The organism is Kribbella sp. NPDC050459 (genome assembly GCF_040655315.1).
Taxonomy (GTDB): domain Bacteria; phylum Actinomycetota; class Actinomycetes; order Propionibacteriales; family Kribbellaceae; genus Kribbella.
This window is the reverse complement of record NZ_JBFAJQ010000010.1, coordinates 1-323740: the sequence shown is the minus strand read 5'-3', so window position 1 is coordinate 323740 and position 323740 is coordinate 1. Positions and strand designations below refer to the sequence as shown.

316 protein-coding genes and 1 pseudogene are annotated in these 323740 nt (G+C 69.9%); 120 read left to right on the top strand and 197 right to left on the bottom strand.

Annotation, left to right across the window (positions count from 1 at the left end; all coding sequences use genetic code 11):
- Nucleotides 1–103 precede the first annotated feature (103 nt).
- Nucleotides 104–778 (bottom strand): PhzF family phenazine biosynthesis protein, encoded by a 675-nt coding sequence (locus tag AB0I12_RS29660; protein ID WP_359935646.1) that lies wholly within the window; start codon nucleotides 776–778, stop codon nucleotides 104–106.
- Nucleotides 779–780: 2 nt separating this feature from the next.
- Nucleotides 781–975 (bottom strand): hypothetical protein, encoded by a 195-nt coding sequence (locus AB0I12_RS29655; protein WP_359935635.1) that lies wholly within the window; start codon nucleotides 973–975, stop codon nucleotides 781–783.
- A 141-nt stretch (nucleotides 976–1116) separates the two neighbouring features.
- Here AB0I12_RS29655 and AB0I12_RS29650 point away from each other — a divergent pair, with 141 nt between their 5' ends.
- Both AB0I12_RS29650 and AB0I12_RS29645 read left to right on the top strand, forming a co-directional pair.
- Nucleotides 1117–1548, top strand: a complete 432-nt coding sequence (locus AB0I12_RS29650) for an SRPBCC family protein (RefSeq protein WP_359935633.1) — start codon at nucleotides 1117–1119, stop codon at nucleotides 1546–1548.
- Complete coding sequence (locus AB0I12_RS29645) at nucleotides 1523–2065, top strand: TetR family transcriptional regulator (RefSeq protein ID WP_359935631.1); 543 nt, start codon at nucleotides 1523–1525, stop codon at nucleotides 2063–2065. Before AB0I12_RS29650 ends, AB0I12_RS29645 begins: the two co-directional genes overlap by 26 nt.
- Here the strand turns inward: AB0I12_RS29645 and AB0I12_RS29640 are convergent.
- Entirely contained in the window at nucleotides 2046–3185 is a 1140-nt protein-coding gene (locus AB0I12_RS29640; protein WP_359935629.1) for a serpin family protein, read from the bottom strand. The two genes, AB0I12_RS29645 and AB0I12_RS29640, sit on opposite strands and share 20 nt — an antisense overlap.
- A gap of 74 nt (nucleotides 3186–3259) precedes the next feature.
- Between AB0I12_RS29640 and AB0I12_RS29635 the strand changes: the two genes are divergently transcribed.
- Nucleotides 3260–4276 (top strand): permease, encoded by a 1017-nt coding sequence (locus tag AB0I12_RS29635; RefSeq protein WP_359935627.1) that lies wholly within the window; start codon nucleotides 3260–3262, stop codon nucleotides 4274–4276.
- The gene (locus AB0I12_RS29630; protein WP_359935625.1) at nucleotides 4273–4947 is read left to right on the top strand and encodes a TIGR03943 family protein; all 675 of its coding nucleotides are present in this window, start codon (nucleotides 4273–4275) and stop codon (nucleotides 4945–4947) included. The genes AB0I12_RS29635 and AB0I12_RS29630 overlap by 4 nt, the downstream gene beginning before the upstream one ends.
- Here AB0I12_RS29630 and AB0I12_RS29625 read toward each other — a convergent pair.
- Nucleotides 4938–5984, bottom strand: coding sequence for a serpin family protein (locus AB0I12_RS29625; protein WP_359935623.1), 1047 nt, complete (start codon nucleotides 5982–5984; stop codon nucleotides 4938–4940). The genes AB0I12_RS29630 and AB0I12_RS29625 overlap by 10 nt on opposite strands.
- A 33-nt stretch (nucleotides 5985–6017) precedes the next feature.
- Between AB0I12_RS29625 and AB0I12_RS29620 the strand changes: the two genes are divergently transcribed.
- A complete protein-coding gene (locus AB0I12_RS29620; protein ID WP_359935621.1) occupies nucleotides 6018–6656 on the top strand; it encodes a flavin reductase family protein in 639 nt (212 codons plus the stop codon).
- On the opposite strand, the gene AB0I12_RS29615 is transcribed toward AB0I12_RS29620, so the two are convergent.
- Entirely contained in the window at nucleotides 6603–7517 is a 915-nt protein-coding gene (locus tag AB0I12_RS29615; RefSeq protein WP_359935619.1) for an EamA family transporter, read from the bottom strand. The two genes, AB0I12_RS29620 and AB0I12_RS29615, sit on opposite strands and share 54 nt — an antisense overlap.
- Nucleotides 7518–7590: 73 nt before the next feature.
- Here AB0I12_RS29615 and AB0I12_RS29610 point away from each other — a divergent pair, with 73 nt between their 5' ends.
- Both AB0I12_RS29610 and AB0I12_RS29605 read left to right on the top strand, forming a co-directional pair.
- Nucleotides 7591–8499 carry a LysR family transcriptional regulator gene (locus AB0I12_RS29610; RefSeq protein WP_359935617.1) on the top strand — a complete coding sequence of 303 codons (909 nt, stop codon included), beginning with the start codon at nucleotides 7591–7593 and terminating at the stop codon, nucleotides 8497–8499.
- A 118-nt stretch (nucleotides 8500–8617) separates the two neighbouring features.
- On the top strand, nucleotides 8618–10495 hold the full coding sequence (locus tag AB0I12_RS29605) for a cellulase family glycosylhydrolase (RefSeq protein ID WP_359935615.1): 1878 nt from the start codon (nucleotides 8618–8620) through the stop codon (nucleotides 10493–10495).
- Between the two features lie 59 nt (nucleotides 10496–10554).
- On the opposite strand, the gene AB0I12_RS29600 is transcribed toward AB0I12_RS29605, so the two are convergent.
- Entirely contained in the window at nucleotides 10555–11406 is an 852-nt protein-coding gene (locus AB0I12_RS29600) for a helix-turn-helix transcriptional regulator (RefSeq protein ID WP_359935613.1), read from the bottom strand.
- A gap of 101 nt (nucleotides 11407–11507) precedes the next feature.
- Here AB0I12_RS29600 and AB0I12_RS29595 point away from each other — a divergent pair, with 101 nt between their 5' ends.
- Nucleotides 11508–12953: an MFS transporter gene (locus AB0I12_RS29595; RefSeq protein ID WP_359935611.1), complete on the top strand. Its 1446-nt coding sequence runs from the start codon at nucleotides 11508–11510 to the stop codon at nucleotides 12951–12953.
- Here the strand turns inward: AB0I12_RS29595 and AB0I12_RS29590 are convergent.
- From AB0I12_RS29590 to AB0I12_RS29580, 3 genes are read right to left on the bottom strand one after another with little or no spacing between them, the layout of a single operon-like run.
- A complete protein-coding gene (locus tag AB0I12_RS29590; protein WP_359935609.1) occupies nucleotides 12916–13680 on the bottom strand; it encodes a pentapeptide repeat-containing protein in 765 nt (254 codons plus the stop codon). The genes AB0I12_RS29595 and AB0I12_RS29590 overlap by 38 nt on opposite strands.
- Nucleotides 13664–14785, bottom strand: coding sequence for a peptide chain release factor 2 (gene prfB / locus AB0I12_RS29585; RefSeq protein WP_359935607.1), 1122 nt, complete (start codon nucleotides 14783–14785; stop codon nucleotides 13664–13666). The genes AB0I12_RS29590 and prfB overlap by 17 nt, the downstream gene beginning before the upstream one ends.
- A 16-nt stretch (nucleotides 14786–14801) precedes the next feature.
- Entirely contained in the window at nucleotides 14802–15413 is a 612-nt protein-coding gene (locus AB0I12_RS29580) for a helix-turn-helix domain-containing protein (protein ID WP_359935605.1), read from the bottom strand.
- A 70-nt stretch (nucleotides 15414–15483) separates the two neighbouring features.
- Here AB0I12_RS29580 and AB0I12_RS29575 point away from each other — a divergent pair, with 70 nt between their 5' ends.
- The gene (locus AB0I12_RS29575; RefSeq protein WP_359935603.1) at nucleotides 15484–16284 is read left to right on the top strand and encodes a hypothetical protein; all 801 of its coding nucleotides are present in this window, start codon (nucleotides 15484–15486) and stop codon (nucleotides 16282–16284) included.
- A gap of 18 nt (nucleotides 16285–16302) precedes the next feature.
- Here the strand turns inward: AB0I12_RS29575 and AB0I12_RS29570 are convergent, their stop codons facing one another.
- The 7 genes from AB0I12_RS29570 to AB0I12_RS29540 are packed head-to-tail and all read right to left on the bottom strand — an operon-like array spanning nucleotide 16303 to nucleotide 20851.
- Nucleotides 16303–16701 carry a pilus assembly protein TadG-related protein gene (locus tag AB0I12_RS29570; RefSeq protein ID WP_359935601.1) on the bottom strand — a complete coding sequence of 133 codons (399 nt, stop codon included), beginning with the start codon at nucleotides 16699–16701 and terminating at the stop codon, nucleotides 16303–16305.
- A gap of 29 nt (nucleotides 16702–16730) precedes the next feature.
- A complete protein-coding gene (locus AB0I12_RS29565; RefSeq protein ID WP_359935599.1) occupies nucleotides 16731–17180 on the bottom strand; it encodes a hypothetical protein in 450 nt (149 codons plus the stop codon).
- On the bottom strand, nucleotides 17177–17563 hold the full coding sequence (locus AB0I12_RS29560; protein ID WP_359935597.1) for a TadE/TadG family type IV pilus assembly protein: 387 nt from the start codon (nucleotides 17561–17563) through the stop codon (nucleotides 17177–17179). The genes AB0I12_RS29565 and AB0I12_RS29560 overlap by 4 nt, the downstream gene beginning before the upstream one ends.
- Nucleotides 17564–17761 carry a hypothetical protein gene (locus tag AB0I12_RS29555; RefSeq protein WP_355696944.1) on the bottom strand — a complete coding sequence of 66 codons (198 nt, stop codon included), beginning with the start codon at nucleotides 17759–17761 and terminating at the stop codon, nucleotides 17564–17566.
- A 14-nt stretch (nucleotides 17762–17775) separates the two neighbouring features.
- A complete protein-coding gene (locus AB0I12_RS29550) occupies nucleotides 17776–18714 on the bottom strand; it encodes a type II secretion system F family protein (RefSeq protein WP_359935594.1) in 939 nt (312 codons plus the stop codon).
- Nucleotides 18711–19571 carry a type II secretion system F family protein gene (locus AB0I12_RS29545; protein ID WP_359935592.1) on the bottom strand — a complete coding sequence of 287 codons (861 nt, stop codon included), beginning with the start codon at nucleotides 19569–19571 and terminating at the stop codon, nucleotides 18711–18713. Before AB0I12_RS29545 ends, AB0I12_RS29550 begins: the two co-directional genes overlap by 4 nt.
- Nucleotides 19571–20851 (bottom strand): ATPase, T2SS/T4P/T4SS family, encoded by a 1281-nt coding sequence (locus AB0I12_RS29540; RefSeq protein ID WP_359935590.1) that lies wholly within the window; start codon nucleotides 20849–20851, stop codon nucleotides 19571–19573. Before AB0I12_RS29540 ends, AB0I12_RS29545 begins: the two co-directional genes overlap by 1 nt.
- Nucleotides 20852–21104: 253 nt before the next feature.
- Between AB0I12_RS29540 and AB0I12_RS29535 the strand changes: the two genes are divergently transcribed.
- Nucleotides 21105–21623 (top strand): SigE family RNA polymerase sigma factor, encoded by a 519-nt coding sequence (locus AB0I12_RS29535; RefSeq protein WP_359935588.1) that lies wholly within the window; start codon nucleotides 21105–21107, stop codon nucleotides 21621–21623.
- Nucleotides 21620–22297 (top strand): hypothetical protein, encoded by a 678-nt coding sequence (locus AB0I12_RS29530; protein ID WP_359935586.1) that lies wholly within the window; start codon nucleotides 21620–21622, stop codon nucleotides 22295–22297. The genes AB0I12_RS29535 and AB0I12_RS29530 overlap by 4 nt, the downstream gene beginning before the upstream one ends.
- Here AB0I12_RS29530 and AB0I12_RS29525 read toward each other — a convergent pair.
- A complete protein-coding gene (locus AB0I12_RS29525) occupies nucleotides 22288–23031 on the bottom strand; it encodes a GntR family transcriptional regulator (protein ID WP_355696932.1) in 744 nt (247 codons plus the stop codon). The two genes, AB0I12_RS29530 and AB0I12_RS29525, sit on opposite strands and share 10 nt — an antisense overlap.
- A gap of 247 nt (nucleotides 23032–23278) precedes the next feature.
- Between AB0I12_RS29525 and AB0I12_RS29520 the strand changes: the two genes are divergently transcribed.
- Complete coding sequence (locus AB0I12_RS29520; protein ID WP_359935584.1) at nucleotides 23279–24280, top strand: Gfo/Idh/MocA family oxidoreductase; 1002 nt, start codon at nucleotides 23279–23281, stop codon at nucleotides 24278–24280.
- Here AB0I12_RS29520 and AB0I12_RS29515 read toward each other — a convergent pair.
- Nucleotides 24235–24978, bottom strand: coding sequence for a hypothetical protein (locus AB0I12_RS29515; RefSeq protein WP_359935582.1), 744 nt, complete (start codon nucleotides 24976–24978; stop codon nucleotides 24235–24237). The genes AB0I12_RS29520 and AB0I12_RS29515 overlap by 46 nt on opposite strands.
- A gap of 76 nt (nucleotides 24979–25054) precedes the next feature.
- Between AB0I12_RS29515 and AB0I12_RS29510 the strand changes: the two genes are divergently transcribed.
- On the top strand, nucleotides 25055–26107 hold the full coding sequence (locus AB0I12_RS29510) for a LysR family transcriptional regulator (protein ID WP_359935580.1): 1053 nt from the start codon (nucleotides 25055–25057) through the stop codon (nucleotides 26105–26107).
- Here AB0I12_RS29510 and AB0I12_RS29505 read toward each other — a convergent pair.
- The 12 genes from AB0I12_RS29505 to AB0I12_RS29450 all read right to left on the bottom strand — a co-directional run bounded on the left by AB0I12_RS29505 (nucleotide 26079) and on the right by AB0I12_RS29450 (nucleotide 42127).
- Nucleotides 26079–27581, bottom strand: coding sequence for a CoA-acylating methylmalonate-semialdehyde dehydrogenase (locus tag AB0I12_RS29505; RefSeq protein WP_359935578.1), 1503 nt, complete (start codon nucleotides 27579–27581; stop codon nucleotides 26079–26081). The genes AB0I12_RS29510 and AB0I12_RS29505 overlap by 29 nt on opposite strands.
- A 54-nt stretch (nucleotides 27582–27635) precedes the next feature.
- Nucleotides 27636–28715 carry a Gfo/Idh/MocA family oxidoreductase gene (locus tag AB0I12_RS29500; protein ID WP_359935576.1) on the bottom strand — a complete coding sequence of 360 codons (1080 nt, stop codon included), beginning with the start codon at nucleotides 28713–28715 and terminating at the stop codon, nucleotides 27636–27638.
- Nucleotides 28712–29620: an ATP-binding cassette domain-containing protein gene (locus tag AB0I12_RS29495; RefSeq protein WP_359935574.1), complete on the bottom strand. Its 909-nt coding sequence runs from the start codon at nucleotides 29618–29620 to the stop codon at nucleotides 28712–28714. Before AB0I12_RS29495 ends, AB0I12_RS29500 begins: the two co-directional genes overlap by 4 nt.
- Nucleotides 29617–30663, bottom strand: coding sequence for an ABC transporter permease (locus AB0I12_RS29490; RefSeq protein WP_359935572.1), 1047 nt, complete (start codon nucleotides 30661–30663; stop codon nucleotides 29617–29619). The genes AB0I12_RS29495 and AB0I12_RS29490 overlap by 4 nt, the downstream gene beginning before the upstream one ends.
- Nucleotides 30664–30672: 9 nt before the next feature.
- Complete coding sequence (locus AB0I12_RS29485; RefSeq protein ID WP_359935571.1) at nucleotides 30673–31668, bottom strand: sugar ABC transporter substrate-binding protein; 996 nt, start codon at nucleotides 31666–31668, stop codon at nucleotides 30673–30675.
- 82 nt (nucleotides 31669–31750) lie between these two features.
- Nucleotides 31751–32638 carry a TIM barrel protein gene (locus AB0I12_RS29480; protein WP_359935570.1) on the bottom strand — a complete coding sequence of 296 codons (888 nt, stop codon included), beginning with the start codon at nucleotides 32636–32638 and terminating at the stop codon, nucleotides 31751–31753.
- Nucleotides 32638–34551 carry a 3D-(3,5/4)-trihydroxycyclohexane-1,2-dione acylhydrolase (decyclizing) gene (iolD, locus tag AB0I12_RS29475; protein ID WP_359935569.1) on the bottom strand — a complete coding sequence of 638 codons (1914 nt, stop codon included), beginning with the start codon at nucleotides 34549–34551 and terminating at the stop codon, nucleotides 32638–32640. Before iolD ends, AB0I12_RS29480 begins: the two co-directional genes overlap by 1 nt.
- Nucleotides 34548–35447 carry a 5-deoxy-glucuronate isomerase gene (gene iolB / locus AB0I12_RS29470; RefSeq protein WP_359935568.1) on the bottom strand — a complete coding sequence of 300 codons (900 nt, stop codon included), beginning with the start codon at nucleotides 35445–35447 and terminating at the stop codon, nucleotides 34548–34550. The genes iolD and iolB overlap by 4 nt, the downstream gene beginning before the upstream one ends.
- Before the next feature lie 36 nt (nucleotides 35448–35483).
- Nucleotides 35484–36470 carry a deoxyribose-phosphate aldolase gene (locus AB0I12_RS29465; RefSeq protein ID WP_359935644.1) on the bottom strand — a complete coding sequence of 329 codons (987 nt, stop codon included), beginning with the start codon at nucleotides 36468–36470 and terminating at the stop codon, nucleotides 35484–35486.
- A 2783-nt stretch (nucleotides 36471–39253) separates the two neighbouring features.
- Nucleotides 39254–40195 carry a 5-dehydro-2-deoxygluconokinase gene (gene iolC, locus AB0I12_RS29460; protein WP_359935567.1) on the bottom strand — a complete coding sequence of 314 codons (942 nt, stop codon included), beginning with the start codon at nucleotides 40193–40195 and terminating at the stop codon, nucleotides 39254–39256.
- 46 nt (nucleotides 40196–40241) lie between these two features.
- Nucleotides 40242–41126: a sugar phosphate isomerase/epimerase gene (locus AB0I12_RS29455; RefSeq protein WP_359935566.1), complete on the bottom strand. Its 885-nt coding sequence runs from the start codon at nucleotides 41124–41126 to the stop codon at nucleotides 40242–40244.
- A 14-nt stretch (nucleotides 41127–41140) separates the two neighbouring features.
- Nucleotides 41141–42127: a Gfo/Idh/MocA family oxidoreductase gene (locus tag AB0I12_RS29450; protein ID WP_359935565.1), complete on the bottom strand. Its 987-nt coding sequence runs from the start codon at nucleotides 42125–42127 to the stop codon at nucleotides 41141–41143.
- Nucleotides 42128–42268: 141 nt separating this feature from the next.
- On the opposite strand from AB0I12_RS29450, the gene AB0I12_RS29445 reads away from it, so the two are divergent.
- Complete coding sequence (locus AB0I12_RS29445; protein WP_355696905.1) at nucleotides 42269–43009, top strand: GntR family transcriptional regulator; 741 nt, start codon at nucleotides 42269–42271, stop codon at nucleotides 43007–43009.
- Here the strand turns inward: AB0I12_RS29445 and AB0I12_RS29440 are convergent.
- From AB0I12_RS29440 to AB0I12_RS29420, 5 genes are all read right to left on the bottom strand, one after another.
- Nucleotides 43006–47868, bottom strand: coding sequence for an NAD-glutamate dehydrogenase (locus tag AB0I12_RS29440; protein ID WP_359935563.1), 4863 nt, complete (start codon nucleotides 47866–47868; stop codon nucleotides 43006–43008). The genes AB0I12_RS29445 and AB0I12_RS29440 overlap by 4 nt on opposite strands.
- A gap of 115 nt (nucleotides 47869–47983) precedes the next feature.
- The gene (locus AB0I12_RS29435; protein WP_359935561.1) at nucleotides 47984–48181 is read right to left on the bottom strand and encodes a ferredoxin; all 198 of its coding nucleotides are present in this window, start codon (nucleotides 48179–48181) and stop codon (nucleotides 47984–47986) included.
- Nucleotides 48178–49287 (bottom strand): NADH-ubiquinone oxidoreductase-F iron-sulfur binding region domain-containing protein, encoded by a 1110-nt coding sequence (locus tag AB0I12_RS29430; protein WP_359935559.1) that lies wholly within the window; start codon nucleotides 49285–49287, stop codon nucleotides 48178–48180. Before AB0I12_RS29430 ends, AB0I12_RS29435 begins: the two co-directional genes overlap by 4 nt.
- An 86-nt stretch (nucleotides 49288–49373) precedes the next feature.
- Nucleotides 49374–49946 (bottom strand): hypothetical protein, encoded by a 573-nt coding sequence (locus AB0I12_RS29425; RefSeq protein WP_359935557.1) that lies wholly within the window; start codon nucleotides 49944–49946, stop codon nucleotides 49374–49376.
- The gene (locus AB0I12_RS29420) at nucleotides 49919–50827 is read right to left on the bottom strand and encodes an FAD:protein FMN transferase (RefSeq protein ID WP_359935555.1); all 909 of its coding nucleotides are present in this window, start codon (nucleotides 50825–50827) and stop codon (nucleotides 49919–49921) included. The genes AB0I12_RS29425 and AB0I12_RS29420 overlap by 28 nt, the downstream gene beginning before the upstream one ends.
- A gap of 6 nt (nucleotides 50828–50833) precedes the next feature.
- Between AB0I12_RS29420 and AB0I12_RS29415 the strand changes: the two genes are divergently transcribed.
- Nucleotides 50834–51091 carry a hypothetical protein gene (locus tag AB0I12_RS29415; RefSeq protein ID WP_359935553.1) on the top strand — a complete coding sequence of 86 codons (258 nt, stop codon included), beginning with the start codon at nucleotides 50834–50836 and terminating at the stop codon, nucleotides 51089–51091.
- A 111-nt stretch (nucleotides 51092–51202) separates the two neighbouring features.
- Here AB0I12_RS29415 and AB0I12_RS29410 read toward each other — a convergent pair whose 3' ends face one another.
- Nucleotides 51203–51700, bottom strand: coding sequence for a MarR family winged helix-turn-helix transcriptional regulator (locus AB0I12_RS29410; protein ID WP_359935551.1), 498 nt, complete (start codon nucleotides 51698–51700; stop codon nucleotides 51203–51205).
- Nucleotides 51701–51783: 83 nt separating this feature from the next.
- On the opposite strand from AB0I12_RS29410, the gene AB0I12_RS29405 reads away from it, so the two are divergent.
- Nucleotides 51784–52755: an NmrA/HSCARG family protein gene (locus tag AB0I12_RS29405; protein WP_359935549.1), complete on the top strand. Its 972-nt coding sequence runs from the start codon at nucleotides 51784–51786 to the stop codon at nucleotides 52753–52755.
- 36 nt (nucleotides 52756–52791) lie between these two features.
- Here the strand turns inward: AB0I12_RS29405 and AB0I12_RS29400 are convergent, their stop codons facing one another.
- Nucleotides 52792–53241 carry a hypothetical protein gene (locus AB0I12_RS29400; protein WP_359935547.1) on the bottom strand — a complete coding sequence of 150 codons (450 nt, stop codon included), beginning with the start codon at nucleotides 53239–53241 and terminating at the stop codon, nucleotides 52792–52794.
- The gene (locus AB0I12_RS29395; RefSeq protein ID WP_359935545.1) at nucleotides 53238–53549 is read right to left on the bottom strand and encodes an STAS domain-containing protein; all 312 of its coding nucleotides are present in this window, start codon (nucleotides 53547–53549) and stop codon (nucleotides 53238–53240) included. Before AB0I12_RS29395 ends, AB0I12_RS29400 begins: the two co-directional genes overlap by 4 nt.
- Nucleotides 53550–53691: 142 nt before the next feature.
- Between AB0I12_RS29395 and AB0I12_RS29390 the strand changes: the two genes are divergently transcribed.
- From AB0I12_RS29390 to AB0I12_RS29375, 4 genes are all read left to right on the top strand, one after another.
- Nucleotides 53692–54393, top strand: a complete 702-nt coding sequence (locus AB0I12_RS29390) for a response regulator transcription factor (RefSeq protein WP_359935543.1) — start codon at nucleotides 53692–53694, stop codon at nucleotides 54391–54393.
- Nucleotides 54390–55760, top strand: a complete 1371-nt coding sequence (locus tag AB0I12_RS29385; RefSeq protein WP_359935541.1) for a HAMP domain-containing sensor histidine kinase — start codon at nucleotides 54390–54392, stop codon at nucleotides 55758–55760. Before AB0I12_RS29390 ends, AB0I12_RS29385 begins: the two co-directional genes overlap by 4 nt.
- Nucleotides 55757–56338: a GerMN domain-containing protein gene (locus AB0I12_RS29380; protein ID WP_359935539.1), complete on the top strand. Its 582-nt coding sequence runs from the start codon at nucleotides 55757–55759 to the stop codon at nucleotides 56336–56338. The genes AB0I12_RS29385 and AB0I12_RS29380 overlap by 4 nt, the downstream gene beginning before the upstream one ends.
- A 224-nt stretch (nucleotides 56339–56562) precedes the next feature.
- Entirely contained in the window at nucleotides 56563–56796 is a 234-nt protein-coding gene (locus AB0I12_RS29375) for a hypothetical protein (protein WP_359935537.1), read from the top strand.
- A 262-nt stretch (nucleotides 56797–57058) separates the two neighbouring features.
- On the opposite strand, the gene AB0I12_RS29370 is transcribed toward AB0I12_RS29375, so the two are convergent.
- Complete coding sequence (locus AB0I12_RS29370) at nucleotides 57059–57196, bottom strand: hypothetical protein (protein ID WP_359935535.1); 138 nt, start codon at nucleotides 57194–57196, stop codon at nucleotides 57059–57061.
- 129 nt (nucleotides 57197–57325) lie between these two features.
- Between AB0I12_RS29370 and AB0I12_RS29365 the strand changes: the two genes are divergently transcribed.
- On the top strand, nucleotides 57326–58267 hold the full coding sequence (locus tag AB0I12_RS29365; RefSeq protein ID WP_359935533.1) for a TIGR03560 family F420-dependent LLM class oxidoreductase: 942 nt from the start codon (nucleotides 57326–57328) through the stop codon (nucleotides 58265–58267).
- A gap of 127 nt (nucleotides 58268–58394) precedes the next feature.
- Entirely contained in the window at nucleotides 58395–58760 is a 366-nt protein-coding gene (locus tag AB0I12_RS29360; protein ID WP_359935531.1) for a TraR/DksA C4-type zinc finger protein, read from the top strand.
- A gap of 231 nt (nucleotides 58761–58991) precedes the next feature.
- Here AB0I12_RS29360 and AB0I12_RS29355 read toward each other — a convergent pair whose 3' ends face one another.
- Together AB0I12_RS29355 and AB0I12_RS29350 are read right to left on the bottom strand one after the other, a co-directional pair.
- Nucleotides 58992–59195, bottom strand: a complete 204-nt coding sequence (locus tag AB0I12_RS29355) for a hypothetical protein (protein WP_359935529.1) — start codon at nucleotides 59193–59195, stop codon at nucleotides 58992–58994.
- Between the two features lie 189 nt (nucleotides 59196–59384).
- Nucleotides 59385–59804, bottom strand: a complete 420-nt coding sequence (locus tag AB0I12_RS29350) for a hypothetical protein (RefSeq protein ID WP_359935527.1) — start codon at nucleotides 59802–59804, stop codon at nucleotides 59385–59387.
- Between the two features lie 103 nt (nucleotides 59805–59907).
- On the opposite strand from AB0I12_RS29350, the gene AB0I12_RS29345 reads away from it, so the two are divergent.
- Nucleotides 59908–60669, top strand: coding sequence for a GAF and ANTAR domain-containing protein (locus AB0I12_RS29345; protein ID WP_359935525.1), 762 nt, complete (start codon nucleotides 59908–59910; stop codon nucleotides 60667–60669).
- A 65-nt stretch (nucleotides 60670–60734) separates the two neighbouring features.
- Here the strand turns inward: AB0I12_RS29345 and AB0I12_RS29340 are convergent, their stop codons facing one another.
- A complete protein-coding gene (locus AB0I12_RS29340; protein ID WP_359935523.1) occupies nucleotides 60735–61157 on the bottom strand; it encodes a hypothetical protein in 423 nt (140 codons plus the stop codon).
- Nucleotides 61154–61543: a nuclear transport factor 2 family protein gene (locus AB0I12_RS29335; RefSeq protein WP_359935521.1), complete on the bottom strand. Its 390-nt coding sequence runs from the start codon at nucleotides 61541–61543 to the stop codon at nucleotides 61154–61156. Before AB0I12_RS29335 ends, AB0I12_RS29340 begins: the two co-directional genes overlap by 4 nt.
- An 85-nt stretch (nucleotides 61544–61628) precedes the next feature.
- On the opposite strand from AB0I12_RS29335, the gene AB0I12_RS29330 reads away from it, so the two are divergent.
- Nucleotides 61629–62222: a TetR/AcrR family transcriptional regulator gene (locus tag AB0I12_RS29330; RefSeq protein ID WP_359935519.1), complete on the top strand. Its 594-nt coding sequence runs from the start codon at nucleotides 61629–61631 to the stop codon at nucleotides 62220–62222.
- Between the two features lie 2 nt (nucleotides 62223–62224).
- Here the strand turns inward: AB0I12_RS29330 and AB0I12_RS29325 are convergent, their stop codons facing one another.
- Nucleotides 62225–62812, bottom strand: coding sequence for a hypothetical protein (locus tag AB0I12_RS29325; protein WP_359935517.1), 588 nt, complete (start codon nucleotides 62810–62812; stop codon nucleotides 62225–62227).
- Between the two features lie 75 nt (nucleotides 62813–62887).
- Nucleotides 62888–63751, bottom strand: coding sequence for a PHB depolymerase family esterase (locus AB0I12_RS29320; protein ID WP_359935515.1), 864 nt, complete (start codon nucleotides 63749–63751; stop codon nucleotides 62888–62890).
- A 447-nt stretch (nucleotides 63752–64198) separates the two neighbouring features.
- On the opposite strand from AB0I12_RS29320, the gene AB0I12_RS29315 reads away from it, so the two are divergent.
- A complete protein-coding gene (locus AB0I12_RS29315; RefSeq protein ID WP_359935642.1) occupies nucleotides 64199–66904 on the top strand; it encodes an AAA family ATPase in 2706 nt (901 codons plus the stop codon).
- On the opposite strand, the gene AB0I12_RS29310 is transcribed toward AB0I12_RS29315, so the two are convergent.
- Genes AB0I12_RS29310 through AB0I12_RS29300 form a run of 3 tightly spaced genes read right to left on the bottom strand, consistent with a single transcriptional unit; the run spans nucleotide 66901 to nucleotide 69737 of the window.
- The gene (locus AB0I12_RS29310; RefSeq protein ID WP_359935513.1) at nucleotides 66901–67629 is read right to left on the bottom strand and encodes an SDR family oxidoreductase; all 729 of its coding nucleotides are present in this window, start codon (nucleotides 67627–67629) and stop codon (nucleotides 66901–66903) included. The two genes, AB0I12_RS29315 and AB0I12_RS29310, sit on opposite strands and share 4 nt — an antisense overlap.
- Before the next feature lie 21 nt (nucleotides 67630–67650).
- Nucleotides 67651–69135, bottom strand: a complete 1485-nt coding sequence (locus AB0I12_RS29305) for a DHA2 family efflux MFS transporter permease subunit (protein WP_359935511.1) — start codon at nucleotides 69133–69135, stop codon at nucleotides 67651–67653.
- Nucleotides 69132–69737, bottom strand: coding sequence for a muconolactone Delta-isomerase family protein (locus AB0I12_RS29300; protein ID WP_359935509.1), 606 nt, complete (start codon nucleotides 69735–69737; stop codon nucleotides 69132–69134). The genes AB0I12_RS29305 and AB0I12_RS29300 overlap by 4 nt, the downstream gene beginning before the upstream one ends.
- Before the next feature lie 162 nt (nucleotides 69738–69899).
- Between AB0I12_RS29300 and AB0I12_RS29295 the strand changes: the two genes are divergently transcribed.
- Nucleotides 69900–71255 (top strand): NAD(P)/FAD-dependent oxidoreductase, encoded by a 1356-nt coding sequence (locus tag AB0I12_RS29295; protein WP_359935507.1) that lies wholly within the window; start codon nucleotides 69900–69902, stop codon nucleotides 71253–71255.
- 6 nt (nucleotides 71256–71261) lie between these two features.
- Here AB0I12_RS29295 and AB0I12_RS29290 read toward each other — a convergent pair whose 3' ends face one another.
- Entirely contained in the window at nucleotides 71262–71744 is a 483-nt protein-coding gene (locus AB0I12_RS29290; RefSeq protein ID WP_359935505.1) for a MarR family winged helix-turn-helix transcriptional regulator, read from the bottom strand.
- 95 nt (nucleotides 71745–71839) lie between these two features.
- Between AB0I12_RS29290 and AB0I12_RS29285 the strand changes: the two genes are divergently transcribed.
- A complete protein-coding gene (locus tag AB0I12_RS29285; protein ID WP_359935503.1) occupies nucleotides 71840–73852 on the top strand; it encodes an MMPL family transporter in 2013 nt (670 codons plus the stop codon).
- 7 nt (nucleotides 73853–73859) lie between these two features.
- Here the strand turns inward: AB0I12_RS29285 and AB0I12_RS29280 are convergent, their stop codons facing one another.
- The 4 genes from AB0I12_RS29280 to AB0I12_RS29265 all read right to left on the bottom strand — a co-directional run bounded on the left by AB0I12_RS29280 (nucleotide 73860) and on the right by AB0I12_RS29265 (nucleotide 77392).
- Nucleotides 73860–74849 carry a cobalamin-dependent protein gene (locus tag AB0I12_RS29280; protein ID WP_359935501.1) on the bottom strand — a complete coding sequence of 330 codons (990 nt, stop codon included), beginning with the start codon at nucleotides 74847–74849 and terminating at the stop codon, nucleotides 73860–73862.
- Nucleotides 74846–76147, bottom strand: coding sequence for a SpoIIE family protein phosphatase (locus AB0I12_RS29275; RefSeq protein ID WP_359935499.1), 1302 nt, complete (start codon nucleotides 76145–76147; stop codon nucleotides 74846–74848). The genes AB0I12_RS29280 and AB0I12_RS29275 overlap by 4 nt, the downstream gene beginning before the upstream one ends.
- The gene (locus AB0I12_RS29270; RefSeq protein WP_359935497.1) at nucleotides 76134–76526 is read right to left on the bottom strand and encodes an STAS domain-containing protein; all 393 of its coding nucleotides are present in this window, start codon (nucleotides 76524–76526) and stop codon (nucleotides 76134–76136) included. Before AB0I12_RS29270 ends, AB0I12_RS29275 begins: the two co-directional genes overlap by 14 nt.
- 227 nt (nucleotides 76527–76753) lie before the next feature.
- Entirely contained in the window at nucleotides 76754–77392 is a 639-nt protein-coding gene (locus AB0I12_RS29265; RefSeq protein WP_359935495.1) for an ANTAR domain-containing protein, read from the bottom strand.
- 199 nt (nucleotides 77393–77591) lie between these two features.
- Here AB0I12_RS29265 and AB0I12_RS29260 point away from each other — a divergent pair, with 199 nt between their 5' ends.
- The gene (locus tag AB0I12_RS29260) at nucleotides 77592–78281 is read left to right on the top strand and encodes a GAF and ANTAR domain-containing protein (protein WP_359935493.1); all 690 of its coding nucleotides are present in this window, start codon (nucleotides 77592–77594) and stop codon (nucleotides 78279–78281) included.
- A gap of 3 nt (nucleotides 78282–78284) precedes the next feature.
- On the opposite strand, the gene AB0I12_RS29255 is transcribed toward AB0I12_RS29260, so the two are convergent.
- The 3 genes from AB0I12_RS29255 to AB0I12_RS29245 are packed head-to-tail and all read right to left on the bottom strand — an operon-like array spanning nucleotide 78285 to nucleotide 81777.
- On the bottom strand, nucleotides 78285–79247 hold the full coding sequence (locus AB0I12_RS29255) for a family 43 glycosylhydrolase (protein WP_359935491.1): 963 nt from the start codon (nucleotides 79245–79247) through the stop codon (nucleotides 78285–78287).
- 26 nt (nucleotides 79248–79273) lie between these two features.
- The gene (locus AB0I12_RS29250; RefSeq protein WP_359935489.1) at nucleotides 79274–80722 is read right to left on the bottom strand and encodes a glycoside hydrolase; all 1449 of its coding nucleotides are present in this window, start codon (nucleotides 80720–80722) and stop codon (nucleotides 79274–79276) included.
- Complete coding sequence (locus AB0I12_RS29245) at nucleotides 80719–81777, bottom strand: LacI family DNA-binding transcriptional regulator (protein ID WP_359935487.1); 1059 nt, start codon at nucleotides 81775–81777, stop codon at nucleotides 80719–80721. Before AB0I12_RS29245 ends, AB0I12_RS29250 begins: the two co-directional genes overlap by 4 nt.
- Before the next feature lie 161 nt (nucleotides 81778–81938).
- Between AB0I12_RS29245 and AB0I12_RS29240 the strand changes: the two genes are divergently transcribed.
- The 4 genes from AB0I12_RS29240 to AB0I12_RS29225 are packed head-to-tail and all read left to right on the top strand — an operon-like array spanning nucleotide 81939 to nucleotide 86438.
- Nucleotides 81939–83342: a sugar ABC transporter substrate-binding protein gene (locus AB0I12_RS29240; RefSeq protein ID WP_359935485.1), complete on the top strand. Its 1404-nt coding sequence runs from the start codon at nucleotides 81939–81941 to the stop codon at nucleotides 83340–83342.
- Nucleotides 83342–84274, top strand: a complete 933-nt coding sequence (locus AB0I12_RS29235) for a sugar ABC transporter permease (RefSeq protein WP_359935483.1) — start codon at nucleotides 83342–83344, stop codon at nucleotides 84272–84274. The genes AB0I12_RS29240 and AB0I12_RS29235 overlap by 1 nt, the downstream gene beginning before the upstream one ends.
- Nucleotides 84271–85110 carry a carbohydrate ABC transporter permease gene (locus AB0I12_RS29230; protein ID WP_359935481.1) on the top strand — a complete coding sequence of 280 codons (840 nt, stop codon included), beginning with the start codon at nucleotides 84271–84273 and terminating at the stop codon, nucleotides 85108–85110. The genes AB0I12_RS29235 and AB0I12_RS29230 overlap by 4 nt, the downstream gene beginning before the upstream one ends.
- A complete protein-coding gene (locus AB0I12_RS29225) occupies nucleotides 85107–86438 on the top strand; it encodes a glycoside hydrolase family 32 protein (RefSeq protein WP_359935479.1) in 1332 nt (443 codons plus the stop codon). Before AB0I12_RS29230 ends, AB0I12_RS29225 begins: the two co-directional genes overlap by 4 nt.
- Nucleotides 86439–86489: 51 nt before the next feature.
- On the opposite strand, the gene AB0I12_RS29220 is transcribed toward AB0I12_RS29225, so the two are convergent.
- The 7 genes from AB0I12_RS29220 to AB0I12_RS29190 all read right to left on the bottom strand — a co-directional run bounded on the left by AB0I12_RS29220 (nucleotide 86490) and on the right by AB0I12_RS29190 (nucleotide 92343).
- Nucleotides 86490–87461 (bottom strand): hypothetical protein, encoded by a 972-nt coding sequence (locus tag AB0I12_RS29220; protein WP_359935477.1) that lies wholly within the window; start codon nucleotides 87459–87461, stop codon nucleotides 86490–86492.
- Nucleotides 87462–87860: 399 nt separating this feature from the next.
- Complete coding sequence (locus tag AB0I12_RS29215) at nucleotides 87861–88229, bottom strand: DUF2255 family protein (protein WP_359935475.1); 369 nt, start codon at nucleotides 88227–88229, stop codon at nucleotides 87861–87863.
- 22 nt (nucleotides 88230–88251) lie between these two features.
- The gene (locus tag AB0I12_RS29210) at nucleotides 88252–89130 is read right to left on the bottom strand and encodes an aldo/keto reductase (protein ID WP_359935473.1); all 879 of its coding nucleotides are present in this window, start codon (nucleotides 89128–89130) and stop codon (nucleotides 88252–88254) included.
- The gene (locus AB0I12_RS29205; protein WP_359935471.1) at nucleotides 89130–90002 is read right to left on the bottom strand and encodes a helix-turn-helix transcriptional regulator; all 873 of its coding nucleotides are present in this window, start codon (nucleotides 90000–90002) and stop codon (nucleotides 89130–89132) included. The genes AB0I12_RS29210 and AB0I12_RS29205 overlap by 1 nt, the downstream gene beginning before the upstream one ends.
- 56 nt (nucleotides 90003–90058) lie before the next feature.
- The gene (locus AB0I12_RS29200) at nucleotides 90059–90256 is read right to left on the bottom strand and encodes a hypothetical protein (protein ID WP_359935469.1); all 198 of its coding nucleotides are present in this window, start codon (nucleotides 90254–90256) and stop codon (nucleotides 90059–90061) included.
- A 4-nt stretch (nucleotides 90257–90260) separates the two neighbouring features.
- A complete protein-coding gene (locus tag AB0I12_RS29195; RefSeq protein WP_359935467.1) occupies nucleotides 90261–91049 on the bottom strand; it encodes a CoA transferase subunit A in 789 nt (262 codons plus the stop codon).
- 85 nt (nucleotides 91050–91134) lie between these two features.
- Nucleotides 91135–92343: an acetyl-CoA C-acetyltransferase gene (locus tag AB0I12_RS29190; protein ID WP_359935465.1), complete on the bottom strand. Its 1209-nt coding sequence runs from the start codon at nucleotides 92341–92343 to the stop codon at nucleotides 91135–91137.
- A gap of 80 nt (nucleotides 92344–92423) precedes the next feature.
- Here AB0I12_RS29190 and AB0I12_RS29185 point away from each other — a divergent pair, with 80 nt between their 5' ends.
- Nucleotides 92424–93305, top strand: coding sequence for a LysR family transcriptional regulator (locus tag AB0I12_RS29185; RefSeq protein ID WP_359935463.1), 882 nt, complete (start codon nucleotides 92424–92426; stop codon nucleotides 93303–93305).
- A gap of 93 nt (nucleotides 93306–93398) precedes the next feature.
- Nucleotides 93399–94082, top strand: coding sequence for a hypothetical protein (locus tag AB0I12_RS29180; protein ID WP_359935461.1), 684 nt, complete (start codon nucleotides 93399–93401; stop codon nucleotides 94080–94082).
- A 1-nt stretch (nucleotide 94083) separates the two neighbouring features.
- Here the strand turns inward: AB0I12_RS29180 and AB0I12_RS29175 are convergent, their stop codons facing one another.
- From AB0I12_RS29175 to AB0I12_RS29160, 4 genes are all read right to left on the bottom strand, one after another.
- The gene (locus AB0I12_RS29175) at nucleotides 94084–95391 is read right to left on the bottom strand and encodes a HAMP domain-containing sensor histidine kinase (RefSeq protein WP_359935640.1); all 1308 of its coding nucleotides are present in this window, start codon (nucleotides 95389–95391) and stop codon (nucleotides 94084–94086) included.
- A 2-nt stretch (nucleotides 95392–95393) separates the two neighbouring features.
- Complete coding sequence (locus AB0I12_RS29170) at nucleotides 95394–96077, bottom strand: response regulator transcription factor (protein ID WP_359935459.1); 684 nt, start codon at nucleotides 96075–96077, stop codon at nucleotides 95394–95396.
- Nucleotides 96078–96210: 133 nt separating this feature from the next.
- The gene (locus AB0I12_RS29165) at nucleotides 96211–96831 is read right to left on the bottom strand and encodes a hypothetical protein (RefSeq protein WP_359935457.1); all 621 of its coding nucleotides are present in this window, start codon (nucleotides 96829–96831) and stop codon (nucleotides 96211–96213) included.
- A 17-nt stretch (nucleotides 96832–96848) separates the two neighbouring features.
- Complete coding sequence (locus tag AB0I12_RS29160) at nucleotides 96849–97670, bottom strand: tryptophan 2,3-dioxygenase family protein (RefSeq protein WP_359935455.1); 822 nt, start codon at nucleotides 97668–97670, stop codon at nucleotides 96849–96851.
- A gap of 81 nt (nucleotides 97671–97751) precedes the next feature.
- Between AB0I12_RS29160 and AB0I12_RS29155 the strand changes: the two genes are divergently transcribed.
- The 4 genes from AB0I12_RS29155 (at nucleotide 97752) to AB0I12_RS29140 (ending at nucleotide 100638) form a co-directional block, all read left to right on the top strand.
- On the top strand, nucleotides 97752–98267 hold the full coding sequence (locus tag AB0I12_RS29155; protein WP_359935453.1) for a hypothetical protein: 516 nt from the start codon (nucleotides 97752–97754) through the stop codon (nucleotides 98265–98267).
- A gap of 100 nt (nucleotides 98268–98367) precedes the next feature.
- Complete coding sequence (locus AB0I12_RS29150; RefSeq protein ID WP_359935451.1) at nucleotides 98368–99825, top strand: glycoside hydrolase family 76 protein; 1458 nt, start codon at nucleotides 98368–98370, stop codon at nucleotides 99823–99825.
- 34 nt (nucleotides 99826–99859) lie between these two features.
- A complete protein-coding gene (locus AB0I12_RS29145) occupies nucleotides 99860–100351 on the top strand; it encodes a DUF2505 domain-containing protein (RefSeq protein ID WP_359935449.1) in 492 nt (163 codons plus the stop codon).
- Between the two features lie 77 nt (nucleotides 100352–100428).
- The gene (locus AB0I12_RS29140; protein WP_359935447.1) at nucleotides 100429–100638 is read left to right on the top strand and encodes a hypothetical protein; all 210 of its coding nucleotides are present in this window, start codon (nucleotides 100429–100431) and stop codon (nucleotides 100636–100638) included.
- Between the two features lie 13 nt (nucleotides 100639–100651).
- Here AB0I12_RS29140 and AB0I12_RS29135 read toward each other — a convergent pair whose 3' ends face one another.
- On the bottom strand, nucleotides 100652–101329 hold the full coding sequence (locus AB0I12_RS29135) for a hypothetical protein (protein ID WP_359935445.1): 678 nt from the start codon (nucleotides 101327–101329) through the stop codon (nucleotides 100652–100654).
- Nucleotides 101330–101371: 42 nt separating this feature from the next.
- Nucleotides 101372–102232, bottom strand: a complete 861-nt coding sequence (locus tag AB0I12_RS29130) for an alpha/beta fold hydrolase (protein ID WP_359935443.1) — start codon at nucleotides 102230–102232, stop codon at nucleotides 101372–101374.
- Nucleotides 102233–102370: 138 nt separating this feature from the next.
- Between AB0I12_RS29130 and AB0I12_RS29125 the strand changes: the two genes are divergently transcribed.
- Nucleotides 102371–103003 (top strand): TetR/AcrR family transcriptional regulator, encoded by a 633-nt coding sequence (locus AB0I12_RS29125; RefSeq protein WP_359935441.1) that lies wholly within the window; start codon nucleotides 102371–102373, stop codon nucleotides 103001–103003.
- Between the two features lie 27 nt (nucleotides 103004–103030).
- Here the strand turns inward: AB0I12_RS29125 and AB0I12_RS29120 are convergent, their stop codons facing one another.
- The 6 genes from AB0I12_RS29120 to AB0I12_RS29095 form a co-directional block, all read right to left on the bottom strand.
- A complete protein-coding gene (locus AB0I12_RS29120) occupies nucleotides 103031–104080 on the bottom strand; it encodes a hypothetical protein (RefSeq protein WP_359935439.1) in 1050 nt (349 codons plus the stop codon).
- Nucleotides 104081–104152: 72 nt separating this feature from the next.
- Nucleotides 104153–105856, bottom strand: a complete 1704-nt coding sequence (gene pruA, locus AB0I12_RS29115; RefSeq protein ID WP_359935437.1) for an L-glutamate gamma-semialdehyde dehydrogenase — start codon at nucleotides 105854–105856, stop codon at nucleotides 104153–104155.
- Nucleotides 105857–105906: 50 nt separating this feature from the next.
- On the bottom strand, nucleotides 105907–106377 hold the full coding sequence (locus AB0I12_RS29110) for a VOC family protein (protein WP_359935435.1): 471 nt from the start codon (nucleotides 106375–106377) through the stop codon (nucleotides 105907–105909).
- A complete protein-coding gene (locus AB0I12_RS29105) occupies nucleotides 106374–107315 on the bottom strand; it encodes a Ku protein (protein WP_359935433.1) in 942 nt (313 codons plus the stop codon). The genes AB0I12_RS29110 and AB0I12_RS29105 overlap by 4 nt, the downstream gene beginning before the upstream one ends.
- A 16-nt stretch (nucleotides 107316–107331) precedes the next feature.
- Nucleotides 107332–107853 (bottom strand): hypothetical protein, encoded by a 522-nt coding sequence (locus AB0I12_RS29100; protein ID WP_359935431.1) that lies wholly within the window; start codon nucleotides 107851–107853, stop codon nucleotides 107332–107334.
- Nucleotides 107850–109316, bottom strand: a complete 1467-nt coding sequence (locus tag AB0I12_RS29095) for a wax ester/triacylglycerol synthase family O-acyltransferase (RefSeq protein ID WP_359935429.1) — start codon at nucleotides 109314–109316, stop codon at nucleotides 107850–107852. Before AB0I12_RS29095 ends, AB0I12_RS29100 begins: the two co-directional genes overlap by 4 nt.
- A 168-nt stretch (nucleotides 109317–109484) precedes the next feature.
- Between AB0I12_RS29095 and AB0I12_RS29090 the strand changes: the two genes are divergently transcribed.
- Nucleotides 109485–109970 (top strand): cupredoxin domain-containing protein, encoded by a 486-nt coding sequence (locus AB0I12_RS29090; RefSeq protein ID WP_359935427.1) that lies wholly within the window; start codon nucleotides 109485–109487, stop codon nucleotides 109968–109970.
- On the top strand, nucleotides 109967–111310 hold the full coding sequence (locus AB0I12_RS29085; protein WP_359935425.1) for a hypothetical protein: 1344 nt from the start codon (nucleotides 109967–109969) through the stop codon (nucleotides 111308–111310). The genes AB0I12_RS29090 and AB0I12_RS29085 overlap by 4 nt, the downstream gene beginning before the upstream one ends.
- Here AB0I12_RS29085 and AB0I12_RS29080 read toward each other — a convergent pair.
- The 5 genes from AB0I12_RS29080 to AB0I12_RS29060 form a co-directional block, all read right to left on the bottom strand.
- Complete coding sequence (locus AB0I12_RS29080) at nucleotides 111271–112515, bottom strand: glycosyltransferase 87 family protein (RefSeq protein WP_359935424.1); 1245 nt, start codon at nucleotides 112513–112515, stop codon at nucleotides 111271–111273. The genes AB0I12_RS29085 and AB0I12_RS29080 overlap by 40 nt on opposite strands.
- Nucleotides 112512–113168 (bottom strand): HAD family phosphatase, encoded by a 657-nt coding sequence (locus tag AB0I12_RS29075; protein ID WP_359935422.1) that lies wholly within the window; start codon nucleotides 113166–113168, stop codon nucleotides 112512–112514. The genes AB0I12_RS29080 and AB0I12_RS29075 overlap by 4 nt, the downstream gene beginning before the upstream one ends.
- 79 nt (nucleotides 113169–113247) lie before the next feature.
- Nucleotides 113248–114042, bottom strand: a complete 795-nt coding sequence (locus AB0I12_RS29070; protein ID WP_359935420.1) for a DUF4097 family beta strand repeat-containing protein — start codon at nucleotides 114040–114042, stop codon at nucleotides 113248–113250.
- A 70-nt stretch (nucleotides 114043–114112) separates the two neighbouring features.
- A complete protein-coding gene (locus AB0I12_RS29065) occupies nucleotides 114113–115390 on the bottom strand; it encodes a hypothetical protein (RefSeq protein WP_359935418.1) in 1278 nt (425 codons plus the stop codon).
- Nucleotides 115390–116049 (bottom strand): SAF domain-containing protein, encoded by a 660-nt coding sequence (locus AB0I12_RS29060; protein WP_359935417.1) that lies wholly within the window; start codon nucleotides 116047–116049, stop codon nucleotides 115390–115392. Before AB0I12_RS29060 ends, AB0I12_RS29065 begins: the two co-directional genes overlap by 1 nt.
- Nucleotides 116050–116215: 166 nt before the next feature.
- On the opposite strand from AB0I12_RS29060, the gene AB0I12_RS29055 reads away from it, so the two are divergent.
- Nucleotides 116216–116464, top strand: coding sequence for a helix-turn-helix domain-containing protein (locus AB0I12_RS29055; protein WP_359935415.1), 249 nt, complete (start codon nucleotides 116216–116218; stop codon nucleotides 116462–116464).
- 43 nt (nucleotides 116465–116507) lie between these two features.
- Here the strand turns inward: AB0I12_RS29055 and AB0I12_RS29050 are convergent, their stop codons facing one another.
- The gene (locus AB0I12_RS29050) at nucleotides 116508–117056 is read right to left on the bottom strand and encodes a hypothetical protein (RefSeq protein ID WP_355696749.1); all 549 of its coding nucleotides are present in this window, start codon (nucleotides 117054–117056) and stop codon (nucleotides 116508–116510) included.
- A gap of 161 nt (nucleotides 117057–117217) precedes the next feature.
- On the opposite strand from AB0I12_RS29050, the gene AB0I12_RS29045 reads away from it, so the two are divergent.
- The 3 genes from AB0I12_RS29045 to AB0I12_RS29035 all read left to right on the top strand — a co-directional run bounded on the left by AB0I12_RS29045 (nucleotide 117218) and on the right by AB0I12_RS29035 (nucleotide 120783).
- Nucleotides 117218–118450, top strand: a complete 1233-nt coding sequence (locus tag AB0I12_RS29045) for a LysM peptidoglycan-binding domain-containing protein (RefSeq protein WP_359935413.1) — start codon at nucleotides 117218–117220, stop codon at nucleotides 118448–118450.
- Nucleotide 118451: 1 nt separating this feature from the next.
- Complete coding sequence (locus AB0I12_RS29040; RefSeq protein ID WP_359935411.1) at nucleotides 118452–119639, top strand: Rv3235 family protein; 1188 nt, start codon at nucleotides 118452–118454, stop codon at nucleotides 119637–119639.
- Nucleotides 119640–119871: 232 nt separating this feature from the next.
- On the top strand, nucleotides 119872–120783 hold the full coding sequence (locus AB0I12_RS29035; RefSeq protein WP_359935409.1) for a VanW family protein: 912 nt from the start codon (nucleotides 119872–119874) through the stop codon (nucleotides 120781–120783).
- Nucleotide 120784: 1 nt separating this feature from the next.
- On the opposite strand, the gene AB0I12_RS29030 is transcribed toward AB0I12_RS29035, so the two are convergent.
- Nucleotides 120785–121192, bottom strand: a complete 408-nt coding sequence (locus tag AB0I12_RS29030; protein ID WP_359935407.1) for a cupin domain-containing protein — start codon at nucleotides 121190–121192, stop codon at nucleotides 120785–120787.
- Nucleotides 121193–121255: 63 nt separating this feature from the next.
- On the opposite strand from AB0I12_RS29030, the gene AB0I12_RS29025 reads away from it, so the two are divergent.
- Complete coding sequence (locus AB0I12_RS29025; protein WP_359935405.1) at nucleotides 121256–121963, top strand: helix-turn-helix domain-containing protein; 708 nt, start codon at nucleotides 121256–121258, stop codon at nucleotides 121961–121963.
- 13 nt (nucleotides 121964–121976) lie between these two features.
- On the top strand, nucleotides 121977–123002 hold the full coding sequence (locus tag AB0I12_RS29020) for an aminoglycoside phosphotransferase (protein WP_359935403.1): 1026 nt from the start codon (nucleotides 121977–121979) through the stop codon (nucleotides 123000–123002).
- On the opposite strand, the gene AB0I12_RS29015 is transcribed toward AB0I12_RS29020, so the two are convergent.
- From AB0I12_RS29015 to AB0I12_RS29000, 4 genes are read right to left on the bottom strand one after another with little or no spacing between them, the layout of a single operon-like run.
- On the bottom strand, nucleotides 122983–124878 hold the full coding sequence (locus AB0I12_RS29015; RefSeq protein WP_359935401.1) for a hypothetical protein: 1896 nt from the start codon (nucleotides 124876–124878) through the stop codon (nucleotides 122983–122985). The two genes, AB0I12_RS29020 and AB0I12_RS29015, sit on opposite strands and share 20 nt — an antisense overlap.
- Nucleotides 124875–125933, bottom strand: a complete 1059-nt coding sequence (locus tag AB0I12_RS29010; protein WP_359935399.1) for a glycosidase — start codon at nucleotides 125931–125933, stop codon at nucleotides 124875–124877. The genes AB0I12_RS29015 and AB0I12_RS29010 overlap by 4 nt, the downstream gene beginning before the upstream one ends.
- 34 nt (nucleotides 125934–125967) lie before the next feature.
- Entirely contained in the window at nucleotides 125968–126786 is an 819-nt protein-coding gene (locus AB0I12_RS29005) for a carbohydrate ABC transporter permease (RefSeq protein ID WP_359935397.1), read from the bottom strand.
- A complete protein-coding gene (locus AB0I12_RS29000; protein ID WP_359935395.1) occupies nucleotides 126786–127730 on the bottom strand; it encodes a sugar ABC transporter permease in 945 nt (314 codons plus the stop codon). Before AB0I12_RS29000 ends, AB0I12_RS29005 begins: the two co-directional genes overlap by 1 nt.
- Nucleotides 127731–127786: 56 nt before the next feature.
- Between AB0I12_RS29000 and AB0I12_RS28995 the strand changes: the two genes are divergently transcribed.
- Entirely contained in the window at nucleotides 127787–128983 is a 1197-nt protein-coding gene (locus tag AB0I12_RS28995; RefSeq protein ID WP_359935393.1) for a transposase, read from the top strand.
- A 38-nt stretch (nucleotides 128984–129021) separates the two neighbouring features.
- Here the strand turns inward: AB0I12_RS28995 and AB0I12_RS28990 are convergent, their stop codons facing one another.
- Complete coding sequence (locus AB0I12_RS28990) at nucleotides 129022–130290, bottom strand: extracellular solute-binding protein (protein WP_359935391.1); 1269 nt, start codon at nucleotides 130288–130290, stop codon at nucleotides 129022–129024.
- Between the two features lie 12 nt (nucleotides 130291–130302).
- Nucleotides 130303–131322, bottom strand: coding sequence for a LacI family DNA-binding transcriptional regulator (locus tag AB0I12_RS28985; RefSeq protein WP_359935389.1), 1020 nt, complete (start codon nucleotides 131320–131322; stop codon nucleotides 130303–130305).
- Between the two features lie 274 nt (nucleotides 131323–131596).
- On the opposite strand from AB0I12_RS28985, the gene AB0I12_RS28980 reads away from it, so the two are divergent.
- From AB0I12_RS28980 to AB0I12_RS28955, 6 genes are read left to right on the top strand one after another with little or no spacing between them, the layout of a single operon-like run.
- On the top strand, nucleotides 131597–132412 hold the full coding sequence (locus AB0I12_RS28980; RefSeq protein WP_359935387.1) for an endo alpha-1,4 polygalactosaminidase: 816 nt from the start codon (nucleotides 131597–131599) through the stop codon (nucleotides 132410–132412).
- 33 nt (nucleotides 132413–132445) lie between these two features.
- Nucleotides 132446–133744: an ABC transporter substrate-binding protein gene (locus tag AB0I12_RS28975; RefSeq protein ID WP_359935385.1), complete on the top strand. Its 1299-nt coding sequence runs from the start codon at nucleotides 132446–132448 to the stop codon at nucleotides 133742–133744.
- Complete coding sequence (locus AB0I12_RS28970; protein ID WP_359935383.1) at nucleotides 133744–134667, top strand: sugar ABC transporter permease; 924 nt, start codon at nucleotides 133744–133746, stop codon at nucleotides 134665–134667. Before AB0I12_RS28975 ends, AB0I12_RS28970 begins: the two co-directional genes overlap by 1 nt.
- Nucleotides 134664–135476: a carbohydrate ABC transporter permease gene (locus tag AB0I12_RS28965; protein ID WP_355696722.1), complete on the top strand. Its 813-nt coding sequence runs from the start codon at nucleotides 134664–134666 to the stop codon at nucleotides 135474–135476. The genes AB0I12_RS28970 and AB0I12_RS28965 overlap by 4 nt, the downstream gene beginning before the upstream one ends.
- 7 nt (nucleotides 135477–135483) lie before the next feature.
- On the top strand, nucleotides 135484–136419 hold the full coding sequence (locus tag AB0I12_RS28960; RefSeq protein ID WP_359935380.1) for a carbohydrate kinase family protein: 936 nt from the start codon (nucleotides 135484–135486) through the stop codon (nucleotides 136417–136419).
- A complete protein-coding gene (locus AB0I12_RS28955; protein ID WP_359935378.1) occupies nucleotides 136416–137714 on the top strand; it encodes an alpha-glucosidase/alpha-galactosidase in 1299 nt (432 codons plus the stop codon). Before AB0I12_RS28960 ends, AB0I12_RS28955 begins: the two co-directional genes overlap by 4 nt.
- Here AB0I12_RS28955 and AB0I12_RS28950 read toward each other — a convergent pair.
- From AB0I12_RS28950 to AB0I12_RS28940, 3 genes are all read right to left on the bottom strand, one after another.
- Nucleotides 137678–138634: a nitronate monooxygenase gene (locus AB0I12_RS28950; protein WP_359935376.1), complete on the bottom strand. Its 957-nt coding sequence runs from the start codon at nucleotides 138632–138634 to the stop codon at nucleotides 137678–137680. The two genes, AB0I12_RS28955 and AB0I12_RS28950, sit on opposite strands and share 37 nt — an antisense overlap.
- A gap of 109 nt (nucleotides 138635–138743) precedes the next feature.
- Nucleotides 138744–141719 (bottom strand): preprotein translocase subunit SecA, encoded by a 2976-nt coding sequence (gene secA, locus AB0I12_RS28945; protein WP_359935374.1) that lies wholly within the window; start codon nucleotides 141717–141719, stop codon nucleotides 138744–138746.
- Between the two features lie 188 nt (nucleotides 141720–141907).
- A complete protein-coding gene (locus AB0I12_RS28940) occupies nucleotides 141908–143119 on the bottom strand; it encodes a crosslink repair DNA glycosylase YcaQ family protein (protein WP_359935372.1) in 1212 nt (403 codons plus the stop codon).
- A gap of 134 nt (nucleotides 143120–143253) precedes the next feature.
- Here AB0I12_RS28940 and AB0I12_RS28935 point away from each other — a divergent pair, with 134 nt between their 5' ends.
- Complete coding sequence (locus AB0I12_RS28935; RefSeq protein WP_359935370.1) at nucleotides 143254–144069, top strand: serine protease; 816 nt, start codon at nucleotides 143254–143256, stop codon at nucleotides 144067–144069.
- 3 nt (nucleotides 144070–144072) lie between these two features.
- Here the strand turns inward: AB0I12_RS28935 and AB0I12_RS28930 are convergent, their stop codons facing one another.
- From AB0I12_RS28930 to mtrA, 6 genes are all read right to left on the bottom strand, one after another.
- Nucleotides 144073–145458 carry a ferredoxin reductase family protein gene (locus AB0I12_RS28930; protein WP_359935368.1) on the bottom strand — a complete coding sequence of 462 codons (1386 nt, stop codon included), beginning with the start codon at nucleotides 145456–145458 and terminating at the stop codon, nucleotides 144073–144075.
- A gap of 187 nt (nucleotides 145459–145645) precedes the next feature.
- Nucleotides 145646–146272, bottom strand: coding sequence for a ribosome-associated translation inhibitor RaiA (gene raiA, locus AB0I12_RS28925; RefSeq protein ID WP_359935366.1), 627 nt, complete (start codon nucleotides 146270–146272; stop codon nucleotides 145646–145648).
- 216 nt (nucleotides 146273–146488) lie between these two features.
- Complete coding sequence (locus AB0I12_RS28920; protein WP_359935364.1) at nucleotides 146489–147070, bottom strand: phosphoribosyltransferase family protein; 582 nt, start codon at nucleotides 147068–147070, stop codon at nucleotides 146489–146491.
- A gap of 201 nt (nucleotides 147071–147271) precedes the next feature.
- Nucleotides 147272–149035: an LpqB family beta-propeller domain-containing protein gene (locus AB0I12_RS28915; RefSeq protein ID WP_359935362.1), complete on the bottom strand. Its 1764-nt coding sequence runs from the start codon at nucleotides 149033–149035 to the stop codon at nucleotides 147272–147274.
- A complete protein-coding gene (mtrB, locus tag AB0I12_RS28910; protein WP_359935360.1) occupies nucleotides 149032–150708 on the bottom strand; it encodes an MtrAB system histidine kinase MtrB in 1677 nt (558 codons plus the stop codon). The genes AB0I12_RS28915 and mtrB overlap by 4 nt, the downstream gene beginning before the upstream one ends.
- A gap of 131 nt (nucleotides 150709–150839) precedes the next feature.
- Complete coding sequence (gene mtrA / locus AB0I12_RS28905; protein ID WP_141859693.1) at nucleotides 150840–151517, bottom strand: MtrAB system response regulator MtrA; 678 nt, start codon at nucleotides 151515–151517, stop codon at nucleotides 150840–150842.
- A gap of 257 nt (nucleotides 151518–151774) precedes the next feature.
- On the opposite strand from mtrA, the gene AB0I12_RS28900 reads away from it, so the two are divergent.
- The 7 genes from AB0I12_RS28900 (at nucleotide 151775) to AB0I12_RS28870 (ending at nucleotide 158782) form a co-directional block, all read left to right on the top strand.
- Nucleotides 151775–152806, top strand: a complete 1032-nt coding sequence (locus AB0I12_RS28900) for a hypothetical protein (protein ID WP_359935358.1) — start codon at nucleotides 151775–151777, stop codon at nucleotides 152804–152806.
- Nucleotides 152803–153432: a DUF4129 domain-containing protein gene (locus tag AB0I12_RS28895; protein WP_359935356.1), complete on the top strand. Its 630-nt coding sequence runs from the start codon at nucleotides 152803–152805 to the stop codon at nucleotides 153430–153432. The genes AB0I12_RS28900 and AB0I12_RS28895 overlap by 4 nt, the downstream gene beginning before the upstream one ends.
- Nucleotides 153429–154568, top strand: a complete 1140-nt coding sequence (locus AB0I12_RS28890) for a DUF4350 domain-containing protein (protein ID WP_359935354.1) — start codon at nucleotides 153429–153431, stop codon at nucleotides 154566–154568. Before AB0I12_RS28895 ends, AB0I12_RS28890 begins: the two co-directional genes overlap by 4 nt.
- Nucleotides 154565–155536, top strand: a complete 972-nt coding sequence (locus AB0I12_RS28885; RefSeq protein WP_359935352.1) for a MoxR family ATPase — start codon at nucleotides 154565–154567, stop codon at nucleotides 155534–155536. The genes AB0I12_RS28890 and AB0I12_RS28885 overlap by 4 nt, the downstream gene beginning before the upstream one ends.
- Entirely contained in the window at nucleotides 155536–156828 is a 1293-nt protein-coding gene (locus AB0I12_RS28880) for a DUF58 domain-containing protein (protein WP_359935350.1), read from the top strand. Before AB0I12_RS28885 ends, AB0I12_RS28880 begins: the two co-directional genes overlap by 1 nt.
- Before the next feature lie 95 nt (nucleotides 156829–156923).
- Complete coding sequence (locus AB0I12_RS28875; protein ID WP_359935348.1) at nucleotides 156924–158162, top strand: AAA family ATPase; 1239 nt, start codon at nucleotides 156924–156926, stop codon at nucleotides 158160–158162.
- 74 nt (nucleotides 158163–158236) lie between these two features.
- A complete protein-coding gene (locus tag AB0I12_RS28870) occupies nucleotides 158237–158782 on the top strand; it encodes an RloB family protein (RefSeq protein WP_359935346.1) in 546 nt (181 codons plus the stop codon).
- Here the strand turns inward: AB0I12_RS28870 and AB0I12_RS28865 are convergent.
- The 3 genes from AB0I12_RS28865 to AB0I12_RS28855 are packed head-to-tail and all read right to left on the bottom strand — an operon-like array spanning nucleotide 158775 to nucleotide 160655.
- Entirely contained in the window at nucleotides 158775–159521 is a 747-nt protein-coding gene (locus tag AB0I12_RS28865) for a phosphotransferase (protein ID WP_359935344.1), read from the bottom strand. The two genes, AB0I12_RS28870 and AB0I12_RS28865, sit on opposite strands and share 8 nt — an antisense overlap.
- Nucleotides 159518–160321: a VOC family protein gene (locus AB0I12_RS28860; RefSeq protein WP_359935342.1), complete on the bottom strand. Its 804-nt coding sequence runs from the start codon at nucleotides 160319–160321 to the stop codon at nucleotides 159518–159520. The genes AB0I12_RS28865 and AB0I12_RS28860 overlap by 4 nt, the downstream gene beginning before the upstream one ends.
- Nucleotides 160314–160655 (bottom strand): metalloregulator ArsR/SmtB family transcription factor, encoded by a 342-nt coding sequence (locus AB0I12_RS28855; RefSeq protein ID WP_359935340.1) that lies wholly within the window; start codon nucleotides 160653–160655, stop codon nucleotides 160314–160316. The genes AB0I12_RS28860 and AB0I12_RS28855 overlap by 8 nt, the downstream gene beginning before the upstream one ends.
- 73 nt (nucleotides 160656–160728) lie before the next feature.
- On the opposite strand from AB0I12_RS28855, the gene AB0I12_RS28850 reads away from it, so the two are divergent.
- The gene (locus AB0I12_RS28850; RefSeq protein ID WP_359935338.1) at nucleotides 160729–160980 is read left to right on the top strand and encodes an amphi-Trp domain-containing protein; all 252 of its coding nucleotides are present in this window, start codon (nucleotides 160729–160731) and stop codon (nucleotides 160978–160980) included.
- Here the strand turns inward: AB0I12_RS28850 and AB0I12_RS28845 are convergent, their stop codons facing one another.
- Genes AB0I12_RS28845 through AB0I12_RS28825 form a run of 5 tightly spaced genes read right to left on the bottom strand, consistent with a single transcriptional unit; the run spans nucleotide 160981 to nucleotide 166568 of the window.
- Entirely contained in the window at nucleotides 160981–161916 is a 936-nt protein-coding gene (locus AB0I12_RS28845) for an ABC transporter ATP-binding protein (protein WP_359935336.1), read from the bottom strand.
- 3 nt (nucleotides 161917–161919) lie between these two features.
- On the bottom strand, nucleotides 161920–162840 hold the full coding sequence (locus tag AB0I12_RS28840) for an ABC transporter ATP-binding protein (protein ID WP_359935334.1): 921 nt from the start codon (nucleotides 162838–162840) through the stop codon (nucleotides 161920–161922).
- A 16-nt stretch (nucleotides 162841–162856) separates the two neighbouring features.
- Nucleotides 162857–163744 carry an ABC transporter permease gene (locus tag AB0I12_RS28835; RefSeq protein ID WP_359935332.1) on the bottom strand — a complete coding sequence of 296 codons (888 nt, stop codon included), beginning with the start codon at nucleotides 163742–163744 and terminating at the stop codon, nucleotides 162857–162859.
- Entirely contained in the window at nucleotides 163741–164775 is a 1035-nt protein-coding gene (locus tag AB0I12_RS28830) for an ABC transporter permease (protein ID WP_355696681.1), read from the bottom strand. The genes AB0I12_RS28835 and AB0I12_RS28830 overlap by 4 nt, the downstream gene beginning before the upstream one ends.
- Nucleotides 164772–166568 (bottom strand): ABC transporter substrate-binding protein, encoded by a 1797-nt coding sequence (locus AB0I12_RS28825; protein ID WP_359935329.1) that lies wholly within the window; start codon nucleotides 166566–166568, stop codon nucleotides 164772–164774. The genes AB0I12_RS28830 and AB0I12_RS28825 overlap by 4 nt, the downstream gene beginning before the upstream one ends.
- Nucleotides 166569–167268: 700 nt before the next feature.
- Between AB0I12_RS28825 and AB0I12_RS28820 the strand changes: the two genes are divergently transcribed.
- The 4 genes from AB0I12_RS28820 (at nucleotide 167269) to AB0I12_RS28805 (ending at nucleotide 171442) form a co-directional block, all read left to right on the top strand.
- A complete protein-coding gene (locus AB0I12_RS28820; protein ID WP_359935327.1) occupies nucleotides 167269–167418 on the top strand; it encodes a hypothetical protein in 150 nt (49 codons plus the stop codon).
- A 960-nt stretch (nucleotides 167419–168378) separates the two neighbouring features.
- Entirely contained in the window at nucleotides 168379–168975 is a 597-nt protein-coding gene (locus tag AB0I12_RS28815) for a helix-turn-helix domain-containing protein (RefSeq protein ID WP_359935325.1), read from the top strand.
- Nucleotides 168972–169859, top strand: a complete 888-nt coding sequence (locus AB0I12_RS28810; protein WP_359935323.1) for an ABC transporter ATP-binding protein — start codon at nucleotides 168972–168974, stop codon at nucleotides 169857–169859. The genes AB0I12_RS28815 and AB0I12_RS28810 overlap by 4 nt, the downstream gene beginning before the upstream one ends.
- Entirely contained in the window at nucleotides 169856–171442 is a 1587-nt protein-coding gene (locus AB0I12_RS28805) for an ABC transporter permease (RefSeq protein ID WP_359935321.1), read from the top strand. The genes AB0I12_RS28810 and AB0I12_RS28805 overlap by 4 nt, the downstream gene beginning before the upstream one ends.
- A gap of 9 nt (nucleotides 171443–171451) precedes the next feature.
- Here the strand turns inward: AB0I12_RS28805 and AB0I12_RS28800 are convergent, their stop codons facing one another.
- Both AB0I12_RS28800 and AB0I12_RS28795 read right to left on the bottom strand, forming a co-directional pair.
- Nucleotides 171452–172222, bottom strand: a complete 771-nt coding sequence (locus AB0I12_RS28800; RefSeq protein ID WP_359935319.1) for a DUF1206 domain-containing protein — start codon at nucleotides 172220–172222, stop codon at nucleotides 171452–171454.
- A gap of 28 nt (nucleotides 172223–172250) precedes the next feature.
- Nucleotides 172251–173246 (bottom strand): stage II sporulation protein M, encoded by a 996-nt coding sequence (locus AB0I12_RS28795; protein WP_359935317.1) that lies wholly within the window; start codon nucleotides 173244–173246, stop codon nucleotides 172251–172253.
- Nucleotides 173247–173318: 72 nt separating this feature from the next.
- Here AB0I12_RS28795 and AB0I12_RS28790 point away from each other — a divergent pair, with 72 nt between their 5' ends.
- Entirely contained in the window at nucleotides 173319–174383 is a 1065-nt protein-coding gene (locus AB0I12_RS28790) for an RDD family protein (RefSeq protein WP_359935315.1), read from the top strand.
- Nucleotides 174384–174429: 46 nt separating this feature from the next.
- Here AB0I12_RS28790 and ahcY read toward each other — a convergent pair whose 3' ends face one another.
- Nucleotides 174430–175863: an adenosylhomocysteinase gene (gene ahcY, locus AB0I12_RS28785; protein WP_359935313.1), complete on the bottom strand. Its 1434-nt coding sequence runs from the start codon at nucleotides 175861–175863 to the stop codon at nucleotides 174430–174432.
- Nucleotides 175864–176141: 278 nt separating this feature from the next.
- Here ahcY and AB0I12_RS28780 point away from each other — a divergent pair, with 278 nt between their 5' ends.
- The gene (locus tag AB0I12_RS28780; protein WP_359935311.1) at nucleotides 176142–176501 is read left to right on the top strand and encodes a MerR family transcriptional regulator; all 360 of its coding nucleotides are present in this window, start codon (nucleotides 176142–176144) and stop codon (nucleotides 176499–176501) included.
- Nucleotides 176502–176613: 112 nt separating this feature from the next.
- On the opposite strand, the gene AB0I12_RS28775 is transcribed toward AB0I12_RS28780, so the two are convergent.
- From AB0I12_RS28775 to AB0I12_RS28755, 5 genes are read right to left on the bottom strand one after another with little or no spacing between them, the layout of a single operon-like run.
- The gene (locus AB0I12_RS28775; protein ID WP_359935309.1) at nucleotides 176614–177573 is read right to left on the bottom strand and encodes a cation diffusion facilitator family transporter; all 960 of its coding nucleotides are present in this window, start codon (nucleotides 177571–177573) and stop codon (nucleotides 176614–176616) included.
- Between the two features lie 19 nt (nucleotides 177574–177592).
- A complete protein-coding gene (gene manA, locus AB0I12_RS28770) occupies nucleotides 177593–178747 on the bottom strand; it encodes a mannose-6-phosphate isomerase, class I (RefSeq protein WP_359935307.1) in 1155 nt (384 codons plus the stop codon).
- Nucleotides 178741–179817, bottom strand: a complete 1077-nt coding sequence (locus AB0I12_RS28765; protein ID WP_359935305.1) for an SIS domain-containing protein — start codon at nucleotides 179815–179817, stop codon at nucleotides 178741–178743. The genes manA and AB0I12_RS28765 overlap by 7 nt, the downstream gene beginning before the upstream one ends.
- Nucleotides 179817–180023 (bottom strand): Trm112 family protein, encoded by a 207-nt coding sequence (locus tag AB0I12_RS28760; protein ID WP_355696652.1) that lies wholly within the window; start codon nucleotides 180021–180023, stop codon nucleotides 179817–179819. Before AB0I12_RS28760 ends, AB0I12_RS28765 begins: the two co-directional genes overlap by 1 nt.
- Complete coding sequence (locus tag AB0I12_RS28755) at nucleotides 180024–181409, bottom strand: phosphomannomutase/phosphoglucomutase (protein ID WP_359935303.1); 1386 nt, start codon at nucleotides 181407–181409, stop codon at nucleotides 180024–180026. It abuts the gene before it with no gap.
- A gap of 173 nt (nucleotides 181410–181582) precedes the next feature.
- Here AB0I12_RS28755 and AB0I12_RS28750 point away from each other — a divergent pair, with 173 nt between their 5' ends.
- From AB0I12_RS28750 to AB0I12_RS28740, 3 genes are read left to right on the top strand one after another with little or no spacing between them, the layout of a single operon-like run.
- Nucleotides 181583–184690, top strand: coding sequence for an FtsX-like permease family protein (locus AB0I12_RS28750; protein WP_359935301.1), 3108 nt, complete (start codon nucleotides 181583–181585; stop codon nucleotides 184688–184690).
- On the top strand, nucleotides 184687–185526 hold the full coding sequence (locus tag AB0I12_RS28745) for an ATP-binding cassette domain-containing protein (RefSeq protein WP_359935299.1): 840 nt from the start codon (nucleotides 184687–184689) through the stop codon (nucleotides 185524–185526). The genes AB0I12_RS28750 and AB0I12_RS28745 overlap by 4 nt, the downstream gene beginning before the upstream one ends.
- A complete protein-coding gene (locus tag AB0I12_RS28740) occupies nucleotides 185523–186170 on the top strand; it encodes an ATP-binding cassette domain-containing protein (RefSeq protein WP_355696644.1) in 648 nt (215 codons plus the stop codon). The genes AB0I12_RS28745 and AB0I12_RS28740 overlap by 4 nt, the downstream gene beginning before the upstream one ends.
- 5 nt (nucleotides 186171–186175) lie before the next feature.
- Here AB0I12_RS28740 and AB0I12_RS28735 read toward each other — a convergent pair whose 3' ends face one another.
- The 3 genes from AB0I12_RS28735 to AB0I12_RS28725 all read right to left on the bottom strand — a co-directional run bounded on the left by AB0I12_RS28735 (nucleotide 186176) and on the right by AB0I12_RS28725 (nucleotide 188557).
- Nucleotides 186176–186931 carry a ThuA domain-containing protein gene (locus AB0I12_RS28735; RefSeq protein WP_359935297.1) on the bottom strand — a complete coding sequence of 252 codons (756 nt, stop codon included), beginning with the start codon at nucleotides 186929–186931 and terminating at the stop codon, nucleotides 186176–186178.
- Nucleotides 186915–188000 carry a Gfo/Idh/MocA family oxidoreductase gene (locus tag AB0I12_RS28730; protein WP_355696640.1) on the bottom strand — a complete coding sequence of 362 codons (1086 nt, stop codon included), beginning with the start codon at nucleotides 187998–188000 and terminating at the stop codon, nucleotides 186915–186917. Before AB0I12_RS28730 ends, AB0I12_RS28735 begins: the two co-directional genes overlap by 17 nt.
- A gap of 110 nt (nucleotides 188001–188110) precedes the next feature.
- Nucleotides 188111–188557, bottom strand: a complete 447-nt coding sequence (locus AB0I12_RS28725; RefSeq protein WP_355473422.1) for a metallopeptidase family protein — start codon at nucleotides 188555–188557, stop codon at nucleotides 188111–188113.
- A gap of 31 nt (nucleotides 188558–188588) precedes the next feature.
- On the opposite strand from AB0I12_RS28725, the gene AB0I12_RS28720 reads away from it, so the two are divergent.
- Nucleotides 188589–188972, top strand: a complete 384-nt coding sequence (locus AB0I12_RS28720) for a DUF3499 domain-containing protein (RefSeq protein ID WP_355696637.1) — start codon at nucleotides 188589–188591, stop codon at nucleotides 188970–188972.
- 6 nt (nucleotides 188973–188978) lie between these two features.
- On the opposite strand, the gene AB0I12_RS28715 is transcribed toward AB0I12_RS28720, so the two are convergent.
- The 4 genes from AB0I12_RS28715 to AB0I12_RS28700 form a co-directional block, all read right to left on the bottom strand.
- Nucleotides 188979–190460 carry a DUF5719 family protein gene (locus tag AB0I12_RS28715; protein ID WP_359935294.1) on the bottom strand — a complete coding sequence of 494 codons (1482 nt, stop codon included), beginning with the start codon at nucleotides 190458–190460 and terminating at the stop codon, nucleotides 188979–188981.
- Nucleotides 190457–193369, bottom strand: a complete 2913-nt coding sequence (locus tag AB0I12_RS28710; RefSeq protein WP_359935292.1) for a glycosyltransferase family 2 protein — start codon at nucleotides 193367–193369, stop codon at nucleotides 190457–190459. The genes AB0I12_RS28715 and AB0I12_RS28710 overlap by 4 nt, the downstream gene beginning before the upstream one ends.
- 205 nt (nucleotides 193370–193574) lie before the next feature.
- Nucleotides 193575–193841, bottom strand: a complete 267-nt coding sequence (locus AB0I12_RS28705) for a WhiB family transcriptional regulator (protein WP_132150138.1) — start codon at nucleotides 193839–193841, stop codon at nucleotides 193575–193577.
- Between the two features lie 327 nt (nucleotides 193842–194168).
- Entirely contained in the window at nucleotides 194169–195431 is a 1263-nt protein-coding gene (locus AB0I12_RS28700; protein ID WP_359935290.1) for a hypothetical protein, read from the bottom strand.
- 114 nt (nucleotides 195432–195545) lie between these two features.
- Between AB0I12_RS28700 and cofD the strand changes: the two genes are divergently transcribed.
- From cofD to AB0I12_RS28685, 3 genes are all read left to right on the top strand, one after another.
- Complete coding sequence (cofD, locus tag AB0I12_RS28695; protein WP_359935288.1) at nucleotides 195546–196523, top strand: 2-phospho-L-lactate transferase; 978 nt, start codon at nucleotides 195546–195548, stop codon at nucleotides 196521–196523.
- Entirely contained in the window at nucleotides 196520–197494 is a 975-nt protein-coding gene (locus AB0I12_RS28690; protein WP_359935286.1) for a coenzyme F420-0:L-glutamate ligase, read from the top strand. Before cofD ends, AB0I12_RS28690 begins: the two co-directional genes overlap by 4 nt.
- A gap of 85 nt (nucleotides 197495–197579) precedes the next feature.
- On the top strand, nucleotides 197580–198296 hold the full coding sequence (locus tag AB0I12_RS28685) for a DUF3105 domain-containing protein (RefSeq protein WP_359935284.1): 717 nt from the start codon (nucleotides 197580–197582) through the stop codon (nucleotides 198294–198296).
- Between the two features lie 55 nt (nucleotides 198297–198351).
- On the opposite strand, the gene AB0I12_RS28680 is transcribed toward AB0I12_RS28685, so the two are convergent.
- From AB0I12_RS28680 to AB0I12_RS28650, 7 genes are all read right to left on the bottom strand, one after another.
- Nucleotides 198352–199569: a DUF6596 domain-containing protein gene (locus tag AB0I12_RS28680; protein ID WP_359935282.1), complete on the bottom strand. Its 1218-nt coding sequence runs from the start codon at nucleotides 199567–199569 to the stop codon at nucleotides 198352–198354.
- Nucleotides 199569–199934: a YciI family protein gene (locus AB0I12_RS28675; protein WP_359935280.1), complete on the bottom strand. Its 366-nt coding sequence runs from the start codon at nucleotides 199932–199934 to the stop codon at nucleotides 199569–199571. The genes AB0I12_RS28680 and AB0I12_RS28675 overlap by 1 nt, the downstream gene beginning before the upstream one ends.
- A 102-nt stretch (nucleotides 199935–200036) precedes the next feature.
- Nucleotides 200037–201131: a sugar phosphate nucleotidyltransferase gene (locus AB0I12_RS28670; RefSeq protein ID WP_359935278.1), complete on the bottom strand. Its 1095-nt coding sequence runs from the start codon at nucleotides 201129–201131 to the stop codon at nucleotides 200037–200039.
- A gap of 11 nt (nucleotides 201132–201142) precedes the next feature.
- Nucleotides 201143–202213, bottom strand: coding sequence for an NAD(+)/NADH kinase (locus tag AB0I12_RS28665; protein WP_359935276.1), 1071 nt, complete (start codon nucleotides 202211–202213; stop codon nucleotides 201143–201145).
- A gap of 104 nt (nucleotides 202214–202317) precedes the next feature.
- Nucleotides 202318–203400 (bottom strand): hemolysin family protein, encoded by a 1083-nt coding sequence (locus tag AB0I12_RS28660; RefSeq protein WP_359935274.1) that lies wholly within the window; start codon nucleotides 203398–203400, stop codon nucleotides 202318–202320.
- Nucleotides 203397–204734 carry a hemolysin family protein gene (locus tag AB0I12_RS28655; protein WP_359935272.1) on the bottom strand — a complete coding sequence of 446 codons (1338 nt, stop codon included), beginning with the start codon at nucleotides 204732–204734 and terminating at the stop codon, nucleotides 203397–203399. Before AB0I12_RS28655 ends, AB0I12_RS28660 begins: the two co-directional genes overlap by 4 nt.
- Before the next feature lie 119 nt (nucleotides 204735–204853).
- Complete coding sequence (locus tag AB0I12_RS28650; protein ID WP_359935270.1) at nucleotides 204854–205666, bottom strand: SDR family NAD(P)-dependent oxidoreductase; 813 nt, start codon at nucleotides 205664–205666, stop codon at nucleotides 204854–204856.
- Between the two features lie 70 nt (nucleotides 205667–205736).
- Between AB0I12_RS28650 and AB0I12_RS28645 the strand changes: the two genes are divergently transcribed.
- Entirely contained in the window at nucleotides 205737–206651 is a 915-nt protein-coding gene (locus AB0I12_RS28645; RefSeq protein WP_359935268.1) for a LysR family transcriptional regulator, read from the top strand.
- Here the strand turns inward: AB0I12_RS28645 and tatA are convergent.
- The gene (tatA, locus tag AB0I12_RS28640) at nucleotides 206607–206906 is read right to left on the bottom strand and encodes a twin-arginine translocase TatA/TatE family subunit (RefSeq protein ID WP_359935266.1); all 300 of its coding nucleotides are present in this window, start codon (nucleotides 206904–206906) and stop codon (nucleotides 206607–206609) included. The genes AB0I12_RS28645 and tatA overlap by 45 nt on opposite strands.
- Before the next feature lie 66 nt (nucleotides 206907–206972).
- On the opposite strand from tatA, the gene AB0I12_RS28635 reads away from it, so the two are divergent.
- Together AB0I12_RS28635 and AB0I12_RS28630 are read left to right on the top strand one after the other, a co-directional pair.
- Nucleotides 206973–207653, top strand: coding sequence for a TIGR03089 family protein (locus tag AB0I12_RS28635; protein ID WP_359935264.1), 681 nt, complete (start codon nucleotides 206973–206975; stop codon nucleotides 207651–207653).
- 1 nt (nucleotide 207654) lies between these two features.
- Nucleotides 207655–208443, top strand: a complete 789-nt coding sequence (locus AB0I12_RS28630; RefSeq protein WP_359935262.1) for an SDR family NAD(P)-dependent oxidoreductase — start codon at nucleotides 207655–207657, stop codon at nucleotides 208441–208443.
- Here the strand turns inward: AB0I12_RS28630 and AB0I12_RS28625 are convergent.
- From AB0I12_RS28625 to AB0I12_RS28600, 6 genes are all read right to left on the bottom strand, one after another.
- Nucleotides 208418–211630: an adenylate/guanylate cyclase domain-containing protein gene (locus tag AB0I12_RS28625; RefSeq protein WP_359935260.1), complete on the bottom strand. Its 3213-nt coding sequence runs from the start codon at nucleotides 211628–211630 to the stop codon at nucleotides 208418–208420. The genes AB0I12_RS28630 and AB0I12_RS28625 overlap by 26 nt on opposite strands.
- A gap of 26 nt (nucleotides 211631–211656) precedes the next feature.
- The gene (locus AB0I12_RS28620) at nucleotides 211657–212076 is read right to left on the bottom strand and encodes a cyclic nucleotide-binding domain-containing protein (RefSeq protein WP_355696600.1); all 420 of its coding nucleotides are present in this window, start codon (nucleotides 212074–212076) and stop codon (nucleotides 211657–211659) included.
- Between the two features lie 85 nt (nucleotides 212077–212161).
- Entirely contained in the window at nucleotides 212162–213115 is a 954-nt protein-coding gene (gene galE, locus AB0I12_RS28615) for a UDP-glucose 4-epimerase GalE (protein ID WP_359935258.1), read from the bottom strand.
- A 62-nt stretch (nucleotides 213116–213177) separates the two neighbouring features.
- A complete protein-coding gene (locus AB0I12_RS28610) occupies nucleotides 213178–213810 on the bottom strand; it encodes a class I SAM-dependent methyltransferase (RefSeq protein WP_359935256.1) in 633 nt (210 codons plus the stop codon).
- Nucleotides 213803–215818: a spermidine synthase gene (locus AB0I12_RS28605; protein ID WP_359935254.1), complete on the bottom strand. Its 2016-nt coding sequence runs from the start codon at nucleotides 215816–215818 to the stop codon at nucleotides 213803–213805. Before AB0I12_RS28605 ends, AB0I12_RS28610 begins: the two co-directional genes overlap by 8 nt.
- 156 nt (nucleotides 215819–215974) lie before the next feature.
- Nucleotides 215975–216808, bottom strand: a complete 834-nt coding sequence (locus AB0I12_RS28600) for a serine protease (protein ID WP_359935252.1) — start codon at nucleotides 216806–216808, stop codon at nucleotides 215975–215977.
- A gap of 258 nt (nucleotides 216809–217066) precedes the next feature.
- On the opposite strand from AB0I12_RS28600, the gene AB0I12_RS28595 reads away from it, so the two are divergent.
- Both AB0I12_RS28595 and AB0I12_RS28590 read left to right on the top strand, forming a co-directional pair.
- The gene (locus tag AB0I12_RS28595; RefSeq protein ID WP_359935250.1) at nucleotides 217067–218554 is read left to right on the top strand and encodes an LCP family protein; all 1488 of its coding nucleotides are present in this window, start codon (nucleotides 217067–217069) and stop codon (nucleotides 218552–218554) included.
- A gap of 12 nt (nucleotides 218555–218566) precedes the next feature.
- Entirely contained in the window at nucleotides 218567–219565 is a 999-nt protein-coding gene (locus tag AB0I12_RS28590) for a glycosyltransferase family 2 protein (protein ID WP_359935637.1), read from the top strand.
- A 96-nt stretch (nucleotides 219566–219661) separates the two neighbouring features.
- Here the strand turns inward: AB0I12_RS28590 and AB0I12_RS28585 are convergent, their stop codons facing one another.
- The 8 genes from AB0I12_RS28585 to AB0I12_RS28550 all read right to left on the bottom strand — a co-directional run bounded on the left by AB0I12_RS28585 (nucleotide 219662) and on the right by AB0I12_RS28550 (nucleotide 225169).
- Entirely contained in the window at nucleotides 219662–220609 is a 948-nt protein-coding gene (locus AB0I12_RS28585) for a type IV toxin-antitoxin system AbiEi family antitoxin domain-containing protein (RefSeq protein ID WP_359935248.1), read from the bottom strand.
- A 147-nt stretch (nucleotides 220610–220756) separates the two neighbouring features.
- Nucleotides 220757–221515, bottom strand: a complete 759-nt coding sequence (locus AB0I12_RS28580; protein ID WP_359935246.1) for an ABC transporter ATP-binding protein — start codon at nucleotides 221513–221515, stop codon at nucleotides 220757–220759.
- The gene (locus tag AB0I12_RS28575; protein ID WP_359935244.1) at nucleotides 221502–222383 is read right to left on the bottom strand and encodes an ABC transporter permease; all 882 of its coding nucleotides are present in this window, start codon (nucleotides 222381–222383) and stop codon (nucleotides 221502–221504) included. Before AB0I12_RS28575 ends, AB0I12_RS28580 begins: the two co-directional genes overlap by 14 nt.
- 170 nt (nucleotides 222384–222553) lie before the next feature.
- Nucleotides 222554–223255, bottom strand: coding sequence for a tyrosine-protein phosphatase (locus tag AB0I12_RS28570; protein WP_359935242.1), 702 nt, complete (start codon nucleotides 223253–223255; stop codon nucleotides 222554–222556).
- Nucleotides 223256–223260: 5 nt separating this feature from the next.
- Nucleotides 223261–223947, bottom strand: coding sequence for a hypothetical protein (locus tag AB0I12_RS28565; RefSeq protein WP_359935240.1), 687 nt, complete (start codon nucleotides 223945–223947; stop codon nucleotides 223261–223263).
- A gap of 16 nt (nucleotides 223948–223963) precedes the next feature.
- Complete coding sequence (locus AB0I12_RS28560; protein ID WP_359935238.1) at nucleotides 223964–224131, bottom strand: hypothetical protein; 168 nt, start codon at nucleotides 224129–224131, stop codon at nucleotides 223964–223966.
- A gap of 31 nt (nucleotides 224132–224162) precedes the next feature.
- Nucleotides 224163–224486, bottom strand: a complete 324-nt coding sequence (locus AB0I12_RS28555; RefSeq protein WP_359935236.1) for an AzlD domain-containing protein — start codon at nucleotides 224484–224486, stop codon at nucleotides 224163–224165.
- Complete coding sequence (locus AB0I12_RS28550) at nucleotides 224483–225169, bottom strand: AzlC family ABC transporter permease (protein ID WP_359935234.1); 687 nt, start codon at nucleotides 225167–225169, stop codon at nucleotides 224483–224485. Before AB0I12_RS28550 ends, AB0I12_RS28555 begins: the two co-directional genes overlap by 4 nt.
- A gap of 54 nt (nucleotides 225170–225223) precedes the next feature.
- On the opposite strand from AB0I12_RS28550, the gene AB0I12_RS28545 reads away from it, so the two are divergent.
- Nucleotides 225224–225790, top strand: a complete 567-nt coding sequence (locus AB0I12_RS28545; RefSeq protein ID WP_359935232.1) for an XRE family transcriptional regulator — start codon at nucleotides 225224–225226, stop codon at nucleotides 225788–225790.
- A 105-nt stretch (nucleotides 225791–225895) separates the two neighbouring features.
- Nucleotides 225896–226975 carry a ricin-type beta-trefoil lectin domain protein gene (locus AB0I12_RS28540; protein WP_359935230.1) on the top strand — a complete coding sequence of 360 codons (1080 nt, stop codon included), beginning with the start codon at nucleotides 225896–225898 and terminating at the stop codon, nucleotides 226973–226975.
- 51 nt (nucleotides 226976–227026) lie between these two features.
- Here the strand turns inward: AB0I12_RS28540 and AB0I12_RS28535 are convergent, their stop codons facing one another.
- Nucleotides 227027–227857: an SAM-dependent methyltransferase gene (locus AB0I12_RS28535; protein ID WP_359935228.1), complete on the bottom strand. Its 831-nt coding sequence runs from the start codon at nucleotides 227855–227857 to the stop codon at nucleotides 227027–227029.
- Nucleotides 227858–228013: 156 nt separating this feature from the next.
- On the opposite strand from AB0I12_RS28535, the gene AB0I12_RS28530 reads away from it, so the two are divergent.
- Nucleotides 228014–228889 (top strand): helix-turn-helix transcriptional regulator, encoded by an 876-nt coding sequence (locus tag AB0I12_RS28530; protein WP_359935226.1) that lies wholly within the window; start codon nucleotides 228014–228016, stop codon nucleotides 228887–228889.
- Here AB0I12_RS28530 and AB0I12_RS28525 read toward each other — a convergent pair.
- Nucleotides 228886–229377, bottom strand: coding sequence for a helix-turn-helix domain-containing protein (locus tag AB0I12_RS28525; protein WP_359935224.1), 492 nt, complete (start codon nucleotides 229375–229377; stop codon nucleotides 228886–228888). The two genes, AB0I12_RS28530 and AB0I12_RS28525, sit on opposite strands and share 4 nt — an antisense overlap.
- Before the next feature lie 127 nt (nucleotides 229378–229504).
- Between AB0I12_RS28525 and AB0I12_RS28520 the strand changes: the two are divergent.
- Nucleotides 229505–229828 (top strand): annotated as a pseudogene (locus AB0I12_RS28520) (GNAT family N-acetyltransferase); the annotation flags it as partial.
- Nucleotides 229829–229906: 78 nt separating this feature from the next.
- On the opposite strand, the gene AB0I12_RS28515 reads toward AB0I12_RS28520, so the two are convergent.
- Both AB0I12_RS28515 and AB0I12_RS28510 read right to left on the bottom strand, forming a co-directional pair.
- On the bottom strand, nucleotides 229907–231031 hold the full coding sequence (locus tag AB0I12_RS28515) for an epoxide hydrolase family protein (RefSeq protein ID WP_359935222.1): 1125 nt from the start codon (nucleotides 231029–231031) through the stop codon (nucleotides 229907–229909).
- Nucleotides 231021–231368: a VOC family protein gene (locus AB0I12_RS28510; protein WP_359935220.1), complete on the bottom strand. Its 348-nt coding sequence runs from the start codon at nucleotides 231366–231368 to the stop codon at nucleotides 231021–231023. Before AB0I12_RS28510 ends, AB0I12_RS28515 begins: the two co-directional genes overlap by 11 nt.
- A gap of 53 nt (nucleotides 231369–231421) precedes the next feature.
- Here AB0I12_RS28510 and AB0I12_RS28505 point away from each other — a divergent pair, with 53 nt between their 5' ends.
- Nucleotides 231422–232198 carry a nucleoside-diphosphate sugar epimerase gene (locus AB0I12_RS28505; RefSeq protein WP_359935218.1) on the top strand — a complete coding sequence of 259 codons (777 nt, stop codon included), beginning with the start codon at nucleotides 231422–231424 and terminating at the stop codon, nucleotides 232196–232198.
- An 87-nt stretch (nucleotides 232199–232285) separates the two neighbouring features.
- Here the strand turns inward: AB0I12_RS28505 and AB0I12_RS28500 are convergent, their stop codons facing one another.
- Complete coding sequence (locus AB0I12_RS28500) at nucleotides 232286–232927, bottom strand: helix-turn-helix domain-containing protein (RefSeq protein ID WP_359935216.1); 642 nt, start codon at nucleotides 232925–232927, stop codon at nucleotides 232286–232288.
- Nucleotides 232928–233145: 218 nt separating this feature from the next.
- Here AB0I12_RS28500 and AB0I12_RS28495 point away from each other — a divergent pair, with 218 nt between their 5' ends.
- The gene (locus AB0I12_RS28495) at nucleotides 233146–234600 is read left to right on the top strand and encodes an MFS transporter (protein WP_359935214.1); all 1455 of its coding nucleotides are present in this window, start codon (nucleotides 233146–233148) and stop codon (nucleotides 234598–234600) included.
- Between the two features lie 28 nt (nucleotides 234601–234628).
- Here AB0I12_RS28495 and AB0I12_RS28490 read toward each other — a convergent pair whose 3' ends face one another.
- The gene (locus AB0I12_RS28490) at nucleotides 234629–235228 is read right to left on the bottom strand and encodes a dienelactone hydrolase family protein (RefSeq protein WP_359935212.1); all 600 of its coding nucleotides are present in this window, start codon (nucleotides 235226–235228) and stop codon (nucleotides 234629–234631) included.
- 25 nt (nucleotides 235229–235253) lie between these two features.
- On the opposite strand from AB0I12_RS28490, the gene AB0I12_RS28485 reads away from it, so the two are divergent.
- Nucleotides 235254–235835 (top strand): winged helix-turn-helix domain-containing protein, encoded by a 582-nt coding sequence (locus tag AB0I12_RS28485; RefSeq protein WP_359935210.1) that lies wholly within the window; start codon nucleotides 235254–235256, stop codon nucleotides 235833–235835.
- On the opposite strand, the gene AB0I12_RS28480 is transcribed toward AB0I12_RS28485, so the two are convergent.
- Nucleotides 235799–236299 carry a MarR family winged helix-turn-helix transcriptional regulator gene (locus AB0I12_RS28480; RefSeq protein WP_359935208.1) on the bottom strand — a complete coding sequence of 167 codons (501 nt, stop codon included), beginning with the start codon at nucleotides 236297–236299 and terminating at the stop codon, nucleotides 235799–235801. The two genes, AB0I12_RS28485 and AB0I12_RS28480, sit on opposite strands and share 37 nt — an antisense overlap.
- A gap of 58 nt (nucleotides 236300–236357) precedes the next feature.
- Between AB0I12_RS28480 and AB0I12_RS28475 the strand changes: the two genes are divergently transcribed.
- From AB0I12_RS28475 to AB0I12_RS28465, 3 genes are read left to right on the top strand one after another with little or no spacing between them, the layout of a single operon-like run.
- Complete coding sequence (locus AB0I12_RS28475) at nucleotides 236358–237230, top strand: glutamate-cysteine ligase family protein (protein ID WP_359935206.1); 873 nt, start codon at nucleotides 236358–236360, stop codon at nucleotides 237228–237230.
- On the top strand, nucleotides 237227–238186 hold the full coding sequence (locus AB0I12_RS28470; protein ID WP_359935204.1) for a hypothetical protein: 960 nt from the start codon (nucleotides 237227–237229) through the stop codon (nucleotides 238184–238186). The genes AB0I12_RS28475 and AB0I12_RS28470 overlap by 4 nt, the downstream gene beginning before the upstream one ends.
- Nucleotides 238183–238575 carry an MAPEG family protein gene (locus AB0I12_RS28465; RefSeq protein WP_359935202.1) on the top strand — a complete coding sequence of 131 codons (393 nt, stop codon included), beginning with the start codon at nucleotides 238183–238185 and terminating at the stop codon, nucleotides 238573–238575. Before AB0I12_RS28470 ends, AB0I12_RS28465 begins: the two co-directional genes overlap by 4 nt.
- Here the strand turns inward: AB0I12_RS28465 and AB0I12_RS28460 are convergent.
- On the bottom strand, nucleotides 238553–239383 hold the full coding sequence (locus tag AB0I12_RS28460) for an AraC family transcriptional regulator (RefSeq protein WP_359935200.1): 831 nt from the start codon (nucleotides 239381–239383) through the stop codon (nucleotides 238553–238555). The two genes, AB0I12_RS28465 and AB0I12_RS28460, sit on opposite strands and share 23 nt — an antisense overlap.
- Nucleotides 239384–239453: 70 nt before the next feature.
- Here AB0I12_RS28460 and AB0I12_RS28455 point away from each other — a divergent pair, with 70 nt between their 5' ends.
- The 3 genes from AB0I12_RS28455 to AB0I12_RS28445 are packed head-to-tail and all read left to right on the top strand — an operon-like array spanning nucleotide 239454 to nucleotide 241425.
- Complete coding sequence (locus AB0I12_RS28455) at nucleotides 239454–240248, top strand: phytanoyl-CoA dioxygenase family protein (RefSeq protein WP_359935198.1); 795 nt, start codon at nucleotides 239454–239456, stop codon at nucleotides 240246–240248.
- 32 nt (nucleotides 240249–240280) lie between these two features.
- Nucleotides 240281–240760 (top strand): pyridoxamine 5'-phosphate oxidase, encoded by a 480-nt coding sequence (locus tag AB0I12_RS28450; protein WP_359935196.1) that lies wholly within the window; start codon nucleotides 240281–240283, stop codon nucleotides 240758–240760.
- Complete coding sequence (locus AB0I12_RS28445) at nucleotides 240757–241425, top strand: DsbA family protein (protein ID WP_359935194.1); 669 nt, start codon at nucleotides 240757–240759, stop codon at nucleotides 241423–241425. The genes AB0I12_RS28450 and AB0I12_RS28445 overlap by 4 nt, the downstream gene beginning before the upstream one ends.
- Here the strand turns inward: AB0I12_RS28445 and AB0I12_RS28440 are convergent, their stop codons facing one another.
- A complete protein-coding gene (locus AB0I12_RS28440; RefSeq protein ID WP_359935192.1) occupies nucleotides 241426–242448 on the bottom strand; it encodes a prolyl oligopeptidase family serine peptidase in 1023 nt (340 codons plus the stop codon).
- A 26-nt stretch (nucleotides 242449–242474) separates the two neighbouring features.
- On the opposite strand from AB0I12_RS28440, the gene AB0I12_RS28435 reads away from it, so the two are divergent.
- Complete coding sequence (locus tag AB0I12_RS28435) at nucleotides 242475–243167, top strand: hypothetical protein (protein ID WP_359935190.1); 693 nt, start codon at nucleotides 242475–242477, stop codon at nucleotides 243165–243167.
- 7 nt (nucleotides 243168–243174) lie between these two features.
- On the opposite strand, the gene AB0I12_RS28430 is transcribed toward AB0I12_RS28435, so the two are convergent.
- Nucleotides 243175–243708 (bottom strand): helix-turn-helix domain-containing protein, encoded by a 534-nt coding sequence (locus AB0I12_RS28430; protein ID WP_359935188.1) that lies wholly within the window; start codon nucleotides 243706–243708, stop codon nucleotides 243175–243177.
- 86 nt (nucleotides 243709–243794) lie between these two features.
- On the opposite strand from AB0I12_RS28430, the gene AB0I12_RS28425 reads away from it, so the two are divergent.
- Entirely contained in the window at nucleotides 243795–245684 is a 1890-nt protein-coding gene (locus tag AB0I12_RS28425) for a VWA domain-containing protein (protein ID WP_359935186.1), read from the top strand.
- Here the strand turns inward: AB0I12_RS28425 and AB0I12_RS28420 are convergent.
- Nucleotides 245677–247059 (bottom strand): serine/threonine-protein kinase, encoded by a 1383-nt coding sequence (locus AB0I12_RS28420; RefSeq protein ID WP_359935184.1) that lies wholly within the window; start codon nucleotides 247057–247059, stop codon nucleotides 245677–245679. The two genes, AB0I12_RS28425 and AB0I12_RS28420, sit on opposite strands and share 8 nt — an antisense overlap.
- A 66-nt stretch (nucleotides 247060–247125) precedes the next feature.
- The gene (locus AB0I12_RS28415; protein WP_359935182.1) at nucleotides 247126–247575 is read right to left on the bottom strand and encodes a pyridoxamine 5'-phosphate oxidase family protein; all 450 of its coding nucleotides are present in this window, start codon (nucleotides 247573–247575) and stop codon (nucleotides 247126–247128) included.
- Nucleotides 247576–247647: 72 nt separating this feature from the next.
- Between AB0I12_RS28415 and AB0I12_RS28410 the strand changes: the two genes are divergently transcribed.
- Nucleotides 247648–248220: a TetR family transcriptional regulator gene (locus AB0I12_RS28410; RefSeq protein WP_359935180.1), complete on the top strand. Its 573-nt coding sequence runs from the start codon at nucleotides 247648–247650 to the stop codon at nucleotides 248218–248220.
- 53 nt (nucleotides 248221–248273) lie between these two features.
- On the opposite strand, the gene AB0I12_RS28405 is transcribed toward AB0I12_RS28410, so the two are convergent.
- Nucleotides 248274–249437: an acyl-CoA dehydrogenase family protein gene (locus tag AB0I12_RS28405; protein ID WP_359935178.1), complete on the bottom strand. Its 1164-nt coding sequence runs from the start codon at nucleotides 249435–249437 to the stop codon at nucleotides 248274–248276.
- A 124-nt stretch (nucleotides 249438–249561) separates the two neighbouring features.
- Here AB0I12_RS28405 and AB0I12_RS28400 point away from each other — a divergent pair, with 124 nt between their 5' ends.
- A complete protein-coding gene (locus AB0I12_RS28400) occupies nucleotides 249562–250899 on the top strand; it encodes a UDP-glucose/GDP-mannose dehydrogenase family protein (protein ID WP_359935176.1) in 1338 nt (445 codons plus the stop codon).
- Here AB0I12_RS28400 and AB0I12_RS28395 read toward each other — a convergent pair.
- The 3 genes from AB0I12_RS28395 to AB0I12_RS28385 form a co-directional block, all read right to left on the bottom strand.
- Nucleotides 250896–252116, bottom strand: coding sequence for an MFS transporter (locus tag AB0I12_RS28395; protein ID WP_359935174.1), 1221 nt, complete (start codon nucleotides 252114–252116; stop codon nucleotides 250896–250898). The genes AB0I12_RS28400 and AB0I12_RS28395 overlap by 4 nt on opposite strands.
- 76 nt (nucleotides 252117–252192) lie before the next feature.
- Complete coding sequence (purE, locus tag AB0I12_RS28390) at nucleotides 252193–252696, bottom strand: 5-(carboxyamino)imidazole ribonucleotide mutase (RefSeq protein WP_359935172.1); 504 nt, start codon at nucleotides 252694–252696, stop codon at nucleotides 252193–252195.
- Nucleotides 252697–252704: 8 nt separating this feature from the next.
- Complete coding sequence (locus AB0I12_RS28385) at nucleotides 252705–253877, bottom strand: 5-(carboxyamino)imidazole ribonucleotide synthase (protein ID WP_359935170.1); 1173 nt, start codon at nucleotides 253875–253877, stop codon at nucleotides 252705–252707.
- Between the two features lie 153 nt (nucleotides 253878–254030).
- Here AB0I12_RS28385 and AB0I12_RS28380 point away from each other — a divergent pair, with 153 nt between their 5' ends.
- On the top strand, nucleotides 254031–254591 hold the full coding sequence (locus tag AB0I12_RS28380) for a GtrA family protein (RefSeq protein WP_355696517.1): 561 nt from the start codon (nucleotides 254031–254033) through the stop codon (nucleotides 254589–254591).
- Nucleotide 254592: 1 nt separating this feature from the next.
- On the opposite strand, the gene AB0I12_RS28375 is transcribed toward AB0I12_RS28380, so the two are convergent.
- On the bottom strand, nucleotides 254593–255510 hold the full coding sequence (locus tag AB0I12_RS28375; RefSeq protein WP_359935168.1) for a hypothetical protein: 918 nt from the start codon (nucleotides 255508–255510) through the stop codon (nucleotides 254593–254595).
- 74 nt (nucleotides 255511–255584) lie between these two features.
- On the opposite strand from AB0I12_RS28375, the gene AB0I12_RS28370 reads away from it, so the two are divergent.
- Nucleotides 255585–256796 (top strand): GNAT family N-acetyltransferase, encoded by a 1212-nt coding sequence (locus AB0I12_RS28370; protein ID WP_359935166.1) that lies wholly within the window; start codon nucleotides 255585–255587, stop codon nucleotides 256794–256796.
- On the opposite strand, the gene AB0I12_RS28365 is transcribed toward AB0I12_RS28370, so the two are convergent.
- Entirely contained in the window at nucleotides 256793–257410 is a 618-nt protein-coding gene (locus tag AB0I12_RS28365) for a PH domain-containing protein (protein ID WP_359935164.1), read from the bottom strand. The genes AB0I12_RS28370 and AB0I12_RS28365 overlap by 4 nt on opposite strands.
- 165 nt (nucleotides 257411–257575) lie before the next feature.
- Between AB0I12_RS28365 and AB0I12_RS28360 the strand changes: the two genes are divergently transcribed.
- On the top strand, nucleotides 257576–258979 hold the full coding sequence (locus tag AB0I12_RS28360) for an OFA family MFS transporter (protein ID WP_359935162.1): 1404 nt from the start codon (nucleotides 257576–257578) through the stop codon (nucleotides 258977–258979).
- Between the two features lie 147 nt (nucleotides 258980–259126).
- Here the strand turns inward: AB0I12_RS28360 and AB0I12_RS28355 are convergent, their stop codons facing one another.
- The 3 genes from AB0I12_RS28355 to AB0I12_RS28345 all read right to left on the bottom strand — a co-directional run bounded on the left by AB0I12_RS28355 (nucleotide 259127) and on the right by AB0I12_RS28345 (nucleotide 263298).
- Nucleotides 259127–259933, bottom strand: a complete 807-nt coding sequence (locus tag AB0I12_RS28355; protein WP_359935160.1) for a biotin--[acetyl-CoA-carboxylase] ligase — start codon at nucleotides 259931–259933, stop codon at nucleotides 259127–259129.
- The gene (locus tag AB0I12_RS28350; RefSeq protein WP_359935159.1) at nucleotides 259933–262560 is read right to left on the bottom strand and encodes a phosphoenolpyruvate carboxylase; all 2628 of its coding nucleotides are present in this window, start codon (nucleotides 262558–262560) and stop codon (nucleotides 259933–259935) included. The genes AB0I12_RS28355 and AB0I12_RS28350 overlap by 1 nt, the downstream gene beginning before the upstream one ends.
- Nucleotides 262561–262671: 111 nt before the next feature.
- Entirely contained in the window at nucleotides 262672–263298 is a 627-nt protein-coding gene (locus AB0I12_RS28345) for a TetR/AcrR family transcriptional regulator (protein ID WP_359935158.1), read from the bottom strand.
- An 88-nt stretch (nucleotides 263299–263386) separates the two neighbouring features.
- Between AB0I12_RS28345 and AB0I12_RS28340 the strand changes: the two genes are divergently transcribed.
- Nucleotides 263387–263869 carry an SCP2 sterol-binding domain-containing protein gene (locus AB0I12_RS28340; RefSeq protein ID WP_359935157.1) on the top strand — a complete coding sequence of 161 codons (483 nt, stop codon included), beginning with the start codon at nucleotides 263387–263389 and terminating at the stop codon, nucleotides 263867–263869.
- A gap of 165 nt (nucleotides 263870–264034) precedes the next feature.
- Here AB0I12_RS28340 and AB0I12_RS28335 read toward each other — a convergent pair whose 3' ends face one another.
- Nucleotides 264035–265387, bottom strand: a complete 1353-nt coding sequence (locus AB0I12_RS28335) for a hypothetical protein (protein WP_359935155.1) — start codon at nucleotides 265385–265387, stop codon at nucleotides 264035–264037.
- A gap of 90 nt (nucleotides 265388–265477) precedes the next feature.
- Between AB0I12_RS28335 and AB0I12_RS28330 the strand changes: the two genes are divergently transcribed.
- Nucleotides 265478–267064, top strand: a complete 1587-nt coding sequence (locus tag AB0I12_RS28330; protein WP_359935153.1) for an acyl-CoA carboxylase subunit beta — start codon at nucleotides 265478–265480, stop codon at nucleotides 267062–267064.
- Entirely contained in the window at nucleotides 267061–267255 is a 195-nt protein-coding gene (locus AB0I12_RS28325) for an acyl-CoA carboxylase subunit epsilon (RefSeq protein ID WP_355696492.1), read from the top strand. Before AB0I12_RS28330 ends, AB0I12_RS28325 begins: the two co-directional genes overlap by 4 nt.
- A 143-nt stretch (nucleotides 267256–267398) precedes the next feature.
- Here the strand turns inward: AB0I12_RS28325 and AB0I12_RS28320 are convergent, their stop codons facing one another.
- Together AB0I12_RS28320 and AB0I12_RS28315 are read right to left on the bottom strand one after the other, a co-directional pair.
- On the bottom strand, nucleotides 267399–268589 hold the full coding sequence (locus AB0I12_RS28320) for a Maf family nucleotide pyrophosphatase (RefSeq protein WP_359935151.1): 1191 nt from the start codon (nucleotides 268587–268589) through the stop codon (nucleotides 267399–267401).
- Entirely contained in the window at nucleotides 268586–270277 is a 1692-nt protein-coding gene (locus AB0I12_RS28315) for a DUF885 domain-containing protein (protein ID WP_359935149.1), read from the bottom strand. The genes AB0I12_RS28320 and AB0I12_RS28315 overlap by 4 nt, the downstream gene beginning before the upstream one ends.
- Before the next feature lie 99 nt (nucleotides 270278–270376).
- On the opposite strand from AB0I12_RS28315, the gene AB0I12_RS28310 reads away from it, so the two are divergent.
- The gene (locus AB0I12_RS28310; protein WP_359935147.1) at nucleotides 270377–271681 is read left to right on the top strand and encodes a neutral zinc metallopeptidase; all 1305 of its coding nucleotides are present in this window, start codon (nucleotides 270377–270379) and stop codon (nucleotides 271679–271681) included.
- On the opposite strand, the gene AB0I12_RS28305 is transcribed toward AB0I12_RS28310, so the two are convergent.
- Together AB0I12_RS28305 and AB0I12_RS28300 are read right to left on the bottom strand one after the other, a co-directional pair.
- On the bottom strand, nucleotides 271674–272000 hold the full coding sequence (locus AB0I12_RS28305; RefSeq protein WP_359935145.1) for an MmcQ/YjbR family DNA-binding protein: 327 nt from the start codon (nucleotides 271998–272000) through the stop codon (nucleotides 271674–271676). The genes AB0I12_RS28310 and AB0I12_RS28305 overlap by 8 nt on opposite strands.
- A 2-nt stretch (nucleotides 272001–272002) precedes the next feature.
- Nucleotides 272003–273415, bottom strand: a complete 1413-nt coding sequence (locus AB0I12_RS28300) for a DHA2 family efflux MFS transporter permease subunit (RefSeq protein WP_359935143.1) — start codon at nucleotides 273413–273415, stop codon at nucleotides 272003–272005.
- A 91-nt stretch (nucleotides 273416–273506) separates the two neighbouring features.
- On the opposite strand from AB0I12_RS28300, the gene AB0I12_RS28295 reads away from it, so the two are divergent.
- The 3 genes from AB0I12_RS28295 (at nucleotide 273507) to AB0I12_RS28285 (ending at nucleotide 274563) form a co-directional block, all read left to right on the top strand.
- Nucleotides 273507–274058, top strand: coding sequence for a TetR/AcrR family transcriptional regulator (locus AB0I12_RS28295; protein WP_359935141.1), 552 nt, complete (start codon nucleotides 273507–273509; stop codon nucleotides 274056–274058).
- Between the two features lie 77 nt (nucleotides 274059–274135).
- A complete protein-coding gene (locus AB0I12_RS28290; protein WP_359935139.1) occupies nucleotides 274136–274324 on the top strand; it encodes a hypothetical protein in 189 nt (62 codons plus the stop codon).
- A gap of 14 nt (nucleotides 274325–274338) precedes the next feature.
- Nucleotides 274339–274563 carry a hypothetical protein gene (locus tag AB0I12_RS28285; RefSeq protein WP_359935137.1) on the top strand — a complete coding sequence of 75 codons (225 nt, stop codon included), beginning with the start codon at nucleotides 274339–274341 and terminating at the stop codon, nucleotides 274561–274563.
- A 116-nt stretch (nucleotides 274564–274679) separates the two neighbouring features.
- Here AB0I12_RS28285 and AB0I12_RS28280 read toward each other — a convergent pair whose 3' ends face one another.
- From AB0I12_RS28280 to AB0I12_RS28255, 6 genes are all read right to left on the bottom strand, one after another.
- On the bottom strand, nucleotides 274680–275228 hold the full coding sequence (locus AB0I12_RS28280; protein ID WP_359935135.1) for a hypothetical protein: 549 nt from the start codon (nucleotides 275226–275228) through the stop codon (nucleotides 274680–274682).
- Nucleotides 275229–275343: 115 nt separating this feature from the next.
- The gene (locus AB0I12_RS28275; protein WP_359935134.1) at nucleotides 275344–276657 is read right to left on the bottom strand and encodes a DUF58 domain-containing protein; all 1314 of its coding nucleotides are present in this window, start codon (nucleotides 276655–276657) and stop codon (nucleotides 275344–275346) included.
- Entirely contained in the window at nucleotides 276654–277643 is a 990-nt protein-coding gene (locus AB0I12_RS28270; RefSeq protein WP_359935132.1) for a MoxR family ATPase, read from the bottom strand. Before AB0I12_RS28270 ends, AB0I12_RS28275 begins: the two co-directional genes overlap by 4 nt.
- 9 nt (nucleotides 277644–277652) lie before the next feature.
- Entirely contained in the window at nucleotides 277653–278240 is a 588-nt protein-coding gene (locus AB0I12_RS28265; RefSeq protein ID WP_359935130.1) for a hypothetical protein, read from the bottom strand.
- Complete coding sequence (locus AB0I12_RS28260) at nucleotides 278237–278938, bottom strand: DUF4129 domain-containing protein (RefSeq protein ID WP_359935128.1); 702 nt, start codon at nucleotides 278936–278938, stop codon at nucleotides 278237–278239. Before AB0I12_RS28260 ends, AB0I12_RS28265 begins: the two co-directional genes overlap by 4 nt.
- 17 nt (nucleotides 278939–278955) lie before the next feature.
- Nucleotides 278956–280164 (bottom strand): GNAT family N-acetyltransferase, encoded by a 1209-nt coding sequence (locus AB0I12_RS28255; RefSeq protein WP_359935126.1) that lies wholly within the window; start codon nucleotides 280162–280164, stop codon nucleotides 278956–278958.
- A gap of 97 nt (nucleotides 280165–280261) precedes the next feature.
- Between AB0I12_RS28255 and AB0I12_RS28250 the strand changes: the two genes are divergently transcribed.
- On the top strand, nucleotides 280262–281335 hold the full coding sequence (locus AB0I12_RS28250; protein WP_359935124.1) for a GTP-binding protein: 1074 nt from the start codon (nucleotides 280262–280264) through the stop codon (nucleotides 281333–281335).
- Here the strand turns inward: AB0I12_RS28250 and AB0I12_RS28245 are convergent.
- The 4 genes from AB0I12_RS28245 to AB0I12_RS28230 form a co-directional block, all read right to left on the bottom strand.
- Entirely contained in the window at nucleotides 281332–282027 is a 696-nt protein-coding gene (locus AB0I12_RS28245; RefSeq protein WP_359935122.1) for a maleylpyruvate isomerase N-terminal domain-containing protein, read from the bottom strand. The two genes, AB0I12_RS28250 and AB0I12_RS28245, sit on opposite strands and share 4 nt — an antisense overlap.
- Nucleotides 282028–282187: 160 nt before the next feature.
- Entirely contained in the window at nucleotides 282188–282964 is a 777-nt protein-coding gene (locus AB0I12_RS28240) for an aldolase/citrate lyase family protein (protein WP_359935120.1), read from the bottom strand.
- Nucleotides 282965–283141: 177 nt separating this feature from the next.
- Complete coding sequence (locus AB0I12_RS28235) at nucleotides 283142–284671, bottom strand: acyl-CoA carboxylase subunit beta (RefSeq protein WP_359935118.1); 1530 nt, start codon at nucleotides 284669–284671, stop codon at nucleotides 283142–283144.
- A gap of 7 nt (nucleotides 284672–284678) precedes the next feature.
- A complete protein-coding gene (locus tag AB0I12_RS28230) occupies nucleotides 284679–285842 on the bottom strand; it encodes an acyl-CoA dehydrogenase family protein (protein ID WP_359935116.1) in 1164 nt (387 codons plus the stop codon).
- 68 nt (nucleotides 285843–285910) lie between these two features.
- Here AB0I12_RS28230 and AB0I12_RS28225 point away from each other — a divergent pair, with 68 nt between their 5' ends.
- Complete coding sequence (locus AB0I12_RS28225; protein WP_359935114.1) at nucleotides 285911–286312, top strand: MerR family DNA-binding transcriptional regulator; 402 nt, start codon at nucleotides 285911–285913, stop codon at nucleotides 286310–286312.
- 186 nt (nucleotides 286313–286498) lie between these two features.
- On the opposite strand, the gene AB0I12_RS28220 is transcribed toward AB0I12_RS28225, so the two are convergent.
- The 8 genes from AB0I12_RS28220 to AB0I12_RS28185 are packed head-to-tail and all read right to left on the bottom strand — an operon-like array spanning nucleotide 286499 to nucleotide 297604.
- Complete coding sequence (locus tag AB0I12_RS28220; protein ID WP_359935112.1) at nucleotides 286499–286723, bottom strand: hypothetical protein; 225 nt, start codon at nucleotides 286721–286723, stop codon at nucleotides 286499–286501.
- Between the two features lie 36 nt (nucleotides 286724–286759).
- Complete coding sequence (locus AB0I12_RS28215) at nucleotides 286760–288058, bottom strand: hypothetical protein (protein WP_359935110.1); 1299 nt, start codon at nucleotides 288056–288058, stop codon at nucleotides 286760–286762.
- 29 nt (nucleotides 288059–288087) lie between these two features.
- The gene (locus AB0I12_RS28210) at nucleotides 288088–288771 is read right to left on the bottom strand and encodes a CbiX/SirB N-terminal domain-containing protein (protein ID WP_359935108.1); all 684 of its coding nucleotides are present in this window, start codon (nucleotides 288769–288771) and stop codon (nucleotides 288088–288090) included.
- Entirely contained in the window at nucleotides 288768–289895 is a 1128-nt protein-coding gene (locus AB0I12_RS28205) for a uroporphyrinogen-III synthase (protein ID WP_355696452.1), read from the bottom strand. The genes AB0I12_RS28210 and AB0I12_RS28205 overlap by 4 nt, the downstream gene beginning before the upstream one ends.
- Nucleotides 289892–290230 carry a nitrite reductase small subunit NirD gene (gene nirD / locus AB0I12_RS28200; RefSeq protein WP_359935106.1) on the bottom strand — a complete coding sequence of 113 codons (339 nt, stop codon included), beginning with the start codon at nucleotides 290228–290230 and terminating at the stop codon, nucleotides 289892–289894. Before nirD ends, AB0I12_RS28205 begins: the two co-directional genes overlap by 4 nt.
- Complete coding sequence (gene nirB, locus AB0I12_RS28195) at nucleotides 290227–294120, bottom strand: nitrite reductase large subunit NirB (protein WP_359935104.1); 3894 nt, start codon at nucleotides 294118–294120, stop codon at nucleotides 290227–290229. Before nirB ends, nirD begins: the two co-directional genes overlap by 4 nt.
- A complete protein-coding gene (locus tag AB0I12_RS28190; RefSeq protein WP_359935102.1) occupies nucleotides 294117–296231 on the bottom strand; it encodes a molybdopterin oxidoreductase family protein in 2115 nt (704 codons plus the stop codon). The genes nirB and AB0I12_RS28190 overlap by 4 nt, the downstream gene beginning before the upstream one ends.
- Nucleotides 296228–297604: an MFS transporter gene (locus tag AB0I12_RS28185; protein ID WP_359935100.1), complete on the bottom strand. Its 1377-nt coding sequence runs from the start codon at nucleotides 297602–297604 to the stop codon at nucleotides 296228–296230. The genes AB0I12_RS28190 and AB0I12_RS28185 overlap by 4 nt, the downstream gene beginning before the upstream one ends.
- A gap of 192 nt (nucleotides 297605–297796) precedes the next feature.
- On the opposite strand from AB0I12_RS28185, the gene AB0I12_RS28180 reads away from it, so the two are divergent.
- On the top strand, nucleotides 297797–299971 hold the full coding sequence (locus AB0I12_RS28180) for an MMPL family transporter (protein ID WP_359935098.1): 2175 nt from the start codon (nucleotides 297797–297799) through the stop codon (nucleotides 299969–299971).
- Nucleotides 299972–299998: 27 nt separating this feature from the next.
- Here AB0I12_RS28180 and AB0I12_RS28175 read toward each other — a convergent pair whose 3' ends face one another.
- A complete protein-coding gene (locus tag AB0I12_RS28175) occupies nucleotides 299999–303052 on the bottom strand; it encodes a LuxR C-terminal-related transcriptional regulator (protein WP_359935096.1) in 3054 nt (1017 codons plus the stop codon).
- Between the two features lie 94 nt (nucleotides 303053–303146).
- Here AB0I12_RS28175 and AB0I12_RS28170 point away from each other — a divergent pair, with 94 nt between their 5' ends.
- Nucleotides 303147–304583, top strand: coding sequence for an Nramp family divalent metal transporter (locus AB0I12_RS28170; RefSeq protein WP_359935094.1), 1437 nt, complete (start codon nucleotides 303147–303149; stop codon nucleotides 304581–304583).
- Here the strand turns inward: AB0I12_RS28170 and AB0I12_RS28165 are convergent.
- Nucleotides 304558–305469 (bottom strand): LysR family transcriptional regulator, encoded by a 912-nt coding sequence (locus tag AB0I12_RS28165; protein WP_359935092.1) that lies wholly within the window; start codon nucleotides 305467–305469, stop codon nucleotides 304558–304560. The genes AB0I12_RS28170 and AB0I12_RS28165 overlap by 26 nt on opposite strands.
- A 72-nt stretch (nucleotides 305470–305541) precedes the next feature.
- Here AB0I12_RS28165 and AB0I12_RS28160 point away from each other — a divergent pair, with 72 nt between their 5' ends.
- Nucleotides 305542–305796: a hypothetical protein gene (locus AB0I12_RS28160; protein WP_359935090.1), complete on the top strand. Its 255-nt coding sequence runs from the start codon at nucleotides 305542–305544 to the stop codon at nucleotides 305794–305796.
- A gap of 21 nt (nucleotides 305797–305817) precedes the next feature.
- Here AB0I12_RS28160 and AB0I12_RS28155 read toward each other — a convergent pair whose 3' ends face one another.
- Nucleotides 305818–306591, bottom strand: a complete 774-nt coding sequence (locus AB0I12_RS28155; RefSeq protein ID WP_359935088.1) for a hypothetical protein — start codon at nucleotides 306589–306591, stop codon at nucleotides 305818–305820.
- A gap of 64 nt (nucleotides 306592–306655) precedes the next feature.
- Nucleotides 306656–307585 (bottom strand): SMP-30/gluconolactonase/LRE family protein, encoded by a 930-nt coding sequence (locus tag AB0I12_RS28150; protein ID WP_359935086.1) that lies wholly within the window; start codon nucleotides 307583–307585, stop codon nucleotides 306656–306658.
- A 101-nt stretch (nucleotides 307586–307686) separates the two neighbouring features.
- Here AB0I12_RS28150 and AB0I12_RS28145 point away from each other — a divergent pair, with 101 nt between their 5' ends.
- The gene (locus AB0I12_RS28145) at nucleotides 307687–309096 is read left to right on the top strand and encodes a three-helix bundle dimerization domain-containing protein (RefSeq protein WP_359935084.1); all 1410 of its coding nucleotides are present in this window, start codon (nucleotides 307687–307689) and stop codon (nucleotides 309094–309096) included.
- On the opposite strand, the gene AB0I12_RS28140 is transcribed toward AB0I12_RS28145, so the two are convergent.
- Entirely contained in the window at nucleotides 309087–309989 is a 903-nt protein-coding gene (locus AB0I12_RS28140) for an SMP-30/gluconolactonase/LRE family protein (protein ID WP_359935082.1), read from the bottom strand. The genes AB0I12_RS28145 and AB0I12_RS28140 overlap by 10 nt on opposite strands.
- Before the next feature lie 76 nt (nucleotides 309990–310065).
- Here AB0I12_RS28140 and AB0I12_RS28135 point away from each other — a divergent pair, with 76 nt between their 5' ends.
- From AB0I12_RS28135 to AB0I12_RS28120, 4 genes are all read left to right on the top strand, one after another.
- Nucleotides 310066–310500 carry an Lrp/AsnC family transcriptional regulator gene (locus tag AB0I12_RS28135; RefSeq protein ID WP_359935080.1) on the top strand — a complete coding sequence of 145 codons (435 nt, stop codon included), beginning with the start codon at nucleotides 310066–310068 and terminating at the stop codon, nucleotides 310498–310500.
- 74 nt (nucleotides 310501–310574) lie between these two features.
- On the top strand, nucleotides 310575–312350 hold the full coding sequence (locus AB0I12_RS28130; RefSeq protein ID WP_359935078.1) for a biotin carboxylase N-terminal domain-containing protein: 1776 nt from the start codon (nucleotides 310575–310577) through the stop codon (nucleotides 312348–312350).
- Between the two features lie 3 nt (nucleotides 312351–312353).
- Entirely contained in the window at nucleotides 312354–312746 is a 393-nt protein-coding gene (locus AB0I12_RS28125) for a VOC family protein (RefSeq protein WP_359935076.1), read from the top strand.
- Nucleotides 312747–312815: 69 nt separating this feature from the next.
- Complete coding sequence (locus AB0I12_RS28120; RefSeq protein ID WP_359935074.1) at nucleotides 312816–313664, top strand: peptidylprolyl isomerase; 849 nt, start codon at nucleotides 312816–312818, stop codon at nucleotides 313662–313664.
- A 71-nt stretch (nucleotides 313665–313735) separates the two neighbouring features.
- Here AB0I12_RS28120 and AB0I12_RS28115 read toward each other — a convergent pair whose 3' ends face one another.
- The 3 genes from AB0I12_RS28115 to AB0I12_RS28105 all read right to left on the bottom strand — a co-directional run bounded on the left by AB0I12_RS28115 (nucleotide 313736) and on the right by AB0I12_RS28105 (nucleotide 317599).
- A complete protein-coding gene (locus AB0I12_RS28115; RefSeq protein ID WP_359935072.1) occupies nucleotides 313736–314830 on the bottom strand; it encodes a glycoside hydrolase family 76 protein in 1095 nt (364 codons plus the stop codon).
- Nucleotides 314831–315014: 184 nt separating this feature from the next.
- Nucleotides 315015–316199 carry a SpoIID/LytB domain-containing protein gene (locus AB0I12_RS28110; RefSeq protein ID WP_359935070.1) on the bottom strand — a complete coding sequence of 395 codons (1185 nt, stop codon included), beginning with the start codon at nucleotides 316197–316199 and terminating at the stop codon, nucleotides 315015–315017.
- Entirely contained in the window at nucleotides 316196–317599 is a 1404-nt protein-coding gene (locus tag AB0I12_RS28105; protein WP_359935068.1) for a peptidoglycan recognition protein, read from the bottom strand. The genes AB0I12_RS28110 and AB0I12_RS28105 overlap by 4 nt, the downstream gene beginning before the upstream one ends.
- Nucleotides 317600–317752: 153 nt before the next feature.
- Here AB0I12_RS28105 and AB0I12_RS28100 point away from each other — a divergent pair, with 153 nt between their 5' ends.
- Nucleotides 317753–318592, top strand: coding sequence for a hypothetical protein (locus AB0I12_RS28100; RefSeq protein WP_359935066.1), 840 nt, complete (start codon nucleotides 317753–317755; stop codon nucleotides 318590–318592).
- A 54-nt stretch (nucleotides 318593–318646) separates the two neighbouring features.
- Here AB0I12_RS28100 and AB0I12_RS28095 read toward each other — a convergent pair whose 3' ends face one another.
- Complete coding sequence (locus AB0I12_RS28095; RefSeq protein ID WP_359935064.1) at nucleotides 318647–319543, bottom strand: hypothetical protein; 897 nt, start codon at nucleotides 319541–319543, stop codon at nucleotides 318647–318649.
- 20 nt (nucleotides 319544–319563) lie between these two features.
- The gene (locus AB0I12_RS28090; protein ID WP_359935062.1) at nucleotides 319564–320463 is read right to left on the bottom strand and encodes a hypothetical protein; all 900 of its coding nucleotides are present in this window, start codon (nucleotides 320461–320463) and stop codon (nucleotides 319564–319566) included.
- Nucleotides 320464–321160: 697 nt separating this feature from the next.
- Here AB0I12_RS28090 and AB0I12_RS28085 point away from each other — a divergent pair.
- Nucleotides 321161–321652 carry a hypothetical protein gene (locus AB0I12_RS28085; RefSeq protein ID WP_359935060.1) on the top strand — a complete coding sequence of 164 codons (492 nt, stop codon included), beginning with the start codon at nucleotides 321161–321163 and terminating at the stop codon, nucleotides 321650–321652.
- A gap of 152 nt (nucleotides 321653–321804) precedes the next feature.
- Here the strand turns inward: AB0I12_RS28085 and AB0I12_RS28080 are convergent, their stop codons facing one another.
- Nucleotides 321805–323421, bottom strand: a complete 1617-nt coding sequence (locus AB0I12_RS28080; RefSeq protein ID WP_359935058.1) for a DUF222 domain-containing protein — start codon at nucleotides 323419–323421, stop codon at nucleotides 321805–321807.
- Between the last annotated feature and the right edge of the window lie 319 nt (nucleotides 323422–323740).

The window sequence follows — 323740 nt, the reverse complement described above, 5'->3', positions numbered from 1 at the left end:
CCACATCCGGCAGTGTCGCGGTCATCGCCGCACCTTCCCCGCCAACCCTCACAGTCGGCGCGTCGGGCCGGAAACACCGTTATGCGGACAGTCCCTCACCGGTCTACAGAGTCAGTGTGCGCGGTGGTTCCTCGACTACGCGGCCGCCGACTGTGGCGTGGGTTGGTGGTTGCCAGGTGGTGTGGAGGTGGGAGCCGGCGCCTTGGATGACGAGGAGGTCGCGGCGGAGTTGCGCGGTGAGTTGGGTTACGGCTGAGCCGGTGGCTTCGTCTTCCTCGACGTTCATGGCGGGGGCGAAGGCTCGGGCTCGGATGATGCCGGCGGGCTCGTCCTGCCAGGACCAGAGGAAGGTGTGGCCGGCGGTGTAGGTCGCGGGGTCGGATGCCAGGACGTCGGCGGGGGTTGCTAGCTCGTGCCAGTCCCAGGTGCTGCCCCAGGTGGTGTCGGCTCGGACGGCGTAGAGGTCGCCGGAGCGGGTAATTGGGATGGGGCCGGCGGGGACGTGGAGGGTGTCGACGGGGTGGCCGTGGGTGTGCAGCCAGGCGGCGGCGCCGACGGTGGGGTGGCCGGCGAAGGACATCTCGCCGGTGGCGGAGTAGATACGAAGCGTGCCGGTGGCGGCGTCGTCGACGTACACGGTCTCGCTGTAGCCGAGCTCGGCGGCCACGCGCTGCCGGTCGCGCTCACCGACGAGGCGGCCGTCGACGATGCCCAGGGGGTTGCCGAACCGGCCGTCGGGGTCGGTGAAGACCCTGACGACCTCGACCTGGAGGTTCAGGTTCAGAGAACCGCGATCGCGGCGATGATCGCGATCAGCAGCACCGCACCGCCCACGATCGCCAGCATCCGGCCGTTCACCTTGGGTTCGGTGGCGGCCTCGGTCTGGCCCTCGTTGACGAAGGCGCGGAACATCTGCGTGTTCGCGCCCGGGTCCTGCTCGTTCTCCACGTTCTGCGGGACGTTCTGGTCAGCCATGGCCCCAGACCCTACCGGCACCCCGGACCCCAGCCACTCACCAAGGGCCCGGTTTTACCTACCGCTCACGCTGCGTCCCGCTCCCGTCGACACCCTGCGAACCCGTTGGTGAGTGTCTCAGGTCCATGTACCATTTGGTACATGCGCTTCGATCACTCCAGCACGATCCAGGCCGCGCCCGAGCGGGTCTGGGAGGTTTTCAGCAACGTCGAGCGGTGGCCCGACTGGACCCCGACCGTCGATTCCGTCGAGCGGCTCGACGCGGGCCGGATCCACGTCGGCGCCCGCACCCGGATCCGCCAGCCCAAGCTCCCGGTCGCGGTCTGGGAGGTGACGGAACTGAAGGAAGGTGAGTACTTCGAGTGGGTCTCGAAGGCCCCCGGGATCAGGACCACGGGCGGCCACCGCGTCGTCAGTACGCCGGACGGCACCGTCGCGACCGCGACGATCATCCAGGAAGGTCCGCTCGGCTGGCTCTTCGGCCGGCTGTACGCGAAGCTGACCCGCGACTACATCGCCACCGAGACCGCCAAGCTGAAGGAAGTCAGTGAGTCGAGCAACCCTGCTGGCTGACGCGATCGAGCATTTCGCGAAGAACGGGATCGGGGACGCGAGCCTGCGGAGCATCGCGACCTCGATCGGCACCAGCCATCGGATGCTGATCTACCACTTCGGCTCCCGCGAGGGTCTGCTCGCCGAAGTGGTGCGGACGGTCGAGCAGCAGCAGCGGGACCTGCTGGCCGCGCTGTCCGATCTCCCGATCGAGGAGCAGGCCGAGGAGTTCTGGCGCCGTGTCACCGAGGCCGCGCTCGTGTACGGCCCGCTGTTCTTCGAGCTCAGCGCGCACGCGATGCAGGACCTGCCGCACACCGAGCCTCTCAAGGCCGACCTGATCAATGTCTGGCTGCCGCCGCTGATCGAGCTCTGCGTCCGCGCCCGTATCCCGCCGGAGCAGGCGCCGGCGTACGCGCGGCTCGGTCTGGCCGCGTCGCGCGGCCTGCTGTTCGACCTGCTGCTGACCGGTGATCGCGCGGGCGTCGACGAGGCGTCCGCGCTGCTCAACCGGCTGTTCACTCTCCCGGTTCGGTAGGCCGCTCGACCCGGCCGGCAACGATCGGCAACCGCGAGTCCCGCAGTACGGCGACGAACGCGAACGGCCGGTCCAACGTGACCTGCAGCCGGCGCTCCTGCGACGTGATCATCGCGGCCCGCGTCATCGCCATCGCGGTCACCGCCGCGGCCTCGAACCCGGTCGCGAAGAACCGCGCGAGCACCTTCTGCTTCGCCTGCCCGAGCTGCAGCGGGGTCGGGCTGAGCGCACTGAAATGCCCGCGCGCGCCCGGATCCGACGCGATCGCCGTCAAACCGAACAACTCCTGGGACGCCAGCAGATCATGCTCGACCTCGATGCTGAACGACGGCAACGACACCTTCACGTCGGGCCGCGCGGCCGTCGTCTTCCCGATCGTCAACCCGGGACCGGGCCGGTCCTGGTCGATCAGCTGACTGCCCGGTACACCGTCGCCCGGCCGGGCCGCCGCCTCGAGCAGCGCGGGCAGCGCGTCCTCCCCGATCCCCAGCAGTACGTCGACATCCGCCTCGCCGCGCACCGTGACCACGGTCAGCTCGCCGTACCGCCGTACCGAATCGAGGTCGGTGTCCGTGCGCTCCAGCCAATGCCACGAACCGGCCCACGGACCGCCGGCGATGCGGCGGACCTGCTCGGTGAACGGGCGCACCCAGGTGGTCCGCAGCAGCAGCGCCGACGCCAGCACCAGCATCAGGTCGCCGTCGATGTCGAGCGGCATCTCCCGGATCAGGTCGTCAGTGTGGTCGGCGGCCCAGGCGTCGAGTTTCGCCTTGTCGACCGTCGGATTGCCGGTCAGGAGGCCGACGAGCGGCGCCGGCAGCACGCTGTCGAACGTCTCCGCCAGCTTCAGGTCCTCACTGACCCACACGCCGAGCGCGGCGTTCAGATCGGCGGAGCTCTCGATGGTCTCGACCAACCGGATCGCGTCGGTTGCCGCGGTCGCCGGATCCACTCCGGCCGCGGCGGCGAGCTCGGAGCGCCCGGGCTCGTCCGCTCCGGTCGCGAGCAGGGCCAGCAACGGCCACAGGCCGAGCCCGGCCACCACCGTGTTCTCGGCCGGCAAGGTCCGGGCCCAGCGGGTGGTGAGGTCGTTGACTGCGCGCACCACATCGGCATCCATACCTCAACACTGCCACACACTTGATACATGACGGTGATTTTCATTTCCAAGGGATTTCTGCCAGCATTCCGCCCATGACAACGGCCGAGCAGGAGACGCCGGAGGCCCAGGAGGCTCAACAGGCGAAAGAGCTGTCCGGGTCGTCGATCGTGTTCACCGGCACGCTGGTGCTGCTGGTCGGGCTCGCGCTGTTCGGGCGGAGGCTGTTCAACGCGTGGTTCACCGGCGACGGGATCCGCACCTGGGCGACGATGTTCGTCGGCGTGACGGTGCAGGCCCTGCCGTTCCTGGTGCTCGGTGTGCTGCTGTCGGCTGCGCTCACCGCGTTCGTCCCCGCGTCGTTCTTCGCCAAGGCGCTCCCGAGACATCCCGCCCTCGCCGTACCGGTGGCCAGCGCGTCAGGCGTTGTGCTCCCCGGCTGCGAGTGCGCGTCGGTGCCGGTGTCGGCGGCGTTGATGACCCGCGGTGTCACCCCGGCCGCGGCGATCGCGTTCCTGTTGTCGGCGCCGGCGATCAACCCGGTCGTGCTGGCGTCGACGGCGGTGGCGTTCCCGGGCCAGCCGAAGGTCGTGGTCGCTCGCGCGGTCACGTCGCTCGCGGTCTCGATGATCCTCGGCTGGTTGTGGTTGCTGACCGGCAAGGGCGGGTCGTGGCTGAAGCTGCCGAAGAACCGGCACGCGCACGACGACAGCAAGTTCGAGGTGTTCCGGTCCGCGATGCTGCACGACTTCCTGCACGCCGGCGGGTTCCTGGTGATCGGCGCGGCCGCCGCGGCCACGCTGAACGTCGTCGTACCGCGCGCCTGGCTCGACCACGTCGCGGGGAACCTGCTGCTCTCGGTGCTGATCCTCGGGCTGCTCGCGGTCCTGCTGGCGATCTGTTCCGAGGCGGACGCGTTCGTCGCGGCGAGCCTGACCCAGTTCTCGCTGACCGCGCGGCTCGCGTTCATGGTCGTCGGCCCGATCGTCGACGTGAAACTGATCGCGCTCCAGACCGGAACCTTCGGCCCGAGGTTCGCCGTCCGGTTCGCCCCGGCCACCTTCGTGGTCGCAATCCTTGCCAGCCTGCTCGCCGGATGGTGGTTGCTGTGAAGCGCAACGTTGCCGGGTTGGTGATCGTGTTCGTGGGGGCCGCGATGGTGCAGCTCGCGACCTCCGGGACGTATCTGCGGTATGTGAAGCCCGGGATGCGGTGGATGCTGTTCGCGGCCGGGCTGATCCTGATCGCGCTGGCGGTGACAGACGTTCTCGTGCGGACCCGCGCGGCGCACGACCACGCTCTGCCGCGGGCCGCGTGGTTGTTGCTGGTCCCGGTGTTCGCGTTGCTCGTCGTCGATCCGCGCGCGCTCGGCGCGGACGCGGCGCAACGGCAGTCACCGGTCGCCGCGAAACCGGTCGCCCCGCAGGGAAACACGTACTGGGACGGGTCGGCGGGCCCCAAGCCGATCGCGGTGCGCGACTACGCCGTCTGGGCGGTGTGGGAGAAGGAGACGATGAAAGGCAAGTCGTTCCAGCTGACCGGCTTCGTCACCCCGGCGAAGAACGGCGTCTGGTACGTGACGCGCATCGGCCTGACCTGCTGCGTCGCGGACGGTACGGCGTTCATGGTCGAAGCCCGCGGCCAGGCCGCGCCCGCCAAGAACCAGTGGGTGACCGTGACCGGCGAGTGGGCGGAGCCGACGCGGCGGGTCGACGGCGACGTCGCCGCGCTCACCATCACGACGGTCAAGCCGGTGACCGCCCCAGCCAACCCCTACGAGTAGTTCACCCAGCCCGCGACCGCCGGCACGCCGGTCGGCCGGTGTACGGCGAGGAAGGCGAACGGCCGCTCGAGGTTCACGTACAGCGCCTTCGCGCCGAACGCCGCGGAGCCCGCGGCCATCGGCATCGCGGTGACCGCGGCCGCCTCGAACCCGGTGGCCGAGAACCGTGCGAGCACGGCCTGTTTCGCCTGGCCGATCGCCAACGGTTGCGGACTCAGCCCCGGGAAGTGTCCTGTCCGCGTGTCGGATGCCGCGCTCAACCCGAACACCGAGGCATGCTCCAGCAGATCGTGCTCCGCCTCGATCTCGAAGTACGGCATCGACAGCGCGACGACCGGCTGCATCGACTCGATCACCTCGACACCAGGCGCCGACCGCTCGGCCGCCAGCACCTCGGTCCCGCTCAGCCCGTCGCCGTCGAGCTCCAGCGCCGCGCCGAGCACCGCCGCCCGCCCGCCGTCACCGATGACCAGCCGTACGTCGAACTCCCCGATCCCGCGCACCGTCACCATGGTCAACGGACCCGTCACGGTGTCGTACACCTGAAGGCTGTCGAGGTCCGGATCCGCCCGGCTCAGCCAGCGCCGATCGTTGCGCGGGTACTCCTCGAACGGCAGCGCCCACTCCGTCTTCAGCACCAGCGCCGACGCGAGCACCAGCAACACGTCAGGAGTGACCTGGACCGGCATCCGGCGCAGCAACCCGTCCGTCCGCTCGACCACCCAGGCGTCCAGGGCGGCGCGGTCGGTCAGCGTCCCGCGGACCTCCGGCGGCAGGAACCGGTCCACGCCCGGCTGCAGTTCGATCTCCGGACGCGTCCACAGTCCCAACGCCATCCGCAGATCGGGCGCCTCCAGCAGACCGCCGTACCGGCCGCCGGCGGCGTCGGCCAGCTCGGTGTGGGCCGGTTCGTCCGCAACCTCGGCCAGCATCGCGAGCAGCGGCTGGACGCCGAGCCCGGAGATCACGGTGCTGTCCTCGCCGGGCAGTTCGGCGATCCATCGTGCGGTCAGGCGACCGACTTGAGATGCGTCCACTCACACATCCTGGCGCACCAGCGTTTCATCTCCATGAAGCGCACAGTCGAGCCCAAGGTCCTGTACTTCGGTACGCCGGTCGTCCTGATCAGCTCCGCCAACCCCGACGGCACTACGAATCTCGCCCCGATGTCGTCGGCCTGGTGGCTCGGCTACACCGCGATGCTCGGAATGGGGACGAGCGCACAGACCGTGAAGAACCTGACCGAGCGGCCGGAGCTGGTGCTGAACCTGGTCGACCCCGCGATGGTCGCGGCGCTCGACCGGATCGCGCTGCTGACCGGGTCCGCGGAGATGTCCGACGCGAAGCGGGCCCGCGGGTACCGGCACGAGCCCGACAAGTTCGCGGCCGGCGGGCTGACCCGTGAGCCGAGCGAGCTGCCCGGCCTCGACTCGGTCCTGGAGAGCCCGATCAACCTGGAGGGCCGGATCGAGTCGATCAGCGGGATCGGCGGGCCGGACTCGCACCTGTGCGCGCTGGAGATGACGGTCGAGCGGGTCCGGGTGCGTGAGGACCTGCTGATGAGCAACGAGCGCTACATCGACCCGCTGCGCTGGGACCCGCTGATCATGAAGTTCACCGAGTACTTCGCGGGCGGCGCACCGGCGTACCCGTCGTCACTTGCTCGGGGCTGGCAGATGCCGCCGATGGTCGTCGGTACGAACAGCTGACCGCGGCGCGGGCCGTCGGACGATCGTGCACGCCATGCCCCCGATGACGAGCACCGCGGCGATCGCCTGCTGCGGACCGACGGCCTCGCCGCGCAGTACCCACGCCGCGGACATGCCGACGACGGGCACCAGCAGCGAGAACGGCGCGACCGTGCTGGCGGCGTACTGCCGGAGCAGGTAACCCCAGACACCGAAGCCGAACAGGGTGGCCCCGAAGGCGAGGTAGGCGATCGCGCCGATGCCGCTCAGGTCGATGGTGCGGAGTGCCTCGGCGTCGGCGCGCGGGCCTTCGGTGAGCAGCGAGAGGATCAGCAGCGGTACGACGGCGACCGCGCTGATCCACACCATGAAGCGCAGCATGTCCGGCGGCTTGGCGTACCGGGTGATCGTGTTGGAGATGCTCCAGGACGCGCCGGCGACGATCACCAGGACGAGTGCGCCGAGCGGGGCGGACAGCTTGCGGTCGAGGACGATCAGGACGATCCCGGCGCAGGCGATCGCGATGCCGACGAGGTGTGCGGGGCGCGGGCGTTCCCGCAGGACGGTGATCGCGATCAGGACCGTGAAGATCACCTGACTCTGCAACACGAGCGACGCCAGACCCGCCGGTACGCCGTGGTCCATCGCGATGAACAGCAGCCCGAACTTCGCCACGCCCAGCGCGAGTCCGACGCCCACGACGTACCGCCAGGGGACGCGTGGTCCGCCGAGCACGAAGATCGCCGGGACGGCGACGAAGAAGAACCGCAGCGCGGACAGCAGCAGCGGCGGAACGCCTTCCAGACCGACCTCGATCACCACGAAATTGATGCCCCAGACAACGACGGCGGCGAGGGCGAGGAGCAGGTCACGAGGCTTCATGCTGTCCAGTCTCGGCCGGAGTACACTTAAGGACCAGCACCGATTACTACCGCTATCAATGTAGGAGAGCTACATGATCGATCTCGGGCGGCTCCGCGCACTGCACGCCGTGGCGCAGTACGGATCGGTCAACCGGGCGGCCGAGGTGCTCGGCTACACACCGTCGGCGGTGTCGCAGCAGCTGACGAAATTGGAGCGGGAGACCAGGACGACGCTGATCGAGCGTCAAGGCCGCGGGATCGTGCTGACCGACGCGGCCCGGCAGTTGGCGTCGACGGCCGCGCGGATCCTCGAGCTGGTCGAGGACGCCGAGCTGACACTGGAAGAGCAACGCGGTCAGGCGATCGGGACACTCGGCATCGCCGCGTTCCCGACCGCGGCCCGCGGATTGCTGCCGCCCGCTCTCGCCCGGCTGGTCGACGATCACCCGCAGCTGGACGTCCGGGTGCTCGAGACCGATCCGTTCGAGGCCGTGGCGGCGGTGAACCGCGGCGAGATCGACATCGCGATCGTCCACGACTGGCACAACACCCCGCTCGCACTGCCGGATGGGCTGTCCCGGGTGAAGCTCGGCACGGACCCCGCCGACGTCCTGGTGCCGGCGACGCATCGCCTGGCAGGCAAGGAGTTCGTCCGCGCGGAGGATCTCGTCGGCGAGCGCTGGATCTGCCAGCCCGTCGGGTCGATCTGCTACGAGTGGCTGATCCGGACGATGCGCCGCGCGGGCGTGGAGCCGGAGGTCGCGTACTCGGTCGCGGAGTACCAGACCCAGTTGGCGATGCTCGACCGCGGCCTCGGTATCGGCCTGCTCCCCCGCCTCGGCCGCGGACCGGTCCCCGACGGCGTGGTCGTCGTACCGCTGCAGCCTGCCCCGAGCCGCCGCTTGTACGCCGTGTGGCGCACCACGACCTCGCGCCGCCCGGCGATCACCGTCACGCTCGCGACGCTGAAGGCCGCCTGGCCCGACCGGGACACCGCCTGATCGGTTGTGATCACTTTGCGCGACCGGTTGACAGCGTTCCGCGTCGGCCGCTACGTTCTCGTGAACTATTAGGAAACCTTCCTAATCATCCTCCCCGACGCCCCCTCGGAGGACGTTCATGATCCACTCTCTCCTGGCCGGCGCCCTGCTGGCCGCTTCGGCCCTGCTACCTGTTTCCGCGCAGGCCGCCGACACCCCGGTCGGCCGCAACGGCCAGCTGCACGTCTGCGGCACCAAGCTCTGCAACGAGCGCAACGAACCCGTCCAGCTGCGCGGAATGAGTACGCACGGCCTGCAGTGGTACGCCAACTGCCTGAAGACCGCCTCGCTGGACGCCCTGGCGAACGACTGGAACGCCGACATCCTGCGCATCTCGATGTACGTGCAGGAAGGCGGCTACGAGACCGACCCGGCGAAGTACACCGATCTGGTGACCACGCTCATCGAGGAGGCGACCAAACGCGGTCTGTACGCGCTGGTCGACTGGCACCAGCTCGACCCCGGCGACCCGAACGAGAACCTCGACCTGGCGAAGCGGTTCTTCACCGAGATCGCCGAGCGGCACAAGGACAAGTTCAACATCATCTACGACATCGCCAACGAGCCGAACGGCGTCAGCTGGGCCGGCATCAAGTCGTACGCCGAGCAGATGGTGCCGGTGATCCGGGCCAAGGACCCCGACGGCGTGATCTTCGTCGGCACCCACGGCTGGGCGTCGCTCGGGGTCTCCGACGGCGGCAGCGAGGCCGACGTCATCAACAACCCGGTGAACGCGTCGAACCTGATGTACACGTTCCACTTCTACGCCGCCTCGCACCAGCAGGAGTACTTCGACGCCCTGGCGCGCGCCGCGGACCGGATCCCGTTGTTCGTCACGGAGTTCGGCACCCAGACCTACACCGGTGACGGCGGCAACGACTTCACCTGGTCGCAGAAGTACCTGGACTTCCTGGAGAGCAAGCAGATCGGCTGGACGAACTGGAACTTCTCCGACGACTTCCGCTCCGGCGCGGTCTTCAAGGAAGGCACCTGCGACGGCGACGACTTCACCGGGACGGCGATGCTCAAGCCGGCCGGCGTCTGGATCCGCGACCACATCCGCAACCGCCCGTCGGCCACGGCGACGATCGATGTCAGCACCTCCGCACAGCTCACCGCCGCGCTGACCAACGCCAAGCCCGGCGACACCATCAAGCTCGCCGACGGCACCTACACCGGCAACTTCAAGACCACGGTCGACGGCACGTCCGCGGCGCCGATCACGCTGACCGGCTCCACGAACGCCGTACTGAAGGCCGGCGGCGGCTATGGCCTGCACCTGAACGGCGCGTCGTACTGGACCGTGCGCGGCCTCACCGTGACCGGCGGCCAGAAAGGCATCATGATCGACAGCGCCACCCGCGTGACGATCGACGGCGTCACCGTACACGGGCTGGACATGGAGGGCGTGCACTTCCGCAACAGCAGCACGTACGGCGTGATCAAGAACTCGCGCATCTACGACACCGGCAACGACGGTCGCGGGATGGGCGAGGGCGTGTACGTCGGCAGCGCGGGCGGCACCTCCGACAAGTCCGACCACGTGCAGATCCTCGGCAACACGATCGGCCCGGACGTCGGCGGCGAGGCGGTCGACCTGAAGGAGGGGACGACCGGCGGGCTGGTGTCCGGCAACAGCTTCGACGGCCGCGGCCTCACCGGTGCGAACTACGACGACAGCTGGATCGATGTCAAGGGCAACAACTACGTCATCGAGAACAACACCGGCAAGAACACCACGAACAACGGCTACGAGACGCACACCCAGCAGTCCGGGTGGGGCTGCGGGACGGTGTTCCGCGGCAACACCTCCGACCTGACCGGCGCGACCGGCGGCGGCCGGTACGCGTTCAACATCACCAATTACAACGCGAGCAGCTGCAAGGTCACCGTCGACCGCAGCAACACGATGACCGGCGGAAAGGCCCTGACCAACCCAGGCATCCCGGTCACCTGACAAAGCTCCCCGGCCGCCCTGCCCGGCGGCCGGGGCCCCGGCCCGGCTGGCCCGCCCCGTCAGCCGGGCCGCACGCCGGCGATCCGGCGGAGTTTGGTCTCGGTCTCGTCGTCGAGGGCGGTGTAGACGGTGGCCCGGAGAGGGCCGAGCTGGGACAGCCAGAGGTTGATCGGCTCGATGCGCAGGATGCCGTGGCCGTCGACCTCGAGCATCTTCGTGCGGGTGCTGGGCGCGGCCACGTCGTACCGCTCCCAGAGCTCCGCGAAATACGGCGAGCTGTTCAGCAGGCCGTGGATCAGCTCCTGCCAGAGCGCGTCGCCGAGGTGGTCGGCGGACGCGGCGCGGAAAGCCGCGACCATGTGGTGCTTGGTCGTTTCCCCGTCGACGAAACTGCACTTCCACTCGTCGGACACGAAGTTCAGCCACAGCATGTTCCGCTCGTCGACCGGCACCTGGTCCAGGTCGAGGACCACCCGGCAGTACGCCGTGTTGAAGGCGAGGATGTCGTACCGCTCGTTCAGCACCACCGCCGGGTACGGCGACACCGCGTCGAGGGTCTTCTGCACCGACGGAGGCAGCGCCGAGCACACGCCCTGCGTCGGCCCGAACCGTAGCCCGGCCAGCCGGAACAGGTGACTGCGCTCCTGCCGGTCGAACCGCAGCGCCGTCGCGATCGCGTCCAGGACCTGCGCGGACACGTTGATGTCCCGGCCCTGCTCGAGCCACGTGTACCAGGTGACGCCGACCCCGGCGAGCAGCGCGACCTCCTCGCGCCGCAGCCCCGGCGTCCGGCGCCGGCCGCCCGGCGCGAACCCGACCTCGTCCGGCCGGATGCGTTCCCGCCGGCTGCGCAGGAACACGCCGAGCTCGCGGCGCTGGGCCGTTGCCGTTGTGTCGGAGGCGACTGTCATGCTTCCATCATGGACACCGGCCCAACCGGGTGCCAGGTGCTGTGAGTAATAGGATAAGCAGACTCTCACTACCAGGCTCGGAGCTCCGTCAGGCTGGACGCATGACAGACCAGCTCCAAGCCACCACTGTCCCGGTCGCCGCCCGATCACGGGCCGCGACAGGGCTCGGACCGGTGGCCCTCACCAGCCTGCTCTTCGGTTCGCTCCTGCCGATGCTCTCGTTCTTCATGGTCAACGTCTCGCTGCCGGCGATCGCGACGGACCTGCACGCGAACGCCGGCCAGCTCCAGCTCGTGGTCGGCTGCTACGGCATCGCGGTGGCCACGCTGCTCGTCGTCGGCGGGCGGCTCGGCGACAGCTTCGGGCGCCGGCGCCTGTTCCTGATCGGTCTCACCGGCTTCACCGTGTCCGCGCTGATCTGTGCGGTCGCGCCGACCATCGGCGTACTGCTGGCGGCTCGCATCGTGCAGGGCGTGTCCGGTGCCGCGATCACGCCGCAGGTGCTCGCGTCGATCACCAGCCTGCTCGCCGGCGAGCGCCGGTCCCGCGGAATGGCCATGTTCGGCGTGGCCAACGGGATCGGTGCGGCCCTCGGCCAGATCCTCGGCGGCGTCCTGATCGAGGCCGACCTGTTCGGCCTCGGCTGGCGCGCGGTGTTCCTCGTCTTCGTCCCGGTGGGCGTCGTTGCGATCGCCACCGCGCTCCGCGTGCTCCCGGAAAGCAAGGCGGAGCAGGCGCATCGCGTCGACCTCGTCGGAGCCGCACTGCTCGCGCTCACCCTGGTACTGCTGCTCCTGCCGCTCACCGAAGGCAGGCCGCTCGGCTGGCCGCTGTGGACCTGGCTGAGCCTGGCTGCGGTGATTCCGGCGACCGCGCTCCTCGGCATCCACCAGCACCGCGCTGAGCGGTCCGGTCACGCCCCGCTGATCCCGCCGACGGTACTGCGCCTGCGAGCGATGCGGATCGGCCTGCTGCTGGCCGTCGGCTTCTTCAGCACGTTCGGCGGTTTCATGTTCTGTTTCGCCCTCGCGACGCAGGGCGAAGCACACATGACTCCGCTGGAGGGCGGGCTCAGTCTGCTGCCGCTGGCGATCGGCTTCCTGATCACCTCGATCTACGCACCGCGCCTGCAGCAGCGGTACGGCGCTGGGCTCATCCTGCGCGGCTGGATCATTCAGGCGGTCGGGTACGCCCTGCTCGGCGTCGTTGCGCTGACCCTGTGGCCGCACGTCACCCCGATCACCATCGGCGCTCCGCTGCTGGTCGGCGGCATCGGCGCAGGCCTCGTCATGGTGCCCCTGATCGGCGTTGTTGTCGGCCAGGTTCCCCCGGCCCAAGCGGGCCTCGGCTCCGGCATCCTCCTGACTAGCCAGCAGACCTGCCTCGCACTCGGCGCAGCCACCGTCGGTACGGCGTACTTGTCCCTCGCCAGCACCTCCTGGGGCCAGGGCGGCGCACTGGCGGCGGTAGCCATCGGAATCGCAGCAATCTCCCTGCTGATGACCCCGATCACGCACCAGCTGCGGACCAGTGGGAAGGGCGCGTAAGAGCTCGCGGGAGCTTCGTGAACTGGTCGCCTCGAGCGGCGTTGACCTGGGACTGGGTGAGAAACAGGGTACCTGTCAGGTCGGCGCCGCTCAGGTCGGTGTCCCGGAGGTCGGCGCCGATCAGGTCCGCCTGGCGTAAGTCGGCGTCGCGGAGGTCGGCGCCGATCAGGTAGGCGCCGCGCAGATTGGCCTTCGCGAGGTCGGCTCGACTCAACCGGGCTCCGATCAGGTCCGCGCCGCGGCGGTCCTTCCGCTTGGGTTGCTTGCCGCGGACGTGCTGGCTCGTCGCCAGGAGCAGCTCGTTGACCACGGCTCGCTCGGCCGCCACGTCGACGGCCGTGAGGTCCGCCGTACGGCACACGGCCTCGACTCTGTCGATCGCCGGCTGGGCGTCCGCGGTGTATTCGAGCGCTTCGGTGAGATACCAGAGCAGCTCGTGCAGCTGGCGCAGGATCGGGAGCGCGGCGAACATCTCCGGCCCCGGCTTCCCCATCCGCTGCGAGATCACCTGCCCCGCACCGAAGCAGTCGTAGACCGTGCAGCCCGCGAACCCCTCGGCCCGCAGCCGGCTGTGGATCGTGCAGCGGTGGTCGTCGCTCAGGTTCGGGCAGGCCTCACCGGCGGACTTGTCGATCGCGAAGTCCGCCGACTTGGTGAAGGTCAGCGCGATGCAGCACAGGCCGAAGCAGCTACCGCAGTCCGCCTGGAGCTCAGTTCTGCTCGGCAACCGTCTGGCCGGTACGGCGCCAGCGGACGCCGGCCTCGATGAACTCGTCGATCTCACCGTCGAACACCCCGGAGGTGTTGCCCGACTCGTACTGCGTCCGCAGGTCCTTCACCATCTGGTACGGGTGCAGGACGTACGAGCGCATCTGGTCGCCCCACGAGCCGGCCACGTCGCCGCGCAGCGCGTCCAGCTGGGCCCGCTCCTCGGCCTTCTTCAGCGCGAGCAGCTTGGCCTTCAGGATGACCATCGCGCTGGCCTTGTTCTGCAGCTGGGACTTCTCGTTCTGGCAGGAGACCACGGTGCCGGTCGGCAGGTGCGTGATCCGGACCGCGGAGTCGGTGGTGTTGACGCTCTGACCACCCGGACCGGACGACCGGTACACGTCGATCCGCAGCTCTTCTTCCGGGACGTCGATCTCGTCGGTCTGCTCCAGCACCGGGACCACCTCGACGGCCGCGAACGACGTCTGCCGGCGGCCCTGGTTGTCGAACGGCGAGATCCGCACCAGGCGGTGCGTCCCGGACTCGACACTCAGCGTGCCGTACGCGTACGGCGCCTTGACCGCGAACGTGGTCGACTTGATACCGGCCTCTTCGGCGTACGACGTGTCGTAGACGTCGGTCGGGTAGCCGTGCCGCTCCGCCCAGCGCAGGTACATCCGCTGCAGCATCTCGGCGAAGTCCGCCGCGTCGACACCGCCCGCGCCGGAACGGATCGTGACGAGGGCCTCGCGCTCGTCGTACTCACCGGACAGCAGGGTGCGGACCTCGAGGGACTGGATCGACTTGGCGACCGACCCCAGCTCCTTCTCGGCCTCGGCCAGGCTGTCCGCGTCGTTCTCCTCGCGGCCCAGCTCGATCAGCACCCCGAGGTCGTCGAGCCGGCCGCGCAGCGCGGTCACCCGCTCGACGTCGGCCTGCAGGCTGGACAGTCGCGACGTCACCTTCTGCGCGTTCGCCTGGTCGTCCCAGAGGTCGGGCGCAGCGACCTGCTCGCCGAGCTCGTCGATCTCCTTGCGCAGCGCAGGGAGATCCATCACTTTCTCGATCGAGGTCATCGTCGCGTCGAGCTGCTTCAGCTCCGCGTCAAAATCCAGTCCAGCCACAACTAAGCAGCTTAGCTCAGGCAAGCCCACGACGAAGAACGGCGAAGACTTGGGCGATCGCCTGCTCCAGGGCCGCCTGGGCCTGGTCGAGCTCCACCGAGGACGCGTCGTCGGGCAGCACCGCCATCAATCGCTCCTCGAGAACCTTCTGCGCGGCGGCGTACAGGGCCGCGATCAGACGGTTGCGCAGGTGGTCCGGCGACCGCTCGTCCAGCGCCTCGGTCAGGGTCACTTCCAGCTGGTCGGCGTTGAGTCTGCGCCGGGCCTTCAGCGCCGGACTGTCGTCGATCGTGCGCACGAACTGCTTCCAGGTGGCCAGGTGCCCGACCGCGAGCCGGTCCCGCGTCTCCGCTATGTACTGCGCCTCGAGCACGTCGACCGGATCCGCTCGTGGCGGCGCCTCGCGGATCGCGCGCGCCGGCCCCGCCCACCAGCCCGGCTCGTCGAAGAACAGGTCCTCCTTCGCCGGGAAGTGGTTGAACACCGTCTGTACGGCGACATCCGCGGCCCGCGCCACCTCGGCCACCGTAACCGCGTCGAAGCCGCGCTCGAGGAACAGCGTCGTGGCCACATCCGAGATGGCCTGCCGCGTCTGCTGCTTCTTGCGTTCCCGCCGCCCGAGCTCCATTGCCGGAACTGTAGTCGGTCTGCTTTACTGATTCCATTGTTGTAGTCACTACATTTTTGGAGCACATCCAATGACTGTTCTCGTCACCGGCGGCCGCGGCGCGATCGCCCGTGCCGTCACCGCCGGCCTGATCGCGGCCGGGCAGGACGTCCGCGTCGCCAGCCGCGAGCCCTCCGCCCTCCCATCCGCCGTCGCGTACGACCCTTCGGACCCCGCCCCGGCGCTGCGCGACATCAGCCAGGTCTTCCTGTACTCCGACCCGTCGACGGCGCCCGCCTTCGTGGCCGCCGCCGAGGCCGCCGGTGTGAAACAGGTCGTCCTGCTGTCGTCGTTGTCGTCTCTGGGCGGGCCCGACGACCCGCACGCGAAGACCGAGCAGGTCGTGGCGAACGCGTCGTACGCGACCACCCGGCTGCAGCCCGGCGCTTTCATGAGCAACGCGAAGTACTGGGCGTACCAGGTGCGCGCGACCGGTCAGATCCGGCTGCCCTACCTGGACGCCGAGGAGGCGCCGATCCACGAGCAGGACATCGCCGACGCCGCGCTCCGCGTGCTGCTCGACGGCCCGGGCAACGGCCACGACGGCCGCGGGTATCCGATGACCGGACCGGAGTCGATGACGCGCCGGCACCAGATCGGGCTCGTCTCCAAGGTCACCGGCGTCCCGATCGAGGCCGTCGACCTGACCCCCGACGAGGCCCGCGCCGAGATGCAGATGCGCGACGAAGGACAGCGCGAAACCCTGCTGGCCTACTGGGCCTCCCGCGTCGGCTCGCCCGCCGCGATCGAGCCCGGCGTCGAACTCCTCACCGGCCACACCGCCCGGCCCTTCACCACCTGGCTCGAGGACAACCCGGGCCTCTTCACCTGACCAGCGGCTGGGCCGGGCTCAGCGGATGGGGACGATGGCGGCGGCTTCGGAGGCGACGTCCGCCGTGCCCGGGAAGCCGGGTGGGCGGAACGGGAGCTCGGCGGTCGAGGTGAGCCGCACCGTCACCGTCGCCCCTTCGACGTCCACGGACCAGTCGAGATCGTCGAACCTGTTGCTCGCAGCAACATCGTCGAGGTAGTCCGCGGTCAGCTGCCGTGCCTGGTCCGGATCGATCGCGGCATTGCCGCCCGCGCCCGGCTGGGCATACACCGCGGCGAGACCGTTCGCGGCCGCGAGCACCGCACCGTCGGCTGTGGCGTCGAGGTCGCGACGGACCAGGAACGCCTTCGAGATGTCCGTCACCACGACGATCATCATCAGCACGACCACGGTGAACCCGACGATCAGGACGGTCATCTGCCCTTCCTCGCCCCGCCGGCCGCGCCTCATCCGTCCCCCTTGGCCTGGCGGTAGTCACCGAACGACTCGGTGTGCGAGGCGCTGATCCGGATCGCCGGCGGTTCGCCGCCGAGCGCGTCCGGGATCAGCGGCAGCCGAACCTTGGTCTCCAGAGTCACTGTCACGGTCGACCCCGGCTGCAGGCAGACCGGGTCGCAGGAGATCGTGAGCTCGTCCGAGCCGAGCTCCATACCCTGGTCCCTCATCGCCAGCTGCGCGGCGTCGAAGGCGCGAGCCCGGGCCTCCTCCTCGGACACACCGTCCGGCACGATCACGAAGGCCCGCCCGGCGGCGCGGGTCGCCGCGGTCGCGCCGTACGACGCCCGCTGGACGTCGAACACGCCGAGCATCATGTACACCAGCGGAACCATCAGCAGGATCGCCAGCCAGGAGAACTCCACGACGGCGCTCCCACGCTCGTCCCGGCGGCGCCTCATTCGCCGGTCTCCTTCACGGCATGTCCCTCGACGGTGAACGAGATCCCCGGTCCCCACAGCCCGAGCGGCGGCATGTGCGCGTGGACGGTCACCTCGACCCCGGGCTGTCCGTCGATCTCGGTCTCCTCCGCGGACACCGAGTCGACGAGGCCGTCGGTCACCACACCGTCGATCAAGTCGCGGGTGCGAGCCTCGCCGTCCGCCGGTGCGCGGTTGAGCACGGCCGCATAGTGCGCGCCTTCGGACGCGGCGGCGGTCACGGTGTTGCGCACGTACAGGAACAGGCCGACCTGCAGGATGCCGAGGAACAGCGGGACCAGGATCGTCGAGACCAGAACGAAGTCGACGACCGCCGATCCCCGCTCACCACGAGCCCTCGGCATCTACTTGTTGGAGACCGATGACAACGCATCCTTGAGCATCGCGACGAGCTGGTCCTTGGCGAGCGTCCAGATCGCGACGACCAGGCCGGCCGTCATCACGGTGATCAGCACCCAGCCGGGCACGTCGCCGCGCTCCTTGTCAGCCGGACGCGGCTTCAGCAGCAACGTCAGGTACAGCCTCGTCAGGTACAGGGACATGACCTCTCCTCAGTTCATCCGGCGATCAGCCGGATTCCGACAGCGCCCGGGTAGAAGGCGAAAGCGATGGTCACCGGCAGGACCAGGAAGATCACCGGGATCATCATGGCGACCTCACGGCGGGCGCCGGACTCGATCAGTTCGCGGCGCCCGGCCTCCCGGATGTCACCGGCCTGCGCGCGCAGGACGTCGGCCAGCGGGGTGCCGCGCTCGAGCGCCACCGCCAGCCCGTCCGCGAAGCGCGAGAGCGCCAGCAACCCCGTCCGGTCCGCGAGCGCGTCGAGCGCGCGGACCAGTGTCTCTCCGGCCCTGGTCTCCGCCAGGACGCGTTTCAGCTCCTCGGCCAGCTCGCCACGGCATGCCCGGGCGACCCGGTCGAGCGCGGCCGCGGGGCCTTCGCCGGCGGCGACCGACAACGCCAGCAGCTCCGCCACGGTCGGCAGCTCGGCGAGCAGCCGGCGCTCGCGACGGCGCACCTGCGAGGTCAGATAGGTGTCGCGGGCAAGCACTCCGACCACCCCGAGGATCAGGCAGAACACCAGCAGACCGACCGGATTGCCGAGGCCGAACGCGACCGAGACGATCGCGATCACCAGACCGCCGCCGAAGGCCAGCGTCCCCCAGAGCAGCTGCTCGATCCGGAACTCCTCGACCGTCCGCTCCAGCCCGGCCCGCTGCAGCCGCCGCCGGATCGTGCCCGCACCGCCGAGGATCCGCTCGAGCCGTTGCGCGGCAGACCGCAGCGACGGCCCGAACAGCCGCAGGATCGCGTAGAACGGCGACCGCGAGTCCACCACGCCGACGAACACGTCCGGCGCGCCGAGATCCCGCAGGTACGGCGAGATCCGCTCGTCCACCGACGGCTTGCGCAGGAACGGCAACCGCAGCACGACGACCAGCAGGCCCACGCCGAGCAGCGCGCCGAGGAAACCACCGACCAGCACCGGGTTCATCGCAGCACCCGCTCCGGCTCGGGCAGCCGGCCGATCCGCAGCATCAACCGGTACGCGATCACGCAGACGATCGCGCCGGCGCCGATGACCACCGCACCCAGGGGCGTGTTGTACCGCTGGATCACATCGCCCTGGAACGACAGCAACGCCAGCACCAGCCAGGGCGCCGCGACCGCGACCCGCGCGCCGTTGACGGACCACGACTGCCGGGACTCCAGCTCGGACCGGGTCCGCGCGTCGTCGCGCAGGAACGTCGACAACGACCGCAGCAGCCGGCCGAGGTCACCGCCACCGACCTCGCGCGCGATCCGCAGCGCCTCGACGACACGGTCACCGACGGGGTCGGCCAGCCGCGCCTTCAACCGGTCCAGCGATTCCGCGAACCGCCCGGTCGACGCGTAGTCCGCACCGAACCGGCGGAACGGCTCCCGCAGCGGCAGCGGTCCCCGCTCGCCGACCTGAGCCAAGGCCTCGGACAACGACAGGCCGGCGCGGACCGCGGAGGCGATGTTGTCCACCACGTCCGGCCACAGCTCGCGGAACTCGGCGATCCGCCGCCGGGCACGAGAACGCACCAGCGCGATCGGCAACCAGCCCGCCATCACCCCGAACACCACCCCGACCGGCAGTGCCTTGGACACCAGGAACATCAGCAGGAAGGCCGCCACCCCGGTGATCGCACACGCGCCGATGAACGCGCCCGGCGTCAGGCCCTCGATCCCGGCACTCGCGAGCAGCTCCCGGCTCCTGCCGCGCAGCCGGCCGTCCGCGCCGGGCACCGCCTCGGCCGGCGCCACGAACGCCGCGATGATCAGCAGCAGACCGACGCCGAAGAACATCCCGATCAGCAGCCCCATCAGCCGGCCGCCCCACGTGGCAGCTCGGTGAGCAGCCCGGCCACGTTGTACCCCGCCTGCTGGAAACGCTCCGGGTGCGGCAGATGCCCCTCGGCGCGGCGCAGGTAACCGTCGTACGTCCCGAAGATGGTCTCGGTCTCGATCGCCTGCTCCTCGACCCGTCCGGTGACGGCCACGATCTCCCGCACCCGCCGGTGCCCGTCGGCCGCGATGCCGAGGTGCACGACGAGGTCGACGCAGCCGGCCACCGTCGGCAGCACGAACCGAGAGCCGATGTTCTCACCGGCCAGCAGCGGCAGCGTGCACATCTTGGTCAGCGCCTCGCGCGCCGAGTTCGCATGGATGGTGCACATGCCGGGGAGGCCGCTGTTCAACGCGAGCAGCAGGTCGAGGCACTCCTCGCCGCGCACCTCGCCGACGATCACCCGGGACGGCCGCATCCGCAGCGACTCCTTCACCAGGTCACGCAGCCGCACCTCACCGGTGCCTTCGAGACCGGCCTGCCGGGTCTGCATCGACACCCAGTCGGGGATCGGCAGCTTGATCTCGAAGACCTCCTCGCAGCTGATCACCCGCTCGCTGCCGGGGATCGACCCGGCCAGGGCGTTCAGCATCGTGGTCTTGCCGGCCTGCGTGCCGCCGGAGACCAGCACATTGAGGCCGACGGCAACGGATGCCTCGAGCACCGCGGCCGCGTGCGGTGTCAGCGAGCCGAGCTGGACCAGGTCGCTGATCCGGGTCGCGCGGACGGTGAACTTGCGGATGTTGATCGCCGCATACCGCTGGGTGATGCCGCCGAGGACGATGTGGACGCGGCTCCCGTCCGGCAGCCGGGCGTCGGTGAACGGCTGCGAGACGTCGATCCGGCGGCCGGTGGTCTTCAGCATCCGCTCGACCAGGTCGCCGACCTCCTCCTCGGTCAGCACGGTCGTGGTCAGCTCGTGCCGGCCCTCACGGGCGATGAAGACCCGGCTGGGCTCGTTGATCCAGATCTCCTCGACCGACGGGTCGTCCAGATAACGCTGCAGCGGCCCGAAACCGGCGACGCGGTCGTGCACCTCCCGGCTGACCGCCTCCACGTCGCCGATCGGCGGCACCACGCCGGTCAGGCTGCGCTCGTCGTACTGCCGGACGACGGTGGCGACGATCGCGTTCACGGCGGCCGGGTCGCGGAGCGGGTCGATGCCTTCGCGGCGCACCACGTCGCGCACCTGGGCGTCGATCAGCTCGACGGCACCGCTCCAGGTCGCGCGGTGCGCGTCGAGCCTGTCCGCAGTCATCGATCTCCCCGTGTGTGTCCCGTCTGGCGACCATGCTCGGTCACCCTGCGCGACCATCCTTGCAACCGTGGGGCACCGGGCGCCACTCGCGTCCGGCTGTCCTGTGGATAACCGTGACACGCCGATGGCTCACCGACCGTATCGATCGGGTCACGGGCAGGTCCAGGAAATTGCACCTTGTTGCAGTTCCGCCGGTAACAGAACCGCGACTCACGGCGTCGAACCGGGTGAGAGGACCTCGGGAGGGTGGGCTTTGACACGGTCGACGGAGGATTTCGAGGAGTTCGCCAGAGCGCGTACGGCGCAGTTGTACCGGTCGGCGTGGCTGCTGGCCGGTGAGCATCACCTGGCCGAGGACCTGGTCCAGGAGACGCCGGCCAAGCTGTACCGCGCCTGGCGGCGGGTGGAGCAGACCGACAACCCCGCGGCGTACGCCCAGACCGTCCTGGCCCGGACGTACATCTCCCAACGCCGCCGGCGCAGCTCGACAGAGCGTCCTGTGGAGCGTACGCCTGATCGCGCGGGCCAGTCCGGCGACCATGAGCTCCGCCTTGCTCTTGTGCAGGCGCTGGCCGAGCTGTCGCCGCTGGACCGGGCAGTGCTCGTCCTGCGGTACTTCGAGGATCGCAGCGCGGAGGAGGTTGCGTACGACCTCGGCAAGAACACCGGTGCGATCAGAACGCGCACTTCACGCGCGCTCGACCGGCTCAGGGCAGTCCTGGGCGACGAAGCCATCCATGTGGCCGCACTACGACCCGGGAGCCCCCGATGACCGACCTGCACGACAGCCTCCCGGACCTGATGCGCCGGGCAACCGTTGACCTTCAGCCGGCCACTTCTGACCTGGTTGCCCGCGGCATCCGTCGGGGCAAGGTGCTGCGACGCCGCCGGACCGCGTTGGCGGGCCTCGCCGGCGCGGCCGCCGTACTGGCCACGGTCGGAGTCATCCTCAGCAGCAGCCAGGCGCTGCGGGTGCAACCGGCTACTCCGGCCGTCAGCCCACCTCCGACGCACAAGCCGGTGAAGCCGTCCTCGTCGGGACCCGTGACACCCGTAGAGACCCTGGCGACGCTGACCAGCCTGCTTCCGAACGGCCTCGCCCCGACCAGCTCTACGACGTCCGGCGGCTACGGCCTGGGCACCAACGAAGCCAGTGTGCTGCTGGACGACGGCGCCGGCGCCTCGCTGCTGACGCTGAGCATCACGACCGCGGACGCGATCACCGACTGCAACCCGTTCCCGCCCGGCACCTGCACGATCCAGGCAGACCGCAGCGTGCACGTCGTGTACGACGACCAGCCGGTGTACCCGGACGGCCCGAACCCTGGCGGCGTCCGGGAGACCGTCGTCGAGCTGTTCCGTCCCGACGGCACCCAGATGCTGGACCGAGGAGGAGCAGGAGCTCGCCCGACGCGGCGGAGCAACCTGCAAGGGACTCAGCGGTGAACCAGTGTGTGCTCGAACGAGTAGCGGCTCGCCCGGTACAGGTGCGAGCCGTACTCGACCGGCTGGCCGTGGTCGTCGTACGTGATCCGCGTCGTCGCCAGCAGCGGTGAGCCGGGCTCTTCGGACAGCAGCCGCGCCTGCTCGGGCGTTGCCGGTATCGCGGAGATGGTCTGGTGCGCCACCTTCAGCCGGACGCCCTCGGCACGCAGCAACTGGTACAGGCCGCGCTCGGCGAGCGTGGCCGGATCGGTGTCCAGCATCTCCGGCGGCAGCCAGTTGCGCATCAGTGCGAGCGGCTCGCCATCTGCGCGCCGCAGTCGCTCCAGCCGCAGTACTCGGTCGCCCTGCTCGCACTGGAGTGCGGTGGCGACCTCTGCGGTCGCGGGCGAGATACCGAAGCGCAGGACCTCCGTTTCGGGCTTGCGGTGCGCTGCGGTGAGGTCGTCGTACAGGCTGGTCAGTTCGAGCGAACGCCGTACCTGGCCGGAGTTGCCGACCACCTGGGTGCCTACGCCGCGCTTGCGGACCAGGAGGCCCTGGTCGACCAGACGGGCGATCGCCTGGCGGACGGTGGGCCGGCTCAGCCCGTACGCCTCGGCCAGGTCCACCTCGTTGCTGAGCCGGGACCCGACGGGCAGGTCACCACCCTGGATGGCCGCCTCCAGCTGCTGCGCCAGCTGCACGTGCAACGGCGTACGGCTGTTCCGATCGACCTGGACCTGGACGGTGCTCATGGGGTCATCCTGAAGGCTGGACCGGAATCCGTCGACCCACCACCGGGATTTGATCAGACCTGCCGGATCGATGAACGTTGGGTGAACCGAGTCCGGATCACGGGCACGCGCTGTCCGGCGCCTGCGATCGTCAGGCAATATGGCACGTTCGCCGTCGGGACCTGGGACTACCCTTACCGGCGGAACACGCCCCTCGGACGCTCCCGCCGGACCGGATCCGGAACGGCCGACCATCGAAGGAGAAGGCATGGAACCGCTGCGGATCGGCATCCTCGGTGCCGCCCGGATCTCGGGCCGGGCCATCGTCGAGCCGGCCAAGCTGACCGGCGCCCGGCTGGTCGCGGTCGCCGCCCGCGACGCCGGCCGGGCCGAGGCCTTCGCCGCCGAGCACGGGGTCGAACGGGTTCATGCGTCGTACCAGCAACTGCTCGACGATCCGGAGATCGAAGCGATCTACAACCCGCTGGCCAACGGACTGCACGGCCCGTGGAACCTGCGGGCCCTTGCTGCAGGCAAGCATGTGCTGACCGAGAAGCCGTCGGCCGCCAACGCCACCGAGGCCCGGCAGGTCCGCGACGCGGTGCACTCGTCCGGGCTGGTGTTCATGGAGGCGTTCCACTACGCGTACCACCCGGTGATGCGGCGGCTGCAGGAGCTGATCGCCAAGGGCGAGCTGGGCGACCTGCAGCACGTCGAGGCGACGATGGTGATGCCTCCGCCGCCGGAGGACGACCCGCGCTGGTCGCTGCCGCTGGCCGGCGGCGCCGTGATGGACGTCGGCTGCTACGCGCTGCACGCGCAGCGCATGTTCGGGCAGTACGCCGGGGGCGCGCCGCGGCTGATCGGCGCCCGGGCCGGCGAGCGCAAGCGGATGCCCGGTGTCGACGAATGGCTGAACGCCGACCTGGAGTTCCCGAGCGGCGCGACCGGCGCGGTGCGGACCAGCATGGCGGCCGAGGACGTCGAGTTCAGCCTCAAGGTCGTCGGCAGCCGCGGCGAGGCGTTCGCCCCGTTCTTCGTGCTCCCGCAGAACGACGACCGCGTGATCGTGACGACCAAGGAGGACACCTGGGTCGAGCACCTCGGCACGCGGACGTCGTACACGTATCAGCTGGAGGCGTTCGCGAGCGCCGTCCGCAACGGCGCTCCGCTGCTCACCGACGCCGACGACGCGCTGGCCACGATGGAGCTCATCGACGCCTGCTACGTCGCAGCCGGCATGGAGCCGCGACCGGTCTCCACGATCTGATCGCCGCGGCCGGCGACCGCATGCGCGAACGCCTGGATGAACGGGTGCGGACGCCTGCCATCGCCGGCCAGCTCCGGCTGGAACAGCGTCGCCAGGTAGAACGGGTGACCTGGCAGCTCGGCGATGCGCGGTGCACCCTCGTCGTCGTACCCGCTGAAGACCATGCCGTGCTCACGGAGCAGGTCGAGCTTGCTGCTGTCCAGGCCGTAGGAGCAGTGGTACCGCTCCATCGAGCGCTCCACCCCCAGTAGCTCAGCCGCGCGAGTTCCTGGCTGCACCCGCACCGCGCCCTCGTGCCCGTCGAGCGAACACTGCAGCGGCACGATGAGGAGGTCGTCAGCATCCGGCGTGCTCTCCCCGTGCTGTACGCCGGTGGCGCCGCAGACGTCGCGCGCGAACTCGAGCATCGCGTGCTGGAACCCGCCACAGGTGCCGAGGAACGGGATGCCGCGCTCGCGGGCGATCCGGACCGCGGTGAGCGCGCCGGCCTCGCTCCGGTACGGACTGCCGGGCAGCAGCCACACGCCGTCGAAGCCTTCCAACGCGTCGTCCACCTCGTCGGTCGGGACCCAGTACACGTCGAGGTCCAGGTGGTCGCGCTGCTCGAGCGCTGCGAGCAGACCGGGAATGCGGGCGTGCGAGCGGACGTGCGGCGAGCGGTCACCGACCAGGGCGAGACGACCGGAGTATGCGTTCATGCCTCCATCCTCAGGTCGGCGCGTACATCAGCGCCAACGATGATCTCTGCATGCTCGATCAGCGATACTGATGGGCGTGGATCCTCATCTGCTGCGGACGTTCGTCACCGTCACCGAGTGCGGATCGTTCTCGGCTGCCGCCACGCGACTCGGCTACACGCAGAGCGCTGTGTCGCAGCACATCGCCACGCTGGAAAGCGACCTCGGTACGCCGCTGCTCCGCCGACGGCCCGTGGAGCCGACACCGGCGGGTGAGCGCCTGCTCGAACATGCCGGCCCGATCCTGCTCCGGCTCGACGCCGCCCGCGCGGACGTCCGCCGTACGGTCGCGAATCCTCCCAGCACCCTCACACTCGCCGCCTCACCTCTGGCTGCTGGGTCTCTCGGGACCGTGTTGGCCGAAGTACGACGCGCATACCCCGGCACCGAGACCTCGCTGACCGTCTGCGGCCGCGATGAGGTCGCCACCGGCGTCGCCGCCGGCACCTTCACCCTCGGCCTGACCGACGGCATAGCCACCCCCACCGACCCCCTCCGCCTGACCAACGCGGTCCAACTCCGCACCACCCCCATAGCCCACGAGCCCTTGGCCGTAGCCCTCCCCCACCACCACCCCCTAGCCATCCGCACCACACAACCTGACCCGCACCCCAACCGAGCCCCAGTCGGGCACCGGGACCACGCCTCGAACGACCAGCGGGACGACGCCTCGGCCCACCCGCCCAACCGGTCCTCAGCCGGCCGGCCCGACCTCGCCTCGTCCCGAGTGCGGCGCGGGGTGTCGCTTGGGGATTTGGCGGATGCCCGGTGGATCGACGCGCCGGACCTGGCCGCGCCGCTGCCGGCCTTGCGCGCCGCCGCCGGGTCCGACGCGCTCCGCCCGGCCTTCACCTACAACGGCACCGACCTCCACACACTGCTGAAGCTCATCGCCGCCGGGCACGGCCTCGCGGTCCTCCCCCAGTCAGCGGTGACACCAGACCTCGCGGCCGTCCCACTCACGACTCCGCGCCTGGTGCACCGCACCGAACTCCTCCACGGCCACCTCACCGAACCAGCAGCCGAAGCCCTGGCCCGTGCCCTCTCAGCGCCCGACCAGCTCAGTCGTGGGTCGGGAAGCCGAGGTTGATGCCGCCGTGGGACGGGTCCAGCCAGCGTGACGTGACGACCTTGCCGCGGGTGAAGAAGTGCACGCCCTCGGTGCCGTGCGCGTGGGTGTCACCGAACAGCGAGTTCTTCCAGCCGCCGAACGAGTAGTACGCCATCGGCACCGGGATCGGGACGTTGATCCCGACCATGCCGACCTCGACCTCGTTCTGGAACCGTCGCGCCGCGCCACCGTCGTTGGTGAAGATCGCGGTCCCGTTCCCGTACGGGTTCGAGTTCACCAGGTCGAGCGCATCGTCGTACGACGACGTCCGCAGCACCGACAGCACCGGCCCGAAGATCTCGTCGGTGTAGATCGGCATGTCCGGCGTCACCTTGTCGAACAGCGTCGGCCCCAGCCAGAACCCATCGGCCGCACCGTCGAAGTCACCCGCGCGCCCGTCGACGACCAGGTCCGCACCGGCCTCGACCCCGGCCGCGACGTACCCCGCGACCTTGTCGCGGTGCTCGCCCGTCACCAGCGGACCCATGTCGCAGCCGCGCGTCCCGTCGCCGGTCTTCAGCTTGCCCATCCGCTCCTTGATCTTGCCGATCAGCTCGTCCGCGATCGGCTCGACCGCGACCAGCGCGGAGATCGCCATGCAGCGCTCACCGGCCGACCCGAAGCCGGCGTTCACGGCGGCATCCGCGGCGAGGTCGAGATCCGCGTCCGGCAGCACGATCATGTGGTTCTTCGCGCCGCCGAGCGCCTGCACCCGCTTGCCGTTGCGGGTGGCGTTCTCGTAGACGTACTTCGCGATCGGCGTCGACCCGACGAACGACACCGACTTGATGTCGGGGTGCTCGAGCAGCCGGTCGACGGCTTCCTTGTCGCCGTGCACGACGTTCACCACGCCGTCCGGCAGGCCGGCCTCCTTCCACAGCTCAGCCATCGCGTTCGCCGCCGACGGGTCCTTCTCGGACGGCTTGATCACCACGCTGTTGCCGCAGGCGACCGCGATCGGGACGAACCACATCGGCACCATCGCCGGGAAGTTGAACGGGGAGATCACCGCGCAGACACCGAGCGGCTGCCGGATCGAGTACACGTCGACCTTGGTCGAGACGCCCTCGCTGTAGCCGCCCTTGAGCAGGTGCGGGATCCCGCAGGCGAACTCGATCACCTCGAGCCCGCGGGTCACCTCGCCGAGCGCGTCGGACAGCACCTTGCCGTGCTCGGCGGTGATCAGCTGCGCGATCCGGTCCTTGTGCCGGTTGACCAGCTCGCGGTAAGCGAACAGGGTCTGTGCGCGCTTCGTCAACGAGGTCTGCGCCCAGGCCTTCGACGCCTCGTGAGCGACCTTGACGACCTCGTCGACCGTGCCGGCCGAGGCCAGGTCCAGCTCGCCGGTGACCTGACCGGTCGCCGGGTTGTAGACCTTGCTGGTCCGCTCGGCCACACCGGTCCACGAGCTGCCGCCGACGAGGTGGGTGATGCGCTTGCTGTCAGTACTCACGATGTTTCCTCACTGCCGGGGGTGTTTCAGAATGCTGTCTCTGCTGCGGGCGACTCAGCCCAGAACCTTGGCGCGGTCGGCGAGCACGACGTCGACGGGTTTACCGGTGCTCAACGACTCCAGACCGGCCTCGCACACGGCGGCCGCCGCGTAGCCGTCCCAAGCACTCGGCCCGTCGGTCTCGCCGCGCGCGGTGGCGTCGACCCAGCGCTGCACCTCGATGTCGTACGCCTGCTCGAACCGGATCCGGAAGTCGGCCGGCATCGCGCCGCCCCACCGCGCGCCGGCCCGGGTGAAGACGCCGGACCCGAGGCCGATCGTCGCGCTTCCACGCTCGGCGACTGCCTCGCACCGGACCTCGTACCCGACCTGGAAGTTCACGAACACTTCCACGTCGGCCATCGCACCGTTCGCCATCTCGAACACGGCCAGCTGCGGATCGAGCACGCCCTCGGCGACCAGACTCGTCGGCGCCGGGGTGTGCACGGTGATCCGGGTGATCTCCTCGCCGAACAGCCACCGGGCAATGTCCACCTCGTGCACCATCGAGTCCCGGACGATCATCTCGCTGCGGAACGTCGGCGCGGCCGACTTGTTCCGGTGCACGTTGTGCAGCAGCAGGGTCCGGCCCAGGTCGCCCGAGTCGAGCAGCTCCTTCAGAGCGGCGTACTCCGGGTCGAAGCGGCGCATGAACCCGACCTGGATCAGCTGCCGGCCGAGCTTGTGCTCGGCCTCGACGACGCGCAACGCGGATGCCGCGTCCATCGTCAGCGGCTTCTCGCACAACACCGGTTTCGCGTGCTCCAAGCAGGCGAACAACTGCTCCGCGTGCGCAAACCCCGGCGATGCCAGGATCACCGCGTCGATGTCGTCGGCCGCGATCAGGTCCATCGGATCCTCGACGACGCGCACGGTCTCCGCGTACGCCGTACCGCCCGCGTGCCTGGCACTGCTCTCGCGGGACTTCCCGCCGGCTGAGCCGTCCGACAACCGGGCGGCCAGCGCCTCCGCACGCGCCTGATCCGCGTCGGACACCGCGACCAGGCGTGCTCCGGCTGTCTTCCGCGCGATCCGCTCGGCATGGTCGGCGCCCATCACCCCCACGCCCACGATGCCGACCCGCAGCTCGTTCATGTCCCCGCCTGCCCCTTCTCCTCGTCGTCGGCCGCCGCCGCGTCCGTCGGCCGCCCCGCCTCCCCGTCAGCCGGTGCGACGACTACTCCAGGATCGATCTCCCGGAGCTCGTGACTCAATGCCTCGAGCTCGGAACCACCGGCCATCTCGGTCGTCAGCTGCTCCAGCGTGATGTCGGCCCGATGCGTGTCGAGCGCTACCCGGCCGAGCTTCAGCACGACGAAGTGGTTGCCGACCAGGTACGCGTGGTGCGGGTTGTGAGTGATGAAGATGACGCCGATCCCCGCGTCGCGCGCCCGCACGATGTACTTCAGCACCACGCCCGACTGGTTCACGCCGAGCGCCGCGGTGGGCTCGTCGAGGATCAGCACCTTGGCCCCGAAGTGGATCGCGCGGGCGATCGCCACGCACTGCCGCTGACCGCCGGACAGCTTGCCGACCGGCTGCTCGAGATCGGGGATCGAGATCCCCATCTTGGTCAGCTCCTCCTGCGCGATCCGCTTCATCCTCGCCGCGTCCAGCTGCCGGAACGGTCCCTTGGTGATCTCGTTACCGAGGAAGAAGTTCCGCCAGACCGACATCAGCGGCGCCAGCGCGAGGTCCTGGTAGACGGTCGCGATACCGCTGTCCAGCGACTCCCGCGGCGAACCGAAGTGCCGCTCCTCGCCGTTCACCGACATCCGGCCGGAGGTGTAGTCGTGCAGCCCGGCGATGATCTTGATCAGCGTCGACTTGCCCGCGCCGTTGTCACCCAGCACGCAGGTGATCTCACCCTGCCGGACCGAGAGCGACACACCGCGCAGCGCCTGGATGTTGCCGTAACTCTTGCCGACGTCCTCGAGCAGCACGATCGGCGTGTTCGGGCTGGTCGCGGCATCGTCGGCGAAGGACTCCGTGGTGGTCATCGTGCCTCCGCCCGGTTCTTGACGACGAGATTGACGATGGTTGCCAACAGCAACATGGCGCCCAGGAACGCCTTGAACCAGTCCGGGTTCCAGCCGGCGTACACCACGCCGAGCTGCACCATGCCGAAGATCAGCGCGCCGACGGCCCCGCCCACGACGGACCCGTACCCGCCGGTGAGCAGACAGCCGCCGACGACCGCCGCGATGATGTACAGGAACTCCTTGCCGACGCCCTCGCCGGACTGCACCACGCCGTTCTGCACGAACAGCAGTTGCATCCCGGCGAACCAGGCGAAGAACCCGACCGTCATGAACAGGCCGATCTTGACCTTCTTCACCGGTACGCCGACGGCGCGGGCAGCCGCCGCGTCACCGCCGGCAGCGAAGATCCAGTTGCCGATCTGGGTCTTCTGCAGCATCCAGGCGGCGATCGCGACGAAGACGATCCACCAGACGACGATGATCTTGATCGTCACGCCGCCGATCTTGAACTCCGACGCGAACACCGCCTTCGCCGCGTCGAACCCGTCCATGTCACTGATCGAGTTCGACGCTACGGCGCCGGAGGTCGCCCGGGTGACCGCGATGTTCAGGCCCTGCAGGATGAAGAACGTGCCCAGCGTCACCAGGAAGCTGGGCAGGCCCGTCCGCATCAGCAGCCAGCCGTTGAACAGCCCGATCGCCAGCGAGAACGCCAGGGCGACGACGATGCCGACCCACACGTTCACACTGAACTGGTAGGCGAACAGGCCCGCGGTCAGGCCCGATGTCGTCACCGCGACACCGGCCGAGAGGTCGAACTCGCCGCCGATCATCAGCAGCGAGACCGGCACCGCCATCACACCGATCAGCGCGGCCTGGTACAGGATCGTGCCCGTGTTGTTGATGTCGCGGAACGGCGGCGCTGTGATCAGGAAGAACACCAGGATCACGGCCGCGCCGACGAGCGATCCGATCTCCGGCCGGCTGAGCAGCCGGGCGGCGAGGGACCGGGCGGAGACGCGGTCGTCCGCCGAGACGGGTGAGGTGATGGTCGATGCCATGGCGCTACCTCAGCGCGTCCCGGCTTCGGCGAACTTCTGCACGGCCGCGATGTTCGACTTGTCGATGAAGGCCGGACCGGTCAGCGTCGCCTCGCCGCCGCCGATGGTGTTGCCGTTGGTCCGGTAGAGCCAGATCGCGTCGATCGCCAGGTAGCCCTGCAGGTACGGCTGCTGGTCGACGGCGAACTGCACGGTCCCGTCGGCGACGGCCTTGGCCATCTCCTTGCTCATGTCGAAGCTGCCGACCTTCGCCGACGAGCCTGCGTCCTTGGCCGCCTGAACCGCGGTCAGTGCGATGCCCGCGTTCAGCGCGACGACGTAGTCGGCTGTCTTGTCCGCCTGCAGTTTCGAGGTCAGGGTGGCCTGCGTACCGGGCTGGTCGGTGCCGTTGACGTTGACGTTCTCGACGTTGCCGAACTTGTCCTTGATGCCCTGGCAGCGGGCCTCCAGGCTGACGTTGCCCTGCTCGTGGATGACGCAGATGACCTTCTTCGCGCCGAGCTGCTTGAGCTTCTCACCCGTCGCCTGGCCGGCGATCCGCTCGTCCTGGCCGAAGTACCCGAGCGCGCCGGTGGTCTTCCACTGGTCCAGCCCGCCGTTCAGGATCGTCACCGGGATGCCGGCCGCGATCGCCTTCTTCACGTTCGGGATCACGGCGTCGGGCTTGTTCAGCGTCACGGCGATCCCGTCGACCTTGGAGTCGATCGCGGTCTGCACCAGGTTCGCCTGGGCCGCACCGTCCGGGTCGGCGGAGTACTGCAGCTCGATGTTGTCCTTCTTCGCGGCCGCCTCGGCCCCGCGCCGGACGATGTCCCAGAAGGTGTCGCCAGGACCCGAGTGGGTGATCAGAGCAACCTTCATCCGCGGCGTGTCCGCGACGTTGCCGCCGCTGCCGCCGGAGCTCTCCTCCTTCTGCTTACCCCCGGAGGAGCTGCACGCGGCCAGAGCCGCGGCGAGCGCGACGGCCGCGACGGCCGCCATCGCCTTCTTCTGCCACCGAACCATGACTTGGTACCAGCCTTTCAGGTGTTCCGCGGCCACTCCGCGGACTTGCGTGGGACCCGAGAGTGTCACACTCCCGCGGCCGTCATCTCGATCCGCCACCCCCACATCCAGTGAGATACGCCAACGTCCGCGTCGCGATCGGCAGCGGTACGTCGGGCGCGCACGGGTACATGTCCTGCTCGACGATCGCGAACACGTCGGCGTCGAGCCCGGCCAGCGCGTCCAGCACCGGCGGCAGCTCGGGGACGCCGTTCGGCGGCTCGCACATCACGCCCCGCCGTACCGCTTCGTCGAAGCTCAGCCCGTCGACCTCGGCCAGGACCTTCGGATCCACCTGCTTGAGGTGGACGTAACCGATCCGGTCCGGGTACTTCCGGATCAACTCGAGGTTGTCGCCGCCGCAGTAGCTGATGTGGCCGGTGTCGAGGCACAGGTTCACGTAGGTGCTGTCGGTCTCCTCGAGGAGGTGTTCGACGGTGTCCTGCGTGTCGACATGTCCGTCCGCGTGCGGGTGGTACTGCGTCCGCAGCCCGAACTCCTCCGCCAGCCGGCGGCCCAGCTCCGTCACGGCCTGCCCGTGTCGCGCCTGCTCGTCGCGGTCCAGCCGCTCCTCGACGATCTCGCCGTCGTCGCCGCGCCACATCGACGGCATCACGACGAGATGCTGCGCGCCCATCGCGGCCGTCAGCTCGGCGGTCTTCACGACGTCGCGCCAGGTCGCGTCCCAGCCGTCGGCGCGGTGCAGCTGCTCGAACGTCGTACCCGCGGTCATCGTGAGGCCGCGCTTGTCGAGCTCGTCCTTCAGCCGGACCGGATCGGTCGGCAGGTAACCGTACGGACCGAGCTCGATCCGCGTGTAGCCGGCCGCGGCGACCTCGTCGAGGAATCGGCTCCACGGGGTCTGCTGCGGATCGTCGGCGAACCACACTCCCCATGAGTCCGGCGCCGTACCGATGTCGACTCTGCCCATCAGCGGTCTCCCTCGATAGGAGCCAGGTAGGCCCGCTGGGCCTTCTTGCTCTCCTCGTAGGACGCGCTCGCGGCCTGGGTCGACTGCAGCTCCGACACCTCGCTGACCGGGACGTCCCACCAGGAGTCGCTGTCCGGACCGCCGATCAGCGGGTCCGTGGTGACGTGGATCGCGATCGGTCCCGTGCCCGCCTTCGCGGTCTGGATGGCCTTCTCCAGGTCGGGCCGGCTGTGGACCTCGATCACCTCGACACCGAAGCTGCGCACGTTGGCCGCGAGGTCGACCGGCAGGTAGTCGCCGTCGAGCCTGCCGTCACCGGTGCGCTTGCGGTACGCCGTCCCGAACCGCTGCGACCCGAGGGACTCCGACAGCGCGCCGATCGACGCGAAGCCGTGGTTCTGCACGAGAACCACGATGATCTTCAGGTTCTCCTGGACGGCCGTGGCCAGTTCGCTCGACATCATCAGGTACGACCCGTCGCCGACCAGGACGAACACGTCGCGATCCGGCGCGCCGAGCCGCACACCGAGCCCGCCGGCGATCTCGTATCCCATGCAGGAGAAGCCATATTCGACGTGGTATCCCTTCGGGTCGCGCGGCCGCCACAGCTTGTGGAGGTCGCCCGGCATCGAGCCGGCCGCGCAGACAACCACATCAGACGCCGCCGACAATTCGTTGACGGCGCCGATCACCTCGCCCTGGGTCAGCAGTCCTTCGGCCAGTTTCCCGGTCACCTCGGCGGAGGGCCGGAAGACTGCGTCCACAGTTCCGTTCCAGTTCCTTGTGAGTTCCTGGGACTCGGCGGTGTACTTGGCATCCACGGACCACTCGCCGAGCGCGGATCCCAACGAAACAAGGGCTTCCCGCGCATCGGCCACCACCGGGAGGCCGGCATGTTTGTCGCCGTCGAATCGCGCCACATTGATGTTCAGGAAGCGGACCCGCGGATTCTGGAAGGCAGTCCGCGACGCCGTCGTGAAGTCGCTGTAGCGGGTGCCGATCCCGATCACGACGTCGGCGTCCCGGGCGAGCGCGTTGGCCGCGGTGGTCCCGGTCGACCCCACCGCCCCCACAGCCTGCGGGTGGTCGTAGGGCAGAGATCCCTTCCCTGCTTGGGTTTCCGACACCGGGATACCGGTGCGCTCGGCGAACTCGCGCAGCGCCTCCTCGGCGCCGGAGTAGTGCACACCGCCACCGGCGACGATCAGCGGTCGTTGCGCGGACCGTAGGAGATCTGCCGCCTTGTCGACAATTGATGCCTCGGGCAAGGGGCGCGCGACGTACCAGGTGCGCTCGGCGAAGAGCTCCTCCGGCCAGTCGTACGCCTCGGCCTGGACGTCCTGCGGCAGCGCCAGCGTCACCGCGCCGGTCTCGACCGGGTCGGTCAGCACGCGCATCGCATTCATCAGCGCCGACGGCAACTGTTCGGGGCGCCAGATCCGGTCGAAGTACTTCGACACCGGACGGAAGGCGTCGTTCACCGACACGTCACCGGCACCGAAGCTCTCCAGCTCCTGCAGCACGGGTGTTGCCACCCGGGTCGCGAACACGTCGGAAGGGAGGATCAGCACCGGCAGCCGGTTGATCGTTGCCAGGGCCGCGCCGGTCACCATGTTGGTCGAGCCCGGACCCACGCTTGCCGTGCAGGCGTAGGTCTGGAGCCGGTCACGGGTGCGGGCGAAGGCAGCTGCGGTATGCACCATGGCCTGCTCGTTGCGGGCCAGGATGTACGGCAACGCCTTCGGGTCCTCGAGTTCGGACTGCAGCAACGCCTGGCCGAGCCCTGCCACGTTGCCGTGGCCGAAGATGCCCAGCGAGCCGGCGATCAGCCGCTGCCGGACACCGTCCCTCTCCGAGTACTGGACGCTCAGGAATCGCACCAGCGCCTGCGCGACCGTGAGACGCACCGTCATGAGTTTTCTCCTGTTTGTCCGAAAGGCAGGCGCGGATCGATATGTTGGGAGTTCCACAACTCGCGGACCCATGCGTGCTGCGGGTCGTCGGTGATCAGCCACTGGCGTTCGGTGCCAGGGCCGGCCATCACGTTCAGGTAGTACATGTCGTAGCCGGGCGGCGCCATCGCCGGACCATGCCAGCCGTGCGGGACGAGGACGACGTCACCGCTGCGGACCTCGGCCAGCACGTCGATCGGTCGCTCCTCGGTGCCGTAGACCCGCTGGTAGCCGATCGGGTCGTTGCCCTTGACACCTTCCGGCACGTCGTCGGACAGCTGCAGCTCGAAGTAGTAGATCTCCTCGAGCTCACTCTCCTTTCCCGGCTTGTGCTCGTCGTGCTTGTGCGGCGGGTAGGACGACCAGTTCCCGGCCGGAGTGATCACCTCGCAGGCGATGATCGAGTCCGCGTCGAGCACCCCCGGCGTACCGAAGTTGCGGACCTGCCGGGACGAGACCCCGGCGCCCCGCAGTTCGGTCTCGACCTCCTCGACACCGATCCGCCGGAACGGGCGGTCCGCCGAGGCCTTCGCATGCGGGAACGCGATCCGCGCACCGCCGGCACTGACCACGGCGAAGGTCGAATTGCGTGGCACGTAGGCCAGATCCGTCGCGCTCGCGAACACGTCGGCCCGACCGCCCAGCGGGACGGCCTCGCCGTCGACAATCACCTCCGCCGAGCCACTCAACGGAAGGACGATGTATTCACAGTCCCCGGTCTCGATCTCGACCGACTGCCCCGGCAGCAGATTCCGCACCAGCAGCCCGCTGTGATGCCACTCTGCCTCGCCCGGCCGCACCGCGAGCTCGAAGCCGTCGCTCGCCGCGGTCCCGGCCGGCCGAACCCATTCAGTCATCCCAACTGTCCTTCCTCGGAACCTCAGCTGTCCGGGTCATACGGTGTCGCCGTGCACCAGCGCGGCGGCCTGGTCGACGGCCGCGGCCACGTCACCATCCGGCGGGAACAGCAGCGCACGCCCGACCACGAGTCCACGGACCGACGGCAGTTCGAGCGCCTTGCCCCACGAGGCGTAGGTCGCTTCCGGCGCGGCGGTCGGATCACCGCCGAGCAGCAGCGTCGGCATCGTCGTCGCCTCCATCACGCGATCGAGTTCGTCCACGACCGGCACCTTCAGCCAGGTGTAAGCACTCGTCGCGCCGAGACCGGACGCGATCTGGATCGACTTGATGACCGAGTCAGGATCGAGCAGGTTCGTGACCCGCCCGTCCTCGCCGCGCGTCGACCAGAACGGCTCGACCATCGCCATCAACTTGTGCTCGGCCAGCCCGGTCACCGCTGCCGCGCTGCTCTCCAACGTCGCCACGGTCCCGGGATCGTCGAGATCGATCCGGGTCAGCATCTTCCCGCCGTCGAGCCGCCGCGCGGCGATCTCGTCAGCAGTCCGGTAGGCCGTGAACCGGTCGTCCAACTCGAACGCCGCACCCTGCAGCCCGCCCCGGTTCATCGACCCGATGACGACCTTGCCTTCCAGTGCACCGAGCAGGAGCAGGTCCTCCAACACATCCGGGGTAGCCAGAACACCATCCACGCCCGGCCGCTGCAACGCGATCATCAACCGAGCAATCAGATCCGCCCGGCTCCCCATCGCCATCCGATCCCCACGCACCCCCAGCGCCCCCCGCGCCGGATGATCCGCAGCCACGATGAACAGCCGCCCGTCATCCCCCACCAACGCCCGAGTCCGCCGCTGCAACCACCCCTCAGCCACCCGCTCCGGATGCCGAACCCGAACCTCAGTCAACTCCCCCAACCGCTCCCCAAACTCTTTCCACTCATCCCCCCACCGACCAGAACCATCTGCACCACCACCGGCGCTCGCGGCACTGGCAGTAGCGACGACACCGGCCGACCCACTCATGACGCCGCCCAACGCTCCGGCACCATCGCCCCCCGCATCTGCACCATCGCCCTGTCCGCCAACCCGCCCCGCAAACTCGTCACCGCTCTGCCCCGCGACGCGCTCACTCACGCCACGACCTGACAGCTCACCGACCGCGTCCCCCACGTCCTCCGCCGCCTGCTCCCCTGCACGCTCGCCGACACCACGGACATCCCCAGCCGCCGAGGCACCCCCAACCCCAGCCTCCGCAGCTCCGCCCGACACCTCAGCGCCCACTCCACCCACGCCAACCACGCGGCCGGCACCAACCCCACCCGCTACTGCTCCGACACCCGCAGCACCGACCGCCCCGGCCACACCGCCCGCGGAATCAGGCAGACCGGCCGCACCGGCACCACCCGAGGTACCCACCGCATCAACTGCACCGCCCGCACCGGCTGTGCCTACGGCTCCCTGTTCCCCCGCATCCGATCCGCCAACCGACCCGACCAACACATCAGGGACACCGCCCATACCGGATGTACCTGCGGCTCCCTGCTCCCCCGCATCCGATCCGCCAACCGACCCGACCAACACATCAGGGACACCGCCCATACCGGCTGTGCCAGCGGCTCCCTGCTCCCCGGCGTCCGATCCGCCGACCGACCCGACCAACACATCGGGGACACCGCCCATACCGGCCGCGCCTGCGGCTCCCGGTTCCCCGGCATCCGATGCCCCGACCGAGTCGACTGGAGCGTCGGGACCATCCGCCGAGTAGCCCGCGGCTGGGCCGACACCTCCCTCGGTCGCCGGAGCTCCTGCTCCTGCTCCTACTCCTACTCCTACTCCTGCGACAGGTTCCGGTGTGCCAGCGTGCGCGGAGACGGCCTGCTGGTCGGCAGTCTCGTCGTCGGTTGCAGGGGTGCCAGACGACGACGCTTGCTGCTGGCCGCCTGACGTGACCGCTTGCTCAACCAGCGGGTGGCTTGCCGTGTCGGCTTCCTCGACGGACACGCCTTCCGCACGCCCGTTTACCAGTTCCGGATCACGTCCGGCTTCCGTATGCCCGTTGGCCAGTTCCGGATCACGCGTCGGGTCGTTCGACGGCGCCTGTTCGTTGGCGTTCTCACCCTGCGCGGCTCGCGGCGCGCTGGACGGCTGGCCTGCCTGTGGAGCAGGCACGGTTGCCCGTTGCTCACCGCGTACTGTCACGCCGCTCAACTGGTGACCAAGCGACGCTCCCGCCGCACCCCGCGCCAGGCCATCTCCGACAGCAACACCCGCAGCCTGCGCACTCTCTTTACGAATGTCCTGCGCTCGCGCACCCTGCTCGCGCACATCCTGCTCGTGCATGCTTGGGTCGTGCGGGCTTGGGTTGTGGAGGTTCGGCTGGGCCCGTTCGCGTGGGGTTCGGTTGTCCGCGGCCTGTGCGCTTTTGGCCTGTCCAGGGTGGGTTTGTTCGTTTGTGGACCCGTCGTGGGCGGGTGGAGTTGTGGTGGGAAGGTTCAGGTTTCCGATGACGGTGGTTTGCCCGTCGGGGGTTGCCTGTCCTCGGGACGTGTCGAGCATTATCGTCAGGTCGTTGGAGCCCGGTGTGTCTGGGCGGCGTACGGGGATCGTCGGGTCGTTTGGGCCTGCGGTCGACGCATCCGGGTCGGCGTACTGCCGCGCTGACGGCTCTGGAGACGCACTTCCGGTCGCGCGAGCGCTGTGCGTCGCGGGAGCGTTCGGGGCTCCGGGAGAGTTCGAGGTCGCGCTCTGGGTCGTACGGCTGCCGTGGCCCGCGGGTCCGCCGGGGGTCGCATGAGGGCCGCGGGGCGAGGAGCCTGAGATGACCGTCGGGTCGTCGGGGCCGGCTGTCTCTGGGCGGCGCGCAATCACGGTCGGGTCACCGGGGTTGGCAGCCTCAGGACGGCGCGCGACCACCGTTGCGTCGTCCGGCCCGGCGGCCTCGGGGCGGCGTGCGATCACCGTTGGGTCACCGGGGTTGGCAGCCTCAGGACGGCGCGCGACCACCGTTGCGTCGTCCGGCCCGGCGGCCTCGGGGCGGCGTGCGATCACCGTTGGGTCACCGGGGTTGGCAGCCTCAGGACGGCGTGCGATCACCGTTGCGTCGTCCGGCCCGGCGGCCTCGGGGCGGTGTGCGATCACCGTTGGGTCGTTTGAACCTACGTGTGGGCGAATCGTCGGATCGTTCGACCTGACATGCTCACCGGCTGTTGGAGCGTTCGAGCCTGTGTAACCAAGGACCGTCGGATCGTCCGTCCCGCTGTACTCAGCACGCGGCCTGCTGCTCCCAGCAGCCCTCGGGTCCTCCGACCCACTGCGCCCAGCAGTCCTCCGGTCATCCGACTCGGCGTACCCAGGAGCGTTCGGATCGTCCGATCCCACGTGGCCAGCAGACCTCGGGTCCTCCGACCCACTGCGCCCAGCAGTCCTCCGGTCATCCGACTCGGCGTACCCAGGAGCGTTCGGATCGTCCGATCCCACGTGGCCAGGAACCGTCGGGTCGTCCGAGCCGCTGTACCCAGCACTCCTCCGGTTGTCCGGCCCGGCGTACCCAGCAGCCCTCCGGTCGTCCGAGCCGCTGAACCCAGCACTCCTCCGCTCGTCCGGCCCGGGGTGGCCGGCACCTCTCCGGTTGTCCGGCCCGGGGTGGCCGGCGTCTCGCCGGGCTTCTGACGTGCTGTGGCCGGTTGGGGTGAGGGTGGTGGGGTCGTTGGGGGCGGGGGTGAGGGTGGTGGCGTCCGGGTCTTCTTGGGGGCGGTGGATGGGGAGGGGGCGGGCGTGTTCGGTGTAGTGGTCTTCGTCGTGGGGGGTCATGATTCGGCTCCCAGGTGGGAGAGGACTTCTTCGGTGGTGGGCATGGCGGTGGAGCACTCGAGGCGGGAGGCGACGATCGCGCCGGCGGTGTTCGCGAAGCGGATGATCTTTTCGAGGGGCCAGCCGGAGAGGAGGCCGTGGCAGAGTGCGCCGCCGAAGCCGTCGCCGGCGCCGAGGCCGTTGACGACCTCGACCGGGTACGGCGGGACCTCGACGCGCTCGTCGCGGGTCCGGGCGAGGGTGCCGCGGGGGCCCTGCTTGACCACGGCCAGCTCGAGGCCGCGGTCGAGGAGGGCCTGGGCGGCCTTGTCGGGGTCGGTCTCGCCGACGGCGACCTCGCACTCTTCACGGTTGCCAACGGCAACGGTGCAGTACTCCAGAGCGCGCGACACCTGTTCGTGGGCTTCGGTCGGGTCCGCCCAGAACATCGGCCGGTAGTCGAGGTCCAGCACCGTGATCGGACGCCGGCCGCGGGCTTCCCAGGCGGCGAAGTGCGCGGAGCGGGACGGTTCGGCGGACAGGCCGGTGACCGTGGACCAGTAGATGCGTGCGTCGCGGATCGCGTCCAGGTCGAGTTCCGACGGGTTGATGACCAGGTCGGGCGCCTTCGGGAACCGGTAGAAGTACAGCGGGAAGTTGTCCGGCGGGAAGATCTCGCAGAACGTGATCGGCGTCGGCAGCCCGTCCACCGGGGTGACGAAGCGGTCGTCGACCCCGAGTTCGCCGAGCGTGCGGTGGATGAACGTGCCGAACGGGTCGTTCCCTGTCCGGCTGATCACCGCCGTCTTCCGCCCGTGCCGTGCCGCCGCCACCGCCACGTTCGTCGCGCTCCCGCCGAGGAACTTGCCGAACGAGGTGACGTCTTCCAGATGCGTCTCGATCTGCAGCGGGTACAGGTCGACCCCGATGCGCCCGATCGTCAGTACGTCGTCCACCATCAGACCTTCCCATCCCCACGGGTCCCGCAGACAGTCGTGCGGGCAGTCATGCGAGCCCCGCCGCGATCGACCGCAGGTGCGCGATACTCGCTCGTACGTCGACCACGGGGCCCTCGTCCGCCGGGCGGTCTTCGAGGATCGTGTCCTGCTCCAGCACGTACCAGCCGTCGTACCCGGACTTCTCCAGTGTGCCGACGATCGTGGTGATGTCGATGTCGCCGGCGCCCAGCGGCCGGTACATCCCGCCGCGTACGGCGTCGGTGTACGTGACCTCGCCGGACTGCACCCGCTTGGCCCAGGCGGCGTCGACGTCCTTCAGGTGCGTGTGCCGGATCCGGGCGGTGTGGTCGACCGCCAGCGCCACCGGATCGACCCCGCCGATCAGCAGGTGCCCGGTGTCCAGCGTCAGGCCGATCGACGACCCCTGCAGCACCTGGGCGACGTCGGCGGCGTTCTCGACCATCGTCCCGACGTGCGGATGAACGGTCGCGAGCACACCACGGGAGGCTGCCAGCGCGGACAGCTTGTCCAGGTTGGCGAGCAGCGTGTTCCACCCGGCGGTGTCCAGCACCGGGCGGTCGTCGTACCCGTCCTGGCCGGTCGCCGCGGCGAGAACCAGCGTCCCGGCGCCGGCCGCGACGAAGCCCTCGAGTGCGGCGGCCACCTCCGGAGCCGGATCGTGGGACGGGTCGTGCAGGACGACCGGCACGAATCCTCCGACGGCCCGAAGACCGGCGTCCGCCAGCGTCTTCGCCTTGTCGGACGGGTCGTCGGGCAGGAAACCGTCCGGGCCGAACTCGGTCGCGGCCAGCCCGACCGCGCGCATCTCGGCGAGCACCGTCCCGGCGTCGTACTGCCAACCCCAGCCCGGCACCTCGCACACGCCCCACGAGATCGGGGCCCCGGCGATCCGCGCAGCAAGTTCGGTCATGTCGAAGAAACCCTTCACAGCGTGACGATGCGGTTCTCGTGGCGGGACAGTTCACAGGCGTCGGCGATCCGGAAGGCCGCGAGCGCGTCCCGGACCGTACACGGCACCGCGCGGGTGCCGGCGACGACCTCGGTGAAGGCGGTCAGCTCGGCGACGTACGCGGGCTGGAACCGGTCCATGAAGGTCATGTGCGGCGGCCCCTCCGGGAAGCCGACGCCCGGCTCGGCCGAGCGGAGCGCGGTGTGCGAGTCCAGGCCGACCGCGATCGAGCCGAGGCTGCCGTGCAGTTCCATCCGTACGTCGTGCCCGGCGCCGTTGTACCGCGTGCCGCTGACCGCGACGAACGTGCTGTCGTCGAGGGTCAGCAGCGCCGCCGCCGAGTCCACGTCGCCGTACTCGCCGAAGAACGTCTCGCCGCGGTTCGCGCCGGTGGCGTAGACGCTGACGACCTCGCGGCCGGTGACGTACCGGATGATGTCGAAGTCGTGCACGGTGCAGTCGCGGAAGAAGCCGCCGCTCTGCGGGATGTACTCCCGGTGCGGCGGGAAGGCGTCGTTCGTGTTCGCCCGGATGTGGTGCACGAACCCGAGCTCGCCCGACGCCACGGCCGCCCGCGCCGCCTGGTACCCGGCGTCGAACCGGCGCTGGAAACCGATATGCACCGGCACCGAGGACGCCTCGACCAGCTCCACCACCCGCGACGTCTCCGCGAGGTCCAGCGCGACCGGCTTCTCGCAGAACGTCGGTACGCCGGCCGCGAGCCCCGCCTCGATCAGCGACGCGTGCGCGGACGTCGCCGCCGCGATCACGAACCCGTCGACACCGGAGGCGAGCAGCGCCGGTACGTCGGCGGCGGCTTCGACGCCGAGCTCCTTCGCGACCACCTGGGCCCGGCCGGGATCCGCGTCGGCGACGACCACCTGATCCACCGCCGGCAAGCCCTTCAGCGTCGCGGCGTGGAACGCCCCGATCCGCCCGACCCCGACCAACCCGATCCGCATCCGCGCTGCCCCTCTCCAGAACGGCGCGCCACAGTCCCCGCGGCGCGCTGGTTGCTCGTCAGCTTTCCGGCCGCGTGGCCCGGGTGTCAATACTTTGTTAACACATTCTCACGTCGGCACATTTGCAGGTAACATCCGCTCATGACCGCCGTGCTCCCGATCCAGCTCGATCGGAGCAGCCCTGTGCCGCTGTACCACCAGCTGGCCGAGCAGCTGACGGCCGCGATCACCGAGGGGCGGCTGCGGCCGGGCGATCCGTTCGAGAACGAGATCGGCATGTCCGACCGGCTGAGCCTGTCCCGCCCGACGGTACGGCGGGCGATCTCGGAGCTGGTCAACCAGGGGCTGCTGGTCCGGCGCCGCGGAATCGGCACCACGGTTGCGAACCAGATGGTGCACCGCAAGGCCGAGCTGACCAGCCTGTACGACGACCTCGCCCGCGAGGGCCGCACACCGCGGACCGAGGTGCTGGCACTGGACTGCGCGGCGCAGGACGACCGCGCCGCCGCCGTCCTCGAGGTCCCGCTCGGTACGCCGCTGGTCGCGATCGTCCGGCTCCGGTACGCCGACGACCTGCCGCTCGCGATCATGCGCAACTGGTTGCCTCCGGCCCTCAACGACCTGAGCCTGGACGAGTTGACGAGCGACGGCCTGTACGCCGTACTGCGCGCCCGCGGCATCCGCCCCACCGTCGCGCGCCAGCGCATCGGCGCCCGCAACGCGACCGCCGAGGAACGCCGTACCCTGCACATGTCCAAGGCTGAGCCGCTCATCACGATGACCCGCTCCGCCTACGCCGCCGACGGAACCCCGGTCGAATACGGCAGCCACTGCTACCGCGCGGACCAGTATTCCGTCGACGTCGTGGTGTCCGAACGCTAAGCCTGGCTGGCGATCAAGGTTCGGACCAAGCGGAGGCCGACCGAGAGGTGGGCCAGTTCGGGACCTTCGGTTTCGACGATTTCCTCGAGCATCGTGGCGGCGCGGGCGAGGGCGGTGGCGTTCTGGTCCTGCCAGGTGACGACACGTTCCTCGGGGTCGGCCGACGGGTCGGTGTTGGCCAGGACCTGGCGGGTGAGGCGGGCGTGGACCGCGTGCAGGTCGTCGCGGAGTGCGGCGCGGGCCATGGTCTGCCAGCGGTCGGTCCGGGGCAGGCCGATGATGCGCTCCAGGAAACGGCCCAGCTGCAGCCGCTCGCCGAGGGCGAAGTGCACCTTGGCGACCTCGAAGATGTCGATGTCGTCCCGCGACGCCGTCTCGACGATCCCGAGACCGGCGTACGCCGGCGGCAGCACCGCGATCCGGGTCGCGAACTCGTCCGAGACGCCCTTCTGCACCAGGGCCTCGCGCCGCTGCTCGAACAGCGCCAGCTCACGCCCGCGCAGGACGTCGGGCAGCGCCGACGTCAGCTTCGCGATCCCCGGACCGAAGAACTCGATGAGCTCCTCGATGTCGACCGGAGGCCGCCGGTTGCTGACCAGCCAGCGGGTCGCGCGCTCGACCAGCGTCCGGGTCTCCAGCCGCATGTGCGTCTGTGTCCCGGCGTCGACCACGTTGTCCAGCTCGGAGTTCCGCGACAGCAGCTCGGGCTGGGCGAAGATCCGCGAGGCGGCCAGGTTCGCCCGGACCACGTCCTCGACGGTTCCGCCGGTCTCCAGCGAGAGCCGGTGGTACGCCGTGATGCCGGACGTGTTCACGAACTCGTTGACCACCTGCGTCGTGATGATCTCGCGGCGCAGCTGGTGGGCCTGGATCTGGTCGGTGAACCGCTCCTGGATCGCCTTCGGGAAGTAGCTGGCGAGCTTGTGCTTCAGGTACGCGTCATCGGGCAGCGAGGTCTTGAGCAGCTCGGCCTCCAGCACGATCTTGGTGTACGCGATCAGCACCGACAGCTCCGGCGACGTCAGCCCGCGGCCCTCGGCCTTGCGCCGCTTGAACTCCGTCACGCTCGGCAGGAACTCCAGCTCGCGGTCGAGCAGGCCCTGCTTCTCCAGCCGCCGCACCCAGTCCTGGTGGACATGCATGAGCGCGGTCGCCTGCGCACCGGCGTTGGCCAGCGCGATGTTCTGCCGGTAGTTGCTCTTCAGCACCAGCGCGCCGACCTCGTCGGTCATCGACGCGATGATGTCGTTGCGCTGCTTCTCGGTCAGGTCCCCGTCGGCGACCACGGTGTCGAGCAGGATCTTGATGTTCACCTCGTGGTCGGAGGTGTCCACGCCGGCCACGTTGTCGATGAAGTCGGTGTTGATCCGGCCGCCGGCCGCGGCGTACTCGATCCGGCCGAGCTGGGTGCAGCCGAGGTTGCCGCCCTCGCCGACCGCGCGGGCGCGCAGCTGGGACCCGTTGACCCGGATCGCGTCGTTCGCCTTGTCGCCGACGTCGGCGTTCGACTCGGCGGTGGACTTCACGTACGTGCCGATGCCGCCGTTCCAGAACAGGTCGACCGGCGCCTTCAGGATCGCGTTCATCAACTCGGCCGGCGTCGCCGTCGGTGCGCTGCTCTCGATCCCGAGGACCGCACGGACCTCGGCCGAGATCGGGATCGCCTTGTCGGTGCGCGGGAACACGCCGCCGCCGGCGGAGATCAGCGTCGCGTCGTAGTCCGCCCACGACGACCGCGGCAGGTCGAACAGCCGCCGCCGTTCCGCGAACGAGGCCGCCGCGTCCGGCGCCGGGTCGAGGAAGATGTGCCGGTGGTCGAACGCCGCCACCAGCCGGATGTGCTCCGACAGCAGCATCCCGTTGCCGAACACGTCACCGGACATGTCGCCGACGCCGACGACCGTGAAGTCCTCGCTCTGGCAGTCGTGGCCCATCTCGCGGAAGTGCCGCTTGACCGACTCCCACGCGCCGCGGGCGGTGATGCCCATCGCCTTGTGGTCGTAGCCGACCGAGCCGCCGGACGCGAACGCGTCGCCGAGCCAGAACCCGTACTGCTTCGCGACGCCGTTCGCGATGTCCGAGAACGTCGCCGTCCCCTTGTCCGCGGCGACGACCAGGTACGCGTCGTCACCGTCGTACCGGACCACGTCGCGCGGCGGAACGATGTCCCCGGCAACGATGTTGTCGGTGATGTCGAGCAGCCCGGAGATGAAGGTCTTGTACGACGCGATGCCCTCGGCCAGCCAGGCGTCCCGGTCCGCGGCCGGGTCGGGCAGCTGCTTGGCGTAGAACCCGCCCTTCGCGCCGACCGGCACGATCACCGAGTTCTTCACCATCTGCGCCTTCACCAGGCCGAGCACCTCGGTGCGGAAGTCCTCGCGCCGGTCCGACCAGCGCAGACCGCCGCGCGCGACCGCGCCGAACCGCAGGTGCACACCTTCGACGCGCGGCGAGTACACGAAGATCTCGTACGCCGGCCGCGGCTGCGGCAGGTCGGGGATCGCCTTCGGTTCCAGCTTCAGCGACATGTACGACCGCGGCTGCCCGTCGGCGCCCGGCTGGAAGTAGTTGGTCCGCAGGGTCGCCTTCATGACGGTCAGGTACGACCGCAGGATGCGGTCCTCGTCCAGGCTCTGCACCGTGTCCAGCGCGGCCAGGATCTCCTTCTCCAGCTGGTCGGTGCGCATCGCCCGGTCCGGGTCGTCGGCCGGTCCGCGCGCCGGGTCGAAGCTGGTCTCGAACAGCTGCACCAGCAGGCGCGCCACGTCCACGTGGTTCAGGAAGGTGTTCTCGATGTAGTCCTGGCTGAACGGTGTACCGCCCTGGCGGATGTAGCGCTGGTACGCGCGCAGGATCGACACCTGCCGCCAGCTGAGGTTGCCGCGCAGCACCAGCGCGTTCAGCTTGTCGGACTCGGCCCGGCCGTCCCACACCGCCCGGAACGTGTCGGAGAACAGCGTCCGCAGCTCTTCGCGCTCGTCGGTGTCCTCCGGGGCCCGCAGACCGAAGTCGTAGATGTAGGCCATCGTGCCGTCGGCGCGACGGATCTCGTACGGGCGCTCGTCGACGACCTCGACGCCCATCGCGCTCAGGTGCGGCAGCACCTGCGACAGCGACAGCGACGACCCGGTGCGGAACACCTTGAAGCGCCGCTCACCCTCCCACTCCTCGTCGAGCGGGGTGTACAGCGACATGGCCAGCCCGTTCTCGGCCGGCAGCCCTTCCAGGACGTGGACGTCGTTGACCGCGACGCGCGCGTCGAAGTCCTCCTTGTACGCCTCCGGGAACGCGCCGGCGTAGCGGCGGGACAGCTTGGTGACCGCGCCGTCGCCGCCCTGTGCGTGCAGCGCCGCGGTGAAGTCGTCCTCCCATGCCCGGGTCGCCTCGACGACCTGCTGCTCCAGCAGCTCCGCGTCGTACTCGCCGACGGTCTCGCCCTGCTTCATCCGCACCACGAAGTGCACGCGGGCCAGCACCGACTCGGTGACGTAGGCGGCGTACGTGACGGTCTCGGCGCCGATCGCGTCCTGCAGGATCTGCTGCATCCTCAGCCGGACCGCCGTGGTGTAGCGGTCGCGCGGCAGGTACACCAGGCAGGACAGGTAGCGGTTGTAGACGTCACGCCGTACGAACAGCTTGACCGCGCGGCGCTCCTGCAGGTGCAGCACCGACTGCACGATCGGCAGCAGGTCCTCGACCGGCGCCTGCAGCAGCTCGTCGCGCGGGTAGGTCTCCAGCACGTCGAGCAGACCCTTGCCGCTGTGGCTGTTCGGGTCGAAGCCGGTCTGGCGGAACAGCTCCAGCGCCTTGCGCCGCAGCACCGGGACCTGCATGACGCTCTCGGTGTACGCCGTCGACGACAGCAGGCCGATGAAGCGGCACTCGCGGACCGGGTCGCCGTTCGCATCGAACTGCTTGATGCCGACGTAGTCCAGGTAGGCCGACCGGTGCACCGTGGAACGGGAGTTCGCCTTGGTCAGGATCAGCAGCTTCCGCTCCTGGGCCTTGGCGCTGACCTCCGGCGGCAGCTTGCCGGAGCCCGGCTTCGGGTCCGGCCGGAGGATGCCCAGCCCGGTCCCGGGGCTGCCACGCAGGATCCCCTGCCGCCCCTCCATGGTGAAGTCGTACTCGCGATAGCCGAGGAAGGTGAAGTGCTCGTCGGCCAGCCAGTCGAGCAGCTCCCGCGCCTCCTCCACCTCGCTCTCGGAGACCGGCAGTTCGGCGGCCTCCAGCCCGGCGGCGATGCTGACCGCCTTCTCGTGCATCTTCGGCCAGTCCTCGACCGCCTCACGGACGTCGTTGAGGACCCTCTGCAGCGCCTGCTCGAGGGCGCGGTGCTCGGCGACGTCGGCGATCCGCTCGATCTCCAGGTGCATCCAGCTCTCGCGGACCAGGTCGTGCCCGTCCGCGGTCGCGCTGTCGTCGAGGACCTCCTGCAGGGTGCCGGCCACATCGCGGCGCACCACGAAGGTCGGGTGAACCAGCAACTGGAGCTCGAGGTTGCGCTCGGTGATCGCTATCGAGGCACTGTCCACCAGGAACGGCATGTCGTCGCTGACGATCTCGACCACGGTCCGGCCGCTCGCGGACCAGCCGTGCTCCTCCAGCGTCGGCGTGAAGACGTGCACCTTCGCCGTGCCCTGCGGGCGCGACATCGCGGACTTGTAGTGGTGCCGCGCGGCGCCCAGGCAGTCGTTCGGCTGGCGCTCGGCGACGTCCTCGGCGGCGACGTGCCGGTAGTACTGCTCGAGGAACGTCTTCAGCTTGCCCGGGTCCGCCGATTTGTCGTGCCCATGGGTGCCCGCGGCCACCGCCTTGGCGAGCACATCGGCCTTCTGGACGTCCAGCTTGCTCTGCATTCCCCACCGTCTCCACACGTGACGTCGGCGTCGCTCTCGCCGGACCGCACGACGTTGTGCGGTCACTCAGAGATTAGTCCACTCCTGTCACTGGTGTGGTGTCGGGACGGGCCTGTCATCGATTCGCGAGGCGCAGCGCGAGAGCCGGGCAGGCGAGGACTGCGCGGCGCGCGTCCGGGAGCTCACCGGCGGTGATTTCACGGTCGCGCAGGACCGGGAATCCCCACTCGTCGAGGACGATGTCGTCCGGCAGCAGGCCGGCGCACAGGCCGTGCCCGTCGCACCTGGTCCAGTCGATCTCCACCTTGTTCACCGGGTACCCCCGAGGACTCCGAGCACCGGCCGGCCACACCCCTGACCCGACAGATGACTCCGTACGTCGTCGGCGAAAACCTCCAGCGCCGATGTGAGGAACCTCGCAGTGCCGTCCGGGTGCGCACAGGCTCCCCGGCCCGGGACCAGACCCAGATGCCGCTGGGCGTCGTGCCAGCCTTGCGGGTCGCCCACGGTCAGTCTGGCGAAGTCGTCGACCAGCGAGGCCAAACCGAAAACACACGGACCACACTGACCGGCTGACTGACCTCTCAACCATTCAGCGACCCGCGTGACCTCACCGAGCGGGCAGGTGCTGGAGCCGAGCGCCAAGATGATGCCGGCCGACACCTCCGGCCGCTGCAGGATCACGCCTTCGGTCCGCGCGAGCCAGCGCCCGTGGTACCCACCCAGCAGGACCGGTCCGGGCTCTGCTCCCGCGTACTGCAGGACTGTGTCGAGTGGGACGCCGGTCGGTGTCTCGATCACGCCAGGCCGTTGGACCGCTCCGTCGATCGTCAGCAGCTGAGTACCGGGCTCGCTCGTCAGACCCGTGCTGCTGAACCCGCGGGAACCGAGCCGCGTGAGTACGGCGAGCTGCGCGAACGTCTCGACGTTCGACAGGAACGTCGGGCGCCGGTGGTATCCCTTCCGCGTCGGCAGCACCCGGCGACCCGGCGGTACTGCCTTGCCGCCCTCCAGTGCGCTCAGCACCGCACGGGCCTCACCTGCGACGAAGCGCCCCGGGGTCTCGCGCACCTCGATCGCCAGCCGATCGTCGCGCTCCATCAGCGCCTCACGCAGGGACATGGCCGCGGCGCTGTCGTGTACGGCGATCAGCACGTGGGGAGCCCGCAGCGCGTGCGCCAGGCCGACGGCGCCATCCAGAACGAGATGTGGCGACCGTGTGAGGAGCAGCCGATCCTTCCGGCTCACCGGCTCGCTCTCGGAGCCGTTGACCACGACGGCCTCCACACCGCGAGCAGGAAGGTCCTGCACCTTCAGTGCGACCGGAAACGCCGCTCCGCCGCGGCCCCTGAGTCCTACCGCTTCGCAGAGCCGCACATAGTCGTCGCGGGTGAGCTCGGGCTGCGGGCCATGCGTCATAAGGTGACGCTGAAGGTCCAAGCGACCCCGCTCGAGTCCGGCGAGAACCCTTGCCTCACCGATCACCCTCGTGTCTTCAACCGTGATCACTGGGTCCTCCAAGCTCGTGTGGGCGTCGCGTTGAGGCGGTACGCGCCTGCGGTGGCAACAGCGACCAGGCAGCCGAGCGTGATGCCGAGCATCCACGGCGTACTGCGGTCGGTACCTGCCAGCAGGGCGTGGCCGATGGCGAGCAGCCACCCGACCGACGCGGCGATGTGGAGCTTGCGCCAGTGCTTCGCGAACGAGGCGGAGACAGCCAACCGGCCACGGGCCGCTCCGACGAGTGACGCCAGTACCAGGCTGTAAAGAGCAAGCGCACCGACGACCATGGCGAACGGCCGGTAGCCGGCGCCGAACGGCCAGACCAGAACGGTCGGACTGAGGTTCACGTAGCTGTCGGCGATCACCGCGACGACATGGGTCGCCAGCAGGACCAGTCCGGTCACAGCCGCCGACCTGTGGACGTACTGCAGCCAGAAGCGGGGCTCGGCTCGCCGTACGACCGGCATGATCATCCCGAGCACGGCGGACAGCGTGAACATCACCATCGTGACCACGCCGGCCGCGCGGGCCAGGTACCACAGCGTCATCAGGCGGCCCTGCTTGCAGTCGGCCATCCCGACAGCTCGGTGACCTGGCCGTCGTCAGCGATCAACCGTGCCGGGTGCCCGGCCAGCTTGAGCCGTCCGACAGCTGCCTCGCCGGTGGCGATGAGAGCAGTGCTGAAGGTGTTCGCGCGTACGGCGGTCGGTGCCCAAACAGACGCGGTCCGATACAGACCGTCCGCGGGTCGACCGGTGCGCGGGTCGATGACATGGTGGCCGTAGCCGGTCGGGGTCTGCCAACGCCGTACCGTCCTGGTCGACGTGGTCAGCCCGCCGTGGGCGAGCGTGACGAGTACGCCCTGGTCGCCGGCCCGTTCCGCCACGGTCACGACCCACGGCTTCGCCGGTGCGCCCGCCGCACGGAGGTCGCCGCCGATCTCGACGAGGACGGCGCAGCCGTAGCGCTTGCTGATCACGTTCGCCGCCCGGTCCGCGGTCCAGGCCTTGGCGGTGGCACCGAGGTCGAGGGCGCAGTCCTTCGGTACGCCGAGCAGCGCGAGCTTCCGGTTCAGGCGGACCTCCTGCCATCCGGCGACCGGCCGCGGGTCCCCGGCCGGCTGCGGAAACCGCCGTCGTACGGCCTCGATGTCGGCGTCGTACCCGGCTGCGATCACTGCCGGGCCGACGGTCGGGTCGACCGCGCCGCCGCTCATCTGGGCCGCGACCAGGCTGACGTCGACCAGGTCGACGAGCAGCCGCGACACCGGTACGAGTGCGCCGGCGCGGGTGTTGACGACCGACAGCTCGGAGTCCGGGCGGAACCGGCTCGCGGCCTTGTCGACGCGGTCCATCAGCGCCTTGAGCTCACCGCAGGCCGCACCGAGTACGGCGGGGTCGTCGACGGTCAGCCGGACCGTGCAGCTCCACGCGGTCCAGGTACGGGAGGCGGTCATGACCCGTTGCTCCCGCCCTGCGAGGTCGCGCCGGAGCCGGCCGAGCCGAGCCCGCTCGAGCTGCTGCTGTCGTCCGAGCCCGAACTGGAGCTCGAGCTCGAGGAGTCCGAGTTGCTCGACGACGCCGTCGTCCCGGTGCTGCCGCTGCCGGAGTGCTTCGACGACACGAGCGCGACCGAGATGCCGGTCGCGCCGACGCCGAGGACGGCGGTGGCTATCGCAGCCGCGGACGCACGGTGCAGCCAGCGCCGGCGGTTGGGTTGAGATCCGTGTGTGGTGACCATGCAGCAAGCCTCGGTCGAGGCTGTTCAGCCGCACTCCAAGAGAAGATCAAGCCACCGTCAAGTTCTCCTGAAAGGTCTCTGAGAGCACCTCTCAGGAGCGTGCCTCCAGCGGGCAGTCGTCCTCGCAGTGCTTGCCGATCGTGCCGACGACCTCGTCCGACACCTCGCCGAGGGTCGCGAACCGCTCCGGCCCGAACACGTCGACGAAGAACTCCCGGACCCGCGCGGCGTGCGCCGGCGCACACTCCTTGATCGCCGCCAGCCCTTCCTCGGTGATGACGATCTCCGGGTACCGCGAGTCGCAGGCCTCCTTGCGGATCAGGCCGCGCTTCTCCATCCGGGTCAGGTGGTGGGACAGCCGGCTCTTCTCCCACTGGGTCGAACGGCTCAGCTCGAACGCGCGCATCCGGCCGGCCTCCGACTCGGACAGGTTCACCAGGATCTCGAAATCCGATCCGGACAGGCCGAACTCGCGCTGGAGATGCCGCTCCAGATGCGTCTCCAGAGTCCGCTTCATCAGCAGGTAGCTGCGCCACGACTTCTGCTCGGCGTCGTCCAGCCAGGGTCCTTTGCTGCTCACATCCACCATCCTACCCGGCTGAGTTGACACATCAACCCAAGGCGCTACATTAGTCGAGTTGACGCATCAACCTAACTCTCTGAGGAGTGGATATGAGCAAGCTGATCGCGGTCGTCGGAGCCACCGGGGCCCAGGGCGGCGCGCTGGCGCGCGCGATCCTGGCCGATCCGTCCGGCGAGTTCGCCGTCCGCGCACTGACCCGCAACCCGGACTCCGGCGCCGCGAAAGACCTCGCCGCCGCGGGCGCCGAGGTGGTCGCCGCCGACCTCGACGACGAGGCGAGCATCCGGGCCGCGTTCGACGGTGCGTACGGCGCCTTCGTGGTGACGAACTACTGGGCTCCGCTGACCCCCGAGGAGGAGGCGGTCCGGACCCGCGCCGAGATGGAGCTCGCCCAGGCCGAAACAGCCGCGCGGGCCGCCCGCGACGCCGGCGTAGAGCACCTGGTCTGGTCGACGCTCGAGGACACCCGGCTGTTCTTCGCCGGGCGCGACGACGTCCCGAGCCTCGATGACGGGCGCTACAAGGTCCCGCACTTCGACGCGAAGGGCGAGGCCGACGAGCTGTTCACCAAGTACGGCGTACCCACGACGTTCCTGCGGACCACGTTCTACTTCGACGCGTTCACCACGACAATGCCGCCGACCCGGAACGCCGACGGCGTACTGACCATCACCTTCCCGATGGGCGACCAGCGACTGTCCGGCGTCGCCTCCGACGACATCGGCCGCAGCGCCCTCGCCGTCTTCAAGCACCCCGACCTGATCGGCGACACCGTCAGCATCGCCGGCGACCACCTGACCGGCGACGAGTACGCCGCCGCCCTCACCGACGCCATCGGCGAGCAGGTCGTCTACCACGCACCCACCCTGGAGGAGTACCGCACGTACCCGTTCCCGATGGCCGTGGAGATGGGGAACATGTTCCAGTTCTACGCCGAGAACCACGACGAGTTCACCGGCGACCGCAACCTCGACAAGGTCCGCGAACTGAACCCGGAGCTGCAGTCCTTCGCAACGTGGGTCAGCAACCACCGGGACGAGCTCAAGGCCTCGCAAAACTAGGAGAACCGCAGCCGTGGTGATGTCTGCTGCGCGGGTTCAGTCCCAGCGGACGCTGGGAGCTTCGGCGCAGGTGGTGTGCGGGTCCAGGTCCGCAGCCATGTCGAGCGCGATGATGGCGGAGTCCAGCGCCTCGTACGACGGCTGTTCTGTCGTCGCCGGTCCGTAGATGCACACGGCCCGGCGCCCGGCGCGTGTCCGTCCTGCTGACTCCACCGCGCCGTCCTCGTCGTGCAGCAGACTCCATCCGGTCTCTGCGAGACAGGTCAGTGCCCGTTGCCGGTCGGCCGCGTGCAGGGAGAGCGGCCGTGGGCGCTCGAAGTCGGTGAGCCGTTCGGACCAGGCCGCTTCGACCAGAGGATCCGACAACGCCTCGATGTCGGAGCCGGCCGGCGGCAGCACCAGGTAACCGATGCCGGTGACCGGGTCGAGAAAAGCTGTGTGGGCGGCGAATTCGACCACCGTGACGTCGACGTACGGGCGCGTCATGCTGCCTCGACCTCGAACACGCGGTCGAGCCCGGTCCTGCGGAGTACGTCGGACATCCTGCGGCTGGCGTGCCGGATGACCACGCCACCGCCGCGCCGCCGGCAGACGCGATGCGTGTCGAGCAACGCGGCCAGCACGGTCGAGGAGATCTGGTCGAGCTCGGACACGTCGACGACGACCAGGCTGACACCGTCCATGACCAGACCGCGCAGTTGCCAGCGCAAGGCGGTCGGTGCGCTGCCCGGATCCGGCTCGGACAGGGTCACGATCGCCTTCTGGTGAGGCGGGCTGTGGGTGGGGTCGGTCATCGACGGCCCTTCCGCGGCGGTTTCGGGTGATGTCACCACTGTGGCCCGCGGAGTTTGAGAGCGCCGGTGCGCCTTCTTTACGATCGGATGACATGCCCCGCCCCGCTGTCACGGCAACCTGTTCGGTTGCGAGGATGTGACGATGCCTATGCATGTCCTGGTCGTGGAGGACGACGATCGCATCCGGGCCGTCCTGCGCCTGGCGCTCGAGGACGAGGGCTACCAGGTCGCCGAGGCCGCCGACACGCCCTCGGCGCTGGAGGCCGTCAGATCGGCGCTGCCCGACCTGATGATGGTCGATCTGATGCTCGGCGAGGTCGACGGCTACACCTGCATCCGTGAGGTACGGCGGGTCAGCGACATCCCGATCGTCATCGTCAGCGCGCGCTCCGACACCCACGACATCGTCGCCGGACTCGAGGCGGGCGCCGACGACTACGTCACCAAACCCTTTCAGGTGAAGGAGATCACGGCCCGGATCCGCGCGCTCCGCCGCCGGCTGCGCGGCAGCGCCGAGGCGACCGAACCCGACATCGTCCTCGACTCCGACCCCGCCCGCGCCCTGGTGCTGTCCACCTCGCGCGGGGCCGTCATGCTCGACGGCAGAGACGTCCCGCTGACCGTCACCGAGTATCGCCTGCTGGCCGAGCTCGCGCATCCACCCGGCCGGGTGCTCAGCCGCCCGAGCCTGCTCGAGAAGGTGTGGGAGCACGGGTACTACGGCGATGAGCGGATCGTCGACGTGCACATCCGGCGGCTGCGCACCAAGATCGAACGCGATCCCGGACGGCCGCAGGTCGTCGTCACGGTCCGAGGGATGGGCTACCGACTGGACCCGCAATGAGGCGCGGACGTCGTACGTTCGGCCTGCGGCACCGGCTCGTCGCGGCCTTCTCCCTGGTGGCTCTCCTGGTGTCCGCGGTCTTCGCGATCAGCACGTACCTGCTGGCCCGCGGGTACCTGCTGGCCCAACGCGAGCGCGTCGTCCAGCACCAGAGCTTCGCCGACGCGGTGTTCGTGCAGCGACGACTCGAGAGCGCCGGCGCGGACGTGTCGGCCGTGCTGACCGCAGCCGGGACACCCGCCGGGCACACGATCATCCTCAGATGGCACGACCAGTGGTACGCCTCGGCCCTCGACCAGGGCCGGGACGCGGTACCGGCCTCGGTCCAGCAGGAGATTGCCGCCGGGCGCTCGGTCAGCCAGCGGTTCCGGTCGGCCGACGGTCCGGCCCTCGTCATCGGCGTCCCGGTGCGCACGGCCGAGGCCGAGTTCTACGAGATCGCCCCGCTGACCGAACTCGACGGCACGGTGCGTCTGCTCAGCGGCATCCTCCTCGGCGGCGCGCTGCTGGCCACCGCGGCCGGGGCGGCGCTGGGGGTCTGGGCCAGCCGGTCGGTGGTCACGCCGCTCAACCGGGTCGCGATCACGGCCGCCTCGATCGCCGGGGGCGATCTCGACCGCCGCCTGGCGGCCACCGACGATCCCGAGCTCGCCACCATCGTCGGCTCGTTCAACAGCATGGTCGACACCCTCCACCAGCGGATCACGCGGGACGCACGGATGGCAGCCGACGTGAGTCACGAACTCCGGTCCCCGCTGACCACTCTCGTCGGCAGCGTCGACCTGCTGAACGCCCGGCGCGACGAGCTTCCCGAACGCTCCCGGAAGGCCCTCGATCTCGTCACCGCCGATCTGCAGCGCTTCCGGCGGCTGCTCGACGACCTCCTCGAACTCGCACGCTCCGACGCCGGACTCGACCAGCGGCCGAACACCGTCATCGACCTCGGCGGGCTCTTGCGACAGGTACTGGGCGAAGCCGGCGCCGGACCACCGGCGTTCCCCGACGGCGACGACGTCTTCGTGGCAGCGGACAAGTCGCGTCTCGGCCGGCTCTTCCGCAACCTGTTCGACAACGCGAACACCCACGGCAGCGGACTCACCGGCGTCACAGTGACCCGATCCGGCGACGACGTGCTCGTCCTGGTCGACGACAGCGGTCCGGGCATTCGGCCCGAGGACCGGGAAAGCGTCTTCGAGCGGTTCGCCACCGGCGCGGCGAAACGCGGGTCGTCGTCGGGTACGGGTCTGGGGCTCGCGCTGGTGGCCGAGATGGCGGCGGCCCATGACGGAGCCGTGTGGTGCACGGCATCGCCCGGCGGCGGCGCGCGGTTCGTCGTACGGCTCCCGGAAGCGGAGCGAGAGTCGTGAGGAACGCCGCCGTCTGCCTGGCAGCCGCGGTGCTCGTTCTCGCCGGCTGCGGCGTTCCGATGCAGGACGAACCGGCGCCGATCGCCTCCGGCGAGATCCCGTCCCGTCTGCAGCGCACCGCTCGCCCGTCCTCGGCGGCGCCCATACCGAGCACCGGCAGGCCCGCCGTCCAGGTGAGCTTCGTCCGCGACGACAAGCTGGTCACGCTTGTGCGCGAGGTGCCCACGGCGCCCGCGGACGGGCTCACCGCGGTTGTCGACGTCTTGCTTGCGGGACCGACCGACCGGGAACAGGCCGGCGGCATCACCACGGCGCTGCCGCCCGGCCTGATCCTGACGATCGTCGAGGTCCGAGGCAGTCGCGTCGTCCTCGAACTGTCCGGCCAGACCGGCGGCAGGTCCGCGACCGAGAACATCCTCGCCGTCGGGCAGATCGTCCTGTCCCTCACGGCGGTGCAGTCCATCGACCAGGTGACGTTCGCGCGCGACGGTGTACCGGTCGAGGCCCTGCTGGCCGACGGCGCCCTGACGACCGCGCCACTCACCGCCGCCGACTACGACTCCCTACGGAGCCGGTAGCAGTTGACGGTGGCACTGAGAGAACTTTGAGATCACGTGACGTTCCGCGACCTGAGCCGCACCGTGACCGGCTCGCGCGCTAGACAGGTGACGACCGCTCGAAGGGAACCCATGATGACCGAACCACGCCCGACCTGACGATGGCGCTTCACCGATCCATCCGGACGGTCCTGGCGGCTGTCTCACGACTCCGCCGGAGGCCGGAGCCCGCTCCCGGATTGCAGGTGCCGGCGCGGCTCGCCGACTGGTCCGATGCTGAGCTCTATTCGGTCTGGCGTGCCACCGGAGCGGAGCTTGTCCGTGCTCTGCACGCCGAGCACACCGCGACGGCCGCCGAGGCACGGCAGTATCTCCTCACCGAGATAGAACGCCGGCACCCCCTCGAGACGGCCGCGTGGCTCGAGGCGGACGCGCTCCGGACCGGCGGAGCACCGGACTTCCTGAAATCTGACCGCTGACACCACTGCAGTCACGGCCGTGCCGAGTCGGCGCGTGCCTGCGAAATCAACTTCTCTGGCTCTGCGGAGGCAGCGATGGTATGACCTTCCAAGCGCTTGATCGATTCCTCCCGAAGTCTGGTCGAGACACTCCCGAGACTGGCTTTCGCCTGCCGCGCCGGACCTGGCGCAAGGTGCGGCAGGCGAAAGCCGCCCACCCGACGACAACAAACGCCAACCGATGTGCCCGATCACTGTCAGGACCAGGTCGCGCGTCCATGGGTCAGTTCTTGGCGGCGGCCTTTCCGCCCTTGCGGCCGGCCTTCTTCTTCTGGGCCGTGGTGCCGCCCTGACTGCCGGAGCCACCCTTACCGCTCTGCTTGCCGCCGTGCTCACTGGCCCAATCCGGTGCCCACCACACCGACTCCCATGCGGCGCCCTGAAATGCACAGGCGGGAGAGCGATTCCTTTTGCGGGTTCGTCCGGTCAGTACGTCTCGACAGCCTGGCCGCGTCGTGCCAGGTCGGCCAGACGAAGCAGGAGCCTGACGATGAAGTTCAATCTGTTCCTCCCCACCGGCTTCGGCAGTGATCTGTCGTCGTTCAGCGATCCGGTGGATGCGGTCGAGCGGATCATCCAGCTGGCGCAGACCGCCGAATCCGTCGGGTTCTCGGAGGTCTGGCTGCCGGATCACCTGCAGACCATCCCGCCGTCGAACCGCTACCTGTTCGAGGCCTGGACGCTGCTGACCGCGGTGGCCCGGGCGACCACCAGGATCCGCGTGGGCCAGCTCGTGACCGGCAACGGCTATCGGAACCCTGCCCTGCAGGCGAAGATGGCCTCGACACTCGACGTGGTCTCCGGCGGGCGTCTGACCTTCGGGATCGGCGCGGGCTGGTACGAGGCCGACTACGCCGCGTTCGGGTACGAGTTCCCCGGTGCAGGCCGGCGACTTCGGGAGCTGCGCGAGGCTGTGCAGGTGATCCAGTCGCTGTGGACGGACGAGGTCAGCGACTTCGCCGGCGAGTTCTACTCGCTGAACAACGCCATGGTGCAGCCGAAAGGCGTCCAGACGCCGCGCATCCCGCTGATGATCGCCGGCGGCGGTGAGAAGGTGACGCTGCGGATCGTCGCCGAGTTCGCGGACGTCTGCAATCTGATGACGTCGCCGGCCGACATCGAGCGCAAGCTGCAGATCCTGCGCAAGCACGCCGCGGACGTCGGCCGGGACGCCGGCTCGATCAGGGTCACTGCGACGACCGGCGCGCTGGTGACCGACACGGACGCGGCCGCCCAGGCGCAACTCCACCCGAGCATGGGCGCGTTCTATCCCGGTGACTTCGCGTCGTATCTGCTCTACGGCACGCCGGAGACGGTCCGCGCACGGGTCGCGGCGTACGAGAAGGCAGGCGTCGACGAGTTGGTGGTCGGCTTCCACGAGTCGACCGATCCCGGCGCGATCCGGGACTTCGCCGAGATCGTCGGGCTCTGATCCGACTGGCAGGGGTTCCGGCGGGGTACTTGAGGCGTGGTTACAACACGGAAGCGCTGAGGAGCGATCTCCTTCCGGACGGTCAAAAAGCGGCCTGAGTTTGTCACCTCGTACGAGGAGGCTGTCGATGAGCCAGGAGCGATCGACCGAGGTACGGCGGAGCGAACCCGCGATGGACGTGGAGTGGTTCCGCTGGGAGTTGTGTCAGGAACGTCAGTTCCGGCTGGATCAACTGATGGATCTGGCCCGCGAGGAGACCACGCCTTTCTCGCCGGCGGTGGCGGAGGTGCGGGCCGTGCTGAAGGCTGGGGCTGTGCGGGCGTTGGAGGAGATCGACGCCGCGCTGTCCCGCCTTGCCACGGGTGTCTTCGGCGCCTGCGAGATGTGCGGGGAGATGCTTCCACTGCATCGTCTCCGAGCGATACCGACCGTAAGGCTCTGTCTGCGATGCGAGCACCGTCAGGCGAGAAACGCGAGGCCCGTGGGCCGGTAGGCATGCCGAGGGGTACCGCGGGGTCACCATGTCTGACAGCACCGTCCCTGACGCGGAAACCGCGGAGATCGCGGAGCGGATAGGCCGTGCGGTACTCGCGGTTCGCCGGCGGAGTCGTGGCGTACGCGGCGGACGTCAAGCTCAAGGTCTTGGACGTCGATCCAGGACCGGTGGTGACGCCGCGCTGCGCGGCCCAGTTGGCGTCACGACCTGGTTGCGGCTTGAATCCCTTTAACCTTTGCCGGTCTCGGCGCGGAGATGTGCGGCCCGCTTTGCCTGGGCGTCGGCCGGCGCGATCGGCTCCTGGGTGGTCACGGCAGCCCGCTGGGTTGCGGGGCGGCGGACCGCCTCGCGTACCGGCCCGCCACCGAGCCGGCGGAACTTCCACTGCCGCTCGTCGTAGTCGTAATAGGTGTCCACGCCGCCGACAGTCACGATCGAACCCTCCCACCCGTTGACGCGCTCAAGTGAGCACGGTGCTCCCGCGGTGCCCGGCGAACCCATCCCGCAAACCTTTTCCACCCGACCTGAGGGGTGTGGCCATGCGAACACGTGCAGCGGCACCGGGACGGCATCCAACCGGCGGGGCCGGCACGTCACACCTCACTTGCCGCGGCCGGGTCCTCAGCCGTTGGCGTTCGAGCCCTGTGCCGCTCGTGAACGAGCCGAACTGTTGCCCTCAGCGTCGGCCGAAGCGTCCTGCTGGTCGAGCTTGCGGCGGTAGAAGTCGTAGGCCGCTTGCTTGCTCATTCCCAGCGCGCTGCCGACCTGGCTCCAGCTGGAGCCCTCTTCCCGGGCCTGCCGGATCATGTGCCATCGCGCGCCGGTGAGGAGATCGACCAACCGCCGGCTGGCGCTGAGGGCTTCCAGTCCGGTCACGCCGGGCAGGTTTCCCAACGCCCGCACGAGCGCCGTGACGGGCTGGCCGGCGCCCTCGGCTTTCTCGATGCGGCGCTCGTACAACTCGCGCTGGTCGCTGACCCGCAGTACGCCGAGCAGCTCCTCCATACCCCTGTCGTCCGCGGCCAACGGAGGCTGTGCCATGTCACCACCCATCTCGTCAAGATAGCTTGACGACCGCCGCCACGCCAACCCCATGGCGTCAAGCCATCTTGACGCCAGTTCGCCGTCAAGCTATCTTGACGCTATGAGTGCAGCCGCGCTACATCAAGGGCATCTGGCCGGGCACACCCGTCGCCAGAGCGACTGCGCGCCTCAGATCAGGTTGCGCGAACTCACCTCGGCCGACCGGTTCGCTCAGCTCGCCCTCGACCTGCACGACTCCGGCGGGATCGAGGAGACCGTCGAGGCCGTGGTCGAGTTCGCCTTACAGGCGCTGAGCTGTTCCCACGCCGGCGTCGCGCTGATCTCGGGCCGGCCCCGGCGGCTGGAGATTCCGGCGGTGACCGACCCGCTGGTGGCCGAGATCTACAAGCTGCAGGTGGACGGCGGGCAGGGCCCACTCACCGAGTCGATGCGCGACCACTCCGTCGTGCGCGTCGAAGACACCGAAACCGACGATCGCTGGCCGGAATGGTCCGCCAAGGTCCTCGAGCTCGGCGTGCGAAGCGTCCTCGACGTCCCGTTGCACACCGGAGGTTCCGTCGTCGGCGTGCTCGGTCTGTACTCGTCCCGGCCGGGCGGATTCGGGCCCGACGAGGAAGCGATCGCCGAGATCCTCGCCCGGCACGCCTCGGTCGCCGTCGCGAGCGCCCGCAACGAAGTCAACCTCGCCGCCGCGGTCGACGCCCGGAAGCTGGTCGGTCAGGCGATGGGCATCCTGATGGAACGCTTCGACCTCGACGACGAGCGAGCGTTCGAGGTCTTGCGGCGGTACTCCCAGGACAACAACCGCAAGCTCCGCGACGTCGCCCAGGAACTGGTCGACACCCGCAAACTCCCCCGCTGACGAGAGTCCGCCGGGCCCTGTGCCGGAGCGTCGGATGGCAGCGCCGCACAACCGAGCGCGCGCGGTCAGTGTGTAGCCGTCGCGCGAGTCGGTGACTTGGTGAACAGGGCGGCGCAGAAGGCGATGGTGGCGACAGAGAAGGTTACGAGCGGCGGCCCCGGGACCCACAGTGCGGCAATCGCCAAAGCCAGGAGCGTTGCGATCAACGCGACGATCCCGTACGGGCGTAAGCGATCCGGGGCGGTTCGGAGTGTGTCGGCGATCATCCACAGGAGGGCGCCCACGACGATCACCGCCAGGCCCATGACGAGGCTCACGCCGCGGTGCAGGGACTCGGCGTTGAGCTGCAGTGGGCCGATCTCGAACTGGCTCGCCCGCATCACGGCGTCCAACTCCGGGTCGCTGGGGAGGAAGAAGCTCAGGACGGTGTGGCCGACGCCGGTGACGGTCCAGGTGACGGCTCCGACCCGGAACGCGGTCGCGTTCATGAGGCCGCCATCAGCTCGGGCCAGCAGCGGGTGTCGGTGATCTGCCGCAAGGACAGGAGCCGGCCGTCCTTCGTGGTCAGGATGTGGGCGAACGGCGCCTGCCAGCCGTCGCCGCGATAGTGGCCCAGGACAACGAACTCGTTCGGCCTCACCGGAAGCAGACGGTCCGGTTCGCAGTGCAACTCGACGCCGTCCGCCAGCCGGCCCCAGACGTTGCGTACCGCGGACTCGCGGCCGCGGAACTCGCGGTCGACCGGGAGCGGCAAGCCGGGACTCAAGGTGAGGACGAAGTCCTCGTGAACGGCATCGCGCAGGGCAGCCGGGTCGTGTGCGGCCAGGCTGTCGTAGAACTTCCGTACGGCGGGTTGTCCGGAATCATCGTTCATGGTCTGGAAGCTACGCCCGCCGCGACATCCTCGGCAACGCGAGCTGTCTCACACATACATACATGCGTGAATGTATGATGCTGGGGTGAAACGGCGGACGCAGGCGGAGCGGATCGAGCTCACCCGGAACAAGCTGCTCGAGGCCGCGGCGAGAGGCTTCTCGACGTACGGCTACGGGAACGTGCGGCTCGACGACATCGCCCGCGAGGCGGGCTATACCCGCGGCGCGCTGTACCACCAGTTCGCGAACAAGGAGGAGCTCGCACTCGCCGTCATCGACTGGGTGTCTCGCACCTGGCGTGCCGAGGTCGGCGACCCCGCGGAGGCGATCGCCGACCCGGCCGAGCGGCTGCTGTGGACGGCGCAGGCGCACGCGCTCTACTGCCGGCGCGACGTCGCCGCGGTGCTGATGAGCCTGCGGGTGGAGTTCGCCGGCCGCGACCACGCCGTCACGAAGGCACTCACCGAACTGATGACGCCTTTGAAGGACACGATCGCCAAGCTCATCACCCGCGGCCGGCGGACCGGCTCGATCCCCGCCGGCCCGCCGCCGCGCGCACTCGCCTCGGCGTACCTCGGTGCCCTCGAGGGCGTCACCGCCGCAGTCGGCGGACCGCCGCACGACAAAGAGCTGACCATGCGGGCGGTCCGCGGCGTGCTGGGCCTGCCGCCGAGCTGACGTCACCCTTCCGGCAGCGGCGGCAGCTCGACGTGCCGGACCTTGTAGTCGCCCTTCGTCACCGGCGCGAACGGGGCCGGTGCCATACAGGTGCCGACGGGCGCCTCTTCGGTTTGACCGGACGCGTTCTGGGTGAGGTTGACGACCGTCCAGGACAGTCCGACGCGATCGTGCTTGCCGTTGTCCAGGACGCTGAAGCCGAGCCGCTTGCCGACCCAGTCCTTGACCGGCTCGTCCGCCCTCGTGATCTTGGCGGTGAGCGAAGCGACGCCCGGCCCGGTGACCAGGCAGTCCACCGTTCCCTCGGCGCGGATGGTCTGCTTCCAGGCGGCGACATAGTGCGAGATCTGCACGGTGCCGCGCGCGTCGGTCGGCAGCCCGATCGGGGCGCCGGGGATCGGGCGGGTGTACGGCGCGGCCGTGGCGTCGAAGGCGAAGTGGCGTACGTCGTCGTCCGGGGCGAACGGCAACATGAAGTCGGCCGCACCGGTGACGCGAGCCACCTTGGGAGCGGCCTGCGCGGTGGAGATCCCGGCCACAGCGGTGGTAGCCACAACGGTCAGGGCGACGAGCTTCTTGGTGAGGTTCATACCAGGATCCTCGCGGAGCCGACCGCGCCGGGACCTCCCTCGCGGGAGGGGATCAGGTCCCCCGCAGGTAGCAGATCAGGTGATGCCCCAGAAGCGGGTGATGTGGGCGGCTGCGCAGAGGTTGACGTCGAGGATGTACGGCGCGGTGGCGCCGCACTGGTCCGCGCCGGCTCCTGGGTCGACGGGCTGGCCGTGGCCCATGCCGGGGATCGACCAGGTCTCGACGACCGGCGTACCGGTGCCGTCGGTGTACGACTTGTGCGTGGCGCCGTTGATCGTTTCGGTGGCGTCGGCGGTCTGGTCCGCGGCGTTCACGTCGGTCCACTGCTCCATCGACTCGTTGAGGTTGCGGTAGGCAACGGTGTAGTCGGCGGTGCCGTGCCAGATCGACACCTTCGGCCGGTGCGTGGCCGCGGCCGCGGCGCGGACCTTGTCACCCCATTGCCGCGGCGTGAGGTCGACGCCGGGGTTCTGGCAGCTGAAGGCCTGGATGAGTGACGTCGCACACCGGTACGGCAGGCCGGCCACGATCGCGCCGCCGGCGAACACATCCGGGTACGTCGCCAGCATCACAGCCGTCATCGCACCGCCCGCGGACAGGCCGGTCACGAACACACGTCCGGTATCCGAGCCGAGATCACTCACAGTGCGGTCCACCATCTGCTTGACCGACAGCGCTTCTCCCGAACCGCGCGCCGTGTCACCGGCCTCGAACCAGTTGAAACACGAGCTTGCGTTGTTGGCGGACTGCTGCTGCGGCAGGACCAGCGTGAAGTTCGCCCGCTGCGCCATCGCGACCCAGCCGGGCTCGTCGTCGTACGCCGCTGCCGACTGTGTACACCCGTGCAACGCGACCACCACCGGCCGCCCGGCGCCGAGCCCGGGCGGCACGTAGCGGAACATCTTCAGATTCCCCGGATTCGATCCGAATCCGGTCACTTCCTCGAGCGTCGCGGCATCGGCTCGCGATGCCGGACTGATGGCCAGAGCTGCCAGTAGAGCAATGGCCGAAACGACAGGACGGAGAGTCATTCCACACCTCCAGGACGGGTCCTTCACTCGAACGTCGCACGACCCGCACCGCCGCAGCCATGTCCTGCGGCACCACATTCGGTCAGTGCAGCGTGTAGCCGCCGTCGATGACAAGCACGGATTCAGCGCACCGTTCACCCGGCCCGCGCGCCGGTCGCGGGCTGCTTCCGGCAACGGCCTCGCGGTCTTAGGCTGGAGCGGTTCGGCAGACCGCGGCGGGACGGACTCGGCGCGTCGTAGGCGTACCGCGAAAGGGCGGCGGACGGTTTGGGACGTGGAGACGGGTTCCGCGACCTGGGGGCGGAGCGAACGCAACCTGCGCAGCTTCTCGGTCGGCGGGCGGAACGGGCAGTCCTGGACCAGTTACTGACCGATGTCCGCAACGGCAGGAGCCGGGTGCTGGTCGTACGCGGCGAGGCCGGCGTCGGCAAGACCGCCCTGCTGACCTACGCGGCCGAATCCGCGACGGACGTCAGCACCCTGCGGGCGGTCGGCGTCCAGTCGGAGATGGAGCTGGCGTTCGCGGCGCTCCACCAGCTGTGCGCGCCGCTCCTCGATCGGCTGGACCGGATCCCCGAGCCGCAGCGCCGGGCGCTCGGGACCGTGTTCGGGCTGGCGCCGGGCCCAGCTCCGGACCGTTTCACGGTCGGGCTCGCGGTGCTCAGCCTGATCTCCGACCTGGCCGGCGAACGGCCGGTCCTGGTGGTCGTCGACGACGTGCAATGGCTCGACACGGCCACCGCGCAGGTGCTCGGGTTCGTCGCCCGCCGGATCGGCGCCGAGGCGGTCGGGTTGTTGTTCGGCGCCCGCGAGATCGGTGTCGAGCTGCACGGTCTCGCCGAGCTCCAGGTCGAGGGGCTGCCGGCCGACGAGGCCCACGCCTTGCTCGGTTCGGCCGTCGAGTTCCTGCTCGACGAGCCGGTGCGCCGGCGGCTCGTCGCCGAGACCGGCGGCAACCCGCTCGCCCTGCTCGAGCTGCCGCGCGGCCTGACCGCGACGCAGCTCGCGGCCGGGTTCGGCCTGCTCGGCGGCCAGGAGTTGCCCGGCCGCATCGAGCAGAGCTTCCTGCGGCAGGCCGACACCCTGCCCGCGCCGACCCGCCGGCTCCTGCTGGTCGCGGCGGCCGAGCCGATCGGCGATCCAGTGCTCGTCCGCCGGGCAGCCGACCAGCTCGGGATCGAGGTGGCCTTCGCCGAGATCGACGGGCTGATGAGCCTGGGTGAGCGGGTGACGTTCCGCCATCCGCTGGTCCGGTCGGCGCTGTACGGATCGGCGTCCGAGACGGAGCGGCGCGCGGTGCATCTGGCACTGGCCGGAGCGACGGACTCGGCGACCGATCCCGACCGGCGCGCCTGGCATCTGGCCGCCGCCGCAACCGGACCTGACGAGGACGTCGCCCTAGAGCTGGAGCGGTCGGCGGGTCGCGCGCAGGCTCGGGGCGGTTTCGCCGCCGCCGCTGCCTTCCTGCAGCGGGCGGTCGCGCTGACCCGCGACCCCGCGCGCCGGACCGAGCGCGCGCTGGCAGGCGCGCAGGCCAGTCTGCAGGCCGGTGCGTTCGGGACCGCCTGGGCGCTGCTGGCGACGGCCGAAGCCGGGGAGCTCGACGGTCTCGGCCGGGCGCGGATCGATCTGCTCCGCGCCGAGGCGGCGTACGCACAGCAACGCGGCGGGGACGCGCCCGGCCTGCTCCTGCGCGCAGCCAAGACGCTCGAGCCGCTCGACGTACGGCTCGCTCGCGACACGTATCTCGACGCCTGGAGCGCCGCTCTGTTCGCTGGTCAGCTGGCCACGGACGCGAGTCTGCGCGAAGTCTCGGCGGCGGCCGAGGCCGCGCCCCGGCCCGAGACCCCCGGCCGCAGCTCCGACGTCCTGCTGGACGGGTTCGCGTTGCTGTTCGCCGAGGGCCGTCCTCGCGCTGTGCCGCTGCTCAAGCAGGCTGCCCGCGCGTTCGGTGATCAGGGTGCCTCGGTCGAGGAGGTGCTGCGCTGGGGATGGCTGGCCACCGCTGCCGCGGCGACCGCGTGGGACTTCGAGGCGTGCCTGTCGACCGCGTCCCGGCAGGTGGAGGTGGCGCGCGGCGCCGGTGCGCTCGCGGTCCTGGCGGTCGGCGTCAACGTGCTCGGCCAGGTCGCCGCGATGGCCGGCGACTTCGCCGAGGCGACCTCGCTGCGGGCCGAGGCCGACGCGGTCCGCGAGGCGACCGGCGCGCACATCCTGCCGTACGGCGCGCTGGTGCTGGCCGGCCTGCGCGGGCTCCCGGACGAGGCGTTCCCGCTGATCGACGAGACCATCGAGAGCGCGATCGCCGGCGGGCAGGGTACGGCGGCGCAGTACGCGCGCTGGGCGCGGTCCGTCGTACTGAACGGCCTCGGCCGCCACGGCGAAGCGTTGCCGTGGGCCGTCGCCGCGAGCGAGGACACACCGGAGCTGTTCGTGTCGTCGTGGGCGCTGAGCGAGCAGATCGAGGCGGCCGTCCGCAGCGGACGCCCGCGCGAGGCTGCCGCCGCACTCGGCCTGTTGCAGGACAAGACCGTGGACACCGAGGAGCGTTGGGGCCGCGGTATCGAGGCACGCGCGCGGGGTCTGCTGGACGACGGCCCGACCGCGGAGGGTGCGTACCTCGAGGCGATCGAACATCTCACCGGGACCAGGCTGCGCCCCGACCTGGCACGGGCACATCTGCTGTACGGCGAGTGGCTGCGTCGCCGCACGCGCCGCGGGGAGGCGCGGGCCGAGCTGCGTGCGGCGTACGACCTGTTCGCGTCGATCGGCATGGCCGCGTTCGCCGAGCGGACGCGCCGCGAGTTGCAGGCGACCGGCGAGACGGTGCGCCGCCGGACGAACGGACCGGGCACGACTGACGAACTCACGCCGCAGGAGCTCCAGATCGCGCTGCTGGTCCGCGACGGCCTGTCGAACCCCGAGGTGGGCAGCAGACTCTTCCTGAGCCCTCGCACTGTCGAATGGCACCTCCGCAAGATCTTCGACAAGCTCGCCATCAGCTCGCGCCGGCAGCTGCGCGACGCCCTGCCGGACGCGGTCAGCGAGGCCGCTGGTTAGTGCCGCAGCAGCTGCTGACCGCCGTCGACGTCGTACGTCGCTCCGGTGAGTGCCGTGTTCGTCATCAGGTGCAGGATCAGCGCGGCGACATCGTCCGGGCCGACCACCCGCCGGATCGGCAGGGTCGCCCGCAGGTCGGCGCGGCGGGCCTCGAGCTGGTCGCCGAGCAGCCGCGCCGACAGCGGCGTGTCGACGAATCCGGCGGCGACCGCGTTCACCCGGATCGGGGCGAGCTCCAGCGCGGCGTTGGCGGCGATCGCCTGCAGTGCGACGGTCCCGATCGCGGCGACACTCAGGCCGATGCCGGGCCGGCGCGCGCCGGTCCCGCTGATGAAGGTGAGCGAGCCGCCGGCCCGGACCCGTCCGATGCACAACCGCGCGATGCGGAGGGCGCCGACCAGATCCTCGTCGAACACCCGCAACGCCCAGTCGAAGTCCAGCTCGGCGATCGGTGCGTAGAACGGCCCGCCGCCGCTGACCAGGACATGATCGAGGTCCGCGGGCAGGTCGGCGAAGACCTGCGCGAGACGGTCCGGATCGCCCAGGTCCAGGATCGGCGCGCTCTCCGCGTCGACCTCGGCGGCGGCCGCGGCGAGCCGCTCGGGATTCCGGCCGGTGACGACGACCCGGGCGCCGGCACTGCGGGCCTGGTGGGCCGTCGCCAGCCCGATCCCCGAGCTGCCGCCGATCACGACCACACGCTGCCCGTCGAGACTGCCGTTCATCGTGTTCTCCCTCTCCTCAGGTCAGGTGGACACCGGGACGGCGCAGCCGTGAACCCGCGGCGTCGCCGGCAATTGGGTGGCGGGTGGGCGGCCGCGGGCGACGTACCCGAGGGTGATCACCGCGGCGACCACGCTGAGAGCCGCCATCACGAGCATCGCCGTCTGGTACCGGTGCCCGAGCGGCTGGACGAGGTCGTCCGAGCCGCCGACGCCCAGCAGCGCGGGGACGAGCGCGATCAGCACCACGCCCCCGACCCGGGACGCCGCGTCGTTGATCGCCGACGCCTCGCCGAGGTCGGCGTCGTCGACGGCAGCCAGGACGCCGGCCGTCAGCGGCGCGACCGTCAGCCCGATGCCAAGCCCCCACAACAGCGCGCCCGGCAGGATCGCGCTCAGGTAGCTCTCGCCCGGGCTCGCCGCCGACAACCACGCGAATCCGCCGGCCACGATCAGGATGCCGGCAGCCATCGGCCAGCGGACACCGACCCGGGCCACCAGAGCGCCGGCGAACGGCGAGACGAGCAAGAACACCACCGACTCCGGGATCAGCGCCGCACCCGCCTCGGTTGCGCTGTACCCCAGCTGCAACTGGCATTGCAGGACGACGAGGTAGCTCGCGGCGGACAGTGCGCCGTAGAACAGGACCGTCGCGGCGTTGATGGCGACGAACTGGCGGATCCGGAAGAGCGCCGTACGCAGCATGGGCGCTGCCTGTCGTTGCTCCACCGGGACCAGGGCGGCCAGACAGACCACACCGACACCGCCCGGGACCAGCACCGTCGCGCTCCCCCATCCGTCCGACGGTCCTGCGGTCAGCGCATAGATCACGCCGCCCAGTCCGACGACGGTGAGCAGAGCGCCGAGGAGGTCGACAGAGAGCTCCCGACGCGGGCGGCTGACTTCCGGTACGCCGCGCAGTACCCACAGGGCAGCTGCTATCAGCGGAACGTTCAGCAGGAACACGTACCGCCAGGAGGCGTGGTCGATCAGCCAGCCTCCGCCGTACGGCCCGAGCGTCGTACCCAGGGTTGACAACCCTGCCCAGATGCCGATCCCCTTGGCACGGTCCGCCGGCCGCAAGGTGCCGTTGAGCAAGGCCAGGCTGCTGGGCACGACCATCGCTCCACCGACTCCCTGCACGACCCGCGCCGCGATCAGCGCCTCGGTGTTCGGGGCAGCCGCGCAGCACAGCGACGCGATCAGCATGACGCCGAGGCCGATCATCAGGAGCCGGCGCCAGCCGAAGTGATCGGCCAGCGCGCCGGCGAGGAGAAGCATCGAGGCGACCGTCACCAGGTAGCCGGTCAGGACCCATTGCAGCCCGGTCACACCGGTCCCGAGGTCGCGGCCGATCGCGGGGATCGCGACGTTGATCATGTAGGCGTCGATGAAGCCGACCATCGAGGCCAGCACCGTCGCCGCCACCAGCAGGGCCCCGGCCCGGCCACGGATCGCGATCCCGGCGTACGACGCCCCGCCGGCCGCGGGCTCGTTCCGCGTCGTCATCGCGCGACCGTTCCGGGATCGCTCGGGTGCCGGGTCAGGGGCAGCGTGTCGACCGAGAGCCAGGGCGCCATCGGCAGTCCGTCGACGATCTTCCTGAGCAGCTCGGCCTCTGCGGTCTGCCAGTGGCCGAGGTTGCGGCCGTCACCCGGAAGCCGCCACAACCGGACCAGCTGCCCCGCGGCCGCGAGCTCCCGCGTCCGCCGCGCCTCCCGCGCAGTCATGGCGTCGACGTCGGCGGCAGTCGCTCCGGACGGGACGGTCAGGACGAAGGTCGTGAAGAACTCGCCGGCGCCCGGATCGAGCGCGATCCGATCGGGCCCCGGATCGTTCGGGTGGGCGGACAGCTCGGTCACCTCGTCGGTTCGCCAGATCCGCAACGGCATCGAGGCCAGGACGACCTCCAGCGCCGCGGGGTCGTCCGCCACGAACAGACCGAGCGTTCGCCACTGACCGGGGGCCGGCGGCGGACGCCACAAACGCTTCAGCCGGCCCTGCTCAGCCAATCCCGCGGAGTGGGCGGCCTCCTGGGCGCGCACTTCGGCGACCTCGGCCTCGGTGACGCCGTCCGGCACCCGGGTCGTCATCGTGACGAGAAATTCCATGTCCAGCCTCCGGCTCGTGGATGCTCCCGGGGTCCCACGATCCGCCGCGCCCGACCGCCACGACACCAGTGACGGTCCCTGGTCGGCGGAAACCAGGGACAGTCACTGGCCCGGCGGCCACCTGGTCCGCGCCACCCTGGACGCAACCGAAGGGAGTGCGCGATGGACAGCAAGCACGAGTACGACGTGATCGTGCTCGGCGCCGGGGCACCGGGCGAACACTGTGCCGCGACGTTGGCCAAGGGCGGCGCGCGCGTCGCCGTCGTGGAGCGTGAACTGCTCGGCGGCGAGTGCTCGTACTGGGCCTGTATCCCGTCGAAGACCTTGCTGCGCCCCGGCGAGGCGCTGGCCGAGGCGCTCGACGCGCCCGGCGCCCGGGAGGCCGTCACCGGCACGCTCGACGTCTCCGCTGCCCTCGGCTGGCGGGACTTCATGGTCTCCGGGTACGACGACTCCGGCCAGGTCTCGTGGGCCAAGGGCGCCGGGATCGAGATCCAGCGCGGTCACGGCCGGCTCGCGGGCCCGCACACCGTCGCGGTGGACGACCGGACCTGCACCGCGGAGGCGATCGTGGTCGCGACCGGCGCCGACCCGGTGATCCCACCGGTCCCCGGACTCCAGGAGCTGCCCGGCGTGTGGACGAACCGCGACGTCACCGGGCTCGTCGAGGTCCCGGACCGGCTGATCGTCCTGGGCGGCGGAGCCACCGGCGTCGAGATGAGTCAGGCACTGGCCCGGATGGGCGCGACCGTGACGCTGCTCGAGCGCGGCGAACACCTGCTCCCCCGCGAACCGCGGGCCATCGGCGAAGCGGTCGCGACCACACTCACCGCGGACGGCGTGGACGTCCGGGTCGGCACCGGCGCGGAGCGCGTCGCGCTCGCGGGATCGACGTACGTGGTCGACCTGAGCGACGCGACGCAGGTGACGGGTGACCGGATCCTGGTCGCGACCGGCCGCCGGCCGCGGGTCGACGGCATCGGGCTGGAGACCGTCGGCATCGATCCCGATCCGCGCGGCGTCCCGGTCGACGACACGCTGCAGGCAACTCCCGGCATCTGGGCGATCGGCGACGTCACCGGCCGGTGGCAACTGACGCACGTCGGCGAGTACCAGGGACGTGTTGCCGCAAGCAACATTCTCGGCAGGCCCCGGACGGCGAACTACGACGCGGTGCCGCGGGTCGTGTACTGCTACCCGCAGGCCGCGTCGGTCGGCGCCGCGGACGGCGCGTTCGTGGCCACCGTGCAACTGTCCGGTGTGCCACGAACCGCGACGTACCTCCGCTCGTACGACACCCAGCCCGGCTTCCTGACGCTGGTCTCGGACGGAACCCTGATCACGGGCGCGTACGCCGTCGGCCCGGAAGCCGGCGAGTGGCTGCAACAAGCCACGCTGGCGGTCCGCGCAAAGGTCCCGCTGCCCGTCATGCTCGACGTCATCCAGCCGTTCCCGACGTTCTCCGAAGCCTTCCTCCAGGCGCTGCGCGATCTGGAGGCCCAAGTCACCGCACGCTGACATGCCTCAGCGCTTGGGCTGCTCGCTCAGCTCCGAGCGGTACGCGCGGAACGCGTCGATGGACGCCGTCAGATAGCGCTTGACGACCTCGAGCTCGGCGGGCGTGAACTCGCTGGTGGCCGCGCGGTGATGGGCTCCCAGCGGCGTGAAGAACCGGCCGGCGAGTTCGCGGCCGGGCTCGCCGTACCGCAGGATCACCCGGCGCCGGTCGGCCGGATCGCGTTCCCGCTGGACGTGGCCGGCACGTTCGAGCCGGTCGAGCAGGGTCGTCACGGACCCGGTCGTCAGTCCCAGTTCGGCGGCCAGCTGGCCGGCCGTCAGCGGCCGGCCGCGCTCGCCGGCGACGAGGATCCGCACCAACGCCTCGACGTCGGTGCCGTGGACGCCGTGCCGCTGTGCGAACACGTGCGCGATCCGCTGCCCCTCCGCGACGAGCATCTGCACCAGGCCGACGAGGTCGTCCTGTGGGGGCCGGGACTTGCGCTCCACCACCTCCACCTCCTAATGTCTTGGAAATCAAGATACTTGATCATCGAGTTTTCTAGGCCTCGTTGGGAGTCACTGTGCCAGGTCCGGCCCGGTTGGTGCGCAGTCGGCGCACGGCCGCCTTCGTCGTCCTCGTGGCCGTCCTATTGGCGGCCGCGGCGTTGCTGCTGCCCAGCCCGGGCGAGGCCGCGCCCAGATCCGCGACGGGTCTGTCGACCGCGGCCGAGTCCGCGCAGGTCGAGCAGCTTCGCGCGCAGCTCCCCCAGGCCGACGGTTCCGCCGCGCTGATCGTGTTCAGCCGGTCCGACGGCGGCCCGCTGACCGCCGCCGACCGGTCCGCGGCGCAGGCCAAGGCCGCCTCGGTCGGCGTGCGGGCCCCGTTGCAGGTCCCGGAGAACGGGCGCGTCGCACTCGCCGTACTCCCCCTGTCGGAGCGCGACGACGTCGCGATCGCCACAGCCGTCGACCAGTTGCGCGAGAAGCTGCGCGGTCTGCCGTCCGGCCTGGAGACTGCCGTCACCGGTCCCGCTGCCTTCACCACCGACCTCACCAAGGTCTTCGACGGCGCCGACAGCAAGCTGATCATCGTCACCGCCGCAGTGGTCGCGCTGCTGCTCCTACTGACGTATCGCAGTCCCGGCCTGGTGCTTCTTCCACTGATCGTCGTCGGGCTCACCGAGCAGGTCACGACGAGCCTGTCCGACCAGGTCCTGTCACGCCTCGGAATTCCTGGCGGCGGACAGGTCACCGGGATCGTCAGCGTGCTGGTCTTCGGCGCCGCCACGGACTACGCACTGCTCCTGATCGCTCGGTACCGCGAGATCCTCCGGCACGAGGAGCGGCCGGGCTACGCCATGTCCCTCGCCGTACGCCGGGTCGCCGAACCGATCCTGGCCAGCGGCGGCACCGTCATCGCCGCACTTGCCCTGCTGTTGCTCGCGAGCACCGAGACGCTGGTCGGGATCGCGATCGGATGCATCATCGGTATCGCCCTCGCGATGGTCGCCGGGCTCGCAGTCCTGCCCGCGGTCCTGGTGCTGTTCGGACGGAAGGTGTTCTGGCCGTTCGTGCCGCGGGTGGGTGACCCCGCGACCGAGGGCAAGCTGTGGGGCCGCCTCGGGGCGGTTGTCGCGCGCCGGCCGGCCGTGGTGCTCGTGCTGTCCACCCTGGTTCTCGCCGGGCTCGCGCTCGGCACGTTCGGCGTCCGCACCGGTCTCGCGCAGAACGAGCAGTTCCGGGTCGAGCCGGAGGCGGTGCGCGGCGCGAAGATCCTGGCGGAGGCGTTCCCGGCCGGCTCCACGGAGCCGCTGACGGTGATCGGTCCCGCGCAGCAGGCATCCGCGGTGGCGGCGTCGATCAAGGACGCACCCGGCGTCGCCGAGGTCCGGCCGGGTGCCCGCAACGACCAACTCGCCTCCTACGACGTGGTGCTGACCGCCGAGCCGGGAAGCGCCGAGTCCTTCGCCGCGGTCCGGGACCTCCGCGAGCGGCTCGACCAGGTCGGGACGGACGTCCTGGTCGGGGGCGGCGCGGCCGAGACCCTCGACTCGAATGAGGCCGATCAGCGCGACCGGCTGCTGATCATGCCGCTGATCCTGCTGCTGGTGGGGGCAGTCCTGGTCGCCGTACTGCGGTCCGTGCTGGCACCCGTGCTGTTGCTGCTGACCGTCATCGCGTCGTTCTTCGCGAGCTTCGGGGCCAGCTGGCTGCTGTTCGACCATCTCCTGGGCTTCCCTGCCCTCGACGGACAGGTCATCTTGCTGTCCTTCCTGTTCCTCGTGGCACTCGGCGTCGACTACAACATCTTCCTGACCACGCGGGCTCGCGAGGAGGCGCGGACCACGAGCACCCGGGAAGGCATGCTGACCGGGCTCCGGGTGACGGGCGGCGTCATCACCAGCGCCGGGCTGCTGCTGGCGTCCGTCTTCGCGGTGCTCGGCGTGCTCCCGCTGATCACGCTGACCCAGGTCGGGGTGATCGTCTGTGTCGGCGTCCTGCTCGACACCCTGCTCGTCCGCACGGTCGTCGTCCCGGCGCTGGCCTTCCTGCTCGGCGACCGGTTCTGGTGGCCGAACAGGTCCGGGCAAAAGGTGCCTACGGCAACATCCTGAGCGGGGCTCAGGTCCAGGACGTGGCGAACAGGAAGCTCGCCAGCGGATAGTCGCGCAGCGCGCGGGTCAGTTCGTCCCGGAGGCTGGTCGCCAGGGCCGGTGGCAGCCGACGGAAATCGAGCAGCGCCGTGACCCAGCCCTCGGTCTGTGAGATCGGACGCGGGTCAGTGGTCAGCAGCGCTGCCCAGACCGCGTGCAGCAACTGCTCGATCGAGTCCTTGACCAGATCCGGATCCAGATCGCACTCCGGTCCCGGCCATCTCGACGTCAGGTCGGCGATCAAGGCCGCGTGCGCCAGTTCGAGCGCGGCCTGTTCGGCTGCCGCGGCCTCGGGCAACGGTTCCGCCCGCGGCACCACGGCGGGCATGGTCCGGATGACCTCGATCGCGTGGGCCGCGTCGGCGGCCCACGCGGTCGCCCCGAGGCTGGTTGCCCGCAGGTCGTCGGTCCCGAACGCCGGCCCGCCGACCAGCACCGGGATCCCCGCGGCTCGCGACGCCTCGATGAAGCGTCGTGTGGTCGGCAGCGAGCCGAGGACCGAGCAGCTGACCGCCACCGCGTCCGGGCCGAGATCCTGCAGGTACTGACTCAGCCGCAGCGCCGGTGTCGACGCGCCGAGCAGCGTCGTCTCCCACCCGTCGGAACGCAGCGCGCAGTCGATCATCATCGCCGCGAGCGCATGCCATTCGCGCTCGGCGCACGCCACGACGACCCGCCCCCGGACCACCGGCGTACGCCGTACTGCCCGTGCGATCGTCTCGGTCGCGGACATCGCCACCGCGGTCGCGGCGTGCTCGTCCGCCACCGACCACTCCCCGCGCTGCCACTTGTCGCCGACGACGCGCTGGGCCGGACCGACGACGTGGGTCAGCAACGCGATCGGATCCGCACCGTCCGCCAGCGCCGCATCCACGACGCCGAGCGCATTCGTGACGTCGACCTTCGCCACGGCGTCCTGGAACGCCGTCAGGGTCGCTCCGAGATCGGCCGCGCTCACGCGGTCGTCCGCGCGCAGCCGACCGACACCACGGCGATGTCGTCATGAGCACGACCGGCGAGGTGCTCGACCACGTCCTGTTCGACGGCGGCGCAGACCACGTCGGGTGCGGCGCCGGCGAGCCGGCCCAGCAGCTCGGCCAACCGGTCGTCGCCGTAGAAACCGGACTCACCGCGGGCCTCCTCGACACCGTCGGTGTACAGCACCAGCTGATCGCCGGGCGCCAGCCGGACCGTGGTCGCGACGTACTGCGCATCGCCGACGACGCCCAGCACCGCGCCTTCCGCCTCGACGGCCTCGACCTCGCCGTCGGCGCGGACAAGCAGTGGTGGTGCGTGGCCGGCGGACGCGACCTCCACGACCAGGTCCCCGGCCTCGGGACTCTCTCCGGCGCGGACGCGCAGGCAGAGCAGCGTGATGAAGCGCTCCGACGTGTCGTCGTGGAAGACCGCGCTCAGGGCGCCCAGCAGAGCGCCCGGTTCGCGCTCGAAATGTGCCGCGGTCCGAAGGCTCTGACGTGCTCTGCCGGTCAGGACCGCGGCATTCACACCCTTGCCGCAGACGTCGCCCAGGGCGATCAGCCAATCCTCCCCCGCGCGGAAGACGTCGTAGAAGTCACCGCCGATGTCGAGCTGCTCGGCAGCCGGCCGATAGCGCGCCCCGAGCACGGCACCGGGCACGTCCGGCAGCGGCGGTGGCACGAGGCTGTCGTGCAACGCCGACGTGATCTCGCCACGCTGTTCGTACAGCCGTGCGGAGTCCAGCGCCAGCGACGCCCGGGCTGCGATCCGCTCGGCCAGTGCGATGTCGTCCGAACCGAATCCGCGCCCCTGCCCGCGCACCATGATCAGCGCGCCCAGCGTCGCGCCCCGCGCGGTCAGGCCGATGGCGAGCACGTCCGCCGGGCGCAGCGACGCAGCCTCGTGCCGCAGGACCGAATGCGGGATGAGCGCGGACAGGCCGTCCTCGACCCCCGCGGCGACATGCAAGAGCTCCCGCATACCGGTCGTCAGCACCCGCCCGAGAGCCGTGCCGGCCACACGCCGCCGCGACACCGTCAGCTCGGCCGTCACGTCGCTGCCCCCGAACAGCTGGAGACCGGCGCCCTGCGGACTGGCGAGCGCGACCACCGCCCAATCGGCGACCTCGGGGCGCACTCCGTCGAGGAGTTGCAGGACAGAGCGCCGCAGGTTGAGCGAACCGGCCATCGCCAGCGCGATGTCCTCCGCGAGCTCGGGCCGGGCCCCGGTCGTTGCCGGTGCGTGTCCGGTGCCGGTGGCGTCCTCAGCCTTGATCATCGGTCACCGAGCCGGTGGCCGGAACCGTTGAAACGACCGCTTCGACCGCCTGGTCGAGCGTCTCGTGGACGGCGAACACCTTGTGCAGTTTGGTGACCTTGAAGATCTTGTGCACCCGCGGGCTGGGCGCCGCCAGGACCAGGGCCCCGCCCCGCGCCGCCGCTTCCTTGTGCGCACCGACCAGGACGCCGAGGCCGCTGGAGTCCATGAACTCGACCCCGCTCAGGTCGAGCACGATCGGCCGTGGTCCGAGCTGGGCCTTCAGGCCGGCGGTGAGCACCGGCGCACTCTCCAGGTCGAGGTCGCCCACGACCCGGACCATCACGTACGACCCCGCATCGATCGTGGTGAGGACGAGTTCGGCACCTTCATCGAGCATGACAGCAGCAGCTTCCTGCCGGGCACCTGGCAACGAACGACGCAGGCAACCCGACGGCTCAACGCGCGCGAAGGCGCGGGCCAATACTCGGCTGCTGGCTAAACCGATGACCTCGCCTACAACTATCACCGCCACCCGGCGCGGGCAACCTGACACACCTGCACCCGGCGGCCGGCCGCCGTGATCGCGACTGTCCGCTCACGACCGTGTACAGGGAGCGGACAGGGTCAGCGGGAGACCGGCAGGTCGCGGTCCTCGATGACCCGGCGGGCGATCTCGGGCAGCTTCACGTTGTACTCCAGCGAGATCCCGCTCAGCACCTCGTACGCCTCCCGGCTGTCGATGCCGTAGCGCTCCATCAGCACCCCGAGGCTCGAGCTGACCAGGCGGTGCGTCTCGATCGACGCGTGCAAGCGGTGCTGGTACCACAGCGATTCCATGGCGACAGCGACATGGGTCGAGAACGGCCTGACGTACGTCAGGTCGGTGACCGTGCCGGGCCAGTACAGCGACAGCACACCGACGGCCCGCCCGCGGCCCGGGATCAACGGGACGTGCGTGACGCGCCTTGCATCGCGTACGTCGGCGGACACGGGCTCGGCCGCCTCGAGCGAACGCCGCAAGGCACCGGCTGGCGTCGCCGCGTCGTCGCGGAGCAGATCGGCTGCCGGACCAGCCACGTCGACGAGCGCCGCGTCGCGACCGAGCGTGGCGACGCCGACGAGCGGGCAAGCGAAGAACGCCGCCGCCAGCTCGGCTGTCACTGTCAGTAGGTCGGTCATGTCCCGGGCGGACTGGAGCCGCAACGCCACGTCGGCGAGTTCTGCCGCCTTACGGCGCACGATCTGCTCGTCGTCTGTTCGCAACGGACTCCCCATCGGCAACGTGGACCGGCGCGCGCCGGGTCCGGGTCTGGATCGTCGGGATCATAGGCGATCCGTCCCCCGCAGGCCGCCGGTCCGGGCACTTTCCGGCCGGTGGGGCCGTGCTGGGCACGGTGGCCCGGAAGACGCACAATGAATCCACCGGTCGGCGCCGCCGACCATTCGAGTCGAGGGTACTGCGATGGAACTACCGGAGTTGGCCGACCTGATGACCACGGTCGCCGACACATTGCGAACGCCGGTCACGGCCGAGGATTCGCTCGACCTGATCACCTCCAGCGTGGCCGCGTCGATCCCCGGCATCACGGGCGCCAGCATCTCGGTGACCAGCACCGACGGCACGATCGAGACGCTCGCACCGACCGATCCGCTCGCGGCCGAGGTCGACCAGTTGCAGTACGACCTGGGCGAGGGGCCGTGCCTCGACGCGGCGCTCAGCGAGCCGGTCGTGCAGGTCGACAACCTGGGGACCGACGACCGGTGGCCGCAGTACGGTCCGAAGGCCGCCGCCCTCGGGATGCACTCGCAGCTCTCGTTCCAGTTCCGGGCCGCGCCGCGGGTCCGCGGCGCGCTCAACCTGTACGCCGACAAGCCGCAGGCCTTCGACGCCGACGCCCACTACATCGCGGGCATGTACGCCGACTGGGCCGCCGTCCTGCTGGGCTGGAGCCGGCAGGAGTCGACGATGACGGAGGCGCTCGAGAGCCGGACCACGATCGGCACCGCCATCGGGATCCTGATGGAGCGCTACCAGCTCGACGCGAACCGGGCCTTCACGTTCCTCGTCCGGACGTCGCAGACCGGCAACGTCAAGCTCCGCGAGGTCGCGGCCGGGGTGGTCCGGGACACCGCCAAGAAGGCGCGAACATAGGTCCTAGCTGAGATAGGGGTTTCCGGCGCTGGTCCACTTCACGACGCCGGTGTACGCCTGCCGTTTGTTCGAGTCCTTCACCCCGTTGTGGTTGGCGTCGACGTACGCGTGGAACGCGATCCGCGTGGTCCCGCCGACGTTCAGCACGGTCGCTCCGCCGGGACCGCAGAGCCGGGTCGACGTGGTCGTCATCAAGGTCTTCACCCGTGTGAAACGCCCGCCCCAGAAGGTGTTCGCGGACCATACGTCGGTGTTGTACGAGCAGTTGACGTAGTCACCGCGCGAGGCGAACAACCACACCTTGCCGCCGTGCGCGATCACCGACGGGCCTTCGATCCTGGTGGAGCTGACGATCTTCGCGATGCTGTTGCCGACCACCCGCGTACCGCTCTGGGTGTCCATCTGCACCGCGCGGATCTGGAAGCCGGACGCGTTGCGGTAGTCGCTCTTGTAGATCAGGTACCGCTTGCCGTCCTTGGCGCGGTACGCCGCCGGGTCGATCGCCTCGTACCCGCGCGAGACCCACGGCGAGCAGACGACCGGCTTCGCACCGGGCGTGTAGTTGCCCGCCGGCTGCCGCGAGGTCGCGACGCCGATGCAGTGCACGTGGCGGGACACCGACTCGCCGGTGAAGTACATGACGTACAACGCGCCGCGGCTGTCCGAGCTCTGGAAGACTTCCGGTGCCCACAGCAACGGCTTGCTGTGATCGACCCAGGCCGGGATCGCCGCCATCGACTTGTGGACCGCCGACCAGCCGCCGCTCGTCGTCCAGCGCGCGCCGTAGCCGGCGCCGGTCCGGAACAGGTAGTACTTCGAGCCGAAGTGCGCGAATCCGGGGTCGGCGAACTCCTCGGTGCCGACCCGGCGCACACTGCTCGGCCCGGCCGCCTCGGCGACACCCGCCGGCATCAGCGTTGCGCACAGACTGGCGACGATACCTAGGACAAGTGGCGTACGGCGCATGCGAACTCCCGTGGGCGTCGGGGTTGTCAAGGTGCTGCAATGTACCCCGGCCACCGGGCCACCTTCAGAGACACCAACCCGAACGCGCCGTCTGTGACGAACAGGCCCAGCTGCCCAAGCCCCAAGTCGTACCGGCGGAAGCTCAGCGCGATCCGGTTGTCGACCACTACCTGTCCGGTCGTCCCGTCCAGCAGCACCTGCACCGTATGCCGGCCAGGCGGCAGCGGACAGGCTCGCTCGAGCTCCACGACGTACGGCACGTCGCCGCGAACCTGCCACTGTGCAGGGCCGGTGCGGCCGCGGGGCCAGTGATCCATGACCAAACGGTTCGCTTGTGGCTCCAGGCGGACGATCGTCGCGTCCTCGCCGTCCGGCCCGGCATGCAGCAGCAAGCCGAACGACTGCGTGCCGGGATCGACGTCGACGGTCAGTGTGATCAGGCACCGCCCGGGAACGGGTTCACCGATCCAAGCGGCGTACCGGTCGATCGCGCCCTGCCCCGGTACGGCGTCCGCGCCGTCGAGCGGTGACACCTGCACATCCTGTACGTCGCCGTGCGCCGCGACGACCTCACGCGGGAACCCGAACGCCAGGGTGCCGTCGTCCTCCTGGTGCGCCTCGAGGACAGCGAGGTCGCCGGCCCACTGCCACGGGCCGGTGTCCGAATCCCCTTGTTTCGTGGGGATCCAGCCGACGAAGAATCGCCGTCGGTCGTGTTCGACCGATTTGGATGCGTAGAACGCTCGTCCGTCGACGGTGTCGCGCGCGGGTGCGAGCCACGGCCCGTCGGGACCGCGCGCGATCCGGTAGCGCGTCTGGAACGCGTCGGTGAACTCGGAGTAGACCAGGTACCACCAGTCGCCCCACTGGAACACGTCCGGGCACTCCTGGGTGATGAACCGGTGCGGCTCCCACAGCGGCTCCGCGAGTTCCCACTTCTCCAGATCGGTCGACGTCAGCCGCGCCACCACACCGCACCGGCGATCGGGCGCAGCGGCGTACCGCGCAGCGAGCACCAGCTGCCAGGTTTCACCGACCCGGTAGACGAACGGATCCCGCCAGTCCTGTGGCACGAACCCTTCCGGCGCACCGAAGGACAGTGCGGGCTGCTTTGTCCAGCGCGTCGGATCACCGTCGCTGACCGCGTGACAGACCACCTGGAACGAGCCGTCCGCATCGCCGCGCCGCGGGTTGTGGCCGGTGTAGAACAGATGCAGCCGGTCCCCGTCGGCGACCACACTTCCCGTGTAGCAGTCGAAGTCCTCGTCGTCGCGACCACCAGCCGGCAGGACGACGCCGTGGTCCGTGTACTGCACGAAATCCGTTGTCGACAGCAACGCCCAGGGCATCCCATCCTCCCCTGCGGTCGGGTCGTCGGGGCGCTCGTCGAGCAGGTAGAACAACCAGATCCGCCCGGCATGACTGAACGGGATCACGTCACCGACGAAGCCCGACGACGGGCGCCAGTGGATCATTGCGGCGTCCCGCGCCGGCGCCGGCGCGGCGGATCGCCGACCGAGTCGCGCTCGATCAGCTCGCAGTCGACGATGATCCGCTCGGGGGCCTCGTCCGGCGGGGACAGCACCAGCTCCCCCGCGCGGCGGCCGAGCATCAGGTGCGGCAGTGCGGCGGTGGTCAGCCCCGGGCGGACCTGGTCCGCGACGTCAGGCTGGTCGTCGAACCCCACGATGCTGATGTCGCGCGGGCACTCCAGGCCGAGCGCGTGGGCGGCGAGCAGCGCACCGATCGCCATCCGGTCGTTGCCGCACACGAGCGCGGTCGATCCGTGCTCCGGCACCACCTCGGTCGCGAGGTCGTACCCGGAGCCGATCTGGTAGTTGCCGTACCGGTGGACGAGGTCGGCCGGCCGCAGACCGGCCGCGCGGGCGGCGTCGTCGAAGCCGCGGCGGCGCTCCTTGCAGGCGTAGTCGTTCCGCATACCGCCGAGGAAGGCGACGTCGCGGTGCCCGCGGTCGAAGACCGATGCGGCCGCGGCGCGCCCACCGGCGTACTCGTCGGCGAGCAGGACCGTGTCGGCGTGCCCCTCCTCCGGCCAGCAGTTCACGAAGATCGTCCGGATCCCGTCGAGGCGCGGGCTGCGGTGCAACGGCTTCGGCGAGAGTGACGCGTACACGATCGCGGCGACGCCCTGCCCGACCAGACTCGCCACCGCGTCGTCGCCCTGCCCCGGGTCGTCGGTGGTGTCGACGACCATGCACACGTACCCGGCGGGCTGGACGACCTGTTGCAGGCCGAGCACGATCAGACCCGCATACGGCTGGGAGACGATACCGCTCGTCACGACGCCGACCGTGAACGACTTGTTCGACCGGAGCAGCTGCGCGGCCCGGTTCGGGACGAACTCGAGCTCGGCCGCGGCCTCGAGGACGCGCCGCCGGGTCTCCTCGGCCACCGCGACGTCACGACGGTCGTTGAGCACGAACGAGACCGTCGGCTGGGACACCCCCGCACGTCGCGCGACGTCGGTCATCGTGACCCGCTTCGGCCGGCCGGCCGGCTGCTTCGCCATGGTCCCCCTCTGCGCTGCGCGGCCTCGTCGCCGCGGTCTTTTTCCTATCACAGATCGACCCAATACGTATTGCGTCACACCGTACACCGCTGCTACGGTCCCGGGTCAATACGTATTGGGCGGCCTTGCCGGGCTGCCCGAGCGGTCAAGGAGGAACCCAGATGACAGGTACTCGTCCGCCCGGCGGCGCGCTCGCCCGCCGTACTCTGCTGAAGGCCGGAGCCGGTGGTCTCAGCCTGGCCGCACTGGCCGATCTGGCCGCCTGCGGCAAGGACAGCGGCAGCTCGTCGAAGTCGCTGAAGATGCTGTACTTCGGTGAGCAGGCCGCGGCCACCCAGCTGCAGAACCGTCTGCAGCCGCAGATCGCCAAGCTCGACGCGAGCATCAAGTTCGAGATCTCGGCCATCAACGGCACCGACTGGAACGACTTCCTGGCCAAGGTGCTGACCCAGATCGCCGCCGGGACGCCGCCGGACATCATCAGCGTCGCCACCGAGGGCCTGCAGCTGATGGCGTCGAAGGAGCTCGCGGTCCCGCTCGACGACTACGTCACCAAGGACCTCGACGCGCTGAAGGAGTACTTCGCCGACATCCATCCGGCCCTGGTCGAGTCGATGATGTACCAGGGCCACCTGTGGGAGCTACCGGACAGCTTCAACGCCGGGAACATGTTCTACAGCACCGGCCTGTTCCAGCGCGCCGGCGTCGTACCGCCGAGCGAGAACTGGACCCTCGACGACTTCGAGGCGGCCGCGACCAAGATCGCGAAGTTCCAGGGCGTCAACGCCTTCGGCTGGGTGGTCCGGCTGTGGGGCAGCTGGACGTCGTTCATGTACGCCAACAACGCCAACCTGCTCGAGGAGGGCAAGTACGACGGCGGCGACTGGCTGTGGAGCAAGGCGTACGCCGGTGACGCGGCCGCCGCGGGCCGCAAGGGCGGCTGGAAGTGGGGCGCGCCGACCGCGAACTCCGAGGCCACCGTCGAGGCGCTGAACTACATGATCGAGCTGACCAAGAAGGGGCTGTCGCCGTCGCCCGACGTCGGCGGGGGCGGCACGCTGCAGGGCCTGTTCGCGTCGAACCGGATCGGGATGTCGATCGGCGGCGGCTTCTGGGCCGGCGGCCTGACCAACGCCGGGATGAAGAACGGCAGCTTCGACGTCACGATGTTCCCGAAGTGGAAGAGCCAGCGCCACCTGTTCGGCGCCGGCGGATACGCGATCTTCAAGTCGTCGAAGAAGAAGGACCTGGCCTGGGAGGTCCTGAAGCTGCTGGTGAAGCCGGAGACGTTCGACCTGGTCTTCCCGGGCAACGTCACCACGCCCGGCCGCAAGTCCCTGGTGACGGCCGCGCGGTACGCGAAGACCGGCCCGAAACACTGGTCGGTCTTCTACGACACGCTGACCAAGCACCCGGACACCGCCCCGATCCCGGCCCCGCCGTACTACAACGCGCTCGCGACCGCGCTCAACCAGCGCACCACCGAGGCGATCTCGTCCGGCAACGCCAAAGCAGCCCTCGACGGGTTGCAGTCCGACCTCGAGAAGGCCGCGGGGGCCGGCTGATGACTGCCGTCACCGCGGAGGTACGGCGTACGGCGGTGAAGCCGCGCAGCCACCCGAGCTCGCACGGGGAGACGCGCTTCGGGTTCGCGATGATCGGGCTGTCGGTGCTGTTCGTCGCGGTCTTCACCGCGATCCCGATCGTCGCGTCGCTCGGGTTGTCGTTCTTCTCCTGGGACGTCATCTCGTCGCCGGAATTCGTCGGGCTGGAGAACTACCGGCGGCTGTTCACCGACGGCCCGGTGCTCAAGTCGTTCGGCGTGACGCTCGGCATGGCGCTCGCGATCGTCGTCCTGCAGCTGACCGTCGGCCTGGGGCTCGCGGTCCTGGTCAACCAGCGCCGGCTGATCTGGGTGCGGACGGTGTTCCGGACCGCGTTCTACCTTCCGCTGCTCGCATCGACCGCGGCCGTGTCGATCTTCATGGGCTATCTGTTCGACTACAAGTTCGGCGTCGTGAACTACTACCTCGGCCTGCTCGGGATCCCGAACGTGCCATGGCTGACCAACGGTTTCGCGGCCGCGACCACGATCGTGCTGATCGCGGTGTGGCAGCAGGCCGGGTTCACGTTCGTGCTGTTCGTGGCCGCGCTGATGTCGGTGCCGACCGACGTCCTGGAGGCGTCCCAGATCGACGGCGCCGGACCGTTGCGGACCCTGCTGCGGATCAAGATCCCGCTGATCAGCCCGACGATCCTGTTCGCCGCGGTGGTTGCCCTGATCAACGCGATGCAGCTGTTCGACCAGCCGTACATCATGACCAAGGGCGGGCCGGGATCGGCGACCACGACGGTGACGATCGCGATGTACCAGAAGGGCTTCCAGAACCTGCAGTTCGGCTACGGCTCCGCGATCGCGATCGTGCTGCTGGCCGCGATCCTGGTGATCACCGGGCTGCAGTTCCTCGCGGCACGAAAGCTGGTGTTCTACCAATGATCCACTCCACCACGACCCTGGCCCGGATCGGCCGCGGCACCGGCGTCGCGATCCTGGTGATCGCCGCGATGGTTGCCCTCGGCCCGTTGCTGTGGACGGTCACCACGTCGCTGCGGACACCGGCCGAGGCGTTCACCAACCCGCCGCAGTGGTTCTCGCTGCACCCGGACTTCTCCAACTACAGTGCGGTCTTCGACCGGATCCCGATCGGCCGGTTCTTCGTCAACAGCGTGGTCGTCACCGGGCTGATCGTGGTCGGCCAGACCATCACCTGCACGCTGTCGGGGTACGCGTTCGCGATGGTCAGCTTCCCGGGGCGCTCGGTGATCTTCGGGATCTTCCTGGCCACGATGATGGTGCCGCTGCAGACGATCATCATCCCGGTGTTCGTGATCGTCCGGTACCTCGGCCTGTCCGACAGCCCGTTGTCGCTGGTGGTCTCGGCGCTCGGCAGCGCGTTCGGCACCTTCCTGATGCGGCAGTACTTCCTGCAGATGCCCCGCGAGCTGGGCGAGGCCGCTCGGATCGACGGCGCCGGGCACTTCCAGACCTTCCTGATGATCTACGCCAAGATGGCCGGCCCGGCGATCGCGACCCTCGCGATCCTGAACTTCTCCGGCTTCTGGGCGGAGTTCTACCGGCCGCTGATCTTCCTGCAGTCGCAGGACAGCTTCACGCTGCCGCTCGGCCTGGTCGGTCTGCAGGGCAATCTCGGCACCGGCTCGATCTCGGTCGTGCTGGCCGGTGTCGTGCTCGCGATCCTGCCGAGCGTCGTGCTGTTCGTCTTCGCCCAGCGGTACTTCATCGCAGGAATCACGGCAGGAGCTTCACGGTGACCCAGATCCAGTCCGCCCGATCGGCCGGCACGGTCGCGCATCTCCGTCCCGCGTTCCATGTCCGGCCGCCGCGCGGGTATCTCAACGACCCGAACGGCCCGATCGAGCTCGGCGACGACGTCCACCTGTACTTCCAGTCGCGGCCGGTGCTCGACCTGCAGGCGCCGGTCGAGTGGGGTCATGCGACGTCGACCGACTACGTCCGCTGGACGCTGCACCGGCCCGCGATGGCGCCCCGGCCGGGCGGTCCGGACACCGACGGCTGCTGGTCCGGCAACACAGTGCTCGACGACGGCCGGATCCGGGCGTTCTACTCGGGCCGGGTCGAGGAGCGCCCGTACCAGTCGGTCCTCAGCGCGGTGTCCGACGACGGCGGCGCGTCGTTCGGGCCGCCGCGCCAGGTGGTGCCCGACCCGTCCGACGGCGCGATCATGTTCCGCGACCCGTTCGTCTGGCGGGAGGACGGGGCGTGGTGGATGGCGGTCGGCGCCGGGTACGTCGGCCGCGGCGCGAGCATCGCGTCGTACCGCTCGGACGATCTGGAGCACTGGACGGACGCCGGACCGCTCGCCGAACTGCCTCGCGGTGTCGTGGGCGGCGAGGACACCGGCGCCGCGTGGGAATGTCCGCAGGTGCTGACGATCGACGGCCGCCGGATCGCGGTGGTCTCCTCGTGGTCACCGGAGGGCGGTCCCGGCGAGGTGCTGTCGTTCGGCGTCGACGGGCCGCCGGCTCCACAGCGGGTCGATCACGGGACGAACTTCTACGCCGCGTCGGCCTTGCGCGACAGCCGGTTCGGCCCGCTGTTGTTCGGCTGGCTGACCGAGGGGCGCGACCGCCCTGGGTGGAACGACGACTGGGCGGGGGTGATCTCGCTGCCCCGCGTGGTCTGGCTCGGGGCCGACTCGTCACTGCGGAGCGCCCCGGTTCCGACGGTCGACTCGCTCCGTGTCGGGGGCGGCTCGCCCGCCGACGGGGCGTCGACCGGTGCGCAGTGCGAGATCGTCGTACCGGAAGGCTCCGGACAGGTCGTCATCCACTTCAGCGACCAGGAACGGCTCGTGATCGAACTCGACGCGAACGCGCTGACGATCGACCGCAGCCAGGCCGGCCTCGACCGGCACGCCCACGGCGGGCGGATGCGGGTGACGGACGCCTTCGACCCGGCGTCGGACCGGCCGGCGGCGCGGATCATCCTCGACGGCTCGGTCCTCGAGGTCTTCACCAGCGCGGGCAGGGTCCTCAGCACCCGCGTATACCCGATCACACCGCCCACGTGGCGTGTCGAGGCCCCGGCGACGGCGCGGATCTGGACGCTGAGCTGCTGAAAACGACTGATGCCGCGCCGGACAACCGGCGCGGCATCAGGTCTGCTCGAACTACTCGCCGACCAGCTGGTCGTAGTGGGTGGTGAGAGACACGTGGGTGACACCGTTGAACGTGGCCGGGATCTTGCCGTACTTCGTGATCGCGGTGGCCGTGCCGTTCGCCTTGCTCATCGCGTACTGGTCGGCGGACTGCGTGTTGTGGTCGGCGAACACGAGCAGCGTGCCGCCGCGGGTGCCGCAGCCCTGCGCGACGATGGATTCGTACGCCGCGAAGCCGCTGGAGCGGATCAGCTTCATGACCGGCTTGGCGCCGGCCGCCACCGGGATGTGCGCGGTCCACAGCGCGCCGGCCTTCGAGACCATCAGCAACGTGTCGTACGTCGCGGTCTCGCTGATGACCGTCATCGCCTTGAAACCGCCGAAGCCCGCGAGCGGGCCGAGCGCCTTGAACCCGGTGCCGACGATCGCGTAGCGGTACAGGCTGCCGTTGGTGTTCAGGCCGTACAGGTAGGCGTGCCGCGGCTGGGCGACGCTGTAGTTGGACGTGGCGATCGACGTGAAGCTGGTCCAGCCGTTCCCGACCTTCTTGAAGGTCGGCACCGGCGGCTTCTCCTCGTCGGTCGGCAGGTACGTCGTGTGCCGGTAGAGGTTCCCGCCCTGCAGCAGCAGGCCGTAGTAGTAGAACTGGGTCTGCGAGGCGTTGGTCGCGAAGTACCAAGTCGCGTCCGCGCGGGTGCCGACGAACGCGAACGGCTCGAAGATGTCGGCGGTCGGCGGTGTCGGCGGCCGGTTCGGCGGCGTCGCGTCGATCTCCTGCATGGTGCCCGCCGCGGTGGGCACGCCGACCGCGCTGATGCACGGAGTGGCAGCGATCGCAGCCTTCGCGGACAGCGGCCGGGCGGTTCGTTCCGAGAAGTACGGCTTCGGGTCGGCCTGGCCGCTCGCTGCGGCCGGGGCGGATGCGGCCGCGGCCGCGAGCAGACCCGCGCCGGCCACCGCGAGCGCAAAGCGCTGCAGTTTCATAGGAGTTCCCCCTCCAGTGTCATCTCGAAGAGCTCGAGATCGGCCGACTATAGCCGAGCCCAAGGTCCTTTGAATACAGGGTTGCAGCAAGCTGCACGCCTCAGACCCGGCGGCGGCGCGTGGCTGCCGGCAGTACGGCGCCGGCCGCGATCAGGACGCGGGCGATGTTGTCCAGGGTTCCGGTGTGCCCGGCGACCACGGTTGCGGTGATGGTCACCGAAATGACCGCCCCTTCGGGCAGCAATGCCGTACCGCATTGGACGGCGCCGGCCTCGGGTGGGTGTTCCCGGTGATCCGGATTGCGCCGTTCGCCTGCGCCCCGAGCACCTTCCCGAAGACAGGCCACGGAGTAATCAACCAACTACCTGATGTCACCGCTATTCGTTGCCAACGGCCACTTCACGACCGTGGTTCGACGCGCAGCGTGGTGGCTCTCGCCGCGGCGTTCGTGATCGCGCGGCTGGGCGATCCGTTGCCGTACTTGGCGAAATAAGCCGCGTCGATCCGGTCGTCGGCCGTGTCGTCCGGCACGTAGCTGACCTCCCGAGTCGTCCCGTCCCACGCGATCGCACCTTCGTGATGCCGGACGACCCCCTTGTACCAGCCACCCTCGGCCCCGCGCACCGATCGCACGTACAGCTTCCTGTCGACGACGACGTGCCACACGATCGTCAGCGTGCGCAGCGATCCGTCCAGGCGGCGCCCGGCGACGCGGATCTCGCCGAGCCGGTCCAGGGTGTTCAACTCGTCAGCAGTCCAGGTACTCACGCTTTCGCCTCCACTGTGCGGGTCAGGCCTCGGGGATCGGGCGGCCGAAGGCGGTCAGGGTGATGTCCTCGGGCTCAGGGCCGCCGCGTTTGCTGGTTTCGAGGGTGTCGATGGTGGCGAGTTCGGCGGGGGTGAGGTCGAAGTCGAAGACGTCGAGGTTCTCGGCGATTCTCGCGGGCCTGGTCGACTTGGGGATGACCGAGCGGCCTTGCTGGAGGCCCCACCGGAGCATGACCTGGGCCGGCGACTTGCGGTGGGCGGCGGCGATGCTGCCGATGACGGGATCTTCGAGGGCGCTGGCGTGGCCGCTGTCGCGGTAGAACGTGATGCCGCCGATCGGCGACCAGGCCTGGTTCAGGATGCCGTGGTCGCGGTCGAACTCCTGCACCTCGCGCTGCTGGAAGTACGGGTGGATCTCCAACTGGTTCACCGCCGGGACCACGGTGGTCGCGTCGAGGAGCGCGCGGAGGTGGTCGACCGTGAAGTTGCTGACGCCGATCGCGCGGACCTTGCCGTCGGCAAGGAGCTTCTCCAGGGCACGGTACGCCTCGAGCGTCCGGCCGAAATCGCTCGGCAGCGCCTGGTGGAGGATCAGCAGGTCGATCTGCTCGACGCCGAGCTTGCCCGCACTCTTGGCGAACCCGTGCAGGGTTTCGTCGTACCCGTAGTCGCTGATCCAGATCTTGGTCTCGACGAACAGCTCGTCCCGGGCCACGCCGGAGTCGCGGATGGCCTCGCCGACCTCGCGCTCGTTGCCGTACGCCGCGGCGGTATCGATATGGCGGTACCCGAGATCGAGAGCGGCCGCGACGGCGGCACGGGTCTCGTCGGGCGGCGTCTGGAACACGCCGAGGCCGAGCGCGGGCATCTGGACACCGTTGTTGAGCGTCAGGGTCTGCATCAAAGAGTCCTTCGGAGGGGTTCGCGTACGGTCCAGCTGGCGAGGAGGTTCAGTGCTTCCTCGGCGGGCGAGTCGGGAGGTGCGGTGTAGATGTTGACGCGCTGGCCAGGGTCGCCGGCGAGCTCGAACGCTTCGTAGTCGAGCTCGATGTCGCCGACAACCGGGTGGTGGAAGCGTTTGCGGCCGGTGCGGTGGTAGCGGACGTCGTGGGCGGCCCAGCGGCGGCGGAAGTCCTCGCTGCGGGTGGACAGCTCGCCCACGAGGTCGGAGAGATCCTTGTCGTAGGGATCGCTTCCGGCCGCGGCCCGCAGGAACGCTACACAGTCGTTGGCTGCCTTGTCGTAGTCGACGAAGAACTCTGTCGCACTGGGGTCCAGGAAGCAGAAGCGGGCGCTGTTGGGCGGCCTGTGAGGCCCAGCCTGGTCGTACAGCGGGCTGTACAGGGCTCTGCCCAGGTCGTTGGCGGCGAGGACGTCGAAGCGACTGTTCCGCAGGTACGCCGGCATCGGCATCTGGTCGAGAATGCGCTGCACGACTGGGCGCACACGCTTCTTCCCCGGCGTACGGCGCGGCGCGCGAGCCGCGGGCGTGGCTGCCGAACGGACCAGGCGGTAGAGGTAGTCGCGCTCCGCCTCGTCGAGCTGCAGCGCGTGCACGAGCCCGTCGAGGACGCTGTCCGAGACGCTGCCGGCACTGCCGCGCTCCAGGCGGGTGTAGTACTCGACGCTGATCCCGGCAAGGAGAGCGACCTCTTCGCGCCGCAGACCTGCCACCCGCCGGTTGGCGCCGTACACGGGCAGACCAGCCTGATCGGGGGTGATCCTTGCCCGACGGGTAGTGAGAAACTCCCGCAGGTCGTTGTTGACGGCCATACCTTCACGCTACGTCGTCGCCACGCTCCTACCAGACCCTGTCAGTACCCCTCTGATCAGGTGAGCGTGACGGGCGCCGCGGTTGCGTCTTGGAGTTCGGTGACGGTGACGGACGGGGCAAGTTCCACGACGGTGAAGGTCCCGTCGGTGATGTCCAGGACGGCCAGGTCGGTGATCACGCGTTGAACCACGCGCCGCCCGGTCAGCGGGAGGGTGTCGCCGTCGCTCAGCTCGGCGGCCGCTCGGGCAGCCATCTGATCACGCGTCCACGGCACGTCGCACCTCCCGCGGCCGGGTCGTACGTTTCTCGATCGACTTCCGGCCGGCCTGCTCCGGGGTCAGCGGCACGACGCACTGCACGAAAACACCTGGCAGGTGGATCGCGTCGGGAGCGAGCTCGCCGACCTCGACGACCTGCTCGGCCTCGACGATCGTCAGCCGGCCGGCCATCGCCGCGACCGGGTTGAAGTTGCGGGCCGAAGCGTGGAACACGCAGTTTCCGGCCCGGTCGGCGACTGCCGCGCGGACCAGGGCGACGTCGGTGACGATCGCCTCCTCGAGCACCATGTCCCGGCCCTGGATCGTCCGTACCTCCTTGGCCGGTGAGGCGACCGCGACCGTGCCGTCCGGCGCGTACCGCCACGGCAGCCCGCCCTCGGAGACCAGCGTGCCGACGCCGGTCGGGGTGAAGAACGCCCCGATCCCGGCGCCGCCCGCGCGCAGCCGCTCGGCGAGGGTGCCCTGCGGTGTGAGTTCGACGGTCAGCTCGCCCGCGAGGTACTGCCGGGCGAACTCCTTGTTCTCCCCCACGTACGACGCGATCACCCGGCTGATCCGCCGGCGTTCGAGCAGCAGGCCGAGTCCCGCACCGTCGACACCGCAGTTGTTCGACACCACGGTCAGGTCGCCGGCGCCCTGCTCCAGCAGCGCCTCGATCAGGAACCACGGGATCCCGGCCAGCCCGAACCCGCCGACCGCGACACTCGAACCGTCCGCGATGTCCGCGACCGCGAGCGCCGGGGTGGCGACGACCTTGTCGAGGCTCATGAGCCGTCCTCCAGGAGATAGGCGATGACGGCCTCCGCCACCGCCGGCGTACCGTCAGAGAGAACGAGTGCCGTGCACGCGACCTTCACCGGACGGCCTCGAAGATCGCGGCGAGGCCCTGACCACCACCGACGCAGAGGGTCTCCAGCGCGTACCGGCCGTCGCGTCGGTGGAGTTCGCGAGACAGGGTGGCAAGGATCCGCGCGCCGGTGGCGCCGAGGGGGTGGCCGAGGGAGATCCCGGAGCCGTTCGGGTTCAGGCGCTCGTCGAGCGGGTCGACCTTCCACTCGCGCAGGCAGGCGAGGACCTGGGACGCGAACGCCTCGTTGAGCTCGATCAGGTCCAGGTCGTCGAGGGTGAGGTCGGCGCGCGCGAGGGCCGCGGCGGTGGCCGGCACCGGCCCGATCCCCATCACCTCGGGCCCCACACCAGCGACCGCCCACGAGCGCAGTGCCACGAGCGGGCGAAGGCCGCGGCGCTCAGCCTCCTTGCGGGTGGTGACGACGCAGACGGCGGCGCCGTCGTTCTGCCCGCTGGCGTTGCCCGCGGTGACGGTCGCGCCGGGGTCTTGTGCGAGCATGACCGGCCGAAGCGCGGCGAGGCCCTCGAGCGAAGTGTCGGGACGCGGGTGCTCGTCGGCGGTGACGAGCGTGCTCGTACCGCGCCGGCCAGGAACCTCCACCGGCACCACCTCGTCGGCGAACCGGCCTTCGGCCTGCGCGGCGACGGCGCGCTGGTGGGACCGCAGCGCGAACGCATCCTGCTCCGCACGGGAGATGCCGTACTCGCGGCGGACGTTCTCGGCCGTCTCCAGCATCCCGCCCGGCACCGGATGAAACTTGCCGCCGGCCGTTTCCCTGGCCCGAATCAGGCGGTCGCTCAGCTCCACAGTGCCGCGGACGCCGGTCCGCAGACCGAGCGCGTAGTGCTCGACCTGCGACATCGACTCGGTGCCGCCGGCAACAACCAGCCGAGCCGCGCCGGTGGCGACCATGCCTGCCGCGTACAGCACGGCCTGCAGGCCCGATCCGCAGCGGCGGTCGACCTGCACCCCGGGTACGCCGACGCCGAGGCCCGCATCGAGGGCGGCGATCCGCCCGATCGCCGGCGCCTCGCCGTTCGGGTAGCACTGGCCGAGCACGACGTCGTCGACATCACCTTCGCCCAGACCGGTCCGGCGGACGAGTTCGGTGAGAGCGGCTGTGGCGAGGTCGGCGGCCGACAGCGCGGCCAGCGCACCGCCGAAGCGGCCCACCGGAGTACGGATCGGTTCGCAGATCACCACATCGCCCATGCCCTCGACGGTAGGCCGCGAGGACCGATATGGAGAAATACTCATTTACGCTCGACTGAGACTCTGCCAGTATCAATCGCGTGGAGCTCCGTCACCTGCGGTACTTCGTCGCCGTCGCCGAGGAACGGCACTTCGGGCGCGCCGCCGCCCGGCTGCACATGGCCCAGCCGCCGTTGTCGCAGCAGATCCGCCGGCTGGAGAGCGAGCTCGGCCTGCAGTTGTTCCGGCGTACGACGCGACGCGTCGAGCTCACACCCGCCGGCGAGTCGTACCTGGTCCGGGCCCGGCAGATCATCGCAGCGGTCTCGTCCGCGGCAGGTGAAGCCCAGCGGGTCGCGGCGGGGCTCCAAGGGCGGCTCGTGATCGGCTGTGTTGGCTCGGCGACGTACAGCCTGCTGCCGCATCTGGTGCGGACGTTGCGCGAGGAGCTGCCCGACGTGGAGGTCGCCGTCCAGGGCGAGATGCTCGCCCCCGAACAGGCCCAGGCGCTCGCGGACGGCCGGATCGACCTCGGGCTGCTGCGGCCGCCGGTGGAGGACGAGTCGCTGCGGGTCGACGTACTGCGGGCCGATCCGCTGATCGTCGCCGTACCCGACGGTCATCGGCTGGCCGGCAGACGCCGCGTGCGGCTGGAGGAGCTGGCCGACGAGGACTTCGTGATCCACGCGGGCGCCGGGCGATCGGTGATGCACGACACCGTGCTCGCACACTGCCGGGCCGCCGGGTTCGAGCCGCGGGTACGGCACGAGGTGGCGGAGACGTCGACGTTGGTGACCTTCGTCGCGGCCGGGCTGGGTATCGCGATCGTGCCCGCACCCGTTGCCGAGCTGAAGGTTCCCGGAGTCGCCTACCGCGCGCTCACCGGCTCAGCGGCCGTCGAGCTGGCGGCCGCCACCCGAGCCGACGACGCAGCACCACACCTCGAGCGCGCACTGACGGTCCTCACAGGACTGGTTCAGTAGGTACGGCTGGCGACGCTCCCCTTGGACAGGCGACGTGGACCAGGCCGTCGGTAGGCTGACTCCTCAGGCCTGCGACGTGTAGGGGAGCCGCGGATGAGCAACACGACAACGGGCCAATCGAAGGACGACCGGGACTACGCGTGGCACCGTCACCCTGCCCTGCTCGCAGGGATCCCGGCCGTCGCGGCAGGAGCCGCCTCGGTTCTGACGATCGTCCTGGGCCAGGCAGGCGCCTTGCCGCAGAGCATCAATCCGGCACCACCGACAACCACCGTGACAAGCACAGCGACGAGCACGTTGACAAGCACCGTTACAAGCACCGTGACAAGCACCGTGACCCCGACGGCCGGCAGCACCGATCGTCCGTCCGGCAGCCCGGCCGCGGGCGGTGCCGGCTCCCTGGTCTGGAAGGAGAACATCAAGGTTCCGAACGGCTACGGCGTCGACGTCGACCAGCCGGGACCGGTTGTCAACCAGGACACTTTGACCATCGACGTGGGCGAGTTCAGGCCGATCGGTGGCGTTCCGTACGCGCAACTGGGACTCAGCGCCAAGGCAGGCGGCCTCGACCCCGGAGCACCGGCCACCTACGACGATTGCCTGAGCGCGCTGGGCACGGACGCGCAGCCGGAATCGTTCGCGGCCGGCAAAGGTACGGCGTTCTGCGTGCGCTCCGGTGGGTCGGTGAACCCGCACGTCGGCCTGTTCCGAGTCCAGTCGTGGAATGCGACCACCGGAAGAGTTGAGCTCGAGGTGACGGTCTGGACGACCAGCTAAGCTACGTCGCCGCGAGGGTCAGTTCGACCTCGTTGCGGTGCAGGGTTAGTTGGCCGCCGGCGGCTTCGGCGCAGCGGCGGGCGATGTCCAGGCCCAGGCCGGTGGAGCCTCGGTCGCTGCGGCCACGTTCGCCGGCGCCGAGGGGGATGCCGGGGCCGTTGTCGGCGACGACGATGCGTACGACGCCGGCCGCCCGGGTCAGGGTGATCCGCGCGGGCGTGCCGTCGGGGGTGTGGGCGACGACGTTCTCCACCAGGGCGTCGAGTGCCGCGCCGAGGTCCTCGGCGGAGGAGCGCACGGTCGCGGGCGTGTCCGGCAGGTCCAGCGCCAGCTCGCGGCCCTGGTCCTCGAACAGCGGCTCCCAGAATGCGGCCCGCTGACGCGTCACCTCGACCGCGTCCGAGTGCGGTACGCGTCCTTCGCGATGCGGTCGACGGGCGGCGCTGATCACCGCGGTCAGCGTCCGTTCGAGACTGTTCACCTGGGTGTTCAGCTCCTCGGCGCTCTCCCGGTCCGGTAGCGCCTCGACCTGCAGGCGAAGCGCGGTCAACGGCGTACGAAGCCGGTGCGACAGGTCCGCGACCGCCTCGCGTTCGACGGCGATCACCTCGTCGATCCGGTCCGCGAGTCCGTTCAGCGCGGCGCCGACCTTCGCCACCTCGGCGGGTCCGGTCGTCGGGGCGCGGGCGTCCATGTCACCGCGGGCCAGGCGTTCCGCCGTACTCGCGGTCTCCTCCAGCGGACGCGCGAGCCGGCGCGACACCAGTTCGGCGCCGGCGATGCTGAGCAGGAGTACGAGCAGGCTGCCGCCGACGAGGAACAGGACCCGCGGCACCAGACCGTCGTACAGCTCCTCGGCGGTCAGGAAGACGCAGACCGAGGCGGGTCCGGTCGGCGTACCGACGCCGACGTCCACCGCGAGGCCGCCGTCGACATCCCGGTAATCAGCGTCGCCGAGCTTCGGCGGCCCTTTCCCGTCGTCGCCGTCCGGGTCGTCGCCGTACCCGGCCGGGACCTCCTTCGGCGTCGGCACCCCGCCGGGCGGCGGCTCGCCCAGCGTCGTACCGTCCGGCATCCGCACCGAGATCCGCCCCGGCTTGTCCGCCAGACCGTTGATGTACGCCGTGATGTCGTCGTTCGTGCGGCCCTTGTCGCCGACGTAGTACGCGACGCTCTCGGCCAGGTACCGTGCCTTGTCCTTGGACTCGTTGGCCGTCGTACTGCGGAGCAGGACCACCAGCGGTACGGCGAACGCGAGCACGACCAGCGTGGTCATGCCGACCGACAGCAGCAGGATGCGGCGGCGCATGCTCACCCGTCCACCGCGAGCTTGATACCGACACCGCGCACGCTGTGGATGAACCGTGGAGCGGCGGCCGTCTCGCCCAGCTTCCGCCGTAGCCACGAAAGGTGTACGTCGACGGTCCGGTCGCCGCCGCCCCACGGCAGCCCCCAGACCTCCGCGAGCAGCTCCCGCTTCGTCACCACGGCCCCGGGACGTCGCGACAACGCCAGCAGCAGGTCGAACTCCTTCCGGGTCAGATCCACCGCGGCGCCGTCCACGGTCACCTCACGGCTGCGCGGATCGATCCGCAGTCCACCGATCTCGACCGTCGTCTCGCCTTGCTGGTCGTGCCCGAGCCGACGCAGGACGGCGCGGATCCGGGCATCCATCTGCGCCGCGCTGAACGGTTTGATCACGTAGTCGTCCGCGCCCGCGTCCAGCAGCCGGACGACGCTCGCATCGTCGTCGCGCGCCGTCGCCACGATCACTGGTACGTCGCTGACCGCGCGCACCATCGCGAGCACGTCGCGCCCGTCGAGATCGGGAAGCCCGAGATCGAGCAACAGCACCTCCGGCCGCTCGCGCGCAACCGCGGCGACCCCGTCCGCGCCGGCCGCCACCGCCGACACGACATGGCCGGCCGCCGTGAGGGACTTCCCCAACGACGCCCGGATCGCATCGTCGTCCTCGACCAGCAGCACCCGCGCCATGCCACCGAGCGTATCCTCCGCCCGCTCAAGCCAACCTCAAGCCGGAATCAAGCGGACGCCCACCACTCACCAACCTCCGGCCCGGCCGCTCGGCCACGCCTGACGGCCCGATCCGCGCGGCCCGGACGTGGGGTTACTGAGTGGTGGAGGTCCGGGGCGGCTTCAGTCCGGTGGAGCGCAACTCCAGGCGGGCGAGCCGCGCGATCACGTCCGCGTCGCCGTCGCGCCAGGCGGCGACCGGGTCGTCGGAGATCTTCGCGAGCTTGTGCATCGGCTGGTTCGCCATCGCCCGGAGCGCGAACAGGTCCAGATCCGCCGTGCTGTCGATGAACCGCTGCGCCGCACCGGCCCGCCGCGCGAACCGGATCCGCCGCGGCACCCAGATCAGCACGGCGAACAGCACCGGCAAGCCGATCGTCACCGCCGCGAGCACGTACGCGAGCTGCTCCACCGCGTGCGCCTGGTCCCGCCCCGCCTGCGCCAGCTTCCCCGCGGCCCCGGCCGCGCCGTCGATCGGCGACCGCAACTGGTCCCCCACCGCCGGCACCTTCCCGATCGGCTCGGACAACCGCCGCAGATCCCCCGCCAGTCCGTCTCCCGCCTCGGCCGCCTTCCGCCCCGGCGCCCCCAGCGCGTCGGTCACCTGGAAAACGACCTGCCCCAGCTGCACACAAACCCACACCCACGCCACCAGCATCACATCGCCGACCACCTGCCCGAAACGCTTCGCCCCGGTGTCGGCATAGAGCTTCATGGGCGGCCTTCCGTGGGCTACAGGTTGCTGCGCAGGTTCCAGAGGAGCGGATAGTAGCGGAGGTCGAGGCGGCTGCGGAGGTAGGTGGCGCCGGAGGATCCGCCGGTGCCCGGTTTGGTGCCGATCATGCGTTCGACCATGACGACGTGGCGGGCGCGCCAGGCGGCGGCCAGTTCATCGTGCTGGACGAGGGCCTCGGCGAGTTCCCAGACGGCGGCGTAGTGGGAGCGGTCGCCGGCGACCTTGCGGAGAGCGTCGCGGACGGCGTCCTCGGAGCCGGTGTCGAAGCCCGCCGTCCGGAGCACCTCGAGGTACGCGTCCCACAGCGTCGGCTCCTCCAGCCGGCGCCGCAGGCGGTCCTTCTCGGCGTCGGTCAGACCGCGGAACCGGCGGACGAACGACGGGTCCTTCGCGCCGGACAGGAACTCGACTTCGCGGTACTGCACCGACTGGAACCCGGACGCCGGCGACAACCGGTGCCGGAACTCGCCGAAGTCCTGCGGGGTCATCGTCTCCAGGATGTCCACCTGCTGCGTCAGGACCCGCTCGATCGTGTGCACCCGCCGCAGCAGGTGCTCGGCCAGCCAGAGCTCCCCGGCGAGCATCGCGTCGCGGGACGCGGAGAGCTCGTGCAGGACCTGCTTGAACCACAGCTCGTACACCTGGTGGATCGTGATGAACAGCAGTTCGTCGTGCGCCGGCGGGTCGGACTCCAACCGCTGCTGGTCGAGCAGCTCGGCGAGCCGCAGGTAGCTGCCGTACGTCAGCCGCCCGCCTTCCTCACCGAAATTCACGTCGACCCCGCCCCACTGCCCCGCCACGCCGTCACCAGTGCTCATGACACGGAGACTAACCGACCACTTCGTGACTGGTCAGTGATTCATTCGTTGGACCTTGGGTACGCCGAGTTGAGGAGTTGCATGTCCGCCACGGTCGAGACACCGATCGTCCCGGGGCCCGTCCAGGGTCCCACCCGGGAAGAGCCGCTGATCGAGGCGTTGCTGCTCGACGACTACCGGTCGCTGGTCCACCTCGCCTACCTGATCCTCCCGCCTTCGATCAGCCGGGCGAGGCGGGTGGCGGCGGCGCACGCCGTGGTCCAGCGGGCGCTCCCGGCGGGCCTCGCGCTGCCGGCCGATCTCGCGCTGCCGTCGAGCCTCACCGTGCCGCCGGACGTCCGGCTGCCGGCGACCAGGCACCGCGAGTTCATGCGCCGCCGGGTGATCGAGGAGGCGACCCGGCAGGCGGAGCGGCGCTCGTTCCCGGCGCGGCTCGGCGGCGTCCTCGCACCGTCCGACGAGCTCGGCTTCGACCCCTGCACCACGCGTCCCGACCGCACCGCCCACACCCACCGCCGCACCCGCGGCCGCCGGGTCGCGACCACGTTCACACTCGTCCTGACCGCCGCAGTCCTCGCAGCGCTCTTGATGTCTTGACGTAGCGTCATCACCCACCTACCTTCGGTGGCACCGCTGCGCCGATTCCTTCCCCGCCCCACCACCCCAGTCGCTTCCTACCGCCCCAGGGAGATCTGTGATGTCCGTTGGAATCGTTTCCAGCCTGTCCCTGCTGATCGCTCTCGGCGCGCCCCCACCGGCGCCGGCTGAAACCCCACCGGTGACCATGACCACCCAGGCAACGATCTGCAACAAGTACTGCGACGCGCGCGACCCCGCGCTCGCGCCCGGCGACCGCGCCCCGGTCTCGACCACACTCTTCGGCCGCACGATCACCCTGCACTTCGACGACAGCGACGCGATGGGCTGGGCCTCGATCGAGAACGGCAATCCGGGTGACGAGGTCTGGCTGGACCGCTCGATGGACGGCGGCCGCACCTGGTCCGGCGGCAGCCGCCTCGGCAACACCGCGATCCCCAGTGGGCAACGCGGCTGGCGCACCCAGATGTACAACGTCGACGACTGGAACAACCTCGGCGTCGGCGCCCTGCGCGCCTGCGGCAAGGCCGGCGACCGCGCCGACGTCGCCTGCACGCCGTGGGCCCGGACGACCTGGAACGCCTGGGACCGTCGTACGGCGGCCGCGACCGCGCTGATGCAGAACTACAACCTGTCCAGCGGACTGTTCGACACCACGGGCTGGTGGAACTCCGCGAACGCACTGAACGCGCTGATCGACAACGCCCGGATCAGCGGGATGCCGAGCTACAAGTACGCGATCGGCAAGACGTACGACCTGAACCTCGGCCAGTTCGAGGGCCAGTTCCGCAACGACTACATCGACGACACCGGGTGGTGGGGTCTCGCGTGGGTCGCGGCGTACGACCTCACCGGCGAGGCGCGGTATCTGCAGACGGCCCGCGTGGATGCCGACCACATGGCGGCGTACTGGGACGGCACCTGCGGCGGTGGTGTCTGGTGGAGCGAGGCGAAGACGTACAAGAACGCGATCACCAACTCGCTCTACATCCAGCTGAACGCGCAGTTGCACACCCGGATCGCCGGCGACACGACGTACCTGCAGCGCGCGCAGGCCGGGTGGACCTGGTTCCAGCAGACCGGGATGATCAACGGCTCACACCTGGTCAACGACGGTATCGACCTGTCCACCTGCAAGAACAACGGCGACACCGCGTGGACGTACAACCAGGGCGTGCTGATCGGCGCGCTCACCGAGTTGTCGAAGGCAACGAACAACTCGGCGTACCTGACGTCCGCGCGCCAGCTCGCCGACGCGGCCACCACCGCCGCCTCGCTGCACACCGCCGACGGCATCCTCCGCGAGCCGTGCGAGAACGGCGACTGCGGCGGCGACGGCCCGTCGTTCAAGGGCGCGCACGTCCGCGGCCTCGGCAAGCTGAACGCCGCGCTGCCGGACCACCCGTACACGTCCTACCTGCAACGCCAGGCCGACCGCGCTTTCGCGGCCGACCGGACCCCGATGGATCAGTACGGCCTGCGCTGGTACGGCCCGGTCGACAAACTCGACGCAGCCCGCCAGCAGTCGGCGCTCGACCTGCTCAACGCGGCACCATGACCTCGGGCGACGCCGGCAATGCCATGATGAGCGCATGGAGCTGAAGATGTCGGCGTCGTACGACGCCACCCCTGAGGAAGTGTTCGCGATCGTGACGGACACCGCCTTCCGTGAGCAGGCCTGCGAGAAGACGAAGGCGCTGTCGTACGACGTGCAGGTCAGCACGTCGGGCGCCGACACCGTCGTCCGGGTCTCCCGGGAGATGGAGTCCACCGACATCCCGGACATGGCCCGGAAGTTCGTCGGCGAGACGCTGACCGTCGTGCAGACCGAGACCTGGCACGCGGCGGCCGCCGACGGCACGCGGACCGCCGACGTGGCCGGCGAGATCTCGAACACCCCGGTGACGCTGAAAGGAACGGCCCGGATCGCCACGGAGGGCGCGCAGACCGTCCAGTCGATCGACCTCGACATCAAGGTCGCGATCCCGCTGATCGGCAAGAAGCTCGAGCCGTTCGTCGTCGACGCGATCCGCTCCGGCCTGCAGAAGGAGTACGACCTCGGCCACGAGTGGAGTGGGAAGTAGACCCGTGTCGTTGCGCTGACCGCGTCGCCTCCGGTGGCAACCTGAAACGAAGTGTTGTCCCGGAGGTGACCGTTCCGATGCGAAGCACCCTGCGAAAGAAGCGGGACCGGACCCCGCCCACGACCGGCGCCGACCAGTACTGCGCGTTCTGCGCCGCCGTGATGCCGTTCGAGCGGATCGACCCCTCGGACTACCTGGTCGACGAGCCCGACGAGTGGATCTGCGTGCAGTGCGGCTCGGCCCTCCTAATCGACCCACCCACCCAGCCACTCCACCGAACCGCCTGACCGCCGCGTCCAGCTAGCTGGCCGAGGTCGCGTCGGCGGCGGCCAGACCGGCCCGCATCGCCGCGCGCACCTCGGCCGGCCACGGGCCGGTGTTGGTGAGCGGGATGTCGGTGATGAACCGGCGCTCGGCCTCGGGAATGCTCGCCGCGACCAGCCCCGGCTCGTCCAGGACCGCTGCGTACAGCCGCGGCCCGTCCGCGCTGAACAGGTCCGCCGCCACCAGACGCCCGTCCGCGGTGCGCATGATGTTGTCCGGGTTGTCGTCGAGCCTCGGCGCGAACCACGGCAACTCCCGCGCCGCGCGCTCGTGCACCCGGCGTACGGCGTCCGCGAGCTCGGCGACCGCCGGCTCGCGCGCGGCCAGTGCCCGGTGGAACCCGGCGGCCTCGTCCGCGTCGACCGGCTCGAGCCACTCCAAGAACTGCAGATCCCCGCCGCCTGCCAGCCGCCGATGCCCGAAGACCCGCGGAACCTGACGGGTGTGCGCCGCCTCGCGATACAGCGCGACTGTGTAGGGCCCCGCCGGATCGAACGGGCTGATCCGCGCCGCGGCCCGGCCGTCCGGCGCCCGCAACGCGACCGCCCAGTCCCCTGCCCCGCAAGGCGTCCACCCGGACTCCCGCAGCACCCGCTCGGCGTCGCGATGGTCAACGCCCGGGTCGAGCAGGTCCACGTACGCGCCGCCCGTCATGCCGCTGAGCATAAGCAGCGACGCGCAGCCCTCGCCGCCGAATTACAGCAGGGGCCCGAAGGCACACACGACCGGCTTGGCATGCGCGGGATCGAGCGCGTTGGCAACCAGTTGGGCCACGGTCGGGTCGAAAGCCAGGCCGACGTGACCGACCGTGTCCAGCGGGCAGGTGTCCTGGACGTACTCGTTCGTCACACCGGGCTCGCGGATGAACGACGTCTCGTGCGGCGTCACCAAGGCGTCGAAGCGCGAGGCGATCATCGTGTACTTCACCCCTGGCTGCGCGATCGGGCCTTGCGTCAGCTTCGCCACCGCCGACCCGCCGACGATCAGCTCGTCACAGGCCGCGCAGCCGAACTGCCGCAGTACCTGGTCGACCAGCGGACGGAGCCCCAGGTAGTCGCCCACGCTGACCAGCCCGCCGAACGTCGTACCGTGCGTGGGCGGCGCCAGTGCGACCACCTTGCCCACCTGGCCGGCGTACCCGCGGACCTTCGGGCCGTAGACCGACTGGAAGCCGCCCTCGCTGTGCCCGACGATGTCGACCCTCGCGGCGCCGGTCGCCTGACGGACCCGCTGGACGAACGCGGCGATCTCGTGGGACGACTGCTCGATCGAGACCGTGCCGCCGACCGGGATCTCCGGCGTGGCCTGCCCGTAGGTGAGAGTGAAGGCGCAGTAGCCCTTCGCGGCCAGGAACGGGCCGAGGTAGGAGTAGTTGCCAGGGCCGTTGCCGCCGAGACCGTGCAGCAGGACGAGCGGGTTCGGATGCGCGGCCGACGGCTTGCAGGTCCAGTCGTCGAACCCGGCCGACGTGGCCGCGCCGGCAGGTGCGCTCAGCGTGGCGGTGAGCAGGAACGCGGCGAGCAGGGCCGCGGCGGTCCGGCGGAGGCGGTGACGCATGACAACTCCCCGTATGGTGTCTTTCGGTGATCAGTGAATCACGGTTAGTTGAGCATGTCTTCGGGTTACAAACAAGAGGCCGTGTCCAAAACAAGATCTCTCGGTTACCGCGCGGCCACGCGGGGTAGTGTCCACCGCATGGGCCGCACCATACGGGGACTGGACGCCGGGCAGCGCCGGGCCGAGCGACGCGAGCAGTTGCTGGACGCGGCGCTCAAGCTGTTCGCCGACCATGGGTACCTCGGGACGTCGATCGAGCAGATCTGCAGCACGGCGTACATCGGGACGAAGAGCTTCTACGAGCTGTTCACCAGCCGCGAGGAGTGCTATCTCGCGCTGCTCCGGCGGACCTCCGAACGCCTCGAGGAGCTCATGACCGGCGCCGCCGCGCAGGCGACCGGCAACGAGCGGCAGGAGGCGCCGCGGCTGCTCGCGACGTTCGTGCACGCCCTGGTCGACGACCCGCGGATCACCAAGGTCACCTTCGGCATGGCCTCCGGCATCTCGGAGTCGGTCGAGCGGCAGCGGCGCGCCAACCGCCGCTGGGCGGCGGGTTTCCTCGTCCAGCTCTGGGACCGGTACGACGGTCCGCAGCCCGACGACCAGCGCGCCGTCCGGCACGGTGTCGCGATCGGCCTGATCGGCGGCATGTTCGACCTGGTCTCGGACTGGCTGCTGGACGCCGACCTCACCGCCCCGCGGCAGATCGAGGCGCTGATCGACGACCTGACTACGTTCTACATCACCGTCCGGCGGGGTCTCGCCGGTTAGGTCCTGTCACCAGACAGGGCCTAGGTCCTAGTCGAACACGAGCGTGCGGAGGGCGACATGCCCTTCCTCGTCGATGACGTAGTGGGCGTGGCCCTCGTGGTCGACCGCGACGCCCTCGACGCGGCGGATGTCGCCGAAGTGGTGGATCACCTTGCTCCCGACGACCCCGCCGCCGGGCGGCAGCTCGAACCGTACGTGCTCCGACGCCGCGAGGGCTCCTTCCGGGTGGTCGGCGAGCACCGTGGCGGACTTGCCGGAGGCGTCGAGATCGCCGATCACCGCGTCGAACCGGTCGTCGCCGTGCGTGTCGAGACCGCGCAGCCCGGCCGGTGCGTCGACACCGCCGACGTCGCCGAGGATCCAGACGTCGCCGCAGACCGGAACCGCGTCCGGGTCGTCGAACAGCTCGCCGACATTCGTCAGCTCGACCAGCAGCGGGTGCCCGTCGGCGGTCACGGGGTAGCGCAGCCCCAGCACGAGGTTGCCGTTCGCTAGGAACTCGGCCGCTTCGATGTTCACCGGGTGGTCCGCCGGGTGGATCGTCCCACTCCAGCTCTTGGCCTTGGCCAGACCGCGCTCGATGGTCGCGTCGACGTACGCCTGCTGCCCGAGCGGCCCGACCGGCACCAGCTCCACGTCCGCCAGGGCGTCGTTGATCGCGCGGTGCAGGCCGAAGCGCAGCCGCACGATCTCCAGCTCCGCGGGCTCGCCGGCGAGGATCGCCTCCTCCTTGACGCGCGCGATCCAGGACCGCTTGGCCGCCAACGGGCCGGCCTTCTTCCCGAACTGCGAACCCAGCAGGTACACGTACCCGTTGAAGGACGCGCACGCCTCGGCGTCCTCGGTCTTGCCGGCGTGCACCCCGGCCTCGGTCAGCACGCGGCGCGCCGACCAGCCTTCGTCCAGCGGGGCGCCGGCCGCGTGCACGAGCAGCGCCAGCGCGTCCTCGGCCGTCGCTTCGTCCAGGACCGTCACGAAGGCGCGGTCCCAGCCGTTCCGGGCCAGGACGTCGGGCCCGAACACGCGGCAGAGGTCGGAGGCTTCGTTGGGCTCGAGGTGCAGGTCGGTCTCATGCATACCCGGACAACGAGAGCGTGGGCCGCGGCGCTCCCGCCGCGGCCCGATTCCCGGGTAATCCCTGACTGGTCCCTAGCCCTGGTGCGGGTAGCGGTAGTCAGTCGGCGGGGCGAAGGTCTCCTTCATGGACCGCGGGGAGGCCCAGCGGATCAGGTTCCACATCGAGCCGGCCTTGTCGTTCGTCCCGGAGGCCCGCGCGCCGCCGAACGGCTGCTGGCCGACGACCGCGCCGGTCGGCTTGTCGTTGATGTAGAAGTTGCCCGCCGCGAACCGCAGGTACTCCGACGCCGCCGCCACCGCGTGCCGGTCCTGCGCGATGACCGCACCGGTCAGCCCGTACGGCGCCGAGTGCTCCATCCCCTTCAGCACACTGTCGTAGTCCGCGTCGTCGTACACGTGCACACCGAGAATCGGCCCGAAGTACTCGGTGCTGAAGATCTCGTCGGCCGGGTCGTCGGAGACCAGCAGCGACGGACGGACGAAGTACCCCTCGCTGTCGTCGTAGGTGCCGCCGGCAACGACCTGGATGGCGTCGGTCGCCGCGGCCCGGTCCAGCGCGGCCTTGTGCTTGGCGAACGCGCGGTCGTCGATCACCGCGCCGATGAAGTTCGACAGGTCGGTGACGTCGCCCATCGTGATCGCCTCGGTCTCGGCGACCAGGTCGTCACGGATCCGGTCCCACACCGAGCGCGCGACGTACGCGCGGGACGCTGCCGAGCACTTCTGGCCCTGGTACTCGAACGCGCCGCGCACCATCGCGGTCTTCAGCACCGCCGGGTCGGCCGACGGGTGCGCCAGGATGAAGTCCTTGCCGCCGGTCTCGCCGACCAGCCGCGGGTACGTCTTGTACGACGCGATGTTCGCGCCGACCGTGCCCCACAGGGACTGGAACGTCTTGGTCGAGCCGGTGAAATGGATACCGGCCAGGTCCGGGTGGGTCAGCGCCGCCTTGCTGACGTCGATGCCGTCGCCGGTGACCAGGTTGATCACACCGGCCGGCAGGCCCGCGGCCTCGAACAGCCGCATCGTCCAGTGCGCGGCGAACTGCTGCGTCGGCGACGGCTTCCACACCACCGTGTTGCCCATCAGAGCCGGCGCGGTCGGCAGGTTGCCGGCGATCGCGGTGAAGTTGAACGGGGTGATCGCGTACACGAAACCCTCGAGCGGCCGGTAGTCCACCCGGTTCCACACGCCCGGCGAGGAGATCGGCTGGTCGCTGACGATCTGCCGCGCGAACGCGACGTTGAACCGCAGGAAGTCGATCAGCTCGCAGGCGGCGTCGATCTCGGCCTGCTGGATCGTCTTCGACTGGCCGAGCATGGTCGCCGCGTTGAGCGTGTCGCGCCACGGGCCGGCCAGCAGGTCGGCAGCCTTCAGGAAGATCGCGGCGCGGTCGTCGAAGGACAGCGAACGCCAGGACGGGGCGGCGGCCAGGGCCGCGTCGACGGCGGCCTTGCCGTCCGCCTCGGTCGCGTTACCGAGCGTGCCGAGCACGTGGGCGTGCCGGTGCGGCTGCACCACCTCGATCGGCGCGCCGCCGCCGAGCTTCTGCTCGCCGCCGATCGTGCAGGTCAGGTCGATCGCACCTGCGGCGGTCAGCTCCTTGAGCTTCGCCTCCAGGCTCGCCCGCTCACCCGACCCGGGCGCATACCCCTTGACGGGCTCGTTGGCAGGCGTCGGTACGGCGGTGACGGCATCCATGGTGCAGGACTCCTCGATCGTGGGGTGGACCGTGTGGGCACGCCGGGTGCGGATGGCCAGGCGTGACACCAGCATGGTGCCACGCCAGCACCGTCAACCACGAACGCGCCTGAGCTGCTTCCGCCTTACTTCCGCCACGGCATGTGCTGGAGCGCCCAGGTGTTGCCGTCCGGGTCCGCGAACCAGGCGTAGAACACGCCGCCCAGGTCCTCGGTCTCGCTGACCTCAACGCCGCGCCCGATCAGCTCCTGCCGGGCCGCCTCGATGTCTTTCACCACCAGGTGCAGGGCCCGCAGCGAGCCGGCCGGCATCTCGGTCGCGGGCAAGCCGGTGGTGAGGGTGATCGAGCAGAACGAGCCCGGTGGGGTGAGCTGCACGATCCGGACACCGTCGGCGGGCGAGACGTCCACGTCCGGGTGGAAGCCGCACTGCTCGGTGTAGAACCGCTTCGCCCGGTCGACGTCCGACACCGGCACCGGGATCAGCTCCAGCAGGTACGCGCCCGGCTTCACCACCACGGCGCTGGGATCGTCCGGGATCTCCGAGGCGTCCTTCGGGATCTCGGTCGTCGTCGGCGGCGTCGGCAGGTCGCTCATGCGGACTTCTTGGTGGTCTTCTTGGCGGCCTTCTTGGCCGTCGTCTTGGCAGCTGTCTTCTTGGCGGCAGCCGCCTTCTTGGCCGGCGCCTTCTTGGCTGCGGCCTTCTTCGCCGGCGCCTTCTTGGCCGGCTCGGCCTCACCGGAGCCGCCGCCCGCACGCCGTGCCTTCGCGGCCTCGACCGAGGCACGCAGCGCGGCGACCAGGTCGACGACCTCGGCGCCCTCCGGCTCCTCCTCCTCGGACTCCGGCAGCGGCACGCCCTCGGCCTTGGCCATCACGACCTTCTCGAGCGCCTGGCGGTACTCGTCGTGGTACTGGTCCGGGTCGAACTCACCGCGCAGCGTGTCGATGTACGACGACGCCATCGCCTTCTCCTGGGAGCGGATCTCGACGTCCTCCGGCGGCGCCGCGAACGACTTGTCCCGGATCTCGTCCGGCCACAGCATCACCTGCAGCACCAGCACGTCGTCGACGGTCCGCAGCAGCCCCAGGCTCTCCCGGGATCGCAGCGCGACCTTGACGAGCGCATACAGCTCGGAGCCGTCGAGCGCGTCCCGGAGCAGCACGTACGGCTTCGCGCCGGGGCCGCCGTCCGCGGCCAGGTAGTACGACTTGCCCAGGTACAGCGGGTCGACCTGGTCGGCCGGCACGAACTCCAGCACGTCGATGACCTTCTTGCTGGACAGCGGCAGGTCCGCGAAGTCGTCGGAGTCCAGCACCACCATCCGGCCGTCCGGCATCTCGTACCCCTTGCCGATGTCGGAGTACGGCACCTCCTCGCCGTCGACCGAGCAGATCCGCTTGTACCGGATCCGGCCCCCGTCGGCGACGTGCACCTGGCGGAACGAGATGTCCTTCTCCTCGGTCGCGGAGAACACCTTGATCGGGATCGTCACCATCCCGAACGAGATGGCTCCCTTCCAGATCGCCTGCATCGCCATCAGCTCCCTGTCAGCTCAGCCCGCTACGCGGCCCCTCCGCCGCGAGCAGATCGGGGATCTCCTGTGTCGCGTACCACAGCAGGTCTTCACCCTCGCACGAATCCAGGGCAAAGATCGCGTCGTCGTCACCGCTCTGCGCCGCCTCCCACAGCTCGGCGGCCTTGCCGATCACCGCGGTCGCCTGCGGGGCGTCCAGGTGCACGGAGGCCACCGAGCGCCACGGGATCACCACGTGCAGCTCCAGCCGGGCGTCACCGAGCTCCACCGACCCGTCGGCCGGCGGCACGGCGCTCACCTCGGCCGCGATCACCACCCGCCGGCGCACCGTCGCCGGATCCGCGGCCAGCAGCCCCACCGAGGCACGGGCCGCCTGCGCCATCGCGGCGAACTCCAGCTCCTCGTCGTCGCCCTCGGCGTACCACTCGCGCAGCGCCGGTGTCACGGCGTACGCCGTCAGTGGGGCCGGGCCGATCTCGCCGGCGTTGCACGCCGCCGCCAGCAACCCGAGCGTGGACGGTACATAGACCCTCATGAGCCCGCCTTCTTGGTGGTGCCGCGGGGTTTCTTCCGGCCCCGGGAGGCGCGGTTCCGGCTGCCCCTGGTCGTTTCCAGCAACTCGTCCAGCGCGTCGGTCACGCACTGAGCGAAAACAGCGAGGTCCGGCATGGCGGTGCGGTCCGCGTTCAGACCGTAGTACACCTGGCCGTCGTAGGACGTGACGCCGACCGAGAGTCCCTGGCCGGGCATCAACGGAACGACCGGGTACGACGCGAGCATCGGCGCGCCCTGCGCATACAGCGGGAACTGCGGACCCGGGACGTTGGTGATCACCACGTCGTCGATCGGCCGGACCGTGGCGGTCGCGACCCGCGCCGCGAGCGCGTGCAGCGTGGTCGGGGCGAACCCGGCGATGCCGACCAGCGAGCGGGCGCTGACCGCGCGGCCGGTGTCCTTGTGCACCTTGGTCTGGTACGAGATCTGGTGCAGCCGCATGACCGGGGAGTTCTCACCGACGGGCAGGTTCACGCTCGAGGCGATCACCCGGGAGCCGAGCGAGGTCGGCTCCTCGTCCTCGTCGTCGCGGATGCTGACCGGGACCACGGCCCGCACGCTCCGGGTCGGCCCGACGCCCTCGCCGCGGGTCATCATCCAGGCCCGGAACGCGCCCGCCACCACGGCGAGGATCACGTCGTTGACCGTTCCGCCGTGCGCGGCGCGGATGGTCCGGTAGTCCTCCAGATCGGTCTGCACGGTGGTGAACCGGCGCTGTCCCGACGTCTTCACGTGCAGTGAGCTCTCCTGCGCGTGCCGCTGCGCGGCCAGCGATCCGACCACGCCGCCGAGCGCCTCGCGCACCGACATGGCCCCGGTCAGGCTCGCCATCTCGGCGCGCGCCAGCTCCAGGACCGCGGTCGGGTGCCGAGTCGCGTCGGAGAACACTCCGGCGAGCAGCTCCAGCGCGGACGGCGGATGGTCCGGCTGCCAGGTGTCGGTCGGCGTGTCCCTGGGGTGCGCGGTCGAGTCCAGCACGACCTGGCCGATGTCGACCGTGCTGTTGCCGTCGACAAGCGCCTGGTGGGACTTCGCGATGATCGCGAACCGGTCGCCCTGCAGCCCCTCGACGAGATACATCTCCCACAGCGGGCGGGCCCGGTCCAGCCGGCGCGACATGATCCGCGCGACCAGCTCGAGCAGCTGCGCGTGCGTGCCGGGGCGCGGCAGGGCGGACCGGCGGACGTGGAAGGTGATGTCGAACTCTTCGTCGTCGACCCAGACCGGCCCGGCGAACCGCCCGGGCACCTGCTGGACCCGCTGCCGGTACCGCGGCACGAAGGCGATCCGGTCCCGGATCAGCGCGACCAGACTCTCGTAGTCGAAGCCCTCGTCGCCGTGCACCGGCGGCTCGAAGATGTCCACCGTGCCGACGTGCATCGGAGTGGCCGGCGACTCGGCCTTGAGGAAGGTGAGGTCGAGCGACGTCAACCGGTCCGGCATCTGGCCACCTTCCTCTCAGTTCGACGGATTCTCACCCTAGCGGCCCCCACGGACAGTGGGCTGCGACACTGGCCGTACGGGAACACTGAGCTATCCGTGTTCGTCAGGCAAGAGGGTGTGTCCCGCACCCTGAGAACTCGTTCGAATCCCCGAAAGGCTCCTGGACCGATGCGTTCGACGCTCACTCGCGGTGCCGCCACCGCTCTCCTGCCCACCCTCGGCCTGCTGCTCCTGGTCGGCTGCGGCGGGGACGACACCAGCGGCAGCAGCACTCCCTCGCCGAGCGCCCCGGCCAGTACGCCGACGTCGACCCTGCCGACCAACACGCCGACCCCGGGCTCGCCGAACACCAGCGCCCCGTCGAACACCGCGGACCCGTCCGGCGAGCAGGCCGACGTGACCGTCGACGTCACCGTTGCCAACGGCAAGGTCAACCCGAGCGGTGCGACCGTCAAGGTGAAGGCCGGCCAGACCGTGCTGATCAAGGCCGTCAGCGACGCCGAGGAGGAGCTGCACATCCACGGCTACGACAAGGAGCTGGAGCTCACCCCGGGCAAGGCGGCCTCGGTCAAGTTCACCGCGAACATGAAGGGCACCTTCGAGGTCGAGACCCACAAGAGCGGCAAGCTCGTCGTCAAGCTCGTCGTCTCGTGAGCGTGCCGCTGCTGCTGCCACTGATTCTGCCGCTGCACGGGATCGGCGGGCGGCAGGACCTGCCGATTCCGTTCGGGCTGGCGGTCGGCGGCGCCGCGGTCGCGGTCGCGCTGTCCTTCGTCATCCTCGGGGTCGCCTGGCGCACCCCGAAGTACCGCGGCAACGCGTCCGGCGTACCGTTGCCTCCCGCAATCAGCTGGCTGATCGACGCCGGCTGGTTCCGGTGGCTGGTGCGGCTGTTCGGGTTGGCGACGTTCCTCTACGCGATGGTGGCGCTGCTGTTCGGCGTGGACCGGCTGACGAACCCGATCTTCGGGTTCATCTACATCCTGGTCTGGGTCGGGCTGGTGCCGATCTCGCTGCTGTTCGGCCCGGTCTGGCGGACCCTGAACCCACTGCGCACCATCCATCTCCTGCTGTCGAAGCTCCTCCGCCAGCCGCCGTCGAAGGGCCTGCTCGAGCTCCCGTCCTGGGTGGGCCTGTGGCCGGCCGCCCTCGGCATCTTCGCGTTCGCCTGGCTCGAACTGGTCGCGCCGGACCGCGCGACGATCCCGGTGCTGCAGGCCTGGATCGCGCTGTACGTCGTGATCACGATGTTCGGCGCGGTGCTGTTCGGCGACCGCTGGTTCGCGCAGGGCGACCCGTTCGAGGCGTACGCGACGCTGATGTCGCGGCTGTCGCCGTGGGGCCGCCGGACCGACGGGCGCCTGGTGGCGCGGCGGCCGCTGGAGAACCTGGACGGCCTCCGCCCGCTGCCGGGACTCGTCGGCCTGGTCGCGGCGCTGCTCGGCTCCACGGCGTACGACGGGTTCTCGAACTCGTCCGCGTGGATCGGGTGGGCGCAGAACCAGGACATCTCGATAACCTGGCTCGGCACCGCCGCGCTGATCGTCTTCATCCTGTTCGTGCTGGTCACGTACTCCGGGGCGACGATCCTCGCCGGCCGCCTGTCCGACAGTTCGCGGACGGCACTACCGGGCCTGTTCGCGCACTCGCTGGTACCGATCGTCTTCGGGTACGTCGTCGCGCACTACCTGACCTTGTTCATCCTGGAGGGCCAGCGGACGCTGATCTACCTGAGCGATCCGCTGAGCAGCGGGGCGAACGTCTTCGGCACCGGTCTGCTCGCGGTGAACACCGGCATCACCAACCACAGCGCGACGATCGCGGTCGTCCAGGTCGCGGCGGTCGTGTTCGGTCACCTGCTCGGCGTCGTTTCCGCCCACGACCGCGCCGTCGCCCTGTTCCCCCGCGCGAAGGCCCTGGCCGGCCAGATCCCGCTCCTGGTGGTGATGGTCGGCTACACCTGCGGCGGCCTGCTCCTGCTGTTCTCCTCCTGAGGCTTCGCGAGGCCGCGGCTGGTGATCAGGAGGAGGACGAAGGCGATCATCCCGACGATCAGGTGCGAGTTGCCGGGGATCGACTGCCAGAAGCTCCAGCTGAGCTCGCGGTCATCGCGGAACGGCACCCACCAGATCGAGCGCAGGACGAACAGGCCGTAGAAGAGGACGCCGGTCACGACCGCCGGGTTGAGGCCCCAGACGCGGTTGACGCCCCGGATCACGCTGACGCCGAGCGGGATGATCCACACCCAGTGATGGCTCCACGAGATCGGCGACGCGTACAGCACGGCCAGCGCCATCACGGAGATCGCGGTGACGCGCTCGTCGGCGAGCCAGTACTTCCGCGCCAGCCACAGCACGAGCAGGCCGAACAGGGCCGAGATCACGAACCAGGCCGGCTGCACCCAGCTCGCCTCGTCACCGATCCGGTGCAGGAAGCCGTTGAACGACTGGTTGCCGGTGTACGCGATCCCGCCGACCCGGTTCGCGTCGAGGATCACATCGGTCCAGTACCGCCACGACTGGTGCGGCACGATCGCGAACCCGATCGCCATCGTGACCAGCAGCCCGAGGACGGCGTTGCGCAACGCCCGCCACTGTTTCGTCACCACGAGCAGCGCCAGGAACGGCAGCGGCGTCAGCTTGATCCCGATCGTCACGCCGAGCCAGAACCCGCGCAGGCGCGCGTCGTTCGGCCGGATCAGGTCCAGCAGGATCATTGCGGTCAGCAACAGGTTGATCTGCCCGAACTGGATGGTCTGCCAGACCGGCTCGAGCAACAGCGACAGCGCGGTCAGCGCGACCAGCACCGCCGTCCGCTTGCGCTGGGTGATGAACGACCAGAACGTCTTGGTCAGGCTGGCCCGCCACAGCGCGGTGATGCACAGCACCGAGATCGTCGTCCACGCCACCAGCGCGACCGCCCACGGCACGGCGGCCAGCGGGACCATCGCGATCGCGGAGAACGGCGGGTACGTGAACGGGAGGTTCGAGCCGCCGGGCAGCTTCGCGTCGTACAGCGAGTCGCCGTGCAGCAGGACCGAGCCGCCCATCCGGTAGACGCGCAGGTCGATCATGCCGCCGTACAGGTGGGTGATCCAGGCGCCGACGGCGACCAGGGCCGCGCACGCCAGGACGGCGATGACGATGCCACGGCGGCCGGCGGGACGGATCGAGGAGGATGCGGGGGTGGTCACGGTCACGTCAGGTCGGCTCCGAACAGGGTTTCCAGCGCTCGCCGGGTCTCGTCGTACTCGGTGTGCAGAATCGCGGTCATCCCGACCGCCAGGGCGCCGTCGACGTTGAGTTGCAGGTCGTCGACGAACACGCACTCGGCCGGCTCCAGGCCGAGCCGGCCGGCCGCCAGCCGGAAGATCTCCGGCTCGGGCTTGCGCAGGCCGACCTCGCCGGAGATGACGATGTCGTCGAACATGCCGTCCCAGGTGTCGCGCGGGTAGGTGTTGCCCCAGGAGTTGGACAGCAGCGCGGTCCGGATCCCGCGCTCGTTGGCGCGCCGGACGAGTGCGGACATCGCGGGCTGGTGCTCGAAGTGCGCGAACATCCGCTCGATCAGTCCCTCGGCGGGCACCGGCGTCCCGTCGTCGCGGACGAGCATCGACGCGAGCTTGCGCTCGAAGTCCGGGACGGCGAGCTGGCCGCGTTCGAGCGCGTGCACCGGGTTGAGCTCGGCGGTCACGGTCTCGCTGGGCAGCCATTTCATGACCGCCGCGAGGTAGGAGTCGAAGTCGAAACCGTCCAGCTCGGCCCAGCGCCGCAACGCCGGCTCCAGGCCCGAGGTGAGCACTCCGCCCCAGTCCACCAGCAGACCTCGGGGCACCGCCCGCACCTCAACCATGCGCGCAAGCCTACTCAGATGGCGGAGGCCCTCACCCTCCCGGCCCTCGCCCTCACGCCCCGTGTTCAGTGGTTGTGGTTCAGTGGCTGTACTCGATGCTCACATCGCCCGAGGAGGTCTTCGCCCGGATCGTCCGGGTGGCGTTCGGATCGATCTTCACGTTCGCCGACTCGTCACCCGAGGACGTGTCGGTGTCGACCTTGTACGACTCGGTGCCGGACGGGATCCGGATGTCGACGTCGCCCGAGCTCGTCTTCGCGTCGACCGTCTGCGGCGCGACGGTGAAGTCCAGCGCGACACTGCCGGAGCTGCTGTGGGTCGTCACCGACGTCGCGGTCAGACCGTCGCCCTCGACATCGCCGGAGCTCGACCGGAGCTCCAGCGGTCCGCCGACGTCGTGCACCTCGATGTCGGCCGAGCTCGTCTTCAGCACGGCCCCGCCTTCGATCCCGGCGACCGTCACCTTGCCGCTGCTGTTCTCGACCGTCAGCTTCACGTCCCGCGGCACCGTCAGCACGTAGCTCGTCTTGCACCCGAACGACAGGAACCCGCAGCCGCCGCTGTCCAGCTCGAGCTTGCCGTCGCCCTGGTCGTACCTCTCCTTCGGGTCCGAGCCGAACACGTTCCGCTCCGACTGGCGGTCGACCCGCACCTCGGTGCCATCACCGGGCCGCACCTCGATCGACGCCGAGCTGCCCTTCACCAGCAGCGCCCCGCCCTGCACCGGGTAGCTGCTCTGGCTGCTCTTGGTGCCCTCGGTCAGGCCGGTGAGCGCCCAGTACACCCCGCCGAGGATGAGTGCGACGGAGATGGCGATCCCGTACCGCCGCTCGACGCTCATCGAGCTCCGCGGTCGGCCTTGGACATCGGACATGCCCCAACCCTGGCACATCGCGGCCTCGCTGTCGGTGGGGTTGTCCCCCGAATCAACCCTGAGTGAGCGGTCAGGCGGGGACCGAATGCAGGTCGTCGGCCACCGCGCCGGCGAGCTGCTGGAACGCCTTGCGGAGCTTGCTCGACCTGGCGGCCTCGGACAGGCTGCGCCCGTGCGCCACGGCGGTGTCCACCGCACCCAGGTCGTACGGCAAAAGGGCGGCGCGGTCGACACCGGCATACTGCCGGAGCGCGTCCAGGGCCGCGTCGGCGGGCGATCCGCCGAGCGAACCGGAGCGCAGCCGGTTCACCACGACGCGCGTGGTGACGGACGGTACGACGGCGTGCAACTCGTGGACCGCCCGGATCAGGCGGGTCAGGCCGACCGGGTCCGCCGTACCGACCACGACGACCTCGTCGGCCTCCTCGAGCGTGGCGATGGTCGCCCCGTTGCGGCGCGGCGCCAGCGAGTCGAACGAGATCTCCTCGTCGGTCTCGACACAGAACCCGGCGTCGATCACCGTGATCGGCGCCAGCGAGCGCGCCGTCGACCAGATCGCCTCGACGGCCGCGGGCCGCAGCTCGGTCCAGCGGTCCGCGCGGCTGAGTCCGGTCAGGACGAGCAGGTGCGGGTTCAGCTCGCGGGCGTGCCGCGCGAGCGTCGTCACGTCGAGCGAACCGTTCGACGCCGAGCGCGCCGCGGCGGCCAGGCCGGAGGTCTCGTCGAGCATGCCGAGCATCTGGGCGACGGTCCCGCCGTACACGTCGACGTCGGCGAGGAGAGTCGGCACGCGGCGCACCGCCAGCTCGCAGGCGAGGTTCACCGCGACGGTCGTCCGGCCCGGCGCGCCGGTCGGGCCCCAGACCGCGACCAGCCGGCCGGTGCCCTGCGGGAAGGCGGGCGGTTGCGGGTTGGCCGCGGCCTCCGGGGTGAGCGGCACGAAACCGCCCGCGAAGTGCGAGCTCGTGATCGGAGGGCCGGACTCGACGGCGTCGGCCACCGCGCGGCCGAGGTCCGCCGGGCTCACGTCGGCCGGCAGGATCCGCTCGATCCCCATCCGGCTGAGCCGGTCCTCGGCGCCGAACGGCGCGCCGGTCTCGGTCGGGTCGACCAGGGCGAGCACGGCGATGCCGCGGGCGTGCAACGCGGCGACCGCATCGGACGACAACCGCGGCAACGCGTCGGCGAGCAGGACGGCACGGGCCTGACCGCTCGCGGCGGCCGCCATCACGTCCGCGATGTCGACACAGCGCCGGACGACGCGGATCCCGGGCGCTCGCTCGGTACGCCGGACGACGTCGGCCTCCCATGGCGCCCCCGTGACGGCCAGCAGGACTGGGACCGACATCAGCCGTCCTTCCGGACCAGGGTCGGCTCGCCCGCGCTGATCGCGGTGAGGGCGGCCGGGATGCGCGGCAGGTCGGTCGAGGCGAGGGCGATCGTCACCTGCCGGCGCGCCGTGCTGCCCGCGACCCCCTTCACCGAGTCGATCTGCAGCACGCGAACGCTGCTCCACAGCGGCCGCGCGGGCTGTCCTTCGGTCTTCGGCACCACCCAGACGTCGACCACGTCGCCCGGCGCGGTGTCGGACGGCAGGCGGCCGGAGGCCACCGAGAGCGGGAACTCGGTGCGGTCCTGGTCGGACGCGGTCACGGCGGCGTCCTTCGGCACGAACTCGCCCTGGCCGACCGTGCGACCGACGACGAGCCCCTTCAGATCGGCGTCGGCCGACAGATAGCGCTTGGAGTCGTCGCCGCTGGTGAACCGGACCCGGACCGTGGTCAGGTCGTCGTCGGTCAGCGGGGTGCCGGTCTTCAGCTCGTGCTTGGCCGCCCAGATCGTGGTGGTGTCATCGGCGGACGACAGCAGTTTTGCGCCCGCCAGCGCGGTGACGGCGACCAGCAGCACGCCGAGCACCAGGCGGCCGTCCTTCCAGCGCGCCTTGCGGTTGCGCTGGGCCGGAGCGGACGGCGCCCCGAAGCCACTTCGCACTGCTGTCTCGACCACGTCGTCTCCCCAGTCGGTGGATCGGTGTCGGCCGACATTCTGCCTGGTCGCCGATCGCACGGTGAACGGTCATCCACAGGCTGTCACAGCCTGGGGACAAACTCGGTCATCCGTTCGCCAACCGTGGCAAACTGAAGGAACCAGCCACTATCCGAAGGAGACGACGATGCCGGGACCGCGATTCCTCCAGCTCGCCGACGTCGCCGAGGTCCTGAACATCTCCGCGAACCAGGTTTACGCGCTGGTCCGGCGCGGTGACATCCCGGCGGTGAAGATCGGCGGCCGCGGGCAGTGGCGCGTCGAGGCCACCGAGCTCGAGAAGTACATCGAGCGGCTCTACACCGAGACCAAGCAGTTCATCGACACCCATCCGTTCGGCGAGGAAGCCGACGCCACGGAGGACGCCCACCTCTGACCCCAAGCTCTCCCGGCGGGCTGGCGCCGGGGGGCGAAGAGAGTCAGCGGCGGCGGAGGGCTCGGAGGGCCTGGGTGGGGACCAGGCGGACGTTGTAGACCTCGGTGCGCCGCCGCGGTGCGTCGAGCGGGTGCTCGGCGATCTCCAGGAAGTCGGCGCCGACGCGGTCGATCGTGCCGGTGACCGGACCGCCGCCGCTGCAGAAGAGCGTGACCGGTGAGCGATCCCGGGCGATCCCCCGCAGCAGGTGCGCGAGACCGAGCTTGCCCTCGACAGCCCCGACCGCCGGCTCCGCCCACGGTCCGAGGCGGTGGACCGCGATCAGCGCGTCGACCGGGATCAGCCACTCCTCGTAGCGCTCGGTCTCGATCAGCAGGCAGTCCTTCCCGACCCGGCTGAGCTGTCCGCGCACCGGGTCGGCGTCGTTCAGCTCGACGCGGACGACGGTGTCCACCGCGCCGCGGAGTCGGTCGAGCACCGTGATCTTCCCGACCTCGGCCCGGATCCGATCGGCCACCTCGCCGTACAGGTCACTGTCCTGGAGCGCCTCGAACTGCGACTCCAGGTCCGCGAACAACGCATCCCACCGCATGAGCGTGAACCTACCGGTCGCGGGTGCCGCCCGGCCGTCACTGTCCGCAGCGGAAACCGACGCTGCGTGGGTTAAGGACTTGCAAAGTCGGCGTAGAACCGGTCTATAGTGGTCAAGTCCAAGCAAACTAACGCAAACTCATAGGTCGGGAGCGAAGCGGGATGAACGCGATGATCCGGGTGGTCAAAGGCACGCTCGCGATCGTCGCGCTGGCCGGCGTCGGTCTCCTGCTGCGGTGGATCACCGCCGGCTCGATCACCGACCTGCGGACGTACGACCTGGATTCGCTGACCGTCCTCGCGGTCGGGACGATCGCCTGGATCGCGTACGGCTGGCTGGTGCTGGCCGTGCTGCTCACGGTCCTCGAACAGGTCCCCGGCACGATCGGCACCCTGTCCGGCGCCGTAGCCGGCCGGATCACCACCAAAACCGCCCGGGCCCTCCTACGCTCCGGCCTGGGAGTAGCCGCCGTCACCCCCCTCACCGTCGGCGTAGCCCAAGCCGCCCCCACCGACACCGCCCACGTCCGCCAGTGGACGCAACCCGCCGCAAACTTCCGCGCCACCGAACCACGCTCGACCGTCGAACTCGGCAGCTCAGGCCAAGCCCACACCGACTACCGCGCCACCGAACGCGCCTCGACCGTCCAACTCGGACCGGACACCAGCACCCACCACACGAACACCGGCAACACCACAGCCGCCCAGACCACCACCAACGACCGCGCCACGGAGCCACGCTCGACCGTCGAAACCGGTAACTCCGGCCAAGCCCACACCGACTACCGCGCCACCGAGCCTGCCTCGACCGTCCAGCTCGGGCCGGAGGCCGGCACCCACCGCACGAGCACCGGCGACACCACAGCCGACCACTCCGCCGACGACTTCCGAGCCACGGAGCCACGCTCGACCGTCGAGCTCGGTAGTTCCGATCAGGCTCACGCCGACCGCCGCGCAACCGAACCACCGTCCGGAGTCCGCCTTAGCTCCACCCCCACCCCGCCGGACGACCCCGCCCCGAACCGCCCAGTCGATCCCGGCAACTCCAGCAGCACGACGCAGAAGCCGGGCAGGACGGAGCGGCCGACGAGCGGGGCGCGGGTGGGAGTACCGGATCGGCCGGCCGACGGTGCGCCCACCCGATACACCGAACTGCGACCGACCGTCCCGGTGCGTGTCGTCGTACGGGAAGGCGACTCGCTCTGGAAGCTCGCCGCCCGCGAACTCGGGCCGGACGCGACGGCGGAAGCGATCGCCGCACGCTGGCCGGCCTGGTACGCCGCGAACCGCCACGTGATCGGGAACAACCCCGACCTCATCTACCCCGGGCAGGTCCTCCGCATCCCACCCACGCCGACCGGCGACCACCTCCCGCCCCATCACCAGGAGCAGTGACATGAGCCAGCCCCACAACCTCCAGCCGGAAGATCTCCCCCTGGACGACGTACACCCCGCTGCTCCCCTAACCGCCGTCCCCACCCCCACGACGGACACCACCGACACCGCACACACCGCAGGCACGGCCGGCGCCGCAGACGCCCGCCCGAAACCGACCCGCACCCGCGACGTACACCCGGCTGCTCCGCGCACCACCGTCCCCACCCGTACGACGGACACCGCAGGCGCTCGCCAAGACCCGACGCTCACTCGCCCGGACACACCGGAGGTTCAGATGGCCGTCACCCCAACCACGCCGACCACCTCAACCACGCCGACAGCGCGGCCCGCGTGGGCGGTCGCGCCGGCCGCCGTGGGAACCGTCGGGGACGCTCGGCAGATGCTTGCCGAGGTCGGCCGTCCTCGCCTCGCGTCGGTCGGCGGCGACGCGCACGGCGTGCCGGCCACGACGCGGTACGCCGATCAGCTGACGGACGGGGCTCTCGCGCTGCGCCTGGAGGCCGTACGGCGGCTGGGCATCGCATCGACGCCGGTCTCAAATGAGCCGAGCGACGCAGACGCGCCGGGTGTCGCCGGTGAGCGAGAGAAGGGCCGGAAGCTCAGCGTGGTGCCGGAAGCTGCTGGCGCCACGCACGCGGTCGCGGCGCCTGGGCAACCTGACGGGGCCCAGGCGCCGCTCAAGACAACCGCCGGCGCCAAGGCAACGGCAGCCAAGACAACCTCCGTCAAGACAACTTCCGCCAAGACAGCCGGCACGACACCCACCACGACGCCCGGCACGACAGGCGGCAAGGAAACCGGCGCCAAGGTCGCGCGGCCGGGCGGGGTTCCGGGGAGGGAGGCGCCTCGGCTGCCGGAGGTGCGGGCTTGGAGTGCCCGGTTGGCTCAGGCGATTTCCGAGGTGCTGGCCGGGGACCGGCCGATCTCGCAGCTGGTGCGGTTCGCCGACGATGCGGTCTTCATGGAACTGAACCGGCGGGTGCGGCTCCTGGGGCTGAACTCGACCGCCGGCACCCGCGGGGCGAAGGAGAAGAGCGTCGTGCGCTCGGTGCGGGTGTTCATGCCGGAGCCGTTCATCGCCGAGGTCGCCGCACATGTACGCCACGGCAGCCGCTCCCGCGCAGTCGCCTTCCGCCTGGAAGTCCGCCGCAACCGCTGGGTCTGCACCGCCCTCGAACTCGGCTGAACTCCTCGGCAACCGCTCAAACGCGCTCGCCTTCTGGAGGTTCGTCGAAACTGCTGAGTCTGCATCGCTCGGCTGGACGTCGAGCTTGGGATCACCCGTGCGAAAGTCGGCTGAACTCGCGGCTCCACCCCGGCGTCATACCGGGCGCAATTTGATTGTGGTGGTTCTGTCATGTGGTTGGGGTCCCGGCGGCGTACGGTGGCCGGGGTCGTCTGGGTTCGGGGGAACGAGGATGTCGGAGAGCACAACCGCCACGTCGGCGTGGCAGGTCGGTGTGCGGGAGTTGAGTGTGGCCGAGCAGGCGCGCATTCTCCCGGCGGTACGGCGGCGGCGCTGGAGTGAGCGTGTGCGTCTGCTGTACCCGTTGGCCGTTCGCTACCACCGCGCCGTGAAGCGCCTGGACTGGATGACGTCCAGCACGCCGTACGCCGCAACGCGCGACGTGAAAGACCTGCCGGTGCGGATCAAGCGGCACAAGTCGTTGCTGCTGCGACAGCTCGGCGAGACCGAGATGTGGATGCAGCACAACAAGGTCGCGAACCTGAAACTCGCCTGCGCGCAGGTCGACGGACTGTTGATCCGCCCCGGCGAGACGTTCTCGTTCAACAAGGTTGTCGGCAACGCAACCCGCCGCAAGGGTTATCTGAAAGGCATGCGGCTGTCGAACGGCCAGGCCAAGCCAGGCATCGGCGGCGGCATCTGCCAGCTCGCGAACCTGCTGCACTGGATGGTCCTGCATTCGCCGTTGACCGTGACGCAGCGGTCCACGCACAGCTTCGACCCGTTCCCCGACAACGGCCGGGTGCTGCCGTGGGGCGTGGGCTGCAGCATCGTCTACAACTATGTGGATCTGCAATTCCGCAACGACACCGACCAGACGTTCCAGCTGCGGGTCGGCGTCGGCGATCGCTACCTCGAGGGCGAGATCCTGGCCGACGTCCCGGCCGCGTCGTCGTACCGGGTGTTCGCCAAGGACGAGCGGTTCCTCCGGGTCGGCGCGGAGTACTTCCGCCGCAACGAGATCTGGCGCACCGTCATCGACCGGCGCACGGGGACGGCGGTCCGCGACGAGCTGGTCCGCGAGAACGTTGCCCTGGTCAAGTACCTGCCGGTCGACGTACCGGTCCTGGACGTCCTGGCCTGAATCACTCGAGCAGCGCGCACCCGTACTTCTCGAACAGCGCCGCGACGTCGCCGGAGAACCCGCCGTGCAGCTCGCGCAGCATCGCGTGTGTGGTCGCCGACATCACCAGCACGTACCGCGCCGGCTCCTCGCCCGGGTTCCCGAACGTGTGCGGCACGCCGCGCGGCCCGATGATCCCGGACCCGGCCGGTACGTCGTAGTCCTCGCCGTCGATCCGCATCCGCATCGTCCCGGAGAGCACGTACCAGGCCTCGTCGTCGGTGTGGTGGACGTGCAGCGGCGCCTGCCACGCCACCTCGTCCGACGTGCGGCCGTCGGCCTCCCACTCGGCGAGCACCAGACCGGACCCCTCGGGCGCGATCGTACGGCCGAGCAGCGGAACCCCTGACAGATCGTCTCGACGCGTCACACCGTCTCTGATGCCCGAACACGCCGTCGCCAAACTGTCGGTGGCGCGTTGCAGACTGGAGAGGTGACTGTGGCCGTCGAGCCGTACCGGGAGCGCCCCGCGCGCATCGCCGGCGCCGACCTGTGGACACGGACGGCGGAAGGCGGTGAGTTCCGGATCCTCCCCGACGGCTGCATGGACCTGCTGCTGATGGACGACGACCTGATCGTCGCCGGCCCGGACAGCCGCGCCTGGACAGGCTCCGCGCCGCGCGGCACGCGGTATGCCGGGATCCGGTTCGCGCCGGGTGCCGCGCCGGGATTCCTCGGCGTCCCGGCCCGCGAGTTGCTGAACCAGCGGGTCCGCCTCGCCGACCTGTGGTCGCCGAACCGGAGCCGGCGTCTGCTGGACCGGATCCGATCGGCCCCCGATCACGCGACAGCGCTCGACCTCGAGGTCGCGAGACTGCTCGAGGAGCCGACGGACCGGCTCACGACGCACGTACTGCGCAGTGTCCGCGGCGGTCTGCTCCGTGGCACGGCCGGTGTGGCCCGGCTGGCCGGGACGATCGGCCTGAGCGAGCGGCAGCTGCACCGACGCTGCCTGGACGCATTCGGGTACGGGCCGAAGATGCTCGACCGGGTCCTCTGGATGAACGTCGCCCTCGACCACGCCCGCACCGGACTCCCGCTCGCCGACGTCGCCGTGCTCACCGGGTATGCCGACCAGGCCCACTTCTCCCGCGATGTGAAAGCTCTCACCGGTCTGCCACCGAAGATCCTGCTGGGCTGAGACACTGCTCTGCATGACCGAAGTCGGTACGACGACGTTGCGGCACAATCCGCTCAACGCGGTGACGGCGAACGTCGAACGGGTGACGTACGCCGACGGCCGGACCGCCGTACGCAAGGAGCTCCGGCGGCCCGCCGACTCGTCCGGTCCGTGGGCCGCGTCGACCGACCCGCGGCACTGGAACTACTGGCGCCGCGAGCTCGAGGTCTATCGCGACGACGAGCTCCGCGAACAGCTCGCCGACGCCGGACTGGTGCTGCCCGCGGCGCAGACCGAGGACCAGCGGGACGGCGCCGTCTTGCTGATGGAAGACATCGACGGTACGCCGGGCACGCACTTCAGCCTCGCGGAGCACGCGGCGCTCGCCCGGGCCTGCGGTCGCTGGCAGGCCCGCCCCGCGCCCGAGCGGCCGTGGACGTCGATCGGTTTCCTCCGCGACTACTCGACGACCCGCGACGTGCCGTGGCACCTGATGACCGACGACGCCGCGTGGCAGCAGCCGCTGATCCGCGAGACCTGGCCGGCCGGACTCCGCGAGGCCTGGACCGGACTGCTGGTCCATCGCGACGCCCTGCTCGACCTGGTCGCGAGTCTCCCGCGGGCCCGCTGCCACCTCGACTTCTGGGTGTCGAACGTGATCCAGCGACCGTCCGGCGAGCTCGCGCTGTTCGACTGGTCGTTCCTCGGCGACGGGGCCCTCGGCGAGGACATCGGCAACTACATCCCGGACGCGGTGTTCGACCTGTTCTGGCCGGTCGAGCGCCTGCCCGAGCTCGCCGAGACGTGCATCGCCAACTACCTCGACGGCTTGTACGAGGCAGGCTGGCGCGGCGACCCGGACGACGTACGGCTCGCGGTGATGGCGTCCGGCGTGAAGTACGCGTGGCTGCTGCCAGGCCTGCTCGGCCGCGCCTCGGACGCGACGCACAACGCGTATCACCGCCAGGTCGACAGCCGGTATCTGTTCCACCAGCGCGGCCAGGCACTGCTGTACCTGGCCGACTGGTGTGCGGAGGCGCTCAGCCGAGCACGACGGTGAACCCACCCGGTACGACGAGTGGAGTGCCGCGGGCAACCAGCCGACCGCTGGAGTCATACGAGTAAGCATGCTTGCCGGCATCGACCACCCGCGGACGAGTGTCGACGCTCACCAGAAGCGTCGCCGATCCGATCCTGAGGCTGCTGATGGTCGGAAGCAGCAGTACTGCATCCACCTGAGCCGTGCCTGTTGACTGCGCGCTGAGCGTGGTCGCGTCGGCAGGCAGCGGTTTGGCGAGTGTCAGCGGCTGAAGAGCACCGGGTGCCGCGGAGATTCCTTGCGGGCCGCAGCTGTGGGTCAGCGTGCCGAGCGTCAGCCCAGCGCTCGTCCAGGTGGTCTTCGCCGGGTCGGGTGTGTCGACGAGATTGACGACCGGGAGCACCAGTCGCGGCTGCGTCGACGCCGGCAGCGTCCAGGTCGCCGTACTGTCGAGGGACAGGTAGGCGCCGTTGCTCCACTGGGATTCGCCGGTCCAGGCCGAAGGTGGAGTGACGACCGCGCCGCCGGTGGCCGATTCCGCCTCGACGACGTGCAGGCCCTCGTACGCCGTTTCGCCCGACAGGCGAGCGACGTCTGGATGGGCGTCGAGGGCGAGCATCGAGAGCTGGCCGTGGATCGTGGACTCGGCGCCGGAGTTGCGGTTGATCACACCGTCGCCGGAGATGCCGTCGTACGTGCGCCCGGTGGCCGCGTCGTACATCGGTTCGGCGGCGCGGTTGGCGCCGAAGTACCAGGCGGCGGCGAAGGCGGCGAGGTGTTTCTGGCCGGGGCGGTCGATCGCGAGCAGTGCCTGCAGGCGCGCGTCTACGCCGTACGCGATCTGGGTGCGGTCGATCGGGACTGGTAGCCAGCCGTTGTCGGGGCCGCCTGATGTGAGCAGGAGCGGCGTGAAGCCTGCCGTGTCGCCGATGGCCCCTGTGAGCAGGTCGGGATCACCAAGGGCGGCAGCGGCGGCAGCGAGAGCCGAGGGCATCTGGGCGCCCCACGCGTGCCAGTCCGAGATCGACTCACCCCAGGGGAGGATCGCCCGGAACGGCCATTCGCGGGTCGATCCGGCCTGCATCTCCGCGATGCCTTGGGCGAAGCGGCTCAGGGCTCGACGCGCTCCCGGCGATCCGCCTGCCTCGACGTACGCCGAGAGCCCGAGGACCGCTTCGGACGTGGCGTCGGCGCCGTTCACGATCAGCCAGGCAGGGAGCTTGCGGCCGTCGACCACGTTGTACTGGCCGTAGCGGGTCAGGGCCTGACGCTCCAGCGCGGCGATCGCCAGCTCGAGCCGTTCGCGGAGGAAGTCGGCGAAGGCCCGGTCGGCGCGGCGGAAAACGCTGTATCCCTCTCCCAGGGCCCAGACCGTGCGGGCCAGCCAGTACGACGGGCCGGAGTCGGACGGATCGGGCAGCTCGACCGGTTCGGCACTGGGGTTCAGGGCGCCGTCGGGTTGCATCCACAGAACGACGTTTCCGTTGGGCGACTGCAGGAAAGCGAGTGCTCGCAGCAGGTCGCGGGCAGCCTGGAGCGAACTCGCCTGGTGGAACAGCGTCCAGTGCCGCAGGTAGACGACGGCCGCCCGGGCGATGTCGTCCGCGTTGTACGCGCCCTGCCCGTAGGTGTTCGTCGCGGGATCGTAGGTGCCGCCACCGATCCGCTGGTAGGAGCCGTCGGCCTGGCGGTCGGCGTACGTCCACAGAACGCCGAGCGGAGCGGAGCCGTAGGTGGTGTGGCCGGCAGCGGGCGGCGGCGAGACCGACTCCCGGAGATAGTCGACGTGGGCGAGGTTGGACAGGCGGGTGGGGGTGGCCGCAGCGGGGACCGTGACCGCCGAGGCAGCGGCCACCGCGAGTGCTCCGCCGAGGACGGTGCGGCGGGTCGGATTCATGGCAGGCGATCCAATCTGGCCACGCCGATCGCGGCGTCGGCCATGCCGTAGAAGACGTACTGCACGCCGTCGACCTTCTCGATCGCGGTCGGGAAAACAACGTTCCCCACCGTTCCGACTTTTTCCTTCTCGGTTTCCGGGACAAGCAGGGGTTCGGTGCTGCGGGCAACCACCCGGGTCACGTCCGCGGCGTCGAGGATGAGCGCGCCGGCCGCGTAGCAGACCTTCTGGGTGGTTGGGTCGAAGCCTTCGGGCTGCTCGCCGGTGACGCCGTGGTGGATCACCAGCCAGCCCTCGGGGATCCGCAGCGGCGCCGGCCCGGCGCCGATCTTCAGCTCCTCGAAGGGGTACTCCGACATCGCGACCAGCCGGTGCTGCCGCAGGTGGACGAGGTTGCGCAGGTCCTCCTCGACCGCCGCCACCGGGACGAACGAGACCCAGATCCCCGGACGGTCGTCGGTGACGCCGGCCGGCAGGTGGACGCCCTCGCCCTCGCGGAACCAGCCGAGGTCCCACATCGGCCGGTGCAGCATCGCGTACGCCGGTTCGCCGTCCGGACCGGGCACCGGCTCAGGGAAGAAAACGGTGTCCTTGTTCGGGAACAGGTTCAGGTCGGTGTCCAGGTCCGGCTGGTACTCGAAGTGCAGCGGCCCCAGCCGCCGCCAGTCCCGCAGGTCCGACGAGACCGCGAGGGCCGGCTTCGGCCCGAGTGGACCGTAGGCGACGTACGTCATCACGTGCAGGCCGAGCGACGGGACGAACGTGACACGGGGATCCTCGACGCCCGCGTTGTTCTTGCCGCGCTCCCAGCCTTCGTCCGGTGCGAGCACGACACCTTCGCGCCGGACGCCGACCGGGACGCCGTCGGTCAGCTCGACCTCGGCCAGGCCGACGCGCGAGATGTTGCCGCTGGCAACCAGCCGCGGCAGCAGGTACAGCCGGCCGTCGGGGGTGTGCCCGGTGGCGGGGTTCAGCACCCCCTCCGCCTCGAGCTCGTTGCCCGGCTCGGCCGTCATCAGGACTCCGACACGGGTGAGAGTGTAAGGAACAGTCACGGAAAAGCCCCTTCAGAAACTCGGCATGGCGGTTCTAGCCTTTGACGCCGGACGACAGGTTCGTCGAGATGAACCGGCGCTGGAAGACGATGAACAGGGCGACCGCGGGCGCGGCGAGCACGCAGGCGCCCGCGAGCACGGCGCCGAACGGGTTCGCGGCGCGGGCGGACACCGTGGTCAGGTAGTTGGACAGCGAGACCGCGAGCGGCTGCAGGTCCTGCTGCTTGGTGATCAGGAACGGCCACAGGAACTCGTTCCACGGCCCGATGAACGTGAGCAGCACGCCGGTCAGCAGCGCGGGCCGGACCAGCGGTACGGCGACCCGCCAGAGGATGCCCAGCTCCGACGCACCGTCGATCCGGGCGGCGTCGAACAGTTCGGCCGGCAACTGCAGGAAGTACTGCCGGAACACGAAGACCGCGGTCGAGTTGATCAGGAACGGCAGGGTCATCCCGAGATAGCTGTCGGCCAGCCCGTAGCTGCGCACGATCAGGACGTAGAGCGGGATCGTCAGCAGCTGGAACGGCACCACCTGGATGAGCAGCATCAGGTTGAACACGAGCCCGCGGCCGCGGAACCGCAGCCGCGCCAGCGCGTAGCCGGCGAGGACCCCGAACACGAGGGTGCCGAGGATGACGCCGCCGGTGAAGATGCCGGAGTTGAGCAGCGAACGGCCGAGGTGGATGGCGTTGTTGATCTCGGCGTAGTTGTGGCCGGTCAGGTTGCCGGGTGACGGAAATGCTCCGGAAACCGTCGGATCCGGTTCGGCCTGCAGGGAGCCGATCAGCATGTAGTAGAACGGAAACAGGAAGACGAACGCCCCGATCAGCAGCGCGACGAACTTGAGCTTCATCAGTCCTCCTCCCGCCCGACGAACCGCCGCTCGAGCAACGCGAGCACCAGCACCCCGATGACGAGCAGCACGCCGATCGCCGACCCGATGTCCGGATTCCCCTGCTCGATCCCGCGCTGGTACATGATCAGCACCGGGGAGGCGGACGCTCCGTCCGGTCCGCCGCCACCGGTCAACAGGTAGGGCTCGGTGAAGAGGTTCGCGCCCGTCACCGTCGCGACGAGCACGACCAACGTGGTCGCCGGCCGCACCCCCGGAACGGTCACGTTGAGAAACGATTTCCACCGCCCGGCGCCGTCCATCGCCGCCGCCTCGTAGAGGTCCTTCGAGACGTTCTGCAGCGCGGCGAGGTACAGCAGGATGAAGAACCCGAGCTGTTTCCACGTCACGTAGATCGCGACCGTCGGCATCGCCAAGGACGAGTTCACCAGCCAGGACGGATCGGGAGCCAACGGCCCCAAAACCGAATTGACCAGCCCGTTCGAGTTGAACAGGAAGAGCCAGACGCCGACCACCGCGACCGACGCGGTCACATAGGGCACGTAGTACGAGACCCGGAAGAACGTCCGCCATCGGATCGCCGCGTTCAGCGCGTTCGCCAGCCCGAGCGACAGCACGACGGTCAGCGGAACATTGATCACCAGGAAGACCAGCACGTTGCCGAACGCCCGCCGGACCGCCGGATCCGACAACACCGCCACGTAGTTGTCGAACCCGACGAACGGCCGGTCCACGATCGCGCCGGGCGCGGCGAAGAAGTAGTCGTGGAACGACATGTACACCGCGAACCCGAGCGGATACGCGAACACCGCAGCCAGGAAAACGACGTACGGCGTGACGAACGCGGTCCCGACCGGATGCTCACCCAGAACGCGGGCGACGAGTCCGCGTCTCGCCGAATGGTCTGACAAGCGGATCAGCCGTCCGCCGCGAGAGGCCACCACGAGGCACTCCTTTCGGAGGTCGAGAACTGTCGGCGTCGTCTGATTGGATCCCTCACATGTCCCGGTTCCGGCTGTACCCCACTCCGCAGCAGGAGGCTGCGTTGGCCGCGCACTGCGGACACGCCCGGTACGTATGGAATCTGGCTCTGGAGCAATGGTCGATGTGGACCCGTGACAAGGGACCGACACCCAGGTACGCCGAGCAAGCGCGGCAACTGACTGAGGCGAGAGCGGTATTCAGCTGGCTGCGGGCAGGATCGCAAACTGTGCAACAACAGGCACTCCGGGACTTCGACCAAGCCACCAAGAACTTTTACGCGGGCACCCATCGGCGCCCGAACTGGCGGCGGGCCGGACAGCATGAGGGGTTCCGCATCGTGGGTGGTCAGGCCACCCGGATCGTGAAGCTGAACCATCGGTGGGCGGCGGTCAACGTGCCCAAGGTCGGATGGGTGCGGTTCAGACGGTCCCGCGCCATACCAGACGCGAAGTCGTACCGAGTCACCTGCGACCGGGTGGACCGGTGGCATATCGCCTTCGCTGCCATACCCGAATCGATCCCCGCGCCGGGGACAGGTCAGCACGTCGGCATAGACCGCGGCATCGCGGTGTCGGCCGCCTTGTCTACTGGCGAGCAACTGCTGTGTCCTCGTCCCCCGAAGACCGAGCAGCGACGGATCGACCAGTTGCACCGGCGTTTGGATCGCTGCAAACCGGGTTCGAACCGTCGGCGTCGTGTGAAGGCCGCGATCGCAAAGCTGTTTGCGCGCGCTCGCGACAGACGCAGAGACTGGGTAGAAAAGGTCACCACCGACCTGGCTCGACGGTTCGACATCATCCGTGTAGAGGATCTTCGTATTGCTCAAATGATGAAGCGACCGAAGCGCAAGCCCGACCCCGCGCGGCCGGGCAAGTACCTGCCGAACGGGCGCCGAGCCAAGGCGGGGTTGCACCGAGGAATTCTGCTCAATGCCTGGGGCACCTTGGTACGTCGTCTCGACGAGAAGGCCCCTGGGCGTGTCGAGCGGGTGCACGCTGCGTACACATCCCAAACCTGCAGTTGCTGTGGGCATTGCGCACCGGAAAACCGTGAGAGCCAAGCGGTGTTCCGATGCGTCGCCTGCGGGCATCAGGCCAACGCGGACGTGAACGCAGCGATCAACATCGCGGCCGGACGGGCCGTCAGCGCACGTCGAGGGACGCCTCCACCGGTCCCGCTGAAGCGTGAACCTCAACTCACTACCTCCGCGTAGAAGTTGGAATCCCCGTGCCTCATCCTGCGGGGAGGACGTCAAGACTGCTTGACGAGTTGGTCGACCTTCTGTGCGGCGCCGTCGAGGGCCTGGCCGACGTCCTGCTGGCCGAAGATCACGGACTTGGAGTAGGCGTCGCGGAAGGTCTGCCAGATCGTGATCGAGTTCGGCACGTTCGGCACCTCGACGGTGCGCGAGGCCTGGTCGGCGAAGGTTTTGTAGTCCGGGTTCTTCGCGAAGTAGTCCGCGTACGTCGAGGCGACGTCCTTGCGCAGCGGCATCTGCCCGGTCGCGGCCAGGAACTTGCCGTCCTGGTCCTTGCTGGTCGCGAACTTCAGCACGTCCGCCGCCGTCCCGCGGTTCTTGCAGGCCGAGTACATCGCGACGTTCTTGGCGTCGGAAAACGTGTGAATCTCGGCGGCCGGCTTGCCCGCGGACGTCGGCACCGGGACGACGCCCCAGTCGACCTTGCCCTTGTACGTCGCGATCGCCCACGGACCGACCACGGCCATCGCCGCGGTGCCGTCCACGAACGCGTCCCCGGTGTACTTCTCCGGCGACGCCAGCTTGTCGGCGTACATCGTCCGCCAGAACTGCGCGACCTTCTTGCCCTCGTCGGACGCGAACGTCGCCTTGCCGTCGGCCACCAGTTGCTTGCCGCCGCTCTCGGCCGCGTACAACGGGTAGAAGTCGAACCAGGACTGGTAGAACTCGTTGCTCGGCGCCGGGTAGATCGCGAACTTCGCCGCCTTCGACGCCACGATCTTGCGCGACGTCGCGAGGAACTCGTCGTAGGTGGCCAGCGACGGGTTCGTGATGCCGGCCTTCGCGAACACCTTCTTGTTGTAGAAGATCATCACCGGGTTCGACTTCCACGGCAGCTGGTAGTACTTGCCGTCCGGTGACTTGTACTGCTGGGCGACGTCCCCGGAGCGCTCCTCGATGTAGGACGCGTCCAGCGGCACCAGTCCGCCCTGCTTCTGGAACTGCGACACCGACGCCGGTGAGGTGTTGAAGATCAGGCACGGCGCGTTGCCTGCCGTGATCGCGGCGCCGATCACCTCTTCGGACGACTTGCCGGTCGGGATCTCCTGCGCGGTGATCTTCTGGTCGGCGTGCTCGGCGTTCCAGGCCGCGACCATCTGCTTGCCCCAGGCCACTTCCTCGGCGTTGTTCGAGTACCAGATCGTGATCGGTCCGCGGGCCTTGGCCGCGGCGTCGGCGTCACCAGCGCCGTCACCGCCGCTCCCGCACGCGGCGAGTGAGCCGGCCAGAACCACGGCCAGCAGTCCAGCTTGCAACTTCATAAGGGGTTCCTCCTAGGCAGGGGGTGCAGCAGTGGAGCGCCGTACGACGAGTTCCGCGGGCGGGAGCTCGACGTCTGGTACGTCGGTCTCGCCGTCGACGACCCGGTTGAGAGTCCGGGCGGCCGTCTCGCCGAAGCGGAACGGGTCGGCGCGGACCGTGGTCAGACCGGGATGCACGTACTCGGCGAGCTCGCTGTCGTCGAAGCCGGCGATGCTCAGGTCGTCCGGCACCGTCAGGCCGGCGGCCTGGGCGGCGCCCAGACCGGCGATCGCCATCCGGTCGTTCGCATAGACGATCGCGGTCGGCGGCTGCGGCAGCGCGAGCAACCGCCGCGTCGCCTCGATACCGCCGGCCGCGGTGAAGTCGCCGTTCTCGACCGCGACCGGCTCCAGCCCGGCGGCAGCCAGCGCCTCGACGAAGGCGGTGGAGCGGGCCGTGGCGTGCACGAACGCGGGTGGCCCGGCGACGTGCGCGATCCGGGTGTGCCCGAGCTCGACCAGGTGCTCGACGACCGCCCTCGTGCCGGGCCGGTCGTCGAGGGTGACCGCCGGGAACGGCGACTCGCCGTCCGGCCGGTTCAGCGTGACCGCGGGCAGGCCGAGCTCGACGAGCAACTCGATCCGCGGATCGTCGTGCCGGAGGTCGGACAGGAGCACCCCGTCCACCCGCGCGTCCTGCGCGAGCCGCTGGTAGCCGTCCGCCTCCGAGCCGTCGGCGACCACCTGCAGGACCAGGGCCTGGCCCTGCGTCGACAGCACGCTCTCGACCCCGGCGATGAACGCCGGGAAGAACGGGTCCGACGACAGCACGGCCGGATCCCGGGTGATCACCAGGCCGAGCGCGAACGCCTTCGAGACCGACAGCGACCGGGCCCGGTTGCTCGGCCGCCAGCCCAGCTCGTCGGCGGCCGCGAGGATCTTGTCCACGGTCGCCTGCGCCAGCCCCGGCCGCCCGTTGAGCGCGAACGACACCGATCCCTTGGACACGCCGGCCCGGCGCGCCACATCCGCGATTGTCGGCCGCTTGGTCACCCGAGATCTCCTTTAAACCGGTTTAAAGAGCATCTAAACCGGTTAAAACCTAGGCTGTCAAGCTCTCGATCGATGCGCAGTACCGCAATCTGCGGGCAGTTCCGCGCACTCGTTTGCAGCCGATCGCTTGACGGCCGCGGCCGGCGAGGGATTGACTGGTCGGCAGCGACGCACCCAGCCGGTACCAGGCCGACGGCCTGAAGTCCGGTTTTCCGGCGCCAGGGTGGCGAGAAACCCGAGGCGGGGTCGCGTCCCCGGGACCGATGGAGCAATCGTGTCCAGACTCACCCGCCGCCTGCTCGGAGCAGTCGCGGCCACCGCCCTCGCAGTCGCCGTCACCATCACCGCCTCCACCCTCACCCGAACCTCCGCCGACGCGGCCGTCACACTGCCGCCGGCACACGCGAAGTTCGACTACCAGATCGGCGGCGCGTACACCCCGCCTGCCGGAGTCCAGGTGGTCACCCGCGACCGGACCGCCGCGCCCGCCGCGGGCCTCTACAACATCTGCTACGTCAACGCCTTCCAGGTCCAGCCGGGCGAACAGGGCCAGTGGGCCGCCGACCTGCTGCTCCGCGATGCCAAGGGCAACCTGGTGATCGACGAGGACTGGGGCGAACCGCTGCTCGATCTCCGTACCGCCGACAAGCGGACCCGGATCGCCGCGAAGGTGAACGGCTGGATCGACGGCTGCGCCGCCAAGGGCTACCGGGCGATCGAGCCGGACAACTACGACAGCTACACCCGCTCGAAGAACCTCCTCACCGCCGGGCAGGCCAAGGCGTACCTGACCCTGCTGGCCACCCACGCTCACAGCAAGAGCCTCGCGATCGGCCAGAAGAACACGGTCGAACTGGCCGGCGCGCGGACAGCGGTCGGCCTCGACTTCGCGGTGGCCGAGGAATGCGGCCAGTACGACGAGTGCGGCGACTACGTCGATGCCTTTGGCAACAACGTGATCGTGATCGAGTACACCGACAGCGGCCGGCGGACAGCGTGTTCGCAGTACGGCGGAACGCTCTCGATCGTGCAGCGCGACGTGGACGTCTCCGTCCCGGGCGACCCCGGGTACGTCCGCAAGACCTGCTGAACTCCTTTCGTCCACACCTTTCTGGAGACCGTCATGTCTCAGCATGCTCGAAACCTGTCCCGCCGTGACGTCCTGCGCGCGGCCGCCGCCGTGGCGGCCGTCGGCACCGTGGGCGCCTGCGGCAAGAACGACGACGAGGGAGCCGATCCGAACGGCGTCGTGACGCTGGACCTGTGGCACGGCCAGGTTGACCTCGGCAAGGCCGCGATCGACTCACTGATCGCCGCGTTCAACCAGTCGCACCCGAAGATCAAGGTGGTCGGCGGCGGTGGCGGCGTGACCGCGGACAGCATGCTGCAGAAGGTCACCGCGGGACTGGCGGCGGGGTCCTACCCGGACATCGCGTACATCTTCGGGTCGGACCTCGCCAGCCTCACCAAGAGCCCCAAGGTCGCCGATCTCACCGGGCAACTGAAGGTCGACGGCTACTGGCCGGCCGTGAAGGACGCGGTCAGCGTCAAGGGCAAGGTCCGGGCCGCGCCGGCCCTGCTCGACTCGCTGTGCGTGGTCTACAACAAGAAACTGTTCGCGGCCGCCGGGGTGGCGCCGCCGGCGGCAGGCTGGACCTGGGACGACTTCGTGGCCACGTCGAAACAGCTGACCGATCCGGCGAAAGGCGTCTTCGGCACCGGCTGGCCGGGTGTCGGCGACGAGGACACGGTCTGGCGGATCTGGCCGATGATCTGGGACCTCGGCGGCGATGTGGTCAGCGGTGACGGTAAGAAGGCGGGCTTCGACGCGGTCGGCACGAAAGCCCTCGAAACCCTGGACCGGCTGCGCACCGACAAGTCGCTGTACGTCGACCCGAAGCCGGGCAGCGAGCAGCTGTACCAGGTGTTCCTCGGCGGGCGGATGGGAATGGTTGCCACCGGCCCCTGGCAGCTCCCCGAGCTGAAGGACGCCGGCCTCGACTACGGCGTCGTCCCGCTGCCGTCGTACTCGGGGAAGCCGATCACGATCTCCGGGCCGGACACCTGGACGATCTTCGACAACGGCAAGGCCAAGGTGAAGGCCGCCACCGAGTTCGTCAGCTGGCTGGCCGATCCGGCGCAGGACCTGCAGTGGGACATCAAGGGCGGCAGCCTGCCGATCACCAAGGCCACCGCGGAAATGCCCGAGTGGAAGAAGCACTCCGCGGCGACCCACGGGCTGGACGTGTTCGTGACCGCGCTCGACACCGCGAAGGTGCGGCCGACGATCTCGACGTACCCGCAGATCTCGCAGCACGTCGGCGAGGCGATCGCCGCCGTCCTGCTGGGCAAGCAGAGCCCGGCGGACGCACTCAAGCAGGCTGTCGACCAGTGCAACCAGGTGCTGGCGGTGCCGAGCTGATGGCCAGCGTGGTCGGGACGTTCACCGTCGATCCGCGGAGCCGGGCGGCCAAACGGCGGGCGCGTGGTGAAGGTGCGACCGGCTGGGCGTTCGTGAGTCCGTCGGTGGTGCTCATCCTCGGCCTCGGTGTCGTCCCCGTGGTGTGGTCGCTGCTGTTGTCGTTCCAGGTGAACGATCTGGTGTCCCCGAGCCAGTGGGTCGGACTGGCGAACTACCAGGCACTGGTGAAGGACCCGGCGTTCGGGTCGGCGGTAGCGCACACGCTGATCTACACGGCGCTCTACGTCCCGTTGAGTGTGCTCGCCGGGCTGGCGATCGCGATCGCGCTGGACCGGAAGATCGCGTTGATCGGGCTGTACCGGACGCTGGTGTTCGTGCCGTTCGTGGTGTCGGCCGCGGCGCAGGGTGTGCTGTTCTCGTTCGTGCTGGATCCGGAGTTCGGTGTCGCGAACTCCCTGCTGCACAAGGTCGGGCTGCCGGCCCAAGGGTTCTTCAGCGATCCGGGGCAGGCGCTGTACCTGCTGGTCGCGATCTCGTTGTGGAGCGGCACCGGGTTCTGCGTGATCGTCTATCTCGCCGGTCTGCAAGGCGTTTCGACCGATCTGGTCGAGGCCGCGCGGATCGACGGCGCCGGCCGGTGGGGCGTCCTGCGGCATGTGACGCTGCCCGCGCTGACGCCGGTGACGATCTTCCTGCTGCTGTTCCAGACCATCAACGCGCTGCAGGTGTTCGACCTGGTGTTCGTCACCACCAAGGGCGGGCCGCTCGGCTCGACGACGGTGATCGTGTACTTCATCTGGGAGAAGGCCTTCAAGACGTTCACGGCCGGCTACAGCGCGGCGGCCGCGTACACCCTGGCGGTCGCCTTGCTCGTGATCGGTGTCGCCCTGCAGCTCTACCGGAAGCGGGTGGCTGGTCGATGAGGCGGATCAGCGGTTGGCACTTCGTCCTCGCGCCACTGGCGCTCCTGTTCGCGTTGCCGCTGGTCTGGCTGCTGGTCAGCTCGGTGATGAGCAACGCGGAGATCAACCGTTTTCCGCCGGCGCTGTGGCCGCACGGGATCAAGCTGGACGGCTACCGGTACGTGCTCGGAAACGCTCTGTTTCCGCGGTGGTTCCTGAATTCCCTGGTGGTTTCCGCGGTGGCGGTGACCGCGAACCTGGTGCTCGGCTCGCTCGGCGGGTACGCGTTCGCGCGGATCCGGTTCGCCGGTTCGAAGCTCGTGCTCGGGCTGATGCTCGCGACGATGGTCGTCCCGTTCCAGCTGACGATGATCCCGACGTTCCTGGTGATGAAACAGCTCGGCCTGATCGACACGCTCGGCGCGCTCATCGTGCCGTCGCTGGTGACGCCGCTTTCGGTGTTTCTTTTCCGGCAGTTCTTCGTCTCGCTCCCCCGGGAACTCGAGGAGGCGGCCTGGCTGGACGGCTGCGGACGGCTGCGGATCCTGGTGTCGATCGTGCTGCCGCTCGCGCGGCCGGCGTTGAGCACCGTCGCCGTCCTCACGTTCCTCGCGACCTGGAACGACCTGACCTGGCCGTTGATCGCGATCAACAGCGACTCCACATACACCCTCCAGCTCGGACTGACCACGTTCCAGGGACAGCACCACACCCAGTGGTCGGCGGTGATGGCCGGCAACGTCATCACCGTGCTGCCCGTCCTGCTGGGGTTCCTCCTGGCCCAGAAGGCGTTCATCCGCTCGCTGGCCTCCACCGGACTCAAAGGCTGAGACAAATATGTTCGATCTGCTAGTGATCGGTGACGCGAATCCCGACGTGGTCGTCGGGCCCGTCGACCAGCCGATCCTCTTCGGCCAACGGGAACGCCTTGTTCCCGGCGGCTCCCTGGTCCTCGGCGGCTCCGCGTCGATCATGGCCTGCGGCGCGGCCCGGCTCGGTCTCCGCGTCGCCTTCGCAGGCCGCGTCGGCGACGACCCGGCCGGTGACTTCGTCCGTACGTCGCTCGCGGACCGGGACGTGAATGTCGACGCGCTGGTGGTCGACCCATCGCTCCCGACGCCGCTGACCACCATCCTCACCTCGGGGGACGATCGCGCGATCCTGACGTCGCCCGGGTGTTTGCCGAGCACTGTGGCGGAGGATGTCCCGACATCCCTCGTGCGGTCGGTGCGGCATGTGCATGCCGCCTCGTTCTACTTGCTGCCGGAACTGGCGGCAGGACTGGCGGGGATCTTCAAAGAGGCCAAGGCGGCCAAGGCGTCCACCTCGCTGGATCCGAACGACGATCCGGCCGGCAAGTGGGACCGCATGGTTCTCGACCCCGTGCTGCGGGTCACCGACTACTTCCTGCCCAACGCGGCCGAGGCTCTGGCCCTCACCGGCCACCATTCGGTCGAGGACGCTGCCGGCATCCTCGCCCGGCGCCTGGCCCGCCGCGGCACCCACGTAGTCGTCAAGAACGGCCCGGACGGCGCCTTGGCCCACGACGGGACCAGGGTGATCACCGCGCCGGCGTTGAAGGTGGACACGGTCGATGCCGTCGGCGCGGGCGACAGCTTCGACGCCGGCTGGGTCGCCGCCGTACTGAGCGGCTCGAAACCCGAGCGTGCGCTGGCGATCGCGGCTGCCTGCGGCTCCCTCTCGACGCGCGCGGCCGGCGGTACAGCTGCCCAACCCGACTGGGACCTGGCCCTCGGGAGTGTGGCGCCATGACCAAGATCGCGTTCGTCGGGGCGGGCAGCGTGGTGTTCACGCAGGGGTTGCTCGCCGACCTGTTCGCGCTCGAGCTGGGTCCGGTGCACATCGCGTTGCACGACATCGACCCCGAGCGGCTCGACACCGCCGCGGCCGCGGCCTCGTACATCGCTCGGGAGCGTGGCGTCGTACCGCGGATCACCACGCATCTCGAACGGCGGGCGGCGCTCGACGGCGCCGACTTCGTCATCAACATCGTGCAGGTCGGGATGAACGCGGCGACCCACGTCGACTTCGAGATCCCCGCCCGGTACGGGATCCGGCAGACGATCGGCGACACCCTCGGCGTCGGCGGCGTGTTCCGCGCGCTGCGGACGTTCCCGGTCCTGCGGGAGCTCGCGAAGGACATCGCCGAGGTCTGCCCGGACGCCTGGCTGCTCAACTACACCAACCCGATGGTGATGAACGTCTGGTACCTGAAGGCGCTCGGGGTCCGCAACGTCGTCGGGCTCTGCCACTCGGTCTACTGGACGATGCAGGGGCTGTCCGAGCTGGTCGGCGTACCGTACGAGGACGTCAGTTACCTGGCCGCGGGCGTGAACCACCAGTCGTGGGTGCTGCGGTTCGAGCGTGGATCGGAGAACCTGTACGACCGGCTGGACGCGGCGATCGCGGCGGACCCGGAGCTGCGCCGGCGGGTCCGGGTGGACATGTACCGCCGGCTCGGCTGCTATCCGACCGAGACGAGCGAACACTCCGCGGAGTACGTCCCGTGGTACCTCGGCCACACCTCCGAGATCGAACGCCTCCGCCTCCCGATCGGCGCCTACCTCGACATCGTCGCGGACAACCTCGCGTCCTACGAACACACCCGCGATGCCCTGAATGCCGGCGATCCGGTGGACGTCGAACCCACCATGGAGTACGCCCCCCAAATCATCCACAGCATCGTCACCAACACCTCCCGCACCATCTACGCCAACCTCCCGAACACCGGTGGCTTGATTGCCAATCTGCAGGCCGAGGGCGTCGTCGAGGTTCCTTGTCTGGTGGACGGTTCGGGGCTCCAGCCGGTCGCGGTCGGCGAGCTTCCGGCGCAGTGTGCGGCGCTCAACCGGTCGTACCTCAGCGTCGCCGAACTCGTCGTCCGGGCAGCGATCCAGCAAGACCCGCGCGCGATCCGCCAGGCGGTGATGGTCGACCCGGCGACCGCGGCCGCGCTACCCGTCGAGCAGATCTGGGAGCTGTGCGACGCGATGGTGCTTGCTCATCGCAACTACTTGGACCCGCCGTTGAGGGCGGCGCTCAGGTAGCCGCGGTACGTCGCGAAGCCGTCGAGGACCTCGGCGGCTGTCGGCTGACCGGTGAGAGCGCCGACGCCCTGGCCCGCGTAGATCGACGCGCGGGCCGGGTCGGCGGCGCTGGTTCCGTCGACGTACTCGGCGTGACCCGCGTCGTCCGACTTCAGCTCCTGCTCGCGGCCCTCCCAGTTGTCGAAGTACGCGTTGCGGAGCGCCCGCCCGCCGAACTCGTCCGGCCAGCCCGCCCGCGACGCGGCGTCGAACACGGTGCCGTACACGGTGTCGGTCTCATCCGCCTCGATGATCCGCTGCCGCACCGGCTCCTTGGTCAGCGCCTCGACGCAAGTGAGGAACGCCGTACCGATCCACCCGCCCGCCGCACCCGCCGCCAGCACAGCGGCCAGCCCGCGCGGACCGGAGATCCCGCCGCCCGCGAGGACCGGCAGGTCGGTGAGGTCGAGGATCGCCTGCAGCAAAGGCAACGTGGCAACGGCGTTCCGCCCGTGCCCGCCGGCTTCGGCGCCCCGGGCAACGATCACGTCCACCCCGGCCGCCACCGCCTCGCGGGCATCGGCGACGGTGCCCGCCTGGGTCGCGACGACGATCCCGGCCGCCTGCAGCGTCTCGACGTACGGCTGGTAGTTCCCGAAGCTCAGCGACACCAGTGCGGGCTTCAGCTCCAGCATCGCCTCGAGGTGCTCCGGGTGCTCCTCGACGGACCAGGCCATCAACCCGATCCCGTACGGCGCCCCGCCGGCCGCGGCGATCGCGCCCTCGGTCCGGATCCAGTCGGCCGAGACCGCGGACCCCGCGCCGAGCATCCCCAACCCGCCCGCGGCCGAGATCGCCGCCGTCAGCCTCCCGCCGCTCACATTCGCCATCGGCGCCCCCACCACCGGCACCGCGAGCCCGAACCGCTCCGTCAGCCACATACCCCCAGCGCACCACACTCGCCGCCCCCACACCATGTCCCGCGCCACACCACGCGGGACGCAGAACGGCCGGCCCCCGGGATGGGGACCGGCCGTCGATGGATCTGCGTCAGAACTTGTAGACGTCCGACTGGGGATCGCCGTGGCAGCGCTTGTACTTCTTGCCGGAGCCGCACGGGCAGGCGGCGTTGCGCGGCGTGCCGGCGTACTCCAGCTTGCCGTCCTCGACGGCGTCGGTGTGCATCGCGACCTCGTCGTCACCGTCGATGGTCGGCGCCGAGTACGTCAGGCGCTGCGGCCGCTGCTCGTTGGTGAGCCCCTTGGCGCGCAGGCGCGGCGTGTCCCGCGGCCGCGGGGTGTCCTGCGGCCGCTCCTCGTCGGCGGTCCGGCCGGCGAACTCCGCGATCGGTGCGCCCGGGGTGAGGATGTCCTGGATCCGCTTGCCCTCGAGGCTGTCCTCGTCGGCCAGCGCCGCCTCGTTCGCGAGCTCCATCTCGGCGCGCATCGCCTCGACGTCGACCTCGACGTTGAAGATGAAGCCGACCGACTCCTCCTTGATGGACTCCATCATCGCGGCGAACATGTCGTACCCCTCGCGCTGGTACTCGACCAGCGGGTCACGCTGCGCCATCGCGCGCAGGCCGATGCCCTCGCGCAGGTAGTCCATCTCGTACAGGTGCTCGCGCCACTTGCGGTCCAGCACGCTCAGGACGACACGACGCTCCAGCTCCCGCATCGCCTCCTCGCCGAGCAGCTCTTCACGCCGCTCGTACGCCGCGGTGGCGTCCTCGATGAACCGCTCGATCAGGAAGTCCTGCGTCAAGCCGGCCTTCTCGCCACCGGCCTCCTCGATCAGCTCCTCCTCGGTGAGCTCCGTCTGGTACAGCGTCTTCATCGCGGTGAACAGCGCGTCCAGGTCCCAGTCCTCGGCGAAGCCGTCCGCGGTCGCGCCCTGCACGTAGCCGGTGACGGTCTCCTCGAGCATGTCCTGCACCTGCTCGCGCAGGTCGGCGCCCTCGAGCACGCGACGGCGCTCGTCGTACACGACGTGCCGCTGCCTGTTCATCACGTCGTCGTACTTGAGGATGTTCTTCCGGGTCTCGAAGTTCTGCGCCTCGACCTGGCCCTGCGCGGACGCGATCGCCTTGGTGACGACCTTGTTCTCCAGCGGCTGGGAGTCGTCGTTGTTCCGCGACATCGCCCAGTCGACCATCTCGCGCTTGAACAGCCGCATCAGGTCGTCCTCGAGCGACAGGTAGAACCGGGACTTGCCGGGGTCGCCCTGGCGGCCGGCGCGACCGCGCAGCTGGTTGTCGATCCGGCGGGACTCGTGCCGCTCGGTGCCGAGCACGTACAGGCCGCCGAGCTCGCGGACCTCGGTCTGCTCCTCCTTGACCTGCTTCTCGAACTGCTCGAGCATCTCCGGGTACTCGGACTCGTACTGCTCGATGTCCTCGGCCGGGTCGATACCGCGGGCGCGCAGCTCCTTGTCGGCGAGGAACTCGGGGTTGCCGCCGAGGATGATGTCGGTACCACGGCCGGCCATGTTGGTGGCCACCGTGACCGCACCCTTACGGCCCGCCTCCGCGACGATCGCCGCCTCCCGCGCGTGCTGCTTCGCGTTCAGCACCTCGTGCTTGATGTTCTCCTTGAGCAGCTGCCGGGACAGCCGCTCGGACTTCTCCACCGACGTCGTACCGACCAGGATCGGCTGACCGGTGGCGTGCACGTCGACGATGTCCTTGACCACCGCGTCGAACTTGGCGTCCTCGGTGCGGTAGATCAGGTCCCGCTCCTCGACCCGGATCATCGGCCTGTTGGTCGGGATCGGGACGACGCCGAGCTTGTAGACCTTCGAGAACTCGTTCGCCTCGGTCATCGCCGTACCGGTCATGCCGGCCAGCTTGTCGTAGAGGCGGAAGTAGTTCTGCAGCGTGATCGTCGCGAGGGTCTGGTACTCCTCCTTGATCTCGACGCCTTCCTTGGCCTCGATCGCCTGGTGCAGACCCTCGTTGTAGCGGCGGCCGTGCAGCGTCCGGCCGGTGTGCTCGTCGACGATCAGGACCTCGCCGTTGTCGACGACGACGTAGTCCTTGTCCCGGTGGAACAGGTCCTTGGCCTTCAGCGCGTTGTTCAGGTAGCTGATCAGCGGGGTGTTGGCCGACTCGTACAGGTTGTCGATGCCGAGGCGGTCCTCGACCTTCTCGATACCGCGCTCGAGGATCGCGACCGTGCGCTTCTTCTCGTCCACGTCGTAGTCGGCGACCCGGCGCTTGGTCTCGTCGATCTCGAGGTCGGTGACCCGGGGGTTCTTCCGCTTCAGCTCCGCCTCGTCGGCCAGCGTCCAGGCCTTCAGCGTGTTCGCGATCCGGGCCATCTCGACGTACCAGCGCTGGGAGTCCTCGGCCGGGCCGGAGATGATCAGCGGGGTCCGGGCCTCGTCGATCAGGATCGAGTCCACCTCGTCCACGATCGCGTAGTTGTGCTCGCGCTGGACGCAGTCCTCGATGCTGCCCGCCATGTTGTCGCGCAGGTAGTCGAAGCCGAACTCGTTGTTGGTGCCGTAGGTGATGTCCTTGGCGTAGGCGATCCGGCGCTCCGCGGGCGACATCTCCGGCAGGATCACGCCGTAGTCGAGGCCGAGGAAGTGGTACACCCGGCCCATCCACTCGGCCTGGTACTTGGCCAGGTAGTCGTTCACCGTGACCACGTGCACGCCCTTGCCGGACAGCGCGTTCAGGTACGTCGGGAGCGTGCCGACCAGCGTCTTGCCCTCACCGGTCTTCATCTCGGCGATGTTGCCGAGGTGCAGCGCCGCGCCGCCCATGATCTGGACGTCGTAGGGCCGCTGGTGCAGGGTCCGCTTGGCCGCCTCCCGGACCACCGCGAAGGCCTCCGGGAGCAGCGCGTCGAGAGACTCCCCGTTCTCGTGGCGCTCCTTGAACTCCGCGGTCTGCGCGCGCAGCTCCTCGTCGGACATCGTGACGAAGTCGTCCTCGATGGAGTTGACCATCTTCGCGATGCCCTGCAGCTGGCGCAGGATCTTGCCCTCGCCGATCCGCAGGACCTTGTCGACAACCTTCATGGTGGGGAGTTCACTCCTTGCTGCTGAAGCCTGGGTTGCGGCCGAACGCCGACAGGGCGCGCCGACCCCTCCCGGGAAGGCGTGCGTCCCCCATCGTACGGGGCCGGGTGTGCCAAGCCACGCCCGCAGCGTGCCTCGAGCCCTACCGGACCCACGCGTGAGCGCGCCGGAAAGTTCCCGGGATCTCCTCAGGAGCCTCGCAGGGCGTCACTGAGCGCTGGCGAAAGGTCACCGCCGCCGGCCACCCGGACCTGGTCCAGCCCGAGCCATCCGGCCAGCTGGACCAGCTCCGCGGCCAGCTCCTCGGCGGTCTCCACCGGCGCCTTCGGCTCCGCGTGCGCCGACTGGACGAGCAGCACGCCGCCGGGGCGGTCGGCCTTCAGGTCCACCCGCGCGACCAGCCGGTCGCCGAGCAGGAACGGGAGCACGTAGTACCCGTGGATGCGCTTCTCGGCCGGCACGTAGATCTCGATCCGGTACCGGAAGTCGAAGAGGACCTCGGTCCGGGTGCGCTCGAAGACCAGCGAGTCGAACGGGCTGACCAGGGCCCGGGTATTCACCCGGCGGGGCAGCCGCGCGTCGCGGTGCAGGTACGCCGGGCGCTTCCAGCCGTCGATCTGCACCGGCAGCAGCTCGCCCTCCTCGACCAGCTCGGCGATCGCCTGCAAGGTCGGCTCGGGCGCGGTCCGGAAGTAGTCCCGCAGGCACTGCGCGGTCGCCACCCCGTGCGCCCGGGCCGCGATCGACACCAGCCCGCGGTGCGCCTCGTCGAGCGTCGGCGTCGGCGTGTCGACCACCGCGCGGGGCAGCACCCGCTCGGGGACGTCGTACAGCCGCTCGAACTGCTGGTTGCGCCGGGCGACGGTGATCTCCCCGGCGAAGAACAAGAACTCCAGGGCGCGTTTCACGTCGGACCAGTTCCAGCCCCAGTTGTCCCGCGCCCGCTCGACATCGTCGTCGATCTCGCGGGCGGTCAGCGGGCCGTGGGTCTGCACGTCGGCCAGCACCTGCTTGATCAGGTCCGGCCGCTCCTTCGCGATCGACCGCGGGCCGCCCCAGGCCTCGGTCGTCGCGCGGGCCATCCGCCAGCGCATCAGCGGATGCGTCTCGACCGGGATCAGCGACGCCTCGTGCGCCCAGTACTCCACCAGGCGGCGCGGGGCCTTGCCGGCGGCGCGGTCCAGCAGCTCCCGCGGATACGGCCCGAGGCGCGAGTAGAGCGGCAGGTACTGCGTGCGGCTCAGGACGTTGACCGAGTCGATCTGGATCAGCCCGATCCGGCCGAGCACCCGGGACAGCGCCCGCGCGTCGGGAACGCCCTTCGGCCGGGGGTCCATGAACCCCTGCGCCGCCAGCGCGACCCGTCGCGCCTGAGCCGTCGACAGCACCTCAGTCGTCATGACGGAGATTGTGCCGGAGCCCACCGACATAACTCTGAAGTTACCGAAAGTGGGAGGTGCGCTACGCATGGTGTTCGGGAGAGCCTGCCAGGAGGCCGTCCGCCCGTGCGGCCCCTATCACCCTGGAGTGAGGCATGACAGGAAAGAAGCAGGTGGTCCGCGCTGCCCTCGCGGCCGGCGTACTGACCGCGGCGTCCCTCGGTGCGGTGGCCGTAGCAGGCTCCGCGTCGGCCGCGCAGTCGCCGGACGGACCCAAGACCCGGATCGTCGGCGGCACCATCGCCCACACCGCCGACACGCCGTGGGCCATCCAGCTGTCGAACAGCAACTCCCCCGACCCGACCGGTGAGTACTGCGGGTCGACGCTGGTGGCGGCGAACAAGATCGTCACCGCGGCCCACTGCTCCACCGAGGCCGCGTCGACGTACACCGCGATCCAGGGCCGCGACGACCTCGCCGACAAGTCGACCGGCAAGGAGTCCAAGATCAGCAGCATCTGGGTGGACCCGGAGTACGGGAAGTCGCCCGGCCACGACGTCGCCGTGATGACGCTGGCGACCCCGTTCGAGGGTGTCGACACGCTGGCGCTGGAGACCGACAAGGCGGCCGACGCGGCCGGCGCCGCCTCGATCGTGTACGGCTGGGGCGAGACCGAGGGCACCGGCCCGGCGGCCACGTTCCAGAAGGTCGACGTACCGGTCCTCGGCGACGCGTACTGCGAGAAGGCGTACGCGAGCGAGGGCTACACCGCCGACGGCGAGATCTGCGCCGGGTACGAGGAGGGCGGCAAGGACTCCTGCCAGGGCGACTCCGGCGGCCCGCTGGTCCTGAACGGCCGCCTGTTCGGTGTCGTGTCCTGGGGCATCGGCTGCGCGGACGCCGGCAACCCGGGCGTGTACGCCGAGGTCGCGACGTACGCGGCAGAGCTGCAGCAGCAGATCGACAGCTAGGTCCTAAACCGAACCGAAGCGTTCGGTGTGGATCCGGCGCAGCGGAACACCGAGTGCGGCCAAGTCGTGGCTGACCGAGGTCACCATGGGCTGCGGGCCGCACAGGTAATAGTGGAGCCGGTGGTACCGGCGCGGGAGATTGCGGCTGAGCAGGTCGTGATCGATCCGCCCGGTCTCACCGGTCCACTCCGGTCCGGGCTCGCTCACCACCTTGACGACCTTGAGGTGCAGCCGTGCCCGGACCTCCTCGACTTCGGGGAGCAGCATCAGCTCGTGCTCTCGGCGGGCTGCGAGGATCAACCGGACCGGACGCTGATCGCCGCGGTCGGCCATCGTCCGGAGCATGCTGAGCAACGGCGTGACCCCGACCCCGGCCGCGATCAGCACGAACCCCGGCACGCTGTCGAGGCCCGCCATGGTGAAGCCGCCGTACGGACCGTCCAGAAAGACGCGCCGGCCGGGCCGCAGGCCGACGAGCAACTCGGTGAAGTCCCCGAGCGCCTTGATGGTGAACTCCATTCGGTCCGGATGCTCGGCCGTCGAGGCGATGCTGAACGGATGCTCCTCGAAAACGAACGGCGTCGACCCGATCTTGAGCCAGACGAACTGTCCCGCGACGAACGGCAGCCCAGGATGCCCGTCCGCCTGGATCACCAGAGTCACACCGTCGCCCGGCACTGCGCGCACAGAAGCCACGACGTAGGCGTACCGGCGGGCGCGCATCGGCAGCACGATCCACCGGCGCGCAGCCAGCCCCGCCACGAGCAGTCCGGAGAGGACGAACCAGGCGGCCAGCAGCGTGTGCGAAACGAGGTGCCGGAGCCACCAGACATGCAGCCAGGCGGTGACCAGCACCACCGCGACGAGCCCGTTGTGCACCAGCCGCCAGCCCTCGTACCGCGGCTGGCGCCGAGCTCGCCGCAGCGCGAGTACGACGATCAGCACCAGCGCCACCGTCGATGTCACCGCGGCCCGGGCCGCCCAGGTCGTGTGCCAGAGCGCAAGGATCGACAGATGGCGCGGATCGAAGACCAGCACTGCGACCAGGTGTACGACCACGAGGACGACGGCGATCGTCGCGATCAACCGGTGCACCGTGAGGATGGTCTCGATCCCGAACGACGAGATCAGCCACGGCAGCCGCGCGGGGAGGACGACGGCCACCACCAGCGCCGAGAACGCGACCAGTCCGGCGCTGAGCTCGATCGCCCCGCCCGCATCCGACTCCGCGACCCCGATCGCTCCCCAGGCGAGGAGCAGGGGAATCACCAGGACGTCGAGGTACAGCACGAACCACGCGAATCGCGACAGCGGACCGTGCAGCCGCGCCGAGACGCGGTGCCGGACCACGGCGGCCCGGCTTCCGGGGACGCGGGACTCCTTCGGCACCCTCGGAAACTACGCTGTCGAGGGCGGGCCGGGAAGGGAAAAGCGGTCGCCAGGAGCTGACCGATTCGGCATTCCCGGACCGAGCGTCAATCAGGCGTAAAAGAAGCCGCGGACCGGGTTTACCCGGCCCGCGGCTGCGGTATCTCCTCCCGAATCTCGCGAGGTTCGCCACCAACGAGCGAACGGTTCAGACGGCCAGCCTGATCACGCCGTAGTCGTAGCCGCGACGGCGGTAGACGACGCTCGGCTGGTTCTCGTCCGCGTCGACGAACAGGTAGAAGTCGTGCCCGACCAGTTCGAGCTCGTAGAGCGCCTGGTCCAGGGTCATCGGCTTGGCGGTGTGGGTCTTCTCGCGCATCACCAGCGGACCGTCGCCGGTGACCGTGAGAGATCCGTACTTGTGCGTCGCCACCTCGTCCTCGGCGACTGGTTCCTCCACTAGAGGTGCGTTGCCGGCAACCGGCTGCTTCGCGTTCACGTGCCGCAGGCCTTCCGGCGTCCGCTCACCCCGGTGCACCCGGCGCCGGTCGGCCGCCTTGCGGACCTGGGACCGGAGCCGGTCCAGGCAGACGTCGAACGCCGCCTGCTTGGTCTCGCCGCACGCCTCTGCGCGGACCACCGGACCCTTGGTGTACATGGTGAGCTCGACACGCATCGCCCGATCGTGCTGTCGCGGGTTCTTCTCCTGGCTGACTTCCACCTCGCACCGCAGTACCCGATGATCGACTTTCTCGATTCGCTCGAGTTTTTCCTCGACGTACTGCCGGAAGCGGTCACTGACCTCGCAGTGATGACCCTTGACAACGACGTCCACGGAAACCTCCATCGATCGGCGACTTCTTTTACGTGTTCGGACCCCCGTACTCGTGGTGACGGTGCCCGAAACGAGAACACCCGCTGTCGAACCCGTCGGACCCGGTGGCAAGGAATCCGGCTGATCCGGTCCTTCGCCACTCCACTGCCCGACAAGCCCTAGCGGGTGTCATAGGCCAACGCTAGTCGGCTTCGGCGAAAACCGGTAGGGAAGTTCTCATGAACCAGACGCCCGGTGTCTCGCGGTCGCGGCCAGCAGCGCGCAGCCGAGCACCCGGATTCCCCGGGATTCCAAGGCGCGGCAGGCTTCGGTGAGCGTGGATCCGGTGGTGATCACGTCGTCCGCCAGCAGGACCGGTTGATCGATCAGCGTTTCAGCCCAGCGCGAACGCACCCCGAAAACCCCGTCCAGGTTGGCGGTCCGGCGTTCCGCGGACAGCCCGGCCTGGTCGTCGGGGCGCCCGACGACCCGCAGCGCGCCGGCCGTGCGAGCGTCGATTCCCTGTCTGCGCAGGGATCTGACGGCAGCTTTCGTAATCCGCAGCAGCGGGTCGTGCCCCCGTGTGCGGACGGTTGCCCGCGGCGACGGCACCGGACAGACCCACGCCGCCTGCCGGTCCCCGAGCGCGGTTCGTACGACGTCGGCCAGCAGCCGGCCGAGCGGCCGGGCCAGGGCGTAGCGGGCGTGCTCCTTGTGCGCGAGGATCAGGTTGCGGAGCTCCCCGGCGTACGGCGCGGCGGCGGTCGGCGGCGCCAGCCCGGGCGGACTCGGGTCCGGCCAGGCACGGAACGGAGTCATCCCCGTCAGTAGCCGACGGCAACCACCACAGAGAGTGACCCCCGGCCGCTCGCACCCGGCGCACCGCCCGCCCAGCACCAGGTCCGCGACCCCGTCCCACCCCCGCACCACCTCACGGTCCCCGGTTTCTCCGGTCCCGCGCAACCAGGCCCACGCGTCCCTGTGGACAACCCGCTGTCGCCAGAGGTTGGCGCAGCGGGATCAGCCGGGGTAGGTGGGCTCGATCGGGCCCTGGATGTCGCCGGGGTCGGGAGAGACCCAGATCAGGTCCTTGCTGAGCCAGTGGATGCGGCCGGTGTCGTCCTGGATCACCGGGAGGGTGTCCTTGTTCGGGTTCGACGCGACGCGCTGCGGGACGAAGTCGGGCGTCGACCCGGGCAGCAGCTGCAGGCTGGAGCCGTCGGGGCTGGCCAGCCAGGCCTGACGCGCCGAGCTGGCGTTGCCGCCGGAGCCGATCACGATGATGCCCTGCTTGTTCCAGGCCGCGTCGGTGATGTTGGTCAGCGCCAGCCGGAGCGGCCGGAACGCGCCGAGCACCCGGCGCTTGCCGTCGGGAGCGGTCTGGATCGCGGCGGTCTGGACGTAGTTCTGCTTGCTGCCGGCCGCCTGCATCACGAGCAGCACCCGTACGCCGTCGGGGGCCATCCGCAGCGCGACCGGGGTGTCGCCCTTGAAGTCGGTGTCGATGACGTCGAGCGGCCCGTCGTGGTTGCGGAGCCGCAGCCGCGGGTGGTCGCTGTCGGCCCGGTCCAGGAACCACAGGTTGTCCTGGTCGTCGAAGCTCGGCGGCAGGGTCTTCCCCTCGAGATCGATCTTCGCCTGGTCGACGTCCTTGTCGCCCGGGTCCAGCTTGCCGTAGACGAGGTGCTTCCCGTCGGCGGTGACGATCGCCCCGGCGTCGCCGGCCAGCGTCACCGCGAGCGACTGCGCCTTGTACAGCGCCAGTGGCCCCGCGTTCAGCGGCTGGGCGGCGATGTCCGACGCCCCGTCCAGGCCGACGATCCGGTGCGGCTTCTGCTTCAGCAGACCGAAGAGCTTGGTCGCCGTCCCGGCCGGCACCTGCGGGTCGTACGGGCTGAAGTTGGCGAACGGCAGGACCTCCGGGTCGTCAGGCAGCAGCGGTGCGCCGCCGACCGTGATCTTGGCCCGCAGGTTCAGCTGGTTGAGGGTCCAGACGATCTGCGCCGCCAACAGCCGCCGGTCCTGGTCGCGGAGCGAGACGGCGGCATCGTTCAGCGCCACCGTGGCCACACCGAGGTCCACCGGGACCGAAACCTGCACTTCGGTGCCGGGCGGCGCAATGGACACCACGCCGTTCCCGAGCCGGCTGGTCGGGCCTTTCAGCAGCTCTTGGACGAGCTGAGTCGCGGCCTGGCCGGACGGGAGGTTCTGCGGCAGCCAGACCTGGTCCGGTACGAGCAGGTCGCGGGACTGGTTGAAGAAGTACAGGTCCCGGGATGCGAGCTTCAGGTCGACCTGGTTGCTGCCGAGGTACGCCCCCGGCGGCGGTGTGTCCACGCGGAGCTGTCCGTCGATCTTCTTGAGCCTGAAGAAGAAGTCGGCCGGCTCGTCGGCCTTCGCCGGGATCCACTCGCCGCGTGCGCCGATGGTCGCGATCTTGCGGGCGGTCAACTGGATGCCGCCGGCCTTCCGGGTCAGCGAGTCGGCGCTCTGTTCGTACACCACGGTCTGCGACTCCGGCCGCCACTCTCCGGCGGCGTCCGGGGTCATGTACTGCCGCGCGACGTCGTACGCCTGGGAGTCCGACATCGCCTCCAGGAAGCCGCTGACGATCGCCATGTCGCCGACGTTCGCCCTCGGCGGCTTGGCCTCGACGCCGACGCCGCCCAGGTCCGGCGCCAGCCCCTGCCGCTCGCCGTTGCGGATGGTGCCCTTGGTCGGCACGGCCGCACAGCCGCCCAGCATCACCACGGCCAGCACGGCCGCGACCAGCCTGCGCTTCATCGCTCCTCACCGCCGCTCAGCTTCTGGTACGGCGCGCCGACGTCGACGAGTTCGGTGACCACGCGGGTCGCGTCGGCCGGCCGCGGCGGCAGCGGCGAACCGGTGAGCGCCACGTCCGGACGGCGCGGCAGCGTCAGCCGGAAGTACGCGCCGTCGCCGGGCGAGCCCCACGCGTCCAGGCGGCCGCCGTGCAGCCGGGCGTCCTCGAGCGCGATCGACAGGCCGAGGCCGGTGCCGCCGGTGGTCCGCGCCCGGGCCGGGTCGGCCCGCCAGAACCGGCTGAACACCATCTCGGCCTCCTCCGGCCGGAACCCGACGCCGTGGTCGCGGACGGCCACCGCGGCGGCCTCCTCGTCGTACGCCGTGCTGATCCGGATCGGCAGGCCTTCGCTGTGCTCGATCGCGTTGCCGATCAGGTTCCGCAGGATCCGCTCGATGCGGCGGGAGTCCACCTTGGCCCGGCACGGGCGCGGCATGTCCAGCTGGACCTCGCAGCCCTTCCGCTGGACCAGGGTCTCGTGGTTCTCCAGCACCCGGTTGACGATGTCGCGCAGGTCGACGTCCTCCAGGTCCAGGGCGGCCGCTCCGGCGTCGAACCTGCTGATCTCCAGCAGGTCGGCGAGCAGCTCCTCGAACCGGTTGAGCTCGTTCTGCAGCAGCTCCACCGAGCGCCGGCTGATCGGGTCGAACTGGTCACGGCTCTCGTGCAGCAGGTCGGCGGCCATCCGCACCGTGGTGAGCGGCGTCCGCAGCTCGTGGGACACGTCCGACACGAACCGGCGCTGCAGCCGCGACAGCTCCTCCAGCCGGCGGATCTGGCGCTGCAGGTTGGACGCCATCTTGTTGAACGACACCGCCAGCCGGGCCAGGTCGTCGGTGCCGCGGACCTGCATCCGCTCCTCGAGCTTGCCGGCCGCCAGCCGCTCGGCGATCCGGCGGGCCATCCGCACCGGCGTCACGACCTGCCGGGTGACCAGCCAGGCCACCGCGCCGAGCAGGACGATCAGCAACAGCCCCGCGGTCACCAGGGCGCGCTGGACGACGTCCAGCGTCTCCTGCTGCGCGGTGAGCGGGAACAGGAAGTAGATCGCGTACTTGTCACCGGTCGAGTCGATCCGGATCTGCGAACCGATCACCAGGCCCGGGACGCTGGGGCTGTCGCGGTAGTTGATCAGCGTGTACGTGTCCCAGAGCTTGGAGCCGTCGCTCACCACGGACGAGGACAGCGGCTGCGGGATCGAGTCGCTGTTGACCAGTCCGGTGTAGCGGATCGCGTTGGACGCCGCCTGGTCGGTCGGCACCAGCAGGACGTCGTACAGGCCCGGGCGGTTGGAGCCGAGAACCAGCTCGGACAGCTGCTGGTTGACGAGGTTCGGGTTGGCGGCGTCGAGGCTGACGGACAGCTGCTGGAGCTGGGCGCGCACCTCGGCCTGGGCGCTCATCCGGCGCGACTCCAGGACACCGTCGGTGACCTGGCTCATCATCACCCAGCCGACCAGGATCAGCACCAGCGTCGACATCAGCAGGGTGCCGGTGACGATCCGGGCCTGGATGGACCGCCGCCAGATGTCGGGCCAGTGCTTGGGGTGCGTCCGCCACAGCGGCTGCGGCTGGGCAGCCCAATCCGCCGCGGCGGCGGTCAGCTCCAGCTCCGTCCCGCGGGACTCGGCCACCTCCTGCTCGGGAGGTGCCGACGGCTGCCCGCTCCGGTGATCAGTGATCTGACCGGTGTGCACCTCGTGACCGGGGTCCACCACCTGGTCGCCGGCGGCAGCCTGCGGCTCTTGGCCGCGTCCGTACTCGATCAGTCCGCACCCGCCTTGTATCCGACACCGCGGACCGTGACCACGATCTCCGGGTGCTCAGGGTCCTTCTCGATCTTGGAGCGCAGCCGCTGGACGTGCACGTTCACCAGCCGGGTGTCGGCGGCGTGCCGGTAGCCCCAGACCTGCTCCAGCAGCACCTCGCGGGTGAACACCTGCCAGGGCTTCGACGCCAGGCAGACCAGCAGGTCGAACTCCAGCGGCGTCAGCTGGATCGTCTCGCCGGCCCGCTTCACCGAGTGGCCGGCCACGTCGATGGTGAGGTCGCCGATGGTCAGCGACTCCGGGCCGGGCTCGTCCATCCGGCGCAGCCGGGCCCGGATCCGGGCCACCAGCTCCTTCGGCTTGAACGGCTTGACCACGTAGTCGTCGGCCCCGGACTCCAGCCCGAGCACGACATCGACGGTGTCGCTCTTGGCGGTCAGCATCACGATCGGCACGCCGGACTCGGCCCGGATCGCCCGGCAGACGTCGATGCCGTCCATCCCGGGCAGCATCAGGTCGAGCAGCAGCAGATCGGGCTTGAACTCCCGGAACGCCGGCACCGCCTTGTCACCGGTCGCGCACAGATAGGTGTCGTAGCCCTCGTTGCGCAGCACGATGCTGAGCATCTCCGACAACGCGGTGTCGTCGTCGACGATGAGGATGCGGCCCCGCATCGTCCGGTTACCGTCTGCCACGCCCTTAGCTCCTCGCTGCTCCGTTGGGTCCGAGTCCGACCGGTCGCTGTGCGCCCGGCGGGGTGCCAGGCCGTACGCACTACGGATAGTGTCCCATTCCCCTGGTAGTGCACACGCCGGATCGCCGTGTGACCCCCGAGTTGGGCTGTGATCATCCGGGATCATGGTGCACGGCCGGGGTTCACCACAACTCACGTGCCCGCTGGTACGACGGTTCACCGGGAGAGGAGCAGTCAGTGGCCGACCACCGTATGCAGTCGAGTATGCGCCTGCACGACGACGTGGCGACCGAGCCGCTGCGGCCGTGGCTGCCGGCGGACCTGCTCGACAACGCCGCCCGGACGATCTCCGACAACAAGACGATCATGCTGGGCCTGCCGGTGCTGGCCGGGATCGCACTGGTCGCGGTGCAGGCCGTTCTGACCGAAGTCGCCGTACCGGGCGGGCTGGGCGGCTTCTTCGGGGCGGAGGACCCGTTCGGGCAGGCCGGTGCGGCCCTCCTGCTCACTTACGGCGTACAGGTGGTGCTGTTCTCGGTGGTGTCGAGCATGCTGTCCGGCATCATCGCCCTGGCCGCGGTGCGGAGCCAGCTGGCGCACAGGGCCGGCCCGCGCGAGCTGATGCGTCTGGTGCGGCCAGCGGTGCCCGCGCTGGCGGCTGTGGGTCTGGTGCAGTCGCTGTCGTTCATGCTGCTGATCGGCGGCTGGGGGCTCGCGGTGTTCGGTATCGGCGCCGGGGCGGACGCGGCGATCTCCTCCGAGGTCGCCGGAGCTGCGGCGCTCGGGATGATGCTGGTCGGCGGCGTCCTGGTGCTGATCTTCGGCATCCGTCTGGTGCTGGCCGGGACGGTGGTCCTGATGGAGGGCCGGCACGCACCGGACATCGGGCTGCACATCCCGGTGCGGGTGGGGGTCTGGGGTTCGCTGCGGCGCTCGTGGCAGCTGGTGAAGGGCAAGTTCTGGCGGGTGTTCGGGATCCTGCTCTTCGGGGGACTGGTGGTGAACATCATCGGGTACGCGCTGCAGTTCGGGGTCAGCGCGCTGATCCTGACGGTCGGCGGGTGGGCCGGCTCCAGCGACAGCACCGGGGCCGTCGTGGTGACGATCGTGCTCGGCGTGGCGGTCGGCATCGCGACGCTGATCACGCTGATCGCCAGCCTCGCCTTCATGTCCGCCGTCCAGGCCCTGATCTACCTTGACCTCCGGGTCCGCCGCGAAGGTCTCGACCTGTGGATGCGGCCGGCGCTGCGGTTCGAGGAGACGGCGTGATCCTTCTCCCGCTGGAGCCGCCCGTCGACATCGACCGGGACCAGGCCGCCCAGGAGGCCGCCAAGGAGCTGTCCAAGTCCGCGTACCGGGACTCCGGCTCACTGATCGAGCGGGCCGTCGGCAAGGTGCTGGACTGGATCCAGGACCTGCTGGACAGCCTCACAGGCTCGTCGCCCAACGGTCACGCCGGTCTGGTGATGCTGATCGCCCTGCTGGTCCTTGTCGTGGTTGTGGTGCTCTGGCGCTCCGGCGTACTGCGGACCAGCCACAGGGCCAAGTCGCAGGCGGTCTTCGACACCGCCCGGCCCCAGAGCGCCGCGGAGTACCGCGCACTGGCCGAGCGGGAGGCCGCGTCCGGCGACCTCGCGTCGGCGATCCGCAGCCGCTTCCGGGCGTGCGTGGCGGAGCTGACCGAGCGGACCGTCCTGGACGAACGGGCCGGACGTACGGCGTACGAGGTCGTGGCCGATGCGTCTCGCGCGGCGCCGGTACTGCGCGAACCGCTGCAGCCGGCCGCACTGGTGTTCACGGAGGTTGTCTACGGCAACCGTCCTGGGACCCCGCAGCGGTACGCCGCTGTCGTCGCGGCTGACGACGCCGCGCGGACCGCACGGGTGGCTGTATGAGCACGCCTGTCGGACGCAGTGTCAGTGAGGGCTGGCGGGCGTTGCGGACGCCGCTGCTCGTCACCGGTCTGATCGTGCTGGCCGCGATTGTCGTACTGATCGCGACCTCAGCCCGTACGTCGGGACCGTTCAGCCCGGACTCCACCGAGTCGGACGGGGCACGCGCGCTCGCGGCGCTGCTGAAGAACCACAACGTCGACGTCCACGGCACGGAGTCGCTGGACGACGCCTTACAACCAGGCGCCGGCAAGGCGCTGGTCATCGGCCCGGGCGGTTCACTGAATGCCTCGGACTGGCAGCGGATCGGGGGTGCGCAGTGGAGCCACATCATCCTGATCCGTCCCAGCAGCCGGGCTCTCGAAGCTCTGGCGCCGGGTGTGCGCCCGACAGGCAACTCACTGGCGAGCCGTAGCCGCCAGCCCGGCTGTGAGCTTCCAGCCGCGGTGAAGGCCGGCACGGCCACCGTGAGCGGGCCGACGTACTCCGCTCCCGACGGCGCGACCACCTGCTATGGCGACGGCATCAACGCCACCATGGTCCGGTTGGACCTCGGCGACCGCCTCGTCGACGTGGTCGGTGCCCGGGCGTCGTTCACGAACGCCCAACTCGCCGACGACGGCAATGCGGCCTTGGCGCTCAATCTGTTCGGCACGCATGAGGATCTGACCTGGTACCTGCCGCAGTGGGAGGCGACGTACAGCGACTCGGGCGACGACACTCCCCCGCTGATCCCACCTGATGTCCGCTACATCGGCTGGGCGGTGGCGTTCGCCGTACTGGTGGTGGCGATCTGGCGCGGGCGGCGCCTGGGCCCTGTGGTGGCAGAGCGGCTGCCGGTGATCGTTCACGCGGCGGAGACGACTGAGGGCAGAGCACGGCTCTATCGACGCTCACGGGCCCGCGACCGCGCCGCGGCCGCGTTGCGCGAGTCGGCACTCGGTCAGCTGCACAAGGCGCACGGGATTCCGCGGCGGGCCGATCCGTCGGCCGTGATCGCGACTGTCGCCGCACGGACCGGCCGCCACCCGGCCATGCTGTACGAGCTGCTCTACGGTCTGCCGCCGCTGACTGACGAAGCTCTGATGTCCTTGTCCCACGAACTCGACGTACTGACGCAGGAGGTACGACACCCGTGACGACTACCGAGGTCACCGCGGACCAGGCCCGGCAGGCGCTGGTCGCGCTACGGACCGAGATCGGCAAGGCGGTGGTCGGCCAGGACACTGCGGTGACCGCACTGGTGCTCGCTCTGCTCTGCCGCGGCCATGTGCTGCTGGAGGGCGTCCCCGGTACGGCGAAGACCCTGATGGTGCGGGCGCTCTCGATGGCGCTGCGGCTGGACACCAAGCGAGTGCAGTTCACGCCGGACCTGATGCCGGGTGACGTCACCGGGTCGCTGGTGTACGACGCGAAGACGAGCGAGTTCGAGTTCCGGCCGGGGCCCGTGTTCACGAACATCCTGCTGGCGGACGAGATCAACCGGACGCCGCCGAAGACCCAGGCCGCGTTGCTGGAGGCCATGGAGGAGCGGCAGGTGACCGTGGACGGCGAGCCGCGACGGCTGCCCTCGCCGTTTGTGGTCGCCGCTACGCAGAACCCGGTGGAGTACGAGGGCACGTATCCGCTGCCAGAGGCCCAGCTGGACCGGTTCCTGCTGAAAGTGACGCTGGACATCCCGCCGCGCGACGCGGAGATCGCCGTACTCGCTCGGCACGCACAAGGCTTCGATCCGCGTGACCTGGCCGCTGCCGGTCTGCGTCCGGTGGCCGGCCCTGAGGACCTGCAGGCCGGACAGGACGCCGTACGGCGGGTTGCGGTCCGAGACGACGTGCTGGCGTATGTCGTCGACCTGTGCCGCGCCACTCGTCAGTCGCCGTCGCTGCAACTGGGTGTCTCGCCACGTGGCGCCACGGCGCTGCTGGCGGTCTCGCGCGCCTGGGCATGGCTGTCCGGCCGCGACTACGTCATCCCGGACGACGTGAAGGCGATGGCACGTCCTTGCCTTCGGCATCGGGTCCAGGTGCGGCCGGAGGCCGAGCTGGAGGGTGTCAGCGCGGACGCGGTGCTGGAGAGTGTGCTCGCGACGGTGCCGGTGCCACGCTGATGGTCCTGACTGGCCGAGCCGGCATCCTGGCTGCTGCTGGAGTGGTGTTCGTCGCTCTGGTGATGCCGTCGTGGGCCGGGATCGGCGTAGTCGTCGCTGCTGTGCTGGTGGTGTGTCTCGTGGACATCCTGCTGGCTGGTTCGCCCCGCCGCCTGCAGTTCGAGCGGGAGGGCGACAACGCCGTACGGCTCGGTGAGCCGGCCGCGGTGAACCTGCTGATCACCAACCCGGGCCGACGCGTGCGTGGGTTGCTGCGGGACGCGTGGCCGCCGTCCGCCGGCGTACTGGACCCGCCGCACAAGCTGGACCTGCCGTCGGGTGAGCGACGGCGGTTGACGACGCATCTGGTCCCGACGCGCCGCGGCGACCGCAAGGCGTACCGGGTGACCGTGCGGTCCGTGGGGCCGCTGGGGTTCGCCGGCCGGCAGGGGTCGCACCAGGTCCCGTGGACAGTGCGGGCACTGCCGCCGTTCAAGAGCCGCAAGCACCTGCCGTCTCGGCTGGCTCGGCTGCGTGAGCTTGACGGTCGGACGGCGTTGCTCGTGCGCGGGCAGGGGACGGAGTTCGACTCGCTGCGTGACTACGTGCCGGGTGACGACGTCCGGAGTATCGACTGGCGCGCGACGGCGCGGCGCGGAAACGTCGTCCTGCGGACGTGGCGACCGGAGCGAGATCGGCAGGTCGTCATCGTGATCGACTCGGGACGGCTGTCCGCCGGGCGCGTCGGAGATGCGCCGCGGCTGGACCACGCGATGGACGCGGCCTTGCTGCTGGCCGCTCTGGCGACGCGGGCGGGCGACCGGGTTTCCTTGCTGGCGTGCGATTCTGCCGTCCGGGCCGACGTACGGCGGCCGGCGCCGCAGGACGTGCTGCCGTCGTTCGTGAACGCGCTGGCCAACGTCGAGGCCGAGCTCGTACAGACCGACTTCCGAGTCGTCGTGTCACAGGTGCTCGAACGGCTCGGCCAGCGCTCCCTGGTGGTTCTCCTCACCGGTCTCGATCCGGCCGTCATCGAGGAGTCCCTGCTGCCCGTGATCGGCCCGCTGCTGCGCCGGCACGTCGTAGTGCTGGCGTCGGTGGCCGATCCCCGACTGACCGAACTGGAAGCCACCCGCGGCGATCTCCTGGACGTGTACGGCGCCGCCTCGGCCGCCCGGACCCGCCTCGATAGGGAACGCCTGACCGCCACTCTCGCCCGAGCCGGTGTGACCGTCGTCGACGAACCTCCGGACCAGATAGCCCCAGCCCTCGCCGACACCTACCTCACCCTGAAGAAAGCCGGCCGCCTCTAGGCCAGCGCGGCCTCGAAGACGCTGACAAGTGGCTAAGATCGTAAGAAGTTGACGAAATTGGCGCTATGCTAACGTTGCCAACGTTAGGATCCTCCATGCTCATCCGTTTCGAGGTCTCGAACTTCCGATCGATCAGGGAATCGGTCGAGTTGTCGATGGTCGCCGTCGACGCCGCTCGGGACGAGGCTCAGCGGATCGAGAATGTCGGCCTCAGCCTGCTGCACGTGACAGCCATCTACGGCCCCAACGCATCAGGGAAGTCGAACATCGTCGCCGCCATGGCCTGGCTCTGCGATGCGGTCCGAACGTCACTGCGATCATGGGACGACAGCATCCCGATCGAGCCGTTCGCGTTCGGCGATTGGCGCCACCGACCGTCCGAGTTCACGATCGAATCGGTCATCGACGGCATCCGGTTCGAGTACGTCCTGGAACTCAGCCAGGAGGGCGTCTCCTACGAGGGGTTGTTTCATTATCCGGAGAAGAAGCGTCGCCGGATCTTCGAGCGCGATACGACCGAACTCAAGCTCCAACGCGGATTGGGCAATCTGTCCGGCACCAGGGAACTGCTGACCGGCCGGACACTCGCCCTGTCCATCGCCAGGCGGTTCGACGAGCCGCTGGTATCTGATTTCGCAACGGACTTGCTGCGGGTGCAAACCCTCGGTCTGCGCGATCCGGCGGGCCGCGCGCAATTGCTGCGGCATCCGACCATCTCGTTGTTCGAGGAGACCGAGCCAGTTCTGTTCGAACTCGACACCGGCTTCACCCTGGCCGACCGTGCGCAGGCGCTCGCGTTGCTGAGGATGGCAGATCTCGGAATTGACGACGTACTGGTCGTCGACGACCCGCGGTCACGCCGTCCAGGGCGCCAGGCCCAACTGACCCACCGCAGCGCGCAAGGATCCGTGCCGCTGGACTTTCAGGCCGAATCGGCCGGAACACGCACTTGGTTCAGGCTGATCGGACCTGTCCTTGCGGCGTTGAAAGAGGGGTCATTGCTGCTCTTCGATGAGCTGGACGCGAGTCTCCATCCCACGCTGTCCCAGCAGCTGATCGGCTTGTTCCAGGATCCATTGACCAACCCCCGCCACGCACAGCTCATCTTCACCACACATGACACCAGTCTGTTGAATCACCTCAACCGTGACGAGGTCTGGCTTACGGAAAAGTCCGGCGACGGAGCGACCAGGCTGGGCGCACTGGCCGAATTTGCGGGTGAGCGCGTCAGAACCTCGGTGAACTTGGAGAAGGCCTACCTGCACGGCCGATTCGGAGCGCTGCCGGACACCGACCGAACTGAGCTACTCCGCGCTCTGGGCCTGATCGCCTGATGGCACCTCGACGCAGAGGCGGCAAGAACCTCACTCGCAGAACCGGAACCAGACCCGAACGAAAGACCATCCTCGTGTACTGCGAGGGCGAGGCTTCTGAGCCTGACTACATCAGCGCGCTCAAGCGCCTCCCAGAGATCCGGGGCAACACCGCGATCAACCTCATCATCGATGCCACCGCGGGCGTGCCCCTCAAGCTCGTGGAGAAGGCGGTCGCGCGGCAGCAGCGCGACACTGAGATCGATGAGTCCTGGTGCGTGTTCGACGTCGAGTGGCCACGCCACCATCCGAATCTCGATCGCGCCCTACGCCTGGCGGCGGCTGAAGGCATCAACGTCGCGGTGTCGAATCCCTGTTTCGAACTGTGGCTCATCTTGCACCACCAACCACACACGGGATTCCTCGACAATCGCGGCGCCGAGGCGCTCAGCTCTCGTCTCGACGGCCGTCAGGGCAAGCGAATCGACGGCGCGGGGTACATGAAGCTCCGACGCGATGCCTACATCCGGGCCGAAGCGCTGGCAGACCGCCATGAGCGAGATGGAACGACCTTCCCGAACGACAATCCGTCATCGAGCATGTATCGACTCCTGGCCGCAATCGAAGGAGGCGTCATCTGAGGCCTTCGTTGGCAATGTCGGAACACCGTCTGCCGCTGACGTCGTCCCGCAGAGCCTTCTCGAAGACAATTCTGTTCGCGGAGGTGAAGGCGTATTCGCGGAAGGACCAGGCGATGCGCTCGGCCGCCTCCGCACACGGCCGACGTACCCAGAACTCCACGTTCGCCAACTGCCGTGCCAGGGTGGCGTCAACCAAGTCCGACCGTTGTTCGGCGGTGAGCCTGTAGGCGTCGGCGAGGACTCGGACCTGGTGCGCCTGGCGGCTCGGGTCGGCGTGTTTGGAGGCGATGCACCAGGTCCAGGCGGCGTAGCCGAGATCTTCCAGCGGATCACCAGGCGCAGCCAGGTCGAAGTCGATCAGCGCGCCCGGGAGGTCGTCGGTGAAGACGAAGTTGGTGGGAGCCGGGTCGTGATGGCACACGACCGGCCGGTCCGCAGCGAGCCGGCTGCCGCGGGTGGCGTCGTGAAAACGCCGGATCAGGGTGCCGGCGGCAACGATCTGCTGGTCGGTCCACCGTTGGTATCTGCTCGGCACCCAGCCCTCGAGGTAGGTGAGGACGTCACGCCCGGCGTCGTCTTGCCCGAGGTACTTCGGGGCCGCGCCGAAACCGTTTTCCGCCAGCAGTTCCAGGAGTTTCGCGGTGAAGGCGGAGCTGTCCGAGCCGGGCCTGCGTACGGTGTCGGCGACACGCACCACCCCGGGCGTCAGCCGGCCACCGCTCAGCGGCTGCTCGGTCATTCCATCGTGGGGCGGGCCTGCGCGAAGGTCCAGTGGTGTCCTTCCAGGTCCTCGGCCTCGTAGCAGCGGTACCCGTGCGAGTGGATCTCGCTGAGGATCTTCGCGCCCGCGCCCTGGACACGAGCGAAATGTGTGTCGAGATCGTCGACGTACACCCAGACGTTGTGATCGACCGCGGTCGGCCGCGGCCCGGTGCGCTTGAACAGCAGGACGGCGACGCGGCCGACATGCAACTCGATCCACAGCGGGTCTTCGCCGTCCGCGGGCAGCGTGTCCCACGAGTTGAGCGCGAACACCTCGTGCAGCCAGCGCGCGGCGGCGGCCGGATCCTCGTAGTACAGGGCGATCGAGAGCCGGTCGATCTCGCGCGGCGGCTTCCCGGACTCGCCGGCCCGCCGCGCGACCCAGTCGGGAAGCCATCGGATCACCCGCGGCCAGAAGTAGAACGCGTTGCCGTCGTCGACGACCAGTGACTGGACGACGGTCACGCGCGTCCCGCCCGCGACCGCCTCGAAGTCGACGCGGGTCTCGGTGTCGTCGACCGAACTGCGGTATCCGAGCCGCGTGCCGGGCTGCCACTCGGTGATCGTGGCGAGCTCGAGGACGTCGTCGGCGGTGTAGACCTCCATCACCCGGCCGCCGATCCCCGGCTCGATCCGCATCGCGCGGACCCGGCCGGAATCGAAGAAGCTGATCGGATTTCGCAACCACCACTGGTCGATCTCGGCGGTGAACACCTCGAACGCGGTCCCCGGATCGACAGGAACTTCGACGGAGGCGGTCGCGGACGGTTCAGTCATCGGGCTTCCCCTTCTGCTCGACATGCTTCTTGAACGAGGCCAGTTGGTCGCGCCACTGCGCCTGGACCTGGTCGAGCCAGGCCTGGACGGCCACGACAGGCTCGGGATTGAGCCGAAACACGCGCGCCCGCGCGTCCTCCGGGACGCGCTCGTCGGCGACCAGGCCGGCCGCCAGCAGAATCCGGAGGTGCCGGCTCATCGCCGGCGACGACGCCCCGGTCGCCGCGGCCAGTTGGCCCGCCCGTTGCGGCCCTTCCCCCAGCAGTTGGACGACGTGGCGCCGGGTGGGATCGGCCAGTACTTCGAAGAAGCGGTCGACCTGATCTTGCGCCATGGCGCAATAGTTCTACCACTTGTTAACTATTGTCAACCACTCGAAGAACCTGCTGCCTGCTTGGATGGGCGGCATGAGTGAGAGAGATGTCGAGAAGGACTACTCGGTCGCCGACTTCGCGGCCAAGCTGCGGCGGCTCGCGGACGCGCTGGAGTCCGGCAAGCCGTTCCGGATCCAGGTCGCGGGCGAGCGGTTCACGGTCCCCAAGAACGCCCGGATCAGCGTCGAGCACGAGCGCGGCGAGGACGAGGAAGAGGTCGAGTTCCAGTTGAAGTGGGCGGTCGCCGACGCCGCGGAGGAGCCCGAGGACGACGACGAGGTCTGATCAGGGTGCGGCCACGTGGCACGCGACCTGGACGGCCGTGCCCGCGGGCAGGATCGGCAGTGGTTGCGTGCCGCAGGCCGCCGTACCGTTGCCCTGGGCCACCAGTTGGCAGCGTGGATGGAAGCGGCAGCCGGCGGGTACACGGGTCGGGTCCGGCGGTTCGCCGGTGAGCACGATGCGGTTCGGGGATTCGGGAAGGACACTGAGCAACGCCTGCGTATAAGGGTGTTGCGGGTTCGTCAGCACGTCCTCGGTGGGGCCGGACTCGACGATCCGGCCGAGGTACATGACGGCGACGCGGTCGGCGATGTTCCAGGCCAGGCCGAGGTCATGGGTGACGACGAGCGCGGACAGCCCGAGGTCGTCGCGCAGCCGGAGCAGGAGCGCGAGGATCTCGCCGCGCACCGACGCGTCCAAGGACGCGACCGGCTCGTCGGCGATCAGGACCTTCGGGTCGAGTGCCAGCGCGCCCGCGATCACGACGCGCTGCCGCTGCCCGCCGGACAACTCGTGCGGATAACGCTGGAAGAACCGCTCCGGCGGCCGCAGCCCGGCGCAGGCGAGCGCCGACGACACCACGGATTCCTCGTCGGGCAGTCCGTGGATGCGCGGCCCTTCGGCGACCGCCTCGTACACGGTGTGCCGCGGGTTCAGCGATCCCATCGGATCCTGGAGGACGAGTTGTACCTGCCGGCGGAACGCGCGCAGCGCGCGGCCGGTGTAGCTCAGTGGCGTACCGTCGTACGCGACCCGGCCCGAGGTGGGGCGTTCCAGGCCGAGGAGTGTGCGGGCGAGGGTGGTCTTGCCGCAGCCGGACTCGCCGACCAGCGCGACGATCTCGCCGGCCCCGACCGACAGGTTGACACCGTCGACGGCCCGGGCCCGGTTGCCGCCGCGCCCCGGGAACTCGACGTGCAGATCAGTTGCCTCTAGCAAAGGTCACTCCCCTACCAGGACGCAGGCGGCGGTCCGGCCGGCGCCGGATGCCCGCAGCTGTACGTCGGACGTCGCGCAGGTCTCGAGCGCGACCGGGCAGCGCGGGTGGAACGCGCACCCGCCCGGCAACTGCTGCGGATCCGGCGGGTCACCGGCCAGCCCGCGCGGAGCGAGACGGGACGCCGGATCGCCCACGGTCGGGAACGCGGCGGCCAGCGCCTGGCTGTACGGGTGCCGGAACTCGCCGGCCGAAGGGCCGACCTCGACCAGCCGCCCGGCGTACATGACGGCCAGCCGGTCGCACACGTCCGCCAGCACCGACAGGTCGTGCGAGATCATCAGCAACGAGATTCCATGGTCCGCGATCAGCCGGCGGATCAGCGTCAGCACCTGCGCCTGCACCATCAGGTCGAGCGCGGTCGTCGGCTCGTCGGCGATGATCAACTGCGGTTCGCACGCCAGCGCCATCGCGATCATCACCCGTTGCCGTTGGCCACCACTCAGCTCGTGCGGGTAGCTCCGCGCCCGCCAGGCCGGGAGCCCGACCTGCGACAGCAACTCCTGCACCCGCCGGTCCGCGACCGCGCCGGACGCCAACTTGTGCACGAGTAAGGGCTCCGCGATCTGGTCGCCGATCCGCCGCACCGGGTTGAGCCCGTGCTGCGCGCCCTGGAAAACGATTGACGCCGACGACCAGCGGACCGCGCGCAGCCGGCCCCACTTCATCGACAGCACGTCCTCGCCGTCCAGCAGCACCCGCCCGCCGACGTCGGCGGATCGCGGCAACAGCCGGAGCAGGGCCAGCGCGACCGAGGACTTCCCCGACCCCGACTCCCCCGCCAGCCCGAGCGCCTCACCGGCCGGCACGCTCAGCGACACCCCGCGGACGGCCGGAACCTCGCCGCCGGCGATTCGGTATTTCACGGTCAATTCGTCGAGCTCAAGCATGTGCACGCGTCCGCAGCCGGGGGTTGAGCACGGTCTCCAAAGCCCTTCCACACAAGGTGAACGCCATCACCACGGTCACGATGCACAGGCCCGGCACGAGGATGTACCACCAGGCGCCGGCGGTCGCCGCGCCCCAGTCGTACGACCCGCGGAGCATCGTTCCCCACGAGGTCTTGTTCGCACTCACGCCGAGGAACGCCAGCGTCGACTCGGTGACGATCGCGCTCGCCACCTCCAGCGTCGTACTCGCCAGCAGCAGCGGGGCCACATTGGGCAGCACGTGCCGCGTGGTGATGTGCCAGTGCCCGGCGCCGAGCGCGAGTGACCGCTCGATGTACGGGCGTGCCTCGACGGCCAGCGTCTGCGCGCGGATCAGTCGCGCCGTCGACGGCCATGACGTCACCCCGATCGCCACGATGATCGTCGCGGTCGAACCGCCCAGGATCGCCGCGAGCACCAGCGCGGTGACCAGCGACGGCAGCACCAGGAACCAGTCGGTGATGCGCAGAATCACCGCACCGACCCAGCCGCGGAAATGCCCGGCCGCGATTCCGAGCACGGTGCCGATCACCATGCTGAGCAACGCCGCGAGGAATCCGATCAGCAGCGAGGTCCGGGAACCCCACCAGATCATCAGCAGCACCGACCGGCCCGACTCGTCGGTGCCGAGCGGGTCGGCGGGGCTCGGCGGCGCCAGCTTGGCCCCGGTGCCGCTGACCACGTTCGTGACGCCGGCGTCGATGAACAACGGCGCGATCAGCGCAAGCACCACGGCGGCCGCCAGAATCACCAATCCGGCAACTCCTGCTCGCTGTTTCCGGAAATCCGTCCAGAAACGACCGGCAGCGCGTTTCCGCCGCACCCACGTCACCGTGCTCATGCCGACCTCACCCGCGGGTCCAGGACGTGGTAGACCACATCGGCCAACGTGTTCATCACGATCACGGAAACCGTGATCAGCAGGAACGTTCCTTGCATCAGCGTGAAGTCCGGCACCCGGATCGCCTCGTAGAACAGCTGCCCGAGACCCGGCCAGCTGAAGATCGCCTCGACCGTGACCGCGCCGCCGACCACGAACCCGATCCGCATGAACACGAGCGTCACGGTCGGCAGCAGCGCGTTCGGTACGGCGTGCCGGCGGCGTACGTCGTCGTCGCGCAGGCCCTTCGCCCGCGCCGTCGTGATGTAGTCCTGCCCGACCTCGTCGATCACCGACGACCGCATCACCAGCAGGTACTGCGCGTAGACGACCGCGACCAGCGTCAGGCACGGCAGCACCATGTGCTGCGCGACGTCGAGCACGCCCGCGAACCCGTCGGGCTTGTCCACGCTCGAACTCCCGCGGGTCGGGAAGATCCCCGGGATCGGGCCGATCCCGGCCGCGAACACCATCAGCAGCAACAACCCGAGCCAGAACGTCGGCACCGACCACAACACCAGCGAGACAGCCGTCGACACCTTGTCGAACCTGCTGCCGGGTTTCCACCCGGCCCGGGCACCCTGCCAGAGGCCGAGGCTGACGGCCATCACCAGCGCCGTACCGGTGAGCAGCAACGTCGACCCGATCCGCTCGCCGATCAGGTCGACGACCGGCCGCTTGTACTCGTACGACGTCCCCAGGTCGAACGACAGCGTCTGCTGGAGGAAGTGCAGGAACTGCTCAGGGATCGGCTTGTCCAGCCCGAGCCGCGCCCGCTCCAGGTCGAGCTGCTCCGGTGTCATGTTCCGCCCTTGTGCGAGGGCGCGGACCGGGTCGCCCGGCAGCAGCCGGAACAGGAAGAACGTCGCGACGATCACCATCGCGATGCTCAGCAGCGCCCCGCCCGCCTTGGTCGCCGCATACCGCGGCAGACCGTGGCGGGCCGGGCGCTCCTCGAGCGCCTCGACGGCAGTGGTGGTGTCGGCCGTCATTCGCGCTCGTCAGCCGCGCCCTGGCGGCGTCGCAGGACGAAGAAACCACCGATCAGGACGACGACCACGGCCGCCGCGATGCCAGCGATCACACCACCGCCCAGGCCACCGCTTTCCGCGGTCTCGCCGTCCTTCGACACCGCCTCGAGCGTGTAGAACGGCCAGTAGCCCGAACCGCCGTACAGCAGGCCCTTGTCCTCCGGGATCGGCGTGATGCTCGCGATCCGGTCCTTCCGGTAGCCCTCGAGATCGTTCGGGTAGTAGAGCGCGATCACCGGGGCGTCGGAATAGAGCCTTTCCTCCATTTTCTTGATGATTTCCGCGCGCTTTCCGCGGTCGAGTTCCTTCTGCTGCTGGAGGTAGAGGCTCTCGTACGTCGGGTCGCAGTAGAACGACTCGGTGCCGCCGCCCTGGCCGGACGCGGTGGGCCGCCGGCTGCACAGGTGCGTGCCGAGCACCTCCTCCGGGTCCGGGTTCACCGACCAGCCGCTGATCGCGATGTCGAACAGTGCCGTCGTACCGGTCTCCTCGGTGAACTTGCTGGAGTCCAGCCGCTTGGTGGTCAGCTGGATGCCGACCTCCTTGAACCAGCCGGTCAGGTACTCGGCGAGCTTGTCCTCGATCGGGGTGTCGGTGTGGATGCTGAACCGGAACTGCAGTTTCCGTGACCCGTCCGGCATCGTCCGGACGCCGTCCGCGCCCTTCTTGTAGCCCGCGTCGTCGAGGATCTTGTTCGCCTTCGCGAGGTCGAACGAGACCTTCTCGTCACCGCTCGCCTCCCAGAAGAAGTCCTTGTACAGCGGCGGGATGATCGACCCGTCGGCCGGCTTCGCCAGCCCGCCCTGGACCTCGTCGACCAGCTTCTGCTTGTCGATCGCGTAGTGCAGCGCGGTCCGCACCTTCGGGTCCTTCAGCGCCGGATGCCCGTCGCCGATCGGCTTGTCGTCACTGGTCGTCGCGCCGTGGTTGATCTGCAGGTACGTCGCCCGGCGGCCCTGGGTGTTCCACTGGACGATGTTGTCGTCGCCCTTCAGCGACTCGAAGTCCGGCGGGTTCAGTCGGCCGATCAGGTCGATGTCGCCCTTCTTCAGGCCGACGATCGAGGCCGCGGGGTTGTCGTAGAAGATGATCTGCAGCTCGTCGATCTTCGGGCGGCCGCGCCAGTAGTCCGGGTTCGCCTCCAGCCGGACGAACTGGTCCTTCTTGTGCTCCACCGCGACGTACGGTCCGCTGCCGACGGTCGGGTACACCTCACCGTCGTACTTCGAGATGTCGGTGACCTTCTCCCAGACGTGCTTGGGCATGATCGGCACCGGGTTGTCGAGCATCGACGCCTGCGGCGCCTTGAGCTTGATGGTCAGCTCCTGACCGTTCGCGGTGACACTCTGGAAGTTCTCCACCGCCGGCCCGTTGCCGGTCTTCGCGCCGTCGTCGGTCATCATCTTGTTGAACGTCCAAGCCGCGTCGGCGGCGGTGATCGGCTGGCCGTCGGACCACTTCGCCTCACGGATCTTGAACGTCCAGGTCAGCCCGTCCGGCGACGTCGTCCAGGACTCGGCGAGATCCGGGCTCGGCTGCAGCGTCTTCGAGTCCGGCACCGTCAGGAAGCCGTAGATCATCCGCTGGATCGACCCCGTCACCAGCCGCACGGCGAGGAACGGGTTCATCGAATCCACCGACTGCGTGACCCCGATCTTGATGACCTTCTTCGCCGCGGGCTCGGCCGCCGACGCCGTCCCAGGTACCGCCGCCAGCACACACAACGCCGCCAGCACAGCCAACAGCTTCCTCATGGGCCGCCCCACCTTCCCCAGCTGGGTGTTGATGTTGGGAAGAAACCACACCAGCAAGCGCTGTCCTGTCAACAAGATACGAAACTTTGTCACACTGAAGTAACCTTCTTACCGGCTGGATCCGGTTCACGAACTGGATGTAAACGCGCGGACATGGTCAGCCCCACGCGCGCCACGCGGGCGCTTGCCTCGTCGCTCCACTCCTCACCGCACCACTCCGCGCGCTCCCACCCGCCCGCCGCTTAGCGCGGAGCATCCGCTTCCGGCTGGCGCCGTGTGTATTCGGCTGACGCCGGGAGTTGCCGGCTCGCGCCGTGGGTTTCCGGCTGCCGCCAGGGAGCTCCGGCTGCCGCCGGGAGTTGCCGGCTTGCGCCATATGTATCCGGCTGGCGCCGTGTGTATCCGGCTGACGCCGGGAGTTGCCGGCTTGCGCCGGGAGTTGCCGGCTTGCGCCGGGAGTTGCCGGCTTGCGCCGGGAGTTGCCGGCTTGCGCCGGGAGTTGCCGGCTTGCGCCGTATGTATCCGGCTGGCACCGGGGGTTGCGGGCTGACGCCGGGACTTGCCGGCTTGCGCCGTATGTATCCGGCTGGCACCGGGGGTTGCGGGCTTGCGCCGGCTAGTTGCGGGCCGGCGCTCGCGGGTGAAGGCCGAGCCCGGCACGACCTAGGCGATACGGAACGCGGTAGCGGGGACTGTCGCGATGGAGACCGCACGCACGGCTGACACGGCCAGCGAGACGGTGACCTCGGAGACCGCGGCCATCGGGACCGCGGCGACGGCGACGGCGACCGCGACGGCGACGGCGACCGCGACGGCGACCGTGACGGCGACCGTGACGATGAGGCGTTAGTGACGTCGGGCCTATGGACGCGCCGAGGCGATGTGCCGTGAGAGTTGGGCCGCCCGGTCCAACCTTCCGCATCGCGCATCACCCGGCGCCGAGTCGTGGCGTTCGGCTCCTGGCCTGACCGGCGAGTCGTGGATATTTGTCGCGTTGAGCAGCCAATATCCACGACTGGCGGACGAACGGAGCAACGCGAGGGCGATCCAGCAGAGCTCCCCGCTCGAACCGGAGCCGCAACTGGGCAGTTGCCCTCGTCACGTTCCGCGGCCGCTTCCTCCGCTGACCACATCCGTGTCAACAGACATCTACGTGCCTGCGAGGGCTCGCCGCTGCTGCCCCGCCTAGCTCCGCGACGGTCCACTCATCCGCGGCATTGAGGTCTACAGCACTCGCGCCACGATCCGCCCCGCCGGCGCGTCACCCCAGGCCGTCACCCGCGAGCGGCAGCTCGCCGGCGCCAGCTGGCAACTCCCGGCGCAAGCTGGATACACGCGGCGCAAGCCCGCAACTCCCGGCGCCAGCTGGCAACTCCCGGCGCAAGCTGGATACACGCGGCGCAAGACCGCAAGTCCCGGCGGCAGCCAGAGCTCCCAGGCGGTAGCCGGAATCGCCACGGCGGCAGCCGGACACCCCCGGCGATAGCCGGGAACCCACGGCGCCAGCCGGACACCCCCGGCGATAGCCGGGAACCCACGGCGCCAGCCGGACACCCCCGGCGATAGCCGGGAACCCACGGCGCCAGCCGGACACTCCCGGCGTCAGCCGGAAGCGGATGCTCGCGCTAAGCGGGGGGTGGGAGGGCGTGGAGCGGGCGCGGTGAGGAGCGGAGCGACGAGGCAAGCGCCCGCGGAGCGCGCCTGAGTCGGCTGCATCACCCACACCCAACCAAACGGCGGCTTTACAAGTGGGCACTTGACTACACGGCTGTGTAGGGGTTTGCTGTTGTGTGTAGTGAGAGGAGTGGGGATGGATCGGGCGGTGGAAGACCTCACGGCGCGGGCGCGGATTCGGGATGCGGCGGTCAAGTTGTTCGGGGAGCGGGGGATCGAGGGGGCTTCGATCCGGGATATCGCGGCGGAGGCAGGGGTGTCGTCGGGGTTGGTGCGGCATCACTTCGGGTCGAAGGAGGCGTTGCGGGAGGCGTGTGACAAGTACGCGAAGGAGCGGATGCTTCAGATCGGCTCCGAGCTGACCAGGGACGGGGACCTGACCGGGCTCGACCCGCTGGTGCTGCATCCGCTCGCGTTTCCGCTGCAGCTGTATCTGGTCCGTTCGATGATGGACGGCTCGGAGACCGCGACCGCACTGTTCCTCGAGGGGGTCGACGCGGTCGAGGAGTGGACGACGAGTTTCGGCATCGACCCCAAGGACCGGCGCGGGTACGCCGCGGCGCTGGCCGCGATCAAGCTCAGCGTGTTCGTGTTCCGCGAGCAGGTCTCGAAGGCGCTGGGCGAGGACATCACCACACCGGCGGGCTACAACCGCATCGGCCAGGCGCTGATGGAGGTCTTCACGATCCCGCTGCTCACCCAGGAACAGATCGAGAAACTGGAGAAGCGATGATCGGCACGGAAGGTCTGGTCAAACGGTTCGGGCGTACCCGGGCCCTGGACGGTCTCGACCTCACGGTGCGAACCGGCGAGGTGCACGGATTCCTCGGCCCGAACGGCGCGGGGAAGACCACCACCATTCGCATCCTGCTCGGGATGACCCGTGCCGACGGCGGTACGGCGCGGGTCCTGGACGGCGACCCGTGGTCGGACGCGACCGAGCTGCACCGGCGGCTCGCGTACGTGCCCGGTGACGTGACGCTGTGGCCGAATCTGTCGGGCGGCGAGGCGATCGACCTGCTCGGCCGGATGCGCGGCGGTGTGGACAAGAAGCGCAAGGCGGAGCTGCTCGAGCGGTTCGACCTCGATCCGCGGAAGAAGGCGCGGGCCTACTCGAAGGGCAATCGGCAGAAGGTCGCCCTGGTCGCCGCGTTCGCGTCCGACGTCGAGCTGCTGCTGCTCGACGAGCCGACGTCCGGACTGGACCCGCTGATGGAGGAGGTCTTCCGCGACGTCGTGCAGGAGATCAGCGACCGTGACGGCCGGACCGTCCTGCTGTCCAGCCACATCTTGTCCGAGGTCGAGGCGCTGTGCGATCGCGTCACGATCATCCGGGCCGGCCGCGCCGTCGAGAGCGGCACGCTGAGCGAGCTGCGGCACCTCACCCGGACGTCGATCCAGGCCGAGCTCGTCGGGCCGATGAACGGCCTGGCGCAGTTGTCCGGCGTCCATGACCTGAAGGAGATCGACGGGCACGTCCAGTTCGACGTGGACACGGACGAGATCAATCCGGTGCTGCGGCGGCTGACCGAGATCGGCGTACGGAGTCTCGTGAGCCAGCCGCCGTCGCTCGAGGAACTGTTCCTGCGGCTGTACGAACCCGAGGCCGTTAAATGACGTCGCTGGCCGGCACCGGCGGTCTGATCCGGCTGATCCTGCGCCGGGACCGGATCGTGCTGCCGCTCTGGATCGTCCTGCTCACGGCGATCTCGGTGAGCTACGTGAAGGAGTACGGCGACCTGTTTCCGACGCCGGACTCGCGGGTCAAGTACGCGAGCAACGCCGGCTTCATCACCTTGTACGGCGAGCTTTCCGGGTCGAGTCTGGGCGAGTTCGTCACCTGGCGGCTCGGGTTCGTACCGGTGATGGTCGGCCTGATCAGCCTGCTCACGGTGATCCGGCACACCCGCGTCGAGGAGGAGACCGGCCGTCGTGAGTTGCTTGGGGCAACCGTTGTCGGACGGCACGCCCAGCTGGCCGCGGCGCTCATCACGGTCCTCGGTGCGAATCTGGTGCTCGCCGTACTGCTTGCCCTCGGCATGCACAGCCAGGATCTGCCGCTCGCCGGATCGATTGCCATCGGCATCCTGTACGCCGGCACCGGCTGGTTCTTCGCGGCGCTCGGCGCGGTCGCGGCGCAGTTGACGGCCAGTGCGGGGACGGCGCGGGGTATCGCGATCGGTGTCCTCGGCGGGGCTTACGTACTGCGGGCCGCCGGTGATACCAGTGCGCACACGGACGGGCCGCTCGCGTGGCTGTCGTACCTGTCGCCGATCGGCTGGGCGCAGCAGATCCATCCGTACGCCCAGAACCGTTGGTGGTTGGCCGTTGCGCTGCTGGCAGCAACCATCGCCCTGATCGGAGCCGCGGTTGCCCTCGCTGTGCGACGGGACGTCGGGGCCGGGATCTTGCCGGATCGGCTCGGGCCCGCGGACGGGAAGCTGGGGTCGCCCTTGGCGTTGGCGTGGCGGCTGCATCGTGGGCTGCTGGCGGCGTGGACCGTCGGATTCGCCTTGCTGGGCCTGCTGTTCGGTGGTGTCGCGGAGGGCGTCGGCGACATGATGCGCGACGATCCGGGCATCCAGGAGATGTTCCAGCGGATGGGTGGCGCGGCCGGGCTGATCGACTCGTTCCTGGCCGGTGTGATGACGCTGGTCGGGCTGATCGCCTCGGCGTACGCCGTCCAGGCCACATTGCGGATGCGGGTCGAGGAGAGCAGCGGACGCGCCGAGCCCGTGCTGGCGACCGCGACGAGTCGCTGGCAATGGGCCGCGAGCCACCTGGTGTTCAGCCTGCTGGGGCCAGCCCTGGCACTGCTGGCAGCCGGTGTGGCCGAAGGACTGGCGTACGGCGCGGCAATCGGCGATGTGAGTGGTCAGGTACCGCGGCTCGTTGGTGCGGCGCTCGCCCAACTGCCGGCCGTGTGGGTGCTGGCGGCGATAGCGATCGCGATCTTCGGTCTGTTCCCGCGGGCCTCGATGGTGTCGTGGGCCGGCCCGGCGGTCTGCATCCTGATCGGGCTGGTGAGCGCCGGAGTGAGCACAGCCGGCTGGATCCGGGACCTGTCGCCCTTCACCCATCTCCCGTCGCTCCCCGGCGGAGCGGTGTCGGCCGGACCGTTCGTCGCACTGCTCGCGATCGCGCTCGTCGTCGCCTTCGCCGGCCTGATCGGCCTCCGCCGGCGGGATCTCCCGGCCTGACGACGACCCTCAGCGGCGGGCGTTCCGGGACCAGCTGAAGCAGTAGGCGCCGAAGGCCGCGATACCGACCGCGAGCACGGTCAGCAGCACCGATCCGGCCGGCTGCTCCTTGATCGTGCGCAGCGCGGTGTCGAGGCCGCCGGCCTTCTGCGGGTCGTAGGCGATCGCCGCCCAGCCGAACAGCACGCCGACCACGACGTACGCGATCCCCTTCGCGCCGTACCCGATCCGGCCGAGCAGGACGGTCAGGTCCGAGACCCCGCCGGCCAGGTCCTCGGTGAACTTCTTCTTGATCCCCTTGTAGACGTGGTAGCAGCCGATCGCGACGATCGCGACACCGGCTGCGACGATCACGGCCCGGCCCCAGCCGTGCTCCATCACCCGCGCCGTCACCGACCGCTGCTGACCGGTTCCCGAACCGCCCGAGCCGACGGCGATCTTCACCGCGCTGAGGCCCAGCGCGAGGTACACGATCGCGCGGCCGGCCGAGGACACCTTCTTGTGCAGGTCCAGGTGGCCCCAGAACAGCTGCATGACCTGCCAGACCACCAGCGCGAACAGCCCGATCGCGACGACCCACAACAGCACACCGCCGAGCGGCTTGCCCGCCAGGTCCCGCAGGGCGCCTTGCTGCGAGGCCTCCTGGGAGGAGTTGCCGAAGGCGAGTTGCAGGGCGATCCAGGCGATCAGCAGGTGCACGACGCCGTACGCCACGAGACCGAGCGTGACCGCAAGCCGGTACGGCGGGCTGTGTCGAACTTCCTGGGCGGTAGTAGTCACACCTGAGAAGTTCCCAGTGCGGAAACAGTCAGGCGGAGACGGGCGCGCTCGCCTCCCGGTCCGACTCGTCGATGTCGCCGTACTCACCCTGACGGTACGCGCGGCGACCCAGCGTCCAGACGTACGTGAGGAACGCCAGCTCGGCGACGATGCCGATGGTGACCCGGACCGGGCCTGGCAGGAACGGTGTAACAAACGCTTCGATCAGCCCGGTGACCAGAAGCACCGCGGCCAGGCCGATCGCCATGCCGACGGTGGCACGGCCGGTTTGCGCGACAGCCTGCATGCGTGTGCGCGGTCCTGGTACGACCCAGGCCCAGCCGAGCCGTAGGCCGGCCGCGGCGGCGACGAACACCGCCGTGATCTCGAGCAGGCCGTGCGGCGCGATCAGGCTGAAGAACAGACCGCCGCGGTCGTGGCCGATCATCAGTCCGGCGCTCAGGCCCAGGTTGAGCGCGTTGTCCCACAGCACGAAGACGGACGGGATCAGCAGGATGCCGAGCGCGAGGACAGCGGCGCTGATGGTGGCGTTGTTGATCCAGACGCGCAGGGCGAAGTCCTGTGCCGGGTTCTCCGAGTAGTACGCCTCGAAGTCGTGCTCGACGAGCTGCTTGATCTGGTCCGGTGTGGCGATCGAGTCGATCACCTCGGGGTGTGCCAGCACCCGCCAGGCGGCCCAGGCGGCGACCAGGTAGAAGAGCAGGCCGATGGTGATCCACCAGCGTCTGGAGGCGTACAGCGCGGCGGGGAAACTGACCAGGAAGTACTTCGAGATGTCGCGCCAGACAGGTGCCTGGACGCCGGTCACGGCGCCGCGCGCGTCGGCGATCAGACCGGAGAGCCGGCCGATCGACACCGGATCCGCCCCGGCCGCTCGCAGCGCGGCGAGGTGCGTGCCGACCCGCTGGTAGAGGACCACGAGCTCTTCGGCTTCCGCACCGGACAGGCGGCGCTGGCGGCGAGTCAGGTACGCCAAGCGGTCCCACTGCGGCTGGTGCACCGAGACAAACGCTTCTACGTCCACCGCCACACCTCCTCCACCCGACTGGTGGCAGACTAACCGGACCTAGTGTCTACGCAGGAGGGGGGCGGCGGAGTGTCCCAGCTGGTCACCGGCGAAGCAGTCGTCCTCCAGGTGCGGATCGCCCGGATGCCCACGCGGGCGCTGGCGTGTGCGATCGACATGCTGCTGCAAGGCATCGTACTGAGCGTGCTGATCGCGCTCCTGGCCGGCTTCCTGTTCGGGAGCGAGGTCAGTGAGGCGCTGGCAGGTGCGCTGATCTTCGTCGTCGTGCTGCTCGTGGTGGTCGGCTACCGGGTCGTGATGGAGACGCTGACCCGCGGCCGGACGCTCGGCAAGATGGTGCTCGGGCTGAAGGTGGTGCGCGACGACGGGAGCTCGATCCGGTTCCGGCACGCGCTGGTGCGGACGCTGATGTGGTTCTTCGTCGACTTCGCGCCGTGGTTCGCGGCCTGTCCCGGGATCGTCGCGAGCCTGATGAACAAGCAGGGCAAGCGGATCGGCGACATGGTCTCCGGGACGGTCGTCATCCGCGAGCGCAACCAGCCGATGGCGTCGCCGCCGCTGTTCGTGCCCGGTCACCTGGTCCAGTGGGCGCAGTCGCTGGAGCTGTCGCGGCTGTCCGACGAGCTGGCGAACGCGGCCCGCGACTACCTGGCCCGCTTCACCGAGCTCCTCCCCGGCCCGCAGTACGCACTCGGCGAGGCCCTGGCCGCCCGCGTCGCTGCCGTCATCGCACCGGCGCCGCCGACCCAGGTCATCGCCCCCGCCTACCTGTCCGCCGTCCTCGCCGAACGCCGCCGCCGCGAACTCCAACGCCTCTCCACCCACCGTCCCGTCCCGACCGGCCCTTTCCCCGCCACCTCGCCGTACCCACCCGCCCCGTCGCCGTACGGCCCAGCCGCCCCCACCTCGCCGTACGGCGCAACCCAGTCGTACGGCCCAGGCGCCCCGGCCCCGGCCCCGGCGTACGGCGTGCCGGCCGGCCCGTTCGCCCCGCCCAGCCCGTACGGCGCCCTCCCGCCGGCTCCTCCGCCACCCGGCCTCTTCGCCCCACCTGCACCGCCCACCCAATCCCGCCCCGCGACGGTGAACGCCGAAGGCTGGGCCGCACCCGGCAGCAACGAAGCCGGCCACTGAAAACACCCCCCGCGCCACCGGCGCGGGGGGTGTTCACACAACGACCTCAGTAGCGGTAGGCCTCCGCCTTGTACGGACCCTCGACCGGTACGCCGAGGTATGCCGCCTGCTCCTTGGTGAGCTCGGTCAGCTTCACGCCGAGCGAGTCGAGGTGCAGCCGGGCGACCATCTCGTCGAGGTGCTTCGGCAGCACGTACACCTCGGTCGGGTAGTCGGCGGTCTTCACGAACAGCTCGATCTGCGCGAGGACCTGGTTGGTGAACGAGTTCGACATCACGAACGACGGGTGCCCGGTGGCGTTGCCGAGGTTCAGCAGCCGGCCCTCGGACAGCACGATGATCGTGTGGCCGTCGGGGAACCGGAACTCGTCGACCTGCGGCTTGATGTTGACCCGCTCGATGCCGGCGACCTTGTACAGCCCGGCCATGTCGATCTCGTTGTCGAAGTGGCCGATGTTGCCGACGATCGCCTGGTGCTTCATCGCCGCCATGTGGTCGGCGGTGATGACGTCCTTGTTGCCGGTCGTGGTGACGAAGATGTCGGCGATCCCGACGACGTCGTCCACGGTCGACACCTGGTAGCCGTCCATCGCGGCCTGCAGCGCGCAGATCGGGTCGATCTCGGTGACGATCACCCGCGCGCCCTGGCCGCGCAGCGACTCGGCGCAGCCCTTGCCGACGTCGCCGTACCCGCAGACGACCGCGACCTTGCCGCCGATCAGGACGTCGGTGGCGCGGTTGATGCCGTCGATCAGCGAGTGCCGGCAGCCGTACTTGTTGTCGAACTTCGACTTGGTGACCGAGTCGTTGACGTTGATCGCCGGGAACAGCAGCGCGCCGGCCTTGTGCATCTCGTACAGCCGGTGCACGCCGGTGGTGGTCTCCTCGGTGACACCCTTGATGCCCTGACCGATGGTCGTCCACTTCGTCGGCGACTCGGCCAGCGTCCGGGTCAGCAGGCTCAGGACGACGCCGTACTCCTCGGAGTCCGCGGTCGACGGGTCCGGCACGGCGCCGGCCTTCTCGAACTCGGTGCCCTTGTGCACGAGCATCGTGGCGTCGCCGCCGTCGTCGAGGATCATGTTCGGGCCTTCACCGGGCCAGGTCAGCGCCTGCTCGGTGCACCACCAGTACTCCTCCAGCGTCTCGCCCTTCCAGGCGAACACCGGGACTCCGGCGGGGTTCTCGGCCGTGCCGTCCGGGCCGACGACGACCGCGGCCGCCGCGTGGTCCTGGGTGGAGAAGATGTTGCACGACACCCAGCGCACCTCGGCCCCGAGCGCGACCAGCGTCTCGATCAGCACGGCGGTCTGGATCGTCATGTGCAGCGAGCCCATGATCCGCGCGCCGGCCAGCGGCTTGCTCTCGCCGTACTGCTCGCGCATCGCCATCAGGCCTGGCATCTCGTGCTCGGCCAGCCGGATCTCCTTGCGCCCGAACTCGGCCAGGCCGAGATCCGCCACCTTGTAGTCGAAGGTCATGCCGCTCCCCTGCTGAAGACTGTGATTACTACCTGCCTAGGTTGTGCCTGGTGACTCCACGCCGTAGCGAGCAGGTGCTCGGTGCGGTGCATCGGCGCGCGGGGGCGAAGGTCTCGATGCGGAGCATCGTGGCCTTTGCACCCGTGCGGCGAGGTGCCGTGCCGAGTGCCGCGCAGTAGGCGTGGAGTCACCAGGCACGACCTGAGCCTAGAGGGCCGAGCCACGCGGTTTGATCGCTCCAGGCGCATTTTTGACACCGAAATGTCAGGATTGATGCTATGCGCATCACCGAGGCCGCTCGCCAGCTGGGTACCACTCCGCGCATGCTCCGTTACCGGGAGGCACTCGGGCTGCTGCCGCGCTCCCGCTCCGAGCACACGTCACAGCGCCAGTACGACGACCGCGACCTCGCCGCCGTCCGGCTGGCGCTCGACCTCGAACGCCGGTACGACGTGACGCCGGCGGCGCTCGCGTTCGCGCTCCGGGCGCTCGCCGAACCGTCCGTGGCCGCGGACATCCGCAACCTCGGCTACCGCACCGGCCGGCTCACCGCGCCGCCGACGCAGGCCGAGATCGACCGCGACCGCGCCCTCCGCTGGCTCGGCCGCTCCGGCGTGCTGCCACCACGTCCCCGCTAGCCCCATTTCGCTGGTTAGCCGGCCAGATTCCGGGTTCGGCACCCGTATTCAGGGTGCCAAACCCCCCATCCGGCTGGTCCACCAGCCAAATTGGGGTCAACGGGGAATCGGGTCAGTGGGACGGGGCCTCGGGGACGGCGGGGCGTTCGTCGGGGACGTGGTGCTCGTGGAAGATGTCGGGCTCGAGGTAGATGTGCTGACTCATCGGCTCGGCGGCGCGGACGGCTCGCTCGGCGGCATCGATGGTCTCCGCGACGACGGCCGCGTCGGCGGTCGGCTCGACGCCGAGCTTCGCGGCGACCAGGACCTCTTCCGGGCCGAGGTGCAGGGTCTTGATGTGGATCAGCCGCTGGACACCCGGGGTGTTCTCGATCGCGGCGACGATCCGGGCCTGGGACTCGCGGGTCGCGGACTCGCCGAGCAGCAGCGACTTCATCTCGATCGCCAGGAAGACCGCGACGCAGACCAGCAGCGCGCCGATCGCCATCGACCCGAGGCCGTCGAACACACCGTTGCCGGTGACAAGCGTCAGGACGACGCCGATCAGCGCCAGCACCAGACCGGTGAGCGCCGCGAAGTCCTCGAGCAGGATGACCGGCAGCTCCGGGGCGCGCGCGTTCCGGACGAACTTCACCCAGGACACGTGACCGCGGAGTTTGTTCGCCTCGACGATCGCGGTCCGGAACGACAGGCTCTCCATGACGATCGCGACCACCAGCACCGCGATCGGGACCCACTTCCAGTTGTCGATCCCGTGCGGGTCGTGCACCTTGTGGTAGCCCTCGTACAGCGCGAACAGACCACCCACGCTGAACAGCACGATCGACACGATGAACGAGTAGACGTACCGCTCGCGGCCGAACCCGAACTGGTGCAGCTCGTCGGCCTCGCGCTTGGCCCGCTGACCACCGACCAGCAGCAGCACCTGGTTGCCCGCGTCGGCGAGCGAGTGGATCGCCTCGGCCAGCATCGAGGCCGACTGGGTCAGCGCCCAGGCGGCGAACTTGGTGACCGCGATCCCGGTGTTCGCCAGCAAAGCCGCGACAACGGCCTTGTTCCCGCCACCAGCCATGGTTGTTCAGGTCCTCCAGTTAGCGTGCGGCGACGACGAACGCCGTGCCGGAACCACGCAGGGTACAGGGTCCTTCGGTTCCGGCGAGGAACGCCGACTGACCGGCGGACAGCGTCACAACGGATTCCTTGCCGGCAGCATCGACAGAGCCGTCCACACAGCAGACGATCCGCGGCCCGACGCCGTCGACCGTGCGCTCGCCCGACGACAGGTCCACCCGGTGAATCGCGAAGTACTCACACCCTGTCTCGTAGATCCCGTCCGCTGTCGCGGTCAGCACCGGGTCGGCCAGCGGCTCGAAGTCCACCACCGAGACGAGCTCCGGTACGTCGACGTACTTGCTCGTCAGCCCGCCGCGCAGCACGTTGTCGGAGTTCGCCATCACCTCGAAGCCGAGGCCCCGCAGGTAGGCGTGCACGTTCCCGGCCGGGAGGTACACGGCGTCGAACCGCTGCAGGCGCACCCGGTTCAGCAACAGGGCCGCGAGCACACCGGGGTCGTCCGGGAAGTCCGCGCACAGCTTCGCCAGCGTCTCGCGCTCCAGGGGGAACGCGTCGCCCGGGTACTGCGCGACGGCCTCGCCCAGGGCCGCGACCAGCGGGCGGATCGCGTCCCGGTCGGTGCTCATGAAACCGCTGAACGCGTCCTGGAGCTTGCCGTTGCGGAGCAGGTCCGTGAGCTCCTCGAACCCGGCCGGAGCCAGCGCGTCGAGCAGCGCCACCGTCGCCTCCAGCGGCCGGAAACCCACCAGCGCGTCGAACGGCTCCAGCGCGATCAGGATCTCCGGCTTCGGCCAGGCGTCCTTGTAGTTGCGGTCCGCGGCATCCCGGGGGATCGCGGCGGCCTCGTCCCGCTGGTACCCGTCGATCGCCTGGTCCCGGGACGGGTGCGCCTGGATCGACAACGGCTGCGCCGCCGCGAGCAGCTTCGCGAGGAACGGGAACCGGCCGTCGAACCGCTCGGCCGTCTCCTCCCCCAGCACCGCGGCCGGGTCGGCGGACACCGCGTCGTACAAGGTGTCGCCGTTCGGCAGGACCGACGGGGCGGACTCGTGCGCACCCATCCACAGCTCGGCCTGCGGCTCGCCGGTCGGCTGTACGCCGAGCAACTCCGGCAGTGCGGTCGGCGAACCCCACGCGTAGTCGCGGATGGTGTTCTGCAGCGGGACTACCACGCGGGGTCCTCCGAGGGGTTGCCTGACCCGACCGGGTCGTCCACGGTCGCCATGCCGTACCGGCCGAGGCCGATCCCGAGATACGCCGCGGCGTAGCGACCCTGCTGGGTCAAAGCGGCGTACCGGGCGACATCCGTGCCGCTGGCCTGCCTGATCGTGTGCACCCGGACGTCGTGCGCCTCTGCCTTGGACTCCAGCTTGTCGCGGTGCTCGGCGATGCCGGCCTCGACGACACCGTCGTCCAGGATGATCAGCGCCGGCCGGAGCTCCTCGGGCTTGTCGAACGGGTCGGCGAACAGATCCCGTGGCGGCTGGTTGAGCACCGGAAGCAGATGGCCCGCGTCCGCGGCCAGGGCCGGCCGTCCACTGGCCAGCCGGAGCGCCTCGACCACACGGCGGGCAGCACGCGCTGCCAGGACAGAGCCACCCCAGACCAGCGGCAACGCATCCGCCAGCACGAGAGCAAGTTCCTTCGCCGGGTTGGCCGCCACGTCGTTGTTGGGCGAGCACTCGATCGCCACGTCGTCCAGCAATGCCGCCACGGCCTTGTGGTCGACCTCCGGGCCCAGGTCCATCTGGTGCAGCGCCTGAAGCACGGCGACGGCCGCAGCCAGCTGGTCGTCCGACTGCGACGGCAGCCGGATCGCATGCCGGAGACCGGCCGAGGCGATCGCCACCGGTGAATCCTCCGGCGCGGCGACCATCAGCCCGCAACCACGCCGTACCGCCTCACCGGCGGCCGACACCGCGTCCGTGTCCTCGGCGGCGCCACCGAGGACGATCACCAGATCCAGCGGGCCGGCCCAGCCGGGCAGCCCGGGACCGGGCCAGGCGAGGAACGGAACCGGGCAGACCGGCTCCAGCACGGCGCGGACCAGGCGGGCGTCCCGGCCCGCGGCCACCACGGCCCGCGGCCGGAAGCCGTCGGACTCCAGCTTGGTAAGCACGTCCTCGGACGCTTCCAGCTCGGCGCGGATCCGGGCACCGGCCATCGCCAGGCGGCGCAGCAGGTGGTCCGAGGCCTCGAGTACCGCCGGGTCGTCCAGCCGGGTGTCGTCGAAAACGCTCATCAGCTGCTCGCGGATCCGGACTCCGCGCGCGTGTCCCGGGCCTCGTCGATCAGCAGCACCGGGATGTCGTCACGCACCGGGTACGCCAGCGCGCAGGCGGCGTTGGTGCAGATCAGCTCGTTCGCCTCGTCGTCCACCCGGAACTCCGAGCGGCACTTCGGGCAGACCAGGATGCTCAGCAGGTCCGGGTCCAGATTGACTGCCATTCAGTTCTCCTCCACCGATGCGCCGGTGATCAGGGCCAGTACTTCGTCACGGACGCGTTCCATCTCGGCCCGGTCCGCGGCCTCGACGTTCAGCCGCAGCAACGGCTCCGTGTTCGACGCACGGACGTTGAACCACCACTGTCCCGCCGACACCGTCAACCCGTCCAGATGGTCGACCGTCACGCCGTCGACGCCAGAATACGTATCCTCGATCGCCGCGACGGTCGCCGCCGCGTCGTCGACCGTGTTGTTGATCTCGCCGGACGCGACGTACCGCTCGTACTCGGCGAACACCTCGCTGGCCGGCTTGTCCTGCTCGCCCAGCGCGGCCAGCACGTGCAGCGCGGCCAGCATGCCGGTGTCGGCGCGCCAGAAGTCGCGGAAGTAGTAGTGCGCGGAGTGCTCGCCGCCGAACACCGCGTCGGTCTCGGCCATCTTCTGCTTGATGTACGAGTGGCCGACCCGCGCGCGGACCGGCGTACCGCCGTGCTCGGTGATCAGTTCCGGGACGGCCTTCGAGGTGATCAGGTTGTGGATGACGGCCGATCCGGGGTGCTTGGCGAGCTCCCGGACGGCGACCGCGCCGGTGATCGCGCTCGGCGAGATCGGGTCGCCCTTCTCGTCCACCACGAAGCAGCGGTCCGCGTCCCCGTCGAAGGCGAGGCCGAGGTCGGCGCCGGTCTCCCGGACCTTGGCCTGCAGGTCGACCAGGTTCTTCGGGTCGAGCGGGTTGGCCTCGTGGTTCGGGAAGGTGCCGTCGAGCTCGAAGTACATCGGGACGATCGTCACCGGGCCGTCGGCGAACACCGCCGGGACGGTGTGGCCGCCCATGCCGTTGCCGGCGTCGACGACCACGGTGAGCGGTCGGATGCCGCTCAGGTCGACCAGGTCGTGCAGGTGGTCGGCGTACGCCGTGAGCAGGTCCTTGCGGGTGATGTGCCCGGTCGCGGACCCGGCCGCCGGGCTCTCGGTCAGGGCCTTCGCGACCAGGTCGGCGATGTCGCGTAGACCGGAGTCGGAGCCGACCGGGGCGGCGCCCGCGCGGCACATCTTGATGCCGTTGTACTGCGCCGGGTTGTGGCTGGCGGTGAACATCGCGCCGGGCAGGTCGAGCCGGCCGGACGCGAAGTACAACTGGTCGGTGGACGCCAGGCCGATGTCGATCACGTCCGCCCCGGTGCTCGCCACGCCCTCCGCGAACGCGGCCGCCAGCGCCGGGCTGGACGGGCGCATGTCGTACCCGATCACCACCGCGCCGGGCCCCGCGAGCACGTCGAGGACCTCGACGAACGCCGCGCCGGTCGCCCGGGCCACCGACTCGTCCAACTGCTCCGGCACAACCCCCCGGACGTCGTAAGCCTTGAAGATCCCCGCAACATCAGCCATGCACGGACCCTATCCGGCCCGTCGGCCAAGCTGTATCCCAGCCTCGCTCCGCGCGCGGCAGGCAACAACTGGGCATCGTTGTCAGCCGGCGTCCTGACGCTGCCCCTCTCGTTCCGTATGTTCGGTCCTTGGTCACCGACAGGCGTGACCTGGCGGCTGGGGGGTGGCCAAACATGTTCCTGCGGCAGGCTCTGCGGTACCGGTGGTCCCAGGCGATGGTCCTGGCCGGGGTCAGCCTGTTGATCGGCACCTGCGCGGCGTTCGCGCCCTGGTTCGCGCGCGCGGTCGAACAGACCGTCACGACCGAGACCCTGGCGCGCCAGTGGAACTCGGCGGCCTGGCAGGTCAAGACGGTCCCGAAGACGACCGTCGGCGGATCGGCCGAATCGACTCCGCCCGAGGAGCTCGACCAACTGATCCCTGCCGACCTGAAGCAGCAGTTCACGCCGCCGGTGTACGGGCGGGCCGCAGCAGTGATCTGGGGCCTCGGCGACGACAGACCGACCGTCCAGAGCCGGGTGGTCTGGCGCGACGGTTACTGCGCCCAACTCGAACTGACCGCCGGCCGGTGTCCCCGCAGCCCCGGTGAGGTCGCCGCGTCGGCAGCGGACGCGAAGAACTTCGGCCTGGCGGTCGGGGCGACGATCAATGCCCAGCCCGCCGGCAACCCCGCGCGCAGCCCGCTCCGCGTGGTCGGGATCTACCAGGCGGACGCCGAGGCCATCTTCTGGTTCGGCCGGAGACCGATCGGGAACTCGCGGCAGGCCAGCGATTCGCAGGCCGCGCTCGGCGACTTCCTGCTCACCGAGCGGGACACCCTCTCCGCGGGGCCTTGGGGCGCCTACTCGACGCTGGACACCCGCCCGCAGCCGGGAAGCGTGCGAGTCGACGACCTGGCTCGGATCCGTCAGGTGACCGATCAGCTCGAAGTACAGATCGCCGAACGCGGCATCGACGCGCAGAACAGCTCAGGACTGATCGACGTCATCGACGGAATCCAGGCGGAGCGGCGCCAAGCCACGACCATCATCCCGCTGGTGATGGTGCAGGTGGCGCTGTTCGGGGTGGTCGTCCTGGCGCTCGCGCTGGCCACGGTGGTCGACCAGCGCCGCCCCGAGCTCGCCGTCTCGCGACTCCGCGGGTCGGGAGCAGGGTCGATCGGCCGGACGCTGGCCGTCGAGCTGAGCGTGCCCGTGCTGCTCGGTACGGTGCTCGGCGCGGCCGCCGGTTTCGCGATGCTCCTCGCCGTACGAGCGGCCTGGTTGGCCGGAGTACCGCCCCTGGAAGTGCCGTGGACGGTTCCGGCCGCGGTCTGTCTCGCAGCTCTGGCAGGGCTGGCGGTCGTCGCGCTGTCGGTTCGTACGGTCGTACGCCGGCCGATCTCCAGCCTGCTCCGGCGGATCGCGCCACGCGGAAGCCACCGGACCATCGGTCTGATCGATCTGATCGTCATCGTCGTCGCATCGGCCGGACTGGTGACCGGACTGACCAGCGGCGGACGGGGTCCGTTGCCGATCCTGACCCCGACCCTGCTCGCGCTGGCCGCCGGCCTGGCCTTCGCCCATCTGCTGCTCCCGGCCGCCGGCCTGGTGAGCCGTCGGGCGCTGCGCAACGGGCGTCTCGGTCTCGCTCTCGGCGCTCTGCAGGTGGCCCGGCGTCCAGCCGTGACGCGGCTCGTCGCCGTGGTCGCCGTCGCGACCGGCCTGGTGTCGTTCGCCGGCCAGGCGGCTTCGGTGGCTGGTCGCAACCGGGACACCAGGGCCGGCTACGAGACCGGCGCCGAGGCGGTCCTCGCGATCGACACCATCAACCTCATCGACTTCACCGCGGCGATCAACAAGGTCGATCCCGACCGGCGCTGGCTGACGCCGGTCGTGCTCACCCAGGCGCCCGCGGCCGAGAGTCTGCGCGCCGTGCTGATCGAGCCGGACAGCTACCGGCGGATCGCCTTCCGCGGCGACCGGCTCGCCGAGACCGAGGGGTTCGGCAACCTCCGGGCTCCGGCGGAGCCGCAGCCGATCAAGGTCGTCGGCGACCAACTGAAGGTGACCGCCGACGTCGGCACGACGGCGTCGTACGCACCGCCCACCAGTGACGGCGAGGAGCTCGCCCCCGAGGGCCGGGCGAGGACCGTGATCCTGCAGGCGACGGTGGTCAACCAGCGCAGAGGGGCGCGCTACCTGGTGCGTTTCCCGCCGATACCGCTGGGCCGCAGCGGCCCGGTCCAGCTGAGTACGCCGATGGACTGCCGGCCGTCCTGCCAACTGATCCGGCTCGGGGTCGCCCGCGAGGTGGGTGACCCCGTGGGCGCCAAGGGCGAGATCGCGATCAGCCACCTGGCGACCGACACCCAGCCGTCGATCCCGCTGGGTAGGGCCCAGGACTGGACGAGCGGCCCGCCGGCAGGGGACGACGACCAGAGCCACATCGCGGCGAAGAGTCGGCCGAACGGACTGACGCTCGAGGTGACCAGCCTCGGGAGCGACCTGACCCTCCAGCACGCCGCGATCCCCACCCCTGTCCCGGCGCTGGTGAGTCAGGACTTCTCCGTGAGCGAGGTCCAGACCGTGCCCGGCCTCGACGGACTGTCGATCCCGATCACCAAGGTGGACAGCCTGCGGACACCGATGCCGCGGCACACCGAACGCGCCGCCGTGATGGACCTGGAGACCGTCCGCCGGCTCGGCGGGAACGTCGACGACACCTCGACCGATCTCGAGCTCTGGCTGAACGCCGACGGGCTCGCGAACCTCGGCAAGGTCGTCGACGGGCTCACCGCGGCCGGGCTGACCCCGACCCTCGTCGATCGGCGGTCCGACCGGATCGAGGGGTACGGGCGCTCCGCCAGCGCCCTCGCGCTCCAGCTCACCCCGGTCGTCGGACTCGCCAGCTGGGCGCTCGCGGTCATCGTGCTGCTGCTGATGGGCGTCAGCTCCTGGCGATCCCGGGCGCAGGACTACGCGAGCCTGCGGATCAACGGCGTACCGGCGTCGACGACCGGAGGGGCAGCGCGGTGGGAACAGACCGGGCCGGTCGCGCTGGCAGCGTTGCTCGGGTCGGTCTGCGGCATCGTCGGCGCCCATATCGCGCTGCCGATGTTCCCGCTGTTCGCGGAGACGTCCGAACCGTCGCCGATCCCGCTCGACCTGGCGATCAACTGGTCCGGAGCGGTGATTCTCTGGCTGGCCGGCACCGTCGTGCTGACGGCGACCACGTTGGTCCTGGGCACCGGCGTGAACCGGCGCGCGGGTTACGTCCGGATCCGGGAGGAGCTGTCGTGAGCGGCCTGGCGATCAGCACGAGCGGGCTGGTGCACATCTACCGCAGCCAGGGCCATGACGTCGCGGCCTTGTCGGGCATCGGCATCACGGTGCGTCCTGGTGAGTTCGTCGGGCTGCTCGGCCCGTCCGGCGCCGGCAAGTCCACGCTGCTGCAGCTGTGCGGCGGCCTGCTGACGCCGAGCGCCGGGCGCCTGCAGATCGGCGAGCACAACCTGACGACGATGACCGAGCCGGAGCTCGATCGGATGCGGGCACGTGACATCGGCATCGTGCTGCAGGGAGCCGGGCGCAATCTGATCCCCTACCTGTCCCCCGTCGACAACGTCCGCTACGCACAGCGGGCCGCGGCGCGCGACCAGTCCCTGCCGGCGCCGGAGGAAGTCCTCGACCTGGTCGGCCTGGCCGACCACGCCCGTACGCCGCTGACGTCGCTCACGCCCGGGCAGATCCAGCTCTGCGCCGTAGCGGTCGGGATCGCCACGTTCCCCGGCCTGCTGCTGGCCGACGAGCCCACGAGCCAACTCGACCACCGGGCCCGGGACGAGGTGCTCGCCGCGATCTCGACCGTCAACGAGAGCACCGGTATGACGGTGCTGCTGGTCACCCACGACCCCGAGGTCGCCGCGGTGCTGCCCCGGACCGTCACCATCCGCGACGGCCGGATCGCGTCCGAGGGGCGCAGCGGCGAGGAGTTCGCGGTCGTCGCCACCGACGGATCGCTGCCGCTGCCGCCGCACGTCGCCGAACTGCTGGCTCCCGGAACCCTGCTCCGCGTCACCACCACCGAGGACGGCGACGTTCGCCTGAGCCCTGTACAGCAAGAAGGTCAGTCGTGATCACGGTCTCCAACCTCACCGTCGCCTACGACGAACTGGTCGCCGTCGCGGACGTGTCGCTGCACGTGCCGCCCGGGTTCGTCCTCGCGGTCAGCGGGCCGTCCGGTGCGGGCAAGAGCTCGCTGCTGTGGGCCATCGCCGGCGCGGTCCGGGCGAAGTCCGGCCACGTCGAGGTCGACGGCCTGACGATCGCCGACCGGCCCGCGGCCGCGGCGCACGGCGTCGTACTGATCCCGCAGGGCAACGGTCTGGCCCGGGTCCTGACCGCCCGGGAGAACCTCTCGCTGCCGCTGCTCGCCAAGCGCACCGAACCGGAAGCGGTCGACCGTCACGTCGAGCAGGCACTGGCCGACGTCGGCCTGCAGGACAGCGGCGACCATCTGGTCGAGGAACTGTCCGGCGGCGAGCAGCAACGCGTCGCCGTCGCCCGCGGACTCGCCCAGCAGGGCCGCGTCATCCTCGCCGACGAGTCCACCAGCGAACTCGACGGCACGAACCGTGAGCGAGTGCTCGACCTCCTCCGCCGGGAAGCCGGCCGCGGCGCCGCGGTGATCATCGCTACGCATGACCCCAACGTCGCGGCCGGCGCCGACGGCCACGCCACCATGGACGAAGGCCACCTGACCTGGCAGCGGAGACTCTGAGAGCCTCAGGCCTTGTCGAACCAGCCGGCGTCCTTGCGGTGGTGGACCGTCGGGAGCTGCCGCGGGCTGGTCGGAGCGGCCCACCTCGCCGCGTTGGCGATGATCTGCTGGACCTCCGGCTGGTGGTACGTCGGGTACTCCTGGTCGCCGGGGCGGAAGTAGAAGACCCGGCCCTGGCCGCGGCGGTAGCAGCAACCCGAGCGGAACACCTCGCCGCCGGAGAACGAGCTGACGAAGACCAGCTCGTCCGGCTGCGGGATGTCGAACAGCTCGCCGTACATCTCCTCGCGCTCGATCACCAGCGGGTGCGGGATGCCCTGGGCGATCGGGTGCCCGGCGGCGACCGTCCAGATCAGCTCACGGTCGTTCTCCGCCCGCCAGTCGAGCGAGCAGGTGGTGCCCATCAGCTTGATGAAGATCTTGCTGAAGTGCGCCGAGTGCAGCGCGATCAGGCCCATGCCGGACAGCACGTGCTGCTGGACCCGGTCCACGACCGCGTCGTCGACGTCGCCGTGCGCGGCGTGACCCCACCAGGTGAGCACGTCGGTGTCGGCGAGCACCTCTTCGGTCAGGCCGTGCTCGTCCTGCTGCAGCCACGCCGTACGGACGACCACTTCCTGGCCGAGCTTGTCCCGCAGCGCGGCCGCGATCGTCTCGTGCATGGTGTCCGGGTAGACCTTGCGCACAGTCTCGTCGCGGCCCTCGTGGACGTTCTCGCCCCAGACGGTGACGCGGATCGGACCGTCAGTTGTCCTGGTCATTGAGCACAACCTCTCGTCCCGCCTTCGCCGAGGCGTAGCAGGCGTCGATGATCTCGGTCCGCAGCAGCGCCTCGGACCCGTTCTGGCCTTCCCACTCACCGCTCTTGACGATCCGGACGAACTCCGCGACGACCGCGCGGTGCCCGAGCCCGGCGCCGGTCGCCGGCTTCACCTCGGCCGGTACGCCGCCGACATCGGTGAAGATCCGCAGCGTGTCGTCGCTGGTGTAGTTCTGCACCTCGATCTTCGCGCCGCCGTCGGTACCGAACAGCTCGATGCCGAAGTTGTCGCCCGGCGCCCGGAACGTCGCCCAACTGGTCTCCAGCTGCAGCGCACCGCCGCCTTTCAGGCGCAGGTACGCCGTGGCCAGGTCCTCCACCTCGAACGCCGAACCGAGCGTGTTCGCGTTCGGGTCGCGGCTGCCCTTGCCGCGCGGGCCGAGCTCGGCGAAGGTGTCCGCGGAGACCGTGGTCACCTGCGGCTCGCCCATCAGGTGCAGCGCCATGTCGAGGATGTGCACCCCGAGGTCGATCAGCGGGCCGCCGCCGGACAGCTCCCGGTTCGTGAACCAGCCGCCCATCCCCGGAATGCCGTTGCGGCGCATCCAGTGCGCCTTCGCGTAGTAGATCCGGCCGAGCTGGCCCTCGTCGATCTGGTGCTTGAGCGCCGCGACGTCACCGCGCTCGCGGTGGTTGAAGACGACCTTCAGCACCCGGCCGGCCTTCTTGGAGGCCTCGACCATCGCGGTGCCCTCGGCCACCGTCCGCGCCAGCGGCTTCTCGGACAGCACGTGCAGACCCTTCTCGAGCGCCTTGAGGGCGATCGGGGCGTGCAGCTGCGTCGGCGTACCGATGCTGACCGCTTCCAGGCCCGGGGTCTCGAGCAGGTCCTCCCACTTCTCGTACAGATGCGGTACGCCGTGCTTCTCGCCCAGGCTGGTCAGGACGTCCTTCTCCAGACCCGCCAGCGCGATCACCTCGACGTCCGGCAGCTCGGAGAACGCCTCCAGCGCCGTCCGTCCGGCGAAGCCCAGCCCTACGACTCCGACCCGCAGTTTTTGATCGTTCACAAAGACGATCCTCTCCCGATGACAACGAAGGACACAACCGCTTCCCACACTACGGAACAGGTTTCAACACCCGTCAACCGACTTGTTTTAACAGACCGGTAACGGGCAGCTCAGTCGTCGTCGGAATCGAAGTCCGGGTCGATCTGCTCCGGGGAGAGGGCCAGGACGTCGGCGAGCTCGAGGACCAGCGCGGAGCGGACCAGCCAGGCCAGGCCGGCGCCGGAGCGTTCGGCGCGGAGCTCGATCGGCCGCCGGAACACGACGATCCGGTACGGCTCGTGGGAGGTGCCGCCGGTGGCGTGCGTGAGCGGGATCTCGGTGGCGTCCAGGTCGAGGTTCGGCACGTCCTCGATCGCGAACTCGACCCGCGCGACCACCTGCGGCAGCCGCTTCTCCAGCCGCGTCACCTCGATCGCGACCACCTCGTCGAACTGTGCGGCGGCAGACCGCTGCAGCGGCAAGCCCCGCGGCGCGAACGTGCTCGGCCTGCTGATCGGGCCGAGCATGCCGCGGCCGTGGCGGTCGATGTGCCTGCGATGACGGCGAGCCTCGGTCACGCGCTCAGCCTAGTGGGGGTAACGTCTGTCCGTGAGCATCGCCAGGATCTGTTCGCGTGCCGGATGTCAGAAGCCGGCCGTCTCGACGCTCACCTACGTGTACGCCGACTCGACCTGTGTCCTCGGTCCGCTTGCGACGTACGCCGAGCCGCACTGCTACGACCTGTGCGCCGACCACGCCGACCGCCTCACCGCGCCGAACGGCTGGGAGGTCATCCGGCTCGCTCCGGACCCGGCCGCCGCCGGCCCGTCCTCGGACGACCTGGAAGCCCTGGCGAACGCGGTCCGCGAAGCAGCACGCCCGCTGCCGCGCCGCGAGCCCGGAGCCGGGACGCCGGGCGCCCCGGTCGAGGTGGCCCGCCGGCGCCACCTCCGCATGCTCCAGGACCCCGGCGCCAACACCAACGAAGGCTGACAGGGCCTAGCGCAGCGCGGCGCTCACGTCGGGCTGGGCGCCCAGCTGGGCGCGGAACACCAGTGACGTGTTCAGCGGCCAGGCGGCCACCTGCGGTACGTCGTCGTCCGCGGGCTTCGCCGCCGGCATCAACGTGACTCCCGCGACAACGCTCCCGCGCGTCTGCTGAACCATCAGGTACGTCGGCCGCGGCTGCGCCGGGAACGCGATCTGCGAGGTCGCGCCGCCGACGACGTCGAGGCTCCGCGTGCTCAGCACCCGGTCGACCGCGTCCCGCAGCTCGAACTTCACGCTCCCGTTCTTGCCCGGCGCGGTCACCTGCAGCAGCGCCGGCTGCTTGTGCGCCGGAATGACCAGGTACGCCGGTCCGGTCAGCGCCTCGGCCGACCCGATCGACGCGAACTCCTGCCGGCTCGCATCGGTCATCCGCATCGACGCGGTCACCGGCTGGTCCGAGCTCAGGGTGACACCGCTGGCGTCACCGTGCAGCACCGGATCGAGCATGAACGTCTTCACCGAGCCCGCCGCGATCTGCACGGTCTCCAGCCCCGCGGGCTTGAAGGGACCGTTCGGCCCGTTCACCGTCAGGCTCGCGGTCGCCTGCAGATCCGTGGGGTTCGCCACGGACAGGATCCGCAGGCCGCCGCCGGGCGCCACCGCCGGCACGAACACCTTGGTCGCGGGCGCCGCCGAGGCGTTCAGCCAGTCCACACCAGCCGGCTCGCTGCCGTTCGACGCGTTGGACCGGACCGCGGCCGCCACCCGTCCGCCGGTCGACTCCACGTGCAGAGCGAGGTCGCGGAGGTTCGGTGCGACCTGCTTGAGGTACAGCTCGGACGAGCCGCGCGCCGGGACCACGATGCCGCGCGCCGCGGGCAGGTCCTGGGCGCCGGTCCGCGCGTACACGCTGACGTTCACTTCCGCGTTGACCGTGTCCAGGTTGGTCAGCACCAGCACGTCCCGCCGGTCGCTCGCCCCGGACGCGCCGACGAACCAGAAATCCGAACCGGGCAGCTGGCACGGCACGCTCGCCATACCGCGGTTCACGCCTTCCTGCGCGGTCGTCGTGCTCGTGCCGACCGTGCCGGCGGCGAGCGGTCCGGTGCCCTGGATCGACAGCGTCTCCGGCTTCACCGCCAGCGCGCTCGATCCGATGGTGCCGCGCTTCAGCAGCGATCCGACCGGGTCCGACGTCGCGGGCAGCGGAGCGATCGACAGCGGCTCCGCGGTCCCGGGCGCGGTCGGCGTCCCGTCGGGCAGCGTCGGCGACACACCGTTCACCACGCTGGTCATCTTGCCGCCGGGAGCCAGCACCGGACAGGCCATGGCGGTCCGGTTCACGACCGTGCGGGCCGGCTCGGTGACCGCGGCCTCCACCCGGGTGTCGGCCTTCTTCGGATGGGTGACCACTCCGAGCCCGGCCAGTGCGGCCATGGCCAGGACAACGGCTCCGATCCGCAGCCGCGGGTCGGACAGCAACCGGCTCACCGGACCCTCCTCGCGTGGGTGCCCTGCGGTACGGCGACGGTGCGGCGCACGGTCGGCAGGCAGAAGATCAGCGCGAGGATCCAGCCGATCAGGCCGAGGATCCGCCACACCATGTGGGTCTGGTCGACCAGCGGCGTCTTGCCCTCGACCTTCGAACGGTCCACCAGCCACGAGGCGTCACCGTCGTTCGCACTGGCCCTGGTCAGGCCGGGCAGGGAGTCGAGCGTCGACTGCAGCGTCGGATCCACCGGACCGGGCAGGTACACGTAGTCGATCGCGAGAGCGGCCAACTGCCGGCCCTCCTCGCCGCTACCGCCGCCGCCGAGAGTCGCCAGGACATCGGTGAGCGGCTTGGTCTGCGCCGCCGTCGGCGCCGCCTCGAGCGAACCCATCCGCGGTCCGCCGTCCTTGACCAGCGAGAACCGCATCTGCCCCTCGGGCGCCTTCCGCACCACCAGGATCGACTGGTTCTCCGGCGGATCCTGGGCGGCGACGAGGTACGCCGGGAGGTCCTGAGCGGGGCCGCGCCACAGCGGGCCGTCGGTCCCGCGCACCAACCAGAAGCCGGCCGTCACGACAGTCGTCAGCAGCACGACACCAAGTACGCCTTGGACGATGAGCTCGGTGGACTTGCCGACCGAGTCCCACGCGACCGTGACGGTGATGATCCAGCCCGCGGTCATCAGGAACATCAGCGGGCCGCTGCCGCCGCCGAGCCGGCTGGCGACCAGCGTCCCGGCCAGACCGGCCAGCGCGGCGAACCAGCCGAGCAACTCGTACCGCTGCCGCGACTGACGCAGCAGGCTGACGAGCGCCACGAGAATCAGCGGTACGACGAACCACCACGGCGTCGGCGCACCGATCGGCGTACCGGTCAGCAGATGCGGCAGGCTGTCGCCCGGACCGATCGCCGCGGTCGGCGGACCGCCCGCCTCCTGCCCCAGCTTCGACGGGTGCCGCACCAGGTCGATCGTCCACGGCAGCACGAGCAGCAGACCGAGGACGACCGAGAACACCAGCTGCCGTCCCTGTCGCCGCCAGCCGAGCCCGAACACCGCGCCGAGGACGAGGCAGACACCGACCAGCAGACCCAGCGCCGGAGTGAACGCCAGGAGCACTGCGAGGCAGATCCCGGCGAACCACGCGGCCCGCCAGCTGCCCTGGACGTAGACGCGTCGCCGCCGTGCGACGGTGTGCACAGCCGCTCCGAGCAGCGGCAGCACGATCGCCGCCACACACGTCCCGAGCCGGCCCTGCGTGATCGCGCCGTTCGTGAAGACTGCCAGCCCGTACGCCGTTGCGCCCCAGGCCCGTGCCACTCGGTCGACGACGAACGAGCGCAGCAACGCCCACGCGGCCAGCGCGGCCAGCGGAACCGCGCCGAGCAGCAGGACATTCGTCGCTCCGCCCGGGCCGAACATGACCGTCGAGAACGCCCAGAACTGGGCCAACCAGGCAGGCGGGGTCACGCCGGGCGGCGCAGATGCCGCCGCATGCCACAACGCCGCAAGGCTCTCGTGCGCCGGCAACAGCAGATGGGAGCGCAGGACTCCGCCGCCGATCAGCTCGCGGGCCGCGATCAGCGCACCGATCGCCAGCACCACCCACGCGACCAGGAACGGCCGCCGGATCAGCTGCCGCCGCCACCTCGGTTGGTCGACCGCTACCCGCGCGGTCGACTTCGCGCGGCGTGCGGTCGTGACGACCTGCTCCTCCGGCTCGTCCGCCCAGGCTTCACGGATCCGCTCGGAGATCGTGCTGGTCGTTTCCTCCAGGTTGTGCCGCAATGCGTGCACCGACCGGGAGAACAAGTTCTTGATGTCGTCGTACGGAACCTGGTTGAGATTCCGGCGGTTCCTGCGGGCCTGGGTCCAGCCGCCGGCCAGCAGGGTGCCCAGCAACGCGGTCCACTCGTCGACCGCGCCGGACGGCGTCTTGCCGAGCAGGAACCAGATCGACCGCATCACGGCGCCGAACAGGAACCGCAGGATCAGCAGCGGCAGCAGCTTGCCCGGGGCGTTCGCGAGAACGGTGTAGTACGCATGGGCACGGTCGAGCTGGTACGCGTGCCGCCGGGTGCCGGCCAGCGCCCGCTCACCGGTCGCCGCGGCCTGTGCGTGGTAGACGACCGCGTCCGGCGCCACACCGACCTGGTAGCCGGCGCGGCTGGCGCGCCAGCCGAAGTCGATGTCGTCGCGGAACATCGGCAGCCGCGGGTCGAAACCGTGCAGCGCCTCCCAGACGTCGCGACGGACGAGCATGCCGGCCGAGCTGACGGCGAGCACGTTGCGCAGCTGGTCGTGCTGTCCCTGGTCCAGCTCGCCGTTCTCGACACCGGTGTCGCGGCGGCCGCCGAGCGACGTGGTGACGCCGACCTCGAGCAGCTCGCGGTCCCGCGGCCAGAGCCGCAGCTTCGGACCCCAGACGCCGGTGTTCGGCGACATAGTGGCCTGGAGCAACAATTTCTCCAGGGCCTTCGGCGCCGGCGCGCAGTCGTCGTGCAGCAGCCAGAGCCACTCCACGACCGGCATGTGGCCGTCGTCGCCGTACGGACCGACGGCGCTCGGGATCGGCGCGAACCCGTGCGCCTCGAGACCGCGCGCGACCGCGGTTCCGAAGCCGGTCCGCGCGGAGACGCTGACCACCGGCTCCACGCCGGGCATCGCGGCGAGCAGTTCGGCGGTCTCGTCGGTGGATCCGGTGTCGACCGCGATCAGCCGGTCCGGGCGTGGGTTGAGCGCCCACAACGCCTCGGACAGCCGCGGCAGCCAGGCCGCGCCTTCATGCCCGACCACCACCGCGGTGACGACATGCCGGACCCGCGGACGACCCATCGGGTCGTCGATGTGATCGGTCGGGAAATCGACGGAGTCGAAGAATTCCCAGCCGGCCGGGGCTTCTTGTTCCATGCGGAGCTGTGACACCTCGATGCTTGCGGACGGTCACCGCGACCGCAGGTCCCGGCGAGGAATCACCATACAGCCGCCCGCCGAACGCTGTGTCCAACTCCCCCGCCCCACCACCCCGGTCAAGAAAGCCGCGGGCCCCGGGGGTGATCACCCCGGGGCCTCGCGGAAGTCCGTCGTGTAGTTGTTGCTGCTGGTGTTCGGACCGTCAGACGGCCTTCTTCTTCAGCTTGCGGCGTTCCCGTTCCGACAGGCCGCCCCAGATCCCGAAGCGTTCGTCGTTCTGCAGCGCGTACTCGAGGCATTCGCCCCGGACGTCGCAGCCGAGGCACACCTTCTTGGCCTCGCGGGTGGATCCGCCCTTCTCCGGGAAGAAAGCCTCTGGATCGGTCTGGGCGCACAGCGCCCGTTCCTGCCAGTTCGGCTCCTCCTCGATCGCCTCACCGTCGACAATCGCCATCAGGCCCTCTGTCACGGTACGACCTCCTCGACCCTGTTCGTTCCCCTGTACATGTGGGTTTGCGGTCCACATGCCTGACCTCGTCCGTCCTGCGCTCTGCAACGGTCCCCGATACCGAGTGTCCTAACGAACGACACGGTTGAAATTACATTCCTGCAATCCACGAAAGTCAAGCCGTGCTCTGCTATTGGGATCATCCGCAACATGCCCGCAAAAGAACGAGAGGCCTGTAGATACAGGCCTCTCGCGCTGTGTACCCGGGCACAAACCTGATGTTGCCGGGATTTTCCCGTAGAGCTCGGTAAGGGCTTGCTGTCGCAGACCGCCCGAACTGTTGCCCGATCAGGAAGGCTGCGACCACCAGCCCTGCTGACCCTGACCCTGCTGGTTCTGGTCGTTCTTGTCGGGGTCGACCCGCGGGTCGACCCGGGTCTCGTCGGCGGACTCGGCCTGCGGCTCGCTCGGCTTCGGCTCCGCTGCCGGCGTCTCGTCGGCCTGCCAGGCCTGCTCCTGCTGCCACGCCTGCTGGGCGGGCTGAGCTTCGGCCTGCTCCTGGGAACCCTCTGCAGCGCCGTGCTCCGGCTGGCCCCACTCCTGACCGGACGCAGCCTGCTGGCCGTACTCCTGGCCCGCGGGGGTCTGCTGGCCGTACTCCTGGCCGCCCCACTGCTGCTGACCGGCGTCGGCGCCGCCCCACTGCTGCTCCTGCGGCCACTGCTGGGCCTGCTGACCCTGCTCCTGGCCGCCCCACTGCTGCTGGCCTTCGGAGCTCCACGCCTGCGTCGGCTCGACGCCCTGACCCTCGGCGGGCCACGCCTGCTCGGCGCCCGGCTGCGCACCGTGCTGCGCCGCGTGCTGACCGTGCTGCTGGGCCTCGGCCTCACCGGCGGACCAGTTCTGCTGCTGCTCGCCCTGGTTCCAGCCCTGCTCCTGCGGCCACTGCTGGCCCTGGTCCTGGCCGGCGGCGTAGCCACCAGCGGCACCCGCAGCTGCGCCGGCCGCGTAACCGCCGTACTGCTGGCCCTGGTCGTACTGACCGCCGTACTGCTGGCCCTGCTGCTCGTAGCCCTGCTGGCCGTAGCCCTGCTGCTGACCGTACGGCGCCTGCTGGCCGAACTGACCCGGCTGCCCCTGCTGCTGGAACTGGCCCGGCTTCGGCGCACGCACCGGCGCGGGCAGGGTCTGGAACGTCTTCAGCGCGTACAGGCCGACACCGCCGTACAGCGCGAGACCGCCGATCGAGGCGATGAAGCCGACGATCTTGTCACCGGTCGTGCCGCTGCCGTTGAACTGCGCGAACGTGGCGATCAGGCCGATCAGCAGGAGCAGACCGGTGACGACGAGCGCGCCCAGCACGACGATCCGCGCGTTCGGCGTCCGCTCGCCTTCGTTGACCAGCCAGACCGCACCGACCAGCGCGGCGATCACCACCAGCGACGGGAAGGCCGGCGGGACGATCAGGCTGTGCACGCCACCGGACGCGGCGACGAAGCCGATCCCGCCGACGAACAACTGGAACAGCGAGGCCAGCGCGAGCAGGCCGGTGAATGCGAGCAAGATGTACGCGACCGGCTCTCTGAGCTTCTTGGTTGCGTCGGTGACCACGAGGGCTCCTCGGATGTTGGGGGGCCGTACAACTGAGCTGTGCGGATGTGCTGACTCACCGCAGCATAGTCGTGCGGTGGTCCGACGCATTGACGACTCGGGCAGACTCTTCCCATGCGATTGACAGTGCTGGCCGGCGGCATCGGCGGCTCCACCTTCCTGCGCGGCCTCCTGAAGGCCCGCCCGGACGCCGAGATCACCGTCGTGGGGAACACCGCGGACGACATCACCCTGTTCGGTCTGCGGGTCTGTCCCGACCTGGACACCGTGATGTACACGCTCGGCGGCGGCATCTCGGAGGAGCGGAAGTGGGGCCGCGAGGACGAGACCTGGGTGATCAAGGAGGAGCTCGCGGCGTACGGCGTGGAGCCGACCTGGTTCGGGCTCGGCGACCGGGACGTGGCGACGCACCTGGTGCGCACCCAGATGCTGGACGCCGGCTTCACACTCAGCGCGGTCACCGAGGCGCTCTGCAGCCGGTGGAAGCTGCCGGTGCGGTTGCTGCCGATGAGCGACGACCGGATCGAGACCCACGTGGTGGTGGACGACCCCGAGCAGCCCGGGCGGCGCAAAGCCATTCATTTCCAGGAGTACTGGGTGCGCTACCAGGCCGAGGTCCCCGCGCACCAAATCGTTGCCGTCGGCGCCGACAAGGCCAAGCCCGCACCCGGCGTACTGGAGGCGATCGCGGACTGCGACGTGCTGATCGTGCCGCCGTCCAACCCGGTCGTCTCGGTCGGCACCATCCTCGGCGTGCCCGGGATCCGGGACGCGGTGCGGGAGACCGCGGCGCCGGTCATCGGGCTGTCGCCGATCATCGGCACCGGACCGGTCCGCGGTATGGCGGACAAAGTGCTCGCCACTGTCGGTGTGGCGTCGACGGCGTCGGCGGTCGCGCGGTACTACGGCTCCCGCACCTCCGGCGGCGTCCTGGACGGCTGGCTGATCGACACCTCCGACGCGATCCAGGCGGACTCGATCGCCGGCGCCGGAATTCACGTCCAGGCCGTGCCGTTGTGGATGACGGACGAGACCACCACCGCCGCGATGGCTGACGCGGCACTGACCCTCGCGGAGGCCGTACGGCGATGAGGAAGCACCTGGAGATCTTCCCGGTGACCGGACTGCCGGAGGTGACGGCCGGCGACGACCTGGCCGCACTGATCGCCGACGGCACCGACCTGCGCGACGGCGACGTCGTCTCGGTGACGTCGAAGATCGTCAGCAAGGCGGAGGGCCGGCTGACGCACGGCACCCGTCGGGAGGCGGTCGACGCCGAGCTGGTGCGGGTCGTCGCGCAGCGTGGCGAGACCCGGATCGTGCAGACCCGGCACGGCCTGGTGATGGCCGCCGCGGGCACGGACACGTCCAACACGGCGCCCGGCACAGTCCTGTTGCTCCCGGTCGACCCGGACGCGTCGGCGCGCGCCCTGCGAGCCGAGTTGAAGCAGCGGCACGACGTCAACGTCGGGATCGTCGTCACGGACACGCTCGGCCGCCCGTGGCGCAACGGCCAGACCGACCTCGCGATCGGCGCCGCCGGCGTCCGCGTCGTTGAGGATCTCCGCGGTACGACGGACAGCCACGGCAACGTCCTCGCGGTGACCGAGCCGGCGCTGGCCGACGAGATCGCGAGCGCCAGCGAACTGGTGAAGGGCAAGGCCGACGGCGTGCCGGTCGCGGTACTGCGTGGGCTGGACGACGCCGTGCTGCCTGTCGGTGAGCACGGGCCGGGTGCGCGGGCGCTGGTCCGGGACGCCGAGGCCGACATGTTCAGCCTCGGGACGCGGGAGGCCGCGCGCGCCGCCGTCCTCGACCGGCAGCCGCCGACCGGGCCGCGGGAGGCCGACCCGACGCTGTGGGCAGGACTGCTCGCTGACGTCGACGGCGTCCGCCTGGATGTCGCTGACAACGCTGTCACGGTGTTCGGCGACGAGCCCGTGACCGTCGGCGTGGTGGCCGAGCGGCTCGCCGTCCTGCTGCATGCCGAGGGGTACGGCGTCACGGTGCGGCCGGGCCCGGGCGGCGAGGCGACGGTCACGTTCGGCTCACGGTCGAAGTAGTTTTCTAGGCAACTTCTTAGGGTCACCTCGTACACTGCCTTCGCCAGGCGGCGCGGTGGCCGCCCCTTCCGGGAAGACCAACACTGTGGGTAAAGCGTCGTCGCAGAAGCAGTCGCGCCGCGAGATGATCGAGAAGATGCAGCGCGAGCAGGCGCGGTCGGACCGCCGCCGCACGATCCTCATCGTGGTGTGCTCGATCGTGGTCGGCCTGGCCATCATCGCCTACCCGGCGATCAAGCTGATCCAGGACTCCCGGACCAAGAACCAGACCCTGACCGACTTCGGCGTCGCCGCGTCGGCGGCGTCCTGCGACGCGGTCACCAACGACGACGGCGGCGGCACCCAGGACCACCGCCCCGACGGCGAGAAGATCATGTACCCGGTGTCTCCGCCGTCCTCCGGCCCGCACTACCCGAACTGGGCGCCGTTCGACAAGAAGTTCTACTCCACCGGCGACCGGCCCGCGGTCGAGAACCTGGTGCACAACCTGGAGCACGGCTACACGATCCTCTGGTACCGGGACACGCTGCCGAAGGACCAGATCGACCAGATCGAGAAGATCGCCAAGTCGAAGCTCCCGGACAGCTCCCTCAACAAGTTCATCGCCGCCCCCTTCAAGCAGGACGAGGGCAAGGCCTGGCCGGACGGCAAGAACCTGGCGTTCGCCCACTGGAGCGGCCCGGACGCCTCCAACAAGTCCTTCGGCCACCGCCAGTTCTGCGGCTCGGTCAGCGGCGACGCCCTGAAGCAGTTCATGGACAAGTACCCGGCCACCGACGCCCAGGAGCCGAACGGCGGCTGACGCCGAGCCCAGTGCGCAACGCCCCCGAGGAGCATCTCCTCGGGGGCGTTCTCGTTCAGTCCAGGGCGGCGGCCTTGCGGAGCAGGACCGAGCGTTCGGGCCGGTTGGGACAGAGCCGGGCAGCCAGTTCGAGTTCGGCGCGGGCCTCCGGGCGGCGGCCGAGGCGGGTGAGCAGTTCGCCGCGCACGGTGGGGACCAGATGGGACCCGGGCAGGCGGTCCGTGGCGATCAGCTCGTCGACGATGCGGAGCGCCTCGGCCGGGCCGGTGGCCATGGCTACCGCGACGGCTCGGTTGAGTTCGACGATCGGTGAGGGGGCGACGCGACCCAGGGCCTCGTACAGGACCACGATTCGGTCCCAGTCGGTGTCCTCGACGGACAGTGCCGACGCGTGGGCGGCGGCGATCGCGGCCTGCAGGCCGTACGGACCCAAGCCGCGGGTGGACGCCACGGTCAGCGCCGCGAGCCCACGCCGGATCGCCGCAAAGTCCCAGCGCGTCCGGTCCTGGTTCTCGAGGAGGATCGGCGTACCGTCGGGCGCGGTCCGGGCCGGGAAGCGTGCGGCGGTCAGCTCGCACAACGCGAGCAGGCCGTGGACCTCCGGCTCGGCCGGCAGCAACGCCGCCAGGGTGCGCGCCAGCCGGATCGCATCGTACGCGACGTCCGGCCGGACCAGCCGATCACCGGACGTGGCCGTCGAGCCCTCGGTGAAGATCACGTAGAGGACGCTGAGCACGCTGCTCAGCCGCTCCCGGCGATCGTCCGGCGGCGGCAGCTCGAACGGTATCCCGGCGGCGGCGATCGTCTTCTTGCCGCGGGTGATGCGCGCCTGCACGGTCGGCACCGGTACGAGGAACGCGCGGGCGATCTCCTCGCTGGACAGACCGGCCACGACGCGCAGGGTCAGCGCGATCCGGGCCTCGGGTGCGAGTACCGGGTGGCAGCTGATGAACATCAGCGCCAGGACGTCGTCGTCGATCGTCTCGGGATCGATCTCCTCGTCGAGCGGCGCAGCGGCCGCCAGCAGCGCGTACCGATCGCGCAGGGCGACGCGGCGGCGGATCACGTCGATGGCCCGCCGCCGGGCCGTGGTCATCAGCCAGCCGGCCGGATCGGCCGGGTAGTCGCGCGGCCACGCCTCCAGCGCCTCGGCCACCGCCTCCTGCGCCGCGTCCTCGGCCAGCCCGAAGTCGCCGGTGAACCGGGTCAGCGCGGCCACGATCCGCGCCGACTCGATCCGCCAGACAGCCGCGACGTCGGCCGCCGTACCCATCAGACTTCCGGGACCTCGTCGTCGCCGGCCACCCGGCGGACCTCGATCTTGGAACCGCGCGCCGCCGGGACCCGCTTCGCCCACTCGACCGCCTCGGACTGCGAGGCGACGTCCAGCAGGAAGTAGCCGCCGAACAGCTCCTTCGTCTCGCCGTACGGCCCGTCCGTGACCACCGGGGCCTCGCCGCCGAAGTCGACCACGACACCCCGCCGCGGATCGTCCAGCCCTTCGGCCGCCAGCAGCACGCCGTCCTTCAGCATCTCCTCGATCAGCTGCCGGGTGGCGGCCATCGACTCCTCGATCGAGGCCATCATCGCCGCGTTCGACTCGTCGGTCCCGCGCATGATCAGCATGTACTTCGGCATCGTGTCCTCCTCGTCCCGCGGAGCCGCCTCTCGGCCCTCGCCCCCACAGGTCGAACGGGAAGTCCCCGGATCGACAACGCTCCCGAAGAATTTCGCCGTGGGCTAGATATAGCTCGAGTGGTCGGACTGGACCTGGGCCACCAGGTCCTTCACGCGTTCGCCATCGGAGAGCGGGCAGACCATCGTGACGTCCTGGGTGTGGACGATGATGTGGCTGCGCAGGCCCACCGCGGCGACCAGGTGGTCCGGGTCGTCGGTGACGATGATGTTGTCGTGGGAGTCGAGCAGGCAGCTCAGCGTGACGCTGTCGGTGCGGTTGCCGTGCGCGTCGGCGGTGTAGGTGTCCGCGAGCGCGGCCCACGAGCCGACGTCCAGCCAGTGCACCGGCATCGGTACGACGACCACGTCCGCGTCGACCTTGCCCTGCGAGGCCGGCTCCATGACCGCGTAGTCGACGCTGATCTTGCGCAGGTTCGGGTAGATCCCGGCGAGCGTCGCCTCCCGCTCCGGGGTGTCCCAGACCGCGGCGACGTCACGCAGCCGCGCGGCCGACTCCGGCAGCAGCGCGTCGAGCACGTTCAGCACCGTCGACGCCTGCCACACGAACATCCCGGAGTTCCACCAGAACCGCCCGGTGGCCAGGTACTCCTCCGCGGTCTCCCGGTCCGGCTTCTCCCGGAAACGGTCCACGACGTACGCCGACGTACCCTCGATCGGGGCGCCGCGCTCGATGTAGCCGAGCCCGGTGTGCGGGTGCGTCGGCTCGATCCCGAACGTCACCAGCGACCGCGGACGCGCCTCCACCACCTCGAAGCCGTGCTCGATCGCGGCCCGGAACTCGTCCTCCGGGCTGATCAGGTGATCCGACCCGACGAACGCCACCACCGCGTCCGGGTCGTTGCGCGCGACCACCGCGGAGGCCAGGCCGACCGCGTTCGCGGTGTCCCGCCGGGCGGGCTCGCCGATGATGTTGTGCGGGCCGAGCTCCGGCAGCTCCTGGCGGACGACGTCGGTGATCGCGCCGACCGTGCAGACGTAGATGTTCTCCGGTTCCACCAGGCCGAGCAGCCGGTTGTACGCCACCCGCAGCAGCGACTGTCCCGCCGCCAGCGGCAGCACCTGCTTCGGCCTGTCGTCTCTGGACATCGGCCACAGCCGCGTCCCCGAACCACCCGCCAGGATCACCACGTTTCGCATGAGGAGAGACCCTACCGGTCGTCACCAGGCGGCTGCGGGATCCGCAGATGCTGCAGGTCCGGCGGCACCGGGGTGTTCGCGGGCTGCCAGAACAGCTCGGACTGCCCGTCGAGCGCCGTCGCGGGCGCGTCCGTGAGCCGGAAACGGTCCCGTAGCCGGCCGTAGAAGTCCGTCGGCCGCAGCCGGACCAGCCGCAGCCGCTGCGGCGACCCGTACACGCCGATCCAGTCGCCCGGGTCGAGGACGCCGCGCAACTGCCCGTCGATGCTGACCGCGGCCTGCCCCGAGTGCGGCAGCACCCGCAGCGCGATCGCCTCGTCCGGGGCCGCGACGACCGTCCGGTTGAAGGTCATGTGCGGGGCGACCGGGGTGAACACGATCGCTTCGGTGTTCGGCGACAGGATCGGGCCGCCGGCCGCGAAGCTGTACGCCGTCGAACCGGTCGGCGTCGCCACGATCACCGCGTCGGCCGAGTACGACGCCAGCAGCCGGCCGGACAGGTACACGCCGAGCGCCACCTGGTGGTCGCGGGCGAGCTTCTCCACGACCACGTCGTTCAACGCGGTCACGTCCAGCGCCATCCCCCAGCCGTCGCCCTCGGCCATCTCGTGCCGCACCGGCGGCGGGGGCAGCGCCGGCCCGTGCCCGTACCGCAGCAGCGACTCGATCCCGGTCGGGATCTCCAGCGGACGCGACGCGCGCATGGTCAGCGTCATCCGCTCCTCGTACGTCGCGCCGCCGTGCAGGACCGCCTCGAGCGCCTTCTCGACGTCCTTGCAGGCCACCTCGGTCAGGAAGCCGACCTTGCCGAGATCGACCCCGAGGACGGCGGCGTTGTTCTTGGCCGCGATCCGCGCGCCGCGCAGGAACGTCCCGTCGCCGCCGAGCGTGACAACGAGATCCGGGTCACCGGCGTGATGCAGCTCGTCGGTCCCGGTGCGCCGCTCCTGGTGGTCCTTCCAGACGTCGATGTCGGTGCAGCCGATGTCGTGCGCGGTCGCCCATTTGCGCACCGTCTCGGCCGTCTCCACCGCCACCGGCCGTCCCTGATGCACCACCAGCCCGAGCCGCTTGATCGCCACAAACCCTCCTCCGCGCTAGCCACCCCAACCGTAACCCGCCGACCTTGGGCACCCACCAACCACTTCGGGCACCGCGAAACGGTTGGTGCGAGCTCAAAGTGGGGCTACGGGGTGGGGTCGATGCGGGTGGCGGCGGTGATGATGGGGTCGGTCTCGTCGTTGAACTCGCCGATGACCTCCTCGAGGAGGTCCTCGAGGGCCACGACGCCGATCGCGCGGTCGCCGCCGCAGACGACGGCCAGCTGGGAGCGTTCGTCGCGCATGGTGCGGATGGCTTTGGCGACCGGGGTGTTCTCGCCCAGTTCGAGGGCGGGCATCATCAGGCCGGCCGCGCGCGCGGCCGTGTCGCCGGCGGTGGTCGCCCGGGCGGCGTCGCGGACGTGGACGATGCCGCAGATCCCTGTGTCCCCGTCCGTACCGGAGCTGACCACGGCGAGGCGGGAGTGACCTTCGCGGCGGCTGGTGAGTTCGACCTCGCGGGCGGTCGCGGTCGAAGGCACCGTCGACAGCCGGCCGATCGGCGTCATCACCTGGCCGACGGTGGTGTTCTGCAACGCGAGCATCGCGGTGAGGAGCTCGTGCTCAGGTTCCGCGAGGGTGCCGTGTTCGCGGGACGACTCGATCAGCAGCCGCAGCTCGTCCGGGCCGTGCGCGTTGGCGAGCTCGTTCTGCGGCGTGACGCCGACCAGCCGGACGCACAGGTTGGCGAGCCAGTTGAGGACGATCAGCAGCGGCCGGAAGAGGTACGTGAACCCGCGGAACGGCAGCGCCAGCACCAGCGCCGACCGCTCGGGATCGCTGATCGCCCACGACTTCGGCGCCATCTCACCGAGCAGCACGTGCAGCAGGCCGATTCCGGCGACCGCGATGATCAGCGCGATCACATGCCCGACGCCTTCCGGCACGTGAGCCAGCTCGAAGAGCGGATGCAGCAGATGTGCGACCGCCGGCTCGCTCAGTGAACCGAGCCCCAGCGTGCACAACGTGATCCCGAGCTGAGCGCCCGCGAGCATCAGCGACAGCTCGCTGACCCCGGCGATCGCGGCCCGCGCCGCGAGGCTGCCGGACGCGGCGGCCTCCTCCAGCCGGTGCCGCTTCGACGCGACCAGCGCGAACTCGGCCGCGACGAAGAACCCGTTCAGCGCGAGCAGTACGGCGGAGATGATCAACGCCCACGTCGTACTCATGCCGTCCGCTCCATCTCGACGACGCCCGGCACCCGGCGCTCGATCGTCCGCACCGTCAGCCGGACGAACTCGGCCGGGACCGGCCGCCCGTCGTGGTCGATGCGGTGCGGCAGCTCCACGACCAGCGAGTCGCCGACGTCCGGGATCCGGCCGAGCCGCGCCATCACCAGACCGGACACCGTCTCGTAGTCGTCGCTGTCCGGCAGCTGTACGCCGGTGGCCTCGGCGACCTCGTCGAGCCGCCACCGGGCCGGGACCTCCCACGACCCGTCGCCGCCCTGCACCAGCCCGGTCTCGGGCAAGTCGTCCTCGTCGCGGATCTCGCCGACCAGCTCCTCGGCGATGTCCTCCAGCGACACGATGCCCGCGAACCCGCCGTACTCGTCGACGACGATCGCGAGCTGCCGGCGCGCGACCCGGAGCCGCTCGAGGACCGCGGGCAGCGGCAGCGTCGTCGGGACGGCGACCGGCTGCGACGCCAGCGAACCGACGGCGATCGTCGCGCGGTCGGCCGGTTCGAGCTCGACCACCTCGCCGATCGCGACCACGCCGATCACCTCGTCGACCGAGGCCCCGATCACCGGGAACCGGCTGTGCCCGGTGTCCTGCAGCTCGACGACCCGGGTCAGCGGCTCCTCGCGGTGCACGGTGACCACGTCGACCCGCGGCACCATCGCCTCGCCCGCGGTCCGGCCGCGGAAGTCGAGGCCGCGGTCGAGCAGCCGCATCGTGTCCTGGTCGAGCAGGCCCTGTTCGTACGACGTCTCGATGATCCGGTCGAGCTCCTGAGCGGTCGCGCCCTGCGGCAGTTCCTCGACCGGTTCGATCCCGACCCGGCGCAGGATCCGGTTGGACGCGGAGTCGAACAGGTGGATCAGCGGCCCGGCGACGGTCAGGTACAGCAGGGTCGAGCGGGCCAGCCGGAGCGCGATCGCCTCGGCCTTCGCGATCGCCAGGTTCTTCGGCGCCAGCTCGCCGAGCACCATCTGGATGATCGTTGCCAGCAGCAACGCCAGGATCACCGAGATCGACCGGCTCACCGCGTCCGGTACGCCGGCCCCGCCGAGCAGGTGCTCGAGCCCCGCGCCGAGGTACGGCTCGGCGAAGTAACCGGCGAGCAGGGCCGTGATGGTGATGCCGACCTGCGCCCCGGACAACACGAACGACAACCGCGCGGTGACTTTCAGTGCTCGCGCGGCGGCCGCGTCACCGTCCGCAGCAAGCGTCTGCAGGCGGCTCCGGTCGACGGCGACGTACGCGAATTCCTGGGAGACGAAGTAGCCGGTGGCAACGGTCAGCACCAGGATCAGGCCCAGGCCGGCCAGGATCAGCATGGGACGACCTTATGAGAGCTCCGGCGGCTGCCGTACTGCGGGTCGCCGGTCAACCGCCTGATCTCACCGCGGATCGTCATGCCCTGCACGCTAGTTAGGCTAACCTAACCAGCGGGATCCTACTTCCAGGGGAGCACCTCGCCGTCGCGGATCAGCTCGCCGTACCCGGCCGGGTCGACGCCGTCGGCGAGGATCAGGTCGGCGATCGGTACGACGGCCTCGGCCGGGGACTTCGCCTGGCTGAAGTCGTCGAACCACGGGCGCGACGCGCGGGTGTCGACGAGGCCCGGGCAGATGGACGCGACCAGGGTGTTCTCCGCGAGATCCCGCTCGCGACGCTCGGCCGCGACCGCACGGACCGCGGCCACCTGGGCCACCTTCGACGGCAGGTTGATCCACTCCGGCCAGCCCTGCTGCTGCGCGCTCCCGTCGTGCACCGCCGTACGCCACTCCTCCACGACCTTCTCGACATCCTCCAGCGAGGCCCCGTCGAACCGGTCCCACAACTCCTCGGGCAGCTGCGCCAGCGTCCCCAGCGAACTGGCCACCACGATCAATCGCCCACCCGGCCGCAGGATCGGCCCGAACGCACGCACCACGTGCTGCGCCCCGAGATTGGCCACGTCGACGAACTCGTCCACCTGCTCCCGCGCCGGCTTCCCCGGCTCCAACGGCCCGACAGCGTTGGACACCACGATGTCCACACCGCCGAGCTCCTCGGCCAGCCGAGCCACCGCGTCCCCGTCGGTCACATCCAGAACCCGTCCCTCGACCCGCGCCATGCCCTCGACCCGAGCCGCCCCGGCGGCGACGCGTTCCGGGTTTCTGCCGGTCAGGAGGACGAGGTCCTCGGGGTTCATCCGCTTCGCCAGTTCTTCCACCAACGCATATCCGATCCCTTGATTGGCGCCGGTCACCAGTGCTGTTCTCATGAGGCCAACGTAGGTCGGCGACCGGTATGACTCCAGCGAAAGTTCCGCACAGGTGGTATGCGTAGATGTCATGGACTTCACCGACGTCTCGCTGGTCGCGCTGCGGGTGTTCCGGGAGGTGGCGGAGCGGGGCACGTTCACCGCCGCGGCGGCCGCGCTCGGGTACACGCAGTCGGCCGTGTCCCGCCAGATCGCCGCACTCGAACGCGCCGCGGGCAACCAGCTGCTCGAGCGCCGCCGCGAAGGCGTCGTCGTCACCGCCGCGGGACAGGTCGTCCTCCGCAACGCCGCCGCCGTCCTCGACCGGATCGACGCGACGGCGCGCGAATTGGCCGGTCTGCCGGCCGAAGGCGGAACGGTGCGGCTCGGGTGGTTCCCGAGCGCCGGCGCGGTCCTGGTGCCACGCGCCGTCAGCGCGGTACGCCGTACGCACCCGGCGATCACCGTGACGACGCGGGAGGGATCCACGCCGACGCTGGTCCGGGCGTTGCGCGCCGGGACGATCGACCTCGCGCTGATCGCGTCCGCGCCGCCGTTCCGCCCGCCGGACGCCGAGTCGCCGGCCTTGAAGCTCGAGACGCTCGCGGAGCGGAGCCTGCGGCTGGCGGTGCCGACCGGTCATCCGCTCGCGGCGTACGACGCGGTGGACGTCGGCGAGCTGCGCGGTCAGCGGTGGATCGCCGGGCCCGCGTCGAGCAGCGAGTTGTGGATGGGCGTCTGGCCCGGTCTGGACGAGCGGCCGCTGATCGCGCACACGGTCCGCGACTGGCTCGCGAAGCTCCACCTGGTCGCGGCCGGGGCAGGACTCACCACGATCTCCGCGTCGATGGCGTCGGCGGTGCCGCCCGGTGTCCGCGTGGTCACCGTCCGGGGCGGTCCGCAGGAGCTGCGCCGGACGATCCTCGCCCGGCTGCCCGGCCGGCTCCCGGAGCCGGTCGCGCTACTGGCCGACGCCCTGCGCGCCGCCGCCCTCGAGATCACCTGAGCCCTGCGGAGCCGGCGCCTGCGGAGCTGATGCCTGGGGAGCTGATGCCTGGGGAGCCGTGGCCTGGGGCGCCGCCTGCGTGATCTGCGGCGGCGTCTCGTCGTCGTCACCGTGCCGGGCCTTGTCGAACTCCTTCATCGCGCGGGCCGTGTTGCGGGTCAGCTCGGGGAGTTTCTTCGCGCCGAACAGCAGGACGACGATGACCAGGATGACGATCCATTCGCCGCCTTCGGGCAGCGCGAGTTCTGGCACCATGACAAGCCTTCTTTCCGGTCAATCCCCTCCAACGTACGTCGGTCCGCGAACCGTAGGGTGGGCCATATGTCACGAGTTCTGCCCGAGCTGTTCGCGGCCGCGGTCCGCCGGGACGGCGCCGCCCCGTTCCTCACCTACTACGACGACGCGAGCGGCGAGCGCATCGAGCTCAGCGCGGTCACCACCGCGAACTGGGTCGCGAAGACGGCCAACCTGCTCGTCGACGAGTACGACCTCGAGTCCGGCGAGACCGTCGCGATCGGGCTGCCGCCGCACTGGCTCGGCGTGGTCTGGGCGCTGTCCACCTGGTCGGCCGGCGCCGCGCTGACCAGCGGCACCGGCACGCTCGCGATCACCGGCCCGGACGTCGCGATCCGCGGCGAGCGCGAGACGGTCGCCTCCGCGCTGCTCCCGCTCGGCGGCCGCTTCCGCGAGCCGTTGCCGGACGGCGTCCAGGACTACGGCGCCGAGGTCTACAACCACCCGGACGTGTTCGTGCCGTTCGACCCGCCGACGCCGGCCTCACCGGCGTACGACGAGCTCACCCACGAGGACCTGATCGGCGCGGCGGAGCCCGTCGGAGACCGGATCCTGGTCACCCGGAGCCTGGTGGACCGCCACGGGCTGGGACTGCTGGTCGGGGTGATCGCCGGAGGTGGTTCGATCGTGCTCTGCAGGAATCTGGACCCCGCCAAGGTGGAGCGCCGGGTGGCGGACGAGAAGGTCGACCGAGTGGTGGAGGGGTAGCGTGCAGCGGTTCGAAGGAAAGGTCGCACTGGTCACGGCGGCGGCGCAGGGCATCGGTGCGGCGGTCGCGCGGCGGCTGGCCGCCGAGGGCGCCGCGGTGCTGGTGACCGATCTCCAGGAGGACAAGCTCGCCGAGGTCGCGGCCGGGATCGGCGAGCGGGCGCTGCCGTTCCGCCTCGACGTGACCGACACCGGCGAGGTGCAGGCTGCGGTCGCCGCCGCGGTCGAGCGTTTCGGCCGCCTCGACGTGGTGGTGAACAACGCCGGCGGGTGCATCGTCCGGTCGGTGCCCGAAGACGCGACGCCCGAGGAGTTCCACGCGCAGCTGGACCTGACGCTGGTCGGCGCCTCGCGCTGCATCCAGGCCGCGCTGCCGCAGCTGGTGAAGAACCGCGGCAACGTGGTCACGATCAGCTCGGTGAACGGGATCGCCGCCTTCGGCAACGTCGAGTACTCCGCGGCCAAGGCCGGGCAGATCGCGATGACCGTGAACTACGCGGCCCGGTACGGCGAACTCGGCGTCCGCTTCAATGTCGTTGCCCCAGGCACCATCCGGACCCCGAACTGGGACAACCAGCCGGACACGCTGGAGCGCTTCGGCGCGATGTACCCGCTCGGCCGGATCGGCGAGCCCGAGGACATCGCCGCCGCGGTCGCCTTCCTCGCCTCCGACGACGCGTCCTGGATCACCGGCCACACCCTGCCCGTCGAAGGCGGCGTCCTCACCGGTCCCGGCGTCCTCGACCTGACACCGTCGGGGCCGTTCAAGAAGGAGTATCCCGGGAGCTGACCAGCTGCTCGGCTTCGGCGAGAGCATCAGGATCGCCCGTGGTGCGGTGCAGGCCACGCAGCGCGTGGGCCTGTTCGAGTTTGTTGCCGAAGGCACCCCAGTCCGCGGCTGCGCGCGCGAATCCGGCGGCCGCGGCCTGGGTGTCGCCGCGGTGTTCGGCGAGCAGCGCCCGGGCCGTCGTCGCGGCGTACTCGCGCATCGGCAGCACCGGCTCCACGAAATCCACGAGGACGGCGGCGGCGTCGTCGTGCCCCACAGCGAGCGCCGCCCGCACCAAGGACGGCAGGCGGACGTCGAATTCGATGCTGCCCTGCAGATCGGCCAGCGAGGCGAGCAACCGCAGGATCTCCAGGACGCCGTCCCGGTCGCCGTCGCGCGCACGCGTCGTCGCCGCGGGCGAGGCCGCGACGGCGATCATGTCCGGCCAGCCCGCCTCCACCGCCAGCCGGTACGCCTCCTCGGCGTGATCGCGAGCGCCGGAAAGGCCGGCGTCGGCCTCCGCCACCGCCAGCGCGCCGAGCACCTCGATGCGCCGCAACACGGTGAACGCCGGTGAAGGACGCTCGAGCTGGGCGCGGCACGCCGCGATCACCTCGGCCGACCGGCCGGTCTCGATCAGCAACTGCAGGACGGTACAGCCGATCTGCTCCTCCATCTCGGCCAGCCGGCGCCGGGCGGAGAAATCGCGCGCCGCTTCCAGTTCGCCGAGGGCAACCAGCGGTCCCTCGATCTGCCACAGCACCCAGCCGTAGTTCAGCCACGTCACCGCCGCATCGCGCCCCCGGCCGCCCTCGAGCAGCGCGGTCAGCGCCTCCTTGACGTCGACCAGCCCGCCGGTGTCCCCCAGACCGACCCGGGCGAGGCCCCGCGACTCCAGAGCCCGGTGCGGTACGGCGTACCCCTGCTCGGTCGCGATCCGCAGGGCACGGTTCGCCGAGTCGATCGCATCCTGGTAGCGGCTCGCGACCACCCGGATACTCGCCTGCCCGGACAGCAGCAGCACCAGGTCCTCGCTCGGCCCGAGCTCCTCGAGCATCGCGACCGCCCGGTCGACCGTCGCCAGGCTCTCCTCCATGCTGCTGAGCGAGTACGTCGAGGCTCTCAAGGCGAGCGCTACTCCGCGGACGTCGCCGATCGCCTCGAATCCGGCGATCGCGTCGAGGTACGCGGCCTGGGCGTCGTCCAAGCGGCCCGCCTGGAAAGCCGCCCACCCCCAGCGCAGCAGGACCGTGGGACGTTCGGGATCGCCGGCCGGGCTCAGGGCCAGCGCGCGGTCGAGCAGGGCGAGCGCCTCGTTGGTGTCGAGGTTCATCGCCAGCTCCGCGGCCGCCATTTGGTGGTGGCGGGCCCGTGGCGCGATCTGCGCCACCGCGGCGGTGTCGCCTTGGGCGGCGGCCAGGTCGAGCGCGGTGGTCAGGTGGTACGCGATCAGGTTCGGCGTCTCGGCCTGACAGGCAGCGCACCGCAGCTCGAGCCAGTCCGCGGCAGCGAGGTGCCGCGCCGACCGGGCCGCGCGCGGCACTTGGCTGTAGGCGACATCGCGGGTCAGTGCATGCCAGAAGGAGTACTCGTGCTGGTCCAGCATCGACGACCGCCGGACGGGTCGCACCAACTCCTTGCGGGCCAATAGCTGGAGCGCTTGGACGACGTCCGCCGGGTCCTGTCCGGACATGGCGGCGACGGCTTCGGCCCAGAACACCCGGCCCACCACGGCGGCATCCGCGAGCAGTGCCTTGCGATCGGGTTCCAGCGTGTCCAGCCGTGCCGCGATGAGTGCGGCGATGCCCGCGGGCAGTTCGGCAGCGGTGGCTTGGTCCGGGCCGCAGTCGGTCACGATCCGCGCGAGTTCCTCGGCGTACAAGGGGTTGCCGTCGGCACGGCGTACCAGTCGCTGCCGGATCTCCGCGGGCACGTCCTGGCCCGCGAACATCCCGGTGAGGAGTTGATCGGTCTCGTCCGCCGTCAGCGGTGACAGGCCGAGGGTGAGGGCATTCTGGACCCCGCGGGTCCACTGCGGTCCGCGTTCGAGCAGCTCGGGCCGGGCGGTGACGACGACGACCAGCGGCAGGTCGGTCAGCCATTCGGCCAGGTGATCGACGAAGGCGAGCATCGCGTCCGTCGCCCAGTGCAGATCCTCGAACACCAGGACCACGGGCGACTGCTCGGCGAACGACTCCAGCAGTTGCCGCCAGGCCGCGAACGACTCCTCCTGGGTCGCCGGCCCCGGCTGGGCCGACTGATCGGCGCCGACCAAGGGGCCGACCCGGGCCCGCAGCCAGGCACGGTCCGCGCCGTCGGGCACGATCGCGTCGAGCTTGGCCACGGCCTGCACGGGCGGGTCGGTGTCCAGGATCCCGGCCTGCAGCTTGAAGATCTCGGCGATCGGCCCGAACGGCGTCTCGCCGTACGGCAGCGATCGGCCTTCGCGCCAGGTGACGAGCTCGTCGTGCCGGTCCAGCCACGCGCCGAACTCCGCGGTCAGACGTGACTTGCCGATACCCGGTTCGCCGAGCAGGGTGACGAACTGCGGCACCCGCTCCGCGAGGGCCTTCTCGAACGCCGTGCACAGCAAGGTCAGATCGCGCTGCCGGCCGACCATCGGCGTCGTGAGATCGCGGATGACGTCGGTCCCGAAGCGTGCTCGCGGCGGGCCGGCCTGCCAGCGTTCGACCGGACGGCTGATGCCCTTGGCCGCAACGGGTTCCAGCGCGTCGTAGCCGAAGACGCGCTGTGTCGCCTCGTGGGTCCCGTGCCCGACGACGACCGCGCCGATCGGCGCGGACGACTGCAGGCGGGCCGCGAGGTTGACCACCATGCCGGTGACGAACGGCTCGCCGAGCTCGGGTCGCGCGGTCAGCTGGACGAGCGCCTCACCCGTCTCGATGCCGATCCGGACCTCCAGCGGCCCGTCCGGCAGCGTCCGCACCGCCTCGAGGATCGCCAGGCCGGCCCGGACCGCCCGTTCGGCGTCGTCCTCCCGGGACCGCGGTGCGCCGAAGACGGCCAGGATGGCGTCCCCGGCGAACTTCTCGACGGTTCCGCCGTACCGCTCGACCGTCTGTCGCAGCGTCGAGTGGTACGGCGCGAGCCAGCGCCGGACGTCCTCGGGGTCGGCGGACTCGGACGCGGCGGTGAAGCCCACAAGGTCGCAGAACAGCACCGTGACGACCTTGCGTTCCTCGGTCATCGCGCCCCCGGGCGGTTCGGATCGGTTCAGCTCTCGGACTCGAGGTCGCGGATCCGGGCGGTCAGGGCTTTGAGCAACGCCTGGGCGACCTCCGGGTTCTCCTTCACGACCGGCTCGAACGCCAGGGCGGACAGGGCGAACGTGCTCAGCCCGTCCGGCCCGGCCACCACGGTCGCGGACCGCGGCAGGCCGTCGATCAGCGAGATCTCGCCGAAGTAGTCCCCGACTCCCAGCGGCTCACGGACGACGCCGTTGACCTCCACGGCGGCCGAGCCCTCGAGCACCACCTGCAGGCCGGCGTCGTGCGCACCCTGCTCGATCACCCGGCTGCCGGCCGGAACCTTCAGCGTGGTGCCACGCTCGATCAGGTCGGACAACGTGTCCTTGGACAGCCCCTCGAAGAGATCGATCTTCGCCAGAAACTGCGGCAGGCTCTCGTGACTCATGGATCGCACCCCTCGATCGTGCCCAGGTCCGGGCAGCAACTGTGAACTGCGCCACAGGCTACAACCGCCGGGGATCGCTCACCACTCAGCTTTTCGGCCAGGCTTCCCAGGCGGTGGCGAACATGTCGTCGACCGTGTACGTGTTCTGCCAGGCCAGGTCGCGGGCGGCCAGGTCGCCGTTCGCGACGACGCGGGACGGGTCGCCGGGGCGGCGCGGGCCCTCGGTCGGGGTGAAGTCGATCCCGGTGACCCGGCGGGCGGCGTCCATGATCTCGCGGACCGACGTGCCGGTGCCGCTGCCGAGGTTGTAGACCGGTTCGAGGGTCTTGCCGGACTCGAGCGCGCGGGCGGCGGCCACGTGCGCGCGGGCCAGGTCGGCGACGTGGACGTAGTCCTTCACCGACGTGCCGTCCGGGGTCGGGTGGTCGGTGCCGTAGATCTGCGGCACCTTCCCCTGGGTGAGCAGGTCGCACACGATCGGGAACAGGTTGTACGGCGAGGCGTCGTACACCGTCGGGTCGCCGGAGCCCACGACGTTGAAGTAGCGCAGCGAGGTGTGGTGCAGCTCGGTCGCGGCCGCCTGGTCGCGGAGCAGCCACTCGCCGATCAGCTTCGACTCGCCGTACGGCGACTGCGGGTCGGGCTCGGTGTCCTCGGTGACGACCTCGTCCTTCGGGGTGCCGTACACGCCGGCGCTGGACGAGAACACGATGTTGCGCACCGACGTCTCCGCCATCGCCTCGAGCAGCGACACCATCGCGGTCACGTTCTGCGTGTAGGTGTGCAGCGGGCGCTCGACCGAGACCCCGGCGTACTTGAAGCCGGCCAGGTGCACGACGCCGTCGACACCCTCGAGCGCCTTCCGGACAGCCGTCGCGTCGAGCAGGTTCGCCCGCACGAACGGCACGCCGTCCGGGACGAACTCCGCCTTCCCGCTCGACAGGTCGTCGATCACGACCACGTCGATCCCGTCGTTGCGGAACGCACGCACCACATGCGCCCCGATGTACCCAGCACCACCAGTCACGAGCCACGTCATGTCTCAGATCCTGCCACCAGGCCGCACCCGGAACGCCGGAAACGGGCCGAACCCGTACCAAATCAGCAGACGGTTGCCAGCCAGAAGTAGGTCAGCTCGGTCCACTCCGCCTCGGCCGGCGCGACCTCGGCCGCGAGCTCCTCCCGGGTCGGGAAGTTCTTCAGCACCTCGAACGTGCGCCCGTCCGACAGTTGCCGGGTCTGGTACGTGTCCCCGCCGGCCGTCGTCCGGGTGATCGGATAGTTGCTGCCCTCCACGTACCGGTTGTCGGCGAGGATCACCACGCCGCCCGGCTCGACCCGATCCATCAGCCCCCGGACCCAGCGCCGTACGTCGGCCCGCGGCACGTGCGACCAGAAGAAACCCGCGAAGACCGCGTCGAAGCGGCCCCCGACGGCCCCCAGGTCGTACGCGTCCGCGGTCTCGAAACGGACCTCGGCCTGGCCGTAGGACCGGGTCCGCGCGACCGCGAGGGTCTCGTCGTTCAGGTCCGTCGCGACCACCGACCGCGCGGTGGTCGCGAGCGCCGTGGTCCAGTAACCGGTGCCGGCGGCAAGTTCCAGCACCGACCGGCCGGCGACGAGCGGCGGCAGGAGGGCCCGCAGGCGGGCCAGGTCCTCCTGCCGTTCCGGCTTGTCGTACACCGCGTCGTACTCCTGGGCACGCTCGCGGTAGTAGTCGGCGAGCTCACTCACGGGTTCGGAGTTTCGGTGCCAGGTTCGGTGCCAGCTTCGGTGTCAGCAGGAACGCCCCGGCGTAGAGCAGCGCGGCGATGATCAGCAGGCCGTGGAAGCCGATGATCAGCGCGGCGTACTCCAGGCAGCCGCCGAGCATCGCGCCGAGCAGGTTCGCGCCGAACGACGCCGTCCCGTCGGCGGTGTCGGTGAACCGCTTCGCGAAGATCACGTTCGCCGCGAAGATCGGCGTGAACGCGATCAGTACGGCGACCAGCGCCCGCAGCCCGACCGGCATCGACAACAGCCAGCTGTCCGGGAACACCCACGACAACGCGAGGCCGCCGAACAGGATCGCGAACATCACCTTGATCGGTGGTGTCTTGAACCGCCTCGTCACTTCGACCGCCGCGAGCACCGCCACCAGCACCCCGGCGAAGACGATCGCGTTCACGACCCACGTCGTACCGAACAGCAACGCGAAGCCGGTGATGCTCTTGGTTTCCAGCAACATGAAGCCGGCGCCGAGCAGGAACAGATCGGCGTACGGGCGCATCCGCTTGTACGACGCGCCGCCGCCGGCGATCCCGACACCGACGAGCCCGGCGACCAAGATCAGCCCGAGCGTCACCAGGTACAGCGACGGGATCCGGTCCGTGAACAGGTACAGGAACGGGCGGTTGTCGGTCGCGGGCGGCGGCGTCTGCGCGGTCGCCCCCGGCCACTCGGCGGCACACGTCTGGTCCTGCTCGGTCAGACCGACCGTCACCACCGCCTGCTGCAGGCCGTCGCCGATCTTGTCGACACACGGCTTGTGGCCGAACGCCTGCTCCGCCGTCGACGCCAGCCGGTCGATCAGCCAGGTCTCGCGGTAGTAGTTGTACATCGCGAACGCGCCGCCCGGGTTCAGGTGCTCCTTCGCGGACTCGAACGCCTGCTGGGTGAACAGGTAGCTCTCCAGCCGCAGCGAGCTCGCGCCGTTCACCAGCGTCAGCGAGTCCGGCAGCGCCAGCAGGATCAGGTCGTACTTCTTGTCCGTCCGGGACAGGAACGCGCGCCCGTCGTCGATGTGCGAGCTCACCCGCGGGTCCTGGTACGGACGGTCCGGGTGCAGCGCCTTGCCGAGGTCGCGGATCCGCGGGTCGATCTCGACCGCGTCGACGTGCTGTGCGCCCTTCTTCAGCGCGATCGCCACGTCCGAGCCGGAACCGGCGCCGATGATGAGCACGTTCTTCGGCTGCTTGCCGGCGTTCGCCCGCTCGTACGGCAGCCCGTACTGCGGCTCCCACTGCAGCCGCGCGTCGGCCGGGATCGCCTGCTGGTGCGGTACGCCGTTCACGGTGATGGTCAGCAGCGGCACACCCTCCCAGGTGTACTGCTTGGTCTGCACCTTGTAGTACGGCGACCAGCTGTTGTCGGGCTTGGTCGACTCGTGGAACAGCACGCCGAGCATCACGATCAGCGGCGACAGCACGAGCGCGGCACTGACGCCGGTCGCGACCGCGCGGCGGCCGGAGAACGCGGCGGACCGCGGGATCATCAGCGCGGCGAACACCAGCGTGACGATCAGCCCCCACCAGATCGGCGGCGCGCCCAGGAACGACAGCCCTGTGAACGCCGCGATCCCGACCAGGCTGCCGACCAGGTCGAACCGGTACGCCGTCAGGCGCGGCAACTCCCCGAAACAACGGCCGACCAGCTCGGCCGGACCGGCCAGCACCACGGCGGCCGCGACGAAGATGACCGGCAGGATCACCCAGACCGGCGGGCCGGTGGTGTTCAGGCTGGTGAAGTAGATGACGCTGGACGAGCTGCCGCGGTTGACGGTGACCGGCTTCCACGCGATCACCAGGACGAGCAGGCCGAGCATGATCGGCGAGTAGTACGGCAGCCGTTTGGCCCGTCCGGAGCGGAGCACGCCGATCCCGATCCCGAGGAACGAGCCGAGCAGCACGAAGTTCGAGAAGTAGCTGAGATGGACGACGTTCGAGCCGGTCCAGCGGATCAGCGCGAGCTCGACGAACAGCATCAGCGCACTGGACGCGACCAACCGGGTCCGAACTCCGAACGGGCTCGGCCAACCGGTTGTGACGACTTGATCAGTAGCGGAGTCGACTGCCATGCGGGGCGACGTTACCGGATATCGAAGTGGTCTGCGTCACCCCGCAGGCATCGTCACCGTGCGTCAGTGGCGACGGGCCGGCTTGGGGAGTTCGCAGCCCGTCTTGTTCAGGTCGATGGTCCGGTTCGCGGTCAGGCAGGTGTAGAGCCACCAGGTCTGCTGGCCGTACGCCGCGCCCTGGTCGACCGTGACGTTGCCGTCGGCGTCCACCTCGCACGGGTTGTTGATCGTGCACTGCTCGCCGTCCTCGTTACCGGTGTTGTTGACCCCGATGACCTCGCCGGTCGAGGTGCTGACCACGGGCGATCCCGACGTACCGCCGATGGTCTCGCAGCCGGGCTGCTGGTACTTGATCGAGTTCTGCCAGGTCCAGTCGCCTTCGCGGAGCTGCGGGATCGTCGCCTGCACCGAGCAGGTGTAGATCCGCTTCCAGTACCCCGACACGACCGCCATGCCGGCACCGTCCGCGGGGCCCTGCTTGGCAAGCGTCAGCGGGGTCACGTTCAGGCGGGTCTTGATCGAGGCGTAGGTCTCGTTGACCTGGTACACGATCATGTCGGTCTTGGTCATCGTGCCGAACAGGATCTTCTCGGCGCGGATCGTCCCGGCCCGGCTCGAGTCCGGCTTGAGCAGCGTGATCGAGCGCGTCGACGTCTTGTTCACCAGGACCTGACCGGGCTGCAGGAAGCCACCCTCGTAGCAGTGCCCGTTGGTCAGCACCAGGGCCTTGTCGGTGGAGACCGACTCGGCGTACCGGACGAGGGAGGCGGAGCAGTTGCTGAGCGCTGCGATCCCGGTGAAGTCGGCGCCAGGTGCCGCGGCGTGGGCGGAGCTCGTGCCGAGGAGGGTGGTGCTCGCGACCGCGGTGGCGGCCAGAAGCGTACGGAACAGTTTCATGGGGCGGTTTCCTCACTGTTTGGGCTTGAAGACTTCGTAACGCATCCCGCCGCCGCCGACCATCACAGCCGTGTGAAGCAGGTGAGATCAGGGGTTTTCCTGCGCTCCGTGTCAGGACTGCTACTCTTCGTCTCCGGATCCGCCCGGTCTCGAACCAACGCCTGCCCCGGCACGTCGTACGGAGTGACGAGGAACGACAAGGTACGGTCGGCAGTGCCCGCCCGGAGGACTGCGTTGGATTTTCAGGGGAAGGACGTCATGCCGCAGGAGAAGCCAGACCTGCGCAATCTCCGCGAACCGGTGCGGTTCAAGCGTGCGCTGGCCTTGCTGTTCATGACCCTGGTGCTGCCCGGGTCGGCCCAGATCGTAGCGGGCAGCCGGAAGGCCGGCCGCTGGGCCTGGCGGGTGGTCGCCGGCCTGGTCGCGATCGTGGTCTTCTTCATCGTGCTCGGCCTGATCTGGCGGTCCGGCACGATCAACATCCTGGCCCGCCCGGGCACCCTGCGGATCGTCCAGGTGCTGCTGATCGTGCTCGCGATCGGCTGGGCCGCGCTGTTCGTCGACGCGTACCGGATCGCGCAGCCGCTGACGCTCGAGCGCAACCACCGGCTGATCGCCAGCGTCCTCGACGGCGTGCTGATCTTCGTCGTCGTCGGCGCCCTGATCTACGCCAGCGTGATCGTGAACACCCAGCGCGACTTCGTCGCCAGCGTGTTCGGCAACGGGCAGAAGTCGAAGGCCGAGAAGGGCCGCTACAACGTGCTGCTGATGGGCGGCGACTCCGGCGCGGACCGGATCGGCACCCGGCCGGACAGCATGACGGTGGCCAGCATCGACGCGGACACCGGCCGGACGGTCCTGGTCGGCCTGCCGCGGAACCTGGCCAAGGTCCCGTTCCCGGCCGGTACGGCGATGGCCAAGCAGTTCCCGGACGGCTTCCACTGGAAGAACTGCGGCGCCGAGTGCCTGCTGAACGCGGTCTACACCTACGCCGCCGGTCACAAGAACCTGTTCCCCGGCGACCCGAACCCCGGTGAGACCGCGACCACCCAGGCCGTCGAGGCGGTCACCGGGCTGAAGATCAACTACTACGTGCTGATCGACCTGGCCGGCTTCCGCGACCTGCTGAACGCGGTCGGCGGGATCACGCTGGACATCGGCAAGCGGGTCCCGATCGGCGGCGGCAGCTCGCCGATCAAGGGCTACATCGAGGCCGGCAAGAACCAGCACCTGGACGGGTACCACGCGCTCTGGTTCGCCCGGTCCCGGGCCGAGTCGTCGGACTACGAGCGGATGGCGCGGCAGAAGTGCGTGATGTCCGCGATGCTGAACCAGCTGTCGCCGTCGACCGTGCTGACCAAGTTCCAGGGCATCGCGTCGGCCAGCAAACAGGTGGTCAAGACGAGCATCCCGGCGGGCGAGCTGGGCACCTTCACGGATCTCGCGCTGGACGCGAAGAAGCTGCCGGTGTCAAGCTTCTCCGCGGTCCCGCCGTTGATCCACACCGGCGACCCGGACTTCGCGCTGATCAGGACCAAGGTCGCGGAGGTGATCGCGAAGTCCGAATCGCTGGACAAGGCGGGCTCGGGAGGAGACGGTAAGACTTCGAGCACTCCGAGTAGCAGCAAGCCGACCAGCAGCAGTACCACGAAGAAGCCGAGCACGAGTACCACGAAGAAGCCGACAAGCTCACCGACCACACCCGCCACCGGCGTCGACGACGTCGCATCGATCTGTAAGGCCTGACCTGATATGCCGCTGTCCCACTGGCCACCTGTGTCTGTCGTGATGCCCGTGCTGAACGAGGAACGCCATCTCGAGGAGGCGGTCGGCCGCGTCCTCGACCAGGACTACCCCGGTGACCTGGAGGTCGTGCTCGCGATCGGCCCGAGCAAGGACCGGACCCAGGAGATCGCGGACAAGCTGGCCGAGAAGGACCACCGGATCAGCATCGTGCCGAACCCGACCGGCAAGACACCGGCCGCGCTGAACGTCGGGATCGCGCACGCCAAGCACGACATCCTGGTCCGCGTCGACGGGCACGGCGCGCTCACCGACGGGTACATCACCCGCGCGGTCGAGGTGCTGGAGGAGAGCGGCGCGGACAACGTCGGCGGCGTGATGGCCGCCGAGGGCCGGACCCCGACCGAGATGGCGGTCGCCTGCGCGTACCGCTCCCGGCTGGGCCTGGGCGCGTCCACGTTCCACCAGGGCGGCACGGCCGGCCCGGCCGACACCGTGTACCTCGGCGTGTTCCGGCGGGCCGCGCTGGAGCGGGTCGGCGGCTTCGACGAGACCATGCACCGCGCCCAGGACTGGGAGCTGAACTACCGGATCCGCAAGACCGGCGGCCTGATCTGGTTCAGCCCGGACCTGTCCGTCACGTACCGGCCGCGCTCCTCGCTGTCCGCGGTGGCCAAGCAGTTCTTCCACACCGGCCAGTGGCGCCGCGAGGTGATCCGCCGGCACCCGGAAACCGCCAGCAAGCGCTACCTGGCGCCACCGGTCGCGGTCATCGGTCTGGCCGTCGGCACGATCCTCGGCATCATCGGCCTGGCCACCGGGATCAGCTGGCTCGACATCGGCTTCCTGGCCCCGCTGGGCTACGCACTGCTGCTCATCTTCGGCTCCGCGATGGAAGGCCGCTACCTACCCTGGAAAGCGCTGTTCTGGATGCCGCTCGTCTGCGCAACCATGCACGTCTCCTGGGGCCTCGGCTTCCTGATCGGCCTCCGCGAACGCCCCAAGGCCGTGTAACAACGCTGGATATCCCCTCCTCTGGGGGGTTCTCTGCTGGTATGCGAGGGAAGAACCCTCAACACGAGCGGATATCCATCCGTGGTGAGAACGGGGTCATGCGGGCCGGCGCCGGCTGTGCAAGGTCCGGAGCATGCCCGCGGCGGTCTCGGCGGGCCGGTCCAAGTCGGACCAGTCGATGCGGACCACCGTCAGGCCGATAGCGCGGAGCCGGTCCTCGCGGCGCTTCTCGCGGATCATGACCTCCGGCGACCCGCCGCCGTACTTCAACGCGCCGTCGAACTCGACCACCGTCTCGTACCCGTCGAAGTCGAAGTCGACCCGGCCGATGAGCCCGAGCCGATCGTGGAACTCGGTCTGTAGCCTCGGTCGCGGCAGGCCCTGTTCGTACATCTGCACCCGCAGGCGCGACTCGCCGACGGACTCCGACAGCCCGTTGCCGAACCGCAGCGCAGTCCGCGCCGCCGCCGATCCGGGCCAGAACGCCGTCACGGACTGCAGCCGCCGTACCTCGTCCTCCTCGAGGTGACCGGCTCGAAGCGCGCTGTCCACGCCGACCACGGCTACTTCGAACGACGTCGTACACGCGGACTCGAGTACCGCTCGAGCGACGCTGGTCACGAGCCGACCGTGGACGACGGTCAGGTCGGCGTCGGTCAGGACGCCGAGGTGATGCTGTACGCCGGCGACGACGCCACCGGACCGTCCGTCCACGCGGGTGACGTGCACGCAACCGAGATCGAGGCCCCAGATCGGCAGACCGTGCAGGACCATCGCCGACTGATGGCTGACGGCAACCGAACCTGGTCGCATCGCGTTCATCACCGCATGCACCTGCCGGAGATGCAGCAGCCGCGCACGTTCCCACGGCGGCAGGACAGTCAGGTCCAGCGCCTCGGCGTACTGACCGCGTCGGACCCGTTCCCAACTGCCGTCCCGCAGGCTACGAACGATCTGCTCGTGCGTACATCCACTGGCCAGCGCCTGGCGACGGCTGAAGACGCCACCCTGTTGCTGCGCGATCAGCTTGAGTCGCTCGTTCACCCACCAAGCATCCACCGGCCCGGCACCGCTCAGGCCACCTGACCGCACATCTGTGGATAAGTGGATATCCACTCGTGTTGGGGGTTCTTCGCTCGCATACCGGTGGAGAACCCCCAACTTCGAAGGATATCCACTCGTATGCAGACCTCAGCCCGCTCGGGTGGACTTGATGTAGGCCGCGACGACCTCGTCGACCGGGCCGTCGAGCTTCAGTACACCCGCGTCCAGCCAGAGGGCGCGGTTGCAGGTCTCCTGGACCACGTCGAGGCTATGGCTGACCAGGAACACCGTGCCGGCCTGGTCGCGGAGATCCTTGATCTTGCGCTCCGACCGGACTCGGAACTCGGCGTCGCCGGTGGCCAGCGCCTCGTCGACGAGCAGGATGTCGTGTGTCTTCGCCGAGGCGATCGCGAACTTCAGCCGGGCCGCCATGCCGGAGGAGTACGTCGACATCGGCAGGTCGATGAAGTCGCCGATCCCGGAGAAGTCGACGATCTCGGCGTACCGGCGCCGGATCTCGTCCCCGGACATCCCCATCGCCAGACAGCCGAGGACGACGTTGCGGTCGCCGGTGAGGTCGTTCATCATCGCGGCGTTGACGCCGAGCAGCGACGGCCGGCCGCCGGTGTAGACGGCTCCGGACGCGGGCGGCAGCAGGCCGGCGATCGCGCGCAGCATGGTCGACTTCCCGGAGCCGTTGCGCCCGATCACGCCGATCGCGTCGCCCTTGTACGCCGTGAAGCTGACTCCTTTGACCGCGTGCACCTCGCGGATCGTCGGCCGGTCCTGGCGCTTCACGATCCGGCGCAGCGCGGTCGCCGCCGTGCCCTTGCCGCCCTGGCCGGCGATCACCTTGTAGACGATGTCGAGCCGGTCGGCGATGACCGTCGGTTCAGCCTCGCCCATAGCGGTCCTCCGCCTGCCAGAAGTACACGAACCCGGCCGCGAGCATCACGAACGACCAGATGATCGCGATCGTCCACGCGTGCGGCAGCTGGTTCGCTTCGTGTTCGGAGAGCAATGAGCGCCGGACGATGTCGATGTACGCCGAGATCGGGTTGAGCGCGAGCACCTTGATCACCCAGGCCGGAGCGTCGATCTCGTCCAGCTTGGCCGGCAGCGAGAAGAAGATCCCGGACGCGTACAGCCAGGTCCGGGTGATGAACGGCAGCAGCTGGGTGATGTCGGAGACGAACGTCCCGATCCGCGCGAAGACCAGTGTGATCCCGACGTTGAACATCACCTGCAGCAGCATCGCCGGGACGACGAGCAGCCAGCGCCACGCCGGGCCGTCGGTGAAGCCGACGACCACGAACAGGATGCCGAGCGACACCAGCATCTGGTTGAGCTCGTTCAGCACGTAGGCCAGCGGCAGGGTCGCGCGCGGGAAGTGGAGGGTGCGGATCAGGGACAGGTTCAGGGCGAGCGAGCGCGACCCTTCGGTCATGCAGCGCTGCGTGAACGTGAACACGAAGATCCCGCTGAGCAGGAAGGCGACGTAGTTGTCGATCCCGTTCTTCGTGCCGAGCAGCACACCGAAGGCGAGGTAGTACACCGCCGCGTTCAGCAGCGGGGTCAGCACCTGCCAGATCGATCCGAGGCGCGCTCCGGCGTACATCGCATAGGTGCGGGCGGCGGCATAGCTGACGACGAACTGGCGCCGGCTCCACAACTCCTGCAGGTACGCCCCGAACGGCGGCCGCACCGAACTCCGGGAGAGCCCATGACGTCGAGCCAGCGCCGCGGCGTCGGTCACCCCTGTCTGCCCGATCATGGGGCCCCCGGCCTGGACTGAGGAGCGTAGGGAGCGAAGCGACCGGAGCGACGAGGGAAGGCCGGGGACCAGAGCCCCATGACCCGCCGCGCCGGAGGCGCGGCATTCAGCACAGCGGCGGTCGGCATTGCGCCAATGTACTGCGGTGGGTGACGTCGTGGTGACTCAGGTCAGGCCACTAAGCGGGCTCTCAGCTTGTCCAGGTCGGCCGCGGTCAGACCACCGTGCCGCAGGTATGCCTCCGGTCCGCCGTACCGGTCGTCCAGATGCCGCAGGATCGCGACGATCGACTCGGCGCGGGTGTCGCGGAACTCGATCATCTCCGGGTGCCTGGACGCGTCCGGTTCCTCGGCGAGCTGCTCGGCCAGCCAGCCCGCGAGCCGCGACTGAGTGAGGTAGTAGTCGGCGACGATCTCTTCCTCGGGGACGCCGGCCACGCTCAACGCCAGCGCGACGACCATGCCGGTGCGGTCCTTGCCGCCGTGGCAGTGCACGACCACCGCGCCGTCCGGCTCGTCCGCGATCGCCTTCACCGCGGCCGCGAACAGCTCCGGCCGCTGGTCCAGCATCCACCTGCACACCTCGACGATGGTCGGCTGCCCGTGGTCCGGGTCCGCCGGATCGGCCAGCCGCTGCCGCACCGCCAGCGCCGTACCGGTGAACGGCGTCGGCGCGATCGCGACCTCACCGTCGCCGCGCAGGTCGAGGATCCTGCTCACGCCGGACCGCCGGACGGCCTCGACGCCGTCCGCGGTCAGGTACTGCAGGCTGTCCGCACGGATCAGCACGCCCTCGCGAACCGCCCGTCCGTCGCCGGTCGGCAGGCCGCCCACGTCGCGGACGTTGCGGCACCCGGGCCAGTCGAGATCCATCGCCGTCACCTGTCCTGCGGCCGGTCGTCGGGGCGATCCTGCGGACGGTCCGGATTGGGACCCGGGTGGTACGGCGGTGGCGGCGGGAAGGTGTGCTGCTGCGGCGGCGGCATCGGCGGGTAGTAGTTGCCTGGGGCACCGGGTTGCCCGGGGAAGGTGTTCGCCGGACGTTTGCGCCGGGCGGCCTTGACCGCGCCGACGGTGAGCAGCGTGATGCCGAGCCCGATGAAGATCAGGAACGAGAAGACGGTGCCGAGGATCGAGAGCACGAACGCGACCACCGACGACCGCGGCCCGGCCGCGTACGTCGCGCTGGTCTCGTCGTCGGTGCACGAGATGCTGTAGTCCCCGGCCGGCACGGTCTGCGTCGACCGGGCGACGACGTACCAGCTCTCGCCGTTGATCGTGATCGTCTCCGACCCGCTCGGCGGCTTGATCGGTACGTCGTTGCCGTTCGCGTCCTGGACCTCGCACGGCGGGGTCAGCACCGGGACCGACGCGTAGATCGTCAGTCCTTCTTTCGTCAGGTGGACGACACCGTCCTCGATCGGCTGTGGTGTCCGCGGCGCGGTGACGACGATCCGCCAGACGAAGAACCCCACCACGATCGCGCCGATGACGAAACACGCGACCGCGAGCTTCGGCAGAACCGACTTCTTGGGCGCTTCGGGTGCCGGCGGATACATCGTCATACCCGCACCGTAGCCGCTACGAGGGCTGACGGATGAGCGTCAGGTCGTCGCAGTCACCGGATCCGGCGCCCGCGCGGGTGAAGCAGTACACGGTCGCGGTCGTGCTCGCGGGCCCGCTCGACAGGTAGAGCACCGGCGAGACGGCGTACGCGCGGAGGCGATCACGCTCAGGTGCACTACCCAACCTGCGGACACCTCCTGTCCGCCTTGTCGGCTCAGGGCACGCCGAGCAGGCGGAGGCCGGCGGCGGTGGCGGCGGCTGCGACCACGACGAGGACGAACGGTGCTCGGCGCCAGGCCAGCACACCGCCTACCAGTACGCCGGCCGGGCGCGCGACGCCTGCCGGACCGTGGCCGTCCGTCAGCGCGGACGTGGCCACCAGCGCGGTGAGCAGGATGATCGCGGCCGCGGCGAGCAGTTGCTGCGCCCGCTCCGGCACCTCGAACCGGCTCCGCAACGCCGGCCCCGCGAACCGCAGCGAAAAGGTGCCTACGGCAAGTATTCCGATGCCGATCAGCAGCAGTGGTGTGTTGTTCATCGGGTGACCTCCACGGCCGGCTTCTCGGCGCGGTAGAACAGCAGACCCACCAGGGCGAACAGAACCGGCAGACCGGCCGGCAGGAACGGCGTTACCGCCAACGCGACCACGACACCGACGAGGGCCGCCGTTCGCGTCGACCGATCCCGCAGGGCGGGCAGCACCAGCGCCAGCAGCACGGCCGGGAACGCCGCATCCAGACCGAACACGTCGGTGTCGGTGATCACCGAGCCGGCGAGGCCGCCGGCGACGACGCCGATGTTCCAGCAGACGAAGATCCCCAGGCCGCCGGCCCAGTACGCCGCCCGCTTGTGCAACAGGTCGTCCTGGCCCATCGCGAACGCGACGTTCTCGTCGGTCATCACATGACTGCCGAGCCAGCGCCGCCACCCGCCGCCGATCACGTCGCTCACCGCCAGCCCGAACGGGACGTGCCGGCTGTTCACCAGCAGACCCGCGACCATCGCCGCGATCGGACTCCCGCCGGCCGCGACGATCCCGACGAACAGGAACTGCGACGCACCCGCGAAGACCACGACCGACAACAGGATCGGTACCCACAACGGCAGCCCGCCGCCGACGCTGATCGCGCCGTACGACAGCCCGACGACACCGTCGGCCAGGCAGACCAGGCCGATGTCGCGGGCGAGTCCCGGATCGAGTGTTCGCCAGATCGAACGCATGGGCATTATGATGAACACCTCGCCACGCGTTCGTCAAGCCGAACAATCAGACCGATGGAGCGAACAATGGACTCCCGCGCACCCTTGGACGTCATCGCCGCATCCCTCCGCCGGCACCGGGCCCGGGCCGGCCTGTCGCTGACCGAGGTCGCGAAGCGCGCCGGGGTCGCCAAGTCCACGCTGTCGCAACTCGAGTCCGGTACCGGCAATCCGAGCGTCGAAACCCTGTGGGCGCTGGCCGTCGCGCTCGACACCCCGTTCGCCGCGCTGCTCGACCCGCCGCGCCCGAAGGTGCAGATCATCCGCGCCGGCGAGGGCCCGGCGATCTATTCCGACCACGCCGACTACAGCGCCACGCTGGTCGCATCCAGCCCGCCGAACGCGCGGCGCGACATCTACCGCATCGTCGCCTCGCCGGGCCCCGGCCGGAAGTCCGAGCCGCACATGCCCGGCGTCGTCGAGCACGTCGTCCTCGGCTCCGGCCGCGCCCTCGTCGGCCCGCTCGACGACCCGGTCGAACTCCGCCCCGGCGACTACATCGCCTACCCCGGCGACCTCCCGCACATCTTCCAGGCCCTCGAGGACGGCACGGCGGCTACGCTCGTTTCCGAGCACGTGTAACGTTAACTGCTCACCTCTGGACATTTGTGTGCAGTTCTGCGCATCATCAGCTCAGAGAGCTCTCTGGTCGAAGTCCGCCCCACTTCGCTTGGAGGTAACACCCCGATGAGACTCAAGTCCTTGCTGGTGTGCGCCCTGCTCGGCCTCGCGGCCGCCCTGGTTCCGACCTCGCAGGCCGCCGCCGTCGGCGTCACGCCCGGCACCTACGTCAACTACACGTTCGACACTGCGTCACTCACCCAGGCCGAGTTCCGGATGACGATCAACGCCTCCCCTGGTCGCGCGAACGTCTACTGGTCCAACCAGTTCGCCTTCACCGGCGGCGACGTCGGCGGGTACACCGGCATGCAGACCCACCGCGACGGCGGCGGCATGTTCCTGTACTCGCTCTGGAACTCCACCGACTGGAAGGCCGGGGACGCCGGCACCTACTGCATCCGCTTCCAGGAGGACGGCACCGGCGGCAGTTGCCGCCTCGACCAGGCCCCCACCGCGGGCCACACCTACGCGTTCGCCGTCGCGAGCGAAGGCAGCGGCTGGTACGGCGTGACGGTCCGCGACCTGACCGCCGGTACGTCGTTCAAACTCGGCAGCCTGCAGACGGGATCCGGCAACACCATCAGTACGTCGGGCATGGTCAGCTGGACCGAGTACTTCGACTGGAACAACGACAAGGCGACCTGCGACGACGAGCCGTACTCGAAGCTGACGATGAGCGCGCCGACGAGCGGCAGCCTCACCGCCCACTTCACCGGCACGTCGGAGAGCAGCGGTTGCGCCGCCGACAGCCAGGTCACCCTGAACGGCTCGACCGCCGTGCAGGAGAACGGCATCGGCAACTCGGCGTCGAGCGACATCCGCGGCAGCGGCGGCTGCCTGGACGTCTCCGGCTCCGACGGGACGACGATCCTGCTGTACAGCTGCACCGGCGGCAACAACCAGAACTGGGTGCACGCGCAGAACAGCACCTTCCACGCCCTGTTCAGCTGTCTCGACGCGAGCGCCACGCAGGCCGGCTCGGTGATCCTCTACAGCTGCCACGGCGGCACGAACCAGCAGTGGACACTGCCCGGCGACGGCACGATCCGCAGCGGCGGCCGCTGCCTCACCGCGCCGGCCACACTCGGCAACGCCGTAACCGTTGCCACATGCAACAACTCGGCCGCGCAGCGCTGGACGTTCTGAAAACACCGCGACGCCCGGGACAGCGATCCCGGGCGTCGCGAAGTACCGCTGCTAGATCTTGCGGCCGACCGCGCCGACGATGCACTCCTCGACCTGGTTCAGCGGCTTGAGCCGCGGGCCGTCCGGCCACCAGTCGTCGCAGAGCACCAGGCCCGGGTCGACCAGCTCCTGGCCGGGGAAGAACTCCATCAGTTCCGCGCGGGTGCGGAACCTGCCGCTGCCCATCGGGCTGTGGATGAACTTCTCCTCCATGTGCTGGGCGACCGCCGAGTGCTCCGGAGTCTCCGGGTCGAAGAAGTGCGAAATCGCCGTGTACGACCCGGGAACCACCGCGTCGACGTACTTCTGCATGATCTGCGCACCTTCGGTGCCGATGTAGTGGTGCAGCGTGCCGGCCTGCATCACGGCGATCGGCTGGCTGAAGTCCAGGAAGTCCCGGACCTCGGACTTGCTCAGCACCTCGTCCGGGTCGAAGATGTCGGCGCTGACGAACAGGGTGTTCTCGTTCTCCTCCAGCAGCGCCCGGCCGTGCGCGAGCACCACCGGGTCGTTGTCGATGTAGAGGACCTTCGCCTCCGGCACGAGCCGCTGGACGACCTGGTGGGTGTTCTCCGCGGTCGGCAGGCCGGACCCGCAGTCGAGGTACTGCGTGATGCCCGCCTGGCCGGCCAGGAACCGGCAGGCGCGGATCAGGAAGTTCCGGTTCGACCAGGCCAGGTCCTGGGCCTGCGGCGCGGCGGCCTGGACCCCACGCAGTACCTCGCGGTCGACCTCGAAGTTGTCCTTGCCGCCCAAGAAGGCGTCGTAGACCCGGGCGATGCTGGCCCGGGTGGTGTCCACGCCGACCGGGATCGAACTGGGTGCCTTGGTGGCGTCGACCATCAGTAGAACCTCGCAGAGGGTGATCGGGGAGTCTGTGCGTCCGACTCTACTGACCGTAGGGCGCCATGAACACACCGTGCAGGCCCGGTGCGGGATCGCGATCTGTTGTGAAATGATCAGCTGTTGGTAACGGACACACGGCGGGGAGGCGAGCGGGTGACCGAGCCGGGCGCGTACGGCGGCCCGACCGCCCTGCGCATCATGCTCGGCGTGCACCTGCGCCGGCTCCGTGAGGGCGCCGGCGTCAGCCGCACCGACGCGGGCTGGGCGATCCGCGGCTCGGAGTCCAAGATCAGCCGCCTCGAACTCGGCCGGGTCGGGTTCAAAGTGCGCGACGTCGACGACCTGCTGACGCTCTACAAGCTCGACGACCCCGAGGAACGCGAGCGCCTGCTCAGGCTGGCCACGGAAGCGAACAACCCGGGCTGGTGGCAACGGTACGACGACCTGACGCCGCAGTGGTTCCACTCCTATCTCGGCCTGGAGATGGCGGCCGATCTGATCCGTACGTTCGAGTTGCAGTTCATCCCGGGACTCCTGCAGACACCGGACTACGCGCGCGCCGTCGTCCAGCTCGGCCGTCAGGACCAGGCGTTCTCGCGAGCGGAGCAGGATCGCCTTGTGTCGTTGCGGATGAGCCGACAGGACGTGCTGACGAGGCAACGGCCTGCGCGGCTGTGGGCGGTCGTCGACGAGGCGGTACTGCGCCGCCCGATCGGCAGCCGAGCGATTCTCAAGGCGCAGTTGGAGCACCTGATCGACGCGGCGCGCCGGCACAACGTGACGCTGCAGATCATCCCGTTCGAGAAGGGCGGGTACACGGCGACCGGCGGCGCGTTCACGCTGCTGCGGTTCAACGACCCCGACCTGCCGGACATCGTCTACATCGAGCACCTGACCAGCGCGGTCTACCTGGACAAGCGCGAGGAACTCGACACGTACGTCGTCACCATGGACGCACTGTCGATCACCGCGGCCCAGCCCCGCGAGACCGAATCCATCCTCCGCCGAGCGATCGCGGAGCTCGACTAGCGAGGTTGTGCGCCGGGGCCCGGCCGGAAGGCGACCTCGCGCGGGCCCGGCTCGTGGCCGGCCTCGCACTGCATGACCACCGTGACGCGCTCGCCGCAGTCGCCGCGGTGGCGGGGCTCGATCGGCGGGCCGTCGTCGAGCGGCAGGTACTGGTCGGCCCACTGGATCATCGCGACCAGCACCGGGTAGAGATCGAGCCCTGCCTGGGTCAGCCGGTACTCCGAGCGCTCCCGCTGACCGGGCAGGCGGTACGGATGGCGGCGGATCAGGCCGCGCTCGATCAGCGCGGCGAGCCGCTCGGTCAGCACCTGCCGCGGGATGCCGGCCCGCGCGCGGATGTCCTCGAACCGGCGGACGCCGACGAAGACCTCGCGCAGGACGTGAAACGTCCACTTGTCGCCGAGGATGTCCATCGTCCGGGAGATCGTGCAGTTCTCCGTGGACCAGCTCATCGCCTCGGGCAACTGTTCGCCGACCACCGTGCTCATACCCGAATGATAAGTCCACTTGACAGACTCAGCCAAGTGGAGCAAGGCTGAATCCGTGAATCAGACTCAGGCGAGACCGCCACTCGTCCGCCGCGCCGGCGAACCCGACGCGGACGAGCTGGCGCGGATGCTGTCCGGGCTGACGGACCTCAGCCGCTACTTCCGGTTCCAGACCGCGATCGGTTCGCCGCCGCGGCAGGCGTTGCTGCTGCGGATGCTCTGCCCGACCGGCGCCGCGTTCGTCGCGACCCGGGCCGGCGCGATCGTCGGCCACGCGATGTGGGCCTGGGCGCCCGGCGGGTCGACCGCCGAGCTGGCGGCCGTGATCGCCGAGAACGACCAGCGCCGGGGCCTCGGCATCCGGATGCTGTCGATCGCGGCCGCCGACGCGATCGCCGCCGGCGCCACCCATTTCCTGTTCGTCGTGAGCGCCGCCAACGACCGCACGATCCGGATGATCCGCCGCCGCTGGCCGGACGTCACCGCCGAGCGCGACGGCGCGCTGGTGAACTTCGTCGCCCCGGCCCGGCTACCGAACCAGCCGGAAGAACGTCCGGATGTCGTCGACCAGGAGGCCGGGAGCCTCGAGGGCGGCGAAATGACCGCCCCGGGTGAACTCCGACCACTGGACGATGTGGTGCCGGCGGTCTAGGACCCGGCGGATCGCGGGGTCGGTGGGAAAGACGGCGACACCGGTCGGCACACCGGGGCGTACGTCGTCCGCGGCCGAGCGGTTCTCGTAGTACAGGTTGGCGGACGTGGCGCTGGTGTTGGTGAACCAGTAGATCGACACGTCCGTGAGCAGATGGTCGAGGTCGACCGCGTCCTCGGGGAGCTCGCGGGCCGGATCGGTCCACTCCCAGAACTTCTCCAGGATCCAGGCCAGCTGCCCGACCGGCGAGTCGCTCAGTCCGAACGACACGGTCTGCGGCCGCGTGCACTGCAGGTCGGCGTACCCGGTGCCGACCGCGCGCAACCGCTCGGCGGCCGCGAGACGCTCGCGCTCGGTCTCGTCCAGCTGCTCGCGATCACCCGGTTCGAGCGGTGGGAACGCCAGTCCCCCGTTGATGTGGACGCCGACCACGTGCGTCGGATCCACCTGCCCGACCAGGGGTGACACGACCGATCCGGTGTCGCCGCCCTGTGCGCCGTACCGCTCGTAGCCCAGCCGGCGCATGAGTTCCGCCCATGCGTGGGCGATCCGCGCGTGGTTCCACCCGGACGTCAACGGGACCGAGAATCCGTGCCCGGGCACGGACGGCGCGACGACGTGGAACGCGTCGCGCGGATCCCCGCCGTACGCCGCCGGGTCGGTCAGGGGTCCGAGCACGTCCAGGAACTCCGCGACCGACCCGGGCCACCCGTGCGTCTCGATCAACGGCAAGGCGTCAGGCTCCGGCGACCGCACGTGCAGGAAGTGGATCGTCTGCCCGTCGATCTCGGTCGTGTACTGCGGATACTCGTTGAGCCGTGCCTCCCAGACCCGCCAGTCGTACGCCGCCCACCGCTCGGCCATGGTCCGCAGGTAATCGACCGGAACCCCACGCTCCCATCCACTCGACGGTAATTGGCGAGGCCAACGAATCCGCGCCAGCCGCTCCCTCAGGTCGGCGACGTCCGCCTCGGGCACGGCGATCCGGAACTCAGAGATCATGGGCCCGCTCGTGCAGCGGCTCGTACAGCCCGACCTCGCCACCGCCCGGCAGCCGGAACGCCGTCAGCACGCCCCACCGCTGCCGCTCCACCGGCCGGACGAACTCCACACCCCGCGCGGACAGCTCCGCCATCGTCCGCTCGAGGTCGTCGCACATCAGCAGTAGCTCGTGCGACGCGGCCTCCGCCGGGTGCATCGCGACCTCGGCCGGCGGCAGCTTGAAGATCAGCCAGCCGTGTCCGGCGTCGACCGACGGATACTCCAGCACGTCGCGGAAGAACGCGCGATCCGCCTCGGCGTCCGTGCTGTAGATGATCACATGCGCTCCGTTGATCATCTTCAGCACAGTAGCCGGGAATACGGACATTCCGGTGGCGAGTTGGCACCAGCATGATCCTCGTGACGGGCGCCGGCGGCAACGTCGGGCGTGAGCTGACCGCGCTCCTACCGGACGCCAAGACGCTGGATCGCCGAGCGGGCGCTGATCTCGCGAAGCCGGAGACGCTCGACCTGGACGGCGTCGACTCGGTGTTCCTGATCTGGCCCTTCCTCACGTCCGACGGCGCGCCCGCGGCGCTGGCGAGGATCGCGGAGCAGGCGCGGCGGGTCGTGTACCTGTCGTCGTCGGCGGTCCGGTTCGGCGCCGGCACCGATCCGATCACCCGGCTGCACGCTGATCTCGAGGCAGCCGCGCAAGAGTCGGGGCTGGAGTGGACGATCCTGCGCGCGGACACGTTCGCGTCCAACGCACTCGGCTGGGCGGGTCAGCTCCGCGCCGGTGACGTCGTCCGCGGACCGGACAACGCAGCCACGGCGGTGATCGATCCCGCCGATATCGCCGCGGTCGCCGCCGCCGTACTGCGTGATCCACGACCCAGCACCACCTTCACACTCACCGGGCCCGAGGTGCTCAGCCGAACCGATCAGGTGCGGATCCTCGGCGCCGCGCTCGGGCGCGAGCTGAGGTTCGAGGCGACGCCGTACGACGACGCGCGGGCGCAGCTGCTCGCGGACGGTCGCCCGCCGGCGCTCGTCGAAGCGCTGATCGGCAGTGCCGAGAATCGTCCGGGGTCCGACCTGGTCACCACGACCGTCGAGGACGTCACCGGCCGGCCCGCGGGCAGCTTCCGCGCCTGGGCCGGCCGGAATCTCGGCGCGTTCGGCTGATCAGTCCTCGACGACGATCGCGAGGGCCGGGCAGACGGCCGCGGCTTGGTGGACGTCGGCCTGCAGCGACTCGGACCACGAGAACGCTCACGAAGTCACCGGTGCGGTCAGCAGCCCGACAATGCCGTCGATCAGCCCGTCGGCCATCTCCTGCCAGGTCGCTCGCGCGGTCGGCCGGCCCTCGGCCAGCGCGAGTTCGAACTCGGCGGTCATCTGGATGATCAGGTGCCGGGCCATGTCGCCGCGCTCGATCCGCACCGCCGGCGGCAGTTCGGCGAGATGCTCACCGAGGCCGTCGACGACCCGCTGCAGCGACGGCGAGTTCCGCGACTCCTGCAGCTGGATCTCCCGCAACGCCGGATCGTTCATCAGCTGCGCACTGAACCGCGCCAGCCAACTCGGCGTACCCAGGCTGCCCATGTGATCGGTCGCGGACCGGACCAGGACCGTCACCCAGTCCCGCACGTCCGGGTCGGCGCCGAACTCTGCGATCAGCTCCCGGCGGCGCTCCTCGACCCGCTCGGCGTGTTTGCGCACGATCGCGCGGACCAGATCGGTCTTGGTCCCGAAGTGGTACCCGACCGCCGTGTTGTTGCCCTGACCGGCCGCCTCGCTGATCTGCCGGTTCGACACCTCGTGCACACCGCGCTCGGCGAACATCCGCTCCGCCGTCGCCAGGATCAGGTCTCGCGTCGCGTTCACCCGCGCCGCCCGGACTGTCTTCGCCATCATCATCACCAGATCACTCTTACCTCCCCCAGCCCGCCGACGAGCAGCCCCTCGACGGGCGGGATCGGGCACTCGACGAGCTGGTCACCATCGGTCACAGATCATCACCTCCGCGTGGTTTCCGTTCCAGCTTCCCTCGGAGGCTTGTTTAAGTCAACTGCCTGACTTAGTCTTTTGGTTGCAGAAACCAACTATCTATCTCAGCCCGGAGGCTGCTGATGTCCGCAACTCCCACCGTGCGTGCCGGTGCCGTCGTACCGGTGCTCGCCTCGGCCGGTATCACGGTCGCCCTGATGCAGACCCTGGTGATCCCGCTCGTCCCGGAGCTGCCGCGGCTGCTGCACGCCTCGGCCGCCGGGACCGCCTGGGCGATCACGGCCACCCTGCTCGCGGCCGCGGTCGCGACGCCGATCATGGGCCGCCTCGGCGACATGTACGGCAAGCGCCGGATGCTGCTGATCAGCATCGGCCTGCTGGTCGCGGGCTCGGTGGTCGCCGCGCTCAGCAGCTCGTTGATTCCGATGATCGCCGGCCGCGCCCTGCAGGGCCTGGCCGCCGGCGTGATCCCGCTCGGCATCAGCATCATGCGCGACGAACTGCCCGCCGAGAAGCTCGGTACGGCGACCGCGCAGATGAGCGCCTCGCTCGGCGTCGGCGGCGCGCTCGGCCTGCCCGCGGCCGCGTTGCTGGCCGAGAACTTCAGCTGGCACACGCTGTTCTGGCTGTCGGCCGCGCTCGGCGTGATCGTGTTCGGCCTGGTGCTGCGCTTCGTCCCGGAGTCGTCGGTGCGCTCCGGCGGACGGTTCGACGTCCTCGGCGGACTCGGCCTGTCGATCGGCCTGATCTCGTTGCTGCTGGCCATCTCCCAGGGCGCCGACTGGGGCTGGACCGGCGGGCGGACGCTCAGCCTGTTCGCCCTCGCGGTCGTCGCGTTGCTTGCGTGGGGCTGGTGGGAACGGCGGACCGGCGAGCCGCTCGTCGACCTGCGGACCACCGCCCGCCCGCAGGTGCTGCTGACAAACCTGGCGTCGATGGTGTTCGGATTCGCGATGTTCGCCATGTCGCTGGTCCTGCCGCAGCTGCTGCAGATGCCGAAGGCAACCGGTTTCGGCCTCGGCCAGTCGATGCTCGCGTCCGGTCTGGTGATGGGCCCGTCGGGTCTGGTCATGCTCGTCGCCGCGCCGTTCTCGGCGAAGATCTCGAAGACCCGCGGCCCGAAGGTCACGCTGATGCTGGGCGCGCTCGTCGTGGCGGCCGGCTACGGCGTGGGCAGTGTGCTGATGGGATCGGTCTGGGAGCTCGTGCTGGTCTCGCTGCTGATCGGCGCGGGCATCGGCCTGGCGTACGGCGCGATGCCCGCGCTGATCATGAGCGCCGTACCGGTCTCGGAGACCGCGGCCGCAAACAGCTTCAACACCCTGATGCGGTCGATCGGGACCTCGGTGTCCAGCGCGGTCGCCGGCGTGATCCTGGCGAACCTGACGATCAGCCTGGGCGGCTACACCCTGCCGTCGCAGAGTGGCTTCCGGGTCGTCCTGCTGATCGGCGCCGGCGCCGCCCTCACCGCCCTCGCCGTCGCCTCCTTCATCCCCACCCGCCGCGAGCGGCTCGACAGTACGTATACGTCCACTGCCGAAACCGCCACGCTCAGCGGCGCGGCCGATCGGGCCTAGTGGGCGTATACGTACTGTCCTCCCGCACCTACAGGAAGGCGAGGGTGCGCTCGAGGAGGAGCTTGGCGGCAGCCTCGTCGTAGCCGGGGAGGGACGAGTCGGCGAACAGGTGCTCCTGGCCGGGGTAGAGGAACAGCTCGGCGGTGCCGACGGCGGCGACCAGGGCGCGAGCAGCGTCCAGGTCGCCGCCTTCCTCGGTGAAGAACGGGTCCTCGTCCATGCCGTGAATCTGCACCGGCACCCCGTCCGGCCAGCTGCCGAACTCCTCGACCGGGAGGCACGAGTAGTAGAACAGCGCCCCGGTGGCGCCCGGGCGGGTCTGGGTCAGCTTCTGGGCCGGCATCACGCCCAGCGAGAACCCGGCGTACACCACGTTCTCCGGCAGGCTCTGCGCCGCCTCGATGCCACGCTCCAGGATCGTCCCGAAGCCTGCCGAGCGCGCGTAGTCCATGCCTTCGTCGAGGGTCGCGTAGGTGTTGCCCTCGAAGAGATCCGGCGTGTGGACCGTGTGGCCCGCCTGCCGGAGCTCCTCGGCGAACGCCTTCACCCCGTCGGTCAGCCCCTGCGAGTGGTGGTACAGCACGACCTCGGCCATCATCAGCTCCAATGATCCAAATATCTCGAACAATCGGCGATGCTAGTCTATTCGAGCTATGTCGATCAACAAGCCGGTGCCCGATTACGAGCTCGCGGACACGCTCGAGCTGACCACCGCGGAGCAGGTGCGGGCGATCAGTGATCCGCTCCGGACGACGATCCTCGGACTGCTGCACGAGCGCGCGGCGACCGTGACGGAGCTGGCCACCGCGGTCGGGCGGCCGAAGAGCACGGTCGCGCACCACGTGAAGGTGCTGACCGACGCCGGCGTCCTGCGGGTGGTCCGGACTCGCCGGGTGCGAGCGATCGAGGAGCGCTTCTACGGGCGCGCGGCGCGGATGTTCTTCGTCGGGCTCGGCCGGCAGGGCAAGGACGGGCAGCTGCCGCACGACTTCAACGACTTCGAGGTCGCGGCCGAGGAGTCCAAGCCGGCCTACGACGCCGGCCAGATGCGCTCGTTCATCCGGCACGCCCGGATCCCCGACGAGCGGGCCGCGGAGTTCTGGCAGCAGGTGGACGCGTTGATCCACCGCTTCGACCAGCTCCCCCGCGGCGGCGGCACGACGTACGGGTTCACGGTCGGTCTGTACCCGATCGTCGACTACCCGACGCTGCCGCCGGCCGAGGACGAGGCCTGAGTCTCGGCCGCCGCGTACCGCTCGAGGACATCGGTCAGCCGCGCCAGCACGTCGCGGACGACGGCATACTCGTGCTCACCGAACTCCTCCGCGAACAGGTCCTCGAGATCGGCCAGATAGCTGAAGCCGTCACCCGCCACCTCCAGCCCGTGCTCGGAATAGCTGACGACCTTCGCCCGGCCGTCGTTCGGGTCGGGCAGCATCTCGAGGAGATCGAGGGCGACCATGTCGCGGATCACCTCACCCATCGACTGCCGGGTGATCCCGGCCCGTGCGGCCATGTCCGCCGCCCGCCCGGGCCCGGTGTGCAACGTCGCGAACACCGAGTTGTGCGTCATCTTGACCTCGGTGTGCCCGCGGGCGTGGGCCTGCCGCACCAGGTCGGTCTGGAGCGCGCGGTTGGCGCGCTCGACCAGCGCGATCAGCGGCTTGTGGGCGGGCCGCCGCAGCTGAGGCCTTGACATGTCGTAAGGATACCTTCCAATATTTCGACAGGAATCCTTACGGTATCAGGGAGCGCCGATGGAGGCCAGGGAGCTTCACCCGGAGGTGGCCGGTCTGTTCGCGCGGGGGCGCCGGCGGTCGGTGCGGGTCGCGATCGAGCAGGAGTACGTCGTGGCCGCGGCGGACGGCGGTGTGGTGCCGATCGAGGAGGTACGGCGGGCCGTGGCGGGGGCGGCCGCCGCGCCGTACGTGAGCTTCGAGCCCGGCGGGCAACTCGAGCTCAGCCTGCAGCCGTCGCGCGAACCGGTGCACGACCTGCGCGTGCTGACCGCCGACCTCGAACGCCGGCTCGGCGGAATCACTGTGCAAGCTATTCCGGTCGACCCGCGGCCGGATGTGCCGCTGCAGTTGACGTCGCCGCGTTACCTGGCGATGCAGCGGCACTTCGACCGCATCGGACCGGCCGGCCGCCGGATGATGCGCCGCACCGCGTCCACGCAGATCTGCCTGGACTGGTGGCCGGGGCAGGCCGGGATCGAGCAGTGGCGGGTGCTCAACCTGGCCGGGCCGTTCCTCGCCGCGCGCTTCAACCGCAGCGACCGGCTGGCCACCTGGCTGGAGGTCGATCCGGCGCGGACCGCCTTCGACGACAGGTTGCTGCACGGCGATCCGGTCGCGTCGTACACGGCCTTCGCGGCGGGCGCCACGGTCTTCGTCGACGGACCGGCCGGGCATCTGAGCACGCTGTTCCCGCCGGTCCGGCCGCGCGGAACGTATCTCGAGGTGCGCTTCCTCGATGCCCTGCCGCCCGAGGACGTCGAGCGGGCGATCGCAGTCCTGCAGAACCTCATGTACGACGACGTACGCCGCCGTGACGTGCTGCGCCGGCTGCCGGCCGGGCTGTGGAGCGCGGCAGCGGCCGGCGAACTGGATCAGGAGGTGGCGGCATGACCGGCGTGCTGTTCGTGACCGACCCGTTGGCCGGGCTGCACAGCGACATCGACGCCGGCATCGGGCTGATGAGCGCGACCCAGGACCTGGGGCTCGACGTCTGGTGCTGCGGCCCGGAGGAGCTCGCGGTCGTCGAGGGCCGGGTCTGCGCCCGGGCGCGACGGATCCGGCTGCGTCCGCGGCTGGCCGGTGGCGATCACCGGTGGATCGTGGAGGCCACCTGGTTCGACGAGCTCGGCGCCGCGGTCGTCGACGTCGCGTCGTTCGAGGTGGTGCATCTCCGGATCGATCCACCCGTCGACGCGCGATACCTACACACGACGTACCTGCTGGACCTCGTCGAACGCGCCGGGACGCGCGTCGTCAACCGGCCGGCGGGGATCCGGGCGATGCACGAGAAGCTCGTCGCGCTGCAGTTTCCCGAGCTGTGCCCGCCGACGTACGTCGGTGCCGATCCGCGCGCACTGCGGTCGTTCGTGAGCGGCGTCGGTACGGCGGTCGTGAAGCCGGTGGACGGGTTCGCGGGGATCGGCGTCTGGCTGGTGCGCGACGACCGGAGCGCCGCCGCGTTGCTGGAGTCGGCGACCGACGGCGGCCGGCGGCACGTGATCGCCCAGCAGTACCTGCCAACCGTTGCGGAGGGCAACAAGCGGCTGTTCCTGCTGGACGGCGAGATCGCCGGCGCGGTCCTGCGGCGCCCGGCCGTCGACGACTTCCGGATCGGCCCGCCGGTCGCGCCCGCGGACGTCGACGACCACGATCGGGCGATCGTCGGCGCGCTCGGCCCGGTGCTCCGCGCGCACGGCCTGGTGATCGCCGGTCTCGACGTGATCGACGGCCGGCTGATCGAGGTCAACGTCACCTGTCCCGGCGGCATGCACAAGACCGACGCCCTGCTCGGGACCCGGCTCAGTCACACCATCGTCAGCAGTCTGTTCGAAGGAGCACTCGTATGAGCACGACCACTGTTGTCTGCATCGCCCTGCTCGGCATCTTGTTGTTCCTGCTCGGCGCCAACGTCACCCGCAACCGCGCGCTCCGCGGCGGCGGCAACCAGCAGCCGACCGATCCGGCCGACCCGCTGCTGATCGCGGTCCGCGCGCACGGCAACGCGGCCGAGTACATCCCGACCATGATCGTGCTGTTGCTGGTCTGTTCGGCGTTGTCCGACAGCCGGCTGATCGACGTCCTCGCGGTCGCGGCCGTCGTCGTCCGGTTCACGCACGCGCTGGGCATGCTGCGCTCGGCCTCGCTCGCGTCCCACGGCCCGCTCCGCGACATCGGTGCCCTGGGCACCTATCTGGTCGGGGTCGCGCTCGGCGTCACCGCGATCGTGACGATCTGACCGAGGTCGGCGTGGCGCCGGTCAGCTGACGGAACACGCGCGCGAAGTGCTGGCTGGAGCTGAAGCCGAGGCTCAGCGCGAGCGCGGTGATGGTGACGTCACTGGATTCGAGGAGCTGGCGGGCGCGGTCGATACGGCGCTCGTTGAGGTAGCGGTGCGGTGGCTGGCCGAGCTCGCCGGTGAACAGCTCGGCCAGGTACGCCGGGGCCAGCCCGGCACGGTCCGCCAACTCCTTGAGTGTCCAGCGCTCGTGGAACTCCTGATCCAGCAGGCGTTTCACCGTTCGTACGGCGGGGTGCATCGCGAGCTGCGGTCCAGCGGTCGGCGCCAGGGACCGCGAGACCGCGAGGACCAGATGATCGACGGCCAGCGTGAGTCCGGTCTCGGCGTACTCGTCGCGTGTGGTGAGCTCCCGGACCAGTTGCGCGAACGCGTAGGCGACGTCGCCGGCTTCGCGATGGACAACGGCTTGCGGCCGCTCGAGGCCTGGGTGACGTTCCGCGACGACGTCCAGATCGACCGCCGCGAAGTAGAAGTGGTGGTTCCCGGACCGGCCCGCGAGGTGATGCGTGACCTGGGGCGGTACGGCGAACAGGTGTCCCGGCCGCAGCGCGTAGCTCTCGCCGCCCGCAACCCAGTGCGTAGTGCCGTGCTGCTGAAGGTAGATCTCCCAGACCGGATGCTCGTGAGGCTCGATCAGGAACTGCTCGGGCACCCACTGCTCGCCCGCATGCAGCAGACCGCTGCTGGGGGCGAATCCGTCGGCGTGGAAGCCCGCGCGCAGCCCGCTGGGTCGGTACAGAGACACCTGAGGATTGTGTCCAGTTGCCTGAACATCGGCAACGCCGCAGGGCCGGTCGGTTTCTAGGTTGATCGTCATGGATGCTGACGACATTGCCTTCTACCGCGAGCACGGGTACTGGATTTCGCCGGTGATCGTGCCTTCCGACGTACTGGACGCAGCCGAGCGCGGGATGGAGCGGTTCTACGCCGGCGACCACGATCACGCGCTGCCCGACGTACCGGCGACGCGGGGGTGGCAGCCCGAGGACGGCGACGTACTGCGGAAGAACGACTACTCGTCCTTGCGCGTGGACGAACTGGCCGCGCTGGTCCACCATCCGGCGATCGCGGCGACGGCGGCCGCACTGTCCGGCGCGGCTGGGATCCGGCTTTGGCACGACCAGTTGCTGTACAAGCCGCCGGGCGGATCGGCGGCGCGGGTCGGGTGGCACACCGACCGGCAGTACTGGCAGTCGTGCACGTCGGACGAGATGCTCACCGCGTGGGTCGGGTTCCACGACGTCGACGAGGTGAACGGCGCGGTCGCGTTCCTGCCCGGCAGCCATCGGTGGTCCGTGACCGGGCTGGACTTCTTCTCGCAGGACGCGGCCGGGCTCGAGGCCTCGATCCTCGCGCAGGGGTACGACCCGACGCCCGTCGTACCGCGGATGCGTCGCGGGCAGGTCAGCTTTCACCACTGCCGGACGGTGCACGGCAGCTCCGGCAACCTGAGCGCGGCGCCGCGCCGCTCGCTGGCCATCCACCTCCAGCCGGCCGACAACCGCCGGCGGGCAGGCGCGAGCCACCCGAACGACACGCTCGTCCGCCACGACCCCGACCCGGACTACACCGACCCGGCGATCCAGCCGCTGCTCTGGCCTCGCGATTGATAACCGGACCACGGTCCGTTAGTGTCGGCAGTATGGAGACCACCGCGGGACTGGCCCGCATCAACGAACTCGGCCGCCGGGATCACTTCCTGGCCGTCGCGATCACCCAGCGGCGCTCCGGCGAGCCGGCCGCCTCGGTGGTGAACGCCGGGGTCCTCGACCATCCGCTGACCGGCGAGCCGGTCGTCGCGTTCGTCGCGCGCGGGCGGACCGCGAAGCTCGCGCACCTGCGGCGGACGCCGAGCGCGACGCTGGTGTTCCGCGCGGAGTGGGAGTGGATCGGCGTGCAGGGAGCGGTCGAGCTGGCCGGCCCGGACGATCCGATGGAGGGTATCGACGCGGCGCGGTTGCGGGTGCTGCTGCGGGACATCTACCACGCCGCGGGCGGCGTGCATCCGGATCTGGACGCGTACGACCGAGAGATGGTGGCGGACCGGCGTACGGCGGTGCTGATCAAGCCGGAGCACTTCACCAGCAACCCGACTGGCGCCGACCACGAGGAGGACGAGTGAACGTCGCCGCCGGGACGATCCAGGTGTGGTCGGATCTGCTGTGCCCGTTCGCGCACGTGGCGATCCACAGGCTCCGGACGACCCGGGCCGAGCTCGGGATGGACGCGGCGGTCCGGCTGGACCACCACACGTTCGCCCTCGAACTGTTCAACGGTCCGCACTCCCGGCCCGGCACCGACAGCGAAGCGGTCGGGCTCGGGCAGCTCGCTCCCGAGATCGGGTTCCGGCTGTGGACGCAGCCCGACTGGACGTACCCGTCGACGGTGCTGCTCGCCGCCGAGGCCGTCCATGCCGCCAAAGCCCAAGGCCTGCAGGCCTCCGAGGACCTCGACGCCGCCGTCCGCCGGGCCTTCTGGTTCGACTCGCGGCCGATCGGTCACCGCCGGACGATCCTCGACATCGCGGCCGAGGTCGAGTCCGTCGACGCCGGCGAACTGGCCGCGGCGCTCGACAGCGGTCGGTCCCGGTCGGCGGTGATGGACGACCACGCCGTCGCGGTCACCGACGCCGTCCAGGGCAGTCCGCACCTCTTCCTTCCGGACGGCACCGATGTCCACAACCCCGGGATCGAGGTCCACTGGGAAGGTCCGTGGGCCTCCGGCTATCCGATCGCCAAGGTCACCGATCCTGCGTGGCCGGAGAAGTTGCTGCGGGCCGCGGCCTAGTCAGGCCGGTGCGGTCCGGGCCGCCCAGGCCAGGTGTTCCCAGACGTCGCAGGCCTCGTGCGCGAACCGGCCGGGCTCGTCGGCCGGTGAGCTCGGGGCGTGCGTGACGATGCGCTCGTCGATCCGGCCGTCACGCGCGCGGAGCTGCTCCGCGAGCGCGTGCGCGTGGTACGACGCCTGGCCGGGGATGATCGTGTCGGCGCCGGACCACACGAGCCGTACGACGGTGCGCGCCAGCTCCTCGGCGTACGCGATCGGGCTCCGGCGCGTGTAGTCCTCGGGCCGCTCGGACGGGGCCCCGCCGACCTCGTCGCGAATCGTGGCGTCGGCATCGAGCAGCGCCGCACTCGCGCGACCGTCTCTGATGTCGTCGTGCCAGTGCGCGAGATCGACGACCGGGTTGACGGCCCAGACCGACGTGACGTCGTCGGCATGCTGAGCGGCCAGCACCAGGGCTTCCTGCCCACCCATGGACAGCCCGCCAACGGCGACGACGTCCGTGCCGTGGGACGCACTGAGCTCCCGGGCGACGGCCCAGGTCGCGTCCAGATGGTCCTGCCAGGCCAGCGAGATTCCGGCGAGCATCCGTCCACGGCTCCGCGGCGCGACGACGATCTGCCCAGTCGCCGCAGCCGGTTCCAGGGCGCCGTCGAGGGGCCTGATGAGCAGCTCGCCAGCGGGTTCGCCGTACAGCACCGCCTCGGGCGTGAAGCCGAAGGGATGGAACAGCACCGTCACACCGAGGACGGGGCCGTCGGGCACGGCCACCAGATACTCCCGCTCGACGCCGGAGGAATCGCGTCGAGCGAGGCGGTGCACGCCGGCGCCCTGGATCAGCGAGCCGGCTGCCTCCATCGTTTCCTCCTGCGGCCTTCGGCTGTTGTCGCCGTCCGTAGCGTAGATCAGCTGCCGGCGGTGGCTCCGGTCGTACCGGATCGTGAATTCCGGCGTTCTGGCGTCATGGTTCGCGAGGCCGAGCGTCTCAGGGCGTACGCGTTGCCCGCCGGCCAGGCGGGTGACCACGATCGGTAGTCAAACGGGGATCCGCCATGTTGATCGACAAGCCGCGCAATCAGGGACCGAGTCACGACGCGGCGTTCCGGCCGCTGCTCCAGGCGCTCGCCGGCGGGTCGGACCCGCTGCCGCGCGTCGCCGCCGCGGGCCGGCGATCGGCCGAGCGCGAGATCGCGCTGACGGTCGCTCTGGACATCCTGCGGACGACGTACCGGACCGTCGGCGAGGAGCCCTCGTTCGAGGCGATCCGGACGTTGTGCCAGAGCTGGACCGAGTGCACGCTGACCTACCTGCACGCCTCGTCGTGCGAGGACGCCGGCACCGGACTCGCCACCACTCCGCACCTGCGGACGCGGCTGACCGAGCTCTACCGGATCGCCGAGCGGCAGGGTCGGTACCTCCCCGACACCCACACCCTCGTGGTCGCCGAGCCGGTGGGCGAACGACCCTGCGACGCCCGGCTGGCGAATCTCGGCGGCGCGCTCCGGACCGTCTTCCGCGACCCGGAGGTCATCGCCCGCCTCGGAGCGGAGCGGGTCGCCACGATCGTCCGCCTGGACGACCACCTCGCCGAGCACCTCGGCACCTTGCGCTCGGCGATCGGCTATTGGCCGGACGCCGGCGAACCCGGTACGGCGGGAGCCCCGCGGACCAAGATCTGGTCCGAACGCCTGCCCACTCTCTCCGACTGGTCGGACAGCTTCGTCAACGACCTCGCGACGACCTGATCGAGCCTCAGCCGATGACGCGGGCGTAGAAGGCCCGGGCGTCAGGCGTACGGCCCGTGCCGAGAACCCGCAGGGCTTCCGCCAGGTCCGGGTATTCGCGCTCGAGCAGGTGGGCGGCACCCTCCAGCTCGGACGCCGAGGCCACTGCCCGGAGCACCTCCTGGATCGCGGTCACCGGATCCCCGGCCGGCTGTGTCCTGACCGGCTGAACCTCGGAGGTCACCATGCTGAGGGTGGAGCGCTCGGCGGCCCGGACGTCGTCGAGGCGGCGCGACCGCTCGTCCGGCGGGAGCGTGTCCCAAGCGGGCTCGTCGACCATGGCCTCGAGGTGCAACAGCCGGGACAGCACCGCCGGGCTGCTGATCTTCGAGCGCTGGCCGGACATCAGCTGCGACAACATCGGCGCCGAGAGTCCCAGGACGCCGGCCAGCTGCGCCTGCGACAGACTCAGCCGCGCCAGCAGTCGCCCGAACCGGTCGCCGAGCGGCTCGCCGTACCACTCGATCTGCCGCTCGACGTTGCGGATGACGGCGTCGCTCACAGGCCCTCCGTGGCTTTGCGGTTGCAAATCGCAAATGCAAACGATATGGTCATCACTGTTCCGATCTGCAAACACTGGAGTAGCCCATGATACGCCGTGCCGCCGCACTCTTGGTCGTGACCGGCCTTGCCATCGTGTTCCCATCTGCAAATGCCTCCGCAGCGGACACGTACTCGCCGGTGATGGTCGTCCTGGACTCGTCCGGGTCGATGAAGGCCAAGGACGCCGGCGGCACGGGCACCCGGATGGACGCCGCCAAGCGCGCGGTCGCCAGCATGGTCGACGGGTTGCCGGCAGAGGCTCAGGTGGGGCTGACCGTCTACGGCACGGGCACCGGCTCGGCAGGTTCCGAGAAGGCGGCGGGCTGCCGCGACGTCCAGGTCGTCCAGCCGGTCGGGACAGTGAACAAGCCGGCCCTGAAGGCCGCGGTGTCCCGCGCGCAGGCTCGCGGCTACACGCCGATCGGCCGATCGCTGCGAACGGCCGCCGCTGCGCTGCCGAAGGAAGGCCAGCGGTCGATCGTGCTCGTCTCCGACGGCGAGGACACCTGCGCCCCGCCGCAGCCCTGTGAGGTCGCCAAGGAGCTGCACCAGCAGGGCATCGACCTGCACGTCCACACCATCGGCTTCCGGGTCGGGGCCGCGGCCCGCGCGCAGCTCGCCTGCATCGCCCAGACCACCGGCGGCACGTACCACGACGCCGACGACGCGGCCACGCTCACCGGCGTACTCGGCCGGGTCACTGAGCGGGCGCTGCGGCACTACGAGCCGGTCGGCAAACCGATCACAGGGACCAACGACCCGACAACCGCCCCACTGGCGGCTCCGGGCCAGTACGTCGACACCCTGGACTCGCAGGAGGAGCGCTTCTACGCCGTCGACCTGAAGGAGGGCGAGACGCTGTACTTCGCCGGCACCGCGATCTTCCCGCGCGGCAACGTCCGCGACGTCGAAGCCCTGGACATCCGCATCACCGGGCCGGGCGGCGCCGACTGCAACAAGCGGGAGCGGCAGCTCAACACCCGGGCCAAGACGGACGGCGGCAGTCTCAGCACGGTCCTGCGCTGGGACGAGCTGGCTGACGGCGACAACTCCCGTACGTGTGACGAGCCCGGTCGCTACGTCCTCCGCGTCACCCGCGACAACAAGGGCACCGACCGGGTGCCGGTCGAGCTGCTGGTCCGGGTCGAGCCGCCGACCGTCGGCGGCAAGGGCGAGCCGGCCGCTGCCACGCGGGTCGAGTTCGCCAACGAGCCTGCGGCCGCCGGGCAGCCGGTGCGTGGCGGCGGGTCCTTCAACGAGGCGACCACCTTGCCCGGGCCGGGCCGGTACGGCGAGACGGTGTACTACGGGGAGCAGCTGTTCTACCGGGTCAAGCTGGACTGGGGGCGGGGCCTTGCGTACCGGGTCACGTACGGCGGCGTGCCGGACGGGCAGACCGTCAACGTGGCGACCACGCTGTTCAACCCCGTGCGAGACGAGATCGACAGCGACACCACGGCGTACACCGGCAACACGATGACGCTGCCGACCAACGGCAAGCCGATCGCCACGACCCGCGTGATGTACCTGAACCGCGAGGGCAGCGACGCCGACATCCGGAAGATGGCCGTCGACGGCTGGTACTACCTCGTCGTCAAACTCGGCGCCTCCGACGCCGGGGCGGGCGGCGTACCGGTCAAGATCGACGTCGCGGTCGCCGGTACCAGGGTCAGCGGGCCGGAGTACGGCACGTCCGGCACGCCGGAGCCGACGGCGAGCGAGACCCCGGTGACCTCGCCATCGTCGACCTGGTCGCCGGAGAGCGGATCGGGTAATGCGAGCGGGCCGATCGACGGTCGGTCCTCCGACGACAGCTCCAACTCCACCCTGCCGTGGGTCATCGGCGGCGCCGCCGTCCTGCTCGCGGCGGCCGGGGTCGCGACAGCCCTCATCCTGCGCGGCCGACGCCCACAGCAGCCCACCTGGCCTAACTGACCTTCACCCAGCGGTACGACGAGCCTTGCTGACGGCACTCCACTCGGGTGCCGTCAGCAGCCGTTTCCACCGACCCCGCCAGCTGCCACCCGCACGGCTGCCCGGCCCGGATCCCAGGATCCGCCGACCGACTCGCCGGTGCCGCCGGAGTCACACCAACTGTCGTCGCAGTCTCGGACACCCCACCCGGCCCCGGGCTGGTCTCAGCCGGCTCGATGTCCCGCCGCCCCCCGAACGGATCAAACACCGCCAGCGCAACACCCCCACCTCCAACGACGACCACCGCGGCCACCACCGCAATCACCCCCGCACGCCGTCCCCCACGCCGCCCCGCCCCCACCGACACACCGCCGACCGCCCCCGCAGGCATCCCGCCCTGCCCCTTGGCGCGTGCACCCTCCGCCGCCCCACCGTTCCGCAACTCACCGACCACCCCACCGCTCCCCGCCCCGCCACCCGACAGGTCGCCCGCGGCCGGGCCGCCCTCCGCCAGGTCGCCCGCCTCGGGGTCGTGGAGGGTGGGTTTGGGGGTGTGTGCAGGGAGTGGTGGGAGGTGGTCGAAGACCTCGATGAGTTCGCCGTCGGCTGTTTGGGCCGGGAGTTCGAGAGGCTCGGCGAGGAGGGGTGCGAGAGATTCCAGGGCTTCGGTTGCGGAGTGCGGCCGGTCGGCGGGGTCGGGTTGGGTGAGGTGGGTGACCAGGTCCCAGATCGGGTCGACGGCATCGAGAGGACGGGCCGGGAGGGTGCCGCGTTCGGGAGGTTCGGATCCGGTCAGGAGTTGCCAGGCGGTCACGCCCGCGGCGTACAGGTCCTGGCTCGGCGCGGGCGTGGCTCCGGCGAGCGCCTCGGGAGCCAGGTAGCCGGGGGTGCCGACGACTGTTCCGTGGATGGTCAGGCGCGGCTCGCCGAGGGCGATCGCGATGCCGAAGTCGGTCAGCCGCAGCACCGGCCGCGCAGTGCCGGTCGCCTCGAGCAGGAGGTTCGCGGGCTTGACGTCGCGATGCAGGACGCCCGCTGTGTGGATCGTGTCGAGCGCGCCGAGCACCTGCCGGAGCAGCTCGGCGGCGTACCGCGGCGGCAGCGGCCCGAAGTCCGCCACCAGGGTGCCCACCGAGCCGCCGCCGACCAGGTCCATCGCGAGCAGCGCCATGTCGTCGTCGGCCGCCCAGCCGTACGGCGACAGCACGTTCGGGTGATCGAGCCGCCGCCCCTGTTCACGGACGAAACGCAGCAAGGCACCGGCGTCACGCTGCCGCAGTACCTTCGCGGCACACAGCCGCTGCTGCCGCCGGTCCCAGGCCCGCCACACCGTCCCGGCCCCACCGACCCCGATCGGGTCGAGAAGCTCGAACCGCCCGGCGAACACATCCGCCACCCCGTGAACCTCCCACGCCTCGCCGCTCGACGCACACCGTAGTACGCCGAGGGCTGACGCGACTGCTCAGGCGAAGTCGCGGGTGAAGTCCGCCGTGTTCCACTGCTGCGGCCGCATCACGTACACGAGGTCGGTCTCCGGCCCGCCGGCCTCCTCCCACTCCTTGGTGTACGTCGTGCCGAAGTCGTCGCCCAGGTACCGGATCGCGAGCGGCAGGAGATCCTTCGCAGTATCGGGCTTTCGGATCTCGGTGACAGGCCCTTCCACCGTCACATAGCGGTACGGCGTGGCCTCCGACTGGACGACGAGCACGAACCGCCGGCCGGCCTCGATCGCGACGCCCTTGCGGGACTTCGCGTTCATGATCACGGTGACGCCGATCTCCGGCGAGTAGTCGTACCACACCGGCGCGCTGACCGGTGCACGCTCCGGATCGTCCGACGTGACGGCAAGCACCCCGACACGTACGTCGGTGAGAAAGGCCTCCCGCTCGGCCCGGGTCATACGGTCTGGCATCCGAATACCTTCCTGTTCTAGGTCGTTGACCTAATTGTAGGTCAACGACCTAGACGGCGGTAAGGTGCGGGCGTGACGACTTCGTTCAGCGACCGCGGCGCGGCGCGGCGGGACGCCCTACTCGCCGTCGCGCGGGAGTTGCTGGTCGAGGACGGGTTCGACCAGTTCGTCCTGCGGCGGGTCGCGGCGAAGGCCGGGATGAAGCTGGGAAACCTGCAGTACTACTTCGCGACCCGCGACGACCTGCTCGAGGCCGTGATCCGCGCCGAGTTCGAGCACGACCTCGCCGCCGTACGCCGGGCAACCACGATCGACGGCCTGACCGCGTCCGCGCGGGCCCTGGTGCGGAACTGGACCACCGGAGCCGGTGCCGTGTTCGGCACGATGTCGTTACTCGCGTACCACCACGAGCGTTTCCGCCTGCTCAACCACGAGATCTACGAGGCGTTCTACCGCGAACTCGGCGTCCTCATCCGCCGCGTCACCCCAGGCCTGTCCGACCAGGAGACCCGGATGCGCGCCCGCCTGATCACATCCGTACTCGACGGCGTCGCCATGCAAATCCACGCCGGCGCCAAAAGCCGCACCGAACTGGTAACCCGCGCCGCAACCCTGGTCACCACGATCGCCACCGACCCCGCGTGATCGACAAGCGCCGGTAGTAGTGCCTCCCACGAGTTGGCCGCAAGTGCAGGTTGCTAGCTGATGCCCTTCAGCAACTGCCTTGCCATGACGATGCGCTGGACCTGGTTGGTGCCTTCGTAGATCTGGGTGATTTTGGCGTCGCGCATCATGCGTTCGACGGGGTAGTCGTGGGTGTAGCCGTAGCCGCCGAGGAGTTGGACGGCGTCGGTGGTGACGGCCATGGCTACGTCGGAGGCGAAGCACTTGGCGGCGGCGCCGAAGTAGGTGAGGTCGGTGTCGCCGCGTTCGGAGCGGGCGGCGGCGGCGTAGGTGAGCTGCCGGGCGGCCTCGATCTTCATGCCCATGTCGGCGAGCATGAACTGCAGGCCTTGGAACTCCGCGATCGCCTTGCCGAACTGCTTGCGCTCCTTCACGTAGCCGAGCGCGTAGTCGAGCGCCCCCTGCGCGATCCCGAGCGCCTGCGCCGCGATCGTCACGCGGGTGTGGTCGAGCGTCGCCATCGCGGTGCTGAAGCCCGTGCCAGGCTCCCCGATCAGCCGCGAGGCCGGGATCCGGACGTTGTCGAAGTACACCTCGCGCGTCGGCGAGCCCTTGATGCCGAGCTTCTTCTCCGGCGCACCGAAGGACACGCCCTCGTCGGACTTCTCCACGACGAACGCGGAGATGCCACGGGAGCGCGCGGACGGGTCGGTGACCGCGAACACCGTGTAGAAATCGCTGACACCGGCGTTCGTGATCCACCGCTTCACGCCGTTCACCATGTACTCGTCGCCGTCGAGAACCGCGCGTGTCTTCATCGAGGCGGCGTCCGAGCCGGCCTCGGGCTCGGACAGGCAGTACGAGAACATCGAGTCACCGGCCGCGACCGGCGGCAGGTAGCGCTGCTTCACCTCCTCGGAGGCGGACAGCAGCAGCGGCAGCGAGCCGAGCTTGTTGACGGCCGGGATCAGCGAGGTCGAGGCGCACGCCCGGGCGACCTCCTCGATCACGATCACCGTGGCCAGCGCGTCCGCGCCTGCCCCGCCGTACTGCTCCGGGATGTGCGGCGCGTGGAAGTCCGACGCCTTCAGCGCGTCGTACGACGCCTTCGGGAACTCGGCCAGCTCGTCCACGTCCCCGGCATGCGGGGCGACCTTGGCGTCGCAGACGTCGCGAACGGCCTCGCGGATCGCCTGGTGCTCCTCGGACAGCGCGTACAGCTCGAATGAGTTACTCACGAGTCACACAGTACGACGAACAACGCGCGCCGGCAGGACGTCGTACCCCGAAAGTGACCAAGTCCGCACGGGCCGGACATGAGCCGGTCACCGGCCGATAACCACGATGGGTAGAGTCCCCGACATGAGTGAAGCGACGCCCCGTCCGCTCCGGATCGCCGTGATCGGCACCGGCTACCTCGGCTGCAACACGTCCGCCGGGATGGCCGAGTTCGGTTTCGACGTGATCGGGGTCGAGATCGACGAGCACCGCCTGAAGCTGCTGAACGACGGCAAGGCGCCGCTCTACGAACCCGGGCTGGACCCGCTGCTGAAGAAGCACGTGGACTCCGGCCGGTTGCGGTTCACCAGCGACTACCGCGAGATCGCGGACTGGGCCGACGTGCACTTCATCTGCGCCGGCACCCCGCAGCTCGAGGGCAGCGAGGCCGCCGACCTGTCCCAGCTGCACTCGGTCGTCGACATGCTCGCTCCGCTGCTGACCAGGCCGACGCTCGTGGTCGGCCGCTCCACGGTCCCGGTCGGTACGTCGAAGGTCCTCGAGCAGCGCTTCCACAGCGAGTCCCCGGCCGGTTCGGCGGTGGAGGTCGCCTGGCAGCCGGAATTCCTCCGCGAGGCGCACGGCGTCGACGACACCCTGCACCCGGACCGGCTGGTGTTCGGCGTCCAGTCCGCGGCGGCCGAGGCGCGGCTGCGCGAGGTGTTCGCGACACCGATCGCGGAGGGCTCGCCGGTGGTCGTCTGCAACCTGCCGACCGCGGAGCTGGTCAAGGGCGGCGCGAACGCGTTCCTGGCCACGAAGATCTCGTTCATCAACGCGCTCGCCGAGATGGCCGACGCGACCGGCGCCGACGTCACCCAGCTGGCCGACGCGCTCGGGTATGACAAGCGGATCGGCCGCGGCATGCTGAACGCCGGCCCGGGGTACGGCGGGGGCTGCCTGCCGAAGGACCTGCGCGCGTTCATGCACCGCGCGGGCGAGCTCGGCGTCGAAGAGGTCATCACGCTGCTGCGCGAGGTCGACGACATCAACCATCACCGCCGCGGCCGGATCGTCGACGTCACCCACGACGCCCTCGGCGGCGAATGGATCGGCAAGAACGTCACCGTCCTGGGCGCCGCCTTCAAGGCCGGTACGGACGACGTCCGCGACTCGCCCGCGCTCGACGTGGCCGGCCGGATCCAGTTGCACGGTGCGAACGTCACGGTCTATGACCCGGAGGCGATGGAGAACGCCCGCAAGGTCCGCCCGACGCTGCGCTACGCCCCGACCGCGATCGAGGCGTGCCGCGAGGCCCACGCCGTCCTGCACCTCACCGAGTGGCCCGAGTTCCGCGAGCTCGACCCGGTCGCCCTGAGCCAGGTCGTCAGCACCCCGGTCGTGGTCGACGCCCGCCTCAACCTGGACGCCGCCGCCTGGCGCGCCGCCGGCTGGACCTACCGGGCGCCCGGGAAACCCTAGGCGACCTTCGCCTCCCGCAGGACCGGGCGGGTGAGGACGACGCAGCCGGTGAGGGCCGAGGCGCAGGCGATACCGAGGCAGACGCCGGTGATGCCGATGCCACTGACATCGGCCAGGCTGCCCAGCACCGGGTTCGCGATCATGATCGCGATGCTCTGGCACAGCACGACGATGGACTGCAGACGGGACTGGAACTCACGCTCCACCGAGTTCATCAGCAACGGCAGCACGTGACCGGTGAACGTTCCGACGCCGATCCCGCTCAGCACACCGGCGGCGAACGTCAGGGGCAGCGGATCGAGGACCGACAGGCCGAGCAGTCCGACCGCCGCCACCAGCAGACCGACAGCGGCGAAGATGCCCGGTCGCGGGAACGCGCCTCGCAGCAGGATGCGCACGGCGATCACGCCCACTCCGAGGCTGCGGCTGGCGACGAGCAGACCGGCGGTCGCGGCATCCCAGCCGTGGTCCCGGGCGAGCAGCGGGAACAGCAGCGCGTCGAGCGGCATCAGCAGACCGGCCGCGACGGTCATCATGATCAGCAGCGCGCGGGTCAGCGGCCGGCCGAAGGCGACCTGGATCCCGGCGCCGATCGAGCGCAGCATCCCGGCCGGCATCCGGCCGGGAGGCGCGATCGTGTTCCGCAGCACGAGCAGGACCACGATCATGATGCCGAACGTGATCGCGTCGAAGCCGGCCGCCGCGGACAGACCGGCCCAGTTCACCAGGACGCCGCCCACCGCCGTACCGGTGACCGCGAACACGACTCCTGTCACCTGGAAGCTCGCCAGTGCGCGCGGGACTTGCGGCGGCGGCACGAGCAGTCGCGGCATCGCGCGCGACGAGGGCAGGAAGAACGCATCGATGACACCGACCACCAGGGCCAGGATGATCAGCAGCCACACCGGCTCGCCCACGGCCCGGGTCGCCGGGACCAGGGCCGCGGTCACCAGGAACATCGCGGTGCAGCTCACCAGCAGCACGCGCGGTGCGCCGTACCGGTCGCCGACCGCGCCGCCGACCAGCAAGAGGATCGCTCTCGGGGCGGCGGCGAGCAGCAGGATGAGCCCGGCGACGCTGCCGCCGTGGCGGGTGGCGGACCAGCCGATGGCGAACGACATCGTCAGATCGCCGAGGAGGGACACGGCAGCGCCGAACAGCCAGATCCAGTAGCGGACCGGAATGCGCTGCGTGTCCGAGTCAGTGGGCGGAGTCACGATCGACGACCTTAGACGACAACCAATGGGATCTCACGACTACCCGCCCCCGACCTGTGGAAAACCAGTCCAGACCTCAACCTTTACGCAACTCTGCCGCCCCGTCACGCACCGTGCCGCCCTTCCCCCGGGCCATCTCCGCGAGCGACTCCTGGAAGGCGATCATCCGCTCCCGCAGCCGTTCGTCGGAAGCCGCCAGGATCCGGACCGCCAGCAGCCCCGCATTCCGAGCGTTCCCGATCGAGACCGTCGCAACCGGAACCCCCGCAGGCATCTGCACGATCGACAGCAGCGAGTCCATCCCGTCGAGGTACTTCAGCGGTACCGGGACGCCGATCACCGGCAGCGGCGTCACCGACGCGAGCATCCCGGGCAGGTGCGCGGCCCCGCCGGCGCCGGCGATCAGGACCTTGAGGCCACGCTCGTGCGCTGACCGTCCGTAGTCGATCATCTCGGTCGGCATCCGGTGCGCCGAGACCACATCTGCCTCAAAGGGCACGTCGAACTCGGCGCAGACCTCCGCCGCGGCCTTCATCGTCGGCCAGTCGGAGTCCGACCCCATCACGATTCCAACGGACATGTTCACCCTTACTCGTCGATGGTGCCGGTCAGGTACGCCGCCGCGTGCCGCGCGCGTTCCCGGGTCTGTTCGAGATCGTCGCCGTACGCCGTGACGTGGCCGACCTTGCGGCCCGGCTTCACCGACTTCCCGTAGAAGTGGACCTTCAGCCCCGGGTCGCGGGCCATGCAGTGCAGCAGGCCGCGGTGCATGTCCTCGACGTCGCCGCCGAGCACGTTCACCATCACCGTGTACGGCGCCCGCGCGGCCGGCGAGCCGAGCGGCAGGTCGAGCACCGCGCGCAGGTGGTTCTCGAACTGCGACGTGACCGCGCCGTCGATCGTCCAGTGGCCGGTGTTGTGCGGGCGCATCGCGAGCTCGTTGACCAGCAGCCGACCGTCGCGGGCCTCGAACATCTCGACCGCGAGGATGCCGACCACGCCGAGCTCGCCGGCGATCCGCAGCGCGGTCTGCTGTGCCTGGGCGGCGCGCTCCGGCGCCAGGCCGGGCGCGGGCGCGGTCACCTCGACGCAGATGCCGTCGCGCTGCACCGACTCGACGATCGGGTACGCGACCGCCTGCCCGTGCGGCGAGCGCGCCACGATCGCGGACAGTTCGCGGACGAAGTCCACCTTCTCCTCGGCCAGGATCGGTACGCCGCTGCCGAACGCGGTCGCGATCTGCGGGTCGTCCGGGCCGTCGACGAACCACACGCCCTTGCCGTCGTACCCGCCGCGGGTGGTCTTCAGGATGACCGGGAAGCCGCCGACCCGCTTGGCGAAGTCCTCGACGTCCGCGGCGTTCGCGACCACCTGGTGCGCCGGCGACGGCGCGTCGAAGGTGTCGAGCCGGGCCCGCATCACGGCCTTGTCCTGGGCGTGCACGAGCGCGTCCGGGCCGGGCCGGACCGCGACCCCGTCCGCCTCGAGCGTGTGCAGCAGGTCGGTCGGGACGTGCTCGTGGTCGAACGTCACCACGTCCGCCTCGGCGGCGAATCGGCGGACCGTCTCCGGGTCGCGGTAGTCGCCGACGGGCGCGTCGGCGACCGCCTGGGCCGCCGACACCGTCGCGCCCTCCGCGAGCACACGGAGCTGGATGCCGAGCGCGACGGCCGTCTCCTGGGTCATCCGGGCCAGCTGCCCGCCACCGACCATGCCGACCACCGGCGTACCGGCGGGGAGGTCCTTCCGATCGAACTTCACGGTGGGAGCCTAATGTCCTTACAGCATCGGCCCGACGGCGGCCAGGTTTGACACTCTGGGGCGCGCGGGCGATTTCGGGGTAGCACCGGTCGCCGGGTACCGTGGGAAGCTGCCCTCCCGTCGCGGTGTGATCACAGAAGGTTCCGAACCCCGTTGAAGCTCGTCACCAAGCTGTACCACCAGTTCCAGCACCTGGTGCACGAAGTGGCCAAGTTCGGTCTGGTGGGTGTCCTCGGGCTGGTCGTGGACCTGCCGATCTACAACTGGCTGGTGTTCAACAACCCGCTGGTCCTCGCGGACTCGGGCGAGGGCATGCTGCACCACAAGCCGCTGACCGCGAAGCTGATCTCGACCACGGTCGCCACGATCGTGACCTACTTCGGCAACCGGTACTGGACATGGCGGCACCGGGAGCGCAGCGGCCTGCACCGGGAGTACGTGCTGTTCTTCGTGCTGAACGGGATCGGCCTGCTGATCGCGGCCGGCTGTCTGGCCTTCTCGCGGTACGTGCTGGACCTGCACACCTGGCTGTCCGACAACATCGCGGCGAACTTCATCGGTCTCGGCCTCGGCACCCTATTCCGCTTCTGGTCGTACCGGAAGTTCGTCTTCAGGGAAGAGATCGCCCTGGACGAGGTCGAACACACCCCGGCCCCGGACTCCCCCGCCGAGCTCGACGGGGAGTCGACCGGCGACCTCCCCGTCGTTCGCTGAGTCACTCGCCGTTCAAGGGCGTGCCCGGGTCCTTCAGCCCGGCGTAGACGTTGTCGGCAAAGGTTGCGGGGACCTTGCCCACCGACTGGATCACGGTGCTGGTCCCGGTGAAGCGCCCGACGGCGTACAGGTAGGCCGAGTCGGTGTCCTTGTCGATGCCGAGCAGGATGGTGCCATAGACACCGCACTTGTGCGCGATCAAGGTTTCGAACCCCTGCCAGGTGCGGGTGCGGACCACCTTGACCACCGGCTTCATCGGCGAGCTGGTCGGAATGTGGATCGTGTAAAGCGCGCCGCCGCGGGTGTTCGCGACGAAGGTGTCGTAGGTCGCCGACTTGCTCACCAGCGCCATCGACTTCACCGAGCTGAAGCCGGGCGCGGACCCGGTTCTGCGCCAGACGCCCTTGCTGCTGACGCTCCACCGGAAGAGCACGCCGTCACTGCGCAGGCCGTACACGTTCCAGCGCGAGACGCCGCCCTGGGTCGGCCCCTGGTACTCGGCCTCCTCCACCGTCGTGAAATTCCCCCAGCCGCCACCGATCCGCCGCAAGGCCGCCGGAGGGTTGTCGATGATCCCGTCGCCGTGCGCGTCGTACGCCGCCTGGTAGAGCGCGTCGCCGATGACGACGTAGCCGTACACGGCGTATTGAGAGCCGTCAGGGCCCTGGTCGATGAGTACCGACATCGTCGCCATCACCTTCACCCGGCCCGGCGCGAACGCTGCGCGCCCGAGCGCCTGGCCGGTCGCCGTGGGCGGCCTGGTGGACAGGATGCCAAGGTTGTTGTGGTCACCTCGCGCGGTGACCGACGAAGCCGACAGGCCGCAGCTGTCCGTCGATGTGGCGGACGCCGTACCGGCCGGCGCCAGGGTTGCTGCGGCGAGCAGGGCCGCCGCGGTTGTTGCGAGTGGCTTGATCATTGGTCCACCCCCTTACTTGTCATGATGCTGCTAAATGAGCGGCGGTTGCCGACAGGGCGTGTGAAGATGCGGGGATGAGCGAGATCCAGGTGCGGGCGGCGCAGGCCGGCGAGTACGGCGCGGTGCAGGCGGTGTTCGGCGGGGCGATGATGTTCGACCCGAAGCCGGACGAGCTCTGGCAGCAGCTGTTCGAGCCGGATCGGGCGTTGGTGGCGACCGACGGCGGCCAGATCATCGGCACGACCAGGGCGTTGACGAGGGAGTTGTCGGTGCCTGGTGCGCTGGTGGACGCGGCGCACGTGACCGGTGTCGGCGTGCAGCCCACACATCGTCGGCGCGGAGTGATGTCCGAGCTGATCGGGCGGCAGTTGCGCGAGGTGCCGGAGGCGATCGCCGTCCTGTGGGCGAGTGAGCCGGCAATCTACGGGCGCTTCGGGTACGCCGCGGCCGCGTGGGGCGTGGAGTACACCGTCGACCTGCACCGTGTTGGTCCGCCCAACGACCGGATCCGTCCGGGCGAGCTCGGTGTACTCACCGTGGACGAGGCGCTCAAGGAGCTGCCGGCGATCCTGCGCAAGCTGCAGACGCAGCGGTCGGGAGTGTCCGGGCGGTCCGAGCTGCGCTGGCAGGCCCGCCTCCAGGACAAGCCGGACGATCGGGGCGGGCGGACCGAGCGGCGGATCCTGGCGCACCGCGACGAGACCGGAAGCATCGACGGGTACGCGCTGTGGCGGGGCAAGATGATGTGGGGACCGACCGGCCCGGCGCACGAGGTGTCCGTCGAGGAACTGGTCGCACCCGAGCTCCCGGCGTACAAGGCGCTCTGGCAGCACCTGCTGACGATGGACCTGAGCGCCAAGCTCACCTACGAGTACGCCGCCGTGGACGAGCCGCTCCAGCAACTCGTCGCCTACCCGACCGCCCTGGAGCGCCGGCTCGGCGAATCGCTGTGGCTGCGGGTGACCGACGTACCGCGGGCCCTGCGGCAGCGTCGGTATGCCACACCGTTCGACGTCGTGCTGGACGTGACGGACAACCTCATCGAGTCGAACACCGGACGGTTCCGGTTGACCGCCGACGGCTCGACGGTCACGTGCGACCGCACCAACGACGCGCCCGACCTGAGCGTGTCGGTCACGGAACTCGGCGGCGCCTACCTCGGCGGTCGTCCCCTGACCGAGTTCGCCGCCACCGGCCGCATCACCGAGCACACCCCGGGCGCGCTGACCCGCACGACAGCAGCCTTCGGCTGGCCGGTCGCACCGGTGACCCTGGAAGTCTTCTAGCGGTCGTCGTCCGAGCTGAAGATCGTGCCGTCGTCAGTCCGCGGCTGCTGCTCCTGCGGCTGCGGGCGGCGGCGCATGTGCTCCGGCGGCTGCTCGTCCTCGAGGATGCCGTCGCCGGGCCTGCCCTCGGGGCCGCCGAACAGCAGGTCGGACATCTGTAGGTGGACGTGCTCGACGTGCGGTACGTCGGGAAGCACGACCTGACCGCGTTCGCCGGCCGACTCGATGTGCAGCGTGCCGCAGCCGAGCAGGCGGTCGACCAGGCCGTGCTCGTAGGACACGTCGTTGATCCGCATCAGCGGGATGTCGCGGCCGGTCCGGGTGAGGATGCCGTGCCGGGTGATCAGCCGCCGGTTGGTGATCGTGTACGTCGAGAAGAACCAGTTCAGGAACGGCTTCAGCGCGAACGTCGCGAGGACCACGACGCCGACCGCGAGGATCGCGATCCGGGCCGGCGTCTGCAGCGTGCCGGACGGCACGATCGCGGCCAGGAACCCACCGAGGGCCGCCACGACCAGCAGCAGGAACACCGGCCCGATCAGCGCCTTCCAGTGCGTCCGGGTGCTGACGACGACGTACTCGTCCTCACCCAACAACTTCGCCGAGATCGCCATGGACCCAGTCTCACAGGTCCCGGGTTCGGTTGTCCCCTCCCGACACGATCGAGGGCACTCCCGCGGGCGCGATCGGGCGGCAAAGAGGTTTAACACTTCACAAAATGCATACAGTGAGCCAGGATGCGCGAGGGGTTATCAACTGGGGGACGAGAAGGAGCCGTGATGGCAGTCTTGTCGATACTCGACCGGGAACACACCGTCGCACCGCCGGGCTACAGCCGCTGGCTGATCCCGCCGGCCGCGCTCGCGGTACACCTGTGCATCGGCCAGGCGTACGCGACCAGCGTGTACAAGACCTCGATGGTGAAGCACTTCGACAGCAGCCAGACCGCTGTCGGCGTGGTGTTCAGCATCGCGATCGTGATGCTCGGCCTGTCCGCCGCCGTCGGCGGCACCTGGGTGGAGCGCAACGGCCCGCGGAAGGCGATGTTCGTCGCCGCCTGCTTCTGGGCCTCCGGCTTCCTGGTCGGTGCCCTCGGCATCGGCACCGGCCAGCTCTGGCTCGTCTACCTCGGGTACGGCGTGATCGGCGGCATCGGCCTCGGGATCGGCTACATCTCGCCGGTCTCGACGCTGATCAAGTGGTTCCCGGACCGCCCGGGACTCGCGACCGGCCTGGCGATCATGGGCTTCGGCGGCGGCGCGCTCGTTGCCAGCCCGCTGTCCCGGCAACTGCTCGGCCTCTACGACTCCGGCTACGACCCGAACGTCAGTACGTCGGTGGCCGGCGGCGGCGCACTCGTCGGGCTGTTCCTGACGCTGGGCATCGGCTACTTCGTCATCATGATGTTCGGCGTCTTCAACATCCGCGTCCCCGCTGACGGCTGGGCGCCGGCAGGCTTCGACTCGTCGGCCGTCCGGCAGAAGGCGCTCGTCACCACCGGCAACGTCTCGGCCGCGAACGCGATCAAGACCCCGCAGTTCTGGCTGCTGTGGGTCGTGCTGTTCTGCAACGTCACCGCCGGGATCGGCATCCTCGAGCAGGCCAGTCCGATGATCCAGGACTTCTTCCGCGGCGACGGTGTCACAGGGGGCAAGTCGAGCGTCGCCGTCGCGGCCGCCGCCGGCTTCGTCGGCCTGCTGTCGATCTTCAACATGGCCGGCCGGTTCGGCTGGTCCTCGACGTCCGACCTGATCGGCCGCAAGCCCATCTACGCGATGTACCTCGGCGTCGGGATCATCGCGTACACGCTGCTGGCGAGCATCGGAGACAGCAGCACGGTCGTGTTCGTGCTGCTGGCCGCGGTCATCATCTCGTTCTACGGCGGCGGGTTCGCGACGGTTCCGGCGTACCTGCGGGACCTGTTCGGCACCTACCAGGTCGGCGCGATCCACGGCCGGCTGCTGACCGCGTGGTCCGCGGCGGGGATCGCCGGTCCGCTGATCATCAACGGGTTCCTCGACCGCGAGGGCAAACCGGGCACGCTGACCGCGTCGGCGTACCGGCCGGCCCTGTTCACGATGGTCGGCGTGCTGGCCGTCGGGTTCGTCGCGAACCTGCTGATCCGCTCCGTCTCCGAACGGTTCCACGAGAAGTCCGAGTCCACGCTGGAGGCAACGTCATGAACCAGACCCCACGCCTGGTCATCTCCTGGCTCCTGGTCGCCGTACTCCTCGGCTACGGCGTCATCGAAACCCTGATCACCGCAGCCAAGATCTTCACCGGGTAGAGCGAAACGACCAAGCACGGCGGTTGTCGCGGTCGCGGGTGACTCAGGCCGGGCGTACGTGGGTGACGTCTCCTGCGGCCAGCGGTCGAGGTCCATCAGGCAAGTCCACGATGAGTCGGCCGTCGTCTGCCAGGTCGCGCGCTGTGCCTTCGACGAAGGTGCCGTCGGGCAACTCGACGCGAACCGCCTGGCCCAGGGTCGCCGACAGCGCACGGTACTCCGGAAGCACTACGGCGGGGTCGCCGTCCGCGTCGACCCAGGACTGATAGCGGGAGGCAAGCTCACGCAATACCGCTGCCATCACAGTCGCCCGGTCCGTGGTTGCTGCCTGCTCCAGTGCCAGTGACGTGGCTGCCTCGTGAGGCTTCTCCGCCTCGCGGAGGGTCACGTTGAGACCGATGCCGACGACCGCGGCAGGGCCCTCGACGCGCTCCAGCAGGATGCCGGCGAGCTTGCGGTCCTCGACCAGGACGTCGTTCGGCCACTTCACCTGCGCCGGAACCTCAGCCACCTCCCGCACCGCGGTGGCAACAGCCAGCGGAACCAGCAACCCCAGCCACGGCCAGCGCGCAGCGTCGACCGTGGTCGGACGCAGCAGAACTGACATCAAGAGAGCAGACCGCGGTGGAGTGGTCCACGTCCGTCCCAACCGCCCGCGCCCGGACGACTGGTACTCCGCGGCAACGACCAGCCCCTCAGGTTGACCGGCCGCGGCCGCAGCCGCCACGACAGCGTTCGTCGACGGCGTCTCCGCGAGTACGTCGATCTGCGTCCACAGCGCACCGGGACGCACCAGCCGCCCCCGCAGGAACTTCTCGTCCAGCGGGGGCCGGTCCAGGTCGCTGAACATCAGCCGGTGTTCTGCAGGCCGGCGGCGACACCCGAAACGGTCAGCAACAGCAACCGGCGGGTGCGGACGATCTGCTCCTCGTCCAGTGAGTCGTCGGTCCGCAGTGTCCGCAATGCCCGCAGCTGCAGGTAGCTGAGCGCGTCGACGTACGGGTTGCGCAGCTCGACCGCACGGCCCAGCACGCGCCGCCCTTGCAGCAGACGCTCCTGGCCGAGCACCTTGAGCACCCACTCGGTCGTGAGCGCGTGCTCGTCGAGCATCTGCTGCGTGAGCTCGGGCCGGTCGCCCAACTCGAGGTAGCGGCCGAGGATGCGCCGGTCCGTCTTGGCCAGCGACATCTCCGCGTTCTCCAGCATCACCTGGAACAGCGGCCAGTTCTGGTTCGCGTCGCGCAGCAGGTCGACGTCGCCGACCGCGGCGAGCGCCGTACCGAGACCGAACCAGCCGGGCGCGTTCACGCGGGCCTGGGACCACGCGAAGACCCACGGGATTGCCCGGAGGTCCTCCAGCGACGACACCGCGACGCCCCGGCGCGCCGGGCGCGATCCGAGCGGCAGCTGCCCCAGCTCCTCCAGCGGCGTCACAGTGCTGAACCACTCCGCGAACCCGTCCGCCTTCACCAGCCGGTGGTACGCCGTCCGCGCGGCCTCGTCGAGCGTCTTCTCCATCACCGAGAACCGCTCGGCGGCCACCGCGGCCCGCTCCTCGACGGCCGGGGTCGAGGCCAACAGCGTGGCTGCCGTCACCTGCTCGATGTGCCGCTGCGCGATCGCCGCGTTGCCGTACCGGGCCGGGATCGCCTCGCCCTGCTCGGTGAGCTTGAACCGCCCGGCCACCGACCCGGGAGCCTGCGCGAGTACGGCGCGGTTCGCCGGGCCGCCACCCCGCCCCAGCGCGCCGCCCCGGCCGTGGAACAGCGTCAGCCGGATCGCGTTGCGCTGCGCCCACGCGGTGATCCGCGCCTGCGCGTCGTACAGCGCCAGCGTCGCCGACACCGGGCCGACGTCCTTCGCGGAGTCGGAGTACCCGAGCATGACCTCGAAACGCCGGTCGTTCGCGGTGAGCCGGTGCCGGACCCGGGTGAGCTGGATCGCGTTGTCGAGCACCTCGACCGAGTTCTGCAGGTCCTCGCCGGTCTCGAACAGCGGTACGACGTCGAGCTCGATCGGACGTCCGTCGAGCGCCGCGTCGGCCAGCTCGTAGACGGCCGCCAGGTCGCCCGCGTTGCGCGTGAACGACACGACGTACCGGCGGCAGGCCTCGGGGCCGAAGCGCTGCTGGATCTGGGCGATCACCCGGAGCGTCGCGAGCACTTCCTCCGTCTGGTCGGACAGCTCGCCGCCGCCGAGCACCTCCTCCAGCGCCTTGGCGTGCACCGAGGAGTGCTGACGGATCTCCAGCTCGGCCAGGTGGAAGCCGAACGAGTTCACCTGCCAAATCAGCTGCTGCAGCTCGCCGAACGCCTGGCGCGGAGCACCGGCGGTCACCAGTGAGTCCTGCAGGACCTTGAGCTCGTGCAGGAAGTCGGCGGCCCGCGGATACCCGAAGTCCGCGTCTCGGGACCGGGTCGCGGCCAGCCGGCGAGCAGCCAGCAGCAGGAGCTGCCGGTGCGGCTCGGCCGGGGAGCGGGTCTCGATGTCGGTGATCAGCTCCGGGTTGACCGCCCGCGCGTCTTCCAGGATGCGGCGCACCGGGGCCGACGGCGGCGTGGTCGCGGCGTCCAGGGTCAGCGCGCGGCCGAGCGCCTCGGTGGCCTGCTCCAGTGCGCGGAGCACGTGGTCGGCCTGGATCTGCATCGCCTCGCGGGTGATCGCGGCCGTGACGTTCGGGTTGCCGTCGCGGTCGCCGCCGATCCACGAACCGAGGTGCACGAACGGCGCCACCACAGGCGTCCGCGTCCCGGCCGCGTCACCGGCCAGCGCGTCGTCGAGGCGCCGGTACACGTTGCCCACGACGGTGAACAGCGTCTCCTCGAACACCGCCATCGCCGACCGCACCTCGTCCAGCGGGGACGGGCGGCTGGTGCGCAGCTGCGACGTACGCCACAGGACGTCGACCTGCTCGACCAGGCGGCGACGGTTCTCGGCCAGGTCGCTGTCGCCGGCCCGCGGGTCGTGCCGCTCGTCGAGCAGCGACGTGATCCGGCGGATCGTCGCGAGCACGGCGCGGCGCCGGGCCTCGGTTGGGTGCGCGGTCAGCACCGGACGGAACTCCAGGCCGTTCAGCAGTGCGCGGGCCTGCTGCTCACCGCTGTCGCGGGAGATCTGCTCGACGGCCTGGGCCAGCTCCGACACGACGGCCTCGCTGCCGGCCCGGTCACGCTCCCGCAGGACCCGTGCCCGGTGCAGCTCCTCGCTGAGGTTCGTCAGGTGGAAGTAGCAGGTGAACGCCCGGGCAACGTCCTCGGCGCGCTCGTGCGGCCAGGACGCGACCAGTTCCTCGGCCGCGGCGCCGTCGCCGGCGATGGTCAGCTCGCGCAGTTTCTCGACATCGTCGAGCAGCGGCTGACCGGCGTACTCGACCAGGACCTTGCCGAGGATCTCGCCGAGCAGGCGGACGTCGGCCCTGAGTTCTTCAGGCACCTCGAACCGCGCGCGGGTACGGGTCTCACTACCGGTCTCGCTCACGTTCGCCCACCCTATCGGCGGACGCCCGTCCACGCTGCCGAGTCCGCCCACTGGAAGCCGATCGTGACCGGTTGTTCAGCTACTTCACAGTATGTACGCCGGGCAGGTCCGTCAGACGGTGCCGAATCCGCCGCCGACGACCTGGGAGACGGTCCGGGCCAGCTCGGCCGGGCTGCGGGTGGTCCCGTCGATGACGAGCATCCGCGCGCACGCCTCGGTCATCGAGGCGAGCAGCTCGGCCAGGACCGGGAGGTTCGCCTCCGGGTCCGTGACGACGGGCAACGATTGCAGCAGGGTGAGTCGCAGGCTCTCGACCAGGAACGCCCGGGCGGCGCGGACCCGCTCCGAGACGACCGGCGCGGCGCCGTACTGCGCACCGAACACGATCCGCCAGGACTGCGGATTCTTCTGCACCGCGGTCAGGAAGGCGGTCAGTCCCTCCAGCACGTGCTCCTCGGGGGTGCCGACGGTCGGGTCGGCCGGGAGCGCGGACACGATCGAGATGACCAGATGCTGCTCCTCGCGGGCCAGCAGGGCGAGCAGCAGCTCGTCGCGGTTCGCGAACGAGTCGTAGACGACCGGTTTCGTGACGCCGGCCGCGTCCGCCACCGACTGCATCGTCGTGCCGGCGTACCCCTTGGCGTTGAAGACCTCGAGCGCGGCGTCCAGAATCATCGGCCGGCGGCGCTCAGGGCCGAGATGCCGCGCGCGCCGGCGTTTCTCAGCATCCGCGACCACTTGACAAACCTACCTCATCGTAGGAAATTCCTACGGTCTGGTAGGAACACTCGCCGGGTGTTCCTTCGAACTGCCGCGGGGGTGGTCGATGACCGAGCGAGGCAGTGCCGGCTGGCTCGAGTCCGCGGGCATCACCGCCCTGGACGCGAGCGAGCTCGCCCGGCTGGTCGACCGGACGTCGGAGCGGGAGCTTCGGCATCGACTCATCGGGGGAGTACGAGAGATCGCGTTGCGCGAGATCTTTCGCCGGATGCCGGAGTACCTCCGACCCGCCCGGGCCGCCGGGTTCGACGCTGTGATCAGCTGGCAGATCACCGGCGCGGGCGGGGCCGGTCGTCCGGACGCGGTCGACGAGTACTGGACCCGCGTCCACGACGGCCGGTGCAAGCTGGTGCCCCGGGGGTCCACTCCCCCGGACATCTCGATCCGCACCGACCCCACCACGCTGCTGCGGATCGTCACCGGCAACGAGGACCCGGTCGTGGCCGTTCTCAAACAGCGCCTCACCGTCCGCGGCGACCTGGCTCAGGCCGCCCGCCTGCCCAAACTCTTCAGCGCGGGCCCCGCCTAGGTCCTGTCTGGTTATCCAGCGCCGTAGCGAGGAGGTGCTCGGTGCGGTGCATCGGCGTGCGGGGGCGAAGGTCTCGATGCGGAGCATCGTGGCCTTTGCACCCGTGCGGCGAGGTGCCGTGCCGAGTGCCCCGCAGTAGGCGATGGATAACCAGACAGGGCCTAGTCACCGGGTCAGGCCGTCGGATCCTCCGGTCCGCGGGCGGGTGGCGCCTTCGTCCGGGCGCCGCGCTTCGCCGGAGTGGATGCGGCGCAGCGGCGGGATCGCCGGATCGGCCGCGAACGCCGCCGGGCCGGCCTGCTCGCGGTTCAGGGCCGCGCCGTTGGGGTTGGGCGGCTGCTGCTCGAAGGTGCGGACAGCTGTCAGAGTCCGGTCGCCGAGGGTGGCGCCGTACAGCTCTGCCTGGCGGCTCACGTTCGCGCCGTCGGCCTGCCAGTTGGTGACCAGCGCCGGGAGTTCGTCGAAGCCCTCGGTCAGCATGGTGGCGGTCGCAGCGGCGGCCGCCGGACGGCTCGCGGGTGGGATGGACGAGGCCGTCACCATCGTCTGCGCCGCGGCGGTCGTCGCGGCAGCGGGTGACGTCACCTGGGCGGCGGTGAGATCGGTCTGGATCCCGGCGTGGTGCTCCACCCTGGACACGAGGTGCTCGGCAACGATCCCGCGGACGTCCTCGAGGCGCGGTTCGGCCGAGCGCTGCCAGTAGTCGATGTCCGCCAGGAACCCGTTCAGCTTGCCCAGCTCCTCGGTGGCCATCTTGCTGGCGTCGTCGATCGTCCCCGCGCCGCCGGTGACGTCCTCGCGCCGGTTCTCCAGCTCCTCGGTGAACTCCCGCTGCTTGGCCTCCCGGATGTCCCGGGTGGCGAAGCCGGCTTCGATGCTCCGGGCAAGGTGCCGGCGGATCCCCGGCTGCTGCTCAGCCGGCAGCCGGTGGTAGTCGAGCCGGTCGTCCAGCAGCATCCCCGCGGCCGCGTACGCCGCCCCGCCGTGGCCCTCGGCAACGAGTTTCCGCAGGACGTCCTCCTCGCGGGTCGCGGTCCGGGCGCCGATCGCGATCGCCATCGCCCGGGCCGCCGCAACGTCACCTTCGAGCTGCGGCGGCGCGAACCGTCCGAGGTCGTCCGGCCGCCCGTCCGTGAACAGGTCCGCGACCAGCCGCGGTGTCGCGTTGGCGGCGTACGCGCGGGTGACGGCCCCGGCCAGCCGGTCTCTTGCCCCGGCGTCGACGGGCGGCGGCAGTGCCGGGTCCGGCTCGAGGGAGTCCGCACACAGCGCGACCAGTTCGGTCAGCCCGGCGCGGGCGTCCTCGCGCCGGTCGTACCAGCGGCCGTCCTGGCGGTTCGAGACCACCCGGAGCGTCGTCGCCAGCCGTCCCGGCAGATCCAGGTTGTCGGCGAGCGGCTGGAGCATCTCCACGTGCCCATCGCTCAGCTCGGGCGGCCGGCCCGAAGCGACACCGTCGACGGTGTCCCTCTCGACGAGCCGGGTCACCTGCTGGACGAGTCTGTCGACGGCAGCCACGCCGGAAACCTATCCCCGGAGCGGTTCAGTCAGGGGTCTGCGAGCGAGGTCACAAGCGGTACGGCGTACTGGCGCGTAGGCTGCCCATTCATGGGAGAGACCGTGAACATCCACACCACCGCCGGGAAGATCGCGGACCTCGAGCACCGGCTCGACGAGGCCGTGCACGCCGGGTCGGAGCGCGCGGTGGAGAAGCAGCACGCGCGCGGCAAGAAGACCGCCCGCGAGCGGATCGAGCTGCTGCTGGACGAGGGCTCCTTCTCCGAGCTGGATGAGTTCGCCCGGCACCGGTCGACGAGCTTCGGCCTGGACGGGAACCGCCCGTACGGCGACGGCGTGGTGACCGGGTTCGGCACCATCGACGGCCGTCAGGTGTGCGTGTTCGCGCAGGACTTCACCGTCTTCGGCGGCAGTCTCGGCGAGGTCTTCGGCGAGAAGATCGTCAAGGTGATGGACCTGGCGATGAAGATCGGCTGCCCGCTGATCGGCATCAACGACTCCGGCGGCGCCCGGATCCAGGAGGGCGTGGTCTCGCTCGGCCTGTACGGCGAGATCTTCCGCCGCAACGTCCGCGCGTCCGGCGTGATCCCGCAGATCTCCCTCATCATGGGCCCGTGCGCGGGCGGCGCGGTCTACTCCCCCGCGGTCACCGACTTCACGGTCATGGTCGACGAGTCGTCATACATGTTCATCACCGGCCCGGACGTGATCAAGACCGTCACCGGCGAGGACGTCACCCAGGAGGAGCTCGGCGGCGCCCGGACGCACAACACCAAGTCCGGCAACGCGCACTACCTCGGCTCCGACGAGGAGGACGCGATCGAGTGGGTGAAGGCGCTCGTCGGTCACCTGCCGCAGAACAACCTCGAGGACCCGCCGGTGTACGACGCGCTGTATGACACTGGGGACCTGGAGCCGACCGAGACCGACCTGGCGCTCGACACCCTGGTCCCGGACTCGCCGAACCAGCCGTACGACATGCACACCGCGATCGAGGCGGTCGTCGACGACGGCGACTTCCTCGAGGTGCAGACGCTGTTCGCGCCGAACATGATCGTCGGCTTCGGCCGGGTCGAGGGCCGTCCGGTCGGCGTGGTCGCGAACCAGCCGATGCAGTTCGCCGGCACCCTCGACATCGACGCCTCCGAGAAGGCGGCCCGGTTCGTCCGCACCTGCGACGCGTTCAACCTGCCGATCCTCACTTTCGTCGACGTGCCCGGCTTCCTGCCCGGCACCGACCAGGAGTGGAACGGCATCATCCGCCGCGGCGCCAAGCTGATCTACGCCTACGCCGAGGCGACCGTCCCGATGATCACCGTGATCACCCGCAAGGCCTACGGCGGCGCGTACGACGTGATGGGCTCGAAGCACCTCGGCGCGGACATGAACATCGCCTGGCCGACCGCACAGATCGCGGTGATGGGCGCCCAGGGCGCGGTGAACATCCTCTACCGCCGCGAACTGTCCGGCTCCGAGGACCCCGACAGCCGCCGGCAGCAACTGATCACCGAGTACGAGGATCACCTCGCGAACCCGTACATCGCCGCCGAACGCGGCTACATCGACGCGGTGATCAAACCCAGCGAAACCCGCGCCGAAATCGTCCGCGCCCTCCGCCTCCTCCGCACCAAACGAGACACCCTGCCCCCCAAGAAGCATGGGAACATTCCATTGTGATCCAGATCGTCAAGGGCGACCCGACGCCCGAGGAACTCGCGGCGCTGATCACGGTGATCGCCGCCCGCGCCGCCGCACCGGCCGCCGAGCCGGAGACCGACCGAGCTAGCAACTGGTCGACGTACTGGCGCAACGCCCGCACCCCCTTCCACCCGGGCCCGGGCCAGTGGCGCGCGTCGGCGCACCCGTGACCCGGACGCCCGTCACTCACCAAGTCGCGGCGAGACGCCCTTAGCAGCACCCGCTGAGCGTGTGGCGCGCCCAGCGCCGCCAGTTAGTGAGTGCTGGGCGTCCGCCCCCGCGTGAGCACTCGTCCACGGGCGAACCCCAGGGGTCAGGTACGACGGAAGCGGACGACTGGATACATCGGCGCGTCTCCCGTGTTGCGGGTCGGGCCAACGAAACTTGTCGCGCCGTCCAGGACGAGGCCGTAGCGCGCTGCGGTGGCGGCCAAGTGAGTGAGGGCGTCCTGGGAGCGGGTGTCGTCGGGGGTGCGGCTGTCGGCGTAGCGGCTGGCGTCGGACTTTTCGGTGGTGGTGACGAAGACGCCGTCGGTGCGGAGGACGCGGGCGACCTCGGCGATCACGGGCTCGCTGTCGTCGAGCAGGTGCAGGAGCCAGACCGCGACGACCGCGTCACAGCGCCGGTCGGCCACCGGGAGGCGGGCCGCGTCCGCCGCGGCGACGTGCCCGGGGAGCCGGACCCGCGCGCGGCGCAGCATCGCGGTGGACAGGTCGACGCCGTGCACCAAGTTGCCGAGAGCAACCAACTCCGCCCCGACGATGCCGGTCCCGACCGCGAGCTCGAGCACCCGTCCGCCCTTCGGCAGCAGGGAGTCGACCGCGCGGGCGGCGGCCTCCGCGCGGACGAGACCACCGCGGGTTTCGTCGTACGACGATGCCACGGTCTCGTCGTAGCTGTACGGCTGCTGCGTCTTCCACAGCTCCGGCCAGGACATCCCGACCTCGATCAGCATCCGGCGCAGCAACGGCAGCGAGAGGCCGACGACGTTGTGGTAGTCGCCCTCGATCGCGGTCACGAACGGGCCGCCGAGGCCGTCGACCGTGAAGGCTCCGGCGACGACGAGCGGCTCGCCGGTGGCGACGTACGCGTCGATCTCCTCGTCGGTCAGGTCCGCGAACTCGACCTTCGTGGACGACAGCTCCCGCAGCTCCTGCTTGCCGGCGGTGTCGATCAGGCAGTGCCCGGTGTGCAGTACGCCGCTGCGTCCGCGCATCATCCGCCAGCGCTCGCGGGCGATGTCCGGCGTCTCGGGCTTGCCGTACGGCTCCCCGTCGAACTCGAGAACCGAGTCGCAGCCGAGCACGGTCGCGTGGTCCGTCAGGTTCGCGACGACCGCGCGGGCCTTCAGCGTCGCGAGCAGGCGGGCGAGCTCGCCGGGGTTCTCCGCGGTGATGTCGTCCTCGTCGACGCCGGAGACGATCACCTCCGGCTCGATCCCCGCGGCCCGCAGTGTCTTCAGCCTGGCCGGTGACGCCGACGCCAGGACGAACCGGGGGTTCACAGCTTCGCCATCGCGCGTCGCAGCGGGTCCAGGCCGATCGATCCCAGGTTCAGCGCGCCGGAGTGGAACGCCCGCAGGTCGAACGCGGAACCCTTGCGCTGCTTGGCTTCCTCGCGCGCCTGCAGCCAGATCCGTTCGCCGACCTTGTACGCCGGCGCCTGGCCCGGCCACCCGAGGTACCGGTTCAGCTCGGCCTGCAGGAACTCGGTCTCCATCCGGCAGTGCGCCCGCAGGAACTCGAACCCGAGATCGGCGGTCCACCGCTCGCCCGGCCGCCAGCCGAACGGGTTGTCCCGCGGCACCTCCAGCTCCAGGTGCATGCCGATGTCGACGATCACCCGCGCGGCGCGGAACCCCTGCGCGTCCAGCATGCCGAACCGCGCGCCGGGGTCCTCGAGGTAGCCGAGCTCCTCCATCAGGCGCTCGGCGTACAGCGCCCAGCCCTCGCCGTGACCCGAGACCCAGCAGGCCAGCCGCTGCCAGCGGTTCAGCAGGTCGGTGCGCAGCATCGTCTGCGCGACCTGGAGGTGATGCCCGGGCACGCCCTCGTGGTAGACCGTGGTGACCTCACGCCAGGTGGCGAACGTGTCCAGGCCGTTCGGGACCGCCCACCACATCCGGCCCGGCCGCGTGGTCAGGTCCTCGCTCGGCTGCGTGTAGTAGATCGAGCCGTCCGAGGTCGGCGCGATCATGCACTCCAGCCGGCGGATCTCGTCGGCGATGTCGAAGTGGGTGCCGGCCAGCTCGGCGACGGCGGTGTCGGACAGCTCCTGCATCCAGCCCCGGAAGGCTTCCTTGCCGTGGATCGTCCGCGCCGGGTCTGCGTCCAGCAGGGCCGCGGTCGCCTCGATGGTCCGATCGCCGCCGTTCAGCCCGGCCGCGATGTCCTGCATCGCCGACTCGATCCGGGCCAGCTCCGCCCAGCCCCACGCGTACGTCTCCTCGAGGTCGACCGCGGCGCCGAGGAAGCTCCGCGACGCCAGCTCGTACACCTCCCGGCCGCATGCGTCGCACTGCGGCGCGCGCGGCGCGAGGTCGCTGGTCAGCCAGGCGCCGAACTGGTCGAAGGCCTTCCGCGCCGCGGCGGCCGCGGCTTCCACGGTCGGCTTGATCGCGTCGTCCGGCGCCTGCGCGGCCAGGCTGCCGAAGAAGTCGTCGCCGTCGGCACCGGTCCAGCTGGCGATCCGGTCGGCCAGCCCGGTCACCTGGCGGACGGCCGAGACCCGCCCCTGGTCGGCCTGCTCGAGCAGCGTGTCGCGATACCCGTCGAGCGCCGTACCGATCTGGTTGAGCCGGATCGCGACGATCTCCCAGTCCTGCGGGGTCGCGGTCGGCATCAGGTCGAACACCTGCCGCAAGCCCACCGGCACCGAGGCGATCGAGTTCAGCTGGTGCTGCGGTACGCCGGCCTGGTAGCGCTCGAACTCCAGCCCGAGCCGCTCCACGAAGGCGTCCTTCGCGACCTCCTCGCGCGGACTTCCCGGCTCGATCGACGCGGCCTCGGCGAGCGACCCGCGGGTCAGCTCGATGCGTGCAGCGAACCCTGCAGGTGTGAAGTCCGGCAGCTCGTGGTCGTGGCCGGTGATGCCCAGCTCGGTGGCCAGCAGCGGGTCGAGCGCGATCTCCTGCTCGAGGTGCCGCTCGGCGAGTTGGTCGATCGGGCTGTTCGGCGTACTGACATCGGTCACACGCCGACCCTACCCGCCGAGGGTCGGCGGGGCTGACCTGTTTGTTGCCGATACTGTGGCGGTCGCTGAATGCCAGCACGAGGGACGAGAGGAACGGCGTTGAGCCAGCCACCCTACGGGCCGCCCGGCCAGAACCCGCCGTACCAGCAGGGCCCGCCCCCGGGGCAGTACGGCCCGCCGCCGCAGGGTCCTCCGCCCGGTCAGTACGGTCCGCCGCCGCAGGGTCAGTACGGCGGTCCGCCCCCTGGTCAGTACGGCGCTCCGCCGCAGTACAGCTCGCGGCCGCCACAGCAGCAGGGGCCTGGGTTCGGCTGGGGTCCGAGCTTCGGCCCGGGCGGTCCTGGTGGTCCCGGCGGCCCTGGTGGTCAGGGTGGTCCTGGCATGGGGTGGCAGCCGCAGCAGCCGCGGAAGAAGTCGAAGGCGCCGCTGATCGCGATCCTGACGATCGTCGGGATCGCCGTCGTCGGCGGCGCGATCATCGGTCTGGTGCGGAAGGCAACCACCGACGTCACCACGCCGCCGGTGACCCCGTCGCGGTACACGCCGGAGCCGACCACGACCGGGTCGCCGACCGAGGAGCCCACCGGGTCGCCGACCGAAGAGCCGACGACCACCGAGCCCACCACGACCGAGCCGACCACGACGGAGACCTCGAGCACGCCGAACAAGCCGTCGGACGCGGTCGTGGTCGGCAAGAACGCGCTCTACAAGGTCGGCCAGATGCGGACGGTCAACTGCAAGGAGCCGAAGGCCCGGCCGACGAACGCGAGCGGCGCGGCCGCCTACTGGGCCGCGATCAAGCCGTGTCTGGACAGGTCCTGGGCGCCGTTGGTCGCGAAGGCCGGCTACAAGTTCACCGCGCCGCGGATGACGTACTGGTCCGGGACGTCGATGTCGACCCCGTGCGGTGACGGCCCGGTGGCCGTGCCGTTCTACTGCTCGGGCAACCACATGATGTACATGAAGGTGGACGTCTTCGTGAAGGCGTACACCCAGTACCCGGGTGATCCGATCGGTCAGGCGTACGCGCGGATGTGGTACAGCCGGTCGATCGCCCACGAGTACGGCCACAGCGTGCAGTTCATGACCGGCATCCTGCAGGCGTCCAGCAACCTGCGCTACGAGCAGCCGGACTACGAGGGCCGGACCCGGATGACGCGCCGGATGGAGCTGCAGGCGAACTGCTTCGCCGGCGTCTTCCTGGCCGCGAACAAGCGCAGCTACCCGATCAACGGGAACCTGCTGTATGTCTGGAAGAAGTACGTCGTCACCGCGGGCGACAAGCCCGAAGAGGGCGACCACGGAAGTGTGGCCAGTCAGGCGCGGTTCATGGGCAAGTCGTTCAACACGGCGAACCCGGCCAGCTGCAACACCTTCTCGGCCTCACCGGCCAACGTCAGCTGATCAGGTCCTGCGGCGCGACCTGCCGCCAGGAGTCGACGAGGATGTCGTGCAGTTCGTCGGCGTCCTCCAGCGCCTCGAGGCGGGCTCGAACCCAGTTCGAGCCCGCCTCGTGTTTCGGCACCCAGAACTTCTCCGGCTCCGCGGCGATCAACTCGTCCCGCTCCAGCCGCGGACACCGCACCGCGAACGACGTCTGGTCGTCGGGCACCGTCACGAACATCCGCCCCGCCACGTCGAACGTCGGATGCCCCCACCGCTGCTTCTCCACGGTCCCGGGGAAGGACAGCGCAATCCGTCGTACGTCATCAGCGTCCAGCACGCTCACACTCTAGAGCGCTCACGCCCGGGCAGCAGGAGCGCGACGAGGGTGCCGGCGGCGACGATGGCGGCCCCGGTCCAGACCGCGGGGACCAGGCCGGCGGCGTACTGGGTCGGGGACTCGTAGGAGCCGGAGGACGCGAAGACGGAGGCGAGTACGGCGACGCCCATCGCGACGCCGACCTCGCGGATCGTGTTGTTGGTGCCGGAGGCGACGCCGCGGTCGGCGTCGGAGGCGCCGGCCATCACCACGCTCGCGGACGGGGCGAAGGTCAGGCCCATGCCGATCCCGGCGAGGACGAACGGTGCGACCATGTCGCCGTACTGCGTGGTCGCCGTGGTGATCAGCGCGATCCACCCGAGCCCGACGGCCAGCAGCGCCTGCCCCGCGACGATCAGCGTGCGCGGACCGACGCGGTCGACGATCAGGCCGGCGATCGGCGCGACGACGAGCGGCGCCGCGGTCCACGGCAGCGTCCGGACGCCGGACTGGAACGGCGTGTACCCCTGCACCACCTGGAAGAACTGCGCCAGCAGGAACACCGCACCGAACACCCCGACCGCGAACGTGAACGCCACCACGTTCACCACACTGAACGAGCGGACCGAGAACAGCCGCAGCGGCAGCATCGGCGCCGGCGTACGGCGCTCCCAGCCAAGGAACGCGGCCAGCAGCACACCGCCCGCGACCAACGAGCCCAGCACGCCCGCGGAGGTCCACCCGTCGTCGGCCCCGTGCACGACACCCCAGACGACGGACAGCACACCGGAGGTCGCCAGCACGAGTCCGACCAGGTCGAGCGGCTTCGCCGCACCCCGGGACTCGGTCAGCACCCGCGCGGCCAGTACGACGGCGATCGCGCCGATCGGAACGTTCAGCCAGAAGATCCACTGCCAGTTCAGACCGTCGACGACGGCCCCGCCGACCACCGGGCCGACAGCGATCCCGAGGCCGGAGATGCCGCCCCAGATGCCGATCGCGGCGCTGCGCAGCTTCTCCGGTACGGCGCCCGCGAGCAACGTCAGCGACAGCGGCATCACGGCCGCGGCGCCGATGCCCTGGATCGCGCGGGCCCCGATCAGCATCCACGGCTCGCTGGCCAGCGCACACGCGGCCGAGGCGAGCGTGAACAGCGCGATCCCGGCCAGGAACACGCGCCGACGGCCGAGCCGGTCACCGATCGCGGCCGCGGTCAGCAGCAGCGCGGCGAACGCGAGCGTGTAGGCGTTCACGAACCACTGCAGGTCCGACAGCGACGCGCCCAGCTCGGACTTGATCACCGGCAGCGCGTTCGTCACCACCAGGTTGTCCAGCGTGACCATGAACGTCGGGATCCCCACCGCGGCGAGCACCACACCGAGCCCACGGCGCCGCGATACCGCCGCCACTTCCCTCTCGAGAGCGGTCGAGGTCATCTCGTACTCCTAGTTGTAATTGACTGATAACAAGCTTGATCACGAGAGTATGCATCCACTGATAACATGTCAAGGAACGGAAGGAGCAGGTATGACGACGAAGGTCCGGCTGACCGCCAAGGAGCGCGGCGACGAGGTGCTGCGGGCCGCGGTGCAGGCGTTCGCCGCGTCCGGGTACGAGGGCACCAAGACCGACGAGATCGCGCGGCTGGCCGGGGTCTCGCAGCCGTACGTGATCCGGCTGTTCGGGACCAAGCAGCAACTGTTCCTCGCCGCGCTGCACAGCGTCTGCGGGCGGATCGAGGAGATCTTCCGCGAGGCCGCGGCCGAGACGCCGGAGCTGAGCGCGCTGGGCCACAACTACAAGCGGCTGCTGTCCGAGCGCGAACTCCTGCTCGTCCTCCTGCACGGCTTCTCGGCCAGCGGCGACCCGGCCATCGGCGACTGCGTCCGCGACCGCTTCGGCCGCATCTACACCCTGGTCCGCGACCTCACCGGCGCGTCACCCCAGGAGGCCCGCGAGTTCCTGTCCGCGGGCATGCTGATGACCGTCATGGCCGCAATGCAGGTCCTCGGCCCCAACGCCATCCCGATGCCCTGGGCCGAGGAGATCACCAACACCTTCGGCCAGGACGCTCCCTAGTCGCGGCCGTCGCTGCGCCGACCTGTCGGACATAGGTGGGATATTCTCGGAGCAGTAGTCGACATAGGAGGTGCGCCGTGACTGCTGACAACGCTGAACACTCCGGCCGATCGCGCGCGGCCGCGTCCGTCGACGAACTCTTCCGCGAGACTGCTCCGGTGCGGTCCGCCGAGGATCTCGCCGCAGACGGCGTGTTCGATGACGACGGAGAGCTGCGCGAGTTCCTCGCCGACCTGAGCACGATGCGCCGGGCCGACGTCGCGTGACTCTACGCAGGATCGTGCTGGACACGGATGTTGCCTCTCTGAGCATCAAGAACGCGCTTCCACCTGCGTTGCTTCGCGAGCTGCTAGGTGCTCAGGTCGGCATCACGTTCGTCACCCTGGGAGAGCTGAGTCGCTGGGCCCACCTTCGCAATTGGGGGCCTTCCAAGGTCGCCGGGCTCGAGGCCTGGCTCAGCACCCGTCCGACGCTGCTGGATCGCGGCATGCTGCCTGGTTTATGACTTGCCGCTGGCAACGCTCAACGTCAAGGACTTCATCGACTTCGCCGAGTACGAGGGTCTACGGATCGTGGGACACGAGGACCACTAGTTTGCCGACGGCGCACTCCTGACGTCGCTTAGTCGCGGCCGAGTTTCTGGCCGGCTGCGAACCAGATGGTGGTGGCGGTCAGGGTGATGGCGGCGACTGTTACCAGGAGCGAGCCTGGTACGTCGGCGCCTCGGATCAGCGCGGTCGCGAGGGCGACGGCGGGTGTCAGGACGACGGCGATTGCCCCGGGCAACCACCAGCGGCGGAGGGCGGCTCGGTGGACGCGGGCGTACGACGGCATCTGGCCGGCGAAGGCGGCCGCCAGGTGGACGACGACGAGCGCGGCCGCGGTGAGGACGAGGCCCCAGCTCGGCGCGGCGGGTCCGCGCAGCAGCCAGCCGAGAGCCACCACGAACAGGAAGATCATCCCGGCCAGCGAGTCGGGCAGGACGACCGTGCCGACCAGCAGCACCGCACCGGCGATCGGAACCAGATCCGCCTGATCCCACGGTTGCACCGCAGGTACGACGAGCGCGACGATCCCCGCCGCCGCAATCACCAACCGGGCCACCAGCACACCGCGCCCCGCCGCCCGCAACTGCGCGAGCCACAGGGTGATCTGCTCGTCGGCGGTCATGGGGCCTCCCGTCCTGGACTGAGGAGCGCAGGGAGCGCAGCGACCGGAGCGACGAGGGAAGGACGGGAGTTACAGCCCCATGACCCGCCGCGACGGAGTCTTGGCATCAGTACGGTCATGAGCGGATCCGTGGAGCCGCGGACAGGCGGGAGGCGTCGCGTAGGACCTCGTCGAGGGTGCCGGCGCCTTGCCAGCGGACGGTCGGTACGCCGAGGTCGCTGAGGCGGTCGAGGTCGCGGCGGCGTTCGAGCAGCCGTACCCGCCAGGCGAGCGGCCAGGTGCGGGCGTCGTGCGCGTCGAGATCCATGATCGAGGCGATGTCCGGCGGCAGCGTGTCGACGGCGATGACCGTGCAGCCGGAGTGCACGAGCGTGACGACGTACCCAAGGATGGTCGGCCGCAGCAGCGGACTGAGGACGAGCACCAGGCTGTCCGAACGGATCCGGTTGCGCCGCGCCAACTGCTCCTCGTCCTGCTGCCGGCCGCGCTGGTCCGCGTGCACGAGCGTGTCCAGGATCCGCCGCAGATGCCCGCGGCCGCTCCCCGATCGCACGCCGCGGAACAGGCTCCCGGTGTCGATCAGCCGCACCCGGTCGCCGTTGCGCAGGTAGTGCTCGGCGATCGCGGCGGCGCCCCGGACGGCGGTGTCGAGACTCGAGGAGCGCCCGTCGATCCCTTCGCTGATCCCGATTTCACCGCCGGTGTCGACCAGGATCACCACCTCGGTGTCGCGGTCCGACCACGTCGACGTGACGTGCAGTTCCTGCGTCCGCGCGGACACCGCCCAGTTGATCCGCCGCAACCGGTCACCGGTCCGGAACGGCCGGACACCGGCCAGTTCCGTCCCTTCTCCGGGCCGTCGCGACCGGTGCAGCCCGACCAGCCCGGCCGGCCGCGGTACGGCGTCCACCGCCGCGAACCCTTCGCGCAACGGCAGGGTCGTCACCGCCAGCGTCTCGGCCGACGTCACCTGGATCCGGAACGCCCCGACCGTCGACGTCGCCGCGACCGTTGGCCGATCCAACGAGCGCAGGCCCCACCGCTTCGACCGTACGCCGACCTCGAGCCGCACCGCACCGTGCGTCACCGGTTCGGCGATCGCGGCCTGCGGCGGGTCGAACTGGAACCACGCCGCCCGCGGTAGCGCGGCCACGATCAGGTCGATGTCCGGGTCCACGGATCCCGAACTCGACGGTGTGACACGCAGCCGGTACGTCGTCCCCTGCCCTTCGAACAGCACGTCGGCGTCCAGCTCGGTGTGCACTTCGGGCCGCTCCCGAGGGCGGAAGAACCGGCCCCACGCCGCCAGGAACGCCAGCGGCAACCCGAACACGGCGGCATCGGATCGCCGCAGCAGGACGGCGACGGTGAGCAGCACCGCAGCGACGCAGATCGCCCGGATCTGCGCGTGCGTCGGCCGCCAACTCATGCGCGGGCGACGGCCGGGCCCGACACGGTGGGCGGCGCCGCGACCGAGCCGAGGACCGCCCGGACGACCGTGGCGCCGGTGACCTCGTGCAGCCAGAGCTCGGGCCGCACGGTGATCCGGTGCGCCAGCGCGGCCACCGCGACCGCCTTCACGTCCTCCGGTACGACGTAGTCGCGGCCCTGGATCACGGCGTACGCGCGTGCCGTCAGCAGCAACGCCAGCGAGCCACGGGGCGACGCACCGACCAGCACCTGAGAGTCGCGGCGGGTCGCGGTGGCGAGGTCGACGCAGTACTGACCGACCGTGTCGTCCACCGTCACCGTCTCGACGGTACGCTGCGCCGCGAGCAGCCCCTCGGCGTCCGTGACCGCCTCGACCGACTGGTCCTCGCGACGGCGGCTCATCCGCCGGCGCAGCACCTCCCACTCCTCCGCGGGGCTCGGGTACCCGAAGCCGATCCGCAGCATGAACCGGTCGAGCTGCGCCTCCGGCAACGGGTAGGTGCCCTCGTACTCCACCGGGTTCGCGGTGGCGAGCACGTGGAACGGGCTGGGCAGCGGGAACGTCTGCCCCTCGACCGTGACCTGGTGCTCCTGCATCGACTCGAGCAACGCTGCCTGTGTCTTCGGCGGCGTCCGGTTGATCTCGTCGGCCAGCAGCAGGCCGGTGAAGATCGGGCCCGGGCGGAAGACGAACTCGGACTCCTTCTGGTCGTACACGAACGCGCCGGTCACGTCCGACGGCAGCAGGTCCGGCGTGAACTGCACGCGCCGGAACTCCAGCCCGAGCGCCTGCGCGAACGACCGCGCGGCCAGCGTCTTCGCCAGGCCCGGGTAGTCCTCGAGCAGCACGTGGCCGCCGGCCAGGATGCCCGCCAGCACCAGCTCCAGCGCCTCGGCCTTCCCGACCACGGCCTGGCTGACCCGCTCCAGCACCTGCCGGCTCAGTGCGGACACCTCACCGAGTGTCAACTCCGCCTCAGTCACTGCTATCCCTCACAGGTTCTCGATGGTGTGGATCGCGTACTCGATCTCGTCGAGGGACGCGGTGCGCTTGTCGTCGTCGGTCATCAACAGCCAGAGCCGGTCGCCGGTGATCGCCCGGGCGCGCTCGGGCTCGAGCTCCGGGTTCACGCCGTGCCGGTGCACCAGACGGTCGGTGGCCAGCTCCAGCAGCAGCGGCTGGATCCGGCGCTGGAACGTCCGCGATCCCTCGCCGGCGCGCCGCTCGCGGCCCGACTCCAGCAGCCAGGTGGCGACGAACTGCGTGCGGTTGTCGGTGTTCCGGGCGCGGAGCACGGCCAGCTTGTCGTCCCTCCGGCCGGGCCAGCTCGTCTCCAGGATCTGCGGCACCACCAGCCGGATCGCCAGCGACGCCACCGCGACCGCGATCCCCGTCGCCACGAACCACAACGGCCGCGGCGCCATCCCGGCGGCGCTGAAGATCCCGACGAACAGCAGGCTCGCCAGCACCGCCAGCCCGAGGTGCTGCACGAGCAGCTTGCTCGGCCACAGCCGCCGCTTCGGCTTGACCTCCGGCGGCGGCCCCTTCTCCTCCAAGGGAGACCAGCGGTACGACGTCATCGGGCCTCACCTACGGTTAGCTCCTCGCGCAGTCGGAGCAGTGCCGCGCGGGCCTCCCAACGCGCCGGTTCGCTCGAGCCATGCGTGGAGTACCGGGCCTCGCGATACAACTCGCCGAGCCGGACCAGCTGCTGCTCGGAGATCCCGCCGACTCCGAGCACTCGTACGGTGAACTCGGCCGGTGTCTCGGACGGATCCCGCGGTACGCCGGCCGACGCGGCCGCCTGCTCCAGCGCGACCCAGCACGCGATGACCGAGTCCGTCGCCGTACCGCTGTCGATGCGCGCCAGCCCGGTGTCGACCGCCTCGGCCAGCCGCTCGGTCTTCATCCGCTCCCAGTCGGGCTCGTCCGGCTCCAGGTGCGGCAGGCGGACCCGGCGCAGGATCCGGACGATCACCACGATCACGAACGCCACTACCGCGGCAATCACCAGGTAGACCACGGCCTGCCACAGCGACAGCACCCACCCGGGCGTCCTGCCCGGCGGGATCGTGAGCACCGGCGTCGGCTGCGACTGCGGCGGCGGGGTCGCGTTGAGCGACCGGGTCGGCAGCGGGCGCGGGCTCGCGCTCAGCGTGCTGTCGCTGACCGGGCGCACCGGCCCGCTCGCGGAGGCGAGCACGACGAAGCCGGCCACCACAACCCCCACGAGCAGCACGGCGACCACCGCGAGCGCACCCCGACGCTGCGTCTGCATCTCGGCAGGCTACCCCCTCAGAAGCCCGTGTCGAGGAACGGAAGCCGAGATGTGGAAAACGCTTCCGAGGTCGCGGCCAGCGCACCGGCGGTGTGCTCGGCGACCAGACCCGCGCGACCGAGCCGCTCCAGCGACGGGCGGCCGAGGTACACCGCGCCCAGGTCGCGCACGTCGAGGGTCAGGTCGGCGTCGCGCGACACCGACTCGCAGGAGGCGCCGTCGGGTCCGCCGCTCAGGTGCCAGCGCCCCGCGTTCCACGGGAGGAATTCGTCGACCACCTCGACGACGACGTCGATGTCCCGCGCGTACGTGCGGCCGGCGAGCGCGCGTCCGACGTCGACCGGCCGGACCCACAGCCCGTCCCGGGTGATCGGCCCCGGCGCGCGCGGATCGAGCAGCAGGTCGAGCAGCGGGTCGTCCGACGCGACCATCTCGCAGCGCGTCTCGCTGAGCAGATCCGGCTCGAGCAGGTACCTCCACAGGGCCGCGTGGGACGCGAGGTCGACCGCATGCACCCGCTGCACGTCGACGTACCCCTTCTCGGCCCGCCGCGTGCGGTAGTACGCGAAACCGGTGAGCTCGCCGTCCCGCTCGGCGACGACACAGCGGCGTTTGGAGGCGTTCCCTGAGTTGAGCGTGACGGTGTTGCTGATCGCGTACTCCTGCCAGCGCTCGTCGTGCACGAACAGACCGGGCCGCTGCCGGGCCAGCGTGTTCCGCAGCTCGGCGCAGCGGGCGCGGTTCTCGCGGATGTCGACGTGCCGGATCCGGACGTCGTCGATGCCGGCCACCGGGCGCAGTCCTCGCGACGCCTTGGGTACGACGATCTCCTGGTGGTCGGACGCCAGCCCGTACCCGAACCGCGGGTAGATCACCGGCTCGCTCGCGGTCAGCGCGGCCAGCGGTTCACCCGCCTCGTGGACGTCGGTCAGCTGCCTGCGCATCAGGTCGCGCAGGATGCCGCGCCGCCGGTGCGTCGGCCGGACGCCGACCATCGTCACGCCCGCGACCGGCAACTGCCCGCCGGGCACCGTCATCAGGTGCGAGAACGTTCCGGTGTGTCCGACGAGCTGCCCGTCCTCACTCGCGACGACGCTGCGGTCCCGCTCCCACACCCGCCGCTCGGACTCGTACTGCTCGTCGGTCCACGGCGCCGAGAACGCCATGTCCAGGAGCTCCAGGAGCTCGTCCCATTCACCGGTGTACCGCCCGATCTCGATCGCCATGTCCCCTTGCCTATCAGACGACCGGGCGCTTCACCTGCCGTTTTTCACGGCACGCCCAGCTCTGGACTGATGAAAACCGTTTTCATATAATGCGGAGATGACCGCCCGAGCGAAAACCCCGTTGTCCTTGCTGGTGGGGCTCTCCACGACGTTGCGGGAGCCCGTGCTGGACGCGATGACCGAGGCCGCCACCGTGGTCGTGGCGATCGACCAGGACGACCTGCCGGGCCGGGGCGTGCTGTCCTGGCGGGTGCGGGACGCATCGGGGCCGATCGACGCGGGCGAGTTCGCGGTCGGGGACGACTGCGGCGCGTGCCAGCTGATCGAGTCGCTCGTGCCGTTGCTGGAGACGCTCGCCGCCCGCGAGCACTGGGACCACATCGTGCTCGCGGCGCCGCCGGCGATGGAGGCGCGGCCGCTCGTCGGCGCGCTGGTGTCCGCCCTGCCGGAGATCGCCGTGGACACGGTCACCTGCGTCGCCGACGCCGTGCTGCTCGTCGAGCAACTGTCCGGTGACGAGCTGCTCGCCGAGCGCGGCCTGGCCCTCGGCGTACCGGACCGGCGCAACGTCGCGGAGCTGACCGCCCGCCAGATCGAGTACGCCGATGTCTGCGTGCTGGCGAACGCGCATCGCAGCACGGCGGCCGCCCGGCTGGAGCACCTACTGCTGCACCTGAACCCGCGAACCTCGGTGACGCCGGCGGACCTGGCCGGCGTGCCCCGCGGACCGGTCGCGCGGACGGGACGATTCGACTTCGACGCGGCCGAGGCCTGGGCCGGCGAGCTCGCGGCCTCGGATCGGGTGCAGCCGGGCGGCGACGGCGTGACGACGGTCCTGTGGCGGTCGGCGCGGCCGCTGCATCCCGCCCGGCTGAACGATGCGCTCGAGGACATCGTGGACGGCGTGGTGCGCAGCCGCGGCGTGGTCTGGCTGGCGAACCGGCCGACGCAGCGCGTGCGGTGGGAATCGGCCGGCTACAGCGCCTCACTGGGGACGCTGGGCGAATGGTCCGAGACCGAGCACCTGGCCGAGTGCACCGTCGTCGCGACCGGCATGGGCCTGGACCCGGCCCGTCTGCAGGCGATCCTCGACGCCTGCCTGCTCACCGAGTCCGAGCTGGCCGACCTCGACTGGACGAACCTCGACGACCCGTTCGCCGGGGTGCTTTAGCCAAGCAACGGGAGCCGGCCGGCGTGCGGACCGAGCATGTCGTGGTCGGCCTCGTCGAGCGGGAGCCGTCCGGTGGCCTTCAGGACGTACGTCGTGGTGTCCCAGCCGATCACGTCCCAGGCCTCCGGACCGAACAGTCCGTCCAGCGTCCGCGCGGTCACCTGCAACGCCTCGGGATCGGGCTCGGGCGCGTCCGGCAGGCCGACGGTCAGGTCGAGATGGTGGACGGTTGCCTCGAGCACCAAGGTGGCCACGAGGTCGGTCGCCCGCAGGACATGGCCCTGGGTCTCGACCCGACGGCCCTTGGTCGCCAGGCCCGCCGCGGCCGCGCGGACCGCCGCCTCGGACACCTCACGCCAGTGCTGCACGAGCAGACCGGGCTTGCGGTACGACGCCGCCACGCCCTGCACGAAGCTGGTGTCGCCGTCGGGGTTCGGCGGGAAGTCGTGCCAGTACGTCACGAAGTCCCGGTCCGGCTCGGCGACGGCCGGGCTGGCGAACGCGATCAGCGCGCGCTCGGCGTCGTACAGCAGGTGCACCAGCAGCGGACCGACCGGCATGCCGGTGCAGCGGGTCTCGCGCTGGAAGTCCGCGTCACTGAGCCCCTGAACCGTCTCGGTGAGCCGCCCGTAGGCCCGCCCCAGCGTCGCCGCCAGCCCCAGCGGCAACGCGCCGCGCTCGGGTGCCTTCATCCCGGCCTCCTCGGTGTGCTCTGACGAACTTAACCCGAGAACGCACCGAGATGTTCCGGACCGCCACCACTCACCAACCCCCGCCGCCGGCCGGATGCGGGATCGCGCTGAGCGTGCGCCGCCCAAGAGGCGGCCGCTTGGTGAGTGATGGAGGTCCGCCCTAGGAGCGGGCTGTGTTCAGGTGCGCGGCGGCGATCGCCTCGAGGTGGCTGAGGTCGGAGGCCACCGTCGCGTAGGTGTAGCCCTGGTCCAGCCGCTTCTTCGCCGAGTCGCCGTCGAAGGTGTGGATGCCCGCCGCGATGCCGGCCTCCTGCGCGGTGCGCGCGATCAGCTCCACCGCCTCCTCGAACGGCCCCTCGACCTCCGGGTCGCCCGGAAACCGCGCCCCGAGCGCGAGGCTCAGGTCCGACGGGCCGACGTACACGCCGTCGAGACCGGGCGTCGCGCAGATCTCGGCGACGTTGCGCAGGCCGAGCGGCGTCTCGATCATCGCGAGCACGACGGTCGCGTCGTTGCTGTCCGCGGGCACCGGCCCGATCCGCAGCGCGGCCCGCATCGGACCGAACGAGCGGGCCCCGACCGGCGGGTACTTCGCCGCGCAGACCGCCCGCGCCACGTCGTCCGCGCTGTCGACCAGCGGCACGATCACACCGGTCGCGCCGGCGTCCAGCGCCCGCCCGATCGGCGTCGGGTCGTTCGCCTCGACCCGCACCATCCCGACAGTCGGCCGCGGCCCGATCGCGGACCCGGCGTCGATCGCGAGCAGCCCGGTCATCAGCCCCTGGTACCCGATCAGGCCGTGCTGCCCGTCGAGCACCACATAGTCGTACCCCAACCGGGCGATCCGCTCGGCCGCCGGCGGCACGTCCAGCGTGACCCAGTACCCGACGAGCTTCTCCCGCGACCTGACCCTGCGCGCGAAATCGTTTGCATTCACGGGTTTAGCCTAGAGCATGTCTCCCAACCCCACGCCGTCGCGAGCAGGTGCTCGGCGGAGTGCCTCGGCGAGCTGGAGCGGAGGGGTCGATGTGGTTCATCGTTCCCTTCGCTCCAGCTCGGCGAGGTGCCCGCCGAGTGCCGCGCAGTAGGCGTGGGGTTGGGAGACATGCTCGAACTAGACCGGCGGGACGCCGTGCCGGCGGTGGGAGAACGTCCGGTCCTTGGACTGGGCCGCGGCGAGCCGGGCGATCAGGTCGGCGCGGAGGTCCTCCGGCTCGATGATCGCGTCGATGACCAGGTCGGCGGCCAGCCGGAGGATGTCGATGTCGGTCTCGTACTCCTCGCGCAGCTTGGACACGTACTCGACCCGCTCGCCCTCGTCGGCGATCTCCTGGATCTTGTTGTAGTACACGGCGTTGATCGCCGCCTCCGGCCCCATCACCGCGATCTTCGCGGTCGGCAGCGCCACGCACGCGTCCGGCGAGAACCCCGGGCCGCACATCGCGTAGAGCCCCGCGCCGTACGCCTTCCGGACGATCACCGACACCGTCGGCACGGTCGCCTCGGACACCGCGGTGATCATCTTCGCGCCGTGCCGGATGATGCCGGCCCGCTCCACCTCGCTGCCGATCATGAAGCCCGGCACGTCGCACAGGTACACCAGCGGCACGTTGAACGCGTCGCACAGCCAGATGAACCGGGCCGCCTTGTCGGCGGAGTCGACGAACAGCACGCCGCCCTTGACCGCGGGCTGGTTCGCGACGATCCCGACCACCTGGCCGGCGAGCAGCCCGAACCCGACCACCAACTCCGGCGCGTACGCGGGTTTGATCTCGAAGAAGGTGTCCGCGTCCACGACCGCATCGATCACGTCATGGATGTCGAACCCGACGCTCTCCTCGGCCGGCACCAGGTCCCGGGTGAAGTCGCGGCCGGCGTCCGAGGCGTCGTACGACGGCGGCCGCGAGCGCCACGAGCCGGGCAGGTAGGAGAAGTACTGCTTCGCGAGCTCGATCGCCTCGGTGTCGTCGCTCGCCAGCAGGTCGCCGCAGCCGGAGACGCTGGTGTGCATCCGGGCGCCGCCCATCTCCTCCAGCGTGACCTTCTCGCCGACGACCATCTCGGCCATCCGGGGCGAGCCGAGGTACATCGACGCGTTGCCGTCGACCATGATCACGATGTCGCAGAACGCCGGGATGTACGCGCCGCCGGCCGCCGACGGGCCGAACAGGCAGCAGATCTGCGGGACCTTGCCGGACAGCGCGACCTGGTTGTGGAAGATCCGTCCCGCGCCGCGGCGGCCCGGGAACAGCTCCACCTGGTCGGTGATCCGGGCGCCGGCGGAGTCGATCAGCCAGAAGATCGGCAGCTCGTCGCGGATCGCGACCTCGGTGACCCGGACGATCTTCTCGACCGTCCGCGCACCCCACGAGCCGGCCTTCACGGTCGGGTCGTTGGCGACGATCAGCGCCGGGCGGCCGTCGACGAGCGCGCGGCCGGTGACGACGCCGTCGGCGGGCAGGCCGGCCTTCAGCGCGTTCGCCAGCTGCGCGTCCTCGACGAAGCTGCCCTCGTCGACCAGCAGCGCGATCCGGTCCCGGACGTACAGCTTGTTCTGGGACTTCAGCTTGGCCGCGGCCTTGTCCGGCGGGGACAGCGTGGCCTCGCGGGCGACCTTGACCTCGGTCCAGTGATCGTGGGTCATGCAGCCATCATTCCACTGGGAGGCCGAGGGAACGGGCGATCAGCATCCGCTGCACCTCCGACGTACCCTCGCCGATCTCCAGGATCTTGGCGTCGCGGTAGAAACGCGTGACCGGGTACTCCTCCATGAAGCCGTAGCCGCCGAACACCTGGGTGGCGATCCGGGTCGCGGTCACCGCGGCCTCGGTCGCGTACAGCTTGGCCACCGACGCGGCCTGCTTGAACTCGGCCATCGACGCCCCGGCGTCCTTCAGCGCGGCGGCCCGGTAGACGAGCAGCTCGGCCGCGTCCGCCATCACCAACAGGTCGGCGATCTGGAACGCGACGCCCTGCTTCCGCCCGATCGGTACGCCGAACGTCTGGCGCTCACCGGCGTACTGCACCGACATCTCCAGGCACGCCCGGAGACAGCCGAGCGCGACGGCCGCGATCGCGACCCGGCCGTCGTCGAGCGTGGCGAGGAACTGCGCGAACCCCTTGCCGCGCTCGCCGAGCAGGTTGGCCTCCGGGACGCGGCAGTTCACCAGCGACAGCGGGTGCGTGTCGCTGGCGTGCCAGCCGAGCTTGTCGTACGCCGCCTCCGCGGTGAATCCCGGCGTACCGCTCGGGACGATGATCGTGGAGATCTCCGGCTTGCCGTCCGCGCGCTCACCGGTGCGGGCGGTGACCGTGACGCAGCTCGTGATGCTGGATCCCGAGTTCGTGATGAACTGTTTCGAGCCGTCGATCACCCACTCGCCGCCGTCGAGCACCGCGCGGGTCTTGGTGGCGCCGGCGTCCGACCCGGACTCCGGCTCGGTCAGCCCGAACCCGGCCAGCTTGGTGCCCGCGACCAGGTCGGGCAGCCAGGTCGCCTTCTGCTCGTCGGTGCCGAACGTCAGGATCGGGTTGATGCCGAGCCCGACCGCCGCCTCGAGCGTGATCCCCATCGACTGGTCGACCCGGGAGATCTCCTCGATCGCCACGCAGAGACTGGTGAAGTCGCCGCCCGCGCCGCCGTACTCCTCCGGCGCGGTCAGCCCGAACAGCCCGAGCCGCCCCATCTTCTGCACGACCTCCACCGGGAAGTAGTGCTTGCGGTCCCACTCGGCCGCGTGCGGCGCGATCTCCGCCTCCGCGAAGTCGCGAACGCTACGGCGGAACTCCTGATGCTCCGCGGACAACTCGAACATGCGGCACCCCTTCGTGCTTGACGCTTACGTAAACGTAAAGCACGCTAGGCAGCATGCACAATAGCCAGGTGCCCGCAGAAACCTGGTCGATCGCCGAACTGGCCGCCGAGTACGACGTCACGCTCCGCACGATCCGGTTCTACGAGGACCGCGGCCTGCTCACCCCCGAACGCCGCGGCACCACGCGCGTCTACCACCCGCGCGACCGCGTCCGCCTCGCCCTCATCCTGCGCGGCAAACGCCTCGGCTTCTCGCTCGACGAGATCGCCAAGATCGTCGACATGTACGACGCCGAACCCGGCGAGGAAGGCCAGCTCGCCTACCTGCTCGACCAGATCACCCACCGTCGCACCGAACTCGAACAACGCCGCCGCGACATCGAGGAAACCCTCCAGGACCTCGCCGAGGTGGAGGCCCGCTGTCACGCCGACCTGAACACCCTCCGCAACCGCCAGGCAGCGTCGTCGTAGGTCCTAGCCCTGCTGCTCCAGGATTTCCTTCGCGCGATCGAGGGCGGCGACCTCGGTATTCATCGACTGCTGAACCGGCTTGGTCAGCAGGAGCTTCTTGAGGCCGGACACGCGAACACGACCGCCACCGGCCGCCGGATCCGAACCGTGTGCTCAGCCTCGGGCATGCCGCCCCTCCGATTCCGCCTACGTCCGGCGCCCGTACAACCAGTAGATGACCGGAGCCACGCCGAGCGAGTTGGACAGGGTGAGGAGCAAGGCCCACATCGGCTTGGGCCCGCGAACCTGAGCCGCAGGACGCCGCGCCAGATCGGCCAGTGCGACGGCCTTCAACACGCTCTCGACAACGACTCCGGCAATGACCAACCGCTGCTGCTGAGGGCTCAACTCAGCCCATTTCTTCCCGGCCATCCCTCCACGATGCCCCTGCAGTGCCCGGCTGACAACTCATCCCAGCCCGACCGTGATCGAGTCCGCCCGTACGGCGATGGCAACGTGGTGCGGATCCTCGATCTCGGAACCGCACAGGACCCACCGGGTGCCTTCGGGTACGGCGGATTGGATGACGACGGCGCGTGGGTGGGGGTCCTGACGAGCCGAGTAGCACACCAGCACTACCTCCCCGGGTGCCTCGGCAGTGCTCGGCGCGATCTCGTCTGCGGCGTCGGGTGCCAGCTCGCGCGCCAAGCGTCGTACCGAGGGCTGCTCGTGCTCGTCCTGTGCCAGGTCGAGCAGCACGTGGCGGAAGACTTCGGCGAGCTCGTCACCGCCCAGGGTGATCCACTGCTGGACCAGCCGCCGGAACGCGGCCTCGCGGCCCCACCGACGGGCGCCGGCCGCGACGATCGCCGACCCGGCGCCGGCGAGGACCTGCGCGATGCGATGCACCGGGGCGCGGTCGGCATGATGCGGGTACCGCACCATCCGGATCTCCAGCATCGCCCAGTGCAGAACGGCCCCAGCCACCCGGGCCGCACCTCCGAGCGCACGGCCTGCCGAAGGTGGCGGGACAGGCCGCCAGATCTTCGCCGAGGTCCGCGCATCGGCCGCCCGGCCGGCGTCGGACAGATGCCAGTGCGAGTCATGAATCCAGGCGGTGCCACGGGCTGCGCGGATCAGCCCGTTCTGCCCGATCGTCAGCGCGGCGGCCGGATCGATGGTGACCCCGTCGGAGTCGTCGAGGTCGAACCGTACGTCGGTGATGCCGTCGAAACGCAGGTCGAGCTCCGCCGGCGGGATGTCGGCCGCGTCGAGCACGTACCGACGCTCCAACACCAGTAGGAGCCGACCTCGCAATCTCGTGCCCGAGCGCTCGACCACCAGCGTGCTGACGGCCGCCGTCGTCAGCACGTAATCGTTCCGGATCCGGGCCGCCACTTCCGCAGTCAGAGGGTCCTGGGTAGGCATGATGCGTCCCGCATAGTCCCGTCCGTGCACGCCCTCCAGGTACGACGGCGGTGGGAGCTCGAGGTCGTACCCCGAGACCCTCAGCTGTTCGAGCACCCAAGCTCGGCGCTCGGACCCGAGATCCGCCATCCATCGCATGCCCTCCGCGGCCCGCTGCTCGCGGCGAGCACCACGAGCGAGGGCAGCTCTGACGAACGGGTACGTGTTGTTGTCCCAAACGTCCGAGACCTTGATGATCAGCTCCCGGTCGAACGTGCGCGCGTCCTGGGACGCGGCCGCGATCTGCTCCACCGACCGGTCGAGGAGCGCGCCCCAGGCCGCGATCGCCGAATCCGCCATGGGCGCGAGGTTATCGGCTGAGGGTGGGATCAGACGGCGACGGCGGTGGGGTGGAGGGCGGCGGCGTGGCGTTGGAGGGCCAGTGTGGCGAGGCGGGGGTCGGCGCCGAGTGGGTCCGCGGTCTGGTGACCGCGGGCGTGGCGGTGGACGAGGGAGTTGAAGAAGCCTGGGGCCAGGAGATAGTTCGCCACTGCCACGCGGCCCGGGGTGCGGGCGAGGACGGCCGGGAGGCGGCCGCCGGCGCCGGACAGGTAGCCGACGGTCACCGGGCGGTCGATGCGGCGCGCGAGGAGAGCCGCGGTTTCCTCGCAGTCCAGGAGCGCGCGGGGGTCGGACGAGCCGGCGGCCGCCAGTACCACGTGATCGATGCGGTTAAGGTCGCCGAGCCGGTCGGCCAGGATTTCTGCCAAGACTGGATCCGGGCCGAGGGCGCCGGCCGCGCGAACCCGCCCCGGATAGCGCCGCGCTTCTGCGGCGACATCGACGTACACGTGGTAACCGGCGCTGAGCAGCAGCGGAACCACGACGGCGTCGTCGGTGTCCGAGGTGATGCGCCGGACCAGCGACGGGAGCGCCGGAGTGAGGAGGTCCACGAAACCCAAGGAAATCGGGAGGTCCGGGCGTTGCGCGGCCATCTCCCGAACCAGGTCGTGGACGACGCGGATGCCGGCCGGGTCGGCTGTTCCGTGGGCTACGGCGACGAGGTCGGTCATGAGGGGACTCCGGCGGGTTCTACGGCGAGGCGGTAGCCGCGGCGGACTACTGTGCGGACCAGTTCGGGGCGGCCTACTGCTGTGCGTAGGCGGTTGACGGTGACCTCGACGGCGTGGACGTCTTCGGCCCCGGGGAGTACGGCGAGCAGTTCCGGGCGGGAGACCACGTCGCCGCCGGCAGCGACCAGGGCCGCGAGTACGGCGCGTGGGCCGGGGCCCAAAGGCAGGACAACGCCGTCGAGCACGGCCGCGCCGCCGCGGATGACCAGTTGGCCGAAGGCTGTCTCGATCGAGCGGGCGTTGTCGTCGGTGAGCCGGTCGGTGACGATCCGGATCAGCGCACCCAGCCGGTACCGGTCCGGCACCAGCGGGTCCAGTCCGAGCGCCACGAAAGGTCCCGCGGTCACCGGGCCGACGCAGGCGTTCAGCACGCGACCGGTCCGCAGCGACGACGTCAGCTCGTCGTACTGCCCGTTCAGCGCCGCCGCGTCGAGCATCGCCTGCGCGCCCGGCGCGGACGTGTGGACGACAGCATCCACGGTGCCCGCGCAGACTTGCGAGATCATCCGCTCCACGAGCACCGGATCGGGCGACGGGCCCCACCGGTACACCTCGAGCCCGCGCACCGACGCGCCAGCCGAGCGCAGCGCGTCCTGCAGGGCCGGATCCGACAGGCCGTGCAGCTGTACGACGATCTTCCGCCCGCCGACGCCCTGCGCGCGCAGCCAGTCGACGACCTCGGCCGTCGTCTCCGACCGCGCCGACCAGTGCTCGACGAGCCCGGCCGCCCGGATCGCGCCGCGCGCCTTCGGGCCGCGGGCGAGGAGCCGCGACTGCTCCAGCGTGCCGAGCAGGTCCGCGGCCAGGCCCGCGGTGTCGGCCGCCTCGATCCAGCCGCGGAACCCGACCGCGGTGGTCACCACGACGTCGTCCGGCGGGTTCGCGATCACCCGCCGGGTCGCCTCGAGCAGTGCGTGGTCGTCCGCGACCGGCACGATCTGCAGCGTCGGCGCGTGCAGCACCTTCGCGCCGCGCCGTTCGAACGACGCAATCAGGTCCTCCGCGCGCCGGTGCGCGGTGATCGCGATCGTGCAGCCGCTGAGCGGCCCGGGCCTGGTCGTCACTGGGTACCCACCACGACCCGTCCGTCGACGATCTCGACCGGATATACGGGCAGGGACACGTCCGGATCGTCGAGGCACGCCCCGGTGCGCAGATCGAAGACCTGCTTGAACATCGGCGACGCCACCGTCGGTACGTCGCCGCGGCTGCCGACGATGCCCCGCGACATCACGTTCGCCCCGCTGAACGGATCCTGGTTGCCGATGGCGAACACCTCGCCGTCGTGGGTGCGGAACAACGCGATCTGCACGTCCCCGAGCAGCGCGGCGACGCCACGCTCGGGCAGCAGCGCGTCGACAGCACAGATCACCGTCGTACCAACGGCCGTGACACTCATCGACGGACCTCCAATCGGGGGCCGGCCAGCAGGACCGGCTCCAGCTGCCCGCGTTCGGCCGAGGTGGCCGGGCGCGGCTGGTTGCGCTCGACCACGTACCGCAGGTCGGCGTCGGGCTGGTCCGGAGCGTTCACGAACGACACGAACCGGGCCAGCTTCTCGGGATCGTTGAGCGTCGCCTGCCACTCGTCGACGTACGCGTCGACGTGCTTGGCCATCGCCGCGTCCAGGTCGGCCGCGATCCCGAGGCTGTCGTTGAGGACGACGTCCCGCACCTGGTCGAGACCGATCTCGCGCATCCACACCGAGGTCCGCTGCAGCCGGTCGCCGGTCCGCACGTAGTACATGAGGAACCGGTCGATCGCCTGGAACAACTGCTCGTCGGTCAGGTCCGAGGCGAGCAGTTCGGCGTGCCGCGGCGTCATCCCGCCGTTGCCGCCGACGTACAGGTTCCAGCCCTTCTCGGTCGCGATCACGCCGACGTCCTTGCCGCGCGCCTCCGCGCATTCGCGCGCACAGCCGGAGACGCCGAGCTTGAGCTTGTGCGGCGAGCGCAGCCCGCGGTACCGCAGCTCCAGCGCGATCGCCATCCCGACCGAGTCCTGGACGCCGTACCGGCACCACGTCGACCCGACACACGACTTCACGGTCCGCAGCGCCTTGCCGTACGCGTGGCCCGACTCGAAGCCCGCGTCCACCAGCCGCTTCCAGATCGCCGGCAGCTGCTCGATCCGGGCTCCGAACAGGTCGACGCGCTGGCCGCCGGTGATCTTCGTGTACAGGCCGAAGTCGCGCGCCACCTCGCCGATCGTGATCAGCCCCTCGGGCGTGATCTCACCGCCGGGAATCCGCGGCACGACCGAGTACGTGCCGTCCTTCTGCATGTTGGCCATCACGTGGTCGTTGGTGTCCTGCAGCGTCGCGCGTTCGCCTTCGAGCACGTGACCGGCCGGGTCGAGACTCGCCAGGATCGACCCGACGACGGGCTTGCAGATGTCGCAGCCGCGGCCGGTGCCGTGCCGCTCGACGATCTCGCTGAACGTCCGCAGCTCGGTGATCCGGACGACGTCGAACAGCTCGGCCCTGGACAGCGCGAAGTGCTCGCACAGCGCCTTGCTGACCTCGACACCGGCCTTGGTGAGCTCGCTGTTCAGCAGGTTCTTGACGATCGGCAGGCAGGATCCGCAGGACGTGCCCGCCTTGGTCTTGCCGCAGACCGACTTGATGTCGGTGCAGCCCTCGTCGCGGACGGCGCAGCGGATCGTGCCGGCATCGACGTTGTTGCAGGAGCAGACCGGCGCGTCGTCGGGCAGCTCGAGCTGCACCGGCCCGGCGCCTTCCGGCAGCAGGAACGCGGCCGGGTCCGCGCCGAGCTCGCGACCGACCATCGGCCGCAGCCCGGAGTACGCCGACGCGTCGCCGACCAGGATGCCGCCGAGCAGCGTACGGGCGTCGTCGGACAGCACGAGCTTCTTGTAGACACCGGCGACCGGGTCGGCGTACACGATGTCCAGCGCGCCTTCTCCTGAGCCGAACGCGTCGCCGAAGCTCGCGACGTCGACACCGAGCAGCTTCAGCTTCGTCGACGTGTCCGCACCCGGGAAGGTCGCCTCGCCGCCGAGCAACCGGTCGGCGACGATCTCCGCCATCGTGTAGCCGGGGGCGATCAGGCCCCACACACGCCCTTCGATACAGGCGACTTCGCCGATCGCCCAGACACCGGGAACCGACGTCCGGCAGGCCTCGTCGACCACGACGCCGCCGCGTTCACCGATCTGCAGCCCCGCTTCGCGACCGAGTTCGTCACGCGGCCTGACACCGGCCGCGAACACGACCACATCGGCGGGCAGATCGGGGCCGTCGGCAACGCCCATCGCACGCGCCGCACCCTGCGACGTCAGCTTCACGCGCTGACACTGCGTCCCGGTCAGGACGTCGACGTCGAGGCCCTCGATCAATCGGGCCAACGCGGAACCGCCGCCCTCGTCGACCTGCAGCGGCATCAGCCGCGGCGCGAACTCGACGACCTTGGTACCAGCGCCGAGCGCGCGCAGCGCACCGGCTGCTTCGAGGCCGAGCAGACCGCCGCCGACCACGACGCCGTTGACCTGCTTGCCCTCGCTCTTCAGGCGCTCGACGTACACCCGCAGCGCGGCGACGTCGTCGATGGTCCGGTAGACGAAGCAGCCTTGCGCGTCGTTGTTCTTCACCGGCGGCACGAACGCCGCGGAACCGGTCGCCAGCACGAGCTCGTCGTACAGGACCTCTTCGCCGCGGGCCGTCGTGACGGTCATAGCCTTGGTGTCGATCGACGTGATCTGGACGCCCTTGCGCAGGTTGACCGCCGGGTCGTCCCAGAGGCCCGGGTCGCCGAGCGAGAGGTCGTGCGGGTCGCGGCCGGAGAAGTAGCTGGTCAGTGCGACGCGGTCGTACGGCAGCCGCGGCTCCTCGCCGAAGACCGTGATCCGGTAGGTGGTCTCGGTGTCGCGTTGCCGGAGCGCCTCGACCAGTCGGTGGGCGACCATTCCGCCACCGACCACCACCACGTGCTTGGCCTTGTTCAGCTCTGCCATCGTCGCCCTCCTGCTCGGGACTGGTTCGGTCTCGCCGCGCCGGAAGCGGTCGAGCAGTTCGCCGACGGCGCCGGTGCAACTGCCGCACCCGGTCGTCGCCCGCGTCGTGGCGGCGATGCCGGCGACACTGTCGGCACCTCCACGCCAGGCCGCCTCGATCGCGACCCTGGTGACGCCGTTGCACCTGCAGACGGTCGCCACCTTCTTCGTCGGTACGGCGGGCGGCGTACCGAGCAGCCCGTCCGCGACCACCGGCGTGCCCCGGTCCGCCAGCAGCACCAGCTCCGCGGCGACGTCCGGCGCACCGACCGCGACGGCCGAGCGCACCACGCCGTCACGCAGGACGGCTCGTACGTAGCGCGCGTCGTCCTCGAGCCGCACCACCTCGCCGTCCTCGTCCTTGTCGCCGAGGACGAGCAGGTCGAGTCCGCCGGCTGTCACCCGCACGACCTCGTAGTCCGGCAGCTGGGCGGCCTCGCCGGTCAGGTGTTTCGCCAGCGCCTCGGCCTGTGTCCATGCGGACTCGACCGTGCCGGTCAGCCGGCCGTCGATCTCGGCGCAGTCGCCGATCGCGTGCACGCGCGGGTCGTCCGGGCTCGTCAGCGTGCCGTCGACGACGATCCCACCGCGCACCGTCAGGCCGTCCGCCAGCTCGGTCCGCGCGCGCACACCGCACGCCACGACCAGGAGTTCGCCGTACACCTCGGAGCCGTTCCGCAACCTCAGGCGGCGAAACCGGCCGTCCTTCGTGTCGGTGCCGGCCAGCTCCGCGTTGAGGAGCACCTCGGCGCCGAGCCGCCGGACCGCGCGCGTCACCCTCCGTCCCGCGGACGGCCGAACCGTCTTGTCCAGAAGGGTTTCCCCGTCGTGGACCAGGGTCACCGCGACGCCGCGTTCACGCAGCGCACAGGCCGTCTCGACACCGAGTACGCCGCCGCCCAGCACCACCGCGCGCCGTACCTGCGCCGCCTCGGCGACGATCGCCTCGGCATCGTCGGCCGACCGCAGCGTACGAATTCCCGCCGCCGGGCCGACTCCTTCCGGCACGACAGGCACCGCGCCGGTCGCGAAGACCAGCCGGTCGTACGCGTACTGGCGTCCCTCGGCGTCTGTCACCACCTGTCGCCGCCGGTCGACCGCGACCGCGACCGCACTTGGCTCGTTGCCTCGAGCAACCTCTGCGCGGCCCGCGACGTACTCGGTCAGCCGGCCTCGGTTGTACGACGGCTCGTCGCCGAGGACCGTCACGTCGTCCGGCGGCAGCAGCTCGGCCAGCCGCCGGCCTGCCATTCCACCGCCGATGATCACTACTCTCATGCCGGCACTCCCGTCGCTGGCAGGGCAGCGGCGGTGACTTCAACGGCACACGCCTTGAACTCGGGCATCCGCGACACCGGGTCGAGGACGTCGTTGGTCAGCTCGTTGACCGCCTCCGCGCCACCGAAGTGGAACGGCACGAAAACGGTGTCCGGCCGGACGTCGGCCGTCACGCGGGCCGGCAGCACCATCGACCCGCGCGCCGTACGCAGCCGCACCGGGCGGCCGTCGCCGATCCCGAGCTGCGCGGCGACCCGCGGGTGGATCTCGGCGTACACCTCCGGCTCGGCCTCCGCCAGCTCCGCAACCCGCCGCGTCTGCGCACCGCTCTGGTAGTGCTGCAGCAACCGCCCCGTCACCAGATAGAGCGGTGCGTCGGCGTTGAGATCGTCCGCCACCGGCCGGTGATCCACCGGTACGACGTGGGCCCGGCCGTCCGCGGTCGGGAAACCGTCGGCGAACAGCCGCGGCGTGCCCGGATGCCCGTCGTGCGGCACCGGCCAGAAGAGCGCCTCGTCCGCGTCCAGCCGCGCCCAGGAAATCCCGGAATAGTCGGCCTTTCCGCCGGCGCTCGCCCGCCGCAGCTCCTCGAACACCTCGCGGGGGTCGGTGGAAAACCCCGCGATTCCGAGCCTTTCCGCGATCCCCGCGAACACCGCGAGATCGCTGCGCACCTCACCCGGAGCGGTCACCGCGGCACGCCGCCGCAGCACCCGCCCTTCGAGCGACGTCATGGTGCCTTCTTCCTCGGCCCACTGCGTCACCGGAAACACCACGTCCGCCAGCAGCGCCGTCTCGGACGGCACCACGTCCGCGACCACCAACAGATCCAGCGCAGACAGCCGTTCCCGCACCGACGCGAGATTGGGCGCCGACACCAGCAGGTTGCTCCCGTGCACGAACAGCGCCTTCGGACCATCCGCCGTACCGAGCGAATCGATCAGCTCGACAGCGCTCTTCCCGGACCGCGGCAAGTCCTCGGGGTCCACACCCCAGACCTGCGCAACGTGCGAGCGTGCCGCCGGGTCCTCGATGCTCCGATACCCCGGAAGCTGATCCGCCTTCTGCCCGTGCTCACGCCCGCCCTGCCCGTTCCCTTGCCCGGTGATACACCCGTATCCATTCCCCACCCGCCCGGGCAACCCGAGCGCCAACGCGAGGTTGATACAAGCGGTCACCGTGTCCGTGCCCTTACTGTGCTGCTCGGCTCCACGTCCGGTGAGGATGAATGCCCCGGCGCCGCCGTGCACCGGTGCAGCTGCGGCCAGCACCCGAGCCGCCTGCCGGATCGTCGCGGCGGGCACACCAGTGACCCGCTCGGCCCGCTCCGGCCACCACGACGCCGTAGAACGAATCAGCACGTCGGGGTCGTCGACCCGTTCGGCCAGGAATGCGGTGTCGGCCAAGCCTTCCTGCAGTACGACGTGGGTGAGCGCGAGCACCAGCGCGAGGTCCGTCCCCGGCGTTGCCTGCAGGTGAATGCCGGCGTTTTCCTCGGTCAGGCCTGCGGTGGCGGAGCGACGCGGGTCGACGACCAGAAGTCCACCCGAGTCGCGTGCGCCCTGCAGATGTGCCACGGCCGGCGGCATGGTTTCCGCGATGTTGCTGCCGACCAGCAGGACAGCACCGGCCCCGCCCAGATCGGCCAGCGGAAACGGCAGTCCGCGGTCGATCCCAAACGCCCGGTTTGTCGCCGCCGCGGCGGACGACATACAGAACCGGCCGTTGTAGTCCACGTTCGCGGTCTTCAGCGCCACCCGGGCGAACTTGCCCAGCGCATACGCCTTCTCGTTCGTCAGCCCGCCGCCACCGAACACGGCGATCGCATCCCGCCCGTGGGCGGCCTGCAGCGCCTCGACCCGCTCGGTCACGAAGTCCAGCGCGTCGTCCCAGCTCGTCTCCACCATTTCACCCGCGGCGTTGCGGACCAGCGGCATGGTGAGCCGGTCCGGCACCGTGAGGACCTCGGGCGCCGTCCAGCCCTTCCGGCACAACCCACCCCGGTTGGTGGGAAAGTCGCGAGGCCGCACCTCCACGGCACCCGGTCGCGCGACCGGGTGCAGCGTGGTGGCGCACTGCAGAGCGCAGTACGGACAATGGGTAGCCGTCACACGCGCTCCTGGGTGAGCGGGCCACCCTTGCGCAGGTAGCAGAAGTACGTCACCGCGAGGCAGACCACGTAGAAGCCGCAGAACACGTACAGCGCGGGGATCAGCGAGCCGAAGTGGCTCGTCGACATCGCGAACCCGCGCGGGACCAGGAAACCGCCGTACGCGCCGACCGCGGAGGCGATCCCGATACAGGCCGCCGCCTCCCGCCGGGCCCGGCCCGGGTCACCCGGCGTGGTGAGCCGGAAAACCGCCGGAATCATCCGGTACGTCGAGCCGTTCGCGATGCCGCTGGCCACGAACAGGACCAGGAAACTGAGCAGGAACGCGGGGAAACTTTCCGCCTTCAGCGCGAACACCGCGGACAGGATTCCGAGGCCCATCACCACGAACGAGCAGACCGTCACCCACGCGCCGCCGACCCGGTCGGCGAGCCTGCCGCCGAACGGCCGCGAGACCGACCCGACCAGCGCGCCGAGGAACGCGTAGTGCGCCGGCGTGATGTCGGGGAACGTGGTCTTGATCAGCAGCGGGAACGCGGCGCCGAAGCCGATGAACGACCCGAACGTGCCGATGTACAGGAACGAGATCACCCACGTGTGCGGCCGCTTCGCCGCGGCGATCGACGTCCGGAACGACGAGTTCGCGACCGACAGGTTGGCCATCGCCTTCCAGGCCCAGAACGCGGCCAGCACGATCAGCGGCAGCCACATCAGGCCGGCCCGGTTCAGCGACAGACCGGCGCCGGCGACGATCACGACCGGGACCAGCAGCTGCACCACGGCGACGCCGAGGTTGCCGCCGGCCGCGTTCACGCCGAGCGCGAAGCCCTTCTCCTTCTCCGGGTAGAAGAACGAGATGTTCGTCATGCTGCTGGCGAAGTTGCCGCCGCCGACGCCCGCGGTCGCCGCGACCAGGCCCATCAGCCAGAACGGCGTGTCCGGCTGCGTCATGAAGTACGCCAGCCCGGTGGTCGGGACGAGCAGCAGGAGCGCCGAGAACACCGTCCAGTTCCGCCCGCCGAACCGCGGTACGGCGAACGTGTACGGCAACCGCAGCGTCGCGCCGACCAGGCTCGGCAGCGCGACCAGCCAGAACAGCTGGTCGGTGCTGTAGGTGAAGCCGGCCTTCGGCATCGACACCACGACGATGCTCCACAGCTGCCACACCGAGAAACCGAGGAACTCGGCGAAGATCGAGGGCCACAGGTTCCGCCGGGCCAGCGCCCGGCCCTTCCCGGTCCAGAACGTGGCGTCCTCGGGGTCCCAGACGTCGATCCAGCGCCCGCGCCGCGGCGCCTCGACCGTACCCACCGCGCCACTGCCGTCTGTCTGGCCGCGGTTGGCGACGGTCGCTTGTCGTGCCTCGAGCGTCATCGCAAGTCTCCGATCATCCGACCTCACTGATTAGGCCTGGACGTTATGACCGGGGTGTTTCCGAGTAGTCATCTTGTTGTTACGCCGCCGAAACGGCTCCCGCACACCCGCGGCCGGGTGGTGAGAGATCTGCGGGTGCCGCTGGGTACTGTTCGGTCTCAGGGCGGGATCGGAGACCGAGGGGACGGCACCGTGCACGACGACGACCAGAACGCCGCCGAAGTGAGTGGGAGGCAGCGTCCGCCGCGGCGCTGGGCGTGGCGGGCCGCGATCGCCGCCGTACTGATCGGCTGGCTGGTGCTCGCCTCGCTGGGCGGCCCGGCGGTCGGCAAGCTGAGCGAGGTCCAGCAGAACGACAACGCCAACTTCCTTCCGAAAGATGCCGAGTCCACGGTGGTCGCCAACGAGGCCGCGAAGTTCGTCGACTCCAAGGCGCTGCCGTACTTCGTCCTGGTCGAACGCGACTCCGGCATCACGCCGGACGACCTGCAGAACGTCCAGGCGTTCCAGGCGAAGATCGCCACCCTGGACCTGGGCGGCGGCAAGCAGCTCGGCGACTACCTGGCCTCCCCGGTCGCACCGGCGATCAGGTCGGAGGACGGCAAGGCGCTGCTGCTCACCGTCCAGATCGACGGCGACCGCGCCGACGAGGTGGTCGCGGGGGGCGAGACCGTCCTGTTCGCGGTCGCGGACAGCCTGCGCACCGCAATCAAGCAGGACCTCACACCGACGGGCCTCACGGTCTATGTGACCGGCCCCGGTGGGGTGTTCGCCGACTTCGTGGTCGCGTTCAGCGGGATCGACGGGATCCTGCTCGGGGTCGCGCTGGCGGTCGTGTTCGTGATCCTGCTGATCGTGTACCGCAGCCCGATCCTCCCGATCGCGGTCCTGCTCACCGCGGTCTTCGGCCTCGCGCTCGCCGCGCTCGTGGTGTACCCGCTGGCGAAGAACGGCGTCCTGCAGCTGAACGGGCAGAGTCAGGGCATCCTGTTCATCCTGGTCGTCGGCGCCGCGACCGACTACTCGTTGCTCCTCGTCTCCCGGTACAAGGAAGAGCTGCACGACTACACGAGCAAGTACGAGGCGATGCGGGTCGCCTGGCGGGCCTCGATCGAGCCGATCTCGGCCAGCGCGGCGACCGTCATCCTCGGTCTGCTCTGTCTGCTCCTCTCCAAGCTCGGCAGCACCAAGGGTCTGGGGCCGGTCGGCGCCTTCGGGATCGCCGGCGCGCTGATCGCGTCGATGACCTTCCTGCCGGCGATCCTGCTCGCGTTCGGCCGGCGGATCTTCTGGCCGTCGATCCCCCGCGTCGACCACGTGCACTCCAGCGACCAGGTCGGCGGCCGCCGCCTCTGGGGCCGCGTGTCCGGGCTGGTCGGCCGGCGTGCCCGGCGGGTCTGGGTGGTCACGGCGCTGGCGTTGCTCGCGTGCGCGGCGTTCCTGCCGACGTTCAAGGCCAGCGGTACGTCTCAGGAGGACCTGTTCCTGAACAAGGTCGAGTCGGTCACCGGTCAGGAGGAGCTGGCCAAGCACTTCGACGCCGGCGCCGGTACGCCGGTGCAGATCCTGACCCCGGTCGCTCAGGCCGACCAGGTGGTCCAGACCGCGACGAAGGTCGACGGTGTCGGCGAGGCGTCCGCCTCGGCCGCTCCCGGCGTACCGCCGAAGGTGGTCGACGGGAAGGTACTGGTCCAGGCCACGCTCGAGGTCCCAGCCGACTCCCCCGAGGCGACCAAGGTGGTGAAACACCTGCGGACCGAGCTGGACAAGGTGAGTCCCGACATCCTGGTCGGCGGCAACACCGCGATCAACCTCGACGTGCTGGACGCCGCACAACGCGATCTGCGGGTGATCATCCCGACCATCCTCGCGGTGATCTTCGTCGTCCTGATGCTGCTGTTGCGGTCGCTGACCGCCGCGGTCCTGCTGGTGATCGCGAACGTGCTGTCGTTCGGCGCGACCGTCGGCGTCAGCGCGCTGGTGTTCAACCACGTCTTCAAGTTCCCGGGAGCCGATCCCGGTATTCCGCTCTACGCCTTCGTGTTCCTGGTTGCCCTAGGCATCGACTACTCGATCTTCCTGATGACCAGGGTCCGCGAGGAGTCGCAGGAACACGGCACCAGACCGGGCATCCTGGTCGGCCTCGCCGTCACCGGCGGCGTCATCACGTCGGCCGGCGTCGTCCTGGCCGCCACCTTCTCGGCCCTCGCGGTCCTGCCCATCCTGTTCCTGGTCCAGATCGCCTTCATGGTCGCCTTCGGCGTCCTCCTCGACACCACCGTCGTCCGCTCCCTCCTCGTCCCCTCCCTCGCCCACGACGTCGGCCCGAAGATCTGGTGGCCCAGCAAACTCGCCAAAGAAAAGTAACCGGCCGGGTTTTCGCGAACGAGATGCTCAGGGCTTCCTGAGCGACGCCAGTTCGGTGCGGTTGGAGACGCCCAGCTTCGCGTACACGTGCGCCAGGTGGGTCTTGACCGTGCCGCGGCTGATGAACAGCCGCTCGCCGATCTCCGGATTGCTGAGCCCCTCGACAGCGAGGGCAACCACCTGCTCCTCGGTCGGCGTCAGGCTGGCCCAGCCCGACGACGGCCGCCCGCGAGCTCCGCGCGTACGGCGGACGTAGGCGACGGCGTCGTCCATCGCGAGTGGTGGCTCGTCCGACGTCGGCAGGTCGGGACGGTCGGCCGGTGTCGCGAGGCCGAGCTCGACACGGGCGGCGGAGGCTGCGCCGGCGAGCCGGGCCGCGTCCGCTGCGCGGTTCGTGTGGTTCGCCAGCAGGGCAAGGGATTCCAGGCTGTCGACGACGTACGTGCGCAGGCCGCGGTCGACGCGGATCGTGAGGGCCTGGTGGAGCAGGTCTGCCGCCCGGTCCGGGTGGTCGGTGATCGCGATCCGGCCGAGCTGATCGAGCGCGTCGGCCAGGATCCGCGGCAGGTCGTACCGGCGCGCCAACTCGGCGGCGCGTTCGAGCAGCGCGGTGGCATCGTGGCCGCGAGCGCGTTCCGCCGCGGCGACCGTCGGCAGCAGCATCGCGGGCGCGAACGTCCCGGCGAGCGGGCTGTCCGGCGCGGTGTCGCGGGCCAGCCACTCGACCGCGGCGTCGTACTCGCCGGTCCAGTACGAGATCAGGCTCATCGCCTGCCCCAGATTCGGTACGACGGCGCCCGCGGTCTCGGCCAGCTCGAGCAACGGTCGCATCAGCGCTCGCGCGTCGTCGGCGCGGCCCGTTCTGACCAGCAGCGTCGCCAGATGCGCGCGAGCCGTGCCGACGCGATGGAAGTCGGCGAGGGGCTCGGCCGCGGCGAGAGCACGCTCGGCGACTTCGACCGCCCGCAACGGCTCCCCGGTGGAGAACAGGCTCTCGGACCAGACGGTCAGCACGGTGGAGGCGATACCGCGTTCACCGCTGGTGATCAGGCCGTCGGCGGCGCGGTCGAGCAGCGGGCGGAGCTCGTCGTGGCGGTCCCACAGCGCAACCAGTACGCACTGCAGCGCAACGTTCGCGTTCCGGGCTGCTTCGTCGCCGATCCCGTCCGCGAGGCGTACTCCCTCGGTCGTCAGGTCCCAGGCCTTCCGGAAGTCGGTGAAGAACTCGCCGACCGCGACCAGTGCCAGGAACAGCGAACGCAGCCGGTCGTCACGCAACTCGGTCGCGAGCTCCAGCCCGCGGCCCGCGGCGTCGTACCCGAACGGGTCGACGGTGTCGGCGACGGTCGCGTACGCGTACAGCAAGCGGGCCTGGAGCAACGTCCGGTCGTCAGGTGCACTGTCGATCGCGCGGCGCAGGTAGCCGATGCCCTCGGCGCCGGTCGCCTGGAGGTTCCACAGCCATCTCAGCGCGGCAGCCAGTCGCCGGGCGCGTTCCGGATCGTCCGCGGCGAGGCCGTGTTCCAGCGCGGCGCGGAAGTTCTCCCGGTCCGGCTCGATCAGAGCACGCCAGGCGTCGCGATCCTTGTCCAGCAAGGGCTCCGCGGTCTCCGCGAGCTGGAGAGAGTGGTCGAGGTGCCGGTCGCGTACGTCGTCGGCGTCCGCCAGGCGAGTCGCCGCGTACTCGCGGATCGTCTCCAGCAGCCGGTACCGCCCGCCTTCGGCAACAACGAGCGATTTGTCGACAAGACGCGCGAGCGTATCGAGTACGGCGCCCGTCACGGCCGACGCGGCGTCCAGGGTGAAACCGCCTGCGAAGACCGCGAGGCGGCTGAAGACGCGACGTTCGTCCTCGTCGAGCAGGTCGTAGCTCCAGTCGATCGATGCGGCGAGCGTGCGCTGGCGGGCCGCGACCCCGCGAACGTTCTTCGTGAGCAGACCGAACCGGTCGGCCAGGCCTGCTTCGATCTGCGGCGGTGTCAGGGTTCGTGTCCACGCGGCGGCGAGCTCCAGGGCGAGCGGGATGCCGTCGAGCCGCGTGCAGATCGCCCGAACAGCGTCCGACCCAGCGTCCGACTCAGCCGCCGACTCCGGCTCCGGCTCGGCCGCGGTGGTCGCGGAGCGTTCGAGGAACAGCGCTCGGGCTTCCTCCGGAGCCAACGGCGGGACGCGCCAGATCGTCTCGCCGGGGACGTCCAGCGGCTCGCGGCTGGTGGCGAGGATCGAGAGTTCGGGACAGCCGGTCTGCAACGCGGTGACGAACTCCGCGGCACCGTCGACGATCTGCTCGCAGTTGTCGAGGCAGACGAGGGCTCGCTTGGTCCGCAGTTGGCCGATCAGCAGGCGATCTCCGGACTCCACCAGCAGACCGCTCGCGGCGGCGACCGCCTCGGGAATCTGGGCACTGTCCGTCACCGCGGACAGGTCGACCCACCAGACACCGTCCGGCCAGCGCTCGGCCAACTGCGCAGCCGTTTGCGCGGCCAGGCGGGTCTTCCCACTGCCGCCAGGGCCTGTCAGCGTGACGAGCCGGCTGCCGGCGAGCTGTGTGCGGAGGGCGGCGACCTGGGTCGCGCGGCCGACGAAGCTGGTGAGCATGACCGGAAGGTTGTTCGGCACCAGGTCGAGAGAACGCAGCGGCTCCGTCGTTGTGGTGAGCTCGAAGATCCGCTCGGGCGAGCCGAGGTCCCGCAGCCGGTGCAGGCCGAGATCACGCAAGTGCTCAGCGGCGGATTCGCCGGCCGTCGCAGTTGTTGCGGTTGTTGCGGTTAGCAACGTTTGCCCGGCGTTGGCCAGTGCCAGCAGGTGTTCGGCGTGTCGAACCGCCGGCCCGGTGGTCGGTGCGGTGTGCAGGGCGATCCGCAGGAGTTCGCCCGCTGGTACCAGCGAGGCCGCCTCACGGAGCGTCTCGGCGGCAGCGATCGCTTCGGCCGCGTCGTCGTACGCCAGGACGGGCCACCCGGCGTCCCGGCGTACCAGGCGCTCCCCCGATAGTTCCGCTGCCAGGCCGGCCAGCCGTGCGTACGCAGGCGCGCTGGCGGCACCGGCGTACGACGCAACGAGAACTGTCACCCCACCCATACGCGTCAGTCTGCCATTCGGCTGTGTCGGGTCGCCCTTGTCGACAGTATTCGCTACCCTCGCGAAGCAGGGGGTCGAGACTGTGAGGAGCCTGATGGCAGACATCAAGTCGACTGACCACGGACGATTCGCACTGCCCACCAAGAACCTGCCCGCACCGCAGGTTCGCGACCTTCCCGAGCCGCCCAGCAAGACCTGGAAGATCATCGGCCCGGGCATGGTCGGCGCCGGCGTCGGACTGGCCTCGGGCGAGTTCATCCTCTGGCCCTACATCTCCAGCCAGGTCGGCCTGGTGTTCCTCTGGGGCGCCGTGGTCGGCGTGGTGGTCCAGTGGTTCCTGAACATGGAGATCGAGCGGTACACGCTGGCAACTGGTGAGACAGCGTTGACCGGCTTCAACCGGTACGGGAAGCACTGGGGCCTGTTCTTCGCGATCATGACGTACTTCGCGAACCTCTGGCCCGGCTGGGCGACGAGCTCGGCGAGCATGCTGACGTACTTGTTCGGCGGCGGCGACCCGCGCTGGATCGCGATCGGCATGCTGGTGGTGATCGGGGCGATCCTGACCCTGGCGCCGGTCGTGTACGTGATGCTGGAGCGGCTGATCGCGGTGAAGATCGCGGCCGTCGCGCTGCTCGTCGTACTGGCGCTGGTGTTCGCGATCCGCGGCAAGACCTACAGCGCACTCGGGGACGCGGTGACGCAGCCGCAGTTCCCGGCCGAGCAGCTCGGGTTCGCGCTGGTGATGGGCGCGATCGCGTACGCCGGCGCGGGCGGCGGGCAGAACCTCGTGCAGAGCAACTGGATCCGCGACAAGGGCTTCGGGATGGGCGTGCACGTGCCGCGGCTGACGTCGCCGGTGACCGGCGAGACCGAGGCCGACCCGACCGCCAACGGGTACACGTTCCCGCCGGACGACGAGAACCTGGCCCGCTGGAAGCGCTGGTGGAAGTTCGCGAACCTCGAGCAGGCGCTGACCTTCGTGGCGATCACCGTGGTGACGATCGTGTTCACCTCGATGCTCGCCCACGCGACGCTGTTCGGGAACAGCGACGTGAAGAACAGCATCAGCTTCCTGAAGATCGAGGGCACGACACTGCAGACGATCGTCGGCGGCTGGTTCGGGTACCTGTTCTGGGCGATCGGCGCGTTCGCGCTGTTCGCCGCCGCGGCCGGCATCGTCGACTACACGTCCCGGCTGGCGGCCGACATGGTCAAGGCCCGGTACCTGCGCGACTCGGCCGTCACCGAGTCCAAGCTGTACTTCTGGCTGGTCTGGGGACTTGTTGCCTTCGGCATCATCGTGCTGCTGGCCGGTCTCACCCAGCCGCTGGTCCTGCTGGTGATCTCGGCCTGCACCGCCGGCACCATGATGTTCGTGTACTCCGGGCTGCTGTGGTGGATGAACTCCAGAGCCCTCCCGCACGCCATCCGAATCACCACCTGGCGCTCGGCGGTCCTGTGGTTCTCGTTCCTGGCCTTCGGCTTCCTGGCCGTCTTCACCGTCATCGACCAGGTGAAGAAGCTCTAGACATCGCCGGAAACCGCCGGCGGGCCAGCGTGTCGAAAGCGCGACCCGCCGGCGAGGCGCCGGAAGCCGGCGAGATCAGCAGCAGCCGGCGCTCCAGTGCCGGGGCGGTGAGCCGCCGCCGGACGACACCGGTGGCGCCGTCGAGCGCCGATCGCGGCAGGACGGCCACGCCGACCTGCTCGGCGGCCAGCGCGACGACAACCCCGAGATCGCTGCTCTCGGCGACGATCCGGGGCGCGAACCCCGCCGTCCGGCAGGCGGCCTCGAGGGTTGTGCGGAGTTTGCTGGCGTGAGTGAGCGTGACCATCGGCTCGTCACGCAAGGCTGCCAGCTCGACCGTACGACGGCGTGCGAGGGGGCTGGACGGGTGCAGCGCGACCACGACGGGTTCGCGGTCCATCACCAGGGCCCGCAGGTCGCCCGGCGGATCGTCGTACGGACCGAGGCCGATCAGGGCGACGTCCAGCCGACCGGCCCGCACACCGTCGAGCAGCCCGTCGGTCTCGCCCTCGGCAACGGACAACTCGATCGCCGGATGATCCCGGTGGAACGCACCGAGCAGCCCGATGATCCGGCGATCCGGCAACGGCTGCACCAGACCGATCGCGAGCCGGCCGGTGATCAGACCGGACAACTCCGCGACCGCCTCCCGGGCGCGATCCGCGCCGAGGAGCAGCGACCGGGCGTGTGGCAGCAACGCCTCACCGGCCGGGGTCAACGTCACGGCTCGTCGGTCCCGGACGAACAGCCGTTCCTTCAGCTCTGCTTCGAGGCGCTGGATCTGCTGGCTGATCGCCGGTTGGGCGATCGCCACCCGCTCGGCCGCGCGGGTGAAGTTGCGTTCCTCCGCGACGGCGAGAAAGTAGGCCAGCTGCCGAAGTTCCATAAGCAGATCCTATGACGACCAGCAGCAACAGGTCTTGGACTTATCGACCTGGTCACTCGTAGCGTCGTGGTCATGAACACTTCAGAGGTCGTACCGGTCCGGCGGGTCGGAGGCCGGATCGCCGCAACGCTGTTGGCCTGGCTGGCCGCCTACTTGATCGTGACGGTACTGCTGCTGGTCGCCGGCCACTGGCTGGAATCTCTGCCGGTGGCGGTGCGGGCGTTGTTGATCAGCGGTGTCCTCGTGACCGCTATGACGAACCTCGTCATGCCCGGGCTCGGGCGGGTCTCCGCGCGAGTGGCGAACCGGTCCGGCCGGAGGAACTGACCAGACCGGTTCACTCGCGCGTCAGTGGCCGAGGAAGTCGACCACGGCTTCCTCGGCCGCGGTCCGCCGGACCACCTCGACGCCCTCGCGGACCTTGCGATAGACGTCGACGGCTGCCCGCAGCGCGCGCAGACAGTCCTCGGGATCCGCGTCCGCGAGCGTGGCACGCAACTGCGGCACGAGGTCGGGCGCGAGCGTCTCGAACCGCCGGACGCCGGCCGGTCTCGCCGTCCGGCCGAGCGTGGCCAGTGGCGCGATCGCCGCCGAGCGGAGCGCGTCGAGGGCCCCGATCGCCTCGAACAACTCCCCGCGCGCGATCTTGACGGCGGTGTAGTGCACCCAGCACCAGAACCGGTCCTCGATCCACTGCGGATCCGGTTGCGGCCAGGCCGCCGCGCTCTCCTGCCGGATCCGGTCGACGGTCCCGTCCCGCTGCCACAGGACGACGCCGTCCTCGACCCGCGTCCGCAGGCCGTCCGGCGTGACGAACTTGAGGTCGACGTGCAGGAGCGGCGGCCCGTAGAGCGCGATCAGCAGCCGCGGCTCGCCGACGTGCTCACCGGTGAAACTCGTCAGCAGCGGACCGACCCGGCCCGCGAACTCCTTCGCCTCGGCGAGGCACGCGGGCTGACCTTCCGCCGTACACACCAGCACCAGGTCGAGATCGGAGTACTCGTCACTGGTGCCGGTGGCGACCGATCCGCCGGCCAGCACCGCCAGCACCCGCGGGTCCCGCTCCGCCTCGGCCACCACGTTGTCCGCCACCACCCGGAGATGTTCCGGAATCATGCTCACCAGTCCTCCTTGGATCAGGTCAGCAGGCCATCATCACGCAGCCTCGGGTCGGTGAGCGACCGAATTATCTTCGCGGGCCGTAGGCCTCCGGGGCTCCGTTGGCGGTGGTGAAGAGGGAGTAGACCGAGGTGGTCGCGGTGAGGAACAGGCGGTTGCGCTTGGGGCCGCCCCAGGTCAGGTTGCTGACGGTCTCGGGGACCAGGAGCTTGCCGAGCAGGGTGCCGTCGGGGTGGTAGATGTGGACGCCGTCCGCGGCCGAGGCCCAGATGCGGCCCTGGGTGTCGAGGCGGATGCCGTCGAAGATGCCGTTGCCGCACTCGGCGAACAGCTCGCCGCCGCTCAGCTTGTCACCGTCGACGGTGAAGACGCGGATCGTCGCCTCCTCCGAATCGGTGATGTAGAGCAACGACTCGTCGACCGAGAACGCGAGCCCGTTCGGCCGGTTGAAGTCGTCGGCGACGCGGGTCAGCACACCGTCCGGCGAGACCCGGTACACGTGGCAGCCGCCGGTCTCGATCTGGCCCTGGTACCCCTCGTAGTCGCTGTCGATGCCGTACGCCGGGTCCGTGAACCAGACCGATCCGTCGCGCTTGACCACCACGTCGTTCGGGCTGTTCAAACGTTTTCCGTCGTACTCGTGGGCGAGCACGGTGATGCCGCCGTGGTGCTCGGTCCTGGTCACGCGGCGATTGCCGTGCTCGCAGCTCACCAGCCGGCCCTCGGTGTCGCGGGTGTGCCCGTTCGTGTTTCCGGCCGGATTCCGGAAAACGGAAACCTGGTACGACGTCTCGTCCCAGCGCAGGATCCGGTCGTTCGGGATGTCGCTCCAGAGCAGGTACCGGCCGGCGGCGGAGTACACCGGGCCCTCGACCCAGCGGCCGCCGGTCCACAGCCGTTCGAGCCGGCTGTCGCCGCGGATCCCGGCGAACCGGTCGTCCAGCTTCTCCCAGACGGCCGGTGCGGTCCCTGCCAACGGCTCGAGAATTCCCGTCATCACGACTCCTCGCGAACTCGGCTGCAACGCTCGCCGACGAGCCTAAGCGGTTGGCCCTCCCCGGCGAAAAGATGTGCCTGTCCATCGAGACAGTCATCGTGATGCGGAGACATCCCTTGAAGCTCGACACCGTCCGCGAGGACAGGGCCATCGAGAACCTCACCAGCAGGCTGACCGAGTCCTTCGCCGACATCCATACCCCCGAAGACATCGAATCCGCGATCCGCACCGCCCGCGAGTCCTTCGCCGGCGACCCGGTCCGCGACTACGTACCGATCCTGGTCGAACGCATCGTCCGCGACGAACTCACCCCGAAACCCGAGCCTGTGGAACAACCGGACCGGCGGTCGAACTGGACCAGACCGCCGTCGGGCGGGCCGATCAGCACCACCGCGGGCGCGCCCCGCCACCGTTTTCCGATTGCCCTGCCGGCCGCTGTCGCCGGCGTGCTTGTCGCCGCCACCGTCGCGACCGTGCTCGTCGTACGTTCCGGTGACGACGTCCAGGCGCAGACCGGACAGGTCACCCTCCGCGGCGTGATCGGATCCGAGAAGCGCGCGTTCTTCGAGGATCCCGACGTCAAGGCCGCGCTCGCCGAGCACGGTCTCGAGGTGCGGGTCGACACCGCCGGGTCACGCGAGATCGCCACCTCGGTCGACCTCGGCGGCTACGACTTCGCGTTCCCGTCCAGCACCACCGCGGCGGAGCGGATCCTGCAGCCGGCGGCCGGCCGGCCGGCGGTGAGCGGAAAGAAGTACAGCGTTTTCTCGTCGCCGATGGCGATCGCGACGTACCAGCCGATCGTCGACCTGCTGTCCGCGACCGGGATCGCGAAGCAGGTCGACGGCACCTGGTACTTCGACGTCCGCAGGTACGTCGACCTCGCGAAGGCGAACTGGCGGTGGACGAACGTCCGCGGCAACACGACGTACCCGGTGAACAAGCGGATCCTGATCACCACCACCGATCCGCGCACCTCGAACTCGGCGGCGATGTTCCTGGCGATCGTCAGCTACGTGGCCAACCACAACAGCGTCGTGCAGAGCGCGGCGGACGAGCGGAAGGTGCTGCCGCTGGTCGCACCGCTGTTCGTCAACCAGGGCCACACGGACAACTCCAGCGAGGGCCCGTTCGACGACTATCTGTCGCTCGGCATGGGCCAGTCGCCGATGGTGAACATCTACGAGGCGCAGTTCGTCGACGCCGCCGTACAGCGCAAGCTGAAGCCCGGCATGGTGCTGATGTACCCGTCGCCGACCGTGCAGTCCAAGCACACGCTGATCGCCTTGAACGCGAACGGTGAGAAGCTCGGCGAACTGCTGTCGACGGACCCCGAGCTGCAGCGGCTCGCGGCCCGGCACGGGTTCCGGACCGCGGACCAGGCCCAGTTCGCGAACGTGGTCAACCAGTACGACGTCCCGGTCGTGAAGGACGTCATCGACGTCGCGGACACCCCGACGTACGACGCCCTGGAGAGAATGCTGGACGCGGTGTCCAAGTCCTACCGCTGAGCCGTCGACAGCCACGACCACACGGACGTGGTCGCGGTGATGAACAGGCGGTTTCCTTTCGGGCCGCCGAAGGTCAGGTTGGAGACCACGTCCGGCAGCAGCAGCTTGCCGATCAGCGTGCCGTCCGGGTCGAAGCAGTGCACCCCTTCGTGGGTCGCCGCCCAGACCCGGCCGGCGTTGTCCAGCCGGATCCCGTCGAACATGCCGGCCTCGCACGGCGCGAACACCTCGCCGCCGATCAGCTTGTCGCCGTCGACGTCGAACCGGCGGATGTGCTTCGCGGGCGTGTCGACGACGTACAGCCGGGACTCGTCGTTCGAGAACGCCAGCCCGTTCGGCCGGACGAAGTCGTCGGCGACGACGGTCAGCGCGCCGTCCGGCCCGATCCGGTAGACATGGCACCCGTCGATCTCCTGCTCGGCGGCGTGGCCCTCGTAACTCGAGGTGATCCCGTACGGCGGGTCGGTGAACCAGATCGAGCCGTCGCTGCGTTCGACCACGTCGTTCGGGCTGTTGAGTCTGCGGCCCTCGAAGTGTGCGGCGAGCACGGTACGGCGGCCGTCGTGCTCGGTCCGTACGACCTGGCGGTCGCCCTGCGAGCAGCTGATCAGGCGGCCGGCGCGGTCGATCGTGTTGCCGTTGACGTAGCCGGACGGCTCGCGGAACACGCTGACGTGACCGGAGCTCTCGTCCCAGCGGAGCATCCGGTCGTTCGGGATGTCGCTGAACACCAGGCAGCGCCAGGCCGGCGAGTACGCCGGTCCCTCGAGCCAGCGGCCGCCGTCGTACAGGCATTCGAGGTACTCGTCGCCGGCGATCGCGCGGAAACGGTCGTCGAGCACCACCAGGTCGGCCCGCAGCCGTCGCGGCGCGGCGTTGATCGTGATCGTCATGAACCGAACGCTATCCTGTTGCGGACAATTCAGATAGAACGAGATTTGGTTTGTGACGGACATGACAATAGATGATGTGGATCGCGGCCTACTCGCCGCGTTGCAGGACGACGCCGGCCAGTCCTACGCCGCACTCGGCCAGGCGGTCGGGCTCTCGGCCGGATCCGCCCACGAACGGGTCCGGAAACTCAAGGCGGCCGGTGTGATCCGGCGGACGACGGTCGACGTCGACCCGGCCGCGGTCGGGCTCGGCGTGCTGGCGTTCGTCCTGCTCGACGCCGGCGCCTGGATGGGCGACGAGCCGACACTGCAGGCGTTGCGGTCGATCCCCGCCGTCGAGGAGGCGCACATCATCGCTGGTCCCGCGTCGGTGCTGGTGAAGGTCCGCACGGCGACCACCGAGGACCTCCAGGCGACCCTGCGCGCCCTCCATCAAGTGGACGGGGTGACCAGCACTCAGACAATCGTGGTGCTGGAGACCTTCTTCGAGAAACAACCCGCCGCACTGTGATCGTGGTGTGAGCAACACCCTGCTCCCAGGACGGCCGCTTGACCCTAGACTCGGGCCACCGAAGGGAGTCAGCTGTGACCGACAGCAAGCAGATCACCAAGGTGCTGGTCGCCAACCGGGGCGAGATCGCCGTCCGGGTCGTCCGGGCCGCCGCCGACGCGGGGCTGAGCAGTGTCGCCCTGTACGCCGACCAGGACCGCGACGCGCTGTTCGTCCGGCTCGCCGACGAGGCGTACGCGCTGGACGGGTCGACACCGGCCGACTCCTACCTGAACATCGCCAAGATCCTCGACGTGGCCGCCCGGTCGGGCGCCGACGCCGTGCACCCGGGCTACGGGTTCCTGGCCGAGAACGCCGAGTTCGCGCAGGCCGTGATCGACGCCGGCCTGATCTGGATCGGGCCGCCGCCGTCGGCGATCGACTCGCTGGGCGACAAGGTCAAGGCGCGGCACATCGCGGAGAAGGTCGGCGCGCCGCAGGTCCCGGGGACACCGGATCCGGTCGCGGACGCCTCCGAGGTCGTCGCGTTCGCGGAGCAGTACGGTCTGCCGATCGCGATCAAGGCGGCGTACGGCGGCGGTGGGCGCGGCATGAAGGTCGCGCGCACGCTGGACGAGGTGCCCGAGCTGTTCGAGTCGGCGACGCGCGAGGCGGTCAGCGCGTTCGGTCGCGGCGAGTGCTTCGTCGAGCGGTACCTGGACAAGCCGCGGCACGTCGAGACCCAGTGCCTGGCCGATGCCCACGGCAACGTTGTCGTGGTGTCGACGCGGGACTGTTCGCTGCAGCGCCGCTACCAGAAGCTCGTCGAGGAGGCCCCGGCGCCGTTCCTGTCCGACGAGCAGCTGGAGATCCTGTACTCGTCGTCGAAGAAGATCCTCCGCGAGGCCGGGTACGTCGGCGCCGGGACGTGCGAGTTCCTGGTCGGGCAGGACGGGATGATCTCGTTCCTCGAGGTGAACACCCGGCTGCAGGTCGAGCACCCGGTCTCCGAGGAGGTCACCGGCCTGGACCTGGTCCGCGAGATGTTCCGGATCGCCCAGGGCGAAGAACTCGGGTACGACGACCCGGAAGTCTCCGGCCACTCGATCGAGTTCCGGATCAACGCCGAGGACGGCGGGCGCGGGTTCCTGCCGGCGCCCGGGACGCTGACCCGGTGGCACGCGCCGTCCGGTCCGGGTGTGCGCCTCGACGGCGGGTACGACCAGGGCGAGACGGTGCCGGGCGCGTTCGACTCGCTGGTCGCGAAGCTGATCGTCACCGGGCGGGACCGCACGCAGGCGCTGGAGCGGTCGCGGCGGGCGCTGCGTGAATTCGTCGTCGAGGGCATGCCGACCGTGATCCCGTTCCACGCGTCGGTCGTGTCCGACCCGGCGTTCGTCGGCACCGACGGGTTCACGGTCCACACCCGGTGGATCGAGACCGAGTACGACAACCAGCTCACGCCGTACGAGGGCCCGACCGCCGAGGCGCCGACCGACGCCGAGCGCGAGAAGGTGACCGTCGAGGTCGGCGGCAAGCGGCTCGAGGTCGTTCTCCCCGCCGGGCTCGGTGCGCTCGGCGCGACCACGGCCGCTGCCGGGTCGAAGAAGAAGCCGGCGCGGCGCGCCGGCGGTACGAAGAACTCGGCCGCCTCCGGCGACTCGCTGACGTCGCCGATGCAGGGCACGATCGTCAAGATCGCCGTCGAGGAAGGCGCCACGGTCGCCGAGGGCGACCTGATCGTCGTGCTCGAGGCGATGAAGATGGAGCAGCCGCTGAACGCCCACAAGTCCGGCACCGTCACCGGCCTCACCGCCGAGGTCGGCGCCACCGTCACCGCCGGCGCGGCCATCTGCGAGATCAAGGACTGACCCGTGCCGGAGGCGGGGGCGGCGCCCGAGCCGGTGCCGGTGATCGACGCGGTCGCGTTCGACTGCGAGGATCCCGACGGGCTCGGGCAGTTCTGGCAGGCGCTGCTCGGCGGCGAGCTGCGCCCTGACCAGCACGGCGTCACCGAACTGCACGGCGGCCGGGTGCGCCTGGACTTCGCCCAGGTCGCCGAAGGCAAGCAGGTCCGCAAGAACCGCGTGCACCTCGACCTGTACGTCCCACCCGACCGCAAGGACCAGGCGGTCGCCAACGCCCTCCGCCTCGGCGCCACCCTCGCCGACGACATCTATGACGGCGACCTCTGGCGAGTCATGCGGGACCCCGAGGGCAACGAATTCTGCTTCGTCTGGGGCGCCGGCTCCCCCACCCGCACCTGATGCGTACAGACAGTTCTCAGGTTTTCGCTGTAGGTTCCCTCCAGGCGTTTCGGTGAGGAGGCTTACTGCATGTCCAAGAAGACCCATGAGCAGCAGCTGGCGGCGCGGAAGGCTCGGCGGCAGGCCGAGCGGGAGGCCGAGCGGCGGCGGCAGCGGCGGAATCTGGGGATCACCGTGTCCGCGATCGCAGTGGTGGTCGTGGTCCTCGTGGGGGTCTTCGTGGTGTTCGGGGTGGGCGGTGACGACGAGCCGGCCGCGACGCCCTCGGTCGCCCCGGAGAACAAGCCGGCCAGCATCCCGACTGCGATGGCGGCGGCGCCCAAGCGGGAGACTCCGCTCCCGGCCGAGGTGAGCTGCGCGTACAAGAAGACCGGCGAGGCGGCCGCGAAGAAGGTCGATCCGCCGGCCGACGGCAAGACCAAGGCATCGGGTACGTCGAAGGTCAGCCTGAACACCTCGATCGGCGACCTGCAGCTGACGCTGGACAGCGCGCTGGCGCCGTGCACCGTGAAGAACTTCCTCAGCCTGGTCGGGCAGAAGTACTTCGACAACACCAAGTGTCATCGGCTCACGGTCGGCGAGGGCCTGCAGGTGCTGCAGTGCGGCGACCCGACCGGAACCGGCTCGGGCGGCCCCGGGTACAGCTTCGCCGACGAGGTCTACCCGACGCTGAAGTACGGTCGCGGCATCCTCGCGATGGCGAACTCGGGCGCCAACACGAACGGCAGCCAGTTCTTCATCGTGTACGGCGACGCGTCGGGCCTGACCCCGCAGTACACGGCGTTCGGGACGATCGACGAGGCGAGCCTAAAGCTGATCGACAAGGTCGCCCAGGCCGGTGTCATCCCGCAGAACGGCCCGCAGGACGGCACTCCGGTCACGCCGGTCGACATCAAGTCGGCCACGACAGCAGCCTGAGAAGAGGCAACCGCGCCGCCCGTCCCCGGTTCCGGGGGCGGGCGGCGCGGCCTTTGTGCGAGAGCTCGGGGTCAGGCGAGCAGGTGGTACTGCGAGCGGGGCCAGGCCAGCAGGGCGTGGATCTGTGTAATGCCCGACTGCTGCAGGAGTTCCACCGAGCCGTCGTGGAACTTGTAGAGGTTCGTGGCGGGGTCCCGGGTGGTGTTCCAGTTGTAGTCGGCGTAGGACTGCATCGCCTTGCGGTAGCGAGGATCCGGCGCGACCGAGTCGAGGATCAGCAGGTTCTTGAACCAGATCGAGTTGAACGCGGCGCCGTTCTTGGCGAGGATCTCCGGCGTGTTGTAGAACGCCAGCGACGCGTTCGCGACCGACTTCGCGTCGCGCAGGTAGCGGGCGTCACCCGTTGCCTTGAACAACAGGACGCCGGCGCCGAGCATCACGCCCTGGTTGTAGCTCCACTGCGTCTTCTCGATGGTGCCGGCCAGGTCGATGTGGTCCCAGTACAGCCCGTTCGGCGCGAGCATGCAGGTCTGCGCCCACTGGTACATCCGCTGCGCCCAGGTCAGGTACGACTTGTCCCGGGTCAGCAGGTACAGATGCGCCCCGAGCTCGGCGCCCGGACCGTTCGACACCGTGTTGCGGTCCTGGCTCCACGGCGCCTGGGTCCAGTACACGCCGCCCGCGCACGGGTGCGCCGGGTCGGTGTCCCAGCCGTGCACGACGAGCGCGAAGATCTCCTTCGCACGAGCGAGCGCAGCGCGGTCACCAGTCCGCTTGAACCGCTGGATCAGGTTCAGCCCGATCCACTCGTTGTCGTCGTAGAACTTGTCCCCGCCCTGACCGTTCGGCGGCCGGACGTAGGAGTCGTAGCCGGTCGGCGTCGTGCCGGCGTTCCAGTAGAACTCGTACGCCGCGAGTCGCCGGTCGGCCTCCGCGGCACCCGCGCGGCCCGCACCCGGCACACCCGCGAGGTTCTCGGCCGCGATCGCCGCCTGCGAGTACGGCCAGACGTACGAGTACGGGTTCGACCCGGTCCTGGGGTAGTCCTCGAGCAGCAGCCCCTTCCCGGCGTCGAAGTAGGTGTTGATCGCGTCGTACGACGCGCGCGCCCGGGCGGCCGCGGTCGGGTCGGTCCCGGCCGACTCACCGGCACTGGCCGTGGTCATGTTCAGCGATCCGAGGACCGCGACCGCGAGCACTCCAGCGGCCAGACGAGTTGATATACCAATTTTCCTGCGCATCGACCTGCTCCTCTTGGGCGGTGATTGACAGCGATGTCATGTTCTAACCGGCGCATCGCTGCCTCGTCAATGCCTCAGCCGCCTCGGGACGGAGCCAGCAGTTGGTATATCAAGAAGTGCGAGCCGGGAAACTGATCCACGCGGACCGCAGGTGGAGCCGGATCCGGACCTGGTCGGCGGTGAGAACACGTTTTCCGCGCGATCCGGCGGCCTCGACGGTGAGTGCCCGCCCGCCGCCCGGGCCGACGCCGGTCCGTTTCAGGACCCGGACGTAGCGGATCGCGCCGACGTCGAAGACCGCCTGCAGCTCGGCCGCCGTCCGGGTCACGGTCCAGGACACGTTCGGGTTCCCGTTCTTCGGGTACGCGTCCCAGCCGTCCACCTTCGTCACCTGGTACGGCGCGTCGCCCGCCGCCGTCGCGCCGCCGTTCGACGAGGAGAACTCCGCGATGATCGGCTTGCCCTGGTACAGCCGGACCTGGCCCGCGGTCGCCGCGATCGCGGTGTTCGTCGACGTCTCCTCCGAGTCGTACCCGCCGTACACCTGGCACGACGTGGTGTCGCACAAGTCGTACGCTTTCCGCGCCGCCCGGGCACGATGGAAGGCCGAATAGGTGCGCGCGGCAACCGATTGCGCCTGCAGCGCGGCCGGCCGCCAGCTCGAGACCGACTCCCGCGGTACGACGCCGCGCAGGTAGTTCTCGAGCGGCAGCACGTTGACCGTGTCCAGATGTGTCCCGGACACGTCGATCGCCCGGAGCGCGCCACGGTACCGGCGGATGACGCCGCTCGGCAGCACCAGCCCGATCACGGCGGCCCCCTCGAACTGCGCCATCCCGGAAAACGTCTTGTAGAGCGACCATTTCCGGGTCTTCGCGTCGTACGAACTGAGCTTCGTGCCGTGGTCGCCGTTCGGGTCGATCGACCACTGGTTCCGTGTCGATGCTCTCGGCAACGGATAGACCTTGCCGGTGGCCAGCGAGCGGACCGCCAGCCCGTTGACCGCGCCGACCCGGACCCCGTCGGTGGTGTCGGCGCTGATCCGGACCCGGATGCTGCCGGTCGCCTTCCCGGTGGTCGTTCCGGGGTAGTAGAAGTCGAGGATCTGCCGTGCCGACTTCCCGGCCAGCGCGGCGCCCTGCGCGCCGTACTGCGACAGCCCACGACCGTGCCCGAAGCCGCGACCCATGATGGTCGTGTCCGGCGCCGCCTCCGGCACGACCTCGCGCGCCTGCGCGGTCGCGCTGATCACCGTGGACGACAGAACGACAGCCGCGATCACACGTTTCCTCACGACACTCTCCCGTAGACGAGCTGAACCTGCCGGTCACGCCGGTCCCAGACGAGCCACCCGCGCTGGAACTTCTGCCGCGCCCCGCCCGCGACCTGGTACGCCTCGGTGATCGGCAGCCCGATCCGCGCGCTCCCGGCCCCGAGCCGCCGGAAGCGGGTCCGGAAGGCGCCCGCGGTGGAATGCGGGCCGGTGGCAACGGAGTAGAAGACGTCGCGAGTGCCGAAGTAGGCCGCCCGCCCGGTCCGTGTCGGATGCTCGCCCCAGAACGGCTGTCCGATGTTTCGGAAACCGAGTTTCTGTGCGAACACATAGATCGGTGTCGTGAAACTCCCGCCCATCAAGGTGTTCACGCGCTGCTTCAGCCAGCCGAGCTGCTTGTACAGCTGGGTTCCCGGACACGCGGTCGGCTTCGTGTCGCGGTGCCCGGAAACCGTGTGCAGACGATTTCCGTCGAGCACCACGGTGGCCAGCGGCGAGCGGTAGTTGGCGTCCAGCTTCCAGGCGATCACGCGCGCCGTGGACTCCAGCATCGCTGCCGGCGGTGCGGTCTGCTCGAAGTTTCCGATCACCGCGACTCCGAACGAGTTCGCGTTGTACGACGCCGTGTGCGCGCCGAGCACCGGCAGTTGCGCACCGCCGGCCCGGCCCTCGAAGATCCGGCCGAAGCGGTCGACGAGGAAGTTGTACCCGAGGTCGCACCAGCCGCGGCTCTTCACGTGGTACGCGTACATCGCCCGCACCATCGCCGGGACCTGCGTGCGGGTGTAGTCGTTCCGATCGGCGGTGTGATGGACGAACGCCGCCAGCACGGTCGTCGTGTACTTCGGCCGTACACAAGAGGCTCCGTTGTACGCACGCAGCCGCTCGTCGGCACCCCAGCGCTTCCGGCTCACCATCAACGGCATCGGGTACGGCGCCTTGCCGGCCTGCGCCTCGACGCCGCCGACGTCCTCGGAATCGGACCCGAGCACGCCGGGCTGGATCAGCACCACCTTCGCACCGGCCACCGCGGCGCCGGCACCGGTCACCGCGCTCGCCTGCACACCGGTGGCATCCGCGACCCACAGCGGTTCGGTGCCGGAGCGCGCAATTCCTTCGGGTGCCGATGGATCCGGGCCGTGGTCGTCCTCGACGTGCAGGGTCTGCCAGTCGGTCCACTTCCCATCCCGTTCGACGCGGACCCTCGCGGACACGTCCCGGACGCCGTCGGGCCAGGTGATGCCGACCATTCCGTACGGTTCGGTCTGCGCGCGGACGGACAGGCCGTCGAGCGGAATCTCCTGGTAGGACCGGCGCGACGGATCGGGCGACGGGTTCTCGTGCGCTAGCGGGACCAGTGCGGCCGCGGTCAGCACCAGCGGCAGCAGTCGCGTGGTCTTGCCCATGGCGGTGATGCCCATCTATGACCTTCCGGCGGGGTCGGACAGACGCTGGGCGGCGCGACTTCGATTATGCGCCGCGGGTGACCGCTTTCCGGGGATTCGATCACCCTGCGTGGCGTCTTGAGGGGTTGGATAGGCTCTCCCCAAAGAGCCCCCGAGAAGAGGCCCGACATGGAATTCATCCTCCTCATCGCCGTCGTGGTGATCGCGGTGCTGGCGTACCGCTCGTACCGCCGGACCCAGCTGCAGAGCAAGAAGCAGCACGAGATCACCGCCGCTGAACTCGAGGCGGTCAAGCGGACCGCGGACGAGGACATCACCCGCTTCGGCGAAGAACTGCAGGACCTCGACCTCGAGATGGTCGGCAAGGACCTCGGCGACGGCGCGCGGCAGGACTACCAGCGCGCGCTGGACTCCTACGAGTCCGCCAAGCAGGCGATCGGTCAGGTCACCCAGGCCGACCAGATCAAGCACGTGGTCGAGATCCTCGAGGACGGGCGGTACGCCGCGGCCTGCGTGAAGGCCCGCGTGGCCGGCGAGCCGCTGCCGCAGCGCCGTCCGGCCTGCTTCTTCAACCCGCAGCACGGCCCGTCGGTGGTCGACGTGATGTGGTCGCCGCCGGGCGGTGCCCCGCGGGAGGTGCCGGCCTGCGCGGCCGACGCCGAGCGGGTCCGCGCCGGCGCCGAGCCGGACGTCCGCAAGGTCATGGTCGGCCCGCAGCGCGTTCCGTACTGGGAGGCCGGCCCGGCCTACTCGCCGTACGCGCAGGGCCTGTTCGGCGGCGTCGGCGGCGTGCTGACCGGCATGTTCATCGGCACGGCGCTCGGCGGCATGTTCGCCGGCGGCGGGTACGGCGACTACGCGGCCGGCTACGAGGACGGGATGGCCGACGGCGGCGGCGACGGCGGGGACGGCGGCGGGGACTTCAACCCGTTCGACGGCGGCGACGGCGGCGGGGGCGACGGCGGCGGCTTCGACTTCGGCGGCGGGGACTTCGGCGGCGATTTCTGAGCACGACAAGGCCCCGGTGACCAAGGCTTAGGTCACCGGGGCCTTGTGCTGTCCTCACTCGCCGAACAGCGGGGCGTTTCCCTCGGCGGTGTTCAGGAAGTAGACCGGGTCCTTGAAGTCGCCGGGCACCTTGCCCAGACCCTTGATCACGGTCGCTGCGCCGTTGGCGTGACCAACGGCGTACAGGTACGCCGAGCCGCTGTCCTTGTCGACCGCCGCGAGCAGCGTGCTCTGCGCGCCGCACTTCTCCGCGACCAGGTACTCGAAGCCCTGCCACGTCGACGTGCGGACCTTCTTCACGACCGGCTGCCCGCTGACCGGGATGTGGATCGTGTAGAGCGCGCCGCCGTTCGTGGTGGCCAGGAAGGTGTCGTACGTTGGCTGCTCGCTGATCAGCGCCATCGTCTTCACCGACGAGTACCCCGCCCAGCGCGACATCACCCGGGTCTTCGGAACATACCGGTAGAGCACGCCGTCGCCGCGCAGCCGGTACTCCGCCCCACGGAAGACCTTGCCCCAGTACGACGAGGTCTCGATCGCCTTGTAGCCGATGTACCCGACGCCGCGGGACTTCAGCGAGGTGAACGGCTTGCCGGTCGAGTCCACACCGTACGAGCCGCCGTACAGCGTGCCGCTCACGATCACGTCGCCGTACACCGTGTAGTCCGCGCCGACGCCGAGCGAGTTGGTCCAAGTGGACGCGAGCTTCGCGAGGCCCGGCGAGAACATGTGCGGACCGGTCGACCGCCTGACGGTGGCGGGCGACGTGGCGGTGACTGAAGCGTTGGCCATATCACCGGCGGCCGTGATCGAGCCGAGGTTGATCGAGCAGGCCACGGTCGCGGCGGTCGTCGCGGTGGTCGCGGCGCTCGCCGTACCGGCCGGTGTCGCGGCCAGCCCGCCGAGCAGCAGGGCTGAGGCCGTGACAGCAGAAGCCCGGTTGAATTTCATCGAATGCCTTTCGTGGGTTGTCACTCGCCGAACAGCGGTGCGTTTCCTTCGTAAGTGCTGAGGTAGTGGACGGGGTCGGTGAAGGTGCCGGGCACCTTGCCCAGGCTGTTGATGACGGTCGAGGCGCCGTTCGCGTGGCTGACCGCGTACAGGTACGCCGAGCCCGAGTCCTTGTCGATCGCGGTCAGGAGCGTGCTCTGGCTGCCGCACTTGTCGGCGACCAGGTGCTCGAAGCCCTGCCAGGTGCGGCTGCGTACCTGCTTGACCACCGGCTTCATCGGCGTCGCCACCGGGATGTGGATCGTGTAGAGCGCTCCACCGCGGGTGTTCGCCAGGAAGGTGTCGTACGTCGCGGTCTCGCTGATCAGCGTCATCGTCTTCACCGCCGAGAAGCCCGGGTACGAGCTGACTTTGCGGAAACCGTCGGTCCAGCGGAACAGCACGCCGTCGTTGCGCAGGCCGTACACCGCGCCGCGGAACGTCTTGCCCCAGTAGAACGACTCCTCGACCGCGGTGAAGTTGCCCCACCCGCCGCCGATCTTGCTCAGCGTGTTGATCGTCGAGCCGTCGGTGTCCTCGCCGTACGCCGCGTAGTACAGCGACGAGTTCAGGACGACGTACCCGGAGTCGCGGTACCCGACCGGGTTGAGGACCGTGTAGGTCCAGGTCGAGCTGATCTTGGCGATGCCTGGGGTGAACAGGTGCCGGCCCACCGTGCGCTTGGCGGTCGGCGGCGTGGTCGCGGTGACGGTCGTGTCGGCGAGGTCGCCACCGCTGGTGATGGATCCAACGGGAATCTGGCAGGCGGCGGTGACCCCGGCCGGCGCCGTGACCGCGGCACGCACCGGCGCCACGGCAAACCCACCGAGCAGCAGGGTGGTGGCCGCCGCGACGAAGCTTCGTCTCAGATAGCTCTTCACACCTCACACGATGCAACCACCCACACAGAAGTTGCGCCGCCATGTCCGGCAACCTCGAGCAGCTCTGTCAGAGAAGAGATCCAGGGGGCGTGGCCGGCTTCGCCGGTCGGCCGTAGGTTTGTCTGCGGGGCGCAGTTGTGTCACCGGTCTGTTCAGTCAGCTGATAGGCCGTGAAGTGTGCCGGTTCGCTCGATAGCGGCTGAAGTCGGCCGGCGTGTGATCGGTGTCAACGTGGCGCACGCGCAGTGCAGCGAGCGTGTACGACGTTGACACCGATCAGCGCAGGCTGACGCTTGGTCCGTCGAGCGGACAGCTGCTGCGCACACGGGGCTGAGGCGCGGTTCACGCCGTGAGGTGGGGACGCTGTCCGATGTCGTTGCTTCAGATGGCTCTCGACCCGTCGACGTCGGCGGTGGCTGTGGATCCTGGCAAGGTGATGAACCGGGTCTGAGTCGGTGATGGTTCAGGTCCATTCGAAGATCCAATGTCGCTGCCAGTTTGTCGTCCTGGGGTCGAGAGGCTGGACCAACTCCTGTCTGGGCGGCTAACTGGGCGGCTAACTGGGCGGCTAACTGGGCGGCTGCCTGGACGCCTGCCTGGACGCCTGCCTGGACGCCTGCCTGGACGCCTGCCTGGACGCCTGCCTGGACGGTTGGCTGGACGGTTGGCTGAATTTGGTGATGCGGGTGGGAGGCCGGTGATCGCGATCGGGGCGATCGGGGCGATCGGGGCGATCGGGGCGATCGGGAGCCTGCACCGGGCATGGGCGCATGGGTTGGAGCGCCGCCATCCCGGCGAGGTGCAGTTGTTCACGCCGTCGGAGAACAAGGCCGCGCGGATCCAACTGGGGTCGGAGAGCTTCAGGACCGATGGACAGGGATTGTGCCGCGTTGAGCTATCTGGCCAGCCAAGGCGCCGGGCGGGTGCTGGTGAGTTGGAGGTGGAGGTGTTGCGAGCGGTGGTGCGGCACCGACGCTGGTTGGTCACTGACCGCAAGGTGGCTCAGCAGCGTCTGCACGGCCAGTTGAACAACCTGGTTCCGGGGCTGTCCGCACCGGCTGGGCATGCTGGATATTGCCGCGGCCTGGCTGTTGAACGCCCGCCCGGGCAGGCGGTCCTGGCCCGCGCGTGCATTCACCTGCACGGCGGTGTCGGGCGAAGCTGCCTGAAGGCGGAACTGCGGTGTTGACGAACGGGAACTCGGCGGTTCGGTGTGGGCGACGAGTCGGGCCGCCCGCTGCCGGCGGCGGCTGGAAGGATTCCGGCGTCTCCTGACCTGCCGCAGCACAACGGCCTCCTGCCCGGTTGCCTGCGGGTAGGAGGTTGTTGTGTTCTCTGGTCTCAGCCGGTGGCTGCGAAGTCGGCCGCTTGCTGGAGGGCAGCCTCGTCGGCCCGCCATCGCGAGCGGTCGGCGACGGTCTCCACCACGACGCCCTCGACCGCCCGCAGGCCGGCCTCGGCGAACCCGCTGGGCTCGGTGGACTCGGTGGACTCGGTGGACTCGGTGGGCTCGGTGGGCTCGGTGGGCTCAGACTGCGGTGAGCTTGTCGCGCTGTCTGGTGGCCGGGCGCGCGGAGGCGCGGTGCGTCGCGCCGCGGCGGGGGTGGGTCCGGCTTCGGCCCAGCTCGGGCGGGCGACGTGGACGATGCCGTCGAGGATGGTGATGTGCCAGCGGCCCCTGTGCAGGTCGACGTGGTGGCGGCGGCACAGCAGAGCCAGGTTGTCGACCTTGGTGTCGCCGCCGTCGATCCAGGAGATCAGGTGATGGGCGTCGCACATGACCGGCGGGGCTCCGCAGACCACGCAGCCGCGGTCGCGGGCGTCCAGGGCACGACGCATCGCCCCGGTGACCAGCCGCACGCGGCGCCCGACATCCAGCGGTTCGGAGTTCGAGCCCAGCACCAGCGGGATGATGTTCGCGTCGCAGGCCAGCCGCCGGATCGTCGCCGCGGAGAGTCCGCCGCTGTAGACGGTGTGGCCGATCGCGTCCGCGGTCGCGGACCTGAGGTCTTCGAGGTCGATCGTGACGGTGATGTTCGCCTTCGCACCGTGCCCGGCCACCCGACCACCCGTGCCTGCGGCGCCGGCTGTGCCCGCGCTACCCGCGGCGGGTCCGGCGCGTCCGGCGGTGTCCAATGCAGCGGCGGCGATGCCCAGGGCGGTGGACAGCGCGTCGGCCTGCCGCTTGTCACGCGGCCGCGGATCATGCTCGCCATCGACGGTCTTGTGCGGGCGAGCACCGGCATGCACGACCGCGCGCAGGAGCTCGGCGTTCTCGTTGGCCAGGAACCCCTTGAACTTCACACCATTGTCCGCAGCCGACAGCGTCAGCGACTCCCGTTCATACGCCTTCAGCTCCTCGGGCTCGGGGCCGTCGGAGTCCAGCAGGTCAGCGATCTCCTTGGCCGCGGTGCGCAGCTCGCCGGGCGACAAGTGACCGGCCAGCCCGACCAGCTGCTCCGCGGCCGCGTCCAGGTGCTCCACCGGCACCCGCGACCGCACCCGCTCCAGCCCGAACACGATCGCCGCCGCCTGCGCCGGCCGCAGCAGCCAACCACCACCAGTACCGTCCCCGGATCCACCGTCCCCAGATCCGCTGTCGTCGGGCACGCCGTCGTCGGATCCGCTGTTGTCGGATCGGTTGTCGTCGGGTGCGTCGGTGGTTGCGGAGGAGGCGGTGCGGTCGAGGGCGGTCGCCACGGCCGGGTAGTGCGGGGCGGTCTGGGCGAGGCGGAGGGTGCGGCGGGCGGCCGGTGGGTCCAGGCGGTACCGGAAGCGCAGGAGTTCGGCGGTGTCGCGGGCGCCGAGCTCCTGCGCGTACCCGGTGGACTCGATCGCGGCGACCACGCTCAGCCGGTACGCCTCCAGGCGGGCGAGCTCGGCTTCCAGCGTGTCGAGGGTGGACAGCAGTTCGCCGCCACTCATCGACCACGCCGGCCGCTCGCCTAGAAGTTCCATGCCACTGACTCTAGACGGTGCCACCGACAGTTTCCGAGCCGGAATCCCCTTATTTTGTGGGCTTTTCGGGGGCCCACACCAGCAAACACCACGCGCCACTCGACGGCACCCGCTCGGCCCGCGTCGCCTGGGCAGGCAAGGCCGGAAACCAACTCGCCGACCTCCTCGCGATCCAGCCCCATAGGAACAGTTTCCGAGCCGGAATCCCCTTATTTTGTGGGCAATTCGGGGGCCCACACCAGCAAACACCACGCGCCACTCGACGGCACCCGCTCGGCCCGCGTCGCCTGGGCAGGCAAGGCCGGAAAACCAACTCGCC

Coding starts and splice junctions, on each gene's coding strand:
- AB0I12_RS28940 (WP_359935372.1), bottom strand. CDS start 143,119: ATGACGACTGAGGTGCTGTCGACGGCTCAGGCGCGACGGGTCGCGCTG.
- AB0I12_RS28595 (WP_359935250.1), top strand. CDS start 217,067: ATGCCGCAGGAGAAGCCAGACCTGCGCAATCTCCGCGAACCGGTGCGG.
- AB0I12_RS29425 (WP_359935557.1), bottom strand. CDS start 49,946: ATGGCCGACTGCAAGCAGGGCCGCCTGATGACGCTGTGGTACCTGGCC.
- AB0I12_RS29430 (WP_359935559.1), bottom strand. CDS start 49,287: ATGACGCATGGCCCGCAGCCCGAGCTCACCCGCGACGACTATGTGCGG.
- nirD (WP_359935106.1), bottom strand. CDS start 290,230: ATGAGTGTCACGGCCGTTGGTACGACGGTGATCTGTGCTGTCGACGCG.
- AB0I12_RS28300 (WP_359935143.1), bottom strand. CDS start 273,415: ATGACCTCGACCGCTCTCGAGAGGGAAGTGGCGGCGGTATCGCGGCGC.
- AB0I12_RS29610 (WP_359935617.1), top strand. CDS start 7,591: ATGATCGATCTCGGGCGGCTCCGCGCACTGCACGCCGTGGCGCAGTAC.
- AB0I12_RS28860 (WP_359935342.1), bottom strand. CDS start 160,321: ATGACTGAACCGTCCGCGACCGCCTCCGTCGAAGTTCCTGTCGATCCG.
- AB0I12_RS28295 (WP_359935141.1), top strand. CDS start 273,507: ATGACGACGAAGGTCCGGCTGACCGCCAAGGAGCGCGGCGACGAGGTG.
- AB0I12_RS28675 (WP_359935280.1), bottom strand. CDS start 199,934: ATGCCGAAGTACATGCTGATCATGCGCGGGACCGACGAGTCGAACGCG.
- AB0I12_RS29350 (WP_359935527.1), bottom strand. CDS start 59,804: ATGGCACAGCCTCCGTTGGCCGCGGACGACAGGGGTATGGAGGAGCTG.
- AB0I12_RS29325 (WP_359935517.1), bottom strand. CDS start 62,812: ATGAACCTCACCAAGAAGCTCGTCGCCCTGACCGTTGTGGCTACCACC.
- AB0I12_RS28965 (WP_355696722.1), top strand. CDS start 134,664: ATGAGGCGGATCAGCGGTTGGCACTTCGTCCTCGCGCCACTGGCGCTC.
- AB0I12_RS29105 (WP_359935433.1), bottom strand. CDS start 107,315: ATGCAGGCGATCTGGAAGGGAGCCATCTCGTTCGGGATGGTGACGATC.
- AB0I12_RS28550 (WP_359935234.1), bottom strand. CDS start 225,169: ATGCGTTCGATCTGGCGAACACTCGATCCGGGACTCGCCCGCGACATC.
- AB0I12_RS28425 (WP_359935186.1), top strand. CDS start 243,795: ATGATACGCCGTGCCGCCGCACTCTTGGTCGTGACCGGCCTTGCCATC.
- AB0I12_RS29195 (WP_359935467.1), bottom strand. CDS start 91,049: ATGAGCCTCGACAAGGTCGTCGCCACCCCGGCGCTCGCGGTCGCGGAC.
- AB0I12_RS28625 (WP_359935260.1), bottom strand. CDS start 211,630: ATGACCGAGGAACGCAAGGTCGTCACGGTGCTGTTCTGCGACCTTGTG.
- purE (WP_359935172.1), bottom strand. CDS start 252,696: ATGTCCGTTGGAATCGTGATGGGGTCGGACTCCGACTGGCCGACGATG.
- AB0I12_RS29345 (WP_359935525.1), top strand. CDS start 59,908: ATGAGTGCAGCCGCGCTACATCAAGGGCATCTGGCCGGGCACACCCGT.
- AB0I12_RS28080 (WP_359935058.1), bottom strand. CDS start 323,421: ATGGAACTTCTAGGCGAGCGGCCGGCGTGGTCGATGAGTGGCGGCGAA.
- AB0I12_RS29525 (WP_355696932.1), bottom strand. CDS start 23,031: ATGAGCACCGTCCAGGTCCAGGTCGATCGGAACAGCCGTACGCCGTTG.
- AB0I12_RS29335 (WP_359935521.1), bottom strand. CDS start 61,543: ATGAACGATGATTCCGGACAACCCGCCGTACGGAAGTTCTACGACAGC.
- AB0I12_RS28355 (WP_359935160.1), bottom strand. CDS start 259,933: ATGTTCAGCGACCTGGACCGGCCCCCGCTGGACGAGAAGTTCCTGCGG.
- AB0I12_RS28280 (WP_359935135.1), bottom strand. CDS start 275,228: ATGACCGCCGACGAGCAGATCACCCTGTGGCTCGCGCAGTTGCGGGCG.
- AB0I12_RS29095 (WP_359935429.1), bottom strand. CDS start 109,316: ATGCCGGACCGGTTGACGTCGCTCGACCTCACCTTCCTCAAGGCCGAG.
- AB0I12_RS29445 (WP_355696905.1), top strand. CDS start 42,269: ATGACCGCCGTGCTCCCGATCCAGCTCGATCGGAGCAGCCCTGTGCCG.
- AB0I12_RS29270 (WP_359935497.1), bottom strand. CDS start 76,526: ATGCTCGATGAAGGTGCCGAACTCGTCCTCACCACGATCGATGCGGGG.
- AB0I12_RS29575 (WP_359935603.1), top strand. CDS start 15,484: ATGACTGTTCTCGTCACCGGCGGCCGCGGCGCGATCGCCCGTGCCGTC.
- AB0I12_RS29560 (WP_359935597.1), bottom strand. CDS start 17,563: ATGCCGAGGGCTCGTGGTGAGCGGGGATCGGCGGTCGTCGACTTCGTT.
- AB0I12_RS28655 (WP_359935272.1), bottom strand. CDS start 204,734: ATGCTGATCCTGGCCGGCCTGGGCCTGATCCTGGTGCTGACCGTTGCC.
- AB0I12_RS28565 (WP_359935240.1), bottom strand. CDS start 223,947: ATGACGATGTATCCGCCGGCACCCGAAGCGCCCAAGAAGTCGGTTCTG.
- AB0I12_RS28115 (WP_359935072.1), bottom strand. CDS start 314,830: ATGACCACGGCCAGTGCCGGTGAGTCGGCCGGGACCGACCCGACCGCG.
- AB0I12_RS29635 (WP_359935627.1), top strand. CDS start 3,260: ATGACAACGGCCGAGCAGGAGACGCCGGAGGCCCAGGAGGCTCAACAG.
- AB0I12_RS28185 (WP_359935100.1), bottom strand. CDS start 297,604: ATGACGCTCGAGGCACGACAAGCGACCGTCGCCAACCGCGGCCAGACA.
- AB0I12_RS28780 (WP_359935311.1), top strand. CDS start 176,142: ATGCGCATCACCGAGGCCGCTCGCCAGCTGGGTACCACTCCGCGCATG.
- AB0I12_RS28510 (WP_359935220.1), bottom strand. CDS start 231,368: ATGATCAACGGAGCGCATGTGATCATCTACAGCACGGACGCCGAGGCG.
- AB0I12_RS28605 (WP_359935254.1), bottom strand. CDS start 215,818: ATGCTGTTCGTCGAGCTCGCGCTGATCCGCTGGACCGGCTCGAACGTC.
- AB0I12_RS29540 (WP_359935590.1), bottom strand. CDS start 20,851: ATGACTGCGGACAGGCTCGACGCGCACCGCGCGACCTGGAGCGGTGCC.
- AB0I12_RS28760 (WP_355696652.1), bottom strand. CDS start 180,023: ATGGCAGTCAATCTGGACCCGGACCTGCTGAGCATCCTGGTCTGCCCG.
- AB0I12_RS29490 (WP_359935572.1), bottom strand. CDS start 30,663: ATGGCATCGACCATCACCTCACCCGTCTCGGCGGACGACCGCGTCTCC.
- AB0I12_RS28330 (WP_359935153.1), top strand. CDS start 265,478: ATGGGAGAGACCGTGAACATCCACACCACCGCCGGGAAGATCGCGGAC.
- AB0I12_RS29565 (WP_359935599.1), bottom strand. CDS start 17,180: ATGAGGCGCCGCCGGGACGAGCGTGGGAGCGCCGTCGTGGAGTTCTCC.
- AB0I12_RS28230 (WP_359935116.1), bottom strand. CDS start 285,842: ATGTTCGAGTTGTCCGCGGAGCATCAGGAGTTCCGCCGTAGCGTTCGC.
- AB0I12_RS28955 (WP_359935378.1), top strand. CDS start 136,416: ATGACCAAGATCGCGTTCGTCGGGGCGGGCAGCGTGGTGTTCACGCAG.
- AB0I12_RS29555 (WP_355696944.1), bottom strand. CDS start 17,761: ATGTCCCTGTACCTGACGAGGCTGTACCTGACGTTGCTGCTGAAGCCG.
- AB0I12_RS28960 (WP_359935380.1), top strand. CDS start 135,484: ATGTTCGATCTGCTAGTGATCGGTGACGCGAATCCCGACGTGGTCGTC.
- AB0I12_RS28670 (WP_359935278.1), bottom strand. CDS start 201,131: ATGCGAAACGTGGTGATCCTGGCGGGTGGTTCGGGGACGCGGCTGTGG.
- AB0I12_RS28165 (WP_359935092.1), bottom strand. CDS start 305,469: ATGGAACTTCGGCAGCTGGCCTACTTTCTCGCCGTCGCGGAGGAACGC.
- AB0I12_RS29220 (WP_359935477.1), bottom strand. CDS start 87,461: ATGAAACTGCAGCGCTTTGCGCTCGCGGTGGCCGGCGCGGGTCTGCTC.
- AB0I12_RS29145 (WP_359935449.1), top strand. CDS start 99,860: ATGGAGCTGAAGATGTCGGCGTCGTACGACGCCACCCCTGAGGAAGTG.
- AB0I12_RS29180 (WP_359935461.1), top strand. CDS start 93,399: ATGAGCAACACGACAACGGGCCAATCGAAGGACGACCGGGACTACGCG.
- AB0I12_RS28175 (WP_359935096.1), bottom strand. CDS start 303,052: ATGGGTGGGGTGACAGTTCTCGTTGCGTCGTACGCCGGTGCCGCCAGC.
- AB0I12_RS29050 (WP_355696749.1), bottom strand. CDS start 117,056: ATGCGGTGGGATGCGTTGTTCGCGGACCTGGAGTCGCAGTTCGAGGCG.
- AB0I12_RS29600 (WP_359935613.1), bottom strand. CDS start 11,406: ATGACAGTCGCCTCCGACACAACGGCAACGGCCCAGCGCCGCGAGCTC.
- AB0I12_RS28580 (WP_359935246.1), bottom strand. CDS start 221,515: ATGGGCGAGGCTGAACCGACGGTCATCGCCGACCGGCTCGACATCGTC.
- AB0I12_RS29640 (WP_359935629.1), bottom strand. CDS start 3,185: ATGGATGCCGATGTGGTGCGCGCAGTCAACGACCTCACCACCCGCTGG.
- AB0I12_RS28470 (WP_359935204.1), top strand. CDS start 237,227: ATGACCGGCGTGCTGTTCGTGACCGACCCGTTGGCCGGGCTGCACAGC.
- AB0I12_RS29500 (WP_359935576.1), bottom strand. CDS start 28,715: ATGAACGAGCTGCGGGTCGGCATCGTGGGCGTGGGGGTGATGGGCGCC.
- AB0I12_RS29310 (WP_359935513.1), bottom strand. CDS start 67,629: ATGAACGGCAGTCTCGACGGGCAGCGTGTGGTCGTGATCGGCGGCAGC.
- AB0I12_RS28995 (WP_359935393.1), top strand. CDS start 127,787: ATGTCCCGGTTCCGGCTGTACCCCACTCCGCAGCAGGAGGCTGCGTTG.
- AB0I12_RS28400 (WP_359935176.1), top strand. CDS start 249,562: ATGAGTGAAGCGACGCCCCGTCCGCTCCGGATCGCCGTGATCGGCACC.
- AB0I12_RS29205 (WP_359935471.1), bottom strand. CDS start 90,002: ATGGCCGTCAACAACGACCTGCGGGAGTTTCTCACTACCCGTCGGGCA.
- pruA (WP_359935437.1), bottom strand. CDS start 105,856: ATGCTGGTGTCACGCCTGGCCATCCGCACCCGGCGTGCCCACACGGTC.
- AB0I12_RS29045 (WP_359935413.1), top strand. CDS start 117,218: ATGAACGCGATGATCCGGGTGGTCAAAGGCACGCTCGCGATCGTCGCG.
- AB0I12_RS28810 (WP_359935323.1), top strand. CDS start 168,972: ATGATCGGCACGGAAGGTCTGGTCAAACGGTTCGGGCGTACCCGGGCC.
- AB0I12_RS29190 (WP_359935465.1), bottom strand. CDS start 92,343: ATGGGCGATGTGGTGATCTGCGAACCGATCCGTACTCCGGTGGGCCGC.
- AB0I12_RS29230 (WP_359935481.1), top strand. CDS start 84,271: ATGATCCACTCCACCACGACCCTGGCCCGGATCGGCCGCGGCACCGGC.
- AB0I12_RS28835 (WP_359935332.1), bottom strand. CDS start 163,744: ATGAGCACGGTGACGTGGGTGCGGCGGAAACGCGCTGCCGGTCGTTTC.
- AB0I12_RS28575 (WP_359935244.1), bottom strand. CDS start 222,383: ATGATCGGGCAGACAGGGGTGACCGACGCCGCGGCGCTGGCTCGACGT.
- AB0I12_RS28975 (WP_359935385.1), top strand. CDS start 132,446: ATGTCTCAGCATGCTCGAAACCTGTCCCGCCGTGACGTCCTGCGCGCG.
- AB0I12_RS28635 (WP_359935264.1), top strand. CDS start 206,973: ATGTCACGAGTTCTGCCCGAGCTGTTCGCGGCCGCGGTCCGCCGGGAC.
- iolD (WP_359935569.1), bottom strand. CDS start 34,551: ATGACGGTGCGTCTCACGGTCGCGCAGGCGCTGGTGCGATTCCTGAGC.
- AB0I12_RS28170 (WP_359935094.1), top strand. CDS start 303,147: ATGGCAGACATCAAGTCGACTGACCACGGACGATTCGCACTGCCCACC.
- AB0I12_RS28515 (WP_359935222.1), bottom strand. CDS start 231,031: ATGATCTCTGAGTTCCGGATCGCCGTGCCCGAGGCGGACGTCGCCGAC.
- AB0I12_RS29250 (WP_359935489.1), bottom strand. CDS start 80,722: ATGATCCACTGGCGCCCGTCGTCGGGCTTCGTCGGTGACGTGATCCCG.
- AB0I12_RS28370 (WP_359935166.1), top strand. CDS start 255,585: ATGAGCGAGATCCAGGTGCGGGCGGCGCAGGCCGGCGAGTACGGCGCG.
- AB0I12_RS29110 (WP_359935435.1), bottom strand. CDS start 106,377: ATGAGCGACCTGCCGACGCCGCCGACGACGACCGAGATCCCGAAGGAC.
- AB0I12_RS29405 (WP_359935549.1), top strand. CDS start 51,784: ATGAGCAAGCTGATCGCGGTCGTCGGAGCCACCGGGGCCCAGGGCGGC.
- AB0I12_RS28260 (WP_359935128.1), bottom strand. CDS start 278,938: ATGCAGACGCAGCGTCGGGGTGCGCTCGCGGTGGTCGCCGTGCTGCTC.
- AB0I12_RS29595 (WP_359935611.1), top strand. CDS start 11,508: ATGACAGACCAGCTCCAAGCCACCACTGTCCCGGTCGCCGCCCGATCA.
- AB0I12_RS28710 (WP_359935292.1), bottom strand. CDS start 193,369: ATGGAACAAGAAGCCCCGGCCGGCTGGGAATTCTTCGACTCCGTCGAT.
- AB0I12_RS29365 (WP_359935533.1), top strand. CDS start 57,326: ATGAAGTTCAATCTGTTCCTCCCCACCGGCTTCGGCAGTGATCTGTCG.
- AB0I12_RS28505 (WP_359935218.1), top strand. CDS start 231,422: ATGATCCTCGTGACGGGCGCCGGCGGCAACGTCGGGCGTGAGCTGACC.
- AB0I12_RS29075 (WP_359935422.1), bottom strand. CDS start 113,168: ATGGTTGAGGTGCGGGCGGTGCCCCGAGGTCTGCTGGTGGACTGGGGC.
- AB0I12_RS28120 (WP_359935074.1), top strand. CDS start 312,816: ATGTCCAAGAAGACCCATGAGCAGCAGCTGGCGGCGCGGAAGGCTCGG.
- AB0I12_RS29495 (WP_359935574.1), bottom strand. CDS start 29,620: ATGACCACCACGGAGTCCTTCGCCGACGATGCCGCGACCAGCCCGAAC.
- AB0I12_RS28920 (WP_359935364.1), bottom strand. CDS start 147,070: ATGACTCCGTTCCGTGCCTGGCCGGACCCGAGTCCGCCCGGGCTGGCG.
- AB0I12_RS28435 (WP_359935190.1), top strand. CDS start 242,475: ATGTTGATCGACAAGCCGCGCAATCAGGGACCGAGTCACGACGCGGCG.
- AB0I12_RS29160 (WP_359935455.1), bottom strand. CDS start 97,670: ATGAGCACTGGTGACGGCGTGGCGGGGCAGTGGGGCGGGGTCGACGTG.
- AB0I12_RS29480 (WP_359935570.1), bottom strand. CDS start 32,638: ATGGGCAGAGTCGACATCGGTACGGCGCCGGACTCATGGGGAGTGTGG.
- iolB (WP_359935568.1), bottom strand. CDS start 35,447: ATGACTGAATGGGTTCGGCCGGCCGGGACCGCGGCGAGCGACGGCTTC.
- AB0I12_RS29255 (WP_359935491.1), bottom strand. CDS start 79,247: ATGCGCCGTACGCCACTTGTCCTAGGTATCGTCGCCAGTCTGTGCGCA.
- AB0I12_RS29275 (WP_359935499.1), bottom strand. CDS start 76,147: ATGATCAAGGCTGAGGACGCCACCGGCACCGGACACGCACCGGCAACG.
- AB0I12_RS29120 (WP_359935439.1), bottom strand. CDS start 104,080: ATGCATGAGACCGACCTGCACCTCGAGCCCAACGAAGCCTCCGACCTC.
- AB0I12_RS28535 (WP_359935228.1), bottom strand. CDS start 227,857: ATGGTCGACGCCACCAAGGCACCCAGTTCGATCCCGGTCGGCGTGGAC.
- AB0I12_RS28455 (WP_359935198.1), top strand. CDS start 239,454: ATGGATGCTGACGACATTGCCTTCTACCGCGAGCACGGGTACTGGATT.
- mtrA (WP_141859693.1), bottom strand. CDS start 151,517: ATGCGGGGCCGCATCCTCATCGTCGACGACGACACCGCGTTGTCGGAG.
- AB0I12_RS29545 (WP_359935592.1), bottom strand. CDS start 19,571: ATGGGGCTGCTGATCGGGATGTTCTTCGGCGTCGGTCTGCTGCTGATC.
- AB0I12_RS29140 (WP_359935447.1), top strand. CDS start 100,429: ATGCGAAGCACCCTGCGAAAGAAGCGGGACCGGACCCCGCCCACGACC.
- AB0I12_RS28105 (WP_359935068.1), bottom strand. CDS start 317,599: ATGGGCATCACCGCCATGGGCAAGACCACGCGACTGCTGCCGCTGGTG.
- AB0I12_RS29390 (WP_359935543.1), top strand. CDS start 53,692: ATGCCTATGCATGTCCTGGTCGTGGAGGACGACGATCGCATCCGGGCC.
- AB0I12_RS28815 (WP_359935325.1), top strand. CDS start 168,379: ATGGATCGGGCGGTGGAAGACCTCACGGCGCGGGCGCGGATTCGGGAT.
- AB0I12_RS29465 (WP_359935644.1), bottom strand. CDS start 36,470: ATGAGTGGGTCGGCCGGTGTCGTCGCTACTGCCAGTGCCGCGAGCGCC.
- AB0I12_RS29245 (WP_359935487.1), bottom strand. CDS start 81,777: ATGGCGAAGCAGCCGGCCGGCCGGCCGAAGCGGGTCACGATGACCGAC.
- nirB (WP_359935104.1), bottom strand. CDS start 294,120: ATGAGAGTAGTGATCATCGGCGGTGGAATGGCAGGCCGGCGGCTGGCC.
- AB0I12_RS29020 (WP_359935403.1), top strand. CDS start 121,977: ATGACCGAAGTCGGTACGACGACGTTGCGGCACAATCCGCTCAACGCG.
- AB0I12_RS29305 (WP_359935511.1), bottom strand. CDS start 69,135: ATGACGACGCGGAACGAGCCCGCGGCCGGCGGGGCGTCGTACGCCGGG.
- AB0I12_RS29100 (WP_359935431.1), bottom strand. CDS start 107,853: ATGAGGGTCTATGTACCGTCCACGCTCGGGTTGCTGGCGGCGGCGTGC.
- AB0I12_RS29455 (WP_359935566.1), bottom strand. CDS start 41,126: ATGACCGAACTTGCTGCGCGGATCGCCGGGGCCCCGATCTCGTGGGGC.
- AB0I12_RS29395 (WP_359935545.1), bottom strand. CDS start 53,549: ATGACCGACCCCACCCACAGCCCGCCTCACCAGAAGGCGATCGTGACC.
- AB0I12_RS28360 (WP_359935162.1), top strand. CDS start 257,576: ATGGCAGTCTTGTCGATACTCGACCGGGAACACACCGTCGCACCGCCG.
- ahcY (WP_359935313.1), bottom strand. CDS start 175,863: ATGACCTTCGACTACAAGGTGGCGGATCTCGGCCTGGCCGAGTTCGGG.
- AB0I12_RS28650 (WP_359935270.1), bottom strand. CDS start 205,666: ATGAGAACAGCACTGGTGACCGGCGCCAATCAAGGGATCGGATATGCG.
- AB0I12_RS29135 (WP_359935445.1), bottom strand. CDS start 101,329: ATGACGGGCGGCGCGTACGTGGACCTGCTCGACCCGGGCGTTGACCAT.
- AB0I12_RS28255 (WP_359935126.1), bottom strand. CDS start 280,164: ATGGCGATCGAGATCGGGCGGTACACCGGTGAATGGGACGAGCTCCTG.
- AB0I12_RS28680 (WP_359935282.1), bottom strand. CDS start 199,569: ATGGGTACGGCGGCCGACGTCGCGGCTGTCTGGCGGATCGAGTCGGCG.
- AB0I12_RS28100 (WP_359935066.1), top strand. CDS start 317,753: ATGGAATTCATCCTCCTCATCGCCGTCGTGGTGATCGCGGTGCTGGCG.
- AB0I12_RS28875 (WP_359935348.1), top strand. CDS start 156,924: ATGCTCATCCGTTTCGAGGTCTCGAACTTCCGATCGATCAGGGAATCG.
- AB0I12_RS28915 (WP_359935362.1), bottom strand. CDS start 149,035: ATGAAGCGCAGGCTGGTCGCGGCCGTGCTGGCCGTGGTGATGCTGGGC.
- AB0I12_RS28890 (WP_359935354.1), top strand. CDS start 153,429: ATGAGCACGCCTGTCGGACGCAGTGTCAGTGAGGGCTGGCGGGCGTTG.
- AB0I12_RS29450 (WP_359935565.1), bottom strand. CDS start 42,127: ATGCGGATCGGGTTGGTCGGGGTCGGGCGGATCGGGGCGTTCCACGCC.
- AB0I12_RS29035 (WP_359935409.1), top strand. CDS start 119,872: ATGTCGGAGAGCACAACCGCCACGTCGGCGTGGCAGGTCGGTGTGCGG.
- AB0I12_RS29620 (WP_359935621.1), top strand. CDS start 6,018: ATGAAGCGCACAGTCGAGCCCAAGGTCCTGTACTTCGGTACGCCGGTC.
- AB0I12_RS29530 (WP_359935586.1), top strand. CDS start 21,620: ATGACCGACCTGCACGACAGCCTCCCGGACCTGATGCGCCGGGCAACC.
- AB0I12_RS29400 (WP_359935547.1), bottom strand. CDS start 53,241: ATGACGCGCCCGTACGTCGACGTCACGGTGGTCGAATTCGCCGCCCAC.
- AB0I12_RS29515 (WP_359935582.1), bottom strand. CDS start 24,978: ATGAACGCATACTCCGGTCGTCTCGCCCTGGTCGGTGACCGCTCGCCG.
- AB0I12_RS28210 (WP_359935108.1), bottom strand. CDS start 288,771: ATGACCGACCTCGTCGCCGTAGCCCACGGAACAGCCGACCCGGCCGGC.
- AB0I12_RS28245 (WP_359935122.1), bottom strand. CDS start 282,027: ATGAAGGCACCCGAGCGCGGCGCGTTGCCGCTGGGGCTGGCGGCGACG.
- AB0I12_RS29485 (WP_359935571.1), bottom strand. CDS start 31,668: ATGGTTCGGTGGCAGAAGAAGGCGATGGCGGCCGTCGCGGCCGTCGCG.
- AB0I12_RS29650 (WP_359935633.1), top strand. CDS start 1,117: ATGCGCTTCGATCACTCCAGCACGATCCAGGCCGCGCCCGAGCGGGTC.
- AB0I12_RS29580 (WP_359935605.1), bottom strand. CDS start 15,413: ATGGAGCTCGGGCGGCGGGAACGCAAGAAGCAGCAGACGCGGCAGGCC.
- AB0I12_RS28265 (WP_359935130.1), bottom strand. CDS start 278,240: ATGACGTCGTACCGCTGGTCTCCCTTGGAGGAGAAGGGGCCGCCGCCG.
- AB0I12_RS29440 (WP_359935563.1), bottom strand. CDS start 47,868: ATGCAGAGCAAGCTGGACGTCCAGAAGGCCGATGTGCTCGCCAAGGCG.
- AB0I12_RS28465 (WP_359935202.1), top strand. CDS start 238,183: ATGAGCACGACCACTGTTGTCTGCATCGCCCTGCTCGGCATCTTGTTG.
- AB0I12_RS28215 (WP_359935110.1), bottom strand. CDS start 288,058: ATGGCGGATTCGGCGATCGCGGCCTGGGGCGCGCTCCTCGACCGGTCG.
- AB0I12_RS29070 (WP_359935420.1), bottom strand. CDS start 114,042: ATGTCCGATGTCCAAGGCCGACCGCGGAGCTCGATGAGCGTCGAGCGG.
- AB0I12_RS29235 (WP_359935483.1), top strand. CDS start 83,342: ATGACTGCCGTCACCGCGGAGGTACGGCGTACGGCGGTGAAGCCGCGC.
- AB0I12_RS28095 (WP_359935064.1), bottom strand. CDS start 319,543: ATGAAATTCAACCGGGCTTCTGCTGTCACGGCCTCAGCCCTGCTGCTC.
- AB0I12_RS28600 (WP_359935252.1), bottom strand. CDS start 216,808: ATGAAACTGTTCCGTACGCTTCTGGCCGCCACCGCGGTCGCGAGCACC.
- cofD (WP_359935288.1), top strand. CDS start 195,546: ATGCGATTGACAGTGCTGGCCGGCGGCATCGGCGGCTCCACCTTCCTG.
- AB0I12_RS29090 (WP_359935427.1), top strand. CDS start 109,485: ATGCGTTCGACGCTCACTCGCGGTGCCGCCACCGCTCTCCTGCCCACC.
- AB0I12_RS28275 (WP_359935134.1), bottom strand. CDS start 276,657: ATGAGTTGGCGGCCGACGCACGCGCAGATCCGGGCGATCTGCGTCGCT.
- AB0I12_RS28775 (WP_359935309.1), bottom strand. CDS start 177,573: ATGGCTGGTGGCGGGAACAAGGCCGTTGTCGCGGCTTTGCTGGCGAAC.
- AB0I12_RS29410 (WP_359935551.1), bottom strand. CDS start 51,700: ATGGTGGATGTGAGCAGCAAAGGACCCTGGCTGGACGACGCCGAGCAG.
- AB0I12_RS28450 (WP_359935196.1), top strand. CDS start 240,281: ATGGAGACCACCGCGGGACTGGCCCGCATCAACGAACTCGGCCGCCGG.
- AB0I12_RS28690 (WP_359935286.1), top strand. CDS start 196,520: ATGAGGAAGCACCTGGAGATCTTCCCGGTGACCGGACTGCCGGAGGTG.
- AB0I12_RS29125 (WP_359935441.1), top strand. CDS start 102,371: ATGGGCCGCACCATACGGGGACTGGACGCCGGGCAGCGCCGGGCCGAG.
- AB0I12_RS29170 (WP_359935459.1), bottom strand. CDS start 96,077: ATGGCGCGGGTGCTGCTGGTCGAGGACGACGATGCGATCCGGGCGTCG.
- AB0I12_RS29015 (WP_359935401.1), bottom strand. CDS start 124,878: ATGAATCCGACCCGCCGCACCGTCCTCGGCGGAGCACTCGCGGTGGCC.
- AB0I12_RS28415 (WP_359935182.1), bottom strand. CDS start 247,575: ATGCCAGACCGTATGACCCGGGCCGAGCGGGAGGCCTTTCTCACCGAC.
- AB0I12_RS29155 (WP_359935453.1), top strand. CDS start 97,752: ATGTCCGCCACGGTCGAGACACCGATCGTCCCGGGGCCCGTCCAGGGT.
- AB0I12_RS29165 (WP_359935457.1), bottom strand. CDS start 96,831: ATGAAGCTCTATGCCGACACCGGGGCGAAGCGTTTCGGGCAGGTGGTC.
- AB0I12_RS28820 (WP_359935327.1), top strand. CDS start 167,269: ATGGAGACCGCACGCACGGCTGACACGGCCAGCGAGACGGTGACCTCG.
- AB0I12_RS28475 (WP_359935206.1), top strand. CDS start 236,358: ATGGAGGCCAGGGAGCTTCACCCGGAGGTGGCCGGTCTGTTCGCGCGG.
- AB0I12_RS28150 (WP_359935086.1), bottom strand. CDS start 307,585: ATGACGGGAATTCTCGAGCCGTTGGCAGGGACCGCACCGGCCGTCTGG.
- AB0I12_RS28365 (WP_359935164.1), bottom strand. CDS start 257,410: ATGGCGATCTCGGCGAAGTTGTTGGGTGAGGACGAGTACGTCGTCGTC.
- AB0I12_RS29055 (WP_359935415.1), top strand. CDS start 116,216: ATGCCGGGACCGCGATTCCTCCAGCTCGCCGACGTCGCCGAGGTCCTG.
- AB0I12_RS28220 (WP_359935112.1), bottom strand. CDS start 286,723: ATGGCCGGGAAGAAATGGGCTGAGTTGAGCCCTCAGCAGCAGCGGTTG.
- AB0I12_RS29150 (WP_359935451.1), top strand. CDS start 98,368: ATGTCCGTTGGAATCGTTTCCAGCCTGTCCCTGCTGATCGCTCTCGGC.
- AB0I12_RS28735 (WP_359935297.1), bottom strand. CDS start 186,931: ATGACCAGGACAACTGACGGTCCGATCCGCGTCACCGTCTGGGGCGAG.
- secA (WP_359935374.1), bottom strand. CDS start 141,719: ATGAAGGTTGTCGACAAGGTCCTGCGGATCGGCGAGGGCAAGATCCTG.
- AB0I12_RS29175 (WP_359935640.1), bottom strand. CDS start 95,391: ATGCGCCGCCGCATCCTGCTGCTGTCGGTCGGCATGACCACGCTGGTC.
- AB0I12_RS28970 (WP_359935383.1), top strand. CDS start 133,744: ATGGCCAGCGTGGTCGGGACGTTCACCGTCGATCCGCGGAGCCGGGCG.
- AB0I12_RS29005 (WP_359935397.1), bottom strand. CDS start 126,786: ATGAAGCTCAAGTTCGTCGCGCTGCTGATCGGGGCGTTCGTCTTCCTG.
- AB0I12_RS28570 (WP_359935242.1), bottom strand. CDS start 223,255: ATGGATCTCGACTGGCCCGGGTGCCGCAACGTCCGCGACGTGGGCGGC.
- tatA (WP_359935266.1), bottom strand. CDS start 206,906: ATGGTGCCAGAACTCGCGCTGCCCGAAGGCGGCGAATGGATCGTCATC.
- AB0I12_RS28140 (WP_359935082.1), bottom strand. CDS start 309,989: ATGACGATCACGATCAACGCCGCGCCGCGACGGCTGCGGGCCGACCTG.
- AB0I12_RS28990 (WP_359935391.1), bottom strand. CDS start 130,290: ATGAAGTTGCAAGCTGGACTGCTGGCCGTGGTTCTGGCCGGCTCACTC.
- AB0I12_RS28950 (WP_359935376.1), bottom strand. CDS start 138,634: ATGTGGCTGACGGAGCGGTTCGGGCTCGCGGTGCCGGTGGTGGGGGCG.
- AB0I12_RS28935 (WP_359935370.1), top strand. CDS start 143,254: ATGACAGGAAAGAAGCAGGTGGTCCGCGCTGCCCTCGCGGCCGGCGTA.
- AB0I12_RS28850 (WP_359935338.1), top strand. CDS start 160,729: ATGAGTGAGAGAGATGTCGAGAAGGACTACTCGGTCGCCGACTTCGCG.
- AB0I12_RS28540 (WP_359935230.1), top strand. CDS start 225,896: ATGAGACTCAAGTCCTTGCTGGTGTGCGCCCTGCTCGGCCTCGCGGCC.
- AB0I12_RS28525 (WP_359935224.1), bottom strand. CDS start 229,377: ATGAGCACGGTGGTCGGCGAACAGTTGCCCGAGGCGATGAGCTGGTCC.
- AB0I12_RS28855 (WP_359935340.1), bottom strand. CDS start 160,655: ATGGCGCAAGATCAGGTCGACCGCTTCTTCGAAGTACTGGCCGATCCC.
- AB0I12_RS28660 (WP_359935274.1), bottom strand. CDS start 203,400: ATGAGTACGACGTGGGCGTTGATCATCTCCGCCGTACTGCTCGCGCTG.
- AB0I12_RS29655 (WP_359935635.1), bottom strand. CDS start 975: ATGGCTGACCAGAACGTCCCGCAGAACGTGGAGAACGAGCAGGACCCG.
- AB0I12_RS29130 (WP_359935443.1), bottom strand. CDS start 102,232: ATGCGTCACCGCCTCCGCCGGACCGCCGCGGCCCTGCTCGCCGCGTTC.
- AB0I12_RS28825 (WP_359935329.1), bottom strand. CDS start 166,568: ATGAGGAAGCTGTTGGCTGTGCTGGCGGCGTTGTGTGTGCTGGCGGCG.
- AB0I12_RS29065 (WP_359935418.1), bottom strand. CDS start 115,390: ATGTCGGTCCCAGTCCTGCTGGCCGTCACGGGGGCGCCATGGGAGGCC.
- AB0I12_RS29340 (WP_359935523.1), bottom strand. CDS start 61,157: ATGAACGCGACCGCGTTCCGGGTCGGAGCCGTCACCTGGACCGTCACC.
- AB0I12_RS29040 (WP_359935411.1), top strand. CDS start 118,452: ATGAGCCAGCCCCACAACCTCCAGCCGGAAGATCTCCCCCTGGACGAC.
- AB0I12_RS28830 (WP_355696681.1), bottom strand. CDS start 164,775: ATGACGGCCGACACCACCACTGCCGTCGAGGCGCTCGAGGAGCGCCCG.
- AB0I12_RS28555 (WP_359935236.1), bottom strand. CDS start 224,486: ATGAACAACACACCACTGCTGCTGATCGGCATCGGAATACTTGCCGTA.
- AB0I12_RS28500 (WP_359935216.1), bottom strand. CDS start 232,927: ATGGCGAAGACAGTCCGGGCGGCGCGGGTGAACGCGACGCGAGACCTG.
- AB0I12_RS29300 (WP_359935509.1), bottom strand. CDS start 69,737: ATGGAATTTCTCGTCACGATGACGACCCGGGTGCCGGACGGCGTCACC.
- AB0I12_RS28340 (WP_359935157.1), top strand. CDS start 263,387: ATGACCGAGCGAGGCAGTGCCGGCTGGCTCGAGTCCGCGGGCATCACC.
- AB0I12_RS28495 (WP_359935214.1), top strand. CDS start 233,146: ATGTCCGCAACTCCCACCGTGCGTGCCGGTGCCGTCGTACCGGTGCTC.
- AB0I12_RS29615 (WP_359935619.1), bottom strand. CDS start 7,517: ATGAAGCCTCGTGACCTGCTCCTCGCCCTCGCCGCCGTCGTTGTCTGG.
- AB0I12_RS29260 (WP_359935493.1), top strand. CDS start 77,592: ATGGAACTACCGGAGTTGGCCGACCTGATGACCACGGTCGCCGACACA.
- AB0I12_RS28160 (WP_359935090.1), top strand. CDS start 305,542: ATGAACACTTCAGAGGTCGTACCGGTCCGGCGGGTCGGAGGCCGGATC.
- AB0I12_RS28250 (WP_359935124.1), top strand. CDS start 280,262: ATGACCGCCCGAGCGAAAACCCCGTTGTCCTTGCTGGTGGGGCTCTCC.
- AB0I12_RS28485 (WP_359935210.1), top strand. CDS start 235,254: ATGTCGATCAACAAGCCGGTGCCCGATTACGAGCTCGCGGACACGCTC.
- AB0I12_RS28880 (WP_359935350.1), top strand. CDS start 155,536: ATGGTCCTGACTGGCCGAGCCGGCATCCTGGCTGCTGCTGGAGTGGTG.
- AB0I12_RS28865 (WP_359935344.1), bottom strand. CDS start 159,521: ATGACCGAGCAGCCGCTGAGCGGTGGCCGGCTGACGCCCGGGGTGGTG.
- iolC (WP_359935567.1), bottom strand. CDS start 40,195: ATGGTGGACGACGTACTGACGATCGGGCGCATCGGGGTCGACCTGTAC.
- AB0I12_RS28620 (WP_355696600.1), bottom strand. CDS start 212,076: ATGAGTCACGAGAGCCTGCCGCAGTTTCTGGCGAAGATCGATCTCTTC.
- AB0I12_RS28755 (WP_359935303.1), bottom strand. CDS start 181,409: ATGGCTGATGTTGCGGGGATCTTCAAGGCTTACGACGTCCGGGGGGTT.
- AB0I12_RS29420 (WP_359935555.1), bottom strand. CDS start 50,827: ATGACCGCCTCCCGTACCTGGACCGCGTGGAGCTGCACGGTCCGGCTG.
- AB0I12_RS29520 (WP_359935584.1), top strand. CDS start 23,279: ATGGAACCGCTGCGGATCGGCATCCTCGGTGCCGCCCGGATCTCGGGC.
- AB0I12_RS28480 (WP_359935208.1), bottom strand. CDS start 236,299: ATGTCAAGGCCTCAGCTGCGGCGGCCCGCCCACAAGCCGCTGATCGCG.
- AB0I12_RS28375 (WP_359935168.1), bottom strand. CDS start 255,510: ATGATCAAGCCACTCGCAACAACCGCGGCGGCCCTGCTCGCCGCAGCA.
- AB0I12_RS28545 (WP_359935232.1), top strand. CDS start 225,224: ATGGAGCGAACAATGGACTCCCGCGCACCCTTGGACGTCATCGCCGCA.
- AB0I12_RS29295 (WP_359935507.1), top strand. CDS start 69,900: ATGGACAGCAAGCACGAGTACGACGTGATCGTGCTCGGCGCCGGGGCA.
- AB0I12_RS29550 (WP_359935594.1), bottom strand. CDS start 18,714: ATGAACCCGGTGCTGGTCGGTGGTTTCCTCGGCGCGCTGCTCGGCGTG.
- AB0I12_RS29570 (WP_359935601.1), bottom strand. CDS start 16,701: ATGACCGTCCTGATCGTCGGGTTCACCGTGGTCGTGCTGATGATGATC.
- AB0I12_RS28235 (WP_359935118.1), bottom strand. CDS start 284,671: ATGACCCACGATCACTGGACCGAGGTCAAGGTCGCCCGCGAGGCCACG.
- AB0I12_RS28750 (WP_359935301.1), top strand. CDS start 181,583: ATGTTCCTGCGGCAGGCTCTGCGGTACCGGTGGTCCCAGGCGATGGTC.
- AB0I12_RS28145 (WP_359935084.1), top strand. CDS start 307,687: ATGCGGAGACATCCCTTGAAGCTCGACACCGTCCGCGAGGACAGGGCC.
- galE (WP_359935258.1), bottom strand. CDS start 213,115: ATGACGTGGCTCGTGACTGGTGGTGCTGGGTACATCGGGGCGCATGTG.
- AB0I12_RS29240 (WP_359935485.1), top strand. CDS start 81,939: ATGACAGGTACTCGTCCGCCCGGCGGCGCGCTCGCCCGCCGTACTCTG.
- AB0I12_RS29360 (WP_359935531.1), top strand. CDS start 58,395: ATGAGCCAGGAGCGATCGACCGAGGTACGGCGGAGCGAACCCGCGATG.
- AB0I12_RS28805 (WP_359935321.1), top strand. CDS start 169,856: ATGACGTCGCTGGCCGGCACCGGCGGTCTGATCCGGCTGATCCTGCGC.
- AB0I12_RS29210 (WP_359935473.1), bottom strand. CDS start 89,130: ATGCAGACCCTGACGCTCAACAACGGTGTCCAGATGCCCGCGCTCGGC.
- AB0I12_RS29385 (WP_359935541.1), top strand. CDS start 54,390: ATGAGGCGCGGACGTCGTACGTTCGGCCTGCGGCACCGGCTCGTCGCG.
- AB0I12_RS29200 (WP_359935469.1), bottom strand. CDS start 90,256: ATGGCTGCCCGAGCGGCCGCCGAGCTGAGCGACGGCGACACCCTCCCG.
- AB0I12_RS29605 (WP_359935615.1), top strand. CDS start 8,618: ATGATCCACTCTCTCCTGGCCGGCGCCCTGCTGGCCGCTTCGGCCCTG.
- AB0I12_RS28645 (WP_359935268.1), top strand. CDS start 205,737: ATGGACTTCACCGACGTCTCGCTGGTCGCGCTGCGGGTGTTCCGGGAG.
- AB0I12_RS28765 (WP_359935305.1), bottom strand. CDS start 179,817: ATGAGCGTTTTCGACGACACCCGGCTGGACGACCCGGCGGTACTCGAG.